The organism is Cellvibrio zantedeschiae (assembly GCF_014652535.1).
In the GTDB taxonomy this organism is placed as follows: Bacteria; Pseudomonadota; Gammaproteobacteria; order Pseudomonadales; family Cellvibrionaceae; genus Cellvibrio; species Cellvibrio zantedeschiae.
In genome coordinates this window covers 230686-692058 of sequence record NZ_BMYZ01000002.1, presented here as the reverse complement: position 1 = coordinate 692058, position 461373 = coordinate 230686, and the positions used below count along the sequence as shown (strand labels likewise).

424 protein-coding genes, 2 tRNA genes and 2 pseudogenes (2 of these 428 cut by a window edge) are annotated in these 461373 nt (G+C 45.9%); 201 read left to right on the top strand and 227 right to left on the bottom strand.

The features are described 5' to 3' along the window. The 4 genes from IE104_RS13895 to IE104_RS13880 form a co-directional block, all read left to right on the top strand. On the top strand, window positions 1-5 hold the final stretch of the coding sequence (locus IE104_RS13895) for a YIP1 family protein (RefSeq protein WP_189419533.1). The gene continues 703 nt to the left of window position 1, outside the view; the window shows 5 of its 708 coding nt (coding positions 704-708); its start codon lies beyond the left edge, outside the window; it ends in the stop codon at window positions 3-5. A gap of 103 nt (window positions 6-108) precedes the next feature. Next, window positions 109-1395 (top strand): efflux RND transporter periplasmic adaptor subunit, encoded by a 1287-nt coding sequence (locus IE104_RS13890; protein WP_189419531.1) that lies wholly within the window; start codon window positions 109-111, stop codon window positions 1393-1395. A gap of 2 nt (window positions 1396-1397) precedes the next feature. Continuing rightward, window positions 1398-2090: an ABC transporter ATP-binding protein gene (locus IE104_RS13885; protein ID WP_189419529.1), complete on the top strand. Its 693-nt coding sequence runs from the start codon at window positions 1398-1400 to the stop codon at window positions 2088-2090. A 14-nt stretch (window positions 2091-2104) separates the two neighbouring features. Beyond that, entirely contained in the window at window positions 2105-3325 is a 1221-nt protein-coding gene (locus IE104_RS13880) for an ABC transporter permease (RefSeq protein WP_229837934.1), read from the top strand. Between the two features lie 68 nt (window positions 3326-3393). Here the strand turns inward: IE104_RS13880 and rimK are convergent, their stop codons facing one another. Continuing rightward, window positions 3394-4299 (bottom strand): 30S ribosomal protein S6--L-glutamate ligase, encoded by a 906-nt coding sequence (rimK, locus tag IE104_RS13875; RefSeq protein WP_189419527.1) that lies wholly within the window; start codon window positions 4297-4299, stop codon window positions 3394-3396. A gap of 56 nt (window positions 4300-4355) precedes the next feature. Next, window positions 4356-4826 carry an ATP-dependent zinc protease family protein gene (locus IE104_RS13870; RefSeq protein WP_308429302.1) on the bottom strand — a complete coding sequence of 157 codons (471 nt, stop codon included), beginning with the start codon at window positions 4824-4826 and terminating at the stop codon, window positions 4356-4358. A 188-nt stretch (window positions 4827-5014) separates the two neighbouring features. On the opposite strand from IE104_RS13870, the gene IE104_RS13865 reads away from it, so the two are divergent. Both IE104_RS13865 and IE104_RS13860 read left to right on the top strand, forming a co-directional pair. Beyond that, on the top strand, window positions 5015-5218 hold the full coding sequence (locus tag IE104_RS13865; RefSeq protein ID WP_189419525.1) for a PA3496 family putative envelope integrity protein: 204 nt from the start codon (window positions 5015-5017) through the stop codon (window positions 5216-5218). A gap of 149 nt (window positions 5219-5367) precedes the next feature. After that, complete coding sequence (locus IE104_RS13860) at window positions 5368-6669, top strand: GGDEF domain-containing protein (RefSeq protein ID WP_189419523.1); 1302 nt, start codon at window positions 5368-5370, stop codon at window positions 6667-6669. 62 nt (window positions 6670-6731) lie between these two features. Here IE104_RS13860 and IE104_RS13855 read toward each other — a convergent pair whose 3' ends face one another. The 7 genes from IE104_RS13855 to IE104_RS13825 form a co-directional block, all read right to left on the bottom strand. Then, entirely contained in the window at window positions 6732-7475 is a 744-nt protein-coding gene (locus IE104_RS13855) for a putative porin (protein WP_189419521.1), read from the bottom strand. A 122-nt stretch (window positions 7476-7597) separates the two neighbouring features. After that, window positions 7598-8410, bottom strand: coding sequence for a symmetrical bis(5'-nucleosyl)-tetraphosphatase (locus IE104_RS13850; RefSeq protein ID WP_189419519.1), 813 nt, complete (start codon window positions 8408-8410; stop codon window positions 7598-7600). A 67-nt stretch (window positions 8411-8477) separates the two neighbouring features. Continuing rightward, window positions 8478-8846 carry a Co2+/Mg2+ efflux facilitator ApaG/CorD gene (gene apaG / locus IE104_RS13845; RefSeq protein WP_189419517.1) on the bottom strand — a complete coding sequence of 123 codons (369 nt, stop codon included), beginning with the start codon at window positions 8844-8846 and terminating at the stop codon, window positions 8478-8480. A gap of 23 nt (window positions 8847-8869) precedes the next feature. Then, the gene (gene rsmA, locus IE104_RS13840) at window positions 8870-9721 is read right to left on the bottom strand and encodes a 16S rRNA (adenine(1518)-N(6)/adenine(1519)-N(6))-dimethyltransferase RsmA (RefSeq protein WP_189419515.1); all 852 of its coding nucleotides are present in this window, start codon (window positions 9719-9721) and stop codon (window positions 8870-8872) included. A gap of 14 nt (window positions 9722-9735) precedes the next feature. Further along, complete coding sequence (pdxA, locus tag IE104_RS13835; protein ID WP_189419513.1) at window positions 9736-10737, bottom strand: 4-hydroxythreonine-4-phosphate dehydrogenase PdxA; 1002 nt, start codon at window positions 10735-10737, stop codon at window positions 9736-9738. A 150-nt stretch (window positions 10738-10887) separates the two neighbouring features. Further along, a complete protein-coding gene (locus IE104_RS13830) occupies window positions 10888-12204 on the bottom strand; it encodes a peptidylprolyl isomerase (RefSeq protein WP_189419511.1) in 1317 nt (438 codons plus the stop codon). Between the two features lie 19 nt (window positions 12205-12223). Beyond that, window positions 12224-14818: an LPS-assembly protein LptD gene (locus tag IE104_RS13825; RefSeq protein WP_189419509.1), complete on the bottom strand. Its 2595-nt coding sequence runs from the start codon at window positions 14816-14818 to the stop codon at window positions 12224-12226. A 237-nt stretch (window positions 14819-15055) separates the two neighbouring features. On the opposite strand from IE104_RS13825, the gene IE104_RS13820 reads away from it, so the two are divergent. The 4 genes from IE104_RS13820 to IE104_RS13805 all read left to right on the top strand — a co-directional run bounded on the left by IE104_RS13820 (window position 15056) and on the right by IE104_RS13805 (window position 21076). Continuing rightward, complete coding sequence (locus IE104_RS13820) at window positions 15056-16108, top strand: aminoglycoside phosphotransferase family protein (RefSeq protein WP_189419508.1); 1053 nt, start codon at window positions 15056-15058, stop codon at window positions 16106-16108. Beyond that, window positions 16108-16800, top strand: a complete 693-nt coding sequence (gene murU, locus IE104_RS13815; protein ID WP_229837933.1) for an N-acetylmuramate alpha-1-phosphate uridylyltransferase MurU — start codon at window positions 16108-16110, stop codon at window positions 16798-16800. Before IE104_RS13820 ends, murU begins: the two co-directional genes overlap by 1 nt. Window positions 16801-16896: 96 nt before the next feature. Further along, complete coding sequence (locus IE104_RS13810) at window positions 16897-18738, top strand: cyclic-di-GMP receptor FimW-related protein (protein WP_189419506.1); 1842 nt, start codon at window positions 16897-16899, stop codon at window positions 18736-18738. Window positions 18739-18982: 244 nt separating this feature from the next. Beyond that, entirely contained in the window at window positions 18983-21076 is a 2094-nt protein-coding gene (locus IE104_RS13805; protein WP_189419504.1) for an EAL domain-containing protein, read from the top strand. A gap of 73 nt (window positions 21077-21149) precedes the next feature. Here IE104_RS13805 and IE104_RS13800 read toward each other — a convergent pair whose 3' ends face one another. Both IE104_RS13800 and serB read right to left on the bottom strand, forming a co-directional pair. Beyond that, window positions 21150-22598, bottom strand: a complete 1449-nt coding sequence (locus IE104_RS13800; RefSeq protein ID WP_189419502.1) for a tetratricopeptide repeat protein — start codon at window positions 22596-22598, stop codon at window positions 21150-21152. Window positions 22599-22638: 40 nt separating this feature from the next. Further along, window positions 22639-23868 (bottom strand): phosphoserine phosphatase SerB, encoded by a 1230-nt coding sequence (serB, locus tag IE104_RS13795; RefSeq protein ID WP_189419501.1) that lies wholly within the window; start codon window positions 23866-23868, stop codon window positions 22639-22641. 283 nt (window positions 23869-24151) lie between these two features. Between serB and IE104_RS13790 the strand changes: the two genes are divergently transcribed. The 7 genes from IE104_RS13790 to IE104_RS13760 all read left to right on the top strand — a co-directional run bounded on the left by IE104_RS13790 (window position 24152) and on the right by IE104_RS13760 (window position 31960). Further along, window positions 24152-25309, top strand: coding sequence for a hypothetical protein (locus tag IE104_RS13790; protein WP_189419499.1), 1158 nt, complete (start codon window positions 24152-24154; stop codon window positions 25307-25309). Window positions 25310-25416: 107 nt separating this feature from the next. After that, a complete protein-coding gene (gene olsF, locus IE104_RS13785; RefSeq protein WP_189419497.1) occupies window positions 25417-27159 on the top strand; it encodes a bifunctional ornithine lipid synthase OlsF in 1743 nt (580 codons plus the stop codon). 84 nt (window positions 27160-27243) lie between these two features. After that, window positions 27244-28635: a UDP-N-acetylmuramate:L-alanyl-gamma-D-glutamyl-meso-diaminopimelate ligase gene (gene mpl / locus IE104_RS13780; RefSeq protein ID WP_189419495.1), complete on the top strand. Its 1392-nt coding sequence runs from the start codon at window positions 27244-27246 to the stop codon at window positions 28633-28635. Window positions 28636-28671: 36 nt separating this feature from the next. Then, window positions 28672-29283, top strand: coding sequence for a flavin prenyltransferase UbiX (locus tag IE104_RS13775; RefSeq protein ID WP_189419493.1), 612 nt, complete (start codon window positions 28672-28674; stop codon window positions 29281-29283). Between the two features lies 1 nt (window position 29284). Continuing rightward, window positions 29285-30190: a hydroxymethylglutaryl-CoA lyase gene (locus IE104_RS13770; protein WP_189419491.1), complete on the top strand. Its 906-nt coding sequence runs from the start codon at window positions 29285-29287 to the stop codon at window positions 30188-30190. 12 nt (window positions 30191-30202) lie between these two features. Then, a complete protein-coding gene (locus IE104_RS13765) occupies window positions 30203-30508 on the top strand; it encodes a DUF2288 domain-containing protein (RefSeq protein ID WP_189419489.1) in 306 nt (101 codons plus the stop codon). A gap of 39 nt (window positions 30509-30547) precedes the next feature. After that, window positions 30548-31960 (top strand): sigma-54-dependent transcriptional regulator, encoded by a 1413-nt coding sequence (locus IE104_RS13760; RefSeq protein ID WP_189419488.1) that lies wholly within the window; start codon window positions 30548-30550, stop codon window positions 31958-31960. A 29-nt stretch (window positions 31961-31989) separates the two neighbouring features. On the opposite strand, the gene IE104_RS13755 is transcribed toward IE104_RS13760, so the two are convergent. Both IE104_RS13755 and IE104_RS13750 read right to left on the bottom strand, forming a co-directional pair. Continuing rightward, window positions 31990-32418 (bottom strand): type IV pilin protein, encoded by a 429-nt coding sequence (locus tag IE104_RS13755; RefSeq protein WP_308429301.1) that lies wholly within the window; start codon window positions 32416-32418, stop codon window positions 31990-31992. A 16-nt stretch (window positions 32419-32434) separates the two neighbouring features. Continuing rightward, window positions 32435-36799: a pilus assembly protein gene (locus IE104_RS13750; RefSeq protein ID WP_189419486.1), complete on the bottom strand. Its 4365-nt coding sequence runs from the start codon at window positions 36797-36799 to the stop codon at window positions 32435-32437. Between the two features lie 25 nt (window positions 36800-36824). On the opposite strand from IE104_RS13750, the gene IE104_RS13745 reads away from it, so the two are divergent. Continuing rightward, entirely contained in the window at window positions 36825-37175 is a 351-nt protein-coding gene (locus IE104_RS13745; protein ID WP_189419485.1) for a hypothetical protein, read from the top strand. Between the two features lie 292 nt (window positions 37176-37467). On the opposite strand, the gene IE104_RS13740 is transcribed toward IE104_RS13745, so the two are convergent. From IE104_RS13740 to IE104_RS13725, 4 genes are read right to left on the bottom strand one after another with little or no spacing between them, the layout of a single operon-like run. Then, on the bottom strand, window positions 37468-38019 hold the full coding sequence (locus tag IE104_RS13740) for a pilus assembly PilX family protein (RefSeq protein ID WP_189419483.1): 552 nt from the start codon (window positions 38017-38019) through the stop codon (window positions 37468-37470). A gap of 14 nt (window positions 38020-38033) precedes the next feature. Next, complete coding sequence (locus tag IE104_RS13735) at window positions 38034-39101, bottom strand: PilW family protein (RefSeq protein WP_189419480.1); 1068 nt, start codon at window positions 39099-39101, stop codon at window positions 38034-38036. A 12-nt stretch (window positions 39102-39113) separates the two neighbouring features. Next, window positions 39114-39587 carry a type IV pilus modification protein PilV gene (gene pilV / locus IE104_RS13730; protein WP_189419478.1) on the bottom strand — a complete coding sequence of 158 codons (474 nt, stop codon included), beginning with the start codon at window positions 39585-39587 and terminating at the stop codon, window positions 39114-39116. 39 nt (window positions 39588-39626) lie between these two features. Next, a complete protein-coding gene (locus IE104_RS13725; protein ID WP_189419476.1) occupies window positions 39627-40187 on the bottom strand; it encodes a GspH/FimT family pseudopilin in 561 nt (186 codons plus the stop codon). A 181-nt stretch (window positions 40188-40368) separates the two neighbouring features. On the opposite strand from IE104_RS13725, the gene IE104_RS13720 reads away from it, so the two are divergent. Continuing rightward, window positions 40369-40893, top strand: coding sequence for a GspH/FimT family pseudopilin (locus tag IE104_RS13720; protein ID WP_189419671.1), 525 nt, complete (start codon window positions 40369-40371; stop codon window positions 40891-40893). A gap of 12 nt (window positions 40894-40905) precedes the next feature. On the opposite strand, the gene ispH is transcribed toward IE104_RS13720, so the two are convergent. The 9 genes from ispH to IE104_RS13675 form a co-directional block, all read right to left on the bottom strand. Then, complete coding sequence (gene ispH / locus IE104_RS13715; RefSeq protein WP_189419474.1) at window positions 40906-41862, bottom strand: 4-hydroxy-3-methylbut-2-enyl diphosphate reductase; 957 nt, start codon at window positions 41860-41862, stop codon at window positions 40906-40908. Between the two features lie 52 nt (window positions 41863-41914). Beyond that, on the bottom strand, window positions 41915-42364 hold the full coding sequence (locus IE104_RS13710; RefSeq protein ID WP_189419472.1) for an FKBP-type peptidyl-prolyl cis-trans isomerase: 450 nt from the start codon (window positions 42362-42364) through the stop codon (window positions 41915-41917). After that, window positions 42357-42854, bottom strand: a complete 498-nt coding sequence (lspA, locus tag IE104_RS13705; RefSeq protein ID WP_189419471.1) for a signal peptidase II — start codon at window positions 42852-42854, stop codon at window positions 42357-42359. Before lspA (IE104_RS13705) ends, IE104_RS13710 begins: the two co-directional genes overlap by 8 nt. Then, window positions 42854-45652 (bottom strand): isoleucine--tRNA ligase, encoded by a 2799-nt coding sequence (gene ileS, locus IE104_RS13700; protein ID WP_189419469.1) that lies wholly within the window; start codon window positions 45650-45652, stop codon window positions 42854-42856. The genes lspA (IE104_RS13705) and ileS overlap by 1 nt, the downstream gene beginning before the upstream one ends. Window positions 45653-45696: 44 nt before the next feature. Continuing rightward, window positions 45697-46197 carry an MgtC/SapB family protein gene (locus IE104_RS13695; protein ID WP_189419467.1) on the bottom strand — a complete coding sequence of 167 codons (501 nt, stop codon included), beginning with the start codon at window positions 46195-46197 and terminating at the stop codon, window positions 45697-45699. Window positions 46198-46227: 30 nt separating this feature from the next. Beyond that, the gene (gene ribF / locus IE104_RS13690; RefSeq protein ID WP_189419689.1) at window positions 46228-47172 is read right to left on the bottom strand and encodes a bifunctional riboflavin kinase/FAD synthetase; all 945 of its coding nucleotides are present in this window, start codon (window positions 47170-47172) and stop codon (window positions 46228-46230) included. 65 nt (window positions 47173-47237) lie between these two features. Continuing rightward, entirely contained in the window at window positions 47238-48782 is a 1545-nt protein-coding gene (gene murJ / locus IE104_RS13685) for a murein biosynthesis integral membrane protein MurJ (RefSeq protein ID WP_189419669.1), read from the bottom strand. Between the two features lie 167 nt (window positions 48783-48949). Then, the gene (locus IE104_RS13680; RefSeq protein WP_189419465.1) at window positions 48950-49354 is read right to left on the bottom strand and encodes a GFA family protein; all 405 of its coding nucleotides are present in this window, start codon (window positions 49352-49354) and stop codon (window positions 48950-48952) included. A gap of 125 nt (window positions 49355-49479) precedes the next feature. Next, window positions 49480-50115 carry an outer membrane beta-barrel protein gene (locus IE104_RS13675; RefSeq protein WP_189419464.1) on the bottom strand — a complete coding sequence of 212 codons (636 nt, stop codon included), beginning with the start codon at window positions 50113-50115 and terminating at the stop codon, window positions 49480-49482. A 203-nt stretch (window positions 50116-50318) separates the two neighbouring features. On the opposite strand from IE104_RS13675, the gene IE104_RS13670 reads away from it, so the two are divergent. Further along, window positions 50319-50609 (top strand): YebG family protein, encoded by a 291-nt coding sequence (locus IE104_RS13670; protein WP_189419462.1) that lies wholly within the window; start codon window positions 50319-50321, stop codon window positions 50607-50609. Between the two features lie 226 nt (window positions 50610-50835). Here the strand turns inward: IE104_RS13670 and IE104_RS13665 are convergent, their stop codons facing one another. The 7 genes from IE104_RS13665 to IE104_RS13635 are packed head-to-tail and all read right to left on the bottom strand — an operon-like array spanning window position 50836 to window position 55555. Then, window positions 50836-51261 (bottom strand): thiol-disulfide oxidoreductase DCC family protein, encoded by a 426-nt coding sequence (locus IE104_RS13665; RefSeq protein WP_229837925.1) that lies wholly within the window; start codon window positions 51259-51261, stop codon window positions 50836-50838. 5 nt (window positions 51262-51266) lie between these two features. Next, window positions 51267-52739: a TIGR01777 family oxidoreductase gene (locus IE104_RS13660; protein ID WP_189419460.1), complete on the bottom strand. Its 1473-nt coding sequence runs from the start codon at window positions 52737-52739 to the stop codon at window positions 51267-51269. Then, window positions 52736-53404, bottom strand: coding sequence for a DUF4166 domain-containing protein (locus tag IE104_RS13655; RefSeq protein ID WP_189419458.1), 669 nt, complete (start codon window positions 53402-53404; stop codon window positions 52736-52738). The genes IE104_RS13660 and IE104_RS13655 overlap by 4 nt, the downstream gene beginning before the upstream one ends. A 4-nt stretch (window positions 53405-53408) precedes the next feature. Next, complete coding sequence (locus IE104_RS13650; RefSeq protein ID WP_189419456.1) at window positions 53409-53861, bottom strand: hypothetical protein; 453 nt, start codon at window positions 53859-53861, stop codon at window positions 53409-53411. Next, on the bottom strand, window positions 53858-54409 hold the full coding sequence (locus tag IE104_RS13645) for a DUF4166 domain-containing protein (protein ID WP_189419454.1): 552 nt from the start codon (window positions 54407-54409) through the stop codon (window positions 53858-53860). Before IE104_RS13645 ends, IE104_RS13650 begins: the two co-directional genes overlap by 4 nt. Before the next feature lie 30 nt (window positions 54410-54439). Then, the gene (gene ubiG / locus IE104_RS13640) at window positions 54440-55219 is read right to left on the bottom strand and encodes a bifunctional 2-polyprenyl-6-hydroxyphenol methylase/3-demethylubiquinol 3-O-methyltransferase UbiG (RefSeq protein ID WP_189419452.1); all 780 of its coding nucleotides are present in this window, start codon (window positions 55217-55219) and stop codon (window positions 54440-54442) included. A 15-nt stretch (window positions 55220-55234) separates the two neighbouring features. Next, a complete protein-coding gene (locus IE104_RS13635) occupies window positions 55235-55555 on the bottom strand; it encodes a metalloregulator ArsR/SmtB family transcription factor (RefSeq protein WP_189419451.1) in 321 nt (106 codons plus the stop codon). Between the two features lie 110 nt (window positions 55556-55665). Here IE104_RS13635 and IE104_RS13630 point away from each other — a divergent pair, with 110 nt between their 5' ends. From IE104_RS13630 to IE104_RS13595, 8 genes are all read left to right on the top strand, one after another. Further along, the gene (locus tag IE104_RS13630) at window positions 55666-56064 is read left to right on the top strand and encodes a DCC1-like thiol-disulfide oxidoreductase family protein (protein ID WP_189419449.1); all 399 of its coding nucleotides are present in this window, start codon (window positions 55666-55668) and stop codon (window positions 56062-56064) included. A 124-nt stretch (window positions 56065-56188) separates the two neighbouring features. Beyond that, window positions 56189-57127, top strand: a complete 939-nt coding sequence (locus IE104_RS13625) for a YihY/virulence factor BrkB family protein (protein WP_189419447.1) — start codon at window positions 56189-56191, stop codon at window positions 57125-57127. Between the two features lie 85 nt (window positions 57128-57212). After that, entirely contained in the window at window positions 57213-57761 is a 549-nt protein-coding gene (locus IE104_RS13620) for a GbsR/MarR family transcriptional regulator (RefSeq protein ID WP_189419445.1), read from the top strand. Between the two features lie 34 nt (window positions 57762-57795). Next, window positions 57796-58197 carry a hypothetical protein gene (locus tag IE104_RS13615; protein WP_189419443.1) on the top strand — a complete coding sequence of 134 codons (402 nt, stop codon included), beginning with the start codon at window positions 57796-57798 and terminating at the stop codon, window positions 58195-58197. A 28-nt stretch (window positions 58198-58225) separates the two neighbouring features. Beyond that, window positions 58226-59593 (top strand): cytochrome ubiquinol oxidase subunit I, encoded by a 1368-nt coding sequence (locus tag IE104_RS13610; RefSeq protein WP_229837923.1) that lies wholly within the window; start codon window positions 58226-58228, stop codon window positions 59591-59593. Window positions 59594-59609: 16 nt separating this feature from the next. After that, window positions 59610-60626, top strand: coding sequence for a cytochrome d ubiquinol oxidase subunit II (locus tag IE104_RS13605; RefSeq protein ID WP_189419441.1), 1017 nt, complete (start codon window positions 59610-59612; stop codon window positions 60624-60626). Between the two features lie 230 nt (window positions 60627-60856). Then, complete coding sequence (locus IE104_RS13600) at window positions 60857-63370, top strand: ExeM/NucH family extracellular endonuclease (RefSeq protein WP_189419440.1); 2514 nt, start codon at window positions 60857-60859, stop codon at window positions 63368-63370. Window positions 63371-63380: 10 nt separating this feature from the next. Further along, window positions 63381-63983, top strand: coding sequence for a PEP-CTERM sorting domain-containing protein (locus IE104_RS13595; protein ID WP_189419438.1), 603 nt, complete (start codon window positions 63381-63383; stop codon window positions 63981-63983). A gap of 68 nt (window positions 63984-64051) precedes the next feature. On the opposite strand, the gene IE104_RS13590 is transcribed toward IE104_RS13595, so the two are convergent. Genes IE104_RS13590 through proB form a run of 3 tightly spaced genes read right to left on the bottom strand, consistent with a single transcriptional unit; the run spans window position 64052 to window position 67247 of the window. Beyond that, window positions 64052-65560 (bottom strand): PH domain-containing protein, encoded by a 1509-nt coding sequence (locus IE104_RS13590; protein WP_189419430.1) that lies wholly within the window; start codon window positions 65558-65560, stop codon window positions 64052-64054. A gap of 1 nt (window position 65561) precedes the next feature. Continuing rightward, the gene (locus IE104_RS13585; protein ID WP_189419421.1) at window positions 65562-66077 is read right to left on the bottom strand and encodes a PH domain-containing protein; all 516 of its coding nucleotides are present in this window, start codon (window positions 66075-66077) and stop codon (window positions 65562-65564) included. 45 nt (window positions 66078-66122) lie between these two features. Continuing rightward, the gene (gene proB / locus IE104_RS13580) at window positions 66123-67247 is read right to left on the bottom strand and encodes a glutamate 5-kinase (RefSeq protein ID WP_189419415.1); all 1125 of its coding nucleotides are present in this window, start codon (window positions 67245-67247) and stop codon (window positions 66123-66125) included. Between the two features lie 292 nt (window positions 67248-67539). Here proB and IE104_RS13575 point away from each other — a divergent pair, with 292 nt between their 5' ends. Beyond that, window positions 67540-69363 (top strand): sialate O-acetylesterase, encoded by a 1824-nt coding sequence (locus IE104_RS13575; protein ID WP_189419413.1) that lies wholly within the window; start codon window positions 67540-67542, stop codon window positions 69361-69363. A 70-nt stretch (window positions 69364-69433) separates the two neighbouring features. On the opposite strand, the gene IE104_RS13570 is transcribed toward IE104_RS13575, so the two are convergent. The 4 genes from IE104_RS13570 to rplU form a co-directional block, all read right to left on the bottom strand. Then, window positions 69434-70759: an ArnT family glycosyltransferase gene (locus IE104_RS13570; protein ID WP_189419411.1), complete on the bottom strand. Its 1326-nt coding sequence runs from the start codon at window positions 70757-70759 to the stop codon at window positions 69434-69436. Between the two features lie 44 nt (window positions 70760-70803). Beyond that, window positions 70804-72000: an Obg family GTPase CgtA gene (gene cgtA, locus IE104_RS13565; protein WP_189419409.1), complete on the bottom strand. Its 1197-nt coding sequence runs from the start codon at window positions 71998-72000 to the stop codon at window positions 70804-70806. A gap of 190 nt (window positions 72001-72190) precedes the next feature. Continuing rightward, window positions 72191-72454, bottom strand: a complete 264-nt coding sequence (gene rpmA / locus IE104_RS13560; protein ID WP_189419401.1) for a 50S ribosomal protein L27 — start codon at window positions 72452-72454, stop codon at window positions 72191-72193. 31 nt (window positions 72455-72485) lie between these two features. Then, window positions 72486-72803, bottom strand: a complete 318-nt coding sequence (rplU, locus tag IE104_RS13555; protein ID WP_189419399.1) for a 50S ribosomal protein L21 — start codon at window positions 72801-72803, stop codon at window positions 72486-72488. Window positions 72804-73093: 290 nt separating this feature from the next. Here rplU and IE104_RS13550 point away from each other — a divergent pair, with 290 nt between their 5' ends. Continuing rightward, entirely contained in the window at window positions 73094-73828 is a 735-nt protein-coding gene (locus IE104_RS13550; protein ID WP_189419398.1) for a DUF1330 domain-containing protein, read from the top strand. 166 nt (window positions 73829-73994) lie between these two features. On the opposite strand, the gene IE104_RS13545 is transcribed toward IE104_RS13550, so the two are convergent. The 5 genes from IE104_RS13545 to IE104_RS13525 form a co-directional block, all read right to left on the bottom strand. Further along, window positions 73995-75185 carry a CE1 family esterase gene (locus IE104_RS13545; RefSeq protein WP_189419396.1) on the bottom strand — a complete coding sequence of 397 codons (1191 nt, stop codon included), beginning with the start codon at window positions 75183-75185 and terminating at the stop codon, window positions 73995-73997. 108 nt (window positions 75186-75293) lie between these two features. Further along, window positions 75294-76106 (bottom strand): helix-turn-helix domain-containing protein, encoded by an 813-nt coding sequence (locus IE104_RS13540; protein WP_189419394.1) that lies wholly within the window; start codon window positions 76104-76106, stop codon window positions 75294-75296. Window positions 76107-76592: 486 nt separating this feature from the next. Then, entirely contained in the window at window positions 76593-78656 is a 2064-nt protein-coding gene (locus IE104_RS13535) for a putative bifunctional diguanylate cyclase/phosphodiesterase (RefSeq protein ID WP_189419392.1), read from the bottom strand. 43 nt (window positions 78657-78699) lie between these two features. Next, window positions 78700-79623 (bottom strand): alpha/beta hydrolase, encoded by a 924-nt coding sequence (locus tag IE104_RS13530; RefSeq protein WP_189419390.1) that lies wholly within the window; start codon window positions 79621-79623, stop codon window positions 78700-78702. Window positions 79624-79745: 122 nt separating this feature from the next. Further along, window positions 79746-80105 (bottom strand): hypothetical protein, encoded by a 360-nt coding sequence (locus tag IE104_RS13525; protein WP_189419388.1) that lies wholly within the window; start codon window positions 80103-80105, stop codon window positions 79746-79748. Between the two features lie 129 nt (window positions 80106-80234). On the opposite strand from IE104_RS13525, the gene leuS reads away from it, so the two are divergent. The 5 genes from leuS to axe2C all read left to right on the top strand — a co-directional run bounded on the left by leuS (window position 80235) and on the right by axe2C (window position 86329). Continuing rightward, the gene (gene leuS, locus IE104_RS13520; protein WP_189419386.1) at window positions 80235-82697 is read left to right on the top strand and encodes a leucine--tRNA ligase; all 2463 of its coding nucleotides are present in this window, start codon (window positions 80235-80237) and stop codon (window positions 82695-82697) included. Between the two features lie 52 nt (window positions 82698-82749). After that, window positions 82750-83325 (top strand): LPS-assembly lipoprotein LptE, encoded by a 576-nt coding sequence (locus IE104_RS13515; RefSeq protein ID WP_189419384.1) that lies wholly within the window; start codon window positions 82750-82752, stop codon window positions 83323-83325. After that, entirely contained in the window at window positions 83306-84355 is a 1050-nt protein-coding gene (holA, locus tag IE104_RS13510; RefSeq protein WP_189419383.1) for a DNA polymerase III subunit delta, read from the top strand. The genes IE104_RS13515 and holA overlap by 20 nt, the downstream gene beginning before the upstream one ends. 144 nt (window positions 84356-84499) lie before the next feature. After that, entirely contained in the window at window positions 84500-85243 is a 744-nt protein-coding gene (locus IE104_RS13505) for a GDSL-type esterase/lipase family protein (RefSeq protein ID WP_229837916.1), read from the top strand. A gap of 9 nt (window positions 85244-85252) precedes the next feature. Beyond that, on the top strand, window positions 85253-86329 hold the full coding sequence (gene axe2C / locus IE104_RS13500; protein WP_189419381.1) for a bifunctional acetylxylan esterase/glucomannan deacetylase AxeC2: 1077 nt from the start codon (window positions 85253-85255) through the stop codon (window positions 86327-86329). A 57-nt stretch (window positions 86330-86386) separates the two neighbouring features. Here the strand turns inward: axe2C and IE104_RS13495 are convergent, their stop codons facing one another. Continuing rightward, window positions 86387-88954, bottom strand: coding sequence for an efflux RND transporter permease subunit (locus tag IE104_RS13495; RefSeq protein ID WP_229837905.1), 2568 nt, complete (start codon window positions 88952-88954; stop codon window positions 86387-86389). Between the two features lie 260 nt (window positions 88955-89214). Next, window positions 89215-89544 carry an Rdx family protein gene (locus IE104_RS13490; protein WP_189419379.1) on the bottom strand — a complete coding sequence of 110 codons (330 nt, stop codon included), beginning with the start codon at window positions 89542-89544 and terminating at the stop codon, window positions 89215-89217. Window positions 89545-89632: 88 nt separating this feature from the next. Here IE104_RS13490 and IE104_RS13485 point away from each other — a divergent pair, with 88 nt between their 5' ends. The 5 genes from IE104_RS13485 (at window position 89633) to IE104_RS13465 (ending at window position 95046) form a co-directional block, all read left to right on the top strand. Continuing rightward, on the top strand, window positions 89633-90466 hold the full coding sequence (locus IE104_RS13485; protein ID WP_189419377.1) for an FHA domain-containing protein: 834 nt from the start codon (window positions 89633-89635) through the stop codon (window positions 90464-90466). 47 nt (window positions 90467-90513) lie between these two features. Further along, window positions 90514-91047, top strand: coding sequence for an inorganic diphosphatase (gene ppa, locus IE104_RS13480; RefSeq protein WP_189419375.1), 534 nt, complete (start codon window positions 90514-90516; stop codon window positions 91045-91047). Window positions 91048-91236: 189 nt separating this feature from the next. Beyond that, on the top strand, window positions 91237-92535 hold the full coding sequence (locus IE104_RS13475) for an MFS transporter (RefSeq protein ID WP_189419373.1): 1299 nt from the start codon (window positions 91237-91239) through the stop codon (window positions 92533-92535). A gap of 253 nt (window positions 92536-92788) precedes the next feature. After that, the gene (locus tag IE104_RS13470) at window positions 92789-93955 is read left to right on the top strand and encodes a carbohydrate-binding protein (protein WP_189419372.1); all 1167 of its coding nucleotides are present in this window, start codon (window positions 92789-92791) and stop codon (window positions 93953-93955) included. Window positions 93956-94023: 68 nt separating this feature from the next. After that, entirely contained in the window at window positions 94024-95046 is a 1023-nt protein-coding gene (locus IE104_RS13465; protein ID WP_189419370.1) for a family 16 glycosylhydrolase, read from the top strand. Here IE104_RS13465 and IE104_RS13460 read toward each other — a convergent pair. Then, a complete protein-coding gene (locus IE104_RS13460; protein WP_189419368.1) occupies window positions 95020-96192 on the bottom strand; it encodes a helix-turn-helix domain-containing protein in 1173 nt (390 codons plus the stop codon). The two genes, IE104_RS13465 and IE104_RS13460, sit on opposite strands and share 27 nt — an antisense overlap. Window positions 96193-96273: 81 nt before the next feature. Continuing rightward, window positions 96274-97176, bottom strand: coding sequence for a hypothetical protein (locus IE104_RS13455; protein WP_189419366.1), 903 nt, complete (start codon window positions 97174-97176; stop codon window positions 96274-96276). 229 nt (window positions 97177-97405) lie between these two features. Here IE104_RS13455 and IE104_RS13450 point away from each other — a divergent pair, with 229 nt between their 5' ends. Continuing rightward, window positions 97406-97645, top strand: coding sequence for a hypothetical protein (locus IE104_RS13450; protein ID WP_189419365.1), 240 nt, complete (start codon window positions 97406-97408; stop codon window positions 97643-97645). Between the two features lie 24 nt (window positions 97646-97669). Here IE104_RS13450 and cysE read toward each other — a convergent pair whose 3' ends face one another. The 4 genes from cysE to IE104_RS13430 are packed head-to-tail and all read right to left on the bottom strand — an operon-like array spanning window position 97670 to window position 101403. Continuing rightward, the gene (gene cysE, locus IE104_RS13445; RefSeq protein WP_268247522.1) at window positions 97670-98497 is read right to left on the bottom strand and encodes a serine O-acetyltransferase; all 828 of its coding nucleotides are present in this window, start codon (window positions 98495-98497) and stop codon (window positions 97670-97672) included. Between the two features lie 48 nt (window positions 98498-98545). Then, on the bottom strand, window positions 98546-99253 hold the full coding sequence (locus IE104_RS13440; RefSeq protein ID WP_189419363.1) for an HAD family hydrolase: 708 nt from the start codon (window positions 99251-99253) through the stop codon (window positions 98546-98548). A 13-nt stretch (window positions 99254-99266) separates the two neighbouring features. After that, window positions 99267-100664: an MFS transporter gene (locus IE104_RS13435; RefSeq protein WP_189419361.1), complete on the bottom strand. Its 1398-nt coding sequence runs from the start codon at window positions 100662-100664 to the stop codon at window positions 99267-99269. Window positions 100665-100677: 13 nt separating this feature from the next. After that, a complete protein-coding gene (locus IE104_RS13430; protein WP_189419359.1) occupies window positions 100678-101403 on the bottom strand; it encodes a M15 family metallopeptidase in 726 nt (241 codons plus the stop codon). Window positions 101404-101556: 153 nt separating this feature from the next. Here IE104_RS13430 and IE104_RS13425 point away from each other — a divergent pair, with 153 nt between their 5' ends. From IE104_RS13425 to IE104_RS13400, 6 genes are all read left to right on the top strand, one after another. Continuing rightward, window positions 101557-101850 carry a TfoX/Sxy family protein gene (locus IE104_RS13425; protein ID WP_189419357.1) on the top strand — a complete coding sequence of 98 codons (294 nt, stop codon included), beginning with the start codon at window positions 101557-101559 and terminating at the stop codon, window positions 101848-101850. Between the two features lie 108 nt (window positions 101851-101958). After that, the gene (locus IE104_RS13420) at window positions 101959-102741 is read left to right on the top strand and encodes a Crp/Fnr family transcriptional regulator (RefSeq protein WP_189419355.1); all 783 of its coding nucleotides are present in this window, start codon (window positions 101959-101961) and stop codon (window positions 102739-102741) included. A 160-nt stretch (window positions 102742-102901) separates the two neighbouring features. Then, the gene (gene htpX, locus IE104_RS13415) at window positions 102902-103813 is read left to right on the top strand and encodes a protease HtpX (protein WP_189419353.1); all 912 of its coding nucleotides are present in this window, start codon (window positions 102902-102904) and stop codon (window positions 103811-103813) included. 237 nt (window positions 103814-104050) lie between these two features. Beyond that, window positions 104051-105106 (top strand): S1C family serine protease, encoded by a 1056-nt coding sequence (locus IE104_RS13410; protein ID WP_189419352.1) that lies wholly within the window; start codon window positions 104051-104053, stop codon window positions 105104-105106. Window positions 105107-105126: 20 nt separating this feature from the next. Beyond that, window positions 105127-105447: a Rieske (2Fe-2S) protein gene (locus tag IE104_RS13405; protein WP_189419350.1), complete on the top strand. Its 321-nt coding sequence runs from the start codon at window positions 105127-105129 to the stop codon at window positions 105445-105447. A gap of 155 nt (window positions 105448-105602) precedes the next feature. Next, the gene (locus IE104_RS13400; protein ID WP_189419341.1) at window positions 105603-106757 is read left to right on the top strand and encodes an iron-containing alcohol dehydrogenase; all 1155 of its coding nucleotides are present in this window, start codon (window positions 105603-105605) and stop codon (window positions 106755-106757) included. Between the two features lie 139 nt (window positions 106758-106896). Here the strand turns inward: IE104_RS13400 and sfsA are convergent, their stop codons facing one another. Continuing rightward, on the bottom strand, window positions 106897-107601 hold the full coding sequence (gene sfsA, locus IE104_RS13395) for a DNA/RNA nuclease SfsA (protein WP_189419339.1): 705 nt from the start codon (window positions 107599-107601) through the stop codon (window positions 106897-106899). A 77-nt stretch (window positions 107602-107678) separates the two neighbouring features. Beyond that, the gene (locus tag IE104_RS13390; protein WP_189419337.1) at window positions 107679-108434 is read right to left on the bottom strand and encodes a PEP-CTERM sorting domain-containing protein; all 756 of its coding nucleotides are present in this window, start codon (window positions 108432-108434) and stop codon (window positions 107679-107681) included. 387 nt (window positions 108435-108821) lie between these two features. Between IE104_RS13390 and dksA the strand changes: the two genes are divergently transcribed. From dksA to pelA, 9 genes are all read left to right on the top strand, one after another. Beyond that, window positions 108822-109265, top strand: coding sequence for an RNA polymerase-binding protein DksA (dksA, locus tag IE104_RS13385; RefSeq protein WP_189419335.1), 444 nt, complete (start codon window positions 108822-108824; stop codon window positions 109263-109265). 54 nt (window positions 109266-109319) lie between these two features. Beyond that, window positions 109320-110267, top strand: a complete 948-nt coding sequence (gene gluQRS / locus IE104_RS13380; protein ID WP_189419334.1) for a tRNA glutamyl-Q(34) synthetase GluQRS — start codon at window positions 109320-109322, stop codon at window positions 110265-110267. Window positions 110268-110547: 280 nt separating this feature from the next. Continuing rightward, window positions 110548-113520: an ATP-binding protein gene (locus IE104_RS13375; protein WP_189419332.1), complete on the top strand. Its 2973-nt coding sequence runs from the start codon at window positions 110548-110550 to the stop codon at window positions 113518-113520. A 97-nt stretch (window positions 113521-113617) separates the two neighbouring features. Then, window positions 113618-115039 (top strand): sigma-54-dependent transcriptional regulator, encoded by a 1422-nt coding sequence (locus IE104_RS13370; RefSeq protein WP_189419331.1) that lies wholly within the window; start codon window positions 113618-113620, stop codon window positions 115037-115039. 1067 nt (window positions 115040-116106) lie between these two features. Next, complete coding sequence (gene pcnB / locus IE104_RS13365) at window positions 116107-117456, top strand: polynucleotide adenylyltransferase PcnB (protein WP_189419330.1); 1350 nt, start codon at window positions 116107-116109, stop codon at window positions 117454-117456. Window positions 117457-117461: 5 nt separating this feature from the next. Beyond that, window positions 117462-117938 (top strand): 2-amino-4-hydroxy-6-hydroxymethyldihydropteridine diphosphokinase, encoded by a 477-nt coding sequence (gene folK / locus IE104_RS13360; RefSeq protein ID WP_189419329.1) that lies wholly within the window; start codon window positions 117462-117464, stop codon window positions 117936-117938. A 32-nt stretch (window positions 117939-117970) separates the two neighbouring features. After that, a complete protein-coding gene (locus IE104_RS13355; RefSeq protein ID WP_189419313.1) occupies window positions 117971-118654 on the top strand; it encodes a deoxynucleoside kinase in 684 nt (227 codons plus the stop codon). Between the two features lie 109 nt (window positions 118655-118763). Continuing rightward, entirely contained in the window at window positions 118764-119603 is an 840-nt protein-coding gene (gene panB, locus IE104_RS13350; protein WP_189419657.1) for a 3-methyl-2-oxobutanoate hydroxymethyltransferase, read from the top strand. A 163-nt stretch (window positions 119604-119766) separates the two neighbouring features. Continuing rightward, window positions 119767-120987, top strand: coding sequence for a pectate lyase (gene pelA, locus IE104_RS13345; RefSeq protein ID WP_189419311.1), 1221 nt, complete (start codon window positions 119767-119769; stop codon window positions 120985-120987). A 284-nt stretch (window positions 120988-121271) separates the two neighbouring features. On the opposite strand, the gene IE104_RS13340 is transcribed toward pelA, so the two are convergent. Next, window positions 121272-121601, bottom strand: a complete 330-nt coding sequence (locus IE104_RS13340) for a hypothetical protein (protein WP_189419309.1) — start codon at window positions 121599-121601, stop codon at window positions 121272-121274. A gap of 133 nt (window positions 121602-121734) precedes the next feature. Here IE104_RS13340 and IE104_RS13335 point away from each other — a divergent pair, with 133 nt between their 5' ends. Continuing rightward, window positions 121735-122361 (top strand): LysE family translocator, encoded by a 627-nt coding sequence (locus tag IE104_RS13335; protein WP_189419307.1) that lies wholly within the window; start codon window positions 121735-121737, stop codon window positions 122359-122361. After that, window positions 122358-122843 (top strand): signal peptidase II, encoded by a 486-nt coding sequence (lspA, locus tag IE104_RS13330; RefSeq protein ID WP_189419305.1) that lies wholly within the window; start codon window positions 122358-122360, stop codon window positions 122841-122843. The genes IE104_RS13335 and lspA (IE104_RS13330) overlap by 4 nt, the downstream gene beginning before the upstream one ends. A gap of 48 nt (window positions 122844-122891) precedes the next feature. On the opposite strand, the gene IE104_RS13325 is transcribed toward lspA (IE104_RS13330), so the two are convergent. From IE104_RS13325 to mrcB, 3 genes are read right to left on the bottom strand one after another with little or no spacing between them, the layout of a single operon-like run. Then, a complete protein-coding gene (locus IE104_RS13325; RefSeq protein ID WP_189419304.1) occupies window positions 122892-123368 on the bottom strand; it encodes a tetratricopeptide repeat protein in 477 nt (158 codons plus the stop codon). 28 nt (window positions 123369-123396) lie between these two features. Then, window positions 123397-124074 carry a DUF6438 domain-containing protein gene (locus IE104_RS13320; protein WP_189419302.1) on the bottom strand — a complete coding sequence of 226 codons (678 nt, stop codon included), beginning with the start codon at window positions 124072-124074 and terminating at the stop codon, window positions 123397-123399. An 8-nt stretch (window positions 124075-124082) separates the two neighbouring features. Continuing rightward, window positions 124083-126425 carry a penicillin-binding protein 1B gene (gene mrcB, locus IE104_RS13315; protein WP_189419300.1) on the bottom strand — a complete coding sequence of 781 codons (2343 nt, stop codon included), beginning with the start codon at window positions 126423-126425 and terminating at the stop codon, window positions 124083-124085. A gap of 238 nt (window positions 126426-126663) precedes the next feature. Here mrcB and IE104_RS13310 point away from each other — a divergent pair, with 238 nt between their 5' ends. Next, complete coding sequence (locus IE104_RS13310; RefSeq protein ID WP_189419298.1) at window positions 126664-127665, top strand: adenosine kinase; 1002 nt, start codon at window positions 126664-126666, stop codon at window positions 127663-127665. Window positions 127666-127714: 49 nt separating this feature from the next. Here IE104_RS13310 and IE104_RS13305 read toward each other — a convergent pair whose 3' ends face one another. The 16 genes from IE104_RS13305 to IE104_RS13230 all read right to left on the bottom strand — a co-directional run bounded on the left by IE104_RS13305 (window position 127715) and on the right by IE104_RS13230 (window position 146429). Further along, window positions 127715-128956 carry a sensor histidine kinase gene (locus tag IE104_RS13305; RefSeq protein ID WP_189419296.1) on the bottom strand — a complete coding sequence of 414 codons (1242 nt, stop codon included), beginning with the start codon at window positions 128954-128956 and terminating at the stop codon, window positions 127715-127717. Window positions 128957-129002: 46 nt separating this feature from the next. Beyond that, window positions 129003-130367 (bottom strand): sigma-54-dependent transcriptional regulator, encoded by a 1365-nt coding sequence (locus IE104_RS13300; RefSeq protein ID WP_189419295.1) that lies wholly within the window; start codon window positions 130365-130367, stop codon window positions 129003-129005. Window positions 130368-130462: 95 nt separating this feature from the next. After that, window positions 130463-131686: an FtsX-like permease family protein gene (locus IE104_RS13295; protein WP_189419293.1), complete on the bottom strand. Its 1224-nt coding sequence runs from the start codon at window positions 131684-131686 to the stop codon at window positions 130463-130465. A 9-nt stretch (window positions 131687-131695) separates the two neighbouring features. After that, on the bottom strand, window positions 131696-132997 hold the full coding sequence (locus IE104_RS13290) for an ABC transporter permease (RefSeq protein WP_229837904.1): 1302 nt from the start codon (window positions 132995-132997) through the stop codon (window positions 131696-131698). Between the two features lie 6 nt (window positions 132998-133003). After that, window positions 133004-133702: an ABC transporter ATP-binding protein gene (locus tag IE104_RS13285; protein ID WP_189419291.1), complete on the bottom strand. Its 699-nt coding sequence runs from the start codon at window positions 133700-133702 to the stop codon at window positions 133004-133006. A gap of 32 nt (window positions 133703-133734) precedes the next feature. Next, window positions 133735-135000 (bottom strand): efflux RND transporter periplasmic adaptor subunit, encoded by a 1266-nt coding sequence (locus IE104_RS13280; RefSeq protein ID WP_189419289.1) that lies wholly within the window; start codon window positions 134998-135000, stop codon window positions 133735-133737. Window positions 135001-135277: 277 nt separating this feature from the next. Next, complete coding sequence (locus tag IE104_RS13275) at window positions 135278-135937, bottom strand: DUF1294 domain-containing protein (RefSeq protein ID WP_189419287.1); 660 nt, start codon at window positions 135935-135937, stop codon at window positions 135278-135280. Window positions 135938-135990: 53 nt separating this feature from the next. After that, the gene (locus IE104_RS13270) at window positions 135991-137235 is read right to left on the bottom strand and encodes a DUF898 family protein (RefSeq protein ID WP_189419285.1); all 1245 of its coding nucleotides are present in this window, start codon (window positions 137233-137235) and stop codon (window positions 135991-135993) included. A gap of 30 nt (window positions 137236-137265) precedes the next feature. Continuing rightward, entirely contained in the window at window positions 137266-138546 is a 1281-nt protein-coding gene (locus IE104_RS13265; protein WP_189419283.1) for a M48 family metallopeptidase, read from the bottom strand. 14 nt (window positions 138547-138560) lie between these two features. Then, the gene (locus tag IE104_RS13260) at window positions 138561-140024 is read right to left on the bottom strand and encodes a YjgN family protein (protein WP_189419281.1); all 1464 of its coding nucleotides are present in this window, start codon (window positions 140022-140024) and stop codon (window positions 138561-138563) included. Between the two features lie 108 nt (window positions 140025-140132). Next, window positions 140133-140882 carry a HesA/MoeB/ThiF family protein gene (locus IE104_RS13255; RefSeq protein WP_189419279.1) on the bottom strand — a complete coding sequence of 250 codons (750 nt, stop codon included), beginning with the start codon at window positions 140880-140882 and terminating at the stop codon, window positions 140133-140135. A 24-nt stretch (window positions 140883-140906) separates the two neighbouring features. Next, on the bottom strand, window positions 140907-141767 hold the full coding sequence (gene prmC / locus IE104_RS13250; protein WP_189419277.1) for a peptide chain release factor N(5)-glutamine methyltransferase: 861 nt from the start codon (window positions 141765-141767) through the stop codon (window positions 140907-140909). A 29-nt stretch (window positions 141768-141796) separates the two neighbouring features. Continuing rightward, window positions 141797-142126: an antibiotic biosynthesis monooxygenase family protein gene (locus IE104_RS13245; protein ID WP_189419275.1), complete on the bottom strand. Its 330-nt coding sequence runs from the start codon at window positions 142124-142126 to the stop codon at window positions 141797-141799. Window positions 142127-142134: 8 nt separating this feature from the next. Next, window positions 142135-143217, bottom strand: a complete 1083-nt coding sequence (gene prfA / locus IE104_RS13240) for a peptide chain release factor 1 (protein WP_189419274.1) — start codon at window positions 143215-143217, stop codon at window positions 142135-142137. After that, on the bottom strand, window positions 143217-144509 hold the full coding sequence (hemA, locus tag IE104_RS13235; RefSeq protein WP_189419273.1) for a glutamyl-tRNA reductase: 1293 nt from the start codon (window positions 144507-144509) through the stop codon (window positions 143217-143219). The genes prfA and hemA overlap by 1 nt, the downstream gene beginning before the upstream one ends. Before the next feature lie 111 nt (window positions 144510-144620). Then, window positions 144621-146429, bottom strand: a complete 1809-nt coding sequence (locus IE104_RS13230) for a monovalent cation:proton antiporter-2 (CPA2) family protein (protein ID WP_189419271.1) — start codon at window positions 146427-146429, stop codon at window positions 144621-144623. 186 nt (window positions 146430-146615) lie between these two features. On the opposite strand from IE104_RS13230, the gene IE104_RS13225 reads away from it, so the two are divergent. The 10 genes from IE104_RS13225 (at window position 146616) to ychF (ending at window position 157066) form a co-directional block, all read left to right on the top strand. Beyond that, the gene (locus tag IE104_RS13225) at window positions 146616-148334 is read left to right on the top strand and encodes a tetratricopeptide repeat protein (protein WP_189419269.1); all 1719 of its coding nucleotides are present in this window, start codon (window positions 146616-146618) and stop codon (window positions 148332-148334) included. Window positions 148335-148342: 8 nt separating this feature from the next. Then, window positions 148343-148972 (top strand): lipoprotein insertase outer membrane protein LolB, encoded by a 630-nt coding sequence (gene lolB, locus IE104_RS13220; RefSeq protein WP_189419267.1) that lies wholly within the window; start codon window positions 148343-148345, stop codon window positions 148970-148972. After that, window positions 148969-149817 carry a 4-(cytidine 5'-diphospho)-2-C-methyl-D-erythritol kinase gene (gene ispE, locus IE104_RS13215; RefSeq protein WP_189419265.1) on the top strand — a complete coding sequence of 283 codons (849 nt, stop codon included), beginning with the start codon at window positions 148969-148971 and terminating at the stop codon, window positions 149815-149817. The genes lolB and ispE overlap by 4 nt, the downstream gene beginning before the upstream one ends. A gap of 11 nt (window positions 149818-149828) precedes the next feature. After that, window positions 149829-149903 (top strand) — tRNA-Gln (locus IE104_RS13210). A gap of 272 nt (window positions 149904-150175) precedes the next feature. Continuing rightward, the gene (locus IE104_RS13205) at window positions 150176-151105 is read left to right on the top strand and encodes a ribose-phosphate pyrophosphokinase (RefSeq protein WP_444542201.1); all 930 of its coding nucleotides are present in this window, start codon (window positions 150176-150178) and stop codon (window positions 151103-151105) included. 95 nt (window positions 151106-151200) lie between these two features. Continuing rightward, on the top strand, window positions 151201-151815 hold the full coding sequence (locus IE104_RS13200) for a 50S ribosomal protein L25/general stress protein Ctc (RefSeq protein WP_189419262.1): 615 nt from the start codon (window positions 151201-151203) through the stop codon (window positions 151813-151815). Between the two features lie 104 nt (window positions 151816-151919). Beyond that, entirely contained in the window at window positions 151920-152513 is a 594-nt protein-coding gene (gene pth / locus IE104_RS13195) for an aminoacyl-tRNA hydrolase (RefSeq protein ID WP_189419260.1), read from the top strand. Between the two features lie 147 nt (window positions 152514-152660). Beyond that, window positions 152661-153896 carry an acyltransferase family protein gene (locus tag IE104_RS13190; protein WP_189419258.1) on the top strand — a complete coding sequence of 412 codons (1236 nt, stop codon included), beginning with the start codon at window positions 152661-152663 and terminating at the stop codon, window positions 153894-153896. Beyond that, complete coding sequence (locus IE104_RS13185; RefSeq protein WP_189419257.1) at window positions 153889-155853, top strand: NPCBM/NEW2 domain-containing protein; 1965 nt, start codon at window positions 153889-153891, stop codon at window positions 155851-155853. The genes IE104_RS13190 and IE104_RS13185 overlap by 8 nt, the downstream gene beginning before the upstream one ends. A 121-nt stretch (window positions 155854-155974) precedes the next feature. Then, window positions 155975-157066, top strand: coding sequence for a redox-regulated ATPase YchF (gene ychF / locus IE104_RS13180; protein ID WP_189419255.1), 1092 nt, complete (start codon window positions 155975-155977; stop codon window positions 157064-157066). A 59-nt stretch (window positions 157067-157125) separates the two neighbouring features. Here the strand turns inward: ychF and IE104_RS13175 are convergent, their stop codons facing one another. The 4 genes from IE104_RS13175 to IE104_RS13160 form a co-directional block, all read right to left on the bottom strand. After that, window positions 157126-158217, bottom strand: coding sequence for a linear amide C-N hydrolase (locus IE104_RS13175; RefSeq protein ID WP_189419253.1), 1092 nt, complete (start codon window positions 158215-158217; stop codon window positions 157126-157128). Window positions 158218-158285: 68 nt separating this feature from the next. Next, the gene (locus IE104_RS13170; RefSeq protein WP_189419251.1) at window positions 158286-160043 is read right to left on the bottom strand and encodes a monovalent cation:proton antiporter-2 (CPA2) family protein; all 1758 of its coding nucleotides are present in this window, start codon (window positions 160041-160043) and stop codon (window positions 158286-158288) included. A gap of 135 nt (window positions 160044-160178) precedes the next feature. Then, on the bottom strand, window positions 160179-160952 hold the full coding sequence (locus IE104_RS13165) for a type 1 glutamine amidotransferase domain-containing protein (RefSeq protein ID WP_189419249.1): 774 nt from the start codon (window positions 160950-160952) through the stop codon (window positions 160179-160181). Between the two features lie 9 nt (window positions 160953-160961). Continuing rightward, window positions 160962-161249 (bottom strand): putative quinol monooxygenase, encoded by a 288-nt coding sequence (locus tag IE104_RS13160; protein WP_189419248.1) that lies wholly within the window; start codon window positions 161247-161249, stop codon window positions 160962-160964. A gap of 190 nt (window positions 161250-161439) precedes the next feature. Here IE104_RS13160 and IE104_RS13155 point away from each other — a divergent pair, with 190 nt between their 5' ends. Next, window positions 161440-162327 carry a LysR family transcriptional regulator gene (locus IE104_RS13155; RefSeq protein ID WP_189419246.1) on the top strand — a complete coding sequence of 296 codons (888 nt, stop codon included), beginning with the start codon at window positions 161440-161442 and terminating at the stop codon, window positions 162325-162327. Window positions 162328-162396: 69 nt separating this feature from the next. Here IE104_RS13155 and IE104_RS13150 read toward each other — a convergent pair whose 3' ends face one another. The 4 genes from IE104_RS13150 to IE104_RS13135 form a co-directional block, all read right to left on the bottom strand. Continuing rightward, window positions 162397-163518, bottom strand: coding sequence for a serine hydrolase domain-containing protein (locus tag IE104_RS13150; protein ID WP_189419244.1), 1122 nt, complete (start codon window positions 163516-163518; stop codon window positions 162397-162399). A 40-nt stretch (window positions 163519-163558) separates the two neighbouring features. Beyond that, window positions 163559-164701 (bottom strand): helix-turn-helix domain-containing protein, encoded by a 1143-nt coding sequence (locus tag IE104_RS13145; RefSeq protein WP_189419242.1) that lies wholly within the window; start codon window positions 164699-164701, stop codon window positions 163559-163561. Between the two features lie 69 nt (window positions 164702-164770). Beyond that, the gene (locus IE104_RS13140) at window positions 164771-165319 is read right to left on the bottom strand and encodes a cytochrome b (RefSeq protein ID WP_189419240.1); all 549 of its coding nucleotides are present in this window, start codon (window positions 165317-165319) and stop codon (window positions 164771-164773) included. 21 nt (window positions 165320-165340) lie between these two features. Continuing rightward, window positions 165341-167515, bottom strand: a complete 2175-nt coding sequence (locus IE104_RS13135) for a carbohydrate binding family 9 domain-containing protein (RefSeq protein ID WP_189419239.1) — start codon at window positions 167513-167515, stop codon at window positions 165341-165343. 226 nt (window positions 167516-167741) lie between these two features. Between IE104_RS13135 and IE104_RS13130 the strand changes: the two genes are divergently transcribed. From IE104_RS13130 to IE104_RS13115, 4 genes are all read left to right on the top strand, one after another. Continuing rightward, entirely contained in the window at window positions 167742-168653 is a 912-nt protein-coding gene (locus IE104_RS13130; RefSeq protein ID WP_189419238.1) for a LytTR family DNA-binding domain-containing protein, read from the top strand. Window positions 168654-168794: 141 nt separating this feature from the next. Beyond that, a complete protein-coding gene (locus IE104_RS13125; protein ID WP_189419236.1) occupies window positions 168795-169166 on the top strand; it encodes an antitoxin Xre/MbcA/ParS toxin-binding domain-containing protein in 372 nt (123 codons plus the stop codon). Window positions 169167-169183: 17 nt separating this feature from the next. Beyond that, window positions 169184-169924, top strand: coding sequence for an RES family NAD+ phosphorylase (locus IE104_RS13120; RefSeq protein ID WP_189419234.1), 741 nt, complete (start codon window positions 169184-169186; stop codon window positions 169922-169924). Window positions 169925-169972: 48 nt separating this feature from the next. Then, window positions 169973-171202 (top strand): MFS transporter, encoded by a 1230-nt coding sequence (locus tag IE104_RS13115; protein WP_229837903.1) that lies wholly within the window; start codon window positions 169973-169975, stop codon window positions 171200-171202. Between the two features lie 10 nt (window positions 171203-171212). Here the strand turns inward: IE104_RS13115 and yegD are convergent, their stop codons facing one another. From yegD to aroA, 5 genes are all read right to left on the bottom strand, one after another. Then, window positions 171213-172580, bottom strand: a complete 1368-nt coding sequence (gene yegD, locus IE104_RS13110) for a molecular chaperone (RefSeq protein WP_189419232.1) — start codon at window positions 172578-172580, stop codon at window positions 171213-171215. A gap of 84 nt (window positions 172581-172664) precedes the next feature. Beyond that, window positions 172665-173309 carry a tetratricopeptide repeat protein gene (locus tag IE104_RS13105; RefSeq protein WP_229837947.1) on the bottom strand — a complete coding sequence of 215 codons (645 nt, stop codon included), beginning with the start codon at window positions 173307-173309 and terminating at the stop codon, window positions 172665-172667. Next, window positions 173296-173721, bottom strand: a complete 426-nt coding sequence (locus IE104_RS13100) for a hypothetical protein (RefSeq protein ID WP_189419229.1) — start codon at window positions 173719-173721, stop codon at window positions 173296-173298. Before IE104_RS13100 ends, IE104_RS13105 begins: the two co-directional genes overlap by 14 nt. A 164-nt stretch (window positions 173722-173885) precedes the next feature. Then, entirely contained in the window at window positions 173886-174308 is a 423-nt protein-coding gene (locus tag IE104_RS13095) for an acyl-CoA thioesterase (RefSeq protein WP_189419227.1), read from the bottom strand. A gap of 82 nt (window positions 174309-174390) precedes the next feature. Then, window positions 174391-175677, bottom strand: a complete 1287-nt coding sequence (gene aroA, locus IE104_RS13090; RefSeq protein WP_189419225.1) for a 3-phosphoshikimate 1-carboxyvinyltransferase — start codon at window positions 175675-175677, stop codon at window positions 174391-174393. A gap of 191 nt (window positions 175678-175868) precedes the next feature. Between aroA and IE104_RS13085 the strand changes: the two genes are divergently transcribed. The 33 genes from IE104_RS13085 (at window position 175869) to IE104_RS12925 (ending at window position 203077) form a co-directional block, all read left to right on the top strand. After that, window positions 175869-175945 (top strand) — tRNA-Met (locus IE104_RS13085). A gap of 117 nt (window positions 175946-176062) precedes the next feature. Further along, window positions 176063-176944, top strand: coding sequence for a ParA family protein (locus tag IE104_RS13080; RefSeq protein WP_189419223.1), 882 nt, complete (start codon window positions 176063-176065; stop codon window positions 176942-176944). Then, the gene (locus IE104_RS13075) at window positions 176937-178514 is read left to right on the top strand and encodes a ParB family protein (protein ID WP_189419222.1); all 1578 of its coding nucleotides are present in this window, start codon (window positions 176937-176939) and stop codon (window positions 178512-178514) included. Before IE104_RS13080 ends, IE104_RS13075 begins: the two co-directional genes overlap by 8 nt. Window positions 178515-178516: 2 nt before the next feature. After that, complete coding sequence (locus IE104_RS13070) at window positions 178517-179059, top strand: STY4526/YPO1902 family pathogenicity island replication protein (protein ID WP_189419220.1); 543 nt, start codon at window positions 178517-178519, stop codon at window positions 179057-179059. 11 nt (window positions 179060-179070) lie between these two features. Next, window positions 179071-180408 carry an STY4528 family pathogenicity island replication protein gene (locus tag IE104_RS13065; RefSeq protein ID WP_189419219.1) on the top strand — a complete coding sequence of 446 codons (1338 nt, stop codon included), beginning with the start codon at window positions 179071-179073 and terminating at the stop codon, window positions 180406-180408. 254 nt (window positions 180409-180662) lie between these two features. Continuing rightward, window positions 180663-181718 (top strand): PFL_4669 family integrating conjugative element protein, encoded by a 1056-nt coding sequence (locus IE104_RS13060; RefSeq protein ID WP_189419217.1) that lies wholly within the window; start codon window positions 180663-180665, stop codon window positions 181716-181718. Then, window positions 181718-182434, top strand: a complete 717-nt coding sequence (locus tag IE104_RS13055; RefSeq protein ID WP_189419215.1) for a hypothetical protein — start codon at window positions 181718-181720, stop codon at window positions 182432-182434. The genes IE104_RS13060 and IE104_RS13055 overlap by 1 nt, the downstream gene beginning before the upstream one ends. A 62-nt stretch (window positions 182435-182496) precedes the next feature. Beyond that, window positions 182497-183261 carry a hypothetical protein gene (locus IE104_RS13050; RefSeq protein WP_189419213.1) on the top strand — a complete coding sequence of 255 codons (765 nt, stop codon included), beginning with the start codon at window positions 182497-182499 and terminating at the stop codon, window positions 183259-183261. Between the two features lie 2 nt (window positions 183262-183263). Next, window positions 183264-183917 carry a conjugal transfer nickase/helicase domain-containing protein gene (locus tag IE104_RS13045; protein ID WP_189419211.1) on the top strand — a complete coding sequence of 218 codons (654 nt, stop codon included), beginning with the start codon at window positions 183264-183266 and terminating at the stop codon, window positions 183915-183917. Window positions 183918-183943: 26 nt separating this feature from the next. After that, window positions 183944-184486: a ParB/RepB/Spo0J family partition protein gene (locus tag IE104_RS13040; RefSeq protein WP_189419209.1), complete on the top strand. Its 543-nt coding sequence runs from the start codon at window positions 183944-183946 to the stop codon at window positions 184484-184486. 23 nt (window positions 184487-184509) lie between these two features. Beyond that, window positions 184510-184767: a hypothetical protein gene (locus IE104_RS13035; protein ID WP_189419207.1), complete on the top strand. Its 258-nt coding sequence runs from the start codon at window positions 184510-184512 to the stop codon at window positions 184765-184767. Beyond that, window positions 184748-185578 carry a DnaT-like ssDNA-binding domain-containing protein gene (locus IE104_RS13030; protein ID WP_189419206.1) on the top strand — a complete coding sequence of 277 codons (831 nt, stop codon included), beginning with the start codon at window positions 184748-184750 and terminating at the stop codon, window positions 185576-185578. The genes IE104_RS13035 and IE104_RS13030 overlap by 20 nt, the downstream gene beginning before the upstream one ends. Window positions 185579-185723: 145 nt before the next feature. After that, the gene (locus IE104_RS13025) at window positions 185724-185972 is read left to right on the top strand and encodes a hypothetical protein (protein ID WP_189419204.1); all 249 of its coding nucleotides are present in this window, start codon (window positions 185724-185726) and stop codon (window positions 185970-185972) included. Window positions 185973-186059: 87 nt separating this feature from the next. Further along, entirely contained in the window at window positions 186060-186539 is a 480-nt protein-coding gene (locus IE104_RS13020) for a single-stranded DNA-binding protein (protein WP_189419202.1), read from the top strand. 20 nt (window positions 186540-186559) lie between these two features. Continuing rightward, window positions 186560-188554: a type IA DNA topoisomerase gene (locus IE104_RS13015; RefSeq protein ID WP_189419200.1), complete on the top strand. Its 1995-nt coding sequence runs from the start codon at window positions 186560-186562 to the stop codon at window positions 188552-188554. Window positions 188555-188575: 21 nt separating this feature from the next. Next, window positions 188576-188995: a PFGI-1 class ICE element type IV pilus protein PilL2 gene (gene pilL2, locus IE104_RS13010; RefSeq protein ID WP_189419198.1), complete on the top strand. Its 420-nt coding sequence runs from the start codon at window positions 188576-188578 to the stop codon at window positions 188993-188995. Window positions 188996-189008: 13 nt separating this feature from the next. Then, a complete protein-coding gene (gene csrA, locus IE104_RS13005) occupies window positions 189009-189245 on the top strand; it encodes a carbon storage regulator CsrA (RefSeq protein WP_189419196.1) in 237 nt (78 codons plus the stop codon). 18 nt (window positions 189246-189263) lie between these two features. Then, window positions 189264-189593, top strand: a complete 330-nt coding sequence (locus IE104_RS13000) for a hypothetical protein (RefSeq protein ID WP_189419195.1) — start codon at window positions 189264-189266, stop codon at window positions 189591-189593. 24 nt (window positions 189594-189617) lie between these two features. After that, window positions 189618-190367: a complement resistance protein TraT gene (locus tag IE104_RS12995; protein WP_189419193.1), complete on the top strand. Its 750-nt coding sequence runs from the start codon at window positions 189618-189620 to the stop codon at window positions 190365-190367. A gap of 141 nt (window positions 190368-190508) precedes the next feature. Next, entirely contained in the window at window positions 190509-191234 is a 726-nt protein-coding gene (locus tag IE104_RS12990; RefSeq protein WP_189419191.1) for a tetratricopeptide repeat protein, read from the top strand. A 16-nt stretch (window positions 191235-191250) separates the two neighbouring features. Further along, on the top strand, window positions 191251-191937 hold the full coding sequence (locus IE104_RS12985) for a DUF7168 domain-containing protein (RefSeq protein ID WP_189419189.1): 687 nt from the start codon (window positions 191251-191253) through the stop codon (window positions 191935-191937). A gap of 52 nt (window positions 191938-191989) precedes the next feature. After that, window positions 191990-192349 (top strand): hypothetical protein, encoded by a 360-nt coding sequence (locus IE104_RS12980; RefSeq protein ID WP_189419187.1) that lies wholly within the window; start codon window positions 191990-191992, stop codon window positions 192347-192349. A gap of 212 nt (window positions 192350-192561) precedes the next feature. Then, window positions 192562-192981, top strand: coding sequence for an antirestriction protein (locus IE104_RS12975; RefSeq protein ID WP_189419185.1), 420 nt, complete (start codon window positions 192562-192564; stop codon window positions 192979-192981). Between the two features lie 261 nt (window positions 192982-193242). Then, window positions 193243-193965 carry a hypothetical protein gene (locus tag IE104_RS12970; RefSeq protein ID WP_189419183.1) on the top strand — a complete coding sequence of 241 codons (723 nt, stop codon included), beginning with the start codon at window positions 193243-193245 and terminating at the stop codon, window positions 193963-193965. A 342-nt stretch (window positions 193966-194307) separates the two neighbouring features. Further along, a complete protein-coding gene (locus IE104_RS12965; protein ID WP_189419182.1) occupies window positions 194308-195123 on the top strand; it encodes a DUF3577 domain-containing protein in 816 nt (271 codons plus the stop codon). Window positions 195124-195908: 785 nt separating this feature from the next. Continuing rightward, the gene (locus tag IE104_RS12960) at window positions 195909-196109 is read left to right on the top strand and encodes a hypothetical protein (protein ID WP_189419180.1); all 201 of its coding nucleotides are present in this window, start codon (window positions 195909-195911) and stop codon (window positions 196107-196109) included. 360 nt (window positions 196110-196469) lie between these two features. After that, entirely contained in the window at window positions 196470-197006 is a 537-nt protein-coding gene (locus tag IE104_RS12955) for a hypothetical protein (RefSeq protein WP_189419178.1), read from the top strand. A 70-nt stretch (window positions 197007-197076) separates the two neighbouring features. Then, window positions 197077-197421 (top strand): hypothetical protein, encoded by a 345-nt coding sequence (locus IE104_RS12950; protein WP_189419176.1) that lies wholly within the window; start codon window positions 197077-197079, stop codon window positions 197419-197421. A 205-nt stretch (window positions 197422-197626) separates the two neighbouring features. Then, window positions 197627-198076, top strand: coding sequence for a JAB domain-containing protein (locus tag IE104_RS12945; RefSeq protein WP_229837902.1), 450 nt, complete (start codon window positions 197627-197629; stop codon window positions 198074-198076). Window positions 198077-198294: 218 nt separating this feature from the next. Continuing rightward, a complete protein-coding gene (locus IE104_RS12940) occupies window positions 198295-198843 on the top strand; it encodes a DUF3275 family protein (protein ID WP_189419175.1) in 549 nt (182 codons plus the stop codon). A gap of 3 nt (window positions 198844-198846) precedes the next feature. After that, complete coding sequence (locus tag IE104_RS12935) at window positions 198847-199959, top strand: DUF6094 domain-containing protein (protein WP_189419173.1); 1113 nt, start codon at window positions 198847-198849, stop codon at window positions 199957-199959. Between the two features lie 9 nt (window positions 199960-199968). Further along, complete coding sequence (locus tag IE104_RS12930) at window positions 199969-200595, top strand: hypothetical protein (RefSeq protein ID WP_189419171.1); 627 nt, start codon at window positions 199969-199971, stop codon at window positions 200593-200595. Window positions 200596-200758: 163 nt separating this feature from the next. Next, the gene (locus IE104_RS12925) at window positions 200759-203077 is read left to right on the top strand and encodes a DEAD/DEAH box helicase family protein (protein ID WP_189419169.1); all 2319 of its coding nucleotides are present in this window, start codon (window positions 200759-200761) and stop codon (window positions 203075-203077) included. Window positions 203078-203116: 39 nt separating this feature from the next. On the opposite strand, the gene IE104_RS12920 is transcribed toward IE104_RS12925, so the two are convergent. Together IE104_RS12920 and IE104_RS12915 are read right to left on the bottom strand one after the other, a co-directional pair. Then, entirely contained in the window at window positions 203117-203776 is a 660-nt protein-coding gene (locus IE104_RS12920; protein ID WP_189419168.1) for a CPBP family intramembrane glutamic endopeptidase, read from the bottom strand. Between the two features lie 46 nt (window positions 203777-203822). Next, window positions 203823-206564 (bottom strand): TrlF family AAA-like ATPase, encoded by a 2742-nt coding sequence (locus IE104_RS12915; protein WP_189419166.1) that lies wholly within the window; start codon window positions 206562-206564, stop codon window positions 203823-203825. A gap of 182 nt (window positions 206565-206746) precedes the next feature. Here IE104_RS12915 and IE104_RS12910 point away from each other — a divergent pair, with 182 nt between their 5' ends. Further along, entirely contained in the window at window positions 206747-207769 is a 1023-nt protein-coding gene (locus IE104_RS12910; RefSeq protein WP_189419165.1) for a DNA adenine methylase, read from the top strand. Here the strand turns inward: IE104_RS12910 and IE104_RS12905 are convergent. The 3 genes from IE104_RS12905 to IE104_RS12895 are packed head-to-tail and all read right to left on the bottom strand — an operon-like array spanning window position 207753 to window position 210675. Continuing rightward, window positions 207753-208772: a NotI family restriction endonuclease gene (locus tag IE104_RS12905; RefSeq protein WP_189419164.1), complete on the bottom strand. Its 1020-nt coding sequence runs from the start codon at window positions 208770-208772 to the stop codon at window positions 207753-207755. The two genes, IE104_RS12910 and IE104_RS12905, sit on opposite strands and share 17 nt — an antisense overlap. Further along, a complete protein-coding gene (locus tag IE104_RS12900) occupies window positions 208769-209692 on the bottom strand; it encodes a hypothetical protein (RefSeq protein ID WP_189419163.1) in 924 nt (307 codons plus the stop codon). Before IE104_RS12900 ends, IE104_RS12905 begins: the two co-directional genes overlap by 4 nt. Next, window positions 209692-210675: a DGQHR domain-containing protein gene (locus IE104_RS12895; RefSeq protein WP_229837901.1), complete on the bottom strand. Its 984-nt coding sequence runs from the start codon at window positions 210673-210675 to the stop codon at window positions 209692-209694. The genes IE104_RS12900 and IE104_RS12895 overlap by 1 nt, the downstream gene beginning before the upstream one ends. 149 nt (window positions 210676-210824) lie before the next feature. On the opposite strand from IE104_RS12895, the gene IE104_RS12890 reads away from it, so the two are divergent. Together IE104_RS12890 and IE104_RS12885 are read left to right on the top strand one after the other, a co-directional pair. Next, a complete protein-coding gene (locus IE104_RS12890) occupies window positions 210825-211436 on the top strand; it encodes a recombinase family protein (RefSeq protein WP_308429297.1) in 612 nt (203 codons plus the stop codon). Between the two features lie 2 nt (window positions 211437-211438). After that, complete coding sequence (locus IE104_RS12885; protein ID WP_189419161.1) at window positions 211439-212176, top strand: hypothetical protein; 738 nt, start codon at window positions 211439-211441, stop codon at window positions 212174-212176. 39 nt (window positions 212177-212215) lie between these two features. On the opposite strand, the gene IE104_RS12880 is transcribed toward IE104_RS12885, so the two are convergent. The 4 genes from IE104_RS12880 to IE104_RS12865 form a co-directional block, all read right to left on the bottom strand. Then, entirely contained in the window at window positions 212216-212587 is a 372-nt protein-coding gene (locus tag IE104_RS12880) for a hypothetical protein (RefSeq protein WP_189419160.1), read from the bottom strand. A 91-nt stretch (window positions 212588-212678) separates the two neighbouring features. Further along, a complete protein-coding gene (locus IE104_RS12875; protein ID WP_189419159.1) occupies window positions 212679-212894 on the bottom strand; it encodes a hypothetical protein in 216 nt (71 codons plus the stop codon). A 106-nt stretch (window positions 212895-213000) separates the two neighbouring features. After that, a complete protein-coding gene (locus IE104_RS12870) occupies window positions 213001-213213 on the bottom strand; it encodes a hypothetical protein (RefSeq protein WP_189419158.1) in 213 nt (70 codons plus the stop codon). Window positions 213214-213482: 269 nt separating this feature from the next. Continuing rightward, window positions 213483-213806 (bottom strand): PilZ domain-containing protein, encoded by a 324-nt coding sequence (locus IE104_RS12865; RefSeq protein WP_189419157.1) that lies wholly within the window; start codon window positions 213804-213806, stop codon window positions 213483-213485. Window positions 213807-214346: 540 nt separating this feature from the next. Here IE104_RS12865 and IE104_RS12860 point away from each other — a divergent pair. Both IE104_RS12860 and IE104_RS12855 read left to right on the top strand, forming a co-directional pair. After that, complete coding sequence (locus IE104_RS12860; RefSeq protein ID WP_189419156.1) at window positions 214347-215864, top strand: efflux RND transporter periplasmic adaptor subunit; 1518 nt, start codon at window positions 214347-214349, stop codon at window positions 215862-215864. Continuing rightward, window positions 215861-218983 carry an efflux RND transporter permease subunit gene (locus IE104_RS12855; protein ID WP_189419155.1) on the top strand — a complete coding sequence of 1041 codons (3123 nt, stop codon included), beginning with the start codon at window positions 215861-215863 and terminating at the stop codon, window positions 218981-218983. Before IE104_RS12860 ends, IE104_RS12855 begins: the two co-directional genes overlap by 4 nt. A 59-nt stretch (window positions 218984-219042) precedes the next feature. Here the strand turns inward: IE104_RS12855 and IE104_RS12850 are convergent, their stop codons facing one another. Beyond that, entirely contained in the window at window positions 219043-219372 is a 330-nt protein-coding gene (locus tag IE104_RS12850) for a four-helix bundle copper-binding protein (protein WP_189419154.1), read from the bottom strand. Window positions 219373-219564: 192 nt separating this feature from the next. On the opposite strand from IE104_RS12850, the gene IE104_RS12845 reads away from it, so the two are divergent. From IE104_RS12845 to IE104_RS12820, 6 genes are all read left to right on the top strand, one after another. Next, complete coding sequence (locus IE104_RS12845) at window positions 219565-219978, top strand: hypothetical protein (RefSeq protein ID WP_189419153.1); 414 nt, start codon at window positions 219565-219567, stop codon at window positions 219976-219978. A gap of 102 nt (window positions 219979-220080) precedes the next feature. Then, window positions 220081-220593 (top strand): DUF411 domain-containing protein, encoded by a 513-nt coding sequence (locus IE104_RS12840; protein ID WP_189419152.1) that lies wholly within the window; start codon window positions 220081-220083, stop codon window positions 220591-220593. 9 nt (window positions 220594-220602) lie between these two features. Then, on the top strand, window positions 220603-222636 hold the full coding sequence (locus tag IE104_RS12835) for a copper resistance system multicopper oxidase (protein ID WP_308429296.1): 2034 nt from the start codon (window positions 220603-220605) through the stop codon (window positions 222634-222636). A gap of 1 nt (window position 222637) precedes the next feature. After that, the gene (locus tag IE104_RS12830) at window positions 222638-223348 is read left to right on the top strand and encodes a copper resistance protein B (protein WP_189419151.1); all 711 of its coding nucleotides are present in this window, start codon (window positions 222638-222640) and stop codon (window positions 223346-223348) included. 24 nt (window positions 223349-223372) lie between these two features. Then, on the top strand, window positions 223373-223831 hold the full coding sequence (locus IE104_RS12825; RefSeq protein WP_189419150.1) for a copper resistance CopC family protein: 459 nt from the start codon (window positions 223373-223375) through the stop codon (window positions 223829-223831). Then, complete coding sequence (locus tag IE104_RS12820; protein WP_189419149.1) at window positions 223831-224700, top strand: CopD family protein; 870 nt, start codon at window positions 223831-223833, stop codon at window positions 224698-224700. Before IE104_RS12825 ends, IE104_RS12820 begins: the two co-directional genes overlap by 1 nt. Before the next feature lie 35 nt (window positions 224701-224735). Here IE104_RS12820 and IE104_RS12815 read toward each other — a convergent pair whose 3' ends face one another. Further along, entirely contained in the window at window positions 224736-224933 is a 198-nt protein-coding gene (locus tag IE104_RS12815) for a heavy-metal-associated domain-containing protein (RefSeq protein ID WP_189419148.1), read from the bottom strand. A gap of 160 nt (window positions 224934-225093) precedes the next feature. Between IE104_RS12815 and IE104_RS12810 the strand changes: the two genes are divergently transcribed. From IE104_RS12810 to IE104_RS12790, 5 genes are all read left to right on the top strand, one after another. Further along, complete coding sequence (locus IE104_RS12810) at window positions 225094-227508, top strand: heavy metal translocating P-type ATPase (protein WP_189419147.1); 2415 nt, start codon at window positions 225094-225096, stop codon at window positions 227506-227508. 7 nt (window positions 227509-227515) lie between these two features. Continuing rightward, window positions 227516-227920, top strand: coding sequence for a Cu(I)-responsive transcriptional regulator (cueR, locus tag IE104_RS12805; RefSeq protein WP_189419146.1), 405 nt, complete (start codon window positions 227516-227518; stop codon window positions 227918-227920). 29 nt (window positions 227921-227949) lie between these two features. Then, window positions 227950-228570, top strand: a complete 621-nt coding sequence (locus IE104_RS12800; RefSeq protein ID WP_189419145.1) for a class I SAM-dependent methyltransferase — start codon at window positions 227950-227952, stop codon at window positions 228568-228570. Window positions 228571-228759: 189 nt separating this feature from the next. Beyond that, complete coding sequence (locus IE104_RS12795; protein ID WP_229837900.1) at window positions 228760-229368, top strand: MerR family transcriptional regulator; 609 nt, start codon at window positions 228760-228762, stop codon at window positions 229366-229368. After that, window positions 229361-229687 carry a YnfA family protein gene (locus IE104_RS12790; protein ID WP_189419143.1) on the top strand — a complete coding sequence of 109 codons (327 nt, stop codon included), beginning with the start codon at window positions 229361-229363 and terminating at the stop codon, window positions 229685-229687. The genes IE104_RS12795 and IE104_RS12790 overlap by 8 nt, the downstream gene beginning before the upstream one ends. Before the next feature lie 275 nt (window positions 229688-229962). Here IE104_RS12790 and cadR read toward each other — a convergent pair whose 3' ends face one another. Continuing rightward, window positions 229963-230355 (bottom strand): Cd(II)/Pb(II)-responsive transcriptional regulator, encoded by a 393-nt coding sequence (cadR, locus tag IE104_RS12785; RefSeq protein WP_189419141.1) that lies wholly within the window; start codon window positions 230353-230355, stop codon window positions 229963-229965. Between the two features lie 76 nt (window positions 230356-230431). Here cadR and IE104_RS12780 point away from each other — a divergent pair, with 76 nt between their 5' ends. The 9 genes from IE104_RS12780 to IE104_RS12740 all read left to right on the top strand — a co-directional run bounded on the left by IE104_RS12780 (window position 230432) and on the right by IE104_RS12740 (window position 241942). Beyond that, window positions 230432-231067, top strand: coding sequence for a cation efflux transmembrane domain-containing protein (locus IE104_RS12780; RefSeq protein ID WP_189419139.1), 636 nt, complete (start codon window positions 230432-230434; stop codon window positions 231065-231067). Between the two features lie 42 nt (window positions 231068-231109). After that, window positions 231110-233032, top strand: a complete 1923-nt coding sequence (locus IE104_RS12775) for an FTR1 family protein (RefSeq protein WP_505661112.1) — start codon at window positions 231110-231112, stop codon at window positions 233030-233032. Between the two features lie 54 nt (window positions 233033-233086). Beyond that, window positions 233087-233434, top strand: a complete 348-nt coding sequence (locus IE104_RS12770; protein WP_189419137.1) for a hypothetical protein — start codon at window positions 233087-233089, stop codon at window positions 233432-233434. An 83-nt stretch (window positions 233435-233517) separates the two neighbouring features. After that, window positions 233518-234819, top strand: coding sequence for a TolC family protein (locus IE104_RS12765; protein ID WP_189419135.1), 1302 nt, complete (start codon window positions 233518-233520; stop codon window positions 234817-234819). Then, window positions 234816-235808 (top strand): efflux RND transporter periplasmic adaptor subunit, encoded by a 993-nt coding sequence (locus IE104_RS12760; protein WP_189419133.1) that lies wholly within the window; start codon window positions 234816-234818, stop codon window positions 235806-235808. The genes IE104_RS12765 and IE104_RS12760 overlap by 4 nt, the downstream gene beginning before the upstream one ends. A gap of 57 nt (window positions 235809-235865) precedes the next feature. Then, window positions 235866-238973 (top strand): efflux RND transporter permease subunit, encoded by a 3108-nt coding sequence (locus tag IE104_RS12755; RefSeq protein ID WP_189419131.1) that lies wholly within the window; start codon window positions 235866-235868, stop codon window positions 238971-238973. 58 nt (window positions 238974-239031) lie between these two features. Next, window positions 239032-239361 (top strand): P-II family nitrogen regulator, encoded by a 330-nt coding sequence (locus IE104_RS12750; protein WP_189419130.1) that lies wholly within the window; start codon window positions 239032-239034, stop codon window positions 239359-239361. Window positions 239362-239393: 32 nt separating this feature from the next. Continuing rightward, the gene (locus IE104_RS12745) at window positions 239394-239828 is read left to right on the top strand and encodes a hypothetical protein (RefSeq protein WP_189419128.1); all 435 of its coding nucleotides are present in this window, start codon (window positions 239394-239396) and stop codon (window positions 239826-239828) included. Between the two features lie 71 nt (window positions 239829-239899). Further along, a complete protein-coding gene (locus tag IE104_RS12740) occupies window positions 239900-241942 on the top strand; it encodes a heavy metal translocating P-type ATPase (protein WP_189419126.1) in 2043 nt (680 codons plus the stop codon). A gap of 313 nt (window positions 241943-242255) precedes the next feature. Here the strand turns inward: IE104_RS12740 and IE104_RS12735 are convergent, their stop codons facing one another. Further along, window positions 242256-242996, bottom strand: coding sequence for an SOS response-associated peptidase (locus tag IE104_RS12735; protein ID WP_189419125.1), 741 nt, complete (start codon window positions 242994-242996; stop codon window positions 242256-242258). Between the two features lie 201 nt (window positions 242997-243197). On the opposite strand from IE104_RS12735, the gene IE104_RS12730 reads away from it, so the two are divergent. From IE104_RS12730 to IE104_RS12710, 5 genes are all read left to right on the top strand, one after another. Then, the gene (locus tag IE104_RS12730) at window positions 243198-243953 is read left to right on the top strand and encodes a diguanylate cyclase (protein WP_189419123.1); all 756 of its coding nucleotides are present in this window, start codon (window positions 243198-243200) and stop codon (window positions 243951-243953) included. Beyond that, a complete protein-coding gene (locus IE104_RS12725) occupies window positions 243950-245446 on the top strand; it encodes a Y-family DNA polymerase (RefSeq protein ID WP_189419121.1) in 1497 nt (498 codons plus the stop codon). Before IE104_RS12730 ends, IE104_RS12725 begins: the two co-directional genes overlap by 4 nt. Window positions 245447-245450: 4 nt before the next feature. Further along, complete coding sequence (locus IE104_RS12720; RefSeq protein ID WP_189419119.1) at window positions 245451-248558, top strand: error-prone DNA polymerase; 3108 nt, start codon at window positions 245451-245453, stop codon at window positions 248556-248558. Between the two features lie 53 nt (window positions 248559-248611). Further along, window positions 248612-249310 carry a DUF6710 family protein gene (locus IE104_RS12715; protein ID WP_189419117.1) on the top strand — a complete coding sequence of 233 codons (699 nt, stop codon included), beginning with the start codon at window positions 248612-248614 and terminating at the stop codon, window positions 249308-249310. Window positions 249311-249388: 78 nt separating this feature from the next. After that, a complete protein-coding gene (locus IE104_RS12710; RefSeq protein ID WP_189419116.1) occupies window positions 249389-249634 on the top strand; it encodes a hypothetical protein in 246 nt (81 codons plus the stop codon). An 80-nt stretch (window positions 249635-249714) separates the two neighbouring features. Here IE104_RS12710 and IE104_RS12705 read toward each other — a convergent pair whose 3' ends face one another. Continuing rightward, window positions 249715-250209 (bottom strand): hypothetical protein, encoded by a 495-nt coding sequence (locus IE104_RS12705; protein ID WP_189419114.1) that lies wholly within the window; start codon window positions 250207-250209, stop codon window positions 249715-249717. Window positions 250210-250575: 366 nt separating this feature from the next. Here IE104_RS12705 and IE104_RS12700 point away from each other — a divergent pair, with 366 nt between their 5' ends. Next, on the top strand, window positions 250576-250818 hold the full coding sequence (locus IE104_RS12700) for a hypothetical protein (RefSeq protein ID WP_189419112.1): 243 nt from the start codon (window positions 250576-250578) through the stop codon (window positions 250816-250818). Between the two features lie 31 nt (window positions 250819-250849). On the opposite strand, the gene IE104_RS12695 is transcribed toward IE104_RS12700, so the two are convergent. From IE104_RS12695 to traD, 20 genes are all read right to left on the bottom strand, one after another. Then, window positions 250850-252400, bottom strand: a complete 1551-nt coding sequence (locus IE104_RS12695) for a conjugal transfer protein TraG N-terminal domain-containing protein (RefSeq protein ID WP_189419110.1) — start codon at window positions 252398-252400, stop codon at window positions 250850-250852. Between the two features lie 10 nt (window positions 252401-252410). Next, window positions 252411-252755 carry a hypothetical protein gene (locus IE104_RS12690; RefSeq protein ID WP_189419108.1) on the bottom strand — a complete coding sequence of 115 codons (345 nt, stop codon included), beginning with the start codon at window positions 252753-252755 and terminating at the stop codon, window positions 252411-252413. Next, window positions 252745-254082: an integrating conjugative element protein gene (locus tag IE104_RS12685; RefSeq protein WP_189419106.1), complete on the bottom strand. Its 1338-nt coding sequence runs from the start codon at window positions 254080-254082 to the stop codon at window positions 252745-252747. The genes IE104_RS12690 and IE104_RS12685 overlap by 11 nt, the downstream gene beginning before the upstream one ends. 5 nt (window positions 254083-254087) lie before the next feature. Beyond that, complete coding sequence (locus tag IE104_RS12680) at window positions 254088-255041, bottom strand: TIGR03756 family integrating conjugative element protein (protein WP_189419105.1); 954 nt, start codon at window positions 255039-255041, stop codon at window positions 254088-254090. Beyond that, window positions 255025-255468, bottom strand: a complete 444-nt coding sequence (locus IE104_RS12675) for a DUF1525 domain-containing protein (protein ID WP_189419103.1) — start codon at window positions 255466-255468, stop codon at window positions 255025-255027. Before IE104_RS12675 ends, IE104_RS12680 begins: the two co-directional genes overlap by 17 nt. A gap of 5 nt (window positions 255469-255473) precedes the next feature. Further along, on the bottom strand, window positions 255474-255668 hold the full coding sequence (locus IE104_RS12670; protein ID WP_189419102.1) for a hypothetical protein: 195 nt from the start codon (window positions 255666-255668) through the stop codon (window positions 255474-255476). A gap of 9 nt (window positions 255669-255677) precedes the next feature. After that, window positions 255678-258506, bottom strand: coding sequence for a conjugative transfer ATPase (locus tag IE104_RS12665; protein ID WP_189419100.1), 2829 nt, complete (start codon window positions 258504-258506; stop codon window positions 255678-255680). Then, window positions 258503-259027 (bottom strand): TIGR03751 family conjugal transfer lipoprotein, encoded by a 525-nt coding sequence (locus tag IE104_RS12660; protein ID WP_189419098.1) that lies wholly within the window; start codon window positions 259025-259027, stop codon window positions 258503-258505. Before IE104_RS12660 ends, IE104_RS12665 begins: the two co-directional genes overlap by 4 nt. Further along, entirely contained in the window at window positions 259005-260516 is a 1512-nt protein-coding gene (locus IE104_RS12655) for a TIGR03752 family integrating conjugative element protein (RefSeq protein WP_189419096.1), read from the bottom strand. Before IE104_RS12655 ends, IE104_RS12660 begins: the two co-directional genes overlap by 23 nt. Further along, window positions 260506-261342 carry a TIGR03749 family integrating conjugative element protein gene (locus IE104_RS12650; RefSeq protein ID WP_189419094.1) on the bottom strand — a complete coding sequence of 279 codons (837 nt, stop codon included), beginning with the start codon at window positions 261340-261342 and terminating at the stop codon, window positions 260506-260508. Before IE104_RS12650 ends, IE104_RS12655 begins: the two co-directional genes overlap by 11 nt. Beyond that, on the bottom strand, window positions 261339-261965 hold the full coding sequence (locus tag IE104_RS12645; protein ID WP_189419092.1) for a DUF2895 family protein: 627 nt from the start codon (window positions 261963-261965) through the stop codon (window positions 261339-261341). Before IE104_RS12645 ends, IE104_RS12650 begins: the two co-directional genes overlap by 4 nt. Next, window positions 261958-262311 carry a DUF3487 family protein gene (locus IE104_RS12640; protein ID WP_189419090.1) on the bottom strand — a complete coding sequence of 118 codons (354 nt, stop codon included), beginning with the start codon at window positions 262309-262311 and terminating at the stop codon, window positions 261958-261960. Before IE104_RS12640 ends, IE104_RS12645 begins: the two co-directional genes overlap by 8 nt. A 16-nt stretch (window positions 262312-262327) precedes the next feature. Further along, window positions 262328-262735: a hypothetical protein gene (locus IE104_RS12635; protein ID WP_189419088.1), complete on the bottom strand. Its 408-nt coding sequence runs from the start codon at window positions 262733-262735 to the stop codon at window positions 262328-262330. A 235-nt stretch (window positions 262736-262970) separates the two neighbouring features. After that, entirely contained in the window at window positions 262971-263294 is a 324-nt protein-coding gene (locus IE104_RS12630) for an integrative conjugative element protein, RAQPRD family (protein WP_189419086.1), read from the bottom strand. Then, window positions 263291-263779 (bottom strand): PFL_4695 family integrating conjugative element protein, encoded by a 489-nt coding sequence (locus tag IE104_RS12625; protein WP_189419085.1) that lies wholly within the window; start codon window positions 263777-263779, stop codon window positions 263291-263293. The genes IE104_RS12630 and IE104_RS12625 overlap by 4 nt, the downstream gene beginning before the upstream one ends. Beyond that, on the bottom strand, window positions 263779-264339 hold the full coding sequence (locus IE104_RS12620; RefSeq protein WP_189419083.1) for a lysozyme family protein: 561 nt from the start codon (window positions 264337-264339) through the stop codon (window positions 263779-263781). Before IE104_RS12620 ends, IE104_RS12625 begins: the two co-directional genes overlap by 1 nt. Beyond that, complete coding sequence (locus tag IE104_RS12615) at window positions 264339-265070, bottom strand: hypothetical protein (protein ID WP_189419081.1); 732 nt, start codon at window positions 265068-265070, stop codon at window positions 264339-264341. The genes IE104_RS12620 and IE104_RS12615 overlap by 1 nt, the downstream gene beginning before the upstream one ends. Beyond that, window positions 265070-265795, bottom strand: a complete 726-nt coding sequence (locus IE104_RS12610) for a hypothetical protein (protein ID WP_189419079.1) — start codon at window positions 265793-265795, stop codon at window positions 265070-265072. The genes IE104_RS12615 and IE104_RS12610 overlap by 1 nt, the downstream gene beginning before the upstream one ends. Before the next feature lie 14 nt (window positions 265796-265809). Continuing rightward, window positions 265810-266511, bottom strand: coding sequence for an IncC plasmid conjugative DNA transfer DtrJ family protein (locus tag IE104_RS12605; RefSeq protein ID WP_189419077.1), 702 nt, complete (start codon window positions 266509-266511; stop codon window positions 265810-265812). Next, window positions 266511-268712 (bottom strand): type IV conjugative transfer system coupling protein TraD, encoded by a 2202-nt coding sequence (gene traD, locus IE104_RS12600; protein ID WP_189419076.1) that lies wholly within the window; start codon window positions 268710-268712, stop codon window positions 266511-266513. Before traD ends, IE104_RS12605 begins: the two co-directional genes overlap by 1 nt. Window positions 268713-268917: 205 nt before the next feature. On the opposite strand from traD, the gene IE104_RS12595 reads away from it, so the two are divergent. The 3 genes from IE104_RS12595 (at window position 268918) to IE104_RS12585 (ending at window position 272310) form a co-directional block, all read left to right on the top strand. Beyond that, window positions 268918-269316 carry a hypothetical protein gene (locus tag IE104_RS12595; protein ID WP_189419074.1) on the top strand — a complete coding sequence of 133 codons (399 nt, stop codon included), beginning with the start codon at window positions 268918-268920 and terminating at the stop codon, window positions 269314-269316. Next, entirely contained in the window at window positions 269313-271151 is a 1839-nt protein-coding gene (gene mobH / locus IE104_RS12590; protein ID WP_189419072.1) for a MobH family relaxase, read from the top strand. The genes IE104_RS12595 and mobH overlap by 4 nt, the downstream gene beginning before the upstream one ends. A gap of 178 nt (window positions 271152-271329) precedes the next feature. Further along, the gene (locus IE104_RS12585; RefSeq protein WP_189419065.1) at window positions 271330-272310 is read left to right on the top strand and encodes a tyrosine-type recombinase/integrase; all 981 of its coding nucleotides are present in this window, start codon (window positions 271330-271332) and stop codon (window positions 272308-272310) included. Between the two features lie 233 nt (window positions 272311-272543). Here IE104_RS12585 and IE104_RS12580 read toward each other — a convergent pair whose 3' ends face one another. The 4 genes from IE104_RS12580 to IE104_RS12565 all read right to left on the bottom strand — a co-directional run bounded on the left by IE104_RS12580 (window position 272544) and on the right by IE104_RS12565 (window position 275154). Next, entirely contained in the window at window positions 272544-273038 is a 495-nt protein-coding gene (locus tag IE104_RS12580; RefSeq protein WP_189419063.1) for a carboxymuconolactone decarboxylase family protein, read from the bottom strand. A gap of 103 nt (window positions 273039-273141) precedes the next feature. After that, window positions 273142-274062, bottom strand: coding sequence for an RNA polymerase sigma factor SigJ (gene sigJ, locus IE104_RS12575; protein WP_189419061.1), 921 nt, complete (start codon window positions 274060-274062; stop codon window positions 273142-273144). A gap of 128 nt (window positions 274063-274190) precedes the next feature. Next, the gene (locus IE104_RS12570; RefSeq protein ID WP_189419059.1) at window positions 274191-274685 is read right to left on the bottom strand and encodes a VOC family protein; all 495 of its coding nucleotides are present in this window, start codon (window positions 274683-274685) and stop codon (window positions 274191-274193) included. A gap of 100 nt (window positions 274686-274785) precedes the next feature. Further along, window positions 274786-275154 (bottom strand): YgaP family membrane protein, encoded by a 369-nt coding sequence (locus IE104_RS12565; protein ID WP_229837896.1) that lies wholly within the window; start codon window positions 275152-275154, stop codon window positions 274786-274788. A 238-nt stretch (window positions 275155-275392) separates the two neighbouring features. Here IE104_RS12565 and IE104_RS12560 point away from each other — a divergent pair, with 238 nt between their 5' ends. After that, the gene (locus IE104_RS12560) at window positions 275393-275614 is read left to right on the top strand and encodes a hypothetical protein (RefSeq protein ID WP_189419058.1); all 222 of its coding nucleotides are present in this window, start codon (window positions 275393-275395) and stop codon (window positions 275612-275614) included. 139 nt (window positions 275615-275753) lie between these two features. Further along, a complete protein-coding gene (locus tag IE104_RS12555; protein ID WP_189419056.1) occupies window positions 275754-276011 on the top strand; it encodes a hypothetical protein in 258 nt (85 codons plus the stop codon). Window positions 276012-276074: 63 nt separating this feature from the next. Here IE104_RS12555 and IE104_RS12550 read toward each other — a convergent pair whose 3' ends face one another. From IE104_RS12550 to IE104_RS12530, 5 genes are read right to left on the bottom strand one after another with little or no spacing between them, the layout of a single operon-like run. After that, entirely contained in the window at window positions 276075-277133 is a 1059-nt protein-coding gene (locus IE104_RS12550) for a serine hydrolase domain-containing protein (RefSeq protein WP_189419054.1), read from the bottom strand. A gap of 4 nt (window positions 277134-277137) precedes the next feature. Further along, window positions 277138-278001, bottom strand: coding sequence for a C45 family peptidase (locus IE104_RS12545; protein WP_189419052.1), 864 nt, complete (start codon window positions 277999-278001; stop codon window positions 277138-277140). A gap of 14 nt (window positions 278002-278015) precedes the next feature. Next, window positions 278016-278705: a hypothetical protein gene (locus IE104_RS12540; protein ID WP_189419051.1), complete on the bottom strand. Its 690-nt coding sequence runs from the start codon at window positions 278703-278705 to the stop codon at window positions 278016-278018. Next, window positions 278702-279628: an ABC transporter ATP-binding protein gene (locus IE104_RS12535; protein ID WP_189419049.1), complete on the bottom strand. Its 927-nt coding sequence runs from the start codon at window positions 279626-279628 to the stop codon at window positions 278702-278704. Before IE104_RS12535 ends, IE104_RS12540 begins: the two co-directional genes overlap by 4 nt. Window positions 279629-279643: 15 nt before the next feature. Beyond that, a complete protein-coding gene (locus IE104_RS12530; RefSeq protein WP_189419047.1) occupies window positions 279644-279967 on the bottom strand; it encodes a GntR family transcriptional regulator in 324 nt (107 codons plus the stop codon). A gap of 250 nt (window positions 279968-280217) precedes the next feature. Here IE104_RS12530 and IE104_RS12525 point away from each other — a divergent pair, with 250 nt between their 5' ends. Genes IE104_RS12525 through xth form a run of 3 tightly spaced genes read left to right on the top strand, consistent with a single transcriptional unit; the run spans window position 280218 to window position 281460 of the window. Then, window positions 280218-280433 carry a hypothetical protein gene (locus IE104_RS12525; protein WP_189419687.1) on the top strand — a complete coding sequence of 72 codons (216 nt, stop codon included), beginning with the start codon at window positions 280218-280220 and terminating at the stop codon, window positions 280431-280433. 35 nt (window positions 280434-280468) lie between these two features. Then, window positions 280469-280654: a hypothetical protein gene (locus tag IE104_RS12520; RefSeq protein ID WP_189419046.1), complete on the top strand. Its 186-nt coding sequence runs from the start codon at window positions 280469-280471 to the stop codon at window positions 280652-280654. A gap of 35 nt (window positions 280655-280689) precedes the next feature. After that, window positions 280690-281460, top strand: a complete 771-nt coding sequence (xth, locus tag IE104_RS12515; protein ID WP_189419044.1) for an exodeoxyribonuclease III — start codon at window positions 280690-280692, stop codon at window positions 281458-281460. A 13-nt stretch (window positions 281461-281473) separates the two neighbouring features. Here xth and IE104_RS12510 read toward each other — a convergent pair whose 3' ends face one another. The 4 genes from IE104_RS12510 to IE104_RS12495 all read right to left on the bottom strand — a co-directional run bounded on the left by IE104_RS12510 (window position 281474) and on the right by IE104_RS12495 (window position 286601). Then, window positions 281474-281641, bottom strand: coding sequence for a DUF2474 domain-containing protein (locus IE104_RS12510; protein ID WP_189419042.1), 168 nt, complete (start codon window positions 281639-281641; stop codon window positions 281474-281476). After that, on the bottom strand, window positions 281641-282651 hold the full coding sequence (cydB, locus tag IE104_RS12505; protein ID WP_189419040.1) for a cytochrome d ubiquinol oxidase subunit II: 1011 nt from the start codon (window positions 282649-282651) through the stop codon (window positions 281641-281643). Before cydB ends, IE104_RS12510 begins: the two co-directional genes overlap by 1 nt. Before the next feature lie 2 nt (window positions 282652-282653). Next, complete coding sequence (locus tag IE104_RS12500; RefSeq protein ID WP_189419038.1) at window positions 282654-284105, bottom strand: cytochrome ubiquinol oxidase subunit I; 1452 nt, start codon at window positions 284103-284105, stop codon at window positions 282654-282656. A 78-nt stretch (window positions 284106-284183) separates the two neighbouring features. Further along, window positions 284184-286601, bottom strand: a complete 2418-nt coding sequence (locus IE104_RS12495; RefSeq protein WP_189419036.1) for a catalase — start codon at window positions 286599-286601, stop codon at window positions 284184-284186. Between the two features lie 336 nt (window positions 286602-286937). On the opposite strand from IE104_RS12495, the gene IE104_RS12490 reads away from it, so the two are divergent. Continuing rightward, window positions 286938-287183, top strand: coding sequence for a hypothetical protein (locus IE104_RS12490; RefSeq protein ID WP_189419035.1), 246 nt, complete (start codon window positions 286938-286940; stop codon window positions 287181-287183). 177 nt (window positions 287184-287360) lie between these two features. Then, window positions 287361-287849, top strand: a complete 489-nt coding sequence (locus IE104_RS12485; protein ID WP_189419033.1) for a hemerythrin domain-containing protein — start codon at window positions 287361-287363, stop codon at window positions 287847-287849. 74 nt (window positions 287850-287923) lie between these two features. Here the strand turns inward: IE104_RS12485 and IE104_RS12480 are convergent, their stop codons facing one another. Continuing rightward, entirely contained in the window at window positions 287924-288307 is a 384-nt protein-coding gene (locus tag IE104_RS12480) for a serine kinase/phosphatase (RefSeq protein WP_189419031.1), read from the bottom strand. 28 nt (window positions 288308-288335) lie between these two features. After that, window positions 288336-289133 (bottom strand): annotated as a pseudogene (locus IE104_RS12475) (SDR family NAD(P)-dependent oxidoreductase). Between the two features lie 208 nt (window positions 289134-289341). Between IE104_RS12475 and IE104_RS12470 the strand changes: the two are divergent. From IE104_RS12470 to IE104_RS12450, 5 genes are all read left to right on the top strand, one after another. Then, window positions 289342-289839 (top strand): CinA family protein, encoded by a 498-nt coding sequence (locus IE104_RS12470; protein WP_189419029.1) that lies wholly within the window; start codon window positions 289342-289344, stop codon window positions 289837-289839. Beyond that, on the top strand, window positions 289836-290486 hold the full coding sequence (locus IE104_RS12465; RefSeq protein WP_189419027.1) for a DUF6766 family protein: 651 nt from the start codon (window positions 289836-289838) through the stop codon (window positions 290484-290486). The genes IE104_RS12470 and IE104_RS12465 overlap by 4 nt, the downstream gene beginning before the upstream one ends. Beyond that, window positions 290487-291440 (top strand): TIGR03885 family FMN-dependent LLM class oxidoreductase, encoded by a 954-nt coding sequence (locus IE104_RS12460; RefSeq protein WP_189419026.1) that lies wholly within the window; start codon window positions 290487-290489, stop codon window positions 291438-291440. A gap of 205 nt (window positions 291441-291645) precedes the next feature. Beyond that, the gene (locus IE104_RS12455; protein ID WP_189419024.1) at window positions 291646-292212 is read left to right on the top strand and encodes a hypothetical protein; all 567 of its coding nucleotides are present in this window, start codon (window positions 291646-291648) and stop codon (window positions 292210-292212) included. A 3-nt stretch (window positions 292213-292215) separates the two neighbouring features. Beyond that, a complete protein-coding gene (locus IE104_RS12450; RefSeq protein WP_189419022.1) occupies window positions 292216-292713 on the top strand; it encodes an MOSC domain-containing protein in 498 nt (165 codons plus the stop codon). A 69-nt stretch (window positions 292714-292782) separates the two neighbouring features. Here the strand turns inward: IE104_RS12450 and IE104_RS12445 are convergent, their stop codons facing one another. The 3 genes from IE104_RS12445 to IE104_RS12435 form a co-directional block, all read right to left on the bottom strand. Then, on the bottom strand, window positions 292783-293304 hold the full coding sequence (locus IE104_RS12445; RefSeq protein WP_189419020.1) for a porin family protein: 522 nt from the start codon (window positions 293302-293304) through the stop codon (window positions 292783-292785). Window positions 293305-293453: 149 nt separating this feature from the next. After that, a complete protein-coding gene (locus IE104_RS12440; protein ID WP_189419019.1) occupies window positions 293454-294215 on the bottom strand; it encodes a sulfite exporter TauE/SafE family protein in 762 nt (253 codons plus the stop codon). Between the two features lie 92 nt (window positions 294216-294307). Next, the gene (locus tag IE104_RS12435; protein ID WP_308429294.1) at window positions 294308-294976 is read right to left on the bottom strand and encodes an MBL fold metallo-hydrolase; all 669 of its coding nucleotides are present in this window, start codon (window positions 294974-294976) and stop codon (window positions 294308-294310) included. Window positions 294977-295094: 118 nt separating this feature from the next. Between IE104_RS12435 and asd the strand changes: the two genes are divergently transcribed. Continuing rightward, window positions 295095-295946: an archaetidylserine decarboxylase gene (gene asd, locus IE104_RS12430; RefSeq protein WP_189419017.1), complete on the top strand. Its 852-nt coding sequence runs from the start codon at window positions 295095-295097 to the stop codon at window positions 295944-295946. A gap of 63 nt (window positions 295947-296009) precedes the next feature. Here the strand turns inward: asd and IE104_RS12425 are convergent, their stop codons facing one another. The 6 genes from IE104_RS12425 to gltB form a co-directional block, all read right to left on the bottom strand. Beyond that, window positions 296010-296744 carry a TerC family protein gene (locus IE104_RS12425; protein WP_189419016.1) on the bottom strand — a complete coding sequence of 245 codons (735 nt, stop codon included), beginning with the start codon at window positions 296742-296744 and terminating at the stop codon, window positions 296010-296012. Between the two features lie 194 nt (window positions 296745-296938). Continuing rightward, window positions 296939-298447, bottom strand: coding sequence for a TolB family protein (locus IE104_RS12420; protein WP_189419640.1), 1509 nt, complete (start codon window positions 298445-298447; stop codon window positions 296939-296941). A 209-nt stretch (window positions 298448-298656) separates the two neighbouring features. Further along, a complete protein-coding gene (locus tag IE104_RS12415; RefSeq protein ID WP_189419014.1) occupies window positions 298657-300027 on the bottom strand; it encodes an HD-GYP domain-containing protein in 1371 nt (456 codons plus the stop codon). 159 nt (window positions 300028-300186) lie between these two features. Then, window positions 300187-301254, bottom strand: a complete 1068-nt coding sequence (gene hemE, locus IE104_RS12410; protein WP_189419012.1) for a uroporphyrinogen decarboxylase — start codon at window positions 301252-301254, stop codon at window positions 300187-300189. Window positions 301255-301366: 112 nt separating this feature from the next. Then, entirely contained in the window at window positions 301367-302785 is a 1419-nt protein-coding gene (locus IE104_RS12405; RefSeq protein WP_189419010.1) for a glutamate synthase small subunit GltD family protein, read from the bottom strand. 18 nt (window positions 302786-302803) lie between these two features. Next, window positions 302804-307255, bottom strand: a complete 4452-nt coding sequence (gltB, locus tag IE104_RS12400; protein ID WP_189419008.1) for a glutamate synthase large subunit — start codon at window positions 307253-307255, stop codon at window positions 302804-302806. Window positions 307256-307759: 504 nt separating this feature from the next. Between gltB and IE104_RS12395 the strand changes: the two genes are divergently transcribed. Then, entirely contained in the window at window positions 307760-310705 is a 2946-nt protein-coding gene (locus IE104_RS12395; protein ID WP_189419006.1) for a hypothetical protein, read from the top strand. A gap of 109 nt (window positions 310706-310814) precedes the next feature. On the opposite strand, the gene IE104_RS12390 is transcribed toward IE104_RS12395, so the two are convergent. The 8 genes from IE104_RS12390 to IE104_RS12355 form a co-directional block, all read right to left on the bottom strand. Next, window positions 310815-312446: an SPOR domain-containing protein gene (locus tag IE104_RS12390; protein ID WP_189419004.1), complete on the bottom strand. Its 1632-nt coding sequence runs from the start codon at window positions 312444-312446 to the stop codon at window positions 310815-310817. Window positions 312447-312467: 21 nt separating this feature from the next. Further along, window positions 312468-313544, bottom strand: a complete 1077-nt coding sequence (gene aroB, locus IE104_RS12385) for a 3-dehydroquinate synthase (RefSeq protein ID WP_189419002.1) — start codon at window positions 313542-313544, stop codon at window positions 312468-312470. Window positions 313545-313629: 85 nt separating this feature from the next. Next, a complete protein-coding gene (aroK, locus tag IE104_RS12380) occupies window positions 313630-314148 on the bottom strand; it encodes a shikimate kinase AroK (protein WP_189419000.1) in 519 nt (172 codons plus the stop codon). Next, window positions 314148-316310 (bottom strand): type IV pilus secretin PilQ, encoded by a 2163-nt coding sequence (locus IE104_RS12375; protein WP_229837893.1) that lies wholly within the window; start codon window positions 316308-316310, stop codon window positions 314148-314150. Before IE104_RS12375 ends, aroK begins: the two co-directional genes overlap by 1 nt. A gap of 6 nt (window positions 316311-316316) precedes the next feature. Further along, window positions 316317-316844: a pilus assembly protein PilP gene (locus tag IE104_RS12370; RefSeq protein ID WP_189418998.1), complete on the bottom strand. Its 528-nt coding sequence runs from the start codon at window positions 316842-316844 to the stop codon at window positions 316317-316319. A 2-nt stretch (window positions 316845-316846) separates the two neighbouring features. After that, window positions 316847-317458: a type IV pilus inner membrane component PilO gene (locus IE104_RS12365; RefSeq protein ID WP_189418997.1), complete on the bottom strand. Its 612-nt coding sequence runs from the start codon at window positions 317456-317458 to the stop codon at window positions 316847-316849. Between the two features lie 2 nt (window positions 317459-317460). Beyond that, window positions 317461-318075: a PilN domain-containing protein gene (locus IE104_RS12360; protein WP_189418995.1), complete on the bottom strand. Its 615-nt coding sequence runs from the start codon at window positions 318073-318075 to the stop codon at window positions 317461-317463. Beyond that, window positions 318075-319142 carry a pilus assembly protein PilM gene (locus IE104_RS12355; protein ID WP_189418993.1) on the bottom strand — a complete coding sequence of 356 codons (1068 nt, stop codon included), beginning with the start codon at window positions 319140-319142 and terminating at the stop codon, window positions 318075-318077. The genes IE104_RS12360 and IE104_RS12355 overlap by 1 nt, the downstream gene beginning before the upstream one ends. Window positions 319143-319296: 154 nt before the next feature. Between IE104_RS12355 and IE104_RS12350 the strand changes: the two genes are divergently transcribed. Beyond that, a complete protein-coding gene (locus IE104_RS12350) occupies window positions 319297-321717 on the top strand; it encodes a penicillin-binding protein 1A (protein WP_229837890.1) in 2421 nt (806 codons plus the stop codon). A gap of 47 nt (window positions 321718-321764) precedes the next feature. On the opposite strand, the gene IE104_RS12345 is transcribed toward IE104_RS12350, so the two are convergent. Together IE104_RS12345 and rpmE are read right to left on the bottom strand one after the other, a co-directional pair. Beyond that, window positions 321765-322511, bottom strand: coding sequence for a thermonuclease family protein (locus IE104_RS12345; RefSeq protein WP_189418990.1), 747 nt, complete (start codon window positions 322509-322511; stop codon window positions 321765-321767). A 127-nt stretch (window positions 322512-322638) separates the two neighbouring features. Then, complete coding sequence (gene rpmE / locus IE104_RS12340) at window positions 322639-322860, bottom strand: 50S ribosomal protein L31 (RefSeq protein ID WP_189418988.1); 222 nt, start codon at window positions 322858-322860, stop codon at window positions 322639-322641. 289 nt (window positions 322861-323149) lie between these two features. Here rpmE and IE104_RS12335 point away from each other — a divergent pair, with 289 nt between their 5' ends. From IE104_RS12335 to IE104_RS12300, 8 genes are all read left to right on the top strand, one after another. Continuing rightward, a complete protein-coding gene (locus tag IE104_RS12335) occupies window positions 323150-325369 on the top strand; it encodes a primosomal protein N' (RefSeq protein WP_189418986.1) in 2220 nt (739 codons plus the stop codon). Between the two features lie 100 nt (window positions 325370-325469). Continuing rightward, complete coding sequence (locus IE104_RS12330) at window positions 325470-326105, top strand: NADPH-dependent F420 reductase (RefSeq protein WP_189418984.1); 636 nt, start codon at window positions 325470-325472, stop codon at window positions 326103-326105. Between the two features lie 302 nt (window positions 326106-326407). After that, window positions 326408-328606 (top strand): outer membrane protein assembly factor BamB family protein, encoded by a 2199-nt coding sequence (locus tag IE104_RS12325; protein ID WP_229837888.1) that lies wholly within the window; start codon window positions 326408-326410, stop codon window positions 328604-328606. 181 nt (window positions 328607-328787) lie between these two features. Next, window positions 328788-329654 carry an alpha/beta hydrolase gene (locus tag IE104_RS12320; RefSeq protein ID WP_189418982.1) on the top strand — a complete coding sequence of 289 codons (867 nt, stop codon included), beginning with the start codon at window positions 328788-328790 and terminating at the stop codon, window positions 329652-329654. A gap of 108 nt (window positions 329655-329762) precedes the next feature. Next, on the top strand, window positions 329763-330332 hold the full coding sequence (locus tag IE104_RS12315) for an SPOR domain-containing protein (RefSeq protein WP_189418980.1): 570 nt from the start codon (window positions 329763-329765) through the stop codon (window positions 330330-330332). A gap of 126 nt (window positions 330333-330458) precedes the next feature. Continuing rightward, a complete protein-coding gene (gene hslV / locus IE104_RS12310; protein WP_189418978.1) occupies window positions 330459-330983 on the top strand; it encodes an ATP-dependent protease subunit HslV in 525 nt (174 codons plus the stop codon). Window positions 330984-331237: 254 nt separating this feature from the next. Next, the gene (gene hslU, locus IE104_RS12305; RefSeq protein ID WP_189418977.1) at window positions 331238-332560 is read left to right on the top strand and encodes an ATP-dependent protease ATPase subunit HslU; all 1323 of its coding nucleotides are present in this window, start codon (window positions 331238-331240) and stop codon (window positions 332558-332560) included. A 58-nt stretch (window positions 332561-332618) separates the two neighbouring features. Further along, window positions 332619-332999: a gamma-butyrobetaine hydroxylase family protein gene (locus IE104_RS12300; RefSeq protein WP_189418975.1), complete on the top strand. Its 381-nt coding sequence runs from the start codon at window positions 332619-332621 to the stop codon at window positions 332997-332999. A gap of 31 nt (window positions 333000-333030) precedes the next feature. On the opposite strand, the gene IE104_RS12295 is transcribed toward IE104_RS12300, so the two are convergent. Next, window positions 333031-333843 carry an undecaprenyl-diphosphate phosphatase gene (locus IE104_RS12295; protein WP_189418973.1) on the bottom strand — a complete coding sequence of 271 codons (813 nt, stop codon included), beginning with the start codon at window positions 333841-333843 and terminating at the stop codon, window positions 333031-333033. A 184-nt stretch (window positions 333844-334027) separates the two neighbouring features. On the opposite strand from IE104_RS12295, the gene IE104_RS12290 reads away from it, so the two are divergent. Further along, on the top strand, window positions 334028-334579 hold the full coding sequence (locus IE104_RS12290; protein WP_189418971.1) for a DUF4136 domain-containing protein: 552 nt from the start codon (window positions 334028-334030) through the stop codon (window positions 334577-334579). Between the two features lie 73 nt (window positions 334580-334652). Here IE104_RS12290 and hldE read toward each other — a convergent pair whose 3' ends face one another. The 8 genes from hldE to pulA all read right to left on the bottom strand — a co-directional run bounded on the left by hldE (window position 334653) and on the right by pulA (window position 348202). Continuing rightward, window positions 334653-336077, bottom strand: a complete 1425-nt coding sequence (gene hldE / locus IE104_RS12285) for a bifunctional D-glycero-beta-D-manno-heptose-7-phosphate kinase/D-glycero-beta-D-manno-heptose 1-phosphate adenylyltransferase HldE (protein WP_189418969.1) — start codon at window positions 336075-336077, stop codon at window positions 334653-334655. Window positions 336078-336094: 17 nt separating this feature from the next. After that, a complete protein-coding gene (gene msbA, locus IE104_RS12280; RefSeq protein ID WP_189418968.1) occupies window positions 336095-337867 on the bottom strand; it encodes a lipid A export permease/ATP-binding protein MsbA in 1773 nt (590 codons plus the stop codon). 24 nt (window positions 337868-337891) lie between these two features. After that, a complete protein-coding gene (locus IE104_RS12275) occupies window positions 337892-338656 on the bottom strand; it encodes a glycosyltransferase family 2 protein (protein ID WP_189418966.1) in 765 nt (254 codons plus the stop codon). Between the two features lie 100 nt (window positions 338657-338756). After that, window positions 338757-339983, bottom strand: coding sequence for an O-antigen ligase family protein (locus IE104_RS12270; RefSeq protein WP_189418965.1), 1227 nt, complete (start codon window positions 339981-339983; stop codon window positions 338757-338759). Between the two features lie 159 nt (window positions 339984-340142). Beyond that, the gene (locus tag IE104_RS12265; RefSeq protein WP_189418964.1) at window positions 340143-341072 is read right to left on the bottom strand and encodes a branched-chain amino acid transaminase; all 930 of its coding nucleotides are present in this window, start codon (window positions 341070-341072) and stop codon (window positions 340143-340145) included. An 82-nt stretch (window positions 341073-341154) separates the two neighbouring features. Further along, entirely contained in the window at window positions 341155-344172 is a 3018-nt protein-coding gene (gene glnE, locus IE104_RS12260) for a bifunctional [glutamate--ammonia ligase]-adenylyl-L-tyrosine phosphorylase/[glutamate--ammonia-ligase] adenylyltransferase (RefSeq protein ID WP_189418963.1), read from the bottom strand. A 73-nt stretch (window positions 344173-344245) separates the two neighbouring features. After that, window positions 344246-345010 (bottom strand): ThuA domain-containing protein, encoded by a 765-nt coding sequence (locus tag IE104_RS12255; RefSeq protein ID WP_189418961.1) that lies wholly within the window; start codon window positions 345008-345010, stop codon window positions 344246-344248. Window positions 345011-345478: 468 nt separating this feature from the next. Next, the gene (gene pulA, locus IE104_RS12250; RefSeq protein WP_189418959.1) at window positions 345479-348202 is read right to left on the bottom strand and encodes a pullulanase-type alpha-1,6-glucosidase; all 2724 of its coding nucleotides are present in this window, start codon (window positions 348200-348202) and stop codon (window positions 345479-345481) included. A gap of 422 nt (window positions 348203-348624) precedes the next feature. On the opposite strand from pulA, the gene IE104_RS12245 reads away from it, so the two are divergent. The 3 genes from IE104_RS12245 to IE104_RS12235 all read left to right on the top strand — a co-directional run bounded on the left by IE104_RS12245 (window position 348625) and on the right by IE104_RS12235 (window position 354976). Then, entirely contained in the window at window positions 348625-351252 is a 2628-nt protein-coding gene (locus IE104_RS12245) for a TonB-dependent receptor (protein WP_189418957.1), read from the top strand. 106 nt (window positions 351253-351358) lie between these two features. Further along, window positions 351359-352501, top strand: a complete 1143-nt coding sequence (locus IE104_RS12240) for a glycoside hydrolase family 53 protein (protein WP_229837885.1) — start codon at window positions 351359-351361, stop codon at window positions 352499-352501. A 108-nt stretch (window positions 352502-352609) separates the two neighbouring features. Next, a complete protein-coding gene (locus IE104_RS12235) occupies window positions 352610-354976 on the top strand; it encodes a glycoside hydrolase family 2 protein (RefSeq protein WP_189418955.1) in 2367 nt (788 codons plus the stop codon). 70 nt (window positions 354977-355046) lie between these two features. On the opposite strand, the gene nudK is transcribed toward IE104_RS12235, so the two are convergent. Then, the gene (gene nudK, locus IE104_RS12230) at window positions 355047-355640 is read right to left on the bottom strand and encodes a GDP-mannose pyrophosphatase NudK (RefSeq protein ID WP_189418953.1); all 594 of its coding nucleotides are present in this window, start codon (window positions 355638-355640) and stop codon (window positions 355047-355049) included. A gap of 113 nt (window positions 355641-355753) precedes the next feature. Continuing rightward, on the bottom strand, window positions 355754-356500 hold the full coding sequence (locus IE104_RS12225; RefSeq protein WP_189418951.1) for a hypothetical protein: 747 nt from the start codon (window positions 356498-356500) through the stop codon (window positions 355754-355756). A gap of 239 nt (window positions 356501-356739) precedes the next feature. Between IE104_RS12225 and IE104_RS12220 the strand changes: the two genes are divergently transcribed. The 3 genes from IE104_RS12220 to IE104_RS12210 all read left to right on the top strand — a co-directional run bounded on the left by IE104_RS12220 (window position 356740) and on the right by IE104_RS12210 (window position 362528). Next, window positions 356740-357555, top strand: a complete 816-nt coding sequence (locus tag IE104_RS12220) for a sulfite exporter TauE/SafE family protein (RefSeq protein WP_229837883.1) — start codon at window positions 356740-356742, stop codon at window positions 357553-357555. Between the two features lie 311 nt (window positions 357556-357866). Further along, window positions 357867-359024: a helix-turn-helix domain-containing protein gene (locus IE104_RS12215; protein WP_189418949.1), complete on the top strand. Its 1158-nt coding sequence runs from the start codon at window positions 357867-357869 to the stop codon at window positions 359022-359024. A gap of 486 nt (window positions 359025-359510) precedes the next feature. After that, entirely contained in the window at window positions 359511-362528 is a 3018-nt protein-coding gene (locus IE104_RS12210) for a TonB-dependent receptor (protein WP_189418947.1), read from the top strand. A gap of 430 nt (window positions 362529-362958) precedes the next feature. Here the strand turns inward: IE104_RS12210 and IE104_RS12205 are convergent, their stop codons facing one another. Beyond that, complete coding sequence (locus tag IE104_RS12205) at window positions 362959-363984, bottom strand: alpha/beta hydrolase (RefSeq protein WP_189418945.1); 1026 nt, start codon at window positions 363982-363984, stop codon at window positions 362959-362961. 379 nt (window positions 363985-364363) lie between these two features. Between IE104_RS12205 and IE104_RS12200 the strand changes: the two genes are divergently transcribed. After that, a complete protein-coding gene (locus tag IE104_RS12200) occupies window positions 364364-366385 on the top strand; it encodes a glycoside hydrolase family 43 protein (RefSeq protein WP_189418943.1) in 2022 nt (673 codons plus the stop codon). Window positions 366386-366493: 108 nt separating this feature from the next. Here IE104_RS12200 and IE104_RS12195 read toward each other — a convergent pair whose 3' ends face one another. From IE104_RS12195 to tfpB, 14 genes are all read right to left on the bottom strand, one after another. Beyond that, complete coding sequence (locus IE104_RS12195; protein WP_229837881.1) at window positions 366494-367279, bottom strand: cytochrome c oxidase assembly factor Coa1 family protein; 786 nt, start codon at window positions 367277-367279, stop codon at window positions 366494-366496. A gap of 26 nt (window positions 367280-367305) precedes the next feature. Continuing rightward, entirely contained in the window at window positions 367306-367671 is a 366-nt protein-coding gene (locus tag IE104_RS12190; RefSeq protein WP_189418941.1) for a hypothetical protein, read from the bottom strand. A 126-nt stretch (window positions 367672-367797) separates the two neighbouring features. After that, window positions 367798-368241, bottom strand: coding sequence for a hypothetical protein (locus tag IE104_RS12185; protein WP_189418939.1), 444 nt, complete (start codon window positions 368239-368241; stop codon window positions 367798-367800). Between the two features lie 97 nt (window positions 368242-368338). Further along, window positions 368339-368701: a hypothetical protein gene (locus IE104_RS12180; protein ID WP_189418937.1), complete on the bottom strand. Its 363-nt coding sequence runs from the start codon at window positions 368699-368701 to the stop codon at window positions 368339-368341. Between the two features lie 215 nt (window positions 368702-368916). Beyond that, window positions 368917-369255 carry a hypothetical protein gene (locus IE104_RS12175; RefSeq protein WP_189418935.1) on the bottom strand — a complete coding sequence of 113 codons (339 nt, stop codon included), beginning with the start codon at window positions 369253-369255 and terminating at the stop codon, window positions 368917-368919. A gap of 126 nt (window positions 369256-369381) precedes the next feature. After that, a complete protein-coding gene (locus IE104_RS12170) occupies window positions 369382-369951 on the bottom strand; it encodes a hypothetical protein (RefSeq protein WP_189418933.1) in 570 nt (189 codons plus the stop codon). A gap of 445 nt (window positions 369952-370396) precedes the next feature. Further along, window positions 370397-370822: a DUF7832 domain-containing protein gene (locus IE104_RS12165; protein WP_189418931.1), complete on the bottom strand. Its 426-nt coding sequence runs from the start codon at window positions 370820-370822 to the stop codon at window positions 370397-370399. Between the two features lie 189 nt (window positions 370823-371011). Beyond that, window positions 371012-371464 carry a GFA family protein gene (locus IE104_RS12160; protein WP_189418929.1) on the bottom strand — a complete coding sequence of 151 codons (453 nt, stop codon included), beginning with the start codon at window positions 371462-371464 and terminating at the stop codon, window positions 371012-371014. A gap of 156 nt (window positions 371465-371620) precedes the next feature. Further along, window positions 371621-372091 (bottom strand): GFA family protein, encoded by a 471-nt coding sequence (locus tag IE104_RS19190; protein ID WP_189418926.1) that lies wholly within the window; start codon window positions 372089-372091, stop codon window positions 371621-371623. A gap of 186 nt (window positions 372092-372277) precedes the next feature. Continuing rightward, window positions 372278-373162 (bottom strand): transglutaminase family protein, encoded by an 885-nt coding sequence (locus IE104_RS12150; protein ID WP_189418925.1) that lies wholly within the window; start codon window positions 373160-373162, stop codon window positions 372278-372280. Between the two features lie 28 nt (window positions 373163-373190). Continuing rightward, window positions 373191-375740, bottom strand: a complete 2550-nt coding sequence (locus tag IE104_RS12145; RefSeq protein ID WP_189418923.1) for a circularly permuted type 2 ATP-grasp protein — start codon at window positions 375738-375740, stop codon at window positions 373191-373193. A gap of 129 nt (window positions 375741-375869) precedes the next feature. Continuing rightward, window positions 375870-379316 (bottom strand): transglutaminase family protein, encoded by a 3447-nt coding sequence (locus IE104_RS12140; RefSeq protein ID WP_189418921.1) that lies wholly within the window; start codon window positions 379314-379316, stop codon window positions 375870-375872. Between the two features lie 316 nt (window positions 379317-379632). After that, complete coding sequence (locus IE104_RS12135) at window positions 379633-380139, bottom strand: flavodoxin family protein (RefSeq protein ID WP_189418919.1); 507 nt, start codon at window positions 380137-380139, stop codon at window positions 379633-379635. Window positions 380140-380141: 2 nt separating this feature from the next. Further along, window positions 380142-381905, bottom strand: a complete 1764-nt coding sequence (gene tfpB, locus IE104_RS12130) for a type IV pilus assembly ATPase TfpB (protein WP_189418917.1) — start codon at window positions 381903-381905, stop codon at window positions 380142-380144. A gap of 188 nt (window positions 381906-382093) precedes the next feature. On the opposite strand from tfpB, the gene argE reads away from it, so the two are divergent. The 6 genes and pseudogenes from argE to IE104_RS12100 all read left to right on the top strand — a co-directional run bounded on the left by argE (window position 382094) and on the right by IE104_RS12100 (window position 389446). Further along, window positions 382094-383248 (top strand): acetylornithine deacetylase, encoded by a 1155-nt coding sequence (gene argE, locus IE104_RS12125; protein WP_189418916.1) that lies wholly within the window; start codon window positions 382094-382096, stop codon window positions 383246-383248. A 17-nt stretch (window positions 383249-383265) separates the two neighbouring features. After that, entirely contained in the window at window positions 383266-384303 is a 1038-nt protein-coding gene (locus IE104_RS12120; protein WP_189418914.1) for a Gfo/Idh/MocA family oxidoreductase, read from the top strand. A 23-nt stretch (window positions 384304-384326) separates the two neighbouring features. After that, on the top strand, window positions 384327-385658 hold the full coding sequence (argA, locus tag IE104_RS12115; protein WP_189418912.1) for an amino-acid N-acetyltransferase: 1332 nt from the start codon (window positions 384327-384329) through the stop codon (window positions 385656-385658). Between the two features lie 141 nt (window positions 385659-385799). Further along, window positions 385800-386740 (top strand): annotated as a pseudogene (gene lpxL / locus IE104_RS12110) (LpxL/LpxP family Kdo(2)-lipid IV(A) lauroyl/palmitoleoyl acyltransferase). A 188-nt stretch (window positions 386741-386928) separates the two neighbouring features. Next, window positions 386929-388773: a dihydroxy-acid dehydratase gene (ilvD, locus tag IE104_RS12105; RefSeq protein WP_189418911.1), complete on the top strand. Its 1845-nt coding sequence runs from the start codon at window positions 386929-386931 to the stop codon at window positions 388771-388773. Window positions 388774-388912: 139 nt separating this feature from the next. Beyond that, window positions 388913-389446, top strand: a complete 534-nt coding sequence (locus IE104_RS12100; protein ID WP_189418909.1) for a DUF3833 domain-containing protein — start codon at window positions 388913-388915, stop codon at window positions 389444-389446. Between the two features lie 5 nt (window positions 389447-389451). On the opposite strand, the gene IE104_RS12095 is transcribed toward IE104_RS12100, so the two are convergent. The 8 genes from IE104_RS12095 to rppH form a co-directional block, all read right to left on the bottom strand. Continuing rightward, a complete protein-coding gene (locus IE104_RS12095; RefSeq protein WP_189418907.1) occupies window positions 389452-390465 on the bottom strand; it encodes an acyltransferase family protein in 1014 nt (337 codons plus the stop codon). A gap of 14 nt (window positions 390466-390479) precedes the next feature. Then, window positions 390480-391907, bottom strand: a complete 1428-nt coding sequence (locus IE104_RS12090; RefSeq protein WP_189418905.1) for a hypothetical protein — start codon at window positions 391905-391907, stop codon at window positions 390480-390482. A gap of 20 nt (window positions 391908-391927) precedes the next feature. Beyond that, window positions 391928-393382, bottom strand: coding sequence for a hypothetical protein (locus IE104_RS12085; RefSeq protein ID WP_189418903.1), 1455 nt, complete (start codon window positions 393380-393382; stop codon window positions 391928-391930). Continuing rightward, window positions 393383-393892, bottom strand: coding sequence for a dihydrofolate reductase (locus tag IE104_RS12080; protein ID WP_189418902.1), 510 nt, complete (start codon window positions 393890-393892; stop codon window positions 393383-393385). 39 nt (window positions 393893-393931) lie between these two features. Beyond that, a complete protein-coding gene (locus tag IE104_RS12075) occupies window positions 393932-394771 on the bottom strand; it encodes a thymidylate synthase (RefSeq protein ID WP_189418900.1) in 840 nt (279 codons plus the stop codon). A gap of 26 nt (window positions 394772-394797) precedes the next feature. Continuing rightward, window positions 394798-395673 carry a prolipoprotein diacylglyceryl transferase gene (gene lgt, locus IE104_RS12070; RefSeq protein ID WP_189418898.1) on the bottom strand — a complete coding sequence of 292 codons (876 nt, stop codon included), beginning with the start codon at window positions 395671-395673 and terminating at the stop codon, window positions 394798-394800. A gap of 80 nt (window positions 395674-395753) precedes the next feature. Beyond that, window positions 395754-398030: a phosphoenolpyruvate--protein phosphotransferase gene (gene ptsP / locus IE104_RS12065; protein WP_189418896.1), complete on the bottom strand. Its 2277-nt coding sequence runs from the start codon at window positions 398028-398030 to the stop codon at window positions 395754-395756. Between the two features lie 113 nt (window positions 398031-398143). After that, complete coding sequence (gene rppH, locus IE104_RS12060; RefSeq protein WP_189418894.1) at window positions 398144-398647, bottom strand: RNA pyrophosphohydrolase; 504 nt, start codon at window positions 398645-398647, stop codon at window positions 398144-398146. Window positions 398648-398830: 183 nt separating this feature from the next. On the opposite strand from rppH, the gene IE104_RS12055 reads away from it, so the two are divergent. Beyond that, window positions 398831-399487, top strand: coding sequence for a histidinol-phosphatase (locus tag IE104_RS12055; protein ID WP_189418892.1), 657 nt, complete (start codon window positions 398831-398833; stop codon window positions 399485-399487). A gap of 55 nt (window positions 399488-399542) precedes the next feature. On the opposite strand, the gene IE104_RS12050 is transcribed toward IE104_RS12055, so the two are convergent. Continuing rightward, window positions 399543-399974, bottom strand: coding sequence for a hypothetical protein (locus IE104_RS12050; protein WP_189418891.1), 432 nt, complete (start codon window positions 399972-399974; stop codon window positions 399543-399545). 39 nt (window positions 399975-400013) lie between these two features. Further along, on the bottom strand, window positions 400014-401207 hold the full coding sequence (locus IE104_RS12045; RefSeq protein ID WP_189418889.1) for a class I SAM-dependent rRNA methyltransferase: 1194 nt from the start codon (window positions 401205-401207) through the stop codon (window positions 400014-400016). A gap of 333 nt (window positions 401208-401540) precedes the next feature. On the opposite strand from IE104_RS12045, the gene IE104_RS19035 reads away from it, so the two are divergent. Continuing rightward, a complete protein-coding gene (locus tag IE104_RS19035) occupies window positions 401541-402185 on the top strand; it encodes a PEP-CTERM sorting domain-containing protein (protein WP_229837879.1) in 645 nt (214 codons plus the stop codon). Window positions 402186-402294: 109 nt separating this feature from the next. Here the strand turns inward: IE104_RS19035 and IE104_RS12035 are convergent, their stop codons facing one another. Beyond that, window positions 402295-402750, bottom strand: coding sequence for a hypothetical protein (locus tag IE104_RS12035; protein WP_189418887.1), 456 nt, complete (start codon window positions 402748-402750; stop codon window positions 402295-402297). Window positions 402751-402891: 141 nt separating this feature from the next. Between IE104_RS12035 and IE104_RS12030 the strand changes: the two genes are divergently transcribed. Both IE104_RS12030 and IE104_RS12025 read left to right on the top strand, forming a co-directional pair. Next, window positions 402892-404034 (top strand): flagella assembly protein FlgT middle domain-containing protein, encoded by a 1143-nt coding sequence (locus IE104_RS12030; protein ID WP_189418886.1) that lies wholly within the window; start codon window positions 402892-402894, stop codon window positions 404032-404034. Between the two features lie 125 nt (window positions 404035-404159). After that, on the top strand, window positions 404160-404540 hold the full coding sequence (locus tag IE104_RS12025) for a transmembrane 220 family protein (protein WP_189418884.1): 381 nt from the start codon (window positions 404160-404162) through the stop codon (window positions 404538-404540). On the opposite strand, the gene IE104_RS12020 is transcribed toward IE104_RS12025, so the two are convergent. Genes IE104_RS12020 through IE104_RS12000 form a run of 5 tightly spaced genes read right to left on the bottom strand, consistent with a single transcriptional unit; the run spans window position 404541 to window position 408429 of the window. Next, window positions 404541-405065 (bottom strand): DUF2937 family protein, encoded by a 525-nt coding sequence (locus tag IE104_RS12020; RefSeq protein WP_189418882.1) that lies wholly within the window; start codon window positions 405063-405065, stop codon window positions 404541-404543. Between the two features lie 42 nt (window positions 405066-405107). Continuing rightward, window positions 405108-405719, bottom strand: coding sequence for a GyrI-like domain-containing protein (locus IE104_RS12015; protein ID WP_189418881.1), 612 nt, complete (start codon window positions 405717-405719; stop codon window positions 405108-405110). A 58-nt stretch (window positions 405720-405777) separates the two neighbouring features. After that, window positions 405778-406206: a YybH family protein gene (locus IE104_RS12010; RefSeq protein ID WP_189418879.1), complete on the bottom strand. Its 429-nt coding sequence runs from the start codon at window positions 406204-406206 to the stop codon at window positions 405778-405780. Window positions 406207-406245: 39 nt separating this feature from the next. Beyond that, complete coding sequence (locus tag IE104_RS12005; RefSeq protein WP_189418877.1) at window positions 406246-408009, bottom strand: ABC transporter transmembrane domain-containing protein; 1764 nt, start codon at window positions 408007-408009, stop codon at window positions 406246-406248. 21 nt (window positions 408010-408030) lie between these two features. Further along, window positions 408031-408429 (bottom strand): MAPEG family protein, encoded by a 399-nt coding sequence (locus IE104_RS12000; protein WP_189418875.1) that lies wholly within the window; start codon window positions 408427-408429, stop codon window positions 408031-408033. Window positions 408430-408690: 261 nt separating this feature from the next. Between IE104_RS12000 and IE104_RS11995 the strand changes: the two genes are divergently transcribed. Together IE104_RS11995 and IE104_RS11990 are read left to right on the top strand one after the other, a co-directional pair. Continuing rightward, window positions 408691-409086: a nuclear transport factor 2 family protein gene (locus IE104_RS11995; protein ID WP_189418873.1), complete on the top strand. Its 396-nt coding sequence runs from the start codon at window positions 408691-408693 to the stop codon at window positions 409084-409086. Window positions 409087-409145: 59 nt separating this feature from the next. Continuing rightward, window positions 409146-409346: a hypothetical protein gene (locus IE104_RS11990; protein WP_189418872.1), complete on the top strand. Its 201-nt coding sequence runs from the start codon at window positions 409146-409148 to the stop codon at window positions 409344-409346. A 36-nt stretch (window positions 409347-409382) separates the two neighbouring features. Here the strand turns inward: IE104_RS11990 and IE104_RS11985 are convergent, their stop codons facing one another. Both IE104_RS11985 and IE104_RS11980 read right to left on the bottom strand, forming a co-directional pair. Further along, on the bottom strand, window positions 409383-410036 hold the full coding sequence (locus IE104_RS11985) for a DUF2306 domain-containing protein (protein WP_189418870.1): 654 nt from the start codon (window positions 410034-410036) through the stop codon (window positions 409383-409385). A 125-nt stretch (window positions 410037-410161) separates the two neighbouring features. Beyond that, the gene (locus tag IE104_RS11980; RefSeq protein ID WP_189418868.1) at window positions 410162-411610 is read right to left on the bottom strand and encodes an amino acid permease; all 1449 of its coding nucleotides are present in this window, start codon (window positions 411608-411610) and stop codon (window positions 410162-410164) included. Window positions 411611-411892: 282 nt separating this feature from the next. Between IE104_RS11980 and IE104_RS11975 the strand changes: the two genes are divergently transcribed. Continuing rightward, on the top strand, window positions 411893-416002 hold the full coding sequence (locus tag IE104_RS11975; RefSeq protein ID WP_189418866.1) for a PAS domain S-box protein: 4110 nt from the start codon (window positions 411893-411895) through the stop codon (window positions 416000-416002). Window positions 416003-416025: 23 nt separating this feature from the next. Here the strand turns inward: IE104_RS11975 and IE104_RS11970 are convergent, their stop codons facing one another. The 3 genes from IE104_RS11970 to rluD form a co-directional block, all read right to left on the bottom strand. Continuing rightward, complete coding sequence (locus IE104_RS11970; protein ID WP_189418864.1) at window positions 416026-416379, bottom strand: hypothetical protein; 354 nt, start codon at window positions 416377-416379, stop codon at window positions 416026-416028. Then, window positions 416372-417136 (bottom strand): peptidoglycan editing factor PgeF, encoded by a 765-nt coding sequence (gene pgeF, locus IE104_RS11965; protein ID WP_189418862.1) that lies wholly within the window; start codon window positions 417134-417136, stop codon window positions 416372-416374. The genes IE104_RS11970 and pgeF overlap by 8 nt, the downstream gene beginning before the upstream one ends. Window positions 417137-417287: 151 nt before the next feature. Then, complete coding sequence (gene rluD / locus IE104_RS11960; protein ID WP_189418861.1) at window positions 417288-418256, bottom strand: 23S rRNA pseudouridine(1911/1915/1917) synthase RluD; 969 nt, start codon at window positions 418254-418256, stop codon at window positions 417288-417290. Between the two features lie 272 nt (window positions 418257-418528). Between rluD and IE104_RS11955 the strand changes: the two genes are divergently transcribed. Further along, a complete protein-coding gene (locus tag IE104_RS11955; protein ID WP_189418859.1) occupies window positions 418529-419440 on the top strand; it encodes an outer membrane protein assembly factor BamD in 912 nt (303 codons plus the stop codon). Between the two features lie 339 nt (window positions 419441-419779). On the opposite strand, the gene IE104_RS11950 is transcribed toward IE104_RS11955, so the two are convergent. Further along, window positions 419780-421405 carry an NAD+ synthase gene (locus IE104_RS11950; protein WP_189418857.1) on the bottom strand — a complete coding sequence of 542 codons (1626 nt, stop codon included), beginning with the start codon at window positions 421403-421405 and terminating at the stop codon, window positions 419780-419782. A gap of 323 nt (window positions 421406-421728) precedes the next feature. Between IE104_RS11950 and IE104_RS11945 the strand changes: the two genes are divergently transcribed. The 3 genes from IE104_RS11945 to IE104_RS11935 are packed head-to-tail and all read left to right on the top strand — an operon-like array spanning window position 421729 to window position 424212. After that, complete coding sequence (locus tag IE104_RS11945; RefSeq protein ID WP_189418855.1) at window positions 421729-423339, top strand: sensor histidine kinase; 1611 nt, start codon at window positions 421729-421731, stop codon at window positions 423337-423339. 7 nt (window positions 423340-423346) lie between these two features. Then, window positions 423347-423790 carry a GNAT family N-acetyltransferase gene (locus IE104_RS11940; RefSeq protein WP_189418854.1) on the top strand — a complete coding sequence of 148 codons (444 nt, stop codon included), beginning with the start codon at window positions 423347-423349 and terminating at the stop codon, window positions 423788-423790. 11 nt (window positions 423791-423801) lie between these two features. Beyond that, entirely contained in the window at window positions 423802-424212 is a 411-nt protein-coding gene (locus IE104_RS11935) for a DUF6524 family protein (RefSeq protein ID WP_189418852.1), read from the top strand. A gap of 233 nt (window positions 424213-424445) precedes the next feature. On the opposite strand, the gene smrA is transcribed toward IE104_RS11935, so the two are convergent. The 6 genes from smrA to IE104_RS11905 form a co-directional block, all read right to left on the bottom strand. Beyond that, entirely contained in the window at window positions 424446-425021 is a 576-nt protein-coding gene (smrA, locus tag IE104_RS11930; RefSeq protein WP_189418851.1) for a DNA endonuclease SmrA, read from the bottom strand. A 158-nt stretch (window positions 425022-425179) separates the two neighbouring features. Beyond that, the gene (locus IE104_RS11925; protein WP_189418849.1) at window positions 425180-425575 is read right to left on the bottom strand and encodes a VOC family protein; all 396 of its coding nucleotides are present in this window, start codon (window positions 425573-425575) and stop codon (window positions 425180-425182) included. Between the two features lie 182 nt (window positions 425576-425757). Next, window positions 425758-426648, bottom strand: a complete 891-nt coding sequence (locus IE104_RS11920; protein WP_189418847.1) for a class I SAM-dependent methyltransferase — start codon at window positions 426646-426648, stop codon at window positions 425758-425760. A gap of 88 nt (window positions 426649-426736) precedes the next feature. After that, a complete protein-coding gene (locus IE104_RS11915) occupies window positions 426737-427759 on the bottom strand; it encodes a MerR family transcriptional regulator (protein WP_189418845.1) in 1023 nt (340 codons plus the stop codon). A gap of 144 nt (window positions 427760-427903) precedes the next feature. Beyond that, a complete protein-coding gene (locus IE104_RS11910; RefSeq protein WP_189418843.1) occupies window positions 427904-428911 on the bottom strand; it encodes a hypothetical protein in 1008 nt (335 codons plus the stop codon). A 127-nt stretch (window positions 428912-429038) separates the two neighbouring features. Continuing rightward, a complete protein-coding gene (locus IE104_RS11905; RefSeq protein WP_189418841.1) occupies window positions 429039-430550 on the bottom strand; it encodes a TolB family protein in 1512 nt (503 codons plus the stop codon). A gap of 280 nt (window positions 430551-430830) precedes the next feature. Between IE104_RS11905 and IE104_RS11900 the strand changes: the two genes are divergently transcribed. The 5 genes from IE104_RS11900 to IE104_RS11880 all read left to right on the top strand — a co-directional run bounded on the left by IE104_RS11900 (window position 430831) and on the right by IE104_RS11880 (window position 437174). Further along, a complete protein-coding gene (locus tag IE104_RS11900; protein ID WP_229837877.1) occupies window positions 430831-434106 on the top strand; it encodes an MHYT domain-containing protein in 3276 nt (1091 codons plus the stop codon). A 17-nt stretch (window positions 434107-434123) separates the two neighbouring features. Beyond that, entirely contained in the window at window positions 434124-435119 is a 996-nt protein-coding gene (locus tag IE104_RS11895) for a response regulator (RefSeq protein WP_189418839.1), read from the top strand. 291 nt (window positions 435120-435410) lie between these two features. After that, the gene (locus IE104_RS11890) at window positions 435411-436139 is read left to right on the top strand and encodes a hypothetical protein (protein WP_189418838.1); all 729 of its coding nucleotides are present in this window, start codon (window positions 435411-435413) and stop codon (window positions 436137-436139) included. 43 nt (window positions 436140-436182) lie between these two features. After that, entirely contained in the window at window positions 436183-436506 is a 324-nt protein-coding gene (locus IE104_RS11885; RefSeq protein ID WP_189418836.1) for a hypothetical protein, read from the top strand. A gap of 311 nt (window positions 436507-436817) precedes the next feature. Continuing rightward, window positions 436818-437174, top strand: a complete 357-nt coding sequence (locus tag IE104_RS11880; protein ID WP_189418834.1) for a hypothetical protein — start codon at window positions 436818-436820, stop codon at window positions 437172-437174. Window positions 437175-437380: 206 nt separating this feature from the next. Here the strand turns inward: IE104_RS11880 and acs are convergent, their stop codons facing one another. Beyond that, complete coding sequence (gene acs / locus IE104_RS11875) at window positions 437381-439318, bottom strand: acetate--CoA ligase (RefSeq protein WP_189418832.1); 1938 nt, start codon at window positions 439316-439318, stop codon at window positions 437381-437383. 271 nt (window positions 439319-439589) lie between these two features. Between acs and IE104_RS11870 the strand changes: the two genes are divergently transcribed. Both IE104_RS11870 and IE104_RS11865 read left to right on the top strand, forming a co-directional pair. Beyond that, complete coding sequence (locus IE104_RS11870; RefSeq protein WP_189418829.1) at window positions 439590-440828, top strand: putative DNA modification/repair radical SAM protein; 1239 nt, start codon at window positions 439590-439592, stop codon at window positions 440826-440828. A gap of 22 nt (window positions 440829-440850) precedes the next feature. After that, window positions 440851-441642, top strand: a complete 792-nt coding sequence (locus IE104_RS11865) for a TIGR03915 family putative DNA repair protein (protein WP_189418828.1) — start codon at window positions 440851-440853, stop codon at window positions 441640-441642. Window positions 441643-441664: 22 nt separating this feature from the next. Here the strand turns inward: IE104_RS11865 and IE104_RS11860 are convergent, their stop codons facing one another. The 6 genes from IE104_RS11860 to IE104_RS11835 form a co-directional block, all read right to left on the bottom strand. Further along, the gene (locus IE104_RS11860) at window positions 441665-445039 is read right to left on the bottom strand and encodes a ligand-binding sensor domain-containing diguanylate cyclase (RefSeq protein ID WP_189418826.1); all 3375 of its coding nucleotides are present in this window, start codon (window positions 445037-445039) and stop codon (window positions 441665-441667) included. A 174-nt stretch (window positions 445040-445213) separates the two neighbouring features. After that, window positions 445214-445612, bottom strand: coding sequence for an aspartate 1-decarboxylase (panD, locus tag IE104_RS11855; RefSeq protein WP_189418818.1), 399 nt, complete (start codon window positions 445610-445612; stop codon window positions 445214-445216). Between the two features lie 190 nt (window positions 445613-445802). After that, window positions 445803-446063: a ParE family toxin-like protein gene (locus IE104_RS11850; protein WP_189418816.1), complete on the bottom strand. Its 261-nt coding sequence runs from the start codon at window positions 446061-446063 to the stop codon at window positions 445803-445805. Continuing rightward, a complete protein-coding gene (locus IE104_RS11845; protein WP_189418815.1) occupies window positions 446060-446257 on the bottom strand; it encodes a hypothetical protein in 198 nt (65 codons plus the stop codon). Before IE104_RS11845 ends, IE104_RS11850 begins: the two co-directional genes overlap by 4 nt. Window positions 446258-446283: 26 nt before the next feature. Beyond that, window positions 446284-447135, bottom strand: a complete 852-nt coding sequence (gene panC, locus IE104_RS11840; RefSeq protein ID WP_189418813.1) for a pantoate--beta-alanine ligase — start codon at window positions 447133-447135, stop codon at window positions 446284-446286. A gap of 145 nt (window positions 447136-447280) precedes the next feature. Next, window positions 447281-447811, bottom strand: coding sequence for an ester cyclase (locus IE104_RS11835; protein ID WP_189418812.1), 531 nt, complete (start codon window positions 447809-447811; stop codon window positions 447281-447283). 243 nt (window positions 447812-448054) lie between these two features. Between IE104_RS11835 and IE104_RS11830 the strand changes: the two genes are divergently transcribed. The 4 genes from IE104_RS11830 to IE104_RS11815 are packed head-to-tail and all read left to right on the top strand — an operon-like array spanning window position 448055 to window position 452730. Beyond that, entirely contained in the window at window positions 448055-448537 is a 483-nt protein-coding gene (locus IE104_RS11830) for a MarR family winged helix-turn-helix transcriptional regulator (protein WP_189418810.1), read from the top strand. Next, entirely contained in the window at window positions 448534-450006 is a 1473-nt protein-coding gene (locus tag IE104_RS11825) for an efflux transporter outer membrane subunit (RefSeq protein ID WP_189418809.1), read from the top strand. Before IE104_RS11830 ends, IE104_RS11825 begins: the two co-directional genes overlap by 4 nt. After that, entirely contained in the window at window positions 449999-451174 is a 1176-nt protein-coding gene (locus IE104_RS11820; protein WP_189418808.1) for an HlyD family secretion protein, read from the top strand. Before IE104_RS11825 ends, IE104_RS11820 begins: the two co-directional genes overlap by 8 nt. Continuing rightward, on the top strand, window positions 451174-452730 hold the full coding sequence (locus IE104_RS11815; RefSeq protein WP_189418806.1) for a DHA2 family efflux MFS transporter permease subunit: 1557 nt from the start codon (window positions 451174-451176) through the stop codon (window positions 452728-452730). The genes IE104_RS11820 and IE104_RS11815 overlap by 1 nt, the downstream gene beginning before the upstream one ends. A 260-nt stretch (window positions 452731-452990) precedes the next feature. On the opposite strand, the gene IE104_RS11810 is transcribed toward IE104_RS11815, so the two are convergent. From IE104_RS11810 to rpsF, 10 genes are all read right to left on the bottom strand, one after another. Further along, complete coding sequence (locus IE104_RS11810; RefSeq protein WP_189418804.1) at window positions 452991-453578, bottom strand: hypothetical protein; 588 nt, start codon at window positions 453576-453578, stop codon at window positions 452991-452993. 12 nt (window positions 453579-453590) lie between these two features. Next, window positions 453591-454727: a M48 family metallopeptidase gene (locus tag IE104_RS11805; protein WP_189418802.1), complete on the bottom strand. Its 1137-nt coding sequence runs from the start codon at window positions 454725-454727 to the stop codon at window positions 453591-453593. A 21-nt stretch (window positions 454728-454748) separates the two neighbouring features. Further along, window positions 454749-455318: a hypothetical protein gene (locus IE104_RS11800; RefSeq protein WP_189418800.1), complete on the bottom strand. Its 570-nt coding sequence runs from the start codon at window positions 455316-455318 to the stop codon at window positions 454749-454751. A 483-nt stretch (window positions 455319-455801) separates the two neighbouring features. Beyond that, a complete protein-coding gene (locus IE104_RS11795) occupies window positions 455802-456563 on the bottom strand; it encodes an SDR family oxidoreductase (protein WP_189418798.1) in 762 nt (253 codons plus the stop codon). Between the two features lie 54 nt (window positions 456564-456617). Then, window positions 456618-457157, bottom strand: a complete 540-nt coding sequence (locus IE104_RS11790) for an MOSC domain-containing protein (RefSeq protein WP_189418796.1) — start codon at window positions 457155-457157, stop codon at window positions 456618-456620. 64 nt (window positions 457158-457221) lie between these two features. Continuing rightward, entirely contained in the window at window positions 457222-457884 is a 663-nt protein-coding gene (locus tag IE104_RS11785) for a hypothetical protein (protein WP_189418794.1), read from the bottom strand. A 31-nt stretch (window positions 457885-457915) separates the two neighbouring features. Beyond that, the gene (gene dnaB / locus IE104_RS11780; RefSeq protein WP_189418792.1) at window positions 457916-459307 is read right to left on the bottom strand and encodes a replicative DNA helicase; all 1392 of its coding nucleotides are present in this window, start codon (window positions 459305-459307) and stop codon (window positions 457916-457918) included. Window positions 459308-459449: 142 nt separating this feature from the next. Further along, window positions 459450-459896, bottom strand: a complete 447-nt coding sequence (gene rplI / locus IE104_RS11775) for a 50S ribosomal protein L9 (protein ID WP_189418790.1) — start codon at window positions 459894-459896, stop codon at window positions 459450-459452. Between the two features lie 12 nt (window positions 459897-459908). Then, window positions 459909-460136, bottom strand: coding sequence for a 30S ribosomal protein S18 (gene rpsR, locus IE104_RS11770; protein ID WP_189418788.1), 228 nt, complete (start codon window positions 460134-460136; stop codon window positions 459909-459911). Window positions 460137-460138: 2 nt separating this feature from the next. After that, on the bottom strand, window positions 460139-460582 hold the full coding sequence (rpsF, locus tag IE104_RS11765) for a 30S ribosomal protein S6 (RefSeq protein ID WP_189418787.1): 444 nt from the start codon (window positions 460580-460582) through the stop codon (window positions 460139-460141). Window positions 460583-461040: 458 nt separating this feature from the next. Between rpsF and azu the strand changes: the two genes are divergently transcribed. Further along, window positions 461041-461373, top strand: the 5' portion of a protein-coding gene (azu, locus tag IE104_RS11760; RefSeq protein ID WP_189418785.1) for an azurin. The gene runs 117 nt beyond the window's last position; the window shows 333 of its 450 coding nt (coding positions 1-333); it begins with the start codon at window positions 461041-461043; its stop codon lies off the right edge, out of view.

The window sequence follows — 461373 nt, the reverse complement described above, 5'->3', positions numbered from 1 at the left end:
AATAATTAGCACATCATTAAACAATGCGCGCTTATTAACACACCCTGACGTTGCCGGTGTTCTGCATCGGCTTTTTTACATTTACTGTTTTTACTCTATGGCCCAGCTATGAAAAAACCAATTATTATCGGTGTAATACTTTGTTTAATTATTGGTGTTCCGGTGATTAAAAAATTGACCAGCGGCGACAGCCTTAAAAAAGTAGAAGTGGAAGCTCTGACTAACCGCGCCATTAAAGCGTCTATTATCGCTTCAGGAAATTTAAACCACGAAGAAAAGGTACAACTCAGCACCGAGGTTATTGGTAAGGTAAAAAGTATTTTTGTGAAGGAAGGCGATAAGGTCGTTAAAGGTCAACTGTTATTACAAATAGACGATGAAGCTTATATATCTGCCACTGAGCAAAATCAGGCCGCCGTGCGCATGCAACGAATCGCCATCGAGCGCTTGCAGTCCCATTATCAAAACCTGCTTGCACAGTGGCAACGCAAAAAAGTGTTGTTCGATAAAAAGTTAATTGATCCACAAACTTTTGATGCCATCAGCCTCGAGTTAGCCAGTGCAGACTTCCAGGTAAAATCTGGCCGCGAACAATTAATCCAGGCAGAAGCGCAATTAGCGCAAGCCAAAAATAATTTAGCAAAAACTCGCGCTTACTCACCCATTGATGGCGTAGTAACTTCGCTCACTATTAAAGTCGGTGAAACCGCTATTGCCGGCACCATGAACTTTGCAGCATCCAGTTTAATGACTATCGCCAACCCCGCCAGCTTGCACGCAGAAGTCAATGTGGATGAAGCCGATATTACCAACGTTGCTGTAGGTCAGCGTGCAGAAGTGGTTGCTATTGCACATTCAGACCAACCTATTAATGGCACAGTCGCGTTTATTGCTGAAACAGCAAAAGTCGCCACTGGCCGCAGCGGTTTAAGTTTCGCCGTAAAAATTCGTTTTGAAGATTCTAAAAATATTAAGCTTTGGCCGGGAATGTCTGCCCGCGCAGAAATTTTTACCAGCGGCGAAACCAGCAAGCTCGCAGTGCCTATTCAAGCCATTGTCTCCCAACATGACGACGCTAAAAAATCGGATGATAGAAAAACAGAGGCCGATAACGACAAGGCAGTAAAGGCCACCAACAACTACATTTTTGTTGCTGATAACAATAAGGCGCGCCGCGTAGCAGTTACTTTGGGTTTATCAGATGATGAGTACCAGGAAATCACCAGCATCAAAAAAGACGATGTAAAAGTGGGCGATAAAATTATTCTTGGCCCGGATCGTATTTTGCGTTACTTAAAAGATGGCGAAAAAATTACTCCCGAAGATAAAAAAACAAGCGATAAAAAAGACACTGCTACGAAATCTGCAAGTAGCAAAAGCAATGGCGGTAAATAAGTATGTCACTTATTGTTCTTAAAAATATCGCAAAACATTATGTGATGGGGCAAGAAACCGTACACGCTTTGAACGATATAAGCTTGACCATCGCCGCTAACGAATATGTTGCCTTTACCGGTTCATCTGGCTCTGGAAAATCCACCATGATGAATATTTTAGGCGCGCTCGATAAACCTAGCAGCGGCTCCTATTTTTTAAACAACCGCGATGTCAGCCAACTCAATCAAGATGAATTGGCTGACATTCGCAACCGCGAAGTCGGGTTTATTTTTCAAAGTTTTAATTTGTTACCACGATTATCTGCACTGGGGAATGTTATGCAGCCGCTGATTTACCGCGGTATCGCATTGAAAGCGCGTGAACAAGCAGCAACTGCTGTATTAAAACGCGTAGGGCTTGCAGATCGCATGCATCACTTGCCCAACCAATTATCTGGCGGCCAACGTCAACGCGTGGCAATTGCGCGCGCACTGGTTACGAGCCCTTCTATTTTATTAGCGGATGAGCCTACCGGAAATTTGGATTCCACCACCACTGCCGACATTATGAAATTGTTTGATGAATTACATAACGAAGGCAATACGATTGTAATGGTAACCCACGAGCCGGAAATTGCGCGCCACTGTCATCGAGTCGTACGCATGCAAGATGGAAAACTCGCAGACGATTATTTCAACGAAAAAGCCCATTAGATCAGGACTAGATTGTGTTCACATTTTTTGAATGTTTACGTTCGGCGCTTATCTCTATTCGCGCGCACGGCTTTCGTAGCATATTAACTACACTCGGCATCATCATCGGCGTGGCCTCAGTGATTGCTACCGTTTCTATAGTGCAGGGTTTGAGTTATAGCATCGGCCAACAATTTGAAGGTTTGGGCGCTAACAGTCTATCGGTTTATTCCTATACATCTTTTGAAGACCAAATGAAAGGTCGCTTTGGACGCATCACCGCCGACGATTTACAACTCATTACTGATCGAACCGAAGGAATTGAATCTATCACACCCATGCTAGCCTCGCGCTTTACAAGCGTGGTGCGCTTCGGTGCAAAATCGACAACGGGCCGCGTTATTGGTACAACAAATAGTTACCAGCAAGTCAATCAATTGTTTATTCAGAAAGGACGCTTTCTATCTGAAAGCGATAATCAAACGCGTCGAAGAGTGTGTGTTATAGGAACTCAAGTGCGCGACAATTTATTGCTGCCAGAAAATCCTATCGGCGAATTTATTGAGATCAATTCTGAATGGGTAAAAATTATTGGCCTTGCAGAACCCAAGGGCGAAATGCTGGGCTTCAAACAAGACGACATAGTGTTACTCCCCTACAGCACTATGCAAAGCTTGAACGGCAACCAAACCCAAGTGGATATTCAAATTCAGTTGACTGTAACAAATTTGGATGAGATGGAAACTGTAACCGAAAAAATTCGTAAGTTACTACGGCAATCACATCGCATTAAAAACGGCAACGACGATTTTAAAATTCAATCGTCAGAACAACTAAAAGAATCTTTCTCTAAAATTACTTCCGCAGTAACCTTTGTGATGGGCGGCATAGTTAGCATTTCATTATTAGTCGGTGGAATTGGCATTATGAATATCATGCTTGTTTCAGTCACCGAGCGCACTCGTGAAATAGGCATTTGCAAAGCTATAGGCGCAAAACGCCATTATATTTTGCTGCAATTTTTAATGGAGTCTTTAGTGCTTTGCTTACTCGGCGGGCTTATAGGTTTAATTATTGGTTATGCTTTAGGTATGGGTTTAGCAGCAATGATTCCTAACTTTCCTCCCGCTCACGTGCCTTGGTGGGCGGTGGCTATTTCGGTGGGATTCTCCGCAATTATTGGCATCGTGTTCGGGATAGTACCTGCCGCCAAAGCGGCAAATCTCGATCCCATTGAATCTTTACGTTACGAATAAAAGTAAAATCATCGCACGCACATTAGCATCAAGATTTAGGAATCAGCCCAGCAAATCTTGCAATGAAACTAGCCTTTACCTTTGGTCTTATTGTTATTGGGGCGCGCGTTTTCTTCGATAAACGCAATAATCATATCGGCAATATTTTTCTTGGTAGCCGCCTCAATTCCCTCCAAACCGGGAGAGGAATTTACCTCCATCACCAAAGGTCCACGACTCGATCGCAGCAAATCTACACCAGCGACATGCAAGCCCATGGTTTGTGCCGCCTTAAGCGCCGTAGCGCGCTCCTCAGGTGAGAGCTTGGTGATTTTTGCACTGCCTCCGCGATGCAAATTGGAGCGGAACTCGCCCTCTTGCGCGGTGCGCTGCATAGACGCCACTATTTTGCCGCCCACCACAAAACAACGCACGTCGCTGCCGTTGGCTTCCTTGATAAATTCCTGCACCAGAAATTCAGCTCGCAGCTCGCGGAAAGCTTCAATCACACTCTCTGCAGCTTTGGAGGTTTCTGCCAAAACAATTCCACGACCTTGGGTGCCTTCACATAATTTGAGAACCAAAGGCGCGCCACCCACCAGCTTGATAAGCTCCTTGGTGTCATGAACGTTATAAGCGAAACTTGTTTTGGGCAAACCTATGCCTTTGCGAGACAACAATTGCAGGGCGCGCAACTTGTCGCGCGAACGCCCCAAGGCTACAGATTCGGTTAGGCAGTAAACGCCCATCATTTCAAACTGGCGAATCACCGCCAAACCGTAGTGCGTAACAGAGGCACCAATACGCGGGATAACCGCATCAAAACCTTCCAACTTTTCACCCATATACCAAATGGCTGGGCTAGCGGAGGTAATATCCATGTAGCACTTGAGAATGTCGATAACACGTACTTCGTGGCCACGGGCAATGCAGGCCTCCACCAGGCGCTTGGTGGAATAGAGGTGACGATTGCGCGACAGAATTGCTATTTTCATAAAAAACCTAAAAAGAGGAATTAACCCAGAAACCAAACTCCATAGAGCTCACTGGGTCATTCGAGAACAGGCCGGGACTTATCCCCGCCCAGTAAAAACGACTTGCCGCTATCAACCACAAAGCGCCGCTTCAGAGCGCTTCGGCCGAGCAACATACGGAACATCATAGTTTCGCGGTCGGTTAGCGTCAGTTCGATGACCCGCACTTCACCCTCAACAACCATGGCTGTTTCTATAACGGGGCGCATTTCAGCGTGGCCACCGGAATCAGTCACCCGGCGTATATCCTTCACAGGGGCTTCGCATTCCACTGTTTGCTCAACCGAAGACTGGAGGGGATGAACTCCAAATCTTACCCATGGCGCACCATTGCGCTCAAAACGTTCGACATAAAAGGCATGAAGAGCGCTAGTTTTGGCTCCGGTATCAACTTTGGCTTTAATGTGGGGAATCGCAAGGTCTGGCAAGGCGACCCATTCGCGCCAACCAATCACCTTTTTTTGTCCTTCAGCTCGCACTTGTGCCACGCTTAAAACTCCGTCGGTTTATGCCCTGATAGGGAACATTATAGTGGCCTTATGACCGATTAATCCCAAGAAGTACTAAAAGAAAAAAACTAGGGTGTTTTTTAATATTTTTCTTTTTTTTTAATTTGGCCTATGGTAAATAGCGCGGGTCAAATTTATCCATACAACCTGTTACCTGGAGCATGCACATGTCTGTTGATGTAGACACTCAAGATTCGGATTTAATTGGCGATGCAACTATGGAAGTTGAGGATGATGTAGCCCCAAAGCTAACCGGCAAAGAAGCCAGCCAGCACACCCTGGAAATGCGCCGCAAGCTGGAAGACCGCCTGGAACGCAAACGCATTAAAGACCAACTCGGTTACGACGATATTTCAGATCTCGATTTCTAATCCTCCACTTCAGGGCTTCAGTTAATCAACCCAACTGAAGCCTTGTTGACCACACCTCCCCTTCGGCCTATAAGCCCCGCCGCGTTAAGTTGCATTTTCAGAGCTTTTAACTAGTATTTAGCAATACGAGATAATCCAAAGGCTTAAAAATGCTCGAGAAATGGCGCTTAGAAATAATACTGATTTCGTTGGTATTGTTGACCGTAATTGCGATCATTGCCGAACAAAAAATCCTTCAGGCCAGCATGGTCATCACCCCGCAAAGCGGCTATTTCCTCGAAGTTTATGACGATAAACGCAGCGGTGGAAACAGCCAGGCGGAAATGATTAATCCCCAAAACTTCGAATGGCGCTGCACACTCAGGGACAAATTTACTTACCCCTATTGCGGCTTCGAAATTTTCTTTGATCCCAAACGCGAACACGGCGTGGACTTAAGCCATTACAACAAAATTCGCATATGGCTCGATTACAAAGGCCCCAACAAGACCCTGCGCCTTTATTTGCGTAACTTCGACCCTCTCTATAGCTCGCCTGACATTGAGCCAAGCACAAAATATAACCAACTCGAATTTTCGACAGATTTGCTGAAGGATCAATTTCTGGAGTTTTCATTAAAAGATTTTTTTGTAGCGGACTGGTGGCTGGTTGAATACAACATTCCACCGCAATTACGGCATCCACAGTTCGACAATATTATTTTGTTTGAAGTTCAAACCGGCTCTAAAGATCCTTTAGGTGAACACAATTTCCATTTGAAAAAAGTAGAGTTAGTTGGCCAAAGGCTCACCACTGAAAAGTGGTATCTCATGATTATGTTGGCTTGGCTGGGCGTGATTGTAGTGTTCCTCGCCTACCGTATTACCTCGCTCACCAGCCAGGTGCACTCACAAAAGAAACGCGAAGCGGAGCTACTGGAAATTAATTCCCTGCTGGATTTACGCAGTAAACAGTTAGAAGAAAAAACGAAAACCGATTCGTTGACAGGTGCGTTTAATCGTGAAGGTATTGAAGAAGCTATACGTATTGGCCTGTGGGAATGGCGCGGTCAGAAAAAACCCCTATCACTCATTTTGATCGACATAGATCATTTTAAAAAGATTAACGACGAACACGGGCATGCTGTGGGCGACCACGTTTTATCAACCTTATCGAATATTGTGAAAGAACATATTCGCAGCAATGATCTGTTTGCTCGCTGGGGTGGAGAAGAGTTTGTATTGGTATGCCGAAACACTAAAATTGAGCAGGCCAGTCTAATCGCTGAAAAAACCCGTGAGCTAATTGCGTCCTACGCATTCAATGACAAGGTACGTGTGACAGCCAGTTTTGGCGTGGCTACGTTAAACGCGAATGAAACACTGGAACAATTGTTTAGCAATGCGGATAAAGCCTTATACCAAGCAAAACATGATGGGCGAAATAGAGTTGTTGCCGCCGAATATTTGTAGAAAACTTCCTAATAAAAAAGCCAGCAAATACGCTGGCTTTTTTATCGAACAATTTTCAACGATTAAAATCTGAAATTAACACCTAGTGCAACGACATTTCCATAATCGTTATCAGCGTAGGTTAAATCACCGCTAAATTGTTCGCTGAAAAATTTGCGGGTACGTACCAGATAACTGGTGCCGGTAAGGTCTTCATCACTGATTTCAGCGCCCACGCTAAATGTTCTATCAAAATAATAATCACCGCCAATAGCTTTATAAGTACCCCACTCGGTGTCTGCCACACTGGCTTCCACATTAATGTACTGGCCATTTGCCAGGGCAGTAACGTATTTTGCATCCAGATTAGCGTGGTAACTTTCGTCACTATTCCAGCTTGTCGTCAAACGCAACCCATCAAAAGGTGTTAGACCCACCGTGGTAAGTGCACTCGTATCAGAACTACCATCATAACGCTCGTGAATACCTTCTACTCTGACATAGAGGAAATTCTCAGGAATATATACCTCAACACCACCAGAATAATTTTTGCTGTCTGAGACAAAGCCATGCCCATAGTCGCGCGCTAGCGATAAAAAAGCGTTACTGTTTTTTCCAAGATATGCGGCTTCAGCCAAAGGTAAGTTGTCGGTTTTCACCTGGTTAAAATAATATTTTCCGTCAACTTGATAGCTATTTATACTGCTGTTAATTCCATCCAAATCCCAACGTGATGCATTTGCGCCCACTTCTGCTTGATATGCATCTGCAATAGAAAAACCCGACGTTGCGAGCACAAGAGCACCAAAAATTAATTTTAATTTCATAGATAATTCCTTAAAAAACAAATTAGTTAACCAAACCCATTGGTGAGTTATGGGGTTTGGATGCGAAGGGAGATTAGCAGCTTTAACTGAATCAAAAATGAATGGTGGTTTGTATTGAGGAGTTACGCATCACAAAAACAACTGAATAATTGCTGATCCTCCAAACGTAGTGCAGAAAGTGACCCACCCCAAACACAACCCGTGTCCAAAGCATAGATATTGGGGGTATTTGCTTTTCCTTCAAGAGCAGCCCAATGGCCAAATAAAATTTTATCGTTTGCTGTTTTTCGCTGCGAAAAAGAAAACCAGGGCGCAAAGCCTAGAGGTGCAGCAGCCATATTTTCTTTGGTTTCAAATTCCAGTTCACCATCTTCGGAACAAAAACGCATACGCGTAAAATAATTAGTGATTAAACGCAAACGCTCCATACCAATTAATTTATTTTTCCAGCGGTTTGGTTGGTTACCGTACATACTACTTAAAAAATCTTTGCAGTAGCGGCTTTGTAAAATTGCTTCCACTTCGCGCGCATGCGCTTGTGCCTGATGCAAATTCCACATAGGAGGAATACCAGCATGCACCATGGTAAACCCGAGATTCTCATCGGTATGCAATAATTTTCCTTGAATAAGCCAATCGATAAGTTGTTGGCGATCAGACGCATTTAATAAGGAATCAAGCGTATCGCTCTGGCCTTTTTTGCGAAGCCCATAGGCAACAGCAATAAAATGCAAATCGTGATTACCTAAAACAAATTCGACGGAGTGGCGAATGGAATATAAAAAACGCAGTGTTGCTAAAGAATCGGGGCCGCGATTAATTAAATCGCCCACCAGCCACAATTTATCCAATTCGGGATTAAATGCAATTTTTTCCAACAGGCATTGGAGCGATTCGTAGCATCCTTGAATATCACCAATTGCATAGGTCGCCATAGGGGAAGAAACCCTTTAATAAATTAGGTGCAAAGGCACCTTCAATGAATAGCGTGCGGGAGCACTCTTAATGTATTGCGTGCGGCGGCACTAGGGCAAAAGTTGGAATTTGCGCATCGAAAGTTTCGCCGCTATCTGCACGCATTTGATATGTTCCTTCCATTATGCCTGTTTCAGTTTCAAGCACCACACCGCTGGTATAAGTGTAGCTACTACCTGGCGTGATGTGGGGTTGTTCGCCTATAACACCTACGCCTTGCACTTCCTGCAAGTTATCTTTTGCATCACGAATATACCAGTGGCGACTAATTAATTGTGCGGCCTCGTCACCCTGGTTTGCGATAGTGATTGTATAAGAATATACATAGCGCTGCCTGGGTAAGGTTTGGTCAGCCATGTAGGTTGTTTTTACACTGACGTTAATTTTATTGGCCATATCTCTATCAACTGAATGCTTGATCAACTGGATGCCTGGGTCTGTGAGCTGGCTAAGCTATCCAATAGATTACTGGTAGCAACATAGTCAGCCAAACTAATTTCTTCCGCGCGTGCAGAGGTATCAATTGGTAACTGTTCAATAACATCTGGCGCAAGTAATTGTTTTAACGCATTGCGTAAGGTTTTACGGCGCTGCTGAAAAGCAACGTTAACCAAATTTTCAAGGGTTTTAATATTGGTCGCTTTGTGTGGCAAGTCTTTGTAGGGCACCAAACGCACAATGGCAGAATCCACTTTCGGCGCTGGATCAAATGAAGTTGGTGGAACTTCAAATAAATTTTCCACCTCACAATAATATTGCACCATGATTCCCAATCGACCGTAAGCGCTATCACCCGCATGGGCGGCCATGCGCTTTACCACTTCCTTTTGCAGCATAAAGTGCATATCGCGAACTTGTGTGGAATAGCTCAACAAATGAAAAATCAAAGGCGTTGAAATGTTGTAAGGTAAATTACCTACAATACGCAAAGGCTGATCATTTTTAATTAACTGAGCAAAATCAAATTGCAAAGCGTCCGCTTGATACAGTTGGAAGTTTGGATGCTTTTCAAATTTAACTTTTAACCAGGGCACCAAATCGCGGTCCAACTCAATAACACTGAGATTATCGCAGCTGTCTGCTAACAATTGGGTTATAGCACCCTTACCTGGGCCAATCTCTACAATCAAATCATCTTTATGCGGATGCACAGCGCGCACTATGTCGCGAATGATGCCGTGATCAATTAAAAAGTTTTGGCCAAAACGTTTACGCGCTTTGTGCTCGCCTTGGCTATTGGAATGTTTGTCACCGGAATTTTTTTTGTTCATGCTTACAGCCTAAATTATTTTTGCGCCCGTTGACGCGCTTCTACCATATCCAATGCATAACTTAATGCGGTGCGTAAGCTACCCAAATCTGCTTTACCTGTTGCGGCTAAATCCAATGCGGTTCCGTGATCTACCGAGGTACGAATAATCGGCAAGCCCAAAGTCACATTCACCGCCTGACCAAAACCTTTGTACTTCAACACCGGCAAGCCCTGGTCGTGATACATGGCTAATACTGCGTCAGCATGATCCAGATATTTGGGCGTGAATAAAGTATCTGCTGGCAGCGGGCCAATTAAATTGATTCCCTCCGCACGAAGTTTATCCAGCGTTGGCTCAATAATTTCAATCTCTTCACGGCCGAGATGACCGCCCTCACCTGCATGAGGATTTAAACCGCATACATAGATTCGGGGTTCAGCAATTCCAAATTGTTGTTGCAAGTCGCGCTGCAAAATACGGATCACTTGCATCAATTCTTTTTCGTTAATTGCAGCTGCTACATCTTTCAATGGCAAATGGGTTGTGGCCAGTGCCACGCGCAAACCTTTGGTAGCCAGCATCATCACCACTTTTTCAGTAGCGGTTTTATCAGCGAGATATTCAGTGTGGCCACTGAAGGTTATGCCTGCATCATTGATCACACTTTTGTGGACCGGCCCGGTCACCAGCGCTGCGAATTCGCCTGACACACAACCATTAATCGCAACATCCAACGTATTTAAAATATAAGCTGCGTTGCGCACATTTAATTCGCCAGCTTTCACTTCAGCGGCCAAAGCCACGGGCAACACGGCAAGCTCACCTGCGGCAGAAGACTTGGGAGTATCCGCAGGATTTACGATGCGAATTTGCAAAGATAGCCCCAACTGCTGCGCGCGCGCGGCTAATAAATCAGGATCAGCAATAGCAACAATTTCGTGTGCTTGCGCTTCTTGCGCCAGCGTAACGATTAAATCCGGACCTATGCCAGCGGGCTCACCGGGAGTTACCGCTATGCGAAAACATTTATCCATTCGTTTATCCATTCAGTTATACGTTGGATCAATTTTATTGGGTTATCTATGGGGCCATAAAATCAAAACGCGGCTTCAACAAAGTTATTCATTTAACAAACCAGAGTCCGTTAATAAAAACTTGTTTCGCCGCGTTTTAATTATTATGTATTACTTCTGTTTAATTTCGACAAAGGCTTCTTCGCGAATTTGCGTTAACCACAATTGGAATTCTTCATCAAAACGACGCGACCGAATGACATTTTGCGCCTGATTGCGCTTCATTTGTTCGCTCATATCTTCTTTGCGGCGTTCAAGCACTTGCAAAATATGCCAGCCAAATTGACTTTTGAATGGGCGGCTTATTTTGCCAAGAGGTGTGTTCGCCAGGGCTTCTTCAAATGCTGCTACGAACATACCAGGAGTCGACCAGCCCAAATCACCACCGCTCAGAACTGAGCCTGTATCCTCAGAGTTCTGCTTCGCTAATTTCGCGAAATCTTCACCCTTCTCAATTTTATCCTTCAACACCAATAATTTTTCGCGCGCCTGGTTGTCATCCATAATTTCCGAGGTTTTAATCAAAATATGGCGAGCGTGAGTCTGCTCAATTAATTGTTGGCCACCACCGCGCTGCTCGATATTTTTAAGAATGTGAAAACCCGCACCACTGCGGAAAGGCGCCGTTACATCACCGGTTTTCAAACCGGCCAATTGGTTGCCAAACAGTTCAGGCAATTGTGCCAGTTTACGCCAGCCAATATCGCCACCTTGTAATGCGGCTTGATCGTTGGAGTTGGCAATTGCCATCTGCGCAAAGTCAGCGCCAGCTTGTAACTTTTGGTGAATGTCTTTGGCTTTTTTCTCAGCGGCAGCAATGGTATCTGCATCAGCAGAGCCGGGAACAGCAATTAAAATATGGCCAATGTGATAATCCGGAGAAGTCGCAAATTTGCCGTCGCTAGAGGCAAGGAAATTATCGATTTCTTGTGGAGAAACTTTAATACGGCTGCTTACTACACCTTGCTGCAAATGATTGATAGTCAATTCATTGCGAATTTGTGTACGTAAACCGGCGAGCGATAAGCCCTGGCGTCTTAAATCCACCGCCAATTCTTCCTTGGTCATTTTATTTTTTTCACGTATACGATCAATTGCTTGATCGACTTCATCCTCTTCCACTTTAATTTCGTAGCGCTTTGCCAAACCTAATTCAATACGTTCAACAATTAATTGCTCTAACACTTGTTTACGCAAAACATCTTCTTCAGGAAGTTGGCTGTATTGACCTTTCAAGCGCGACAAAACCGCTTGCAAGCGATCATTCAATTCACTTTCCAATACAACATCTTCATCGACAATCGCGACTACACGATCCAACCCAACAGATTTAGCAGCCATTGCTTGCGGAACTATCACCTGCGGAGCTACCAGCAAAAGCGCAGTGATAAAAAGGCTACAATATTTTTTAGTTAATCTAATTTGCATAAATGTCTTCACTTGTTAGCTAGCGTAAATTTTTCTCGCGATCCTTAAAACCTTTCACGGTGCGTTCCAGCAGGTTGCTGATTTGTCGATCCATACTACCCAAACCTTTAAGCTCCAATTCAACCATAATGCCGGGTTCAAAGTCTTTGTTGGTCAGGTTCGCCAGGAAGTCCGGCGTGGTGTAGTCAACCCGCAACCAGCGGCGCCCTAGCACCCTAACCCGGTAGCAGCAATCGTTGTATTCGAGCCCGGCGTAAGTATCTAGTTCCACGCCATGGGTAAAATCGTGGTTATTTCGCGCGATAATACTCCAACGACTGTTAATCGGCAGAATTATCGACGTATCCAATTGATTAATAGACTGCACAACCACAGGTACGGGTTGTGATGGACTGGAAAGTACCGGCTTCAAGGTATAGCGGTAAGTAATGTTGGCAATGCGGTAAGAGTCATCCATATAGTGGAGACCCACGTTGGCGCTATCCAGCTTGTTGTTGCGCTGATCGTAGGCAGCGTCCCCACTCACATGGAAACGCGAACTCACTTGGCCACTTACCTGCGCAGCCCAATTGGATGTGCCGCGACGGTTTTCTTCCAGCACGGAGGGTGTAGCTGTGTCTTTATCGTAAATCATGATCTTGCGATCACGGCCGTAAAAAATCTGGCCGATGCTCATACGCAACCGCTCGGCGCCCGTATCTTGCGACGAGAAAGCCGTAGAAACAGCCAGCGATAACTGATTGGCGTCATCCAAACGATCACCACCCGCAAAACGCGTGGTACGGAATAGTTGGTTGTAGTTGAAGGTTAAATCGCCCAAATCAAAATTTACGAAACTATTATTGGGCGTAAGTTTGTAAAGCGAATCCTGATTTTGGTAAGCGCTGTAAAAATAAAAAGCGCGCGGCTCCAGCGTTTGCAAATAGTTTCCGCCAAAGACATTGGCATCGCGCTCAAAATAAAGCCCGGCATCAACACTTGCCTGGGGCGTAACAAAGCTCGGCGAGTCATCTGTACCTGCCACTAAACTTCTATCGTCTAATTTGTAGGCCAAACCTTTAACACCAATCCTCGGTTTTACGAACCCCCAGGAATAAGATTTATCCCAAGTGAGACTGTAGTCCGTATTGATACGGTCACCGTAAATTGTGTTTGCGAGGGCATTTTCATAGGTTTCCCGCTTATCAAATGAGCTGGCGAAATAACGGTTTTGCACGAAATTCACGTACTCATTATTAAGCTGTAGCACCCAGTCATTAATTTGATAATTGCCGTCCACATGAATCCGTGGCAATTCACGGTAAGGCAATTGCGTAGTGGTCAAGAGACGGTATTCATCCACTTTTATTCCACTAAACCAATGCTCGGAACGATAATCCGCCGACACCATTTGGCGAATGTAAGCCTGGCGATTTGATTCAACTGAACCGCTGTACATATCACGTAGATAATCTTTATCGCTCAAGTCCGAATAGTTAATCGTTGTAGACCAATCGCGCCCTTTACCGCCATCCTGTTCAAGTTTGGCAAACCAGCGGTCATGACCACGATACGGGTACGCAACTTCTTCTGGAACCCCAGCAGCAATCTGGCTTTCCGCAAAACTGCTGTAGCCACCGTGGTCGTTATTAATGAAACTACCGCTCAGCTTGGTTTCAAAATAAGACGTCAAATTGCGCAGTTCAGGTTCCAGCATGTAACCCCGGCTGGACATGTAGTGCGCAGTGAGGGTCGCGTCTGTGCTTGGCGCTATGTTCCAATAAAACGGAACCGAAAGCTCAAAGCCATTGCGGCTGCTGTAACCCGGCGTAGGTGTGAGGAACCCGGTGAGGCGCTCCTCACCAACCGGAAAACGAATATAGGGAACATAAAGCACGGGAATATTTTTGATATTCAAGCGCATGTTTTCGGCAGTGCCGTAATGTTCATCCGGATGCAGTGAGATTTCAGAGCCGCGAATCGACCAGGCGTTATCGCCCGGCTCACAGCTGCTGATCATGCTTTGCTCAAGGTTGATGACGTTATCGCCAAAACGCCGCAAATGCTGGGCCACACCGTGAACACGTGTTTCGTAAAGTACGAATCGGGCATTGTCAAAATGCGCATCGCCAGAATCAAGATTAACCTCGGCCACGTCTGCACGGACCATAACTTCTGGATCGCGCACCTGGATACTGCCGGTTAACTTCGCCTGTTTGCTTTCTTTGTCGTAAGACGCACTGTCCGTGGTAATGGAGCGATTACCCTGGGTGATAGAAACATTTCCACGAAACTCAAGGCGGGTTTGGCGCTCGCTAATTTCTTCATCGGAGTGCGCACGCACGGGGGCGTCTTCCGGCTGCAGATTAGCTTCAGTATCTGTTCGCTCGGGGGCCACATAGGCACCTTTGCAGCATTCATTGGGTAGAGTTTGTTTTTGAGCCTCGGTGAGTTTTTCAACCGGCACCCAATCTAAATGGCGGCTATCTTCAAACTCTTTGGTTAGGCGAGCACTGGCAGAATCAGCGGCAAACACAGGAGTTGCGCATAGAAAAACAGGTACGGCTACTGCAAAACCTGCAGCGCGCAAACCTATTACCATCTGCTTTAAGGGAAATCCTGGGGCTAAAGCCATCAAACACTGTCTCGTGGGAGAGGATCTAATTTAGTATCGCAGCACCCTAGATGCTGAAGATCACACAAAAAATTGCCGCGATTCTACTGCAATCAAGCGTGGCATGGAATGAATTCACCCTGATTATGCCCAAAACAATCCGCAATAGTTTTTAACATCAGGTTTAGCCGCCAAGCTTGTAGCTGGAGTAGAATCCGCCCAACAGAAAATATTATCCCTATTACAAGCGGAGCTACCATGCCCACGGCCCCTACGCCCCAAGAGCGCGAACAACAATTGAGCTTGTGGGTAGCACAAGCACTCAAATGCGCACCTGAATCAATCCAGCTTAAATCCATTGCCAGCGATGCAGGCTTTCGCCGCTACTTTCGTTTTCAAACACCATCACAATGGCTGGCGGTTGATGCTCCTCCGCAAACCGAAGATAGCCGCCAGTTTGTAGCCTTGGCACGCTACCTGAGCGAGCACAAGGTTCACACCCCCAAGATTCTGGCAGCCGACGATGCCCAAGGCTTTCTTTTAGTGGAAGATTTTGGTGATGAACTTTTGCATCGCCAACTTACGCCCGGCACCGCAGCACAACTTTATCGCCAAACCTTTAAAAGCTTGTTGAGTTTGCAAGCTTGTCCTGATCAAACCACGCTTATACCCCGCTATGACCGGGCGCTTTTGCGACGGGAGCTGGAAATTTTTAGCGAGTGGTTCGTGGAAAAGCTTCTTGGCTATCAACTCAATCCGGCTGAGCTGGAGTTATTAAACAGCCTCTTTTCAAGGCTTGAAAACGCGGCTTTGGAGCAACCGCAAACTCTGGTACATCGCGATTTCCATTCACGGAACTTAATCATTCGCGCTGACGGCACCCTTGGCGTTATAGATTTCCAGGGCGCGCTTTGGGGCGGTTGCACTTACGACTTGGTATCGCTACTGCGCGATTGTTATATCAGCTGGCCTGCCGCGCTTGTGAAAGGACTTGCCCTGGAGTATCGAGAGGCAGCTATCAACGCGCAGCTGTTGGACGATTCTATTGATGAAGCCCAATATTTGCGTTGGTTTGATTGGTTAGGACTGCAACGTCATATCAAAGTCTTGGGGATTTTCGCCCGCCTCAACCTGCGCGATAACAAGCCCCATTACCTCAAGGATTTGCCCTTGGTGATTCGCTACACCCTCGATATCGCTAATAGCTATCCAGAACTTGAGCCTTTTGCAGATTGGTTTAGCGCCAACTTACTCCCTTTGGCAGAACAGCAATCTTGGTACAGCGGCTACAGCCACGCGGGTGACAACTAATGACCCCTAAAGCCATGATTTTGGCCGCAGGGCTTGGCCAACGTATGCGCCCGCTAACAGATAACTTACCCAAACCCATGCTTGCCGCAGGCGGGAAACCGCTTCTGCAATATCATCTGGAAGCTTTGGCTAACGCCGGTGTAAACGAGGTAATAATCAACCTCGCTTATCTGGGTGAAAAGATTCGCGCTTTTGTTGGCTCGGGAGAAAGTTTTGGTTTGTCCGTTAAATATTCAGAAGAGCCTGAGCCACTAGAGACAGCAGGAGCTTTGCTCAATGCCCTGCACTTGTTAGGAGATGAGCCTTTCCTACTGATTAATGGCGATGTATGGACGGATTATCCCTTAGGCACCCTCGCCACACGCGACTTGGATGCAGATACGCTCGCCCACCTGGTGCTGGTTCCCAATCCCGAGTTCCACCCTGCCGGGGACTTTTCACCTAACCCAAGTGGCAGGCTGGAAGATAACCCGCAACTTGAAAAATACACCTTTGCAGGCATTAGCCTGATTCATCCCCGCCTGATCAGGGACTATCCAAACAAACGGGTGAAGTTTCCGCTGGGGGAAGTTTTACGCGCGGGAATTGCACAAAGCCAAATCAGCGCAGAGATTTATCGGGGCAAGTGGAGCGATGTGGGTACGCCTGAACGGCTGGCATTATTAGACAGTGAGCTAAAAAACAATAATTAACACAAGATCTTAGATCACAAAGCTAAGCCAAACTAAATAATTGGGCTATAGTGTAATAACAACCTTGTAGCTAATTTAAGTGATCGTTGAGTGGCAATGACAGAACTGCAACCCATCAAACAGCTGTTGGAGCAATTAAATGTGCCCGTGCAGGATTTGGCGCAGTTAAGCTTTTGCGATGGCAGCAGGGAAACCAGTGTAAAAGCCTGGGTTAGATCACTTCCGCTTACTCAGGTGCAGTTTGTCAGTGGATTGTTGTATCAAGCCTTGCCCGATGTAGGTCGTTATCAAACAACACCGGCTAACCGTATCCAAATTTTAGAAATTTTGCGTAGCCCTACGTTGCAGTCGATTGAAGGCCTGACTCAAAGCTTTCTCAATCAACCTCTGATACTGCCGGACCCAGCCGTTAAAACCGCCACCATTGCGCAAGCGCTGCAAAAACACATGATCAACGGCTATCTTGTTGCTATTCGTGATTTGTGCAACCAACCCACGCCCAATACTGAATTGTTAGAGCTCGCCATTCACAGAGCCATTACTGGCTTAAGCCTCTTGCTGCTCAGGTATTACCAACTCTACGTTCCTATTTCCGGCCAACTTTGGACAGAGCTGCATTCGCTTTATCAAATTGCCATGCATTTGGGCATTACTGAAAACCTGGTTGTAGATGATTACGCGCATTTACAACATTGCCGCACTATTACACTTGCCTATGTGCGTGCGTTATTGCTTGCGTGCTCGCGCCCGAATCAATTGCGACAGGAAGAAATTGCCTCCACATTTGAAGCCTTGAACAACTTGAGCGCGCTAGCAGAATTGCAAGATAGCCAAGCCGGCAATCACGATAATTTATTTGCTGTGGCGATTAATTCAAACCGCCCTCCGCTTTACCGTTCACGCTTTTCTGCCGACGATGACACTCTGTTGTTGGAATTAAATACCTCGCAAATTTGCAGAAAACTAACCGAAATAAACACATCTGCAAACAGCGAATCAGCTGAAGGTTCCGGCTTACGCAACGAGCTACATTTAACCTCTGCCTTAACATTACATTTAATTCAGGCATGGAATTTACTCGCGCAACGTAACTTTGAGCGACAACAAAGCCAGGGCGCGCTCGATGTTGCTGTAGGTTTAACAAACATCCATTACCACCTTGCCGGTGAGACGATTTTCACACACTTTTTAAACAGAACAACGGGCGGCGTTCAATCAATGGATAGCCTGGGTTCTATTTTCCAAAAGCGCGGTGTGAAATTAAAAGACGGTGAAAAAAACAAGACAACCGAAGATCCATGGGACAGCGCCTTTGATATTAAAGGCACCTCACTTGCTGGCAAAACTGTTGCTACAGACAGCATTGAATTTGCAATTAAAAAGCGCGAGCAAACCGCATTTAAAGATGCTCACCCGGTTTATCACGTACCGCTGATTGATAGCAGCCCGGGCGGCTACTGCATTGAATGGCGCAACGAAATCCCCAACCAAGTGAAAGCTGGCGAACTCCTGGGCCTGCGCGATCCTGCGCGCAATCGCTGGAGCCTCGGCGTTGTGCGCTGGGCAAACCAGACTAAGGGCGCAACACAATTGGGGATTCAAATTTTATCAGCGCACGCTACGCCTGTCGGCTTGGCAATTATTCACAAAACCGGTGATTCTTCAGAGTTTTTGCGCGCACTGGAGATTCCGGCACTAAAAGCCATCAACCAACCGGCCACCCTGATCACCAATGCAGTTTCGTTTCGAGAATATGCCAAAGCACGCATCTATCAACGAAAAAATAATGAATCGACGGGTGAACAAAATAGTATCCAGCTTACTCGCCGTTTATTTGCTACCGGTTCTTTTAGCCAATTCACTTATCGTGAGCTCATGACAACCAAGCCTAAAGAAACCGTTAAAAAAGATGATTTCGATTCAATTTGGGATTCATAACAAACAGCGCGCACATTGGAAAACTTGGCGATAACCACCAAAAAACTTTTGCAAAGTTAACTGGGTCGCATAAATCAACGCCCGGCTTGAGCAAATATCAGATTTAAGTAAGATAGCTTCATAATTTGAGAAAGGTCAGGAATCCTCACCGCAACTCATTACCGACATTTGGCGCAGATGCTGCACCCAACGGTTAATAGATACCGCCATTAGCGGTTAAAAGGATCGACGCAGAAAGCATAATATGACATCCATAGACACCATTCGCCTTATCATTCTCAACAACTCTCGCACGGAAGCAGAGCGGCTAATTAGTATGCTGCACAACGCTGGTCGCCCTAGCCGTGCGCAACATGTCGATAGCGAAGAAGCGCTGGTTAAATTATTACAGGAACAAACCTGGGACCTGTTGATTGGCAACGACAACACCACCAACCCAACGCCACAAATTGCGCTCAAACATATCCGCCGCCTGAACAAAGACGTTCCGGTTATTTTGCTGCATGAAGATGAAGAACCTTTCGCCCAAGTTGAAGGCATGAAAATGGGTGCGGTAGATGTGGTGAATCTGGATGACGACCAGCATTTGTTGATGGTTATCCAGCGCGAAATGACCAACCGCATGGATCGCCAGGCGCGCCGTGCGGCAGACCGCCGCTTTCGCGAAGCAGAACGCCGCAGCCAACAATTACTGGATTCATCGCGCGATGCTATCGCCTACGTTCAAGACGGACTTTATCTCTACGCAAACGAATCTTTTGCAGAGCTGTTCGGCTTTGAAAATCGCGATGAAATTGAAGCGCTTCCCATCATGGATATGGTGGCCGACAACGAGCAAAATAAACTCAAAAACTTCCTGAAAGAATTTTCACTCAAAGGTGAAGATGTGGGCTCCAGCCAACTCGCGTTTGGCGGCGTTATGCAAGACGGAACACCCACTGCAATTAATTTGGAAGTTTCCCACGTTACTTACGATGAAGAACCCTGCATTCAATTTTTAGCGCGCGCTACACGTAATGAAGCTTCGTCAAATAGTGAAGAGCTACAAGCGCAAATTGATCAAATTAAATCGCAAGATCTGGTAACTGGCCTCTACAATCGCCAGCACATGATTCAAACCCTGGAACACACGATTGATCATATTGGCGACCAACAGTCCTTGAGTTTGCTTTATATCGAGCTGGATAAATTTAACGAACGTGTTTCATCGGCCTATGGTGTTGCAGGTTCAGATTTGGTGCTGGGCGACATATCTACTGTCTTGCGTGAAAAAAGCAGCACCACTGACATACTCGCACGCTTTGGTGACAGCACTTTCACCTTGCTCATTCCCAACATTAAAGCCGACGCTGCAGTAAACCGCGCAGTCCAACTGTGCAAAACTATCGAGCAACATATTATTGAAGTCGACGGAAAAACAATTCAGCTGACATGTAGTATCGGTGTTTCCATTATTAATGAAACCTCAACCAATGCCAGCACCGTGATTGAACAAGCACGTTCCGCAATGGAAAAAGTGGGCGCAGCACAAGGCAACAATGCCAGCTTGTTCGAACCCGAAGTTGCCGTCACCGATGCAGTACGCGATATAGCAGCAGAAATTCAACATGCACTCGACAACGACAGATTCCGTTTATTGTTCCAGCCTATTATTAGCTTGCGTGGCTCGGAAGAAGAGTACTACGAAGTTTATTTACGCATGATTAATGATGCGGGTGTAGAAATAGAACCGGATGACTTTTTGGAAGCTGCCAATAAAATTAACCTCAGTATTAAGATTGATCGCTGGGTAATTTTGGAATCCATCAAAATGCTGTCGCAACATCGCAGTAAAGGCAACAAAACCAAATTGATTGTGAATTTGGGGCGTCAGTCACTGTGCGATGAAACCTTATTACCCTGGCTTGCGGTAGCCTTTAAAGCAGCAAAATTAGCAGCTGAAACCATTACCTTCCAAGCTAACGAAGTTGACGTGACAAATCATTTAAACGCAGCCAAGAGCTTTGCAGATGGTTTGGAAAAGATGAAAACTCAATTGTCGATCACCAATTTTGGCTGCTCTTTAAACCCATTTAATGCACTTAAACATGTATCAGCCGGCATGATTAAAATAGACGGTTCCTTCACCAGCGATATTCAACACAAAAATGAAAGCTCTGCTGCTTTAATCGAACTGATCGAAAAACTGCACGCCGAAAATAAAGTGACCATAGTCCCCTTCGTAGAAAACGCCAGCGTACTTTCAACCCTGTGGCAGGCCGGTGCACACTATATCCAAGGTCATTATTTGCAAGAACCTACACAAGGTTTGAATTACGATTTCAATATGGAGTCTTAATTTTTTAAAAAACCTTTAATAAAAAAAGGCCGCCTTGGTGTATCCAGGCGGCCTTTTTTGCTCATACGATAATCTATTTTTTAGGTTTGCTTGCTTCAATCTTTTCAAAAAGAGCTTTAGCTTCCCGTTGTGCTTGCTCCAAAACCTGAGGAGTTAATTGGGCAGCTGCCGCATCTCGAGCACTTGAATTCATACCATTTGTAGCAGCCAATGCGAACCAAATATAGCCTTGCTTATAGTCTTGCGGTGCGCCTTCACCCTTAACATACATACGCCCCAAAGAAAATTGCGCAGGAGCAAAACCTTGGTTTGCAACTTTGCTATATAAAGAAAAAGCTTGCTTAAGATCTTTAGGCACTGCGGCTCCATTGCCACGCTCACTCATGATACCCAAATTATGTTGGGCTGAAAGATCACCTTGTTCTGCGGCCTTGGTGAAAAAAAGCTTGGCCTTCTGGTAATCTCTAGGTGTCCCCTCTGGATTAAAATACATAATCCCCAGATTGCGCTGCGCATCAACACTTCCCTGCTCTGCTGCTTTCGTATACCACTGGATAGCTTGGTTAAAATCCTGAGGTACACCTTCACCTTTTTGGTATATATAACCCAAGCTGGTTTGAGCAATAACATTTCCCTGTTCAGCAGCTTTAGTAAACCAGTGAATAGCCTGCTTATAATCTTGCGCTACCCCATCGCCTTTAACATATTTAAATGCCGTTCTTAACTGCATGGCCGCGTCAGAAGGCTCTGCATTTAAATTAATCTCTGTGGGTGTCGAACTTATCGACTCCGCTGCGATTAGATCTTTTGAAACTTTTAGTTTTTTCGTTAAAGGTTTAAGTGCAGCTTCTACCCCTTTTTGCAAATAGGTTTGATCTCTTTCGGCTTCAAATAAACGCGGCTTTAATTCGTTAGTGGAATTATCAAGATTCACAACATAGGGGACACTGATACCACCATAAGAAGTAAACAACCAATTGCCTTCCGCATCATAAGCATCCAACTCAAGACTCAATGCCATTTTGCTGCCCGACCACTCCATATCACCGCCATAACCGCCCCCTTTTACGACCAAACCAACTCTCACATTATCCCAAATGACGATTTGCCTGGTTAAGGTTGCTTTGCGTGAAATTACCGCAGGAATGAAAGCAATTTCATAAGGAGTTTGTTTTTTTAAGTTTGCTAAAAAACCTTGTTTAGCTGGACGAATATCCTTATGAGCCTCGTTACTTATTGCAAATGTCCGGACAACTTCTTTAGAAGTTGATGCGGGATCGAGAACTACTTTAATCGGCGTAAAACCCAAGGTTTTTATTTGGCTGATGAGAGCTTCTTGAATAATAGGTATTTCTTGTGGAACAGCTTGAAAATCAGAAGCCATCGGCAAAATGGCTATCCGAGCATTTTTTGGAATATTAGGTAGGGAATCAGCATAAGTGTTGGGATCTGGATCAGCCGCAAACACCAGTCCCGAAAATAGAGTACAACCAAGCATTACAAGCGTAATTATTTTTTTCATAGCAAGCTCCTTTATATCCTTTATTAAATATTTTTAAATTTTATAACAACTTATCGCGCTCTCTAAATCCTAACAAATACAAAATACCATCCAAGCCAAGCGTAGAAATAGAATGTTCTGCTGAGGCTTTCACTAAAGGTTTCGCACGGAATGCCACGCCCAAACCGGCAACACTTAACATCGGCAAATCATTTGCGCCATCACCCACGGCGATTACTTGTTCAAGCGCAATACCTTCTTGTTGAGCAAGCATTGCGAGCAACTCGGCTTTGCGCTGGCCGTCTACGACTGTGCCTACAACATTGCCGGTGACTTTGCCGTCGACAATGTCCAGTTCGTTGGCGTAGACATAATCGATGCCGAGTTTATTTTGCAGGTAGCGACCAAAATAATTAAAGCCGCCGGAAAGGATCGCAGTTTTGTAACCCAATTTTTTAAGCGATGAAATTAATTTTTCGGCACCTTCGTTTAAACGCAAATTTGCTGCGATGCCAGCCAGTACACTTTCATCAAGGCCTTTCAAAAGCGCCATACGCGCTGCAAAACTTTGTTTGAAATCCAACTCACCGCGCATCGCAGCTTCGGTAATTTCTGAAACTTGTTCACCTACACCTGCCGCTTTTGCCAACTCATCAATTACTTCGGCATCGATAAGGGTTGAGTCCATATCGAAACATACCAAGCGACGGTTGCGGCGATAAACTGTGTCGCGCTGGAAGGCGATATCCACATTTAATCGCACTGACAAATCCATAAAATCTGCACGCAAAGCGGCCATATTATTTGGCGTTCCGCGCACAGAAAATTCTACGCATGCATTACCTGTATTCTCAGCCTCGCCTTTGACCACATCCAAACCGACGCGCCCTGAGAGACGATTGATACTGTCGATATTTAACCCGTGCAACGAGGTTACCGCCGTCAATTCCGCAATCTGCGCAGCAGAAACCTGACGCGCAAGCAAAGTCACTATGTGGCGAGTCTTACCTTGCTGTTCAACCCAGTGAGCGTAATTATCATGACTGATGGTTTGAAAGCGCACTTGAATGCCGAGTGGTGCGGTACATTGCTCAATCTCATTCTCCAAGTGGGCACGAGTATCGCCATTCAATTGGAGTTCAACCAAAATCCCCAAGGCGAGCGTATCGTGAATAACGGCCTGGCCGATATCGAGGACATTAGCATTATGTGTCGCCAAGACTTTGGTGATGGCACGCGTGACACCCGGCTTGTCTACTCCAGATGCATTAATCAATAAAATACTATTCACAGTAACTCCACAGCCGTGCTCCCAGCATTCTCAAAAGCGAGTGGCAGCTGAAAGAATTGGTTTTAATGCGCGGCATTCTAGCCTAAGTCGCCTCCCGGCACCTACTCAAATTGTCAGCTAAAGCACTTAACAAGACCCATTTTTACTGGAAGCCTGCGCGCCCCTAAATACCTACAGAAACAGGGGCAATTAGGCTAGAATGACGCCCCATTAGCATTACCTGCCATCCAGGCATCTGAAAATCACGGACTGGTTCCAATAATACTGTTTACTTGAGAGATACATGTCACTGTTCAGCAACTACCGCACCTATCCCCAACTCAGCTTATGCAGCGTCCTGTTATTGGTATTAGGCTTGATGGGCGCGTTTTTTTACCTTTATAACGCCGATAAAAATCAACAGGCAAACATTGAACGCTATGGTCAAATCCTGGCCTCAAGCACAGCGCGCCAAGCTGTAGATGCAACCCTTAATCAAGATATGGTCAGTTTGCAGGCGATTTTGCAAGAAGTTGGGCAATACCCAAATGTGATTGGCGCAACCTTGCGCAATGTCGACAATAAATTATTGGTTCAAAGCGGTTACCGCCCCAATCAACCTGTAGCCGGCAAGCGCTACAACTTCACCGCTCCTGTTGCCCTGCACAATAACGTTGCGGGTTATTTGGAAGTGACTCTTGAAGTACCACGGCGCACAGCGCATGACGAAATCTTTTTAATGTGCTGGTCAGCCGCAGTGACCAGTTGTTTGTTAATGATTTGGTGGTCGATTCATCGCCGCTGGTGGAGCGCGCTGCGCGATAAAATTCCAAGCGCAGATCAAATTGTCACTGCTGTGGTTGATAAAATTCCAACCATCGCCGAAGCAGAAGTGCCCGCAGAACCAGAACCTCTTGCCCCAGCCGCACCAAAACAAGTTTCAGTGCGTTTGAGCTTGCACATAGTGAATCTCAGCAAGCTTTACCAGCAACTCAACAACGAAGGTTTTAATGGTGTTGTGCGCCGTTTTGAAAAGCAACTGCAAGGTTTACTAAGTCTTTACAACGGCCAACGCCAACTCTTAACCGATGACACTTTGTTGATTGATTTCTCTGGCGAAGAGTTTCACGAATGCAGCTTTCGCGCCGTATGTTGTGCACAAATCTTAATGAATATGGCAGCGCGCAACCCAAGCCCAAGATTACAGCTTGCTGCAGCAATTCAACCATTGCCTGAACCACCACAATCAGCAGGCTGCGCTTTAGTGAAAGAGTTTTTAGTTCAGCACAACAATAGCCTTAAGCCAGAGAAAAACGTTATTTTGGTTAACGGAAGTTTGCTCGATACTGTCCTGCAACATCATGCAGAATTTGATCTCAACACTGGCAAGCTGCTACACATTAAAGCGCCTTACAGCGAATACGTGAACAAACAAGAAGAGCAATTGTTGTTACGTCAGTAACTTTTACTTTAATTCGTACCCGCAACAAATCTGTAACACTCCCATCATCTGCCTGTCATTTTTTAGTCATAGCCTTGTAGGAAATTCAGCCTACAAGGTGTGACTTCATGCTCAACATTGAACAATCAGTTACTGACAAATTTCCTGGCTTCGCCGATCAAGCACCCCTAATTCGAAACTCCACCTTATCTATCTTGCGCAAGCTCACGCGCGAACAAGAAGTTAATAATTTCCTGCGCGAAAACCAGGGCGTTACCGGTATAGATTTTATAGACCGTATTTTTGATTATTTTAATTTTAGCTACAGTGTTTCGCAGCGTGACCGTGACAATATTCCAGCGCTTGGACGTTTAATTATTATTGCTAATCACCCGATTGGTTCACTCGATGGCTTGGCCTTAATCCGTTTAGTCAGTGAGGTACGTAGCGATGTAAAAATTGTTGCGAACGATATGTTGATGGCTTTTGAACCACTGCACGAGCTATTACTGCCGCTCGACAACATGACCCGCGGTGCCTATAAACAAAGCTACAAAAATATCTTACAAGCGCTCACTGACGAACAAGCCATTATTATTTTCCCTGCAGGTGAAGTGTCGCGTGCCAGCGCACAAGGTATTCGCGATGGCAAGTGGCAGGCTGGCTTTTTACATTTTGCACGCAAAGCCAAAGCACCGATTTTGCCAATTTTTGTAGCGGCTAAAAATTCGTGGCTGTTTTACACCACATCAATGATTTTTAAACCCTTGGCAACCGCATTACTCGCCCACGAGATGTTTAACAAACGCTCGGCAGAAATTAAATTTCGTGTTGGTGAAGCCATTCCGCATCATTCACTCGAATCAAATCAACTTGCCGATAAAGCACTTATCAAACGTTTAAAAAAACATCTTTATAAAGTTGGCAAAGGCAAAAAATCAATTTTCGTTACAGAAAAAACAATCGCCCACCCGGAAGATAGCAGCACAATAAAAAAAGAATTACAAAGTGCGAAGCTTATAGGTAGCACACGCGACAATCACAAAATATTTTTGTGTACTTATGAAAATCACCCAACCGTTTTACGGGAAATTGGCCGCCTGCGTGAACACACTTTCCGCAAAGTTGGCGAAGGCACAGGAAGCCGCCGCGATCTTGATAAGTACGACCATTATTACCGTCATCTAGTCTTGTGGGATGAGGATAGGCTCACTATCGCTGGCGCTTATCGTTTGGGAGAGGTGAATAAAATTCTCCACAAAAAAGGCGTAAAAGGTTTATACACTGCAGATTTGTTCGATTATCAGCCATCGGCCCTATCCTATCTCGAACATGCTTTGGAATTAGGCCGCAGTTTTGTGCATCCACATTATTGGGGCAAAGCCAGCCTGGATTATTTATGGCAAGGTTTAGGTGCCTATTTGCAGCACCACCCGGAAATTCGTTATGTTCTTGGCCCCGTAAGCATGAGTGCACAATATCCAAAAAATTTACGCGATGCCCTGGTATTTTATTATCAACGTTATTACAGCCAGATTGATTCGCAGTTTGAAACGTTTGCAGATGGAAAACATCCACACGAAACCGATGAAGATGAATTAATTTATTTGCAGAAACAATTTTCCGGATTAAATCGAGAGCAAGCATTCGAGGTTTTGCAACAAAAGTTTTTTGCCCAGGGACATAAAATGCCCATTCTTTTTAAACAATACGCTGCGCTTTATGAAGACGGTGGTTACCATTTGCTCGCCTTCAGTGTGGATTCGGAATTTGGCAACTGCGTTGATGGTTTATTCATGGCCGACTTAACCTTTATGAAGCCGGCAAAGCGCGCACGTTATCTCGCTTTATCTCGCAACACCACCGCATAAGTCGACGCCAAAAAACGCAACAGAATTTCTGTCACAAGTGACTTCGTGGTAAGCTCGCATCATCAAAACGATACGAGTTTACCCATGCATATTCATATCCTCGGCGTCTGCGGCACCTTCATGGGGAGCCTCGCGCAACTCGCTAAAGATCTTGGCCACCGGGTTACCGGCAGTGACACCAATGTTTACCCACCCATGAGCACCCAGCTCGAACAAGCCGGCATAGAATTAATGCAAGGCTTTGATCCTGCGCACTTGCAACCCGCACCGGATTTAGTCGTTATCGGCAACGCCATGAGCCGCGGCAATGCGGCGGTGGAGTACGTGCTCAACCAAGGCATCCCCTATACCTCCGGACCACAATGGCTGCGCGATCACGTATTGCAAGGCAAGTGGGTATTAGCCGTTGCCGGAACTCACGGCAAAACCACCACCAGTTCAATGCTGGCGTGGATTTTGGAATACGCGGGCATGGCTCCGGGTTATTTAATTGGCGGTGTAACAAAAAATTTTCCAACGTCTGCTCGTTTGGGCGATACACCTTTTTTTGTTGTTGAAGCCGATGAATACGACAGCGCGTTTTTCGATAAGCGCTCCAAATTTGTTCACTACAATGCACGCACTGTTATCCTCAACAATCTGGAATTTGATCACGCAGATATTTTCCCCGATCTCGCAGCCATTCAAAAACAATTCCATCATTTGGTGCGCACTGTACCTAACAATGGTTTATTAATATCCCCCATTAATGACCGTGCACTCGCTGAGGTTATTGCGCAAGGTTGCTGGACACCGCAACAACAATTCGGTTTCGCTTCAGATAAAAACTCGTCTGATGAAAAAAATGCAGAATGGCAAGCCCAATTGTTAACACCTGACGGATCTTCATTTGAAGTATTACAAAATGGCAAGCAAGTGGCGCAAGTAAATTGGTCGCAAACTGGCATACATAACGTCAATAACGGATTGGCTGCAATGATTGCCGCTCGCCACGTGGGGGTAACTCCCGAGCACTCCGCAAAAGCGCTGGAACAATTCGCTGGCGTTAAGCGACGCATGGAAATATTGGCAGATGTGCACAGCGTAAAAGTGTACGACGATTTTGCGCATCACCCTACCGCAATCAAAACAACACTCGCGGGTTTACGCGCAAAAGTTGGTGCTGAAAAAATTATTGCTATCATTGAACCACGCTCAAACACCATGCGCATGGGCGTTCACAAAAATGCGCTCAACCAAAGCTGTACAGATGCGGACGACGTGCTTTGGTATCAACCCGCCAATGTTGATTGGGCAATGGATGAAGTCGTTAATAAAAGTCCTGTACCCGCCAAACTATTGCGCGATTTGGATGAATTGATTCACTGCGCCATTTCACTCTGCGAAAAAAATACGCATATAGTGATTATGAGCAATGGCGGATTTGGTGGCGTACATCAGAAGTTAATTGAGCAATTAAAAAAGCATGCGCTTTAACAAATAAATCTAGCTGTAGATACGCGGAGTGAATCAATGATCAAACAACGCAGCATTACTCTCGCCATCACTGGTGCATCAGGAGCGCAATACGGATTGCGTTTGTTGCAATGTTTGCTGGCTGCTAACTGTAAAGTTTATCTACTGCTTTCAAGTGCAGCTGAGGTTGTGATTCGCACTGAGACAGATTTGGATCTTCCGGAGACATTTGAACAACAGCAATTATTCTTAAGCAATATATTTACTGCCGATGACGATCAATTACAACTGCTTGCAAAAGATGATTGGTTTTCTCCTGTTGCTTCTGGCTCAAGCTCACCTAGTTCAATGGTTATTTGCCCTGCCAGTGGCGGAACCTTGTCTGCTATTGCGCACGGTGCCAGCAATAATTTGATTGAACGCGCTGCGGACGTTGCTTTAAAGGAACGTCGACAATTAATTCTGGTGCCACGCGAAGCACCCTACTCCGCGATTCATTTAGAAAATATGCTCAAGTTAACTCAATTAGGCGCCGTGATTATTCCAGCCAGCCCCGGCTTTTACATGCAACCACAAACTATCAATGAACTTATTGATTTTATTGTGGCGCGCATTTTAGATCAGCTAGGTATAGAGCAAGATTTAATGCCGCGCTGGGGTGAAGACTAAAATGAACTTGCCAAGAAAAGTTCGAATAGTCGAAGTCGGCCCGCGCGATGGCTTACAAAATGAAAAACAAGCTATTCCAACGACTACAAAAATCCAATTGATTGAAATGCTGGTTGATGCCGGGCTCACTTACATTGAAGCAGGTAGTTTTGTGAACCCAAAATGGGTTCCGCAAATGGCGGACAGCGCAGAGGTTTTTTCGGGGATCAAGCGAAAAGTTGGTGTAACCTATGCTGCACTGGTGCCCAACCTGCAAGGCTATGAGCGCGCCATTAACGTAGATGCAAATGAAGTGGCCATTTTTGCCGCCGCATCGGAAGCATTCAGCCAAAAAAATATTAATTGTTCCATCGATGAAAGTATCAAACGCTTCGAGACTTTAATTGCCGCAGCAAAAGCACAAAAAATTCCAGTACGAGGCTATATCTCTTGCGTTGCAGGCTGCCCCTATTCTGGCGATGTTAATCCCAACACAGTTTCGGCTATTGCTCGCGATTTACTCGCCATGGGCTGCTATGAAATTTCATTGGGTGACACTATAGGTGTTGGTACTGCACGCCAAATCAAAACGCTTATCGAGGCAGTAGCAAAAGAAATTCCCACGGAAAAAATTGCAGTGCATATGCACGACACCTATGGTCAGGCGCTCACTAATATTTATGCTTCCTTAGAAATGGGCGTGAATGTTGTTGATAGCTCAATCGCTGGCCTCGGCGGGTGTCCTTACGCGGCAGGTGCGTCTGGCAATGTAGCTACAGAAGACTTGGTCTATTTACTCAACGGCTTAAAGATTGAACACGGTGTTGATTTGAACAAGCTAATCCAAGCTGGAAATTTTATTAGCAGCGCACTGAACAAACCCAATCAATCCAAAGCAGCCCAAGCTTTTAAAAATAAATCTCTTTAACTACGGAAGATCATGAACGAAAAAGATTTAGCCTCAGAATTAGTATTGGAGACTGCGCAAATTCATTGGCATGAATTGCAGCGTTTTTTTGCAAGCGGCAATGCTATTGCCGTTGATGAATCGCTTGATTTAATTTATGTCGCGACTCAAATCACTCAAGATAATGCCACACAAGTCAAAGAGTGGATGGAAGCCGGTTTAGTAGATGCTGTCAAAGATTCACAAGCACAGGAATGGTACGATCAAAATGCAACCGTCTGGGCGCTGGTTATTAAGCCCTGGGTTCTAGTGCAGTATAAAAAATTACCACCTAAATAATGTATATAAATTGTGGCGCAAGAACTGAGATTTTAATCCATGAGCAATAAACGCGTACTGATTATTGATGATGAACCAGATATCCGCGAGCTGGTGGAAATTACTTTAGGGCGCATGCATCTGGACACAGACAGCGCGGAAAATATCACGCGTGCAAAACAGCTTTTGTTGCAACAAACCTACGACCTGTGTTTAACCGACATGCATTTACCTGATGGAAAAGGTTTGGACTTGGTAGAATTTATCCAACAAAACTTTCCACGCCTACCGGTTGCCGTTATTACTGCCCATGGCAGTATAGATACAGCTATTGAATCCATGAAGGCAGGCGCTTTTGATTTTATTTCAAAACCAGTCGATTTAAATGTATTGCGAAAATTGGTTAATACAGCGATTCAATCCAGCCAATTACCTACCGCTAAATTGCCCAGCGAAAGTTTTATTATTGGTCAATCAAAAGCTATTCAAGATTTAACCCGCAGCATACAAAAACTAGCTCGTTCGCAGGCACCCATTTATATCAGCGGCGAATCAGGTTCAGGCAAAGAGTTGGTTGCGCGTTCAATTCACGAACTGGGTCCTCGAGCAGCCAAACCTTTTATTGCCGTTAACTGCGGTGCGATTCCTCGCGAATTAATGGAGAGCGAATTTTTTGGCCATAAAAAAGGTAGCTTTACTGGAGCACATCAAGACAAACTAGGTTTATTCCAGGCAGCAGAAGGCGGCACATTATTTTTTGACGAAGTTGCCGACTTGCCACTCGATATGCAAGTAAAGCTACTACGCGCAATTCAGGAAAAATCTGTTCGCCCAGTAGGTGCTGCAGAGGAATTAGTAACCGACGTTCGCATTCTGTGTGCAACCCATAAGTCACTGGAAACAGAAGTCAAGGAAGGTCGTTTTCGACAAGATTTGTTTTACCGCTTAAATGTAATCCAACTCAGCGTTGCACCTTTACGCCAACGTCGAGAGGATATTCCATTATTAGCAAAACATTTATTGGAGAAAATTGCTCATGAAATGCAGCTGCCAGCACCTAAACTCTCAGCCGCTGCACTGCAAACACTAAATGAGTACGCATTTCCCGGAAATGTTCGCGAACTTGAAAACATCCTGGAACGCGCCTTTACGCTTTGTGAAAACGATGTAATTGATGCAGACGATTTGCAACTCCAAGCTAACGGCGATTCACATCAGATATTTTCAAAACCAGAAAATGAAAGCACTCGCCCCACTCCAATACCACAGGATAAAAATAGCCGCATAGACTACCCCTCGCGCTGTGCGGAGTATCCGTCACTGGACGATTATTTGTTAGATGTTGAAAAAGAGATTTTGTGTGACGCACTTGAGAAAGTACGCTGGAATAAAACCCTTGCCGCAAAAAAATTAGGGATCACTTTTAGATCTTTGCGTTATCGATTGCAAAAACTTGGATTGGATGATGAATAAATAAAAAATCCCGCCGAAGCGGGATTTTTTTACCAACAATCAGTAGGTGTTTTTAAACCAACCTGATTAAGCGTTAAAGTTCTACAACTTGCGGTATCCGAAGTTTGCGGAGCTTTTATTGCAGTAGCAACTAATTTAACTGTTGTATCCGAGATAGCAGTAACGGTGTCCAACTTAATTTGATAAAAACCTTTTCCATGGCTGACATAAGCCCCTCCATTTTTTAAATCTTCGTAAATCGGACAACCTGAAGCAGGCTTAAAAGTTCCAAACACCGTGTAACATCGCTGAAAGCGCTGTATAGCGTCTGATAATTCACTTTTAGCTTCTGCGCGATTGGATTTGCGTACAGATTGCAAGTATGAGGGGTAAGCCACAGCCCCAAGAACCGCCACAATTGCAATCACAGCCATCAATTCAACCAGAGTGAATCCTCGTGGTGTCTTCATCTTAATCATTTAATCACCTATTGAGTTAGCGCAATTGCCGCCACGATTGCCTACCGGTACCACAGGCATCCAACTGACCGCTATTCACTGTTAAAGAGCCGCCGCTCGTACCGGACTTTATCAGGGCCAAATTAGTTTTTTTACCGCAAGTCGGTTCAATACTGCTCGCTGCTGATGAAGCAGTGGAGCTTGTTGAGCTTGCCGCACTAGTCGAGCTAGCTGAGCTACCCGAACCTGGAGGTAAGATAGACACGTTAGTGGCCCCAAGGAAAATTTGATCCTCAAATTCATTTGGTCCACACAACACACACTCTGGCGGTTTGTCACCCACTGCAGCAACCTCCATAAACCAGCTCTTACCACCTACATCACAAGGGATTGTAGTGGGCATAAGAGTCGTTATAAGCAACTTATCCTGCAAGAGTAACGCCTTAGAAATCACACGCTCATTAATCGAACCACTATGATCTAAATCTATATACCAACCTCGTTTTGTTGACCAGTCAGGATTTACTTTTGAAACAGTTCTGCTTTCTGCTCCAGTCGTATAACTAGTCGTCATTGTTTTAGGCAACAAAGTACTACGTGTCTCGGGTGTTCCACCCGGCCCGTTGTCTGGAACCGCATAGAAACTTTGTTGCTGCGCACCGACTAAGTTGTCGCCAATTTTGTAATAACGACCAGTACCGAAATAAACCATGTATTTGGTTAAAAGATCGTTGTATCCAATCGTTGGTGCAGCTGTAATAGGTTGACCGCTTAATGTTGTGAACACTTTATAGCTGGTGATTGATGTGCCATTGTAATAGAAGCGCCACATATTGCCATCAACGTCTCCAGCATACGCACTGTCAAATTGACCCAGGGAATTTAATAGTACTGCAGGAGTGGATAATCCCGTACCACCAGCGGTATCTATAATCCTGGTGTTAGAGGTTGGGTTTTCAATATCAACCATAAACAATTTAGAAGTAGTGCCCGTGAAGTCGCCATTACCAAATATAGCCGCCCAGCGCCCTTCCTTAGTTGGCAATATATACAACTGCCCCATGACATAGCCCATACTCGCGTTCGTGTACTCAAACAAGATCTGAGGCTTAGGGTTAGCATTAGTTGGATCATTAAATTCTGTTAAATCAAGGGCGTAAATACCTTTACCACCTGCACCTAGCGCTCCTACCACTATAGTCTTCCAATTGCCATTGATATATACATCGCCTACAGCAAGGTTTCCATCAACCGAATATTGATGAGGGTTAGCAGAAGTACCGTAATTTGGTTTACTCAAAGCGGCTAATTTATCAATAACAAAAGACGGAATATAAGCAAACACTTCTTTAAGAGCATCAGGTTGTGAGGCAGACGTATCCTTGGCTTTGAAGGCATGAAGCATACCGTCATTAGCCCCCACCAACACAAGAGGCATACGCGCACGTTTTTGTGCCAGGAAGGTTTTATAACCTGCGCCTATAGTTGGCAAATTTGAATATCTGAAATCATAAACACCTTCATATACGGGGCTAGAGTTAACAATGTCCCCCAAGATATTACGGTACTCAATTCCGTTAGGATGTTTATTTTTTCTCTCTCTAAACCCGGTCGTGTTATTTTCGTTGGTACCACTACCTCTTATCCAGTCAACCCTATCTGACGGTGTTGACGTCCCATCGCCACTTAGGGTTAAACTTGTTTGCATGGTCGCAGTTAAATTTGCCCAGGTAAACTCAGTGATAGTGCCGTTTACATTAGTATAAATCTTACGATTGGCGTCCGTAGTTTGCATATTATAAGGGCTTGGTGTTGCCGTTATACTGGTAGTCGTTTTTGTTGGTGTTGCTGGCAAAGTACCATATTGGTCAGGCTGGTAACCACGCAGCTCACCATTCCAGGTTTTACTATTAAATGCCGCCTGATACACAAATCCATCGGTACTTAGTCTGGTTGATGCGGTTGCCACCGCAGATGCAGAACCACTTGTTTCGATAATTTTAACGATAATATCGTTCAAACTATCCTCAAGATTTGCAGGGTTTTTTACACTGAAGAAATTATCAGGCTCACCATCGGGTGCCGAATTAGCCGCCTTGCCGTGTAAATCCCACGTATCACCTGAGTCAAACACCCCATTGTTATTGGTATCGTTAAAACCACCAAACTTTGCAGCCAACCAAAGCGGTTTTTCCAAGGTTTTGGTTGTCGAAGCCGCAGCCACATAAACAAGCTTAGTGCTTTCAACCCCTGCACCAGAACCACTTAGGCTGGTGTAGTTTTGCCCTCCCGGACGAACTGCCCAAGGTGTCACTAAACCACCGGTAAAACTTGCGTCTGCCTTGGTTGCCGAGGCCGTCAACAAAGTAGCACTTCGATAAAAATCGCCACCGGCTGTTACGCTCGTAGCACCCTGATAATAACTACCCCATACTCCCGCAACCCCGTATATATTGTAGCTAAGATGCATGGTATTCCCTGCAGCAGCGTATGGAGTCGTACTAATAATTTGGATTCGATCTGCTGCGATAGCAGGTGAACATGCGGCACCCACACAAAAACTTAAACGTTGCGCAGCATCCAAGTCATAGTCATTACCCCAGGTAGAATCCTCCCAACTCAAATAGATCTGACCGGAAACTAATTTGCCATTGGAATAATTTAGAGCTTCTATGGTGGCATTAGTCAACGTACAACTTTGATAGTTAGTGCCAGGGGACGCTTCACAAGCTGGGGAAAAGGTCACTGTTTTACCATCCACGGGAATACGAAATACCGGCATACTCTCAGCCAAATCCACAGCATAGGTATTTAATTTTTGATCGCCGGGAAGGTTGGTTCGAAGATCAGTAGTGTGTGCATGATAAGCCAGACCAGCGATGTTGTAAGAACCCTCTAGCGCAGGCAATTCAGGGCAAATCCCCAAAACATCCGATAATCTACTAACGGTGGTTGAAACACAGTTTCGTGAGGCTGGGCGAGCAACCGTGGTAGTAGGAGCGTAAGCTGAAGCGTTTAATCCCATGTAATAATCGCCCGCAAAAGCACCGCCATATTGCTTTTCACCAACGTCATCAGTTTTAGCTTTTACGGCGGAAGCACCAGAGCTCAAACCAACAATATCGCTGGCCGAACTTAAGTCATCACTGTCAAATGAGTTGCTACCAGTGGAAATCACAATAGCAGCACATTTTGCACACCAATCCGCCCAAGGATCAGTCCAGGTAGATACACGAGTAAGACCTGTTACACCGTTAAAGCCATAAGAAGATGAAGTGGTATCATCAACATCAAACCCGGTCGTAGGCTGATTTTGAACTGTACCTGCACCAGATACGTGATTACCTGATATATATCGGAGCATTTCCAAATAGGTTTCTGCGATTGGATTACCCCAATCGGTACATGTTTGTCCGCTCGTTGTTCCGCCGACTACAGTCGCAATGGAAATACTGTGAGTATTGCAATCTGAATAATTTTTGGCACTTGAACTGTAGCCCGCAACCCTAAAGCTATTAATATTTTGAATAATGCCCGCTACTATCGTATTGAAAGTACCGTCATCTAAATTAATCTCATCGTTCGGATCACTATGTTTGATACCATCAGTATCGACCAATGGGCTCGCTGCTTTACGCAAGACCCCGCCTTTTATATGTGCCTTATAGGTACCTGATGTAAGACTGAAATCAATAGTTCCGCTCTCCCCGTGCTTTTGCAGCAAACCAATGGGCTTTTTAACAGTTGTGCTGCTGTACTCCTTACACCGGTTTGAATCTTTGCCTGTCTCGCAAACACTTACCTTGGCAGTGTATTCATCTCCTGAGCCTGGAGCGCTCGCAGCTCCAAATTGACATTGCGCCCCCTCAGTAGAGGCCCAATAATAATATCCATCAGTATTGGGAGCAGACGTCCGTATTACAGGATAACCGTTGGTAGTTGAGTCTGTGGACACGTTACAGAAACTTCTCTTGGTTCCAGCTGTGTAAGTGTATGGGGTGTAATAAGCAATATCAGAACCTCCATAAACCTTAACGTACGCATGGACATCCGAAGGTATGTAAGCACGCTCAAGTACCGTTTGGGTGGTCGAATCCACAGACCTCTTACCACCAAACAATACCTTGCGCAAAATATCCATACGAGTCATGGATATCCAATTCAAAAAGTTGCCACTCCACGCTGTTCCTGAGGCACATTGGTGATTGCTTGCAGCAACACTTGGAGCAAAATAACGAAGGCTTACAGTAGTGATAGTGGAGTTGTATGTGTAACACCAGTCGGGATCAAAATAGCCGTAATAAGAAAAGTTATTTCTGTAGGTAGTATCGTCCATTGAAAGATCGTTGCCATCAAGATTACTGTAATCCGTATAAGCCTTCTTACTTAGCTCTTGATCCATTGACATTACTAAAGCAATGTGTGGCTTGACTGCTGCTGCCAAAAACAAAGGTGATTGTGCAGGCCCTGTGGACGAGCTCGAGGACGATGAACTAGAAGATGACGAGCTTGAAGACGATGAACTAGAAGATGACGAGCTCGAAGACGATGATGACCTTGAAGATGATGAACTTGAAGACGATGATGATCTTGAAGAAGATGACGATGAACTAGAAGATGATGAGCTTGAAGACGATGATGATCTTGAAGAAGATGACGATGAACTAGAAGATGATGAGCTTGAAGACGATGACGAGCTTGAAGCCACACTACAAGCACCAACATCATTCCACACACCAAATCTATCAGTGCCATTCAAAGGATTGTATTTACCCTGATTACTGCTCTTACATTTTGCAGCATCAGCACATTGATAAGCCCTGCCTTGATATTGCACAAAAGCATTTTGTGCATAATTTGTCCCCGCAACCCATGTCGGATATGCGGAACAATTGACTCCAGATTGAGCTTGAGCCTCCATTACAAGAAAACACAACGCAGTGGTCAATAAAATATCTCTTAATCCGAGATTTATTTTTGAACTCGACAGCGCCATAAATGCATGAGAATCAAACCATGCCTTCACAGATTCTTTTTGAAAATGATTAAAAAAATTCATGGCAATCTCCGCTAATTAGGTGCGCTGCGATGATAATAAGATTGAACAATAGCCGTAGACTCAGCAGTTAAGCCGACGCCTTTGGACGTAATACGATAAGGTACAATTTGAGTCACTCCACCTATGCCATCCACACTGGAACCATCATCTGGACGGTACATGGCGAGCTCTTCTACTATATAAATAGGCTGGCTTTTGGTTGGTAAATTTAAAGCCGTTGTAGTTACGCCTTCAGATGTCCATAGCGCATCAGTGAAATACATAACAGAGTTCGCAGGGGTAGCTTCTCTATCGCCAGAACATACACCCGCAGTAGGACATGCAGGAGCAATAGCAACAAGATCCTCATCTACTATAGATTCTCCAGCAGACAAACCGGCTTCTGCCGATTGGAATGCAATATTCCGATCTCGCGTATTACCGAGCATAGCCTCTTGCATCCCGCTCCCTCTAATCGCAGCCAGCGCGATTATTGAAATAAGCAGAACCATCACTAAACCTACAATCAATACCACACCTTTTTGGGCATTGAGCGGAGGCAATTTAACAACGGAAACAGTCATAACAACTCCAAAAACTAGGGATTTCTAGACCTAAGTGAAAAAGTGGCTTTAAAGACTTTTCTCATATAACGATCTGTAGGTGTAATAGTTCCTGTGCGAAATGGATAGCTTTGGGGGCTATCCAGCTCAAATGGTTTATCGCCACGGACAACAATCTCAGCCTGAACCGAGCTAATTAAATCCCACGTATCAACGTCCGCGGCAACTTCATAAGGAGGATTAGGTTTGGAAGCTGTAGGCTTAACCATGTAAAGCAACCCTAACCTTTCCACACCCTGGAGTATTTCTACGGCGGGTTCATTATCAATTTTTTGCCACAAGCTAGGTGTTGTGTTGCCAAGAGGTGTAGCAGATGTTGCTACAAAATAAGCAATGGTATGTATGGGAGTAATACTACCTTGCGTATATATATCATTAGAGGGGTCGGTAACTATCCATGAATCAGCGTGTGTAAGCGTAACTTCACCGCTAGTAATAGTTGGAGATGTACTTAATTTAAAAACGCGCCCATTTCTGCAGTTAGATACAACCGCAATGCTATTGTTACACAAGCCCTCAATGCAATTATTTGTATCCAAACTTTGATCTGAATATCCGTAAACTTCGGTAGCGGTATTAACTTTTTTAACCAACATACCGCGCTCATTACCACCGCGAATCACAATAATGTCGCTATCTCTTGCCACAGTAAAACTTGATCCTAAATCGGTACTTATGCCAGTAGGTAAATCATGTCCACCGCTCGAATCGATTGAATAGCCGTGTAAACCTTCAGTAAAGTTTCTATGCAGCCCAACCAAGCCAAGCGAGTTACCCGGGGGGTTAGTCAGAGGATCTGCTATGCGAGATGTTCCTTGCTCTATCACGGTATTTCTACACCCAGAAAAGGATGCCATCCGCAAATCACGACCAATAAACTCTACACCCAAACGGCCTGTTTCTTGAATCCGAGACAAGTCTTGTTGCGTCCCAAATACTCTATTACTCGAAATAAACATTTGAACAACACCCGCCATTAGCAGAAGACCCAATGTGACAGAGATCATCAATTCCACTAAAGACAAACCAAACTGATTACGCATTTTCTTGAGCTCCTACAGTCTGGTCGTATATGAAAATGAAACTAAAGTATCGCGCGAGGACAAACTATTAATATTATTAACCTCATTCCAGGTAATAGTTATGGTGCACAGCATCGTTGAATTACTGCAACTAATGCCGCCTGTTCCTCCAGGCATGTATGATTCAATATTTTGACGCCAGATATATATATCGGCTGCGGCTCGGGATGAAGTGGGCACCGAGCTGGCTGTGAATACAGCAGCGGTGGTGTTGTAGCTAGCAATTTGAACTGCATGTGCCGGGCTTCTTTTATTGGCCCTTATGCGATCCAAAATATCTGCAGCAAGGATGTTAGCTTGTGAACCCAGGTAGGTTCCGTGATTATATTGCAAAGAACGAGTTTGCAACGCCGCCAATGTAATTAGCGTGGTCGATAAAATAAGCATTGTAATCAGCACTTCGATCAGCCCAACGCCTTGCGATTTTTTTAGTGTTGTCCCGTTCATGGATACCTCAAAGGGATCAAATTGTTAAAAGAGCTGCAGTTAGCAACCCTTTTTCGCCATTGAAACCAAACCCGACAAGTTGATCGTAATTGTTCTCGCTTTCTCGCCTGAACAACCTTGAACTTTACTTTCTATAGTTGTGCTTGCAGTACTGTTCGAAATACGAGCCAAGCTGCCTAATGCGGTGTAACGAATAAAAGTGATTGCAGTTGAACCATTTTTTACCACGACAGACGCACCGGTTGCGGACTTACCGTATGCCTTGATAATCACAGGAGTAGTACCCAACACAGGTGCCGTAGCACCATCCGAAGTGGCTTCATCGACAAAGATAATAAAACCATCTTCCCATGCCCCGGTACATGTCGGTGTAGAAGTAGTACTATCCGAGCTAGCGCATAGGCTTACGCGGTTTGCACGCTTCACAGCTTCATAGCGCGCCAAATTAAGAGCACTTATTAGATCCTCTCCCAGGGTAATTGATCTGCTACCTAAAACTTGCTTGTTGTAACTAGGGACAAATAATGCAAGTCCCACGGCAACAACACTCACGGTTACCAACAACTCGATTAAGGTAAACGCCTTCTGGTTCTTTAACATGATTATCGCTCTTTGAATTCTGGTTAAGGCCTAGACGAACGTATATCTAGCGATTATATTAACCACACCTTAACACAGGTGATTTAGGACTGCGGCTATCGCCAGATACGCGGTCAACAAGGATGAATGAGCGGCTCATTGGCGCCAAGCTCAACAGAAAATATCCCAGGGAGGGATTATTATGCGATCTTTCGGTTTTACCCTTATTGAACTTGTTATCACACTCTCGATTGTTTCCATTCTCTTAGGCTTTGGGCTTCCCAACTTATTTGGCCATATTCAAAACTCCCGAGTTAAAGTCGCCACTCAAAATTTATTTGAATCGCTTGAATTAACCCGCAGCCAAGCAGTCTTTTCCAACAAAAGAATTACCATTCGTAAACAAGTGCAATGGGAAGAAGGCTGGGAGGTTTTTATTGATGCGAATAATGATGGCCTGCCCAATAACAATGAACAAACTGTTAAGAAATACGAAAAACTGAAAGGGATTCGGATTATCGCAAATAGACCAGTGAGCAATTACGTGTCTTTTGTTGGCTCAGGCGAAGGAAGATATGCCAACGGAACAAGCAACGCAGGAGCTTTTCAAGCGGGTGCATTTACCGTTTGCCCTCAGACAAAAGGAAAAGGATACGAATTAATTCTGGCAAGGGGAGGTAGAGTAAGGACGCACGAAATAAGTGCCCAAGATTGCGCAGCTATTTAATCAAAAGGCTTGTTATACATCAGCCTTTTGATTTTGACGCAATGCTTTCGGTAACGAAAAACTAATCGTTTCTGGAGTGCCATCCATTTCTTGCGGAATAGTCGCGCCACATGCTTGCAATTTTTCAATCACTTGTTTTACTAATACCTCGGGCGCGGATGCGCCTGCGGTGATTCCAATTGAATTTTTTGCTTTAATCCAATCCGGATTAATATCATCTGGGCCATCAATTAAATAAGCCTCTGTACCACAGCGCTCGGCCAGTTCGCGCAAGCGATTTGAGTTGGATGAGTTTGGTGAGCCCACAACTAAAACTAAATCGCATTCGAGAGCTAATTGGCGCACGGCGTCCTGGCGATTGGTGGTTGCGTAGCAGATATCGTCTTTGCGCGGTCCCTGGATATTGGGGAATTTTTTGCGCAAGGCATCAATGACTTTTGCAGTGTCATCCATGGATAAAGTCGTTTGGGTTACGTAAGCGAGCTCATTTGGATTTTTCACCACCAAAGCATCCACATCAGCTTCATCTTCAACCAAATAAATTTCACCACCTTTGGCATTATTGTATTGACCCATGGTCCCTTCAACTTCGGGGTGACCTTCGTGACCAATTAAAATACATTCGCGACCTTGGCGACTGTAGCGAGTCACTTCAATATGAACTTTGGTTACCAAGGGACAAGTGGCATCGAAAATTTGCAGACCGCGATTTTCAGCCTCTTTGCGTACCGCTTGGGACACACCGTGTGCGCTGAAAATTAAAATAACGTCGTCGGGAACCTGGTCAACTTCTTCAACAAAAATAGCTCCGCGCTCGCGCAGGGAGTCCACAACAAATTTATTATGTACAACTTCGTGACGCACATAGATAGGCGCACCAAAAACATCTAACGCGCGATTCACAATATCAATAGCGCGATCAACTCCAGCACAAAATCCACGGGGATTGGCGAGTTTAATTTCTGTCATGCGGATACCTATTTTTACCCCTCCCCTTTTTAAGGGGGAGGCTGAGAGGGAATTAGTGAACTTGAGCGGGTTCGATTTTTAAGATGGCAACTTCAAAAACAATATCGCGCCCTGCAAGTGGGTGATTAAAATCGATCGTCACCACATCGTCATTAAAACGCTTTACCACTCCAGGCAACTCAGTTTTTTGTGCGTCCGCAAATGACAACACCAAGCCCTCTTCCAACTGTAAGCCGGCATCAAACTGGCCGCGCGGAATCTCCTGGATATTGTTGGGATTGCGTTGACCAAAACCATGCTCGGGTTTAATCACTACTGTTTTGCGGTCACCTTCTTGCAAACCGAAAATTGCCTGTTCAAAACCTTGCAATAAATTTCCATCACCTACCGTAAAAGTAGCGGGGTCACGCTCAAAATTGGAATCGATTAATTCGCCATCGGGTAAACGCAGGGAAAAATGCAAAGTAACGCGTGTACCAGGGCCAAGAGCTAAATTACGCATGAACTTGTTTCTCTTTCTTAAACAACATATCGGCAATCAAAACTAAAGCACCTAATGTGATAGCTGAATCTGCAAGATTGAATGCAGGCCAATAATGCTCTTGATAATGAACCACAATAAAATCGACTACATAACCTAATTGGATGCGGTCGTATAAATTTCCAAGGGCGCCGCCTAAAATAAATGCCAACGCAAAGCTTTCACGCTTATTAACGCTAGCAACTCGTGCAATCCAAATCACGAGAGCAATACTTACAATCAATGCAAGTGCAGCAAAAAACCATCGCTGCCAACCACCCTGCTGCGCCAAAACACTAAATGCAGCGCCGTGATTGTGCAGCAAGGTAAAATTAAAGAACGAGGTAAAAACAACTGGCTCACCATAAGCAAGGTGGGCAGATACCCAAACCTTACTCAGCAAATCTAACGTAACTACAATGAGCGCAACCAAATACCAAGCACAAGCCTGACGCGAAATCTTAATTGGCATTAAGCAAAACTTCTCGCTTCACCTTTGCCGTCCACGTTTTCTACACAGCGCAAACAAATAGTTGGATGTGCAGCATGTGCACCAACATCTGCGCGGTGATGCCAGCAGCGCTCGCACTTCACGTGCTCAGATTTTTTCACCGCGACAAACAAACCAGCTACATCAGTCGCTTCTGCATCTTTTGCTTCATTAGCAGAGCGAACTTCTGCCGTTGAAGTAATCAACACAAAACGCAATTCGTTAGCGAGTTTTTGAAGTTCAATTTGCAGCTTGTCTTCGCAATACAAAATAACTTCTGCACCTAAAGAACCGCCTACTTCACCGGCAGTGCGCTTGGCCTCCAGCACTTTATTGACGGCTGTTTTTACATCCGCAATTAAATTCCAATACTCATCATCAAATGAACCAGCCGGAATTGCAGGCAATGCATACCACTCCGCAGTAAAGACATGAGTGTCGCGCTCGCCGGCGATTTCTTTCCAGATCTCGTCAGCAGTGAAACTCATAATCGGAGCGATCCAACGTACCATAGCTTCAATTACGTGCTGCAATGCAGTTTGTGCAGAGCGACGCGCAAGTGAATCACCTTTGGTAGTGTATTGGCGATCTTTAATGATATCGAGATAAAAACCACCCAACTCCACTACGCAGAAGTTGTGTAACTTTTGATAAATCAAATGCAGATGGAAATTGTCGTATGCTTCAATAATTTCCTGCTGCAATGCAGCCGTGCGGCCAACAATCCAGCGATCCAACTGCAACATATTTTCCATTGGTACTGCATCTGTTGCCGGATTAAAACCAGTCAGGTTCGACAAAATAAAACGCGCGGTATTGCGGATACGACGATAGGAATCTGCTGTACGTTTTAAAATTTCGTCAGACACACTCATCTCGGTACTGAAATCAGTGGCAGCCACCCACAAGCGCAATACGTCTGCACCCAAGTCATTCATCACTTTTTGTGGTGACATGACATTGCCGATTGATTTCGACATTTTGCGGCCTTGTGCATCCACCACGAAACCGTGAGTCAGCACGGTTTTGTAGGGTGGGACACCGTTCATGGCCATTGAGGTTTTCAATGATGATTGGAACCAACCGCGATGCTGATCTGAACCTTCTAAATACAAATCTGCAGGGAAACGCAAACCGGCACGTTTCTCCAACACAGCGTAATGCGTTACGCCAGAATCAAACCATACATCCAAAGTGTCTGTAACTTTGGTGTAGTTTTCTGCTTCAGCGCCAAGCAACTCAGCTGCATCCAAATCAAACCAGGCATCCATTCCGCTTTGCTCAACTTTTTGTGCAACAGCTTCAATCAATTTTGCAGTTTCTGGATGCAACTCTTGGGTTTCTTTGTGCACAAACAATGCAATAGGAACACCCCATGTGCGCTGACGGGAAATACACCAATCTGGCGATGTTGCGAGCATAGCGTCGATACGCGCTTTGCCCCAATCCGGAACCCAATTAACGCCATCAACTGCTTTCGCAACTTGGTCACGCAAATTGTTTTTGCTCATGCTTACAAACCACTGCGGAGTCGCGCGGAAAATCAGCGGCGTTTTGGTTCTCCAGCAGTGCGGAAAACTGTGCGTAATTTTGCCTTGCGCAAGCAATGCATTTTTTTCGATTAACAAATTGATAACTTTTTCATCAACTTTGTAAACGTGATCACCTGCAAAAATTTCTACGTTAGGACGATAGTAACCATTGTCATCGATGTAATTGAGCGTGCCGATTCCATATTTCACGCCCACATTAAAGTCGTCTGCACCGTGATCAGGTGCGGTATGAACAAAGCCTGTACCCGCATCTGTCGTGACGTGCTCGCCCAACAAAATCGGAACCTGACGATTATAGAAAGGATGCTGTAATAACAAGCCTTCAAGCGCTGCGCCTTTTACACGACCAACAATTGTATGCTCACCAGCTTGCGCACGGCCAAGCACATTAGTAACCAATGCTTCAGCAACCAGCAAACGTGTATCGCCAACCTGTACCAACACATAGTCCACTTCTGCGTTCGCAGAAACAGCTTGGTTTGCAGGCAAAGTCCACGGAGTCGTTGTCCAAATTACTAACGCGATTTGGCCATTGCCATTCAAATTTTCAATTTTGTTGGCAACAGCAGCTTGATCAACAAATGTAAATTTTACGTCGATGGAGAATGAGGTTTTATCTTGATATTCAACTTCAGCTTCCGCCAATGCAGAACCGCCCACTACACTCCAATACACAGGTTTAAAACCTTTGTGAAGGTGGCCGTTATCAACAATTTTTCCAAGCGAACGAATAATGTCGGCTTCAAATTTATAATCCATGGTGAGATAAGGATTATTCCAATCGCCCAAAACACCCATACGCACAAAATCAGTACGCTGGCCGTCAACTTGTTTGGCGGCGTATTCGCGACATTTTTGGCGAAAGGTTTTTACATCGACCTTATCGCCCGCTTTGCCGATTTTTTTCTCAACATTGTGTTCGATAGGCAAGCCGTGACAATCCCAACCGGGAACATAGGGCGAATCGAAACCGCTGAGCGTTTTGCTCTTAACGATAATGTCTTTCAGGATTTTGTTAACCGCGTGACCAATATGAATATCACCGTTTGCGTAAGGTGGGCCATCATGCAAAATATATTGTTCACGGCCAGCACGTGCAGTGCGAATTTTTTGGTAAAGATTATTCGCTTGCCATTGTTTCAGCATTTCCGGCTCGCGCTGGGCGAGGTTCGCTTTCATGGCGAAATCGGTGTTAGGTAAATTCAATGTTGCTTTGTAATCAGTCATCACGGTCAACTTATTAACAATATGTGTTTAAAAATATTAAAAATTTAAGGGTTATCTTTACGGCCAATTAAACTTGCAAGGTGCGGAATAATGATCAGCACCATCAAGGCCAACAAGGTACAGAGTATGGCGGATGATTCGCGCCCTAATCCTGCTGCCACACCTATAGCGGCTGTTAACCAAATTCCTGCTGCTGTGGTTAATCCTTTAAGGTCTTTTTCGTCATCACCTTTTTTCAAGATGGCGCCCGCACCTAAAAAACCTATACCAGAAATTATGCCTTGCATCACGCGGCTTAAATCTGCTTCTGAAACAAGCCCTGCTTGCTGCGGAATCAACACAAACAATGCTGCACCTATGCAGACCAACATGTGAGTTTTAATTCCTGCTGATTTACCACGCTGCTCGCGCTCAAAACCTAAAAGGCCACCAAGCAGTGCTGCAATTAGCAATCGCACACTAACGCGCGTTAATTCTGTCACGTCGTTTAAATCAGAAAACTCGGCGACAATTGTCGAACTGACTTGCTCCCAAATTCGGCCCATACAAAACCTTCAGGTAAAACTGGAATCGGGTTAGATATTAAAAAAAGCTTTTGCTTCGCTAATATCAGTTTGCAGTTGTGCTTTCAATTCATCCAAGGAGGCGAATTTTTTCTCATCGCGCAATTTGTGATGAAACACAACGTCAATTACCTGGCCGTAAATGTCACGCGAAAAATTAAATAAATGAACTTCCAACAGCGGCTTCTTCAAACCGTTGACCGTTGGACGCACACCTATGTTCGCAACACCCTTGACCTGGCTGCCATCAGTAAATACCGCAGTCACGGCAAACACTCCGTGCAGTGGCGAACGATAGCGACGCAATTCAACGTTCGCTGTCGGCACGCCCAATTGGCGACCGAGTTGTTTGCCGTAAACCACACGGCCATAAACGCCGTAAGGCTTGCCTAATAATTTTTCCGCTTCGGCAAAGTCACCTGCTTCTAACAAATTACGAATACGCGTACTGCTAATGCGATCACCATCCATTTCCAAGGTATGGGTATCACTTACTTCAAAACCTAATTCTTTGCCCTTGGCTTGCAACAAATGAAAATCGCCTTTGCGATCGCAACCAAAGCGAAAATCATCGCCAACGACAAGGTGTTTAATCCCCAAACCCTGCACCAACACGCGGTCAATAAATTGTTCTGCAGAAAGACTACGAAGCGTCTGATTGAAATTCAGGCACAGCACTTTATCAATCCCGGCAGCCCACAAGGCTTCCAGTTTTTCACGCATGCGCATTAAGCGCGCGGGGGCTTTATCACCCGCAAAGAACTCAGTGGGCTGGGGTTCAAAGACGATGGCAACGGCGGGTAAACCCAACGCCTGCGCAACCTTTTTCAATTGCTGCAGAATTGCCTGGTGGCCAAGGTGGACACCGTCAAACGAACCAATCGTAGCCACGCAGCCTTTGTGCTCGGGGCCAAGATTGTGTAATCCGCGGATAAATTCGTGTTTCGCTAACTGCACGGGTTGCCGATACCTGATTTGCCGTTTAAAGGGCGAGAAGTATACAGGAGCTGCGCGCCCTGCTGTTAATGTGGCGCGCGAAAATCTTTGGGGCGGAAGCCGGCAACACTTAAACCGATCAAGTAGACCAAACCACCACCCACACAAAGCACAGCCAGATAGACGATGCGCTCCAGAACTCCCCATACCGCCCAATCGTTCAGGTAATGGGTTCCAATCAGTAAAACCGCCACCATCAAGACGTTTGCTAATCCATAACGCAGCCAGGTTTTTGCCCAGCCTGCAGCGGGCATATAAACCCCACGTTTACGCAGACCGCGATACAGCAAGATGACATTGACGTATGCCGCCAGCGCGGTAGACAGAGCCAAGCCCACATGACCGATCTGCCAATAGATATTTAGCGGAGCCACCATCGCAACTTTAAGTGCGATTCCCACACCTATAGCAATCATCCCGACTTTGACCGGAGTTTTGATGTCCTGACGCGCGAAATAGCCAGGCGCAAGCACTTTGATCAACATAAAGGCCAGCAGCCCCAATGCGTAGGTTTTCAGACTGTAGGACGACATAAGCGCATCTTCAGGATTGAATTTGCCGTGTTGAAACAGGGTAAAAATCACCGGCTTGGCAAGAATCACCAAGGCCAAAGTTGCTGGCAGCGCGATCAGGATAATAAAGCGCACCGCCCAATCCAGGGTTTTACTAAAATCCTCTGAGGATTCAGTGGCATGTAGGCGCGACAAGTTGGGCATGATCACCGTGCTAATAGCCACTGCGAAAATCCCCAAGGGTAGCTCCACCAAACGATCGGAATAGTAAAGCCAGGTAATGCTACCCTCGGGCAACCAGGAGGCGGCGATGGAATCGAAAAGCGTATTAATCTGAGCGATGGAAACCCCAAAAATCGCCGGTGCCATTAGCGCCAAAATGCGGCGCACGCCGGGATCCTTCCAATCCATTTTGGGCGCAGGCAAAAGATGTAAACGTTTGAGGTGCGGGGCTTGGAATGCAATCGACAAAACACCCGCGAGCAACACACTCCAGGCGAGCGCGAAAGTCACTGAACCCATAATGGGCGCGATCACCAACATGGCGAAAATCGACACAATATTGAGCAGAACCGGCGTAAACGCAGAAACGGCAAAACGGTCATAACTGTTGAGAATCGCCCCCATAAATCCGCTCAGGGAAATCAACATCAAGTAGGGGAACATGATGCGAATCAGCGAGATGTAATGGTCAAACTTGGCTTGGTCTTCCATAAAGCCGGAAGCGAAAATCGCCCCCAATACCGGCGCACCAAGCACACCCAACACAGTAACCAGAATCAAGACTGAGCCCAGGCAACCCGCCACGCGATCAATCAAGCTTTTCAGTGCTTCTTGCGAACCTTTTGCGCGATATTCTGAGAGAACCGGAATGAAGGCTTGCGAAAACGCGCCTTCGGAAAAGAGGCGGCGAAAGAAATTGGGGATGCGAAAAGCAGCGTTGAAGGCATCAGCATCAGCACCCGCCCCCAAAAAATAGGCCTGCAATTGATCGCGCGCCAAACCCGTGATGCGGGACATCATTGTCATAGAGCCAGTAATTAAACTGGAGCGCAGCATATTGCGTTTAGGCGCTGGGGCAGGTTCAGACACACGAAATCCTTAACAAAAAATGGCGATCAATTAATAGCAATAAAGAGCGCGCATTATCCATGGTCTGAAGGGGAAGATACAGCGGTGAAGGCAGTCAGTTTATCGACCGCCTATTACCGGTTGATATTACCAGTTTATAAATGACGAACCTCTGCGGGGGAATTCCACCAGTTATTATGCAAACCATCGCAATAATTGATCGGCGCATCTATCAGTTCTTGCGGGTCGACATCATCAAGGCATGCAAGTGCGATCGTATAAAACTCGCCACCCAACTGCTCCAGGCTTCCATGCCCAAATGGGCGCATACCGCAGTGCCTGCAAAACAGGTGATGAATGGAGTGGGAACTGAATTGGTAATCGCTGAGGTCATCTTTACCTGACAGCAAGCGGAACGCATCGGGCTTAACGCTGACACTCCAATTACGCGCTTTAGTACACATTGAGCAATTACATTTGCTCGTTCCCTGTGTCAGATCAATCCGCGCTTCAATTTTAACTGCGCCACAATGGCAACTACCGTGATAAGTCTTTTCCATTTCCAAGCTCCTCTAAAGATGTGGGTATTGATTAACACCCTGCCAGCTTGCACCTACCTACTGACAACTTATGTCAGTAGGCTTTTGCGATTTTGAAGACCAGAAAAGAAAGACCAACGGGTCAATTAAAACGAATACTCAAACCCTAGGCTGGTGGTATCCAGGCTGAAATCACCTACATCATTACGGCGAAGCTCTACGCGCGCAGCGAGGGAGTCGTTGAGGGCATATTTGGCGCCCAAACCGTAAATCAGCCCCTGATCAGAAAAACTACGCTTCTCTAACAGACTGCCGGTAACCGGAGAAAATCCCCCGGACAGGGTATTTTCGTAATCCATGGACGAAACGCCCAGAATACCCAGGAGCGCAAAATCGCTTGTCAGCTTGTAACTGAACACACCGCTCAAAGACACACCTTTCGCCTCAACCGTTTGAGTATCGTTAGGCGCAACAATAAAAGCGATATCAGGCCTGATCTTGAACCCATCAGTCGCACTGCCAAAATCGGTATAACCCAACTCAGCCGCAAACCAATCGTTAAATTGAAAGCCAACATGCAAGCCATAACTGGTATCGGAATCTTTAAACTTTTGACCCGGTACGAATACCGAATCTTTGGCGGGGCCATCGCCCGAAAATTGTGTCGAGCCCACATCTGCCCCCACATAAAACTTACCTGCATCGGCCGCTAGCGTTTGCTGGGATGCAAGCGCAACACCGGCACATAAACTCAATACTTTTAAGGATTTCATTTTGCTCATAGGGTTATCCCTGATTACTGGTTGAAAGTTCATCCCACTGAATGCTTGGGAATGATTGCAGTATAGAAACCCCAACCTATTGAAAAATAGGCGATATTTGCACGCAATTGTTAAAGACTGTAACCCGCCACACTAAAACTCATTGACAAACGGGGCTCCCACCATTACTGTATAAAAAAACAGTATAACCACGAGGTAATTTTATGTCGGTAGTCGCCGTATGGCTCTGTGATCGGGATGGCAGTATGTTTGAAGACAGAAAACTTGCAGAAGAACACGACAAGTATTTAGAACTTGCCGCCAACATCACTCAACTCATTGAAGAAAATATTCCCGGCATTGATGAGCAACAGAGCGAAGCCATTGGCCTGTTGCTAGCCCAACGCCGCGAACTCTTAGCTAAAGCCTGCAAAGGCAAACCTGATGAATTGCTACAGCCTTTCACCTACGAAAAGCCTGTAACACTCAATGCTAGCGTAGCTGCCAAAACCTAAAGCCAAAAAGCTTAAAGACAGTCTTAAGGATAAGTAGGGAGCATTTAGGCAGCTTCGCATGTATAAATCAGGTGTCCACACGCCTGATACAAAATGCAGAACCTAAAACACCACATTAGCGACTGCATTCGGGGGTATATCCACAATACCCCTTCTGTTTTCACCACTGTACTTGCCTCAACGGGTGCGGTGGTTTTTTTCTATTGTGACCCTCGCAGACAAGAATTTAAATAAACCGTTCTTCGTGATCTGGATTCGCCAGAACACAAACATCATATCGGCCAAATAAGCTGTAGCGATTTAATGCAATACGGTCATAGCACCAATCGCGCAAACCCTTAGGAAAAATTTTTACCACTCGAATTAACGACCATGGAAAAGGCAACTGTCCTATCACCGCAATAAATGAATCTGATTTTTCCAGCGCTCGACTCCCCTGTACCAACAGCATGGTTTCATAATAATCCATTGGGTAGCCAAACCACTGCAAAATCGCACGCCCTTCATCTGACTGCACTGCGCAAAGTTTAAATTTTTTGTGCGTATCGAAGCGGATAATAAAGCGGCTCCAGGCATTACAGAGTTTGCACACACCATCAAACATAATAATTTGATCGCCGGGTTTAACGTGTGGAGGAAAAGAAGTGCTCACTATTGCTACACCAAACTACGCAAAGCACTTTGCGCATCGGGGTAAGTAAATTCAAAACCACTGGCTAATAAATTTTTCGGCACCACCCTCTGTCCTTCCAGCAACAAATCCGCTTGCTCACCTAAACCTAAACGCATTGGCCATGCCGGCGTCGGAAAAAAGCACGGGCGATGCAAAACCTTGGCAGCGACTTTACTAAAATCCAATTGCGTTAAAGTTTCCGGTGCCGTGAAATTGTATTCAGGTTTTAGTTGTTCTTTTGTTTCTGGATTTTCTGCCAATTGCCAAATATGCGCCAAGGCTCGCAGCAAATCATCTACATGTATCCACGACATCCATTGCTTGCCACTGCCCAGTTTTCCGCCCAAACCTAATTTAATCGGCAAGAGCAACATAGGCAATGGACCTTGATGCCCCAGCACCATACCAAATCGCATAGCCGATACCTGCACACCATATTGTCGCGCAGACTGCGCCACTACCTCCCAATCGTGACAGAGTTTTGCCATAAAAATATTTTGGGTGGGGCTATCTTCGGTTAATTCAGTATTATCGCCAATTGCTTGAATTCCGTAATAACCTATAGCTGACGCATTCAATAAAAGTGCGGGTTTAACTTCTGCTTTAGCGATCCAATCAATTAGCGATTGCGTCAAACCAATACGGCTTTTTCTCAACGCAACTTGGCGCGACGAAGTCCACCACCAACCTAACACGCGCGCGCCAGCTAAATTAATAATGGTATCGATAGGATAATTCGCAGGCAGCTCGTTCATAGACTCAACGCAAGTAACTTTTCCATCAAACGTCCAGGCCGCTTTTTTTGCATTGCGCGTCAACACAGTTACACGTTGGCCATCGGCAATCAATGCATTCACTAACAATTGGCCAATAAAACCTGTAGCACCCGTTACTAAAACACTTTCACTTTTATCACTAAAATGTAAAGGCATCTTCAGTTCCTCACGATTTTTTACTTTACCTAAAGCATAAGCTGCAAATCCATCGCGTATACCCGACAAACCCACTCCAATTCCACACGCAAATAGAAATACACTTAGCCAGCCTTGCGGCGCCCATTGTAATTCTGTTGACTGCGAGAACCATGCGGGAAACGTCAATGCAAGCAAGGTGATAAATGCGCCGCCATTTATTGCAAGAACTGTATGAGTGACTCGCTCCGTTGCAGGCAATAATCGAGTTCGATCCTCAATAATAAAATCCCAAAGCGTTAACACAATTTCGACTGTGAAAATAAACATCAATACAAGAGCCCAAATACCATGCCACTGCCATGCAGACAAACCAATAAATAAGAGGCTATAAAAACTGGCACGGGTTGCGTGAATCCACAACTCCTTGCGCGCACTTGGGCGACTTGGCAAAGCCTCTGTAAGTTCGTGATGGTATAAAGTGTCGAAAGCGCCCAGCAAACCCTGCGCAGCCATTAACTGCAATGCAAGCAGATGAGTATTCATGCTAACTCCATTTCTTCTACTGCTTTTTCCTCAATTTTTTTAGCAGGCAGCTCGTGAAAAACACCCACTTGCGTGAAAGTCGTACCAAATAAACAATGCTTAATTTCAATGCGAATATTAAATTGTTCAGGGCTGTCATTGCGGTGACACAAAAAGGTTTTCCCCGGCGTTAAAATTCCCGGCAAAGGAATGCGGAAGCCAAATACATCCCAAAAGTAACCATCACTCGTGAAGTACAAATTACCTTCATGAACATGAAGCACCAACTTCATTCCCAAACCAGCACCTACATACTCCAGGACTTCACCCTTTTCACTTTCACGCATATAGGAGGTAAATTGAATAGGTTTGCGATTGCGCAATCGGTAAATACGTTGCTTAAAAATAAACGGACAGTTTTCTTTTGAGTAAACTTGAATATCGACAGGGAAATTTTTGTCGCTATAAGGAATCAATGCACCTTTAATAAAAGGCATAGTAATTAACCCTAAAAACTTACCCAAGCGAGAGCAACTCAGCTCGCTTAAAAAACCTGTGTAATACAAAGGCGCACCTACACCAGGATTCTTAGCAAAACGAGCTTGAATATCCATGTGCAGTTTTTTCCATTCATCACCAAGAATCTTTCTAAACAGTTCACCTTCAGAAGGAGTTATTTCCAGCATAGATTCATCCTTTTATTGGAACGTTTTGATTGCGATCTAACCACGACAACATCATCAAAGGTGGAAGCATTACCGCAAGTACTATTGCATCCACCCAAACATGCAGCCACATATCTACTTGTAGCGAAATTAAAATATCTTGCGGCGCCCACACAATTAATCCAATGACCATCGAATTCCATACTAATGAAATTCGATACTTACTCGCCACATAGGTTAATACCCCCATAAAAATTGCAAGATTCTGCACAGTCGCACCAAACAAACTTATCCACCAGATTTGTAACTGATAAGCCTGCGCTGACAAATCACCAAATCGCTCCAAAATAGAATGATGATAAGCATAAAACGTACTGAGATTTGAAAACCAAGCCACCAAAAAACCAACAGCAAAATGCCCAAAACTAACGAAGTAGATCCAATAAATTAACCAAGATCTAAAAGTTTTCTTATTCACTGCGGCATCCTTAATTCCAATAAACCACCATAGGAAAGAACCTCCCCCAGAACTGGAAGGTTGAATCCAACATAGAAACTGTATTTCTCATTTTCAATTTTTTTGTAGGCATTAACGCGAGGAAACAACCAGAGAGGAAAAGTAATCCCTTTATATTTCACACTCAAACAACGCCAGTACCAGCCGCCATCTTTAACATCAACAGTCAGATATAGCTGAACATCACCTGTAGTTTCTAACCAATATCCACCAGGTTTATTGCCAACAGGTAAAAACACCGACTTCATTTGCCTTGCATTAAATGTTCTATCCCAATGCAGGCCATCTGACTGATGAGTAATGGTGACTGAAAACAACTGTTGCTGAGCATCGATTGGAATCGAAAATTTTTTTGCTATAGCTCGCCCAAAATATCCAGCGAAACCACGAGCACTTTTCACATGCACTTTACCCGCCAGGATTCCGCCAATTTTATGAAGCTGCTGCAATTGCGGGTGCAACTCACCAAAGGACTCGCAAAACCAATCACTTACCAAACTACTGCTCATAGTCCATTTCCAAAAACGTAGTTGCTCAAATTAAAGTGCTTTTACGCTAAAACCCATATACGAAATAGCAAGGCTTTTACTTTCTTGTAACCTTATATTCTCACCCAGCTCAGCAAAACTGATTTGTCCGAACTTGCGTCGAGCAAATGCAACCAATGCAGGAAATGGATTGCTACGCGGAGCCAAACCTACAAAAGAAGATTGAGGAAAACTGAATTGACGCAAGGTGCTTGCTAATTCGTGGGGTTTAATAAACTTTTCCCATACATGCACATTGCGCGGAACAAAACGTGTTAAAACGCAATCCTGTGCAAGCTTTACAACAAATAACCTGCTGGCGAGAGTGCGATTAATAGTATCGAAGAAAAACAAACCACCGGGTTTGAGTACACGTGACAATTCTTGAATGACAGTATCAACAGAATCGAGATGTTCAAGTACATCGCAACAGCACACCACATCGAAAGACTGATCAGGAAAAGGAAGTCGCTCTGCATTGCCTTGCAAATATTCAATCTGCAAATCCATTGCGCTCGCATGTGCTTTTGCTGCATCCAAACTGGGAACAGATTGATCTATGCCTGTAACCTGGCAACCCAAGGCTGCAAATTGTTCTGAAAGTAAGCCACCACCACAACCCACATCAAGCACCCGTAATTGCTTAGGGTTAAGCTGCAACTCATTCAATATTTTTTGAAAATAATTAAATCGTGGTGGGTTTACCGCAGTTCGCAGGATCGCCATAAATCCATCTTCATTCCACCAAGTATTACTGACCTTATCGTAAATTTGATTATCAACGACTTCCATGGTGCCTCCTGATAACTAATCGTTTTTAATTTCTTTAGCCTTTGCCTTACTTTCTTTTTTCAACTTGCTACCCACAGGACAAAAGGTAGCCAGCAGGTTGTGGAGTTTTGCAGTGAGATTGTCATCGGCAATGCTGTAGTGAACAAACTGCCCTTTTTTTTCATTCACAACCAAACCTGCGTTCTCCAGGATTTTTAAATGCTTGGACAACGCAGGTTTGCTCATATCAAAGCGGTCGGCAATTTCACCGGCAGTCATGGATGTTTCAGATAAGTACGCCAGAATCTGCCGGCGGGGGGTAGAAGCCAGGGCTTCAAAGACGCGATCTATATTCATAAGCCAGACATACCGTAAAAACATTTAGCTAATTAGTTAATTAATGTATAGACTAGCATTAAGCGGTTAGCAAGAAAAGCACCCCATCAGAAATCTACGAGGAGCAGGTCATGAACAACCCCACGCGAGCAGATGCCTGGCTGGTCTATGACGGCGAATGCCCGGTTTGTAAAACCTATTGCAAGTACATCCGCATCCGCGAAGCCGTTGGAGACTTACAACTCGTTGACGCCCGCCAGCCAAGCCCATTAATGGACGAGATTACCGCAGCAGGACTCGATATTGATCAGGGAATGGTTTTGAAATTTAAAGATGTGATCTATTACGGGCCAGACGCCATTCACATGCTCACCCTACTGAGCACACCCTCTGGCATTTTCAATCGCATTAATTATTACGTGTTCAGCACAAAAATTGGCGCGAATATTTTTTATCCAATCGGCAAAGCCTTCCGCACACTCTTACTTAAAATTTTGGGAATTAGCTACATTGAAAATCTGAAAGCTTAACACCGGAACGCGAGTAGAATCCTAAGTTGCCTATAACAGAGAGTGTGCGAACGCACATACTCTAAATACTTCTCGTGGTAATAGATAAGTTCATATTTCTATTTCCGCAAGAAGGAAAAATCAGATGACACTGATTAAAAATATTCGCGATTTTGTATTAATCTTTCGCGATACCTTTATCCAATGGCTAGATAGAGACCCCTTCCGTAGCACCGCAGTTATCGCGTTCTACACCATATTTTCGCTGCCGGGCTTGCTTGTCATTATTATTAATCTGGCAGGTTATTTTTACGGGCAAGAAGCGGTCACGCGTCGCATAAGTTCAGAAATTGAAGGCATGATTGGCGGCAATACTGCTAAAGATATTGAAGCGATTATCGCTAACGCCAGTGTGAACCAGGATTTTACTTTTGCGTCTGTCGTGGGTATTGCTACTTTAATTTTTGGTGCTACCGGGGTTTTTTATCAATTACAACAAACCTTAAATTTAATTTGGGAAGTAAAACCAGAACCAAAGCGTAAAATAATAAAAATGATTTTGGACCGTATATTTTCCTTTGGGTTAATACTCGCTGTAGGTTTTTTATTGTTAGTTTCTCTCGTCCTCTCTGCCCTATTAAGCTTACTCAGCGAATGGGTATCATTCTATTTTTCTGAAACCTTTAATATTCTTTTCCGCATCCTTGATTTTTCCTTGTCACTCAGCGTGGTGACATTTTTATTTGCTGCTATTTTTAAATTTCTCCCCGATGCTAAAGTACCCTGGAGAGATGTTTGGATTGGCGCGTTTGTCACTGCTTTATTATTCGTGGTTGCAAAATTCGCATTGGGATTTTATTTTGGCCACAGCAACCCCGCCTCGGCTTATGGTGCAGCGGGCACGGTAATATTGATTATGCTCTGGGTTTCCTACGCCGGATCTATAGTTCTTTTTGGAGCAGAATTCACCCGCATTCATGCAGATCGCCATGGCACCCACGTTAAGCCGCTTGAATTTGCCATATCGACTTCCGACTCAACGACCTCCAACATCCCTAACGTCGAAAAGACTAATCATCAATAGCCACCCACCTCTAATAAGCTTAAAACTTGACCAAAATCAATATTTCCTGTAATTTCAGAAAATACTGAAATTACAGGAAATTGAGATGACTAAAAGCCTCACCCCTATGATCCAGTCCTGCGTGATTCATTTTGGCGAGATGGGAAGCCGCTGGGGAATCAACCGCACTGTTGGGCAAATGTATGCTCTTATCGTTCTGAATAAAACGCCCATGTGTGCAGATGACATTACTGAAGCGTTGGGGTTTTCACGCTCCAATGTGAGCATGGGGATCAAAGAATTACTATCGTGGGAGCTAATTAAACTCCAGCACTTACCTGGTGACCGCCGCGAATTTTATTCCGCACCCGGCGATATTTGGGATATCGCCAAAACCTTGATTGAACAGCGCAGCAAGCGCGAGATCGGCCCTACTCTTACAACCCTACGCAACCTTTTGATAGAAAGCCCCGCCAATAGCGAAGAAGAATACGCACAGGAACGCATGCGCGAAATGCATGACTTGATGGAAATGCTCACGCTTTGGACGACAGAAATCCAACGCTTGGATTCTGCGAAATTAGGCAAGCTACTCAAGTTGGGCAGCAGCATCGGCAAGGTTTTGGATTTAAAAGATAAATTGTTAAATCGTTAGAAAAGTTAGTTAACCAAAACAGGAGCGCGAAGGAATGAATAAAATTTTGGCAACCGCAGCTGGCTTGGCAGCTTTCACCGCCGCGTTACACACATTTGGCGGCACACCTGAAATTGAAGCGCCATTGCTGCAAGCACCGCTGCCGCAAGAGATTAGTTTGTTGCTCTACACCTGTTGGCATTTAGTAACAGCAGCCTTAACGCTCTCGGCGATTGGGCTTTTTATTTCAGCAAAACCAAAACACACTGTGCAGTCACATTATATGGCTCTTTTTATTTCGTTTATGTGGATAGCGTTTGGTTTGGTTTTTATCGTGGTCGATATCACCTACTCAGGCTTGCCCATGTTATTGAAATTACCGCAATGGATTTTACTCATCCCTATTGGTGTTTTGGGATTGTGGGGCTGTGCACGCCTGCGAATGTCAGAAAGTTGATTTATTTTTTACCGATGAGGTAACTCACATGCTCATGGATACACTGGTTCTCTCCCGTATTCAATTTGCCGCAAACATTTCGTTTCATATTTTATTTCCCACCATCACTATTGCGCTCTGTTGGTTTTTATTATTCTTTAAAGTGCAATACAACCGCACCAACGACGAAGTTTGGATGCGCATCTATCGTTTCTGGGTAAAAATCTTTGCGCTGACTTTTGCACTGGGTGTTGTCAGCGGCATCACCATGAGTTTTCAATTTGGTACCAACTGGCCTGGCTATATGAAAACGGTTGGCAATATCGCAGGGCCATTGTTGGGTTACGAAGTGCTCACTGCATTTTTTCTGGAAGCGACTTTTTTAGGGATTATGCTGTTCGGTATCAACCGTGTTTCAAATCGCATACATACACTGGCGACTTTTTTAGTGGCATTCGGCACCAGCATGTCGGCCTTTTGGATTATTGCACTTAATTCATGGATGCAAACTCCAACAGGTTATGAAATGCGCGATGGTGTTGCGCACCCTGTCGATTGGCTAGCCATTATTTTTAATCCATCCATGCCCTATCGTTTGGCACATATGCTGACGGCATCCGGCATTACTGCAGGCTTTTTAATTGCTGGTATTTCCGCCTATCGAATTTTAAATGACGACCATAAGCCAGCGCCGCGCCGCGCATTAAAAGCATCGGTTTTTGCATTGGCATTTTTGGTTCCCTTGCAAGCATTGCTGGGTGATATGCATGGATTAAATACCTTGCATCATCAACCCGCCAAAATTGCCGCCATGGAAAGCGTGTGGCACACCGAAAAAGGCGCGCCTTTAATTTTATTTGCAATCCCTGACGAAAAAACCAAAAGCAACTTGTATTCAATTGAAATTCCACGCGGCGCCAGTTTAATTTTGGGCCACGATATGGATGCGGAAATTAAAGGATTAAATGAATTTAAAGATGCCCATCCACCCGTAAAACCACTTTTCTATGGTTTCAGGATTATGGTGGGCATGGGCTTATTAATGTTGTTGGTTGCTTGGGCTGCCGCTTGGCAATACTGGCACCAAAAAGAGTTATCGCTTTTTATGCTGAAAGTTTTTTTAGCCATGACTTTCTCAGGCTGGATTGCAACTTTAGCGGGATGGTACGTTACAGAAATTGGTCGCCAACCTTATTTGGTCACCGGCATCTTAAAAACTGCAGATGCGGTAACCCAACTGCCTGCACACAATGTAGGCACATCATTAACGCTGTATTTATTACTCTACGCGTTTTTATTGATCGCCTATATCCGCACTTTATTCGTGATTGCGCGCAAAGCGATTCTGGTTGACCGACCAGAAGAAATCAAAAGCTTGCAAGAAAAAATTCACGACGCAGAAGACGCACCTTTATAACCCGGAGGATTTTTCGATGACATCAACTATGTTAACTGGAGAAGCCTACTGGTTGCCAGTAATTTTTATTGGGCTTATGGGCTTGGCATTTTTTCTTTATGCAATCCTGGATGGCTACGATTTAGGCGTAGGTATTTTATTACCTGCAGATTCTGATCCACAGCGCGATATGATGATTGCATCCATAGGCCCATTTTGGGATGCGAATGAAACCTGGTTGGTTCTCGGCGCCGGCATTTTATTAATTGCCTTCCCGCAAGCGCACAGTTTGGTTTTATACAATTTATATTTGCCGATTGCTGCCATGCTGATTGGATTAATTTTGCGCGGTGTTTCTTTCGACTTTCGCGCAAAAGCGCCGGAAGACCATAAAGCTGTTTGGGACCACACTTTTAAAGCCGGATCAATTATCGCCACGCTCGCACAGGGCTACATGCTCGGCAGTTATGTAATGGGCTTTGAACAGAGCTTGCCTGCTTATTTGTTTTCTGCGTTAAGCGCAGTGTGCGTCACTGCAGGTTACAGCTTTATCGGCGCCGCATGGTTAGTATTTAAAACCGAAGGTGAATTACAACTGCGCGCTGCGCGTTGGGCGCGTAAATGCGGCTGGCTGACTGCATTGGGGATTGCAGCTGTCTCTATTGTGAACCCGCTAATTAGCCATGCTATTTTCGATAAATGGTTTGGCAGCGCCATGGTTATTTTATTGTTGTTTATTCCGGTGTTTTGCGCGGTATTATTTTTTATCGTGGATCGCTACCTCGCGCATTTTCCACACGACAAAGATTTTGGCTCGTGGATTCCTATTGTGTGCATCGCCATGATTTTCTTATTGTGCTTTATCGGCTTGGCTTACAGCTTTTTTCCCTATGTCGTCCCTAACACTATGGATATTTGGCAATCAGCTAGTGCGCCTGAATCACTGCGCTTTATTTTGTATGGCGTTGCTATTGTGCTGCCAACCATTATTGCCTACACCATTTATTCCTATTCGGTTTTTTCTGGCAAGGCAACACAACTGCGTTACTACTAAGTTTTATCTCAGTATTAAGTTTCATTTTTATTTCAACACCTATTCGCTCAAACCTTACGTATTCGTTCAAACCTTGCGCCCGGTATTTACCGGGCTTTTTTTCGGGTTATTTTTTGACGCGCAAATGTGTTCGTAACAAAAGCATCATCAAATCGTCTAATTCCCGCCACTTTTTAGTAACAACCGCTACCTAAGATGCTCCCGACTTAAACCATAACCGGGAGATTCACATGGAATTTTTAGGCTTTAAAAAATCAGCGCTAGCACTCGCCTGCCTCGCCACCAGTGTTGGTGCATCTGCAGATCTGTATTTTTCTGAATATGTTGAAGGCTCAAGTAACAACAAAGCGCTGGAAATTTATAACAGTAGCAATAGCCCTGTGAATCTCAGCGGTTACAAAGTAGAAATGTATTTCAACGGCAGCAACAGTGCTGGCTTAACGATTAATTTAAGCGGATCTGTGCCTGCGCAAGGCACATTCGTACTCGCGCACGCCAGCGCCACTGGCACAATTATAACGAGTGCCAATCAAACCAACGCCGCAGGTTGGTACAACGGTGACGATGCAATCCTATTAAAAAATGGCTCCATAATTATCGACTCCATTGGCCAAGTAGGTGTAGACCCAGGTATTGAATGGGGCACTGGATTAACCAGCACTGCAGATAATACTTTGCGCCGTAAAGCTTCTGTCACTAGTGGAAAAACATCTGCCAATTTGGCCTTTGATCCAAGTGTTGAGTGGGATGGTTTTGCAACAGATACTTTCGATAATCTGGGCACTTATCAAGGCAGCAGCAACAACGGTAATGGAAATGGAAACGGCGGCAATCAATCCAGCAGTTGCGGCGCAGCCAGCACATTAATTTCTGCCATTCAGGGCAGCGGCAGTGCAAGCCCATTAGTAGGTAGCGGTGTTAGTGTTGAAGCTATTGTTGTAGCGAGTTTTCAAGGCAGCGGTCAAATCGGTGGATTTTTTTTACAAGAGCCAGACAATCTTGACGACAATAATCCCGCAACATCGGAAGGCATTTACGTAACAAGCACCACGCCAGTATCCGTAGGAGATAAAGTACGCGTAAGTGGCAGCGTGGCAGAAACATTTAACCTGACCCAAATTACTCCGACGAGTGTTAGCGTTTGCGCCAGCAATCAAACCTTACCCATTGTTACAGGTATTGCCCTGCCTTTAGCTACGCTTACTGATTTTGAAGCGGTAGAAGGCATGCTGGTCACCGCACCGCAAACCTTAACCGTAAACGAAACCTACGGCCTTGGTCGCTACGGACAAGTATTGTTGGCCGATGGTCGCTTGTCACAACCAACGAATCTAGTGAGCCCAGGCGCTGCAGCTATTGCGCAACAAACACAAAATAATTTAAATAAATTAATGTTGGATGACAGCAGTAATTTGCAAAATCCTGATCCCGTTATATTCCCTGCTCCTGGTTTATCTGCAGCTAATCCATTGCGCAGCGGCGATACAGTAACCGGCTTAACAGGAGTTATGACTTATGATTTCGGTGCCTATCGTTTGCTCCCCACAGTCACACCCAATTTTGTAAAAACTAACGCACGCCCAACTGCGCCAAAAATGGCTGCAAATGCAAATTTAAAAGTGGCCAGCTTTAACGTGCTTAATTTCTTTAATGGCAACGGCCTTGGTGGTGGTTTCCCAACAGCACGCGGTGCAAACACAGCGACAGAATTTGCTCGCCAAAAAGCAAAGATTGTTAACGCATTAGTGGGATTAAATGCTGACGTTATTGGTTTACTGGAATTGGAAAACGATGGTTACGATACTTATTCTGCCATCGCTGAATTAACCGCTGCACTCAACACTGCAACAAGCACTAATCAATGGACTTACATTAATCCGGGTTTGAGCAAAGTGGGTACAGACGAAATTGCCGTTGGCATTATTTATCGCAAAGATCGCGCGACAGCAATTGGACAAACTGCAATTTTAGATTCGTCTGTAGAACCATTATTTATCGACAATAAAAATCGCCCAACACTTGCGCAAAGTTTCCGCGCAACCCAAGGTCGCGGCGTAATTACTATTGCGATCAACCATTTGAAATCAAAAGGTTCAGATTGTAATGACCTTGGTGATTTGGATACCGGCGATGGCCAAGGCAATTGCAACATCACCCGCACTAATGCAGCACAAGCCCTGGTGAATTGGCTTTCACGCAAACCCACTGGTGTTAACGATGGTGATTTCCTGATCATCGGTGACCTCAACTCTTACGCAAAAGAGGAACCGATTACCAAAATTATTAACGCAGGCTACACAGATTTAATTAACAAATTCGGCAGCGCTAACGCGTACTCTTATGTGTTTGATGGGCAAGCAGGCTATCTCGATCATGGCCTCGCCACCAAATCACTTACCGCGCAAGTATTGGAAGCGGCGGATTGGCATATTAACGCCGATGAACCCATTAGCCTTGATTACAACACTGAATTTAAATCAGCGGCGCAGATCAACAGTTTCTATGCTAACGATGCTTATCGTTCATCCGACCACGATCCTTTAGTGATTTCGCTGAAATTAATTATTGATCTGGACGGTGACGGCGATGTTGACAGCGACGATATCAAAATTGTCACAAATGCACTGAATACTACTGCATCACCATTGGATCAACGCGATGTAAACGGCGATGGAATCATCAACGCTAACGATGCCCGCGCACTAACCTTGCAATGCACTCGCACTGCCTGCGCAACCAAATAAGGAGTTTAGAATGAAAAAGTTTTTATTTATATTCGCATTGGGGCTGAGCTTTTCGCTCAACTCACATGCATTGACGATTGACTTGGTACCTGCCGCCTCACAAATAAGCGCTGGCAACACAGTACAAATTGACGCAAAAATTTCTGGACTCAAGACTTCAGGTGCAACATCGCTGGGAGTTTATGATGTGAATGTCAATTTCGATAGCAGCCGCTTTGCTTTTAATAGCATTAACTGGGGCGACAGTGTTAAAGGCAACCAACTGGATTTAAATCATTTTGGTAGCCTGCAGATAAGCGATAGCAGCAATTCCGGCTGGATAAATTTATTCGAATTATCTTTTGATGACGTATGGAGCCTGGAAAACTTACAAGCAAATAGTTTTATTTTATTTAGCTTGGTATTTTCCAGCATTGCGCCGGGTACAGGTGTGTTTCATCTTGATGCTAATGCTTTAGGTGATGCTTACGGCAATAACCTTGCACTTACCTCAACAACCGATGCACGCGTAACTGTAAAAGCGGCTTCAGTTCCAGAACCGGCAACCAATATGCTGATGTTAATTGGCTTGATTGCCTTGGGATTAGCGCGAGTTAAACCATCAGACAAATAAGCGCTCATCGGAAATAAAAAAAGCCCACGTAAATAGGTGGGCTTTTTTTATTATGGGAAGTAATTTTATTACATCCAGCGGCCGCGATAACCCGCAACTCTCTTTAAAATACTTTCATGGCAGGTTTTAGATTCAGTAATATCTATGTAATCCAGAGCTTCACGCGTAGCACCGCTCCACAAGCTCAATTTTCCATATTGACTTAATCGCCCTAAAGGACCTTGTTGAAGGCTAAGCTTTTGCACTTTAATTTGTGGGATATAAGTTATGCTATGCCCCAAGAAACCGCGCCTGATAGCAAAACCATTCTCAGTCAACGAATAAAATGTTGAATACCAGTACTTCCAAAACAATATACCCATCAGCGGTATGGGCAGTAACATCCACGCAGATGATACATTCTGATTCACGGCAGCAATCAACGCGACTATAAATGTTAAAACGCCGCCAACCCAAAAAGTACGCCAGAAAATTTGAATCGCCAACGTGCGTTGCCATTGTGGATCATCTATGCCTAGCAACTTCATTACACCTTCCAGTTGTATCTGATCCAGCACGGGGATCATAAAGCCCTGCATAGGAACACCTTGTTTTACTGCCGCTTCGTTGGTTTGTTTTATTTCCAGCGAATAACGTTTCAACAAACCAGCCATAAAACTTTGTCGAATAATCACAGTTTGCAATTTATGTTTCCGAAAGCCGCAGGCAACACGATTAAACAAACCCGCTTCGTACTGAAAACGCTCACCTTGGACGCGCAAGGTGTAATTCCAATATTTAATAATCGCAAGCACAATTGAAAGGCTGTAAATCACAATAAAGCTGGACAACAGTAGCAACACTAATAACGCTACATCTACCCAAATACTATGGGACGACAAATAATTCATTGCCCATTGCCGCAATCCCATATTTTCCACAAAATTGCCTATAGCTCGCCAAAGCGAATCATTTTGTGTGAGTAGCGGCGCAAGAATGGCAACCAAATACACCAGGGTATTGTGCATAAGGCCGTAACGAATTAAATCAGTAACCGAGAGCTTAACAGTAAAATCAGCAGAAGATTCAGGCTCAGCTGTTTTTTCAGAACTGGAAGAAGTTTGTTTGTTAAACAATACTCGCTGTTTAATCTCGGTCGCCAAAGCTTCTCTAATACCTGGCAAGGCAATTTCTTCTTTTGAACTGCCCGCGCTTTCAAGTCTTAGTGTCCACAATTCAAACGGACGAAAATAAATGGCTTGCTCCAAATTTGCTTCTTGCACCCGCTCAAAATTTAATGTCAACCGACGCTTTTTGAAAATGCCACTGCGAATCTGTATTTTATCTGCATCGAATTGATAACGGAAAAACCAATAACTCAGAAAAGCGAAACTCAGAACCAGTAACGCCAACACGGGAATGCCCACACCGAATAACCACACACGAGCATTCTGGTTAGCAAGCGCACCTACTAACATCGGCCAAAAATTCAGGGCGTGCTGGATGTTTTGAATCAGAAAATAAAATACGGCTATAGGCGAAACGCGATGCCATTCAGCTTTATTGATAGTGGATGAATTTTCTTGCTCAATATCCATATTAGAGCGACTCTTCAAGGTCAGCTTCTTCAGCGTTGATGCTATTCAACAATTGCGATTTGAGTTGTTGAGCCTTAACGATATTCAAACCTGGAATTTTTAAATCTGACCCTTGGGTGCCCGCAGTGTAAATAACCAAAGTCGCCAAACCATATGAGCGTTCAACTGGTCCCTGGCTAACTTCTAAATGCTGGATGCGATTGGTAGAAACAGAGACGAGTTTCCAAAACAGAAAGCCGCGTTGCAAATTAATATCTTGTTCACGCAATAAATAAAACATACGTCGACTCGTACGCGGAGCCCATACAAAAAACAAGAAGAGAAAACTGCACGCAAGAATTGCGGCCACTATGGAAGGAACTATATGCGCAGGTTTTGGCAGCAGTACAATAAACAATGTAGCGACTGCCAAACCAATACCATGAATAATCGCAAACCGAATACGCAAAGCGGTAAGGTAAGCTTTATCGACTGGAATCCAATCGCTTGATGATGTATCCAATGACAAACTTTCCACTACGCATCCTCGCCTTCATTATTGATTTATTGTTATAGCGATAAATTAACTCAACACTAAATTATCGCGATGGATTAATTCGTTATCGTCCTGGTAACCCAAAATGCTTACGATTTGACTGCTGGGTTTGCCAATAATTTTACGCGCTTCATCTGCATGGTAATTCACTAGACCACGCGCAATTTCGCGGCCGTCTGCATCAGCGCAAATCACCATATCGCCGCGCGTAAAATCGCCGCGTACTTCTTTTACACCAACAGGCAATAAACTTTTGCCGAGTTCGCGCACAACACGCACAGCACCGTCATCCAGAACAAGCGTTCCGCGCGTTTGTAATTGACCGGATAGCCAACGCTTGCGCGCCGCTTGTGGCTGTTGGTCTGCCCACAAAAATGTTCCGATATTTTCACCGGCAGCAATTTTTAACAATGCATCTTCAATCCGACCACCGACGATAACCGTATCTGCACCTGAGCGCGCTGCCACGCGTGAGGCGCGCACTTTGGTAATCATTCCACCGCGACCCAATGCACCGCCGGTACCACCCGCCATTTGTTCAAGTCGAGTGTCATCTGCTGCAATTTCGCTGAGTAATTTTGCATCGGGATTTGAGCGTGGGTCACTGTCGTACATGCCTTTTTGGTCGGTGAGAATCACCAACAAATCAGCTTCAATCAAATTGGCGACCAATGCACCCAGAGTATCGTTATCGCCAAAGCGGATTTCGTCGGTAACTACAGTATCGTTTTCATTAATGACGGGAACAACATTCAAACCGATCAAGGCTTTTAAGGTTGAACGCGCATTTAAATAACGCTGGCGGGAAGAGAGATCATCGTGATCGAGCAAGACTTGCGCGGTAAGCAAACCGTAGCGCTGGAATTCCACTTCATAAGTCTGGATCAAACTCATTTGGCCAACGGCTGCGGCGGCTTGCAGTTGATGAATTTCTGTGGGGCGCGAATCCCAGCCCAAACGACGCATACCCGCAGCAACTGCACCGGAAGATACCAGCACCAACTCAATACCTTGCAAACGCAACTTGGCCATTTGCGCCACCCAGCCCGCGATGGCTTTAGCGTCCAGCCCACGCCCGTCATTGGTCAGCAAAGCGCTGCCGATTTTGACAACCCAACGCCTGGCTTGGGGAATGATGTCTCTTTTACTCATAAATTCTGCACTTACTCAAACAGCGGCTTCTAGCGAGCCATGATCCGGTAAACATACCTACTTAGTTAGCCGCGAATTATTACATATCCCCCAAGTTAATAGCCAAATAAAGGTTGTTACAGCGCAATTCGCACCAGTTAAGTGCATACAAATCGATACAGAAAAAAGATTTCTTTTCTATAGACTGTCGCCCGCTTCCACATTTTTTGCACATTCTGTAAACTCATTTACACAGAAAAATACAAAAAATGACTTCGGCAACATCATTAACTCCTTACAGACATTTACATCCATGGATTCTTATAAGATCAACAGCGACGCAACAAAAAATCAGGCCGTTCCCCACTCAAAACTCCCTAAAGGACTCTGGCATAACTTAAGACAATCGCTCTATTGGCGGCTTAAAGTTCAAACATCGCTTAGCGTGGCGAACGTATTTAGCCATTACGCCGTGTTGCAGCGCGATATGCCGGTGCCGCTATGGGGAACTACAGACCCCGGGGAATTTGTGGAAGTCTCTTTTGGCTCACAGACCGTGACCACCCGTGCAGATCGCAAGGGCAATTGGAAACTGACGCTCGCACCCATGGCTGCTAATGCCGAGGGACAAAAGCTTTATATCAAAACTTTTTTCAAGATGATCACCCTGCACTATGTAGTGGTTGGCGAAGTCTGGGTTTGTTCCGGCCAGTCCAATATGGGGTGGACGATTGATCTATCTGCAGATAAAGAAAAGCATTTGGCCGAAGCCAAGAATCCCCTCATTCGTATGCTCCCTGTGCCCTCGGCCCGTGCAAGCGAACCACAAACTGCCCTGCCGGATTGTCGCTGGGCAGCGAGCCATCCTGAGCACACCCAGCACTGGTCAGCGGTTGGTTATCATTTTGCACAAGAACTTTACGAAGAGCTTAAAGTACCTATCGGGATCATTTGGTCCGCATTGGGCGCCACTAAAATTCAGGAGTGGACGAGCCAGGAGGTGAATAATCATCACGCCTATGAAATTCCGGAAGAGTGGAATGAGAACGAACCGTCCAGCCTGTTCAACACCATGATTGCACCCTTAATTCCCTATGCCATTCGCGGCGTAGCCTGGTATCAAGGAGAGGAAAATCATTGGGGCGCAGGCCTTTATCAAACCCAGCAATCGGCCATGATTGAAGATTGGCGCGAACGTTGGGGTCAAGGCAGCTTTCCTTTTATTTATGTTCAACTCGCCAACTTTGGCAAAACCCATGCAGAGCCCTGGAGCGCTTGGGCAGAACTACAAGAGGCACAGCTCAATAGTTTGCAACATCCTAATACCGCCATGGCAGTCGCCATTGATGTTGGAGAAGCAGATGACATTCATCCACGCCGCAAAGAACCGGTAGGCCGTCGTTTGGGAATTGCAGCGCTGGGGAAATTTTATAAACGTCGTGAAATTTATTCGGGTCCGCTGTATCGCGAATTTAAAATAGAAGACGATAAAATCCGAATTTTCTTTGACCATGTTGGCAAAGGTTTGCAAACCAGTGATGGTCAAGAATTGAAATGGTTTGAAATTGCCGAAACAAATCCTATTCCAGGTAAAAACGCGAAATTTTTTCCGGCAACAGCGGTTATTGATGGCGACACTATTCTCGTATCCAACCCAAACATCACCAAACCCATAGCAGCGCGCTACGCGTTCAATGGCAATCCGGAAGGTTGCAACTTGTGCAATTCCGAATTGCTTCCAGCATCGCCTTTTCGCACTTCTATGGATTGGAGCGCAACATTAGGTAACAACCCCAAGCGTCCTATTCAGCAATTACCCGTTGCAACTCACCAACGTATTACAGTAACCACTCATAACGAGCTGGCCATTAATTTAGGTGTTCAATGGGCAAAAAATACTATTCCACAGAATGCTATTTATGACATTTTAGAAAAGCCTAAACACGGAACCCTAACCGGAACACCACCCAATTTAATCTATCGCGCCGATAAAACATGTATTGATAAGATTGTGTTTAAAGTAAAAATTAACGAATTGCAAAGCAATAGTGCCAGCATCATTATCGATGTAAGGGAAAGCGAATATGAGCAGGTGACTCCCGATTTCGATAGCGCCGATTCTTTACTTGCGAGCTGAAAATAAAAAATCCCGCTGAAATAAATTTCAGCGGGATTTTTAGAAATTAAATTATAACCACCTGCTAATTTTATTTAGTTATTTTGCTTTTAATACTAGTTACTATTTTATAAATAGTATACATAGCACAAAGATACATTTCGGGCCGCATGGGTACCGAGTAGCGCGCATCCGCATGCAAAACAACATATACTGCACTAATTGATATAAGCCCCATATAAAGAAGCAATATTGATTCCTTTTTTAAAAAACTTGATTCTCTCAACGCAAAAACAAAACCTGCCAGAGCCAATCCAAACAACCAATAATGCATAGACTTCATTACAACTAAAGATGTAGATGCAACGCTAGATTTATCGTAGAGAGTTGAATTCGGAGCAGATACAAAAATCCCACCTCTCCCCACAAAAATTTGCCAACCCCACAAATCAAGAGGTTTCTGATAAAAATACCATATCGCATAATGAAGTGGATCTGATAAGAGTCTCCCACCAAAAGCTTGATAAAACCCCGCATGATCCTGTTTGTATTGCCGCAAATCCATATCTGCGGGGTTATTAGGGTCTCTGGGGTTTTCTCTCCACATTTTGTGGTATTGGCTATGCGAGCCAATCACCAAATTTTCAAAAGCCCTATCAGTAGTTGTGGATTGGTTCGCAGGAACATTTACCCAGTCCCGAACCATCCAAGCCAAAACGATGGACACAAAGAATATCGCAAGTACAGCTATGGCTTTTGCAGACAACAAACTAATATTTGAACTGTATAACAACCATAATTGGCGCAGCAAAAATAAAACGGGGAAAAACAACACTGTAGGATTGGTAAGATAGGCAAAGCCAAAAACCACGCCCGTAACCGACCAACATATGAAAGAATGCTTCCGTTCAAAACATGCAAGACAACAATAAATTCCTAACATGATAAGAAACCCTAACAGGGTTTCGGATAATATTTCACCGCCTAGTGTCATAAGATGAGGACTAAAAGCTGTTATCAATGCAGCTGCAAGAGCATAAAAGGCAGGCAAAAAAAATCTACCCGCAAGAAAAGTTAAAGCTACAGTTGCCCCACTTAACACTGCCTGAGCTAATAACGTAAAGGGATAAAAATAAATATGCAGAAAATTTGCAGCCTTCAAACAGATGGCTAGAAAGAAAGGATAGCCCGGCGCCCAATAAGAGTCCGGTACAGGTGAACCAGATAAATCTTTTGAAAAAACACCATGTTCAATTAGATTATCTGCATAGTGTATGTAATAGAACGAATCACCTGGATATGGTGTTGGATTATCTAACGCCATAAAGTAAAAAAGCTTAAGCGTAAAGCTAGCAAAAAAAATAATGAATGAAACATAAAAAGAGTTATGTTCAATCGAAGAAAATTCTCCCCTCATTAACGCTTACTCCATTTAATTTATTATATTCAGTCAGCTTTTTCTTAATACCGCACATACTCCACTTCAACATCGTAATCGTCATCGTTGAAATCGTCGTCTTCGCCGGCGGCCAAGCGGGCTTCGCGCATTGCCAAGCGTAATTCTTCGATGCGTTCACGCGCCTCAGTAGCCATTTGGTTTTGTAATTCTAATTCACGCTCACGTGATTCCGGATTTTCTTTTTCGTCTTCCCATATTGCTTCAAGATGATCCATGATACGGCCAGACAAGGCAGCGGTGCCATCGCGATGTAATGCGGAAATACGGAACACCGGACCCTTCCATTGCAACTCATCTACAACAGCTTGGCAGCGAGCATCGGCTTCATCTGGATCTAGCAAATCAACTTTGTTCAATAATAACCAACGGTCGCGGGTTGCGAGCGTTGGGCTGAATTTTTGTAATTCGTTGGCAATTACGCGTACGTTTTCGGCAGGATTAGAACCATCTGGCGGAGACATGTCAACGGCATGCAACAACAAACGGCAGCGAGTCAAATGCTTGAGGAAACGCACTCCCAGACCGGCACCTTCAGATGCACCTTCAATCAAACCGGGAATATCTGCGATCACGAAGCTGCGGTATTGCTGGACTTTTACGACACCAAGGTTCGGGATAAGTGTAGTAAATGGATAGTCCGCCACTTTCGGTTTGGCCGAACTTACCGCACGGATAAAGCTGGATTTTCCAGCATTTGGCAGGCCTAACATACCAACGTCGGCGAGAACTTTAAGCTCAAGCTTAAGATTGCGCGATTCGCCCTCAGTACCAGGCGATGTTTTACGTGGCGTGCGGTTGGTACTGGATTTAAAACGGGTATTACCCAAACCGTGGAAACCACCTTGGGCAACTTTTAATTTTTGGCCGTGTTCGGTGAGGTCGCCGAAGACTTCTTCGGTATCCGTATCAATAACAGTTGTACCTACAGGTACGGGCAAGAACAAATCAGCACCTTTGGCACCGGTACAATCTTTACTACCGCCCTTCTCGCCATTTTCAGCACGATATTTTGGCTGGAAACGGTAATCAATCAAAGTGTTCAGGTTTTCATCGGCAACCAGATAAACGCAGCCGCCATCGCCGCCGTCACCACCGTCTGGGCCGCCTTTAGAGATAAACTTTTCCCGGCGGAAACTCATCATGCCGTTGCCGCCATTGCCAGCTTCAACGTGGATTGGGGCTTCATCAACAAACTTCACAGTACTCTCCGGGAAAAATAAACTAAAACTAAAAGTATCTCAAACTGCGAGACGCCGCTCCTGCGCATCCATGCGCTCGCGGCATACCATTCATCCTGAATGTAAAAAGCCCTATCGTTTGAAGGATAGGGCTTTTCTTATTCTTGATGCCCACTGCAAGCAGTAAGCTTGGCTAACTTAGGTCGTCGTATTACTGAGCAACAGGAACGATGCTTACGTATTGACGGCCAAAAGCGCCTTTAACTTCAAATTTAACATGACCATCAGCCTTGGCGAACAAGGTGTGATCTTTGCCGAGACCAACGTTCACGCCAGCGTGAAATTTGGTGCCGCGTTGACGAACGATAATGCTACCTGCTGGAATCAATTCGCCACCAAAAACTTTAACGCCAAGGCGTTTCGCTTCTGAATCGCGACCGTTGCGGGTACTACCGCCAGCTTTCTTGTGAGCCATTTTCTAAACTCCTAATAAATTGATGGGGGTATTAACCGTTGATACCAGTGATTTTAACTTCGGTGAACCATTGACGGTGACCTTGACGCTTCATGTGGTGCTTACGACGACGGAATTTAATGATCTTCACTTTGTCAGCACGGCCATGAGCAACCACTTCGGCAGTAACAGTAGCGCCAGCTACTACGGGAGCACCAATCTTGATGTCTTCGCCATTTGCAACAAGGTATACCTTGTCAAAACTTACAGTGCCGCCAGTGGCGAATTCGATTTTTTCGAGTTTTAGGGTTTCGCCTACTACTACGCGATGTTGTTTGCCACCGCTTTCAAAAATTGCATAAACACTCATTACTTTGCTCCAATGAACACTTCGGACGACGCGAAGTAGCTTAGCGATATGCTTGAGCGTTTGTGACTAGCGTCGTATACCTGTTTTCAGGGACGCGGATTGTACGCCAGATAGCTATTTTTAAGCAAGATATAATATACAACTAAGCGCGTATATGTCGTTTTACCATTCGTTCCTTATCAACCCTCGCCAACGTACGTCTACCAAGTCATTTTTGTTCAAAAGGGACGCGTGATTAACGCCTCACGACTTCAATAGCGGCTCCTTTAACCCTAACAGAGTCGAAAGCTATGTATACCTTTTTAACGATAGTTCCCGTTAGTAAACTTGCCTGTGCATTGAGCATAAGTCTCGCGCTCATTAGCATTCCCAGCTTTGCTCATGATTTGAAAGCTGGCGAGCGCCTCACTTTTGTGCTGAGCGAAAATAAACCCGGTGGCGAAGAGGTTGCCAAAACTTACTTCAGCAAGGCATTTCCTTTGGCGCAAGAAGCTGGCATGCGCGAAATTACCACTTTTAAGGTGCTAAAAACGGTGCTGGGCGATGGCAAACCGGAAGGCTCCGGTCTTTATCTTTGGCCAAACAAAGAGGCAGCAAACAAAACCCGCAATAACCCCGACTATCTTAAAAACTTTAAACCTTTAAGGCCGCAAGCTTGGAACCAGTTGCAAGCAGTGGATATGGAAATCACCAAACCTATGACTATCAATCTGGACAAAACCAAAACCTATACCGCCGGATTAATATGGATAAAAGACAAAGCCGCTTATGAACGCTACTTTGAAGGAGCCAAAGCTGCGCGCGAGCGTTTGGGGTCCAAGACTATTCTGAAGCTGCCTGGAGTTCGTTACGACAAGCTAACCGAAGGGGAAATCACACCGCCAGATTTGGTTGTCATTCAGGAGTGGCCAACCGCCAAAGACGCTGAAGCTTACAGCCAAACCCCGGAGTTTCAGTCCCAGCTCGCCAACTATCAACAAGGGGTTAGTAAGCTGGAATTATTTCAATTGGGGTTTTGGAATTAATCTGTATTTAATGGTCCTGGCAATACAGTTATCTACCATTTACCGGATATCTGCCAGTTACAGGACCTCTAGGGACCACATGCCAAGGACCGCCCAAACGGCGGATTGGAACTGAATATAAGGACCGCCCAAAGGGCGGATTGGAACTGAATGTCAGGAGGACCGGCTAAAAGCCGGTCACTCTTTTTTGTGTTTTAAGAAACGTCCACAAAACATCCTCTGCGTTTATATCCTGATTTTTAAATCCATTATGAGCTTCGCTCGCATGCTCAAAAGAGGTTGGTGATAGATTTGGCCAGGCATGACCAGCGGCCTTATCAATTTTCAATACCGCAAATTTTACCCCCGCACGACCAGGCTTATAGTCAAAGCGTGTAACGGATGAATTAATAGAAGCCGTTGCAGCCGGAGCCGTGCCAGTGTAGCCCTGCCCCTCGATAACACTATTTGGAAGCTGGCGTACTTTTTCAGTGGTAGGGTCTATGCCCAGAGCATTGCGCCAAGAGGTCATAGATTCGTCCATAAGCTTGCCGTAGTCGGCGTTGAACTTGGGGTAAATCCAATCCAGCAAGGTGTCTTTCGGGCTGTAGATAAACATCATAGAGACAGGTTTTTGCTCAGCTTTTTTGCAGAAAAGTAAGTCTTCAGTGGCAGGCAATCCGTTCACTGGCATGACGGCACCTACGCCTGCAAGTTCAGTTGGCATTTCACGCGCAGCGCGTTGCGCCATCTCGCCGCCGTTAGACATACCCATTAAATAAACGCGTTCTGCATCTATGGGCAAGCCTTCACGTTTCACCTCTTGAATAAGCTTGCGTAGATAATCCACATCATCCACATTAAAGAAGCCTTCATTGTTGCCCTGATGCCCTGAACAAGCGCGCCAGTAACCCGCATTCGCCCAAAAGGGTTCACCAGGATGTTGTTCTGTAGTCGTTCCAGAAGCCGCGTGGGCATTGGCGTAAACGACAATAAACTTTTCTTTCACTGCAAGGCGCTCCAGGCGATCTGCCAAATCCCATTCGCGAAAAACCTCAGCACTAAGGTCCGCACCGGGAAGCGCTATCACCAAGGGGTACTTGCCCGTCTTTAGATTAAGGTTTGATGGAATATATTGCAGGTAACGACGCTTCAACTTTTGATCAGTCTCCAACAAATTTTGCTGCTCAAATGTCCGAACTTGAACACCTAATTTAACCAATCCATCCCAGGTTTTGGTCGGGTCGCCATTGTAGCTGCCAACCTCCGTGGCATGAGCCAGCACGGACCAACCAAGCAAACCAGCTAGCGATAACTTTAGCGTTAAAGAGGATAATGAAGAAGGTAAGAAAACAATTCGTGGGGGTAACGTGCGCATGGAGAACTCCTTTAGTTGGAAATCTCCAAAATAGCGAGTCTTTGCTAAAAAATGTCCGCTCCGATCAACAATGACCTAAAACCGCAAAAATCCACCAGCCCCGGCAAGTCAACTCACTACTTTTAAAGCCGCGCCCACATGACGATTGCGGTATTCAACGGGTGTCATTTGGTAGGTATCGCGGAAGTACCGGTAGAACGAATTTTTGTTGCTAAAGCCAGACTCAAAAGCGATATCTAAAATACGCCACTGGCAATTGGCATCTCGCAATAACTGACACGCATAAACAACGCGATAGCGATTCAGGTAATCATAAAAATTTGAATTTAAAAACACGTTCAACAACTCAGACGCTTGATGCACGCTTACCCCCAAACGCGTTGCCAACTCACCCAGCGATAAATCATTTTTGCGGTAGAGCTGCTCCTCTTGCATAAGCTTATCCAACTCAACGGCTAACTCCTGTGCGACAGATTCCTGCAACTCACGCCAGGCTTTACCAGAGGAGCATGATTCAGACGCTGGCAGTGTTTCACCATCAAGCCCAATTTCCGCCATTACAACAGCTTCCGGCTCCTTTCGGTCCTGATGAAAAAACACGTTGGGACGATAAATACTAAAAAAGGCAATCACCAACAAATAGGCAGATATAAACCAGTTGATAATTTCTATGGCTTCCATCCAGAAAGCTCGTTGTACATACGCCAAGGCCATAATGAAAAGATCGGCACAGACCAACATCAGTAACCCAAGCACCACAAACAACAACCAGTAATACGCGGAGTTGGGGTAACCTTTATAGATTAAGGTTAAACGTGTTTTTGCAGCCTGAAGGTTCACTAAAGAAATTCCCAAATACGCAATAAGCGCCACAAAGCCCGCCATATTCCATTCCAGCGCCCATTGTGGCGACCAAGCCATTAAGGGGAGCACCGCTGAAAAAGGAACAAAATGCCAGGCGTAAGCGCGCAACGGCTGCCCAATCACTAGCCTGACGATGATGAGTAAAAGAGGTCCCTTAAGCCAAATAACAGCTTGCGCTGCCAGGCCCAGGTAATGATTGCCATCGGGAGGAAAAATAAGGCGCGAATAAAAATAACTTTGGGGAATACAAAAACATAACAGCAAAACCGCAAAACCGCAAAACCGCGATTGAGTTTGGCGTGGCCGCGCTTGTCCATAATGAGCGCAAAAGCACTCCAGGCACTCAGACTAAGCACAATCAATAAAAAGGCTTTTTCAAATTCCAAAGCTCTACCTTATAAGGTGTAAAGGGGATACCGAATATTAGGCAACCCGCTTCATAAACCGTCCTTTTTTATCGAAAATGACCGAGGATAACACTCATTTATCCAGCTATTGTGTTGCATCCTCAACTCTCGGCGTGAAACAACTCTCTAAGTGAAACTAGGGCTGGCCAACCCGCTCATCCAATTGATCAGCCAACCATTTACTGCTTGCCGCTAAATCAATCGGCTTGGAGAAGAAATAACCCTGGATATAATCAACCCCTAACCCCAACAGCAGATCTTTTTGCTGCCTCGTCTCTACGCCTTCGGCAACTATGTAAAAACCAAGCCCGCGAGCCATTGTAACGATTGAAAACAAAAACTTTTGCGATTCCAGATCCAGCTCGTTGATGAAGCTTCTGTCTATTTTGACCGTATCAACCGGAAGCCGGCGAAGGTATGCCAGGGATGAATAGCCAGTCCCAAAGTCATCAATAGCTACTCGCACCCCCAAATCACGCACCGCACGCAGGACTGAGCTAAGGTAATCAATATCCTGCGCAAAAACGCTTTCTGTAATTTCTATTTCTAGCCGCGAGGGAGCTAATCCCGAATGCTCGAGCGCGGATTGGATGTCCGCCAAAAGACTGCCCGACAATATCTGGTGAATAGAGACATTTACGCAGATCACACACTTGTTCGGCCAATCCAGCGCAGTCACGCAAGCCGAATGTAATACCCAGCGCCCGAGCGGCACGATCAATCCACTTTCTTCCGCAATAGGAATAAAAACCGTGGGCGAGACTTGGCCGAATTCATCATCACGCCAGCGCAAAAGAGCTTCCATTTTGTAAGGTTGCGACCGCAAGCTGGGCACAACCGGCTGGAAAACCAGCGATAAAGAGCTGTGCTCAATTGCCTTATGCAACGCTTGTCGCAAATGATGACGCTCCTTGAGGAAGGAATCTAAATGGGGGTCGAATACCTTGATACCGCCGACACCCAGTTTGCGTAGGTTATGTTTCGCAGCGGCAGATTGGTAGAGCATAAGCTCATTGTTGATGGCTAAGTCGGGATAACGCGTTACGCCTATGAGCACATCAATGCAGATTGGGCCAACATCAGTGTCGATAGGTTGCTGCAACACATCTTGCACCAAAGCCGCGTAGCGATTCCAAAACGGAGTTTCACTGGCATCAATATCTTCTTGCGCGCTAGCGACAAAAAATTCAGCCCCGCCCCAACTGGCAATGAGCGAGCGCTGTGGCATAAAGTGTTTTAGGCGATCCGCCAAGGCAAGTAAAACCTGATCACTGACTAGCGACCCTTGTAGCTCCACCACATCGAAATGAAGCACTTCAATGGCCATCATGCCCACCACCTCTTGGTGATCCCGAGCAGTGGATAGAAATCGTTTTAATCCTTCATCAAAACCGGCGCGATTAAGTAATCCTGTGACCTGGTCGCAATTGGCAATCTTATCCAGCTCTTGCGCGTAACGTTCTTTCAAATCCATCTCCGCTTGCAAAGCGGCGATTTGGCGCATCACACGCGCCTCTAATTCATCTTTGGCCTTTATTAGCTCATCGCGCTGCGCAAAGACCGATGCCATCTTTTTATGCTGGCGCTGCACAGCCATCACCGAGCTTAGAAAATTCTCACCCGTTACGCGGGAAAATCCGGTGAGACCGATAAACAAGACCACACCCAATCCTGCGACAACTAAGTCATCCGACTTGCCCGCCTGCGCAAAGAGCAACACTAAGGGCCCAACAAGCAAAACGATAAAAACACGATTAACCCAGGGTACTAGAGCCAATACGCTTACACTACCTGCCGCTACCGTAGACATAACTAGCGAGATGACCATGCGTTGGGAAGCGCTGGCAGATGAAAAATAAGCCACGGTAAAACTCGCCCACAGGACACCCACCAAGAGGGCGAATGCACTGAACACATGAAGTACGTGCTGCCAATTTACATCTGTGCGCGTATTAGCCTTTCGCCACCACACCAAGCTGCCCAAGCGGAGCAAACTTACCAGTTGCATGGCGCCCCACCAAGTCCATAAACCTAGTTCGCGACTGTGATCATAGAAATAAAAAGCGAGTGCAGAGGTGGCGGCAAAGGTAAAAATCAGAACATTCGGCAGCTGACGAAACATGGCAACCAGTTTCTGGTGAACCAGCGATTCGTCTTGCTCAGCCAATTGCTGTGCGCTTGCGCGAATATCGTTCGTCATAGGGTTTCTCGTTGGTGTGCTTTAGAGCTTGTGCTTTAACAATTTATTTAATCCAACCGTTTTGTTTCATCCAGTGTTCCAAAGCCTGGGTCCAGGTGGAAATACTGCCCTGCCCCTGAACCATACCCACGCCGTGAATGCTGCTTTGGTACAGGTGCAACTCGGATTGTTTGTTGTACTTAATCACTTCGTTGAAAAACATAAGGCTGTTAGCAACGGGCACCGCTTGATCCGCGACGCCATGAAACATAAAAACAGGTGGTGAATCAGCCTTTACCTGATACTGCAGTGAATTCTCATGAACCAACTCGGGTTTGGGGTTATCGCCCAAGAGCGCTTTGCGGGAACCGGCATGGGCACTCTCACCCTCCAAAGTAATAACAGGATAGCCCAAGACCGCGAAATCGGGACGGGCGCTGATGGATGACAAAGGATCGTCCTTATCGACAGAAAAATCGGCACGAGTGACCAGGCTTGCCGCTAAATGCCCGCCCGCTGAAAAACCGACCACCCCGATTTTGTTAGGGTCCAAACCCCATTCTTTTGCGTTTTTTCGTACCAGCCGCACTGCGCGCTGCCCATCCAGCAAAGGCGCAGGAAAACCGTATTCCTGCATACGGTACTTAACCACAAAAGCCGTCACGCCGCGCAAGCTCATCCAATGGGCCAGCTCATAACCCTCTTTATCAATCGCCAAACGTACGTAACCACCGCCTGCAAAAATTACTACTGCGGAGCCGTTGGCAACTGCAGCATCCGGCCAAAAGGCTTTAATGCTGGGGTTATCAACATAATAGAGACGCTGGTCTTTAAACGTTTCGCGATCTGGGCTAACTAAAGGTTTTTCCGTCCACAGATAAATAGGATCGACATTATTCACAGCAGCAGAAACTCCAGAGGCACAAAAGATAAAGGCAAAGCTAGTGGCAATCACGCCAATAAGCCGATAATGGGAAGGGTTAAACATAGGGCTCTCGTAACCAATATTGTTATACATTATATAAACGACACCCCGGAGTGACCGGGGCGGCTACAGCATAATACTTATAATGAAAAATACTATAAGATAAATGTACGCACTCCAAAACATTAGTGCTGGGCAGAGTCCTCACCATCCCACCAATGATGTTGTAACCATTCAACTTGTGTGGGATCAGCCGCCTGCAATAGGAGCTGCCCTGCCGCCAGTTCATAGGGCAAGAGGTTTTTCTTAACGGCATCCCACATCTGGCGTGCATCATTAGCGGCATACGCGGTCACACTATCCAGCCTGTCACCAAGCATTTGCTCGGCGGTCAACTCAAGTGCAACCCAATCTTCAACTTGATGATATAGCCCCTTGGTGAGCGCTGAACCGCTCCTGTCATCTTCCAATTCAAACAGGTATTCCTGCGGTTTGTGTTGATAGCTTTGGGAAGTAGATAGATAGGAATCAGATGTATTTTTCATAGCAGCCTCTCTAAAGATATTTATACCCAGCAAGCAGTACAGCCTCTATAATCGCCACCTTATTTCTATTTCAGCCTATTAATTATAGGCCGCCCAATCCAAATGCAAGAGCGTTAACACGAGAATCAAATGCAAGAACAATACACTCCCGCGCAAGTCGAAGCCGATGCCCAAGAATATTGGGAAACACACCAAAGCTTCAAAGTGGTAGAAGACCGCAGCAAAGAAAAGTTCTACTGCCTCGCCATGTTCCCCTACCCAAGCGGCAAGCTGCATATGGGCCACGTGCGCAACTACACCATCACCGATGTGATTGCCCGCTACCAACGCATGCAGGGCAAAAATGTATTGCACCCAATGGGTTGGGATGCTTTTGGTCTTCCCGCTGAAAACGCCGCGCTCAAGCACAACACCGCACCCGCGGCATGGACCTACTCCAACACCGACCATATGCGTGGCCAGCTAAAGCAGCTCGGTTTCGGTTTCGATTGGTCGCGCGAAGTGACAACCTGTAAGCCTGAATACTACAAATGGGAACAATGGTTCTTCACTCGTTTGTACGAAAAAGGTTTGGTTTACAAGAAAATGGCGACCGTGAACTGGGATCCGGTTGACCACACGGTATTGGCTAACGAGCAAGTAATTGATGGCCGCGGCTGGCGTTCAGGCGCTTTGGTTGAGCGCAAAGAAATCCCGCAATGGTTTATCAAAATCACCGATTACGCCGAAGAGCTGATCGACGATTTGGACAAGCTTCCAAACTGGCCAGAACAAGTAAAAACCATGCAGCGCAACTGGATCGGCAAAAGCCGTGGTCTGGATATGCGTTTTGATTTGGCCAATCCGGTCGGCGAATTTACCGGTTTTGACGTTTATACCACCCGCCCTGACACCATTATGGGCGTGACTTACGTAAGCCTTGCGGCTGAACACCCCATCGCCAAAATCCTTGCAGAAAAGAATACCGCTCTCGCGCAATTTATTGCGGATTGCAAAGTGCAATCTGTAGCGGAAGCCGATATGGCGACCATGGAAAAAGCAGGCATGGATACCGGCATTAAAGCGCTTCACCCTATTACCGGCGAGCCAGTTGCCGTGTGGGTCGCCAACTATGTGTTGATGGATTACGGCTCAGGCGCGGTGATGGCCGTACCGGCGCACGACCAACGCGATTATGAATTTGCCAAAAAATATAACATTGGTTTGGTGCAAGTAATTGCTCCAGCCAATGGCGAAGAAATCGATTTAACTAAAGCCGCTTTCACCGAAAAAGGTGTGCTGGTTAATTCCGGTGAATACGATGGTTTGGATTTCAACGCTGCCTTCGATGCTATCGCCAGCACATTGGAAATGGCCGAAAAAGGCCAAGTGAAAACCAATTACCGTTTGCGCGACTGGGGGGTTTCCCGTCAGCGTTATTGGGGTGCTCCAATCCCCATGTTTAACTTGCCCGAAGGTGGCGAGATTCCTGTTCCGGCGCACAAGCTTCCAGTGCTCCTACCTGAAGATGTGGTGATGAACGGCGTTCACTCGCCAATCAAAGCAGACCTGGAATGGAAAAAAGATACGCTGGACGGCAAAGCCGTTGAACGCGAGACAGATACCTTCGATACCTTTATGGAATCCAGCTGGTACTACGCGCGCTACACCTGCCCGAACTTTGAAGGCGGCATGCTCGACAAAGAAGCTGCCGATTACTGGTTGCCAGTAGATCAATATGTTGGCGGTATTGAACACGCGATTTTGCATTTGCTTTATGCACGCTTCTTCCACAAATTGATGCGCGACGAAGGCTTGGTTTCTTGCGATGAACCTTTCGAGCGTTTGCTCTGCCAAGGCATGGTGTTGAAGGACGGCACCAAGATGAGTAAATCCAAAGGCAACACTGTTGACCCGGAAGAACTCATCAATCAATACGGCGCAGATACCGTTCGCTTGTTCTCTATGTTTGCCGCACCGCCAGAGCAAAGTATGGAATGGAGCGACTCCGGCGTTGATGGTGCTAACCGTTTCTTACGCCGTTTGTGGCGCGCGGTTGAAGGCCATTTGAACGCAGGCACACCGGGCAAACTGGATGTTGCAAATTTGCCGCAAGCACAAAAAGATTTGCGCCGTAAAACGCACGAGACAATTCAAAAAGTGAGCGATGACTTCGGGCGTCGCCAAACCTTCAACACTGCAATTGCGGCCACAATGGAATTGCTGAATGAAGTGAGCAAACTTTCTGACCGCGCTAATCCGCAAGGCTTGGCGGTTGAGCGCGAAGCTTTGGAAACTGCGATTCTGCTGCTTGCACCCATCGTTCCGCACATCACGCACGCTTTGTGGAAAGAGTTGGGTAACCAGGGCATTCCATTAAATGCGGCTTGGCCAAAACTGGATGAAAGCGCCTTGACTCGTTCAACTATTGAAGTGGTTGTGCAAGTAAATGGCAAAGTGCGCGGTAAGTTGGACGCCCCCATCGATGCACCGAAAGAAGTGCTTGAGCCGCTGGCTTTAGCGCAAGAAAACGTGCAGAAATTTTTGGAAGGCGTCACAGTGCGTAAAGTTATTGTGGTGCCCAACAAACTGGTCAGTATCGTAGCGAACTAACTTTATTTTTCGCGGTAGCTCAGCTGCTGCGAGAAATAACAAAAAGGTTTTTATGAAAAAAATTATCGCTCTGGCATTAATTACATTGGGTCTCACTGCTTGTGGCTGGCACATTCGCGGCTCCGTTGAGTTACCCAAACAATTATCCAACTTGTATGTTTCTGCCACCGATAGCAAAGGCGCACTCATCACCGATGTGCGTCAACTGTTAAAAACCAATCGCGTCAAACTGGCTGAAAAATCCGCAGACGCGAATTATTCGCTTAACATTTTAGAAGAAACCAAAGATCGCCACACTGCCGGTGTGGGCGGCGATGAACTGAGTAGCGCTTACGAAATCACGCTCAAGGCGAACTACGAAATTCATTTAAAAAACACTAACCAAACGATTAAAGGCTCCGCAATTAGCGTGCGTAACTTTAACTACAACACCGCAGCCATCAACAGTGCTACGCAAGAAGAGTTATTGCTAGAGCAGGAAATGCGCCGCGATTTGGCACAACAAATTTTGCGCCGCTTAAGCTCAGTCGTTGCCAATCCACCGAGCGAAAAAAGCAAACCTAATAAATCACCCAAACCTACCGAATCCTCGTCCAGCGAGACCAGCAATGGCAAAACTGCGCCCTGAACAACTGGGCAGCGCGCTCACTAAAAGTTTAGCGCCCATTTATATTGTTACGGGCGAAGAACCGCTGCTTATTCAAGAGACCTGCGATGCCATTCGCGCCGCAGCGCGCAAAGCCGGTTTTGTTGAGCGCGATTTGTATCATGCCGATAATCATTTTGATTGGAGCCAGGTTTTAGCCTCAGCGAATAGCATGTCGTTATTTGCCGACAAAAAGATTATTGAAGTGCGCGTTCCCAACGGCAAGCCCGGCGATAAGGGCGGCAAGGTTTTACAGGAATATGCGCAATCGCCCTCTTCCGATAATTTGCTTTTGGTCATCACCGAAAAAGTTGACAGTGCCACACAAAAATCCAAATGGTTTAGCGCACTGGAAAATCAGGGTGTACATATTCAACACTGGCCGGTCACTGCAGAAAACTTATCCCACTGGATCGGCGTGCGTTTAAAGCAAGCCGGCCTGCAGGCCGATAGCAATGCTATTGATTTACTCGCCTCACGCATTGAAGGCAACCTGCTCGCCGCGGTACAAGAAATTGAAAAACTGAAATTACTCGCACCCGGCAATGTCATTAACATGGAACTTATGGCGAGTGTTGTGGCAGATAGTGCACGTTACGATGTTTTCGGACTGTCTGATAAAGCCTTACACGGTGACGCACGCGGCGCAGTAAAAACCTTGCACGGATTAAAATCTGAAGGCACCGAGGCTATTGCGGTGCTTTGGGCACTCACGCGCGATATCCGCAGCCTGGTGCAAATCTCGCAGATGACCAGCCAAGGCAAAAACTTTGACTGGGCCGCAAAACAATCTGGCGTTTGGGATAAAAAACAACCCCTCTTTCGCAGCGCACTACAACGTTTGAAACCAGCACATCTACAGCAATTACTCCGCAAAGCTAATGGTATTGATAAAGCGGTTAAAGGTATGCGCGATGCAGAACCTTGGGATGAGCTGCTCGATTTAGTGCTCAACCTCGCAGGCGTGCAAAGCTTGCATCCCGCCAATGAAAAGCTAAGCTTAAAAATATAAAAATTTTCGCCTCACGAAATAAATATCGAAACAAGATTATAAAAATTCCACGGACGGAGAAAACACCAAAAACAACAGCCCGCTAAAATCCTCAGCTAATTTGATTAGCCTGATATTCATTACAAAAATTTTTGAGGAATAAATATGAGACGGCAACAACTCCTATCCGCTATTGCAGCAAGTGCTGCATTGATTATTGCAAGTGCATGTAGCTTCGCCGGCGAAGACCGCACTCCATCTGGCACCAACCCTACGCCACGCACCCAGGAGTTTTCCTGGATGTCCGTAGATACCTGGAACAAAATGTACGCCGAAGATATTGCCGTTGCAAAACAAGGCGGTGTAGATCTGTTATTTGTGGGCGACTCTATTACCGCTGGTTGGAATTGGGATATTTGGCAAAAGAATTTTTCACAATATCACCCCGCTAATTTTGGAATAGGTGGTGACCACACTGGCAACTTGCTCTGGCGATTAAAATACGGTCAGGCAGAAAAATTAAAACCTAAAGTAGTCGTTATGCTTATTGGGGTAAATAACTTCGGGCATTTGAACGAAACCCCACAACAAGTAGCCGACGGCATTACCGCCAACATCAAATTACTTCGTAAAATTTACCCCAACGCAAAAATTCTAGTCAATGGCGTATTTCCCTTCGAAGAGCAAGCAACAAGCCCCAAACGTGCAATGGTAAAAGAAGCTAATGCGCTCGTAGCCAAACTCGATGACAACAAACATATTTTTGTTAAAGATTACGGACCACTACTGTTGCAGGCAGACGGAAACATTTCGAAAGAAGTTATGGGAGATTTTCTGCACCCCACTGCAAAAGGCTACCAAATTTGGGCAGATGCCATGCTACCCGACATTCAGCAGCTGATGAAATAAGGAGCACTTATGCGTAAACTTTTTTCATTCTCCGCAAGCTGTCTGGCAATTTATTTCAGTTTGGCTTGTGTAGTTACTCAAGCGCAGGAGCTTACAGTGAACTCTATTTCCGCAACTGATCGCAGCATCGCAACTATGGGACGCATTGTCAAAAATGCCGATGGTAGCGCGCAATTTGCATTTCCTGGAGTTAGTTTTTTTATCAACTTTGAAGGAAAAAAATTATCACTCGACGCAATGAGTAGCGGCGGCCAGAATTATATCGAAGCCATTGTTGACGGCGGCCAACCCAAGATCATTAAGTTATCGGCAAAAGAAGAACATATTGATCTGGTAGAAAGTGCAGTTGCGCAAAAGCACAGAGTTCAAATTATCCATCGCTCGGAAACCTGGCACGGCGTGGTAAGTTTTAAAAAATTCACAACCGATGGAAAATTTTCAGAAGCACCAGCATTACCAAAACTTAAAATAATGGTACTGGGCGACTCGGTAACTTGTAGCGAAGCTATTGATCGTGTTGACGGAGGCAAGAAAGATACAAGCTGGTGGAATCCGCGCTTATCCTACGGCATGCTCACCGCCAACGCTTTCAATGCTCAAGTGAATCTGGTGTGCATGGGTGGACGTGGTTTAATTCGCAGCTGGAATGGTAAAACCGATGAAAACAATTTACCGGACTTTTATCAATTTGCACTTGCCACCGATAAAGATCCGATTAAATGGGATCACTCCCAATATGACCCGGATTTAATTATCAGTGCTATAGGCACAAATGATTTCAGCTCTGGCATTCCCGACCGCGAAACCTACGTCAACACCTACGTTAAATTATTGCTAAGCTTACTGACCAATCATAAACACGCACAAATTGTTTTAATGGAAGGTTCTATTTTAGATGGCGATAAAAAAGCAGCATTAATTGGTTATCTTAACGAAGCCAAAAAACGTGTAGACGACAAACGTGTGCACATAGTGAAGGCAAACCACTATCCCGGCGACAAAACTGACGGGCACCCCACCAAAGAACAACATGCATTAATGGCAAAAGATTTGATCCCGCAAGTTAAAGCTATAATGAAGTGGTAATTTTCATCAAAAAAAAGGGGCTTTATAAGCCCCTTTTTTTATTTCAAATGTTATGGGTTACACCTTTTCTGCACCCAAAGGCTTAAACATCAGAATTAATTTCGGCAACAAAGTTAAAGTGCCGATAATCGCAGTGAACATGGCGAATGAAGTTAGGACACCAAAATATATTGAAGGGATAAATTGTGAAAGCGCAAGAATCGAAAAACCAATCACAATAGTCGCCGACGAATAGAACATGGCGCGACCAATTGATGCATGTGAGCGATGCATAGACTCAATGTAATTTCCGCATTGTGCAAACTCTTCTTTAAAGCGGTAAATATATTGAATCGCCTGATCCACACCTACACCCACTACAATTGCTGCAATTGTAGTCGTCATCATATCCATAGGGATTTTTGCCAAGCCCATTCCGCCCAACACAATACCCGCCGCCAAAATATTCGGGAATATTGCAATCAAGGCAATACTCAATGAACGGAACAACAAGAGCATCATCAACACAATAGAAATAAATACCACAAAGATGGTTTTGATTTGCGATTCAAACAAGCTCGCCAACATATTGTTATACAGTGTCAACATGCCGGTGAAGTGAACTTGTTCAGGCTGCAACTTGGCTTCATCGATGGCGTAATGACGAATCCGCTCCACCAGTTCAGCGCGACGCAAATTTGGTGTAGTTTCTTTTACACGTAGAGTAATGCGCGCTTGTTGCTTTTCATCGGACAAGTAAGGTGCAATCAAAATATTCTGGATGTCTTTGGACAAGGCACTACGCATAACGCCCAATTCAAAATCATTTAATTTGCCCCCGTTAATATCCTGCGCAACCTGATAGCTAATTGCCAAAGATTGCACCTTGCCGACTTCTGGCAAGCTTTCTAAATAATCATGTAGTTGTTTGATTTGATCCAACCCACTAACGCTAAACCAGTAACTATTAACTTTTGGCTTTGTTTCGCCTGCACTACTTACATCAGCAAAAGGATCATCAGATTCCGCCGCATCTGCTTGTGGTTTAGCTGCAGGTTCTGCAAATGGATCTTCCTCTGCTTCACCCGCTACCGGAGCTTCAGATGCTGCCACTTTTGGCGCATCGATAATAATTTCCAGCGTTGCTGTGCCGCCCAACTGTTTATCAATTACCGAGAGGCCACGATAAATTTCACTGTCAGAATGGAAGTAATCAATAAAACGGTTTTCCACTTCCAGCTTGCTTAATCCCCAAATAGAAACCAGCGAAAGCAAAACCGTTACTGCTATAACCGTACCACCGTGAAACTCTGCAATACGTGAAAATGGCAGGGTTAATTTTGCAGATTTATCGCCACTATCTTTAGGTTCACCTTTTGGCAACAACATCAAACCTGCAGGCACAACTACAAAAGACAAAATAAATGCAACCGTTAAACCGATTGTCATCATCCAACCAAAATCGATTACCGGACGAATGCCGCTCATCACTAGCGACATAAATGCAACAATTGTTGTTAATGCGGAAAATAAACAGGGCTCAACCATTGCTCTCGCAGTTGCCATGACTAAATCTGCTTGCTCCCAATCTGGATGCTGCGCGTGAATTTCGCGATAGCGCACCACCACATAAATGGTAAACGCAAACGCCATAATCAAAAGCAGCGCCACAAAGTTGGAAGAGATCACAGTTAAACGCCAGTCAATCCAGCTCAACCATCCCAACATCAAGGCAACTGAAATTAAACAAGTACCCAGTGGCAAAATAATAAAACGCCATTGACGAAAAATAACGGCGAGCACAAGAATAATGAACGCAACCAACACCGCACCAAAGACAACCAAATCACTTTTAATGTAGGTGAGCATATCCGAGGTAATCATGGTCACACCGCCCAAAAATATTTCCGCGTGATCGCGATATTTTTGGGCAATCTGGCGCACCACTTCAACACGCGCGCTGTCAGTTGCAGCTGCTTCGGTACGTAACACCAAATATTCTGCGGCTACTTGTTTCAGTTCTTCCTGTTCAGCGGGAGTCAATGATTCTGCATCGCGTTTTGCACGCAGGGCATCGCGTTTGCGCACCAACTCAATGGCGTGGTTGTTTACATCAAGATTGATTAGGAGCGCAGTGGTTTTGCCATCAGGGCTCAACAGCATATTGCGATAAATCGGACTGCTTAAAAATTCTTGTTTAGCTTGTGCACGATCAATGTCGGGTGTTAACAGCGTACGCGTTGATTCTTTTTGTTCAGCCAGTGAACGCATAGGGCTGTAAATGAGCGGAACATCAATCATGGAATTGACGCTTTGCACACCTTCAACTTTCGCTAAATCATCGCGCAGGCTTTTAAGCGTATTAATTGATTCATCAGAAAACATGTCTGCTTTGGGTGAATAGGTCACCACCAAAAAATCGCCGCGCTGGTAGCGCTGGTTAATTTCGCGGAAGTAATCAATCGTGGTGTCATGCTCAAGCGTAAGCGAATCGGCAGAGGCATCCAATTTAAAATTGGGCAAGCCAATAATTGCCAGGACAGTTAAAGCGAACAGCCCCGCTAACACGGCGAAGGGACGCTTAATGATGGTGGATTGATAAAAAGAAGATACTTTATTTTGCACACTGGCGAACATGTTAGACATGAAGGGACAAACCTTTTTCGATTCTATTGAGGTCATTCATTTGAAGCCAACTCACTTGAAGAATTGATTTCAAACCTGATGAACCATCAGAAAACTCAAAGCCAGCCGAGACTGGAGGACAGGAAAAACTGATGGCTATTATGAGGGAGCAGGCAGCTGATGAACACCTTTAATTCCCTGCGCGAACGCAATGGGTGACAATTATCAGTTCGCTAGCTGAACGCCAGATTAACAAGCTGGCAGCTCAACTAAACGCATGGCTAATCTGCGTTTTTCTTGTGACCGTCGATATGACCCAAAGGTTTCTCCGGCCAAAGTAAATCGCGCACGCGAACTTTCAACTCCTTGGCTTCGGGGAAACCATCGTCGCGCTTGCGCTCCCAAATCAGTACTCCATTAAGCCATACCTCAAATACACCACCGGTACCCGGCTTGAGGGTAACTTCGTGTAAATCACCGTCAAAGGTGGAAAGCAGTTCCTGGGCTAACCACGCTGAACGAAGCATCCAGCGACATTGATTGCAGTAGTGAATAATCACTTTATTCACAGAATTAGTTGATTCAGGCGACAAGTCATTCGAAATGGTCATAAACAAACCTAATTTGAGTTGTTACAATCGCGGTATTATAAAACCTAACGCTTATTAAAAAGCCATTTGTGACCAACGGAACTCATCAATGCTCAAACTCCACTTCAAGGATAACCGCCAACCCGCGTTTTGGGTGACGGAGAAGTTATATTGCATTGGCTCCGCAAATGACAACCAACTGGTAATCCCCGACCCAAGTGTTGACGCATTACACGCCAAACTTTTTGTTGAGGATAATAAGTACGTACTTAAAGACAATAACAGTACCAGCGGCTGCTTTATTAATGGCCAGCGTGTTACCCAAAAAGAAATCCTGCCCGGCGATATAGTTCGCTTTGGTAATGCCGAACTCATAGTGCTGGACCCCCGCAAACTTCACGACGATGAACCCTTGCAGGCCGCGCCCTGGCGACTAGTTTCCGACAGCAGTTGGCTGCCGGGTAAAACCTTTATCATCATGCCCGAGAAGTCCGTTATTATCGGCCGCACCGAAAAGTGCGACATCACCATTCCCGGCACCCATCTCTCCCGTCGCCACACTGAGTTGCGCATTCAAGGTTCAACCCTTTTGGTTAAGGACCTGGGTTCATCTAATGGGACTTTTTTAAACGACCGACAAATTACCGAGGCAACCGCCCAAAATGGCGATCGTTTGCGCCTTGATGTATACACATTCCGCTTGGTCGCACCGGATGTTGATGGCCACAAAACCCGCATTCGTGCCTCTATAGATACTATAAGCAAACCGGTTGAGCGCAAACAAACCAGCAGCGAGCCCAAGCGCTGGAAAACCCGGCCTACTTCCCCAGGCAATCGCACAGAGCCAACCTACGAGGAATCTTCGTCGCGCTATTGGAAATGGGTGTTAATCGGTGTAGCCGTGGTTGTTTTAGCCATGATTGCAATCAAACTCTTGTGGTAGAATCCGCACCGAATATTTATACGATAACCTCTACCAGGAACCGCAATATGAGTTTTGAAAAAGTACCGGCGGGCAAAAGCCTCCCAGACGACTTCTATGTAGTTATTGAAATCCCTTTGAATAGCTCAATCAAATACGAAATCGACAAAGATGCCGACGCGTTGTTTGTAGATCGTTTAGTAAGCACACCAATGCACTACCCAGCTAACTACGGCTATATCCCACAAACATTGTGTGGCGATGGCGACGCAGCTGACGTATTGGTACTTTTCCCGGAACCAGTGCAGGCAGGTTCAGTAATTCGCTGCCGCCCAATCGCGGTATTGAAAATGACCGATGAAGCGGGTGAAGATGCAAAAATCCTCGCCGTACCGCACGACAAATTGACCAAGCTTTACAGCAACGTTAAATCCCTGAGCGACTTGCCGGAAATCGTTCCACAACAAATTGCACACTTCTTTGAACACTACAAAGATTTGGAAAAAGGTAAGTGGGTAAAAGTTGAAGGCTGGGGCGACCTGGAAGCGGCACGCACAGAAATTCTGAATGCCGAAGCAGCCTATAAAGCAGCACAAAAATAATACGCAATAAATAACGGCCGCCTTGAGCGGTCGTTATGTTTTTAAGTTTCGGGTGAGAGCGAAACCAATACGATAAGTTAAAGCAAATAAAAGAGCGCATGGAACACAGCGTTCGATAAAAAAACCAGCAGGCAGCGTGAGTAACTGCAGTTACCACCAAAACAAATCAGTACAATAATAGGTATTCTCATGGCCTCAGCCCCTAACGTGAAACACCCCTTGTTATGGGTGCCAACTGGTTACTTCACCATGGCACTCGCGTACATGACACTTACCAGTGTCAGCGCCATCATGTTTAAAAACCTCGGACTTGATAACGGAACTGCCGCAGAATATGCGAGCTACCTGATTCTTGCTTACACTATCAAACCTTTATTTGCCCCCTTTGTTGAAATGTACAAAACCAAAAAGTTCTTTGTGTTGTGTGCACAGATAATTGTTGGCGCGGGTTTTTTAGGCGTAGCACTTGCCATGAGTTTGCCTAACTACATGCTTATTCTTATGACTCTATTTTTTATATTGTCATTTGTGGGCGCAACCCAGGACATAGCCTCAGATGGTGTATATGTCACCTCACTAGACAGCAAAGCTCAATCGCTCTACTGCGGTGTACAAAGCTTGAGTTGGAATATAGGTCCGATTGTAGCGATGGGTGGCCTTGTCTACCTCAGCGGCAAATTACACACCGAGTATTTTCACCATGACGCAGCTGTTTTTGGGTCTGATTGGATTGATTCATGGCGCATTATTTTCTTCATAGTGGCAGGCATTACAATTCTCATGGCCTTTTGGCACATGCGTTTTATGCCAGAGGGTGCCAGAGCAGAAAACACGCCGAAATCTACCAAAGAAGCAGCACTGATTTTGTGGGACTCATTCGTTACCTTGCTCCAAAAGAAAGATATTTGGATCATGTTGGCATTTGCCTTCCTGTTTCGTTTGAGTATCGGTTTTCTGGAAAAAATTGGTCCCTTCTTTATGGTGGACCCCATCGAAAAAGGTGGGTTGGGTTTAACTAATGAAGCCTTGGGTATTGTCTATGGAACCTATGGTCTTGCGGCAGTGGTTCTTGGCTCATTGCTGGGTGGTATGTTTGTGGCAAAAAGAGGCTTAAAACCTACCCTCTTCTTACTTTGCTGTGCCATTAACATCCCCAACGTCACTTTTCTTATTATGAGCATCTACCAACCCAGTGATCTTGTAGTAATCACCGCTGGCGTCGCCATTGAGAAGTTCTTTTTCGGCTTTGGATCTGTAGGCTTTATGATTTACTTGATGCAGCAATTGGCTCCGGGTAAATACACTACGACCCATTATGCATTTGGCACTGGCTTGATGGGTCTGTGCATGATGGTGACAGGAGCAATAAGCGGCCATCTGCAGGAATACATGGGCTACATCAACTATTTTGTTTTTGTAATGATTGCAACCATCCCCTCGTTTATTGTTTGTTGGCTTGCGCCTTTCCATCAAAAGGACAACGCTTAATCATCAGCATCTCCTTTAAAACGGCCGCATCTGCGGCCGTTTTTATTTCTACCGTCCCAACTCCCACACCACTTTAAGCTCCAAAAAAGTGATGCCTTTACCGAAAGTAACGTTCCAGCACCTCTAAATCACCAGCTTAAGCAGCGTGCGCAAACTGGTGCGCAAAAACCTGTGAAAGATACAACTATGAGTTGGCGAACTTCTCCGTGGTTCGTTTAAACGAGTCTTCTAATAACCAATAAAGGTACTCAAGATGTTAAAACTTTCAGGTGTTATACGTTGGTCCGCATTACTTGCTGCAAGTCTTTTCGCGGCAAGCCTTCAGGCAAAACCTTACAAAGCTGCAGAAATCTATTCAAAGCAAACCTACAAATACGGACGTTATGAAGTGCGCATGAAAGTCGCCAAGGGCAGCGGTGTGCTCTCCACCTTCTTCACTTATAAAAATGGCTCCGAGATTGGCAACACGTTCTGGGAAGAAATAGACATAGAAGTCTTCGGCAAAAACAACGCAACCCAATGGCAAAGCAACGTCATTATTGGGTCAAGCCGACCAACGACTAAAACCGAAGGCCTGCACACTGCATCCGCTTCTTTAGGGGACGGCTACCACACCTATGTACTTGAATGGACACCTAGCTACGTTGCCTGGTACGTGGACGGCGGTCAGGTTCGTCGAATCACCGGGGGGCAGTTTGTGACCAGCCTGACCAGCAATCAGGATATTCGCTTTAACGTGTGGGCCGCGAACATCGCCGAATGGGTGGGCGCTTTTGATCCCAATATTCTGCCGGTGTACCAATTCGTGAATTACATTGAATACAAGCCTTACAGTGCATCAACCAACAGTTTCACCACCAACGGTAGCTGGCGCGACGATTTCAACAGCTTTGACACTAACCGCTGGAATAAAGCCAATTGGACATTCACTGAAAATTACGCCGATTTCGATACCAACAACGTAGTGGTGAAAGACGGGACTTTAGTGCTCGCTTTAACCAGAGAAGGCGCGACCGGGTTTAACGGCACCGTACCTTCAGATGGCGGAACGACTCCGGCACCGAGTGTGTTTATAGAAGCCGAAAGCTTTAACGAAGTGGGCGGCAGCGTAACCGTATCTGGCGGTGCTGTAGGCTATATAGATGCTGGCGAATGGATGAAATACAACAACATAAACATCCCTGCGACAGGAACCTACAAAGTGGAATATCGCGTTGCATCGGCTTTGACTACCGCGCAATTTACGTTGGATAAAAACGGCGTTGGCTTGGGCACTATCAGCGTACCTAACACTGGCGGCTGGGGAACCTACGCGACTATTTCACATGATGTTTCATTAACAGCGGGCGTACAAAGCCTGGCGATTTACGCCAACTCCGGTGGTTTCAATATCGATTGGATTAAATTGACTAAAATCTAAGTACAAGCAACTGTTTCAACTCGGGTGGCAATTTATTTGCCACCTTCTTTTTTTCTAGAGGCTCTACCATGTTTACACCATTGCGTTTATCAACGCTGCTGTTGGCGCTAGCAAGCTGTTTAACCGTTAACCTGAGTTACGCAAAAGCCTACAAAGGTGCAGAAATTTACTCCAACCAAAGTTACCAATACGGGCGCTACGAAATGCGCATGCGTGTTGCAAAAGCCAGCGGAACTTTGTCCACCTTTTTCACTTACAAAAACGGTTCAGAAATTGGTAATACTTTTTGGGAAGAAATTGATATAGAAATTTTCGGAAAAAATAATGCTACCCAATGGCAAAGCAATATTATTTTGGGCACACAGCGCCCAACGATCAAAACAGAAATGACGCACACCTCTGCTACATCATTAGCAGATGCTTATCACACTTATGTATTGGAATGGACGTCCGATTATGTTGCCTGGTATTTAGATGGAATTGAGATTCGCCGCGTTACCGGCACCAGCACAGTTACCAGCTTGGTGAATTCACAATCCATTAGATTTAATTTGTGGTCATCCACCGCCGAGTCCTGGGTGGGGCCGTTTGATGATAGCCAACTCCCGGTTTACCAATTTGTTAGCTACCTGGATTACAAAGCTTACAACAGCACGACCAAAACATTTGAAGGTGGATGGCGCGATGAATTTACCAGTTTCGACACTGGGCGCTGGAGTAAAGCGAATTGGAGTTTTGATGAAAACCGTGTGGATTTTGCACCGGAAAACGCCTTGGTTAAAGATGGCGTACTGGTACTAGCGTTAACGCGTGAAAACGCAACAGGATTTACTGGAAGCGTACCTGCCGACGAGAATTCTAGTAGTTCATCAAGCAACTCAAGCAAAAGCCCAAGCTCGGCAGCGACCAGCAGCTCCTTTTCTAGCTCTTCAGCGGCAAGCTCGTCTTCCTCGGTAGCCTCATCCGCAGAAGCTTCTTCCACACCCACAACCACGTCTGATGGCGGAGGTTCATCTAGTGGGGGCGGCGCTATAGGTTGGCTTGAGTTAGCAATCTTCGGAAGTTTATTGTTGATTCGTCGACGCGCTTGATGAAGATTCAGCGGCGTGCTGTTTACGAAAATCCGCCGCTGACATTCCCGTGTAGCGTTTAAAAAAACGATGGAAGGATGATTTACTGTTAAAACCCGATTCCAACAAAATATCCAAAATAGTTCGGTCCGCAAATTTGGGATCAACCAACATATCTTTTGCTTTATCCACACGATAAGAATTCACAAACTCAAAAAAATTGGTATTGAAATCCTGGTTAATAATAGCCGACACCTCGCGATAATGAATGCCCACATGCTTGGCAAACTCCTCAATATTCAACGTATGTTTTAAATAAAGCTGTTGAACTTCCATTCCTTCGCGAATACGCGCAATAAAATCCGGAGAGTGCTCTGGAGTCAGGACAGGCGGTTTTTCTTTGGGTGCATTCTTGGTTTCTATAAGCTGATGCGCGTAGAGCAAGCTGTAAATAAACAATGCATTGACCAGAAAAAACGTAATGTAGTTATCTAAAATACCAAAGGTATCTGCACGACTTATTCCTACCGACTCCCCTAAAACATGAACCACCAAAGACCAGCACCAATTGAGCGCAAAACCTAATGTCAGCAACATCAACCACTGCGGACCTTCCAAACTCAGGCTTGAATAAAAAGCTTTTAATTGCTGTTTGTAATGCCACACCACCCAAACTGCGCTTACTGCATAAATGACGGTTAAAAATTTAAGGTAATGCCATAACAAATTGGTCACGTAAACGCTAAAGGCAGTTTGCGTACTAGATACAAATCGCAGTTGATCACTGTCGATTCCACCTACAAATAACAAACCCACTACTATCACGACATTAATCAGGTGCAGGGCTTCTCGCCAACCAAAACGGAAATTTTCGCGCGTAATAGCAACCACATATAAAAAAAGACTCGTGCTCTTGCCTACTACGGTTAACCCCAAACCCAACGCAAGCGCCCATTTTGCAAATGTTGATTCGATATGCAAATAGTTATTCCACAGCAGCAGATTACACAGCGCGTTCACACCCACACAAATGAAAAACAAGGTAAGCAAACGCGACGCAATTTCTTTTTGCTTGGACAATAGCAATTGAAAGATAACCAGCAGCAAACACACTGCAAGTGTAAGCACTAAAATTAAATCGTGGACATTAAAAATTGGTGTTTGCATTGCACGGCTCTTACAGCAAGAAAAGCAGAGGAACTAACTCGGGTGCAGGATATTATTATTGAATGACTACACCCGGATTTTTTAATCAGCCAACCGAATTCCGCTAGTATCGGGAACCACGGCTTTTATTTGTGGTTTTAATTGTCCCAAGTCCGCACCGACTGGCGCAAGACCCACCTCGGGAATATGTATTACCGGAATTTCTACCGCAGGTTTTTCAGATGCCGCAATTAAATCCTCACCCAAATCTGCTATTCCCCAATCTTCAAGTTCAATTTCAAGCAAGGGCAAATCCATTTTTTCATCTGCACGAACTAAATCAGCTCCCGCCTCTGCCACTTCAAAATTTGGTGCAACTACGCTGGCAATCGGCTCAGGAGCTTGCTCATTTGCGTCCAAAATATTGCCCCCCTCCGGACGCAAACTAATCGCACTTATATCAACCACTACCGGATCAAGTACAACTTTTTCTGCAGGTTGCAACAAGTCAGAGCCGACTGGTGCCAAACTCCAACTTGGTTGTACCGCACCTGGATTCTGCGCTGCCTCGCGCGCCGCTTGCTCACGCTTGATCGCTTCCTTCGCAGCTGCCGCCTCAGCCTCTGCTTTTGCCGCTTCTTCTTGCAGTGCAAGTCGCTGAGCCAAGTTTAAGGGAGCTGCGCTGGGTGCAGGTGCAGGTGCAGGTGCAGGTGCAGGTGCAGGTGCAGGTGCAGGAGATGATGATGCGGTAACAGAAGCGGGTTTGGTTTCACCCATGGGAACAACATCAACTTGCGCACCGGCTTTTACTAAAGCGTCTTTATATTTTTGAGCGCTGGCGAAATCCAAGCCCCGTTTGAGTGGTACGGGGCGGCCACTGAACAGCGCATCAACTTTTGCAGCATCGGCTTTGAACAATTGTTGCAAACGCAATTTCACGTCGGCTAATTGATGACCAAATACAATGTCGCCGCGGAAGATAATGTCGAATTGTTGATCGCTCATAATTTTGTTAACTCGTTCACAATTTTTTTGAAGCAACACCAAAATACATCTGAAGATCGCTGTTTTGCGATATGAACCCAAATATATGTTCCAAAAAGGTATCAATACGACGTGGCATGCGCCAAATATCAAACCATACTGTAACCATAGTTGAGTTTAGAACCATAGTCGAAACTTGCCGCTTAGGTATTTATTCTTGGTTGAGCATTTTATAAAGGAGCAGTTGCAGATGAATGCTTTGTATCAACGTAAAATCGTCGTAAACGGCGAACTCAAAGAAGCATCCAGCGTACAAACCAAAGTGGAACAGGATATAGCTTTTTTACAACATCGAATCAATTTGATGAAGAAACAAAAAGTACCCAATAGCGTTGTAATCGAAACCTATGAAAACATGTTAAAAAGCCGACAATCTGTTTTAGCCTGGCTGCGCGATGGCAACAGCGAACAGGAAATACGACTTATCTAGACTTATTATTTTCAGCGCCCGCTTTTAATCATCAACCAGGCGATGATCCATATTTAACGCAGGCTCGGCAACTACGGGCCGCCCCACTACTTTTGCAGGCACACCCGCTACAGTGGTGTGCGGTGCAACCGGCTCCAACACTAAACTCCCCGCGCCAATTTTCGCACCCTCGCCTACTTCAATATGCCCCAATATTTTTGCACCCACGCCAATTAAGACACCGCGGCGAATAATGGGATGACGCAAACCTTTCGTGCAACCGCTGCCACCAAGCGTTACGCCGTGCAAAAGCGACACGTTATCCTCCATTACCACAGTCTCACCCATAACTACGCCAGTAGCGTGATCCACCATAATACCTTTGCCAATTTTTGCACCGGGGTGAATATCTACATCAAACTGCTGAGAGATCTGGTTTTGTAAAAACAGTGCGAGGCACTCTCGCCCTTGCAGCCACAACCAATGTGAAATACGTTGAGTTTGCAAAGCCTGATAACCTTTGAAAAAAAGCAAAGGCATACTGTAAGTACTGCAAGCAGGATCACGTTCGCGATGTGCGCAAATATCCGCACGCATTGCAATTTCAATTGTCGGATCTGCATTCATGGCTTCTACAAAAATCTCGCGAATCATTAACGCAGGCATTGCCTGAGAATCGAGTTTATTTGCAAGATGAAAACTAATGGCCGCCTGAAAATTGGAATGATTCAAAATAGCGGCGTGATAAAAGCTCGCCAATACCGGTTCTTGTTGACTGGCAGATTCTGCTTCAGTACGAATAATGTTCCAAACATCAATATTTGATGTAGTGGAATTTGAAGCGGTTGAATTTGCCACAGATGCTATGTTCAATTTTTAATCCAGAAATGATGGTGATAAAAACTATTTGGCTTTAAAAAGTCATTTGCTTTTAAAAATAAGCTCGACAAGTTCATCCATATGGAAAAAACACTCTGCGCCTAACTCAGTCATTTTGCCAATCAAATTATTAGGTTTACCCTCTTCGTCCGGTGGGCAATAGGCTAAGGCGCGCATACCCGCTGCCTTAGCGGCAATAACGCCCGTCAACGAATCTTCAACCACTATAGCTTCAGCCGCGGGAACATTCATGGTTTTAGCAGCATGCAAAAACAAGTCAGGGGCGGGCTTGCCACGTGCCACATCTTCAAAGCTAAAAATATTCCCATCCACGTAAGACATTAAATTAGTTTTCACCAAGGTAACAGCCATCTTTTCATGCTTACCGTTTGAAGCCACACAAAACGGAATGCTTTTAGCTTTCAAATTTTTTAAAACAGCTTCAACACCTTCTACTGCAAACAAACGATCATCGCACGCCGCCAATGTTTGCAATTGCACGTGACGCCAAAAAGCACGACCGCGCTCATCGCGTTCTGCTTGCGGAACATCTTGCCAATTTAATTTTTCAGTTAACTCCGCAGTAATCATGCTAATGCAATCGGGCACAGATTTTCCGCGATAAGATTCCAGGGAATAATAGGGGCTCACATGAATTCCGTAGCGCTCCGCCAGGGATTCTGAAAAAACCTGGGCCGATAAAATTTCACTGTCAACCAACACACCATCACAATCAAAAATAACTAACATAGATTTACTCAAACTATTCAACAGAAGGTTTCGCGCGATTATCAACCGCAGGGTAAGGCGCGATTAATAACAATAAAAATCCAACAACCAAAAACACAATCAAAGCGCACATGCCTATTCTGGCGGAATTAGTTAAGACTGTAATTGTTGCAACCGATAGCGGTGCGAAAAATGAAGTCGCGCGCCCTGCAAATGCGTATAAACCAAAATAGCGGCCCGCTTCGTCAACATTAACGCTACGCGCCAAATACGAGCGCGATGACGCTTGCACAGGGCCAAACACCAAACCAATCAACAAACCAAACAGTATGTATGCTTTTTCTGCTGCTGTACCAAACAATCCGCCAGTATCCGTCGTAGATAATTGCAATAAACCAAATAATGTATAGCCCGGCCCGGTTGAAACAATGCCCAGCGTTGCGATGATTAAACCAACCAAACTGGCAGACACAACTTTTTTGGATCCTAAACGCACATCAATTTTACCAGCGAAGTAACAACCAAATATCGCAGCAAACAATAACAAAATTCCGTACACGCCCATCTCTACGGTTTTCCAACCGAACATACCTGCAGCAAAAGTTCCGCCCAATGCAAGCAAACCGTTTACGCCGTCTTGATACAACATGCGTGCCGCTAAAAATTTTAAAATCGCCGTGCGATGTTTTAATTCCACCAAGGTATTTTTTAGTTCGCGTAAGCCTGTTTTTACTGCAACGCCCAAGGGCAAACCTGTACTGGTATCTGGCGTAAACAAAAACATGGGAATGATAAAAATAAAATACCAGCAAGCGGCAAGCGGCCCTGTTATGCGTGCATCTTCGCCAGCAGTAGGATCCAAACCAAATAAAGGTGTTAAACCTATCAGCGTCTTGCCCGTTGCAGGGCTACCGGCTAAAAGCAACAATACAATAAACAAAGCGACCAAACCGCCTAAATAACCCAAGCCCCAAGCGCTGTTGGATAGCCGACCCACTTCTGTTTTATTAACCAAACGCGGCATCATGGAATCGTTAAACACAATGGAAAATTCAGCAGCTATAGTGGCAAAAATAATACAGGCCATTGGCAACCAAAGCGCTGAACCCGGTGCAGCAAACCATAACAATGCCAAAGCCGATATTTTTATAAAGGCAAAAAATCCAATCCATTTTTTTCGCGAACCAGATGCATCTGCAATTGCTCCCATCACTGGCGACAGAAGTGCTATAACAATTCCAGAAATAGTCACCGTGTAACCCCAAGCTGCTTGACCTGCTGTTGGATCATCAATCAAACGCGAAGCAAAATAAGGCCCAAAAATAAAGGTAAGCACTACCGTAAAAAACGGCTGCGCAGCCCAATCGTAAAACATCCAACTGATAATGCCGCGCTTGGTCGCGGGCTGAGTCGTAACGGAGTTGCTCAACATAAGCTCCAAATTATTATTGATAAGGTTTTATATAGTTTTGATAAATTGTGTGGAGATTTTTTAGCACGCTGTCTTTCAAGGCAATATCTGTTGCTTGCAATTCATCCCGCAAAAGAGTTTCCGTAAGTTGTGTTGCAAAAATACGCGCGAGTGGCGCATAGCTTAAATGCCAGGGCTCGGGAGAAATACTGCCCGCACCGGCAATATAAGGGCGGTAAAACTCGTTGGGATTTTGTGCCAGTTCTTGCGTCAACCAATCATGAAATTCTGCGAAAGGCCCATCGCCCTCGGTCTCTTCCAAGGTGAGTTGAAGCGGGTAATCCTCTGCAACGCGCGATGCATCATACACATCTATATCTGTGCCCCAGTGATGCCGGGACGCACCGGGTAAGGCCGACCAACGCAAAATGGCGAAGACTTTTTCATCATCACTTAATTGGCTTATATCTATGGGCTGCCCAACCTCATCCAACACCAGGCGTAAACCATTGGCTTTGTTATTCCAAATCATCAACTGCCGGTCAAAACTGCGGAAACCACTGGCAACTCGCAGGTCAAAACCAGCCAAAGTGGCTTTATCTGTTAACTTCAACAAGGAATCCAGGACTTGAAGGTGGATTTTGGCCCTCTGATTGGGGCAACTGACTAAATCTTGATCAGATCTGCCCATTACGTCAAAATTTGGTAACAAAGGTGCATTAGCCTCCCCATCAGCCGAATTTTGGACACCAACTTTCATATTTACACCTTTTTTAAACCATAAACTGGCGCTTTACTGCACAAAGTAATTGCAGAGTCTTATGAACAGGTTACTATAAGGGCTTACTATAAATGGAAATTTATAGGTAGCGGGGACAATAATCATAACTTAATTGTACGGAGCGGGATCTTCATGACTGCAAGTCACAGTGAATTACTCCAGTTAAAAAACCTCGGTATGGCATCAGTTAACATTCTGCATGCTGTTGGCATCAATACTTACGCTGATCTTCGCCGCATAGGCGCTGTAGAAGCTTACCTTCGCATCAAAGCACGCGACATCAATGTTTCCAAAGTCATGCTTTACGCCTTGCAAGGCGCATTGTTGAATGTTCATTGGAATGATCTCGCCCCCGAAATGAAATTGCAGTTGGTCGCCGAGGCAGAGCAAGGCTTTCGCAACGACGAGCAACAGGCTTTCGCTTAATTAGCCAAGCTTCGCTTAAATTTATAAGTCTGCGCCATCGTGCGCAGATTTTCCTTGGTAACCAGCTACACTTAGCAAATAATCTGTGTACTGTTTACCGAGGGTGCCATGCATTTACCGACCAAGCAATCCGATTCCATTTCTGATATTGCGATCAAATCCCGCAGTTTGACCGAGCTATTTCTACAAAACCTCTTGCCTGCAGCCAACCCTATTGAAATTAGCGTTAGTAACGATATTTTCGCTGATCAACCCAACACCCGTTTGCTGCTGATTACCGAAGGCCAGGTTTATTATCGAGTGCGCGGTAAATTGGTCGCGATTCTGGAAGAAGGAGATTTGATTGGCCTTACTCGCTCACTCAATCTAAACGAAGGTGTTTTCAGCTGTATTGAAACTGTGCAACTCGTGCCTTACGAGCGCGACGAACTTATTGCTCACGTCAACTCAGACCTTAAATTGCAGAAGAACTGGGCCCACTATCTCGTGTGTAACATAGCCTTTTACCAACAGGCTTTGGCGCAAGAGATTCGTGCGGAATTCCAGCCACAGGCAGGTTTTATCCATTTCCATAAAGGCGAAATCATCATCCAGCAAGGCGACGAGGCCGATAAGGTTTACACCTTATTAGATGGCAGCGCAGATGCAATTTGCGATGGAGTCAAGGTTGGCGAAGTCAACACCAATGAAATCTTTGGCGCGCTCGCCGTATTTACTCGCCAGCCGCGTATAGCCTCCGTGATTGCCACCAGCGATTGCACAGTGCTGGCCGTAAGAAAAGAAGAGTTTGTTGATTTAATCGATCATCAACCCCAAATTTGTCTTGGCTTGATTGAGGAAATGGCTTCCAAAATTAATCAGCTCAACAACCAGCTATTGGCAAAGCAATAATCTCCAAGGCAATTCCTGCTAGCTGGCAACGGTAATTCTCTGGATTATTTACCGACGCTGGCACATTGAATTTCATCCAAATGAACCTATATAGGTGGTAGATTGTCCCGGCGCTTTAATGCCGGGAGCAATCCACCTATTTCATTTGAGGAGATTCATCGTGTTACGTATAGGCTTATTTCTGTTAACTAACCTGGCAATCATGATTGTTGCAGGTGTTGTTATTAACCTATTGGGTGTGGGCAAATTCATTAGCCACGGCCAATTGAACCTGCAAAGCCTGTTTATTTTCTGTGCCGTGTTCGGTTTTACCGGCTCGTTTATCTCCCTGTTTATTTCCAAGTGGATGGCAAAACGCTCCATGGGCGTTGAGCTAATTGAAAATCCACGCAATGCTGACGAGCGCTGGTTGGTCGATACAGTTGCAGAGCTCGCCCAAAAAGCGGGGATTAAAATGCCGGAAGTCGGTGTGTTCCCAGCGGAAGAGTCAAACGCGTTTGCGACTGGTTGGAACCGCAACGATGCATTAGTTGCCGTTAGCCTTGGCTTGCTACAACGTTTTGAGCGCGACGAAGTCCGCGCTGTTCTCGCTCACGAAATTGGCCACGTTGCCAACGGTGATATGGTTACCTTGAGCTTGATCCAAGGCATTGTGAATACCTTCGTAATGTTCTTTGCACGCATCGTGGGATTTGCTATCGATAAAGCCTTACAAGGAGGCCGTGATAACGAAAGTAGCGGTCCAGGCATCGGCTATTACGTTGGATCATTCGTAGCAGAAATTATTTTCGGCATACTCGCTTCGATGATCGTTGCCGCCTTCTCACGTTACCGCGAATACCGCGCTGATGAAGCCGGTGCACATTTGGCTGATCGCAACGCTATGATCCGTGCGTTGCAACGCCTGCAACTGGAAAGCGGCCAGACCTCAATGCCTGCCAGCATGCAAGCCTTTGGTATTGCTGGTGGCATGGGCCGTTTGTTTGCAAGCCATCCGCCCTTGGAAGAGCGCATTCAGGCGTTGCGTAATGGCCACAACAATCCTGACTCATTGCGTCAAAGCTTGTCTTAATCGACTCACATAAACCTGAAACGCCGCTACTAAACAGCGGCGTTTTTTTTGAAGCCAATAAAAGTTTCGCCGGATCTTTTTGCCCAAAAGATGAATTAAAAGTCGCTCTTGAAATAGACGCGCTTGCCCATAAATCAGCACACACGACGCTAAAAGCGAAACTGATTTTTAGAAATGATTTGCTTAATCTCCAGAATCTTCCATGCAAACAAAACCCAACATGTTAAGGAGTAATCCATGAGCAAGACTTGGTTGAGCCGCCTCTCGGGGTTGGCCTTGGGAATGACAGTGGCGCTGGCAGAGGCCGCCGCTCCAGAGTTTGCGACTGACGATGAACGTAACAGCATGCAAATTTTCGAGCATGCTCGCCCCAGTGTAGTTTTTGTTACCAATGAACAACTCGCACGCGACCCACGCTCATGGGACATCATGAGTGTACCGGCCGGTTCAGGCACAGGTTTTGTGTGGAGCAAAGACGGTTACATAGTCACTAACTACCACGTAGTAGAAGGTGCAAATAAAGTGATGATCACCCTGCAGGACCAAAGTACCTGGCCCGCAAAAGTCGTCGGCCTCGCACCTGAGCGGGATTTGGCAGTACTGAAAATTACTGCACCTAACGAAAAACTGATTGCGCTCAATTTAGGCGATTCCAGCCAGCTCACTGTAGGCCGTAAAGTTCTCGCCATAGGCAACCCTTTTGGATTGGACGCAACACTCACCACCGGTGTTGTCAGCGCGCTAGGTCGTGAAATCGAATCGCCCAATCAACGTAAAATCGCTAACGTCATTCAAACCGATGCCGCCATCAACCCCGGCAACTCCGGCGGCCCGTTGCTCAACTCACAGGGTCAATTGATTGGTGTTAACACCATGATCTATAGCCCAAGCGGCGCAAGCGCCGGTATTGGCTTCGCCATTCCCGTCAACACAGTTAAAGATGTGGTTCCCCAACTTATTAAAAACGGCCGAATCATTCGCCCCGTTATGGGTTTTGAATCAGCACCAGAACAATGGGCTTTGCAGAGCGGAATTGAAGGTTTGCCAATTTTACGTGTATTCAACAATTCACCCGCACAACAGGCCGGCCTGCGCGGCGTATCGCGTAATAATTGGGGACAATTGGTATTAGGCGACGTGGTGGTGGCTATTGATGGAAAACTTACGCCCAACAACGATGCCTACATGAGCATCCTGGAAACTCATAAACCCGGTGATCAGGTGGAGATTCAGCTAGTACGCGATGGCCAAGTCATCAAACGTACGCTCACATTAGCAGCTCCACCAAAATAATTTCGGGAACCAGAGTTTACATGCAAGTAACTGACTTACTTACAACTGACATTCCCGAAAATGGCAGTAAAGGTTTTGAATGCAACGGCGAAAAATACTTCGCTGTTAAAAAGCAGAATCAAATTTATATTTACAAAAATTCTTGCCCGCACATAGGGATCGCGTTGGAATGGGTTGAAGATCAATTTCTCGATTCCAGCTGCACCATGATTCAATGTGCTAACCACGGCGCATTGTTTGTCATTGAAAATGGTGCTTGCGTAGCAGGCCCTTGCAGCGGACAGAAATTAAAAGCCATCAGATTTAATGTTGAAAATGATGCTATCTACCTAGCGATTTGAAATTATTATCTAAACCAGATTCTCCAGCACGACAAGGTTCATAAAAATATGACTCATCGCAGAACCCAAAGCCTTGGTAAACATCCGTAAATTCGCTCACATTACCTATGCAGTTGTTTTAAATTTTACACTTTATTCGACAACAGGATTTCATCATGAACAATTTCAGCTTTCACAACCCAACTAAAATTGTGTTCGGCGAAGGTCAAATCAGCGCCATCGCTGATTTAATTCCAGCTAACGCACGCATTTTATTAACTTACGGCGGCGGCTCCATTAAAAAGAACGGTGTTTACGATCAGGTGATTAAAGCGCTGGAAGGTAAAACTTTTTTTGAATTCTCTGGCATTGAACCCAACCCACATTATGAAACTTGCGAAAAAGCCATCGCATTGATTAAAGAAAAAAATCTCGATTATTTATTAGCGGTAGGCGGCGGTAGTGTAGTGGATGCCACTAAACTCATTGCTGCCGGTGTTAACTTTGATGGCGAGCCGTGGGATATTTTGGAAAAGCACGCGCCCTTTACCAGCGCATTACCAATCGGATGCGTGTTGACGTTGCCCGCAACCGGAACTGAAAGTAATGGCAACTCGGTTGTAACCAAAGCAGCGACACAAGAAAAACTTTCGTTCGGCAGCCCGCTCGTCTATCCACAGTTTGCGATTCTTGATCCAACTACAACTTATTCACTACCACCTCGCCAAATTTCAAACGGGGTTGTGGATGCCTTCGTACATATCATGGAGCAATATTTAACTTATCCCGTGAATGCAAAAGTGCAAGATCGTTTTGCGGAAGGCCTGCTGTTGACCTTGATTGAAGAAGGCCCAAAAGTTTTGGCGAGCCCAAACGATTACGCCATTCGCGCCAACGTTATGTGGGCGGCAACCATGGCACTGAATGGCTTAATTGGTGTCGGTGTTCCGCAAGATTGGGCAACACACATGATCGGCCACGAACTCACCGCTATGCACGCTTTAGATCACGCGCAAACCTTAGCGATTGTTCTGCCATCGGTAATGAATCAACAGCGCGAACAAAAACGCGGCAAATTAATTCAATACGGCAAGCGTGTGTGGAATTTAAATAATGCAAATGAAGATGAATTAATTGATGCAGCAATCGCAGCTACTAAAAACTTCTTCGAAGAAATGGGCGTACCTACATCCTTCAAAGGTTACGGTTTGGATGGCAGCTCAATTCCAGCATTGGTTGATAATGTGATTCGCCACAATCCAAACCCGTTGGGGGAAAAAGCGGATATTACGGCAGAAGTTACACGTAAGATTTTGCAAGCGGCGGCGTGATTTTAAAAACATAGCCCTCACCCTACTTGCTACAGAGTGCAGTTAGCTCTCCCCCTTTTCAAGGGGGGGAGACAGGGGCGACTGTATAGATACAGGAGGTAGAGCAACGCAGGAGCAGTTGCCGAGGGGACTTAACTCTTTAAATTTTCACTGCCAATTTTTTCGCTAATACAATTTTATTTTTCTCAGGTTCTATCTCCGCTCTATAAGCAATAACCTCAACGCCCGCCGCAATCGCTTCACGCAAGGTTTTTCCATAAAGCGGATCAATCGCATCTGCAGGCTCAACCCATTCAATACCCGTATGTTGCACGCAATAAAGTAAAACCGCGCGATGACCTTCGCGAACCATTTGCATCAATTCACGCAAATGTTTAGTACCTCGCTCGCTAACAGCATCCGGAAATAAACCATGGCCTTTTGCTTCCATCAAGGTGACATTTTTAACTTCGACATAACATTTTTTGTTTTCGTGCGTTAACAAAAAATCAATTCGCGATTTTTCATTGCCATACACTACTTCACGACGAATGTCGGAATAACCTTGCAACTCAGCAATTACACCAGAACAAATTGCAGCCGCCACCAAACCATTTGAACGCGCGGTATTAATTCCCGCCAAGTCGCCATCAGGCGTAGTCACAATTTCCAATGTATGAGGATACTTGCGCGCAGCACTAGCCGATGTGGAATACCAGCATGGACTCATAGGCTGAATACAATTTTTCATGGAGCCGGTGTTCGGGCAATGCACAGTGATAGCTTCACCATCGGCTAAAATAACGTCTGCCAAAAATCTTTTGTAACGCAAAACAAGTGTTGCAGGATATAAAAGTAAATCCATAATCAAAGTCTATTAAAATAAAAACCCCCATTATGGATACATAACAGGGGTTTTAAAACTGCGTCTAAAACAGTAGATTATTTAGCAGCTACTTTTTTGCGAATACCAACCAAACCTAACAAACCAAGACCCAGCATCAACAAGCTTGAAGGTTCTGGAACGCTACGTACCGGTGGTTTAGCGCCAAAACCATCAAGGTATGCGTAACCAGCATGACCATTGTAAGGACAATCAGCAGCCAATAATGCCAAAGTAAAATCGTGACCTACCGCGTTCAACGCAACCAAATCAATATTTTCTACTACCCACCCGCTTGAGAACCAGCTGCCAAACTGGCTCCAAGTTACACCTGAAGTACCAGCACCGATTGAACCTGCTGAACTATAAGATCTATTAACTAGAATTGTGTTGGTAGTGTTATCAACGAGCTGCAAAGAAAAATAATCGGAATCGTACGTGAAATGAGAATCTTCAAGCACAGCGTTCCATGCAAAGAATATATTATTGTCGGTGTAATTATTTACACTTTGGTAAATTGTAGATAGCGAACGATTGTTGTAATCATCGTTAACACGTACTGCATAGTTGCCTGAATACACAGTGCTAGCACCTGTAATTGCATCTGTACCAACGCCGACAACGGTATTATTAGACACCCCACCGTTGTATGTCGATATAGCAGGCTTAACAACGTTGGTATCATAATTCGATCCGCCGCCTTGCGACCAACCTGACAGATTACCTGATTCAAAACCACCGTTAGCAAATAAACCAGCTTGAGCACTGCTAGCAGCCAAAAAAGTCAATCCAATTACTAATGCCTTGTTTTTCATAATCATCTCCTAGTATTGAGAGCCATTAAATAAGGTAATGTATCCTTAACATTACTGGAGCCTCCCAAAGCACAAACCAAACCAACTTTAAATTATTAATATTTTTCAATAAGTTAATTATTTATCCAGTTTTCGCAACATATACATGTTGTGAAAAATCTCGACACTATTAATTCACCCAAATTTACAAAGGTGGGTGAAATTTGTACCCTTGGAACAGCTAGTATAATGAGGGTTAAAAAATCGCTGGCACCCTGTTTTATTATCTGGTAGCTTGCCTCCCCTTCAAATTCTCTGTGGTTGCACGATGCAGCCGTATCCCGCGCAGGCCCGCCGCTTGCCGGTTTTTCAAGAACGAGATAACTAGCTCTACGAGGCGCTAACGATATGGCGAAAAAAACTCCTTCAACTGAAACCTTTGCTTTGCGTCCATTTACTCCTTACGTGGAGAAAAAAGGCGAAGAATATATGAATGACGACCAGAAACTGCACTTTCGCGGTTTGCTGTTGAACTGGCGGTCTGAGTTGATGGAAGAGGTGGATCGCACTGTGACTCATATGAAGGATGAGGCCGCGAACTTCCCTGATCCAGCCGACCGCGCCAGCCAGGAAGAAGAATTCAGCCTGGAACTGCGCACCCGCGACCGCGAGCGCAAACTCATCAAGAAAATCGACAGCACTTTAGAGTTGATTGAGAACGATGACTACGGCTACTGCAATGCTTGCGGTGTTGAGATTGGGATTCGTCGCCTTGAAGCGCGCCCAACTGCAACTCTCTGCGTTGACTGCAAAACCCTTGCAGAAATCAAAGAAAAGCAAATCGGCGGCTAAGCCCGCAGGTTTTAGTAACACATCAGGCGGCGAGGGAAACCTCGCCGTTTTTGTATGAGCGAATCCTCAACCCAATCCGGCTATATCGGCCGCTTCGCCCCCTCGCCTACCGGCCCTTTACATTTCGGCTCGCTCGTTAGCGCCCTCGCCAGCTATTTGGATGCTCACCATAATGGCGGTAAATGGCTGGTGCGCATGGAAGACCTGGACCCGCCACGCGAACAAGCTGGCGCAGCCGATGCCATTTTGCGCTGTCTGGAAGACTATGGATTGGGGTGGGATGACTCCGTAATTTACCAAAGCCAACGCTGGGATCTGTATGAGGCGTACCTCAGCAGACTTCGCCAACAAAATCTGCTCTACCCTTGCGACTGTACCCGTCAGGATTTGCAGGCCATGGGCGGAATCTATAATGGCCGATGCCGTTCGCGGCACCCAGATATCAATCAGCCTCATGCCCAACGTTTGAAGCTCTATGATTTGCCTACAGGATTCTTTCAAAGCGATGAACTGCGCTTTACCGATTTAATCCAGGGCGAACAAACTCAAAACCTGCGCACCCAAGCAGGCGACCAAATACTGAAACGCAAAGACGGCCTTTATGCCTACCAACTCGCCGTAGTTGTCGATGATATCGAGCAAGGCATCACCCATATCATTCGCGGCAGTGATTTACTGGACGTCACCGCCCGCCAGATTTTCCTGTTCCAATTATTAAGCGCGCCCGTTCCCAAGTTTGGCCACGTCACCCTCGCCAGCCAATCCAACGGCCAAAAACTCAGCAAGCAAAACCTTGCTCCTGCATTGGAATTAAAAGATGCAGGAACCAATCTTTGGCTAGCTCTTGCGTTTTTGGGGCAAAAACCACCGCAGGAACTTTACGGCGCAACATCTAAAGAATTGTTGAGCTGGGGAAAAAATAACTGGCAATTACCAGCCATTAAAGGGTTGAGTGCAATCTACTCACCGCTAGCCCCCAGCATTAGAAATAGCGACGAATAAATCCTAAAAGCGCTATAGTTAGCCCAACAAAAGTTAGCTCCATAAACCTAAACAACGAACCGACCATGAACCATCAACGTCTCATCATTTTGCTGTTGCTGATTGCGTATTTGTTTTCGCCGTCGTTATTCACCTGGATTATTAGCCCCAGTGGGGTGTGGTATCGACCCTATCTTTTTTGGATGGGCTTGGTATTCGTGACTTTCCTTTTTCAATGGCGCCGCAAGAAACCGCACCATTTTGATTGATCTCAAAGAACAAAAATAATAGAACCAGACTTATGACTTTTGACTTTCTCCAAGTCGCCATTATCGGCATCAGTTACCTGCTTTTACTGTTCGGGATTGCTTACATTACCGAGCGCGGGTGGGTGCCCGAACGCATTACCAATCACCCGGTAACCTATATTTTCTCGCTCGGGATCTTTGCCAGCGCCTGGGCGTTTTACGGTGTGGTGGATTTAGCATTCCAGTTCGGCTATGGCGCTCTGGCTTATTATTTGGGAACGGGAGCCTTATTTCTCTTCGCGCCGGTTGCATTGGCACCACTGGCAGAACTGGCCCGTCGCCATCAAGTGCATTCACTGGCTGACTTACTGGTATTTCGTTACCACAGTAATGCCGTTGGTGCTTTGACGACGCTGTGCATGCTGCTCGGCATCATGCCGTTGATGGCACTCCAAATTCAGGCAATCGCCGACACCATGCATATTTTGGTAGTCAGCGGCAGCGGCATCCCATCGCTAACCGTTGCAGATAATGGCCTTACGTTTAAAGATGTTATGGCGCTTTGCTACTGCGCCATTCTCGCACTATTCACCATTTTATTTGGCTCCAACCGCGACCAACACCGCGGCCTTATCACTGCAATGGCCTTCGAGAGTTTGTTAAAAGTTTGCGCTATGTTTGCCGTGGGCCTAGTTGCAGTGTTCGGCGTTTTTAATGGCCTTGATGGCCTGAATGAATGGCTAGCCGATCACCCGGAAAACCTCGCGCTTTTGCATACACCGATTCAAGATGGCTCTTCGCATACGCTCTTACTTGTGTTCGTTGCCACTGCTGTCACCATGCCCCACATTTTCCATCTCGGTTTGGCAGAAAATCCCTTAATGCGCAACTCGCGCACGGTTACCTGGGCATTTCCACTATTCCTTCTGTTTATGGCGTTGCCGATATTCCCAATCCTGTGGGCAGGTTCGGAATTGGCTGTACCGCTTGATCCACAATATTTCACGCTAGGCGTGCCCATTTTATTTAACTCTCCTTCGCTCACGATTTTCGCCTTTATCGGCGGTTTATCAGCAGCGACCGGAGCCATGATTATCATTACCCTCGCGTTGGCGACTATGGTGATGAACCACTGGCTATTACCCAGCTTGCGCCTCGCCGCCCGCAACGACCTTTACAGCCAATTGATCTGGTTGCGCCGCATTCTGATCGCCACCATCTTCCTTGGCGGTTATTTGTTTTATTGGATTTTGAATAACCGTTACAGCCTGACGGATTTGGCTTTTGCCGCTTTTATCGAAACCTTACAGTTCCTGCCCGGCATCTTCGCCATTATTTTCTGGAGCCCCGGCAATCGTCGCGGCATGCTGGCTGGCCTGTCGGTAGGAACCATCATCTGGTTCCTGGGATTGTTGTTGCCAGTTTTCACGGGCATTAAGGTTTTACATATTCCGTTTTCAGAACTGTATATTCCAGTAGGCAACGAGTACTGGAACAGTATTACGCTTTTCTCTCTGGGCCTGAATACGGCGATTTTTATTGGGGTATCGCTGGTCACCGAACAATCTGAAGAAGAGCATTACAGTGCCGATCTCTGTGCCGCTGATGAACTGAGTCATCCAGTGCGCCAGGCTTTGGATGTCCACTCAGCAGCAGAATTTAAAGAGCGCCTCGCCAAACCGCTCGGCAAAGTAATCGCCAGCCGCGAAGTAGATAATGCACTTATCCAATTGGACCTGCGTATTAACGAACGCCGTCCCTACGCCCTGCGCCGCCTGCGCGACCAGCTGGAAGGTAACTTATCAGCGCTTATGGGAATCCATGTCGCCAGTGAAATTATGGATAACCACCTGCCCTTTAAAGTGGCCGATGAACGCGAAACATTAGACATTAACTTGATTGAAAACCGTTTGGCCCAATATCAGAACCATCTGACCGGTATGGCGGCTGAGTTGAATAACCTCCGCCTTTACCATCGTAAAACCTTGCAAGAGCTGCCTATGGCGGTGTGTTCCTTGGGGCCAGATACCGAGATCCTTATGTGGAACCACGCCATGGCCCAATTGACCCACACTCCCAGCGATGAGGTTACGGGTTCGTACCTTGAAGACATAGCTGAACCTTGGCGCAGCCTACTGACCGATTTCAGTAAAAGCCGCGAAATGCATTACTACCGCCGCGAGATTGAGCTTGAAGGCCGACCACACTGGATAAGCTTACACAAAGCCACCATTGAAGGCCCCATTACTGAAGGTGTTTATGATCAGGTGATGATGCTGGAAGACGTGACCGAAACCCAGTTATTGGAGCAGGAGTTGGTACACAGTGAGCGCCTGGCGTCTGTAGGTCGCCTTGCCGCAGGCGTGGCCCATGAGATTGGCAATCCTATTACCGGCATAGCTTGTCTGGCACAGAACTTACGCTACGATTCTGACAACCCGGAAGTACTGGAAACAGCAGATCAAATTCTCAGCCAAACAGATCGTGTGACACGTATTGTGCAGTCGCTAGTGGGTTTCTCGCATACCGGCCACACCGCAAAAAGCGAGTTCCAGGCAGTTATTTTGCGCGATTGCGCGAACGAGGCAATTAGCCTTTTATCCTTGCAAAAAGATAAACAACAAGTGGAATTTATTAACGAAATTGCAGCCACAGCTATTGTCGCCGGCGATACGCAGCGTATGATTCAGGTATTCATTAACCTGCTTTCCAATGCGCGCGACGCCAGCCCTGAAAATGGCCGTGTACTTCTCGCCAGCAATGAAGATGAATACTCCATCGACATTACGGTTACCGATGAAGGCAGCGGCATTCCACCCGACATTCAAGACCGAATTCTGGAACCCTTTTTCACCACCAAGGAACCCGGCGAAGGCACAGGCCTCGGCCTCGCTATGGTATATAGCATCGTGGAAGATCATGGCGGCTTGCTGGATATTGTCAGCCCCGTGGATACGGTGCGAAATCGCGGAGCACAATTCATTGTGAAATTACCGCGACATGTTGATTCTTTAGTGGATATTTAAGGTAGGATTACCAATTACGTTTTTGGGTTAGCAAAGGTTCCTTCCGGACCCTAGCCAACCTGAGTGTACTGATAACTGTTTAGGCAAGTCGATCGCTATGAGCAAGATTCTAATTGTTGAAGATGAGAACATCATTCGCAATGCGTTGCGCAAGCTTTTAGAGCGCAATCAGTATGAGGTAAGTGAAGCGCCCTCGGTAAAGGAGGCGACCAGCAAATTTAATCTCAAGGATTTTGACTTAATCATCAGCGACTTGCGACTGCCCGGCGCACCCGGAACAGACCTCATTAAACTCGCCGGTGAAACTCCCGTATTGATCATGACCAGCTACGCCAGCTTGCGCTCGGCAGTAGATTCCATGCGCATGGGAGCGGTTGACTATGTGGCCAAACCTTTCGACCACGATGAGATGGTCACCGCAGTTAAGCGCGTTATCGGTAAAGCAAAAGCCGCCAACAAAGCTGCTGCTCAAGGCCTAACCGCAAGTAAAGCGATTGCGGGGATGATTGGTAGCAGCGATGTTATGCAAGACCTTTACAACCGCATTCACAAAGTTGCCCCCACCGCCGCCACCGTATTGATTCACGGTGAGACCGGAACCGGTAAAGAATTAGTTGCTCGCGCCCTTCATGAAGAAAGCCAGCGCAACAACCATTTAATGATCTCCGTAAACTGCGCTGCTATTCCAGACACCCTGATTGAATCTGAACTTTTCGGTCACGAAAAAGGCGCGTTTACCGGCGCCGCGAGCAACCGTGAAGGCTTGGTCGCTGCCGCAGATGGCGGAACCTTGTTCCTCGATGAAATCGGCGAATTACCCCTGGAAGCCCAGGCCCGTTTGCTGCGCGTACTGCAAGAAGGTGAAGTTCGCCCTTTGGGCTCGGTTGAATCGCGCAAGGTGGATGTACGCCTGGTTGCTGCAACTCACCGCGACTTGCGCAAACTCGCTAAAGAAGGCAAATTCCGCGAAGACTTATATTTCCGTATCAATGTTGTCCAATTGACCCTGCCGCCCCTGCGTGAGCGCGGTCGCGACATCATTAACATTGCAGAATCACTTTTACAGCGTTACTGCAGCCAGTTTGGCAAATCCCAACTTAGACTCTCGTCCGACGCCGTAGAAGCCATCATGGCTTACTCTTGGCCGGGCAACGTACGCGAGTTGGAAAACGCCATGCAACGCGCCGTCATCCTATGTGAAGACAGTAGCGAAATCGGCTCTCACCTGCTCTCTATAGATGGTGATGCACCGGTTCAGGAGGCCGCTATCAGCGACGGTAACATGCTGTTTGGCCAAGCGCGTACGCTCGGCGGTAATGCAGCACGCCCAACCAAAGAAGTCAGTGAAGACTTATCCTTAGAGGACTACTTTCAGCGCTTCGTTATTGAACATCAGGACTCTATGAGCGAAACCGAGCTGGCGCGTAAACTCGGAGTAAGCCGCAAATGCCTGTGGGAACGCCGTCAACGCCTTGGCATCCCCCGCACCAAAAATAGCGCATCAAGCCTCGCTAAATAAGAGACAGGGAGAGCAATCTCCCTCGATCTATCACATCATATTTCTTATTCAACCTTTTAAACTCAAACCTGAAAAAGGTTTGCACGTTACCCTTTTGCTTATTTTTTAATCTTCCAGTTGAAAAATCCGCCAGTCCGTTACCCCCATGCACGAAACTGTTACCGCACATGAAGTGTTACCGATAATGAGTGAGCGGTAACAAATATCCAGAATTTTGTAACCCATAGAAATAACGAAAAGTTATAAAAACAAGGCGAAAAAACTTAACCCGCTGTTATATATAGTATTTTTTTTATTGGCATAGGAAGTGCTCTATGTCGGACACTAAAAACAATAAACAATAATAAAAAAAACCTTAATGACAATAACAACAACAAATAATAAGAAACTGAAAATTTACAATAACAACAAGAAACAATAAGAAACTGAAATATTTAATAACAACAAAAAACAATAATAAGCAGAAACATAAAAATAACGATACGTGGATTGAGCAAGACCGGCGCTAGAAGAAAAAAGCAATAAGATACTACAATAAAGCGGAAGACAATTAGGCAGAGGATGGGATAGCAAGCGAGTTTGGATTTGTGTACGGAAGCGCCCATTATTGCCATATGAGCACCTCAGTTGTGCTGCCCTCCTGACGGGAAAGCTGTGATGGCTTTCCCGTTTTCATTTGCGCCATCCATGGCGCAAACCCTGCGGGCAGCCTCCGGCTGTGCAAAAATGCTTTCCTGCATTTTTGTTCATTTGCGGATATCTAATCCCCTAGCAGCAACCTAACAGCTGGTTCAAATTAGCTCCACTGCCGTTTAGTCGCTAACCCAATCCCCTTCATCAGCTAAATACTCGCCAAGTAGGGGGTCGTCATCCTCAGCTAGGCGCCCCCGCTTACGGGGATCCATGGCTTTAACGACTTATTGGTTGAAAACATATCCAGAATTTCCTCCACCGCTCTAGGTCGGCATTAGATAACCACTGAAGGCTTTGATTTCCTCTGTAAAGCAGCTTCTGCTAAACTCGCGGCCTTTGCTTGCGCCTCTACAATCATTTGTGGCATGGATATTATGCTGAAACGTTTGATCAACCTTTTCTCTTCGCGACCTGTAGAACCCAAAAGCGGTTCCCTGACGGTAATTCCTCGCGATCAACACAATATTTCACGCAAAAATATCAGTCCGGCTGCGATCAAGATCATCAAGCAGTTAGAGGAAGCGGGCTTTACTGCCTACCTGGTAGGTGGTGGTGTACGCGATCTTTTATTGGGTGGTCATCCTAAGGATTTTGATATTGCCACTGATGCCAAGCCAGAAGAAATCAAACGTGTATTCCGCAGTGCTCGCATTATTGGTCGTCGTTTCCAAATCGTTCACGTACGTTTTGGGCGCGAAGTGTTTGAAGTAACGACTTTCCGGGGGCACCACGAAGACGTTGCCCATGCCAAATCCAAAACCGAAGAAGGCATGCTGCTGCGCGATAATGTTTACGGCACTATTGAGACAGATGCAGCGCGCCGCGATTTCACCGTAAACGCGCTCTATTACACTACCCGCGATTTTTCCGTGCACGACTACTGCAACGGTTTGGAAGACATCAAGAACCGCACCCTGCGTATCATTGGCGACCCTGCGACACGCTATAAAGAAGACCCGGTACGCATGCTGCGCGCCGTCCGCTTTGCGGCTAAATTAGGTTTTAAAATTGAACCCAATACAGCCAAACCTATTCGTGAATTGGGCAGCCTGCTTAACAATGTTCCCGAGGCCCGCCTGTTTGAAGAAGTGCTCAAGTTGTTCTTAAACGGTTCTGCAACCGCGACTTTCACTTTGCTACGTGAATACGATTTGCTGAAGCAACTGTTCCCCGGTGCGGACACCGCCATTAAAGCAGGTGACGAGTTGGGCGCCGCGTTAATCGAACGCTCCATGATCAACACCGATAAACGCATCCGTGCCGAGAAAACCGTAACGCCCGCATTTATCTACGCGGCCTTGCTCTGGCCAGCATTGCAACATGAGCAAAAATTGTTGGAAGGTAAAATGCCTCCGCAAGCGGCTTATCTCGAAGCTTGTCAAAACGTTATTAGCCGTCAATTGGCGCGCACGTCTATTCCCAAGCGCTTCCTGATTCCCATGCGCGAGATTTGGGATTTGCAGGCTCGTTTACCCGGCCGTCAGGGTATGCGCGCGCTGCGCTTATTGGATCATCCACGCTTCCGCGCGGCCTACGATTTTCTGTTGATGCGTGAAGATGCTGGCGAAAAACTTAATGGCTTGGGCAGCTGGTGGACCGCATTTCAAAGTGCCGATGATGAACAGCGCGAGCAAATGGTGAAAGATCTCGGCAAACAAAATACCACCAGCCGTCCACGTCGCCGTCGCCCACGCAAACCGGCAGGCGCGGCCAGCGCTGAATAATCTTCATGCTCGCTTATATTGGTCTCGGCAGTAATCTGGACAATCCACGTGCGCAGGTAGAACAAGCTTTTGCGGAGCTCGCTGCCTTGTCCGGGTGTGAACTCCTGGCTCGTTCACCGCTCTATGGCAGTACTGCCATAGGTCCGGGCGAACAACCCGATTACGTGAACGCAGTAGGCCTGCTGAAAACCGAATTAACGCCACTTGCACTGCTAGATGCACTGCAAGCCATAGAGCAAAGCCACAGGCGCGTCCGTCTCGAACACTGGGGCCCGCGTACCCTGGACCTGGATATATTGCTGCTGGACAACTTAAGTATCGATAGCGAGCGTTTAAAGGTGCCGCATCCTTATCTAACCCAACGCAGCTTTGTGCTTTATCCTTTGGCCGATATTGCCCCGGCATTACACTTGCCCGATGGCAGAAGCCTGCAAGAAGTTGTCGCCCTGTGTCCACGCGACGGGCTGGCACAAATAGAATAACCAGCGCACCCAATGCGCCTCAGGAGCTTGCTGTGAACCCTGTGTTTGAAGATTTATCATTGGATTTAAGCAACACCAGTCTTCCGCGTTACATCGCTGTAGAAGGCTGTATAGGCGTCGGCAAAACTACCCTCGCACGTAATATTGCCAATTTATTCAATTACGACATGTTACTTGAGCAACCGGAAGAGAATCCATTTCTGGAACGCTTTTACAAAGATCCCAAATCTACCGCGCTGCCCACACAATTATTCTTTCTATTTCAACGTGCGAACCAATTGCAGAGCTTACGTCAGAGTGACATGTTTGAACCCGTGCGCATTGCCGATTTCCTGATTGAAAAAGACCAGCTTTTTGCGCGCGTGACCCTGGACGACGATGAACTCAACATCTATCGCCAGGTTTACGAAAAACTCATAATCGATGCACCACGACCTGACTTAGTGATTTACTTGCAAGCGCCGCTGGATGTACTTTCAGATCGCATTCGCCAACGCGGAATTTCCAGCGAGCAATACATCAGCACCGACTACCTGAAAGCGCTCAATGATGCCTATACGGAATTTTTTCATTACTACGACGGCGCGCCATTGCTAATCGTTAATGCAAAAGATTTAAACCTTGCGCAAAACCGTGAGCATTTCAAACAATTGGTTGAATACATTCTTACGATTAAAAGCGGCCGCCATTATTACAACCCGACGCCAATGCTATGAGTTATGTGCAAGTTCTTTATTGTAATCAAGCTCATTTGCGCCATACTTTTTGATCAGAAATTCAATAGATTCCAAACCGCGCCAACCGCGCTCACAAGACGATTTCACTATGCCTTACGGAACCATTTCCCACAGCACCTCCACCACTAATAGCGCGCTCACTAAGGCCGTTACCATTAACACTCTGCACAAACTGAAAGGTTCGGGCGAAAAGTTTGTGGTTATTTCGCTTTACGATGCACACATGGCCGCTATGGCGCAGCGTTGCGGTGTTGAAGTGGTGTTGGTTGGTGACTCACTCGGCATGACGGTTCTGGGTTATGACAGCACCATTCCGGTCACTATGGAGCAAATGATTTATCACGTGGAAGCCGTAGCGCGCGGCAACAAAAAGTCGCTGATTATGGGCGACCTCCCCTTTATGACTTACGCCACACCGGAAGATGCGCTGCGCAATTGCGCGCGTATCATGCAAGCCGGCGCGCATATGGTAAAACTGGAAGGTGGCGAATGGCTGGCAGATACAGTGCGCATGTTATCTGATCGCGGCATTCCGGTATGCGCGCACATAGGATTAACGCCACAATCTGTGAATAAGTTTGGCGGCTTCCGCGTACAAGGCCGCGAGCAATCACAAGCGGATAAATTACTCGCCGACGCAAAATTGCTGGCAGATTCCGGCGCAGACTTATTGTTAATGGAATGTATTCCCGCCGCTCTCGCCGAGCAAATCACGGCAGAAATTTCTATTCCAACTATTGGTATTGGCGCCGGCAAAGATACAGATGCGCAAGTATTGGTCATCAATGACATTCTCGGTTTAACTGAACAACCGCCCAAATTTTCTAAAAACTTTTTGCTGGAAGCTAATGACATTCCCGGCGCCATGCAAAAATACGTTGCTGATGTAAAAGCCGGAATTTTCCCCGGCCCGGAAAATAGTTTTTAAAATAAAATAAGCTACACTTCAGCCACAAATCGCAGACAAAAAAACAATACATAAATATTTATAAGAAGGCATACAGAAAGGATTCACCACTCGGTCAGTATCAAAAAAGCCTCGCTGCAAATGCGGAGCATAATTACAAATGCAAAAACTCGACGGGTGATCTATGCAAGTCAACTTGGTTTTTTTACATCCCAAACATCTGAAATATGCGCTTTCAGGTTTTTTACTTTTAGCTCATTTTTCTGTAGCTGCAACCGGCGAAGAACGTACCGCCAACCCTGTTCCCGACACACCTGAGTGGCACGCCTACATCGCTAAATCTAATCACTGGCAAACGCTGGATAGCGAAACCATAGCTGCCGAAGTTTCAGCACTCAGTCTTACCACTGCAAAATCTCCCGAGCATGCCAAAGAGTTTGGTTTTGACCCAAAACCCGCCGATGAATGGTTTAAAAGCGCTGAGGGCGAGCGTGTTATGGCCATTATTCTTTCTTACCAAACTCCGTCGGGCGGTTGGTCTAAACGCACCGATATGACGAAAAACTTGCGACAAAAAGGTGAAGCCTTTGGCGTTGAAAAAAATTACATCCCCACTTTCGATAACAACTCCACCACAACACAATTGCAATTACTTGCGCGCGCCCATTCAATCACTCACAAAAAAATCTACGCACAGGCATTTGAGCGCGGTGTACAACTGATATTGGATGCGCAATATCCCAACGGTGGCTGGCCACAAAATTATCCGTTGGTTGGCGGTTACCACGATCACATAACCTATAATGACAACCTTATAAAAAACCTCATGGAATTACTGCGGGATATCAGCCTGGGTAAAAATGAGTTTGGGTTTACATCCAAAAAACTGCGCGCAAAAGCACTCGCCAGTTTTAACAAAGGTTTGGAATGCATTAAGAAAACCCAGGTCGTTACCAATGGCCAACGCACTATTTGGGGTGCGCAACATGATCGTATTAGTCTTGCTTCCACTAAGGCGCGCAATTTTGAAATGACATCTCTCGCCAGTGCTGAAAGTGCATCGCTGCTGGATTTATTGATGGATGTAGAAAAGCCAGATGCAGAGCTGATAGAGGCCGTTCATGCAGGAGCTAAATGGTTAGATAACAATAAAATTATCGGGCAGCGCTGGTCGCGCAATGATGTAAATTTACAGCCAGATCCAAGTGCCTCGCCTATCTGGGCCCGATTTTATGAAATAGGAACCAACAAACCGATTTTCGGCGACCGGGACAGCACTGTGCATTATTCGATTGCCGAAATATCTGAAGAGCGCCGTAAAGGCTATGGTTGGTACATAGGGAACGGTAATAAGGTATTGGAGAAATACAGAATCTGGGCAGAAAAATATCCTTTAAAAAATTGATTTTAATGCAGCCCAAAAAGCATCAATTTAAAGGCATAAAAAAACCGGTGCTGAAACAGCACCGGCCAAGACCATACTAGAGTACAAAATAAAGGGGAATTCCAACTGGGCAACAAGTAAACCCAACTGAGACTACGTGCAACAGCGATGCACTCATCAGTAACTTAAGTATTAGCGCTGATCAAAAAATTGCCAGTTCACACAATAACTTTTTTACATTGATTTGAGATAAACCTCACAAATTAATGGGAAAAAGCTATAAAACGGTCGCCAAATTCCGTTTTTTAGCGAACAGGGAGCGATACGGCGTCATTAATTAAGCCATCCAATTTAGCAGCTGTACTTGAACGCAACACAAATTCATCCAAAACTTTGCGCAGCCGAGTCAACTTGGCGCGAGCTGCACGAAACTCCGCAGTAATAGGTTCATACACCAAATCATGGTCTAAAACGCTAAGCTTACCGATTTCCGACAATTCCGAATGGACCGCACTGATAATGTCGTAAAAGAAATCTTTGCGATCCACCGTGCTGGCTTCCCAATAGGCGTCATTGAGCCCTGCTGCTAGTCCCTCAAGAATTTTTACTGCTTTGGCAATGCTGGCATTGGTCATATTTCACCTGCTAAAAGATCAATAATGCATTGAGTATAGAAGAGAATTTTGCGAACACGGGTTAAATGCGCCAAGTTGCGCTAGCCCGCAAGAACCAGCTCCACTAAGATAGCGGCCTTGCGTGGGAACCCTAATGCCAATTACCAATTTCAGCTTATTTCTGTCGATCACTTTTGTTGTGTCTGCAAGCCCAGGCCCGGTGATGCTCTCATGTATGAGTAACGGCGGTCGCCTGGGTTTGCGTAAGGCATTTGTGGGAATGATGGCCGCCAGTTTTGGTAATCTGGTTTTAGTTGCACTCTCGGCACTAGGATTGGGCTTTATCATCAGCCAGAACGACTTATTGTTTAATGCGTTAAAGTGGTTGGGCGCGGCCTATTTAATATTTTTGGGGGTGCAAATTATCCGCACACCTGTCGCTATTGAAAGCGCAAATAAGGTAGCGTCGATAAGCTCCATTAAATCGGTGTGGTGGAGCTCGTTTTTTATCGCTGTTAGTAACCCCAAGGGGTTAATTTATTTCGGTGCATTATTTCCGCAATTTATAAATTACCAGCAACCACTTGCACTGCAGTTTTTAGTGTTGACGATTACGTTTCTAATTACCGATTTAATGTGGATGCTGATCTACGCTATTGCTGGCAATAAAATTATGTTGTGGCTTAAAGCACCAAAACATCAAATGTGGTTTAACAGTATTTCAGGTTGTGTATTAATTGCCGCCGGAGTTTTTATGGCGCTTTCAGGAAATGTTCGATGAAGAAAAAATTATTATTGATAGGTGTAACATCCGTCATTTCAATCGCCATTGATCAATGGACAAAATTTCTAGCCACCCAACATTTATTGGGACGCGAAACACTCAGTTGGTGGAATGACTTTTTTGTTCTCACCTATTCAATCAATCACGGCGCCTTTTTAGGTTTGGGAAAAGATTTACCCGAAGGTGTTCGCGATACCATTTTCAGCGGCTTAGTCAGCGTGTTCTTAATTGGCTTTACTGTTTACGCCCTACGCGACAAAACCATGAATAATTTACAAAACCTCGCCTGCGGTTTGGTATTAAGTGGTGGTTTTAGCAACCTCTACGATCGCATAACCAATAACGGCGGCGTTGTGGATTTTATGAACATGGGCATTGGCGGTTTGCGTACGGGCATTTTTAATGTTGCGGATATGGCAATTATGGCGGGGGTATTTTTGCTGTTGATTTATTCGTACAAAAGCGACGTTAAAAAATAAAAAACCGCCACCTTGTTAAAGATGGCGGTTTTAATACCGGAAAAATTCTTATTTCTGCAACGAATCCCTAACCTGAACTAAAGCTTGCGCTAATTCTGTTCCCGCCTGCGAATAGCGAATTCCCTGCTGCACAAATTGCATGGCAAGCTGGGTATTCGCTAATTGAACGTAACTTTGTGCTAACACTAAATAAACCTCTGGCGAGCGACGATCAATTCGCAGTGCCCGCTCTGCAGTCGCAATTGCAGCATTGTAATTTTTTGCTTGATATTGTGCGCGCGCCTGGCTCACCAAGCTCGCCGTCGCATTGCTAGTCGCCGTTGGTACCGGAGCCTGGGTTTGCGGAACTGCTTGCGGTGGAGCAACGGGCTCAACAGGTTTTTCAGGTTGCTTTACCACCGGTGGCGCCACAGGTTCAGATTTCTCAATAACTGGCGGTGCGGATTGGGTAGCCACATGACTTGCACACCCCACTAATTGGGTAACCGCAAAGCACAGACTCACACATATAAAAAATCTTTTCATCAAAACTCCACTTATTGCGCTGGAACACTCAATCTTTTTGGATGATTTCAGGCTCTTCAGCAGCCTGACTCCAATGCACCCATGGTATCAAGTCTGCTGTTCTTCCTTCCATAGTACAGACTAATCCAGCGGGCGAATAAGTTCCTAATACAGCCATTTTATCAACAATGGCCAAAATATCCTTCTCTACAAGAGTCAATTCTGTAGGAGCGGTTAAATCACCCAAGTAGTGATTAACATTGTGTTCACTATTTTTATGCTTAAAAGAAACTCTATAAGTTTGCCGATCTGTGACATCCATATGTTGAAAATCAGCGTAATTTTCGAAGCCAATCAATTTTAGCTTTATCGCCAAGTCGCGGACTAATTGCTTATCCAGATGCGAAATTTGATTCGCTTTGCAAACGTATTTCTCGCCTTTAAACTCCGCACGCCCTGAACCATAAAGAGACAGATCATATACCGGGCAAAACCCGTGGCACTCTGTTGTATTAAAACTGATTAGGGTTGAATCATCCAAATTGGCTTTATCAGTATCTTGCGTATCGCGGGTAATCTTAAGCCACTTCATCCTCACTTCTGCAACAGCAAGAGCGACTTTATGCTGAAGTTCAAAGTCGTATGCTATGCGAATGTAGATAAATCGCCCAACAACCAAAAGCGCAACGACCAACAAAATATAGATAAATATCCGCTTGATAGTCATAAGGCTCGTTAATTAAAAATTTTCTGCCACCAGTGCTCTTCCGCACCAGCTTTAATTTTGCATTCTGCAGATTCTTTAGGTTTAAAATCGTTGTGCAATGGCAGCCACATTGCACCCTCGCAATGCTCTGCACTTAATAAACCGGTGCTGGTATCAATCCAATCGTAGCTTACACCTTCTGGTGGTTGTTGGTTTACACCTTGGGTTGGTAGTTGACGCATCAAATCGGCCCAAACTTGTAGCGCACCACTCGCGCCGCTAAGCGGTGTTTTTGAATTATCATCTTTACCAACCCACACCACTGCTAAATGCTCGCCACTGAAACCGGCGAACCAACTATCACGTTGATCATTTGTAGTGCCGGTTTTACCCGCAAGCGGAAGCGATGCTGGGAAAGAATTATAAACACTGCGCCCCGTACCCTCGCGTAAAACAGCTTGCAAGGCATACTGTAATTCAAACGTGCTTTGTCCGGAGAAACGTTGGTCCAATTCAATAGGGTAACGTTTAAGTGGTTGACCTTCCGCATTCAAAACTTCGCGAATAGCATGCAGCGGTGTGTAAACACCTTCTGCCGCCAGCGTGTGATATATCCCCGTTACTTCCATGGGCGACATATCTACCGCGCCAATTAAAATAGAAGGCACTTGCGGAATTTCGCCGTTGTAACCCGCTGCTTTAACCGTTTGCACAACAGATTTAACACCCAACTGCATTCCCAAACGAACTGTTGCCTGATTTTCAGAATGCGCGAGCGCGCGATAAAGCGGCATATTGCCATGACTTAAATTGTCAGCATTTTTGGGCTCCCACATTTTTCCATCGCCGCCTTTAATGCTAACGGGATCATCACTAATGAGAGTGCCAAGGTTATAAGTTTGTGGTTGATCGAGCGCGGTTAAATAGACAAAAGGTTTCATCAAAGAACCGATTTGACGGTGTGCATCCAACGCGCGGTTTAATCCGGGGAAGCGCGGATTTTTATCGCCAATCAGCGCAAGAATTTCGCCGCTACCAACTGACGTCACCACCATACTGACTTGCATGTCTTTTAATTTATATTGCTTTTCAAGTTGCGCAACGCGTGTAGCTGCTGCTTTTTCTGCAAGCCGTTGAACCATGGGGGCGATGGTGGTAAAAATACGCAGGCCTTCTTTGCGCAAATCATCTTCCTGATAATCCTGTTTCAATTGGCGTTTTACCAAGTCCACAAAAGCAGGATAATTAATCAGGCTTACATCGGTTTCTGCAGCCAACCCCAAGGGTGAAGCTTGAGCAATTTTAAATTGTTTATCATCAATTAAATTTTCCTGATGCATAACACTCAGCACCAGATTACGGCGATTTTTTGCGCGCTCTGGATTGCGCCAAGGATTATAAAAGGATGCTCCTTTCACCAATCCCACGAGCAACGCAATTTCCTGTGCGTTTAATTCATGCAGCGGTTGACGGAAATAATGTTGCGCCGCTAAACCGAACCCATGAATTTCACGCGATCCGCTGCGGCCTAAATAAACTTCGTTAATATAAGTTTCCAAAATTTCAGATTTGCTGTAATGCAGCTCCAACAAAACCGACATTATGGCTTCGGGAATTTTGCGCGTTAAACTTTGTTCAGATGTCAGATAAAAATTCTTCACCAATTGTTGTGTGAGTGTACTGCCACCCTGCACAACTTCACCTTCCCGAGCGTTGACCCAAATTGCGCGCAAAATTGCTTCTGGCGATACACCGTGATGCTCTAGAAAATGTTTATCCTCAACCGCTAATAAAGTTTCACCCAACAGTGGGGGCAATTGGTCTAATTTAACCAACACACGGTCTTCAATATTGTTGGGGTAAATGCCGCCAATTTCTTCTGGCTCCATACGTACTAACGGCAAGCCAACGCCTTTCTCATCCATAAGCGACGCAACTTTTCCTTCATCTATACGCACGGTAAAACGTTGCGGCTCTTCGCGCTTATCCCAGAAATTAAATCCACGCGTATAAATGTCGTAGGTAACTTCACTACTGCTGGCAGCGCGGCGTGTCATTTGGCCAGAGGAGGTTATGCTGGCGGAGGTGCGATATCCCAGCGCTTCCAATTCTTTTTCGAATAACACCGGAGTTAACGGCAGGCCTTCATAGAGTTCTAGCGGCCTTGAATAAACCCGAGCGGGCAAAGACCATTTTTTTCCCTCAAATTTCTCGCGCACGACTTTATCGAGGTATAGGCTCCAGACACCCAAAATTAATGCACCGATCAACATACCGGCAAGACATATCCAGAGTATTGGCTTCCACGGGATGTGGACTGAACTCGCACCAGAAGGTTTTTTACTACGACTTAGAAAACGACGTTTGGTCATTAAAAAGATCCGACAGAAGATGGATACGATAGTGAAGTGCAGCTCTGGAAATTCATTTTCGGCGATAACAGCGTGATTTTAAGGCTGCCAGCGCACATAAAATAGATTTCCACAATTGTTCACAGTTTAGATGGCTAGACATTTTACGGGTTCGATAAGGCTTTATCGAGTTAAACCTTTTCAGCATAATGCTCCACCTCACACATTCGATCAGACACCCAATCACATAGGTTTTTCCATGAGCAAGCAATATCACATTTACGGCATAGGCGCCGCCCTCGTCGATACCGAAATCACCCTTAGCGACGCTGACCTGACCGCCATGAATGTAGACAAAGGCGTTATGACCCTGGTTGATGAAGCCCGCCAGCGCGAACTCATTAACTACCTTGCTGATCACTTGGTAGCCTCACACAAAGCTAGCGGTGGCTCAGCAGCCAATACGATTATCGCCGCAAGTTATTTTGGCTGTAACAATGTCTATTCCTGCAAAGTGGCCGACGATGAAAATGGCCGCTTTTACATCAAGGATATTAAAGCCGCCGGTGTCACCTATCCTGCGCATATTAACCCGCCTGCAGGCACGACTGGTAAATGCCTGGTCATGATTACACCTGACGCTGAACGCACTATGAATACCTTCCTCGGCATTAGTGAAACTTTGTCGGTGGCGGAGTTAGATGTGGCTGCCATAGCACAATCGCACTTTGCGTACATTGAAGGTTATCTGGTGACATCACCCACTGGTCGTGCTGCCGCAATTGCCTTGCGCCAACATGCGGAAGCCAATAGCACACGCACAGCGCTGAGTTTGTCAGACCCGGCCATGGTGCAATTTTTCCGTGACGGTTTAGTGGAAATGATCGGTAATGGTGTGGATATTTTATTCTGCAATAGCGATGAAGCCATGGGCTTTACCCAAACCGAAAGTCTTGAAGCAGCAGCGGAAGCATTAAAGAAATATTGCAAACAATTCGCCATTACCTGCGGCAGCGACGGCGCACTGTTATTTGACGGCGAAACCCAAATTAAAATCGCAGGCAATAAAGTTACCGCAGTAGATACCAACGGTGCAGGCGATATGTTTGCTGGCGCATTCCTTTACGCCTTAAGCCAAGGTCACGACTTTAAGAAAGCTGGTGACTTTGCAAGCTTGGCTGCAAGTAAAGTGGTTGCGCAATTTGGCCCGCGTTTGAAAGCGGAACAACATGCGGAATTGAAGAAAGCATTTTTCAGCTAATGGAAATATTAAAAAACATCAGGCTCGGCTTTTGCCAGCCTGAAAAGTATTACGAATGATGGGCAACTGTCGGCAAAAAAATCCTTATCAATAAACCTGCGTCTCGATTTAAAAGTTCAAACCTGCCACCGTGACCTTGAACAATATCCTGACACAAGGTTAGGCCAATGCCTGAACCTTTTTCTTTGGTGGTATAGAAAGGAACCAATGCATGAGTGATCACTTCTTCGCTCATGCCGCCAGCATCATCTTGCAGCTCGATAAGCAGACAATCTGCCTTTTCAATTAACGACAATTGCGTTCCTGCGGCAGTAGCTCCAGCTTCTGAAGCATTTTTAAGGCAGTTTAATAACAGCTGTGCCAATTGGGTTTGATCTAGCGGCCAAATATTTTTTGGTAAAGCGCCCAAGAGTTCAAACTCGTAGTGATCCTGTAACTCATTAATTAACTGCGCCCAATTTACTGGTTGGCGTTGTGGCGCAGGTAATTTGGCGAAATTAATATAGTCCTGCAAAAATTGATTTAAATGTTGGCAGCGCTCGCCAATCGTTGAAAAAATATCCGCGAAAGATTCCAGCTCTTTTGCCTCCGCTTGAATGCGGCCCGAGTACGCAAGGGAGGACATGGGAGCCAGGCTGTTGTTTAGTTCATGGCCTATAACTCGTAACAGTTTTTTCCAGGCTTTAATTTCTTCCTGATGAATCTCTTTGGTTACCGGTTTGAATTGATAAAGAAAATGGCTGCGTTGGTTAAGTTGAAAACGGCTACTGGATAAATGCCAGATAGAGGCGGACTCGTCAAAAAACACCAGGCTTTGCTGTTGTGCGAGAGCAGCTTTTACTTCTGGTAATTGTTCCAGAAGCACGGAAAATAAGCTGCCCTCAAAACGTTTACCTTTGTTTAATAAAATACGGGCTGCAGGGTTGCTTAAGAGCACGCGACCGTCTTCATCGGTTAAAACCAGCGCACTAGGGCTGGTTTGCAAAACCGTATCCAATAACAATTCACGCTGATAAAGACTCGCACGTTCACGCTGCAAGTGATCTGACATTTCGCTAAGTGCTTTTGCGGTAGGCAGAAGCTCGTTGAGCAGATGGGTATTTGCCGACAGATTAAATGCGTTATCGCGCAAGCTATCTGAGTGAAGATTAATCGCTTTAATTTCGCGTTCCAATGATCGGTATGCGATGTATTGCCATATACATAACAAAACGACCGAAGCTAACCAGCCGCCCCACAACCAAATTTGCTGTTCAACTGCCAGCTTCGCATTTATTAAAACAAAGGCCATTAAAGCATAAGCGCAAGCAATTGCTAAAAGGCCATGAGTTCGCAGTTTAAATTTTGGCAAGGCCATAAAATTCCATTCGCCGGTAAAGCGCTTGTCGAGTAATGCCTAATTCTTTGGCGGCGCGCGATACTATACCTTGATGCTGTGCCAACACGCGCTTTAGTGTTTGTTGATCAATATCATCCAGCGCACGATTTTTATTTGCGCCGCTTACAGTCAATTCTACTATTGAAGACTTGTGATTTTGCAGTAACAAATCCTCAATCTCAATGGCATCACCATTGGAAAGTAATAAGGCACGCTGACAAACATTTTGCAATTCACGTACATTACCCGGCCACGCATAATCCAACATTTTTTGTTCCGCTGCGCGCGATAAGTTTTTTTGCCCTGCAAGAAAGTGCTTTGCCAGCGGCAGAATATCGTCACGACGCTTTGCCAAGGGTTGTATCTTTAATTCCACAACATTGATGCGGTAATACAAATCCTGGCGAAATTCCCCAGCACTTATAGCGTTCGGCAAATCGGCATTAGTTGCACTTAATAAACGCACATCCACCTTACGTGTAACGCTGGAGCCAAGTCGCTCAAACTCACCGGTTTGCAATACACGCAACAATTTTATCTGGCCAGATAAAGGTAGATTGCCAATTTCATCCAGAAACAAAGTTCCACCATCGGCTGCCTCAAAGCGACCTATACGCACCTTTGTTAAACCTGTATAGGCGCCCGGCTCCGCACCAAATAATTCAGCCTCAATTAAATCAGCAGGCAGTGCACCCATATTTACTTTAATAAAAGGCTTTGCGCGGCGATTGGAGTTTATGTGCAACACATGAGCGACACCTTCCTTCCCTGTACCATTTTCACCCGTAATTAATACAGCGGCATTTGAAGGCGCAAGTTGTATTGCCATTTGTAATAGCTGCTCCATAGCCGTACTGACAAATATCAAACCACATAAATCCTTATTAACAAAGCTTGCGTGGCGCTCTTGTTGCTGGCGCTCACTTAAACGTTGTTGATCTTGCAATACTTTTAATTTAAGTGTGTTGGCCACAGTGGTAATCAGGCGCTGGTCATCCCAAGGCTTGGCGATGTAATCAATCGCGCCCGCTTTAATCAGTTCAACAACCATGTCTAACGAGGTCCAAGCCGTCATTAAAATAATAGGCACGTCAGGATGTTGCTCGCGCAATTGATAGAATAAATTTTTACCCTGCGCACCATGCATTTCACCTTTGGTGAAGTTCATATCTTGCAATATCAAATCGATACTATTTGTTTTTAAATGCTGCAAGGCTCGCGCAGGGCTATCTGCACAAATGACTTGATAACCCTGCCACTGAAACAAAGTTTCCAGCGCGCCGCGCACTGCATCTGAATCATCGATAATAAGAATATTCGGCATAAGCTTCACTTAACATGGTAAGTCGCGGGTCATTACATACAGTTTATCATTGGTAATGTTCGCCAACGGTTCCGCAGTTTAACAAATTTAAATTCTTACAATGATTTTGCCGCACTCGCAGGTGAAATATTAGTAGCTACTTTTGCCGGATACCAGGTTGCTAAAGTTACGCACACAATCATCATGCCCACTGTAATACTTGGCAACCAAAAAGGAACTTCCGGAATAGTCAGTACCGATGCAAGCAGTTTGTTTAATCCCAAGCTGGCAAAAACTCCCAACACGCACCCTATTCCTGTGGTCAACCAGGCTTCGGAAAATAATTCGCGCAAAATCAAATTTTGGCTAGCACCTATTGCGCGTTTCATGCCGATTTCCTGCCGCTGTTTAAGCGCGTGAAAAAAAGCATTGCTATAAGCTGAAACCATTGCAACCAATAGCATAAGCGCTCCTAAGGTTGTTAATAAAACCGCGAGCCCGCTCTGGCGGCTGTAAAGCTCGTCCCTCTGTTCTGCAAGGCTGCGCACGAAAAAAATATCTATATTGCTATCTGCAGCACGCAAAGTATCTGCCAATTGGGATTTTACTTTATCCGCCATTCCGGCTTGGGTTCTCACAAATAAAATATAGGAGACAGCCCCGGGATACATATGATCAATATTGAATAGTTGGTAATTAACATTCTCCATTGACAACTGACTCGTAAAATCAGAAACAACTGCAACTATTCGACCGTTAGTGGTGACACGACCTATGGCTGACTGATCGCCATAAAGGCGTTTTGCCACGCTCTCTGTTACCACTGCCCCACGCGTGCTTATATCAAGCGTTTTAATATCTACCACGCTAAAATCAATTAAGGGATCTAATGCATCCGGCAATTGTCCTTCAATTAATTTCAAGTTTAAGGCTTTAATAATATCCACAGATGCAACACTTACAGGAACTACGTCGATGCGAACATGTTGCGGATCATCTAAATCTTCAACTGTGCTATTACTCCCACCCTGTACCAAGGGCGCCTGATTAGCGTAGGCTGCGGCCTCAACACCCGGAAGAGCACGTAACGCAGCAAGCTGGCGTTCCATTAAGTCGGAGAGCGCAGGTTCTTTGCCCAACGCAGGTGATGTAGGCTTTAAACTCACCATCAGGGTATTTTCTAAATCCAGCCCTGTTTCGCGATTAACCAATTCACGCGCATGTAGTGCGAGCAAAATACTATTAACAATTAACGCCAGAGTGACCGCCAGTTGGATTAACAATAATGCAACGACCAACTTGCGGCGCAGTAATGATTTGAATAAGAGTTTAAATGACATAGGCTTACCTTAAGATTTAAGTTGTAAATTGAGGTTGCCAAAAGATGTACGCAACGAAGGATAAAGCGACATCAAATAATTGACCGCAAAGTTGATTACGATTAGCCAAAAAAGCAGACCAACATTCCAACGCGCAAATTGCTGATTACCCGGCAAAAAATGATTAATCAAAAATATTCCTGCCCAGGAAAAAATGCATGCCAGCCCCAGCGTGAAAATGCTACTGATGAACACATCTGCCAACAATTGAACTTGCAAGCTACGGCCCGATGCACCAAGGGCACGGCGTAAGCTAAATTCATATTGGTTTGCCATGTAGCGATTGAGCGACAAATGGCTCGCATTAAATAAGCACACGAAAAGAAAGAGCAAAGTAACCAAGGCAAAGGCTTTCACTTCCGTATCCTGAATGTGAAATGCACTCATAATTTCAGACATAGGATGCAACACGCTGGTATCCACATTGGGGTGCCTGCCAGCTTTCTTTTCGTCTAAAACCAAATTATGCATAAACGCCAGATAGTTATTTTTTTGTTCAGGCGAATCCAGTTGCACCCAGAATTGCAATCGATGAAACGCTTTTTCGCGGCCCTCAGTTGCATACTTACTCGGATTAATAGGTTCGTAAGTGCGCGTATTGCCTTTGGAGTGATAATTCAGGTCATACGAAAGCTCGAGTGGTAAATAGATATCTTCGACAGGTTCGCGGTAGCCACCCACATTCACGTCGTAAAGTTTTGGCCACATATCCCATTTATCCAAAACAGCAGACACTGTATATACACGATCATCCAGCAAAAAACTTTTGCCTACTACATCATTATTACCAAACAATTTTTCTGCAAAAGCTTTGCTTAAAATGGCCTCCATGCGCGCGTTATTGTCTGGCCAAACCTGTCCGTGCAATATGGGCACATCAAACAATTTAAAAAAATCTTTTTGCGTAAAACGTATAGTTGCAGAACCTGCTGAACTGCGCTCATCTGTTTTGGCGTAACCGAGTGCCGAAAACATAGCGGCGCTCGCGCTGGGGATATTGCTACCGCTTAGCTTTTTAATGTCAGCATAACTCAGCACCGGCGGTGGTTCACAGCCATGGCATTCATTAGGCATGCTGGCAATGCGCGGAAAAAATAATTTATCGCTCTTATGTTTCAAAGGATCATGGTTAACCCAGTAATAAAAAGTCGCATTACTAAAAAACACACCAAGCCCTAAACCCATAATCAAAATAGTCAAGGCATAAGGCAAAGGAGCGCGCTTAATACTTACCCATGCAGAAGATAAATAGTGAATAAATTGTTCCATCATAATCTCCTAGGCAATTGCTTGGGAAAGTGGTTCATACATAACCGAATCACTCAAATGGCCATCGATTATTTGTACTTGTCGATCTGCACGGCGAGCCTGATCCGGATCATGGGTCACCATTAAAATCGTGCAACCCTGCTTATTAATTTCTGCCAGCAGCTCCATCACCTGACGCGCCATTAGCGAATCCAGATTACCGGTTGGTTCGTCCGCTAGCAGAATGCGCGGCTCACCCGCAATCGCGCGTGCTATAGCAACACGTTGCTGTTGTCCGCCCGAAAGTTGTGATGGGTAATAATCCCTGCGCGCAGCCAAACCGACTAAATCCAGAACCCTCTCAACACGGCGCTTGCGCTCTGCAGCCGAAAATCCGCGATAGCGAAGTGGTAATTCAATGTTGTCACTGATGCTGTAGTCTTTAATCAAATTAAAGCCCTGGAAAATAAAACCAATTTTCTCATTGCGAATCTTCGAAAGGTCGGTATCAGAAAGCCCCTTTAAGGATTTTCCATCAAGCAGATAATCGCCTTGATCAAAATTTTCCAAAGTCCCCAGCACATTCAACAAAGTTGATTTTCCTGAACCCGATGGACCTGTGAGCGCAACAAATTCACCCTCACTGACTTGCAGGCTAATATTTTTTAACGCGTGAGTTTCAATAAGCTCTGTGCGATAAGATTTACTTAAGTTGAGGATATTAATCATGTTTGATTCCTTCTTAAAAAATACAAAATAATTTAATTCAAACGTACACGTTCGACATTTTTAAAGGCTTGCACGTTGGAAATAACAATTCGGTCGCCTTCTTTAACACCTTTTACCAATTCCACCCATTGCACAGATAAAGCGCCAAGCTCAACCGGTACACGCACCGCCAGGTTTTGTTCAACTTTATACAAACTATGCCCTCCACCAGAACTGACAAAATCACCACGGGCTACACGCAAGACGTTGCGCTTTTCTTCAAATAAAATACGTGCTGATAACCGTTGGTTTTGACGCAAGCTTTTGGCATCATTCTGATTGAAACGGACGCGGGCGCTAACACTGCCTTCTTTTACTTCCGGAGCAACATGATTGAGTGTGCCCGGTAGTTTTTCACCGTTATAGCTAATCTCTACTGCAAGCCCTGGTGATAACTCAGCGGCATAATTTTCTGGAATATAAATTTCAGCTTCATATTGACCAAGGTCGATTACCGTTAACAAGCCACTACCTTCTGCCACTCGGCTCTCTTGGCCTGCTAACCAATTCCCTACTTGCCCTGTTACGGGTGCTTTAATTTGCAAACTGGCAAGCTTGCGCTCCAATTCTTCAACGGCCAAGGTTTGGCGAGCCAAGGATTGTTCGCTGGCTCGCTGCTCGAATTTTAATTTGTCGGATGCGAGAGCCACTTTATGTTGTGCATGAATAAACTCCATTTCTGCTTTTTCCATAGCATCACGTGCTATTTCAAAATCCACTTTACGAATCACACCTATAGCAATGGATTGTTCTGCGCGGGCCAAATTGCGTTTTGCAGCTTGCAAATTAACTTGCGCGCTATTACGCAATTGCTCCATATCCAATTGTTGTTCACGTGCATTCAATTGTGAACGTTCCATTTCCGATTTCATTGACGACAAAAGTGCTTGCTGCTGAGCAACCTCATTTTTTAACGTGGGGCTTTCTACCAACGCAATTAAGTCACCCATATTCACTGCTTCGCCAGGTTGCTTAATAAACCGGATTTGGCCTTCAGCTTGGCTAAAAAGTGTGGGCGCATTTGCTGCAACCACTTTGCCCTGCACTGCCAAATCGCGCACAAGATCACCTCGGCTTACGCTGGCAATTTGTACTTGATCTTTTTCCATTACCAGAGATGCATTGGGCCCATCGGCGTAAAACCACACCGCAGCACCAAATATCGATAGCACAGCTGCAGAGATAGCAGTAATGCGCATAGTTGATTTTTTTGCTTTGCTAACCAGCGGGATATCTTGCTGTTCAGTACCTTTAATCATTTCCGTAAACCTCAAGCCGTTTAAGCAATTTCAGTATTGCTATAGCTTTTGCACAGCCTGTGCCATCTTTTTTATTTTTATAACTTGTTGTTTTTAGAGAAATAATTTTTCTTGAAGAGTGTCCGCAACTGTGACCGCGGACACTTTAAGTGTACGCGACCGCGGGACTATCGATTTGTAAGCAGGAGGAAATTTGGGAGAATTACGAATCACATGCTCGCTTAAAAATGATGAGTGCGATTCGAACGCAGAAAATTTAATATAGATTGGATGGGGCTCAGCTAATAGCCCCAAAAACTTTTCCCGCGACTAAAACTTGGTCCAACCAAAATAGCTCATGAAGAATGACAATCAACCAAAAAATAAACTGATACGATAGCTTTCTAGTCTTATGACGGAATACCTGTTGCGCAATCAAGGCACCCGGCCAACCGCCTACCAACTCAAAAAAATGTAATCTAGCTTCAGAAATGCGCCGAGCATCGATTTCGGCATGCCGCTTATCGTTCCAATACAAGTAAAAGCTAAATAGACTCATTGAAAAATATAGATATGCAGCCCAAGGAAAATTTTTATGAATCCAAACTGCTGCTATACCAATTACTACAGGCGCTAACAAAAGGGCAAATATAAAAACTTTAATTTTAATATTTTTAAAGACGACATTTCTTTGATTACCTGAATTACCAATCGCGTTGGATTTTGAGCTCTTATTCATATTACTTTTAATATCAACATACCTAATGCGAGATGCAATCAGGCGCCCTTTTTCATCTTTCGTTGGAACATAAAAGATTTCATCTCCTATTTGCGGCCGACGATCCCCGCGCAATGCACTAATATGAAAAAAAACGTCGCTAGGCGAGTCTGCTGCAATAAATCCAAATCCTTTTTGGTCATTCCATTGTTTAATTGTGCCTGACAATTCTTTATCCACATCAATACTCCACTTTTTCATATAAATGTTAGGACAGCTTTAGCAAGACAGTCTCACAACACGCTTCGTCGCCATTTAGCAAAGCGTTGGTTAGCAAAAAAAGCTAACCGCTCTGATTTATAACGAGCGCTTTTTATACGAGCCCAGGGCCAATAACAACCGGCGGTAATAATGCATAAGATTAAATTGCTCGTTACTAATGCGTTATAGCTTTGCAAATCCCAATTCGCTACAAAGTAACCCAGCTTGGTATTAATTGAATTCCATTGCAAATTAACCAGAGTTACTCGCCACCGTATGAACACAAGCATCCATAATCCTGCCACCAATAATACCGAAAAACCAAAAGGTAAATATTCACGATAATATAAACAGGCGGCACTTAGCGCTTCTGCAATCAATAGTGATGGTAGTAAGGATAAATAATGTTTAAAACTACCTGAGAATGAAAAAGCGTAACCACCAATTGAAATACTTTCTACGCGATGCTGCTGGATTTTAAAAATTGCATAGGGAGCTGCCAAGCCTGCTGTTAATACTGCGATCAGAGGCCACAGCAAAAATATTTTATAAGTCTCACGCAGGTCGGATTTTTTTTGGAAATGCGTATCACAATACAATGAATGTTGTTGTTCAAAGGTGCTGCGTTTTAACCAATAATAGGGAAGCACTGCAATCAATATCACACCACCGATTAAGCATATAAGTGGCGCGCGAAAAAAAGCGTACGCCAAGCCAGCTAAATAAAGCGAGAGTGCAAACTGCACTAAAAATATCTTTTGCGGATTAGAGGTATAGAAGAACTCGACATTATCCAAGTGGGTGCGTTGATAAAAATAACGCAAGGAGCGCACTTTCGCCCAGGGGTACAAAATACCTGCACTTAATATACAAGCAAGTAGGTTCACCAACCAAAGCTTAAGATACTCAAGCCCGCTACCATTAAATACAAAAGGAATTCGCCTGATATGCTCACCATATAGGAACTCCACGGGCTGATGCATGGGGTGCGCATCAGTTGCCACCTCACCTGAATCTTTTAAGTAAATTGCTTTTGATGGAAGACGTTCGACAGGAAGCTTATCTGCATGCACACCTATAGCCAGCAAACGCGCCACAAAAATATTTGCCAAGCGTTCATCTGCATGATTTTTTAAGGTGACGTTTCTAGACTTGAAAATTCGGTCGACTTTAGCCGGCTCCAGCTTAAACAAATTCGCAAACTGGTTTTTAACCAATTCGGGATCAAAGCCTGCACGCACACCGCGAAAAACTATATCGAATTGCGGTGACGACATACCCATATACCCGAATCAAACCCGATCATTTTACGGCTGAGTTTTAGCTGGTGGTTTTTTGAACTTGATGGTGCGTTCATTCGTTTCTGGATGTGACGCGAAATACCCCATGACTTTCGCATCAAAAAAGCTTTTCTTATGTTCTGCAATTAGCTTGTCGCACTGCGCTTTATGCTTTTCCACATCCAACCACGGCTGGCTTTTATCATCGTCGTCATCTTCGTTTGTTTCAGCGGCGATATCTTCATCATCTTTTGCTTCATGTTCTTTATTAGAGTTTGAAGCAGATGAAGACTGCGATGAGGAAGAGCTTGATTTTTTAAAGGTCCATTTTTCTTTTATCTGCGCGCCCATCATTAACTGACTACATTCGGCCTGATAGGTTAAACGTTCCATTAAATCTACAAAATAATGGCGTTCTATGTGATGCGCATCTAAAAACACGAGTGAATTGTCATCTGCCTCGCGTTCAAAATCGCGAGAGTAAGACATATTGGTAATTACAACAGGTAAGCTTGCCAATAAATTTGAGGCCGCCGACAAATCTCCCGTTAGCATGGCAACACCAAAACTTATAACCGAACCCTGAATAACTGATCGCAGTGAATGGCGATATTTAACATGGCCAATTTCATGTGCAAGCACTGCCAGCAATTCATCATTGTTTTTGGCCAAACGAACAATTTCGTCAGTAAATAAAACCGTTCCGTCCGGAAGCGCAAAAGCGTTTGCACCTATAGCGCCGCCGCCACGGAATATAACTTTGATATGCAGGTTTTTATTTTGCTCTATAGCGGGCGCAAAATGCGCAAGGATTTGTTTCTGTGTTTGTGCATCTAATTTTGTTGGTTTTAAGTGCGCCTTGTCCAGGAACTGCAATGTTTCTGTCGCCGCCCTGTTCATAACATTTTGCGGTAATTGAAACGCAATATAACGCGAGGCTGCGGGAAGCCCATAAACCGCTACAGCCCAGGTAAAAGTTATTACCAGTACCAAGGTTAGCGCAACAAAATAGGTGTGGGTTTCTAATTGATGCGCAAGGTTATGCCAGAAGGACGGGCGATACTTTTGCAACCATTGATCAACTTGATCATGCTGCCGGGTTTCAAATTTTTCGCCGTCCGGGAAATATAAAAAGCGTGGGGTGTTGCCCACGCGTGAGGAAACTTTTACAGCAGAAAAAGGCACTCGCGCCAGAACAGATGCATTTGCAATCTGTATAACGGAGATTTCTCCCACATCATCCATTTGCAACTCAACTGCTTGTGATGCAGAGGTTTTACCATCAAACCAAATTCCTTGCAGTGCCATTTCCTGCCTCACTTTTAGATACTAATATCTATGTCAAACAGATCATGTACACCTTCGGCGAGCGAATTGGACTCTTCCAGTTTATTGGCAATAAATCCATCCAGATCGCCCGCAACAACCAAGGCTGTGTGATTTGCCTTGTATGCCGCCGCACGAACTTTGGCAAAAGGAATAAACAAGCCAAGCGTTAACAAAATACCCAATGTGTTAGTGACAATTAAACCAAGATAAGAAAGCACTGCCCAATCTGATTCAAATTGATGATTTTGCAGCTTAGTGTTGTTCCAATGAATGTTTGCCATAGCCACTACAACATAGGCACCCAGCGCAAAATAAAAAGCCAGATAACCAAGAATAATTGGAATAACTGTTAAGACTGCCGCCGGATCAAAATCACCACCCATACCAACCATTGCCATAACAGAGCCGCCTACAACCATAGCAAATACGATTGCAAACACTACGGTTGCGCCAATCAGAATTAGCAGCATCTTGTAATATTCTTTCACGTGCACATCAAAAACAAATGGCTCGGCACTGTATGAATGATTGTTGGTGATGTATTGGGTTTGTTTTTTCCAAACAAAAGGAAACAGTATGCCTAAAGATAATATTCCCAGAATTGGCCAACCAATAAACACTTTTAAGGCGCCGCCAATAGTTCCATGAAAGCGGAAAGGAATATTGCGATAGCTTGTATGACGCGCATTAAATTTTAGCGAGTTAACGATAATCCATGGCAAAAATACCAGGAATAAGATAGACACAACGAGTGAGAGAATCGGTGAGATATGACCCGAAAATGCAAGCGCAACGTACAAGGCAAACGCAATCAATCTACCTTTTAGAATTTTTATAGGTTCCGCTGTGTATTCAAAAGTTGCGTCGGCAATATGAGTGTTACCGTAAAAATATTGCTTGTTACGCACCTTGGCCCAGGCAGAATAAATACCTATGGTTACAATGCTTAGGAGTATATTAACAATCCAGATTTTAAAATATTCAAAACCGACACCGCTAAATAAAAATTGGTGGCGATGTTTTTGTTGCGAGTCTGTTCCAGATTGCGCTGACTCGAACCCACTTTGAAATCTTTCTGCACGTGTATCAGCCTCAAGACTAGTTTGGCTAGTCGATACACTGGGGGCAACTTCATCAGCGCTGGCTTCTTGTGAGGACGCCTGATTTTCTGACGCGCCTTCATTCGAAGGGTTATCAATAGGAACCAAACTTAAAGGCTCTTCAACAGCTATAGCCTCGGCAACTGCTTCAACACCAATACCGGCCAAGCGAGCAACATATTTATTGGCAAGGTCTAATGTTATACCGGATTTTAAAACAGCTCTTTTGGCAGAAAACAAACGTTCTGCTTTGTCTGCATCTAACGAAAAAAGTGCGGCAAAATCTGCTTTGGCTTTCGCTTCATCAGCACCGGCCAGTACACCCTTTAGAACAACCTCAAATTGCGGATTAGACATAAAAACTCCGTGTAGATTTTTATAAGTTTGATTTATTAGGCATTACGAGCGCGATCCTAGCAAATTTTTACTGCCAAGTCGCGAGCTAAATAGATGGGGAGGCGCGGGTTAATTGGCATTGCCGCAGACGGGGCAATTTTTATCTTTAGGCAGCTTTAGCTCACGCCATTGGCTGTAGCGCGCGTCAAAAACCAATAGTTTTCCAGCAAGCGTTTTGCCAAATCCGGCAATCAATTTAATCGTTTCCAATGCCTGCATGCTACCGATAATTCCCACCAAAGGAGAAAGCACGCCATTAGCAGCACAGCTGGTGTTTTCTTCAGATTCTTCGTCGTACAAGCAGCGGTAACAGGGACAATCGAGCTGGCGATTATCAAACACTGAAACCTGCCCTTCCAAGCGAATGGCTGCCCCCGACACCAAGGGCACTTTTGCCGCAACACAAGCCGCATTAACAGCAAAGCGCGTTGCAAAATTATCGCAACAATCTACAACTACATCTGTTTGGGCAAGGAGGGTTTTTAGGGCATCCGCATCCAGTGATTGAGTGATGCAGGTAATTTGCACATCTGGATTTAACGCACGTAAAGTTTGCGCGGCGGATTCAACTTTGGTTTGACCGATACGATCTGTTGTGTGAGCGATTTGCCGTTGCAAGTTACTCAAATCAACCGTATCAAAATCTGCCAAAAGTAAATTGCCAACGCCTGCCGCTGCCAAATACATAGCAACAGGCGAACCCAAACCACCAAGGCCAATAATTAACACGCGCGCAGCCAACAATTTTTCCTGCCCATCCAGATCAATATCGGGCAGCATAATTTGGCGGGAATAGCGAAGCAGTTGTTGATCGTTCATAGAATTCTCATCAGCCTGAAATCATTAAATTGATTTGCGTTGACCAATTGTTACACGTTCATTGCGACCAAAATCGCGAAAAGTATTTATTTGATCAAAATGATTATGCTCAAACAAATTACGTACAGCCTCACCTTGATCGTAACCGTGCTCGACCAACAACCAGCCATTAGCCGTCAGAAATTTTGGCGCCTGCGCGATAATTAATTCCAAATCAGCCAAGCCTTTATTATCTGCAATGAGCGCCGACAAAGGTTCAAAGCGAACATCACCTTGGGTAAGGTGCTCGTCTTGCGGATCAATATAAGGTGGATTACTGACAATAACATCAAAAGGAGCTTCGCTTTCCAGCGCAGCAAACCAATTGCTCTGCTGGATTTTTACATTATCTAATTTGAGTTGAAGGCGATTTTTTTCAGCCAGCTCAACGGCGGCAATTTCTTTATCCACACCCACACATTGCCACGACGGTTTTTCATTAGCGAGCGCCAAGACAATTGCACCTGTACCTGTACCCAAATCTAATAAGCGACGCGATTGTTTTGTTTCATCTTCAGCAAATAACCCGAGCGTTGCTTCAACCAAAAGCTCTGTATCCGGGCGGGGAATTAAGGTGGAGCTATTAACCATTAAGGGCAATGACCAGAACTCCCGCTGGCCCATAATGTGCGCCACCGGTTCGCCGGTTAAACGGCGGGCAAAGAAATCATTGAACTGATTTACTTCTTGTTCGGTAAGTTGCTTTTCCGGCCAGGTAAAAAGATAAGTGCGATCTTTTTGTAAAATGTGTGTAAGCAATAGCTCAATATCAAGACGCGGGCTGTCGCTGACATTGAGGAGCTGTGAGGATTTTTTCAAGCAGTCGGCGATTGTCAATAAATTCATTTCAATTCCAACTTGATTATTCCCAAATGTTAAGGATTAACAAATGAATCTGCAGGATGCACAAAGGCACCATCGCCATAAACGCGTTGCACTTCTGCAATAACAACTTGATATCCACTCAACCATTTTTCTTGCTTAGCTTTAGCTTCAATATGTTTGGGATGTTTAATCAGCGACTGCAAGGCGGCCAAATTTTCCCAATAATAAACATTTGAAACACGACCCGTCTCTTTGTTTTCCCACGACTCTTCGCCCAAATAACCGGGAATACTGCGGGCAACTTCCGCTATTTGTTCGTCGAGTTGGTAAAACTCTTCATCGTATTGCCCGGCTGCAAAAATAAAGGTGGCGGTATACATTCGAATGCTTAATCCGAAATCGCAGCTAATTGATCCGCTTGGTATTCGTTCGCCAAAGGCTGAATAATGCCCGCCAAATCACCTTGCATAACTGCGTCGAGCGAATACAAGGTGAGGTTAATGCGGTGATCTGTCACGCGGCCTTGCGGATAATTGTAAGTGCGGATGCGCTCAGAACGATCTCCGCTTCCCACTAAACTTTTACGTTCGTCCGCCATAGATTTATGCGCAGCTTCTTCTTGCATGGCTTTTAATCTGGACGCTAAAACGCTTAAGGCACGCGCACGGTTTTTATGTTGCGAGCGCTCATCCTGGCATTCAACAACAAGACCCGTTGGAATGTGAACGATACGAATTGCCGAATCAGTTTTGTTAACGTGTTGACCACCAGCGCCCGACGAGCGAAAGGTATCAATGCGCAAATCCGCTTTGTTAATGTTGATTTCTTCCATTTCATCCGCTTCAGGAATAATGGCAACTGTACAAGCGGAGGTGTGGATACGCCCTTGGGTTTCGGTTGCAGGTACGCGCTGTACACGATGCGCGCCTGATTCAAATTTTAATTTTGAATACACACCGCTGCCGGTAACCAGAGTAATAATTTCTTTATAGCCGCCGTGTTCGCCATCGCTTTGACTTAAGACTTCAACTCGCCAACCTTGAGACTCTGCGTATTTGGAATACATGCGGAATAAATCGCCGGAGAAAATAGCTGCTTCATCGCCGCCGGTTCCAGCACGAATTTCCAGATAGCAGTTCTTTTCATCATTGGGATCTTTCGGCAACAACAAACGCTGCAATTCTAATTGCGCTGGCTCAAGCTGTGCTTCGCAATCGCGCAGCTCCTCTTCTGCCATTTCTTTCATGTCGGCATCACCATCGGCAATTAAATGCTTGGCTTCTTCCATATTGTCCAACAGCTGCAAATAATTCTTGTAGCCAACAACCACTGGCTCCAATTCCGCATACTCTTTAGAAAGCTCGCGAAATTTATTTTGATTGTTAATAACCTCAGCCTCGGACAAAAGCGCGCTCACTTCTTCATAGCGTTCTTTAAGGCGATCTAACTTTTCTAAAATCGATGCTTTCATTAGAAATTATTTTCCGTTCCAGAGTCTGTGTCTTCTAAATCGTTTGGATTAAGATCGAACAAAGCGTGGGCTAATTGAACTACTTGGGTTTGGCCGCTCGCGCTGGCTTCTTTCAAATGAGTAGTCGGCGAATGAATTAATTTATTGGTCAGGTTGCGCGCAAGCTGTTGCAACACTTGTTCAGGGTTGCCGCCAGATTCCAAAGCACTGAGCGCTTTTTGCAACTCCAGGTCACGCATAGTTTCTGCTTTTTTGCGATAGGCTTTGATGGTGGTTAACGCATTGAGCGAGCGCTGCTGGCGACGATAAAGCTCCACACCTTCGGCAATAATTTCTTCAGCTTTATCGGCCGCGGCTACGCGGGATTTTTTGTTTTCGTCGATAACCGCGTGCAAATCGTCAACCGTGTACAAATACACATCGTCCAACTCGCCGACTTGTTCTTCAATATCGCGCGGCACGGCGATGTCGAGCATAAACATAGGTTTGTGTTTACGCTTTTTGAGCGCACTTTCCACAGCGCCCTTACCTAACAAAGGCAGCTGGCTCGCGGTGGACGAAATCACAATATCCGCACGATGCAAATGCTCGGGAATATCCGCAAGCAAAATCGCTTCGCCATTAAATTCGCGCGCTAAACGCTGGGCGCGGTCGAGCGTGCGGTTGGCGACTATGATGCGATGAATTCCGTGCTGCGCTAAATGGCGGGCAACCAATTCAATCGTTTCACCAGCGCCAATCAAAAGCGCCGTATCTTGTTTTAAATCCGAAAAAATTTGCTGCGCTAAACTCACTGCCGCGTAAGCCACTGACACCGGGTTTTCGCCAATAGCGGTTTCGGTACGCACGCGCTTGGCAATACTGAACACTTGCTGGAAAGTGGTATGCAATTCACCGCCGATGGTACCCGCATCACAGGCTACGGCGTAGGCAGATTTCATTTGGCCGAGAATCTGGGGTTCGCCCAACACCAGCGAATCCAAACCACCGGCTACTTTCATCATATGGCGCACAGCTTCGTCGCCTTGGTAGCAGTAGTAACAATGGGCCAATTCATCAGGTTTGATATTGGTGTGCGCCAGCAACCACTCGGTGAGCTTATCCAGTTCGCTTTCGCTATTGGCGTAAATCTCCGTGCGATTACAGGTGGATAAAATCGCAACTTCTGCCAAGCCCGCCTGCTCAATCGCCGATTTTAACGACGACTCCACTGCTTCCGGTGCGAACGCCATGCGCTCGCGAACCGAGAGGGATGCGGTGGTGTGGTTAATACCGAAGGCAAGTAGCGTCATATGGGCGAAATTGGGGCAGCAGCGCAAAGGGCGGTATTGTCCGGCTCTAGCCGGACTATGACAAGGGGGAATTAGCGGCTAGTGACAAAAAGCAGTCACTAACCGCTAGAACTACTGAATCTGCGTATCCTTCGCGAAGAGTTCTTTCAATTCGCGGCGGCCGTCTTCTGCCACTTTTATCATGGCGGCCAGATCGTTATGGACGAGCGATGATTTTTGTAGCATTTGCTCATCGTGCTCACGGAAAAGATCAATGGTATTTTGCGATTGACCCTCGGTGAAACCCAGCTCCAGCAAGGTTTGCATAGCAGCCGACAAGCTGGATTCATAGATCTCGCGAATTGGATTCTCCACCCCCAACTCCACCAATTGATAGACATGGGCACGGTCGCGGGCGCGCACTATAAGGGCCACATGGGGATATTTTTCCTTCACCAGGCGCACAACCTTCAGGGATTCCTCCACCCCATCCACCGCTACTACCAGTACTTTTGCTTCGCGAACACCTGCAGCCTCCAGTAAATCCAGACGTGCGGGGTCGCCGTAATAGCTTTGCACCCCAAATTGCTTGAGGAACTCAATGTGATCTGCATTACGATCCAGAGCGTTATAGGGAATGTTGTTAGCAGTGAGGATACGACCAATAATCTGCCCAAAGCGGCCAAAGCCCGCGATGATAACTTCGGGCTTATGTTCTTGTGGCTGTTCAAGCGCTGAAAGTGATTCTTTATGCAACTCCATATCAGCCAGCGCTTTTTCCTGCAGTGTAGTTCGCTGTATCAAACGTTCATAACCAATAACCAAAGGCCCGGTAAGTGCCATGGAAATACCCACCACCAAGACGACATAGCTGGTGATAACAGCGGGCAAGAAGTTAAGTTCTTCGGCAGAAGCCATTAACACGAACGCGAACTCACCGCCCTGCGCAAGCATAATCCCCAGGAAAATCCCCTCGCGAAAACTGAATTTGCGCACTTTTAAAATTAAGGCAATGACACCAACTTTGATGGTCATTAATGCAAGCGCTAAAGCCATCACCAACAGTGGATGCTCAAACAATAACTTCAAATTGAGTGACATGCCGACAGCGATAAAAAACAAACCGAGCAGCAATCCTTTAAACGGCTCTATATCCGCAGCGAGCTGGTGGCGATAACTGGACTGCGCCAACAACAAACCTGCAAGGAAAGCGCCCAAACTCATGGACAAGCCCACAGTTAACATCAGCAGGGAAACACCCAGCACAATTAACAAACCGGCTGCCGTCAGGATCTCACGGCTGCCATATTTGGCGGCAAGTTTTAACAATGGATTGAACAGCACGCGCGCGGCCACAATCATTCCCAATACTGTGAGCACCCCAACCCACCAGGGCAAACGCTCGCCGTGGCTACTTGCAACTGGCGCCATGCTGGCGAGTAATAAAAGGATCGGGATAACCGCCATATCCTGCGAGAGCAACATGGAAAAACCTTTGCGCCCTAGAGGTAAGCCCATGATTTTTTGCTCTTCCATCAAGGGCACCGCAAAGGCCGTTGATGACAGCGCCAAGGTTAAACCTATGACAAAAGCTTGCTGCCACGTCAGCGAAAATAACATCAATAAAAACGCTGCTATGACCACAGCACTGAGCAAAATTTGTGCACCGCCGAGCAACCCTACTTCATAGCGGCTTTTCCATAATTGCTCCGGGTTAAGCTCAAGACCAATGACGAACAAGAGCATGACCACACCGAATTCGGATAAATGCATGGCGGATTCAGTTTCAAAAATCAAACCCAAAACCTGTGGGCCAATCACCACGCCCGCTACCAAATAGCCAAGGATGGCGCCCAAACCCCAACGCCTGAAAACCGGTACTGCTATGACCGCTGCCAACAAATAATAAATGGCATGCAGCAAGCTTTGATGTTGTTCCAAAATTGACTCCAAAAATCGACTACTATGAGAATGAAACAGAATATATCACTCGCACTAAGTTTCACGGGTGTTTATTATGTGCAGCCTACTGCAACAGCTTGCGTTTGTTGAATGCACGCTTGAATTTGCAGTATTGCGACCCAGACTCCCTATGAAACTCTTCATAAGATCCACCATAAAATCCCAATGAAATTGCGCCCATTTACATTGTTCACCTCACTGCTCGGCTATGCGTTTGCATATAGCTACAGTGTGGCAACCTACGCGCAAAATCATTCCCAAACCACAGCCGCTCCGAGTGCATCAAGCAAACCGGTTGAGCGCAAATTTTCTACAGATACGCTTTATGCGCTACTCACAGCAGAGATTGCCGGCAGCCGCCAACAATATGATTTAGCGCTTGCCAATTACACCCAGCAAGCGCGCGTTACCCGCGACCCGCAAGTTGCTGCACGCGCAACTATGATTGCCCGCTATTTAGGCGCAACCCAAACCGGTTTGGAGATGTCGCTGCTGTGGGCTGAACGCGCGCCTAAAGATAAAGAAGCGCTAGCCAATGCGTCACTCGGCTTAATGCAAGCAAATCGTTTGCAAGAAGCTTTTGAAATGTCGCGGCGTTTGTATGTTGCCGGTGGCGAACCCCTGTTTCAAAATATTGCCGCCAACGCAGAAGGCCTCACACGCCCTGCACGTGAACGTTTGCTGCAAAGCTTTAAAACTTTATTGCCGCGTTACAATCGCGATGAACAATTGTTAGTTGGAATTGGTTTGCTTTTACAACAGCAACACAGTTTCGACGAGGCCATGACCTACACAGAAAAAGCACTCACGCTCTATCCACGCAGTATTCCCGCTGCAATTTTAGAAGCAAATTTGCTGCACGAATTAAAACGCGACCGCGAAGCCATCGCCAAAATGGCCGAGCTGCTGACCTTTTATCCCGATAACATTAGCCTGCGCAATCAATATGCCCACATTCTTACGCACTATGATTTAGCGCTGGCGCAGCAACAATTTGCCATTATCGCCAAGCAGCAACCTAAAAATGCTGATGCAGTTTTATCGCTTGGCATTATCGCCATGGAGCGCAAAGATTACAAAGCCGCGAATCGCGCGTTTGAAAAATTACTGGACGAAGAACAACATTCATCCACCGCACATTATTATTTAGGACGCCTGGCAGAAGCACAACAAAACTGGCAGGAAGCGATTTTTAATTATTTGCAGGTTGAACGCGGTAACGATTTTTTATCTGCAACAATTAGCTTGCTGGATATTTTTATCAAGCAAGGCGATTTTATTAGCGCACAGCAACATATGAATCGTGTGCGCATCCGTTTTCCCGATCAAGCAGAGAGTTTGTATTTATTGCATTCGCAAGCGCTAATCAAACACAACTATTTGGTTGAGGGCGAAAAAATCCTCAACGATGCTTTGGCAAACCTCGCCAACAACAGCAAATTACTTTATGCGCGCGCCATGCTCTATATCCAACGCAACCAGCGCGCTGATGCCGAGCGTGATTTGCGCCAGATTTTACAGTTTGAACCTGACAATGCCGTCGCCCTCAACTCGCTGGGCTACATGCTAACGGATGACAGCCAGCGTTATCGTGAAGCGGAAGAGCTGCTGACCAAAGCCCATACCTTAAAGCCGGATGATCCGGTCATTATCGATAGCCTCGGTTGGCTGCACTATCGCCAGGGCAATTACGTCCAAGCCATACGCGAATTGCGCCAGGCTTATGCGAGCTATCAAGAACCCGCCGTTGCCGCTCATTTGGGCGAAGTACTATGGATAACGGGCGCACAGGAAGAGGCGCGCTCCATTTGGCAGGAAGGTATTAAACAAGCACCGGAAGACACGAGCATTCCGGCCACCATGAAACGGCTTAAAGCTGAATAGAGTTATTAATGAAGGTTTTTCCCGCCCTACTTTTGTTGCGTCTTTTATTCATCAGCCTGTTATTGAGCGGTTGCGCCCATAAATTACCCAAAGCTCCGTTAATTAGCGAAGACTGGCCAAAGCATCAGGCGCAAGTAGAAGCCTTGGGCAAGTGGCAGGCGACCGGCAAACTCGGCGTAAAAGTGCCAAACGACGGCGGCAGCATGACCCTCCGCTGGCAACAACAACCCAATGATTTCGCCATAGACTTTACCGGCCCCTTCGGCCAAAACATTTTGGGCATTGCTGGCAAAGCCGGCGAAGTTACGCTCAGCGAACCAGGTAAAGCCCCCATCACCGCAAAGACAGCAGAAGAACTCATTCGCCGGAACACCGGTTGGACAATTCCCGTAGCCCAACTCACTTTCTGGGTGCGCGGGCTTCCTGCACCCACGGCAAAAATTACGCACTTCGCACCTAATGCTCAGGGTTTAATTGGCGAACTGGAACAACTGGGCTGGAAAGTCACCTATGGGGAGTACCTGAGCGTAAACGCTGGAACAGAAACCCTCGCCATGCCGGGACGGATTACTGCCGAATTTAAAGATATGCGTTTGACTCTGGTGATCCGCGAATGGCAAATGGAACCGGCGCTATGACGCAGACTTTAGAATTGCTATCACCCGCTAAGCTCAACCTGTTTTTACACATCACCGGTCGCCGTGCCGACGGTTATCACAACCTGCAAACCCTGTTTCAGTTGCTCGACTACGGCGACACCCTGGCTTTCACTCCGCGTAATGATGGACTGGTTAGGCTCACACCGAACATTCCCGGCGTCGCCTTTGAAGATAATTTGATTATCAAAGCTGTTCGTACACTCCAAAAACAAACAGGCGTAGGTTTAGGGGTAGATATCCGATTGGAAAAACGCCTTCCCATGGGCGGTGGAATTGGCGGTGGCAGCAGCAACGCCGCAACAACCCTGGTGGCACTTAACTATTTATGGAAATGCGGCTTAAATAGCACCCAATTACAGCAGCTCGGGTTGCAGTTAGGAGCCGATGTTCCGGTATTCGTAAACGCCCAAACTGCATGGGCAGAAGGGGTCGGTGAAGCGCTCCAACCCATTGAAATGCCTAAAAATTGGTTCTTGGTTGTACAACCTGATTGCCACGTATCCACGCAGCAGATTTTTTCGCATAAAGATTTGACAAGAGACTCGCCTGCCATTAAAGTGGCGGCCTTTCTTGAGCAGGGTGGCCAAAATGCTTGCCAAGCCTTGGTTAGAAGGCTTTATCCACAAGTTGATGAAGCACTAAACTGGTTTGCAGAACGCGGTCACCAAGCAAAGTTAACCGGAACCGGAGCATGCGTTTTTACGCAGCTCGCAACGGCAGAAGCAGCGCAAAAAGTGTTGCAAAGTTTACCTAAACATCTGCCCGGTTTTGTAGCGCAAGGCGTCAATCAATCGCCGCTCTACGCGTTAACCAGTTCAAGTTGAAGTACCAAAATAGGGGCGTCGCCAAGTGGTAAGGCAGCGGGTTTTGATCCCGCCATTCGTAGGTTCGAGTCCTTCCGCCCCTGCCATTTTCCAGAGTCATTGTTTTAAGTGATTATTCAGCCCAAGCGCTGTTCTATATATACAGTTGTAGAAGTCACAACAATGATCTCACCATCTATACTCATCTATTCCAATTCGACATACGACGACTTAGCGAGTAGCACCCCGAAATCCCCAAGGGTAAAAAACTCTGATTTGCGCTTAGCAATCAAAGCAGGTCTAAACGGCCGAATTGGCCCAGTTGGCCCAATCCAACACAACAACAGCAATCACAAAGGTGTCTGACGTGACTGACTTCATGGTCTTTACCGGTAACGCTAATCCTGATTTGGCTAACAGAATCGTTGATGAACTTGGTATGACGCTGGGCGATGCCTCAGTAGACCAGTTCTCTGATGGTGAAATTGCGGTTGAATTGAATGTAAATGTGCGTGGACGCGATGTGTTTGTGGTGCAACCCACCTGCGCGCCCACCAACGACAATTTGATGGAACTCATCGTGATGGTAGACGCCCTGCGTCGCGCCTCCGCTGGCCGCATCACCGCCGTAGTTCCCTACTTCGGTTATGCCCGTCAGGATCGTCGCGTACGTTCAGCGCGTGTGCCTATTACGGCAAAAGTTGTCGCGGATATGATGGTAGGTGTAGGTGTAGACCGCGTATTGACGGTTGATCTCCACGCAGAACAGATCCAGGGTTTCTTCGATGTGCCCGTAGATAACGTTTACGGTTCACCAGTGCTGCTCGAAGACATAGAAGCCCAAAAATTTGAAAACCTGATTGTAGTATCACCCGATATCGGCGGCGTAGTTCGTGCCCGTGCGGTAGCAAAACAATTAGGTATAGATTTAGCGATTATCGATAAACGCCGCCCACGCGCCAATGTGGCAGAAGTGATGCACATTATCGGTGAAATTGAAGGCCGCACCTGCTTGCTGGTTGACGACATGGTCGATACCGCCGGCACCTTGTGCAGCGCTGCAAAAGCCTTGAAAGAACACGGTGCCAAGCGCGTAATTGCCTACGCAACCCACCCGGTGTTATCAGGTAAAGCTGTAGAAAATTTAAATAACTCAGTGTTGGATGAATTGGTTGTTACCGACTCAATCCCATTGAGCGATGCGATAAAGAACTGCGCCAAAGTGCGTCAGCTGACTTTATCCAGAATGCTCGCGGAAGCCATGCGCCGCTTGAGCAATGAAGAATCCCTGAGTGCGATGTTTAGATAACATCTACTAAGGAAAACCGCCGCAACGCATTCGCAATGCGGTAATTAAAACCTGCCAAGTTCTGGTCGCGGATTTGGCAATTTGAGGAAGTAACCATGTCTCAAGAAGACTTTAAATTAGATGCAACAGCCCGTAACGATTTAGGGAAAGGTGCGAGCCGCCGCCTACGTCGTTTGGCTGACCAAGTGCCAGGTGTTGTATACGGTGGCAATGTTGCCCCAATCAGCATCAGCGTATCTCACAATGAATTGTTGAAGCACTTGGAACACGAAGCGTTTTACTCACACATCATCAGCCTGAGCGTTGATGGCGTTGCGCAAGACGTAATCCTGAAAGACTTGCAACGTCACCCAGCCAAACCAGTTGTATTGCACGCAGACTTTTTGCGCATCGATAAAGCAACTCGTTTGACTACTCACGTACCTCTGCACTTCATCAACGAAGCAACCAGCAAAGGCGTGAAAATCCAGGGCGGTAAAGTTGTTCACAACCTGACCTCTATCGACGTTTCTTGCTTGCCACACAACTTGCCAGAGTTCATCGAAGTTGATTTGGGCAATGCTGAAATCGGCACCATCATCCACATCTCTGATCTTAAATTGCCAAGCGGCGTGACTTCTGTTGCTCTTGCTCACGGCGCTGATCACGATTTGGCTGTTGCTACTATCGTCAAGCCGAAAGGCGCTGCTGAAGAAACTGCTGCTGAATAATTTCAGCTGCACTTTTCAGTTGCAATCAAAAGGGCAGAAGACATATCTTCTGCCCTTTTTTATTGTTTGTTTAATTTGCGTTTAATTGATGTAGCGAGGCCAGCATGACCAATACACCAATCCAACTCATTGTGGGCTTGGGCAATCCAGGCAGCGAATATGATCGCACCCGCCACAATGCGGGCGCGGATTTTGTTGCGGAGCTTGCTCGTCAAGCTGGGGCGAATTTAGTCGCCGATGGTAAATATTTTGGCCTAACTGCCCGTATCAATTACCAAGGTGCAGATCTGCGCTTGTTGATTCCCACCACCTATATGAACCGCAGCGGTCAATCTGTCGGCGCCATGGCAAATTTTTTCAAAATTGAACCTGCCGCAATTTTAGTCGCGCACGACGAACTTGATTTAGCACCAGGTACAGCGCGCTTCAAACATGGCGGCGGTCACGGCGGCCACAATGGTCTACGCGATATTATCAGCGCACTGGGCAACAACCAGAACTTCCCTCGCCTGCGTCTCGGCATTGGCCACCCCGGAGCAGCACCGCTAGTCGCAAACTTTGTACTAAAACGCGCACCACAAGCAGAACAAGAATTAATTGATGAGGCTATTTACCGCGCAACCAAAGCACTGCCCGATGCAGTAAAAGGCGATTGGAATACGGCGATGAAAAATTTGCATACAGAGCCAAAAAAATAATAACGAATGTATATTTTCTTAAATTAGCGTTTGCGTGATGTGGGTAATATGTCAGTTTTGCAAGCCATGCTATAAATAAAAGGGATTCGAAAATTATATAAATGGAGCAGAAATAAATGGAACAGCCACAAATGGAACAACAATAAAATGTCGCTATTCTCTCTTACAGGTCTGTTACCCGCCGCGCTGGTGACACTTATCGCCTTAATCTCTGCATTTCTTTTTGTCAGGGACACTTCCGCCAACGATAACCATGAGTTTGCCAGTATTGACGGCTTGCGCGGTTTTTTAGCGCTCTTTGTATTTTTACATCACTCCGCTTATTGGTTTAACTACTCGCATGTGAATTCGTGGGTTGGCACCAGTTCTACGCTTTATCACAATTTTGGGCAAACCAGTATCAGCTTGTTTTTTATGTTGAGCGGCTTTTTATTTACTCATAAGTTGCTTGAAAGCAGAACAAAAGAAATTGATTGGCTGAAATTATTTTGCTCGCGCTTTTTACGGCTTACGCCACTTTATGTTGCAGTGGTGGCAATTATGCTAAGCATTATCGCTGTGCGATCCGGTTTTGTTCAGTTTGACACTACAGTTGATCTGCGTAACGATATTTTTAGCTGGCTATTTTTCACTATTCCGGGTCATCCCGACATCAATCAATTTTCCAACACACATTTATTAGTTTCTGGTGTGATTTGGACTTTACCTTACGAATGGTATTTTTATTTGTGTTTGCCCGCGCTGGGTTTATTACTGGGTGTAAAAAGCAAAACCAACCCAACAATTTGGCTCATTATAAGCATTGCGTGCATTATCAGTTTCAGCAGATGGCGGTTGGACTCCACCCTGTTATGGGGATTTGTTGGTGGTGGCTTTGCCGCCTTTGTTGCACGAACTCCCTGGTTGCGCGAGCTGCACCAAGGCCGAGGAATAAACTGGATTTTGCTCGCCGGTTTAATTGTTTCTTACACCGTATTTGACAACGGCACTTTTTATACTCGTTTAATAATCCTGAGTGTATGCATGTGTTTTATTGCCTGCGGCGCAAATCTTTTTGGCTTACTCGATAATCGTGCAGCTCGCGCATTGAGCACCGTGAGTTATGGCGTTTATCTTACGCATGGTTTAGTGCTCTACGTTTTGTTTACTTTCGTGCTCGATACGCAAATAGGTGAAAGCCTCAGCGTTTTACAGCATTGGTTACTGATGTTTTTGTGCACGCCCGTCATTATAGGTTTAGCAAGCCTTTCATGGTATTGGATTGAATGGCCTGCCATAAAATCAACATCAAAACTTACACATTTCTTACGCAGCCTGCACTCTTCAACGGCAACTCATAACGCAAATCTTGTGGCTTCGCCGCAGGAGAAAAGCCATGATTAATTTTTCAAAATATATAAGCCTGCCCATTGTACTTTTTGCATTAGCAGCATTAATCAGAGTTCTGTGGTTAGGCGATATTCCCGGCGGATTGAATCAAGATGAAGCTTCAACAGGTTACGATGCCTGGGCATTATTGCAGGATGGAATTGATCGCCACGGCATAAGCTGGCCCGTCAATTTTATTGCCTGGGGCAGCGGCCAAAATGCACTTTACGCTTATCTCTCTATGCCGTTTATTGCACTCTTTGGCTTAACCACTACGAGTGTTCGTCTTGCCGCTGCTATTCTCGGTGTTGCATCTGTATGGATTTTTTGGCGATTGGGCAAACGCTCCGGTTCGCATATGGGACTATGGGCATTGTTAATTATCGCAACCAGCCCTTGGCAAATTATGGCTTCGCGTTGGGCACTTGAATCCAATGCAGCGCCGGCAGTAGTTTTATTCGCAACCTATTGTTTTGCGCGCGCGCGTGAAAATAATAAATGGTTGTATTTCGGTTCCGCTTTATTAGCAATTTCGGTTTACGCTTACGGTACTGCTTATGTTTTTGCACCCGCGTTTATGTTGTGTGCATGGATTTTTGTTGGCTATGATCGCAAATTCCAATGGAAGCCCTACGCACTTAGCGCGCTAATCGCATTTATTATTGCACTGCCCATGATGGTGTTTATTTTCAATAATAGTTTCGGCAATAGCACGCTTCATTGGGGACCTATCAGTATTCCCAAATATCCCGGTGAGGCTCGTTACGACGGAATTTTTTTACCGCTCATGTCTAATGGTTGGGAACAAATCCCTAATAATGCCGTTGCAGTTATCCAATTATTATTAGGCGCGCAAGACGATGGTTTACCCTGGAATGCTATTCCAACCTGGGGGGCGCAATATTGGATTCTTACGCCTTTTTTAATGCTCGGAATCGCATTTGCTTTGCGTGAAAAATCTCTCACTGACAGGCTGATGCTGGCCTGGTTGATATGTGCGCTTCTCACTGCATTTTGTACGTCTGCCAACATCAACCGAATCAATTTGATTTGGCTTCCCGCACTTTGGTTAGCAGCGCGTGGGCTTTGGTTATTTTCACCCAAGGCAACACTCAATCGCATTGCACAAATATCCGTGTTCGCGTTAGGAGTTCTTTTCTCGGTTCATTACTTCACGTCCTGGCAAGCACGAATAGCTGATAACTTTTTTGTGGGCTTGGGTGAATCAATCCAAGCGGTTTTAAAAGCCGCACCTAAAGATGCCCCAATCGTTATCACCAATAATAGTGTCTACACTTCAACTTTATTTTTTGCACAGCCTGATCCCAAAGAATATGTGCGCAGTGTTCAAATCCCAAACCGGAATTCACCTTTCCAAACAGTAGAAAAATTTGGGCGCTTCAGTTTTGGCATTCAACCTGAAAATATCGGCACGCAACATTATTGGGTTGCACATATTTCTGAGCTAAACCAATTCAACCTCTTTGCTTACAACCTTCACACGTTTGGCAACTACGCTGCCGTGACTCGAAAAACACCTGAGCAAATGATGTGTTTGAAGGCATTGGATGTTCAGCCACTAACAGGCCAGCAGGATTACCAAACTTTTGCGCTCAATAAAGAAGTGGATGCCACCGACTTGGGCTTGCCAATCGCTGGTGGAATTTTCAATGAGGGGTTCGGCGTGCATGGCAACAGCCAATGGAGCATGGAACTTCCAGCCTCTGCCGAGCGATTGGAACTGGGCATGGGCTTGTCCTCCAGCTCCGGTTGTTCCGATGGCCAGCGATTTAAAATCCTGGTGGATAACAAGCTCGCCTTTGACAGCAGTATCATGCGGCCCGGGCAACTCAAGTTTGCCTCCATCCCCCTCAACAGAGCCAAACGAATCAGCTTTGTTACCGAGGCGGGGGCATCCAACCGCTGCGACCACGGCTTATGGGTCACGCCAGTGATTAAACATTGCCTTTAAATCAGCCAAGCCTCCGTGAACGGGGATTTTGAACCAAGAGGTTTCAATAATCCCCCTTCAAGCATGTATAATCGCGCCCTCTCGATTTACCCTCTTTTCATTTTTATAGCGGATCAGCATCATGGGCTTCAATTGCGGCATCGTCGGCCTTCCCAACGTCGGCAAATCAACACTGTTTAACGCACTTACCAACGCCGGTATTAGCGCGGAAAACTTCCCCTTCTGCACTATTGAACCCAACGCAGGCATAGTTACAGTGCCTGATCCACGTCAGGATGTACTCGCTGAAATCGTTAAGCCGGAGAAAGTCATCGCTACCACCATGGAATTTATCGACATTGCCGGGATTGTGGCGGGCGCATCCAAGGGGGAGGGTCTTGGCAACAAATTTCTCGCCAACATCCGCGAAACAGATGCCATTGCCCATGTGGTGCGTTGCTTTGATGACGACAATGTTATCCACGTTGCCAACGGCGTTAATCCCGCGGCTGATATTGAAGTAATCAACACCGAACTCGCACTTGCCGATTTGGAAGCCGTTGATAAAGCGCTTAATCGCTACGCCAAATCCGCCAAGGGTGGCGATAAGCACGCTGTCGCCATGAAAGGTGCTTTGGAAAAAATCCAGCCACATTTAAACGAAGCCAAACCACTACGCTCTTTTCCGCTCGATAAGGAAGAGATTGCGCTGCTAAAAGAAATCAATTTACTTACGCTCAAACCCACAATGTACATCGCCAACGTGGCGGAAGATGGTTTTGAAAATAATCCGCATTTGGATGTAGTACGCAAAATTGCCGCAGAAGAAAAATCTATTGTTGTACCCATCTGCAACAAATTAGAAGCAGACATTGCAGAACTTGAAGGCGACGACAAAAAGGAATTCCTCGACGAAATGGGCATGGAAGAACCTGGCTTGAACCGTGTGATTCGCGCTGGCTATCAATTACTCGGTCTGCAAACTTATTTCACCGCTGGCGTAAAAGAAGTTCGCGCCTGGACAATTCCTGTAGGTGCAACTGCTCCACAAGCCGCAGGAAAAATCCACACAGACTTTGAGAAAGGCTTTATTCGCGCCGAAACCATTTCTTACGACGACTTTGTACAATACAAAGGTGAGCAAGGCGCGAAAAACGCTGGTAAGGCACGTAAAGAAGGCAAGGATTACATCGTTAAAGATGGCGACGTATTGCACTTCTTGTTTAACGTGTAATTTTTATCTATCACTCCAAAAAAAAGCCACTCCAATGAGTGGCTTTTTTATTTGTTACTTTATTGTTGTATCTTTGACCAATGAGTCGTTGCTGATAATTGTTCTTGCAAGATACTGGTTGAACCACCTACGGATGCCAAATAAGTATTCAATCTCTCCGCACCGACCCATTCCTGGAATTTTGTTACAGCTTTACTCGCAATAATTTTTTGCGTTTCTGCGGTTGCCGGTTTCAACCATTGAGTCTTGTCTGGCTCATGAATATCCCATACCAATGTTGGCCCCTTATCAAATTTGATAGTTTTCCAATTAAATATTTTCCATTCAGTATTTACACTGGTGTTGTAATGCAGCTGCTTTTTGTTCACATCAAACACGTAGGTTAGCTGTGTGCCTGGTTGACGCAAGCTTCCTAATATCTGCACCGCTCTATCATAAGTTGCACCATCTTTTGTGGAGTTACTATAAGTCAGCGCACCTTTGCTAAAACGGTCTTCCACTTGGCTGGCTTGAATTTGCGGTTTGAGAGATTTAAACAGCTCCAACTCTTTAGCGTAGGCATCGTTGCACATCAAGGGCACCGGCATTTCCTGATTCGCGTGAATGACAGCTTTGCCATCAATAAATTCGATAGCGGCTTTGCGTCCGCGTGCATCAGCAACCAGATAATGCCATTCCATCCCATCAACAGAAAATTGTTGGGTACTGGCAATAACTTGATCAACCGTTTCATAGGTATCCAACGCGTGCTGAATCCAGGAGGATGCATAAATTGCCTGACGATTTTCAATTGGTGCTTTGGAGGCTACCAAACTCATTTCCTGAATATACAAACCTTTTTCATTCATGCCACCATCGGGTAATCCCAGCCCCCAAAGATTTACTGTGATTGAACCCCACTTGGCTATCCAACTAAATGTATTGTCCTTTTTACCCGTTATCAATTGATTCCAGGTTACACCGGTGCGCTCTGCGCCGCGTTTATTAATCACTAACAACGCATCAATTGCACTGCGCTCATCTAAATGATGGGCGTAAATAGTATTAACGTTATCGTGCAATACAAATGTCGAACAAGCAAACGCTACTTGCCCCAAGAATACGGAGCTGGCAGCAACAAATAAGATACAAAATCGCCGTATTTTTTTCATAAATGTCTCGTATAAATAAATATGATTGGTGGCATACGAATTCAAATTGACAAAAAATTTTTTTGGATTTAGATATCGGACCTATTCATAAGTACACGTAACTCATCTGCCCCCTCCTTTGCCAGAACTCGCAATGCAGCATCGTCTTTATAGACAGTACCAGCACGCAGCAAAATTTTTTCATCCCAGTCGCGATAGATTCCCACCTTCTCAATCACCTGGCTATCGGTAAAGCCAACTGAAGATAAAGTTCGACTCGCCGCTAGTAAGCTGCTGTCAAAGGTTTCGCGAATTGAATCGGCGATACCAAGTTCTTGCAGTTGATATGCATGCAAGCGATTGCGTGCACGCACAATAAATTTGATGTGCGGATAAAGATGTTTTACTTCTCGTACGATAGTTACACTGTCTTCAACATTATCTATTGCCACTACCAGAGTTGTTGCCTTGGCGATGCCCGCAGCCTCTAACAAGTCCATTCGTGTTGCATCGCCGAAATAGGATTTGGCTCCAAACTGCTTCATAAAATCGACTTGGGTGGCATCCTTCTCTAACGCACTAAAACTCACGTCGCTCGCTCGCATAATGCGCCCGACAATTTGGCCAAAGCGTCCAAAACCAACAATGATCACTTCGTTCTCAGCATCGTCCACTGTATCAAACGCCTGGTTCTGAATTTTTTCTTTACGCAAAAGCGCTTGCAACATAATCACTAAAGGTGCTGTCAATGCCATAGAAACACCTACAACTAACACAGTGTAATTAGCGTAAGCACTGGGAATAAAATTGATCAGCTTTGCTTTATCCATAATAACAAACGCAAACTCACCGCCCTGAGCCATAAGCAATCCCAACACAAACGCTTCTTTAAAAGCGTAGCGTGCAATACGAAAAATAAGCCCCACTGTCAGCGCTTTAATTAACATCATCGCAAGCGCCAAACTTACAATTAATATTGGATGGGCCCACAGTAAATCGAGATCGAGCGTCATGCCTACTGCAATAAAAAACAAACCGAGCAGCAAACCTTTAAAGGGTTCTATATCTGCCGCGAGCTGATGTTTAAAACTGGAGCTAGTCAGTAACAGGCCTGCCATAAAAGCTCCCATGCCCATGGATAGGCCCACAGCTTCCATTAGCATTGCCGTACCCAACACCACCAATAAATCTGTGGCCGTCATAATCTCGCGACTGCCATAGCGAGCAATAATATTTAGCAAAGGTGTAAGCAAATAACGCCCCGCGAGAATAACTCCCGCAATCGCAATCAACCCCCACCAAAGTGGCGGTGAAGATTCACCAACAACCTGGACTGGAGACCAAGCAGCCAACAATAATAAAAGTGGGATAACTGCGAGATCTTGCATTAACAACACAGCAAAGCCATCGCGCCCCATGGGTGTGGCCATGTAATTTTTTTCTTCCATCAGCGGCACAGCGAATGCGGTGGATGATAGCGCGAGAGTAAGTCCCACCAGAATCGCCTGTTTCCACTCAAATACAAAAGTCGACAAGACAACAGCCAACGCAAACCCCGTCAACAGCATTTGCCCACCGCCTAGCAATACAACTTTATTGCGTGCCTCCCACAAGCGCGCGGGATTAATTTCCAACCCAATTACAAACAACAGCATCACCACACCAAATTCCGCCAAGTGCATTGCTGACGCAGGATCGGGAATTAATTTCAGCGCGTAAGGACCAATGGCTGCACCCGCAATTAAATAACCGAGAATAGCCCCCAAGCCTAACCGCCGGAAAATAGGGACAGCGACTATGGCAGCCAATAAAAAATAAATAACTTGCAGCTTGCTGTGATGATCCATGGAAATGACTCGTATTATTGTCGTTATTTAACCGCAACCAATTTAACAGGAGATTCATCCATAACAAATCGCCTTATTTGTTTGCAGTTAAGTATGAAAAAATTGCCAACGCCATTTGGCATCGGCAGTTTTTTCTTAACTCAGCCCCAAGCTTTGAATTAATAGTTGCGCTGTCTCACGACCAGAAAAATTTTGCTGGCCAGTAATAAGGTTCCCATCGCGAATAGCAAAGCTGCGCCACATACCTGCTTGCACATAATTAGCGCCCAGCTCTCTCAAGCTATCTTCAATGCGCCATGGCATCAGGTGTTGACCCTGCGGCAAAATGCCGTAGGACCAAACGGCATTATCGGCAAAATCTTCTTCAAGGTTAGCAAAAGCAGTCACCGTTTTGCCTTTCACCAAGGCCGTGCCGTCGGCCAAAGTTAAATATTTTAATAGCGCCGTTCCGTGGCAAAGCGCTACACACAGTTTCTGTGCATTATAAAATTCCATAAATTTTTTATGCAGAGAAGTCGCTGATGCAAAACTGAACATAGGTGATTGGCCACCCGCCACAAAAATCGCATCGTAGTCAGCAACACTGATCTCTTCAACGGATTTTGTATTTTTAACCAAGGCGGCCAGCTCTGAAGTATTAATAAAACCCTGAGATATTAAATCTGCTCGCGAATAACCGCTGGCATCGTTAGGATCACTCATAGTATCGGCAATACACTCGCCCCCCTGCGGACTGAAAATATCCACAGCGTAACCAGCATCTATAAATTCCATATAGGGGTGAGTTAATTCACTCCACCAAAAGCCAACGGGAAATTGCGTTGTGGTAGATGTATCCGGGTTGGCAATAACCAATGCAATTTTTTTGACGACCTGTGAATTAACTTTGTTGATATCTTTTAAGCTCATGTGCTGTTCCTATTTGTTTGAATAATGTTGTATTTCTAAAATGGATTGAAAGTAAGGTTTTACTTTGGCAAAAAACCTGGCAAACGATGACGATTGACGAAAGCCTGACAAATGCGCCTCCCTGGATTGCCAGCGGATAATGATGTGAAAAAGACTGGTATCTTCGTCCTGCTGCAATATTTCCCAACTTAGTGCGAAGCCAGTTTCGTCCACAATTGCCATAGCTTCTCGATAGGTTTCAATAAAACTTGCGGCTTCGGCGGGATCAATTTGGTAACGAATAATTTCAGTAATCATGCAATCTCCTGTGGAATTTCCTGATTGTTGTAGACCTGTCCATCATTTGGCTAAGAGCGTTTGAATTCAACGGCCGATTTTGCAACAGACTGTTATCGCAACGGATAACAACGAAAGTAATCCGCCTTGATTAACGCAATTTATGTTATTTTCACTACAATTTTTTTGTGTCTTCAAAGGCAAAAAATCTATGATGGAAATACTTGAGATAAATACATTTGTAAAATTGGTACAAACCGGCAGTTTTACCCGTACAGCAGAAATCTTGGGGACACAAAAATCCAATGTGTCACGGGTAATCAGTAATCTTGAAAAAAAGTTGCAGGTACGTTTGCTGGAGCGCAATACACGTACTCTAGTCATCACGCCCATTGGGCAAAGTATTTATGAAAAATGCGTGTTGATTATGGATACGCTGACTGAAGCGGAAAGCCTGGCAAAGCAGGAATGGGGCGAGCCCCAAGGCTTATTACGCCTAACCTGTGGCGTAGAGTTCGGTATGTTGTTCGTGAGCAAATGGATTAATCATTTTATGCAGACCCATCCACAGGTCACTGTTGAAGCAAACTACACCAGCAAACTTGTTGATTTAATCCATGAAGGGTTTGATCTGGCCATCAGGCTAGGAGAACTGGATGACTCCACCTTGATTGCCAAACGTTTGGGGCAATTACAATACGGTCTATATGCTGCACCAAGCTATATTGAAAAACATGGCATACCCCGGCACCCACAAGAACTAACAAACCATAACTGCATTATTTTTAATGCCGGATTAAAAAATATCTGGCCTTTTTTTGTAGACAAAAAAGTAGAGGAAGTGCAGGTAAATGGCAGCCTAAAAATTAACAACTTGTTTGCTGTTTTATCGGCGGCCGAGCAAGGTTTTGGCGTAGCACGCCTACCTATTGGCTTACCGGAGCGCGATGAGAAAAAGCTGGTACGCATCCTTGGCGAATTCGATGTTCCTGCTATTCCAGTTTACGCTGTATTCCCGAGCCAGCGTTTTTTAACACCCAAGGTGCGCGCTTTTATTGAACTCGCAGCCAGCGAATGTGAGCAACTGGTTTTAACATAAACTACTTCTATAGATCGATTGTAAACATCTTGTTAAAAAGCCACCGAACTGGTGGCTTTTTTATTTCAGTTATTTTTCCCATTGCAACGCTAAATCACTCACTGCATTCACCGCAGCATCGCTATAACCGCTAGTAAAAAATGCTACCGCCTTGCCAGACTTTTGCGAAAAAATAACGCCGTGTAAATAGCTTTCTTCATCCGAACCTAAATGCTGGCTGAAGGTTTCGCCATTTGAATTGAGCACCTGCCAGCCAATTCCCAATTGATCTGCACGGGTTGTGCTGTGCATATATTTTAAGGTTGGTTCTTTTAGCCAAGTGCTTTGACCGCGTAAGCCGTCAATATTCGCTTTTAAAAATTGCGTGTAATCAGGCATGGACATATACCACCCGCCCGCAGCAAGCGCGAGTTGGCTGTTAATATATTCTTCTTCGGGTGTGATATTTTTTACTTTCCATTGATTGTTTTCCCAGCTGTGCCCCAGCACGCCATTTTTAGGTGCATTGAATTGTCCGTTGATTCCAAGCGGAATAAAAATTTCACGGCGGACCAGGTTTTCATAAGAGTCTTTTCCAACATGTTCTGCAATTCGCCCGGCAATAACATAATTGGTGTTGCCATATTCCGTTTTACCACCCGGCATAAAACGCGAAGGCGTTGCTAAGACCCAATTGATAAGAGCGTCCTGGTCTTTCGTAAGATCTCCGGTTAGTCCACCTATAGCATTTATCGCATCCGCTACATCTTTCATTTCCGTCAGAGGTGACAACCCAGATTCGTGGCGTAGCAATTGTTCCAAGGTTAAATCTTTGTAGCTGGCATGCAATGGCAGCCACTGACTGACCTTATCATTCCAATGTAGTTTGCCCTGCTCTACAAAGCGCGCAATTAAGCTTGCCGTAAAAGCTTTGGAATTTGAACCCAAGGGCAAAAGATCGGATGTCACTATTTTTTGTGCAGAACTAACGGCAAGCGTTCCGGCTAGAGCGAACTGTGGCTGGCCATTTTCCAATACGGCAAAAGATACCGCCGGGATATTTTTTTGCTGCTGAAGCTTACTAACTTGCTCAGTCAGACTTGGTGGATTCTTTGTGTCATCAGGTTTTTTATTAGCGCCTGTATTACAACCCAATAAAAGCACGGATATGAAAATTGAAACTACAAATGAAATAAAAGACGATAAGTTCATGGTCACCTCCAATGATTCAGGAGTGACCATATTGTTCAGATCAGGCAGTAATTTCGTCTGAGCAGATAGGCGTGGACATATTTTTTACCTGTTTTCGCCAATTTGATGGCGTGTAACCTGTTATTTTTTTGAAACTGCTATTAAACGTTGATTTGGTATTAAACCCCGCCGCCAGCGCAAGATCCAACAAAGTGCTTTCAGTGTCGATTGATTCGCGAATCAATTGCTGAACATGATTTACGCGAAAGCTATTAACATAATCAAAAAAATTACATTGATGATATTGGTTAATATATTGCGACAGCCATTGCGGTGAAGCGCCAACTGCATCGGCTAATTGATTGAGCGTCAGGTTGGGTTCCAAAAAGCGTTGTTCGCTTTTCATAATACGTTGCAAACGTTTTTCAATGAGTTCGGCGGCAGATTCCGTTAATCCTGAACGTGAATATTTTTCTTCCAGCTCATCAGGTGCATCCAGATTAATTTTTTCGTGGTCGATAGCGGGTGGAATAAAGATCACGCGTTGTTTAATGCCGTACCACACTAAGGCATAAACCAACACCAAGCGGCAACCCAGTTGCAGCGCTAAGCCAGCGTTCGATTGGTTGGCTGTAAACCACAATAGCAGCATGACCGCATTTGCCAGGGTAATCCAAAATAACCAATGCAAATCCCAGGTTTTTAGTGACGAAAAATTTTGTTTCAACAGCTGGCGAAATTGATAGAGTCGGAAAATTACCGCGAGCATATAAGCTAAGGCCATTCCCTGGAAGAAGAGCGTCCATGTGTTATCGCCCGATGTCGTTTGTTCATCTGCGATAATTGCTGCAATAAGTTCTTCACGACCAACGCTGAAATGCGTGAGCGCTACAATTCCGAATACAATTGCAAAGGGTAAAAAATGCCAGAGTTGGTGTGGTTTAAAACTGCGCCCCATTAAAGCGTTGGCGTATTGGTAATAGGTAATACCTATTAAGGTGAACGCTAAATCAAACCATCCCCATAAACGCGGGTGCTCCAAATACAGTCGAGTGACATCCGCGTATTCGCTAAAACCAATCAGGGATAGGCATAGCAGGTATGCAGCCAACCATCGATTGGCTGCGCGTGATTTTCCCAACATCATTAACGGAGCAAACAAAAGCAATGTCAGCAGGCTTACTGCCAGAATCAAACCAGCCATAGCAGGCTCCCTTTTTTACCAAAGGTAGGGAGCCTAACAAAGGCTAACTGAACACAAAATTAACCTGATTTATTTGCCTAGCATTCGCAGCAGGGTTTTATCTTTATAAACCACGTGATGTTTAAGCGCACCTGCAACGTGTAAAACAATCATGCACAGTAAACAATAAGCGACCCATTTGTGAGTGAGCTGCCCAAACGACGCCCAGAAACTGCTGTAAGCAATCACGCCATCTTTTGGATCAAGGGCAGGGTTATCCGCAACTATATGCCATGCAAAAATCCCAAATCCGTGGCCGCTGGCACTTGAATGAATCATGCCGGAAATTGGGATAAACATTGTGCCCGCTAACAACCCCCAATGAACGAACTTGGAAATTTTTTGTTCGACTTTATCGTAGGTATTGATCGGAGCTGGCCAGCCCTGAACCAATCGCCACCATGCTCGCGCAACTATAATCATAAAAAGTATTACGCCCAGAGATTTGTGCGTCCAATACCATGTCCAGGCTTCTGCTTTAACAATATAAATTCCCATGACGCACAAACTGACAAATCCAATCGCCACCAACCAATGCAACGCAATAGTTATACGGCTTAATTTAGCGGTTTCTACCATAACCCATCCTCTCACTAAAAATTAAAGGCCAAAAATATAAGAAAACTTTAAAGCTGCTGTTTCTTCTTCAGTTTCAAAGCGATTGTCCAATTCAGTTTTTTGTGCGCCACGGTTGTAGAGCAAATACATTTCCATGCGCGGCTCGGGCATCCAGCGCAAGCGATAATTAAAATTCGCACGGCGCGATTGATTGTCGTATTGGATATTGGTTAACCAAGCCCAGCTGTTAGAGATGGCAATTTCGTGTTTGTAAGCAATCAAGCGAGTGGTGACATCTTGTTGGTCCAGCTTCAAATCATTTTCGCCATAGGTGAATTGAAATAAAAATCTATCCCACGGGCGCAAGCCTATGCTCAGTTTTTGCTGGCGACTTTGGCCCGAATAAAAATCGCCTTGCTTCAAATCCAGCTCTGCAAAAATTCGACGTGCTTCGGCAGTTTTTATGGATAAGGCGTTGCTGGCAAATTCATAATTGCCAGCCTTAATGGTCAGGTTTTTTACAGGACTAAAATCGCTATCCAAATGTTCGCGTTTAAAAATACGACCTACGCCTATGCGGTCACCCCAACGGCTAACAAATTTGAGCGGATTGATTTGTACGAATTGCGACTGGAATTCACCATCCAGGTTTGTGACATGACTAGCGTAAAACTCCGGGTAATAGGCTTGGATTACGCCCGAATCAAAATAGTATCTGTAGCGGCCTTCGGCATAGTTGTGGCGGATATCGCGGCGATTTACAAAGCCTAAACCCGGATCAAAATCTTTTTCGATATTGACCAAATTCCACAAAAGTTCGTACCGGCTACCGGGTAAGGTTAGGCCAGCACCATAGGCAGCCTGTTCCTTGCCCTCTTGCTTGGGCCCGGTTTGCTGATACCAAAGTGAACTGCGAAACGGCAGCCAGGATTCCTGCCCCAAATTGTTGTAGGCCATATCGACCCCGGCAGTGCTCGCGCTTGCGCCCGTATCTGGATTGCCGTTGGTGTACACGCCCCCCAAGGTGAGTTGCGGAGAAAGATTTTGTGCAACACGTGCTGCAAACAAGGTTTTGGTATCAACGCCTGCAGCCAAACTGTCTTGATTAACGGCCAAAGCGCCAAAACTGGTGTTGTCCAAACTACCGCTGGCTTTTAAACCCCAATGCATATCCAGTGGCTGGCTGTTACCGGCCAGACCTATGCGCCGCGAGAAAAACGGCGAACCATTATCCATAATCTCGCCAAAGGCAAAGCGGCTCGCATCCTGCAAAAAGAATTCGCGCTTTTCCGGCAAGTAAAGATCGTAACGGTCGAGGTTAATAATCCGGTCATCAACATCCGTTGCTGAGAAATCAGTATTGATGGTGGCGGCCAGAGTTACTTTTGGGATGGGTCGATAAAACACATCTAGCGATGGCTCCAATGTCGTCTGCGATTGGTCTTCGCCGTGCGCCCGGTATTCGTATGCCTGCTTGGCCGAAGCTTGAATTTCCAAACCTCTGCCAATGGAAACATCGCTAATGTCCCCCATACTGCCCAAGGCTACTGGCCCCATTTCCCAAACTGCACCACCCAGGCTGTTCCACACCACCAATTCATTTTTAGCCCGAATGAAACGCCCCAGGTTAAATCCCCAACGTTTAGTGGCGGGGTCAAAACCTATAGTGCGAAACGGAATTTTCATTTCGGCAGACCAACCCTTAGCCAATTTTTTAGCGGCGGCAAACCAAATGCCATCCCAATCCGAGTTGAAGCCGTTGGCAGCATCCCAAATTAGCGCATCGTTACGAATTCCGTTGGGGTTAACCTGCAGGAAGTAGCCTTCGCGCTTTTGATTAAAAGGGTCGATAGAAATATGGATTTGGTCATCGCTTTCCATAGGCAAGCCTTGGATATGCTGGCGCGCAACAATTAGCGAAGGGTCTTGCATGTAGGCCATAACGCCCAGATAGAGGAAGTCTTTGTCGTAACACACCCAAAACTCGGTGCGCTCCGTAGGAGTGCCATATTCTTGCGGTCGCAACTGATGCAGATCAGATTCGGGAGTGTGCTCGCGCCAAATGCTGTCATCCAAAAGACCATCAATAACAGGCTTTGTGGCCGCGCTGCGCAGATCACAAGCTTGCACTTCCTGATGACTGTAGTTAGTGGGAGCTTCCGCCCAAGCTACATTGCCTAGCAATAGTAGTGTGCTTATAAAGGTTTTTATCGCCATAGGTAAATCCCAAGTAGTTTGTCCAGCTGTCGGGACTATGCTGATCAAGCACCCGGGCAAGCCCAAGCACCTTGGGACAAACTGACTTTTGCGGTGACAAAAACCTAAAACACCCTAAAAAAAATCATTGGAGGGACGAATGGCGGGACGAAAGTGAGAGCGGGTAGTTCTGTATAGGGCTGCAATTCGCTAGAATTTGATGGAGAAATAACTTGGGAGATTAATTGTGGCCACGACATTGCCTTTCACGTCAGCATGGGTGCGCGACATGGACATGGTTTTTAGCTGCTGGCTTGCATTGCTGGTGGCCTTGATTGGCCAATGCATTGCGTACGATGTGCTTGTCCATCAAGCGCCCGCGCGGTTAACGGCTGACCTGCTCTGGTATGTGCAAACCTGGGGGCTTTGGCTAGTTGTCACCCCACTTCTTTATGACGTTTACTATAAACGCGCCCGCGCTGGCACCATCTCTTTAAAAGACTTTGTCCCACCAGCACTTCTATGCTGCGGACTTCTGCTGGCACTGGAGTTCCTGATTCAAAGCTTATTGGACCCAACTCTTAATATCGTTACTTACACACTTTATTTCCTCCCCCGCTACAGCTTGGCCATTCTGGTACTGACACTTGCATGGCTTTGGCGCAATAAAACTCTGGTCGCACACTGCTGGCAAACACAGCGGCAATCTACAGCACCTACATTGACCCTAGTTCCACCGGTTAAGGCAGAACTTGCTGATAGCACGCCAAATTGTCAAACCCATACCCCCCCGGCAGGTCTGGTGGCGTTTAAAGGGCGCGACAAAGCCTTTATCTGCCTGGCAGATATAGAAGGCGTAGTTGCCGCTCGCAACTATTTGGATATTTACTGCTCTCACGGAGAATACATTGTGCGCGACACCATGAAAAATATGGAAGCCTTGCTAGCCGGACAAGACTTTGTGCGCACTCATAGGTCGGCACTGGTGCGCCTGTCAGCCGTACGTCGGTTCAAGCGTTTAGCCTCAGGCAACGGAGTGGCAATTTTGATGGGCAACACAGAAATTCCCGTTAATAAGAACTTTATGTCGGCTTTAGGTAAGGGTGACATTTATATGGGCAAAGCAGCTATAGCAAGCCTCGAACGACAGGTTGGCTAGCTCTTCTGCTTTCCTATGGGCGCCGGTACTGGTGTTCACAAATCCGGCGCGAGCTGACCTAGTTGATTTACCACCCACCTCTTGCATTTCAAGTGACACTCTCTATAATAAAAAGTGTCACTTGATACAGGCAGACCGGTTATGAACACTAAACCCGTTTCTATTTCAGACCTCAATCTGGTCGGCAATAGCGTCATAAACGCTGCCGATGCCTTGGGGCTTGCCCGCGATCAACTCGCCGAAACTATTGGTGTTTCGGTATCCACCATTGCCCGTATGCGCAACGGTTCTTCTCCAGTACCTGAGCAAAAACCTTTTGAAATGTCTCTTTTACTGATTCGTGTTTACCGCTCACTGTTTTCAATTCTGGGTGGTAATACCGAGGCTATGCGTCATTGGATCAGTACACCCAACCGCCATTTGGGCGATGAAGCGCCAGCAGAATTAATCCGCAAAGCGGATGGCCTAACCAAAGTGCTTTGGTATCTGGATGCCATGCGCGGGCGCATTTAAGGATTGGATTTGAGCAAATGGATTTAGCTTCCCTGCTTCGCCCTCACATCATTGGCAGCTGCTGGCGCATTGTTGAAACCCAGGAGACGGCCGCCACCATGGCCATTACCCAATCGGCAACGGAACAAAGTCGCCTGGAAGAGTTGCTCGATTTATCCAAACCCAAAATTCCTGCGGATACTCTTGGCTTAAATTATTTGTTAATGACGCCCTTCCGTTACCCGCCATTACGTTACGGTTCCCGTTTTGGTACAACCTGGGAGCGCGGCATTTTTTACGGCTCCTGCGAATTGCAAACAGCCCTTGCAGAAACGGCCGTTTATTTTTGGTTGTTCCAACAAGGCCCTACTGAACTTGGCGCACTTGAACATATTCGCGACCAGCGCACAGCGTTTAAGGTGAAGCTCTCAAGTCAGAAGGCGCTGGATTTGCACAGCGATGATTTTGAAAGCCAATACGAACACATAAGCAATCCTGCATCATGGAGCTATACCCAAGAGCTGGGCGCTAAATTGCGTGAAGCAGACGCGGAATTTATTGTATATCCCTCAGCGCGTTTTCGCGGCGGTAAAAACATCGCAGTATTTTCGCCCAAAGCATTTTTTGATAAAGAGCCAGCCGTGCAACAACTCTGGCACGTGAAATTCACCAGCAACACTTGTGTGTTTGTGCGCGCCAGCGGCAATGAAAATTTTGAATTCAAGCGCGAAGATTTTTGCAAAGATGGAAAAATTCCTCATCCCGCACTGGCAGCATAAGCAGAATTCTTTACAATAGAACCTCGCAATTCCTACCGGCAATTCATATTGATTATTCTCGACCCCGCATTAGCGCAGAATCGCGACTACAAACGTTTTTGGTTTAGCCAAATACTTTCATTCATGGCAAACCAAATTGTCATGATGGCTCTGGCCTGGCATCTATATACCTTAACTCACAGTGCGCTCAGCCTTGGCTATTTAGGCTTGGTATTGTTTTTACCACAGGTACTTTTGGTATTGGTTGTTGGACAAGTCGCAGATCGCTATAACCGCCGCAAAATAATTCTTATCACCCAATTTTTAGAAGCCGTCATTTCCTTAACGCTTTGCGCCAGTGTAATTTTTGATATTGCATCGTCACATTGGATATTTATTGCAGCATTTTGTATTGGTGGAGTACGCGCATTTCAAGGCCCAGCGCTACAAGCACTCTTACCCAGTCTAGTGGGATTAGATTTATTACCCAAAGCGATTGCCCTGGGTTCCGCATCGCGTCAGTTCGCCACTATTGCAGGCCCCGCTCTTGGCGGCTTGTTATTTTTAGGTGGAACAACCTTTGTTTATGCGTCCAGCGGTTTATTTTTTATCATTGCTTTTACGCAAATATTTTCCATTAGGTTTACGGAACAGACTCGCCAAAATGCACCCCTAAGCTGGAAAGTATTAACCGCAGGCATTCAATTTATTTGGCAACGCAAAGTTGTGTTAGGTGCAATTTCGCTGGATTTATTTTCGGTTCTTCTCGGCGGTGCAACAGCACTACTCCCTATTTATGCCGAACAAATTTTACATGTCGGCGCTGTTGGCCTCGGCTTTTTACGCGCTGGCCCCGCTATAGGTGCGCTGTTTCTCGCCGTGTATTTATCGCGCTACCCGCTGCAAAAAAATGCCGGCAGAACCATGTTTATTTGTGTCGCAATTTTTGGAATCACGACATTAATTTTTGGTTTGTCAGAATGGTTTTTCCTATCGCTAATCGCGCTGATTATTATGGGTGCTGCGGATATGGTGAGCGTTGTGATTCGCTCCACGCTCGTTCAATTGCAAACTCCTAACGATATGCGCGGGCGAGTCGGTGCAGTGAACTCCATTTTTATTGGTGCATCCAATCAACTAGGCGAGTTTGAATCTGGTGTAACTGCTGAATGGTTAGGCGTGGTGCCCGCCGTTGTAGTGGGAGGAATTGGAACGCTGCTTGTAGCCGCGCTTTGGTTGCGGCTATTTCCAGAATTGTATAATTGGGGCAAAGCAGAAAAACCTACGTCAGAAAACTAGTTAAATTAATCTAGCGAAACACCCTACCCGCCCACACACCTAAACCCGCGGCAACACTGCCGAAATGATCGCCATCTACCACAGCAATTTGCTCGCCAAATAGCGAACGAATAACGCGCTGAATCAGGGGTGATTTGGCACTACCACCTGTAAGATAAACAATATCCGGTTGGGCTTCAGCTTGCGCAACAGCTTCAGTAATCAGCGCAGATATTTTTTGCAGCAGTTGCGTGCTGACCTCGGCAAAGTCTTGCGCCGCACAAACAGGTGCTAAATTGCTTTCAATAAAACCTAAATCAATCGCGCAATTGCTTTGTGTAGAAAGCGCGATCTTTCCACCTTCAGCTTCACGAACCACCGCAAAATTATGCTTACCCTCACGCATTTTAATAAAACGATTTAATAGCAAGGGTTCAGTTGTTTCACGCGAAAGTTTTTCAAGCAACTGAGTTGTTTTCATATCATAAAAATCGGTTTGCGCACCTATATCATTAATCGCCATTGCATTTACAAAAGGCATGATGGGCATTGGCAACCCGGTGGACAGTGGTGAGTTAATTCCGAATTCCGGCATCAGCAATTTTTGCGCGAATTGAATATCAAAATCATTACCACCAACGCGCTCGCCAGTGTGCCCTAAAAAATCCTGCGCACGATCAAGCTGCTGAATATGTGCAGGCCCCATCAACACCATGGAGCAATCTGTAGTACCGCCACCAATATCCACCACCAGCACGCGTTTGTTTTCCGTCAATCGCGTTTCAAAATCGAAACCGGCGGCCAAAGGTTCAAACAAAAATTCTATCTCGCGAAAACCAACCCGCTTGCCCGCCGCAGTTAAAATGTCTTGCGCTTGTTGGTTGCTATGCTGAGCATTAATACCCTGAAAATTTACCGGGCGACCTATAACGGCTTGCGTAATTGTTTGCCCCAGATGTTCTTCTGCGCGAATTTTCACATTGAGCATCATGGCTGCAACTACATCTTCAAAAAAATCGACCGACTGCTGGCGTAAACCGCTCGCGCCTAAAAAAGACTTGGGCGATTTAATAAAATAGCCTTCGCTTGGTGCCGCTATGTAGTGATCAATGGCATCTTGCCCAAAAAATAAACCGTCGCGCACATTAGCAATAGAGTGCTCTTGCTTACCGGCGCGAGATTGACTCAATAAAGCAGAGCGACTTTTTGCAAACAGGAGCTTATCTTCGCCTTGCGGCAATTGTTGCCAAACAGCTTCTGCAATAAAGGAACGCTCACAGGCGTAAAGAGTGGAATGCGCAAAAGTATTACTACCGTAAAGCGGGATTAAACGCGCTTGACCATTATGAACATAGGCCATAGCGCAATTAGAGGTGCCGTAGTCGAAACCCACAAACATAAAATTTCTCAGTAATTTTGTGGACGACACCTTAACACAGATTATTGAATGGCTTCTAATGACCCGGCAATTTTGTCAGCGTGTTTAATTTTTACTCTTGGCCATCTGCCGAATTTCCACAAGATTTTTTTGTGCAGTCACACTACCTAGCTCAATCGCCTTTTTGGATAAATCAGCGGCTTCTTTAAATCTGCCTTGGCGTTTATAAACCAACGATAAATTATTCAACACCCGTTGACGTGAGGTAACGCTGGGTAATTTATCTAATTCGTTAAGCCCTTTAAGCAAACTGGCTTCTGCATCTTTAAAGCGTCCGTTTTCAATTAAAAACCAACCGTAGGAATTATAAATAGTGTATTCATCCAGCGGTTTACCGGCTGCTTGCAGCTGTTCTTTTTGCGCAATCGCCATGCGAAACCATTTATCTGCATTTTCAATATCTTTAGGTTGTTTTGATAAACTTTGCGCGCGCTCTGCACAGGCCAATGCGAGCTGATACATTGCACGATAATATTCAGGTTCGCGCTTGGTGATGGGCAGCAACAATTCAATTGATTCGTTATATCGCTGCGCAAGTCGCAAAGTTTTCGCGGTATCTACCGCTTTGGCATCAGCGCCTTTGTATTGCGGCTGGATGGGATCATCTGCAAATGCCAGCTCCGCAAAAAGCAGTTGCGTTAGCAGTAATAAAACTGCGCACGCGCATTGAAATAGATTAAGGTGCTTCATCACTGCTTCCTCCTGCATCATTGCTGCTTTTTGCTAAGGCAATATCGCGATCCGTAATTAATTTAATCAGCGTGTTTTCGTAGCTGAATTTCACCGAGTCGCCAGGAGCGAGCACTATATCGGCCTCACCATTTTCACCCATGGTCAACACCGCGCCGCGCACAGATACCGTTGGTGGAGGAAGATTTGCCAGCATGGGTTTTGAAGGGGAAATATGAATACTGATTTGCGAAGGATGCAGCAGCTTGAAAGCCTCCACACCTGCAGCAAGTAACGAGCAACCTAGCGCGAAGCCCATAAATTTATAAGCGCCGCGTTTGCCTTCACGAATTAATAAGAACGAGGTGTAGAGGGTAAAACCAATTAGCCCCATGGCCCCCAATTGCACCAGTTTGACGAGCAGCGTTTCCATTTCACGTCTCCTAATGAATATGTTCCCGATAGCGTTCTGGCCAATTATTCTTGGATTAGGCCGGGTTGAACCTCGCTATATTTGCACAGACAAGCGCCAACTCACAGAGACATATTCATTAAGATCAACATTTAAGCGCCAGTATTTTGGTCGCGCGCAACAACCTATTCCGAAGGCGTTTCAATTACAGCTTCCGATTCCATTAATGCCGCAATCACATCTGGCACAAATGGACGGCCACGCTCATTTAATGACGTACCTGTAATCTTACCCGACAACATCAGCTTGTTATCTTTTTTGCGATAGATATTTTGCAAAAAATCAAACCGCACGCGCGAGGATTGCACCACAACGGTATCTACATAAAATTCATCGCCACTCACCAGAGGTGCTTTGTAATCCAGCTCTGCGCGCAACACAACCAAATTAATTTTTTGACGCGCCAGCTCCGCAAAATCCACACCGCGCGACAACAAAAATTCGTGACGAGTGTGTTCCAAATAATTTTGGTAAACGCTGTTATTCACTATGCCCTGCATATCGCATTCATAGTCACGCACTTTAAAATCAAGGGTAAATATAGCCATTGTTCAAACTCCTTATTGCCAAATGTCGGCTGGAATAAAAACGGAGGCCGCAGCCTCCGTTAAAAGTGTTGCTCGTCGAAACTTAACTAACGACAGACGCAAACACATCAAAATAGGTTGGGAAAGTTTTTGCAGTGCATTTTGGATCGTTAATGCGCACAGGCACACCACCAAAAGTTGCGAGAGAAAAACACATTGCCATGCGGTGATCATCGTAAGTATCAATTGCTGCATTCGGGATTAATTTTTCCACCGGTGTCACACGCAACCAATCCTCACCCTCTTCTACAATTGCACCCAACTTGCGCAACTCGGTAGCCATAGCAGAAATGCGGTCTGTTTCTTTTACTCGCCAACTGGCGATGTTAGTTAAACGCGAAGGTCCATCGCAAAAGAGCGCAACTACCGCGAGCGTCATGGCTGCATCGGGGATATGGTTGAAATCGCGATCAAAGGCTTTAAGCGGTAAAGATGGTGCAGAAGCTTCAATCCAGTTCTCACCTTTTGTAATCGTCACACCAATGGCTTCCAATGCATCGGCAAAAGCAACATCGCCTTGAATACTGCTAGCGCCGACGCCCTGCACGCGAACCGGGCCACCGCCAATTGCACCTGCAGCAAGGAAATAAGAGGCCGAAGACGCATCACCTTCCACAAACACAGTACCCGGGGTTTTATAGCCCGCTGCGGCCGGAACTGTAAAACGCTCCCAACCATCGCGTACAACATTTACCCCGAATTGCGCCATCAACTTAAGGGTAATTTCAATGTAAGGTTTGGAAATAAGCTCGCTCACCATTTCAATATGAGTCTCCTTCCCTGTCATAGGAAGGGCCATCAAAAGCGCAGTAAGGAACTGGCTCGAAACATCACCACGAATCTTGATCACGCCATTGGCCGCGATAGTCGCAGGCTTAATCAATAACGGAGGGAAACCTTCCTCGCCAAGATAAGTGATATCCGCGCCTATCTGACGCAACGCATCCACCAAATCGCCAATGGGGCGCTCATGCATACGGGCAACGCCATGCAATTTGTAAGTACCGCCGCTCAAGGCGAGCGCTGCGGTCAAAGGACGAAACGCCGTGCCCGCATTGCCTAAAAACAAGTCGCCCTCTTTATTAGGGAAACTCCCACCAGTACCCACGATTGTATAGTCGTTCTCGCCAGTCTTGGTCACGCTCACGCCTAATGCAGCAAGCGCCTCAAGCATACGGTCAGTGTCGTCTGATTTAAGCAGGTCGCGAATTTCAGTAGTGCCCGAAGCCAAGGCGGCAAGCAACAAAGTGCGGTTAGAAATGCTTTTGGAGCCGGGCAAATGAACCAGGCCTTTGGCCTTGCTGGCGGGATTTAAATCGAGGAATTCCATCGTGAACCTTTAACTATTCTTGGGTTTGAACAATACAATTACATGCGGAAATTGATGCCTGAAAATACCCGCGCACTATACCACTAACCGCCCTCCAGATTTGCACCCAAGTTGCCCAAGCCCATGAAAAACTATCATTTTCAGGGTTGACATTGTCCGCCCCAAACGCCAAAATGCGCGCCCTTGACTATGGCTAGATAGCTCAGCTGGTTAGAGCACAGCACTCATAATGCTGGGGTCGGCGGTTCAATCCCGCCTCTAGCTACCATATTGAAAGGGTCTCCTACTTACGTGGGAGGCCCTATCTAAATAAGGTCGCCGCAATACTCAAGTAGTCTGTTTTTTCTAGTTCCTCAATAACTTGACGTTAGTGAGGATAGAAAAAATGCCAGCCAAAACTTATGGTATCACCTGTACAAAGGGTGGTGTCGGCAAGACCACAACCACAGCAAACACCGGTGCTTTACTTGCTGACATGGGTCAGCGAGTTCTACTTATTGATGCCGATCCGCAACAAAGCCTTTCTCGTTTATATCAACTTCAACAAAAAGCCAACTTCGGGTTAACGCAGCTTTATCGCAATGCTAATGCCGAGGGCTGCATATCGAAAACTGTTTATTCGAATCTGGATATCGTCATTAACGATGATCCGGGTGGCGACAGTGGCGCCATTTCGACCTTTCTCCGAGAATCAATTACACATTTCCAGCACCTGTTCTATGCCATTGAAGGCATACGCAATCAATACGACTACATTTTAATAGATACTCAAGGTGCCAAAGGCATCATTCAAGAGACAGTTATATTCGCAGCAGATGTTTTACTTTCCCCAGTCCAGCCAAAGGTTTTAGATGGTCGCGAATTTATCCACGGCACAGTCACGCTGATCAATAAATTCAAACCGCGCCCAGGTTTCACATCGATTACCGGTAGAGCCCTTCCTCCAGTTAAAGTTCTTTTTAGCCAATGGGATAGAAACTCCGACTCAGAAAGCGTTTCCAGATACCTACGCGCCGAATTCGACAAGGAAGTGGACGGCCAAGTCACCGTGCTTAATACCATCATTCCTCGCCTGAAAGTGTACGCGGAATCAAGCCTAGGGACTCCAGTACATCGCCTGGAGCAAACCCGCCCCGGCTCTACGCTTCCCGCTCTTCAGACCATGTTAGACCTTATTTATGAACTCGAACCGAAGCTGATAGGAATCGAGCCAGAATGGAACGGAATGAACGCAAAACGGGTGCAGGGAGAGGCGACAAATGTCTAGAAATCATGACTTTGCTGCAGCGTTAAATGCACCTCATTTCCAAGCATCTGAAGAGTCGGGCACCGTACCGCCAGACCCCTCGGTTCCAACACGTGTAAGAGTAACCTTGGACAACGTCATTCCCTCAAGACGCAATCCAAGGAGAACCCAGAATCCAAAATTCGACAGCATAAAAGCGTCGATATTCGCACGTGGGCTTGACGAGCCACCACAGGTAACTCGCGAAAATCCAAGCGATCCCTACATGGTGAAGCGCGGAGGAAATACTCGACTACAAATTTTGAATGAGCTTTGGCAAGAGACTCAAGATCCCAAATTCTTTTCCTTCGATTGCATGTTTGTTCCCTGGCCAAAAGAAGGGGATCTTGAGTTATTGATCGGAGGTACTGTTGAAAATGAAGAACGCGGCGATATGCTATTTATTGAGCGCGCCCTTGCCGCGTACGATTCAAAAATACTTCTTGAAGACAAATTTCAAAAGCAATTCTCAATAAATGCCCTAGCTAAAGAATTATCAACACGCGGATGGGCAATTGAACAAAGCAACCTAAACCAGCTTCTTTATGCCCATGAAACATTGTTTCCCATTATTCCAACAGCATTCTGGAATGGTTTGGGAAGGCCCGCAGTCAAGGCAATCCGAAAAATTTTGGACAATTCCAAAACATTTTGGGACTCGGTTGCCAAACCGGATGAAGGTTCCTTTGATGAAATTTGGCAAGCTACTTTTACAGCTCTTGACGGCGACGGCTTTGATATTAACGAGGCACAAAACCAACTTGAGTCAGATATCGCCTCCCGCCTGGACGCTCCAATCAGTTCGGTGCGAGCTGAAATTCAAGCAATCGCACAAGGCATAAGTCCGGGCGGCGTACGACCTGAAAAGCCTTTCGAAAATCCGCAAGGTGCCGCCCTCGGCGCTTCCGACAAATCTAAAGGGAATGCCAATACATATAAGGCAGGTGACGGCAGGAAAAATTCTCAGGGCGCTGCCCCTCGAGAAAGAGACAGTGAACAGAACAAGCAACCGAATAGTCCATCCGGTATTGAGCAGACCGAACTGATTGGAGACGCGCTGCAGGCTCAAATGGTTGGATCCGATTCAACTAAGGCTCAACGACTCCTTGGGATGTCGTCAGAAGAGCTAATGAGCCACGCTTACGGTCTGGCCTACGAATGCGCATTTAACCTTGGCTTTGACACATTGGTTGAATTTGCACCTGCATCTCTTGGCGGCGGTTTAAATAGCGGGTTCTATTTGCTACCAGGTGATTCAGAAAAGACTCTCAATGAGATCGAGGCATTCTACTTCGTAACGCTGTACCAACTCAGTAGTTGGTTCGTAACAGACCACAACGCCCCCGAATTCTCCTTAGTTTCGACATCTGTACCAATCGATTACCTCGGCCTTGACCGCTTTCAAAATCTGCTTTGCCTAACCACCGAAAAGCGAGCGCTATTACGTGCTGCTAGCGCTGCTCAACACCCACTTGGGAGACTCTTCCCAACGCTGGATGAGCTCGAATTGACGGTTGGAATACTGAGCTTTCGCAAAGCGAAGGAGGTGTAGTCATGGCGCCCAATATCTTCATTATCAACCAACAGGCGATCATGCTGGCAGTCTCTGCAATTCAGCGTGACGACACTCGTACTCTTGAACAAATGGGGCTGGCGGAAATAGACAGTGAGCTTGCGAAGCAGCTTAAAGAACTCCAGATGGATCATCTAAGCTGTTTGATTGATTTCAGAGGTTCCCTACTCCACTGCCAGATCGACAAGCGCCAGCTACAAATGTTTGTGAACATGGCGAGCGAGAAAACCAGAGAAGACGACCAAATTAACAAGGCCATTCGAGCTGGTATCCGTCAACCTGTACTCGAAGAACTCAAAGGTATTACTCGGCGCGACTTCACGTTTAGACGCGAACGCATGGAAATCCCTGAACACAGTAAGGGACGCATCGAAAACTTAAACGAAGACGACGAAATTGCGGTTCTACGCGCTTGGCAAAAGCATCAAATAATTGTCGATCCGCTAACGCGGTTACTTGCCGTGTTTGATGAAACTCAAATCTCACTTGATCGCGCATGGATCGCGATAAAGCAAGCATTTTGAGTATGAATCACATGACTGATCAAACCGACTTGATAAGGCTTACGCGTCAAATTGAAAAGGCAGAACTTGACCTAATCAGAGTGCGCACCGGTCCAGATGATTCACCTGAGCAAGAGGACGGCATGGCTGTCCTCTTTACCGGTCAATGGAGCGATAACTTCCCCCGCCATCTTGTACTGAATCAAACCTTGTCGCCGTTAGAAAAGGTGTGCTGGCAGGCAATTCGCTTATCCATAATTAGCCCAGAAAAACCTGGAGCAACACCTCGCAGAGACCAATTGGCTTCAATGATCAATTGCTCAGCAGCCACAGTAACGGCCGCTCGAACAATGTTACGTGCAACTCGATGGGTTACCTTTTGCAAAACTGTGCGTAAGCATGGACAGTTTGTAGGAGATATCTATTTGTTTCATGACAAGCCAATGTCATTGGAATCGACCCTACAGATAGATATGTCGTACATTCAGTTTTTACAGAATCAGACGCAATCGCCAAATAAACGACTCCGCACTGTCGCAGGAAACATTCTAAAAGAAATCGATAGTATCCGTAGCCTCCAAGCACCAACTGAACTCGATCTTATTTCTGCGCAACTTAATTCCGCAAAAGAATCACCCTTCAATAACCACATCAAAAATTTTGACACGGTTACAGCAGGTGAAAAATTGTCGAATTTTGCTAAGTCCCCGCGCCACCTACAAAATTTTGATTCGGTGAAGACACACAAAAGCAAGCCGGATGGAAACCATATCAAAAATTTTGACTCGGTCGAATCGGTTGAAAAAAGTGCATTAACCGCAGAAAGAAATTTTTTTCCTTCTCGCGCGCACGGTAGTAATAATAATTATCTTGATAATAAATATATATCTACGCACGAGAATGAAGACGATTACTCGCAGATTGAGCTGTTTGTCGCTGACAATCCAAACCCGAATCCCGACGCCAATCCGGAGAAGACCTACACACTTGCGCTCCAGCACTTTCCAAGCCTCGGAACAACCTGCCCTGAAATTAAGCGCTACGTGATTACGATGTTTCAATTTCGTGAAAACCAACTTCCAGTTATTGAGCGGATGCTTAAGAAAGCACCCGAGTCTCATCGAACAGATATTTTGATGCAGACAATCGCAAGGAATGCGACCTACTTGCACGGCTGGGCGGCAAGACCACTACATAACTCAATTGCGTTTGTTGGAGAGCTCATTCGACGAGCGGATGCAGATCAATTCTATCCGGACGAATGGGCTCTTGAGCTAAAGCGAGCCCTGGCCTGCAATGACGCGCCTATGTATTTCGACAATCCGGACAGTTCAGCGTTTCGAAAGCGCCAGCAGGATCAGAGCGACTAGTTTGGTCACTGACCAAACATTTCAGGAAGCTGGAAGTTGAATTACTTGAAGCTGGGAGTTTGGTCACTGACCAAACATTTCAGGAAGCTGGAAGTTGAATTACTTGAAGCTGGGAGTTTGGTCACTGACCAAACATTTCAGGAAGCTGGAAGTGTGGTCACTGACCACACCCCAAGAATCGAGAGAATTAAACGTGTCACGTGACACGGTTTCAGCGGTAAACGCGAAGTTAAAGAGATTCATAGGAGGACGACATGAGAAATGAAACTGAAGGAAAAACTAACACCAACAAAACTACGAGGCTGACTGCGATGAGCGATGTTGCTGAGCATGATGAAAAAATATCTGAAGCTGTAGAGATGGCTACGAATGCTGGCGACGATGCAGAAGCGGAAGCGATGTTTCGCACCAGAATTGCATCGCATAAGGCGGCAGCACGCAGCGCTGTCAAACCGTCCAACCAGCCAGGCTTGGCGGATCCGCTTATCGGGCCAAGCACGGCCAACATGACCCCTGGGGCAATCCATACGTCGGCTGTGGTCAAGTTCCATTCGACTCAATCCGTGAATTTATTTCGCGGGCGCAAAGGCGACCCAGCAAATAATGTTCGCCCCATTATCGGTTTAGCCAGATTCGCAAGGCAGGTCGCGTTGGTGTGGTCGGCTTCGAGCATCGATGATCCATTTGCAGATCAGGTGTTACTGGACATCGAAGAAGCATATGACGCTGCCAAAGAAACTTTGGACGCGAGAGAGAAAGCTATGAACGATCTCCTTCACGGGATGGAAGATTTTGAAGTCTCCATTGGCGCCAGTGACGCACCTGTCGAATTTCGCTTGCAGTTCTACAGCCCTTGGGGCTTTCGCGGTGCAATGTTGCTCAAACAATTCGACAAGATTATGCGCATGGCGCTGACAGCGAAACACATAGGTCTATTTGCTGACAATGACTGGGTGTCAATCGTCAATAATTCGGCGCGCGCGTTGAGGCACATGTTCGCCCAGGTAGACGGTTGGATATCAACAGGTCTGAAGCGCGAGGACATTCGTCAAAAAAACAAACTTGCTCGACGCGCGATTGCGAGCTACGACGAAGCACAAGGCCGCCGCATTCTGCTTACTCCTGAGGTAATGAGCGGTTTATATAGAGCGAAGCTTAGTCCGGTGAACCGCATTCTAGAGGGCTACCTGAGCGATGTTGCGCAGGGCACCAAAATTATGAGCGATATAAAACTGGCAGCAGACTCACTAGCGCAAAAACATGGTGCGACGAAACCAATTAACGTTGAACGAAAAAAAGGTAGCAAATAATGCGCGTAAGTAATCGAATCTGGTTAGATTCAGATGATGCGAATCCGAGTTTTGCGGCCCATTCTTTAAAAGGCCTTTTAAGGGATAAGGGAGTTGCGGATGCTGAAAAGAGTATTCGCATAGTTCAGCGCAAAATCATTGCGTTGAACGACGCAATGGAGGCACTGGTTGCCAGCCAGCGTCAAAGCGCAAAGATCGCCAGATGCGAATGTGTTGACATGTACCTTGCGACGACTGAGCGCCGTGAGAAGCTCACGGTGGATTACACAGGGCGCGAAGCATTCGATCACTTAGCCCATGAAGGTTTGAAGTCTTCCTGCGTTTTGGAGTGGAGAGCTAAGAAACCATTTGCTGATACGTACGGGCTTTCTAAAACCGGACGAGTACACCCCTTCGATGCTGATCATAAAACGTTCCCGATGGTTCAGGAATTTTTAGCCAAGCAAGCGCCGGGCTACTACAAGGTGCTTGCCGCTTACGAGACCGTTAGAAATACGCTCAATTACACAATGAAGGCTTACCGAAAAGTTGCCATGGACCTGCATCGCGTACGAGTTGAAGCTGACGGTTTACCACCGCATCTGTTTGACAAGCAAACAGTCAACCTAAGCCGGAAGCTTGTTAACGATATCGACTCGACCGGTGAACTCGCGCAAATACTTGCGGGCATCTACGGCGAAACTTCCGCACAATCTGACGCAAGTGAAATCAATTAAACCGTGTCACGTGACACGGAAATTGAATCTAATGGCGGAACCCCTCCACTCTGGTGATTGAAATGCGCATTAAAGATTTTGATAAATTAATACCACTCACAGAATCCCAAATTCAAAACCGCGGGCGTTGGTTAACGGCTGGACTTATTGCTTCAGTGCTTGTCTTAGTCGCTTCCCTAATTTGGTTTTCTTCAGCTCCAGGCGCAGTATTAGAATTGCTCAGCTTTGGACTTTTTGTCGCCTCCCTAATATCCGGATATTCATGCATCAATCGGATGACTGACGACTTCGAAATATCAGCAGATGCGTATACCGCGCTACAAAGCCATAAAAGCAACCAGCGCATCAAATCCTACATAGATTCTGTTCACGCTGTTGGTCGTAGCATCATTACTCGCTCCGAATATTATTCAATGATTCACTACGCACAAAATCAACTTCCCTTTTTGGACCGAAAGTCGAAGCTATTCGATACCTCACCGATGGCAGACGACTTTGACGCTCAACGAAGAAGAAAGGCGGATGCGTTTGAAACTCTGGTCAATCAAATGTTCGCCGACGCGATAATTGAAAAATTCGATGAGAAAGGCCTCAAGGAATTTTTGCAACGGGCACGCTCTCTCCTCATAACAATTCCCTCATTAATTGCAAAGAACTACCACTTGGAAAACACTCAGTTAAAACTCATCTCATCACTTGATCCAGATTCTGATGGGGTCATAAAGAATAGCGATTGGGCGCAAATGATGAAGCGAGCATTCAATCAAATGACTGCTACTGACGATGCGATAGACGCAGCCGATTCGGAAGAAAAGGACGCAAATTAAACATGAAACTAAATACAGGTGACATTGTAAATTTTCATCCAATCATCGGCGGAGCCGTAGGATCGACCGGACATATCATCCAGGAGATTCAATACGCTCCCAACGATTTCGGTTGCGACGTGGCTTGGGTAAGCGGTAAATGCGGTTGCGTTGCTTTAGCAGCTTTGAGTAGCGCAGGCTCCGGATACAACGATCACCAATATCTCGATCAAACTCACACTGCACGAGGGGGCTCTAGGAGATCTAACGCTCCGCTGGATGCTTCTGATTTCCTCAGATGGCTTCGTATTGGACTCGTAAAACGCGAGATCGCTATCAACGGATCTTACACAGCGGTTCACTCAGTAAAAGAAGGCCTATTTCTCTTGAAACCAGCGATTTTTAAACAGTATTTAATTGAGAAAGGTATCGACCAAGACCTCCATGAACAACTCTCTAACGAGTTTCGCAAGCTTAAAATTCATACCACAAATGCCGATGGAAATTCATCGCATACGTATTGGGTTGAAACCAAGTTTAAAGGCGCCAAACCACTCAATGGCTGGGTAATACCATTCACTGAAATTTATGGCAATGCACCGAGACCGCCTTTTAATCCCAACCTTTCAAGATCACAAGGGAATGGTAGTTCCACGGTGAGACTACAGACCAGATAAATATTTCCTTAGGTTCGGGCGTCTCCATGAAACAAGCAATCCTGACAGCCAGAGCGTTAGAACTTTTAGCGGAGCTGAAAACTGCGAGCGATCACGCCACTAAGTCAAAGTTGATTGCTGACCTGGATGAGCGCGGCGTGAAAGCCAGCGCCATTCAAAAGCACGCCGGAATAGCGGACTACGAACTACGCCACTATCGAAGGGTTTATACCAAACTAACACCTGAAGTATTTAGTTTCTTCCAGCAGGGAAAAATTTCGTTTTCCCAAGCCAAGGTTCTCGCAAGTAGTGACTTGGCGAAGCAAGAATTTTTCGCCAGGGAAGCAATTGCTAAAAGGCTAAGCGTAGTGAGCCTAAGGAAGAGGATCTCCGGCAATCATAACGGAAAATTTATACGAGACTTGGAGCGACTATCAAATAGCTACTCAGAACAAACCGGTTTTGATATCCAAATAATTGCAGATTCAAAAAATGAGAAAGCGGGCAAGCTGGTAATTTCCTATCACAACCTTGATATGTTTGATGCAATATCAGAGAAGCTAGTTGGCTTGCCTAAAGACGAATACTAACAACACGCGTCGGAGCTCACACGATGAACAATAAATTTTGGAATGGGCTATTAGTAGGATTCACGATAATTGTAGGCGGGGTCGCAGCAATTTTATGGTATGGCGGCACGCACAATGCTTTTACATTTGAAGAAATTTCAAATGCACTCCAGCGCGATTTCGATAAATTTTCTAACTCCGTCTACGCAATTGGAATGTTGGCAGTCATGCAACCACTTATCATCTTTATCGCTAGAAAAATAAGCAGGATCTCTTTAGATTATGAATCTCGCAAAAAATGAATTAAGTGAAAACTGGATGCCTGACGAGGCTCTAATTGAGCAAGTAGCGCTGCACAATATCCCTACTGATTTCGTTCAGGGTTGTATCGCCGCCTTTCAAAATCAGATCAAGCTGTCGCCCACTAGCTCCCTATCGTTAAGAGCTCAATTTATTAAATTTATTCTACAACGTTGGCGAGCGAAACTAGTAGCCTGCGACGATGGGAAGACCGAAACAATCGCACCACCTCCAACAACTGCTCTGCTATCAATGGATCGAGGTTGGAGACCGAGCGAATCAGCATTTCAAGCGCTGACGATCACTCTTAAAATTAGCTCTGAATTTATTGAGGATTCAATTCCTGAATTTGTTATTTACTGGAACGAACGAGGCGAGCTTAGTAATACGTGGAACAGCAAATTTACAATACATGTAAAGAATCAATGGCGAAGATACAAAGCGGCGCTTGAGACCACAAATATTTCTACAAAAATTCCATCTGATTGGAAGCCAAGTGATGCTGTGATAGATGTGCTACGAGCCGCCAACATTGATCTCGAATTTGCGAATAGCCGAATAGTTGATTTCATAATCTATTGGTCAGATACCGGACGCACTAGCCAATCTTGGAATACAAAATTTTTACAATACATTAAATTTCTTTGGGCGAGGAAACTAAATATCGATGAAGGATCGAACCGAAACAATCGTACTCCTAAACCACGATTAAAGTCGCAAGGTGGAATCACGGTTACGCGAACGCGCGATAGAACGTTGCTGGAAGACCTAATTGACCGCAGTTGGGCCGACGGTGTTGTCCTGCGAAATTAATCTGCACATTGTTATTTTAGTTTTCGCCTCGTTACGCATCAAACAGATCATTAGACTGATAGTGTTGGTTAAGAGAAATCAATCAACGTCAAGTCAAAATACCTTGCAGGCGCTCTTCGGAGCGCCTTTTTTTCAGGTGCCACCCATGAAACACATGACAGTCGTTTATAGCATTGTTGATGAAAGTAGATTTATAGAAGAACAAACGAGAGTGATGGACTTATTCGCAGAACTCGGGGAGAAGCCATGGAGTGTCACGGCTGTTTCCTTGGACAATGAAATACGCCGTTTGGAGTTAGTCGAGCAAGCAATCAGTAAAAGTGATGTGGAAATAATTCCCGCGATCCTGGAACACAACGACGTTGGAAACGTGAGCGATATTGATGAGCTCTAATATGCACAAACATTCAGCAATTAAACGCTAGAGAAATTTAGTGCTGTAAACAACCATAGCATTCCCAATTTATCAATGGAGAGTGCAATGCGTAATATATTTATCGACGAAGGAAACCTGGGCGCAGATCCAGTACTGAGATATGTTCCAGTACCAACGGCCAACGGAACCGAGCAACGCCCAGTGCTCGAATTAGATGTCCGCTTCGACGTTCAAAAACAGAAGAGCGGCGCTTACGAAGATGTTGGCGGATTTTGGGCCACTGTGAGTCAATGGGGACGACTTGCTGAAATAAATCACAAGCTGTTGGTAAAGGGTTGCCGTGTCCTCGTCGTCGGCGAGCAAAGCCAACAGGAATACATTATTCAGAAAGGCGAACGTGCGGGCCAAACGGCGACTGCACTACACATCGATGCGACCTACATCGCACTAGTTTTATTAGGCGTTGACGACGTCGTTTATTCGAAGCGTAAACCACGCCAACCAGACGCTGGTAACCACGAATTCATTACCGAAAACGATAGCAGTGACAGCATTCCTTTCGATTCCCAACAACTTCAAAACTAACGGATTAGTGGGAGCTGAACATGAATGTTCTCCTCGTAGTTGAATCACCAAACAAGGCAAAAAAATTCCGGGGATATTTCCCGGAATTTAAAATAATTCCCACCATTGGCCATTTCAAAGACCTGCCCACCGACCGGATGGGCGTTGAACCTCCAGACCACAAACCTGAATGGGTTGTCATGGAAGGTAAGTATCAAGTGGAGAGGGATCTCATTGCCGCCGCTAAACAAGCCGATGTAATTTACCTTGCGACAGACCCAGACCGAGAAGGCGAAGCCATCGCCGCTCACGTCGCTAACACAATTGGTAAAGCATCTGCCTCTAAAATTGCACGAATTACCTACACAGAAGTGTCGAAGGCCGCCCTTAATCTGGCAATTAAAAACAAACGTAGTATTGACTGGCCCCTTGTCCGTGCCCAGGAAGCAAGACGAATTATTGATCGATACGTTGGCTACCAAGTATCCCCTGAACTCACCAAGAAGTTTAAGTCACTCGGAAACACCGGATTCCTTACATCAGGTCGTGTCCAATCGGTCGCCGTAAAGCTGGTTGTTGAACGCGAGAAGGAAATAACCAGCTTTGTAGCTATTCAGCACTATGGCATTACTGTCTCATTGGAAAAATCCGCGATACCGTTCTTCGCAACCTGGAAGCCAGAGATTAAGGACGGTGAACTAGTTACCTTGCGAGCAACAGCCCAAGAAGTTGTTGATCGCACCCAGTCGCTCAAGGTGATCTCCTCTGACTCGAAACCCAGGGTCGTGCTACCACCCAAGCCGTTAACAACCAGCTCTTTCGTACGATTGATGGCGGCAGCATTGAAACTCACCACCAAACAAGCAATGGACGCGGCGCAGAAATTATACGAGCAAGGGCTGATCACCTATCACCGTACTGACAGTCCAACGATGTCAGCTGAAGCGGTAACTAATATTAGAGCTTTTGCCAAAATCCAGAATCTCCCGGTACCAGCAAGCCCACGCGATTACAAAGCATCAGCGAACGCTCAAGAAGGCCACGAATGCCTGAGGGCGACGGATATCAACTTACAAGACGCACTTATCTCAGGTGTTGAGGATCCATTACTAATTTCCGTCTATCGCCTGGTGTGGCAGATCACTCTTGAATCGCAGTTGAGTGATGGGCTAGACCTAGCGACTGTAGTTACCTTTGAGAATGCTCACAGCGATGCATTTATAGCTCGTGCTCGGTCTGCCAAGGAAGCTGGATGGCGAGCTGCTGCGCAAAAGTTTGGCACCGACAAGGAAGTAATTGAAGCTGCCACTGCTTTAGATAATACCAACTCACCTGCTGATCCAGTTGCTGAGCAGAGCAAATTGCCAAGGCTTGAGATTGGCGAACAGCTTCAGCCCTTGAAAGTTGACCTGCAGATAAAAACTACAAAACCACCAGAGCGTTTTACCGAGAAAACGTTGGTTGAAAAGCTGGATAAATTAGGAATTGGCCGACCAAGTACCTACGCATCCACTATCGAAAGAATCCTCTCGGTCGGCTATATCACACGAGCAAAGAGTTTGCGACTCGACCCTACTACACGAGGCACAGCAACTGTCTTGGCGCTCGATGGTCACTTCTCCTTCCTGGATTATGGATACACCGCCCGGATCGAGCAGTCCTTTGACTTAATTGCACATCGCAAATCTGACTATCTGGCGGTAGTTACCGCTGCATGGAATGCGCTGGATAGGGAATTAGCAGCCTTTAGGGGAGCTGCCTTACCGGACACAGTCAGCGCGTTCGATTTGTCCTGTTCCCCGACAGCCCAAACTAAGAGTAAGCCTTCCAAGCCCTCTAGCAATGGACAAAAGCCATTGACGCCCAAAGCAGAGACAACGGCTCAAACCAAATCGATGCCTGGACAAAAATGCCCGGACTGCACCACCGGAACACTTTCTATGAAGAAATTCAAAGAAGGCGGCAAGAACGCTGGAAAGTCTTTTATTGGCTGCAGCAACTTCCCTACGTGTAAGCACTTTGCTTGGCCCCACTAACCAAACCACCTTGGAGTTACTATGAAACTACGAAATATCGCCTGCTTTGGATTCGCGCTAATGATGACAACTTGCGGCAGCCAAGCAGCTGAGGAAGTCAAAACCGATCGTTACACACTCACTAAAGTGGAGCCGCAAGGCGATCAGCGACAACCGCTCACTTCTATCCTCACCATGAACTTCGGAATCGATGTACGAACAGTGGGTGAGGCGATCACCGAAACATTGAACGGTTCCGGATATCGCTGGGAACAACATGTTGATGACCAAGCTTTGACTGCCCTGCCTCTGCCATCCGTGGTGCGTAATATGGGACCGATTCGATTGAAAGACGCCCTGGAGACGATTGCTGGTCCTGCTTGGACGCTAGAAGTAGATGATCTCCACCGTACTATTTGGTTTTCCGTAAAGCCCTCTGCCACAACTTCACTAACACACTAAAAAAGGAATAATCATGCTGATTTTAACTCGCCGCATTAGCGAATCCCTCATCGTCGGCGACCACGAAATTGTGATCACCGTACTGGGCGTTAAGGGAAATCAAGTACGTATCGGCGTTCAAGCAGATCCCACCGTGGCAATCGACAGAGAAGAAATTTACCTACGCAAGCAGGCCGAACGTAACCACCCCTCCATACCTCCAAATCGACAGCCCGCGAAAAAATTTGCTAGCGCTTTCCGAAGAAAATAAATGCGATTGGTGAATGCGATGACAGATTATTCTTTTAGGCTTGGAGAATTGCGATTTCGAACTGGCACGTTAATAAGAATAAATAATCTTGCAATCACCGCACAATTGCATGGCAAGCAAACATTTCTGGTTCACAAAGATTTTTGCGATTTAATTGCACTACTCAAATTCAGTAAAACCCATGACCACCAGGAAATAAGGCATCACTATGAGCGCCTGGTGGAACACATTGATCGTGACACTCTTGGGTTCTTTCGAATCCATGGCGTTGACTTAAAGCCGGATGAAGTTGAAAAGAAGTCCAGCTCTAAAAAGCTGGTAGATATTTTTACCAAACGAAATCAATAGTTAATTTAGAAACAGGAGTTTTTTATGCGTATTTTGCGACACGTTAAATTGATATCGGCATTTTCAATAGTCGCAACTTTAATGGGTTGCGCAGCAACCGAAGTTGCCATTTCCAAAAAAGATCTTGATGTCCAAACCAAAACGAGCACAGCAATTTTCGTGGATCCGGTATCGCCCGAAAAGAGAACTATTTATGTTGATGTTAAAAGCGGTGTGCAGGAATTTGATCGCGCCGTGTTTAAACGCCTACTTATAGATTCCTTCTCAACGAACTCCAATGGCTACAAAATTATCGACGATCCAGAAAAAGCGCAATACGTACTGAGCGCCTTCGTTCTTAACCTGGAGAAAGCATCGCCTACCGCATCACAGCAGGCGCTTGGCAGAGGGTATCAGGGTGGAGGCGTCTTGGCGGGCGCCGCAATTGGAGGGGCGACCAACAATGGCTACAAAGGCGCTCTTGCTGGCGCTGTCGTCGGTGGTGCAACCGATTTGATCAGTGGCGCATTGGTAAAAGATGTCACCTACATGCTTGTATGCGATGTACAAATCAAAGAGCGCGCAAAGTCAGGCGTGTTAGTGACCCGCGACACGAGCATTACTACGAAAGTTTCGGACAACGGTGGCGTTCATCAATCCTCCACCGAACAATCCAACCAAAAAGAATATGCAACGCGCATAGTGACGACAGCAAATAAATCAAATCTAAAACTCGAAGAAGCTCAAGACCCGATGTATAAAAAAACCTCGGCCGCTATAGCAGGCTTCTTTTAATCCTGCATATAAATTAATCGCTTTACCCTGCGCCATGGAGGGCATTTTTACCAAATTTCTACCACAGTATTTGAATTGATCGTTAGCGCGGTCTGCTTGATCATCCCGGTGATCCGGGGCGGTCTCTTTTCGGATAATGCCATGAACTTAAAATCGCTTTTTTTTGAAAAATTTAGGTGGGATATTCTAGTTGGAATATTTCTGGCAGTTGCTATTATCTATTTATTTTTGAGATCGACTTTGCATGAGGTGAAAATCGATTCAGAGACAAACGCCGCAATTGCAGAATATACAACCTCACCAACCCAATCAAACTTCGAAAGACTAAGGATGGTACTTATTGAATGCATGAAGATTGATGACTGGGATTGCAAAAGACAATTTAACAGTTCCAAAGTGATTTCGACCTTGGTGGCTTACAGAAATATAGACTCGTTTATTCAGGCAAACGTCTACGATGAGGAACGCACATTTCAGCTAGCCAGTGAATGGGATCAATACGTCGGAAAATCACCAATCGGTTTATTACGAAGAGCGGAAGCTCAGGCTAGAGCTTCTAACTATTCCGGTGCGTTAAGCGCCTTCAGGCTCTCGTTTGACGCAGGTAAAAAAAATGAAGTTGCGAGAGATCTCATCCATATCTACAGATATTTCGGCTGCAAGGACGACATCTCGATTTGGAGCGAATATTTCCATCCAACCTATGACCACAACGGACCATATTTGAATCCGACCGGCGCAAGTTATCCAGAACAACCATCCCAATTAACTGTTGAAGAAATAATTGATAGGCGCACTCGTCTTCGGCGCGGTGAGTTTCAAATGCCGACTGCTACATGCCCTGTTACAAAATTAATAAATTTCTGAAAGTAGCGGAGGAGACATGACAGAAAATATTAATCAACGCATTATGGAAAAAATATCCAAGTGCTTGGCAATGGCAAAATCTTCCAATCCACATGAAGCTGAAATTGCTTGGCGCCAGGCGAAGGCCTTAATGGCAGCCCATAACCTAGGAAGGGCCGACATCATCGCGTCTGCTGCCGTCACCTCCCGCTTTAACATCGGTGTACGCCCGCCAACTTGGCTGATTAAATTAGCCAATACCTGCGCTCAGGCGTTCTCCTGCACCGTTATCACCGAAAAATTGATTCGAAAAGAAGCAGTGATTATCGGCGTTGGAAATCAACCGGACTTTGCTACCTACACGTTCGATGTTCTGCATCGTCAACTTATCCAGGATAGGCGCAATTACGTTGCAGCCATGTCCTCCCGTTGCCGACTTTCTTCCAAACGGCGCCAAGGTGAAATCTTTGCGGAGCATTGGGTTACGTCGGTCTGGAATGTAATCGCGAAATTTGCAGAAGCTGATCCAGCGGCCGACGAAATTATCTCTGCGTATATTGCGAAACAATACCCAGAGGTAGTCAACATAACATTGGAGACTCGCAAAGTTACCAAGCGAGATTTGAGTGCCGCACACGCAGGCCGGAACGCTGGTGCCAGCGCTAAGATTCATAGAGCCATGGGGCAGGATCATCGGGAACAGCTGGAATTGCTGAGTACTTGATCTACGAACATTAGGCGTGACGTCACGCAAATTTCTGGTGCCACTAGCAAAAATGAAAGATAAATTTGACCAACGCACGGAGGATGCATTTGGTATCGCCAAGTTGCGCGGACGCCCAGTCATTTCGACTCCAGAAATGAAAAGAAAGCAGTCGGCCAATCGGTCTCGGCGCTATCGAACGCGCCAGCGGATTATCAACCAAATTGCACGAAGCTTAGCGGCTTGTCCGGACATGAACAGCGATGCATATATGCAGTTTTTGAACTATCTTGGGAACTCTAAAGTCGATAGGGAATGCGAAATATGTTACGAAAGTGAAACCGGAAATCTGGGATTTCAAAAGATTCTATTTTCGGAATTAGCGGAAAAATATTTTCAGTACAAAGATGTCGCTATAGTCACTTGTGATTAATTGAAATTGGATTTAATATTTTTCCAAGCTCAGCAATGCTGGACTTGTTAGTAGACTTTCAATAGCACCGCAACAGAGTCAAACCGAAAGGTTGTGCTTATCATCAAGTTCGAGGCGTAAGCCTCAACGTCAGATACAAACCCGTTGGGATAAATTTTCCCAACGGGACAAGTTTATCTCCTCGGGTTTTTTCATTTCTACAGGAGATAACTATGTCATGCTTGGCCGTTTCGCCTAATTCCGTTTTTTCTGTAAAGGTTCCTGAACAGGATCGAGCAAAAGTGCTTGCTTTGCATTTTCCAAAAGCGCACTTCCGTTTCGAGAACTTCACGCACCATATTGCTGAAAGAATCTGTGCCAAATACGTTTTTGATCAGTGGGATTTTTTCGAGCTCGGTAACGGTGGCTTTTACATGGCACCCAGCTCCGGAGAAAACTTCCTTATTGATTTGCCATTCGGACGAAACTATTCCGGCGTGGTGTCCAAAGACGCTTTCGGTATTATCTGCAGTATGTACACGTTCTGCTTCCTCGCTGATGAGGATCCGCGATTGGCGCTTCATCACATGTGGCTTTCTAGCTTTTACCAATCGCATCCTGAGTGGGAGAAAATATGGTGGGCTGTCGAGTAATGCACTCGCCATTTCCGCTGTTTCATCTTGAACCCATTTAGGGTTAGCGCTAGACTGAGTGTGTTAAGGCATCAACGGCGTTCGTTGAACCTTTATAGAGGTCCCCATAAACGCTGCAAAGGGATCAAGTCGCAAGACCGCGTTTAGACTCACTAATCTGAAGCTTTGGCTTCATCATCATTGCCCGATGGGAAAACTACTCCCATCGGGGGTCAGTTTTCTCTTCGGGCTTTTTTATTTTTCTATCCCGGAGATAACATCATGGCTATTCAAACCAAAACCAATCATTCCGCTTTTAACTTGCGTTACAGTGCATTCTTGGGAATGCTGTATTTTTCCACCCCAGAATCTGAGGCGCTCATCAGCGATGCGAAAGCACTCGTTGGCGACGAAGAAGCTAAAAAGGGGTACAAGGGCAATAAAGGCGATTCGGCGTCTGCAAAGGCTCTGGATTTTTTGCGTCAAAAAGGTATTACGCCGATTAATGTATCAGGCATTCTTAACAGTGCCCGCGTTATCGAGCGTGATGTTGATGGCCGCCCAACACCGTACCTCAATGTGGGCTTGAAAGATGGAGAGGAGCGTTACTACGTTTCTGTCAATCTGTCTCAGGAAGCTGCTCAAATGCTCGTGCGCAAACTTGTAAATGCTGAGATTGGTGTTCACACCGAACTGAACATGTTTGCTACTTACGGCCAGCGTCCAGGTGCTACTCGCGCTTACGCTGATCACGGTGCAAGCCTGCGTCAGAACGGAAATGAAGTTAAATCTGTTAGCCCTAAAGAGCAACTGTCCCCACGGATAGAAGCTGATAAAGAAAAGCTGCTCGGAGCAGGAATTGCCGATAAGGAAACTCTTGCAACGCGTCGTGCGAAAATCGAGTTAGATTTTCACGTTGAGTTGATGACAGCAGTGACTGCAAATGTCGATGCTTATTTCGCTTCAACTGAATTACCTGATTCTGATGCGAACGCTGCAGCGTGATGTATTTATCAAACTATAAAATCCCCGAGCGTTAACCCGGGGATTTTATTTTTTGATTCAGTAAGACGTACCCCACGCCAACTTCCCCGAATCTCGACTAGATCACCTTCTATGCTTGCGATGCGCAACGAGGTTGACTACCATTTCATTTGTAAGAGCTTCAACGGCTATTCGTTGAGCCTTTTAAGAGATCCCCACAAGCGCTGTAATGGGATCGTGTCGAAAGACGGCGTTTATATTCATTTCTGAAGCTTTGGCTTCTTCATCTTGCCCGATGGGAACTACTCCCGTCGGGAGTCTGTTGCCTCCGGGTTTTTCTTTTTCTACCCCCGGAGAATTAACATGATTTCGAATTCCAAAGCTCAATCAGCCCCAATAAATTATTTCAACGCCCATACTGAAGGTTTGGGTTACCTTGATTCACTTGAATTGGTTAACCCGAAGTCCGGTCAGGATTTTGCTCCTTTCTGGTCTGCAAATTTTTGCATGCTGGAAGGAAATCCACTCAACCCTGATAAGACTTTCATCTCGTTGAAAATACCTTGTGAAAAGGCCCTTAATGAACTGCTGCCGTTTGTGGAGCACATTAACGATCCGGACACAAAAGTATTCGTTGGCTTACGACTGGCGGACTACCGTGCAAAACCATTTGTGTACGGTCCCGAAAGCCAGACACCAGGTAAGTTAGGGGTTAACTATTCGGCAAAGCTTATCAATATCCTCCATCTCAAAGTGGGTGATCAGACGATGAAGCTGAAGCGGAATGAAAAAGCCACTACAACCGATTTTGGTGTACATGCTCAAGGATCTGCTCGGAATGCTCAGCTAGCGCAAGAGCCTACCTCGCAAGCTCCAAACAATCGCCCTTTCGTGGTTCAACTGTCCCAGACGGAGCCAAACTTCGAAATTACGAAGGAACGCCTGAAGGGAGAGGGTTATCGCTGGGCGAGAGATCTCACAGCCTGGGTATTACCCTCTGTGAGACTGGATAAAAGCCACCCGGATTTCCAGGCCAAGGTGGCCGAGCTTAAATCACTCGGATATCGCTGGAACAAGGCGGCTACAGCTTGGGAGTTTGAGTTCAATAAACCGCAAGGTGCATTTCGCTCAACGAACCAGCAATTTGCTCAACAGCGCACCTATCAACAACCCCATTAGGATGTAGGATTGTGTTGGTTTGGCGCGCCATGTATGCTTCGGGGATGGATTACTCCATCCCAGAGGCGTCATGGCCAAAATGTTGTTAAAACGACATTTTCACCATGACGATTCTCCAGACGCGGCTGTTTCCGCGACCTTTAGCCCTTAGGGGTTTGGCGGCTCGAACGAGGTTTAATTGCCGCATCGTTTTACGATCCTTGTATCTTTTCGTTGGGTGAGCTGGTGGTTGCCTTGGCTGGCGTCCTCCCCACTGGCTCTAACTGCCCCCAGCGTATCAATCGCAGTGAGATGCGATACCTTCCCATCAAAACATGGCCCTGGATGTGTAAACGTCCGGGCCATCTTATCTTCGGGATTTTCAGTGTGTTGACAATGGATCATGTACATTATCGTGATTCACTCTCAGCGCACTGACTGTTCGTAGTGCCGCAAAATCCCACCTAAACCGCGTCCGTCCGCGAGCAAAATTGACGTGAATCGTTGTGCGGACTTGACCGTGCTCGATGGTTAACTTGTTGGTAATTCACGGCGACGAATTCAGATAAGTTTCTATTCGCATGGACGCGAATAAATCTCTAATAAACATGGGTGTTTTTTACAAAGCATTCATCTTTATTGAAGATTTTAAAGCGGCAACGGCTTCCGTTGTGACTTTAAAAAGATCCTCACAAGCGCTGCAATAGGGTCGAATTTTATTGCGCTTATTTTTGTCACTCCCATTGGGTCATTCATCCAATGGGATGACGGCACCTAATGGATTTCTTTAATTAAGGAGGTTCATTATGAAGGTAGGTTTTCTTGCCAAAACGCATTGTCAGATCAGATTGCCACTACAGGTTTTGGAGTCGGCGGCCGGCTTTTACATCGGAACAGCCAACGAAGAAGGACCGGTAAGCCGGGAATCAGTTGAATACTGGCGAAAGAAAGAGCTCGCGGAATTGGCTTTACGCGAAGATCTGTGGACTCAACGTGATAATCCTTGAAGATATTTATGAACCCGTTTCCCGAATATTATGAAGGAATGATCACCGAGATTCATACGTGCTTGGAAAAGGTAAATTTAAGATATTGGGCTAAACGGGAAGGCTCTCTTGTTGAGATCATCTGTGCAGGCCCTGACGTCTATCTTAAGGAATTTCCAAACAACAAGATCGAGATAGCCGACCTTGAGACGTGGTGCCAGCCAGCCGTTTCAAGGCACACTGAAGCCTAGCGTCAAGCTTTAAGTTTTACGCTGCTTCAGTTTGTAAGTTCGCGCCAAATCGCTTTCATTTCGACAAACCCAATGGGGATAAAATCCCTGTTGGGATTTCTCCCCACAAACTTACTTATGAGGAGAAATTATGTCCATTTCACAAGCTACCAACGACGCTTTCTACACTACGTACAAAGCAATTTTGCCAACCAGTGGCATCAAATCGGATTTCGAAGCGATGCTTGCCTGGCTTGAACATATGGCGATTTCTTTGCCGGTGGAGAGCGAATATAACCAGGTAGTTTTTGCATACCTGGTATCGCGGTGGCTGCACTATCGAGAAAATTGCATTGTCGATCCGAGCATTGATTACGACTGGGAAGATGTATTCGCGCGAATAAATAGATTCTGTGATGCTGAAGATATTTATGAGGTGCGTGATGCGCTTTCTGAATCCGATGAACACAGTCTATTGGCATTGGCCAGAATGTTTGATGGGACTGATACGAGCCCTAAAAGCGTTATGGTTGAATGGAAGCCTGTCGATGTTCAACTGTTACGGCCAGAGCTCAATGCCGAGCAGTGCATGATTGTGTTACAGGTTGCTTCTAGCCAAATGGACAATCCACTCTGCCTGAACACCATCAAAGAACATGCAGATGTTCTTTATCCACAAGCGGTTTAATCCGTCTTACCTTAACCCACCTGGGGGAAACCCCTACGGGGTTTCTCCTTGCATTCACAAGGAGCTTTTCATGTCTCAAAACGACAAAGCGAAAAATTTGCAACAGGTTTTGGTAGATCGTCAATTTTTGGCGGACTGCCTCGAAGCGCTAAACCAGGTTCCAAATACCCAGCTCGGAAATTTTCGCAGCACTTATGATCTCGCATTGCGAGTTCAACATTACCTCAACCCCAATCCGGAGGAAAAGCTTTCCTACTACGGATGGCATGTAGACGACGTCGCAAGAGTTCGTCGCGATTTAAGTGAAGATCAAGCGATGACCGTTTTCCTGCGCATCCGCGCGAAGAAAGCAGGCATAGCGAAAATGAATTACGACGTTATTGAACGAATTGCGGAGGAAATTTTTCCAAAGTGAGTGCCGCGCCCAATCAATGATTGGGCTTTATTTCAAATCGCTTTTAAGAGAGTTATTTGAAATAGATTGGCGTCGCCAATTTTATTTAGCTGCTCACAGAATCTGAAATAGCAGCGAGGAGAAATCCTGATTCTACACTCACCCCTCCGGGACATCCGGACGGGTGGCTGTTCCTGGAGGCAAGTCTTATCTTCGGGAGATATTTATGTTCACCTACAACAGTGCAGATGAAGTAGTGCATGCAGCTTTTTGCATAATGGAAGCGAAAATGGCGGATGCGGAAAATTTTACTTCACCAGAAATAGCTTCAAATTATCTTCGCTTGCGATTAGGCCAATCGGAACGAGAAATATTTTGTGTTCTATTCCTAAATAGCAATCATCAATTAATTTCAGCAGAAGATTTATTTTTAGGAACCATTGACCAAGCAAGCGTATATCCTCGTGAGGTTGTGAAACGTGCGCTTCAACTAAATGCTTCAAGCTGTATTCTAAGCCACAATCATCCAAGCGGTAACACAACGCCTAGCGATGCAGACCGAAACATTACGCGGCGCTTGCAGGACGCTCTGCAACTCATCGCTGTGAGTGTCATCGATCACATTATTGTTGGGCCAAGTGGCTCAACGTCTTTTGCGGAGAAAGGTCTTATCTAATGATTTCAGTCACTCGAAAGAGTGACCGAATTCATCTCAAAGCGCATCGCGCGGTGCGTTTCGAAATGAATTTAAGTTGGCGTCAGCCAATCTTAAAAGCTACTCGGAGAATCTGAAATAGTAGCGGAGCAACAGCTTGATTCGATCATCGCCCTTGGGGATTTCATTCCCTAAGGGTATGAACTCCTGCAGGGCATTTTTTATGTAGGAGAGGTTTTATGATTTCAGTTCCAGGAACAATCAACATTCGCTCGATTGAGGGTCGCTTTGGCTCTTTCAATGTTGGCACACTCGAATGTTCAATTGGCTCATTTACCGTCAAAGATTCTTCCATAGAAGAATTCGATGAGGGCAGTTACACCGGTGACTTTGTCATCGAGAAAATCAAGCCGAACAGCTACTTTCACTCAGGACGAATGGTTGTTGAAGTTCGTGCGTTCTTGAGTGCGATCATGTTAAAGCGCGACGCGTCACCGCAACCGGTGCTCGCAGAAAGTTTCGAGCAAGATCCACTTGAAGAGGACATGGCTGATCTCCCGTTGGGGCAACTGGCCGGCAGCGGCCACCCAACACATTTCATTGAGGATGCTCCTACCCTGGATGAGGACAGCACACTCCAAAGTTTGTTTGGTTTTCTTTATCCCTTGGGAAATTGCGTCAAGCTTGATCCCACCATCAATCGCGCGTTATTTCGTCAGCAAAAAGACCATCTTAAAGCTAACGGCTATCGCTTCGTTGCTAGCGAGCAACACTGGGTTAAGGAGTAATTTATGGCCTTAATTTTTCAGCGCCTCGCCCGCAATTTTATAAAAAACGGTTACTTCCCTACGGATGAAACCACGATTGAGCGACTGCTCGCAATGTTCGATGTAAAGCCTGGCAAGGTTCGTCTTATCGACCCATGCTGTGGAGAAGGTATCGCGTTGGCTGAATGTGCAAATTATTTGCACACCCTCAATGTAGATACTTTTTCTGCGGGTATTGAGTATGAGGCCGAACGCGCGCTCAATGCGAAGACTTTACTTGATCATGTTGTGCATTCCGATATCCAGGATTGCGTCGTGAGCTCAGGGCAGTTCAATTTGCTTTGGCTTAATCCTCCCTACGGTGATCGCATCACCGACCAGGTATATCGCGATAGGTCGTCGGCGGGGCGAGATCGACTGGAGAAGTATTTTCTGTCTCGGACACTTCCTATGCTGCATTTTGGCGGATTGCTGATTTACATCATTCCGCACTATGTTCTCGATAAGCACCTGGCTAGGCAGTTAGTTCGTAGCCTCGATGAACTGAGTTGCTACCGTCTCCCGGAAGAGCGCTTCAAGCAAGTTGTGGTTATTGGCCATCGTCGGCGAACGGATGGTCAGGCCTCTGCTGCGTTAGTGAATCACTTGATCGCTATTGCAAATGACAGAGACCTGGCTCCGTTGCTTCCGGAGATTCCTGATCGTCTTTATGCCATACCGGTTGTTACGACCGCGATGGAAAACAAGACACTGGAAATTCGGAGCTCTCGTCCGACCCTGGAGCAAGTCGAAGAGGTTTCCCGGCAACACCCCTGCCTATGGACTGACTTTGCGCAGCACTTCAAGCAACGATCCGTTGTTAAGCGAAGGCCTGCCCGGGCGCTTTCCGATTGGCACCTGGCATTGATGTTGGCAGCTGGTCAGGTGTCTGGCGTAGTAACGTCGGCAGGTGGCAGAAAGCTTCTCGTGAAAGGTGGTACTCACAAGGAGAAGGAATCCTCCTTGGAGATCACAGAAAATGAGGATGGTACGGTAGAGGAGACGAGGGTATTGACCGATAGGTTTGTGCCCATTATCAAAGCAATTGATGTTGAACCCACCTCGGCAGAGTTTGGCCAGGTATTCACGATTCGTTAGGAGATATTTATGAACTTCTACAACGTTGCTGAAGCGTCGGCGCCATTGTTTGTTGATGCGTATGCACTGGAAGGTGAGCGGTGGGTGTTTGGTAGCTTTTGGGGGGGTGAGACGGTTTTGCAAGAGTTCATTGCGCGCCTTTCTCTCCCAGGAAGCGATGAACTTGGTTTGCGTGGTTTTACCTTGGAAACACCAGCTGGTGCTCTCCATAAAAAAATCACTGCAGGCCAGGTGGATCGCCTAACCAAGCTTACCGGCCGCACACCCGTTACTACTGTTCTCGGTTCGCTTTGCAATGTTTGGGTTTTTGACCCAGCGCTGCAGCGAGCAGATCGTGGTAGTGGTGAATGTTATGTGCTCAGTGGCCTCAAGGATGACCCTACGGAAGTCCGCGCTCGCCTATGGCATGCCATCCAAGATTTGAGTCAGCTTCCATTGCTCGATCACTGGCAGGACTATCTGGTACCGGAGTTTTTCGACCGGGGCTGGATTCACTCCCTGGATGGCGAAGGCGTAGCGGGATATCGAGTGAAACTGCCTGGTGATGAGTTCGAGTCATTAGTCACGGATGCGATCAAGTCACAGGTCTTGCTTATGAGTGCTTCGGATGTACCTCACCAACGTAACCTTTGGTGATTAAAAGCCCCTCGTGAACACGGTGGAAGGGGCGAGGCGTGAGCCTGTGTTCATTATCGTGTGTATTTGCACACTCATCGGCCGTTAGGCCACCACCTACCCCTGCGGGATTTTGCCCGCAGGGGTCGAATCTTTTGCGGGGATTTTTTTGTGAGAAAATCTTATGCAAATCGAAAATATTGAGGTTGATGACGAACTCAATCACGAGCTTAATCCAACTGAAACTGCGAACGTAATTCCGCTCGCCGATTTCATCCAGGATTTTGGGCGCGATTTGATGGCTGCTGTGGAAAGGGATAACCCACCAGTGTATTCCGGTATGCCGGACCCTAAGCGGATGGAGGTTTTGCAGACCCTTATCCGCAAACCCTTTGAAGCACAGGCAAATGCAGTACAGGCACTATCAGCGCTGCTCTTTGATCAGCATGAGAAAGCCGCAGTATTGAATGCTGAAATGGGGACGGGCAAAACCATGATGGCCATCTGCTTGGCTGCAGTGGCTCGCCATGAGGGGTACAAACACACCGTGGTTATTAGCCCCCCTCACCTGGTGTACAAGTGGCGACGAGAAATCCAAGAGACCATACCCGGAGCTCGTGTTTGGGTGCTCAACGGGCCAGACACTTTGGCCAAATTGATCAAGCTGCGCCAGGTACTCAGGATTGAGCCCGATAAGACTCCGGAGTTTTTTATTATCGGCCGGGTTCGGATGCGGATGGGGTATCACTGGCGACATGCTTTCACTCTTCGTAAGTTTCGGCGATTAGTGAATGAGGACTTGGTGGATGATCGGTCAAGGCGCTTCGCACTGGCAACCGAACACCCTGCCTGCCCTGCTTGTGGCGAATGGATATTGAACGACGATGGCGAGCTAACTTCCGCTATCGCTATTCAGTCCCAGGCGCGTCAGACGGGCTGCAAAGCCTGCGGCTCTCCCCTGTGGACCCTAATGCGCCCCAAAAGCGCTCCAGTGAGCCTGGAGGAGCTCGTACGAAAGGCGCTTTGCCAGTTGCCTACCATCGGCCCTAAAACCGCTGACAGGCTTATTGGCGCCTTTGGTGCTAAGTTGCTGGAATCCATGCTTGCCGACAACATCTATGAGTTCGTTAACCTCATGGATGGTGATGGCGAATTGGTTTTTACCGACCGGCAGGCCTCGCGGCTTGAACGCGCGCTAGCGACCGCTGAGTTTGGTTTTGGCCAGGGCGGTTACCAGCCCACTGAGTTCTTTAAGCGGTACATTCCAAAAGGGTTTGTTGATTTGCTCATCGTCGATGAAGGGCATGAATACAAAAACGAAGGGAGTGCACAAGGCCAAGCAATGGGCGTACTCGCCTGCCTCGCTAAAAAGGTGTTGTTGCTGACTGGCACCCTTATGGGTGGCTATGCTTCTGATCTGTTTTTCCTTTTGTGGCGAATTATGCCTCACCGGATGATGGAGCTCGGGTACCGCTGCAACGAGCGAGGATCGATGGCATCGGCATCGATGGGTTTCATGCGTGAGCATGGCGTACTTAAAGATATCGTGCGGATCCGGGAGGGTGACAACCACAGAACTTCACGCGGTAAGCGAATGGTAGTTAGCACGGTGAAAGGCCCAGGCTTTGGGCCACTAGGTATTGCGCAATGCATTCTGCCATTTACGGTGTTTTTGAAACTGAAGGATATTGGGCAAAAAGTATTGCCACCCTACTCCGAACGTTATGTTGAGGTAGACATGGACGACGACCAACGCGAGCTCTATCAGAACCTGGAATATTCACTATCCCAGGAACTGAAAAGATCGTTACGGTTGGGCGACAACAGTTTGCTTGGCGTTGTGCTTAATGTTTTGCTTGCGTGGCCAGATACATGTTTTCGCGAGGAAACCGTAAAGCATCCGCGAACGAAAGCATTGTTGGCGTTCGCGCCATCGGTGTTTGATGAAGAACGGGAAGCACCCAAGGAAACCTGGTTAAAGGACTACTGTATTGAGCAAAAATCACGTGGACGAAAATGCCTGGTGTACACCAGTTACACCGGCAAACGTGATACATGCTCACGCTTGAAGGAGCTGCTTGTTGCTGCAGGACTAAGAGTTGCAGTACTGCGCGCGACCGTACCCACTGAAAAGCGTGAGGATTGGGTGGCGGAGCAAGTCGATAAAGGAATAGATGTTTTGATTTGCAATCCGGAGCTCGTGAAAACTGGATTGGATTTACTAGAATTTCCGTCCATCGTTTTCATGCAGACCGGGTACAACGTTTACACTCTGATGCAAGCCGCTCGCCGGTCATGGCGTATTGGTCAAACAGAAGAAGTGGAGGTTGTATTTGCGGGTTACGCAATGTCCTCTCAAAGTCGATGCCTGGCATTGATGGCGGAGAAGATTGCAGTCAGTCAGTCTACGTCCGGAGATATACCTGAATCAGGATTAGACTCGCTAAATCAACGCGGAGATAGCGTTGAGGTAGCTCTTGCTAGAAATCTTTTGGCGGCATAAAAAACTGCCCTCGTGTAGAGGGCGGTTTTTTACTACTTATTAAATATTCAGAGAGCCAAGCAGGCTTGCAAACGAATGTGCAACGATGGGAACGCTTAGACTCTGCGATTTAATACGAACGATGGCAAACCAGACTGCCAAGACAAAAAGATAAATAACAGTGGTATACCCATATTGGGTGTGCAAAAGCGCAAAACCTCCGCAACTAATTACAATCGTGAGCCAGACGGATATCCAACCCCCTGAGATCGCATTCCCAATGTTTAAAGCAAAACCTCTAAATATAATTTCTTCGTTTAATGGAGCTAGTACTAATATCGTAAAATAAATAAATGCGAGCGTGATTTGATTTCCTCTCATTAAATCTGCGACCCAAGGGTTACCTATACCCAACAACTTATTTACCAAGGTCACAAGTATAAAAAGAATCAAAACACCTACCAGGGAAATTCCATAGTAACGAAAATCACAACTTATGTATGATTTTAATTGTGACTTCACATTTAAACGCCTCCACGATATCAGCAGGGTAAGCACTAGCGCGACAAAGGTTGAAATATGAGAAACGACCGGAGAAATTGCAGTGTCGTTATTTAGCAAATTTTTTAACTGCGGCATTAATAGAACAGCAGTAACGACCGCAACTATAAAAAATACAAGCGAAAGCCCAACGAACGTAAGTAACTTTTTTGCCATCATTAGATAAACCACATTAGGAAATCGTTGATCAACATCGGTGTACATTTTATATATTGAACATTCGCTTATATCTCTTCTGGAGGGCAATTTCACCGCCCTCCATTATTTCACAGACATTTCTTCGAACCGCACCATCCTGTAAAGGACCTGCGGCCAGCAGTTCAATTTTTCCTTTTGATTGCAATGCAATTACATAATCCGAGTCAGCATTCACAACAATATTTGGATTGTGAGTCACCACGAAAATCTGTCGGCGTCCTTTGTTTTCCTGTAACTTTGAAACGATCATGGAAGTTATTAATCCATTATCCAAATCATCCTCTGGCTGATCTAACAACAGCGGCTCCTCACCGTAAGACAATAGGAATGTCAATATTGCCGCTGCCTTTTGGCCAGCCGATCCTTGAGATATGTCCTTGAGTCTATTTCCGTCAAGGAATTTCAAAGTTAATCGATCCTCTGGGAACCAAAATGCGAGCTGATCGAAGGTTTGAATCGGTAACTGAGAAAGAAAATCCGCAAAACGCTTGCCCAGTCCGACATCGAGGACGGCTCCGTTTTTATAATTTAACAAATCAATTTTGAACTTGTATATTAAGTCGAGACGGGCATTCAGCCCTTCTAAACTTGAAAGGTCAAATGCTGTACTGTGTGTTTTTGAAAGAAGTGCTTGTAATATTCCAGTGCTACGCTCTGCGTCATAAATATCTGACGAAAAAGTAGAATCCAATCGTCCAATTAACTTTCTGAAAGAAGAGTCAATTTCCTCATCATTCATGAACGGCTCGATAGCTACAGAAATGGACGAATTCTGTTTTATAAATGTGTCTAAAAAGCTCGCGCGTCTGACAGTTAATTGACTGCGCAACGACACCAATTCTCGATATACCACGTCTGTTTGGCCGGCCACCGAATTCAACTCAACCTCGATTGCAGTTAACGCATTAATCTGGCCCTGCAACTCAGCCCTCTGTGTGAGTAGCTTTCCGTAGTCAGCAACATTTCCGATTCCGGCAGCTTCTAGGTTAGTAACTAGCTGATTGTAGCTGTCCTTGCTAGTGTTAATATTTAATGAGGTTGCGCTTTGTTCAAACCAAACTTTGAAACCTGTAATGGCATCCTCATAGCGAACGATAGAGTATTTAACTTCATTCGTAAGGTTTTGGAGTGCCACAGTTAATTGATTGTAGTTTTCTGTAAATTTTGGGTCCGAGCTCGTTAGAGACTCCAGAGGAAATGGCGCAAGGGGAGCTATAGAACCCACTGTCTCGCCAAGCTTACGCTTAACGTCATTTAGATATCTCATCGTTGCCAGATATGCATCCATTTGTGACACGGCGGATTGATATTTTTGTAGAATGTCGGCGTGTCCAGACTGCTCGATTATCTCTATCTTTCTCTGAACATCTGCCAGAGCTCCAGTTAGTACTGACTTGCTTTTAACTTTTCCTTCCAGCTCTCTTTTTTGCCCACAAAGTCTCAAAAAGAGATTTCTTTTTTCCTCCCAAAGCATGGACCACGATGCATAATCCACAAAATCGGAATCATCTATTAGCTTAAGCAAGGTGTTTGGATTTTTTGCCAAATCAAATATTTGCTTTTGACTAAATATTTTTATTGGAAATCTCGAATGCACATCACCGGGCTCTGGAATCCATTGCTGCCCATCCGATTTAAATGCAGAGACTTTTTGCGTCGAATATTTCCATTGCAACAAATAGTTGACGTTATATTTTGTGTATATGCAGTTTATTTCCGTAGTATCCAACATGACACCTTCAGAATCCCGACCGCCGGATTTCTGGATAAAATGCTCGAATACGCGCCTAATTTCGTTGTTCGGTTGAAGCTCTGTTAAATCTTTGCTTCGATCCATTCCTATACGAATAAATTCTAGCAACGAGGACTTACCGCTACCTCGCCCCCCAATAATTGAATTGAGCCATGGATTGAAACGCACGGTCAATGCGGCAGGTCTTCCAGCATATTTTGCATTTGCAATGCTTAGCGATTGCAAAATCATGTTTGAAGTTTTATTCGGATCAGTAGATGTTTGATCAGACCTACGTATGGATGATGAACCATCGATAAGCGCTAATTTAAGCCCTTCGATAGAAGGCTCGCCCATTTTTACCCAGGTAAATGCGCGCCCCACTTCGTTTGGATGGTGAGAATCTGAACCAATTATTTCCGGGAGCCCTACATTTAAATTCCGATATCGGGATAGCGGCGCATATTGATTTTCAAGAGTCGGATTGACAATCTCAACAGCTGACGACTTTTTCGCCGTTTGATTAACGGTATGCGAACTTAGCTGGCATAACCCTGCCTTCATATCGATGTGCGCTGGTATCGCTACTCCGCCACTCTTCCGAATTTCTTCAACAATTTGCTCCGGACTTTCTTCAGACACGGCATCGCTATCGCCTCTGGTGCCGCGAAATTTTGCTGCGCCAATAATCGCCTCTACATTTGCCCCGGTCGCCGTTGGATCAAATATGGCTAGGATATGTATATTTGAATTCGCGGTAATTTCCACACCCGGAAATACAAATATGGTATGCCCCTCGGCTCGAAGGACCTCCGCGCTGCGCTGTAGTTCAGGCAACCACGCGCCCGAATTGTGATCAGTTACCGCGACACACTGAATGCCCTTATTGATAAATGAAAGCAGCCAATCTCTATGCGTGATTCTCATGGCGTTTTGATCACCACGCCCGTAATCGAAGGACGCAGGAGTGTGAGTGTGAAAGTCGAACTTCCACCAGCGAGCACCAACCCAATTCATATATATTCCTTGTTCAAATTTTTACCATTGCGTGGCGCCATTATTCTCCGTATTAAATAAGCCCTTTCAAACTGTAATTATATACAGTATCATTTCCCAGTCGCTAGCGCCTCCGTGAACATTTACGGATTGACTTTGCTAGCAATCCATAGTTAAATTCCGTAAACATTCACGGAGGCGCCATGGACTCTACAGCATTACAACGACAAAACCGTAGATTGAGCAGGCTTAAAGAACAGGGAGTCACTCGTTCCACTGTGTTAGTGCACAATGAGTGTAAACCAGCGTTTGAAGGTCTACGTGGCCATCTTATTGATCCATCCAAAGCTGAAGCGTTGACTATGCTTGTTCAGCAAATACAATCAATTCAATCTCCAACCAATGTATCTCAAGTAAAACAGTTAAGTCCTTTTCGCTACCCTGGGGGCAAAACCTGGCTCGTTCCTGAAATTCGCCGTTGGTTACTAAACTCAAAGTCTAAGCCATCCGCTTTTGTTGAACCCTTCGCTGGCGGCGCTATGGCTAGTCTCACGGCGGCCGCTGAAAGTTTAGCCCATAAAGTTGTGATGACAGAGTTGGATGATGATGTTGCAGCTGTTTGGGAGACGCTGATTTCTGGTAGTGACGCTGATGTAAATTGGCTTAACAATAAGATATTAAATTTTGAAGTATGCTTGGATTCAGTGCGAAAAATTTTGGATGGCAATCCTAAATCTTTTAAAACCCAAGCATTCCGAACCATCATTAAAAATAGAATGCAAAGAGGCGGTATCATGGCTCCAGGTGCCGGGCTGGTAAAAGCCGGAGAGGATGGCAAAGGTTTACTATCCCGCTGGTACCCAGAAACTTTGGTCAAACGAATTAACATCATTCGCTCTGTGAGAGATAGAATTTCGTTTAACCAAGGCGATGCATTTGAAACCATAAAATTATTTGCAAACGATCCTTCAGCATTCTTTTTTGTGGATCCACCCTACACTGCCGGCGGGAAAAAGGCTGGCAGTAGGCTCTACACTCATAACGCTATTGATCACGAACATTTGTTTTCGACGATGTCGAAAGTATTGGGATCTGTGATGCTAACTTATGATGACGCACCTGAAGTACGCACGCTGGCAGAAAAGTACGGATTCAGGGTGGAAGCTGTGCCGATGAAAAATACTCATCACGAGGTCATTCGTGAGCTACTTATTCTGAAGCCTTAAATACTTTATTTTGCCTATTATTGCTGTTAATCACTTGGCGTAGAGCGTTTGTGAAGTCTGTTTTACTCAAAGGCTCCGTTGCATTCAGCGCGTGCCTTGAGCTCTCCAAGGAAGTGTAGACAACCTTGTAGCGCTTCATTTTCAAGTCTTCGGCGTAGTCAACAACGAACCATACAACGTCAGCATTGTCTCTTTTTTCCTGTTCGTTCTTGGCTCTTGGATATGCGTCAATTAAATTATTCATATTGGCAAAGAAATACCTATCTATCACCACTACGACTTTCTTACCCCAATTCCTAAGAACAGGAACCTTTACATCCAACTGGGGTGCCAATCTTTTGGGGCCGCTACTACGATAATCTGGTCTTCGTTTGCCAATAGGGAATAATACTTCGGTTGGCGCACTAGCATAAGCAGAAAACTCAACTCTCATGTTGCCCCCTGAGAAATAGAGCGCCTGAGTTTCTACCGCACACCACGATAACTCTGGCGACGATATTGTCTTAGGATCTACCAATATCCAATCGATTCTACCGGCCTTTTTTCCTTCTTCTACGGCTTCCTGTTGCATGTCCAGCTCCGTTTCGACGTCCCTCTGCGACTCAGAGATCTTTCGAAGAAATGGTGTCTCTTTCACAACAGTCGGGTTCGCAAGATCCAACATCTTTTCGGAAATCCAGGAAAATAAAGTTGCCCCGTCCTCAAGTGTTTGAAGAAATCTTGAAGGGCACACCGTAACCACCGCGTCTCCCGGCACTATTGTACCGATGGTACCGTCAGGCGTTCCTATTTTGCGGATCGAGCAAACGCCCCCAGCTTTATTACAAAGAGCTCCTGGAATTAAATTTGATAGAAAGGGGCATATCGGGATCGCCTGTTGAGTTTCACCACCCTCTTGCTTGATCGCTATCAAACCAAGAGATTGTCTTTCGTGATTTGTTAGGCTTGTAATATCTTTACCGTACCATTCAGCAATACCGTACCGTGGACTAACTGATTTCATTGTGGCTCCATAAATCGCTTATATTTGTTACACAACTTGCTTCCGATGCTTTTTGGATTTCGGGTTGCATTATCTTTAAAATATTCTTTTGCTAAGCCGATAACTAAATCGTTATTTATAATCATTTGCCTCGGCCCTTTTGAACTCATATTCGCGTGAAGCGCTGAATCCTCTATCATCAACTGCATTTTCCTTACGTCGTCCTGCTTTTCCTCAAAAATCCATGTCCCGCCTATGAATTTATAGTTGATACCCGAACGAGTTTCGATTGGGTTTGAATTGCTTCGGATAAATTTCATATGCTCATTAAGAGTTAGTGATAGGTCAGCATATTCTTCAATATCGTCCGCGGTCTCAACCTCAATATCAGATATTAATTTATCCCACAATCTCCAAGCGTCTTTGTGAGAGCCGCCCTTATCGCTTTTCTTTTCCAACGTAAGTTTTATTTTTGCATCTTCGTCCACGGCTACTAAAACATAAAGCCCAGTGGGAATGTAGTCGCGCTTATCGGTGCCGATTTGCAGCCTCAAAATTTCTCTTTTTGCCCTTTCGTCCATGTTTGTCAAACTTTTACCAGTCAATCTCACTAGATAATTAATTGCATAGTAAGCGGCGTAGTAATGTTCAACAGCTTGCCAAGAGGCATTTTGCTCCTGAACCTGACAAGCTCGCCCTTGAGACACAATCGCTGCTAGAAAGAAATTATGCGCCTCGCCCATCAGCGAACGGCAAAGCGCAGCTTTATCAATTACTCCCAAGGTAATCACAGGTGTTTCCATAGGACCATCTATGCGGTCGGTATAGAATTCAATGCTATGAAGATTATCTAAAACCCTCCCCTGAGAGGCGCTTTTTACTTCTGCAACTCCTGGGAAGGTTCTTGGAAGAAACAAGCGGGCAAGCTTTTTGGCGTCCATCAGATTACAACGTTCTTCACTTTAAATAGCTTTTTATCAAGACTATCCACCGTCTTTGTGTATGAGGTTGATGTCAGAACGTCATCTAACGAGTTAGCCAAGGATTTCTCTAGCTGTTTTTTAAAGGCGCTTATTTTTGTAACATCTTCCGGACGATTGTCTGTGATAACAGATATAATTGTTTTTGAATGCGCAATCAAAATTTTAAATACAGTCGCCTTAGTGATCTCATCAATCAGCGATATGTTTTTATTAGTAGCAATATCGTTTGCTGCATTGAGATACGTGTTAATTACCTTATAAAGTCGCTCGGTGTCAGTAATTTGGAATTCACGAATAATCTGCTTTAATGAATCGTAAAATGTAACCTTTGATATCTTTCCTTTTTTCTTTTCATATCTGGAGAGTTTGTTCTTTAAAAAACTATCATTTTGCGACTCAAACAATCCGAATAACTCGTTCAACAATTCCTCTTCCTTACCTTCTTGTTTTGCAAGCGCTCTGATATCCAATAGCAATTCTTTCGGCACGGGCTTTTGTAATGTATTTATATCTATGAAGAGTCGCGCTTCCTGCATCACAGTTAGATCAGTAAAAATAATTACAGGAATACGATATTTTATAGAAGGGTATTTTTTTGCAATTATGCTAAATCCGTAAACTCTATGCTGTCCATCCAATATGAGAAAAGCATTTGGTTCAACATCGAATGTTACGCTTCTATTTCTAGAATTATAAACGAAATTAGCTTGGGCTTGCGCAGATAGGATAATACTTGATGGAATGGTACCCCCAGCATGAATATAATTTGCTATGTCTTGCGCTCGTTTAGGATCGAGCTTTCTCTGAAACCCTTTTACGGGATCACTTTCTCGGGGATTAGTGGTGCACGTGGATGCAATGACATCAGTCTCAAGCGTGCCAGAATAAAATTTATGGTCGGCCTGGGTGATTAGGTTTACCGACATCGTTATTTTTGCCATGTTTGCCTCCTGCAAATTTATATTATCTATGAAGGATTGGGCGTAGGTCAAAAGTTCCCTTCATCCCAAAATGTAGACATTTTGAGACCAACCAATTGACATTCTCAAAACTACTCCCATAATTAGATTCTCAAATAGTCTTAGAGTTTATGGGAATTATGACCGTAGTCGGATATGCGAGGGTTAGTAGCCACGGCCAAAGTCTGGATATTCAGCTGGAGCGGCTTAAGAGTGCCGGGTGTGCTCGGATATACCAGGAGAAAGCCAGCGGCAAGGCTGGGCACTTGCGACCACAATTCAAGGCATGTATGGATTACATTCGTGAGGGTGATCGCTTGGTTGTGACTCGGCTTGACCGGCTCGCAAGGTCCGTATTGGATTTAGCTAAAATTTCGGATCGATTCACCCAAGAGGGGATCGATTTGATTGTTCTGGACCAGCATATTGACACTTCTACCCCAAGTGGAAAACTCTTGTTCAACATGCTGGCTGTGATCGCCGAATTTGAAAATGATTTAAGACGGGAACGCCAGACCGAAGGGATAGCAAAAGCCAAAGAACTTAACATCAAGTTTGGCCGCCCCTCCTCGCTATCAGATAGTGAGGAAATCGAGCTACTCAACGATAAACAGGCTGGAATGCCCATGTCGCAACTATTGAAAAAATACAAAATTGGCAAAGCTACTGCTTACCGCATCATATCCAGACTCAGCAGCGATGATAAAATGCCAAACCAAAATATTAATGAGCTGGAGGTTTAAAAATGTATCGCCCCCTCAGCAACAATGAATATGTAATTGTGAGCAAGACAATTTACGAAGAACGAGGTCTTTCAGGTGGTTTAGCCGAAAGTATGTTTATGGCTTATAAAGCAAAAGCCATGGCACTTGATGAAGCGGAGTTCGAAGTTTTTAAAGAATCGGAGATTGAAAGGAAAGCACACAAAGAAAAACTTCCCAAAGATCAGTTTGAAAGTGATCATGATCTTAAACCGATGGAGTTCCTCCAAAAATTGGAATCCCTCGTTGAAAGCAATACATCTCACGGGCAGCCAAAAAATAAATACGAATGGTTTTATGGAGATGAGAGCTTATTAGATATTCGCCAGAAGAGATTGCGCGTTAAATTTTACAATTCTGAGCGCTACCGAAAACAGATTTTGCAGCGCTATTTTGAGGATGGTGTGCTACAAGAGCGACACATCAATGACCTAGCTGCCATCGGCAATCTTATTGGTGAATTCCATCGAATGTACCCTGGAACACGACAAGGGGTTATATGCCACTATGAAATGTTTTTCGGGGACTCATCAGGCTTTTCGTATGAAACGGCTTTGCAGCGAAAGAAATTTCACGAGGATGATTCTTTTCGCCATGAATATCTTAGTCAACGCAACCTTCCAATAGATTGGCAGGTCAGTGACATAAAGATGCACTTAAAATTAGACGCAATACGGTCGGGAGCACTTAGCATCGAGCAAATTGAGGCGTGGGAAAAATAACGCTTAATCATATTTATCACCACCGTTTTAAACCAAAAATTACTCCATTTTTTTGTCTTGATTTTTAACAAAAGATGGAATGTTAATATCGTTCACGGGCGTACTTTCCTCCAACCCCACTATGCTTAGCCAAGCAATGTGTCCTACCTTTAGATTTTCATGCCCAAGTTCAATCCGTGCTTTCTGAAGTATCTTCAACACTCGGTCTTTTTTACCAAGCTTCTCTGCATAGTCAATGAGATTATCAAATGCCTCCGGAGGCACTGGCTTATGTTGGTTTTCGACAATCCATTGAGCACTTTTTAATGCTTTCAATCTGCGTTGAACGAAATACAATAATAAAATTGAAATAGCAAAAATCAGTGGGACATAGTTCAGCAACATTTCTGGAACACTTTGAATTCCGTTCATTTTTTTAGACTCACACCTCGATTAATTAAAAAAAAGCCCCCGCCAAGATAGGAGGGGCTTTTATGTTCACTGGCATACTGACCTCAATTAATCAAAAATAAGAACGAATAGACATCATTGCAAATCCATGATCATTTTCACGAAGCCAATCTACCAACTGATTGTATTGCGCTAACACCATTGACTTTGTGAATGTTCGATCGCTTTGCTTTTCGCTCACAACTACATCGCACAAACCGCTGGTACCATTAAAATCTACACTCATCACATGACGACTGTTTACATCGAAAGTTTGTTCATTAGCCATGATTGTTACTCCAAGTTTTTTTTGATTAGGGAACCCACCTAAAAACCCTCCTGGAAGGCTTTTGGGAGGATTCCCTAATCGCTTGAAGCGAATCAGGGAAAACGACTTACTTGCAAAACTTTTCTTTGGCCATATTCATGGCAAAGATGTGGTCATGCGCCCTAAAGAATTCAACACACTCGTTGTACTGCTCAAGAGTTAAATCTTGAGCAATAAACTTGTTGTCAGGCACACGAGAATCAGCAACCTCAATAGAGATTGTTAGATCCATATCTGCGCTAACAGTGCGGAATTCAGAAAGATTGAATGAAGTTTTCATGGGTTGCTCCAGGATTTATTTAAGTGAATAAATCGAAGGAGCTAAGACCGACCCTAGCTGGGGAGAATTAGACTCCCCGATGGGTGGCAAAGTATTAGGTCAGGCTTTCGCCTTGCTGCAATTGCATACCTAGTGTGCAGCTGAGATAAGATTCAACGAAGAATGTCGTTGGGCATTTGCACATTTAAGATAGAGGTTTCTTACACTATTTGCAAGGTTCTGGAGCGAGGTCAGAATGATGAATATGCCACGCCTTTCACGCTAGGAATTCAACCTATTGCATTTGCAATAACGTATTGCTGAAACTCGGTGAGGCTCAAAAACTCGAACCCCATAATAAAACGCTTCTTACTCTGATCGTACTCTGAACGTCTAAGCGTAGCTCTGGCACGTTTACCCCAAACCATTTCAGCGTCTCGCACAAACGTAAATTCAATCCATACTGGCTCATGGATGGAAAACGTGCATTTGCCTGATACACGCATGCCTCCAATCCCGACATCAATCAGTTCAGTTGGCTCTATTTTACTGTCATAAATGAGCGCTACCCCACTGATGGGCGCCCTAAGAAACTGCCGTCTGTCATTTTCCACGATGCCGTTCCTTTATTCGTCGTACTGAATTATATGCAATGAACATGAATGTTTATCATACTGCCAGACTTGTTTTTACCTGCGAGGGGTTCAACAGGCAGGGTTTATCTACTATAGTCCAGATATGCGCCGATATTCATTGTTCATCACATTGCTACTGAGCTTGTTGCTGCCCCTTCACGTGGCGGCCAGTACACTGCTGTCGGTGCCTAGCTGTCCTGCAAAATCCACCATGGCCGCGTCTTCGACGGATGAAGTTGCTCCAGATTGTTGCGACGGCGATGGCAAAATGGATTGCCAGCAGATGCAAACCTGTCATGGCTGTAACATCAGCTGCCAGGTATTTTCCTTCTCGACACCTACCTTTAGTCCCGCGTCTGAAAAACGCTTCTACCTTGGGATAGCGACGCCTTTTGTGGCTTCGTTTGATCCCGCTTCGGTATGGCGACCTCCCACTAACGTCTGATCTTCTCGATGAATGCTGTCCGCTATACCGGCGGATGGATGTTATTTTTCGTCTATAGGATTGGAGTTAACACCATGTTTTCCTCTTCAACGCCGCTGCGGCAGCTGCTGGTATTGTCCCTGGGTATTGGCCTGGGTGCAGTCGTGACATTCGTTGCCGTTAAATCGCCACTGCACCCATCGGCACCGGCAAAACAGCCTGACTCAACGGCACCCAAAGTCCTTTATTGGTATGACCCCATGGCGCCTGCGCAACACTTTGATAAGCCGGGTAAGTCGCCGTTTATGGATATGGAGCTGGTGCCTAAATACGCTGAGTCCGGGACGGCCATGAACTCACTTCAAGTTGACCCAGCCCAGGTGCAAAATCTCGGTATGCGCAAAACCAAGGTAATGCGTATGCCACTGCACCCGCAGCATGAGTTACCAGGAACCTTACGTTTTAACGAACGTAACCAGGCCGTTATCCAGTTGCGTGCTGGCGGGTTTGTTGAGAAAGCCTGGCCATTGGCACCGGGCGATAAGGTCACGGCGGGCCAACCCATTGCGACGTTTTACGTACCCGAATGGCTCAACAATCAAAATGAATTACTGGCTTCCAAGGCGCTCAGCAGCCCTCGCTTATTAGAAACCTTGCGTACACGCCTACGTTTACAGGGTATGCCCGATGCCTTGATTGACCAGGTGGAGCGAACCCGAAAACCGGAAACACGTATCACCATAACGGCGCCGATCAGTGGTGTTATTGAGTCGCTGGAGATAAAAACCGGCATGTCGTTATCGAGTGGAGAAACCCTGGCTCGCATTACCAGTGTTGATTCGTTGTGGTTGGATGTTGCTATTCCTGAAGCCGACGCTTCAGGTTTACGGCCTGGAGCTTCAGTGGCTTTTTATGCGGCAGCCACAAGCAACATGCCAGTCACTGGCAAAGTCGATTCGGTATTGCCCTCCGCAAATGATGCCACTCGGACATTGACCGCTCGTGTCGTGCTTCCCAATCCCAACGGACTCCTTAAGCCTGGCATGAGTGGTCGTGTCGTGCTTAACGGTGCCCAAACCGATACCGGATTGCTCATACCCACGGAGGCGGTTATTCGCACCGGCAAACGTACCCTGGTGATGGTGTCTGATGCTGATAACCATTTTCGTCCGGTCAGCGTGATGCTTGGGGCGGAAATCGGTGATCAAACGCTTGTCACCGGTGGCCTTGAGGAGGGGCAAGACGTCGTGGTGAGTGGCCAGTTCCTGCTGGATTCGGAAGCGTCCCTGATGGGGATAGCACCTGAGCCATTACCATCATCGGCCATGTCGAACACGTCAGCAACCGTCATCAAGACACACCAAGCCAGCGGACGTATTGTCAGCCTATCGAATAAGGATGTTGGTCTACAACATGGCGACTTCATTGAGCAAGCCAGTAAACAAGTGTCTATGCCCGGTATGACCATGACGTTCCCGCTCGCGAACGCCGCTGTAGCTAAAGGTTTTAAGGTGGGTGATTCAGTGCGCGTGAGTGCGCACGAAGCCGAGGGTACGTTTGTCATTGACTCACTGAAATCTGAAAGCAACCCTCCTGCGGAGAAGAAGCCATGATTGCGCGCCTTATTTGTTGGTCGGTCGGCAACCGTTTATTGATTTTGCTGGGAACACTTTTCATTGCTGGCTGGGGTATTTGGACCATCAAAACCACGCCCATTGATGCCTTGCCGGACCTATCCGATGTGCAGGTAATCGTGCGCACAACCTTTCCCGGTCAAGCGCCTCAGTTGGTTGAAAACCAGGTGACTTATCCGCTCGCCAGTAAAATGTTGTCGGTACCTGGCGCTAAAACCGTTCGTGGCTATTCCATGTTTGGCGATAGTTATGTGTACATCTTGTTTGATGATGGAACTGATGTGTACTGGGCGCGCTCGCGTGTGCTGGAATATTTAAGCCAAATCCAATCACAGTTACCGGCCAATGCAAAACCGTCGTTAGGACCCGATGCCACAGGTGTGGGCTGGATTTTCCAATACGCGTTGATCGATAGAACCGGAAAGCACGATCTTTCCCAACTGCGTGCGTTACAAGATTGGTTTATGCGCTTTGAGCTTGCCCCGCTGCCCAATGTGGCCGAAGTAGCGGCCATTGGCGGCATGGTCAAACAATACCAGGTGGTGGTAGATCCGGTAAAACTGGCCAGCTTAAAGCTCACTCATCAAGAGGTCATCGCTGCACTTGGCCAGGCGAATCAGGAAACCGGTGGTGGTGTGATGGAGCTGGGCGAAGCCGAATTTATGGTGCGCGCAACTGGCTATCTTAAAACCCTCAATGATTTTAAAGCCGTGGTCATCAAATTGGTCGATGGCGTACCCATCACCGTGGGCGATGTTGCTTTCGTGCAAGTCGGCCCGGAGATGCGGCGCGGTGTGACCGAACTTGACGGTGAAGGTGAAGTTGCCGGTGGTGTCGTCGTCATGCGTTCCAGTGGCAATGCCCGCGAAACCATTGCTGCTGTAAAGTTGAAACTCGAACAACTAAAAGCTAGTTTGCCACCTGGAGTCGAGGTAATTACCACCTATGATCGCAGCCAATTAATTGACCGAGCTGTGGAAAATTTAAGCCATAAACTTATTGAAGAATTTTTGGTGGTGGGCTTGGTGTGCGGCCTTTTTCTGTGGCATTTGCGTTCATCATTGGTCGCGATTATTTCGCTGCCGCTGGGAATGCTGGTGGCGTTTATCGTGATGCATTACCAAGGAGTTAATGCAAACATCATGTCGCTTGGCGGCATCGCGATTGCCATTGGCGCTATGGTCGATGCTGCGATTGTGATGATTGAAAATGCGCACAAACATATTGAAGCCTGGGAGCACCAACATCCTAACGAAACACTTCACGGTGAAATGCGTTGGCAAGTCATCACAGAAGCTGCGGTAGAAGTTGGACCCGCGCTGTTTTTTTCGCTGTTAATTATTACGCTATCGTTTATTCCGGTGTTCACGTTGGAAGCACAGGAAGGTCGTTTATTTGGGCCATTAGCATTCACCAAAACCTATGCAATGGCTGCTGCCGCTGCATTGTCCATCACATTAATTCCTGTGTTAATGGGTTATTGGATTCGTGGAAAAATTCCGCACGAAAAAAATAATCCTGTGAGCCGGTGGTTAATCAATTTTTATCAGCCATTACTCGCAAACGTTCTTCGTAACCCAAAACGTACTCTCGTTCTCGCAAGTTTTTTATTACTCACTACCGCTTGGCCGATCAGTCAATTGGGCGGCGAATTTTTACCCCAGTTGGATGAAGGGGATGTGTTGTATATGCCGAGCGCGTTACCAGGATTAACCGCGCAAAATGCCAGCAAACTTTTACAGCAAACAGATCGGTTAATTAAAACTGTACCGGAGGTTGCACGTGTATTTGGTAAGGCTGGACGCAGTAACAGTGCAACCGATCCCGCACCGTTAGAGATGTTTGAAACAACCGTGCAATTCAAACCGCGCGATCAGTGGCGTGCCGGTATGACGGTTGAAAAATTGATGGCCGAGCTGGATGCAAAAGTAAAAGTACCGGGGCTCGCGAATATTTGGATTCCTCCTATCCGTAATCGCATCGACATGTTGGCCACCGGAATTAAAAGCCCCATCGGTGTAAAAGTGGCTGGCAACAATCTCATGGAGATAGATCAGGTTGCGCAACAGATTGCGCAAACGGCCAAGACAATTGATGGTGTTTCTTCCGCGATTGCCGAGCAATTAAACGGTGGGCGCTATGTTGATATTCAATTGGATCGCGCGGCCTTAGCACGTTATGGATTAAGTATTGCGCAAGCACAATCGGTGGTGAGCAGTTTGATTGGTGGCGACAATATCGGTGAAGTTGTCGATGGCCGCGCGCGCTTTCCCATCAATGTGCGGTACCCGCGTGAATGGCGCGACAGCCTCGAAAAATTGCGCAATTTACCCATCATCACGCCCCTGGGCAGTCAAATTACCTTGGGCACTGTTGCCGCCATTGCGATCAACGATGGGCCGACCATACTCAAAAGCGAAAACGCACGGCCCACGGGCTGGGTGTACATCGACGTGCACGGTCGCGACCTCGCATCCACAGTGGCATCGCTTCGCGAAGCGGTCTCCAGCCAAGTAAAACTACCTGCGGGTGTGAGCCTGAATTACTCGGGGCAATTTGAATTTATGGAACGCGCCAATGCCCGTTTGCAGTGGGTCGTACCGGCAACACTTGCCATTATTTTTTTGCTCTTGTATCTCGCCTTCAAACGTTTCGATGAAGCTCTACTGATTATGGTTACTTTGCCCTTTGCGCTAACGGGCGGGGTTTGGTTGCTGTATTTCATGGGGTACAACTTATCCGTTGCCACCGGGGTTGGTTTCATTGCGCTTGCAGGAGTATCGGCTGAATTTGGAGTGATTATGTTGCTATACCTCAAGCAGGCATGGCAACGGCGAGTGGACGCGGGGAATACGGATGCGATTGCGCTAACCGAGGCGATTGTAGAAGGTGCAGCTCAGCGCATTCGGCCTAAAATGATGACCGTCACCGTCATTATTGCCGGGCTGTTACCTGTTTTTCTGGGCAGCGGTACCGGCTCTGAGGTAATGAGCCGCATCGCGGCTCCGATGGTGGGTGGCATGGTCACCGCACCCTTGTTGTCATTGTTTGTGATTCCTGCCGTGTTTCTATTACGACGCAGACGCGAACAACAGTAAGCCGCGCTGGACACCCGGCTCGGTGTCCCGCAGATGTATATTGATGAGATGGAATTGGACTAGGCCGCCATTTTGCGGCAGCTCTCTGCACACTTACGGCAGACTGCAACGCACTCATCCATGTCGCCAACGCGCTCACAACTGTCCGCACAAGCGTCACAAATTTCTGCACAAACTTTGCAGAGATGGTGACTAAAATGCGAGCCGCTTAACTGCAAACAGGCCGAGGTTTCACACACTTTGGCGCAGTTCAGCATGAGTTTGAAGTGGTCTGGCTCAACGTGTTTTCCACCCATTTGCAAGCAATGATTCATGGCCGTTTTGAAACAGGTTTCACTACAGGTTGAACAATTTTTTATGCATTCGGAATCAATCGTGACGTGTGACATAGTGATAGTCCTCGTGGTTTATGATGGATCGGATTGATCTGGCTTTTTAGAAATACACCTCTGCTGCGATTGCAACAGTACGTTATCCCACAAAGTGCACTTGAGTGCCGAGCACTGGACGTTGAACGGCAAGATGAACTATTCTGCTAGCCTTTAGTCTGATCCCGAAGCCCCCTTAATTCGACATTGATTATGATCAACCGCCGCTTCAAAACATGGTTTATCACGCTGATGCTATTGGCCTTCACTGGTCAGACTGTATCGGCCCTAGCCATGCCTTGCCCAGCGATGAGTAGCATGATGGTTGCCATGAATCACGATATGACAGCCATGGATGAAGATATGCCCTCGATGGATCACGACATGAGCAATCATGAGATGCCCATGACGCACGCCATGTTGTCACATGCGGACAAAGGTTCTGTCATGAAGGACTGTTGCAAGCTGCCAGGCCACTGTGCATCCGGTAGTTGCTCCACGGCTGGCTTCGCTCACTCCGTTGATTTTGCTCTTACCCTTTCCCCAGCCACCGTCGGTGATAATTACCTGTCGGTAATACCCGCCGCCTTGGTTTCCTCTCTGTTTAGACCCCCCATTTTCCGTTAACACAGGACAAGTCCGCCCCGAATTTGGCGCTCTTGTCATCATCGCTGTTAACGGGAGTGTTTAACTCCCCGTATTGAGATTGACTCATTCGTTGGAGTTTTTATGCAAATCGCCTTTTTTCGTATTGCAGCCGCTGCTTTAAGTGCGGCTGCCCTGTGTTTTACCACCGGCGTGCTGGCAGCTGATAAGCCACAGGCCTTAGCAACACCTACAAAACCTATCGCCCTGGAAGTCTTCAAAAGTCCTACCTGTTCTTGCTGTGAAAAATGGGTTACCCAATTGGACAACCAGGGATTTCAAACGCATGTTCAACATCCCGCCGACCTCAACCAGGAAAAGCTAAAACGCAAGATCGCGCCACGCTACCAATCCTGCCATACCGCTGTGTCTGTTGAAGGGTATATTTTTGAAGGCCATGTCCCTGGTCCCGTCATCAAGCGTTTTCTCGCCGAAAAACCTAAGGGCGTAATTGGCCTCGCGGTACCCGGTATGCCCATGGGTAGCCCTGGAATGGAAATGGGAGATCACTTTGAACCTTACGACGTGCTCGCCTTAACTGCTGATGGCGCGAGCCGTGTGTATGCGCATATCGCCAGCCCAAAAGATCAATTGTAGGAGCGCACTATGACCAATCATCTGAAGGATCTGGCGGCGGCTGAAGAATCCCGCGCTGTAACCACTAACGCCCAAATGACCCGGCGGCACTTCGTGTTGGGCACCTCATCGCTGGTCGCACTGAGTGCATTGCCGCTCTCGGCGCTTTCGGTGGCCGATGCGCCCGCCGTAAGCTCGGCCACGCCACCGATACTCACGGGCACCGAGTTTGATCTTCACATCGGCTACCAAACTGTTAACTTCACTGGTCGGGAGCGTATCGCCACCACGGTGAACAACAGTTATCCCGCACCGATCTTGCGCTGGAAAGAAGGCGATGACATTCGCATTCGCGTCACCAATCACCTGAAGCATGAATCTTCCATTCACTGGCACGGCATCATCCTGCCCAGTGCAATGGATGGTGTGCCGGGCTTAAGTTTTGAAGGCATAAAGCCCGGTGAAACCTTTGAGTACAACTTCAAAGTACAGCAATACGGTACTTACTGGTACCACAGCCACTCGGGGTATCAGGAAGGCACTGGCCTTGCGGGCAGTATCATCATTGACCCTAAAGAGCCAGCACCTTTCGCCTATGATCGCGACATGGTGGTGATGTTATCCGATTGGAGCGATGAAGCCCCGGAGCGTATCTACGCGAAGCTCAAGAAAATGAATGAATACTACAACTTTCGCGAGCGAACGCTGGGTGATACCTGGAGGGATATCAAAGAAAAGGGATTGGCAAAAACCTGGCAAGACCGTTCTATGTGGGCGCGAATGCGCATGAGTGACCGGGATATTTCAGACGTAACCGGGTATACCTACACCTACTTGATGAACGGGGTTACGCCAGCACAAGGCTGGATGGGTTTATTCAAACCCGGCGAAAAATTGCGGTTGCGCATCATCAATGGCTCGGCCATGAGTATCTTTGATGTGCGCATTCCCGGCCTCAAGATGACCGTGGTTGCTGCGGATGGCCAATACATCCAGCCCCTGGTGGTCGATGAGTTTCGAATAGGTACCGCCGAAGTCTACGATGTGATCATCGAGCCGGATGCCACCCAGGCTTATACCTTGTTTGCCCAAACCAATGACCGCACCGGTTTTGCGCGCGGCACCATCACGGCAGATACCGCGTTCAAGGCACTGATACCTGCAATGGACCCAGCGCCCATCCTGGGACATCAGGAAATGGGCATGGGGATGAACCATAGTGGTCACGATATGGGAGCTATGGATCACAACGCCACGCCGGGTATGAACCACAGCGGTCACGATATGAGCCAAATGGCCGGTATGGATCATAGTGGCCATGACATGGGCAAGATGGAAGGTATGGATCACAGTGCCCATGACATGAACAAAATGGAAGGCATGGATCACAGTAGTCACGACATGGGCAACATGGAAGGCATGGACCATAGTGGTCACAACATGACGAAGGCGGCTAAGGCAGATAGGCCGGGCAAAACGACCAACCTCGCCAAAGCCGGTTTTGGTAGCAACTTTGGTGACGATGGCAAGATTGTTCACCCAGCCAGTGAATACGGACCCCACGTCGATAATCATGCGCAGATGCCGCAAAGCGGTTTGGCTGATCCTGGCATCGGCTTGCGTGAACATGCTGAACAATATGGCCGTAAAGTGCTCACCTACGCGGATATTCGCGGCTTGCATCCCACCCACGATAAGCGTGAACCCTCGCGCGAAATCGAGCTACACCTGACCGGCAACATGCACCGGTATATGTGGTCGATGAACGGCATTAATTTTATGGATGCCGCACCGCTAGAACTTACCTACGGTGAGCGGGTTCGTATCGTACTGGTCAACGACACCATGATGACCCATCCCATCCATTTGCATGGCATGTGGAGTGAGCTCGAAACCGGTGATCCTGAATACATCCCTCGCAAACATACCATCCTTGTCCAACCGGGTTCGAAGGTGAGTTATTTAGTCACCGCCGACGCCAAAGGACGCTGGGCCTATCACTGTCATCTGATGTTCCACATGCCCGGCATGATGCGTGAAGTCAGGGTCATTGAGGAGAACTGACATGAAAACATTGAAATATCTGTTACCGCTATCGCTGGGCTTGAGCGCGTATGCCACGTCGGTTGTCGCTCATGAGGATGATGATCCCTTACTTACGCGCGTCATGGTAAACCAGCTGGAAACCCGAAACACTGATGGCAACGATCCTGCGGTGCTGGAAGGTGAAGCCTGGATTGGGCATGACCTACATAAGCTTTGGGTAAAAATTGATGCTGAGCGCGTTGGCGGAATGACCGAGGAACTGGAAACCCAAGTGTTATTCAGTCGGGCGATAGCCCCGTTTTGGGACGTGCAGGCCGGTGTGCGCCACGACAGTAAATCTGGCCCTGGCCGAACCTGGGGAGTGATCAGTCTGCAAGGGCTTGCACCCTATGAGTTTGATGTCAGTACCGCGCTATTTGTCGGCGATGAGGGACGTACCGCTGCCCGGATTCATGCGGAATATGAACTGCTGTTTACCCAGCGACTGATATTGACGCCAGAAGTTGAGGTTAACGTCTACGGGCAAAACGACACACAAACCGGCACCGGATCAGGCTTATCCGATGTTACGGCAGGTCTGCGCTTACGTTATGAAATTCGTCGTGAATTTGCGCCTTACGTGGGTGTGAATTGGGAACGCACATTCGGCAATACCGCAGACTTCGCCCGTGCAATGAACGAAACCACTCACGACACACAATTCGTACTGGGCCTTCGTGCCTGGTTTTAACCAATGATGAAGAGGAAAACCGCTATGAACACATCTATTTTTTTTCGCGCTACACGTTGGATTTTGATGCTGACATTACTCAGTGTTTTTTCAAGCCAGGTATTTGCTCACGCGCATTTGGCAAGCTCGGTGCCGGAGGCCAACTCCCAGGTGAAAATGTCACCACCCAACCTGGTACTGACCTTTGAGAAACCGGCGATGGTGATGAACCTGACCCTCACTGATGACAAAGGCAAGGCCATCGATTTCAACTTCAAAGCCTCGAATGACACTAAGGTGACACACCAATACAAACTACCGCCTTTTGGCAATGGTTTGTACACCGTTAATTGGACAGCGATGGGCACCGATGGGCACAACATGAAAGGTGCCTTTACCTTTTCGGTGGGGGCAGAAGCCAAACCGGCGGCGCAAAACCATGAGGGCATGAAAGAGCACGATCATGCGGGTAAAGACATGGATCACTCCGGGCACACCAAATAATGGATGCTGGACTCTGGGTCATTCCAACGCTGGTTGTCAGGGTATTGCTATATGCCTGTGTTGCCGGTGCCATGGGTGGATGCCTCTCTTCGGTGCTGCTGACGCAGCACCGGGAGTTATCCCTGTCCATCATCCGGTACACGCAAGGCGCCTGTGTTCTGGGTGTTGTTCTTACACTGGCAAGTGTGAGTATCCAGGCAGGCGCACTGGCTGAAGCCGGTATGGCGGGTTTGTTCAACGCCTCCATTCTGTCCGTGTTGATGAGGTCGGCCGTAGGCACCGCCATGATGTTGCAGTTAGCAGGCTTTTTGCTCATCGGAACAAGTCGGTTAGGTTTAAATCGTTATGCCATCCCGAGCAATCTCCTGGCGGTAGGCGGAAGCCTGTTGGTGGCAGCCTCGTTTGCACAAACCGGCCACATGGCTGAAAAAGGCCTTGTGGGGCAAATTGCTGTGACCTTGCACGTAGGAGCGATGGGGTTGTGGCTGGGTTCATTGTACCCGTTGTGGCTCGCCGCCAGATCCAAAGACACAGAGGCAACGTCGTTGGCGATGACCCGGTTCGGTGAATGGGCGGTGTTTATTGTGGCAGCGTTGCTGATCTGCGGTATCACCATGGCGACGCTAATGCTAGGCGACTGGCACAAGCTCTTTACTACCGCCTATGGCAAGGGGCTGTTGGTGAAATTTGGGTTAGTGACTGGCCTATTAGCGTTGGCCGCTGGCAACAAATGGCTAACCGTTCCACGGTTGGCGGAGAAAGGATTTACCGTGCGTCTGGCTCACACCATTGTGTTTGAAATGCTGCTGGGAAGCGCCGTCCTGATAACTACCGCGATAGTGATTTTGGTAATTGGTAGTGAAGCCTGAACTGTCGGGCCCGCAGGCCCGGTATTGTTGGGTGGTTAAGCAGGTATGACCAAGTAATCCAGCGCATTGATAGCCGCCACCAAGTCACTCTCGGGTTTGCTGCTGTCAATCTCGACCCGTCCGCTCGCCAAATCGATAGCCACGGACGCTGCCGGATCAAGGGTTTTAATTGCATGGGTAATGGTTTTAACACAGTGGCCGCAGCTCATGCCTTTTACTGTAAATATTGTCATCGCAAGTCCTCCGTCAGTAAGTGGAGATGAGAGTGTTGACCTTGCCACCGTGGGAAGGTCAAGCGTTTTAGCGATGAGATTTTTGTGGGTGAATATTACTTGACCTTCCCATGATGGGAAGCTTGATACTGGATTCATACCTCATCAACCAGGAGCCGGTATGACTACGTTAAATTTCTCATCTCAGGACATCGCCATCCAGGGTATGACCTGCGCTTCCTGCGCCGGTCGCGTGGAAAAGGCGCTGAAAAAATTGCCAGGCATTCAAGCTGCCACCGTTAATCTGGCCACCGAAAAAGCCCACATCCAAGCCGATGCAACACTCGCCATGGCGGAGGTAAAAAAGGCCATTGAAGACGCGGGCTATGCATTGGCCACCCAAACGACCACTTTAACAATTGAAGGCATGACCTGCGCGTCGTGCGTGGGACGTGTTGAAAAAGCGCTGTTGCGTGTACCCGGTGTACTGACAGCAAGCGTTAATCTGGCGACGGAAACCGCGCGCGTGGAGGCCTTGCCAACGGTGGATAACAAAGCCTTGATAACCGCTGTTAGTGTCGCCGGTTATGAGGCGGTATTATCTTCCGCCGCCGTTGCATCCGTGCCAGCATCCAGTATTCGGATCACAGATGACTACGCCTGGAAAATCGCCGCCTTGCTGTCGTTGCCGCTCATTATTCCGATGCTGGCGTCACTGATCGGTGTACAGGTTAACCTGCCAGGCTGGGTCCAATGGGCACTCGCCACACCCGTACAATTCTGGTTGGGTGCACGCTTCTACAAAGCAGGATGGAAGGCGCTAAAAGCCGGTACCGGGAACATGGATCTACTGGTTGCATTGGGCACAAGCGCTGGCTACGGACTGAGTGTTTTCCAGCTCGCCTCACCGCACGCGGGCCACGTTGCACCGCATTATTATTTTGAAGCCTCGGCAGTGGTTATCACCTTGGTATTGCTGGGCAAGTGGTTAGAAAGCCGGGCCAAACAACAAACCGCCTCGGCAATCAAAGCACTGCAAGCGTTGCAACCTGTTGTTGCTCGGGTAAAACAAGGCGATCTGGATGTAGAAGTTCCCATCGCTTCGGTAAAACCGGGTGATGTGGTTGTGGTTAAACCCGGTGAACGCGTACCGGTAGACGGCATTATCCTGGAAGGCCAAACTCACATGGACGAGTCCATGATTACCGGTGAGAGTCTGCCGGTCTCCAAAAACCTCCACGAAAACGTCACCGGTGGGGCGATCAATGGCGAGGGATTAATCCTGGTTGAGACCCGGGCAGTCGGTACAGAAACGACGCTCGCGCGGATTATACGACTGGTGGAAAACGCACAAGCCGCCAAGGCGCCGATCCAGCGTTTAGTGGATAAAGTGAGCGCCGTATTTGTGCCGGTGGTCATTGCCCTGGCATTGGCGACATTCCTTGGCTGGTGGTGGTACAACGGGGATATTCAGCACGCCATTATCAATGCGGTGGCCGTGCTGGTGATTGCGTGCCCCTGTGCCTTAGGGCTTGCAACACCGACCGCCATCATTGCCGGTACCGGTGTTGCAGCGCAGCATGGCATTTTGATCAAAGATGCTGAAGCCCTCGAAATTGCCCACCGTATTAACACGGTCGTGTTCGACAAAACTGGAACTCTGACGCTCGGCAAACCGGTCTTGACGGCCCAGGTTCCGGCGCAGGGTAATGAAGAGGATTTTCTAAGTCTCAGCGCCGCTATCCAACGCGGCAGCGAACATCCGCTGGCGAAAGCAGTGATGGATGCCGCTCATCAACGCCAACTTCACATTCCCACCGCATCCAGCATAAAAGCGCTACCGGGGCGCGGATTGGCGGCGTCGGTAAATGGCCGCTCATTACAGTTAGGCAATACACGATTAATGCAGGAACTGAATGTTGCCTTGGGGAGTTTGGCTGCGGAGGCGGATGCGCTGGAATCTCAAGGCAACACCATTTCCTGGCTCGCCGAATCCGGTGAAAAAAAACAGCTCTTGGGGCTTCTTGCGTTCGGCGATGAGATAAAACTGGAAGCACTGTCTGCTGTGTCTGGCTTGCATAGCCAGGGTATCAACACCGTGATGATCACCGGTGATAACGCGGGCAGCGCTCATCGGGTAGCAGGTCAGTTAGGGATTCAACAAGTATTCGCCAATGTGTTGCCCGGTGATAAAGCTGCCGCTGTGGAGCGCCTAAAAGATGATCATCGGACTGTGGCGATGGTGGGTGATGGCATTAACGATGCGCCTGCATTGGCCGCCGCTGATGTTGGTATTGCGATGGCGACGGGTTCTGACGTCGCCATGCACACGGCGGGCATTACCTTGATGCGCGGTAATCCCGCCTTGGTTGCCGATGCGATTGATATTTCACGGCGCACCTACGCGAAAATCCAACAAAATTTATTTTGGGCCTTTATCTATAATCTGGTGGGTATTCCACTGGCAGCGTTTGGTTTTCTAAATCCCATGTTGGCGGGTGCTGCTATGGCATTTAGCAGTGTGAGTGTCGTGAGCAATGCGCTTTTATTAAAACGCTGGAAACCGGCGCAGCGCAATGATGTTTGTCCACTGTGAGGTTGATATGAATATTGGAGAAGCCGCGAAAGCCAGCGGCGTGACTGCAAAAATGATTCGCCATTACGAATCGATTGATTTAATCGGTCATTCATTACGCACAGAATCCGGCTACCGCACCTACACCGAAAAAGATGTACATGTTCTGCGCTTTATCAAAAGCGCACGATCATTAGGATTTTCGCTGGAGCAAATCAAAGTGCTGTTATCGCTGTGGCAAGATCGCTCACGCGCAAGTAGTGATGTGAAGGCGTTAGCAACAGAACATATCAATGAACTCAATGCGAAAATTACAGAGCTGACAGCGATGCGAAATTTGCTGGAAACATTAACAGTCTCCTGTCCTGGAGATGAGCGAGCGGATTGTCCCATTTTAGTCGGTCTTAGTGATCAACTTACTGAAAGACCTTAATGGATTTCACGATAAGCTAGAGAAGAAATATGCTGTCGAAAGAGCACCGGGAAAATGTCTACAACACGAAATCCACCAAGGCTGTTAGCTGGTTTCAGGAACATGCCGCACTGTCGTTGCAATTGATAATGTCATCCGCACCGCACACAGATGCAGAGATTATTGATGTTGGCGGAGGCGCTTCTACTTTGGTAGATGATTTGATCAATACTGGTTATTCCAAGCTTTCGGTGTTGGATATTTCGGGAACTGCGCTGATTGTTGCCCAACATCGGATGGGCGATAAGGCCACATCGGTGAAATGGATCGAGGCAGACATTACTCGGCTTTCACTGCCGAAACACCACTACGATGTATGGCATGATCGCGCTGTATTTCATTTCCTGACTGAAGAAAATGATCGCCAACAATATGTAGCGCAACTGACCCAAGCCTTGAAGCCGGGCGGACAATTCATTGTCTCCAGCTTCGCTGAAAAAGGTCCGCAACAATGCAGCAATTTACCTGTCGTTCGCTATTCGCCCGAAGCGTTGCAAGGGGAGTTTGGCGAAGCGTTCCTATTAAAAGAACATACCTTTGAAACCCACGTAACACCCTTCGAAACGCAGCAAGAATTTGTCTATTGCCGATTTGTAAAAAGCGAAGGCTAGCGCTTATCGCCAGAATGGGTTGCGCAATGATTATTACCGCATTCCGTTTGCTCGGAAGTACAACACCTTTTTTTCGTCTGGCGTTTTTGATAAATCCAATAACCCACACCAAGGACAGCAAGTGGAAGAACGCATTTCAAGAGTTCCAGGGTTGTTTGGCTCACAAGAACAGCGAGTCCGGCAGACCCAATGAATAACGCGTACAAGGGAACACTACAGCAACCAATGCAGGCAACCACCGCAATAACGGTCAACCAGAAAGATTTGGGCTTCATAAAAACTCCTGTGATTAGGTGTTACAAGGGCGTTCAGGATAAAATCTGTAGTCACTACAGATGCAAGCCTTTTATACAGGAAACGAACATGACAGGAATTGGGGCGCTATCGCGGGAAACGGGATGCCATATTGAAACCATCCGGTATTACGAAAAATTAGGTTTACTACCAAAGCCACAACGCACGAGCGGCGGCCACCGTCTTTACACGAAAAAGCATGAGAAACGGCTGGGATTCATTTTGAAAGCCCGTGGTTTGGGTTTTTCATTAGATAACACACGGGAGTTGTTAAGCCTGTCGGAAAATACCGAGCGCTCTTGCGGTGAAGCGCTTGAACTCGTGGAAACCAACCTGGCGACGGTGAACCAAAAGCTGGAAGAGCTTCAACGCATTAAAGACTCCTTGTTGGTCATGGCACAACGCTGCAAATGCTGTTGCCCTGGTACTAAGGCTCCTGACTGCACCATCGTTGATGCTCTCTATAACAAATCCAGCGAACAACCTGAAGGTTCCCATGCTTAAAACAACACTGCTATTTATCGCTACTGCATTGGCAGAAATTATCGGCTGCTTCTTGCCTTATCTGTGGCTGCGCAAAGGCGGATCAATGTGGCTCCTATTACCAGCAGCCGTCAGTCTTGCTCTATTTGTATGGTTGTTGACACTGCACCCGGCAGCGAGTGGGCGTGTTTACGCTGCCTACGGAGGTGTGTATGTGGCAACGGCGCTGGTATGGTTGCGGGTGGTGGATGGCGTGAGCTTATCGTTTTACGATTGGATAGGTGCCGGTGTTGCTCTCTTGGGAATGTCGATTATTGTTGCTGGCTGGAAGCTCCAATAACGTGGTCGAATACCCCTAGCGTGGCCCATCCCTGGGCAGCTATTTTAGCCCTTAGCAACAAGCTGGTCGTTTTGATCGAAGACTTCCACCCGCCAATACCAGTGGGGTTCAATACATTCGATAACAACACGATAGCCTTCACAGGTGAATAAAATAAATTGCATAGGAAAAACTCCGTAGTGAGGAAAATGCGCTACCCAATTGGCAGCCCTTACAAAGTTCCGTCACGACGGTTTTAGCGATACAAGAAGGTAGGAAATAATAGGCCTTGTTGCTCAAGATTCAGAAAGCTTGCGCAATATGCCGCAGTCTTTCGCGGTAAGGTTGTCGGCGCAGGAGGTGCGCAGTTGGGCTAGTTGAGCGCGTAAATCGGTAAGCTCTGCTAATCGTTTATCTACTTCCAGCAGGTGAGCTTCAACAATACGGTTTACCTGCGCACATCCTTCGTCCGGCCTCTCTTTGTAGCGAATAAGCGCCCGGATCTCGTCGAGGGTAAGCCCCAGGTTACGGCAGTGCTTTACAAACACCAATTGGCGAACAGCCTCATCGTCATACAAACGGTAATTAGCATCGTTGCGAGAGGGCTCGTGCAAAATATTTTCCTTTTCGTAGTAACGAATCGTCTGGATGGATAAACCCGTTTTGGTAGCGAGCGCGCCTATTTTCATGTGTCAGCCTCATTGACCCTATAGCAACTATAGGGTTTATAGTCTCCTCCCTACAGATTTTGCGCAAGGGTTAAGTATGAGCGATTGCGGATGTGAATTTGAAGTGACCAATGACGCCCAAAAAAAAGTGCTCTATTGGTTGCTAGCGATCAATGCGACTATGTTTTTTCTCGAATTCGGTGTGGGCTGGATCGCCCAGTCAACGGCCTTGGTTGCGGACTCGCTCGATATGTTGGCTGATGCGATTGTATATGGCATAGGATTGTATGCCGTAGGTCGCGCCGCAAAAGACAAAGCCAATGCAGCTTTGGCAAGTGGTTACTTTCAACTCGCCATTTGTATCTTGATGGCTGTCGATATTGGCCGCCGCATCGTCTTTGGCAGTGAGCCCGTTTCGGTATTGATGATGGGTATGGGCTCAGTCGCGCTGGTTGCCAATTTGACCTGTTTGGCATTAATCCATAAGCATCGTGATGGCGAAGTTCACATGCGAGCCAGTTGGATCTTTTCAGCAAACGATGCGATTGCCAACCTGGGCGTTATTGTCAGCGGTGTATTGGTATGGTGGCTCAATGTTCGCTGGCCCGATGTCGCTATCGGTTGCGTCATTGTGGCTGTGGTGCTACGCGGTGCCATTTCAATTTTGCGCGAAGCCAAGGCTGAGCTACGTGAAATTGCAAAACCAGCCTGCTGCGGCAGTGGTTGTCACTGATTCCCATCAACAAATATTTATAACTTACATCTGGATTATCGAGTGACTATCTCCTTCAAATTTCGCCTCTTTTGGCTCATTTCTTTTCTATGTTGTGCTCAGCAGGTCTTTGCAGACGAACACGCTGTTCGCCAAACCTGGCAGCTCCTGGACTATCTTTCCGTGGATTACGCCGGTGCTGTACAGAACGGCCAAGTATTGAAGGAATCCGAATTTGAGGAAATGAAAGAGTTCGCCCAAACGGCTAAGCAGAAAATCACCCAGCTTGAGGCCAATGAGCACAAAGCAGAGTTGGTTGCAGCCGCCGATGACCTCGCCACTCGGATTAACGCAATGGAGTCCCCGGAATCCGTAGGTACCGCCGCGCGGGCACTGGCTAACCATTTACTACAAGCCTATCCCGTGGCGTCCACACCACCAGTGCACATTGATACAGCCAAAGCGAAACAACTTTATCAAGAAAATTGCGCTGCCTGTCACGGCTTGAACGGGCATGGGGATGGTCCGCTTGCCGCAAATTTACCGACGCCGCCAATTGCCTTTGCGGACCCTGTGCGCGCAGCGCAGCGCAGCCCATTTGCTCTCCAGCAGATCATCACCCAAGGTATCGAAGGCACACCTATGGTGGGTTTTACCGCGCTGCCCGAAGCAGACCGCTGGGCATTAGCTTTTTACGTAAGCCAATTGGCTTTTTCCGTTGCTGATCAAGAAGCTGGTAAATCACTGTGGAACGGTTCAGACGCCATCCGCGCACAAATCCCCAATATTGATGCACTCGCCGGTATGACGCAGGTTGAGCTGGCCACTCGTATTGGCGATGATGCGCGACCCGTGCTGGCCTACCTACGCAATCATGTCGATAAAGCAGCGCTTGCCCGTGGCCAAGGCCTGACACTTGCCAAACTCCGCTTACACGAAAGCTATGCCGCGTTTACGGCAGGTAACAAAACTGCTGCACGCGATCTTGCCTTATCTGCTTACCTGGATGGTGTTGAGCCGGTTGAACCCACTATCGCGACGCGGGATTCCGGCATACGTACCGAGCTGGAAACGGCTATGAGCACTTATCGCACCATGGTTACCGAAAACGTCGAAACGCAAAAACTGACGACTCAGCTGGCAGCAGTCAACGCTGTCCTTGATAAAGCTGAGCTGCTGTTGTCCGCATCGGAGGCAAGCCCAACGACTACCTTCGTAGGAAGCTTAACGATCCTGTTGCGCGAAGGCTTGGAGGCCTTACTGATGGTTGTCACGATGCTGGCCTTCCTGGGCAAGACTGCACGCGAAGACCAATTACCTTACGTGCACGCTGGGTGGATCGGCGCGCTCGTAGCGGGCGCTGTAACGTGGGCGGTGGCTACTTATTTGATCGGCGTCAGTGGCGCGAGCCGTGAATTAACCGAAGGCTTCTCTTCGTTATTTGCGGCGCTTGTATTGCTTGGTGTCGGTATGTGGATGCACCGTAAGAGTGTTGCCGGACGTTGGCAGGAGTATTTCAATGCAAAGCTCACGGGCTCCCTCAAAAAACGTTCAGCCTATGTACTGTTCGGGTTGTCCTTTATCGCGGTTTACCGCGAAGTCTTCGAGACCATCTTGTTTTACGCCGCGCTATGGCAGGAAGGCAATCATTTTGCGTTAACCTTGGGGTTGATCGTTGGATTGCTGTTGCTCCTGGTGCTGGCGGTTTGGATGTTGCGCTACAGCAAGCGTCTTCCCATCGGTCGCTTCCTATCAGTGAGTTCCATCCTTGTGGCCGTGCTGGCAGTCGTATTGGCGGGTAAAGGGATAGCTGGTTTCCAGGAAGCCGGGATTCTCAATATTCATTCAATCCCTGTTCCACGAATATCCTTGTTGGGGATATTCCCAACTGTAGAATCCGTCCTGGCCCAAGTCATAGTCGCAGTTCTGGCCATGGTGGGTTATTATTTGAATAACCAGCCCTCATCATCCAAAGCGGTGACCTGATTAGGTCGAATGTGGAAATAGCGGCGTATGCGTCTAAACCGGAAACAAAGGACTTTGCTGATATTGCTCATCTGGCTATTTGCCAGCATGACCGGTATGCACGGGCACTATTGTTTAGATGGTCAGGAACCTCCCGTTTCCGTGCATTTTGACCTGCTCGGGAGCCATGACCACGGCGACGGTGAAGACGGCCACAAGGACTTCGATAGCAAGCCCATGGAAATGACCTTCCTGAAATTGTTCAGCCTTGATTTACCGTTCCTCGCAGCGGCTCTATTGCTGCTAATCATCTGGCCTTTGGTTGGTGGCCAGAACTTTACCTATTTCAATACCCCCTCAACCTGGTTAACCATCACCGGTCTTCGTCCACCACTTCGCGCTCCACCAGCCCACTCCCACTAAATCTTTCCGCTGTCATCAGTCCTTATTGCTTTGCGATATGGCGATGATGTGTTTGCGCACCTGCGCATTAGTTGGAGTTCATCATGTCTTTTTTTCGAATCAGGTTCGCACTGATTGCGACCTTATTGTCTTGTTCGTTTGTTTTACCCGTAGCTGCCCAAACCGCGGCAGATACAAATAGTATTCCCACCAGTAAATTGTCATTGCGCGATGCCATTACGGCAACACTTGCGCGCAACCCACAACTCAGCAGTTTTCAATTTCGTCGCCAGGCACTGGAAGGTGAATTGCAAACTGCCGGGTTAAAACCAGCCATGCGGCTAGGCACCACGTTGGAAAACGCCGCAGGCAGCGGTGATTACAAAGGCACTAAAGGTGCTGAGCTTACGCTCGCCTTATCCTCCGTGATTGAGTTGGGGGATAAGCGCGATGCGCGCATGGGTGTTGTTACCGAACGCCAACAGGCCTTGGCCGTTGAACAACGTATTGTTGAGCTGGATTTATTGGCCGAGGTTACTCGCCGGTTTATTGAAGTTGCCACGGCCCAACAACATCTTACCCTGCAACAGTCCACCTTGGCCTTGGCGACTGAAACCACCCAGTCCATTAAACGTCGCGTTGATGCGGGTAATACACCGGATGCAGAACTCGCTCGCGCGCAAGCGAACCAGTCGCGCATGGCGATTGAATTGCGTCAGGCCGAACTGGGTTTTGATACTGCCAAAATCAAACTGTCTGCGTTGTGGGCGGTCACCGAACCCTCGTTTACGTCGGTGAATGCCGATCTACTAAACCTCGGTGATTCTCCTTCACTTAACGATTTGCTGAATGGTCTTGCCAATAATCCCGATGTTCAACTCTTTGCCAGCGAAACACGTTTGCGCGATGCCGAGTTGCGCTTGGCGTTAAGCCAACGCAAAGCTGACCTTGAATGGAATGCTGGTATACGCCGCTTACAAGCCAGCAAAGATTCAGCTCTGGTTGTCGGCGTTAGTGTGCCGCTGTTTGGTGGAAGCCGAGCTGCCGGTGAAGTCGCTACAGCCAAAGCAAATCGCTTGGGCGTTGATAACGAACGTGAGACAGCTTTGCTGCAACTTCGTGCGCAAGTAGTCGGACTCTATCAAGAGCGCCAGGCAGCGATCTTTGAAGTGACAAGTTTACGCAACGATGTCATTCCCCAATTGAAAAAAGCGGTGAGTGGTACGCGCGCCGCTTTTGATAAGGGACGTTATGGCTACCTCGAACTCAGCACCGCCCAGCACGAATTACTCGAAGCAGAAGCTGCATTGATTGATGCCGCTGCTAATGCGCATTTACTGCGCGCTGAAATTGAACGACTCAGTGGCACAGCCACTACCGCACAACATTCCGAGGTCGCCCCATGAAATTATTTTTAGAAACCATTACAAAAAAACTGTCTGTAAAAAGCGTGTTGCAATTAAGCCTTGTGATCATTGCGATGATTGGAATTGCAGTAGCGAATGCTGCAAAAGAAGAATCTAAAACACCACCTGCAACGCAGCAAAAAGCGCATGGTGATGAAGAACACGAAGAGCATGAAGAAAAATCCGCATCACTGTCTGATGCTCAATTAAAAACGGCGGCGATTGAACTGGCGAAAGTCGGGCCAGCAAGCATCCACGAAACCTTGGCGTTTTACGGCACTGTTGAAGCTAACGGTGAAAAAGTACAACGTGTTGGCGCACGCTTTGTTGGCACTGTTCGCAGTGTGAATAAAAAAGTGGGTGATAGCGTTCGCGAAGGCGAAACCTTGGCGACCATTGAAAGTAATGAAAGCCTTAAAACCTATTCAATTACGTCTGCATTAAACGGTGTTGTTGCTGAAAGAAATATCAATGTCGGTGAGCAAACCAATGATAAAACCGCATTTGTGATTGTGGATCTTTCCACCGTGTGGATTGACGTTGCTGTTTTCCCGCGCGATGCAGGCAAGATCCATGTTGGTCAAGCTGTCCGTATTGGTAATCCTGCGAATGACGTAACGGGTGAAGGTGAAATTGTTTCTGTGGCGGCACTGGGTACCAGTGGCAATCAATCCTTGAGTGCGCGCGTGCTGTTAAACAATGCAGAGCGCCAATGGACACCCGGACTCTTTGTTAACGCTGATGTAATGATGGCAAAAAAATCAGTGGCGTTAGCAATTCGCAATGAAGCGCTACAAGACCACGAAGGCAAACAAGTCGTATTCGTAAAAGAAAAAGAGGGTTTTGAACCACGCCCTGTAAAACTTGGCCGCACCGATGGTGAATTCACTGAAGTCTTAGCCGGTGTTAAAGCCGGTGAAACCTATGCCAGTAAAAACAGTTTTATCATTAAAGCTGAACTGGGTAAGGACGGTGCTGAACATGAATAATTTCTGCATCGTTTTTAATTCAAGCGCAAGTGAAATAATTTCCAAGGAGACATCATCATGATTGATGCACTCCTTAAATTTTCCATTGCACGCCGATGGTTAGTATTATTTTTAGTGTTAGTGGTTGCCGCTATCGGACTCTGGAATTACCAGCGTTTACCGATTGATGCAGTACCCGATATCACTAACGTACAAGTGCAAATCAATACTGAAGCACCCGGATATTCACCGCTGGAAGTTGAGCAACGTATTACCTATTTGGTGGAAGTGGCTATTGCCGGTTTACCGAATGTGGAAGAAACACGTTCACTGTCTCGTTATGCGTTATCGCAAGTCACCGTTGTGTTTAAAGACGGTACGGACATTTATTTTGCGCGTAATCTTATCAACGAACGCTTGCAGCAAGCAAAAAGCCAAATGCCGCAAGGTATTGAACCCGGCATGGGGCCGGTGGCTACCGGCTTAGGTGAGATTTTCCATTACGCGGTACACGCTGATAATAAAGCGCGTCAATCCAATGGCCAAGCCTACGATGCAACCGCATTGCGTACCTTGCAAGATTGGGTGATTCGTCCGCAATTGCGACTGGTACCAGGCGTAACAGAAATCAACACCATTGGTGGTTATGAAAAGCAATTTCATATCACACCGAACCCTGCAAAATTATTGGCTTACGGCGTTACTTTTGAGCATGTGGTTGAAGCGCTCAAGAAAAATAATGTCAGTGTCGGCGCAGGTTATATCGAAAAAAACGGCGAGCAATATTTAATTCGCGCGCCGGGTCAGGTCAGTGATATTCCTTCCATCGAGCAAATTATTCTGGCGCATCGCGGCAAGTTACCCGTGACGATTCGCGATGTAGCGGAAGTCAGTTTTGGTAAACAATTACGCACCGGCGCTGCTACACGCGATGGTGAAGAAACTGTATTAGGTACGGCGGTCATGCTGCTCGGTGGCAATAGCCGAACTGTATCTGAAGCTGTGTCCGCCAAGCTCGTGGAAATTAATAAAACCCTTCCACAAGGTGTAACGGCTGAACCGGTTTACGACCGCACGATTCTTGTGAATAAAACCATTGCAACTGTGCAAAAGAATTTACTCGAAGGTGCGATTCTGGTTGTGATCGTGTTGTTGGCCATGCTCGGTAATGTGCGCGCAGCGTTACTGACGGCCATGGTAATTCCACTGTCGATGTTGATGTTAATGACCGGCATGGTACACGCAAAAGTCAGCGCAAATTTAATGAGTTTAGGCGCATTGGATTTTGGTCTGATTGTGGACGGTGCGGTCATCATTGTTGAAAACTGCATTATGCGGCTAGCGGGACGACAACATCATTTAAACCGAAACTTAAATTTGGATGAGCGTTTTCAAGTCGTCTTCAGTGCAACACGCGAAGTCTTTACGCCGAGTTTAATCAGCGTGCTTGTCGTGATTCTGGTGAACTTACCGATCCTTGCGCTCACGGGTGTCGAAGGAAAAATGTTCGCACCTATGGCCACAACGGTAATTATGGCATTGATCGCGGCATTGATCTTGTCACTGACATTTGTACCTGCGGCGGTAGCGCTGTTGCTAACAGGTCACATCGAAGAAAAAGACAATATTGTCGTGCGCAAAGCCAAACAGGGATACACCCGCGTTCTCGATATTGCATTGCGTTTGCGCTTACCGATTCTCGGTGGTGCTGTGGTCTTTATTCTGCTCTCCGGTTTTATTGCGACACGCATGGGCACAGAATTTATTCCTAATCTCGATGAAGGCGATGTTGCTGTGCAAGCGTTGCGCATTCCTGGCACCAGCTTAACCCAATCTCTGGAGATGCAATTTCAAGTTGAGCACGCGGTCATGCAAGTGCCGGAAGTGAAAACGTTCTTTGCACGTGTGGGTACTGCTGAAGTCGCGAGCGATCCCATGGGGCCGAATATTTCGGACGGCTATGTGATGCTGAAAGATAAAAAGGATTGGCCTGAACCGCATAGATCCAAACCAGAAATTTTGGAAGATATCGAAGCAAAGCTGGCTCAAGTACCGGGCAATGCGTACGAAATCAGCCAGCCCATTCAACTGCGCTTTAATGAATTAATTTCCGGTGTGCGCTCTGACCTCGGCATTAAAATTTATGGCGATGACCTTGAGCAGTTGCTCGCATCCGGTAATCAAATTGCCGCTGTGCTGAACGGTATCAAAGGTGCTGATGGTGTGAAGGTTGAGCAAGTGGATGGCTTGCCCATTTTATCGGTGGAAGCCATTCGTCCAGCGTTACTGCGTTATGGATTGAACATGACCGATGTGCAGGAAACTTTGTCGATTGCCACCGGTGGTGAAGATGCCGGGCAAATTTTTGATGGCGATAAACGCTTTGATATTGTGGTGCGTTTGCCGGAAAAATTGCGCAACGATCTTACGGCATTGGCTCGTTTGCCAATCCCATTGGATGAAGGTGGCTATGTTCCGCTGGGTGAAGTTGCGAAATTAAATATTGCTCCTGGAGCCAACCAAATCAGCCGTGAAAATGGCAAGCGCCGTTTGGTAGTAAGTGCCAATGTGAAAGATCGCGATTTAGGTGGTTTTGTTACTGAGGTTCAACAAAAAATTGAACAGCAAGTCAAATTGCCGCCCGGTTATTGGGTGCATTACGGAGGCACCTTCGAGCAGCTGCAATCGGCTTCAAAACGATTGACCTTACTCGTGCCCATGACACTGCTGGCGATTTTTGCATTGCTGATGATGACCTTTGGTTCTGCAAAAGATGCTGCGTTGGTATTTAGTGGCGTGCCTCTGGCACTCACGGGTGGCGTGATTTCATTGTGGATTTGCGGCATTCCATTATCGATTACCGCAGGTGTTGGTTTTATCACTTTATCCGGTGTGGCGGTGCTCACTGGCGTGATGATGGTGTCTGCGTTTCGCGATGGCTTGCAGCAAGGCCAAAGCATCGACACAGCGATTAGCGAAGGTGCAATGATGCGGTTGCGTCCGATCCTGATGGTTGCTCTGGTAGCTGCACTCGGATTCTTACCCATGGCGTTAAACACCGGTACCGGTGCCGAAGTGCAACGGCCACTCGCGACCGTCGTCATTGGCGGCATTATTTCATCCACCTTGTTAACACTGCTGGTATTACCAGGGCTTTATCGCATGGCGTATCGCTCCAAACACTAACCATCACCTCCAACCGTTTGCGTCAAGGCAAACGGTTGGCTTACGAGGCGTAAAGATCATGAAATTAATCACAGCGTTTTTACATCATGTGAAAGTCAATGCGGTAGTGGATGCGTTAAACGATGCAGGTTATCGCAATCTTATTTTACAAGACGTGCGCGGGACACTGACGCCGCTCGATGAATTTGAGCGCGTGTATTCAGCGGAAGCAAGGCTCGTTATTTCTGAAGCAAAATTATCCATTGCGTGCGATGACAATGAAGTGGACACCATTGCAAACATCATTCGATTAGCCGGAAAAATTGGCGATGGTATTTCGGGCTGGGTGTATGTGAGTGCGATTGAACAAGCGCTGCCGATTGGCGGTGATGTCATCCAAACTCAATAACCGATTCATTTTTTTACCACGAGGACATCACTATGAAAAATTCAGTTAGCTGGTTATTGATCCCGGTGCTGTGCCTCGCGGGTTGCGGTGTGACGCCTGCAAAATATATCTTTGAAGCTGATTATCCCGACACCAAACACGTAACATTTCACTTCACGACAACGCGGGAAAAAAATGGCACAACCGTGCTTCAGGGTAGTTTATTTCACAAGCCTCTTAAGCACGTACGTGAATCAGGTCATGTGGATATTGCGGTATACAATCCTGCGGGTGAATTGGTATTGCAAACCACCGCGAACTATCAAACACCCATTAACCCTGCCTATGCTTGGTCTAAAACGGGTGTTCGATTTTTAGCACCACTATCGCTGGTTCCACCGGCTGGCAGCACTATTAAAATGGCATTTCATGTCGATAAAGAATGGCCAAAAACACGGGAGCCACACGGTGCGAATATTGCGCTCTAGCGACCAAAACACCTTGCGAATTTACATAGCAATGCAACCGTTGCAACACACGAATTATTGAGGATGAAAGAATGGAACATCAACACCGTTATGATGAGCATGGCAAACAGTTATGCTGTACTGAAGAAGAAAAAATCAATAAATGTGCGGACGATGCTATACAAAAAAAATCAACATCTGCATCAAGCTGTTGCGGTCATGACGATCACAATGAACATGCTGATGACGACCATGATGAACACGACCACAGCCAAGGCGATACGAATATCTTTTTGCGTCCGGCGATAAGTTTTATCGCATTAGTCGTTGCACTGATTTTGGATCATTATTTTCTATCCACCTGGTTTCAAGGCTGGGTTCGCGCAATCTGGTATGTAGCAGCCTATTTACCTGTGGGTTTGCCCGTTTTAAAAGAAGCAGTGGAAAGTATTCGCAACGGCGAAATTTTCTCAGAATTTTTATTGATGAGTATTGCTACCGTGGGCGCATTCGCAATTGGCCAATACCCCGAGGGTGTTGCGGTCATGCTTTTTTATTCTGTGGGTGAAGTGTTTCAAATGCTGGCGGTCAAGCGCGCAAAACTCAACATCAAAACACTGCTCGACCAACGTCCCGATGAAGTCACCGTTGTAGAAAATAATCAAGCAATTACCCGCAAGGCAGAAGCTGTCAATATTGGTGACATTATTCAATTAAAAGCGGGTGAAAAATTAGGATTGGATGGTGAATTATTATCGGACACAGCCTCGTTTAATACCGCTGCATTAACGGGCGAAAGCAAACCGGACACCAAAGCAAAGGGTGAAACCGTGTTAGCCGGAATGATTAACTTAAATGCAGTCTCGCAAGTAAAAGTAACCACGGCATACACCGATAGTAAACTGTCTAAAATTTTGGAGCTGGTACAAAATGCCTCCTCACAAAAAGCACCGACCGAATTATTTATCCGAAAATTTGCAAAAATTTATACGCCGATTGTGGTTGCACTTGCGCTCGCCATTTGTGTTCTTCCGTATTTTTTTGTTGAGCAATATGTGTTTAGTCAGTGGCTATACCGGGCATTAATTTTTCTGGTAATTTCGTGTCCCTGTGCGTTAGTGATTAGTATTCCGTTAGGCTATTTCGGTGGTATCGGTGCTGCCAGTCGAAATGGCATTCTGTTCAAAGGCAGTAATTTTTTAGACAGTATTGCCACCATTCAACATGTGATCATGGACAAGACCGGCACCATGACCGAAGGCGTGTTTAAGGTACAAAAAACTAATTTGAAACCCGATATCGATGAAGGCTATCTCCTGAAAATAGTGAACAAACTGGAGAGTCAAAGCACGCATCCTGTTGCAACCGCCATTCATGAGTTTGTGGGTGACATCGATAATTCAATAGTTCTGACGAATGTTGAAGAAATATCTGGTCATGGACTCAAAGCCACAATAGATGGCAAAGAATTATTAGTCGGTAATTTCAAGCTGCTCGATAAATTCAACATTCCTTACGATATCGATCCTAACTCCATTGTCTACACGGTTATCGCTATCGCCTACGACAAGAAATTTGCAGGCTTTCTCACTATTGCTGACAGCATTAAAGAGGATGCACAAACAACTGTTGATGCACTTAAAAAGTTGGGCATCAAGATTACTATGCTCAGTGGTGATAAAAGTTCCGTCGTAAAATTTGTTGCCGATAAACTCGGCATTACCAATGCCTTCAGTGATTTGTTGCCGGAAGATAAAGTCAAAAAAGTTCAGGAAGCCAAATCGCAAAACAACACCGTGGCCTTTGTGGGTGATGGTGTGAATGATGCGCCTGTCGTTGCGTTAAGTGATGTGGGCATCGCGATGGGCGGTCTGGGCAGCGATGCAACAATAGAAACCGCTGACGTCGTTATTCAAGATGACAAGCCCAGTAAAATTGCCATGGCAATTAACATAGGCAAGCAAACCAAAAAAATCGTGTGGCAGAATATTACGCTCGCCTTTGTGGTAAAAGCCATCGTCTTGATTTTAGGTGCAGGCGGTTTAGCCACCATGTGGGAAGCTGTGTTTGCGGATGTAGGTGTTGCGTTACTGGCCATTCTTAACGCAGTGAGAATTCAGCGGATGCGATTTTAAACATGAGGTCGTCCAAGCGGAAAACAGTCACGAAGCCTTCAACCAAAAAGGTGTTTACCTCAGCACCGGTTGTTTTCATACTAGTGCTTCTCTTGGGTTTATTTTTGATTGATCTATATAAAGTGTTTAATGCAACATCTACCCTAGGAGATCACAGGCACTCACATTCCAGGATAATACCTCTTAAATGAATTGTGATTGAGATTTGGGCATTTTGCGAATTACATTGGCAAGCGGCAGCACAAATCTCACAGAGTGCTCGCGCATTGCAGTCACTACAAATGACGAGTTAAATGTTTATTCCACGCTATCACTAAAACAGAGACGACTGAGTGCTGGTAATATTTAGTTCGCGCTCAACAAAAGACACATCAATTTTCTTTTTAGCATCGTTAATTTCTGGAGAAACAGCCCTAATACGTAAAGGTAAGCTGCTGCCCTCAAGTGCCTTTAGCAATCCTGGGGCGTCATCGGTTGACGCCATCCATTCCCGGGCCTGCTCTCTCGTTAACGACAACGGCATTCGCGAGTGGTATGGGGCGAACGCTTCATTCGCTGGCTGCGTAATGATGGCAAAACTACATACCTGGTCGCGCCACACATCCCAAATACCCGCTGCAATCATAGGTTGGTCTATACAATCAGCGTAATATGGAAGCTTGTTTTTAATCGTCTTTGTCTTGATCTTGCCTGCTTTTGTGATGCCCGTTTCGATAATTTTCACTTCAGTTTGCCACTCGACAAATCCAGCCATCAGCGCAATGCCCCGGCGATATCGCAGAGGTGCGCCAAAAGCTCGACTGGTGGCAGTGTCTTCAATCCGGGAGTTGTGAGTGGCATACGACCACGGCGGCGGAGTGGGAAGTCCCCCAGGGTGTAACGACCAGCGCATCATGCTCGCCTGAAAGCGACCGTCCTCTCCGGGGTAGAGAAACGGAAGCTGTTCAGTAGGGGCCGCGTTGTTCAGTATCGGCAAAACCAAATCGAAAACCTCAAAGGCCTCCAGAAGCTGCTCCAGAGTTGGGGTAGGCTTTACCCAAATTCTTCCACACATGGTTTACCCCCTCGAATCGGTTATAAGCCGCTATCTCTGCGGTTTTACGGATGGTTCGCTTGTCTTCGTTCATTGGGTTTTAATCACGCTCTAATGCAAGCATAGACGGCGTAGTGGTCAAAACGTTCTAAAGCAAATCTTGACCTACATTAGGTAGGTCGGCCTATACTGTATATAAACACAGTTAACATTGCGAGCACCATGGATTCCCTACCCCCCGACATTGACAGCCGCGTTAGCCTGGAGCAGATCATGCTCCGGGGTGACACGTGGCGCGGGGAATTCCCGGCAGCTGTAGAATCTTCTGGATTTGATACTGGATATCCAGCGCTTAACGATGCCTTGGTAACTGGTGGCTGGCCAGCAAAAGCACTTATTGAAGTTTGCCAGCAAGGTTTCACTCAGCATGAGTGGTATTTATTTACGCCAGCCCTGCGCGAATCCGATGGTTTGATAGTACTGCTAAACCCTCCACTCGTGCCCTTTGCTCACAGCCTAATCATCGCCGGTGTGGATATGGAGCGTGTTCGCATAGTTCGCTCATCCAGAGCCGAGGATTTCATTTCCAGTTTCGTTGAGCTTTGTCGCACACCAGCATGTGGGATATTACTCGCCTGGCCACAGGATCTGCGTCTCACCTACACGGATTTACGCAAATGTTTACTTGCCGCCCACGAAGGGGATGGCCTGTATACCCTATTCCGATCCTCCGCATCACAGCAGGAATCATCACCAGCGAGTCTACGTGTTTTGGTCGGCGCTCAAGCCGACGGCATAGTCGCAAATATCTTTAAGCAGCGCGGAATGCTGCAGGGAGACAAGCTAGTTAAGTTACCCCTGCCCTCTAACACCGAAGCGGTATTACCTTACCATTTGCTTGATCTGTACGAGTCGGACGGCACAGGCCTGCGACCAAAACCCAAAGCGCCGGTATTTTCAATACGGGGGCGAAAGTGAAATTATGGTTTTCATTTCGCCTGATCGATGCACCTTTCGCTGCCCTGGGAATTAATACCTCTCCCTCTTCAGTAATCATCGAGCGGCACCGCGTTATTTGGGTAAGCCCTGAGGCCGAAGCAGCTGGTGCTGAGATCGGCATGGATATTACAACGGCCCAAACCTTAAGCGACTGTGAATTCGTGGAGCGCGACCGCGCGCTCGAAGAGGAATTCCTGCAGCGCCAGGCGGAGGCCTTGTATGTCATAACACCCCATATCACTTTTATCACCTCAACCACAGTTACACATTTGGGATTGACGCTAGAGGTATCTACATGCCTGCAGCTCTTCGGTGGAGCGAAAGCAATCCAGGAGCAAGCACTTCAGATTTTCGCGAACGGACAGCATCGGGTCGAGTTTGGCATGGCACACACAGCGGAAGCGGCCTGGTTACTAACCTATGCAGATGCTGAGTATTCGTTTCACGAAAGCAAAGATGATTTTATTCATCTGCTAAACCAGCTGCCAGTTGAGCTGCTTTATGAATTTCCAAAACAAGTTGAAGCATTGGAAAAGACCGGATTCTTTATTTTGGGCGATATCGCTCATCAAATTGAGCGACAAAGTATCGCTGGAATCAGGAAACGATTTGGACAGGCTTTTACTGACTACCTGTGCCGTATGTTTGGCATTGATCTGGATTTCCAACAAGGAAGTTTATTTTCTGTTCCTGTTGCCACCTATAAGCCGGCTGAGCACTTTTCGACGTTCGTGCAATTTGAATACCCCACAAGCTCGACGGCATTGATGGAGTGGCCGGTTGAGAATTTATTGCAAAAGCTCTCGGATTATTTGCGCAAAAACCAACTGGAAACACAGCACATCGAATGGACCTTGAGTGATATTTATAAAACACATGAATACATAAAAGTGTTTGCCGACATTCCGCAAAGTCACTGGGAATTATTTTACGATCTCACAATGATCCAATTGGAACATAGGCAATTTTCTTTTGAGGTGGACATACTTACTCTCACCTGCGAACACACTGCACGATTGCAGAGCCGTGGCCAGGTACTCAATTTTGATTTAGCTCGTAGAAGCCGAAATCTGAATCAGGATTTTTCGATTACCGCTGCCAAGCTAAAAGCGAGATTGGGGGATGATGCTGTCTATAAGTTGAGTTACAAACGAGCGATTGCTCCGGAGTTAAGTCAGGAAAAAATTCCACTTGCAACTCCTTGCAACCAGGAAGTGCCGGAGGAGCTCACAGATGTACCGCGCCCGACCTGGTTGATTCCAGACCCGGTACCTATCGAAGAGAGAAAGAAAGGCCTGTATTGGCGGGGCTACCTCAACCTGGGGACTGGGCCCGAACGAATACACGGCGATTGGCTGGGCACTACCATTGCGCGGGATTATTTTGTTGCTACTAGGCATGATCATGTCCGGCTTTGGGTTTTTAAAGATCTGAAAACCAAAACCTGGTTTGTACACGGCATATTCGGGTGATGCCATGGCTTACGCTCACCTACACACCATCACCAATTTTACGTTTTTAACCGGCGCATCTCATCCACCTGAATACATCGAGCGCGCTGCTGAGCTGGGCTATGACGCACTGGCCATCACCGACGAATGTTCACTCGCCGGTGTGGTGAAAGCGTTTGTGGCCGCCGAAGAATTAAATTTTAAATTAATTGTTGGAAGTCGATTCACCTTAAGCAATGGCATGCGGTTGATCGCTATAGCTCCATCAAAAAAAGCTTATGGTGAACTCTCCGGATTTATCACACTCGCTCGTCGCCGGTCTTCCAAAGGTGAATACGAAGCACATTTCGACGATCTTCGCTTTCGCCTGCAACATTGTTTAATCATTTGGCTCGGACAAATCCACGGCGTTGATATCGCTCCTGAGGAAATCGCAGACGAATTGAACAATGCGTTTAAGGGTAGGCTATGGATTGGTATCAATCATCAGTTGCACGGTGGTGAGCAAAAGCGCTTTCTTCGATGGCTACAACTGAGTCGCTCTAGACAGATACCAATGGTTGCGTGCGGCGAAGCACTCATGCACTGCAAAAGTCGAAAGCCGCTCCAGGATGTACTGACGGCCATCCGGTTAAACACATCTATTCCCGATCTAGGTGGCAACGTTATTTTAAACGGTGAGGCTTACCTAAAATCAGAAGAGCAACTGAGTTTGCTTTATCCGGAGTCGCTTCTCGAAGAGTCGACAGTCATAGCGGATTTGTGCAATTTTTCGATGACCGAGTTGCGCTACCAATATCCCAGGGAACTCGTACCCGAAGGCCTTACACCCATAGCGCATTTGCGTAACCTGGTGGAACTGGGCAAACGCGATCGCTGGCCTGCAGGGGCACCCTCCCACATTGAAGAGCTAATCGAAAAGGAATTCGAATTAGTCGAAGAACTTTCATACGAATATTATTTTTTAACAGTACACGACATTGTGCGGTTCGCTCGTGAAAATAATATTCTCTGCCAGGGGCGAGGATCAGCCGCCAATTCCGTTATCTGCTATTGCCTGTTTATCACGGAGATTGCGCCGGGCCAAATCAATGTTTTGTTTGAACGATTTATATCACGCGAACGAGATGAACCGCCTGATATCGACGTTGATTTTGAACATCAGCGGCGCGAAGAAGTCATCCAATATATCTACCAAAAATACGGTAGAGAAAGAGCGGCAATTGCAGCGACCGTTATCACCTACCGGCCTAAAAGTGCCGTGCGGGATGTAGGCAAAGCGTTAGGCATGGATCTCTCCTTGGTTTCTTTTATCGCGAAGAATATTACCTGGTGGGACTCTACGACTGATATCAACAAGCGCATTGAAGAACTTGGCTTACGTGGCAATAAAAAATTGCTCTCGCATTTTTTTAATTTGCTGCACCAGATTTTAGGATTTCCTCGCCACTTGTCCCAGCATGTCGGCGGTTTTGTTATCGCCCAGGATCAGGTGAGCTACCTGGTTCCCGTTGAAAACGCCAGCATGCCAGACAGGACAATCATTCAATGGGATAAAGATGACCTAGAGGCAATGCGCCTATTGAAAATTGATGTCCTGGCACTCGGAATGTTGAGCGCGCTGCGCCGAGCATTGGAGCTCGTCAATAGTTATGCTCCCGAGATTAAATCTTTAGCCAGTATTCCACGCGAAGATCCGGATACCTATGAAATGCTTTGTCATGGCGACAGCGTGGGCGTATTCCAGATTGAATCACGGGCACAAATCGCGATGCTGCCTCGCCTGCAGCCGAAATGCTTTTACGATCTCGTGGTCGAGATAGCCATCGTCAGACCGGGGCCTATACAGGGCGATATGGTACATCCCTATCTTCGCAGACGAAGTGGTCTTGAGCCGATCACATACCCTACCGACGCCGTTAAGGATGTATTGAGTCCAACCCTTGGCGTGCCGATTTTTCAAGAGCAAGTTATGAGACTCGCCATGTCATGCGCAGGCTTTACGGGTGGCAAAGCTGACCAGCTGCGCAGAGCCATGACCAATTGGGGCAAAAACTCCAAACTCCTACTTTTCCGAGACGATTTCATAAACGGGTTACTAAGCAACGGATACGATACAGAGTTCGCAGAGCGTATGTTTGAACAAGTAAAAGGATTTGGTGGCTATGGCTTCCCGGAGAGTCACAGCGCGAGCTTCGCATTGCTTTGCTACGCGTCGTCCTGGCTCAAGCGCCATCACCCAGCGGCATTCTGCTGCGCGCTGTTAAATTCCCAACCAATGGGATTTTATTCGCCGTCACAACTCATCCAGGATGCACGCCGCCATGGCGTGGCCGTATTGCCCGTCGATATCAACAAGAGTAGTTACGAAAATTCACTTGAGCGGGTACCAGCTGCTCTTGGTCAACTTTCTATCGGAATACGCTTAGGGTTTCGGGAAATTAATGGGCTGAATACCGAGGCAGCAAGCCAGATCGAGCATCACCGGGGAGCAACACTATTCGCCTCCATTGAAGAAGTTGCAAGACGCTGCGCGCTGACCTCAACAGAGCTCCAGGAGCTAGCTTCTGCGTCTGCGTTCGAATCATTAAGTGGCAATCGCTACCAAGCTCGATGGGAAGCAGCAGCAATAGCGGAGTATTCTGAGCTGCTTAATCCGGGAGAGCGATACAAAGACGACCTCTTCACCAGTGCGCCAACAGAGGCGAGAGATATATTCGACGATTTTAGGGCCTTAGGACATTCGCTGCGAGCACACCCAATGACCTTATTGCGTGACGAACGACCGTTTAATCGCTGTACCAAAAACGCGGATCTGCTTACACTCCGAAACAAAGGCTTCGTACGCATTGCAGGGCTTGTCACATGCCGCCAGCGCCCTGGTACAGCCAGCGGCACCATGTTTCTAACTCTTGAGGACGAAACCGGAGACGTAAATGTAATTGTCTGGGCTCGTACCCAAGAGGTATTCAGGAAAGTGATTTTGACAAGCAAGCTCATGGTGATCAAAGGCACCATTGAAATAGTGACCGACCATGTGAAGCGGCCCGTGGTGCATATAATTGCAGGCCACCTGGCGGATTACTCTGATCAACTCTCCCAGCTAACGATTAAAGCGAGAAATTTTCATTAAGTTTTCTCAGCTCCAAACTCAAAAACCTATAACCAACAATGGCTTTTAATTAAATGACTTTTTTAAAATCACTGCTTCGAAAAAAAGCGCCTGATGGTGAGACTGAGAACGAAAGTAATGCATTTGAAAACTTAATGATGCGAGCGAAGATTTTCGCCAATCAAAAGAATGTAGCCGCACTGGAAGATTTACAAAAACTTGTTATGCGGCCGATCCAAAGCCTTCGCATGGTAGATGTATATTTTAAGCCAGACCATAAATCTCTCGGCGTATATCACATTTGGAATGACTTTGGGCTCAACTACGTACCAGGCTTGGACAACAGTTTCATTTCTCACTTAATCGAAAATCAGATAGAAAAAGAAGATCTGCCGGTGGCGAAGCTCGGCCGTGATATTGTCTTACCTAGCGGATGGAGCCCGTCAAGCATCATGAACTCATTAGGAAGGATCGGCGAAGGTAGGAAGAGCGGCCCGTGGGAACAAGACTCAAACCATCAGCTTCATTACTGGTACCCATTAAATATTTTTTGGGTGGGCGGAGGCAACCACTCTATTACAGTTGGAATAATTTTATCAGAGGGTGTCATAAAATCCGCTGAAGGCTACGACCTCACAAAGCTTTATGAACACGTTTATTTTAATGGTCAATGTTGGATAGACACCCATAGCGGTAAAGCGATTGGCACACCGATTTACAAAGAGCTAGGGTACGTATATGAAATTGGAAGATTGATTCTGCAAGTAAAATAAATGAAAAAATTGCCTCCAGAACTGGAGGAATATTACTTAACTTACAAAAAACTCAGGATTTTAAGACCGGAGCGTTAAATGCTAACAAACGAAAACTTTTCAATTCGAATGGACGAAACCCATGGCGATGAAGTATGGCTGGTTTATTTGGATGGAGAGCTCATAATTTCCTGCTCATCGGAAGATGAAGCTTTAGAATTTATTGAGTTCATAGAAGCACTGGAACTACGGAAGGAAACTCTCAAAAAATATTTAGACAAATTTATCGAGGAATTTGATGAAAAACTGAAGAGCCAAAAAGTGACCAAAATGTCCATGTCATGAAAATAATGAGGCATTGGCCAGAAAAAAAGCGGGGCCACCAGACCTCGCTTTATAATTGGAAATATAACTTTCGAGATACTCTATTTTCTGATTGATGGTGGAAAATAAAGCGTCCAACAAGATCCATTCCATTTGTACCCTACTCGCTTTAATTCTCCGATAATTTTTTCAAAGTTTTGATGATTATTCCCAAGTCTAACTTTCGGAAGAGCCCAAGCATTTAAACCAGAATGCCATCTATAGCCGCTACGTCTCAATGCAGCAATCTTTTCACGAAAATGAAGCTCGTCTGAAGCAAGTGTGATGACATAGGCGGTAGGCTCATAAACCACTTCTTGAGAAAGCCTCTTTGCAGGCTTTTGCGGTATAGGCTTTTCAGGTAGCTTTTGATTTCTACCCTGAGATTTTCCACCCTTAGAAGACGATTGCTTTTTACCCGGTGTCCCGAAGAGGAAGCACACAAGCGCGAAAAGCACTGTGACGATGAATACAAAGCTAGCCCAAAAAAAACGCAAAATTGTTAACACTACACGCTTAGCAATTTGCCCTTGTGGAGTTAAAGTGATGGTGATCATGGTAGTTCTCCTGGATAAAGTTACCCTTGAGAAAAACCAACCCCAGCGGGAAGATTTTCCCGATGGGTTAAGATGAAAGAAGCTGATACTTCAGTGATGGTAAGCGCAACCTTTCGGTTTGATTCCAGCAACGCGCTTTTGGGAATCGACTACGAACAACGGCAACCGTTGACTGACTTTTTGCAGAAAAAGTTTAAACGCAGGAGAGAGTACCGTGCAACAATTTCGTCTACCTTTTAGAAACCAACGATTACTGGACGCACAATCCGACGATTCATACGCCAAAACTACTATCGGTTCATTTCGTATTCACTGGAAAGCTGCTATCCTCACACTAGAGGTTAAATTTCAAGCAAGGTAGATATCATGGCCGCCGTAACTGCATCTAAAGCTGGGATCGACTGGGGTAAAGCCCTTCGTTGGACTGCGCGCTTTATTTGGGCCACTACCCTTCTCCTGGTGAAGCTCGCCCTAATACTCTTTGCAGCGTTGGCTGCCGCTTTGCTCCGTGGTCGCAGCAGCAACGACGAACTGCGCGAAGAATACAGAGTTTCTGATCAAGCGTTCGATAGAGACTCCGCCGTAAATAAATACGCTCCTTACGAATAAAAAAGCCTCTTTTAAAGAGGCTTTTTTAATTCTAACGCTTAAACTTTTGACTTAATTTTCTAGAGCCAGCCCCGGCACCTTTCCCTGCACCGCTCATCATGCGCTCCATCCCACTCTCCAACCGTGTACCCAAATTATTTCCCACTACACCGAGCAGGGCAGAAAAGATAATTGGAAGAATAACGTACATAAATCGAATAATCCAAAGCGTTAACATCATTTCCATTGGCTGATCGCCGGTATTAAGCATGTCCAACCAGCGTCCGTCGAATAAGGCACTTAGAAGGAAGTTGTTCATCCACAACGCTAACGCAAACAGAAACGACCAAAACATTATTGAAAACTGCACAACCGTAAGCGTTACAAGTGTTGCCACATCGTACAGACTTAAAAACATCAGCAATGGGAGTACGATTACAAACAACATTAAAATACATGCCTGCACAACCGGCGCACCAGCCTTCAAAGCTTGGGCCTCCATTAGAGCAAATGCACCCTCATATGCGACTCCAACACCCGCCAGACCATTGACCCAGCCTTCGACCGAACCCCAGCCGCCATCGATGTGAGAGTTTGCAATTGGAAGCTGTGATTGCGGCGATGTTTTCGTAGGTGATGTGATCGCTGTTCGGAGCAATTGGTCATTAGCGTCTGTTGGTGAACCGAACCAGGTAGGAGATGCAGTATTCCAGTTGCTCAAATCATCGGCATTCATATTGTCCTTCACGTCCTTAAGCAAACGCACACGCAAGCCATCAGTACCATCTGACCACCATCGCTCGCAGGTTGGCCACCCCAAACCGTCCGCACCGTCAGAAACAGCGTCATCACCATGCAAAACACTGTATGAGAAAGATTGCAGCCCTTCATCTGTGCGGAAGCTGTCGTAATAGCCTGCCGTATCCATAAAGAATCGCGACCCCAACCAACTGACGTTATCGGCAATTGGCTCTTGGCTGGGTGGTATCGAAGGATGTTCACGTAGGAATTTATTTGAAGCAGGCAACCAGCACTGGTTATGAAAGTGCGCAGCCTCTTTGCGCAATGAAGGATCAGTGATAGACGATGATGCAAGGTTTGCAGACACAGTTACCAAATCCGCCCGACAAGGCAATTCAAATTTAAGACTGTTAGCAACCGCCATGTTGAGCTTGGAGAACACGTACCACCATAAAGGGGCCTGAGGTATGTGCCCTCCTAACATCGCAGCAAATCGACCGCTATCGTTATCAAGCGTGGTGCCCGATGCACCAAAATACTTTTCCGACGTGACGGCTGCCGAGGAATCGTCCGCAGGGCAACTAGCCTGGACATACTTAGTATTATCGGGATAAATATCTATAAACGGTGTTACGGCAAGAAAGAACACAGCGAGCATGGAATATAACCGAACTTCCAACGCGCGAATGATTTGCTTTGAGGAAACATTTTCTTTCTCTTGCGCATCCAGAACAGTGCCTATGGTTGCAACGACAAATGGGATTGCTCCAATACCAGTACCGGAAAATATTGCCCAGAAGCCATCATACAAACGCCATGCAAGTAGTACGGTATAAAGCTCAATCGCGGAATTAACGATCATATGAATTCCTTTAGTGCGATAGAAACGCAATAATGTTGATACCAAAAAATAATTCGTAAACAATAAATAAACGAATTAAAACAGCCCGCGCAGTTTTGATGGAATCTGGTGTAGTTTTCGGTTGAATCAACCTCATTAACCAACCGCATAGAAAATAGCAGCCCGCATAGATAGCAATACGCATCAAAATAAACCAATGCTTTACTGAATCTACACCCCCTAAGAAATCGAGAGTCTGTTCGTGGTGCCGCATTAACTCAGTTGCAATAATTATCGCTAGCCAATAGATGAGCAAAACAAGCGCGATGCATATGCAAACGCGCTTTACCCATTTCATTCCTACATTAAGGCGCATTCACACCTCCGTCGGTCATACCCTTAGACTTTGATGGTGCGGTCTTTAACTGATTTCCTGTAGGACTGTGCGAACGCGCATATTCACGTTCTGCCAAAACAGAAGTGGCGTTGTTGAGTACTTTCTTACGCACGTCGCTTTCGAACATTACGTTATCGAGCTCTTGCTCTAAACGCTTTTTCGAAAACTCAATTTCTTGCTGCGCTTCAGTATTTGCGGAAATGTTTGGCTCTTGTTCGCCCATATTAATTAAGTCACGCGCGATCAAACCCTTTTCCATGACACGGGCCAACGCAACTTCAGACGCATAGCGATTGGCTAGTATTCTTTGTTCTGCAGAAGGTGCGTCTTTGATAGCCCGGATAGTATCTTCCGTAGCAACGATCCCCATCCCAGGAACTGATAGCTTGTTGAGCATGTTGTTGGTTACTTGTGGCGACGCTAGAGCCGCATTCAAATCCTGAACAACATTTTCTTTTTCCTCCTTGTGCATGATGCGCAAGCCCTGCCCTACCTTGGTACGTAATTTTACGCACGTTTCGCAAGTACGAATTTCACGCTCACCCACTACCGAGGCCGTCCACTTCGAAGCGGCAGCGGCATTTGGAAAGACGCGAGTTATATTTCTATCGCCCTGTACGGGATCAATATTTGGATCCGGAGCCAGTGCGTTAGTCATGTGGTAATAGCCAGCCTCTACCGTATCTGCAACGGCACGAATTGGATCTTGATTAAGCCCCCCTTTTTTAACTCCACCAGCCATCACAATGCCACTATCGCCATTTGCGTCCACAACATGAGTCGGATTGTCACCAGTAGCAACCGCAGTATCCCAATTGGATGTCTTACTAACACGTATCCACCCATCGACGGGATCACGTCCATTCTTCACGTCATTACGCATATCTTGGCAATTCTTTAATGCAATTTGGTAAGAGGCCTTTGCATCAACCAACCCTTTCATCAAGAAGTCGTAAACACCCGGATAATTTTCCTGCACCTGGCTAAGCCCCCATGCAGTTAGTAATCCAGGTGCAGCAGCGACAACATCATTTGCTAGACCATAAATGCTTCGTTGTGCATCCGAAAATGTTTGTGCTATGGAGGTACGCGGATCAAAGGTACATCCACGAAATAAATTCCACTCAGCCCCCGCTGATAAATTCAAATTCGTGCGGTTACTTTGGTGATAATTGACGTAGGGATCAGATCCTCCCATAGAAAAATACCAAGTGTCCTTATCGCCATTTGGACGAACCGTTTGGGCGCTAAGGATTGGCGACAAAAGCGCCAAAATAAATATCGATAATTTTAAAATTCGACGCATGATGATCACCAATCAATTGAAAATAGAAACACCTGGCCTTTTTTGTGGCAGCAGGTATAGGGGCGCCACAGAGACCAAGCGTACTGTTCATTAAGTTTTTCGTTTTTACCGTTTGCCCAAGATGCAGAGCCTCCCATAACCCTTCCGGTTGTCGCAGGTTTCGGGTAAACCATTTGAAACTTATGCGTGCTCAACTGCCCCTCCTGAACTTGCCCAGGAGGCCAACACTTGTTGCCACAGTTCTTGCCTACCGGCATATAAACATGCGCTGCTGCAGGACTCGTTACGATGACAGCTGCTCGATGAGCATCGACGGCCGCGTTGATCGCGTCATAAGGATGAGATCCCCACCCACAGAGCGGGTAGATTTGCGCCCAATAACCAAGTGGAAAATTCGTCTTTATTTTTGGGTATCCAAGGATTGCTTGCGGATAGTAGTGTTCGACACTGGGGCTATTCCAAAACATATCGAGACCGCTTAAAAAGTATGGCATGTATGGAACTTGAACAACCGACTGGCAAAAATAATCCGACTGCGCCATACCATTAAAAATCGCCGCAGTAGGATTTCCCATGACCTCTGCATGCTTGTAATCAAGATAAGTCTCTAACGCACCATTACCCTTTTCATCCAGTGTTAGGTTTCCGTTGTTTGTTGGGTTGACGCCAGTACTCATATCGATGGGCGGCTCAGTTGTATATGTCGCCACCAACAGATCGGGAATGTAGTGAGAGACTTTGGGCGATTGCTTTACGGAACACTTGATAAATGCGCATTTAAGCCAAAAGCAGACGCCCCTAAGTTGCCAATCCATGCAATCGGTGCCACCGTTTCCACAATTCATAGTCCTGTCTACTACGTCAAACGCGTCTATTTGCCCTGTGGCAAATGAAGAAGAAACTTTTAAAGCACTGACTAGAGAAACTGCCATCAGCATTTTTTTAGTGAGCGGCTTCATCACGTCCTCCTTGTTTTAACTCAGGATGCGCGCGCCGATAGTTGTCATAGTCTCGTACGGCTACTGCTAAATCTAGAGTGCCGTAAATGACGTATCTGCCGGATTCAAAAACTATTGCGGGTACCTTTCGAATATCGTATGCCATTAATTGTTGCTGGCCACGATATGCGTCCTTCAAATTTGCGATGTGCTGTTTACCCGCAGGAGAAGCAAGCCAAGCCTTTGCCTGGATTTCTGCCAGAGTAGGATCGGCTGGAAAATCAGGTGCGCTCTCATCAAGTCGAGCAGGAAGTGACAAATCAAATACAGTGACGTTGGTGTCCGCTACACGCGCAAGCGCTACAGGGCCATCCGCAAAAATTTCAATTTTTGTTTGAGCATTTGCCTGTAAGCAAATGAGGAAAAAAAGTCCGATTATCTTTTTCATTTCGTTCACTCCATCGGTTTTGAATCAACAGTCCACGATTCTTCGTCGCGAGCGTTAACTCGCTTTGCATCAGAGGTGGCCACCATCAGCGGCCCTTGCTTACCCTCGGATACCAGGTAGAACGTGTCACCGCGCTTTACTTCTGCGACGCGACAAGGAATCCAGCCAGTTTCATGTTCAACAAAAGCTAACGTGACCATAAATGTCTCCTATGCTGCCATCGCTTGCATTCGGCGACGCTCGGCAATTTGCTCACCGATCATTTCCGCTGCTGCTGTTTCGTCGATGTTATGCAAACGCATCAACTTCATTCGCTCGCGTTTTTCTTCCTTCTCAGTTTGTCCCAGGGCTAAGCATAAGCCTGGTGGAACTATCCGGAATAAACCTTGTACGTTGTCACTCATGATGACCCCTTCCGTATACTTGCCCGATGCTTTACGGGTACTCAGCAACATTGAGCGTTGATCCGGAGAAAGCTTCTTGAAACGCTCAATATTGGCGAGCTCGCCCTGGTCAATGAACAAACACATCCACCACTCAAACATGGCCAGCATCTTCTCGGACTCATCCGGGTAGTCCTTCATGTTCTGCGTTGCTTGCCACAACCAAAGCCCCATACGGCGCCCCAAGAGCTTGGAAACAACAACTAGGTATTTCGCTAACAACGGGTTAGTCGTCAGCACGTGAGCTTCATCAGTGAGATTAATCGTGGGGCGGCCATCGCGCTGCGTGCGTTGTGCACGCGCAATTACCTGGTTGATGATGGAAATGTATGCAACCGACAATTTATCGTTGGTATCATTACCCGAAGCGAGCGCGCCCATTTCAATGCGAATGTAATCCGCATCGGGCATCTCTTCTCCGGGGCGATTGAAGAGTTCCCCAGCAAAGCCATCACAAAACAATTCCATTGCATCAGCCATTTCAGTAATACGCTGAGCGAGCTGAGGACGCTCTTTAATTTGTTCACGCAAACAAGCAATAACTTGCGATGGCAGGCAGTCGTTACTTCCTGAAAGGCGGGATTGTATAGCTGCATCGAGTAGTGCTTTTTTCAGCAGGCCGAGGTCAGAGCGGTTCATGCGTTGCTCTTCTTTATGCTCGCCTCCGGTAACCATCAGACGAGCAATGATCAGCATTTCACCTAAAATGTCTCGCGATACAACTTCATCCTCACTGTCACCCTTGTCAGCCTCGTCAAGTTCGGCATCACCGACAAGAACATCTTCAACGATACTGGTGAGCTGGATAACGTTGCCGCTGGGGTCAATGAGATCCATTGCAGGTTTGAAGGGCGCGATGGATGGCGCCTGCCCTGGGCGTAAAACGATATCGACTACCGATTTACCATGTTTCTTAAAGTAATTGGATAACAAGCCAAACGAGTTACCCGCTTCGACGACAACCCACCGAGGGTTGTATACGGCAGTGATTAGCATTTGCAGATAAACGAGACTTGCAGATTTTCCTGCTCCTGTTGGGCCGAACAAAAATAGATGGGCGTTCTTTGCGCGGTCACCCTGTAGTAACGGATCGCAGCTGAAGTCCTCACCTCCACGGTTGTAGGCAACAATACAAGGATTGCCGGTGCCAATCCCTCTCCCATAGAAAGGGAGGATATTTGCTAAGTGGTTGGTATAGATAATGCGCTGTCGAATGTTTACCTGATCAAGTGTTGTATCGTAGGCACAAGGAAGGAATCGGATGTAACGATCAAGGCGAAATTGATCGTACTCTGGATCAATAATTTGAAAATTTTTTTTCATCAAAAGCGTATCAGCTTCGAGGATGGCATCTTCCATATCGTCATCATCGTCAGCGCGTAGCGCTATTGCCATACTGTAGGGATAAAGCTTATTCCCGCGAGCGATTTGCGCACGAGCCGCTTTAACCTCAATTCGGGTAGCTTCGGCTTCCGGAGTATCACCGCGCGAATTCTTTTCCAGTTTTTCTAAGTGCTTTCGAATAGCATTTTGCGGTTGCGCCACATAAGTAACGATTAACATTGAACCCTTCGGTAGCTCGTCAATGAAGCATGACGTTCTTGCGTTCGGGCCCGACCGCTCCTCCTTACTTTCATAGCGTTCAGCAGATGTCTGCCCAACCTCTGGAACACGGGTCATTCGCTCAACGGAAAGCACGGTGTGCGGCATACCGTCGAAATACCAACACTTCGTTTTCTTATCTCCACGGATATCGCGACTCATCACATCAGCAGATAAATCAAATTCAGCAGTCTTCATTTCGTCCGTGCAATACGGATTCATAGCTAGCCACGCATCCTTGTCACCATTCGTAACTTTAGGAGAGGGATTACCCCAACGGAATAGCCAGTTGCGTATGGCTTCACCCTGGAGGCGTTTAGAATCGATTCCAGCCGCCTTAAGCATTTGTGATACGCGTTTGCATTGATTCTCAAGCTCACGGATCGCGGTCATCCCCTTCCTGCGCTGGATTCCGGTTAATTGTCTGCGATAAAACACCAGGTAGACCTTACGCTTTGAGCCTCCCCACTGACGTCCATTCAGTGGATCTTTGAATAGACCATAGGGAGCCGACATATCCCGTACATGAGGGCCAAAAACATTGTTGATGAAATGTTCGCTGTAAGGAGTTAGCTTGGCATCGCGCATCGCATGCATGCGAATGGAGTGGGTTAATAGCCTATCAGTGAGCCCGCGGAATTCGTCGTTATCGCACCAACAATATGTAGAGACCACCCAGGGGGCCATTGCGTGTTCTTCGAAAGTACCGCCCACAAATGCATTGATGCTATCTCGGATATTTTGCAGATGCTCATCAGAGCGAGCTTCCGTAGCAATGGGTGTGATGTCATAAACAGCAGCGACGGTTCTTGCATCTGACAAGAGAATTTTGTCCTCTTCAACAATATCCATCCACGGTAACAGGCCAGTGATCGACCTGTTATTCTTGTAGGCTGGTTTCAAGTCTTCGTCAGTAATCTGGGGGCCACCATTCAACGTGGATCCCTTTAACAAGTCTTTGATAAGCGCTACTGGGTTTATATCGAAATTCATGTGCGCTTCCCTTTTGATTTTGAGGCGGAATTTTCAATCGCTCGCTCATCGACTTCTTCGATACGCTTGCAAACTCCATCCTTAGGATGATCGGGAAAGCATTTCACTTCCGGATGCTTAGGCCGTGAAATTACCTCATTAGGCATTGCGTAATGAGTGCGGTCATACATGGTAAATCTAGTCATGTAGGCAGGCACTGCAGCTCCAGAATTTCCAATAACGTGCGGCCTCACGTACATATACAACTCCGGATTTGGAAGAGCTGGAAACAAGTGTTGTATTTGTGCAGCACGCGGCGGCAAATCGGAAATGTAATCCTCTTCACTTGAGATGGGTCGCGCACGAATTTCCATCTCCCGTCGGCGCAATACCTCTGGGTTTCCGTTACCAGTCTTGCTGTCGTAAATTTGCTTCATGGTAGGCGTATTCGTAGGAACCACTTTATCGATGTGCGATGCACACCCACTCAGTGCGAAAACGACAACGATAATGAATGCATTAATCCATTTTTCTTGAGCCATTTTTATTCCCCTGTGTGTAAACGAGTTTGCGACTGCCGGTGTTGTAATCGACATAGAGATCGCGTGTGATGTGAAGTGAAACTTTTTCACCTGGATTAACCACGATTGCGTCGAACGAGTCGCGCGTATGAGTTCGATAGAAGTCAATTACCGTCTGCATAGCTCCAGCTGCGGTCGCATTATTCGCAAACTTAACTTGGTCGCCGGTGACCGTAGAATTCGACCCGCCAAGTGGATTTACTGTGTTAGTTGTCTCTGCGTTAGCCTTCGCATCGAAATAGCTTTTTGCCATTCCAAGCAAACCCATTTGCGCCAACTGTTGCGGAGCGTCAGTGACACGAACACCACCGATACATGGCACGCCCTGGGGATTGCTGATGTACCCGATTGGATCGCCACTGGCACCCCTACTCTTGCCTTCAGCAGAAGCCATAGGGTTTGTTTCCATCTGACCTTCTGGACGGCCCTCAAACTCGTTCTTATCGGTGTTTGGAAGATGCTGTACTCGACCGTCGGCAAACGTGAATGTTGCCCCGGTAAGTTGAACTGACACGCAACTCAAATTCCAATTGCCCGTTGCGATACCTTCAGCAACTATCCCCTGCAGTCCTGGAATTGAAAGGCCATTTGTAGCCAAGTTATCGTCCCCAATAATGAACTTCACTGGGAACGGATCTTGCACTCGGCCACCCACAGGAACGCGCCCGATCATTGCGGTCATCGCTACTGCATCCATGATTGTGGCGCGAGCCGGGATAGTAAAATGAGGTGTCGTCACGCTCTTTTTCTTGCCATCAGTAAGCGTCACGTCCTTCCCGTGTTGCTCGATATTGCCGCGCGGGGCCAACCCAAGTTTTTCTGCATTGTCCATTGCAGTGCTAACTCCAGGTTTCAAACCACTCGAACCGACGTTTGATGAAGCAGACAAGGGTCGAACTGCCACATATCCCTCCATGAGAGTGACTTGCGCTTGCGGATGATCTTTACCATCTGCTTTTGCATTTCCGATACCCAAATCATCATTCGAGAATGCGTAGCCGTTCGCCTTGGTAGTATTAAGGCGCTTTTCCTGAGTACTGAATTGGCCTGCCAAATCACCTACAGTCTCCTTAATCTGATCGACTGTACTTGCCACAGCATTAACGCGATCATCGCCCTTTGCATCCGCACCAACCCTCTTCTCGATATTGCCCTGGCGTTCGGACACTTCCTTTAAAGTCTTTTCGAGCTCAAGCCGAGCGTTGCGCTCGACCTCATATCGTTTTTGTACATCCTTCAAAGATTCAGAAACGGTATCGCCCGTAACTTCAACAACTTTTACTTTAGAATTTGGCCTGACCGTTGGCTTTGTATTCCCTGTAGCAACAGGATCACCAGTACCGGGCAATGCTGGCGCTTCCTCTGGCTTATTGCTCCGGTTAATGAACACAACGACTACACCAAATAGAAGAATACCCATCAAAGCCCAAACGATTTTGTTAGTACGCATAGCTGTCCTCCGTCAACGCTTCTGCAAACGGAACATCAGAAATCAAATATATCGTTGTCCTATCAGTAAGAGCGCCTCTGGGCCCAATACGCAAATGCTGCGCGGTTATATGGGTAAAGTTTCCGCGCACACGGGAAGCATCAAACTCAAACGCGACTGACGACTGGTTAACGACAAGTACGGCCGTAATATATTTTCCAAAGCCTGTCCAAGCTCCAACCACACTCACCGAAACGAGCTCACCGTGCGCGCTCTGCAAAAGAGGAAAATTCTTGTTGAGTGATTTAATTTTAGTAAGCGAAATACGAGCATCAGCAGGGATCAATCGACTTGGTGCATAGAGCGTTTGCGATGCAAATCTTGTAAGAATAATTTCTGCAGGGTCCTCAAGCTCTTCCGATTCTTCGACCGGTTGTACCTCCGCTGAGCTTGTTGTCTGTCCTGATCGCGCTATTTCATTGATAGGTACACGTGCAGGATCTTCGATGACAATATCCTCTTTTACAGCAGATTTATCGGCAGACAAATCAATGACGTAAACTGTATGCCCGTCTTTAGCTGTAGCGAGAATACGGCCCGTAGGAAATTCTTCAATGGGCGTCCAATAAATCATTCGGGTGTTCGGAGCAAGCGACGTCAATTTTTCCGAAACTGCCATCGGAACCTGGATATCGACGTCCGTTGGAAAAGTTACTCGAATTTCCTGACCGATGGGAATGACCAATGACAGCGGCTTGTCTTCCCATACACGGCGTGAATCAGCATGAGCGACGTTACATAAAAGTGCTCCAGCAAGGATAAATTTCCAATGAAGTTTTAACATCATTTCTTCTCCACTTGAACGTGCTCGACTTCCGTTCTCTCAGGCTGAGCATAGAAGCCATCGAGGGACATACCCATTGCATTGCATTTTCGTGTATCAGGAACAACACGCAGCGGGTAGCGCACGATTATGTCTTTGATAGGAAGCGCTTCGATACGCTCGTGAACTCTGGTCGTCAGAGTAACGGCAAAAACATTATTTCCCATTGGAGTAGACATACCTTCAGCGTACGCATCTTCCATCGACAAATTGCGCGTTCGACCAAGCTCCCCTGCGTCTTCTTTTTGCTTAGCATTTTCCTTGAGCCATGTAAAAAAAGTGGGCGTGACGTAACACTCATACTTTTTAATATTGCTGATGTAATCAACTTTTCCTTCATGCTCCCAATCGTTCAGTGAACGCCACACATTGCTAGCAAAGGCATAAGAATTCGGAGCCTGCAATTCCCCAGGTTTAATATTTGCGCCACGAGAAAGATCGGGCGGGATATGGCAATTGAAGTCATTTTGTTTGTTGTCGATTGTGACAAGCAATCCTGCGGACAGAGCGCTAGCCATGATGAAGCCGACACGCAATGTCCAAATATGTGAATCACGAGCGCTGACAGCGTTACGCGGATTACTCACGTTTACGTGCTCCTCTTCCGTAGCGGGTACTTTCCTCAATCAAGTCGAGACCAAACATTCCAGAACGCAGCTTCAACATAAAAAATTTTTCTTTTAGCCACGTTTCATAATATTTATTGCGTACCGCGCAAATATAATTTAGTACCAGATAGGTACAACCCAACCCAATTAATAGACCTACAACGAGACCAATTAAAATCATTCCCATCATTAAGCCGCCGAGAAACCCCAGCGGCACACCAACACCAAACGAGATGACAGCCGACATGACAATTTCACTGCCGGTACAATCCATAAATACAATTGGCTCAGCATTGATGCTGTCAGCTAGGCGATCATCACTCATAGTGAAAACCCGATGGTTAGTTGAGAATATTGGTAACCCAAGCAGCGAGTAAAATCGTGCAGATAACCACCACAGCGTTACCTGTAATTTCACCAACAACGTCTGCCCATTTACCTTCTTCATCACGACGAACTTTATGAACAGATTTAACGGTGTTTTTAATGAAACCAACACCGACAATCACCACCAAAATCCAGAGAATCATTTTCACAGCGTATTTAATAACCGCTGTAATAATCTCAGTAGCTGACGAAGAACTAGTAACGTTAGGAATGCTGACTGTTGGTAAATCGAAATCAGCAGCGTGGGAGGGAAACGCAACACACAGCAGCATCATTCCTACGAACAAAATGTAAGGATGATTTGCTAGCCGTGCCAATACACTCGTTTTTGCAAGCGAGTAACTTTCGTGTGTTTTTAACATGATCTTTACCTAGTGAAAAAAAAGTAATGCGAACACCAAAAGCAAAGCGAGCATTCGCGTTATCGTGGTAAAGAAATCAGTAGCGTCAAAGTCGGGATCTCGGCGTACGTCGTTCCACGCCGCCAATGTAAGTTTTATTAAAACAATGCCTAATATGCAAGCAAGCAAAACCATCACAATGACGAACACAGTATTTGGTTGGCCAAAGTAATTTGCGAACGCTGATTTTGTATCGTTATTCATCATTTACTTTACGAGTGTAATTTTCCTGAAGCGCCGCGACCGCGCGAGGCGTGCGAGACGGCTCTTTAGCATGTCTTTCAATTGCGCTCTGCATTTGCTCCAGATCACGCTGCAAAGCTTCATAGTCAAATCGAGTACGAGCCTTAATATCGGTGTTAACTTCTGCCTTTTTAGCTAGCGCTTTAACATTCTCGATCTCGTTGGCGATGGCAATTAAATAGCGGCTCTCGTCTTCGCTTTCTTCACTAAAGGCCACCCGGGGAGCAAGCAAAGCTATGAGAACCAGAATCAATCCTGTAAATTTTAAAGCCTTCATTGAGCAACCTCCTCCCCGGTAACTAGGACGGGATATACGTTAAAATGTAGAATTTCCGCGATTTCATCCATCGGCACAGCCACCAACGGTAGCGGTTTGACAAAGGATGCAAGCGAATCGAATTCACTCTTGCTGGCAATATTGGTAGCCAAGCCTTGAGCACCAATTTTCTGTAAATATTTCCTATTCTTTTCAACCCAATCACGAGAAAACGCATCGACACTTATTACAAAGAATGGCTGCGCTCCTTTTATCGGCTGACTTAATTTCTGCGGTTCATCTAGGTATCCAGGCTGAAGCTTCGAACGCATCGGATAGCGTGCACGTTCATCAAGGGGAACTGGCTTGAGATATCGGAAGGTGTCGCCCTTTTGCGGCTTCACCGGAACGCCAGAAGGATGACCGCCGTAGTCACTGATCACGACGGGCTCCGCCATGCATGCGGCCGCTTGAATCACAAAAACAGCAATCAATATTCGCTTCACTATATGGCTCCATATCTGGTGCAGTAGTCGCTTATTTTTTTGCAACGTTTAAACACCTCTTCTCTGTAATTCTTTGCAAGTTCAGCATTCGACGGAGTGTGGTACCTCCCCACTGCCTCCCACCAATTTGGCCTACCCTGCTTGACAGTCCATTCAAATTCATTAGCAAGCAATTGCGCCGCATAGGTCAAATTTATCCCTGGATCAAGCAGCTGTGCCTTATCCGCAAACAAATGCCCATGGGAAGGTAGATAAATCTGCCCAAGACCAACAGCTATCCTGGCTTTGTCATCGACAGCCAGGAATTGTCGGAGGGCAACCTCCGCACTTTCCTTAGAATCGAAGTAGTAGGCTTTCAACTCAACGTTGAGCACCCATGGCCAAGGCAAGTACCGATTAGCTTTGGTCTTACCACTCTCCTGGAGTAACACGGCAAAGAGAACATCGACCGGTATGTGATAGTCCGCTGCAATCTTGTGATAAGCACTAGGGATAGTTGATGCCTGCGCGGTTCCAAATAGAACAGCGGCGACCAACCCAAATAACGAACGTCCTAACATTAGAAAATCACCGCCTTGTATTCGGATTTTGTCTGCAAATAAGCAATTGGAAATTCGATTAGCGAGATCGGCGTCGTTGTCACCATGTCCATATAATTGTTTTCCATGTTCAACGTAATTTGCTTAACATGGACTCGATCAACAGGAATGTTTGCTGCGGTGGCCCACGCAAAAACTTCTTTTTCAGTCTTCGCCTTTCTTACAAAAATATCGATGTGTGCCGAGGTAGTTAACAATCTATTCGTTAACGCCCGACAACGAGCCTCACAAGGCCCAGCCTCAACGAAATACAAAACGCGATCGGAGGCAGTAATATTTTTTACATCAGGTTTTTTTGCTTCGGCTACCGCTCTATTTTTTTCGTAGACAATTTCGCGTTCATGGTTGTAGATTGCTTGCCATTCAAGAACAGTATTTTCCCTCCATTGATCGAGCTCTGCGGCGATACGGGCGTACCGTATCTTCTCTGCCGGAGAACTCGAATAATGTGAAAGAATTGCGAGTGGAGTTGCCTCGTTTTTCCAGACCGACCAGGGCGACTTTTCTTTGATCGACGTATATCTGTCCCATTCCTGCTTAGTTAGCCCCCAGTATTCCCAAGCATTTTCGTGGGTCTTGGCTTTTTCAATCAGACTGCTCTCAAATGTTGACACTGCGAGGCGATTCTCTTGTGCTCCGCAATAACTGCAAAACAACACTAAAGCAATTAACGATATCTTAAGTAGCTTCATTACAACCTCACAGTCAGCACAGTGCCGTTAGAAGCAACCTGAACTGCACGCGACGCAGGATCAATGCCCACAACTTTAAAGCCGCGCCACTCGTCTCCTACTGTAAGTAGATTTGATGTATTTAAACCCTCCCTGAGGGACGCCCAGACCACACCACCCTGATTCCGAATCGAAACGACATTCACTAAAACAGGCGGTTTTACCGGCTCCTTCGGTTTCACAGCGATTGGCTTAGGAACAGGGCGCGCATTTAATGCTTCAATTTTTGAATTAATTTTTGCAACAGAGTTTTCAAGGGACGTTTGACGCGTTTCAATGTCGGTAAATTGTGCTCGAAGGCCATCCAAACTTTGAACCACCGAACGCAACTCCGTCTTTGCCTGATCCGTAGCGCGTGAGGCTTCAGAAATCGACATGCGGAATGTTTCAATTTGGAGCTGTAGCTCTGCTGCTTCAGACGTTTGATCAACTTTCTTTCCACCAAACATTGCAACTATTCTTTGGACTGGATGATCAACAGCAAGCGAAAACACCATAACGCTAAGCAGTAGTGAAAGCAGAGAAACTGGTAGTGCAAATCCAGAACCGTTTTTTTTCGGTTTCGAAATTTGTGATACTGCGCGGTCACGTGGATCAAATCGCAGAGGCACTTCCGTAGATTCATTAGAAGGTAAGTCGTGGTCTTCACTTTCGTCACGGTTAAATTCTTGCGGTAGAGAGCTCATAAATTCCTCTTGATCTACAAATATTTTTTGAAGCTTTTTACTGTCATGAAAATCATGTAACCCACAACAGTCATAATTGGGAGAAAAACTAGCGTGGGGTGTACTGAGAATGGCAATGTCATGTAGAGACCGAAAGACAACATGGTCAGTGGTGCTATAAGTCTTTTTGATCGGTGATAGATCATTGCCGATTCGATGCCACCACACGCACGACGAATGTCGCGTTCAACAAGACCATCGATAAATGCGACTACACCTACAAGTACAAAACCTGTCGCAGCACTTATACAAATCGTTAACCGCACAGCAAAAATGAATAAGGTATTTATTAAAATCTCAATTCCTTGGGAAACGTAGTCACCGACAGAGTGTCCCCCAGCCCTTCCCAGTGCCGTGGCGATATCACGCAAGTGGAGAAAATTGACAGCGTTATTAATCCAACGACCAAATAGTCCGGCCATTTCGGTTGGATTTAATCCAGTAAGTAAATTGCGATTGAAATCTCCGAGGTAGCTCATTTCAGCTTGCAGGACCTCGCGAGAGTGTTCTGGGCCCCAAAAATATGACATGCCTATAACTTCAATCATCCACGCTACAAACACGGTACAAAGCGACCACCAAATAAACTGAAAACCGAGGCCAAATGTAAGACCAAAAAACCAATCCCAATGGTCCTTCTTTCGGAGTTTTCTCTTCGCTTGATTTTGTTCTGCCATTAGGACACCGCGCTAATATCAGGAAGCTTGTACCACTCTTCATTTGCTGCATTACTTGAATAGGTTTCACGCATGCGTGTGCAGAGGAAATCAAGATTCTTAGGCAACTCACTGGTATCTTTAAACAACGGCAAACGAAGCTTGTAGAGCTTTCCACCTAGCATCGCGTACGCATGCCCTTTCGGAAGTATCATCATGTCGCCTATAGGAATTAACGGTACCGGACGCGAAGAAATACGTTGCTGTGTGTTTGATACGAAATCGTTGAACGACTCAGGATTAGTGTCGTCCACAACACCGCTCACAAGTGTCAATTGGTTGACCTCAACTTCTGGCTGCAGGCCCGTTAATAGCTCTGCGGTTGCTGGTTCCTTGACTCGCAACATTATCAAGTTGCCTAAGTTTCCAATTACTTGGCCCGCACGAGCTGAATCGCCAAACCGAGCAACAATGTCAGAAAGCGTTTGCGTATAAACCGTTAATTGGAAGCCTGCACCACCTGCTTTGTTTGCCATCGGAATAAACTCTTTTCCAACCAGCTCATTGAATTCATCCGCGTGTAGGCAGATTTTGCGAGTCGTCGCTAAAGCAGCGAGTTCAGGAGATAGACCTTGTGTTGTTCCATACTTATAGATCGCACCTGCGCGGCTAGTAAGATCACTGAACATAGAGTTACCTACGGCCTGGGCAACTTCGGCATCGGACAGAGCATCGAGGCCGACATAAACGATACCGCCAGTACGTATTACCTCGTCCCAATCGAAGATAGGGCGCGGATCGTCAAGATTGGTGTAGTCGGGTGAAAGCAGCTCACGTGCAGGTCCGGAAGTAAGCTTTTCAAGTAAAGGGAAAAGTGATGCAACGAGTTTGTCGTAGAATGATTTTTCGTATTCGAAGGTTTTAACTAATGCGTTTGCAACTGGGTCGCGAAGATCAGCCTTCTTGAAGATTTGCGCAGCTGCCCAAGCCTTACGATCACGTGTCGCCTGTGTTTTATCCTGGCGAAGACTTGTGTCCTCAACCATAGAAGCAAGCGCCTTACGCCAATTCTGAACACCTGCTCTGCGAAGCTTTTCTTCGCTAGCAGGTAAATCAAAAATGAACTCCAAATACCGATACAGCAGTGGATCAATATCCGCTCCGTAGTGGAGTAGATTGTCATAGGTAATTGTTTCGCCTAGTGACGTAAGGGTTTTGCTTAAGACGTTGACGTAACGCCAAGTGAATTCGCGAAACGCGGCACTCGCTCCCTCTCCAGGTAGTTGACTCGCAATTCTGGATGCTGGCTCAGTAATGCGACCAAACGTCCCTATAGGATTGTAGCGAGCTGAAATGTCGGGATAGCCCAAATGGAAGACGTAAAATTGATGTAAGCGGTTAGCCTTTTTCGCTTCAAGGTACATGCGCTTAAGAAGATCAGCGTCTCCCTTAGGATCAAACACAATTACGATATCATTGTTATGGATATCCTGTGTGATAAACACTTCAGCCAATCGAGTTTTTCCAACGCGTGTTGTTCCTGCCACTAAAGTGTGGGCGACACGCTCTGCTTGTCGCATGTTGATGGGATTTTCACCTTCCCACAATCCGACAGCATGAATTGCAGGCACCCCTTCAACGTAAGGAATAGGTGCCCAAGGATTGACCCAACTTTCGCGCGAGGTAATCCACCCGAGCCATGCAGTGATCGCCCATCTGCGAAATAGTTTTTCAAAGCCGCGAAAGAATTTGTAGGGCAATTGCTCGTGACGCGTTTTGTGATGATCGAATTCCAAGCGATCAAAATCAATCCGGCGTTGCGTGTGTCGCGCCACCCACTCAAATCCTAAACCGACAAATAAATTTTCTTTACTTTTTGGAATGACATTGCTGTCAATTTCATATTTTGGCAAGACATGCAAACCGTATTGATATGTTAAAAGTTTTCTCGTTTCCCAAAATCGCTGCGTTCCTCGCAGAGCAAGTCCCAACGCAATTGAATATGTTAACGAAGGAGTATTCAGTGCGCCCATTAAAATCGATGGCGACATGAGCACCAATGCGCACGCCAGAAAATATGCAGCGGCAGAAGCCCACTCATAGGGATAGCGCAGCAATTGTTGGATGGGGTGATTTTTACTCATGCCGCGAATGATATGCCTCACGACTTTTGTGTCAGCCGACAAATCGAACTCACCATGTGCAATTTGATTGCTGCGCACATAAAAGCAAAAAAGTTATAAAGCAAACCGCAATGGCGAAGGGACTTATCCCAAGAGAAAAAGCGCGCGCCATCTCACATAAAGCCGTGAGAAGTCGCGCGCTCAAAAAGGCGAATGGAAAGGGTCTAAGAAGGGTTAAGCCATTTAAAGGAAAAAGGATAGAAAGGGTAAAGGGTAAAACGTCCAACAGCCAAAAGGTCTACGAATGTCACAATCTTTTGAAACAAGCCTTCACAAATCGCTTGAGCATATCGGTAAAAAGGAGTGGGCGACCGCATTGCTCAATATCGAAAAGCGATTTACACATGTCCCAGTTTCCGAGACCTCATTTCGTGATGAACTGCTAAGCGCTTTATGGTCTCTACATGAAGCAAAGAAAATAGATAGTGAACTGCCACTACTCCAAGTCTTCGCGATTCGATTTTCAAAATTTGACGCATGGACGTTTAGGTTCATCGAATCCACGGATCAAGGAAAAAAATATCTAAATCCTTTAGTTGATTCAGATGAATCGTTCGGCGGATCTATCGAAGTTCTGCAAAGTTGCAGCGCGTTTCCTGCTGAGGACATTATCAAGCGTTGGGTTCGAGACCACTTGTCATGAGCCAGCTTCCAATTCTTTCAGCTGAGAAGATTTTTGAATACTGCAAAGTTCATCCTAATCTAAATGAATGGCGGCCGTTAGCAGGGTTAGACACGGATGTGTTTGACAAGCTAATTCTTGAACCCATGCATCGATTTGCTGAGGTGGTCCAGCTAGCGCCAGCAAGCGAATCTCATCACCACGCGGGGCCCGGCGGTCTATTTGCACATACGGTCGATGTAATCACTATTGCACTAAAAAAGCGACGTGGGTACCAACTCCCACTAGGTGGCACGATCTCGGAAATTAATGAGCAACGTCACCTATGGACTATGGGTATTTTTGTGGCTTGCCTATTACATGATGTTGGCAAGCTCAGCGCGACCATCAGATTACTAGTGAAGTACAAAAATGGTACCGAGCGACTATGGAATACCCATACAGAGATTTTACCTAAGTTAAAAGCAGCAGTTTCCTACCGCATTGTGTTTGAAAAAACACCTTACGAATACCACCATAAGGTTGCACTTACCCACTTCGAAATTCTGCCCCGCGTGGCCCGTTCCTGGCTGTTTTCAGCACCTCAGGTTATGAGCGAGGTTTGCGCATACCTCTGGGGGGATCGCTTTGAAAGCGGGATCATCGGGGAAATTGCAGAGTTTGCAGACGGTGAGTCAACCGCCCGCAATTTACTAATTCCAGCCGACCACCGCTTTAGCAATGCTATTCCCGCAATCGACCGCTACTTGAAAATGATAAGGCACTGGATAGCAGAAAACGCGATTAGGATAAATGTGAACGGCGGTATGGGCTGGGTTGATCAGCAGGGCCATCTTTACCTAGTGTGTCGATCCTTGGCGGATAAGCTAATTCAGGAATGCGAAGGTCAGGGCTTGAAGAATCTTCCTCAGGATCCTGTTCGGATTTACGACATATTGCAAGAGCACGGATATGCGCTACCTACCAAGGATGGCAAGGCAATTTGGAACATCAATATCGCCACGTCAACCTTTAGCCACAAGTTAACCTGCTTGAAATTTGAAGCCCGTAAATTTTCAAGCCCGTCCAAAGTTTTAAAGCCACTTGAAGGAGAAATAACAATCGGCTCCGAGGAAGGAAGACGAGCCCCTCTGCAAGCCAACGAACATTCGTCCATTTCAGACCACCAAAATGAAGCTGGTTTGGTACCGGCGACCGAAACAACAACACATGAACCTGGCAAACAAGCGCCTACCAACGCTAATGACGACCAGCCATTAGCAAGTGAAGCGGCTACATCTGATCCTGCAGATGAATACCAGGATTCAATCATCGATTCTGATACTCCAATTAGAAGTCGTTCGAACAACGACACCTCGTCACTCGATACCTCAAATGAAACTGCAGGAAAGGTGCTGAGGGAATATGAAGAAAAAGTATTAGTACCTGTCGCAAACATACAATCAGAAAAACATCTGGACTGGGAGGCTGGCGATACAGGCGACAGATTCTTGCAATGGTTGAAGAAAGGCTTAATTGAGAAAACGATTCTTATCAACAATGTGAACGCCGAGGTGCACATTGTTGAGGAAGGTGTATTTCTCCTCGCTCCGGCCATTTTCAAAACATTCTTAAATCGTCATGGCCTTAACGGCGAGTCGCTCCACAAAAACATGTCGAAGCGATTTGCGCGCTTGCGCGTAAATATCAGAACCAATGATATGAACGTACAACCCTATTGGGTTTTCTCAAACAACAGGGCCACCAAAATCCAAGGATGGCTACTGCCGTTCTCGGTCATCTACGAAAACGATTACCCCATCCCAAAACCTAACAAGTTCATTCGAAAGAATCTGGAGGACAAAAACGCTGACTGACTATAACCCTACCTTTTTATAACATAACCGTAACATGTGACTCAGGTCACTTTTTTGGGTGTCGCCTAAGTTGTTTTTGGGTGATTTGTATAGATAATGACCGCCGCGCCAGCGAAGCACTTCACAGTGTGGGTGGTGCAACGGAAATTGGAAAAGAAATTCCAGGAAGTATTTCAGAATGAAGTTAATTGATATCGCAAAAGAATACGTTGATCTCAATGTATTTAACCCATTTACCCAATCTACAATACTAAACCGCGCCGAACTGTTCAGCGCCAGAACCGGTGTCGAGGACATTAACGACATCACGCTTGAAACTCTCGCAACTTTTAAACGAAAAACACTGCACAGCCTAAACCCCATCAAACCCGTCACATACAACGGATACCTCCGCTACCTTCGGATAGTTGGCGACTACGCTGTGGCGCAACACCTGATACAGAAAAATCTCTTCCGCGAAATTAGGCTTGCACCAGTCACTGAACCCCGTCCGAAGACAATGAGCCAAAATGAAATTTTAGATATTTGCAATTGCATTCTTTCAGGTAGAGACAGCGGCTATCGCCCAGGTTGGTTTTGGCTAACTGTTATATGCGTGTTCTACTACACCGGCATGAGGAGACGTCAATTAGTAACTTTGAGATTATCGGATCTCATCTGGTCGGACGACACAATTACAAGCATACAACTTCGCGCGGAAGGCTCAAAAACGCTTCGTGAGTGGCAAATTCCTGTACACCCACAATTAGCGAACTACCTAAAAGCATTTCTTCAGCGATCAGAGATGGAATTGAATCGCTCACTTAGACCAGATGATTATTTGTTCGAAGTATCGCGTTTCTATAAGCGCTACAAAGAACCGGTGAATGGGCGGATGAATCCGACTGCAATTACTGGCTTCTTTAAAAGGTTAAGCCGAAACACGGGGGTACCAGTTGGAGCTCACCGTTTTAGGCATACATTTGCAACGACATTATGTAATCCACCTGGTGATGGATTTCCTGATGTATTCGCAGTACAAGCAATCTTGGGCCATACCAATTTGCAAACGACACGTCGGTATGTGCAAACCAAGATGAGAAGTATGGATAATGCCTTGAGGACAATGGGCGCGCTTTTTTCTTCAGAAAAGACGACCCACTTGACAACATTGTTATAATTGAGTGATCCTAGAACGGATTCGCATAGTTATGCGATGGGAAAAGCGATACAGAGGCAGTTCTGTAAAATAACGGAACTAGAAAAAGCGACAATCTGATTTGAGCACAGCACTCATAATGCTGGGGTCGGCGGTTCAATCCCGCCTCTAGCTACCATATACAAGAAAGCCTGATTGGTTATGCCAATCAGGCTTTTTTCTTTTTCAGACTTACTTTCAATTTAAACATCAGCTCAAACAAGCCCTGCCTTATCCAATCCAAACATTTTATCGAGCGTGCCGGGTGTTGTGCGGAAGGCGACGTTTGCGCGGTTCCATGCGTTGATGCCCATGATGCGGAATACCAAAGCGGTTAATTCTTTTTCGTCAAATTGTTCGCGTGCTTTTGCGTACAACTCATCAGAAATTCCGTCGGGTGCAATTTGAGTTAAGGCTTCTGTTAAAGCCAACGCGGCGCACTCTTTGGCATTGAATAAAGGCGACTCTCTCCAGATGGATACATGATGCAAACGCAATTCGCGCTCGCCATGTAGCTTGGCCTCTTTGACGTGCATATCCAGGCAAAACGCGCAGCCATTTAGCTGCGATGCGCGAATATCTACCAAGTGCGACAAGAGTGGTTCAATGTGGCCACTTTTAACAATTGCCATACTGAATTCCTGAAGTTTTTGCAGAAGCTCAGGCAATTGAGCGGCGTAATTTAAGCGAGGTTGGGCGGTGTTACTCATAAAGCTTTTCCTGTAGATGTGAATAAATTGTTTGTGATCACACCTTTAAGACGAGACACCACCAAACCTTGTGACGTAAATTTAAAAAAATTTAAATTTTTATTTAGGTGGGCCTCAAAGCAGCTAATACGCTTTGAAGCTTATCCGGGTTGCGCTGGATATAAATAGCATCTATTCGGCCCGGTTCATTTGCAGAAAGCGATAAGGTTACCGTTTGTACCAAGTGACCTGTTGCACTATCCAGAATCAAGCAACCAGGTAACCCATTGATACGCGCTGGTTCAATATGCCACGTGCGGCTGGTGGGCAACTTGGCGAAACCAATAAATGTTTTTGCGACCAATTCACGGCCTTTTAATGGATAAGGTACAGCGTTAACTTTACCTCCTCCGTCTGAAAGCATAATCGCATCTTCGCTCAATATATTTGCAAACGCATCCAAATCCAGATTGCGCACCGCATCGTTAAAAGCAGCAAACAATCGCTCACTCTCTTCTGCCTTTACTTCGCGACGAGCATAATCGGCTTTAACATGATTGCGCGCTCGGCTGGACAATTGTCTACACGCAGATGGGCTACGTTCCAGCCGCTTTCCTATCTCCTCAAAATCCAAATCAAACACATCATGCAATAAAAAAGCGGCGCGCTCCAAGGGCGAGAGTCGTTCCAATGCAAGCATAAAAGCTACAGATACATCATGCGCAAACTCGGCCCGCTCCTCTGGGCCAAGCGACCAACCTAACTCTTGATCCAACAATGGTTCAGGTAGCCAGACACCGACATATTGCTCGCGCCGGGCAGAGGCTGATTTCAATTTATCCAAACACAAGTTAGTTACTAAACGTGAAAGATATGCCCCCGCATGTTGGATTAAGGTTTCATCAACCTCAGCCCAGCGCAGCCAGGCCTCTTGTACTATATCTTCGGCTTCACTGCGCGAGCCGAGCATGCGATAAGCCAAGGCGCGCAGGTTGCGCGAGTGTTCGCGATCATAGCGCAGGGCGCGCTCGGGAAGGGTCAACATCACTTAATCTCCAAATTCTTATAAAACTAATAATATCTTTTTGGAGACGAAACATCCTTGGTATTTGTGACATAAATATCTAAGAATTTTAAAAATCTGAGTAAATAAAATAATCAGCAAGTTTCACACTATTGATTGGAATCCTTGCGTGCAGCCTCAATTTTAGCGATATCAATTTTTGCCATTTGCATCATTGCATCAAAGGCACGCTTTGCTACTGCAGGGTCGGGATCACTTATAGCTTCAATCAATGCAACAGGTGTGATTTGCCAGGAAATACCCCACTTATCTTTACACCAACCGCATTCACTTTCTTGGCCGCCATTGCTAACAATTGCATTCCAGTAACGATCAGTTTCAGCTTGATCATTAGTTGCTACCTGGAATGAAAATGCTTCGCTGTGCTTGAATATGGGGCCACCGTTAAGCCCAATACACGGGATACCCAGCACGGTAAATTCAACCGTCAAAAGATTGCCCTTCTGCCCTGATGGATAATCGCCCGGGGCGTAATACAGCGTACCTACTGACGAGTTTGGAAAAGTCTCGGCGTAAAAACGGGCAGCTTCTTCAGCGTCGTTATTGAACCAAAGGCAAATTGTGTTTTTAGCTGGGGTTGCCATGTCTGCTCTCCATTTTAAAAATTAAGGTTAACGGATGTAATTAAAAGTTGCCAAGCCACAACAGACTATTAATGCGAAAGCGAACTACGAGGAATGCATTTTAATGCGCTACGCTCCTGCTGAATTTCATTCGTTGTGCGATAACCCAATCGACGTAAATTGGCAGCGGTGGGCACCAGCCCTGCAAGGCATGCTGCAATAGAAAAGCACCAACCACGAATGGTACAGCGAAAAATTTTCTGCTCGCGACAACGCCTAGAAGACTACTTGCAACAATTAAACTGGAGGCATTAGTTTCGAGCACCCTTTCAATATCCCACTCATTATCAAGCTCATCCAAACGCTCGGAAATTAGCTGCGGGTTGACGCGGTAAAATTGTACTGACTTAGCAATCTCTTGTTGAATTTTTGCATTAACACTTGGTGAGGTATTTTCTGACACCCGGCGATTAGTCTGTGGCAATTGCATAATCATTCTCCAAAGCGGAAGACGTTAATAAACAGGAATATTCCATTAAGCTTTGAAAAATATTTGAATACTGATCAACTGTCTGTTCGCACATTAACATATTTTATTGGAAAAAATGTAATGAGGCGACAATAGGGTGCGCTAAAACTTTAAGTAATCAACATAGTCACAAACTTGAACAGCTCAATTTGTAACGCGACTTTAGATTCAAATTTACCTGCAACTACAGGAGAATTCAATGAAGCCCTCCGCCCTACTAAACATCGCGCATCGGAGCATGGCTGCTACATTAATTATTTCTTTGATTGTGATTTACTTGATCTACGGTATAGATTTGGGATTCGCCATACCAATGCTGGTATTCCTTCACATTCTTTTTGTAATTATGGCTGCCATTTTTAAAATAAGTTATGTTGCGCGCCTTACCGCTCTAAAACAATTGGGCCGCCCAGTTCATTAATATTGAAAACTGACGCCTTAATCTTCACTATTTTTTTGCGCAATTATTTTTTATATGTGCGCTTGGGAACGGAACATATTATAAACGTTTTATAGAATCGCGGCGGCTAAGTAAGATTTTTAACGTCAGAGGAACTTCTATGAACGCGTTAATTTTTTCACAAACCGCAATTTTTCGTTTACAGCGATTGGGCAGCCAGTACTATCACTACACCGGTGAACGCCACAGGCTTGCTGAGGAAAATGGAATTTTGGATTTAATTCAAAGCAGCGCTTTAGTTCCAGATAGAAAAGTGCGTAGCGCTTATCACGCTTTTTTAATGGAACTGAACCAACCCCAAATTGATGCCTTACTGCAACGTGGAATTAAGCTACGTCACCCACATATGCTCCATTAACTAATTGCAACTTAGCTCGTCTGATTAACAGGCGAGCTAGTCATTCGAATCAATTAGAAAAAATTAATGTTGATGTAGAATCCGAATAATACGATTATAAATTATCTCCGTTATCATCCAGGAATTTCCGCCACTGGTATTCACAAACTGGATTACGACCGTATCAATATCTTTGTGATAGCGCGCGATACTCGAATAGCCTGGTAACAACCCTGTGTGTTCATATACATAGATAGAAGAGTAAATTTTTTGCTCTTCCTTATTAAGCAGTGAACCATCATTTAGCGCTCGCAAAAAAATTCCCACATCCTGCGCTGTCGCTATCATGGAACCGCCAGCACCTATATGATTTGCAGTCTTTAAATCAGGTACATAACCAATAAAATAACCGCTAACCACATCCTTCAGATCCACCTCGCTTAACAAACTAAAGGTGTGTGTTAATTTAAGCGGATCGAGAATTTCATTTTTAATATATTGGTGGTGGCTATAACCCAAGACCTTATCCAAAATCATGCCGATTAATAAATAATTGGTATTGGAATATTTATAACGGCTATCAGGATTGAAATCAGCAGGCTTATCTAAACCATATTTTAGTAATCCATCCACATCCCTTGGCAAATTAGCCCACGGAAATTTTGGATCATCAATATAATTAGGAATACCACTGCGATGCTGTAGCATCATTTTTAACGTAATCTTATCTGCGTTTTGAATTCGCCCTTTCAATTCTGGCAAATAATCCGCCAGAGTTTTATCCAAGGCCAGGCTTTTACTGCTCACAAGTTTTGCCGCAGCGGCGGCTATGTATAACTTGCTGATGCTAGCAATTTTGAACAACGCGTGCGGGTCTGCAGGTATTTTATTTTCTCTATTTTTCCAACCCGCAGAATAAAACTGAGGAGCTTGGCCTTTTTTATCTACATACACAATAACGCCATCCAAATCATAATTTACTGCCTTATCAACCTGCTCCTGAACCGTATCTGGCAAGGGCGACAGATAAGCGCAACCTGCAAGCCAGGGCACAAATAGGATCAAACAGACAATGGCAATAATGGGCATGATTATGCGAAGACTATTAATAAATGCAGATGTTTTTCGAGTGTGCGAAGCCATCTAACTAGTGCTTTTCAAGTGACGCCAGAACATCTGGCAAGGGAATTATTTTTCGCTCATGGATATTTCCCTGAACCTTTGCAAGTTCTGAGTGAACATTGAGCTTGTATGGTTTGTCGAATTTACTCTCGTAATACAAGGTGATATCTAGTGTATGCAAATCAAATACGACGGAAAAAATAGATCTGAAAGGAACAATCCAGCCGCCGCTCTGATGAGTTTTATCCAATATAGATGTCATGTACGCTTGTGTAAGAGCATTCTCGCCAGATAATTTTTTTAATTCATTGTCTGCAGCTTTGTACCTACCGGGTAAATATTTTTTAAGCCCCGCATCACGCACATTAAAATTAGCTGAAACAAGGTAGCCTTTACTTTTATCTATAGAAGTATAAGTAAGTTTTCCATCATCACCCGGATGAATGACGGCGGCATCGCCAGTACTATCAGCAAGATGGATTTGGTATGCGATGGAATTTCCCCAATCGTAAGCAAAAAATTTATCCAGCAATTCCTTGACCGTGCTTGATTCACGCATCAACGCCACCAGTGCCCATTCTTTTTGCGGAATGGCATTGGGCGCGCGACTTAGATCTTCGCTCGCAATGGCGTTTATGCTGTAACTCAGCCCCTTTTCATTAATACCCATTTGCATAACCAATGGCAAATCATCGGTTGGGGTTGCAAAAAATACAACACCGTATTTTCCTGTTGGGTCTACAATCAGGTAGGAGTTGTTAGAGGTTTGATCTTCGTTGGCAGCGAATAAAACTGTCTTACCTTGTACTGCCGTAAAAATTGTGCAGGCAGTTACATCTTTTATAAAAAGAAGCGGCACAAGTAAGAGTAAACAAATTCGCCTATTCATAGTTTTCACGCTTACTAAATGAAATCACGCTTTTTATTTTGTATGTATATTGTCATTAATATCACGAATATCGCCGCGAAGATTTGTGAAGCTATTACCGTAATAGCCGTTGAGTTCCATACACTAACCGGGCCATAAATATGATTTGCAATGGGTTTAAGGTATACAAGAATCCATAAATATGCGGACGTAGCTAATTCAAATAATAGTATTGAAATAATCGTAATACCGTGGGACTGAAATATCAGACTGGCACTGAGAATACAGATGTACGCTAGCAAAGCACCCAGAAATATCATTGTGACAAAAGGCAGTGTTCCATAAGGAAAAACACCCAGCCAAAAAGCAAAGTAAAAGGTTACACCACAGCTTAAAACCCAGAGCGCGCAAAATATTGGAAGATTTACCCATAATTTTGCCGCAGTAAATTCTTTGACAGTAACAGGAAGGCTCATAATAAACGGCTGTGTAGCTTTTACTTTTTCCATTACGATTGTTCTGAAAACTAGCACCATCCCGCAGGTAAAAAGCGGCGCCACCAACAAGACAAAAGCAAGATTAACAAAAGCCCAGTTGGGGACGCGCCCGAAGAGCACACCAACAATTGCAATGAATAAGATATTTATTGCACAAAAAATTAAAATAATTTTTCGTGTTATCAACAAATCCTTGATGACGAGCTGGGGTATTATTGAAGTACTCATCGCGCAAGCTCCATTTTTTTATTTGATTTGGCATGGTGAACATTACTCAGGAATATTTCTTCCAGCGTGAGACGCTCAATTGCATCAACCATTAAGCCTGCGCTTGTGAGCTGTTCGGGGATTGAATCTTCGTAATTATTTACCGTAAGCGTACACAGGCGACCATTTTGTTGTACGTCGGTAATATTTTGCAGTTGTGGCAACCGGTTATTGTGCATATTTGTTAAACGCAAGCGACGCCAACCATCGATAAAATCTTCTTTGTTACGCGACTCAACAACCTGACCACCGTAGATAAACGTGATGTAATCGGAGATTTGTTCTATATCCAGCGTATTGTGCGAAGAAAATAAAATTGAATGGGTTTCATCGGAAAGCGCATTCATCATTGCATCCAGCACTTCTTTTCTTACTGCTGGATCCAAACCTGTGGTTGGCTCATCAAATACCAACAGTTTGGGTCGACGCGCTAATGCCAGCAACAAAGTTGCCTTAACGCGCTGCCCGTGCGACAAACCTTTTACTTTTTGTGCTTTATTTAAATCAAAACGTTTCAGCAAATGTTTTGCGTATTCCGCATCCCAGGAATCAAAAATGGATTTAATAAAATTCATGTGAAACTCAATGGTCTCACTTTCATAAAGACGCATGTCTTCTGCAATAAAACCTATATCGCGCTTCGCCTTTAATTGCTCCGAGGGCATAGTGCGCCCCAATACGTTTACAGAGCCGCTGTCGGGAGCGATTAATCCCATCACAATGCGCAAAATAGTCGACTTGCCCGCTCCGTTTGGTCCCACCAAACCCATTACCGTACCCTGCTCAAAAGCGAGATCTACATTCTGCAACCTAAAATGCGGATAATTTTTAGTGATGCCCTTACACTCAATGGCAAGCGGTGTGGCCGCGTCAGACAAGCTCATGCGTTTAACTCCGTGTTAAAGATATTTTTTTATCATTTGCGCCAATTCGTCTTCCGTTATGGAAAGCGACTTCGCCAATTTGCCGGCTTGCTGCACGTGCTGAATTAACTCCTCCCGCTGTAGCGCATTCATATCGAGAGAATCTTTTACCCAACAACCTTTACCTTGCTGAGTAGCAATCACTCCTTCCCGCTCCAACTCCAGATAGGCTCGCTTAACCGTAATGATGCTGACTTTAGTATCTATCGCCAGCTCCCGAATGGACGGCAAGGGAGTTCCAGGCGGCCAATCGCCCACAGCAACTCGCTGCGTAATCTGCTCCATGATCTGTTGATACATGGGCCGGGTGTCGGTTTGGGAGAATAGGAATCCAAATTTCATATACACAGTATACACACTTAAATACAGAGGTCAAATATCAATCTGGAAATATGAAGTCTGCCGATAAGCATCTAAGCCAAACAAGCATTGTTCCCCTATCCGCTTAGATAAATATGCAACCTCACCTTCAACCAAAGAGTTAGGCAACGTACCGTCTTAAAAATGGCGATTACATAAAATAAAGTTTTACAACAATGGGAGAGCCGCAATGACTTATTTAGAACCCATAGCACCCAAACAAAACGCCACCGAAAAACCATACGTTGACAATGTAAATGTTAAAAACGATTTTTCGCCGGAACAAAACTTTGTGTTGTCTGAGCGAGAAGCTGAAGCAGCCAGCCCCGAAGCTATGGCAGTTTGCGGCGAAGAAGACCCTGGTGAAGGATTGGAATTTTTAGTCACGGAAGATTCAAGAACTTAAAATTTACGAAATAATCCAAACCATAAGGAGGACCTATGTCGTCCACAAAAGATACAGATTACGAGCACGCCAATGATCGCGGCAACGGCCCCAAAGAGCGAATGGAAGGCGGCGACCAAACTGACGATATCGATATTAATGACCCTGAGACGCGTGAAAAACATTTAAAGGGAATTAAATATCAGGAAAGAAAATCACAAGATAAAAAAGGCAAGCTTTAAAAATAATCTGCATAGACTTTTTATTTGTTCGCACTATGAAAATAGCAACCTACAACGTGAACGGCATTAATGCTCGTTTACCTGTTTTGTTAAACTGGCTTGAAAAATCCGAGCCCGATATAGTTTGTCTCCAAGAATTAAAGGCACCGCAAGAAAAATTTCCGGAGGCAATACTTAAAGAGCGTGGTTATGAAGCCATTTGGCACGGCCAAAAAAGTTGGAACGGTGTGGCTATTCTTTCGCGTGTAGGCAAGCCGCTGGAAGTACGACGCGGGTTGCCGGGCGACCCCGAGGATTTGCACAGCCGTTATATTGAAGCTGCTGTAAATGGAATTATTATCGGCTGCCTTTATTTGCCGAATGGCAATCCTGCACCAGGCCCTAAATTTGATTACAAACTCTTATGGTTTGAGCGCCTGAAGCGCCATGCGGCAGATTTACTTAAATCAAATACTCCTGTTGTTTTAGCTGGCGATTACAATGTTATGCCCACGGAGCTGGATGTGTATAAACCAGAACGCTGGTTAGATGACGCATTATTTCGGCCTGAAGTTCGCCAGGCTTTCCACGAATTGGTTGCGCAAGGTTGGACAGATGCTTTAAGAAAATTGCATCCAGAAGAAACCATTTATACTTTTTGGGATTATTTTCGCAACGCCTATGTACGTAACGCAGGCTTGCGCATTGACCATTTTTTATTGAGTCCGAAATTAAAAAAGCGCTTACTCGATTGCCAGGTGGATAAGGATGTGCGCGGCTGGGAAAAAAGTAGCGATCACGCTCCCGTATGGATTTTATTAAAGTAAAAATCAAAAATTTTTAGCTAGACATTCCCGCCGCTGTCATTAATTTTCTAATTGCAAACGCAACTATTCCCAGCACTACAACACTCATTGCCCAAATCCCCACCAACCATGCCACTCGGCTCCACCAGGAAAAATCCTGAGGCTCGTCATTGGGTGGAATATTTATTTTTGGTTTGTCCATTAATGGTTGTACCCCATGCCGGGTTTAATTTTCCCCCGGAATACGTAGTAGGCCCAAAAGGTGTACACCAAAATAATCGGAATAATAAAAAGTGCACCTACCAACACAAATCCCTGACTTTGCGGCGGCGCGGCCGCTTGCCAAATCGAAACTCCGGGGGGAATGATGTTAGGCCACAAGCTAATGCCCAGCCCACTGTACCCCAGAAAAACAAGGCCCAACGTAAAAACAAAAGGCCGTATGTGGTGACGATATTTAACGGAGCGTATAAGTAGGAAGGTAAATATACCCACCAACAAAGGAACCGGCGAAAACCAAAAAACATTAGGGAAACTAAACCAACGTGCGGCAATTTTTTCATCGGACAACGGCGTCCAAATACTGATCACAATAATCGTAGCAAGTAGGAGCCATGTTAAATAAATTGAAATCTTATGAGCACGCTCCTGCAATTCGCCCTCCGTTTTCAGAATAAGCCAAGTGCTGCCCAATAACGCAAACGCAACAACCAAACCAAGGCCAGTAAAAACAGAAAACCACGAAAGCCAATCCAGCGGCCCGCCAGCATAAGCGCGATCAACCACAGGCAATCCTTGAATATAGGCGCCCAAGGTTACGCCTTGAAAAAACGTGGCACAGAGCGAACCGCCAATAAATGCCTTGTCCCAAAAATGGCGTTCGTGATCCAAGGCTTTAAAACGAAATTCAAAAGCAACCCCGCGAAAAATCAAACCGATTAACATAAAAATAATAGGTAAATAAAGCGCACTTAAAATCACCGAGTAAGCAAGTGGAAATGCAGCTAACAACCCTGCCCCACCCAATACCAGCCAAGTTTCATTGCCATCCCACACGGGCGCCACCGTATGCATCATTATGTCTCGCTCTTCTTTATCCTTAAAAAAGGGAAATAAAATTCCAAGCCCTAAATCGAAGCCATCCATAACGATATACATCATGATGGAAAATAAAATGATCACGGCCCAAATGACAGAAAGCTCAACTCCCATGATCAGGTCTCCTTGTGGTCGAGTGGATTGTCTGCTGCACTGGCATCATCGCGGTCAGATTTTTTCGCTGCAGATAATGGACGCATAGGCGTGCGATTTTCACCAACACCACCAACATTCGGTTCTTTGCCTTCGTTGACTTGTGGGCCTTTTTGAATGAGTCGCAATAAATAAGCGATGCCCGTACCGAAGACAGCAAAATAAACCACAATAAAAATAATCAGCGTTAAACCTACTTGGGTAGCATCAAGGCGAGAGACTGAATCTGCCGTACGAAATACACCGTAAACCGTCCAAGGTTGTCGTCCGATTTCTGTGGTAAACCAACCCGCTAAAATGGCGATAATTCCAGCAGGCCCCATCCACATAGAGAAGTATAAAAAAGGTTTACTGATATATAAGGTTTGGCGGTAGCGCAGCCATGCGCTCCAAATGCCGAGAACAATCATTAACAATCCGAGGCCCACCATTATTCGAAATGACCAAAACACAATGGTGGAATTGGGGCGATCTTCGCGTGGAAAATCTTTTAACGCCGGAATTTTTCCATCCCAGGTGTGCGTTAAAATCAAACTGCCCAAGCGCGGCACTTCAACTTTGTAATGTACGGTTTCGGCTTCCATATCTGGCCAGCCAAATAAAATTAAAGACGTTCCCTCTTCACCTTCGTTTTCCCAATGACCTTCAATTGCAGCAAGTTTTGCGGGTTGATGTTCCAAGGTATTTAAACCGTGAAAGTCGCCAATAACAGCTTGTACAGGCGCGACCAACAGTAACATCCACATGCTCATTGAGAACATTTTTCGAATCGGTTTGCCGTCATTACCATGCAGTAGATGCCAAGCGGCAGAACCACCAACAAATAATGCTGTTGCAAGAAAAGCAGCAACGCTCATGTGCATCAAGCGATAAGGAAATGAAGGATTAAAAATAACTTTCAACCAATCGGCAGGAACTGCGCGCCCATCAACAATTTCATAACCTTGCGGTGTTTGCATCCAACTATTGGACGCGAGGATCCAGGTAGCCGATACGAGAGTGCCAAGTGCAACCATTGCGGTAGACATAAAATGTAAGCCCGGCCCAACGCGGTTCCAACCAAAAAGCATTACGCCCAGAAAACCTGCTTCCAAAAAAAATGCGGTGAGGACTTCATAAGTTAATAAAGGGCCCGTGATGCTGCCGGCGAAATCGGAAAAAAAACTCCAGTTAGTTCCAAATTGATAGGCCATTACAATTCCAGACACCACGCCCATCCCAAAATTAACGGCAAATATTTTTAGCCAGAAATGATAAAGGTCGCGGTAAACTTCGCGCTTGGTGCGCAACCAACATGCTTCAAGCACAACGAGGTAACTTGCGAGCCCTATGGTGATGGCGGGAAAAATAATGTGAAAGGAAATGGTAAAGGCGAATTGCATTCGCGCCAATTCAAGTGCAGAAAAACCAAACATATTTCCACTCCATTAACCAATCCAGTACTTGTACGTGATGCTAAAAATTAAGCTTCACATACAAGCACTGGATTGTAATTACACAATAGGTGGATCCATTTCCCTTGCAAACGAACGATGATTCGCCAAAGCATTTTTAAACTCTTCTAACCCGGCGGTTAGCTCAGCCATGCCTGCAAAAATTATGGCGGGATCATCAGTTCCATCGGGTAAGGTTTTCAAAATATCAGCCTTTGCAAATAGCTGGTCAGCTGCACCTAAAGCCAGAATAGGTTTGCAGTGTCTGTATTGTTGGCGTAAAAAATCCAAAGCGTGCGCATCTCTTGTTAACGCCTGCACAGAACTTTCTCCGGCTGCAATTACGACTGCATCGTATAAAACCGAAGGACCAGCTTCGAGGGAAATCTCTACATCCAACAGCTTCCCATCTGCGGTGGTCACTTTTCCAAGACGTGAGCCAACTATGCGAGGCACAGCGCCGTCTTCCAAAAGATCTTCATAAATTGGCGCAATACTTTCTGCATCAACACCATTTCCTACCAAAATTGCGATGCGACGTGTACGAATACGTGTTTGCCCAGGGCGCGCCAACAATGACAAGGCCGGTGAAGGTTCGTAATTTGGCGTTGGCAAATTTGTTGCCAAGGGGGCAGGCGCAGGCAAATCAATTCCTAACCCATCTGCAACGCCCTCGGCAAGTATCGGATCTACGTTGACTAATAAAGACAAGACTCGCTGGCGAATCGCCGGAAATTGCACCCGCGATAATTCAAAACGAAACGCTGCAATAATATGAAGCTGTTCTGCAACTGATTGGCTTTGCCAAAACAAACGCGCTTGCGAATAATGATCTGCAAATAATTCCGGTTTGCCGCGAACTTTATCTTCGGTAATAGTTTCGGGAAAACTGCTAAAACCGGCAATACCTGCTTGAAACGGACATCCACCTGCCAAGGAATTAGGCTCATAATTAACGCGACCACGATGAATAGCCTGACGATGAAATCCATCGCGTTGATTGTTAAAGACAGGCACTATTGGCGAATTAATTGGGATTTCGTGAAAATTGGGCCCACCTAAACGAGTGAGCTGCGTATCCAAATAGGAATGAATGCGGCCTTGCAAAAGCGGATCATTAGTAAAATCAATTCCCGGAACTATGTGCGCAGTGCAAAATGCCACCTGCTCAGTTTCTGCAAAAAAATTATCCGGGTTGCGGTTCAATGTCATTTTGCCAACTCGCGTAACAGGTACTAATTCTTCTGGCACAATTTTGGTGGGATCTAAAACATCAAACGGAAAACTATTTGCCTGTTCTTCCGTAAATAATTGCAGCCCCAACTCCCATTCTGGAAATTCGCCAGCTTCAATTGCTTCCCACAAATCACGGCGATGGAAATCTGGATCAGCACCGCTAATTTTAACGGCTTCATCCCAGACTAATGAATGTGTGCCTGCAAGCGGCGTCCAGTGGAATTTACAAAATACCGACTCGCCTGCTGCATTAACCAAGCGGAAGGTATGCACACCAAAACCTTGCATAGTGCGATAGCTGCGCGGAATAGCGCGATCTGACATTTGCCACAGCAACATGTGAGTTGACTCAGGCGTTAGCGAAACAAAATCCCAAAATGTATCATGGGCGCTTGAAGCCTGCGGCATAGCATGATGCGGTTCGGGCTTTACGGCGTGTACAACGTCAGGAAACTTCATCGCATCCTGAATAAAAAAAACGGGAATATTATTTCCCACCAAATCCCAATTGCCTTCGTCGGTGTAGAATTTCACGGCGAATCCACGGACATCACGCACAGTATCAGCAGAGCCACGCTCACCTGCCACTGTAGAAAAACGCACAAAAACCGGTGTGCGTTTTCCTGCTTCAGAAAATAAATTTGCACGTGTTATATCAGTTAAAGATTCGTAGGTTTCAAAATAGCCGTGAGCTGCGGAGCCGCGCGCATGAACAACGCGTTCAGGGATTCTCTCATGATCAAAGTGCGTTAGTTTTTCCCTTAAAATAAAATCTTCCATGGCGGTTGGGCCACGCAAGCCAATTTTTAATGAATGCTGGTTATCTGCAACGGCAACGCCCTGGTTTGTTGTCAAGACTTGATCAGAGGCATCAACCCGTACACGATCCAGGGGAGCAACCGTTGGATTCTCACCTATGATTGGTTCGCCACTACCAACTTTTTCTGACGCAATTATTTCCGAAGAAGTACTCGCTGTTGCTGATGCAGAGGCAGGCTCGGCTGTAGCACCAGTGTATGGACAGCGAGCTGCTTCGCCATATTCATTCGCTTTGTTTTCATTTGCCGGTATTGCAGCAGCCAATTTTTTACCTTCAGTTACTTTTTCCAACAGGCGAACGCCAACCGACGTTTCCGCTCCAAGACTATCTGGTGAATTATCAGTGGATGGACCGGAAACTGAACTCAATACTGAACCTGCTCCCGCTAAACTTTCTTCCAATGTCGTTTCTTGATTTGGCATGCTACAACTCCTAAATATTTGAAGAATGAAAGGATAAAAACTCATCTAAGGTTCTTATCATCTAAACCTGCATTTTCGTTAGCTATTTAGCTAAAAGCTGGAAGGAAAAAATTTAAAACGTGCGTAATCGAGCAGAAAAATTGTTGTTGTAAATACTCACCACATAATGCAAAGCAAGACACTTCATCTCTGTACGTTGGCGAACGATAACATCGGTATTTGATCGCTATGGTGGTGTTCATTATCGAAACAAAAATATAGCTATTTTTAAAATGGTTTTATTCAGTGCCATTTTTATTCGATAGTTCACAACCACAATTAACGGGCTTATATTCAATGTTCGCACAATTCATTATTGCCATTACCGGCGTAGCTGCGATATTTCTCAGCCAAACTGAAAAAATGGAATTACGAAAATATGCGTGTATTTTTGGGTTGGCAGGTCAGCCTTTTTGGTTTTACGAAAGTTTCAATGCGGAAAAATGGGGAATTTTCGGTTTGACTTTTGCTTACACCGCAGCATGGGTTAAGGGCATTCATTTATACTGGATAAATTCTGATAAAAATAAACTACCAAAATAAATATAGAAATTCTAAGGATGGAAAATATATTTGCAGACACTAAATTTTTATAAATCCTAAATACTCATATGCTTCATCTTAGTGTGTTAACGAACTGATTCCACATCCCTATATTCCTATTATGCTCACTCCACCAACTCAGGTGTCCCACTCTTGTTTATATTTTGGAGAATGACCATGGTAGCTACTGCAAAAAAATTTGAAAGCATCCGAACTTCAAAAGCAAAAGATGCAACTGCGCTACTTCGCGCGGACCACAAAGAAGTTAACGACTTATTTGATGAATATGAATCCGTTAGATCATCTGCCAAAAAGAAGGAGCTGGTATCAAAGATTTGCCTGGCACTGACCGTACATGCGCAGATAGAAGAGGAGATATTTTATCCTGCTGTAAAATTAGCATTAAAAGATAAAGAGTTAATTCCGGAAGCTGCAGTAGAACATGCGACTTTAAAAAGCCTGATCGCTCAGATTGAGGGCGTTGAACCTGACGGTGAATTGTTTGATGCAAAAGTGAAAGTATTAAGCGAATATGTTAAGCATCATGTCAAAGAAGAACAAAATGAAATATTTCCCAAAGCCAAAGAATCATCCAAACTGGATTTAATTGAATTAGGCGCGCAATTATTAGAGCGCAAAGAAGAATTAATGGCCGGACAAGCCTAATTACCACTAGCCAGGGATGGCATAGTTAGTTTTATAAAACTGCTACTGTTAATTTACATCCGACCAAAACCTATTTATGGCTCCGGCTTTCCATCCAAAGGCTTTCCATCTAAGGGTTTTACATGCGCTAATTCAGCTTCATCTAATCCATATCCTGCACCTATTTCATCGGCATCAACGATTGTTAAGTCCTCATCAGCGGGAAGATCTGCAGAAGGTTCTCTCGGCGAACAAGCACCATCTTCATTAATTAAATCTTCCGGTTCAAGATCATCCGACATATCTATAGGTTGAGTATCGTCTTCATTTATTATTTCCGTTTCAGTTGAATCCAGTTCTGGCGAAAGCTGGTTAAAGGATTGCTCTTCGTCAGTGGAAAAATCTAGCTCGTCACTCTCAACAGGAGGCTCTGAATCAGGATCGAAAGGTTCTTCGGGTATATCTTTTTGGCTTTTCATCTAATATCTCCAATCGAAACATAAACTATTAATGCGAATCGCGCGGCTCTTGTTGTTTTAACATCTGTTTCGCCACGACACTGTCAGGCGTGATATTACTCATGGCAACTTGCGCTTTATTTTTAAATCCGGAAACAACCATATCGTCGCCATCCATTAACGCGTTAAAACCGTCTAGTGCGACCTTGGCGGGGTCAGCCAATTCCGTATCAAGAATTTTTGAATCTTCCATATGTGCTTTGTTAAAAAAATCAGTATCAGTCGCGCCAGGCAATAGAGACGTTATGGTAACGCCGGTATCTGCAATCTCAGCGCGAACAGCTTCGGTAAACGAATGAACAAATGCTTTAGTACCGTGATAAACCGATTGGAATGGACCAGGAACCTTGCCCGCAATGGAAGCTACATTCAAAATTTTTCCTCTTTGCTGGTAAACCATATCGCGCAGGAACAATTTGGTAAGGACAACATAGGCGCTAATATTTAACTGAATGATATCCAACTCCTTATTGATATCCGTATCAACAAAGCGACCATACAAACCCTGGCCCGCATCATTTACCAAAATATCAACATGCTAATTTCTGGCTTTAATCTCCTCATACAATTCAAACGGACTTTGTCGTTCAAATAAATCTTTAGCGAGAGCTATTACTTTAACGCCATAGTCGGTGGAGAGTTCTACAGCGACATCTTCAAGGCGACTCGCTGTGCGAGCTACCACTATTAAGTTATATGCGTTTGCAGCAAACACTTTTGCAAGCTCATAACCAATGCCGCTTGTTGCCCCGGTAATTAGTACGTAAGTTTCAGTTTGCGGTGCCATAAGATTCTCCCGAAAAGTTTTGTAAGCCGTAAATTGCTCAATGAAATTCGACCATCAATTTAGTTCATATGACCCTAACAAGCCTGCTAGCAGAGTATCGTTCGCCAACGAACGGAACTGTTTAAGGTTGGCGCGCAATCTTTTTATATTCGGTATTTTTACATTCAACAATTAATTAAACGTCAATAAACTTTTGGAGTTTTATAAATTGAATTCAATTGAGGATGTAATTGACTTTTTATGTGAACATCGCCTTATGTTAACGACTGCTGAATCGTGCACCGCGGGAATGGTTACATCTTTATTAGCTGACGTGCCTGGTTGTGGGTCTGTTCTGGATACAGGTTTTGTTGTTTACACCGAACATGCAAAAAATCACTGTCTTGATGTGAACTTGCAAACCATAAAAACTTTTGGACTGACGAGTGAAGAGGTTGCGCGTGAAATGGCTGTTGGCGCTTTAAAACGAAGCCAATCCAATTTTTCGGTTGCGATTACGGGCACTGCCGAATCAAATGACGAACTTAATGGTGTTGTATGTTTCGCTTACGCACTTGGAGATGACACCAACAAAATTCTAAGCGAAACAATTAAATTTGATGGTGAGCGAAATCATGTTCGCTATTTGGCAGCCATGCACGCGATCCGTTCTATTCCCGAATACTACCAACGTTTTTTAAGTGGTGATGGAGATTGTATCGAATGACTAAAAATCACGGTTTCTTTAAGCGAAATGGGTTACTGATTGTTTTCTTTTTGTTTATGGCCTTGTCTTTAATCGGGCAAGCATACACGGGATACAAAGAGAACCAGGAAGAGCGCTATGAAAAACAATTAGTGCCCTTAAGCTTTAAGGAATATTTGCAATCGGGGCACTTTATCCAATCTACTTTTGAAAATTGGGAAAGTGAATTTTTGCAAATGGGGATGTACGTATTTTTTACGGTATTCCTCTACCAACAAGGTTCTGCCGAATCGAAAAGTCTTGATGAACCGGAAGAAGTTGATCGAGAACCCACCCCCCACGAAAATGCCCCTTGGCCGGTAAAAAAAGGGGGCATGTATTTAACAGTTTATAAAAATTCGTTAAGTTTGACTTTTACCGCATTATTTCTTGCATCGTTTTTTTTCCACGCCTACGGCACCATGTTGGAAATTAATGAGGAAGAACATAAATCCCTCACTCTCTTTCAAACACTCATCGAAAATCGTTTTTGGTTTGAATCACTCCAGAATTGGCAAAGCGAATTTTTATCTGTAGCTGCCATCGTTTTCTTTTCCATTTATTTACGTCAAAAAGGATCGCCAGAATCAAAACCGGTTGATGCACCGCACGACGAAACAGGTAAATAAATGGCCATCCTTTCCTATCACGCATCTCACGAACAATTTTCACCATCGGATTTACTCGCCTACGTAAAGTTGGCCGAACAAGCAGGATTTCATGGATGTCACTCATCTGACCATTTCCACCCGTGGAGTGAACGCCAGGGGCAAAGTGGTTACGTGTTTAGCTGGTTGGGCGCAGCAATGGAGGCAACGCAATTTCCGTTTAGTGTGATCACAGCACCAGGCCAGCGTTACCACCCCGCAATAGTTGCACAAGCAATTGGTACGCTTTTACAGATGTATCCAAACCGGCTTGGTATTTCTTTAGGCAGTGGTGAAGCCTTGAATGAGTGTATTACGGGAGATGCATGGCCCGAAAAACCCATTCGCAATCAACGCTTGCTGGAATGTGCACAAATTATCAAACGTTTGCTTGCTGGCGAGGAAGTGACGCACACAGGGTTAGTAAATGTGCATCGTGCAAAACTCTACACACGTCCGGCAACAACCCCATCAATTATGTGCGCGGCTTTAAGTAAGGAAACTGCGGCATGGGCTGGTAGCTGGGCCGATGGATTATTGACAACCTATCAACCTGAAGGGCGACTCGAAGAAATCATCGCAGCGTTTTGCAGTAATGGTGGAGAAGGAAAGCCTGTTCACGTGAAACTCACTTTTTCTTTTGCGCAAGATGAACAACTCGCCCACTCCGAAGCACACCATCAATGGCGATTTGATTGTATTGATAAGCTAAAGCTCGCAGAACTCAGATCAGTTGCAGACTTCGATAATGCCGCGAAGGATATTTCCCCTGAAAAGGTTGCCTCTACCATTCCCATCTCTAACAGTGTTGACCACTTCATTCGATTAATTAACAAAATTGAATCCATGGGAGTCAACCACATAGTTTTACATAACGTCGGGCGCAATCAGGAAGAATTTATTACAGCTTTTGGAAATGGACTTTTTAGGCGCTGAAATTTATGAATTATTTATTTCATAGTAATTCATCCAATATCCACTAATTAGCTTTTGGGATATGCAAGCTAACAAGCCTCGACCTGGCCAGCGCATCCCAATAGTCAAGATGTGACTTCCGACAAGCTAGCCCTCTGGAAGAAAGGAGAATCTTGCAATAAGATAGGCCCTGCACAAAACATCACCAGGGATGAAGGAGATAGATATGCAAAAATGGATTTTATGCTTGCTCTTGGGCTTAAGTGTAATTAGCAACGCCGAAGCCGCCGACTGCAGTGTTTTTCAGGACAAAATTCGCAAACTCGAAGATTTGCGCCGCCAGGGTGGCAGCCTCAAACAAATGGAGCGCTGGCGAATGCAAAGTGATGAGCTCACTAGCAAAAAAGTGCGTTGCAGTCGCGAAGGATCTATTCAGGTAGCATCGGGCAACGCAAATCCCACCAAGGCTAAAACCAGCAAAAGCGCTCGCGTGCCGAAAAGATCGCAAAAATTACGTAGCCTTGATAATGACGATCCACAAGTCCAACAACTATTAAGCACCTGCAATTATTGGATTACCGAATACAATAACAATCCTTCCTCCAATAATGTTTCATTCAGGGATACGGCCTGCCGCGCCCTGGACGAAAAACTGCGGGCAAGCGATAAACCAGCTCCGTTAGAAATTGCTAACCTGCGCAGCTTGAGGGATTGCATCAAGCCAAATAATCTTATCGACAATGACGTCCAGGAATGCCGGCAAGGCCTTCGCGATCCCATTTGGAAACATTAGCTAATGAGTCAATCCTTACACGATCTGTTTAATACGCTTCCGCAGGTTGGCCGTATCAGCTGGATAGGCATTCGGCCCGAGCGCAAAGCACCTATGATCGAACTGGCGAGCGTTGAAGCTGTTGCAGGCAAAGGTCTGGCGGGTGACCGCTACAGCAGCAAAAACGGCAAACGCCAGGTGACATTGATTCAGGGCGAACATTTGTCTGCAATTGCATCTATGCTCGGCAAGGAGTCAGTGCCACCCGAACTGTTGCGACGCAATTTGGTAGTGACGGGCATTAATTTGCTCGCACTAAAAGACAAACAATTTCGTTTAGGAGATGCCTTGCTCGAATACACAGGGTTATGTCATCCCTGTTCAGCAATGGAGGCGACTTTTGGTGCAGGCGGTTACAACGCAGTACGCGGGCACGGCGGGATTACAGCGCGAATTATCGAAGGTGGTGAAATAAAATTAGGTGCCGCGGTAAACGCAATCGTTGCATTTACTAGTTCATGAGAGGAAGAGACGCGAGGACCAACAGTATTGAGCTGGAGCGAACCTGAGCCCACCCCAGCTAAAACAAACTTAGAAGCGGTAATCTACAGTAGCGCTTACAGAGCTAAGCTTAATGTCTAGATCGTCAACGCGACTGAATTTATCTGGATACCAGGTGCCCTTCGCATTAGCCAAAACCTTATATTCAAGGTTCAAATTGAATTTTTCGCTAATCACAAAGCCAACACCGGCGCCGTAAGAAAAACCGTTGAAATTAAAATTGCCAGTTTGTGCTTCAACATCTGCGTGGGTATATCCCACCAACAAATAAGTTTTACCTACTGAGTTAGAGCTTTCAGTACGGTAGTAAATAGATTCGTAATTAGTGATCTTGCTATCGCCGCCAGAAGATGCGCCAACGCGAATTTCGCCGCCAACCCAAGGACTCAGTTTGTAGCCACCGAAAACTTCAACCGGGGACCATTTGTTGTCATCCCATGTGTTCCGGACACTGGAAACTCCACCACCTACATAAAAACCTTCAAAAGAACCGGTATCGGCATAGGAAGCTGCAGCGGAAAGAGCGAGTGCTGCTACGAGGACTTTTTTCATCTGGGATATCCTTTTAGGAAACTTTTTTAGAATATTCGTGTGTTAGGTTGATTTTACCCGCTTAAATAAGCCTATTTCAACCGAACCGCTCACAAGACAACGCTTTTGTAGCATGAGTTATAGACATTAAATGCCATCTACACAAGTTATTACCAGAGCGCCGCAACTCCTTCATAGGTCAACTTGATGCCAGCAAGCAATAAAAAGCCGTAGCTTATCCAATAAAACACCTGATCTGAAACACGATTATGGAGGTAAATCCCTAGCTGAACGCCAAGTGGTGCAAGCGGCAGCAAAATTAGTGACGTCAAAAAAGACTCCGTATTGATCTGCCCCAGCCAAGCATAAGGAATCAGCTTTATAAAGTTAATAATAGAGAAAAACAGAATTGTGGTGCCCACCAAAGCGGTTTTGGACAAATGTTGTGGCAACAAGTAAATGGCAACAGGAGGGCCACCTGCGTGGGCAATGTAGCTGACATAACCCGCAACCGTTCCCCAAAAAGTTCCGCGCACCGGGCTGGCTTTTTGCTGTTGTAAAGACTCAAGAAAATGTTTGCCCCATAAATAATGGCACACAAAATAAATGGAAAGCACGCCTACAATCAGGCGCACCATATCGGCATTCGTGACCTTAAAGGTTAACGCACCGGCGATGGTTCCGAGAATAGCGCCCGGCATTAAAATTTTAAGATTGAGTTTGTCCCAGGTACCGCGAAAACTCCACAAACTCACCGCGTCCATGCCACATAAAATTGGCAACAAAATCGCAGCCGCGAGGCGCGGGTCAATTAATAGCGAGAGGAATGGAACGGCAAGCGTGCCCAAGCCACCACCAAAACCGCCCTTGGACATTCCCACCAGTATTACGACAGGCACCGCCAGCAAATAAAAAGATAAATCTGTAATCACGTAATAAATGACCGCAATAAACGAAAAGAATCCGGAATGATACGCGCAAACGCGTTCACCGATAGAGGAATTACATTATTTTATACAATGGATCAGCCAAAATTTTTATCTGCAACAAAGGCGTTATTCAAACGCTCTTCACCAAAAGTCGACATTGGGCCATGGCCCGGAATAAATTTTACATCGTCGCCGAGCGGCCAAAGTTTTGTGCGAATTGCATTAACCAGCTCATCGTAATTTCCGCGTGGAAAATCTGTACGCCCAATCGAGCCTTTAAATAAAACATCACCCACCAATGCAAGTTTGGTCTCTGCGTGGAAGAAAATAATGTGCCCCGGTGTGTGCCCAGGGCAATGGCGAATTTGTAAGCGAATATTGCCGAAACCGACTTGATCACCTTCTTCAAAAAACACATTGGGTTGAAAGTTTTGCGGCGTGGTGAAACCCATCATCTGCGCTTGTTGCGGCAATATATTAATCCAGAACATATCATCTTTATGAGGCCCTTCAATAGGCAACAAAGTTGACCCAGATGTAGCTTGCATAGCTGCAACTAAAGCTGCTGTACCGCCAACATGATCGAGATGGCCGTGGGTTAATAGAATCTTCACCAAGCTTAAATTATGTTCAACCAGGACACTCAAAATTCGCTCGATATTGCCACCAGGATCGACCACCGCCGCTTCACGGGTTTCATCGCACCATAGCAGCGTGCAGTTTTGTTGATAGTGAGTCACGGGAATAATTTGATAGCGCAGCACAGCAATCACCAGAGATTTTAGCTAGTTGAGTTTATATGAGAGCGTTAAAGCAGACTTTTTGATACCATGCGGCATTCTAACACTGCATAAAACATAGTTTGAAACAGGCCGTGCCGCTATGAACGATAAGTTATTTATTAAGTTGCAACACTGGGTGCCACAACATGCACTCTCACGTTTTGTTGGCAAAATTGCCAACAGTCAAAACAGTTTTGTTAAAAACACCTTTATTGAATGGTTCATCAAGCGCTACCAAGTGGATATGTCGCTCGCAGCAGAAGAAAATCCCCGTGCTTACGCCTGTTTTAATGATTTTTTTACGCGTGAGCTTAAACCCGGAATTCGCCCTATATGCAAAGAACCCATTGCCATCGTATGCCCTGCAGACGGCGCAATTAGCCAGCTGGGAAAAATTGTTGATGGCCGTGTATTCCAAGCCAAAGACCAGGATTACTCAGTTGAGGAATTACTCGGTGGAGATGTAGCTCTCGCGCAAGAGTTTGCGGATGGTGATTTTGCGACTGTTTATTTATCACCCAAAGATTATCACCGCGTGCACATGCCCTACGGCGGCAAATTGCGCACCATGGTTTCTATTCCGGGCGATTTATTTTCAGTAAATACGGTGACTGCGGGACATGTATCGCGCTTGTTTTCGCGCAATGAACGCGTAGCTGCAATTTTCGATACCGATATCGGGCCCATGGCCGTGGTACTTGTTGGCGCCATGATTGTGGCAGGTATAGAAACTGTTTGGGATGGTGAGCTTGCCCCTATGGGTAGCCGCGAAATTGAATTCTCGAATTACCCTTACCAAAATATCGTTTTGGAAAAAGGTGCGGAAATGGGCCGCTTTAAATTAGGTTCAACCGCAATTATTTTGTTTGCAAGAGATAAGATCAAATGGGAAGCACAATTTATCGCAGGCGCGGCGACCCGCGTTGGAGTTAAGCTTGCCGAGAAAAAATAAGCGCTAAAACATCTAATAAAAAAGGCTTCCACTGGAAGCCTTTTTTATTTCACCAATCTTTCTTTATTGCAAAGAATCGGTTTTAGCGGTTAACTTTTTGCGCATTCTAATGTTGATCATTTCAACACCCAGGGAGAATGCCATCGCAAAATAAATATAACCTTTAGGTACGTGAACCTCAAAGCCTTCCATTACCAAAGTTACACCTACAACTACCAGGAACGAGAGTGCCAGAATTTTTACAGTGGGATGATTTTCAACAAACTCACCAATAGATTTAGCGGCAAACATCATTACACCCACAGCAATAACAATGGCAATCGCCATCAGCGTAATCTGGCTAACCAAACCTACTGCCGTAATTACCGAATCCAGCGAAAAAACTATATCCAGGATGGCAATTTGCAAAATCACAACAAAGAATTTAGAGCTACCTGTTTTTAATTCAGCAGCTTCATCTTCGCCTTCAACACTTTGGTGAATTTCCACCGTGGCCTTATAGAGCAGGAATAAACCACCGCCTATTAGGATTAAATCACGCCCGGAAATATCGTACCCAAAAGGACTCATAAACGGATGGGTCAAACTCATCACCCAGGTCAATGAAAATAGCAACGCCAAACGGGTAAGCATCGCGAAGCCTAACCCCAATGTACGACCCAACTTGCGTTGGTGCTCAGGTAAACGCCCCACCAAAATTGATAGGAAAATAATGTTATCTATACCTAAAACAATTTCCAGCGCGGTTAAGGTTGCCAAGGCGACCCAGGCTTCCGGGCTTGCGATCCACTCAAACATCGTAAAAATCTCTTCACTATGAATTCAACGAGCAAGCTCCAATCAGATAATTCTGATTGAGCGAAGCTCACAAACACCACTTATTTACCGCACGGCGGACTGAGGATGGTGACAATTGTAACCTGTCCTCAGCGAAGATGGGCAATGACTTTGGGGACATCACCGGTAATTATCGAAGGATTTAACCGAAAACCTCAATGCTTCTCAGCACCCAGTTGGCTGTTGCTTACAAAAGCAACATAGCGACCATCAGGCGACCAGGATGGCACGTTAATAGTGCCCTGGCCACCGTACAGATAAGCAACAACTTTCGCCTCACCACCCCCAATAGGTAGCATGCGCAAATAAACTTGTTTGTAGTAGGGATGCAATATCGGATCTACATCCGGCAGATAAGAGAGAAATAAAATATGTTTTCCATCAGGCGAAATATGTGGAAACCAATCGTTGAAATTATCGTGAGTAATTTGCTTGGGATTTTTACCGTCCGCATCCATACGCCATAAACGCATGGCGCCACTGCGGGTGGAATTGAAATAAATGTATTTTCCATCGGGCGTGTATTCCGAGCCGTCATCCATGCTGTCATTGTTGGTTAATTGCAGCTCTTCGCCACTACCATCGGCATTTGCACGATAAATTTCAAACTGTCCATTGCGACGCGACGTGTACAAAATATAACGCCCATCTGGCGACCATCCGTGTAAATAGGATGGCGTTTTGAAGGTTAATCGCTGGGGCTCACCGCCGTTAATAGGCAGCTTATATATCGACCAATTATCAATAATATCTTTATCCATATGAGTAATCCCCAAGGTTTTTCCCTTGAATGACACTATATGGTCGTTGTTGTTTTTGACTTCAAAACCGGTATTGAATAATGAGATTTTTTTGGTAGGCAAGTACAACTTATAAACACGGCCCGACGAGTTATAGATAATAGTGTCGCCATCGGACGTCCAGTTAGGTGCTTCAATACCAGCGGCCGTTTCGTAAATAACCTTACGCTCACCGGTAACCACATCTAAAATTTCTAAACGACTGCCAAGATAATGATAGTAAGGAATAAAATTTTTCCACGCGGGAATTACCCAGCGCAGGTTTTTTAATTCGAGCGGATTCTTATCATTCGCCGCAAAATCGCGATAAACGCCTACTTGAAGATTTTGCAATTTCGGCAGCGTATAGCGCGCGACAACTTTCAACGGCTTACCACAATTAGCGGCAGAAAAAATTAACTCACTGCCAACCTGTTCGACCTGAAAAATATCAGGATTTTTTACAAAGCCTTCACGATTCAGCTGTATTTTTTTTGAACCATGCAACTCCACCGACAAATTGGAATAGCTATCAAATTTGGTTTTGAATAAGAGTTCGCTATCAAGCGCCTCAATTTGCAGACCGAAATTATAAAACTGGTCAGTATTTTTTTGGCTTCTCAACTGAACGGTTAAAATAAAATCGCCGTATAGTTTTCGATAGGCGAAGCCGGTACCCGGATGAGGTGCTGCTGATTGTATGCCTTTCCAAAGATGCAAAGTCTGGTTTGGGTCAATTGTTAAATCGCCCGGGTCACCTTTTACGCCATCGAAGATAGTGGTATTGCTTTGTTGTGTTTCAAACGAGCCTGCGGAAGCCTGCATGGAAAATGCACAGCATAAAAACAACCCGTATTGAAATACCAACCGCAGAAAACCAAGCATGAATTAACCCTAAAGACCGCCTAACGCGTGCTGCACTAACTCCAGTCTGCTACTCATAGATACTGGAAAACGAGCTTATTTTAATAACTTTACATTGCGCCCCGAGCGTGTCACTCAAGGCCCCATACTGCCCCAATTTTTGCTACCGCAACATAAAAAAGCCGCCATCAGCAGAACTGATAGCGGCTTCGATGGAGTAGCAATTCCAACTAGCCTTTTAGTCGACTCAACAAACCAAGCAGGCCCGTTTTTTCAGTTTTCATTAAATATTGATCGCGAATACCGGAAATATCCACATCATAACTGCCCGGTTCCAAATCCCGAGCGATCTCAATTTTTTCGATTTCATAGCGCGTTTTCTTGCCAGAATCCAGCAAGGCTTGCTTACGCTTATCATCTTCCGCAAGATCCAATAGCACCGACTCTGCCATCTCTTGCTTAAGGGCATCCAGCACCACCATAACTTTGGGCTTTAAACGTCGCTCGAAATTTTGCTCTACGACTACCGCAACTTCGCCAGTGCTCAACTCAACTAAAGTACCCGTTGGATATAAGCCAATGGCGCGAATAAATTCCACCACCAACTCTTCTTGAAACTGAATATTGCGCAATTCATAGAGACGCGCAACCGCCTTTGATGGCGCTATGGGGTGACGCGAACCACGGGGGTTAGTTACATGATCATAAAAGGTCACTATGCCCGCAATTTTGCCCAGCAACGGAATTTTGTCCCCGACCAAATGTGCGGGATAGCCGCTACCATTCAAACGCTCACAGTGCGTTTTAACAACGCTAATCACACGCGGCTCAACGCCTTGGGTTTTACGCAAAATTTCACAGCCAAGCTCAACGAAAGTTTCGTAAATTTTTTCTTCATCGGGATTGCGCTCAACTTTAACTAGCAGGGCTTGATCGAGCATCACCTTGCCTACATCTTTTAGCAGAACACCCAAGGCTAAAACGTCAAGGTCGCGTTTGGGTAAACCAATATGGCGACCAAACAAAATTGCCCACACGGATGAACGCACCGCATGGCTATAGGTATATTCGTCTTTTTCCTGAACGCGTGATAACCAGGTGAACGCATCGGGATTGCGCAATACGCTATCCACCATTTCGCTCGCCACTTTTTTGGTCTCACCAAGGGAAATATTTTCGAGCTGCTTGTTCTCCAATAGCTCAATCACTTCAACCACTGCACCGTAAACTTTTTGGTGCAATTGTTTGGCTTTCTTAACTTCTTTTTGGAGAGGCTGGATTTCACGATAAAGATTGCGCTGGATTTTGAGCGGAGCAATTGGCTCGGTTAGCACAGCATTATCGCGCTCGCGCCCTACTGTTTTGGATTTACCAAGTTTGCTATCCAGTTTTTTTAAGTTTGCCGCTATAGGACCACGACCGCGCTCAACATCAATATACACATAATTGCATAGGCTTTTGAGCTGGTTAACTTCTTGTAAATCGCGCAGGTAAAAACCCTGCAAGGGGAAGGGGGTTTGCGACCATGGACGATCTAAACCGGACACATACATGCCCAGACTAAGCTCGTTCACATCGACCTTTACCTGCTTAATCCCCACAGTCACGCCTCGTGTTAAATTTTAAAATCAATTCCGTCTTACAAATGCTGGCTATATTCAAACACTCTTGAAGATGAGTGTAATGAAGAATAGCCGAACAAACCAGAGCGCCAGGTGTAAAAAGCTCCAAAGGGATATTATCTACCCCTGAACGGCTAGCTATTCGTGGTAACGGCTCGACAGTTCGTGCACGGCATTGATAAAGGCACCCGCATGCGCAGGATCTACCTCTGGAGTAATTCCGTGTCCAAGATTAAATACGTGGCCAGAGCCTTTCCCATAAGCCTGCAAAATATCGCCCACTTCCGTGCGAATTCGCTCGGGCGATGCGTAGAGAATAGTCGGGTCCATATTGCCTTGCAATGCAACTTTGTCGCCAACCCGGCTACGCGCAGCGGATATATCCGTCGTCCAATCCAACCCCAAAGCCGTTGCACCTGTGGCCGCCATGGCTTCCAGCCATTGTCCGCCACCTTTGGTAAACAGAATCACAGGTACCTGACGACCTTCATGCTCGCGAATCAAACCTTTAACGATTTTTTGCATGTAATTCAGTGAGAACTCCTGATACGCACTGTGTGACAAAGCCCCACCCCAGGTATCAAAAATCTGCACTGCTTGAGCTCCGGCCTGTATTTGCGCGTTCAGATAGACAGTCACCGAATCTGCTAACACATCGAGCAACCTGTGCATCAACTCCGGCTGGTTATAGAGCATTTCTTTCGCGCGACGAAAATCGCGGCTGGAGCCACCTTCGATCATATAAGTCGCCAAAGTCCACGGGCTGCCAGAGAATCCAATCAGGGGCACACGGCCATTCAACTCGCGGCGAATCGTTTTTACCGCATTCACAACATAGGGCAAATCCTGCTCGGGTTTGATGACAGTCAGAGCATTGATATCCGCTTCAGTGCGAACAGGTTTACGGAATTTAGGGCCTTCGCCAGCTTCAAAATACAGCCCCAAGCCCATGGCATCAGGAATAGTGAGAATATCGGAGAAAAGAATAGCTGCATCAAGACCTGGATAACGGTCCAGGGGCTGCAAAGTTACCTCACACGCGGCTTCAGGATTGGTACACAAGCCCATAAAGTCTCCAGCACGTTCACGGCTGGCGCGGTACTCAGGTAAATAACGGCCTGCCTGGCGCATCATCCATACAGGCGTAACGTCTACTGGTTGCTTTAACAACGCGCGCAAAAAACGGTCATTCTTTAATTCAGTCATTCTCTTTTCCACTTTTTCAAGGCGCGAGCAAATGGCTCTGCCGAATAGCATTAGCCCCGCGAGTGCGGGGCTAATGAGTTTATCGCATAGGATCTAACAGGGGAGAGCAGGATTAAACTTGCAGATAATCCAGGATACCTTCTGCAGCTTCACGACCTTCCCAAATTGCAGTTACAACCAGGTCAGAACCACGCACCATATCACCGCCTGCAAACACTTTAGGGTTAGTGGTTTGGAACTTGAACTGTTGCTGTTCTGGAGCGTGTACACCGCCCCACTCGTTCACTTTCACACCATTGGTTTCAAACCATGGCTGTGGATTTGGACGGAAACCGAAGGCAATCAGCACTACGTCAGCCGGCAGAATCTCTTCAGAACCTTCAACCACTACCGGACTGCGACGACCTTTTGCATCTGGCTCACCAAGTTGTGTAGTAACAACTTTCACGCCTTCTACTTTACCGTTACCGACAACCGCAACTGGCTGACGGTTAAATAGGAATTCAACGCCCTCTTCGCGCGCATTCAACACTTCACGTTTTGAACCAGGCATATTTTCTTCATCGCGACGATAAGCACAAGTCACTGAATCAGCGCCTTGGCGAATCGAGGTACGGTTACAGTCCATCGCGGTATCGCCACCACCGAGAACTACAACTTTTTTACCTTTTACGCTGATAAATTCAGACGCATCTTTTTCGAAACCGAGGTTGCGGTTTACGTTGGCGATCAGGAATGGCAAGGCATCGTAAACGCCGGGTAAATCTTCACCTGGGAAGCCGCCTTTCATATAGGTGTATGTGCCCATACCCATGAAAACTGCATCGTAATCGCGCAGCAAATCTTCCATGGAAATGTCTTTACCGACTTCAGTGTTCAAACGGAATTCGATACCCATTTCAGTGAAGATTTCACGGCGACGTGACAACACTGATTTCTCGAGTTTGAATTCTGGAATACCAAAGGTCAGCAAGCCACCGATTTCTGGATACTTGTCGAATACAACGGGCTTAACACCGTTACGAATTAAAACGTCTGCACAGCCAATACCCGCTGGGCCAGCGCCGATAATGGCGACCTTTTTATTGGTCCACACTACTTTAGACATGTCTGGTTTCCAGCCCATGGCGAAAGCGGTATCGGTGATATATTTTTCAGCGTTGCCGATAGTTACCGCACCGAAACCGTCGTTCAGCGTGCAAGCGCCTTCACACAAACGGTCTTGCGGGCACACACGGCCACAAACTTCTGGCAGCGAGTTGGTTTGATGGCTCAACTCGGCTGCTTCAAAAATATTGCCTTCCGAAATCAGCTTCAACCAGTTGGGAATGAAGTTGTGCACCGGGCACTTCCACTCGCAATAAGGGTTGCCGCACTCAAGGCAGCGATGCGATTGGCTTTCAACTTCTTCTTTAGCGAAAGGCTGATAGATTTCCACAAACTTGTGTCTGCGGGTTTCTAAGTCTTTCTTGGATGGGTCTTGGCGACCTACATCGAGAAATTGGAAATCATTGTTTAAACGTGCAGTCATGATATTTCTCCTCTCGCCTTATTCGCCGCGCTTGCGGAAACTGACGAGCAGTCCACCCAAAGCTGCTGCTTTAGGTTTAACCAGCCAGAACTTGCCAATGTAATCATCGAAATTGTCGAGCAGGTTTTGGCCCCACTCACTTTCCGTCTCTTCAACGAACTCTTCGATGGTAGTGCGCAAATGGTTGCGATGCGCCTCAAGGGCTTCAGTATTGATACGATGGATATCAACCAACTCGTGATTGTAACGATCCACGAAATCATTGGCTTCATCCAATACATAAGCGAAACCGCCAGTCATACCTGCACCGAAGTTAACACCGGTTTGACCAAGTACTGTGACAACGCCGCCAGTCATATATTCGCAGCAGTGATCGCCTGCGCCTTCAACAACAACGTGAGCACCTGAGTTACGAACACCACAACGCTCACCTGCTGTACCCGCCGCAAACAATTTTCCGCCTGTAGCACCATACAAACAGGTATTACCCATGATGCTGGATTCGTGCGATTTAAAGGTAGAATTACGCGGTGGACGCAATACCAGCTTACCGCCAGCCATACCCTTACCTACGTAATCGTTGGCATCACCTTCCAAATACATTTCCAAACCGCCAGCATTCCACACACCGAAAGATTGGCCTGCAATACCGGTCAACTTCAGCTTGATCGGAGCATCGTCCATACCGAGGTTGCCATAACGCTTGGCAATTTCACCACTGATACGCGCACCGATTGAACGGTCACAGTTGGTGATACGGAATTCAAACTCGCCGCCTTTCTTAGCTTCAATTGCTGGCAACAAGACACGCACCATAGCTTCGGCAGTTTCGCCTTTGTCAAACGGCTCGTTTTTAGCAACAGCACACAATTGTGGCTTGGTCGCCAGATAATCATCGGTATAGATGATTGGTGATAGATCAAGCTGTTGCTGCTTGGTGGTTTCACCTTCGAGGATTTTCAGCAAATCCACACGGCCAACCAACTCGCCCAGCGAACGCACACCCAAACGCGCCATCCACTCACGAGTCTCTTCAGCCACGAACTTGAAGAAGTTCATCGCCATTTCAACGGTACCGATGTAATGGTCTTTACGCAGTTTGTCTTGTTGGGTAGCAACGCCCGTCGCGCAGTTGTTCAGGTGGCAAATACGCAGGTATTTACAGCCAAGCGCAACCATTGGGCCAGTACCAAAGCCGAAGCTTTCCGCACCGAGCATGGCTGCTTTAACAACATCCAAACCAGTCTTCAAACCACCGTCGGTTTGTACGCGAACTTTGTCACGCAGATCATTCGCACGGAGAGTTTGATGGGTTTCGGACAAGCCCAATTCCCACGGCGAACCCGCGTATTTGATAGAGGTTAATGGACTTGCAGCAGTACCGCCGTCGTAGCCGGATATAGTAATCAAATCCGCATAAGCCTTAGCCACGCCCGCAGCGATAGTTCCTACGCCTGGACGCGATACCAGCTTCACTGACACCAAAGCCGCAGGGTTAACTTGTTTCAAATCATAAATCAGCTGCGCCAAGTCTTCGATTGAGTAAATATCATGGTGGGGCGGTGGCGAAATCAAAGTTACGCCAGGCACTGAGTGACGCAAACGCGCAATCAGAGCATTTACTTTACCGCCAGGTAACTGACCGCCTTCACCCGGTTTAGCACCTTGGGCTACTTTAATTTGCAGTACTTCAGCGTTCACCAAATAAGCTGGAGTCACACCGAAACGGCCAGACGCAACCTGCTTGATTTTTGAAGTCTTGATGGTGCCGTAACGCGCTGGGTCTTCACCGCCCTCACCTGAGTTAGAGCGACCACCCAAGCGGTTCATAGCTTCAGCCAAAGACTCATGCGCTTCTGGCGACAAAGCACCGAGCGACATACCCGCTGAGTCGAAACGTTTAATGATGCTTTCGATTGGCTCAACTTCTGATAAAGGAACTGGCTTGCAGGCATCTTCGCGAATCGCCAACAAGTCACGCAGCATGGAAACCGGGCGCTTGTTTACCAAATCCGCATAGTTACGCCACATTCCATAGTTGCCGCTTTGAACAGCTTTCTGCAATGTTTGGACAACATCCGGGTTGAACGCGTGGTATTCAGAGTTGTGAACATACTTCAACAAGCCGCCTTGAACGATTGGCTTACGCTCAATCCACGCGGTTTGCGCAACGATTTTTTGGTCAGCTTCCAACTCTTCAAAACGCGCACCGCCCACACGGGATGGAGTGCTGTCGAAGCACATAGAAACCACTTCTTCCGACAGACCAATTGCTTCAAACAATTGCGCACTGCGGTAAGAAGTAATAGTAGAAATACCCATTTTCGACAGGATTTTCAGCAAGCCCTTGTCGATACCTTTACGGTAATTTTTGTAGGATGAATCTACATCTACTAAAAGCTCACCCTTCTCAATCAAATCGTTGAGAACGTAATAGCTGAGGAATGGATAAACTGCGGTCGCGCCGTAAGCGATCAGAGCTGCAATTTGATGTGGATCGCGTGCAGTACCGGTCTCAACAATAATGTTGGAGTCGCAACGCAAACCTACGTTAGTCAAATGCTGGTTAACCGCACCTACTGCCAACAATGCATGGATTGGCAACAAACCTTGTTTAAAGTCGTTATCGCTCAATACCATTAACACTTTGCCTGATTTAACGGCAGCGGCAACGTCTTCGCAAAGTTTGGTCAAAGCAGCTTTGAGGTTCGTAGCAGTTGGATCGTAGTGCAACGAGAATTTGGCAACTTCGTAACCTTTACGATTCAAGTTCATCAAACCGCGGAACTTAGCTGGTGACAGCACAGGCGAACTCAGAATTACACGGTCAGCGTGCTCTGGGGTTTCATCGTAAACAGGCAATTCGCGGCCGAGGCAAGTCTCAAGCGACATGACAATCGCTTCACGCAATGGATCGATTGGCGGGTTGGTTACCTGCGCAAATTGCTGACGGAAATAGTCATAAAGCGAGCGTTGCTGGCGAGACAGAACTGCCATTGGAGTGTCGTCACCCATGGAGCCAACAGCTTCCTGACCACCTTCAGCAAGAGGACGAAGCAATTGATCGCGCTCTTCGAAGGAGACTTGATACATCTTCATGGCAGCTTTCAAGGCGATACCTTGCAAGCCATTTTCTTTCGCATCCGCAGCCAAAGTTGATTCGATACGCAACGCGCGCTCTTTCAACCATTGCTTGTAGGGCTGGGTTTCTTTGAGTTGATTGTCTACGTCTTGCGTGCGATGCAACTCGCCAGTCAAGGTATCGATAGACATGATCTGGCCTGGGCCAAGACGACCTTTGGCAACCACATCAGCAGGATCGTAGTTGTACACACCAACTTCTGAGGCCACAGTAATAATGTCGTCGTTAGTGATTACCCAGCGCGATGGGCGCAAGCCGTTACGGTCAAGCGTACATACTGCGTAGCGACCATCAGTAATTACCAAGCCAGCGGGGCCATCCCACGGCTCGATATGCATAGAGTTGTATTCGTAGAACGCGCGCAAATCCGGGTCCATGTTTTCAACGTTCTGCCAAGCCGGCGGAACGAGCATACGGATCGCACGATGCAATTCCATACCACCTAAAGTCAGGATTTCCAGCATGTTATCGAGGCTGGATGAGTCTGAACCTGTACGGTTTACTAGAGGCTTAACAGTCTGCAACTCTGGCAATAAAGGCGTTACAAATTTCGGCGTACGCGCTACTGACCAGTTGCGGTTACCAACAACGGTATTGATTTCACCGTTGTGCGCCAACATGCGGAAAGGTTGCGCCAAAGGCCATACCGGCATGGTGTTGGTAGAGAAACGTTGGTGGAATACGCAGATTGCCGTTTCCAAACGCTCATCTGCCAAATCAGCAAAGAAACGCGGCAAATCGACAGGCATCATCAAGCCTTTATAAGACAGGGTGCCAGTGCTCAAGCTCGCGACATAGAAGGATTTATCGCCCGTTAAACGCAATTCGGTTTTACGGCGAGCCATAAACAACTTGGCTTCTACTTGCTGGGTAGACAAGTCTTTACTGTTCACAAATAAATGGTTGAACACAGGTAAAGAACGCATGGCGATAGGGCCAAGGCAACTTGGATCCACCGGGATATCGCGCCAGCCAGCAACGATTAAACCTTGAGCGGTTAATTCTTCCGCAAAAATAGCACGCGCAGCCTCAGCCTTATCGGCTTCGCGGCTCAACATAATGGAGCCTACGCCGTAAACTTCAGACAAATCTGCATTACAGGCTTCTTTAGCGACGGCACGCAAAAAGCTGTCCGGCTTTTGGATCAATAAGCCACAACCATCGCCTGTCTTACCATCGGAGTTAATACCACCGCGGTGAGTCATGCAGGTCAATGCTTCAATAGCAGTTGTGAGCAGACGATGGCTGGTTTTGCCCTTTAAATGGGCAATCAAACCAAAACCGCAGTTATCTTTGAACTCGTCTATCTGGTAGAGGCCAGTGGTCATAGGCTGAATCTCAATAAATCAATCAATATCAAGGAACATGACAATATTTTGCGCGCTAGACTTTGCTTTTAATACAAAAGACGCGCCATTTCACATCCCAGACAAAAAAGCCCCTGAGGTCTAGGGGCTATGGACAAATGGGCGCAGGATATTACCCGCTTGACCTCAAAATGGCAAGCAAGCTGACCTGTTTTACACTGACAAATCAGTGTACAAAAACCTGACAATTGGGCATGGATAAACAGAGTAAAATGGTCTAAAAAATCTAGAATTGATGCTAACAAGTTCAGCTAAGCCTATAAAAATGCTAAAGAATGCACATTTAGCAACTCTATCTGATTTAAGGTGCTACTTTTCCGATGACAAGACTTTAACATTGACGAGATATAGGCTAACTTAAGACATTACTAAATAGGCTTTATCTCAATAAAACACTAAAAGCCGTGATTATCAGGTTTCAATTCAACACGCCGCTTCTAACTCTCAGGAAATTAGGAAGACACCATGCAAACAAAAACAACGTTTAAATTCCTTAGCGCCTCGCTCACGGCCTTAATATTGGCAGGATGCGGCGGCGGGAGCGGCTCAGCACTTGATAACACACTGAATGGTGGCGGCACCACTAACTCAACTACAAACTGGCGCATAGGTAATGGGATAGGCACCTCCTTTGTGTCTGGCAGCATGGGTGTTGTCAACACGGAGGGTAATGCACTCTACGTAGGAGGTACGGCTAACTTAACAGTTACCATCGTCAATGAAAGCGGAGCATTAATTAGCGATGCAATTCCTATAGAGTTTTCCTCCCCTTGTTTAAGCAGCGGTAAATCCAAGCTTGTTGGAGGAACAAAAGTAAGCGCCGCCACAGGCAGCGTCACCGTACAATATCAACCCAGCAGTTGCATTGGTGACGATTTAGTGACCGCAACAGCTGTATATAAAGACAAAACCCAAAGCACCTCAGCCACGGTAAAAGTCAGCAATTTACGCTTAGGCTTGGGCTCCGGGGTAGATTTTGTTCCTACAAAACTTGATTTGGGTGCTAATTCTTCTGCAATGTTTACAGACCAAATAACCACTCTTTCTGTAAATATTGTTAATGACAGCGGTAATCTTATTCAAGCTTCTGTACCTGTTACATTTACTTCCAGCTGTATCAATGCTGGTACCTCAACCATTACCGGCGGCAATGTAATTAATAGTACTGCCGGCGTTGCCAAAGCTGAATATAAAGCCGGTTCATGCTTTGGTGATGATGTCGTCAAAGCATCCATCACTTACGCTGGCAGCGTGATTAGCTCTTCAGCGACCATACCCCAAGTTAACAATAAGCGTATTGGATCTGGAGCTGGGACATCTTTTACCCCGGGACAATTGACTACGTCTACCTCAAACACCCTGTTTGAAGGAGACACAACTCAAATTAGCGCCAATATTGTTAACAACCAAAGCAACCTTATAAGCCAAGCAACCCAAGTGGTTTTTGATTCGCCATGCTTAAGCGCTGGCCTATCTTCAATCGCCGGTGGAAATATAGTTACCAGTATTAACGGAACAGCCAGAATTCAGTACAAAGTTGGTAAATGCGATATCGATGACAAAGTAACAGCCACGATTTCAAATGGTGACGGAACAATAGATGCGTCCGTGTCCTTACCGATTGATACTCGTCGCCTTGGCTCTGGATTCGGCTCAAACTTTGTTATTGGCGCACTTGAATTAGGCATAGGTATTGGCTCTTTATCGCCAGGCGGTAGCACAAGTATTACTGCGTATATAGTCAACTCAAAAGGTGATCTGGTTACTGATCCAATGAATGTAACCTTCAGTTCACCCTGTATTTCGGCTGGCAATGCAGTGATTACTGGCGGCAATACAGTAACCTCAGTAAATGGTAAAGCCGTAGCCACTTATACGTCACAGGGTTGTGCAGGTGTGGGTGGGGTGGATGCCATCAAAGCATCAACCACCTTTAGAAGCGTGGTATTAAATGCCTCAGCAGATTTAACCGTTAAGTCTGATACAGCTCAAACAATTTCATTTATTGATTCAGACACACCTCTTATCAGCATCAAGGGCACCGGCGGTGATGAGACTGCTATTTTACGTTTCAGAGTATTGGGTCAAGGCGGCTCCCCGCTGAAAGGTGTCTGTGTCAACTTTGCCCCAAGCACTACTATTGGCGGCTTGGCTCTGGTACCGAGCAAGTGCAACCCTGCAGGTCCGGAAACTTATGGTTCTTCTACAGACGCAAATGGTTACGCATCCACTACAGTTCAAGCTGGTACAGTAGCGACTGCCGTACGGGTAACGGCAACAACAGCAAATGGCTTAAGTACTCAATCAAGCTCTTTGGCTGTATCTACTGGCATTCCTGATCAAAATAGTATGAGCTTGTCATTGAGCGATATTGCTCCAAATGCTTGGAAATACGATGGCATCTCAAGCACCGCTACTATTCGTCTTGCTGACGCATTCAACAACCCAGTACCGGACGACACTGTAGTTGCTTTTACCACTAACGGTGGTTCTATTGAGCCGAACTGCCCAACCACGAACGGAGCGTGTAGCGTTACTTGGCGCAGCCAATCCCCGCGCCCAACATCACCCAATGCTGTTTCATTTGCTACGACTGCACCATTTGCGAAAATTTGCCCCGCCATTAAGGATTTGGACAATCATGATGTAACTGAGTGTCGTAGCGGACGTGTCACGATCCTTGCCACAGCGATTGGTAATGAATCATTTATAGATGGTAATGGTAATGGTATTTATGATGATGTGGCTGTGGACACCTTCTCCAAGCACAAGTCCAGCGATGCAGCCGATGCCAATAAGGACGCCTGCAACCCTTCCGTTCCCCTATCATCTGCTGCCATAGGCGCTACCAAAGGGTGTGACGACTTACCTGAAGCATATTTGGACGGGAACTCTAATAATTACCGTACCAGAGATGAAGAGTTTATTGATTTCAACCAAAATGGAACGCACGACGCAGGCAATAGCAAATATGACGGTGCGCTATGCTCGGGCACTGCAAAAACAAGCGGGGCATGTACCACAAATAAAGTTACCGTAAGGGACAGCATAACTTTGGTCATGGCATGTGAGACTCCATTCCTACAATCCGGTGTATTGCCAGGACAAAGCAATATCGACCGCACAACCGATAGCTTCAACGCTATTGGAGCAGTAGTGACAAGACAAATGTTACTGGCAGATTGTAATGGCAATGGTATGCCCGCAGGAACTACCGTAACTGTAGATACTAGCGGTGCTGTAGGACTTACCGCTACCGTAAGCCCTAGCGGTGGCCTAGCCAAATCTTTCGAGCCTAGCATTATTACTTTGACTGCGAAAGCAACCACGAATACACCGTCAGGCAATATAGTCCTTGAAATTAAAAGTGGAAGCATCACATCATTAGTAACAATCAACGTTTCAGATTAAGAAATAAAAATTAACAAAAAAATAACCCTCGACGCGGCCCACGTCGGGGGTTATTTTTTTCAATTAAAAATTGCATGCTACATTAACATCTAGCATGTAATTTAAAACCCTATCGCTGTCTAATCTCCTGCTGAATTACTTTTACCTCCCTGGGCCATGGAGCTGCTTTCTTCTGCGCCTCACTCAAGCCCTGACCTGCCTGACGCGCTTTAGCAGAGGAAGAATAGTGCCCCGTAACAACTACAAACCAATCCTTACCGGCCCGCTTGCTTCTAAATAAAAGTAAATCTTTTTTATTAGGTTGCGCCGATATAAATTCATGCGCAGCTTTTTCGTTGCTTAATCCCACCAGCTGTAACGTGTACTCGGAAGCATCCCAACCCAAAATGACTTTTTCTTGATCGCTAAAAGTTTGGGTTACTTTTGACTCTGCCGATACTGAAGTATCCGTTTTTGTTTTAACCACCTTGGCCGGCTCGCTTGACGCTTCCAGTTTTTTTACAGGCTTCACTGAAGATGCAGTTGCACTAGTTTTCACTTGTCTTGAAGGTTCATTTTGAAGCTCATTTGTTTGAACCAACGGCACTACACTTTGTTTGACAGCAGGGGCAATTTTTTCAGCTTCTTTTACTACAGAAGAATTAGCAACTGTAGTTGTTGTTGATGCAATAGCTGCAACTGACGCCGCCGTATTTGTAACCGCGACCGAACTAGTTTGTGCAATAACAGCTTGGGATGATGCAGAGCTCACAACAGCCTGTGGTGCAACTGGAATTGATGAAGTTACTTTATTTTCCACAGATTTGGATGAGTCGCGCCCCACATACAGAGATCCAAAAAATAAACCTCCCACCAATACAGAAGCCGCAATAATATGAGGGATAGGTAGACCGCGCTTATCGGAACCATAACCACGTGAGCGCTGGGGTTTGGATACCGTCTCTAATAACTTTTCTTGTGCAAATTCGTGCAACTGCAGTAATTGACCTTGTGATTGGCGCCACCAAGAATCAACTTTAGTTTCGATAAAAATTTCGGGCCCGAGATAATCTGCCATTTCCATACGGAAATTAAGATAGTCTACAGCCTCTGCCAACGAAAATTTCTCCAGGAAAAAATCTGTCAGCACAATATCGGGAGCATTAATTGTTTCCAGGCGGTCTAATAAATAGGGCTCAGAAAATAATACCAAATGCAAACGAGACTCAGCGTTTTCCTGCAGGATACCAATTAAATCCAGAATAACTTCATCAGTTAAGTGGTGGGCATTATCAATAATTAAAACAACTAGGCCATCTTGTTCAGATTTTTTCCTGCACAACTCCACAAAATCTTCATGGCTTGCCAATTCAAATTGTTCATATACTTCTGCAAGCACCGAATTAATATCGGATGTAATTTGTCCTTCAACGAAACATATGTCATCAGCATCATCCAGCGCATCGATCAAGGCTTGCGCCATGCGAGTTTTGCCTACGCCATAATCACCAGTAACAACTAACAGATTATGACTAAACTGACATAGGTGAAGTAATTGCTCAAGAATTTGTCGACGTTGCGCGCCTTGGTAAAAAGGAAAATGAGGATCATCTACAAAAGGATCTGTCGATAAACCATAACGTTGGCGATAATCTGCCAAAAGTGACGAGTCCACATCAAAGCGTGCATTTTCATTTGCAGATCGTTCGACACCATCTAAATGATTCTCAGACTCTTCTGAAAAAGAAGGCTCAGTCCTCATACTTATTTCTCTCTCGATGAATTAACGACAGGCTGCAAAGGTTTCCATCAACAGCTTCGTATCTATATCACTGGTAACTATCGCGCGTCCTAGCGACTCTAAAAGCACCAATCGCAAGCGACCATCTAATACTTTTTTATCTACACCCATAAGATCAACAAATTGCTCCGGTGTCATATCAGCCGGTGCCTTAGTAGGCAAATTTGCACGCTCTAGTAGATCGACAATTCGCTTAAGTTCTTCGCTTGAAATATCGCCTCGGCGCATTGATAAGTCAGTAGCCATTACCATACCAGCAGCAACAGCTTCTCCATGTAGCCAGTTGCCATAACCTTGTGCAGTTTCAATAGCGTGACCAAAGGTGTGGCCTAAATTGAGAATTGCGCGAATCCCACCTTCATGTTCATCCTGAGCAACAATATCTGCTTTGTTTTGACAGGAGCGTAGTACTGCATAAGTTAATGCAGCTTCATTACCTTGAATCAATAATTCAATGTTTTGTTCAAGCCATACAAAAAACTCTGCATCTGAAATTAATCCATATTTAATAACTTCAGCAAGCCCAGCCGAAATCTCCCGTGGAGGCAAAGTTTTAAGCAATGAGATATCTGCGATTACTGCTTGAGGCTGATAAAACGCGCCAATCATATTTTTGCCCAAGGCATGATTAACACCGGTCTTTCCGCCAACAGACGAATCCACCATAGACAACAAGGTGGTCGGGATTTGAATAAAATTTACACCACGCTGATAGCAAGCCGCTGCAAACCCCGTCATATCACCAACAACTCCACCGCCAAGAGCAATTAAAGTTGTGGTGCGATTGTGTTTTTCAGACAAGAGCGTGGTAAATATTTCATTCAAGGTTGTGAGATTTTTATGCGCTTCGCCATCTGCCAATATCACGCTGCTGATATGGGAAGCAGATAAATTACTTTTTAAACGTTCCAAATAAATAGGGGCGATAGTCTCATTGGTTACAATGCAAACTTGCTTACCATGAATATGGGGATTATAAAGATGTGCCTGTGAGAGTAAATCAGTGCCAATAAATATCGGATAACTGCGCTCACCTAGAGCAACGGAAAGTGTTTCCATGACATAACTCTTTCAAAAAATATTGGGCGCTACTTTACCATATAGCACTCAATATTTTTGACGAAATTATGAACGAATCGTGTTTTTAACTTGCAGCACTTATCAACGCGGAAATTTCCTGGGCTACAACTTTCGGCGATCTCCGATCTGTATTAATGACAAAATCGGCGGCCTCCCGGTATAGCGGATCCCTTAAAGCAACAAGATCGATAATTTTTTGGCGGGGATTCTCAACCTGCAACAATGGGCGCTTTTTATCCCGAGCGGTACGCTCAACCAATTGCTCAATCGAAGCGGTTAAATAGCAAACATACCCGGATGACTTCATTAGATCGCGATTTTGGGAGCGCAAAATAATGCCTCCACCTGTTGCGATTACGAAATCCTTACCTGCTGAAAGCTCTTCCAAAACAGCTGACTCACGATCCCGAAAGCCCTCTTCACCTTCCATATCGAAAATCCAGGGAATATCGGCACCCGTTCTATCTTCAATTACTTTATCGCTATCGCGGAAACCCAGATGAAGTTCGGCCGCGAGAACGCGGCCTATTGTAGACTTGCCAGCCCCCATGGGGCCGACAAGATAAATGTTACGCTTTTGCATTAGTTCGTCATTTTGTCCGCAATAATTTTCGGTGTAATGAATATCAACAATTCGGTTTTGGTTTCACCCCTGACAGTACGTTTAAACAAACGACCCAAATAGGGAATGTCTCCTAATACTGGAACTTTAACATCCGTTTTATTGGCGTCGATTCCGAACACTCCACCCAAAACAACGGTTGAGCCATTAGCTACAAGCACTTTTGTTTCTATCTGGTTTATATCAATTGATATACTACCAGTCGAAGTGACCTCCCCAACTGAATCTTTGGCAATAATCAAATCCATAATTACATTATTGTCAGGAGTAATTTGAGGAGTAACTTCTAACTTTAATATAGCATCTTTAAAACTGGTGCTAGTGGCACCGCTAGCTGAAGCCTCCTGGAAAGGAATCTGTTTACCTGATTTGATAACAGCTTTTTGCTTGTCACTCGTCACAACTCGAGGCTGCGAGACGATTTCGGCATAACCTGCATTTTCCAGGGCGGAAAGTTCCATATCCAAAAATCCGTTATCGGTCAAAACATCTATCGCAAGACTTCCAGCTGGATTTGATACACCCAAATTCACGACATGATCGTTTTCCATATCTGTCGCTTTACCAGGTTTCCCCGTTAGAACCTCATAAGGAGCACCAGGACTACTTTTTAAGCCATCCAACGAACCTGAAGCTTCAATCAATGCATTTTTACTCAATCCGTAGGTAATCCCACCCCACTTCACACCGAGCTCGCGACGGAAATTTGAGTTGGCAATAACTAAACGAGCTTCAATCATAACTTGACGAATCGGAATATCAATTTGGTCAACCAAGCGTTTAAATTGTTCAATACGATCAGCTGTATCAGTAACGATTATCGAATTTGTACGTTCATCAACTATCGCCTGGCCGCGTTCAGATAACACACTTCCAGTTGATTGGCTTCCACCAGAACCTCCACCGCCGCCGCTACCATTTCCGCCATTTTTTCCTCGGAACAATTCAAACATATCTTTAGCATTAGCATAACGCACGCGTAAATACTCAGTTCTTAATGGAGCAAGCTCTTCCAATTGTTTTTTGGTAGACAATTCCTGGCGCTCGCGCTCAGCGATTTCTGCGGCTGGAGCAATCATCATCACATTGCCGTCGATACGCTTGTCCAATCCTTTCGTTTTTAACACCAACGCCAATGCCTGATCCCAAGGCACATTTTCTAAACGCAAAGTAATACGTCCCTGAACTGTATCACTCGCAACCAAGTTAAAATTCGAGAAATCTGCCAAAATTTGTAAAATTGCTCTCACTTCCATATCTTGGAAATTAAGTGAGATTTTCTCACCATTAAATTGGAAGTCTTTTTTCTTCTCCTGTTTTTCCTGCTCAGTTAGAGGCTTCACACTGAGTACATATTCGTTATCAGTTTGATAAGCCATGTAATCGAATTCGCCCTTCGCTGAAACATTGAGCACAGAGTTTGATCCTTCCTGAGCTGCATTCACCAGCGTAACAGGAGTGGCAAAATCAACCACGTCCAAACGACGACGCAATTCAGCAGGAGTTACAACATTCACGAATGAAAGCCTTACCCCTGCGCCTGTAGTAGCAAGATCAGCACTAACGTGTGGATCAGTCAATGTCACAATAATTCTGCCTTCGCCAGATTGGCCACGACGGAAATCTATATTGGAGATTGCAGCTTGACCAGACACTGCAGCAGCGGCCTTTTTAACAGGAAGATCCAAACTTTTCGTTGCCACACTTTTACCGTTCGTAGCCGCAGCTTTATTGGCGCCAACCTCAATAACAAATGAATTACCATCTTTCCGTGTAGTGTACGAAGTCAGTTCGTTGAGGTTTAAAATTAATCGGGTACGCCCGTCTGTTGTTAATAACATAGCGCTTTGACCATTATCAAAGGCTAAGGGAAAACGACGATCCTTTAATTCGCTAACAGAATCAGGAAAATCCAGCACAATACGAGCTGGTTTTTCGATGGTGTAACCTTTGGGATCCGGCGGGGTCTCACTGAATTGCACTCTAACTTCAAAGCGCTCACCAGGGAGCTCTGCTGTGTTGAATGCGCTTATGGTGTTTCCCCAGCTGAGAGGCGACAACAAGCAAAGTATTAGTAAAATTTTATTGCGCATATTTAACCCCAATAAGAACAGAATACGCATTGCTGATTATTCCTTCGCCACTAACTTGATAACTCTGGGGCGTTCGACCCAGCCACTTGAACCATCAGCAACAATTTCCATTACCTCTACTTGCATTTTATCGGTAGAAATAATTTTGCCGAAATTTTTACCCATATAATTGCCTACTGTTACTGGAGTAACCTTGCCCTGCCCATCATCGATCAATGCCCAAAGTTTTCCAGCTTTTGTCAGTGTGCCAACCATATTTAAATTAACAATATTAAAATTTTCTAAATACTCTTTCTCACGAGTTAAATCAGGCTCAACTGTGCGCCCACCTTTTGCTTCCCGCTCCACAGGAGCCGGACGCTCAAAGGGACTACGTAACGTCATCGCGCTATAGGTAAAAGGCTGATATGCCTGAAAAGGTGGCAAGGGATCAATCTGACCTTGAGGACGACGCTTGGCTTCTGCCATAAAATCTTTTAAATCTTGCTGGTCAGACGATGAGCTACATGCAGTTAAAATAAGTGCGAGTACAAACACTTCAGCTAACAACAGGATAGTTTTCATTTTCACTTCTCCTGTGTTTTATATTTGTAGGTTTTTGCAGATATTTGCATACTCAATAAACCCGGATCTTTTTTCTTGGTTATTGTGTAATCATGCAACGTCACGATGCGCGGCATTGCAGCAATGCCGCTAACAAACCCACCCATATCGTGATAACCACCATCAACGTTTATTCTAAATGGCACCTCAATATAAAACTCAGCTGCCTTTTCAGTTTCCATTGTTGTAGCGTTAATTGTTAAACCGCTCTCTCTACCTCTCGCACCTATATCATCAAGCAGACCAGGAACTTGTGCATCACTTGGTAGACGACTCAAAAGCGACTTAAATGTTTTATCCATCTCATCCATTTGCGCTCTGTAAGCATCCAAGTTGGCCGCCTCAAAACTTTTGGTTTCATAGGTTTTGCGTAAAGATTGCTCTTTTGCGCTTTCAGCTTCCAGCTCACCGTTAAGCTCGCCGATTTTTAAATAATAAGTTAATGAAAAAATAATAATAGCGATGACAACTAAAACAAAAGCTTTTGCCGGTAAAGGCCAAACGCCTATTTTCTCAAAATCAATATTATTGGGGTCGAAATTTTTAATCTGCTCAAGGGTATCATTCAACGCCATGTTTATTTACTCCCCGCTTTTTTAGCTTGTGACGGCTGCGTTTTTTCATTTTTAGCGTCTGGAGATTCTGCTTCACTTGGCACCGAAGTGCTCACGGTTATTTTGAAAGATTGCGCTTGCTCTCCCTCAGAGGGGGCTGCAATCACTGAAGTTAAATTTGCCCCGGCAAACCAATCCGAAGTATCGAGATTTCTCATGAAGGTAGCTACACGATTATATGACTCAGCAACTCCCTCAATACTGACCGTAGCCCCTTGCTTAGACATAGTTGTGATAAACACACCGTCGGGAATTGAGCGCGCAAAATCGTCAAAATATCTTACGATTAAAGGGCGAGTGCCTTGTAAATCCTGAATAATTTTTATTCGGGCCAATAAATCGTCACGCACTTTTTTTAGGTTGGCAATTTCTTTAACTTGCTTCTCTAAAGCGGCAATTTCAGTATCGAGCAAATGATTGCGAGCTTGCTGGTTTTCAATAGATGACTCAACACTTGAAATCCACAAATAAGCGATTAAGCCAGACATCAAAACGACGCCACCAATAACAGCCAAAAATTGTTCTTTTTTCTCTTTGCGATAGGCTTCACGCCAAGGCAATAAGTTAATCTTTGCCATTAATCAAAACTCCTCATCGCAAGGCCAGTCACAATCATGAGCGATGGCGCGTCATTTGCCAAAGACACTGCATTGACTCGCGAAGACACCGACATGCGCGCAAATGGATTCGCAACAACGGTCTGGGTGCCCAGCTTCTCTTCAATCAAATTAACTAAACCCTCTAGCGAGGCAACACCACCAGCAAGAATGATGTAATCAACATCGTTGTATTGGCTGGCAGAGAAGAAAAATTGCAAAGAGCGGGTAACTTGCTGAACCACAGCTTCTTTGAAGGGCGCCAACACTTCTGATTCATAATCGTCTGGTAAACCACCTTGCTTTTTAGCGAGACCGGCTTCCTCACGGGACAAACCATAACGACGCTGAATTTCTTCAGTCAGCTGCTTACCACCGAAAAGTTGCTCACGCGTATAAACAGTTTTGCCATCCACAAGTACGCTCAAGGTCGTCATGGTGGCGCCAATATCGATTACCGCAACAACTTGGCCTTCTTGATCTTCAAGTTGCTCAGAAATCAACTCGAAGGCACGCTCCATGCTATAAGCTTCAATATCAACTTTTTCTGGAACTAGTTCGGATAATTGTAAAACGTTGACTCGCATTTCTACGTTTTCACGGCGGCAGGCGGCAAGCAGAACTTCTACCTGGTCAGGATTGCGCGGGGATACGCCCTGCAATTCAAAGTCGATAGCAACCTCTTCCAATGGAAAGGGAATGTATTGATCGGCTTCAAGGGAAATCTGGGTTTCCATGGCATCGTCACTTAAGCCTGCTGGCAGATCGATCATCTTGGTGATCACTGCCGAGCCAGCCACTGCCACCGCAGCATGCTTCAACTTGGTTTTGGACTGCTTAACCATGGCTTTAATGACCTCGGCGACAGCCTCCTGGTCATTGATATTTTTTTCCACCACCGCATTGGGAGGTAGGGGCTTTACTGAATAAGTCTCCACACGATAACGGTCACCGTGGCGGCTTAATTCCAATAACTTTACCGAGGTTGAACTGATATCCAGCCCAATAACCGGTTTCGCTTTTTTTTCGAGGAAACTTAAAATGCCCATTTTTCTATCTATATCCGTAACTTAGACGTTGTTTATGTTATAGCACTTTAACTTAAGCCTGCAACAAACAGATGAATATGTAAACAGGCAAAAAGCTCGTATAATGCCGGCCTCTTGGCCCAAATTCGCTAACCCATTAATTCCCTTGGAAAAAATGCTAAATAAAAAATCCGTCTTCAGTATTATTTTTTGGTTGTTACTAGCAGGCGTAAGCGTTACCGCGGTTACATTTGCAGGGCTTTACTTATATTTGAGCCCAAAACTGCCGCCAGTTGATAGCCTTCGACAAGTTAAATTACAGACCCCACTTAGAGTTTATTCAAGTGATGGGAAACTTATTGGTGAGTTTGGTGAACAGCGTCGCACACCGTTGAAATACAACCAGATTCCGCCGTTATATTTAAAGGCTTTATTGGCGGCAGAAGACGCAGAATTCTTTGAGCATCATGGCGTTTCTCTCCGCGGCATGTTGCGCGCAGCTTCACAAATATTAAAATCCGGCGAGATTCAGTCTGGCGGCAGTACAATTACGCAACAGTTAGCGCGAGATTTCTTCCTCACGCGCAAACAAGTTTTTTCGCGCAAATTCAACGAAATCCTATTGTCGATACAAATTGAGCAAGAGTTCACAAAAGAAGAAATTCTCGAACTCTTCAACAACAAAATGTTTTTTGGCAACCGCGCCTACGGTCTACAAGCCGCAGCCCAGATTTATTATGGTAAAGATGTACAAGAATTAACCATAGCACAGAACGCCATGATCGTTGGCGTGCTCAAAGCGCCATCCGCCTACAACCCCGTTGCCAACCCTAAACGTTCAATGGCTCGCCGCAATTGGATCATTGGACGTATGCACGAGCTGCAATTTATCGATAAAGCTGCTTATGACGCCGCCATCCGCGAGCCAAACACGGCCTCAATCCATGGCAGCGGTCAGGAAACCCAGGCACCTTACATTTCCGAGATGGCACGTAAAGAAGCTATAGATCGTTTTGGGGAAGCGGCTTATACCGATGGCTACAAGGTTTACACCACTGTCGATAGTGCTATGCAAGCAACGGCTCAAGTCGCGGTGGTCAACGGCTTGATGAATTATGACGACCGCCATGGATACCGTGGCCCTGAACGCCGTTTAGCCGCGTCCACAAATCCTGAAATGGAAGATTGGCAAGACCAACTACAAGCCATACCTGTTTTGGGCGGCCTGGAAGCCATGGCAATAGTAACGGTTGCTGACAAAAGCATTAGCCTTCTGCGCGCCAATGGCGACAGACTGGAGCTGGATTGGCAGCACGGTCTATCTGATAAGCGCCCTTACCTGACCGAAGACAGCCGTGGAGCTGCGCCCAAATCTGCCAAGGATTTTTTACATCCTGGCGATGTAGTGCGTGTGGGTAGAGATAAAGACGGCCAGCCGCGCCTGACTCAAGTGCCAGAGGCCCAAAGTGCGCTGGTTTCACTCGATCCTAATAGTGGCGCCATTCGCGCACTGGTAGGTGGCTTTGACTTCAACCAAAGCCACTTCAACCGTGTTTTACAAGGTACTCGTCAACCTGGCTCCAGTTTTAAGCCATTGCTTTATACCTGCGCGCTTGAACACGGCTTTACGCCAGCCACCATGATCAACGACGCTCCTATAGTTATCCGTAACGAATACACCGGTGAAGTTTGGCGACCAGAGAACGATGAAGGCGAGTTTGACGGCCCCATCAGCTTGCGCAGGGCTCTTTATAGATCCAAAAACCTGGTGTCCATTCGCATCCTCAAGAGTCTTGGGGTAGATACATTAATTGACAGCCTGGAGCGCTTTGGCTTTAACAAAAAAGAATTCCCGCGCGAACTCGCACTTGCGCTGGGCGCCCACGGTTTGACGCCTATGCAAATGGCAACGGCCTACGCCAGCTTTGCCAACGGTGGATTTAAAATTGATCCGTACCTGATCAGCAAGATTGAAAACGGCCAAGGCGAAATCGTTTACGAAGCTCATCCCAAGCGCGTCTGTAAAACTTGCCCTGACAAGAAAGCTGAGACGCTTACAGATTCAGCGGAAGCCCCAACAGGAGAAAGCGTGGCTGAAGAAGAGCACGCACCGCGCATTATTGATGCACGCATTGCTTACATTATGGATTCAATCCTGAAAGACGTGGTCGATAAGGGCACGGGTGTAGCAGCCAAAAGCCTTGGGCGTACTGATTTGGCAGGTAAGACCGGCACTACCAACGGCCCACGCGACCTGTGGTTCTCGGGTTATAACCCCAATTTGATTACAACTGTTTGGGTGGGAATCGACAAAAATACGCTGTTGGGCAGAAGAGAATTTGGTTCGACCGCAGCCTTGCCAATTTGGATCGATTTTATGCGCACTGCGTTGGAAGGTATCCCCAACCAAGTCGTTCGCCAACCAGACGGCATAGTGACAGTGCGGATTAACCCTGAAACAGGCAAACCTGCCCTACCCGGTGAAAACGCCATTTTTGAAATATTCCCCACCGAAATCTCAGCATCAGGCTCAACACCAGCGGGTATTGCCGACGAAGCACCTGCAGACGAAACCTTGCCTGAGGGTGTGCTTTAAGAATTCTTTACAGCCAGTCTCCGATAAAAGATGGAGACTGGCAAACTTTACTTCCCTAACAAATCCAGATTACCCGCAATACGCGGTTGAACAATTAAGGACTTGTAGGACTTCTTAGCATTCGATTTCGTTTTTTTGCCGGATTCCTCATTGCCACCGCGCTCGGTTACCCAGCCGCGGACTTCAACCTCCTTACCTCTCCACGACGGCCAATCTGCCACCGAAAAATTTTTCAAATCCGTCGGGGTAATTTTGATGACTAGCGGACCATCCAGTTCAAGCCAAATAGATTGCGCTTTTCGCACACTCACCACACGTCCGCGAATACGTTGAAAGCCGGTGTTATCGAGTGTTAAAGATGAAGCGGGTTTGGCCTGCCACTCAGCATGACTCCACACACCCAAACCCTTTTTGCGCGCTATAGCTTCCTGACTAATCAAACACTCATTGAGGCTCAAGTTTGGCGGAATCGCCACATGAAAACCCAAACCATTGCGCAACAGGGTAGCCCCCAGACTATTGCCTTGCGCGTCGTATACGTGTGCGAGAGTGCGCTCGTAGCGATCGACACGCTGCTCGTCGTAAAACAACTTCACTGTTTTATTGGGTTTTAGGAAAGCTTCTGTGGCCTTACGGGATTCCTCCCCCAAGGCTTGGCCGGTTTTTTCTTTGCCATGATCAACTTCGGGCGCATTCACGCCCAATATACGGACATGGCGACCGTCTTTAAGCTTAATGGTATCGCCATCGTAAACTCGTTCAACCACTGCGGTTTCGCCCGTGCCGGCGGGCATACAATCTGCTCCAGCCAAGGCGCTGGATACGAAACAATAAAACCCAAAAAGCAAAACGCCGAGGGTTTGCACACTCGGCGTTTTTGTTTTTGGGCCTGGGAGATTTGCCAGACTCATCACCATTCGCTTACTTCTTAGCGCCGATACGGCTGCCGAAGCGCTTGGTGAACTTGTCGATACGACCACCGGTATCAACGATTTTTTGCTTGCCAGTGTAGAAAGGGTGGCATTCGCTGCACACGTCTACAAGGAACTCGCTCTTACCCAAGGTAGAAGCAGTTACGAATTTGTTACCGCAGCTGCAGCTAACATTTACAGCAACGTAATTTGGATGAATTTCTGGTTTCATGATGTTTTTGCCTAAGTAATCTGTGCCGCCACCCGGACGCTTGCCGAGCACCGCACATCGGTTAAAGGATTGGCTCTTTTAAAGAGGCCGCGATGCTACCAGAATTCAGCACCAAAGCAAGTAAAAATCCATTGTCACCGACTGGTTTTGCACAAATATTCACCAGCGCCAAAAGCGCGCGCTAATCGGCCCGCCTTAACAGCAACAAACTTAAATACAAAAGCAGATTCACTCCAACGGCAGATAGGCTATCCTGCGCAACCTGTCTGGATTCTAATCGCACGCTGCTATGCCTTCACTCACCTTGCTAGAAATTGCCCTGCCGACGCCTTTGCGACGCCGCTTTGACTATTTGCCTCCAGAGGATATGAGCGAGAGCGAATTGCAAAGATTGAGCGCAGGGGTTTTGGTGCGCGTGCCTTTTGGGCATCAGGAGATGACCGGCGTACTTATCCAAACCAAAACCCATACAGACCAGAATATCGAAAAGCTGCGCCCGGCATTGGCGATTATCGACCAAACTCCCGCACTGGATTCCGCCCTGCTTGAGCTTATTCTCTGGGCCGCTGATTACTACCAATGCCCCGAAGGTGAAGCATTGAGTACCGCCCTGCCCGTACTTTTGCGTCAGGGCGAAGCTGCTGAAGAGCGCCGTGAAACCTGCTGGCAACTCACTACTGAAGGCAAAGGCCTGCCCGCAGGCGCACTTAAGCGATCCCCCAAACAAGCCTTATTATTAGAAGCTTTACAGGCGCACAACAAACTCAGCCGAAGCGATATTGCCGCGCTGGAAATCCCTGCAACCATCATTAAAACCTTAACGGACAAAGGTATTATCGAAAAAACCTTTGCGGATGAAACAACGCCTAAAACGCCTGCAAGTATTTTTCGCCAGGCGCCTTTAACCCTGAGTGACGAGCAGCAAATTGCGTTCGACCAAATCAGCTTTGGCCAATTCCAGGTCAGCCTGTTGGACGGTGCAACAGGCAGCGGTAAAACCGAAGTTTATCTTCAGGCCATTGCAAAGGTTTTGGAACACGGCCAACAAGCCCTGGTTTTGGTGCCGGAGATTGGTTTAACCCCCCAGACCATTGCCCGCTTCCAAAAACGCTTTGCCGTGGAAGTTGCGGCTTTGCATTCGGGTTTAAATGATCGCGAGCGGTTGGATGCATGGCTGCACGCGCGCTCCGGCAAAGCGCGGATTCTTATAGGCACGCGCTCGGCAATTTTCACCCCCATGCCCGCGCTGGGCATCATTATTATTGATGAAGAACACGACGGTTCTTTTAAGCAGCAAGATGGGTTTCGTTATTCCGCCCGCGATTTAGCAGTGGTGCGCGCTAATCGTCTGCAGATTCCTTTAATACTCGGCTCGGCAACGGCTTCGCTGGAAACACTCAATAACGCCCAGCAAGGTCGCTATCAACACCTGCACTTGCACGCCCGTGCCGGCAATGCGAAACCGGCGGAAATTCAATTGTTGGATATTCGCGGCCAAACCCTTACCGAAGGCTTTGCGCTGGATACTAAAATTGCGATTGGCAATGAAATAGCCGCTGGCAATCAGGTTCTGGTTTTTCTTAATCGTCGCGGTTATGCGCCCACACTGGAATGCCACGATTGTGGATGGCTTGCCAATTGCCCCCATTGCGATGTACGCATGACCGTGCACCAGACCCCGCGCCATTTGCATTGCCACCACTGCGGGCACCAACGCCCCGTTCCGCATAAATGCCCAAGCTGTAAAAGCAGCCGTTTGCAGCCCTTGGGGCAGGGAACAGAGCGCAGCGAAATTGCCTTGCGTGATTGGTTTCCGAATACACCGATCATTCGCGTAGACCGCGATTCCACGCGCAATAAAAACGCTATGGACAAAATTCTCAATGAAGTGCACCAGGGCGAGCCGTGCATTTTGATCGGCACCCAAATGCTCGCTAAAGGCCACCACTTTGCCGACGTAACCTTGGTGGTGATTATCGATGCCGATGCAGGTTTATTCAGCACCGATTTTCGCGGCCCGGAACGTATGGGGCAACTCCTGTTACAAGTTGCCGGACGCGCTGGTCGCGCCGAAAAATCCGGGCGAGTGATTTTGCAAAGTCACCATACTGATCACCCCTTGGTACAGACTTTATTTTTCAAAGGTTACCAAGCCTTCGCCGATTTAATTTTGCAGGAGCGGCAGATAACCCAGTTACCGCCGTTTCGTTATCTCGCGCTCTTGCGCGCGGAAACCAAGCGCCCCGAAATTGCATTGGAATTTTTGAAACTCGCTCGCCATGAAGCCGAATCCATTTTTCCTTCAAGCCCGCAATTGAACTACCTTGGTCCATTACCAGCAATGATAGAAAGGCGCGGCGACCGCTTCCGCTTTCAACTTCAATTCAACAGCGCGCAACGTAAACCTTTGCATCTTTTGTTAACGCAGCTGGTAGAAAAGCTGGACGCAAATGCCTTAAGCAAACGCGTACGTTGGGCTGTTGATGTTGATCCGTCGGAGATGGGATAGTTTTCTTACTCACTGCTTAAACCCAATCACTTTCGTCATAGGGATTACCCATTAAAGCGCGTATGATCGAGCACTTCCCACACATAACAAGGAGCACGCTATGAAAGTTGGTATTTTAGGTTCAGGTGATGTTGCTAAAAGCCTGGCAAAAGGTTTTATCAAGCATGGCCATCAAGTGGCTTTTGGTACACGCGATACCGGTAAGCTGAGCGAATTTATTGCAGCGCATCCAACTGCAAAAGCGTTAAGTGCAAACGATGCGGCAGATTTTGGTGATCTATTGGTTCTGTCCGTAAAGGGCGATGTGGCAGAGACTGTGCTTGCCGGTGTTCAACATCAGCTTTCTGGAAAAGTCGTCATAGATACAACCAATCCGATTTCAGATGCTCCGCCGGTTAAGGGCGTATTGCAATTTTTTACCGGCCCTAATGATTCTCTTGGCGAGCGCTTACAAGCCAGGTTTCCGCAAGCACGTATTGTTAAAGCCTTTAACAGTGTGGGCAGCGGTTTGATGGTGGACCCGCAATTTGCAGACGGCAAACCCACTATGTTTGTTGCGGGTAATGACACAGCTGCAAAAGCCGATGTAGGTGAAATCCTCAACCAGTTCGGCTGGGAAGTTGCAGACATGGGCGCGATTGAAGCCTCACGTGCACTGGAACCCCTTTGCCAACTTTGGTGTATTCCGGGCTTTATCAATAACCAATGGTCGCATGCGTTTAGGTTGCTCAAGTAACCAGATTCTCGGGCAGGCCAGCCCTGCCCTCTTCGCAAAAAGAACACCCTGGTAGCGTCCAGAGCAATCAATACGCGGTTTTGCAAAAGTTTACCCTTCCAAATTTTTTGCCCTTTCGCAGCAGCGTTAATGGCAAAAGCCCTACAAACACAGGGTTTTACTTTTCATCCCCCCGGTAAATATTTGTTGGTGCGCTTTTAGGCTTCGCTCGGGTCAATTGTTCCCGGTTAACACCTCCACTATGCTTGCGACACATCGCGAACCAACAATAAAGTCATTGCGACCTGAGAGGTGTTACGCCCATGCAAATGTTAAAAAAGCACTCAGTAAAAATCCTGGCCATGACAACAGGTGGACTTGCGCTCAGTGCGCTGGTTGCCTGCCAACATTTACAAACTCCACCCGATACCAATGCGTTTCAATCCGGTGCTGATTGGCCGTTTTATCATGGCAACCCGCACGGTACTCACTACTCAACACTCAACCAAATCAACACACAAAACGTGAGCAAACTTAAGCTCGCCTGGAGCTTTGATTCTGGCGATGCCTTTGGTGAAGGCCAAAGCCAGTCTGATATGGAAGGAAACCCTTTGATTGTGGACGGCAAGTTATTTTTTGTTTCACCCAAAGGTCGGCTGTTTTGCCTTGATGCCGCTACCGGAAAGCAGCAATGGGTATTCGACCCGGCGTTTGGTGAAGCCATTAATACCAAGCAGCGCTTGCGCGGTGTGTCTTACTGGAGCGGTACAAAAGAAGGGAGCGATGGCAAAGAGCAGCGGATTTTATTCAGCTTTAAAAAACATCTCTTAGCCGTAAATGCGCAAACTGGCGAGCTGATTAAAAGCTTTGGGCAAGACGGAAAAATTGATTTACGTGAAGGTTTGGGGCGCGATGTCGATAGCGTTTTTGTCGCAGAAGTGTCGCCCGGGGTTGTTTATAAAGACCTGATTATTATGGGCAGCACCGGCAACACGCCAGGACACATTCGCGCCTACGATGTGCGCACAGGCAAGATGCAATGGATTTTCCACACCATTCCCTGGCCCGGTGAATTTGGTTACGAAACCTGGCCAAAAGACGCTTGGAAAACTGCCATGGGTGCCAACGCCTGGTCCGGCTTAACACTTGATCCCGAAAACGGATTGGTGTTTGTTCCGCTCGCCTCTGCGGGCATGGGCGATAAAGACTTTTACGGCGGCGACCGCACTGGCGACAATCTTTTTGGTACATCGGTAGTTGCGTTAAATGCTGCTACCGGTAAGCGCGCATGGCATTTCCAACTGGTTAAACACGATGTTTGGGATCGCGACCCACCAACCCCACCGACCTTGATCACCGTAACACGCGATGGCAAAAGCATCCCCGCAGTGGCGCAAGCCACCAAAGCGGGACTGGTGTTTATCCTCAATCGCCTCACTGGCGAATCACTTTATCCGTTGCAGGAAATCAATGTTCCGGCTTCCGATATTCCCGGCGAAATCACCTCACCCACACAGATTATGCCGTTGGCACCTGAGCCTTTCGCTCGCCAAAAACTTACCGCCGATATGCTAACCACACGCACACCGGAGGCACATGCGGCAGTTGCCGCAACTTTTTCCAAGTTGAGTTCACGCGGACCATTTGATCCACCCTCTGAAGGCGGAACAGTCTTGTTGCCAGGAATGGATGGTGGCGCGGAGTGGGGCGGCAGTGCTTTTGATCCGCAAACAGGATTGCTATATATCAACGCCAATGAAATGGCTTGGATGATCAAACTCAGAAAGCAGCAACCCAAGCTTGGAGGGGACAGTGGCGAGGCCATGTATCAAAACCTGTGTTCCTCCTGCCACGGTTTAGATCGCAAAGGCAGCCCGCCGGAATTCCCGAATTTGGAAGCCGTGGCCCAACGCCTATCCACTGCGCAAATTAGCAAGCAAATAGCCAATGGGTCAGGCCGTATGCCAGGCTTTAAAAACCAATTGAGCGATAAGCAGCTGGCCAACCTCACCGCCTTTTTAATGGGCGATGCCAGCCAAACCCTGAAGGCCAGCAAAGAGCCAGTGCCAGCTTATCCATCCACCAAAAATGATCCTTACGCATTTGATGGTTACAAAAGATTCCTTGATCCCGATGGCTACCCGGCCATCAGCCCACCTTGGGGAACCCTGAGCGCGCTTGACGTAAACACCGGAAAATATGTGTGGAAACAACCCTTGGGCGAATACCCGGAACTTGCCGCGCAAGGCCTGAAGAACACCGGCAGTGAAAATTACGGTGGTACTGTCATAACAGCGGGCGGGCTGTTGTTTATTGCAGCAACGGTTTACGACAACCAATTCCGCGCCTTCGACAAAGCTACAGGTAAGCTTTTATGGCAAACAACGCTGCCCGCAGCAGGCATTGCAACGCCTGCGACTTACAGCATTAAAGGCAAACAATTTGTGGTGGTTGGGGCGAGCGGAGGCAAAAATCCCAAAGCAAAACCTGGCGGCGCCATTATGGCCTACGCCTTACCGTAGCCAATCCTTGAAGCAATTGCCGCAGCGAGGTAATTCGCTGCGGCAAGTCGCAAGTAAAGTGTTAAACAGACCGTGGAAAGTCATACCGCTAGTGCGTAGTCTAGATAAGTGCAGCTGACGTATAAGAATCAACCATTACCAAACTTAAACCAACGCAGACTTAGACCAACGCAGACTTGCTATGCATCAGCCCATTACCGAAACCACGTTTCCGGCTTATCAACCACCGCCCAGCTTTTTACAGAGATTGCGTCGCCGCATGGTCAAATTGCTTATTCTTGTGATCGCGCTCTGGAGTGTGGCTATCACTCTAATCTGGTTCCAACAGGAAAAATTACTTTTTCATCCGGAACCGATTGCCGCGAACTTCAAATTTAATCTCGCTTATACATCGGAAGTTTATATCGATGTTCCCCGTGCAAAATTACACGCGCTTTATTTGCGTCAACCACCTGAAAAAAGTAAAGGTATAGTGCTATTTCTACATGGCAATGCTGGCAGTTTGGAAACCTGGTTTACCCATGCAGATTTTTGGTTAACCACCGGTTTTGATGTACTTATGCCAGATTATCGTGGCTTTGGTAAAAGCACCGGTCATATCAAAAATGAAGCGCAATTGAATGACGATGTGATGCATATGTGGCAGTTCGTAGCCGCAAACTATAAGGATAAAAAAGTTGTATTTTATGGGCGTTCACTCGGCACTGGTTTAGCTGCAAAACTTGCGACCCAAGTTCCTGCAGATTTGCTTGTGCTGGTATCGCCCTATGAAAGCATGACGCAAATGGGACGCGAATATTATCCCTGGGTGCCGCCGTTCGTGTTGCGATATCCCCTAAAAACCAACGAGCTTTTGCCGCAATTACACACACCCATTTTGTTGCTGCACGGCACGCAAGATAAACTGATTTCCATCGAGCACAGCAAGCGTTTGCTTAAGCTAAACCCGCGCGCGCGACTGGTAGAAATTGAAGGTGCGGGGCACGGCGATATCCATAATTTTGACACCTACACCAACACTCTCAAACAAGCCCTGCAGGAGCTTTAGCGCTTAGCGTTTGGAATTGCCGCTGGATTTAGTGACTCATTGGCTTAATCCCTTTACAATCGCGCAAACTTTTCTGTTAGCCGATTTATTTGTAGACAGCCAATCATAATGAGCAAAGATTTCGCCAAACGTAACGCCGGCCCCAGCCGCCGCGCATCTGCACCTAAAGGCAAACAGGCACCTGCCTGGGTGTGGTTTATTATTGGCGCTATTTGCGGCGCCTTTGCCATGGCATTAGTGTTCACTTTCCATACGCCCAAAGCGCAACCAGAAACGCCGGTAGAAGACCAAAAACCCGCAGCCAGCGAATCCAAAACACCAAAACCCCGTTTTGATTTTTACAAACTTTTGCAAGAGAGCGAGCAAATCGTACCCGCCACTGAAACCATTGGCGATTCAGATAAATCATCCGCACGCTCTGAAAGTAATATCGAATACATCCTGCAGGTAGGCTCCTTCCCCAATCAAGCCGAGGCCGATAAATTGCGTGCCCAGTTAATTCTGCTGAATTTGGATGCGCATATTGAATCGGTAGAAATCCACAAAGGCGAAGTGTGGCACCGCGTGGTTGTAGGCCCGTTTGATTCACAAGAAAAACTCGCCACAGCGCGTTCGTCCCTGGTCGCAAATCAATACACTGCGCTTGTGTTGAAACGGGCGAAAGGCGGAAAAAAATAAACTGGACGCTCAACAAGTACACTCACTTGTTGAGCAACTTGCCCGTCGTGTAAATCCCCGCTTGAAATCCCCGTCCCCGCCCCCACCTCCTGTTACTCAGGTCAGCCCATTTTGTAAGGATTTTTTGTGACTACTATTCTTTGCGTTCGCCGCGACAACCAAGTGGTTATCGGTGGTGACGGACAGGTTTCCCTCGGTAATACAGTGATGAAAGGCAATGCACGTAAAGTGCGCCGCCTTTACAAAAATCAGGTGATTGCAGGTTTCGCTGGCGGTACTGCTGATGCCTTTACTCTTTTTGAACGCTTTGAAGCCAAGTTAGAAGCCCATAACGGCCAACTCACGCGAGCAGCCGTTGAACTCGCAAAAGACTGGCGAACGGATCGCAGCCTACGACGACTGGAAGCGTTGCTGGCAGTTGCCGATAAAGAAGCGTCACTCATCATTACCGGTAATGGCGATGTTATCCAGCCAGAAGATGATTTAATTGCAATTGGTTCCGGCGGAAATTACGCCCAGGCTGCGGCAAGGGCGTTGATGGAAAATACTGAACTGGATGCGCGTTCTATTGTTGAGAAAGGTTTGAAAATTGCGGGGGATATTTGTGTGTTTACGAATAATAATCACACGATTGAGGTGTTGGACTATTAATTCAGATTCGCCTGCCGCGGGCCTCACTTTTCTTTACTTGCATAAAGAAAAGTAAGCAAAAGAAAGTGCACCCTGCGGCTTCGTTTCTCCTGCGCGTTTCAGAAATTTGCTGTCGTTCCGACGCGACATCCTTGTCGCGTAGTCACTAAAACAAACATCCTGTTTGTTTTACACCAAATTTCTTCCAATGCTCGGCGAAGCCACAAGGGAACCTTTCGGTGCCACAACTTAAATTTTTATTTCAAGAGTTTTTTATGTCTTCCATGACTCCGCGCGAAATCGTGCATGAATTAGATAAACATATTGTCGGCCAACAAAATGCCAAGCGGGCTGTGGCGATTGCCTTGCGTAACCGTTGGCGGCGGATGCAGGTTGCGGCTGATATGCGCAACGAAATTACCCCTAAAAATATTTTGATGATTGGCCCGACCGGTGTTGGTAAAACTGAAATTGCGCGTCGCTTGGCAAAATTAGCCAATGCTCCATTTATTAAAGTTGAAGCGACCAAATTTACCGAGGTGGGTTACGTAGGTCGCGATGTGGAATCCATTATTCGCGATTTGGTGGATGTCGCTATAAAAATGCGCCGCGAGCAAGCAGTAAAGAGCGTTGAGTTTCGCGCGGCAGAAGCGGCAGAAGAACGCATACTCGATGCGCTCTTGCCACCCGCGCGCGATTTATCGGGTGAAGAATCCAAACACGAATCTGCCACGCGCCAAATCTTCCGTAAAAAATTGCGCGAAGGCGAATTGGACGATAAAGAAATTGAAATTGATGTTGCTGCTACCAGCGTCGGTGTAGAAATAATGGCACCGCCGGGCATGGAAGACATGACCAATCAATTGCAAAATATGTTTTCGTCTTTAGGCCGCGACAAAACCAAAAAAGCAAAGATGACGGTGAAGAAAGCTTTCAAGCAACTGCAGGATGACGAAGCTGCAAAACTTGTCAGCGAAGAAGATATTAAAAACCAAGCCGTAGAAGCGGTTGAACAAAATGGCATTGTGTTTATTGATGAGATTGATAAGGTTGCTCGCCGAGGAAACGTAAGCGGTGCAGATGTTTCGCGTGAAGGTGTGCAGCGCGATCTATTGCCTTTGATTGAAGGTTGCACCGTTTCCACCAAACACGGCATGATTAAAACAGATCATATTTTGTTTATCACTTCTGGAGCATTTCACTTAAGCAAACCTTCAGATTTAATTCCCGAATTACAAGGCCGTTTGCCAATTCGCGTTGAGTTACAAGCTCTAACGCCAGATGATTTCGAACGCATTCTCACCGAACCAAAAGCATCTTTAACTGAACAGCAAATAGCGTTATTGAAAACTGAAAATCTCGATATCAGTTTTACCAAAGATGGCATTAGGCGCATCGCCGAAACTGCTTACGAAGTCAACGAACGTACCGAAAACATTGGCGCACGTCGTCTTCACACCATCTTAGAACGCTTGCTGGAAGATATTTCGTTTGACGCTGGCACTGATAAAACTCACATTGAAATTGATGCCGCTTATGTGGAACAACATTTAGGTGAGCTGGCGAAGAATGAAGATTTGAGCCGCTATATTCTTTAATTCAAATCGCGGGTTTGAACCATTGTCAATCCCGCATATCTCATAGGCTAGAATTCAGATGCAAAAATCCCCTACCAAAATCCAGCTTCACAAGCAGTCACAACAATTGGAACTGCATTTTGGAGCAGAGCAATTTTTGCTGAGCGCGGAATTTTTGCGCGTTCATTCACCCAGCGCTGAAGTTATGGGGCATGGCCCAAATCAAGCGGTTTTGCAATTTGGCAAAAAGGATGTAGGCATCAGCAAGATTGAGCGTGCAGGCAACTATGCAATCAAATTATTTTTTGATGACGGGCATGATTCAGGTATTTATACCTGGTCATATCTGCATGAGTTGGGTTCAACGCAGGAAAAACTTTGGCAGGATTATTTAGCTGCACTGCAACATGCAGGGAAAACTCGCGAGAAAGATACCAGCATTGTGAAATTTATTAATTAAATCACCAATGCTGATATTTTTTCACAGATACTTAATTGTTCCAGGTAACTAGCCCAGTGTAGGCCGTCAATAAAATCACCAAACCGAAAGCAATGCGATACCAGGCAAAAATCTCATAGGTATGATTGGCAACAAAGCGCACCAAAGTTCTCACTGCCAACCAAGCCGCAAAAAATGCTGTAACAAAACCGGCTGCAAATACCGGAAAGTCACCCGCATGTAGCAAATCACGGTGTTTATAGATATCGTAAAATGTTGCTGCAAACATGGTGGGAACCGCGAGAAAAAACGAAAACTCCGCTGCGACTTTGCGATCCAATCCTATAAATAAACCACCAATAATGGTTGCACCTGAACGCGACGTACCGGGAATCATAGAGACAACCTGAAACAAACCCACCTTAAGCGCATCCTTCCAGGTCATGTCATCTACATTCGTAACCCGAACTTGATGTTGACGTCGCTCAGCCCAAAGAATAATGATTCCCCCGAGGATCAGCATGGTTGCAACGCTCAAAGGATTAAATAAATAGGTCTTGATAAGGGAAATAAATAACACCCCCATAATGGCTGCGGGTAAAAATGCAATCAATAAATTAAGGATAAAGTTTTGAGATTTAGCATCGCTAAACATTCCCTGAGCGACGCCAAAAAATTTACGTCTGTATTCAACTACTACCGCTAAAATTGCGCCCAATTGAATTGCAATTTCAAACACACGCCCATCATTATGAAAACCAATTAAATCGCTTGCTACAATAAGGTGCCCCGTACTGGAGATAGGTAAGAACTCGGTAACACCTTCAATAATACCGAGCAAAATAGCTTGCAAAATATTTTCCATAAATACACCAATAAATTTTAATAGCAGCCCCATACTAACGAGATATACGTTAAACGGCAATTATTGTGTGCTATTACCGCCGCTGTTGATGCTTGCCTCACAATCGTTTATTGCAATCGTATTTAATAGGATTATGATGACCAAATTAATACGCGCCCGCGACCGGCTTAACCTGGAGAACGCTATGCTCAAGGCTTTTGCACATAAATACACAATTTCAATTTTTATTCTGTTTGTCTGCGCACTTAGCGGCTGCGCAACGTCCAGCAAAATAACGCAGGATTTCAAGCCCGGAACTGATTTCAATGCCTATAAAACTTTTAGCTGGCATAACTTTTCATCCGATATCAATACGAGCAACCAAATAGCAATTCAACATGAAATTGAACAACAGCTCGCATTGCAAGGTTTTAAACTTGTTACTGAAATGCCGGATTTGGTACTCGACCTAAACATTATCAAACACGCTGTAACACCTTCATCAACAGGTGTTGGGATTTCAATTGGTTTGCCTATAGGCCGACACGGTGGAGTAGGTATTGGAACTAATAACCTGCTAAACAAAGGTAGTCAAATGGCGGGGTTAATTATTTTGGATATCACCGCACAAAATACCAACCAAGTTGTGTGGCGTGGCAGTGCAGAAGATGTACCTTTGAATTATTTTTCGCTCAAAAATCAGACAGAGTTAAATAAAGTCCTGATTAATTTGGTGCAGCAATTCCCACCGAAATAAACTACGAAAACTCTAGATATAAAAAAGGCCTTGCTGCTATCACGCACAAGGCCTTTTTAATTACGCGGAATAATTACTGTTGGCGAATTCGATTTACGATGGACGTAGTTGAACAATTTTCAAAAAATCGAAGCACTTTCACATTGCCCCCATTAGCTTTGACAATCGTCCCCCCCACAATTTGATCAGCACGGTAGTCACCGCCTTTTACCAACACATCCGGCTTAATACGCCGCAATAAGCGCTCGGGAGTGTCGTCATCAAAACTGACAACCCAATCAACTGATTCCAAACCAGCCAATACCGCCATGCGTCTATCCACAGGATTAATGGGTCGCCCCTGCCCTTTCAAACGACGCACTGAAGCATCGCTATTCAAGGCAACAATCAAACGGTCGCCTTGCTTGCGTGCCTCATCCAGATAGCCAACGTGTCCCGCGTGGATAATGTCGAAACACCCGTTAGTGAATACTATGCGCTCACCGTTAGCGCGGGACGCTTCAATCGCTTGTATCAATTGGTCTTCCGATACTATCCCGCGCTCAAAGCCGTGCTCACTATGAATTGCACGGCGCAGCTCAGGGGCGCTGACAGTCGCAGCACCGAGTTTTCCAACCACGATTCCAGCAGCAAGGTTTGCGAGGGCAACTGCGTCAGGTAATGCTTGGCCTGTCGCCAATACCGCCGCCAAAACCGCAATCACCGTATCACCAGCACCCGTTACGTCATAAACTTCACGTGCGCGCGCCGGCAAATGTATAGCTGCTTGATGAGCGCGCAAAAGCGTCATACCCATTTCACCGCGTGTCACCAGAAGCGCATCGATATTGAGCTTTGCGATCAACTGCAGACCTTTTCTGACTATGTCCTGCTCGCTCTCGCATCGGCCGACAACCGCCTCTAACTCAGCGATATTCGGGGTTAACAGGCTCGCGCCTTGATAGCGCTCAAAATCCCCGCCTTTGGGGTCTACTAATACTGGAATGCCCGCTGTTTTGGCGCGCTTGATTAACGCCTGGCAATCCTGAAGCGTGCCTTTGGCGTAATCAGACAAAACAAGGATGTCGGCGTGAGGTAATACTGGAGCAATCTTATCTTCAAAACTGTCGCTATCTTCAACGCCAAATACTTCTTCAAAATCCATGCGTAAAAGCTGCTGATGGCGGCTCATTACACGTAATTTGGTGATTGTAGGCTTGTACTTGGAAACTTGCAGATCGGAAAAGATTCCTGCCGCATCAAGACGGCTTTTCAAAAGCGCGGCAGCGGGATCGTCACCCACCACTCCTACTAACGAAACACGGCCCCCAAGGGCGGCAATATTGAGTGCAACGTTACCAGCACCACCTGGGCGCTCTTCCTCAAGGGAAACATTGACTATAGGAACAGGAGCTTCAGGTGAAACGCGATTACTGGAGCCATGCCAGTAGCGGTCTAGCATCACATCCCCAATAATGAGTACGTGGGACGAATCAAACTGCGGCATGGTTAAACGCATATCAACAATATCCTATGTTATAAACTAGCCGGAGAGCCCATCTCACCATGAAACTGGGCAGCATGCAACTTTGTGTAGGCTCCATTGCGTTCAAGCAATTCTTTGTGGGAGCCTTCTTCCACTATTCTGCCATTTTCCATGACAACTATACGATCAGCATGCTCAATAGTTGAGAGGCGATGCGCAATTACAAAAGTCGTACGACCTTTCATCACTTGTTCCATTGCCGCCTGGATATAACGCTCAGACTCATTATCGAGTGCGGAAGTTGCTTCATCCAAAATTAAAATGGGTGAATCCTTCAAGATTGCACGCGCAATGGCCAAACGTTGGCGCTGTCCACCAGAAAGACGTGCGCCGCCCTCGCCAATTTGCGTGTCAAACCCTTGCGGCAATTGTTCGATAAATTCTGTGGCGTAGGCAAGATCGGCCGCACGTTTGATTTGATCGATAGACACCTTGTCAGCACGACCATAAGCAATATTGTCAGCCACGCTGCCTTCAAACAAAGTAACCTGCTGATTCACAAATGCGATTTGCTCGCGAAGATTGGTGAGCTTGTAATCATTAATAGGAACGCCATCTATAGCAATCACGCCATTATCAACGTCATAAAAACGCGGGAGTAAATTTACCAAAGTGGATTTTCCGCTACCTGACCGCCCTACTAGTGCAACTACCTCCCCTGGTAAAACTTTTAGCGAAATATCTTTGAGCGCCGCTACATCTTGCTCTGCATATGAAAATTGAACGTGCTCAAAAGTGACTTCGCCTTTGGCGCGCACAACTTCATAGGAACCCTGATCTTGTTCGGACGGCTCATCCAATAATTGGAAAACGCTATCTGCAGCGGCAACACCTTTTAAAATCATGGGTGTTACTTCACCCAAGCGACGCATAGGTTGAATGACAAGTGCAACAGCGCTGATATAAGTTACAAACTCTGCTGGCTCACGCATTTTTGTTACGTTCATTGCAACAAAAATAAGTGCAGCCATTGCAAAGGCGACCAGCATTTGAATGACTGGAGTATTCGCAGCCGAGGTCATTACAATTTTCATATTCTGCGCATAATTTCTTTTACTGGCTTCGTCAAAACGTTGCTGCTCATACTGCTCACCGCCAAAAGTGCGCATAACCTTGTAGCCATTTACCATTTCACCGGAGACTTGCGTGATATCCCCTACGCTTGTTTGCACTTTATTACTTAAGCGTCGCAAACGTTTTCCCACAGAACTTACCAACCAACCAATTAATGGAGCGACCACCATAAACACCAAGGTAAGTTGCCAGTCTTTGTAAAATAAATAAATCAACATGCCTATAACAGTCGCACCTTCACGCAACGAAATTTTCATTGCGTCGGTTGCAGCAGACGCAACGCCGTTGATGTTGTAAGTAATAACTGAAATTAAATGACCCGAATTTCGCTGATCGAAAATTTTCGTGGGGAGCGTCGTCATGTGGTTAAAAACTTGCACACGCATGGCGTGGACAATGCCATTGGCAACCTTACCGAGGTAATAACTCCCCATAAATGCACCCACACTGCGCACTATGGTCGTCGCTATAATTGCTAATGGAATTAAATAACGATCAACAGGATCGTTTTTTTCCAATACGGTAAGCAGGTTTTTTAACACCTCAAGAAACGCGTAGTTGGAAGCCGCGTAAGCAACAAAACCAATAATGCCTAACGCAAATGTGAGCTTATAGGGTTTAAGATAGGTCAATAGTCGCAAATAAATATTTAGCGCAGATGTCCCTGAAGAACTTGTTGTTTGTGACATAAGTTACCTTGAACTTCTCCGCAATTAGCGTTTTACATTTCGGTTGTTAGTTAATTGCCACAATTCAGCATATTTACTAAACGTAGATTGTGAAAGTAACAGCGCCAACAAAAAACCTTGCTTGCCATCCAAAAATCCCAAACGAAAAACATACATACGCAAAAAGCACGCTAAAGCATGTAAGACAGCCGACGTAAGAAATGTTTTTTTTCCCGCAGCCGCGCGTTGCAGTGCCCATTCTTCTGCGTAGTGCGCAGCTTTTTGTTGCTGATGGCGAACACTATCAAATAAATAATGTAGTAAAACCCCATCTAAACGGCGCACTGGTAAATTCAAATGGTTTACCAATCGCTCGTGCACACGGGTTTCATCAAACTTTGCTTTATTGCGCGGATACAAACGTGGAATCCAATCGGGATGCATGCCCGAATGTTTTATAAATCGTCCAAAACACCACGCGAGGCGATTAATTTGCCATACGGCATCGCCTTGACTGATCGCCGCTTTAATCGCGGATTCTAACTCCGGCGTTACACGCTCGTCGGCATCAATCATAAATATCCAATCGCTGGTCGCGTAATTTGCAGCGCGCTCACGCTGCACTCCAAAACCCTGCCAATCGGTATTGGTAAATACTTTTGCAGAAAATCCTTGTGCAATCTCTAAAGTGTTATCGCTGCTACCGGAATCCAGCACAATAATTTCATTTACCCAGCTTAATGACTGCAGGCATTCCGGCAATTTGTTTGCTTCGTTTTTTACAATCAATACGGCCGAAATACTGGGCATTGCCACCTCTGGCATCTAGCTTCAATTCTAATTGGGGGCAGGCTGTGCATAATCCACCCCTGCACTAAAACTTTCTGTAATATTTTGTTGCCTGTAGCTTTTATTCAGCTCGTGCTAACGCCGCACGACTTTGCGCCCATAAGATTACCAGCATAAAGGCGTAGACCATAACTCCGCTGGCGTGACAGAAAAACGATTGGGTCAAGCCAAATACGAAGCTTGCCAGCACCAGGATTAACCCAGCCTGAGCAAAAGATTTAACTACTATCGAAGCCTGCTTAAGTTGGCGATAAAACAATAACGCGGGCACGCCATAGATTACCAAAAGCGCTATACCGCCTAATAACCCACGCTTCGCCATTGCATCCAAGATTTCATTGTGGAAATGATTGAAACGCTGAAAGACTACAGACGAATCACCGGTAATATTCACATAATTTGCTATGCTGCCCCAGCCCAGCAACGGGTGTTGTGCTACCAAATTTAAACCGCTATGCCACAAGGTGAAACGTATACCTAAAGACGTATTGGCGTTTTGTGCTTCCGTGAATTGCTGCAAATCAGACAGACCTTCCTGAATCCGCAACTGCAAAAAAACTTTTTGTTGATAGAAATAAAACAGCACTGCCAAACCAATAAAAATCCCAATCAATACCAGCGATTGCTTTTTATTTTTATAAAGGCCGTTACTTACAAATAAAAATATGGCTACCACCGGCAAGGCTAACCAGCCACCGCGCGCACCCGATAATAAGGAAGCAAAAATGCCACCGATAACACCCAGCACACATAAAGCAAACATCCATCTCGAGTGCTGCTTTGACCACACAAGTCCCGCCATTAACAGACAGGCAAAGAGCATAGAGATATCACCAAACTGAATAGGATTGTTATGCCCGCCTACACGCATTTCACCCTTTATATAAAATTCCTGAATCGCAATAACAGCTGCACCTACTGAGCCCAGCGCAATCCCACTCCAGAAAAACACAGGTTTAACAGGGAAACGAAGCAGCAATAACAACACAGGAATAGCAAGCAAAAAACGCGAAAAGTTATCGTAAGCATTCGATGGCAAACGATGCACTGCATTAGTGGCACAACCTACCGCAAAATAAATAAACAACGAGGCCATAATCATTTTGTCGTGCAAACTTAACAGGGGGTAAGGCCGCACACACAAATAAACTAACGCAGGCAACAATAAAAGTACGGGACCGTAGGTGTAACCACTGGACAGAATTAACGCCAGGGCACCAAATAAAAATACCGCGGCGGAAACCCATAAAACCGGAATACTGGCTAAAGAAAACTTTGTGGAATTCATAGACCCTTTTCCAAATGAATAACCCTGCCCTCGCTGTTTCAACATGGAAATGCAATGCGGAAATTAACCCGCAAGAATGCGTAGTGATTCATTAGTCTTGCCAAAAACAATTAATCAGCCCAAAAACAAAAGGAGCCGAAGCTCCCTTGTTGTAACGGATTACTTGGCGACCGGCGCCAACCAGTTCGTGTGGTCAGCAAGTTCGCCGCGCACGGCTTTGAAATATAAATCCTGCAAGCGCGTGGTAATTGGGCCACGGCGACCTTCACCAATCTTACGACCATCCAATTCACGGATAGGTAAAACTTCGGCAGCGGTACCGGTGAAAAATGCTTCGTCGGCAACATAAACTTCGTCGCGCGTTAAACGCTTTTCTTTAATGGTGTAACCGCAATCGGCAGCCAATTGGAAAATAGTGTTACGGGTAATGCCGTCAAGGCATGAGGTCAATTCTGGTGTGTAAATAATGCCATCGCGCACCAGGAAGAAGTTTTCGCCGCTGCCTTCAGCAACGTAACCTTCGTTGTCCAACAACAAAGCTTCTTCACAGCCACAATCCAACGCTTCTTGCAGTGCAAGCAAGGAGTTGATGTAGTGACCGTTCGCTTTCGCTTTGCACATAGAAATATTGACGTGGTGGCGAGTGTAGCTTGAGGTGCGAACTTTAATACCGATATCGCGCGCTTCGGGCGACATGTATGAAGGCCAGTTCCAGGCCGCAACCATCACGTGTGCTTTCAAGTTATCCGCACGCAAACCCATACCTTCTGAACCGTAAAACGCCATTGGGCGCAAATAAGCTTCAGTCAAACCGTTTTCACGCACGACTTGTTTTTGCGCCTGGTTGATTGTTTCTTTGTCGAAAGGAAGTTTCATGCGCATGATGTGCGCAGAGCGGAACAAACGATCAGTATGCTCTTGCAAACGAAAAATACTGGTACCCAGAGTTGAGCTGTTGTATGCACGCACGCCTTCAAATACGCCCATGCCGTAATGCAGGGTGTGGGTTAATACGTGGACTTTGGCATCGCGCCACGGAATTAACTCACCATCTAACCAAATTACGCCATCACGATCGGCAAAAGACATAGCCAACTCCTAAATCAAATTCTGTTATCAATAGACTGCCGCAAATAAACTCGCCACAGGTCGAAATTTTTAATGCGAGACATCATTCAGCTTCAATGAGCTGTTGCCAGATATGACTGACTTGTTCCCGCTCGGTATCAAAGAGATTTTCACCGGCCAAAACCGCTTCTTGTTGTTGCAGTGCAAGGCGGTGCCCGATGGATCGGTAGGCTTTGTAAGCGGCGATCAGCTGGGCGACGGAAGTGGCATCCAATAGGCCTGCTTCTTCCAAAGATCCAAGTATGCGAATGTTATCCGTGTATTGGACGATCTTGGGCGCCTGATATGCCCAAGCCAAGGCCGCGTATTGAACCATAAATTCAATATCCACGATACCACCGGCATCCTGTTTCAAATTAAATATATTGGAACGCTTCCCCTTTTCACTGCCCAGTTGATCGCGCATTTTCAGGCGCATGTCCCGAACTTCCTGCCGCAACTTGGGCAAATCCCTTTGTTGGTGCAAAATTGCCAAACGCACCTGATCAAACTGAGTTGCCAGCTCTGCCGAACCCGCCACTACCCGAGCACGCACCAGTGCTTGATGCTCCCACGTCCAGGCCTCTTTGTGTTGGTAGCGCTCGAACGCAGCCAAAGTTGATACCAACATACCGGAGTTACCCGATGGACGCAGGCGCATATCCACTTCGTAAAGCTTGCCAGAGGCCGTTTGGGTATTAAGTATAAAGATAATGCGTTGCCCTAAACGCGCATAAAAAGTCAGGTTATCGATGATGCCCTTGCCTTCAGCCAACCCCTCGGTGGAAAGCGTAGTATCAGCATTATGGATAAACACCAAGTCCAAATCAGAACCGTGCCCCAGCTCAATACCACCCAACTTACCGTAACCGACTATGACAAAATTCGGTTCCAATTCCGCTGTGCCATCAGCACGCAATGGCCGGCCGTGCTTTGCAACCATATGCTCCCAGGCCAGCCGCAATACATGCTCCAAAATCGCTTCTGCAATAAAGGTGAGATAGTCGCTCACTTTCATCAATGGCAGGGTTTCACTCACCTCGCCTGCCGCAACACGCAAACTGTGAGCGGAGCGGAAGTAACGCAATACTTCCATGTGGCCTTCAAGATCTTCCCACTCCAGGCGCAACACCTCGCGACGAAGCTCATCCTGCAAATCAGATTTAATTTTCTGGTGATCATCATCGGCAGTGAAATAAAGATTTACCGGAGTAAGGAGTTCATCTAGCAGCGCGGGATATTTCGCGATTTGCTCGGAAATCATCGGGCTCGCCGCACAGAGTTTTACCAACTGATGCAAAGCGATAGGGTTTTCAATCAGCAACACTAAATAAGCACTGCGGCGCACTATAGATTCCACCAGCGGCACAATGCGTTTAAATGTTTCTACAAACGAAACCATTAACTCGCCCTGCTCCGCGTGTTCGCTAATCATTAATAACAAACGCGGAACAAAATCATCCAGGCGACTGCGGCTGCTCGCCTGCATATTTACAACCGAACGATTTTCGCGCAAATCGTGCAACAACTTTATTAAATCTTCCGGGTTATCGAGTTGCTCGCCATGCAAAAGTGCACGTGCATCCTCTACACTAATTGCACCTGATTGAACGCTCGCATCCCACATACCCTGCCAAATATCGAGCGCCGTTGAGTTTACTTCTTCTTTATTTTCGGGGTCAGCAATTACCGCTTTAAATTCATGGTTAACACGCTGACGATAATTATTGAGCACCGCAATAAACGCGTCCCAATTTTCAAAGCCCATAGCCCAGGCCAAACGCAATTGACCTAGCTCATCTGTGGGTAGCGCTTGTGTTTGTCGGTCTTGGTAACCTTGAATAGCATGCTCGGTGTTACGCAAAAATTCGTAAGCCTCACTTAACGCAGCACCAGCGCCTTTGGGTAAATAATTTTCTTGCTCAAGAATCGGTAATAAAACCATAACCTGACGCTTACGCAAATGCGCGTCGCGCCCACCGCGAATTAATTGGAAAACCTGCACAACAAATTCAACTTCGCGAATTCCACCTTCACCGAGCTTCACATCCAGATTCATGCCCTTACGTTGAACTTGGCGAGCAATTAAACCTTTCATTTCACGCAGGGATTCAATCGCACTGAAATCAATATATTGGCGATAGGTGAATGGACGGAGCATAGTGCGCAAATATTTGCGTTCGCGTTTTACATAATCATCATCTTTAAGTGTGCCCTGCGCGGCAGCCACAGTGCGCGCTTTAATCATGGCATAGCGTTCCCAATCGCGCCCCTGGGTTTGGTAGTAATCTTCCATGCCTGCAAAATTTAATACCAGCGCTCCACTTTGTCCGTGGGGACGCAAACGCATATCCACACGAAACACAAAACCATCAGCAGTGACTTTATCCAAACTATTAATTAATTTTTGGCCGAGCTTGGTAAAAAATTCCTGATTGCTCAACACACGGGATTCGTGATTAGTGTTACCCGATTCGGGATAAGTAAAAATCAAATCTATATCAGAAGACACATTTAATTCGCGCGCGCCCAACTTACCCATACCAAGAACCAATAAAGGTTGCGCAACGCCAGACTCGCGACCAATCGGCATTCCATACATTTTTTCTAATTGGCGATAGTGGTAATTGGCGGTGAATTGAATCGCAGCATCTGCAAAGCGCGATAATTCGCCGGTAATAGTTTGCATATTGGCGCAGCGATTTAAATCGCGCCAGATAATGCGAATCATGGCTTTGTTACGGAACTGGCGCAGGGTTTTATCTAAATCTGCGTCGTTAGTGCATGCATCTATAGCAGCTTCAAACGGCAATAAGGCTTCATCACCCAAAGGCTCAAACAGAATGCCAGACTCCACCAATTCAATTAAAAACGAAGGATGGATTGCACAGGTTTTTCCAATAAACTCACTGGCTGCAAAAGCGCGAGTCAATTGTGTATTAAATTCAGCGAGGGAAATACGATTAGCCAACACACTATCAAGTGCTGGTAATTCTTGCTTGATACGGTTTTGTTCAAATTGCTCCCAGTAACGGCTGGCTGAGAGACGCAGGGCTTCGGGCACGCCAACAAGATCAAACATAAAAGCTACCTCATAAAAGATAGCTCTAGTTTAGCGCGCCCCGCGCAGGCTGTCGTAATTTTTAAGATCAATCTTAAGGCTGGGCACCCTTGCCAGTGGCCGCCCAATAAATGCCACCGAGCAAATGATTTAAATATTGCGGGTCCTTATACATTTCAACATTGTGGCCAAGTGCTGACACAAAAACCCGCCCACGCTCATGCTGATGATACCAACTCACTGGATGATTTTTACCCATTCCAGTTGCCACCTGTCCCGGCCAGATTTTGGTGGGGTCATAACTGGATTCATCAACATTTAAAATCGGATTGATTTTTACGTTGTGTGGATTAGTAAACTCGTACCATTCATCACTCCAAATCCAACGTTCTGGAATACCAAAACTTGCGGGGAATTTTTTGTCGACTGTATTTACTACAGCGGTTTGCAACATAGGATGAATTTTGAACGAGCGCCCCACTAATTGCTCATACCAAGGCCAGGAACCTGCGGTAGTAATAATGGCGCGATGGACAACCACAGCATTGCCACCATTGCGCATATATTCTTCAAATTTTTTGCGTTGGTTTTCATTCAGCTCATCGCCCGGCGTATTCAAAAACATAACTGCGGTGTATTGACTTAAATCACCTTCAAATACTTGCGGCTGGTTGGTCCAGGTAAATTCAAAAGCATGTAACTTGGAAAGCTTTTCCAAACTCTCCCGCGCAACGGGAATATATTCGTAGTGATATTTGTTGGGAATGGCGAGCACGAGTAGTTTGAATTGGCTATCGGCATGAACCGAAATGCTGGTGATGGAGATTAAGGCGAGTAAAAAACTTGCAATGTATTTCATGGTGATATGACCAGTCAGAAAGTCGAGGTCATAACTTTACTTATTTTTGGTTGAGGATCAAGAAATTATCATCGCTCGCCGCTGTTGCCGTGCTTTTGCTCTTATCCCATGCGAGCCCCCCGAGCACTGGAAGAAAATAGCTGGCAAGCGCACAGGAAGTGCGTTTGAGTGACTACGCGACATGGATGTCGCGTCGGAACGACGGCTATTTTCTGAAGCGCGCAGGAAACAGGGACGAACCGGGTCGACTTTCTTTTCATGAATGCCATCCTTGGCATTCACCCTGCGGGCAGCTTCGCTGTGCAAAATTGCTCCTGCAATTTTGTGGTTACTTTTTCAGCGAAGCACGACTGCATGGATGCAGGAGTTAGAGCAATGCAGGAGCAATTGCCGAAAGAAAAGTAACTCGCCAGCAGGCGAAATAAAGTGTGAAGAACCAACTGCAGTTAGAGTTAAAACACTAACAAACTACTTTACAAATACCGCCACCGTAAATTTAGGAACGACGAACCCTTTTGAATTAGCGCGACTGGTTTTTACTAATACATCCGCACCTTTAGCCTGCACAGGATGCAACTTAAATTGCTTAGCACCAGCATAAGCAAAAGTTTGCGGGGTCGTGCCGTTATTAAAGACCACCATAATTTCTTTTATGTTAGGATCAATCACCAAATCACTATTATCAATTTTCATCACCACCAAACCTGCTTGATGATTTGCTCCCGCATTAGGGAAACTCACGCGTTTGATAATCTCATCCGCCGTGCGCAATCTAAACAACGGTGAACTGCTACGGATTTTAATAAAATCCAAAAACATGGCATTGCTTAGGGATATATGCGCAGAAGTTACATGATCTCGGCCTTCCGATTTTTGCAAAACATCGGAAATAATCGGCCAGTTATCTTTATCTTTTACTTCTGGTGGCAAGCCGACATCGTAATTATTGGATTGTTTGGAAAAATCTACCGCATTAAACCAATCACCGTAATCGTAACTATCGCGCAAGAAAGATTTCGAACGCAAAAATTCACAACCCATGTGTAAGAAAGGAATACCTTGTGCTAGCAACGGATAAGCTAACGACAGCGCTTGCATACGCACACGATCAGCACTCGAAACACTGTAAGCTATGCGGTATTGGTTGTTGTCCCACAGGGTTTGATTATCGTGTTTGGATACGTAATTAATCGTATCAGCGGGATCTTTTGCGTAACCGGCGGGACTGCCGTTGTAATCCACACCGCTACCCACTACCTCTTTACCGCTCGTATCCTTTAACGGAAATTGCGCCAGGTTACCCGCAAGGCCAACTTGAATTTGGTCAATGTAATTTAAATATTTGGTTTTGTTGTTATCTGCAGCTTGCATGTCATTGGGAACGACAAACAAACCATTGCCGATGCCTTGGTTAACGCGCAAATTTTTTCCGCTATCCATACTTGAACCACCGCGCACAGCGTCGCGCAGTCTATCGGTATAGGTTCCAATTTCAGTTCCGCCCAATTCCATTTGCGTGGATTGCACAAAGCGTTTGTTATTGGCGACCTCACCAAAATTCCAGCCCTCACCGTAGAAATAAGTATTAGGGTCAATCTTACGCACGGCATCGCGCACTTTTAACATAAGATTTTTCGGTTGATGCCCCATTAAATCAAAACGGAAACCGTCAATACGATAATCACGTGCCCACACCGCTAAAGAATCCGTCATTAGCTTTGCCATCATCACATGTTCTGTTGCAGTATTGTCACAACAAGTCGATTGCTCAATAGCACCGGTGACGGGATTTAAACGATGGTAATAATTGGGCACAATTTTATCGAGCACAGATTTCTCATGCAGGCCAGCAGCATAGGTGTGGTTGTACACCACATCCATAATGACTTTAAAACCCATATCATGCAGCTGCCTTACCATCGCGCGAAACTCAACAACACGCGCAGCACCCTCTGGGTTAATTGCGTAAGACGATTGCGGAACAGTGTAATGAAATGGATCGTAACCCCAATTGTAATTATCTTGCGTACGCAGGGATTCGATAATGGCTTGGGCATCACCAGTACGTGGATTCAAACCCGTTAATAAATCTCGCAATCTTTGTTCAGGATTAAAATTTTTTGTACAAGCAGGATTTTTTGGATTTATGCGGCAAACTTTTTCCAACTTATCATCCAATGAAATCGTTTTTTCCGGATCTGAATTTACTGTGCCGAAATCAAAGGCCGGCATTAAATGGATTACATTTAAACCCGCGGCACGCAGCTCGGTTAAATGCTTTATTCCATCGCTATCTTTTTCCAAAAAAGCCGCATACTTTCCGCGAACATCTGGATTCTTAATACTCTTATCACTTGCGCTAAAATCGCGGATGTGGACTTCGTACAAAATATTATCTTCAGGTGCATCCACACGCGGACGCGCTTGGCTCGACCAAGCTTCAGGTTGGGTTTTGGCATCGTTTAAATCGATTACTTGCGAATAAAAACCATCGGCAGACAAACTATGTGAATAAGGATCACTTACCACCAACACTTCCATTTTTTTGCTCGCAGGGTGATAAACGGTCACTTCAAATTGGTAATAAGCAAACGCCAAGTCTTTACCGCCTTTAGCGACCCAGGTTCCAGTGGAGCGATCTTCTTGCATCGCAAGCACAGCAGGCGTAAGCGGCTTTTTATTTGCGTCGAATAATAAAACCTTCACTTTTTTTGCAGTGGGTGCCCAAACTTTAAATTGCACTGCATCGGCTAAAACACTTGCGCCAAAATCAGTAATCTCATCAGCATCATTTGTACCTGCGGTATAGAGCTCGTCGATGATGCCCGCTGTTTGAACTTCAGAGGCCGCCAACAATAGACCCTGGTCGCTGTACTGATTTAACACTAACTCGTTTTTAAGCAGATCTTTCATAACATCTGCAGATAGATTAATAGTTGCTACAGATAAGTCTTTGAGATGCGGAAATTGGTCACCTTTAAATGTGCCGTTCGGATTTAAACGGATTGGCTTTTTAGATTTATCCGCAAGACCCAGTTCCAGCTCAAATCGCACAGCCGTCGGTTGCTTGAAGAAAACCAGACTATTTTGACTCACCCAATGAGCGCCAGAATTTCTAACCGCGCTTGCCTCAGCTGCTACGGCAAAAATATTGAGAAGAGATAGCGCAAGTATCCAAAAAAGATTTTTCATACTAAGGCTCCAGCTATTTTTATGCGCTCACCTTACCGCTTGAACCACCTCAACTAAACCTGCAATTCAATGAATTCGATTGCAAAGAAATTTGGTCATTAAACACACAACGCCACACTGTTCATCCAATTGAATACAGCTTCGGGAACTCGCAATTCCGGATTTATAAACCGTTGAATTAAAAGACATTAGTTCGTCTTAGAGCGCCTTTGTTAAAGTAATAATCAAGATAAATGGCAATCAAAATTAAGACGCCATAAAGTCCAAAAGACCATATTTATCAACGGATTATTGCGTAGATAACCTGAGGCTAACTCTTGACAAAAGATTACATTGTTGCAAATATAAGAATATAAATATGATATATATGCATATTTACAAATAAAAACAACGTATTTAGACCAGAGAGGAATTACACCAACATGAACTATAAACTCCCAACAACATACATATCTAAAGCAAGCTTGCTGTTTGCATTAAGCATTAGCGGTGTAGCAAGCGCCCAAACTACACCGGCCGCAACGCCAGAGGCGGAAGAAATCGTTATTACCGGTATGCGTGCCGCCCTGGAAAAAGCAATCGAAGTGAAACAAAGCAGCGACAAGGTGATGGAAGCCTTGTCGATGGATGACATCAACGCAACACCTGCAGTAACTATCGCAGAAGCCTTAGTTCGCCTCCCTGGCGTAAACGGTTCACGTGACCGTGGTAACGAAAGCCAGGCAGCCATTCGCGGCCTTGGCCCACGCATGGTATTCGGCACAGTAAACGGCCGCGAAGTTGCAAGCCCGGAGCCAGGTCGTGCCATTCGCTATGAGCAGTATCCTTCTGAATTGGTATCCGCTGCTGAAGTTTATAAAACCCAATCTGCAGATTTGATTGAAGGTGGTATCGCAGGCTCAATCAATTTAAAAACGATTTCCCCACTTTCGTACAACGGCCCTGAAGCAACCATTCGCGCAGGCGTACAACAAAACGAAGCGGGCAAAGATATTCCTGATTACGATCCACTCGGCAACCGTTTCAGTGCGGCGTTGGTTCACAAGTTCAGCGACGAGTTTGCAGTAGCGATTGGCGCATCCAAGCAAAAACAAAAAAATGCCTACGGTTCATTGCAAGGCTGGGGTTTTAGCAGCGGCGATTGGAATCTGGATGGCAAGGGCGCAATTGGTAGCACCCCTTGGGGCGTTGCCGCTGAAGTTAAAAAACTCGAGCAAGATCGCGAAGGCGTAATGGCGGTAATGGAGTGGGCGCCTAGCGATACACTCAATGTTAAATACGATTTCCTTTACACCAGTTTTGCAATGAGTGAAGAGCAAAACCAAACCTGGGGTCAAGACATTGGACTCAACCCAGGCCCGTGGGGCGGTTGGGGCATTGAAGACACCAATAAAGATGGTCGCCCCGATAACTTACTAAGCAATGTTGTGCTTGTTAACAAGCAAGCTGTTGCAGCAACCATTAACGGTTGGGAAGGACAAATTCGTCACGTACTTGCAGGTTACTCACAAGAAAATAGCGGTATTACCCAAGGCTTGAAATTCAGTTACACCGGTATCGACAACTGGAAAATTGATGCAGATATTTCTTCATCAACCGCAAAACGCGAAAACTATTGGAACGCAATTTACCTCGACCAATATGCTGAAACCTGGAGCTACGATTTACGTGGCACGCCTTCAATTTCAGCACCAGCTGGCTCAGCGCTTTTAACGCCAGAAAAAGCCTCATACAACTGGATTTCCAACGTGAACGAAGGTTCAGACCTGGAAGATGATTTGTTAAGTGCGCAGTTTGATTTCAAGCGCGATTTAGACGCAGGTGATTTGCGCAGCCTCACGTTTGGCGTGCGCACAGCTGACCGAGAGAAAGAAGTGATCTGGACTGACTTTGCAATGACCAGAACTGATGCTGCCGATAACGGCACCGCTGTAAAATTCCCGGCGGGCTTCTTAAGCTCATACACCCTGGATGCATTTGACACAATTCCATTTTTAAACGCGCCCTCTTACAAAGAAACAGCACAACTTATTTACGGCGGCGTTAATTACGGTGCTGCCGCTGTCAACGAAGGCCGTTACTGGAAAGTTGAAGAGAAAAACAATGCGGGATACGTGAAGCTGGATTTTGAAGGCGAACTCGCAGGCTTCGAATACGACGCTAATGTTGGTGTACGCCAGGTAAAAATCAGCACCGAAAGTTACGCGTTAAATGGTGCGCATGTTGATAACGATTTCTCCAAAGCATTGCCAAGCGCTGGCTTGAACCTCAGCCTGGATGATCAACAAAAATTGCGTTTTGGTGTTTCGCGCGCAATATCTCGTCCGCCACTTGATGAAATGCGTGCGGGTCAATACATCAGCGCAATCAACACCGGCAGTTCGGGTGGTGCAGGCAACCCATTGTTAAAACCATTTACGTCAGATCAAGTTGACGTTTCTTACGAATGGTATTTCGCACCTGAATCTTTGGCTGCACTCAGCGTTTACTACAAAGATATTGAAAACTACATTGGCAACGCGACTGTTGGAAGCTTCACCGGTCAGCAAGGTACTTTTGATATCTACGGCCCGGTAAATGGCAAAGGTGGCTATGTTCGCGGTGCAGAATTAACTTTCCAAATGCCATTTACTTTCTTACCTGTTGAAGGCTTTGGTATTTACTCCAACTATGCATTTGCTGAATCTAACATTCACGAATTTGCGCCTAGCGATAATCCGCTGCCGATGGCTGGTTTAGCACGCGACACGGCAACTCTTGATTTGTGGTACAGCAACTACGGTGTGGATGCACGTATTGGTTGGAAATATCACTCCGCTTATACCAGTGCGTTCACATGGGATAGCTATGACTTAACGACAATGGACTCGGAATTAAGCTTGGGCTTAAGCCTTGCTTACGATATTAACGAGCATTGGAACGTGCGCTTCCAGGCGTACAACTTAACCAATGAGCCAATGCGTTTATCGCAAAATAATCAACCAGCAAACCTGAAACGTTTTGACGATTACGGTCGTAGCTACTTGTTAGACTTTACCTGGAAGTTGTAATTGTTGTACTGCATGAAGTGATTGATCCCTTGTGCGGCTACTCAGGTAGCCGCAGTTTTTTAAAGGACTCGAAATCTATTTAAAAAAATATTATGCAGGAATCTCCATGAAAAAATATCTCTGCCCTCTTTTAATTACTATGACGAGTGCGTTCTCTGTCATTTGTTTTGCGCAAGAAATAACAAAGCCAGCACCATTTTTTACCGGTGCAGATTTATCTTACGTGAACGAAATGGAAGATTGCGGCGGCACTTATTCTGATCGAGGAAAACAAAAAGATCCTTTTGAAATTTTCGCCAGCTACGGTACCGATATTGTTCGTGTGCGCTTGTGGCACAACGCGACCTGGACGAAATACTCTAATCTTGACGATGTAGCCAAAACCATTAAACGCGCTAAAGCCTTCAATATGCGCGTGTTACTCGACTTCCATTATTCCGATACCTGGACCGACCCACAGCGCCAGGAAATTCCCGATGCATGGAAAGATATTGCCACCACACCGGAACTCGCCAAAGCGCTTTACGATTACACGCAAGACACTTTGCAAAAATTGGAGGCCCAAGGTTTAACGCCTAACATGGTGCAAGTGGGCAACGAAACCAATGTTGAAATCATGCAACCCAAAGATAAAACCACGGGCGAACATTTAAATTGGGAGCGCAATGCGGCTCTGCTTAATAGCGGCATAAAAGCAGTACGCGATTTCAGCCAAAAAAATCAAAAGAAAATTGCCATAGTGTTACACATCGCCCAACCGGAAAATGGTTTGTGGTGGTTTCCGGAAGCAACAAAACACGGCATTACTGATTTTGATGTAATCGGCCTTTCCTACTATCCACAATGGTCTAAATTTAAAGTTACTGCGACTGAAGGCAATCCCGGTGTTGGCGATGCCATTCGCGAATTAACTCAAAAACAAGGCAAACCAGTAATGGTCGTTGAAACAGGCTACCCCTGGACCATGCAAAACTTTGATAAAGCCGACAACGTCATGTGGAAAGATGCCGTATTGCCAGACTACCCGGCAACACCTAATGGCCAACTGGATTATTTGCTCGCACTCAGTAAAAGTATTAAAGCCGGTGGCGGTATAGGTTTAATTTATTGGGAACCGGCGTGGATTTCTACTAAATGCAAAACCCAATGGGGCCAAGGCTCGCATTGGGAAAACGGCGCGTTTTTTGATGCTGGCAGACGCAACACTACCTTGCCTGCGTTTAATTTTTTTAGGGAAGCGAAGAATTAAATAAACCAAATTAAAAGGCAAAAGCTGATCCCCGCTACGCGAGGATGACGACTCCCGCTTAAGTTTAAAAACACAGTACAAATAAATTTCTACCCGTGAGAAATAATTATGAAAACACCATCACCACAATTTTTAAAAATCGGCTTGGTCATAGCGCTTGCCAGTTTAATCAGCGCCTGCAGCCACGAAGAAAAAGCTCCACCACTTGCAAGTGAAACGCTTTTTAACAGCGATTGGCAATTCGCAAAATCTGATACTGCAGCCGACCTCGCAAGCGGTAGCGCTTTGACGGGTTGGGAAAAAGTTCAACTACCCCATACAACTGAGGTTGAATCCTTAGTAGTGACTAATCAATGGCAAGGCGACGCCTGGTATAAGAAAACCATCACCGCCGATGCAAGCTGGAAAAACAAACCTGTTTTTATTCGCTTCGATGCCGCCATGAATGCCGCCGAAGTATTTTTAAACGGCAAAAAAATCGCCAGTCACCTTGGTGGTTATTTACCGCTTACTGTAGATCTAACCACTGAATTAAAGTTTGATACACCCAACGAATTGGTTGTGCATTTGGATAACCGCGATAATCCGATAACAGGCCCAAAACCCTTAAAAGATTTGGACTTTAATACTTACGGCGGCTTGTATCGCAATGTGCATTTGATTGTTAAAAATGATGTGTATATCAGCGATGCTGTCGCTGCAGACAAAGTAGCCGGTGGCGGAATTTTTGTAACTTATCCGGAAGTCACCGAAGGAAAAGCCAGCATTAATGTAAAAACCAATGTCGTTAACAGCAGTGCGGCGGAGAAAACTGTCTACATTAGCCAGCAACTATTTGATGGTGACAAATTAGTCACAGAAGTTAAAAATGAACCCTTAAAAATTGCCACCAAAACCGATGCGAATCTGGAACATCAATTATCGGTAACCACACCTAAGCTTTGGTCGCCACAAAGCCCCAACCTTTATAATTTGGTCACTCAAGTATTTGATGGAAAAAATCTGGTGGAGAAAAAGGAAACTCGCATTGGTATTCGCGAATTTACCTTCACCACAGATCATCAATTATTGATTAACGGTAAAAAAACTTTCTTGCGCGGCGTGAATCGCCATCAGGAATATCCTTACGTTGGCTACGCAACCTCCGATGCAGCGGATTACCGCGACGCAGTGTTAATTAAATCTGCCGGTTTTGATTATGTGCGCCTGTCGCACTACCCACATTCGCCAGCCTTTATGGCAGCGGCGGACGAATTAGGTTTGGTGTTGTTGGATTCTGTATTAGGTTGGCAATATTTTTCTGAAGACGCTGCATTCCAGGCACAAGTTCAACAAACTTGCCGCGATTTAATTCGCCGCGACCGCAACCATGCTTCTGTACTTGCGTGGGAATGTTCATTAAACGAATCTTGGATGACCGAACCCTTTATTGATTCACTCACCAAAATTATTCATGAGGAGTATCCAGGTAAAAATGTTTATTCAGCGGGTTGGCAAGAATATGGTTACGATATTTATTTGCAAGCGCGTCAACACCGTTTGGAACACTACAAAACGCCAACCAAACCTTACAACGTAAGTGAGTATGGCGATTGGGAATACTATGCAATGAATGCTGGCTTGAACCAAACGGCGTGGGCAAATTTACTGCAAGCAGATCGTTCCAGCCGCCAATTATTGGGTGATGGCGAAAAACGTTTATTGCAACAAGCTGCAAACATTCAAGAGGCGCACAACGATAATCTTGCAAGCACTCCTGCCTATTCAGACGGGTACTGGGTAATGTTTGATTATAACCGCGGCTACTCGCCCGATCTGGAATCCTCTGGGGTAATGAGTATTGAGCGCCTGCCAAAATATTCTTATTACTTCTACCAAAGCCAACGCGATATCGATGAGCAATCAAACAAATTTGCCAGCGGCCCTATGGTATTTATCGCAAGCGAATGGAATGAAAAATCAACTCTGGATGTGCGTGTATTCAGCAACGCTGATCAGGTAGAGTTATTTTTAAATGGCGAATCACTAGGCAAACAAAAACCTGACGCCAATAAAAACACTACTAACTTGAAACATCCACCTTTTACTTTCAAAGTTAAAGAATTTAGAGCGGGTGAATTAAAAGCGATTGCTTACGTCGGGGAAAAGGCGGTAATCGAACACAAGGTGACGACTGCAGGCAAAGCAACTCAAGTTAAACTCAGCATTGACGCAAACGGTATGGCTCCGCAAGCAGGTGTCAAAGATGTTGTGTTTGTACGTGCACAATTGCGCGATGCCGCAGGCAATATCACCCACGACAACGGCGTGCCCGTAACTTTCAGCGTAAGTGGTGATGCAAAACTGGTTAGTCCTGCAGAGATCAAATCAATCGACGGTGTTTCCAGCGCATTGATTGAAGTAGGTAGCAATATCGCTGGAGTCAAAATTAAAGCAGAAGCCAAAGAACTCGCTGCGGGTGAAACTTCGCTTTAATCTATACGAATTAAAAAGGGCGACCTGATTTAAAATTCAGGTCGCCCTTTTTATTTAACAACAACATTTTTTAATCAATCAACCGATTCAGCTTTGCGTATTGCAAGAGCATAATCGTTTTGCCATCCATAATCTCGCCGCGCACAATCATTTGCATAGCCTCATCCAGCGGAATTTCCAGCGCCTCTATATCTTCTCCTTCTGCATATTTTCCACCGCCGCTACTGATTTTATCTTCCGCGAAATATTCGCCCACAAAGAAAAATAATTTTTCGGTAACCGAACCTGGGCTCATAAAAGCTTCAAAAACTTTGGTTACATTCTTTACTTTAAAACCTGTCTCCTCTTCCGTCTCCTTGCGAATACAGGTTTCAGGGTCGTCTTTATCCAACAAGCCCGCACAAGTTTCTATCAACATTCCAGAATGATTATTAACGAACGCGGGAAAACGAAATTGACGGGTCAGTATCACGGTTTTTTTCGCTCGGTTATAGAGCAAAATAGTGGCGCCGTTACCGCGATCATAAGTCTCTCGACTCATGGTTTGCCAGCTGCCGTTATTGCGTTTGAATTCAAAAGTGGTTTTGCGCAGTATGTACCAGTCATCAGAAAGCACTTCTACTTTTTGGATTTTGATACGGTCCTGTGTGGATTCTATTGTCATAAAAACTTGTCCTGAAATGTCGGGCGACTAAGCGCATTACAATAGCCACTACTATAACGCGCCCGCCATTTAAAATTGTTTCACAATTGTAAAAGCGCACGATATTTCATAAATTATTCGCGATGCTGGACAGGCAATTCCCTAAACATATCCTTAATACTATGATCTGGAACAGACAAATTCCCTGTCGCAGCTTGCTCATCCAACCCACTCATTTTTGCTTCCCGACTTTTGAGTACCCAATAAGTCGCAAAGGTATAAACAGAACCCATTTCAATAAAAAATATTAAAGATTTCTTCAACGGCAAATAATAAAGCCATGCCCATACCAGGGCGGGCAAAACCAGCATGAGAATGCCCAGTAATTTGTAGATACGTGCGTAGCTCTTGCGCACTTTTTCATCGACGATTAAATGAAGCGTATCGTTCGCACGCCAAATGCACACATAGGCAATGCTGATGAAAAAAATCGCAGCAAAAACACCGTGTGTGGAAAACGGATCAAAGGCCGAAGGTGCGGGCCAGCGCATGGGGAAAAGTGCCAACCCTGTAGCCGCAATGCCAGCAATATTGAGCGCGTAATCTTCCAATCGGGTAAAACCTTTATAAACAAACAATAAAGCAGCTTGCCCACATAAAAGGCCGACCAGAAGATCCCGCATAAGACCGCGGCCGTATTCTTGTTTTACCGGGTCAAAGTAGTGGTAGTACTCGCTAATGGAGCCTGCAAGCGGTAAGCCTGCTCGCACGTAAGCGCCCAGCGCCAATAAAATGGGGAACAAAAAAGCCAACAAAGCGAGGCCGTTTCTTAAGGTGCGATAGGTTCCAGCAGATTGATTGGGGAGTTTTTGGTCTTTCATTATTGTCCTGTTTAATAATTTATAGGTCCGTAGAAAGGCAAACTATAGCAGCAGTCGCTTTTGGGGCTGCAAATTTCAATTCATTCCCCAGACAACTTTTCATTTATTCCCATTATTAAATCCGCTCCGCTCGCCAGCGACTTCATATACCGCAAAAGCATAACCCCCAAACTTTTTGGCCTTTGGAAAGGCGATGCCAGGCTGTTAACCTGCGCGCCCTGCTGAAAAATCAGCAGATAATGATTAAAACCAAACAATTAGGCTTTATTTTTATGGATTTTCAGTATCCCTACGCGCTTGCAGGTTTGTTCGTTGGTTTCGTGGTTGGTTTGACCGGTGTGGGCGGTGGCTCCTTGATGACCCCGATTTTGCTCTACTTTGGTGTCAGCCCTGCCAATGCGGTAGGCACAGATTTGCTTTATGCGGCCATCACCAAATCTGGCGGCATTCATGTACACAACAAAAAACGTAATATCGACTGGCACATCACCTTAATGCTGGCATTGGGAAGCGTACCGGCAGCTTTGTTAACCTTATGGGCACTTCATTCCAGTGGTTTGGATACTGCAACCATTAACAAGGTGATTAAGAAGTCCCTGGGCTGGGCAATGCTGTTTACTGCCCTGGCGATTTTGTTCAAACAAAAAATCATGGATTACAGCCACCGCAACGACGTGTGGATTACCCGCATGAGCCGCAAACAACAAGACATTGCAACGGTTATTGTAGGTTTAATCATGGGCGTAATTGTAACGCTCACGTCAATTGGCGCCGGTGCGTTAGGTACGGTTGCATTATTCCTGCTCTACCCACTCTTGCCTGTGGTGCGCTTGGTAGGAACTGAAATCGCACACGCCGTGCCGCTCACATTGGTTGCCGGTATTGGCCATGCGAGTTTTGGTAACGTTGATTGGAGCTTGCTGGTGAACTTATTGATTGGTTCATTACCCGGCATTTATTTAGGTAGCCATTTAGCGCACCGCGCTGCAGAAAAGTATTTACGCCCGGCATTGGCGATGATGATGCTTTATGCGGGAAGCAAACTAGCGCTTTAGGTCCGACTTACCTTTATGAAGAGGGCGAACTGACAAAGAGTTCGCCTTTTTTACGCCCCAAACCACGCATTCTTCCTTTATTTATCCCCTTCCCCCCGCCTCGCAAAACACATTTTTTATTGATTGCAATCAGCAACATCCGCATATTATAGTATTATAATCTCGCCTTCAGCTTATGTCGCATTAGTAGACTTATAACTATATAGGTGGCGACAACCCTTACAGAAACGGCTGACTTATTAAAATTAATAAAACAATCACTCCAATTTAATCAAGTACAGCGCGTCTGCTTGTCATAGGTTTTCTCTTCGATGCTCAAGTTTTATCGAAATGCATCCATCTTAATTTTAGCCTTGATAATGTTTACGGGCGCATTGATCTATGGCGGGTTAGTTAAATCGCGACTGGATGTCTCACTATTTCCTGCGCGAGACAAAAGCTTTATATGGACCTCCTCAACCGCACCAAAAGAACCACGGGGGCTGACAAAACTTAGCCTGAAGGACGAGGTAGGAACAGTTGAATACGAGTTCATGTTGGATCCCTCTCAGCAGTTTCCTTACGTGCATTATTCGTTCAATTTCACCGATCCAGTTCAACCCTACAGACTGGTCGACCTCAGCAAATACCGCAATATTTCTTTCAAGATTGTTTGTGATCCAAAAAACGTATTGATTTTCACGCTATTCAGTTTTGACGATAAGGTCACTGATCTTAATAACCCAGTCACGCGTCGCGTATCTTCCAAAGCCTTCGTTTGTAGTAACGATTGGGCCACAGTCAACATCGCTTTCGATGAAATATTTACCCCGGACTGGTGGCTAGGACAATATCACCTCCAATTGGGCGATACCGGTTATCACCAGGATAAAGTCATGGGCTTCGCCTGGACAAATTCGCTCTACACCCCGTCCAACACCAAGATTCATGTGAAAATAGCGGACGTGAGACTGCAAGGCCGAGACACCGGGCACCTTTACGTGATAGGCGCGCTTGTAGCCCTTATTTGGGTATTAAGCTTCGTGTGGTTATTTCGCAGATATACCACGGTTTTGGTTGAAGACTTAAAAGAAAAGTTGCGACAAGACCAACCCCTCATCGCTTATAAAAAGCTTTCAATCGAACCGCAAAAAGATAAGGAGAAAGTTGCAGTATTGACTTTTATTGCCACTGAATACGTCAACCCTGACTTAAGTATTGAAATGGTGACTAATAGCCTGGGAATTAACAGAGCGAAAATCAACGACATTCTAAAAGAAGAACTAGGCCTGACCTTTAGCGGCTATCTCAATAAGTTGCGGCTCACTGAGGCGGCTCGCCTGCTGTCAGAGAGTAAAGAAGCAAACGTTTCCGAGATTGCTTACGCCGTGGGTTATAACAACGTTAGTTACTTTAATAAGCTTTTTAAAGCGACCTACAACTGCGCACCCAAGACTTTCAAAGACTTCAGCCTTTCAGAAAAGGCTTAAATTTCACCCCTCCTTTTTACCTGATCTGCAACCTTTCTTACCTGAACATCTACAAGCTTTTACCTGACCCAAAACCTTTGGGACATCAATCTAATACCCCCAAATCCCTACTGCTACGAAAACTGCCAGGAATGCTGTGAGCTTAGGCTCGTACGAAAGGCAATATTTACCCAATTTCATTGGTAAAAAAAATGCAAAAATCCTTTAACTTTTAAAAATTAAAAGAAAACCCAGCAAAAGTTAAAGCTTCACAGCTCTCCCTTCTATATTTTAGCCACGTCTCGAGCGCACTAGTATACAAGTCGACCGAAGATCAAAAATCTAATAAAAATCAGTCTGGAAGGATGCTGAAAAGGCACGGTTTCATTAGCTCTCGGCCTGCGAACCGCAAACTTGTCGTGAGCTCAACAAGCTGTCCTGTCATAAACAGCTTCAGCCAGACCCGTTTTTTATTAATTGATAATTAATAATAAAGTGGAGTTTCAAATGAACAAAAGCAAAGTACACAACCGGATGTTTCACTTAAGCGTGCTGAGCTTAAGTGTTATTGCAGCTATGACCCAAGCGGCGGAATCAACCCCGGAAACCGAAGAAATCGTAATCACCGGCTATAAAGGCAGCTTACAAAGTGCCACCAATGCTAAACGTGAATCTACCGCGCTGGTTGAATCGGTATTCGCGGAAGATATAGGTAAGTTTGCCGACTCAAACATCGCAGAAGCCATTAACCGCATGCCTGGCGTGCAGATTAACCGCGACCCTTTTGGTGAGGGTGTTAACGTTTCTGTGCGTGGTTTAGGTACAAGCTTTACCAAAGTGTTGCTCAACGGCTCGCAAATCGCAGTAGCAACTTCGGGCACCATTGATACCCAAAACCAAAACCGTGAAGTGGATTTGAACCTCTTCCCCACCGAATTGTTTACCCGTTTTGATATCCAGAAAACCCCAACTGCCAGCATGCTTGAAGGTGGTATTTCGGGCATTGTAAACATTCGTGCGGCGCGTCCATTTGACTATAAAGAAGATGGATTCCGTGCAAACCTAAGTGCCCAAGATGTATACACTGAGTTGCAATCCACCCACAGCCCAAAAATCTCTGCCAGTACCAGCTGGCGTAACGATGAATTTGGTGTGTTGCTCGGCTTTTCTCACGTCGACAAAAAACTAGCGGCAAATGGTTATGAAACCATTGGTTACAGCAACCTCAACACCTCACACAAAATTTGCGGTACCACCCCAGGGGCGAGCCAAACCCTGGCAACAACCGGTGGCTGTAACCCATCTGGCAGTAACAACTGGCTATTAGCCGGCCTGGACCAAACCGCAACCAGCCCCAACTTTGGTAACGGCAAGGTACCGGTAAACTCAGGCGCTGGATTGGTTGATGGCACCATCATCGACCAGGCATTTTTATTAGCGAAAAACCCGGGTTTAAATATCACTCAAATCTCCGAAGCACTTATGCCACGCCTCGGTCGTCAGGCCTATATGAGTGGTACCGACGGTCGTACCACCGGCCTGGCGTCATTTGAATATCGTCCAAACGATCAAACCAAATTCTATTTGGATGTAATGTCTACCAACGTTAAAAAGGATGTAGAGCGTTTGGCCATGACCATGGTTGGCCGCAACGGCTCCATGATTCCCCTGAACATGACCTTGGACGAGCACAACGTTGTGCAATCAGGCACTTTTGCCAACGTGCAGTTCTTCCAGGAAGCACGGCCATACAAGGAAAGCGCGCAGTTTTATAACATCAACCCCGGTGCGCATTTTGAATTTGGCGATGCTCACACCCTTGATATCCAAGCAAACAGCAGCCGCAGTGATTGGTTCCGTGAAGCGCCTACCGTTATGGTTGCAACCCAACTCAACAAAGGTATTTACGTTAACTATACCAACGGTGAAGTACCCACATTTGACGTGAAAGATGCCAACGGAAAAGTTGACTTCAACAACCCTGAATTAGGTTGGGGTTGGAACGGTGGTCGTCTGAATATTTCTAACGAGAAACGTCACACCGAAACCGACGGCGCACATGCCGATTACCGCTTTGGTGACGATGATAACAACATCAAGTTCGGCTTGGCCTACGATAAAGCTTCTCGCAAAATTGCCGGCTCTGACAACAGTGGCCGCTGGGAAGATGTTGTCTGCCGCGATGGCTTGGACGCAAGCGGCAACAGCCCTGCTACTGGCCGTAAAGCTTGTAACGGTTTGAACCCCAACTCACGTGTACCGCTTAGCCAATTAAGTTCATATCTCGCCAAAGGCCCAGGTTTTATCACCGTGCAGTTTGATAAATTCAAAGAGGCGACAAACTATTTCAACCTGCGCGATTCAGCACCCGAAGGTGGTGGCTCATCAACCGGCGCATCTACCGCGTTAATGGAAGAAACCACACAGGGCGCTTATTTGGAATTCAATACCATGACTGAAGTTGTCGGCCATGAGATGCATTTCAATGTAGGTGGCCGTTACATAGATACGGATCAAACAATCTCTGGCCCAGTAACCATTGCAGCCCAACCGGCAACGGCAACCACGCCAGCTATTCCTGAAAAACGTTTCTATGTTGCAGCGCCTGTGAACTATAACTTCCTGTTGCCATCGTTCAACGCCACTTTTAAAGCGACGGATGACATTGTTTTGCGCTTTGCAGCATCACGCACCATGACCCGCCCTAACCCAAGTGCGATGCTTCCGGGCACCAACTTCAGTGATCCTTCTGCTCAAAACGCAAGCTATGGTAACCCGGGGTTGTCTCCATACCTCTCCACCAACATCGACTTTGGCGGTGAGTGGTATACCGGTGATGAAGGTTATGTGGGCGCTACCTTCTTTGGTAAGCAAATGACCGGCTTCACCGTGAGCAATACCTTCAACGTTCCGTTTAGCCAACTGTTAGTGGGTATAGGTAGTACAGAAACTATTCCATTCAACAGTATTGGTGAAAGCCGACAAGCTGCAATTAATGCGCGTGGCGGACCAGACGTTGCACCGATTTTGGTAAGCCAGCAAGTAAATGCTCCTGGCAACCTTGAGATTGAAGGTGCTGAATTGACCTGGGTACAACCCTTGGACTTTTTGTTTAATGGCTTCGGCTTCAACGCTAACTACACCCACATTTATCAACGTGGTGAAGGTGCTGGCGCCCCTGCAAAAGCAATTGGCGTTTCACCGGAAACCTATAACTTCACCGCTTACTGGGAAGACTTTGGTGCATCTGTTCGTTTGACCTATGTATGGAACGACAAACAAACTTCATCGGGTCCTAACCAAAATGGTGTACTCGGTGCAGAACTCATGACAGATGCTCGCGGGCAGTTAGATCTTTCTACCAGCTACGAGTTTGCAGATGTTATGGGTAAACCAAAAGTGAGCTTCAGTGTTTCTAACATTACTAATGAACCACTGCGTATGACATTCGCATATGACAGCGCAACTTATAGCTCATTCAAAACCGGTTACATCGCAACACTCGGTGTTAACGCATCGTTCTAAAATCGTTTCGCCAATTAACTTCTCCCTGATTTTTTCAGGGAGAAGTTTTTCTAACCGATTACATTCAAAATAGTTTTTTATTTCCCCGCATTAAAAAAATTATCTGCAATACATATCCGTTCAAAAAATATTCAATTCACTGCAAAAAATCGCAAGAATTCTTTAACTTTCGATTTGTATAAAAAAACTCATAAAAAAATTAAAACCCTATTTGAGTGACTTCTATATTTTGCCTCCCATCGATTTGCTAACTCCCCCCTGTTTTCAGGGGTAGCATTCACTCCCTTCGCGGGGAGTGCCTTCCCCCTGCTTGCAGGGGTTTTTTATATCTGGAAAGTAATATTTTCCTGGTGAAAATAAATCGCCATAAAAAAAGCCGCATATAAAATGCGGCTTTTTTTATTATTGAAAAACTATTTTTACTTACAACTTATTTGAATGTTTTATTTAAAAACACTATCGCATCATCAAGCGCCGTTGTCGCCAGGTCTTTAAAGCAACCGTGGTTGTAATCGTTACAACCGCTATCGAGGAAACCGTGACCTTTGCCTTCGTAAATTTTAAATTCCACCGGCTGGTTTGCTTGCTTCAACAAATCCACAAAACGGGTCGCCACTTCAGGAGTGGTTAAACCATCTTTGCTACCTACATAAATAAATTGCGGCGGAAGTTTGCGCTCTGTATTTTTTGGTACTGAGTAAATGGGCGAAACCGCTTTATAAAACTCAGGGTGGTTCTCGGCATTAATATCGCCACCAAAGATTCCACGCGGCTTGGCTTTTGCCCACTCCCAAAATTTATTGTTTGGCGCTTCAAAGCCACTCTTGCCTGTCGCATACATATCGTAGGCTGCGTAACTCAATACACCAGCTTGCACTCGCGCGCCGTCTTGCTTCGCAACTTGCTCTGCTGTTTTATTAGCCGGTAAATAGCTAGGCTTGAAGCCGAGCGTGTCACCCGCAAAGCCGTCTGATTCGAGCTTGTGGCCAGCCAATATCACCATGGCTGCCAACTGCCCGCCTGCACTATCACCTGTCACCGCAATTTTATTTGGGTTGCCGCCGTACTGCTTGATGTTATCTTTTACCCAAAGTACAGCACCGAGTGCGTCTTCAACCATTTCATTGAGCGTGGTTGTATTGTTGTTGTCACCTAATAAACGATAGTTCACGTTTACCACCACCAAATCAGCATTGGTCGCCATGTATTTAGACATATCAGTCATGATGGATTTTGAATTGAGCAACCATCCACCACCGTGATAAACAATCAACACCGGCAGGTTCTTTTTCTTAATATCCGGCACATAAATATCCGCTGTTAATGTAAAGCCTTTAGCTTGTGCCCATTGGATATCTTTATGCTCAAGGATGGCATGCTCTGCTTTAGCCAGCTGGCAAAAGCTTAAACAAAGGATGAGCAAAAAATAGCTGATTTTTGTATGTAGCTTATTCATAGGTAAGACCTGCGTTTGGTGATGAGATAATTTTTTGAATTATGCGGAGAGCTACAGATATAAGTGCCGACATAGGTGTGATGTGACTGCCGGTCTAGAAATAAAACGCATGGTATTTTATACAAATACAGCGCGTTCAGGTGAAAACCAATTTCACATACTACTTAATCCAGCCTCACCTCAACAGTGGACACAATCAACTGAAACCAGAGTAATTCACCGACTATTTTAAAATTTAAAGTTTTTTTGCGTTTTTTTCACTTAGCAAATTCACCAAATAGCGCAGAATGCTCCAGATTTTTTCTAATTCACTCTAACAAGCTCAAATCACCATTGATTATAAAACGCCCAACACATTCCTATTTAGTGAGAGACAAAAATGCGAAGGATAATAAAACTATGCCCATGGCTGCTTTTGTTGGCCGTATCTGCAAACGCACAAAATGCCAGCACAACCTGGACCGCAGATAATGGCAATGGCACCTACACTAACCCGCTTTTTTATGACGAGTTTTCCGACCCGGATATTCTTCGCGTAGGCGATGATTATTATTTAACGGGCACCACCATGCACAGCATGCCCGGCTTGCCGATCATGCACTCACGGGATTTGGTTAATTGGAAGTTACTTGGTTATGTGTTGGATACGTTGGATCTTGGCCCCGAGTTTCGTCTTGAGGATGGCAAAGCCATTTACGGCCAGGGAATTTGGGCACCCAGTTTTCGTTACCACAATGGCACCTACTACATCATTAGCAATGTTAATAAAAAGGGAACTCAGCTTTACACCGCAACTAATCCTGCTGGGCCGTGGACTCACAAACAAATCAAAGCAAATCTTTACGATGCTTCATTGCTGTTTGACGATGATGGAAAAATTTATGCCGTTACTGGTTACAGGTCCATCAAACTCATGCAACTTACCGATGACTTGAATGATGTAGTGCCAGGAACAGAGCGTGAAATTATTGCCAAAGAAGCTGGCATGGGTGAAGGCTTACACATTTATAAAATTAAAGGTATGTATTACATACTAAGCGCATGGTACGACGGTGAAATGCGTATGCCTGCAGCAAGAGCCAAAAATATTTACGGCCCTTATGAAGTAAATTTAGCCGTAAGCCGCGACGAAGACTTTGGTTTGCATCAAGGTTATCGCGTACCTAATCCCTCAAGCCCTATGTCAGCAATTACTCCACCAAATTACAAACCCAACGGTCGTATGTCATTACACCAGGGCGGCATAGTAGAAACCGGCACGGGAGAATGGTGGGGCTTTACCATGATGGATCACAACTCAGTTGGGCGCACCACATCGCTATCACCCATTACCTGGAAAGATGGCTGGCCTTATTTTGGCTTGCCGAAAAACTTAACCAGAACTCCACGCACCTGGGTAAAACCCAATACAGGTTTTGTTGATCCAGTTACTGTGCCCTACAAAAGAAGTGACGATTTTTCCAGCCAGACATTGAATCCTATTTGGCAATGGAGCCATGCTCCCGATAACAGCAAGTGGACATTAAAAGAGCGCCCCGGATTTTTGCGTTTGTATTCCTTGCCATCAAATGATTTTTGGCAGGCGAAAAATAGTCTAACGCAACGCTCAATTGGACCGCGCTCAACACCTACAGTGGTTATTGAAACTTCTGGATTAAAAGCAGGTGATGTTGCTGGCCTAAATATTTTCGGCAAACCCTACGCATGGCTTGGCATTGAAAAAAGCGAAAAAGGTTCCGCAATTGCCTATTACGATTTTACTACTAATACCACCGAGCGAATTCCTACTACCGCATCGCGTTTTTGGTTGCGCGCCGAGTGTGACTACATAACCGAAAAAACGCATTTCAGTTATTCGCTTGACGGTAAAAAATTCGAACCAATCGGCAAAGAATTTACCATGGTCTTCAATTTGGCCACCTTCCAAGGAATGCGCTATGCCTTGTTTAATTACAACACCCAAGGCAAACCGGGCGGTTATGCAGATTTCGACAGCATTGATATCTACGAACCCAATCCAAAAGGTTTAATGCGCCCTATTCCGTTCCAACAAACTATTAAATTGAAATCACATGAGCGCGATGTATTCTTGAACTTTAGTGACAAGAATATTTTTAAGGTTGAAGACCAAGGCTTGGGCCGCGTAGCACTGCGTGCCGGCAAAAAATATGTCTCAGTTAAAAACGAAAACAAGGTTGTGTTAAGTGCAGGCCGCATTACACCCAACCAAACCTTCCAATGGATGGAAACGCTTCAAGGCGAATTAATTCTCATGTCGCTAAACACGCAGAAATTTTTACGCATAGACCCAGCAACCGGAAAAGTCCTCGCTGACAGCCCCGGACCGCTTTCCGACAATTCTGACGGTGTCCGTTTTGATTGGAATACTGAAAAGGAATAAATGAGGTTTGTTACAAAGATGGAGGCTGATGATAATTGGCCTCCATCTTTTCCGCTAACGGCCAAAAGCGGACATCCGCTCAACTTATCTAGCCTCGTTTACCGCACATTAGTTTTCTCTTGGAATCACATTGATCTTTTTATGGTTTTCCTCGTCATTCACTACCACTTGTTCTAAGTTCCAGGTGCCCGCATGCTTATTAGCGTATACATAAACAACAGCAGAGGCTTTAGGACCGGAAATGTTGTATTCAAGTGAGGCCTGACCATTCGGACCCTGCGTACTAATACTGCCGAGTATGAAATATCCAGGTTCAATTGGCTTGCCTACCATTTCTATAACTTGCTGATTTTCACGAATAATGGAGAGTGATTGATCGTAAGCCTCCCCTTTCAGCGCGGAGGAGACGGACAGAAAAAGTAATGGGAAAAATACTCCGATTATTCCCAGGCTGGCTAATAACCATTTTCTTTGAACAGATTTAAAATGATTTACGTCTTTCCATTTTTTATTTTGCCAAGCCCACTCGTTCCCCTTCGCACCAAGGATAAATATCATTATAAAATTGACAAAGGGAATAAACATTAAGAATGCGATATAGGTATTGTTACCAATACCCCAAATCCAATTTAGGAAAAAGGCACCCCAGTTCCACCCCTTGATTTCTGGAGGAATTTTTGACTCCTTTCCAAGCCCGGAAACATATTCTTTGTGACTTTCCATTTTCTCTCCAAAGTTAAAGGGGCTAATGCCCAGATAAATTTTCAAACGGCTTTCTGTAGAAGACTTTGATACAAAATTTAGATTCCGGCCAAAAGCAGACGTTCTTGATAACTCAATAACTGTCGTTATGTTGTGGCTATAACTACCAAACTTAGGAAGTTTTTGGGCCAATATTTACCTAATTACAAAACGTTAAACTAAAGTGTTTTGCAGTCACTAGCCGAAGAAATACTTTCACAAACTCCGTCAGCACAAAAACCATGCTCTTTCCAAAGACAGATCTTTGTATTTGATTCGGATTTCCTAATAGTGGCAAACTTTACTTCACCAGCCTTAGAGACACAAAAGAAGCGACTTGAATTATTGCTTAACCTTAGCTCTCCAACAGAATTTGGTTTTGAGCATAAAAAAAGACTATATTCCTCAGTTCCAAGATTAGTATTTAGTACAACTGAATTAATTTGAGATGCTGAAAATGTAGATGTTACCCAACGATCTTTATGTAGAGCACAATTAGCTAGAAAAGCTAAAGTAATGAGAACAAATGTTTTTTTCATTTTCATGCTGGTCTTACCTAAAAACGTGGAGACTATAGCTATGCAACCAAGACCTTCAGCCAACCATCGGCCATAAGCGGACATAAGCGGACATCAGGCCACGATTCCTTGAGCGCATGTTATGTGTACTAGTTACACAACTTGACCATTAATAATATAAGCTTTTTTACAATTTTCAGGGCACACAATATATTTTGGAACACCGGCAACAAGCCTAATTTTTTCCAAAAATTCCAAAAGTGACAGCAGCTTCTCCTCTGTGTCTATATCTTTTGGCAAAATGTCACCCTCTATCTCAGACTTTATGTAAAATCGCAAGTATAAGTCAATTCCAGAAACTGTTAGTGAAATAAAGCAATAGAATCCTTCTTGCTCTATATAATCTCCGATGTTCTCTGGTAGATGCTGCAAGTTCTCATCAGCCGTTGGAATATAACAATTTATAGATTTAAGCTCTGGGCAATTCGCAAGCCAGTTAAATACTCTAACCCACGCTTCAGTGTCCATTTGCTCATAGTAAATATCTACAAGCATGTCTTGATGTTTAAATTCCTCTAGGACAATTTTCCAATTCATAATTTCACATAAGACCGAGTTTGGGTGGGAATTTCAAGTTTTAGTTCCGGCCATTAGCAGACATTTCAACAATCAAATTTTTTACCTACAGTACGTTTTAGGTCTTCTTATTATATTTCACGTATAGAGTCAGCAAGAGCAATTGCAGTATCCCAATAGACACAATAATGTCCCTCATTGCATTATTCATATTAATAAGTGATTTTGCATAATTGGCAACTGACTTTTCGGCCTCAAAATTTTTTCTAAATAACTCAAGGTAGTCCGAACTAGTGAACACACCTGACTTAACCTTTTGGTAAAACTGCTCCGTCAGTTCGGGACTGCTTGCGACTATTGATACCTTTGCAAAGCCGTCTTCTAAATCTCGATTTATTGAGTTGAACGAAAATGCGCCGACGATCAATATCGAAACGCTCATAATGTAAGTTAGCACTAATAGTATTTTTGATTTAGTCATTTATTGTTTCCCTCAAACCAACTGGGTGCTTATTGGTGCGCACCTGGCGGGCTAAACTGGCAGATTTATGCTGGTGTTTTCGGCCATAAGCAGACATTAGTTAGGTCAACATTTCCGCTTGTTAGAGCGATTTTGGACTACAGATTTTTCTTAGTGTTAATTTTGCGTTAAAAATAACAACTTTAATGTGTACTACACGAATATACCTACCAAAGTTATTTGATGTAGCCCTTAAAACCAAAATTCGTATAGTATTCAACTTCTTCTTTGCTACCGCTTCGTAATGTCCACGATGAAATATAGTCCGGATTAACTACTACTTCACCGGAAGAACGTAATCGATACTCGCCTTCTTCTGCTTCAGTAATATGTTCAAAATCTGGAGGTATAGCAAACTCTGTTGACGTTACATTGCGCTTGATAATGATTCCCTCAGCGGATACCCGAATAACCGGGCCATAAACTTGAATTTGCGTAATTAATTTTTCGTTTTTATCTAAAACCGTAATTCCTATTAAAATCACCTTATCAATTAAACTACTGATTTCTTTCATACTCAAAACTCTAGCGTTGCGATGAGCGGTAGTTTTTAGATTGAACTTTTGCCATAAAATAGTGCTCAGCGGGATAGCAAAAGTGCAACTTTAAAACCATCTGCTTGATTAATTTGTTAGGCACAATTACATAAACATACAAAATCCGGAAATACGCAATTTACCGTTCTCTTTAGTTAACTTAAATACATTTACCCACTCATACGGTGAAACAACTGAAACCGTTAACTCATTACCTTTTTTTGTGATACTTTTAACTTTCATTGCTTCTACAAATTCTGACTTGTATTCATATTCTTGCGCACAAAAATAAATGTCCATATCTTCTACTTCCATAAGGGGGCCGCGCCCATATTTTGCAAGATCATCAAACTCTTTTTGAGGATAAGCATCAAATTTATTTTTATATTTGACGTAATAAGCCTCTAGAGATGTTTGAAAGGTTTTTGAGAAATAGCCGCTTTCTAAAAAAGCAGATGAAAATTTAGACAGATTGGTGGTATCTAAGAAAAATCTATTGTTTCCTGGAACGTCAACAATAGTGGGCTCTAGCTTTGAAACTTCACTTTCATTTTCTATAACCCATGTATAAAAGTTTTTGATCAGACCTAGGGATTCGGTCTCGTAGTTTTCACTGATTGCTGCATTGCTAAAACTGCATAGTAACGCAGTAATACATAAGAATTTGTAGTTCATTGAATTTCGCCTGACATCTGTATGCCGCGCATGCGCGTTATCTCTTCTAAGGTTTTTGCCAGAAGAATACTGTGATCATGTGATTTTAATATCAAAACTCTTGCTTTCCCATGCTTTCGGGATAAACAAAATCTGGCATGCACATGATCCGACCCACTCGAATGAGCAATAACATTCCAGCACATTTCTAAACTATTTACCGTAAAGAAAATAGTTTTTCACAGAGAATGCATTTGAGCATTGTAAATAAGATAAATGAGCATTCAATTCTATAGAAAAATCAACACATTGTTCTTACAGGAGGGTTTAGTGGAATAAACCTGCCTTATTACTCGAAGCGTCTAATTACGTTCGGCCAAAAGCAGACTCTCGTAGCGGCTCTACAACGCGCCTTATATCGACGTTACAAGGGCCAACCTAGAGAAGTCTTTACCACAGTCACTTGCTATAAATTTTGGCGTTTCCAGAGATTGAAAGCATGATCTAATTTGGGGGCTACTTTTTCGTAGGTTTCCCAGCTACTAGGGATCTCGTATATATTCTCAAATTGGTCTTCTGGGTCAGCGGCGTCTGCATAGACTCCGAAATACTGATTTTCATAGAATAACTGAACGAATTTATTACCAAGATCATTTAGGTCTTCATCGGTAAACTTTCCGTCACAGTTATTTCTGAAAAACTCAGCAGGAGTGATTTCCCTAGACTTTAATTTTTGTATTTCTTCTGGCCATTCTTCTGTGTGAAGTTCTCCAGCTAAGCCTTTGATTATTGCCCAAGCTAGGAATGTTCCAGTATGGGTATAACCATTAATTTCTGGCAAATCACCAAAACTATCTGATTCAAAATGCCACGATGCATCATCGTACTTCATACTTTGCCCTTATATTTGGTCTTACCCTACAAAAATAGACAGCCCAACTTACTACTAGGACATCATTATTTAACTCACCTAAAACTCAGATCAATCATTCGGCCAAAAGCGGACATTTAATTTTATTCTGACAACACTGAATTCTTTCTTATTGAAAAAGTTGCCAGAGGGTTAATCAAACAAACGCCTTTAAAAACCGTATGTTTGATTGGCTTGATAGGTGTCGCCGCACAATTGCGCGATTAAATTTTCTACCTCTGGTCTGGTTTCATAGGGGTTTATACTTGTAGAAACCTGACTCCAACTCGCTACATCACAAACAAAAATATTTGCAACGACTTCGATATTTTCGCTATCCATTAAACCAGCGGGAACCCAATAATACGGATTCCCCCTGAATTTATTTGGAACAGATGAGCCGCAGCTGCTACAAAAATGGGACGTGTATCCTGTGCTTTTAACCCAAGCTGAAATATTACTTTCCCCCGAGAGCCATTCAAATTTATTGACGTGAACAACAGTTCCGCAACTAGACGCCGCTCCGGTTTGTTTTCTACAAAGAGAACAGTGACATTGATATGCTTTAAGGGAGTCAAATTTCACGTTAAATGTGACTGCACCACACAAACAACTTCCGATCATTTTCACATTTCCTGTGTGGCTTTTTCGCCTAACGCCGATTTCGGCAACTAATTTTAACTGGTGGTTTTATGAATGTTTTAGAGCAGAAAAAAGTGCATAGCTAGAGCCCCGACTTGAAAATTACAAACCTAAGTGGGCGCTAATTAATACTTGCAATTATCCTTTATGTATTTTTAATCTTAGCAATGCCCATAATAATATACGCACTGTATTTAACTGACTAGACCAATATCCGTAGTATTTTGGAGCTCTATCATATATTTCGGAAACGCGTCGTTTATAAAATGTATGCGCATCAATGCGAGTAATATTTATATTAGGTGGTATATTTTTACTAGGGATATAAACAAAACTTAAAAATCCGAAAACATTAAAAATTGAAATTACGGGCGAGCCACAAGAACTACACTTGCCTCTTTTCAGAGATATTAAAGAATTACTTTTAGAATATTGGATGGAGTTTACTTGGGGTACGACAACATCTTTTGCTAGAAATGCACAATCATCACTCAAGGGCAAACCTGTGTAACCTTGGCAGTTCAAGCAATGACAAGCAAATCTGGAAATGGGAGTGGTGCAAATGATTAGGGTAGATTTACCGCAACTACAAGAACATTCCTGTTTCATTTAAATACCATGACCTGTAGTTGCGGAGCGGTGTATGGGCTCCCTCACCTTAGGCTAGCCACAAAGCCAGCTTAAATTATCCTGTTATCCAAAAACAGAAAGGGTACGAATTCTTGAATCTTACAACACTCGGCTTGGATTTAGCGAAAACTTCTTCTCTAATTAATGAAATAGGAGGAGCTAAAATTATTCACTGACCCGCTGCACATCTACAGATACAAATAGTTGCGGTGAATGACCGCCACCAAAAATCACGCCTTTAAGTGGTGTTACATCAGAATAGTCCCGGCCCCACGCAGTTGTAATATGTTGCTCGCCCGTTACAGTGTTATTTGTAGGATCAAACTCAAACCATCCTTCGCCCGGTGAATAAACCGCAAACCATGCGTGAGTTGCATCTGCACCAATTAATTTTTCTTCGCCAGGTGGCGGCAAGGTTTCCAAATAACCACTGACATAACGAGCGGGGTAACCGAGTGAACGTAAACAACCAATTGCAAAATGCGCAAAGTCCTGGCAGACACCACGCTTATGTTTAAACACTTCAGCCAAGGGCGTGGCCACATCAGAAAATTCAGGGTCGTAAGTAAAATCGTTAAAAATTCGCTGGGTTAGCTCCATAACTGCCGACAGGAATGGGCGATCTTCTGTAAACGACGCTGCTGCGTATTCAGCAAGATACGGCTGCGCATGTACCATGGGTGAGTCCAGAATAAATTCACGCGCATTTACACACTCAATCGTCCTGGTGTTTTCCAATAAATACTTTACGTAACTGCACGGATTTCCAAAATCCAAATTAATATTAGCTTCTGCGTCTTTCACATGAAGAGTGCTGGTGATGGACAGCTCCAGATCGCTATGATCTTTTTCAATAGAAAACTGCAAGAATTGGTTGCCGTAGCAATCGGTACGTGTGTTATGAGTTGTTGCTGTTGGTGAAATTTTTATATCAATCGCATCCACCTGCTGCTGCGGAGTGTTGCGTGGCAATACATAAGCAAGGTTGTAACAATTACTTACCGCTAAAGCATATTTATAACGAGTTTTATGGCGAACAATATATTTCATAAGCGACAATGGCTCAGCGAGGATTTATTCAAAGGTGGTCTTGCCATTCAGTATTTTTTACCAATAACTGTGGACCTTGAGCATGATCAAAATAACGCTGGCTAATTGCCTTAGCTGCGCTGCTAACAAGATATTGAACCCGCGCTAATGTTTGATCTAAATCCTGACGCACTCCGGTTTCAGCTTTAGCAAGATTTTTCACGTCGCTCAGCTTAAGTGTTGTGATGGCTTCCAACAAAAATTTATTTTCGGCGTTGAGCGTTTCTTTAGTGCCCGGCAAATCAGCAAAATGCATTGCCAGCTCTTCAACTTGAAATAGCAAGGAGCGTGGATTCTTGGCGTTAAGCAAAATCATTTCCAATCCATTTTCAATATTCACACCACTTTGATAACGGCGGCGATAAGAAATTAACGCCTCACCACACAGAAGTGCAGTTTCGACTAGAACCTCTTGCTCAATATCATCGAACTTACTGGTCAACATGGAACGTAAGCCACTAATGATCTGTAACGCACGTTCCATACGGCGGCCCATTTCCATAAAATGCCAACCGTTACCACGAATCATACTTTCGTGAATCAAACCCGCGAATGCTAATAAGGCTGTTACTAATGGCCCTAAAGCTTCTTCCGGTGCAGAAAGTGCACCGGGTTTTAAAATCAATTTTAAATTATCAAGCTCATCGCCAATATTATTGATGATCCGCTGAGTGTCACTCGATAACTGCTCTTTCACTTGCTCAGCCGATTTAATCATAGCAACTAAATTATTAGCCACACTGCCAATACGATGCTGATCCAAAATTATCGAAATCATTTCTGATTCAGGATTCTTAAGTAGCTCAGCATCAAAACTGGTAAAACCGGGATAAGTTGACGTGACATCAGTAATAGATTTTAAAAGCGTTCGAAAAATACTATCAGGTAAAGTTTCCGTTTTATTAAGTTGAAGAAACACAGTGCGCAATAAACGCAATGCTGATTCGGCACGCTCCGCGTATCGCCCCATCCAAAAAAGATTTTCTACAACTCGGCTAGGTAGTTCACCTACACTTTCCTGGCTCTGTTGAATTTCCGGTGCGCGCAAGGTGATGTGTTTTTCTGGCTCTGACGCTAACACCCAGGTATCTTTTGAAACCGAACCGCGTTGGTTGGAAATAATTTTTTTATCAGAATCCAAATTAACGCGCGTCAGGCCGCCGGGCAAAACTGCATACGAAGACTCACTAGCTACAGCAAAAGTACGCAAAATAGAAGCGCGTGGTAAAAAATTACCTTTATGCCATGTCGGTGTTTTTGCACTAGCAACATATTCCTGCGCCGCAAATTGGTACGGATGTTTGCGAATACGATTTTGCCAGGCTTGTAACTTAGTATCGTCGAGCTCGGCGCCGTAAACTTCATATAAGCCGGGTTTACGATAAGTAGGTTTGATAAGCAAATCTTTCAAGTTTGCACACACATACTCCAAATCCTGCTTGTCTCCACACCACCAGGTTTTTACCGATTCCATTTGCAATTCACGACCAAGAAGTGCTTTGGAAATCTCTGGCAGATAGCGCAAGAGTGCGGGGTTTTCCAAAACACTGGACCCGAGCGGATTGGCTATAGCAACATTACCCATGCGCGCAACTTCCAGCAAACCCGGTACACCCAATTGCGAATCACCTTTTAATTCAACCGGATCACAATAGACATCATCAACGCGGCGCAAAATAACATCTACACGCTTTAAACCATCGAGTGATTTCATCCACAGATAGCCATTACGAACAGTAAGGTCACTACCCTGCACTAATTGAAAACCCAAATAGTTGGCAAGATATGCATGTTCAAAATAAGTTTCGTTGTAGGCACCGGGAGTTAAAACAACTATGCGGGCAATGCCACCATTAGGGTTTAATTCATGTAATTTTTGTCGCATGCGCGAAAAAAATAACGAGAGGCGATGAACGTGGCTGTCGCGGAATAAACTGGGGAAGACGCGATTCATTACCGTGCGATTTTCCAAGGCGTAACCGGCACCAGAGGGAGCCTGAGTTCGATCAGCCATGATTTTCATTTTGCCATCAGCACTGCGGACTAAATCAACGCCATGTAAAATCAGCTGATGCTCACCTTGCATTTTTATTTGATGACAAGGGCGCAAATATCCAGCATGGGAAAACGGCAATTCAGGTGGAATAATACCGTACTGAACTAATTTACGATCGCCATAAATATCCAACAAAATGGCATTAAATAATTCCGCGCGCTCGATTAGTGCTGTTTCTGTGCGGCTCCACTCCTCACTGCTGATTAATAAAGGAACCGGATTTAACTGCCATGTTTGGCTAGCATTGGGCTCATCATAAATTTTGTAGGTTGCACCGTCATCACGCAGAATACGGCGAACTTTCTTCTGACGCTCCTCAATGGCCTCAGCACCAAGACTGTGCAAGCTTTCTAAAAGATATTTCCAATGCGAACGAATTTCGCCAGTGTTCGTATAGGCTTCATCCAAACTATCGGTAGCTGGTTGATAACCGAATTCACGATTTATATTTTGATTTTCCATCTGCGCGGAATAAGGATTCATGATTTAGAGATTCTGTTATAAAAAATAGTAAAATCATTTTAGCGCTTTTTAACACTCCTATGTTTTATAAAACAGCTGCAAGACAATTTGTTCTAAGCAAAGCTGTTATGACGACTCATTATTTGAAGTTTACCGCCGCAAATCCAATGTATGAGGATATTCGTCTGCCGGCTCTTCTGGTGGCGGAGCCATAGGCCTTGGGGGATGTTTATGCTCAAAAAATTCGCGCAAAATTTTTCCCGCTGGAGAAACAGGTAACGCACCAGGAGTGTGATTAAAATCGAAGAAGCGATTGCCACGACGGGACTCAGCTTCGTTCGCGTTAACCGGAAAGCGATCATAACTACGACCACCCGGGTGACTAACGTGATAAGTGCAACCGCCAATTGATTTTCCATTCCAGGTATCTATCAAATCAAATACTAGCGGTGAATGAATACCAATAGTTGGGTGCAATGCAGAAGGTGGTTGCCATGCGCGATAGCGAACGCCGCCAACGTATTCGCCATGCTTGGCGGTTGCATTCAAACATACGCGACGTCCGTTACATGCGAGTACATGGCGGCCAGGTGTGAGCCCGGAAATTTTTACTTGCAAGCGTTCGATAGAAGAATCTACATAACGCGACGTGCCGAAGCTTGAAACTTCTTCGCCTAATACATGCCAGGGTTCAATCGCCCAGCGCAATTCAATTTGAATATCATCCAACTGCATACGGCCATAATGCGGAAAGCGAAATTCTTCAAATGCTGCAAGCCATTCAAGTTGAAATGGATAGCCGTGATCATTTAAGTCTTGCACCACATCGCGCATGTCTTCCCATACATAATGCGGCAACATAAATTTGTCGTGCAACGCGGTGCCCCAACGCACGAGAGGTTTTTTATAAGGCTCCTTCCAGAAGCGACTGATCAAGCAACGTAGTAATAAAATTTGTACAAGCGACATGCGCGCATGCGGCGGCATTTCAAAACCGCGAAACTCCAAAATCCCCTGGCGACCACTTGCACTTCCCGGTGAATAAAGTTTATCGATACAAAATTCGGCGCGATGGGTATTACCGGTGATATCGATTAATAAATTACGCATCAAACGATCTGTTAACCAGGGTTGATCAACCAAACCATCAGGCATTTCTTTAAATGCAATTTCCAATTCGTACAACATTTCATCGCGGCCTTCATCCACGCGCGGTGATTGACTTGTTGGCCCGATAAATAATCCTGAAAACAAATAAGAAAGCGCGGGGTGATGTTGCCAAAAAGTAACCAGGCTGCGCAATAAATCTGGCCGGCGCAAAAACGGGCTGTTCGCTGGGGTCCAACCACCAAATGTAACGTGATTGCCGCCGCCTGTTCCTGAGTGGCGGCCATCTAACATAAATTTTTCAGTGCCCAAGCGTGTTTGTCGAGCATCTTCATAAAGCGCTTCGGTATTGCTAACTAATTCCGGCCAGGTTTCTACCGGATGAATATTAACTTCAATTACACCTGGGTCGGGTGTGATTAAAAATTTCTTGATGCGGTAATCTTTTGGCGGCTCATAACCCTCCAACACAACCGGCATATTTAGTTCTTTTGCTACATCTTCAATGGCCTCAATTAACGCCACGTAATGTTCTAGATAAGTGAGCGGCGGCATAAAAATATGCATGCGTCCTTCGCGCGCTTCAAAACACATTGCAGTGCGAATGATATAACCTGCTTCCAAATAATGCGGCTTCTCCATTGGTTTTGGATTAATAGCTTGCTCGGCAATGGTTTGTGTTACAGATTTTGGATTGGCTTTGCGTTTGGATGAAAACTTTTGTACCAATTGTTCTAATGAACTCACACGCACAGCTTGATGGGTTTTTCCGGCAGCATTTAACGATGGTTTTTCTTCGATAGGATCGGATTCAGGTTGATAGCGATCATATTCTTTTTCAGGAAAGCCAACTGAGTTTAAAGGTAAGCGTAAACCAAGGGGTGAGTCTCCCGGAATTAACATGAGCGCGCTGGTGCGTAATTTCCAGCGGCCAGTTAACCAGGTGCTGTGTGCGTAATTCCATTCAATAGGCAACACATAACCCGTTTCTATATTTAAACCGCGAGACAGTAATGCTGCCAAACGGCGACGTTCTAAATCATCTTTTAAATCGGCTTTGAGTGGATCTATTCCAACAGGCAATTGTTGTTCTGCCCACATATAATAGAGCACGTCTTCGTAAGCGGGCATTAAATGCTCGCTATTGACAACAATTTTTCTACACAAGGCCTGCGCAAACTTCTTTGCGCTTTCATGATTAAAACCGTAGGACTTATCAACACGCGCTAAATATTTATCATCGCGCCACAAGGGTTCACCATCAGTACGCCAAAAACATCCTAACGCCCAACGTGGAATTTCCTCACCGGGGTACCATTTTCCTTGACCGTAATGTAACAATCCGAAAGGCGCAAAAGTTTTGCGCATACGCAATAATAAATCTTTCGCAAGCTTTAATTTGTCGGCACCCAATGCACCAGTATTCCATTGCTCGGATTCCATATCATCAATGGAAACAAAAGTAGGTTCGCCACCCGTGGTTAAACGAACATCTTGTTCAATTAATTGTTTGTCAACCGCTGCACCCAGTGCATTAATTGTTGCCCATTGATCTTCAGTATAGGGTTTTGTTACACGCGGATCTTCCAACACGCGGAAAACCTCATTGCTGTAGGCAAACTCAACTTCACATTTGCCCGTAGCGCCTGTAATGGGTGCAGCTGAAATAGGATCTGGCGTGCAGGCGAGCGGAATATGCCCTTCTGTCGCCAGTAAACCTGATGTTGGATCTAAACCAATCCAACCTGCACCGGGAATAAAAATTTCTGTCCATGCATGCAAATCTGTGAAATCTTTTTCGGGTCCGCTGGGACCATCCAGTGCTTTAATATCTGACGTTAATTGCACCAAATAGCCAGATGCAAAACGTGAGGCATAACCTAAATGACGGAATACTTGCACTAACAACCACGCGGTATCGCGGCACGATCCTTTTGCAAGCGTTAAGGTTTCTTCACAGGTTTGAATGCCCGGCTCCAGTCGCACACCGTAACCAATTAATTGTTGTAATTTTTGATTCACCTGAACTAGAAAATCGTTCACATGCCAAGGCTTCTCTGATACGAGGCGATGGCGTATCTCTGCTTTAATATCTTCAATTAGTGCAATTAGCTGAGGTCCATTTTCTATAACTTCCAAATAGGGAATCAATTCGCGTTTTAATTGCTCATCGTAATCAAATGGAATGTATTCGGCATATTCTTCCACAAAAAAATCAAATGGATTTATCGAAGTCATTTCTGCTATGACTTCTACCGATATTTTTAATTTTTTACATTGATCAGGGAAAACCAGGCGCGCCTGGAAGTTTCCAAAAGGATCCTGCTGCCAATTAATAAAATGATTTTCAGGTTCAATTTTTAACGCGTAGCTATGGATTTTAGTTCGCGAATGAGGCGCCGGGCGTAAACGCAATACGTGGGGGAATAAGGACGTTAAGCGGTCGAACTTATATTCAGTGACATGGTGAATGGCAACACGTATAGCCATAAAAAGTACCCTTCCTAATTATAGGTAAATCAGCGAATCAACATCGGCAACCATGATGCAAAAAGGTGCGCGCCTTTTTTTAATGCGCTTGAAGAGTGCGCATCTGCTGTTAACAGGTGCTGCAGCTACGTTTTAAAGAAGCCAAGAGGACTAAGGCAATAACTGAACCAAGTGAGGATAGAGGCTTATTGTGACCAATAAGCGGCGAAGGAATAATTATTGCGATGAAATGGGATGAGCGATGAACTAGAATGAGCAACGAGAGGAGGGACTTACGAAGATGTTTAATTTAAAACATCGGGAAATACACTATGAATTATGCCCTTAAGGATTCAACAAAAAGATTTAAGTTGGATTCCAGCAGTTCCAAATCCATACCTTTGCTCGTATCCATATAGAGGCAACCCAAATAATTCATATCGAGATAGTTGAAGCTGTTAATAAAAACGTCTTCGTAGCAAATCGGGCAGCTTTCTTCTACACCTGTCGCAATGAGAGCCGCGCCTAATCCGCGCATTTGTCTGCCCACATCTTTTTCTATATCCATAAGATCCGAGATTCGGTCAACAAACACCTTTAATTGTGCACTCATGGTGTACCAATAAATGGGTGATGCAAAAATCCAGCAATCGTATTGCAGCAGTTTTTTTATTAGCGGAAGGAAATCGTCGTCGCGATTTTTATGCTCATGATCATAAAATGATATTTTGTAATCAGACACGTCAAAAATATCTGCCGACAGTTTTTGTGCCGCTGCATTTATCAGGTTGATCGTGTTTCCCTGCTTACGGGTGCCGCCATAAATAATTGCTGTGGTTGCCATGATTAGTTTGCCTTTTCCGCTGGCGGTGCAACACGTAAAACTTCCTCCAGAGTAGTTAAACCCGCAGCAATTTTTTGTGCGCCGGACAAACGCAAAGTGCGCATACCTTCTTTCATTGCCTGGCGGCGCATATCAATAATATTACAATCACTGGTGATTTTTTCTTTAAGTGTTTCGGATAAAACTAAAATCTCGTATAAACCCTGGCGACCTAAATAACCGGTGTTGCGACACTCCAGACAGCCTACGGGACGGCAAATTTTAGCGGGAACATTTACTTTCCAGGGCGCAACTAATTGTTGCCAGTCATCGCTACTGATTTGCCCTTCTTCCTTGCAGTGCGGACAAAGTGTGCGCACTAAACGCTGGGCCATAACACCAAGTAAAGTGGCATTAATTAAATAAGAAGGAATTCCCAAATCCAGCATACGTGCGACTGTTGAAGGTGCGTCGTTAGTATGAACAGTTGATAACACCAAGTGGCCGGTGAGTGCTGCTTGCACCGCCATTTGCGCGGTTTCCAAATCGCGAATTTCGCCCACCATAATAATGTCTGGATCCTGCCGCATTAAACTGCGAATACCAGCGGCGAAATCCAAACCAATTTTGTGATGCACTTGCGTTTGGTTAAAACTTTCTTCCACCATTTCGATAGGATCTTCAATGGTGCTTACATTAACTTCTGCAGTGGAAATTTGGCGCAAGGACGAATAAAGCGTTGTGGTTTTACCGGAACCCGTTGGGCCAGTGACCAACACAATTCCATTAGGGCGATCAAGCATGGTGCGCCAGCGCGTGTAGTCTTCACCCACCAACCCCAAATCAGTAAAGCTGCGCAATAATACTTCTGGATCAAAAATACGCATGACCAATTTTTCGCCGAAAGCCGTTGGCAAGGTGCTCATCCGCAATTCAATTTCACTACCATCGCTACGGCGAGTTTTGATACGGCCATCTTGCGGTTTGCGGCGCTCGGAGATATCCATGCGTCCCAACACTTTAAAACGGCTGGTAACCGCTGTCGCAACATTCGCCGGCAACTCGTAAACGTAATGCAAAACACCGTCGATACGAAAACGAATGCGCCCTACTTCTCTGCGTGGTTCTATATGAATATCACTCGCGCGCTGGTCATAAGCATATTGAAGCAACCAATCCACAATTTTTACGATGTGCTGGTCATTCGCGTCAGGATCAGTTGATTTGCCCAACTCCACCAACTGCTCGAAGTTGGTAATCGCAGAAGCCGAGGCACCGCCGCTTGCGCCCGTCACTGAACGCGCGAGTGTGTAAAACTCCACCATATAACGTTCGATATCCGCCGGATTGGCAATTACACGCCTGACGCGACGACGCGCTACATGCTCAAGTTGCGGCTCCCAGCCACTCACAAAAGGCTGGGTACAGGCGACCACGACTTCATCCTGTGTCACTTCAACACACAAAATACCGTGGCGCTTCGCAAAGGCATAACCCATAATTTCGGTTACCTTGGCGGTGTTGATTTTCATGGGATCAATGTGAACGAGCGGATGTTTCGATTTTTCGGCTAACCATTCGGTTAAAGCATCGCCATCCAGCATTTTGCCGGGGCGCTTGTGATCATCCAAATTTTGCGAGGCGATATAAACGATGGGATGCATAATCGCCTGTTCACGCGTACGCGACGCGCCCAACAATACATTTGCATCTTCCTGCAGCAGGCGACCGTCGGCCACCAAATCCATTAAGACGCCACGCAAATCCAACACTAGGTCCAAGGCCATACACCAATTCCTGATATTTTCTTTATATATGAATTGTAGCTAGTCTAGCTGATTAGGGACACTAGCCAGCTCGTGATTCCCGTAAGTCGCAATATCATGCTTGCAATTCAAAGAGCATTGGGCGATTGTCTGCAACTAAAGCCTTATATCAACGTCTGCATTTATGGCTTAGGCATACGGATTACAACATGACTATCGACCTCAAAACCTATCAAATCCAACTCGCCCAACTTGTAGCATTACCCTCTGTAAGCTGCGGAGTTGCAAGTTGGGATATGCCTAATTTGGCTGTCATTGAACTACTCGCATCCTGGTTCAGCGATTTGGGATTTAACACACAAATTATTCCGCTCGCACAAACGGGCAAAGCAAACCTGATTGCCACACTTGGCAGTGGTGATGGCGGTTTGGTACTGGCAGGTCATAGCGATACAGTACCTTACGACGCCGACCGCTGGCAGACAGATCCATTCAAACTCACCGAAAAAGACGGAAAACTTTTTGGTTTGGGCGCTACGGATATGAAAGGATTTTTCCCCGTGATTTTGGCGGCGATAAAACCTTTTTTAGATAAACCCTTAAAACAACCACTTATTATCCTTGCGACTGCTGACGAGGAAAGTAGCATGAGTGGTGCACGCGCATTAGCAGACATGGGCAAGCCCAAAGCGCGCTATGCGGTGATTGGCGAACCCACTGAACTTGTTCCAATCCGCATGCATAAGGGCATTATGATGGAAGCGATTCGCGTGCGCGGACAAGCGGGTCACTCATCTAACCCCGCCTTGGGAAAAAGTGCATTGGATGCTATGACGCAGGTAATGACGGAACTCATGAGCTTGCGCAGCGATTTACAATTGAAATATCGCAACCCTGGTTTTGCCGTACAAACCCCCACGTTAAATTTGGGCTGCATTCACGGCGGCGACGGCGCCAACAGAATTTGCGGTGAATGCGAATTGCATTTTGATTTGCGTTTGTTACCGGGCATGGACAATGAAGAATTACGCACTGCCATTCAAAATCGTTTAACGCCTATTGCAGAAACAAGCGGAACCGATATTGTTTTTTCATCTTTATTTGAAGGCGTAGAACCTTTTGACGAGCCTGCAACATCCGAACTGGTAAAAGTGTGTGAACAACTAACCGGTCATGTATCTGAAAGTGTCGCCTTCGCCACAGAAGCACCTTTTTTACAGCAACTCGGCATGCAGACAGTGGTACTTGGCCCCGGCTCCATTAACCAGGCTCACCAACCCGATGAATTTATCAGTATCGACCAACTTGAACCGGCAGTAAAAATTGTGCAGGAATTGATTAGGAAATTTTGTTTTAAATCTTAGAAAATAGTGTTGTTAATATGTTGAATGTAGCCCTTTGTTCCTACGGCATGTCCGGAAAAGTTTTTCACGCTCCGCTGATTGCAGCGGAGCCGCAATTATATTTACATACAGTTTTACAACGCTCCGATAAGAGTGCGTTGCAAGATTTTGCTGATGTACAAATCGTAAAAAATTTTAACGATATTCTCGCTAATCCTGCGATTGATCTTGTGGTGGTCAATACACCTAATGAACACCATTACCCCATGACCAAAGCTGCATTGCTCGCTGGCAAACATGTGGTAACAGAAAAACCTTTTACGCTGTCAATTGCAGAGGGTAAAGAGCTTATTGCGCTCGCAGAGCAACAACAAAAAATTCTGGCAGTTTTTCACAACAAGCGTTTGGAGACTGATCACCTCACTGTACAAAAGATATTGGCAGATGAAACGCTCGGCCGCGTAGTGGAAATTGAATGGCACTATGACCGCTACCGTAACAACATCACGCACAAACTGTGGAAAGAGGATAAGTTGCCCGGTTCTGGAACCTGGTGGGATTTGGGTGTGCACATGCTGGATTCCATGCTGACCTTGTTTGGACGACCACAAGCAGTTAATGCTGATATGCGCAGCTTGCGCCGTGCAGAAGGTTCTACCGATTATTTTAATGTCTGTTTTCATTACGCTGATATGCGAGCGCTTTTACGCTCAAGCACTTTCGTTAGCGAGAAAGGCGCAACTGTGAGCATACATGGCAACAAAGGTTCGTTTTTAAAATTCGGACAGGATGTACAAGAGCAACAACTTATGAATGGTTCACGCCCCTATCAAACCAACTGGGCAAATCATGGCAGCGATAATATCGGAATACTGGCGATACAAGGCGAAGGTGGCGTTAGGCGAACACAAGTTGAAAGCGAGCACGGTTGTTACGAAATGTTTTACCGCAATATCGCCGATGCCATAAACGGCAAAGATACGTTGCGTTTTCCCGCACAACAGGCATTATTAGCAGTTGAAATGCTACTCGCCGCAGATGAAAGCAATAAGCTGCAAAAAACTATTTTGGTTTAAGTACTTTATTTAAGAGAACTACCGTGTCCAACACTCAAGCCTCTAATACACAAGAATACGTTAAATGGTTTCGTCACTCGACGCCGTACATTAATCGGCACAGCGACAAAACCTTTGTGATTATGTTGCCGGGCGAAGCTATCACTCACGCTAACTTTCACAACATTGTCCACGACATTGCGTTGCTATGTAGTTTGGATGTGAAACTAGTGCTTGTGCATGGCGCGCGGCCGCAAATTGATGAGCGTTTGCAATTGGCAGATACCTACAGCCAATTTCACGAGCGTTTACGCATTACGGATACCGAAAGTTTACGACTGGTTATCCAAGCCATCGGTGAAGCACGTACAACTGTCGAAGCGGCCTTATCTACCGGGCTGCCGAATTCCCCTATGCACGATGCAGACATGCAAGTCATTAGCGGTAACTTTGTGGTGGCTATGCCTTATGGTGTTATCGAGGGTGTGGATTTGCAACACACGGGCAAAGTGCGCAAAGTGAATGTGCAATCACTGCAAAGTGTGTTGAACCCTGGTGCGGTCGTTCTCTTGTCTCCAATGGGTTATTCACCTACCGGTGAAATTTTTAATTTGTCTTTTAGCGATGTTGCAACTCACGTTGCCAGTGCGCTCAAAGCTGATAAGTTGCTCGCTTTTGTTGAAGGCAATGGCGTGACAGACGAAGAAGGTAATCTGGTTCGTCAGTTGTCGTTAAAAGAATGCCAGGATTACCTCACTACTAATGGCGAGCACCTTAATCACGATTTACAACAAGCACTGAGCGCATGTTATTTAAGTTGCTTGCAAGGTGTTCAACGTGCGCAACTCATGAGCTATGCCACCGACGGCGCCTTACTCACAGAATTATTTACACGCGATGGTTTGGGAACCATGATTTATTCCGGCCAATACGAGCAATTGCGTAAAGCAACGATTGACGACGTGGCGGGTATTTTAAATTTGATTCGTCCGCTGGAAGAAGCAGGCATTTTGGTGCGTCGCTCACGGGAATTGTTGGAAACTGAAATCAATAAATTTCACGTGATGGATAAAGACGGCACTATAGTCGCATGCGCTGCGCTTTATCCTTATAGCGATATGGCAGAGCTTTCGTGTGTGGCAACTCATCCGGATTATCGTAACGGTGGCCGCGCCGCAGCCTTATTACAACAAATGGAAGCACAAGCTCGTAAGCAAAATCTGAAGCAATTATTTTTGCTGACAACACAAACCGCACATTGGTTTATTGAACAAGGTTTTGAGCAAGGCAAATTGGAAGACCTGCCAATTGCCAAGCAAGTGCTTTACAACTATCAACGCAATTCAAAAATTTTTATCAAGCAATTGGTTAATTAACTCATCCCCTCCTTCACCAGCTGAAGTTAAGCTGGTGAAGGAGAATGATCATAAAGTGAATGCTTTTTATATTTTCCACTCCCTATTAACGCGGAAAATTTTCGTAATCCTCACGCATTAATCATCGCTTAATAATACCGCATGAAAAAACTTGTTGAAGACAAACACCTTCCGCCTGTCTTTCGCTGGTCCTTTTTAGGTCCTCGCTACTGGCTAACCTGGCTAATGCTGGGCCTCCTCAAGCTGGTAGCGCATTTACCCTTAAGCATTAACATTCATCTGGGCAAAGCTTTGGGATGGCTATTTTTTCACATCGCACGCGCCGCAAACGCATTGCAGATACCAACCTGCGTTTATGTATGCCTGAGCTAAAAGATGACGAGCGGGACGTTTTGATTCGCAACATCATATATTCCTGTGGCATAGGTTTTTTTGAAGGCGCTGTCGCTCTTTGGGGACCTGCCGAGCGCCTGAAAAATTCTTATCGCATTAATGGATTGGAGCATTTGCATGCAGCAAAAGCGCAAGGTAAAGGTGTTTTACTGATGGGTTGCCACATGACCACCATGGAAATTTGCGGAAGAATTCTTGCGCTCCATGAAAAATTTGACGTTTTTTATCGGCAAGATCCCAATCCGCTATTGGCTTACATGTTAGTTAAGGCGCGCGAAAGTTATAACGGAGAGTCAATCATAAGTGTTGAAACTCTTAAGCTCGCTCGCAACCTCAAAGCGGGACATATCGTTTGGTATGCACCCGATCAGGATTACGGAATCCAACATAGTATTTTTGCACCTTTTTTTGGTGTTCAAGCGGCAACCGTACCGGGCACTGGCCGCTTTGCAAAATTGGGTAACGCGCTAGTCATTCCCTTTTTACATTTTCGCGATGCCGACGGGCGCTACTCCATAGAACTGAAAGCGCCTTTGGAGAGTTTTCCGTCTGGCGACGATTTAGCTGATAGCACGCGTATCAATAAAATTTTTGAACAAGCGATACGAAAACAACCCGATCAATATTTGTGGGTACACAGACGTTTTAAGACACGCCCGCCCGGCGAACCGTCCTTTTATTCTAAATAGCGAAAGTCCGTTCGCGTGATTCGTTTTAACGGTCACTCATTTACCGGCATGCTCCAGATACCGGCATGCTCCTGAAACCCGTAAAAGCTAAGTTTGAAAGGAGGATTTCTGCTATGATAACGGCCTTCCATTTTTACACTATTTCGCCACTACCCGCCCCTTTCGGCAGTTATATTTGAGGTAAGCCCATGCCTGTTTATCGTTCCAAAACCACCACATCTGGCCGCAATATGGCGGGCGCTCGCGCACTCTGGCGCGCCACCGGTATGAAAGATGGTGATTTCGACAAACCTATTATCGCCATCGCCAACTCCTTTACCCAATTTGTACCAGGCCATGTGCACCTTAAAGACCTGGGCCAGTTAGTAGCGCGCGAAATTGAAAAAGCTGGCGGTGTCGCTAAAGAATTCAACACCATCGCGGTAGATGACGGTATCGCCATGGGTCATGACGGCATGCTCTATAGCTTGCCAAGCCGCGACATCATCGCAGACTCAGTGGAATATATGGTGAACGCCCACTGTGCGGATGCCATTGTGTGTATATCTAACTGCGACAAAATCACCCCCGGTATGCTGATGGCGGCTATGCGTCTGAATATTCCGGTGATTTTTGTATCTGGCGGCCCAATGGAAGCCGGTAAAACCAAGCTCTCTGAACACAAGCTCGACTTGGTTGATGCCATCGTAATTGGTACTGACAAGAACGCCAGTGACGAAAAAGTAGAAGCTTACGAGCGCTCTGCCTGCCCTACTTGCGGCTCGTGTTCCGGCATGTTTACCGCCAACTCCATGAACTGTTTGACCGAAGCATTAGGTCTTTCTTTACCTGGCAACGGCTCCACTTTGGCAACCCACGCCGACCGCGAATATCTTTTCCTTGAAGCTGGCCGTCGAATTGTTGAAAACACCAAGCGCTATTACGAACAAGATGACGAAAGCGTATTGCCACGCTCAATCGCCAGCTTCGCCGCCTTTGAAAATGCTATGGCACTCGACATCGCAATGGGTGGTTCAACCAACACCATTCTCCACTTGTTAGCCGCCGCACAAGAAGGTGAAGTACCTTTCACAATGCTTGATATCGACCGTTTGAGCCGCAAGGTTCCGCAATTGTGTAAGGTTGCCCCCAATACGCCTAAATATCACATGGAAGACGTGCACCGCGCAGGCGGTGTTATGAGCATTTTGGCCGAGCTTAATCGTGGCGGCTTATTCCATGCGAATTTGCCCACTGTTCACAGTAAGACCTTCCAGGAAGCTTTGGATAAATGGGACATCATTTCCACCAGCGATGAAAAAGTGGCCGAGTTCTACCGTGCAGGCCCCGCGGGAATTCCAACCCAAGTTGCCTTCAGCCAATCTACCCGCTGGCCAACGCTAGATGCCGACCGCGTAGAAGGTTGCATTCGCTCCGTTGAACACGCCTACTCCAAAGAAGGCGGTTTGGCGGTACTGAAAGGCAATATTGCTGAAGACGGCTGTGTAGTAAAAACCTCGGGCGTGGACGAAAGCTGCTGGGTATTTGAAGGCCCGGCTTATGTAGTGGAAAGCCAGGACAAAGCAGTTGCGGATATTTTGGATGGAAAAGTAAAAGCTGGCGATGTAGTCGTCATCCGTTACGAAGGCCCGAAAGGCGGCCCAGGTATGCAGGAAATGCTCTATCCAACCAGCTATTTGAAATCACAAGGTTTGGGCAAGGCTTGCGCGCTTTTGACTGATGGTCGCTTCTCTGGCGGAACCTCAGGTCTGAGTATTGGTCACGTATCACCTGAAGCAGCAGCTGGCGGTGCGATTGGTTTAGTGAGAACTGGCGACATCATCAAAATCGATATCCCCAACCGCAGCATCAACGTACAACTCACCGAAAACGAATTAGATGCTCGTCGCGCTGAAGAAAATGCTAAAGGCCCAACGGCCTGGAAGCCTACCGAAGTTCGCCCACGCAAAGTATCTGCATCACTTAAAGCCTATGCAATGCTGGCGACAAGTGCGGATAAAGGTGCGGTGAGAGATTTAAGTAAGCTGGATTAGTTTTACACTGCGCGCATTACCAAAAAGCCAACTATAAAGTTGGCTTTTTTATGCCCGATAAATCATCGAAGCGGCGAGACTCATCCATTCGCTGCTACCCAACGTATTCATGAAAGTTTCCACAATTACAGGTTCTATCATGAAGCGCATCTACCCTATCCTGCTTGCCTGCGTCACCTTGGCGTTGACATCCTGCTCCAATATCCAACTTTCCGACTACGCAAAAAATCAGCCCACACTAATTCCGCAAGAATTTTTTAATGGCAATATTACTGCACGAGGCGTTGTGAAAAACCGTAGCGGAAAAGTCACCCGTTATTTCACAGCCACTATAAAAGCCTCGTGGCAAAATAATATTGGGACGCTCGATGAAAAATTCGTTTTCAATAATGGTGAAGTTCAATACCGAACCTGGAAACTTAGCCCTAGCCAACCCACAAAATTCACAGCAACTGCTGGTGATATTGTGGGCACGGGCCTGGGACAATTTGCAGGCAACGCAATCAACTTAAATTATGTGTTAACTGTAAAGTACAACAACTCTATGATTAACCTGAGCGTGGACGACTGGATGTGGCGCGTAGATGAAACGACAGTGTTGAACGAATCAACACTGACAAAGTTCGGATTTAAAGTTGGAAGCGTGCAATTGGTGATGGAAAAAGACCGGTAGTTGCTTTACAGCTTAATTTTTTTTCGCAAGGCCAAGGCTGGGGATTCAACAAATTCCCACGACAAATAACCTAATATCAAAGCGAAAATCACCGACAACACAGCATTAAGTTCCGGAGTGCAACCCGGAACAAAATGGAGCACAAGTTGCTGCACCGGCCAACCATAAAGATAAACACCATAAGACACATCTTTCTTGGGGCTCCATTTAAGCTGCGGAATATAAACTAGATAAAAAGTCGCGTAGACCAAGGTTATAAAATAGAAATAAATAAATTTATCTGTTTTGCAAAAGGCAATACAGCCAATAATCATCAACGCCAGAATGGGGGCAGATAACACAATCGATTTACGATAAATCCAGCAAAAGGCTCCAGCCATAAAAAACGGCGCCAGATTTTTCCAGCTCTTATCCATTGGAAAGTGTACATAGGATAATAAATCAAAGGAGTAGGCCAGCCCAATTGCAACACAGGCCAAAAGATAGCGCCCCGGCTTCAACAACGACAACACGCCCAATAGCGCAAGGCATGCGTAAAGTCGTATTTCATAAGGTAATGACCAAATAGAACCATTAACGGCTTTATCTGGATGAGTTTCAAATACACCCGGCAAATAATATTTATTAGTTAGTAGAGACACGTTGTATTTCAAGTATTCCCAAACTTCGGGACGAGAAAAATAAGATGATTCCGTCGTAAGCAAGAAACCAAGTACAAAAACTGAAAGCAGCACGCATACAATAAGCGCAGGGTAAATTCTTAAAGCACGAGCAATCACAAATTGGCTAAACGAATTTCTTTCCCAACTTGCGCAAATTAAAAAACCGCTAATAACAAAAAACACATCAACGGCTACTGCCCCCGCAAAGCGTGACTTGAGCAACTGCAAAATTAGATCTGGATGACCAGAACCTAATATCGGATAGGAATGCCCATAAATAACCAACAATGCAGCAATTAAACGAATAATCGTAAAGTTATTATTGGACTGCTGGCTATATGAATCAATTGTATTCAATTCCACGGTTTCCTTTAATACATCAAACAACTGGTAGACATCTTAATATTTAAGAGTTTTTCTGGCACAACGCTTACCTCAGCAGGGCTGTAGATAAATTTGATACCTTTGTATTCGCCGATTGCCTCTCGGGCAAAGAAAGCCTTTTGAGCAACGTAGGATTTTGCACCCACATCACCCACAATCAAAATTTCTTTAATCTCAGCACCTTTCAATCGCTCGGTCTCAAGGCGTGAATTCAAGGTAACAACAGCATTGCGCTGACAAACACCTTCTACATAAAAAAACTTTTCTATTTGGTAAAAGCGCACAAACACAAAAAGCATCACAACCACCAACAAAACTTTTGCAGCCAGCCCTGGAGGTTTACTCACAGGTAAGGTCTTGCACCATAAGCCAGCCAGCAAGAGTGAAAACGGAATTGTCGAGGCATATAAATAATGGGCTCCCGGTTGCGGCAGCATAAGTACGGGCAATAAAAATATAAAATAAAAACCTATATATAAAACACCACGCAAAAGTCCGTAGCAATAAATCAAAATCCCCACAAGAGCTGCATGAACAAAAAAACCAAACCAAACCGGTTTTTGTGACAGTACAGATATAGAGACCATATCCGTAGCGTTATACATAAAGGGGTAGCTAAAATAATAAAGCGCGTTAACCGGCAAGTTGGAAATGCTCGGTGTATACGTGGACACACCGCCACCATGCAAGGTAACCATTAATGCGGGAATACGATAAATAAGATAAGCCAGCGCAGGCAAACCCAGGAAAACAGCAAGCACATACAAGCTGCGATTTCTCAAAAACTGACCGCTTTGCTGAAAGGACAGATAACAGGCTAATACCAACAACACTGCAGGCAGCATTAATGCAGTTTCTTTTGACAGCAGTGCAGCGCCCAGCGATGCACAAACACCCACCAAGGCCAGCGCTTTATATTTTCCGTAGCAAAAATAATAAGTCGATATCGCGGCCAGCAATCCCCAAAAAGTGTAAACACGGTCCACCGATGCGCCTAACCAAGCCGTAGAATAAATCGAGAGCGGTGAACAAACGTAAGCAATTAACGCAACTAATGAAAAACGCCAGCTGTTGGTAATGCGTAGTAATAAAAAGAAAAATAGTAATCCTGATCCCAAGTGAATAGACAAATCAATCAAATGCGAAACCCACGGCAAATCCATCATGAAGATGGACGCAAATCCTTGCTCCAAAAAACTAACCGGGCGCATGGGATATCCAAACTCAGGACCTGGATTTATTTTTCCATAAGCCGCTGCAAAATTTCGGAAACCAAATTCTTTAATATGATCGTATTTTTGCCACTCATCGTGGTTATAAAAACCAGGGTTAGAAATAGCGGGAATGTGGGCAATAATTGCGCCGAGCAAAATAATACAAAGTACAGCCCACTTTATATTTGAAACCTTAATCATAGGAGCACCTTGTCTCGGTATTAGCGGAGGTCTGATTCACTTAGCAGCGCTTTATTTACAGTAAAAATTACATCATCACCAAAACGATGGGATTGAAACAGATGCACACCCGGTTCAAAACTTTCCAACTCACGGTAATGTTTTACCGGCTCAGCGCACCAACCGGTTTCGTCATTGACGCAAAGAACAATATTTTTATACCCAAGATATTTAAACGCAGAAATCCAGGCCAGGGGGGCAGATACACTTTCAGAAAAATGGTTTTTATATTCGATATTCTTTTCAAGCTTTTTAAAAACGGCTTGAGCTTCAGGAATAGACACCATGATGTAAACCCTATCAACCTCTTCCTCTGCATAAGGAACACTGAGCTTGATCTGATTTACAAGGCTATGAGTAGCATTCGCATAGGAACCTATGGAGGTATAACTGACCTCTCCCATTCGGAACCCGAGCACCAGAATTATTAGCAAACCCGCAAACCGGTAGTATTGTGAATATGCTTTAACTACCAATCCAAAAAATAAAGCTGCAACCCAAAAAGTTAAGGTTGTGCGCTCTTGAACAATAATTCCTACCGGAATTGATGACACATAAATAGCCAGGGCGCAAAACAAGCTAACAATTATTGTTAAAAAAGCGTTGATTGACCGACATGAAGCAACTATATAAATAACAGCAATAACTAAAACACCAACTTTTGAAATTGCTAAATACTTCGCCATGTGACTCATAAAGTAAGTATTAGCTTGCTTGATATTAGTGAAGATATCCGAAAAGTGATGAATGGGATGTGGGTTACGCCAACTGGCGATACGGATAAAATCACCGGTATACGCATACACAATCAAGTTTGTTATTAAATAACCGAATACAAATGACAGCATCCAAATAATACATAAGCGCAAAAAATACTTGGGTGTAATCCTATCCAGATAAAGCAACGGCAATAAAAAATAAAACGCGCTAAACGAGCCAAAAAACAGGCAGGCAAAAACAGGAAAAAATATATAGTCGGGGATTTTTTTAGATTCGAAGGTTGCCGCCGCTAAAAAAATAAAAGCCAACAATAATGTATCGGGCCACTCTAACTGCACCGCCAACACAGGAACATTGAGAGCAAGAAGCGCAAGCGCTAAACAATAGCGTTTATTTTGTATAACTCTGTAACTAGCAGAATAAACAAAATATCCCAAGCAAAAATAACTTACTGCAACGCATAATGCGGGTGGTGTAATTTTTAAAAGCTTGAAAAACACATAGTTAAGCCAGCGTCCTTCTTCTGACAGCTTATCAACATACGTGGTTACATAATGAATGGAATCCTGGCGCCAGACATCCACATTTAATAGTGCGGTCAATTGTCCCAGCAGCAGCAAAAACAAACTACCGAGTACAAATATTTCTAAGTAAGCCAAATAACGAGAAAAATGCGAATCCTGTTCAAAGTTGAACATCCCTTTTAAATACATCAATTAGTGAACCCTTTCGTATACCATAAATAAGTGAGATAAATTTGCATCAACATCGCCAGGGATTTTGGAAACCAACTTCCATTGGTTAGCTGAAAGTTCCGGGAAGTGAGCGTCCGCGCCATCAACATTGGCGTCTATGCGTGTGAGATAAACCCGGTCTGCAATCGGCAGCGCATGGCGATAAATCTCCGCGCCGCCAATCACCATAATTTCTTCTGCAAGGCTGTCTTGTTCATTGCGAAACTGTTGTCCAATTTCCAATGCTTCTTCAACACTCTTGGCAACCAATACGCCGGCGAATTTCCAATCTTTTTGACGCGTGACGACGATGTTGGTGCGACCGGGGAGCGGCTTTCCAATGGACTCAAAAGTTTTGCGACCCATGATCACCGGTTTACCCAGAGTGACCGATTTAAAATATTTTAAATCTTGCGGTAAATGCCATGGCAGTTCGTTGTTGCGGCCAATGGCATTGTTGTTGGCGGTTGCGACTATAAGTGAGAGTTTCATGATGGCGACCAGCTTTGCGCTCGATGAATGATTTTTGGATTAAACCGCAATCGGCGCTACGATTCTTGGATGCGGTTCATAGCCTTCAAACACAAAATCATCCAGCTCGTAATCAAAAATACTATCAGGGCGGCGCTTAATAATTAATTTCGGGAGCGCTTTTGGAGTACGACGCAATTGCTCGTAAACAATCTCATCATTGATGTGATTGTTGTACAGATGACAATCGCCAAACGTATGCACAAAGTCGCCAACTCCCAAATCACATTGCTGCGCAATCATGTGGGTAAGCAAGGCATAGCTGGCGATATTAAATGGCACCCCCAAAAAGAAATCGGCGCTGCGTTGGTAAAGCTGGCAGGAAAGTTTTCCTTCAGCGACATAAAATTGGAATAGTGTGTGGCATGCAGCCAATGCCATACGGCCTTGTTCAGCATTTTGCTGGGGGCTTTGGGATTCATCCGGCAAATCAGCGGGATTCCAGGCGCTCACAATAAGACGGCGTGAATTGGGACGAGTTTTGATTTGCTCAATGACTTCGCTAATTTGGTCGATGGTTGAACCATCCGGGCAGGCCCAGGATCGCCATTGTTTGCCGTATACCGGGCCGAGGTCGCCATCTGCTGTGGCCCACTCGTTCCAAATATTGCACCCGCGCTCTTTTAGCCAGGTTACATCCGTACGCCCCTGGAGAAACCACAGTAACTCAACAATAACGCTCTTCAAGTGCACGGTTTTAGTGGTCACCAAAGGGAACCCTTCGTTCAGGTCAAAACGCATTTGACGACCAAAGACGGAACGGGTACCTGTACCTGTGCGGTCGCCACGGGTAATGCCGTTATCGACCACGTCGCGCATAAGCTCTAAATATTGCTTCATAACCAAAATCCACAAAACATCGAAAATTATTGGGGCGCTATGCTATCAGTTTCCACCAGCTTTTTTTGTGTTAAATGTTTTTTGCGCTCCAGATAATAGGAGTACCCCAACAGCCAGACGCCCGCGACAAACATGGGCACAGACAAGAGCTGACCACGGGTAATAAAGCCCAGTAAATCAAAGCCTATATCCGCGTCCGGTTGGCGGAAGTTCTCCACAATCGAACGAAAACTGGCGTAGAGCACCAGAAACAACCCGCCGACTGCTCCGCGTGGACGCGGCTTGGCAGAGAACCAAAAGAGCACAATAAACATCACCAAGCCTTCAAGAGTGGCTTGGTACAGTTGCGAGGGATGGCGAGCGACGCCTGCAGGGTCCTCTGCCTTTGGGAACACCATTGCCCAGGGAACATCACTAACACGACCCCATAGTTCCTGCCCGATAAAATTTCCGAGACGACCGAAGCCCAACCCCAGCGGAACCAAAGGCGCAACAAAATCCATCAACGCCAGATAGGGCACGCGAATACGAGTGGCGTAGACATACATGGCAAGTAGAACCCCAATCAAACCACCGTGAAAAGACATACCGCCTTCCCAAACGCGGAATAACCAGAGTGGATCACTCATCCAGCGGTCGAAATTGTAAAAAATTACATAACCCGCACGCCCCCCCAAAATCACGCCGAAAGCACCGTAAGTGACAAGGTTTTCTACTTCCACTTTGGTGATGGGCGAATGGGGTTTTCCGCTACGATACAGCGCCAGCAGCCAGGCTGACAAAAATGCCAGCATATACATGATGCCGTACCAGTGGACCTCCAACGGCCCTATGGATTTACCGATAATATCGAAAGGCCCTATGGATACAGCGACAGGATTGAAATTGGGAAATTGGAGCATGTCAGAAACCTTACCGGTGAGATATCACCCGCAGAATATTGTATGAGGAAACAAAAGAAGAGAAGCTAGAGCTAGCTTCCCTATTCTTCAAAATCATCCGAACCCATTGGGCGAATCAAACGTGCCACATCGGCGTCATTCAAGGCTTGCTCTACACGTTCACGAATCTGGTCAGCGTTGCCCATAGCCATAACTTCAGCCAACAAGTCTTTTGCGAGAGTTGAACTAATCCCACGAATTACCGATTTCACTTTGGGCAAGTTGGTCGCACTCATGGAGAGCATATCGAAACCCATGGCCATCAACAAAATTGCCGCACCCGGGTCACCTGCCAATTCACCGCAGATACTGACGCTAATACCTTCTGCATGAGCCTCAGTCACAATATGTTGCAGCGCACGCAAAACGGCTGGATGGAAAGCCTGGTACAAATCTGCAACGCGCGCATTGTTACGGTCAACAGCCAGCAAATATTGCGTCAGGTCATTACTACCAACTGACAAAAACTCAGACAAAGCGGCCAGCTCACGCGCCTGGTACACCGCAGCGGGAACTTCAATCATAGCGCCAACGGGCGGCATTTTGACCTTGTAGCCTTCTTCAACCAACTCTTTATATACGCGGGTGATAAGCGCTTTTGAAGCTTCCATCTCTGGAATGTTGGTGATCATTGGTAACAAAATACGCAAGTTATCCAAGCCTTCGCTGGCTTTAATCATTGCTCGCACTTGCGCGAGGAAAATCTCCGGATGATCGAGTGTTACACGAATGCCGCGCCAGCCGAGGAAGGGGTTGTCTTCTTCAATAGGGAAGTAAGGAAGCGCCTTATCACCGCCAATATCGAGGGTACGAATCGTCACGGGTAATGGAGCGAATGCCGCTAATTGTTCGCGATAAATCGAACGTTGCTCTTCTTCGGATGGAAAGCGGTCACGCATCAAAAAAGGAACTTCAGTACGGTACAGACCTACACCTTCCGCACCGCGCTCGAGTGAACGCACCACGTCAGCCATCAAGCCGGTGTTTACCCAAAGCGGTAAACGATAGCCATCATTGGTTTCGCAGGGTAAATCTTTAAGCGCTTCCAAACCTTTGAACAGCACCTGCTCTTCAAGGTCGATAGCGGTGTAGTGTTTGAGAATATGCTCGTTCGGGTCGCTATAAACCGCGCCACGGTAGCCATCCACAATAACCGGGCGGCCATCCATTTGCATGAAGGGCAAATCAACAGCACCCATAACAGTGGGGATATCCATCGCTCGCGCAAGAATGGCGACGTGGGAGTTGCTTGAACCCTCTACCGAAACCAAACCGACCAATTTTTCTTTGGGGATTTCACCCAACATGGACGCGGTCAGTTCTTCGCCAATCAAAATAGTTTTGTCGGGGAAAACACGTTTCTTGCGGTTGGACTCTTGCAGATAAGCCAGCACACGACGACCCAAGTCGCGCAAATCGGTTGCCCGCTCGCGCAAGTAGGGATCATTCATGCTGTTGAAAATTTGTTCGTGCTCGAGGATAACCTCGCTCCACGCAAATGACGCATTGGCACCCTTGCGGATACGCTCGGTAACTTCGCCACCTAAGGAGGCGTCGTCCAACATGGCAAGGTACGCATCAAAAAGCGCGCGCTCTTCGCGATTCAAGCGCTCTTTAAGTTGTGCTCCAAGGCCTTTGATATCTTCACGCACAGCCATAAGGCAACGCTGGAAGAACGCGATTTCCAAATCCACATCTTCACAAGGCTTGAAGGAAACTGAGCGCAAATCAGCTTCCGGTGCGATAACTACAGCCTCACCTATGGCGATACCCGGCGCACCGGCCACCCCCATAAAACGAGCCTGGGTAGCAACTTCATTTTTGCCACTGTTAACACCGCCGGTTGCTTCCGCGTGGGCAATTACGCCGGCGAGTTGTGCAGACATGGTAACGAGAAAGGCTTCGTCACCCTCATCAAAACGGCGCTGTTCGACTTGCTGTACCACCAATACGCCAAGCACTTTACGCTGGTGAATAATAGGTACACCAAGGAAGGAGCTATAACGCTCTTCACCGGTTTCGGGGAAATATTGGTAACTGGGGTGAGCTTCGGCTTGCTCAAGGTTGATAGGTTCTTCGCGAACAACTACGCGCCCAACCAAACCTTCACCCGCTGCAAGGCGCACATTGCCGACTGCATTTTGGTTGAGGCCATCAGTCGCCATGAGTACGTAGCCGCCGTCGTCATCGCGCATGTAAACAGAACATACATGGGTACGCATGGCGCTTTTAACGCTCGATACAATAATGCCCAATGCCGACGGCAAGTCGCGCGCGGCATTCACTTCCTGGACAATCGAGCGTAGCGAATTCAGCATAGAAACTATTTAAACCTTATTTAATTTTTATGTGCAGCTCATTATGGGGGCTATGGAGATAAACCTTTCAATTTACTTTTTATTATCTGACGAGAGAGCCAATCAGTTAATACTTAGCGGCCAACCATCAACTCCAGCTCTAACTGAGCATGGACAAGCGAAAGTTCTTTTAATGCCCGACGATAAACATCTTTCTTAAAGGAAACCACTTTCCCAAGCGGATACCAGTAACTCACCCAACGCCAATCATCAAACTCGGGGCGGCCACCGTTATTCAGGGAAATACGCGAATCATCGCTGCGCAAGCGCAACAAAAACCACTTTTGTTTTTGACCAACGCACAAAGGTTGGGAGTTATGGCGCACCAGACGATCCGGCAAACGATAACGCAACCAACCGCGGGTACAGGCTAAAATTTCTACATCTTGTGGATGCAGACCCACTTCTTCGTGAAGCTCACGGTAGAGTGCCTGCTCAGCGGACTCGCGCTCGTTAATACCACCTTGCGGAAACTGCCAGGCATCTTGCCCGCCTACCCGACGCGCCCAAAGCAACTGACCCTGGTCATTCGTCAAAACAATGCCCACGTTGGGGCGAAAACCATCGCTATCTATCACGGGAGTCATCCCTACAAAATGTTAGGCTGTGGAACAGCTTTTTCCGCACTATAACAGGCTTATGCAAAGCCGCAAGTCCTCGCTGATACTGAGCCTGAGTAAATCTTTGTTGAGCCGCCAGAACACACTGGTTATGCTAAGCGCCCTCATCCAAGCTACTTATTTTGTTCAAGAAGGTAACCTGTGCGTCTCGCTATTTTTGATTTAGATAACACTCTTATTGCTGGCGACAGCGACCATAGCTGGGGCGAATTTCTCGTCCAGAAAAAGTTGGTTGATGCGCAAACTTATGCCGAGGCCAATGACCGTTTTTACCAACAATACAAAGCAGCGACGCTGGATATTCATGAGTACCTGAGCTTTTCACTCGCACCACTCACTCAATATTCGCTGGATGACCTCGCCGTGTTACACGCGGAATTTATGCGGGAGCTTATTGAGCCAATGATGCTGCCCAAAGCTAAAGCACTTTTGCAGCAGCATCGCGACCAGGGCGATTATTTATTGATCATCACAGCCACCAACAGCTTTGTGACTCATCCTATTGCAGCCCACTTGGGTGTTGACGATATTTTGGCCAGCGATGCAGAAATAAAAGATGGCCGCTATACCGGTAAAGGCACGGGAACGCCCTGCTTTCAAAGTGGCAAAGTGGTTCGCTTGCAAGAATGGCTGAAACAGAAAAACTACAACCTGGATGATGCGTATTTTTATAGCGATTCGATTAATGACCTGCCGTTATTGGAGCAAGTGCCCAACCCGATTGCTGTAGATGCCGACGAGCGCCTGAGCAAAATTGCGCTGGAACGCGGTTGGAAGCACATAAGCTTGCGTGATTAAGCTGTCCCAAAATAAAAACCGCTCATGAGAGCGGTTTTTTCAATCGATTAAAATCTTAATCGATTTTGCGTCGCGTTAAATAAAACACCACAACCAACAAACCAAACCCTACCGCACCAAGCGCATAATAATTTGCGCTAAAACGCGAAGCAATTTGCCCGGCAGAACCACAAATAGAATTGTCGGGATTATTCACCTCATAAGTTACTTGTACTTTTTCACCCGTTAAAGCCTTTGCGCAAGATGCCACGCACGCATTACTCGCGCCCAGGAATTCTTTGCCTTCAAGATTAAAGCGATAATAAACCAAACCGGCATTCGAGCAATTTTTGTTGGTGATCTCTGCGTCTACACGATTGGCGTTATCAACCAAGGCTTGAGTATCACGTTGGAAATGTTTGTTTACTGCCGCAAAAACACCAACAAGTGCGAACACCAAAATGCTGAAAAAGATACGAAATATAATACGGCGTTCGATGGACAACATGATTGTTTCCTGTTTCGCGAAAAATTTATATACAGATGTTTACGCCAAATAAACCCGCGCAAACACCGCTTTCAAATAATCCGTTTCAGGAATTGCAGGATGCACAGGATGATCCGGCCCCTGCCCGCCCTGCCCGATAATTTGCACATGGCGATCCAGATGACGGCCCGCAGCGCGCACAATCTCCACCAAAGTATCTTTACCCAAATGCATCGAGCAGGAACCCGCAACTAACAATCCATCGCGCCCCAGCAAGCGCATGCCGAGCTCGTTGATGTGGCGATAAGCTGCTTCGCCCGCTTTTTGGTCTTTGCGTTTTTTGATAAAAGCAGGCGGGTCAAGTACGACTATGTCGAAGCGCTCATCTTCTGCGATTAAATGTTTTAACACTTCAATCGCTTTACCTTCAAAACAAGTGATTTTGTCGGCGACGCCATTAAGCTCCGCGTTTTGCTCCACGAAATCCAATGCAGATTCAGAAACATCGACGCAATAAACTTCGCTCGCACCAGCAACCGCCGCTTGCACACCCCAACCGCCGATATAAGAAAACACATCTAACACACGCTTACCTTGAACATATTGCTGCAATTGCGCGCGGTTAACGCGGTGATCGTAAAACCAACCGGTTTTTTGTCCGCCGTGAACCGGTGCAAGAAAACGCGTTCCGTTTTCAACCAGTTCCACTACTTCTGGAACTTCGCCGTAAACAACTTCGGTGTACTCAGGCAGGTTTTCCAATGCACGCGCGCTGTGGTCGTTGGCGAGCAAAATACCCAGAGGCTTAATCACCTGTACGAGCGCTTCAATAATTTCGTTTTTAACCAGTTCCATTCCGGCGCTGGCAATTTGCACCACCAGATAATCGCCAAAGCGATCCACCACCAAACCCGGTAGCAAATCAGAATCGCCGTACACAAGGCGATAGAAAGGCTCATCGAACGTGAGCTCACGCAACGCTAAGGATTGCTTGAAACGGTGGACAAGGAGCGACTTATTGAGCGGATGTTTTTCATCGCGGTTGATAATACGCCCGCAAATCAAACTGGTTGGATTCATCAGTGCAATGCCCAAGGGCTTGCCGCTGTGAGTCGTCACCAAGGCCTGCTGTCCCATTTCAAATTGTTTGAGTGGCGAGCGCGCAACATCCACCTCGTTGCTGTAAATCCAGAGGTGGCCAAGTTTTAAGCGGCGGTCGGCTTGGGCGTTAAGAATTAGGGTAGGTAAAGACATGGGGAATCCAGAAGAAGGCGGAAAAAGAGCGGATTATATCGAGAATCGACGAAGAACACCCAAATCATTTGGACGTGTCACTGTCCTCGATGACGTACGCTTTCATGGTGGGCGAAGCGCGTAACCTAATCAGCATAAGCGCCCGAAATTCAAATTGAATGTAAAAATGTCGAAATATTTAACAGGCATCCCTGTTTCTATATTTCAAACGTGCCGGAAAGCCTGCAATACGGACGCTGGTATGCGGTTTGCTTGCTCCCAGAAAATGATGGCCGTCTCGCCATAGCGAGAGTTGGTTATTACTGGTTCAATCATCAACTTAGGGAAAAACCAATGAAGAAAAACACATTTATTCAAGCGATTGCCTTGTCTGCTGGGCTTATTACTGCAGGAGCAGCAAGCGCCGTTCCGTTCACCATCTCTATGGTTGCTGACAATGACTTTGCTATTTTTGGTGGAACATCAACAAGCATCAACAATGTGCTTTACCAAAACAACAAAGTTTGGATGGACCAGATTCCGGCGCTTTCAACTCTAACATTTGATCTTGCTCCCGGCGACACCACCTTTTATGTATTGGCTATGGGCGGCGGCGGAGAAGAGAATATCAGTGGCAAAGTTAACGGCATAAACATAGCCAGCATTCCAGTGTTTATGAGTGGTGAAGTTCGCCCTTTCCTCAGCGGTTATGATCTAGGCACCGTTACCAACGGAACTTACAATGCCAGCTTGGTTGACGTACAAGCGGCATTTGCGCAAACAACATGGGGCGCAGCAATCCCAAACAGCAACGAAACCGTTATCGTTGCAGCTGGGTTTGGTAGCGGCTATCGTTTTGATAACACTACCGCTCACCTTTTTAAATTTGGCGCAACCTCTGTTGGCGTTCCCACAACAAGTGTTCCAGAGCCAGCGGGAATTGCTCTATTCGGACTCGGCCTTGCTGGTCTTCTGGCAGCTCGTCGTCGCAAAGCTTAATAAGCTAACACCGGAAACAAAAAAACCTGCCTGCGAGCAGGTTTTTTTGCTATACAGCCCGCTCCCCCGAAAAAGCTTTTATCCCGCAAATCTCTAAGGCCTAATTGCCCTACTTGGAGAGTGTTACGGCTAAGGTTTGCTTCGTACCAAATTTCTTCTTATCTTCTTCAGTCGCGCCTTCTTTGCACTCGCCTTTCATCCACAGGTTGTAAGGTGCAACGCTGGAATCTATTTCCAAAAAACCTTCGCGACAGTAGCCCAAGCGTTCTACGACGTAACCGGTGTTTTCCAGCAAGCGTTTGGGCGTGGAGCTGCTGATAGGTACGCCACCACGATCAACATCACCACGCTGAAAACCGCCACGTTCGACTTTTACTCCATTCGCAATTCGGTCTTCTGGCAGGCGCAGGCGATAGACGAACATCTTGCTTGTGTTCGGCATAATCTCGATTTCCAGGGTTTCCACCAGTTTGGTATCGGTATAGCTGCGGCCGGGCGTTCCACAGGCCACCAAACATCCACAAACCACCACCAAAACAGCACCTAAAACCTTAGCCGACAACATATTTTCTCCTGGTCAGAAAGCAGTTCACATTTAGGGTTAAGAAGCCGAAACCTTGGCCGATAACCTTTTCAGAATCCTTACGACAACCGTTTCGGTTATGAATTTCGAAGGTACTTATAATTCTTGTGGCGGGAGTTTGTCATGCCTATTCGATCTCGGCTACTGCGTTTAATGATTATTCTAGCGACAACGAGTTTTGCTGCTGACGGCTGGGCAATGGGTGACTTTAAACCCGTGCAACCCAAAGCTACAGCGAGTGCGGGCGAACCGGCGAACACAAGCCTTCCTTTTGACAACCAAAGTATTCCCAAAGCGAGCACTACTGCACCGGTAGAAGAGGTAACGCCTGCACCCAAGCCGACTGCAACCGTGGTCGAATCCAAAGCGGAGTCTTATCAACGGGGCAACAACCAGTGCCGCAGCAACGAGAACAATTTACTGCAAAAATCTCTGCTGTTGACTGCTTTCCCACGTATTAATCCAAGTAGTTCCAACGCTGGCGCGCTGAACGATGCGGAACACCAACTACCGCAAATGCTGGGTGAGCAGCTGGTTGCCAAAAAGCGTGCAATCGCACCCGTACAATTAAATGCGAGCCTTCCTTCGCCTGCACTGAGTGATGACACTTTGCTCGCACAACAAATTCAGAAGCTCGCGCGCAATCAACACACACAGCTGGTGTTAACCGGCGAAATAATTGATATGGCGATGACGCATCCCGAAGCCACTTACAACCCCGGTTTATACACGCGCTTTTTAAACGGATTATTTGATTTTATTGAAATGAAAAATCGTTTTGACAAACGCGAACGTGTGTTTAGCTTTCAGGTTAATTTGCGCGATGGCTTTACCGGCCAAACACTTTTTAGCAAACGTTACGACACCTACGGCATTTGGGGTTTAACAAAAGACGTTGGATTCGGCTCACCGCTATTTTGGAAAACCGACTACGGCCAACAAATTAAAGGGCTAGTAAAAATGGCCTCCAAAGAAGTGGGTGCTGTTGTCCAATGCCAACCTTATATTGCGCAAATTGATTCACGTCCCGGCCAAACCCAAATTTTATTGCAGGGCGGCGCCAATAACGGTTTGCGCTCGGGCGATACACTCGCACTCTACCAAATGGTAGTGCAAGGCTCCGAGACAGATTATGACAAACATGAGGTTCGCTTGGTAAACCGCAATGCGGCAATTGAATTGCGCGAAGTTTATCCCTCGCACAGCATTGGCGTAATCAGTGGGACCAGTTATTTAACCGGACAGTTTTTAGCCGTATCACCTTAGACCTTGCGTCTTTACGCATATTTATTTTTTGCCCGCTAGTAGAAAGCCCGCAACAGGTTAAAATAGCGCACGATCATTGCTATTTTAACCTTGCGCAAACAAGCGCAATCACAAAGGCTTTCCCCATGGATTATCTTCGCAAAGCAATTTATGTAATTTTCGGTATCACTTTATTGGGCTTTGCTGGTTTGCAATTTAATGATCCCGATCCACTGATATGGGTGAGCTTTTACGTTATTTGCGCACTGGTGCCCTTGCTATTGGTGGCCAACAAATTTTATAAACCACTGTTCTGGTTTTCAGTAGCAATTTGTATGTTGGAAATTATTAACAGCGCACCCGGTGCCTACCAGTATTATTTGCATATGACAGAAGAACCCTTGATGCAGGGAATGAATCCACAGAAGCCTTATATTGAAGAGTGCCGCGAATTCCTTGGTGCATTGATCGCTTTAGGGCTAGTTGCGATTTCTGCTTTGATTGCGCGCGTAAAATTATTTAAATAATCATCGCAAACTGTTTGCATAATGTTTGGTGCGCCTTGGATTGGTTAACAGCAACCTGAATGGCCACATTAATAAAACACTTAAGATCAACGCGGTCAAAATACTAAAGCCTATATCGTTCAAACTGAGCGGAATACCGGGTTTAAAATTTTCGCCGACTTTTTTCAAGGTATCCCAACGTGCCGGGTTAAACATAAACCAGGCGCGTTGATAAATATTTCCGTTCTGCAAAGTTGTAATGGTTTTCTTAAGCTCTTCATATTCGTGCATGGTTTGCACTTTCTGTTCCGCATCTGTGCGCACGACTGAATTCGAATTAGTCCGCAAATCATTAATCATTGCATAGGCATCTGTATAATGATGTTTGGCGGCGTTTTCTTTGAATCCTTCAACCTGACTCTCGATAGCAGCGAAATAGCCACTAACATATTGTAAGTAGTGATCCGCTAAAATCGGCACTTGGAAAAACAATAACAAAAGCGCGCCGAATACAATTTTATCAAATATATTAATAATGAAATTCAAGCCCTGCCTCCGCATTCGTTATCGGAACCACTCGCAATAAGTTCAAACTGTCATTGGTTGCCGAATAATGGTTTTCCATTTTTCAGGCGCAGCCTTTCGAATATCGCTCAAATAAATTTCGTGATGAATGCCAGATAAGGCTCCCCGGCTTTCAATATAATCATGCACCTTGGCAACAGATGGCCCTTCTTCAGAGAATGGGCCAATATGCAGTAGCTGTGCACACAAGCCTTCGTTATAAGTTTCAAAACGCACACTAGACAAGGCAGCCAACTTCTTTTTACGAGCAACTTCAGCAACAGCTTTTTCAACCAGATCAGGTGTAATAGAATCCGGTTGCATAATCATCATAGTCCATTTCCAGTCGGCTTTATTGTCAACGCTGAATGAAGCCATATCATCAGCCCACCACAAACCTTCTAACGGCATAACACCATAATCAATTGCCAGCTCGCCTTTTTTGACCATAAATTTCAGCGTGTAGGATAAAGTAAACAAGGCCTCAACCGCAGCAGCATAGGCAGGCGAGGTATTAGGGTCACCCTCGCCATCTATCATAAAATAATTGAGTGGCGGTACTTCTACGCTGACAACTTCTTTCGAGCTGGTTTGATACAAATTTTTATAATGCTTTTTGAAATCAAGCTTTTCCATTTTTTGCCTCTTTATTATTTTTAAACCCGCGATGAATACAGTAAGTCACAACTGCGCATTAATCTCTCTGCAACTTGGCAGTCAAATCATTGGCGATAGGAACTGAAGTATGTTCATGAACTATTTTCCATTGAGCCGCATATCGCTTTAGCGCCCAGGTGAAGCGATTCTGCATTGACCGCAACTCTTTATTATCAAGTGATATAGCCGCATAGGTTCCCACTGCGGTAAGTACGGCAATTTCTTCCGTCCCGGTGATTTGAACATCGTCAAAATTTACAGTGACGCGCTCGTCACCTAAAGAACCAAACCAGTTCTCAATAACAGGGCGACGCGATTCCAGATCTTCAAATACCCAAACACCCCAGGTATCAAAAACCCTGGAGGATGTATCATATAACGATAGAAATTTTACGGCATCTTTTTCAAAAACTGCCGCTTTATATAACTCCAACAGTTGCGCTATTTCATTTTTATTTAAGGCCATGTAAATTTCCTCACTTTATAAATACACATCAAATGACTATTAATCCGTAAACTGCAACTTAGCCAATCGCGCATACAAGGGGCTCTCAACCAACAATTGCGCATGAGTGCCCTCTGCTACTATTTCCCCTGCCTCCATTACCACAATTCTATCTGCGGCTTGCACTGTAGCCAAACGATGAGCAATCACTAAGGTTGTGCGATTGTGCGCTGCGTTATCCAACGCCTGTTGAACTTGGCGTTCACTTTCCGCATCAAGTGCGCTAGTAGCTTCATCCAATAATAAAATTGGTGGGTTACTTAAAATTGCACGTGCAATCGAAATACGTTGGCGCTGGCCGCCGGATAAACGCACACCGCGCTCACCAAGAAAGGTATCGTAGCCTTGCGGTAAGGCTTCAATAAATTCGCTTGCTGCTGCCATTTTCGCTGCTTGCTTTACTTCTTCCAAAGTTGCATTGGTATTGCCGTAGCGAATATTGTCTAGCACGCTGCCTGCAAAAATGACGGTTTCCTGTAGAACCACGCTGAAAGGTTCGCGCGCATCTTTGAAAGTTAAATCGCGTAGATCAACGCCGTTGAAACGCACCACACCAGATTGTGGATCATAAAAACGGAATAACAATTGGAACAAGGTTGTTTTACCAGCGCCCGATGGCCCTACCAGTGCAACATGTTCGCCGTGGCGAATTTTTAACGAGAAGTTTTTTAACGAAAGCGTGTCCGGGCGAGATGGATAGGAAAAATTTACGTTTTCAAACTCGATACCTTCGCCATATGCCGGTAATTTTTTCGGTTGCTGGGTTTCCACCACGGGTGACTGGATATGTAACAATTCCATTAAGCGTTCAGTCGCGCCCGCTGCGCGCTGTAAATCGCCCCACACTTCGGTAATCGCGCCAATTGCACCTGCAGTCACAACAGCGTAAATAATAAATTGTGATAGTTGCCCACCTGTCATTTGGTTTGACAAAACCGCTTGGGCGCCAAGCCATAATACAAATGAAATAGCACCGAAAATTAATACAATTACCACAACAGTTAGCATTGAGCGCGCGCGAATACGCGAGAGTGCTGTTTGAAATGCATTTTCAACCGATAAATCAAAGCGCACGCTTTCGCGATCTTCCTGAGTGTAGGATTGCACCGTCGGCATTGCATTTAATACTTCGCCTGCAACTGCGCTGGAGTCTGCGACACGATCCTGGCTGTCCTTCGACAGCCTGCGTACTTTTCTGCCGAACAATAAAATTGGAGCAATTACAAAAACCAGGGTTACTAAAATGTATCCGGCCAACTTTGGACTGGTAACTATCAGCATGGCAATGCCGCCGATCAACATAAACAAGTTGCGCAAACCCATAGACAGGCTGGTGCCCACTACGGTTTGAATTAAAGTGGTATCTGTTGTTAAACGCGAAAGCACTTCGCCGGTTTTGGTGATTTCAAAAAATTGCGGACTCATGCGTAAAATATGAGAATAAATCGCGCTGCGAATATCGGCGGTTACGCGTTCGCCCAACCAGGATACAAAATAAAATCGCAAGGCTGTTGCCACCGCTAAGATTATCGACAAACCAAATAGCAAAATAAAATAGCGATTCAAATGTTCGCTATGCCCGGATGAAAAACCCGAATCAATTAAATAGCGAAACGCTACCGGTAAAGTGAGTGTGGTACCAGCGGCAACGGCCAAAGCGATAAATGTCCATATCCAGCGCAGCCAATAAGGCTTTACAAACGGAAGCAAACCCAACAGAGGGCTTAAGCGTTTAGGAATAGGCAAAGCGGTAGATTCGGACATATGGATTTCCAAAAAATTATTTTACAGGCCTGCCATTATTCGCAACACAACACCTAGAGCTGCACCCACTAACAAAACTATAAATGCAAGCGCGCTTATGGCATAACCACGACTGCGCGCCTCTGCATTGCGTGAGTAACTGAATGCATAATCAATGCGGCCAATTAACCACACCACACCTACCAGGCCCGCCCATAAGGGACTTACGTAATGACTGAACAACCAAAGGGCCGGCAAAAATAAAATTAGATTTTCCAGGGTATTCATTTGTACGCGAAAGACGCGCTCAAATTCCTGATTACCGGTTGTAGCAGGTGCTTTAATTCCGTATTTAGTTCGGGCATAGCCGACATAAAGAACAATCACAAAAAATAACACTAGCGAAAGCAAAGTAATGATTGCCGGAAAATGCATTGCCATAAAAACTCCTTAGCGGGGGAAAATGAAATCTTAAGAAGAGTGGGGACAATTTGAAGGGAAATCAATGATTCACGGCTTGGAGACTAACCAAAGTGACAAATCGGTGACTTTTGTCAACGCACTCTACCCCCATTCGCCACAACAAAACTTAACACTTTAACTGCTTAATATATAAAAAGAGGTGCATCTAAAATCAAGGTTATGCCATCTAAGGGATTGACCTTAATCATTTCGTCAAAATTCATTCAAGGAGAAATAAAGATGCGATTTGCTGTTCTGCTATTCATTGCGCTATCCGTATTTTCAACCCCTACATTTGCAGCAAACACGTCCTCGCCACTTGCGGTTGTTAATAAACGAATGGATGCTTACAACAAACACGACCTAAAATCCTTTTTGGATACCTATGCAGAAAATATTGAGGTTTATACCTACCCAACCACATCGCTTGCAAAGGGTAAGGAACATTTGAAGTCCATTTTTGAGCCAATGTTTAAAGAGGGTGTTGTGCATGTGACCATTCATACGCAACTAGAAAATGATAGCTATGTTATCAACCATGAAACTGTGGAATATCTTGGTAAGAAAACTAAATATATTTCAATTTATAAAGTTGAAAACAATTTGATTACCGAAGTACGTTTTGTCAGAGATTAACGCATTGCATCAAACCATGGTTTGACCGGGTTAATACCAGATTTTTATAGGAGCTTATAATGGATGAAAGCAAAGGTTTAGCCGCTGCTGCGTTACTGGTATTTTCTATGGGTGTCATTAGCCAATGGGCTTTTGGATTTTATACGGCGAGTTACTATGATTCCTCCGCAGCGAAAAATATTAGTCATGCTCACAAGGATTTTTTAACCGTTAATTTTCGGTGTCATTTAACCCGCTTAAAAGCTCAGCTGCAAAAATAAAGGGGATGTATGTCCCCTTTTATAATCCATTCACGACTACCCAAGCTTAACCCTTTGGGTTTTTCGCTCTCGCCATAAAATAAATTCCGCAACGGCAATATTGACTAAAAAGCCAATCCACATTCCTAACGCAACCGTAAAATCGCTGGGCATACCATAAAGTAGATAAGCGGGAATAAAAAATATGCGCATGGTAGATATCGCCAACCCTATAGCGAAAGCGCGAATCATCCACGCTCGGTGACGCGCTATTTCCCGGCGCAAAATTGCTCGTAGCGCAACAATTAATGTAAAGATTTGCGCAAGACTGAACACATATACGGCAATACTTTTGAATAATCCGCCGAACGGTGGAAACATTATGTTAATTGCAATTGCAGATACAGCAGTTATAAATCCGCAGGCAATAAAAATTCGCCCGCTAATACGATGCGCCTTGGGCCAGCGCGATCTTATGGACGAAATAAATTGCAGCGGCCCTAAAACCAAAAAAAGAAACCCTGGAATTATATGAAAACTGATTAAAAGCGCGTGTTTAACATAGTGCGCATCGGCTGGGTCAGACGGTATAACGCCGCTTAATAAGGAACCAAAGGTAATAAGCATGCGATCAACCGCAGAATAAATTGCCAGCGCACCCAGAAACCAAAGAGTGGGCGCGACCCAACCGAGAGTAAATTTCTTTTGCATGGAAAATTCCTTGTTATGAATAATCTGAAGTTCGAGCCTTTTTGAAAAAGGCAGAACTCTTAACACGGAATCAATAGACGAAAAAAAAGACGCTTTGGATGCGTCTTTTTTTTAAACACTTCAATTTACTCTGGTTTCCGTAAATGGCTTTTACGAATACCGTAAGCAAAATAAATGACCAGACCAACCGCCAACCATAAAACAAAACGTAAATGCGTTTGCCATGGCAGAGGAATAATCAAGAGCGCGCAGGAGATAACACCTAAGACCGACAACACTATTCCGTAAGGCATTTTAAAAGGTCGTTTCAAATCAGGATGCGTGAAACGCAACACAATAACACCAATGCAAACCAACACGAAGGCTGTAAGCGTGCCTATGTTGACCAGCTCTGCTAGAGCGTTAAGCGGAATAAATCCAGCCATAACAGCCATGATTAATCCGCAAATAACGGTGTTTTTTACCGGGGTTTGGGTTTTGGAATTTACACTGGCGAAGAAGGGTGAAACCAAACCATCGCGCGACATGGCAGTAAGAATTCGAGTCAAAGCGTAATAAAGCACCAACATAACAGTTGTTAAGCCGGCGATAACACCTGTTGCCACTAACGCAGATGCCCAGTTAACACCAACACGCTGCAAACCAAATGCAACGGGCGATGAAACATTTAATTCTTTATAGGAAACCATGCCCGTTAATACACCAGACACAATAATATAAATGAGTGTGCAGAAAATGAGTGAGCAGAGAATACCAATGGGAATATCGCGTTGCGGTTTGTTTGCTTCTGCGGTGGCAGTAGATACCGCATCAAACCCTACGTAGGCAAAAAACACGACAGATGCACCGGCAAAAATTCCGAGAGGTTTACCCAACTCATCGTGCGAAAACCAACCAAAAGGAATAAAGGGACTCCAGTTTTCTGGATTGATATGAAAAATACCAACGGATAAAAAAATTACAATCGCCATAAGTTTTACAAATACCATGGCCGTGTTTATTTTTGCGCTCTCCTTAACGCCCACAATCAGCATAATCATTAAAACAAAAATAATTCCGAAAGCAGGAAGGTTGACGATTCCACCGTCCGGCAAACCCGTTGCTGCATTAACAGCGAAAGGGCCTTTGGTCAGGTAATCAGGCAAGCCCAAACCAATCGCGTGCAAGGCATTATTAAAATAACCCGCCCAACCATTGGCCACCGCCGCCGTTGCAACTCCGTATTCCAAAATCAAATCCCAACCGATAATCCACGCGATGAATTCGCCGAAAGCCGCGTAGGAATATCCATAAGCACTACCCGCGCCGCCAACGCTTGACGCCAATTCCGCATAAGCGAGCGCAGCAAATGCACAGGCCAAACCGGCAAGTACAAATGAAATAATGACAGCTGGCCCGGACGTTGTTGCGGCGGCAACACCCGTTAGCACAAAAATGCCAGTCCCTATGATGGCGCCTATGCCCATTAATGTTAAATCGAATGCACTTAAACAGCGCTTTAAGCCAATGTTGTCTACATCATCTACCACTGCCTTTTTGCGCAGTAATGCATTCAAAAACGAGCCATGTGCCATCTTATTCTCCGGATTTTTTTCCAATAGGCTTTATTTATAAAATTTAATTAGTTTTTATTAAAAAAAAGAATTGAATATTTTGAACTGAGCAACACTTGTGCCACGGATTTACCTAACGTTTTATTATTTTGCTTCTACAATAATGACAGATTATTTAAAAATCTGACGTTTTTCCGATCAAACACCGAGCGCTTCGTTAGCAGGATTATTTGGCACCCGGTGTGCTTTATAAAATAAGGCTTTATCTTAAAGCCATTTGGCTTAGTAGAAATGGAAATCGAGATGTCCGCCAGAAAAAGTTATACCGATGTTTCGTTTAGTGTTTGGCTAGCGCTTAGCCTATTTGCTGCGCTAGTGATCACGTTTATTACCTATGTCCACTCTGAAAAACAGGTTGATATTGCTAACGACCAGCGCAATCTATCGCTCCAATATGCCGATGAGTTACGGCAGTCTTCCGATGATTTGACGCGCATGGTGCGCAGTTACGCGGCAACTGGCAACCCCATCTATAAACAATATTACCAAGATATTGTGGCTATTCGCGACGGCAACTTGCCCAGACCCCACAATTATCAAAACAATTATTGGCATTTAGCACTTATCGCCGGCAAACCCAAGGCAGCTCCAAACGAACGCAAAATAGCCCTCTTGGAACTAATACGTGAGGCAGGTGCGAATGAGGAAGAACTACGCACACTTTATGACGCTAAAGCCAACGCTGATGTACTGACTACAGCCGAACTCAACGCCATAAACCTGATTGACAATGCAGGTACTGGTGCCGAAGGGGAGGAGAACCGCCGCAAGGCCTTATCATTCTTATTTGGTCACAGCTATGACCAAGCCAAAGCAGCCATCATTGTTCCAATCGATAAGTTCTACAGACAAATAGATTCCCGCACCCGGCATGCCCTTATTCAGTCCAAAGAAACCCTCGCATTCACACGGCTTACGCTCATCGGATTCGGCGTTAGCCTGGCCGTGCTTTTATGGCGCATAAGCCAAATCCTACGCATTACCCTGGGCGGCTCGGTCGCCGAGGTTTATACCCAGATTGCACGTTTGGGTAAGGGCGATTTTTCTGCTCCAATTTCTGTTAATGCCAACCGGAAAAACAGTGTCTTGGGCTGGCTGGCTGAAACCCAGCAAAATTTACGCACAATGCTACAGCAGCGCCTGACCGCTGAAGATGCGCAAGCAGAGAGCGATAAGCGCTATCGCATACTGTTTGACAGCTGCCCTATTGGCATCAATATTGTCTCGCCGAACCCCGACGACTTCTTAATTGATGGTAATCCTGCTTTTCTTAGGTTACTGGGTTACACCAGGGATGAATTGCGTCAGTTGCGCCCTAAAGATGTGGTCACACCGGCAGAACTTGATCTGGTAGATCCTGCTTTGGAGAAAATAGCCTCGGGCGCACCTTACTTCCGCGAATGGTTGTTACTGCGCAAGGACGGCTCGAGCTTTCCCGCCGACATCATAGCGACCACTTTGCCCGATGGAACTCTCATGTCTATCGCTATAGACATTACCGAACGCAAACAAGCGGAAGAGAAGCTGCGCAGAAGCGAAGAAAATCTTGCAATCACCCTGCAATCTATTGGTGACGCGGTAATCGCAACCGATGCCGCAGGCCGCATTACCCGAATGAATCCTACCGCTGAGCGGCTGACCGGATGGAAGTTAACTGACGCCATTGGGCAGCCTTTAACCGAGGTTTTCCGCATCATCAGCGCCTACACGCGTGAAATAGCGAATAATCCGGTACAACAGGTTATCGAAAGCGGCCAAATTGTCGGCATGGCGAACCACACCACACTCATCGCCCGGGACGGAATTGAATACCAAATTGCCGATAGCGCCGCTCCTATTCGCGATTCAGCGGGAACGATTATCGGTATAGTCCTGGTGTTCAGCGATGTCACCGCGAGATACCAATCTGAAGCCGCGTTGCGTCGTGCGGATGAGCGATTCCGCCGCACCTTCAAGCTCATTCCCAACCCCTTAACACTGCAAAACATTGACGGAGTTATGATTGATTGCAGCGATAATTTTTGTGAAGCGACAGGCTATACACGCGAAGAAGTTATTGGGCGCACCACCGTGGAGTTGGGTCTTTGGGTCAATCCACTTGAACGGGAGAACATGCGGCAGCACCTGCTCAGTGAAGGCAAAATCGATAACTTCGAGTTCCAACTGCGCCGGCGAAACGGCGACATTCGTTTTATCCAATTGTCTGCGCGCTTCATCAGCCAGCAACCGGAACCGCTGCTGCTCGCCGTTGCCCACGACATTACCGAACGCAAGCTGGCAGAAGAAGCGGTTCGCCAAAACGAGCGCTTTATTGCCACACTGGCGCACAACATTCCCGGCATGGTGTCGCACTGGACCAAAGATTTACGCTGCAACTTCGCCAACAAAGAATATTTGACCTGGTTTGGTAAAACGATTGAGGAAGTCTACAGATCCAAACCGCAAGACATCATCGGCGAAGCTTTATACCGTGAAAATGAACCCTATATGCTCGCCGCATTGGCCGGCACTGCACAAAGTTTTGAGCGTGTAATTCCGCGCCCGGGTGGCAGCCGCTACGTGTGGACGCAATACATTCCCGATGTTGAAAACGGCCAGGTTGAGGGCCTGTTTGTAGTCGTGATGGATATTACCAAGCGCAAACTCGCCGAGCTGGCGCTGCAAGAATCCCTGCAACACACCCAAGCGATTCTGGACAATATGTTCGACGGTGTTATCACCATTAACACCGAAGGTGTGATTGAATCTTTCAACGTCGCTGCCAGTAAAATTTTTGGATACACGTCTGCTGAAGTCTTGGGGCGCAATGTCACTGAGCTAATGCCCAGCCATTTTAAAAGCCAACACGAAGCTTACCTGCATCGCCACAACCAATCTTTAGATGGCCCGGTACTCAACACCTTGCGCGAAGTGGAAGGTCAACGCAAAGACGGCGAAATTTTCCCCATGAGCTTGTCGATTTCTAAAATTTTGCGCGCGGGTAAAGTAACTTTTGTTGGGCTTGTACGCGATATCAGCCAACAGCGGCAGGATGAGGAAGAAATTTATCGCCTGGCGTTTTACGATCCACTCACCAACCTGCCTAATCGCCGTTTACTTTACGACCGTTTGCAGCAGGCCATGATTACCTCTAGCCGCACTGACCAACACGGCGCCTTGATGTTTTTGGATCTGGATTATTTCAAACAGCTCAACGACAGCCTTGGTCACGATTTAGGGGATGTGTTGCTGCAACAAGTTGCAACGCGACTGCAAAGTTGCGGACGCGAAGGCGATACTGTGGCGCGCATGGGCGGTGACGAATTTGTAATGTTGATTGAAGCCCTCAGCCCCTACCCCAACGAGGCTGCTTCACAAGCGGAAATGATTGCCCACAAAGTATTAAAAGCCCTTTCGCACCCTTATACACTGCGCGACCATTCCTATGTAATTACCCCGAGCATTGGCATTGTGGTGTTCCTGCACCAAACCGATTCTATGGAAGAGTTGCTTAAAAAAGCCGACGTCGCCATGTATCAAGCCAAAACCGCAGGCCGCAATACGGCGCGCTTTTTTGATCCCACTATGCAAGCTGCCGTTTCAGTTCGAATCGAACTGGAAAAAAGTATGCGCAAAGCCTTGGAGCGGCAGGAATTTATTTTGCACTACCAATTGCAGGTTGATCGCACGGGCTCACCCATAGGTGTAGAAGCACTGGTGCGCTGGAAACATTCACAACATGGCATGATTTCGCCTGCTGCGTTTATTCCCTTAGCGGAAGAAACTGGAATGATTTTGCCACTCGGACAATGGGTATTGGAAACTGCCTGCATGCAATTGGTGGAGTGGGCAAAATCACCGCAAACAGCTAATTGGTGCATGGCGGTGAATGTTAGTGTTATTCAATTTGCCCATCCGGATTTTGTTGCAACAGTAACGACTGCACTGCAAAAAACCGGCGCCAATCCTCATCACCTTAAACTTGAACTCACCGAAAGCATGTTGGCAAAAGATGTGGAAGAAGTGATCGTCAAAATGGTTGAAATAAAAACCCTGGGCGTCACCTTCTCGCTCGATGATTTCGGTACGGGTTATTCATCTTTATCTTATTTAAAACGCTTGCCACTTGATCAACTAAAAATTGATCAATCTTTTGTGCGCGATTTACTCACCGACAACAACGACGCAACAATTGCACGAACCGTTGTTGCACTTGGGCATAGTTTGGGATTGCGAGTAATTGCAGAAGGGGTAGAAACTGCCGAGCAGCGTGATGCGCTAGCCGAAATGGGATGCGATGCTTACCAAGGCTACTATTTTGCGCGACCAGTGGGGATAAATGATTTAAAAACTACAATCAATAATCTCCCATAATGACGCGTCATCAGGGCTCTTGTTTAATCATAAACCCAGCGTTTTTCTTTGGAGATATAGATAGATATGCCAAATAACCCGTCTGCCACTTGAAAGCTAAAACCATCAGGGTCTGCAATGTAATTACATTCCTCGGCATCATAGCGCCATGAAAACGAAGGCTTTTCAAAATCATTAATAGCCGAGGGATAAATGCCATGTTTGGCTTGATAGCTTTCTATTTGTGGAATGTAGTTAGAGCAGAACTTCTGGTAATTCCTGAAGCCATTGGTGACTAAATAATAAATAAACAGGAAATAGATTAATCCCAAAAATAACACAATACCGCAAAGTAAAATCAGTTTCTTTTTATGTTTCACCAGCCACATGCTAATCATTAGCCAACCAAACCAAACTCGCCATACGCCCGGTGGTTTTATCGCGGCGATAAGAATAAAAATCCTCAGCTTGCGCGTAGGTACAGTAATTCCCGCCGTATATTTTTGTTACGCCTAACGCATTTAATTCAGCGCGTGCCAGCGCGTAAATATCTGCATAAAAATGTAACGGGCGCTGCGCAGAAATAAAAGCCTTGGCGATTGCATCTGCATGGGCTGGGTTGCGTGCTGCTTTGAAAAAAGCCTCCAACACATCCACCCCCACTTCAAAATTAGGTTGCGAAATTGCGGGACCTAAATAAGCGAGAACATTTTCCGGTGAAGCAGAAAATTTTGCGAGTGCACGTTCGGTAATACCTTTGGCAAGGCTGCGCCAACCGCAGTGAATCGCAGCGACTTCTGTGCCTTTTTCATCGCACAATAAAATCGGCAAACAATCTGCCGTCATCACCAAACAGGCTTGGCCCTTTTCATTGCTATAACTGCCATCGGCAGTGCGTACCAAGCCATCACTTTTCGCGTTGACAACTTTTATGCCGTGAATTTGTTCAAGCCATTGAGGACTTTGAATTAAACCTAACTCATCACAAAGCGCTGAACGATTTTGCGTAACAGCTTGTGCGTCATCCCCCACGTGCAAACCAAAATTATTGCTTTCATAAGGCGCACGACTAACACCACCTTTGCGAGTGGTGATACAGGCTTTTACATTTGCCGGTGCAGCCCAATTGGGAATAATGTGGTTGGTCTTATCCATGATGAAGAAATAATTATCTATGTTGAATTATTTAAGCAGGCAATCGTCATCCCCGTAGGGGATCCAGTGACTTTGCTTTTGACTTTAAAGGCGCTGGATCCCCGCTAGCCAGGGGGCGCAGCTGAGGATGACGACTCTCTACTTAAGCTATTTAATCCTTCGGTTCATGCTCATAACCATGCTTGAGCGCTTCTAACAGATTTTTAAAATCCTCGGGTAGCGGCGCTGTCCATTCGGTGTATTCGCCGGTACCCGGATGCTCCAAACCTAACTTGGCCGCATGCAATGCCTGACGCGGGAAAGCTTTTAGCGCTTCAACCAAATGCTCGTTAGCACCCTTGGGAATTTTAAAACTCTTGCCGTAAGTTTTATCGCCCACCAGAGCAAAACCAATATGCGCCATGTGCACACGAATTTGGTGCGTACGGCCCGTTTCGAGTTTTACTTTAATGTGGGTGTGATGCGGAAAACGCGTCGCAACACGATAGTGAGTCACGGCGCGCTTACCACCCTGGCTCAGCACCGCCATCAATTTGCGGTGAATCGGGTGGCGTCCCATAGGAGCGTTTACGGTTCCACCACCGGTCATAGCGCCTACAGCGACGGCTTCGTATTCGCGGCTTACGGTGCGGTCAGCTAGTTGGGCGACCAAATCAGTGTGAGCCTCTAAAGTCTTGGCGACAACCATCAAGCCAGTGGTTTCTTTGTCCAGGCGATGCACAATCCCTGCACGCGGCAGGTTAATCAATTCAGGGATGTGATTAAGCAAAGCATTAACCAAGGTACCCGTGTAATTGCCAGCTGCAGGGTGAACTACTAAGCCAGCTTGTTTGTTGATGATCAGCAAATCTTCATCTTCGTGGACTATATCCAGCGTGATCTCTTCTGGTTGCCAATCGCCCTGGGCTTCCAGTTCTGCATTCAAATCAAGGGTTTCACCGCCGATCAACTTGTCTTTCGGCTTACCTAATTTGCCGTTGACCTTGAGTTGGCCATCTTTAATCCAACTTTGTAAGCGTGAACGCGAGAAATCAGGGAACAACTCTGAGGCCGCTTGGTCGAAGCGCAACCCACTCATGGAGAATGGCACTTGCACACTAAGTTCAAAAACATCTTTCATTTAGAAGTAAAACCTCAGTTTAAAAACGAATGCCGCTTTGGTATCGGCAAGCTCTGTGTTTAAATACGCCGCTAAAAGAACGCGTCAAAACTATTACGCTCGACTATATATCGTTAAAAGCCAACAAAAAATACTCGTTTACTCCGTGTAAACTCCGTTTTTTTGCTGACTTTTGCCTCATCTAGCCTTCGCTCATGACGTTTTGGCACCTTCTTTCTGCTTATTTCAATGATGATAAAAATCTATCACCAAACTATTTGAGTTAACTTTTTATGCTTAAGCGATTTTTGCCCCTTGCTCTGATTGCCTCACTTGCGCTGCTGACCGCATGCTCTTCCAGTGACAAGAAAGAGGAGAAGTTCACCAGCGAGGCCGATCTTTACAATGCCGCCGAAGAACAGCTGGAACACGAGCAGTGGGAAACCGCTATCAAGAACCTGCAAAAGTTGGAAGAGAACTTCCCTTTTGGAGCCTACGCCGAACAAGGCCAGCTTGAGCTGATTTACGCTTACTTCAATAACAACAAGCCCGATGAAGCTATCGCCACGGCGAACCGCTTTATTCGCTTGCATCCGCAACACCGCAATGTTGACTACGCCTATTACATGATGGGCCTAAGCTCATTCACCAAAGACAAGGGCATGTTCGAGCGTGTTATGCCGACCGACATGACCAAGCGCGACCCGGGTGATGCGCGTGAATCTTTGGCCAACTTTACCCAGCTTCTTAACCGTTTTCCTGACAGCCCTTACGCTGCCGACGCCAAGAAGCGTATGTTGTTCCTACGCAATGGTTTGGCCCGTTACGAAGTACACGTAGCTAACTATTACTTCAAACGCCAAGCTTATGTTGCCGCTATTAGCCGTGGCCGCTATGTGATCGAAAACTATCCACAAGCTCCAGCTACTCCGGACGCACTGGCCGTTATGGTACAGGGTTATCACCTGCTCGGCATGCAAGATCGTGCAGATGAAGTTTTAGGCGTGCTCCGCACCAACTATCCAAACTTCCCCGCACTCAACAAAAAAGGTGAGTTTGACTACGATTACGCCTTCCAGGATCACGAGCGCAATCTTCTGGGCTCTATCACCCTGGGCTTGTTTACCAAACAAGAAACCATTGGTTTTGATACCCGCGAGCTTTACGACGCTCAATATCAAAAGGCACCGCGTGTAGCTAAATAAGTTAGCGCGATGGTTTAAAAAAAGCGGGTTAGCCCGCTTTTTTTGTGCCTGGGATTTGTCCCAGACTGGAAAAATCTGTCCTTCAGTTTAGAAGGGAGTCGTCATCCTCGCGTAGCCTGCGGCTGTGCTAAACGGCTTTCCTCGGCAATTGCTTCTTAACAATCGTAGGCTTGGTCACTCACGCCATCCTTGGCGTTCGCCCTTCGGGCAGCCTGCGGCTGTGCTAAACGGCTTTCCTCGGCAATTGCTTCTTAACAATCGTAGGCTTGGTCACTCACGCCATCCTTGGCGTTCGCCCTTCGGGCAGCCTGCGGCTGTGCTAAACGGCTTTCCTGCCGTTTAGTCTCCCATCTTCCAACCGGATGTGATTGGGTATCTCCGATCCCGGCCAAACCCGCGCTGGCTAATGCGTATCCCCACCGGTGCCTGGCGACGTTTGTATTCATTCACATCAACCAAACGCACGGCGCGCTCAACCTGGTCACGGGCGAAGCCTTTGGCGATAATCGCTTCTGCGCTTAAGTCTTGCTCTACATACCAGTAGAGAATTTGGTCCAAAATATCGTAAGGCGGCAAGCTGTCTTCGTCTTTTTGGTCGGGAGCCAATTCTGCTGACGGCGGACGGGTAATTACCGTTGTGGGAATAACTTCGCCTAAGGTGTTACGGTATTTCGCCAGTGCGAACACCAGAGTTTTCGGCACGTCTTTAAGAGCATCAAAACCGCCCGCCATATCGCCATAGAGCGTTGAGTAGCCCACAGCCATTTCTGATTTGTTGCCGGTAGTCAGAACTAAATAGCCTTTCTTGTTGGAGATTGCCATCAGGAGTACACCGCGGCAGCGCGCCTGCAGGTTTTCTTCTGTGGTGTCGCGTTTGGTGCCCGCAAATTCTTCGGCTAGCTGCGCCATAAAAGCTTCGTACATGGGTTCAATGCTTATTGAGCTGTAGCGCACGCCCATACGGCGCGCCTGCTCGGCGGCATCATCTTTACTTAAATCTGAGGTGTAGCGGAACGGCATCATCACAGCTTCTACGCGATCTGCGCCCAGAGCATCCACCGCCATAGCCAGCGTAAGAGCGGAATCAATCCCTCCCGACAGACCTAGCACCACGCCTTTAAAGCGGTTTTTGTTGACGTAATCGCGCATTCCCAATACGAGAGCCTGATAAACCGCTTCGTGATTATTGGGGATTGCGGCCAAGGCTTGCGGCGGCACCACCACGCCTTGGTCGACCTGAATATCTACTGAAAATAGTGCTTCGTCGTAGGCGGGAGCGCGGAATTGGGTTTTGCCTTGGGCATCTACAACCACTGAGCCACCGTCAAACACTAGCTCATCCTGACCGCCAACCAAATTAACGTAAACCACCGGCATAGCGCCTTCTTGCGCACGCGCCGCCACAATAGCTTCGCGCTCTGATTGTTTGCCCTGATGGTAGGGCGAGGCATTGAGGTTAAGCATTAGCTGCGCACCGGCAGCCTTTGCTTGCGCCATCGGCTCTGGAAACCAAATATCTTCACAGATGGTTAGGGCGCTGGGCACACCTTTAAGATTAAACATACAAGCCTTACTACCGGCACTGAAATAACGCTTCTCATCAAAAACCTGGTAATTGGGCAAACAATGTTTGGCATATTCCGCAATTAACTCGCCCGCCTGAATCACGCCTGCCATATTGAATAATTTGCCGTCGACGCGCTTGGGGTAACCCACAATCACTGCCAACGGCAGATTGGCAGCTTTGATTTCCGATAGGGCTCGCTCAATTCGCAAATCCAGGCTCGGGCGCAACAGCAAATCCTCAGGTGGATAGCCTGTTAGTGTTAGCTCGGGGAAAATCACCGCGTCAGCGTGGAGCTCACCCACAGCACGGCGTGCGAACTCAATAACTTTTTGGGTGTTGCCCGGAATATCACCAACGTAGGTATTCAACTGCGCCAACGCAATAATCAGTGAGGACATGGCAGAAATCTCTAAACGTTTTTACGAAATCAGCAAAATTTAACAGCGCTGTGAAACAGAATAGCCAAGAAGGCGACAAACCAGCGTAAACTAGCGGCCTTGGTACTCGCCCAAAAGGAGAGCGCAAAAAAGGAGCGCATTGTCGGCTAATCCGCCCCTATAAGCAAAGGCAAAGCCGCGTCATTTATCGGTTTTTCGCTTTTGCCTGCAAAATCCATAGCATAAACCTGTATCCAAAATCCTGTAGTCGACACCAGCTTGGCTTTAACCCACATAACATAAAACGATCTGTATAACCGATCCGTAAGAAAGTATTTGTATCCATGAAATCATTTACACCCATACCCACCAGTTACAACCCTTTTGAACTACTCCGGGTCTACACCTTTTACCGCACCCTGCTCGGCATAGTTTTATTGATTATGTTTGAAGGGCAGCTCACACCCAATGTATTGGGCATGAGTAACCCCACGCTATTTTTCTATGCGGCTGTTGGCTATACAGTTTTCAATATCAGCACCCTGTTGTTGCTGTGGCGAGTACGCTTTTCACCTTCGCAAAAACTGCTTTTCAGTTTATTCCTGATTGAAATTGCTGCCGTAGTTGCGCTCATGCACAGCAGTGGTGGTGCATCCAGCGCGCTCGGATATTTACTATTAGTTGCCGCTGCCGCCGGGGGGATGTTGTTACGGGGGCAGATTGCGTTTTTCCTGGCAGCCTTGGCCAGTATTACGGTTATTTCTGAAACAGTTTATCGTGCATTAACCGATACACTACCCACTAATTCCAACGCATTTTTTTCGGCGGGAATTCTCGGCGCTTTGATTTTTATCAGCGCGATAATTTTCCAATATCTCACCAAAAAAATTGTTACCAGCAATCAAGAGGCTTTATCGCAAGCCCACCACGCTGCGCACCTTCAAAAAATGGCGCAACAAATTGTTGAGCGTATGCGCACAGGCATTATGGTGTTGGATCGGGAAAACAAAATCACCATGTTTAACAACGCAGCGTCAAAACTCCTGGGCTTGGGCAATAACAATTCACCGCAACTTGCCGGTTCACCAGAGCTGCAAGAAAAAGTAGAGCACTGGCAACGTACGCACAAAAATCCGAGCCCAATTTTACGCGCCGATAGCGACAGCAATGACGAAGTAAAAGTTAATTTTGCCAAGCTCGATCAGGACGAAAATGCCCACACGCTCATATTTTTGGAAGACAATCGTGCAATCACCCAACAGGCGCAACAATTAAAATTAGCTTCGTTGGGACGTTTAACAGCAAGCATCGCTCATGAAATTCGCAATCCTCTCGCTGCAATTAGCCACGCAAGCCAATTATTGTCAGAAGACAGTTCATTACCGCCCAGCGATAAACGTCTGGTAGAAATTATTGGCTCGCACACCAAACGTGTGAACCAAATTATTGAAAACATTTTGCAGCTATCGCGCCGCCGTATCTCCAACCCGCAAACCATTCGGTTGGATGAATGGCTGCCAAAATTTATTAGCGATTACTCTGCGACTAAAAGCCCAAAAGACAAACCCTGGATAGATTGCATCGCAGCTGATCCCATTCAGGCTAAGTTTGACCTCGGCCAATTACAACAAGTGCTCACCAACTTGTGCGACAACGGTTTGCGCTATAGTCATCCCCCAGAGAACTGCCCGCATTTAGTACTGGAGGCAGGAATTGATAGCAACAGCCAACAACCTTTTATAAAAATTATTGATTTTGGTGATGGCATCAGTAAAGAAAACCTTGCGCATTTATTTGAACCATTTTTCACCACCGAAAATACCGGATCAGGTTTAGGTTTGTATATTTGCAAAGAATTATGCGAAAGCAACCAGGCATTAATTTCTTATGAGCACACGCACGAAGGCTTGAGCTGCTTCCACATACATTTGGCCCATCCGGATAAAACGCTTTAGGATTAGCATGCAGGAATTTCGTAAAGCCACCGCAGCAGACGCCGAAGCGATTGCAAATTTATACCGGGAACTGGTGCCCGCTGCGCCCATCAATGTATTACCCGATCGCATTGCTGAAATTGCAGCGGATGAAAATACCTATCTGCTTGTAGGCGATGAAAATGGCGAGATTGTAGCAACTGCATTGGTAAGCTTGTGCAAGGATGTTATGTTCACCAGGCAACCGTTTGCGATTATTGAAAATGTTATTGTCAGCCAGCATCACAAACGTAAAGGTATAGGTAAAGCCTTGATGAAACATATTGAAGCTTTCTGTTTAGCGGCTGATTGTTCAAAAATTATGTTACTCAGCGGAAGCGATAAGCACGACGCTCACGATTTTTACACTGCTATGGGTTACGATTCAGACGCAAAAACCGGCTTTATTAAAAAACGAAGACATTTTACTTAAGAGGAAACATCATGCGACTCACCAGTTCTGGAATTGCTCTGCGTTTTCTGTTTTCTATATTGCTCGTTTTACTCAGTTATAACCCCAGCGGTTATTCGTACTTTCATTGGGTATATACCAACCTCCACTCCATTACACCCTACATCGCAATCGCCGGTTTAATCCTGCTCATCGGCTGGGCGATTTATATCAAAGCCACTATTAATTCGCTAGGCATTGCGGGAATTTTGTTAGCCAGCGCGCTTTTCGGCTGCCTGATTTGGTTATTTGTTTACTGGAAAATTCTCGATGTCAAAAACACTTCAGCCGTCGCCTGGGTAGTTGAAATTTTATTAGCGCTACTCTTGGCCGCAGGCATGTGCTGGTCACACATTAGTTTGCGTTGGTCGGGCCAAGTAGATGTGGATGAGATTGAAAACTAATCTTCACTAAATAAAAAAGCCGATCATAAGATCGGCTTTTTTATTTAGTTCTTATCTTTTATTGTGAAGTTCACTCACGCCATCCATGGCGTTCGCCCTTCGGGCAGCCTTCGGCTGTGCAAAACGGCAGTCCTCGGCAACTGCTCCTGCGTTGCCCTACCTCCTGCATCCATGCAGTCGTGCCGTTTAGTCCCACTCGCTAACCATTTATATTTGCAGAAAAAATCGCAAACCTATCTTTTATTATGCATTTCCCATGTTTCTAATTTTTTCTTTTCGCTTTTACGTAAAAGCACATAAGTCGCGCCAACCCAGCCGTGATGTTTTTGTGCGGAGTGAAATGCGAGAACCTGATCGAATTGCGGGAGCCAGTGATTTAAACAGCTTTTTAATTGAGCGGGTAAACTGCGACCTTCGCCTTTTCCGTGAGTAATAAGCGCACAGCGAATGTCGTGTTTCATACAATCACTAATAAATTGAAAAACTGCATTGCGCGCCTGGTCAATTGTCATGTGGTGTAAATCCAATCGCGCATCAATTTGGTACTTACCCAAACGCAAATTGCGGTACACGCCGGTCTGCACGCCATCGCGTTTAAATTCGATAACTGACAAAGGATCAACCGGCTCGATATATTCGCCAGAAAGAAAGTTCTTATCTTTCGCCAGCTCCGCAGTAGCCGCTTTGCGGCGTTGTTCCGCAGCACTTTTGTCTAGCGTAGCTTTAGCCAAATCAACCTTGGCCTCTACCTTAATTGGCTTTACGCCTTTCATTTGCTGCTGGAAAAAATCGTCGTCTTGATCGGTCATGAGAAACATCTACGGAATACAGAAAATCAGACCGCTATTATATTTAATATTCCTGCCCACGGGTAAAGAGTTGAGTCCAGGATTTATAAGATTAAGTTTTTATCCGCCATGCACGAGTTTTTTCACATTTGTTCCTTAAGCACCCCGTTACCAAGGGTTCAATCTTCACCAATCCGCGCTGCAATATTCCATACATGCCCGGCGGGATCTATGATTCGCCCTACCCTATCTTCCCAGAATTGATCTTCGGCTGGCATAAGTACACGAGCGCCTAAAGCAACGGCACGGTTCATTATTTCGTCAACGTTTTCGTCATACAGATAAGTTACTACCGAGGAGCTGCCATCTGCCTGCGGTGCTTTGCTTGCTAAATGAGGTGATTCATCGTGCACCATAATCAGCGATTGATGAATCATTAGCGTTGCATGCACAACACTTCCATCCTCAGCTGTGCGACGAGAAAGCTCTGTCGCGCCGAATGCCTGCACGCAAAATTCGAGTTCTGCTTTTGCATCACGGCATACCAACATGGGAATTATCATTTTGGGTTTCATGATTTGAATCCTTTTTGAAAAACAATATCTGTTATTTTATTAAAGGAATCGCTAAAAAATGTTTACGGCGCGGGTATGGCTAGGCAAATTTTATTAAAAAGGCGGAGTTTACACGAAGTAAATGAGCATTTTTAATGAAATTAAACAACGCCAGACCAAGCAAGTTAATTCTTCAGCGGTTCCTATACGATTGCGATAAACATGCGTGTGACATTTCCCACTCGCAAACCATCGTTGCGCGCTGCGAGATAACGATTATTAAGGTAATCAGGACTTATGTCTTCAATATGCGAAAATCCTAAATCACTCAATTTTTTAGCGAGCAGCTGCGGATCAAAAAAACATTTCAGCGGTTCACCGCCCGCAGCTAATTGCGCCGATAATACATCGAGCACTATTCGTTCTATTTCGCTCAAGTTATTGGGGTCAACAATATAGTCAAAAGTTAATATTGAACCGGGAGCGCAGCTAGTGATAAACCGAAGCGTTTGTTCAAACGCACTTAAATCCAAATAAGTCACTACACCTAAACACGAAAAAAATGCTTTTTGATTTTTGTCAAAACCTGCTGCAAGCAAACTTTTTTCCAAGGCATTTTCCTCAAAATCACAAGCCACATAATGTACAGAACATGTGGGATTAATTTCCTGTTGCTTAAGCCGTGAAACTTTCATTGCTTGGGTGTCGGGCAAATCCACTTCAAATACTTTTTCATGCGGTTTTTTACTGCGGTATGCGTAAGTGTCCAGCCCCGCGCCCAGAATTACATATTGATTCACGCCAAACTCTAGTGCTGCCTCACGTTCATCTTCCGCAAACTGGCTGCGTACAGCAATGGCAACCCGCATGGCTGAACTGAGCGGGTCTTTGTGCGACTCAAGTTTATCGACCACATCTGATTTTGCGGCACCAAGGATTTTTAGCGCGAGGGGATCATTAAAAATAAGGGGTTGTTCAAGTATTTGATGAGCTGCTCGCCAAACTGCAACTGCCTGGCTGCTAGGCTTGGCATTATCAAGATTGTGCGCCGTACAGAATTGCTTTTGCATAACACTGGAGATGGCATCGTACATAGAGGTTCCTGTTAGATTAAGGTGACTCGATTGTGGCCACCTTAAAACCTCACCTTACGTTAGGAGCAAGCATTTTATAGATTATCCCTCATAAGCCATCCATAGCCTGACGAATATAGGTAAACAACTCCTGATCAAGACCAGTGCCCTGAATAAGCAAAGGTTCACGCTCGTATGCCAGACGCAATCTTTCCGCAATGTCCGGATCACCACCCGTTGCGGATGTTTCAAATAATGTTTTCCATTTCATCGCAAGCGGCTTAACTTCTTCACTTTCGGAATCAACGCCGGCCTGCATTTTTTCACGAATTGCCGCAATGAGCGGTGGCCAGTCTTCTTTATTTTTTTGTCGATTTTTATTCAGCAACTGTATTTGTTCGGGCGAGAGATATTTGGTGAAAATCTTCTGGTGCAAAGCACTCATAGCTTCACCGAGATACGCTGTCATCTCCTGACTAATACCGCGCTGTATTCGCATTTCAGTTTCATTCGACATGAAATGAATTTTTAATAATAAATTGGGATTATGCCCAACCAAACGCTCCAGCTTTTCCGTCCACAGAATAACAAACTCTGTCACCTCGTCAGCATCAGCTGGCACTTTTTTATCCATCATCGCCTGTAGCTTTTTAACCATCTCCGGCCATTCGTGGTCGATTTCATGTTTGACGGCAAACGCATGGCTATTCAGCTCTTCAATTTCTTCTGCTGTTAAATATTTTTCGTAGACATTCATTAACGCCAAAGTATCAAGCCAGCCCGCTATATCCGGCTCATGTGCTGTGTTCAGATTTTCCTGTAACTTAATGAGCTTGGCCTTAAGTTGTGTGGCTTGTTCAAGCTCGCGTTCAAGATTGGCAATTTGTTGCGCGATAATATCTGGCAGAGGTTGAGAATTTTCCTGAATAATGTCAGCAATTTTTTGAAGCGGAATTCCAAGTTGTTTGAGCGCCTGAATGCGATGCAAACGGGAAATATCTTTGGTGTTGTAAAGTCTGTGCCCAGCATCGGTACGTACAGAGGGTGAAAGTAAACCAATTTCATCATAGTGATGCAGCGTGCGAACACTTAAGCAAACTTGTTTTGCTAACTGACCAACCTTCAACAACATGGGTATACCTTCGGAAAATATGTAATTCGCGCAGGATATGCCATGAACCCAGCTCTTGCTAGAGCCGAAATAAAATATGCCTAAACTAAACGGCCATTCTTATCAGGAATGGCCGTAAAGGAAAATCATCCCATTACTAGATTTTTACTGCGCTCTTCCGGTCACCCAGGCTTTACGGATCAAGCGGCCGCATGCTGATGAATCAGAACCGCTGCCTGCGCTATCTTTGCGCGCAATAATTCCATAAAAAGTTTTACTTTTATCAATCCACGGATAAAAACCAAACGCACCTGCACTGCTAAATGCTCCGTCGCCTGACACAGGATCTGACTCAACCCAATGCCCCAACGAATAATCCCAACGTAAATTTGCAGGTACGGGAGTGTAAATCGCGTTAGTGCAGGTTTTGGGATTAGTGCAGACCGAATATGCTCCGAGAAAATCACCAATATAAAGTTGCTTGTTAAGAATTTTTCGCAAGAAAATCGCGTAATTACTGGCCGAGGTATTTACACCACCAGCCAACTGCGGCGAACCAAAAGTAAATTTAAAATCAGTGCCCAAGTACATTTGCATATCGCGTTGCAGCGCAGTGTTATTGTCTGCACCCAAGCCTAAATCCAGTGCGAGCTTTTGAAAATGACCACCGTTATAAAAGAATTTTCCGAGCGCATCTGCATTGTAATCAGCGTTATTCCCACCTCTTGGATTATCGGTTTGAAAACATTGATTTACGGTCTGCGCATCTCTGATTGCAGCTAAAAGTTTTACACAGGAAGTCGAACCAAAATTGGTGTAACCAGAAGACATAGTTAATGCGGCTATATCATCCTGATTCAATTGCCCCTGACGCGCTTGAACCACATAAGCGCCAAAGATCCATTTAGATGCAGATGCAATAGGCATAAGCGTGTTTGCCGTGTAAGTTCTACCGCCTACCGAGCCAGAAGCCAAAGCCTCCGTTTGATTACCAATTTCCCAATAGAATGGCTGAATAGCAGTGCAAGCAGCATTATTCTGCGCCGTTTGCGTGGCTGCATGAGTGCGCAGCGCATTTGCCATTACCGGCGAGGTTGCCGCACTTGCCGTTATGCTTAACAAACATGAAGCAAAAATATACGCACTCAACTTATATTTACATCTGACTTCCATAACCCAACCCTCTTTTCTGTTTGCGATACTCCTTTAACGCACCAGTGCGGAATCGGTTGACACGCAACTCACAAAATTGGGCAAAAAAAAGGGCGCCCTAAGGCGCCCAACACACATGATTCTTTGCTTACATTTTGGTATTGCTAACGAACGCAATTTTGGTTCCATCGGGCGACCAACTGGGAACGTTGATTGTGCCTTGCCCCCCGTAAACGTAAGCAATAATTTTTGCTTCACCGCCATCAATCGGCATCTCACGTAAATAAACGTGACGATAAAACGGATGCTCGTTGGGATCTATATCGGTCATATAAGACAAGAACACAATTTTTTTACCATCGGGAGAAACATGGGGAAACCAATTGTTGTGATTGTCGAAGGTCAGTTGCTCTTGTTTACTGCCGTCTGCAAGCATGCGCCACAATTGCATCAAACCGGTACGATTAGAGTTGAAATAAATATACTTACCATCAGGCGTATATTCTGCGCCATCATCCAACGCAGGAGATGTTGTTAGCTGTGTTTCTTTTTTGGTTTTTAAATCAATGGTAAAAATATTAAACGTACCATTGCGCTGACCAGTGAATACCAGTTTTTTATCGTCCGGTGAAAAACCGTGTAGATACGAATGACCCGCACCCGTTGCATTGATTTGTACAGGCTTGCTACTGCCCTTAATAGGCAGGGTATAGAGCGTTGAATTGTTGCTATCTTCTTTCACATGACTGCTAATACCAATTTGCTTGCCATCCCAGGACAAGACATGATCATTGTTATTGTATTTCGCATAACCCGTGTTTATTACCGTGGGTTTTCCACTGGCGATGTCAAAGTTGTAAAGCAAACCATTTGAATTATAAATAAGTGACTTTCCATCGTGCGTCCAATTCGGTGCCTGGATTGAATCGGGTGCGCGGAACACAATTCGGCTATTGCCCGTGGTTAAATCCAGAATTTCCAAATTGCTGCCAATGTAATCTTTGTAAGGTTTGAAATCCTTAGCCGCAGGAATTGTAATTCGCACATTTGAAGCAATGGCAGTTTCAACCACATCGGCGTTGTGCGCAGTCAAAGCCAAACCTACATAGACTTTTTCGCCCAACTTCACATGGGAAACAGACGTAATCTGAAACGGCTCGCCTTTTTTTGCTGCGCTAAAAATATAAGTATCGCCGCGGCGCTCAAGCTGAATAACATTCGCCGCTTTTATTTGCATTGGGTATTGATCAGTTTCGCCGCCAGATGTTTCACGGAACTGCAAAGAAACCAGACCATCGCCATGAATTGCCGTGTTGATGTTGGGAGATGCTGTATCCAAACTGCTGCGAACATTCCAGCCAATTTTGCGGTGGGGATCTACGCCCTCACCTTCAAACGCAACTTGCGCTTGCACGATAAAATCGCCAGCGATCTGATTGAAGGCGTAATGCAATTGGTCTTCAGCGCCCCACATGTTTTTGCCAGACGCGCTGATTTTGTAGGTCTGCTGCGCCGGGTCATAAACTACTTTACCCGCGTGCTTAACTGCACCTACATCGGTGTGATTCGCAAACTGCCCAAGTGACTCTGCCCAGCTTGCGATTGAATATGTCATTGCCAATAAACCTGCCATGCCGAATTTAACTATTCTTATATTCATAGTGTCCTCGTTTTTATTAGGTGAACCCTATAAGGGGGCTACGATTGTTGGCGAAAACACCGCGAGGCGGGTAGCTTTTTACTCATATTTACGAAGCATTACAGCACTTAATAGTCAGCATTTTCGGACTTATTTTTAGATAGTTATTAGTTCACCTTTTTCAGGTGATCCTTCTTGCAAAAAAATCAGCAAAAATAATTCTTCAGGCGCCACAAGATGGACGACCGAATAGGTGTCTACTAGGCTTCAATGTAATCTTTTCTATTTGCTCATCTCGCTCATGCAGAATCTTTTTGTCGTCGACATCGACCCCGCCACACTTATCCATGGAACTTACAATCCTTGGTTGGTCACCCTTTCTATTTTGATTGCTATTGGCTCGTCCTATATCGGCTTACAAATCGCGGCCATGGCAAGCCGGGCACCCAAAGGTATGCATGCACAGATTGCATTGCTAACGGGTTCATTGGCGATGGGTGGCGGTATTTGGTCCATGCACTTCATTGGCATGCTCGCATTTCGCCTGGGCGACCATGTTCACTACGACCCGCTGATTACGCTCGCCTCCATGGCACCATCAGTATTTGCATCCTGGGTTGCGTTACAAATGCTGTCGAGCGAATCCATAAGCCAAAAGCGGTTACTGCTGGGTGGGGTGCTTGTAGGCGCAGGTATTGGCACCATGCATTACTCCGGCATGGCCGCTATGCACATGAGCATGACGCTTAAGTACGACCCTGTTTGGTTTGGCGTTTCAATTCTGGTTGCCGTTATGCTGGCCATAATTGCGCTATGGATTCGCTTTGGTTTGCGCGAGCAGCGTCAGCTGACTTACCTGCAAAAGAACCTGCTCGCCAGTGTGGTAATGGGCTTTGCGATTGCAGGCATGCATTACACCGGTATGAAAGCTGCGCGTTTTTTTGGAACGCTGAACAATGCCACCGAGATCACTGAAAACCATATCTTCCTTGCCTCTATCATCACTGCCACCACTATCGCCTTAAGCGTATTTGCGCTTGCGGGTAACCTGCTGCTGCGTTATCGCCAACTTTACACCCAGCTGCAGGGCAGCGAATCGCGGTTGCGCGAACGCGAACAGCAATACAGCAGTTTAATTAGCAACATGCCGGGCATTACCTTTCGCTGCGAACTGGCTCCGCCCTGGCGCACTTTTTTTATAAGCGACGCGGTGCAACGGCTCACTGGCTGGAATGCAGAAGATTTTATGTCGGGCCGCATCAACATCGGCGATGTTATTCACCCGGATGACATAGCGCGCATCGACAAACAATTACAGGACGCCCTGCGCAACAAACGCTCGCTGCATTGCGAATACCGCGTCATCCATAAAGATGGCAGAGAACACTGGGTTTCTGAAACCTCCTGCGGTGTTTACGACGAGTCAGACAAACCCGTATGGATCGACGGGGTGATTATCGATATCTCGGATTCAATCTTGCGCGCGAATGAATTTGAAGGCGTGGTACAAGCTATTGGACGTGGGCTCGCCGTAGCCGAATTTGATATGGATGGTTTTATCATCGCCGTAAACGATAATTTTTTGCGGCTTACGGGTTACAGCAAAGAAGAACTTGCGGGGCGTCACCATCGCATTCTGTGTTCGGAAGAAGAATCCGGCAGCGCAGACTACAAAATTTTTTGGGAAAATCTCAAGGCGGGCAAATTCCAAAGCGGCGAATATAGGCGCATTGGTCGCCAAGGTAACTCAATCTGGATTCAGGCCGCCTATAACCCGATTTTGGATGTAGGCGGAAAACCCTGGAAAGTCTTTAAAGTTGCCATAGACCTCACCGATCGCAAAGCCATGGAGCACGACCTGCTTATCGCCAAAGACCGCGCCGAGCAAGCCGCCGTAGCCAAGGGCATGTTCCTCGCCAATATGAGCCACGAAATTCGCACCCCCATGAACGCGATTATTGGCTTTACCGAACTGCTCATGGATTCGCCGCTCAACGCCCTTCAGCAAAAACACATGCAGACGGTTCGCTATTCCGCGCGTTCACTGCTCGGCTTGCTAAACGATATTCTGGATACCGCAAAGATGGAGCGCGGTGCACTCGAGCTGGACAAACGCCCTTTTTCCCTTCGCCAATTGTGCGAGCAGATAATCGCCGAGCAGCAATTGCAGGCCGATAAAAAAGGCTTGGCCTTGATTTTGGATTACCCGAATGGAACCCACGATTATCTGATAGGAGACGAGCTACGCGTTCGCCAAATCCTGGTCAATATCATTGGCAACGCGGTTAAATTCACCCTGAAAGGCGAAGTTCGGCTTGAGGTGGATAACATGTATAAAGGTGTACAACTGCAAGTTATCGATACCGGCATAGGCATAGCTGCCGACCGCATCGAGCACATTTTCACACCCTTTACCCAAGCCGATGCCTCCATGGCCCGTCGTTTTGGCGGCACAGGTTTAGGCACGTCTATTGCCCGCCAACTCTCGGAACTCATGGGTGGCACCATCAATGTCACCAGCACCGAGGGCCAGGGAAGCCGCTTTACCATCAAGTTGCCGCTTACGGTCGCAAGCCCCCAAGTCCGCCCGGAAAAACACACAGGTGCGCAGCTTCCGCCACTAAAAATCCTGATTGCAGATGATGTACCGCAAAACATTGAGCTACTGGAATTAATGCTCAAGCGCGATGGGCATCAAGTACGCAGCGCCAGCAATGGCCTGGACGCCTGGACCAAATTTCAAGAGGAAATCTTCGACCTTATTCTTATGGATATCCAAATGCCGGATGTGGACGGCCTGCAAGCGAGCAAAATTATTCGCGAATGGGAAAAATTGCAGCATCGCAACTCCATTCCTATCATCGCCCTTACCGCCAGTGTACTGCCCAAAGATCGGCAGGATGCCTACGATGCAGGCATGAATGGTTTTGCCTCCAAGCCTATCGACAAAACCGCGCTCTATGCCGAAATGGCCAGCTGCCTAAGCCTGAATGTTGCCAACCCGCAATCAACAACAAACAATAATCGCCCAGTAGATTCAAAGCCTGTGCTAATAGATACAGCCACTGCCGAGGCGCGCTGGGGCGATAGCGACCGATTGTATAAAGCGATCGCTCAATTTTGTGAAGAAATCAAACGCAATCCGCTATTCGCAGATAGCAAAAACAGCCAGGCCCTCGCACACAGATTCAAAGGCGCAGCCGCCAACCTTGGCCTTAATCAAGTGACAAAAATATTGGCGGAGATAGAACAAAATCCAAAGCCGGAGCCAACACAACTTGCATCACTTGCACTGGCGTTAAGCGAAGTAGAAACACACGTTCGCAATCGCACACCGGTACCCTCGCAAACGCAAAAAGCTAACAGCGAAGTTCCACTCGCTTTACTTCAACGCATCGCCGACACCTGCAAACATTCTGCAATTGATGACGAAAGCTTGGGTGAATTAAAAAAATTATTGTCAGAAGCAGATTGGTCGCAATTGGAAAACGCGCTTGATCAATTTGATTTCGATGCAGCAACTGCGTTGCTGGAAGAATGGATGAGTTCAGCCAACTGGGTTAAACGACCAAATTAACCTTCTAGAGAAGCACCATGATCACACATCGCGATAGCCGCCCAATTATTTTAGTCGTCGATGACGAACCACTTAACCTGCAAGTGTTGCGGCAAATATTGCAGCATGATTACCAACTGATTTTTGCCCGCGACGGCGAGAAGGCCATAGCACTCGCACAAGCTGAACAGCCGCAATTAATTTTACTCGACATTATGATGCCCGGCCTCACCGGATTGGAATCTTGCCAGCGCCTCAAACAAAATCCGGATACGCAAAGTATTCCCGTTATATTTGTGACTGCACTTGCAGATGACCGCGACGAAACAGAAGGCTTTGCTGTGGGCTGTGTGGATTACATTACCAAACCTGTGAGCGCGCCCATTGTGCTCGCGCGAATTAAATCCCAACTGTCGTTAGTCAGCGCAAAAATATTGCGCGAAACCCGTTTGCAAATTATTCAGCGGCTAGGCCGCGCCGCCGAATACAAAGATAACGAAACAGGTTTACATGTAATCCGCATGAGCCATTTCGCACGCGAAATCGCCTTGGCCGCCGGTATGAGCGCAGTAGATGCAGAAGAATTATTTAATGCAGCACCCATGCACGACGTCGGCAAAATGGGCATCCCCGACGCGGTTCTACAAAAGCCCGGCAAGCTCACACCCGACGAATGGGAAATCATGAAAACCCACGCACAGGTCGGCGCAGAAATTATTGGCGACGACAGCTCAACACTTTTACAACTGGCCAGCCGCATTGCGCTCTATCATCACGAAAAATGGGATGGCAACGGCTACCCACATGGATTAGCCGGCGAAGCTATTCCACTTGAAGCACGCATAGTTGCACTCGCCGATGTATTCGATGCACTCACCAGCAAACGCCCTTATAAAGAGCCTTGGTCGATTGAAGATACGACCAATTACATTCTCAATGAATCCAACAAACAATTTGATCCAGAGTTAGTAAAAGCATTTCAAATTGCGTTACCGAAAATTATTGCGATTCGTGCGGGGTTGCTTGATCCGTAAAAAGAGTTAAATTCTTATCAATAGCCCCGTAGGTACGATTAGCGCAGCGTAATCGTACGCATGAAAAACCAATCACATTTGCAGATGTGCAACGCTAATACAACACGGTTAGCACAACATTTAGTAGAGGGATTGTCGGAAATATTGGATTTTTAATGAGTACGCATTTCAACGTGATTTTGAGTGTATTCGTCACAACCAGTTAATACTTGGATATAACATGCATACGATTAGGCTACGCTAATCGTACCTACGAACTGACGCAAGATTCGGCCCATAGGAGAATTACCAATGAGCGAAGCAATCATGTATGCGATTGACGCATCACATGTGAAAGATGCGGATGCAGCCATGCATTTTGTTGAAAAATGGCAGGATACCAAGGAAGCGCCAAGTGCGCGCATCGCCACTTTCTTCGTGCGCCTGCTACAAACCTGGCCGGAAGATGAATCGAAGGGCGCCGTCTGGCACGAAGACTTTACTCACAATCAACCTGCAGGATTGATGCTCACCATGGTATTCGAACTCAGCGAATTCGATGCCGAGCGCTTGCAGCAGCTGCGCGCGATTGCCAAGCATCACGGTGTGCATATCTTCGATCCCGAAGGCTATGTTCTATATCTCTCCGACGGCAGCGAAGCCAGCACATCGGTAATCATCCCGGAGATAGGATCACCCACTCAATGCAAATCTGGTGTACGGTTCGACGGCGTATACGAGACACGTATGAAAGAGAGCTGGAGCTATCTATGCTTCACCTCCGATGGAAAGATCTTCTGGCAAAGCATCGGTGGGCGGTTTCCCGCGCGCTCAGTGATGGATACCTTTATCACTGGTGATGCATTTATCGTAAAGGGTAATTACAAACCCGGCATCAATGCGTTCAGCGCGCGTCTCAAAGCCGCATTCGGCTCGTTCAAAATGGAGGGAACATTCAAGGACGACGGCCTTCACGTCCATTCCGAACGCACCAACGGTAAATACCCGTACGATACCGTGTACACATTCTTGCCACTTTAGACGCAGAATAATTTAAATAATTTTGTGCAACGGAACTTGCTCTATGAGAGAACCAAAATTTGAATGGGGTCCGCTTCCACGTGGCATTTATATCGGAATGCTTTGGTTCACTATAGTTATAGGTTGGCATTTCACCAATCTGTTAGCCTATTATGTCGCGCTGCTTATTTTCCTTGGAATAGGTCTTCGTCCATTGCTTGAAATAACAAAACTATATGACTTTTTCTCAGCTTTATCAGAAAAAATAGAAGAAGGCAGGTGGAAAAAAATTAATGAAAACCGTCGAAGGGAAGTTCAAAGAGCTGAAAGAAGCAAAAAATACAAAAGCATGCGCTACAAAGATCCCAAATTACCAAAAGACTGGTAAGTTAATTTTTTGATAAGTCCTAAAATTAATCAATTATCTTGTGCCCAAGCCTCCGTAGGTACGATTAGCGCAGCGTAATCGTACGCATGAAATCAACAAAATGTAGAATGCAGTGCTCATACAAATGGTGAGCATGACATTTAGCAGAGGGGGTTGCGGGAACATTGGAATGTGATGAGCAGGACTTTCAAATCAGTTTTAATTGCACCCCTCGCAGCCTTTTAATACCTGAGGATTAACATGTGTACTACGAGCTACGAGCTACGAGCTACGAGCTACGAGCTACGAGCTACGCATTATAGGAGAAACATATGAAAAATTTATTATTTGCTTTTTTTGTCATCTTGTTTTCAATTCCAGCTGTTGCAGAGGAGGAGAAAACCAAACCCCTTACTGGAGAATATTATTTTGCTCAAGGTGAGCCTATGGAGGAATCCGATAAACCACTAAATCCGAATATGAGAATTCACTTAACGGGCACAGCAGCTGAGGACTTATATAAAAAACTTCAAGTTAAAGGAGTGCGAGACGTATGTCTGGATGACGGAACCATTACAAAACAAGCACAAAATATACAGTGCTCAGTATCCTCAAATGGAACAACTTATAGTTGCTGGTTCGGCATTGATTTAAAAACACAGAAAATCAAGAATGGGATAATTTGCTAATAAATTTTATAAACTACACTACCAGCTTTAGCTTTTTTGAATAGAGTACACTGCGACTTTTTTAACAGCTGGATCCCCGCTACGCGAGGATGACGACTCCCTATTTAATAACGTATTTCTTTAATAAAAATATCGGAATCGTAAAAGCAAAACGGCGGTACCTCTTTCAAGGCACCGCCGTTTTTTACTTCAGCATGAATCACAAATTATTTATTCGCCCGATTCTCAATTAACTGCGTCACAACAGAAGGGTCTGCAAGCGTTGAGGTATCACCCAAACTATCAATTTCATTTGCGGCAATTTTACGCAGAATACGACGCATGATTTTACCGGAGCGAGTTTTTGGTAAACCCGGTGCCCACTGAATAATATCCGGGCGTGCAATTGCGCCGATTTCTTTTACGACTAACGCCAGCAATTCTTTTTTCAATTCATCGCTGGGCTCTTCGCCGCTCATCAAAGTCACATAAGCGTAAATGCCTTGGCCTTTAATATCGTGCGGGTAACCCACCACTGCAGCTTCAGCTACTTTTTCGTGTAACACCAACGCAGATTCAACTTCTGCAGTACCCATACGGTGGCCGGATACGTTGAGTACGTCGTCCACGCGACCGGTAATCCAGTAGTAACCATCTTCATCGCGACGTGCGCCGTCGCCGGTGAAGTAGTAACCGGGGTAAGTGCTGTAGTAGGTATCGATACAACGTTGGTGATCGCCATAAACGCTGCGAATTTGGCTTGGCCATGCAGCTTTAATCACCAAATTACCTTCACCTGCACCTTGTACTTCTTTGCCTTCGGCATCCAGCAACGCGGGTTGCACGCCAAAGAATGGAAGCGTTGCAGAACCTGGTTTAAGCGCGATTGCACCCGGTAATGGAGTGAGCATGTGCGCACCGGTTTCAGTTTGCCACCACGTATCCACAATCGGGCAACGGCTATCGCCAATCACGCGGTAATACCACTCCCAAGCTTCAGGATTGATTGGTTCGCCCACGGTGCCAAGCACACGCAAACTGGTACGCGCAGTCTTTTTCACCCAATCATCGCCCGCGCCCATAAGCGCGCGAATGGCGGTTGGGGCTGTGTAGAAAATGTTTACTTGATGCTTATCGATTACTTGCCAAAAGCGCGAGGCATCTGGATAAGTTGGGATACCTTCAAAGACTAAGGTCGTCGCGCCGTTAGTGAGAGGGCCGTAAACAATATAGCTGTGGCCAGTCACCCAACCCACATCTGCCGTACACCAGTAAGTTTCGCCTTCCTGATAATCGAACACGTATTTGTGAGTCATGGCCGCCTGCAACAAATAGCCACCGGTGGTGTGCAACACACCTTTTGGCTTACCGGTTGAACCTGATGTGTAAAGGATAAACAGCGGGTCTTCCGCATCCATTACTTCTGGTTCGCAGGTGGCCGCTTGTTTGGCGATTAAGTCGTGATACCAGAAATCGCGGGCACCGTCCCAACTGATGGAACCGGCAGTGCGGCGCACAACTATGCAGGTATGAACATTCGGGCAATTTGCCAAAGCCGTATCTGCATTCGCCTTTAAGGGAACACGTTTGCCACCGCGCAGGCCTTCATCGGCAGTGATTACCACCTGACAATCCGCATCCAAAATGCGGTCTTTCAAGGCTTCTGGTGAGAAGCCACCAAACACCACTGAATGCACGGCACCCACGCGGGCACAGGCCAACATAGCGTAGGTCGCTTCGGGAATCATTGGCATATAGATGCAAACGCGGTCGCCCTTTTTCACGCCGCGCGCGCGCAAAGCGTTGGCAAGCCGGCAAACTTGGTCATGCAATTCTTGATAGGAAATAAATTGATCTTCATCCGGGTCATCACCTTCCCAAATGATTGCAACTTGGTCGGCACGCGCAGGCAAATGGCGATCAATACAGTTAAGGCTTACGTTCAACTTGCCATCAATAAACCAGGCTACTTCGCCTTTGTTCAAATCACTTTTAGTGACTTGTGACCAAGGCGCCTGCCATGTCAAAAACTGGTTTGCCTGCTCCGCCCAAAAGGTATCAGGATCATTTACCGATTGATCGTACATCGCTTGGTAGCCCTCCAAATCAATGGAGGAAGAGTTCTTAAAACTGTCGGGAACGGGATACACGTGCACTTCTGACATGGTTGATTCTCACTGCTGTTATTTTGTTATGACTACTCTGACCAATGCCGTTTGAAGCATGGTGTAACGGGTTACAGGATATGAGCCCAACCCGGAAAATCAGGGCAGCTAGCTTAACAGTTCATTCGAACTTTTTTCAATGACAACGTTGTCCTAAACAAAAATTTATTGTTTTTGAAACCTAGCTCTCACTGTAAACGCCCAATTTTTAGCTTGCCACAAATACTGTGTGGATATACAGTTATCATTCTTTATTCATGGGGAGAACGCTGTGGGCAACATATTAGAAAAGCTGACAATCTTGTCAGATGCAGCCAAATACGATGCATCCTGTTCCTCCAGTGGCAGCAAACGCGCCAATCACAATAAAGGCTTGGGCGACGCCACCGGCATGGGGATTTGCCACAGTTATACGGAAGACGGGCGTTGTGTTTCGCTGCTGAAAATCCTCTTAACCAACCACTGCATTTACGATTGCGCCTACTGTGTAAGCCGACGCAGCAACGATGTAAAGCGCGCAGGCTTTACGGTAGAAGAAGTTGTGGATTTAACGATTAATTTTTATCGCCGCAATTACATTGAAGGCTTGTTTTTAAGCTCGGGGATTTTTAAAAGCGCCGACAACACCATGGAGCGTTTGGTACGCGTTGCCAAAACCTTGCGCACCACACACAACTTTAATGGCTATATACATTTAAAGGCGATTCCCGGCGCAAGCCCCGAGTTATTACATGAAGCCGGCCTCTACGCTGACCGCTTAAGTGTGAATATTGAAATTCCCTCAGAGATGAACCTTAAAAAAGTCGCGCCGGAAAAAAATTACACCGATATCATCACACCCATGAATTATTTGACGGAGGAAAAATTTCGCTACACCGACGACAAAAAGCATTTTAAGAAAACGCCGTTGTTTTTACCGGCAGGCCAAAGCACGCAATTGATTGTGGGTGCGACATCGGAAAACGACCACCAAATTTTGCAGCTTGCCGATAACCTCTACAACACACAAAAATTAAAGCGGGTTTATTACTCTGGCTATGTGCCGATTAAAACAGATAATCGCGTTCCCCTGCTTTCGGCGCCGCCGTTAATTCGCGAAAACCGAATCTATCAAGCCGATTGGTTGCTGCGTTTTTATAAATTTGGCGTGGGCGATATAGTCAATGACCAATATCCGAATCTTGATTTGGAAGTAGACCCGAAAGTCAGTTACGCGCTGCGCAATCCGCATTTGTTTCCAGTAGATATTAACCATGCAGATTACGAAATGATTTTGCGAATCCCTGGTGTTGGAGTGAAATCTGCCCAGAAAATTGTAAGCTCGCGTATTCATCAGCGTTTACATATGGATCACTTACAGCAAATGGGCGTAGCGCTAAAACGCGCGCGTTATTTTATTCAATGCCCCGGCGCACCCGTGCAACGAAAAGATTTGCAGATGCATGATTTACGGCAGCTATTAATTGCAGACAAAACCGTACAAAAAACCCAGATGTCATTATTTGGCTGACAACATCCAGGAAAATACAGCAGTGAAAATTTATGCGTACGATGGAAGCTTTGAAGGTTTGTTGAGTTGCATATTCGCTATTTTCCAAACCAAAGTTCCACCCACCGCTATTGCGATTGAGGGTTTAACGCAATTTAGTTTGCTGGATGAAACTGTGTTGATTGCAACCGACCTGGACCAGGCTGAGCGCGTATTAAAAGCAGTTGATCTTTATTCCAGCGAACGCGGCGCGCAACTATTGTATCGCCTTTTTTTATCCGAACTGACACACATGGAGATGCTGATTTATAACATGGTAAAAATTATTATGGCCGCCAAAGATGTGACTATATTAAGCAACTTTGCCAATGCCACCGTTTTGGAAGTCGCGCAAATTGATCGCATGATTAGCCGCGAAGTTCATCGCATGCATGCCTTTGTACGCTTTCAAAAATTGGAAAACGGATTATTTTACGCAGAGATTGAACCCGACTTTAATGTATTGCCTTTAATAGGCGAACACTTTGAACGGCGCTACGCCGACCAGCGCTGGTTGATTGTGGATCAAAAACGCAGTTATGGATTGGTTTATGATTTACAGGAATGCCAATTTGTAGATGCACATAACATTAATATCCGCGACCAGCAATCTACTCATAAAATGGATGATAAAGAATTAGCTTTTCAAAAACTATGGGGCGTTTATTTTCACAGCGTAAACATCAAGGAACGCAGTAACCTGCGTTTGCATTTGCGGCATATGCCAAAACGCTACTGGAAACATCTTATTGAAAAGCATCCGAAAATTGAAAAGCGCATGAACGTGGCAACGTAAATTATTTTTGCGACTTTCCGTATTAATCCCAAACTAACTCATCGCCCTCTGTCGCTATTACCGATATATCCTTGTGGGCAATCATCTCTTTGAGATTACTGCTAATGCGTTGATGCAAGTGGTGATGATTAGTATCCGTATTAGCAGCAAGCCCAACACTGCGGTTACGGCCAGATTTTTTCGCGGCGTAAAGTGCATGGTCAGCAATATCAATGACTTGCTCCCACGACAGTTCCAAGGGGTGATTAGGTAAGAAAGGAAAACAGGCAAATCCAATAGAGCAGGTTTTTTTCAAGACTTTTCCATCAGCTAACACAAAGTCGTGTTTCTCCATTGCTTTGCGAATACGTTCTGCCATGAGCGGCGCCTCTTCACGGTCGGCAAAGCGGCTGACAATTAAAAACTCTTCACCACCCCAACGTACAACGCAATCAGATTCACGGCAAATTTTCATCAAGAGATCGGACAGTTCTATCAACAGCAAATCGCCCGCTGAGTGCCCATAAATATCGTTCACCGATTTAAAGTAATCCACATCCAAAATAAAGAAAGTGAGATCTGGTGATTGGGTTTTGCGCGGAGCCTTGGAATGCTTGTTGTCGTACTCGCGCTGGACCTTCGCAATATCCATCGGCATTATTTTTTGTAAATAGCGACGATTGCTTAAACCTGTTAAGGGATCTGACAAACTAATAGCTTCTAACTGCGCGTAGGCTTCACCAAGCTCGCCATTTTTGCGTTGCAACTCGGCGGTTCGCTCAGCAACTTTTAATTCCAGCTCGCGGCTGGTTTTACGTTCAATTAATACTTGCTTGTGTTGCGTGTATACAAAATAGAGGAGCAAACTCATCCCAATCAACACATAAATACAATAAGCCCACCAAGTCTTCCAAGGCGGCGGCAGTATGGTTAATTGAACACTGTGACCCTCGGTATTCCAAATGCCGTCATTGTTACTAGCCTTAACGCGGAACTGATAATTGCCTGCTGGCAAGTTGGTATATAACGCGGTGCGCTGGTTACCCACTTCGCGCCATTTATCGTCAAACCCTTCAAGCTTATATGCGTATTGGTTTTTTTCGGGATCGCGATAATTTAACGCGGCAAAACTAAACGAGATCATGGATTTAGTATGATCTAAAATCACTTCCTCAGTTTGGTTAATCGTTTTGGTGAGAATATTTTCCGTTCCATTATTGTCCGACTCAACGATGGGAACTTTCTGCGTAAAAATTCTAAATTCGGTTAATACAACGGGCGGAATTTTTGTGTTAATTAATAATTTATTGGCGTTAAAAATAAACAGACCATTTCTGGTTCCAAATGCAATTTCACCTGCACTGGTTGTGAGCGCTGCACCTGTGGCAATACCACCAATTAATTCGCCGTTGTAACGCGTGTAATTTCTAACGGTATTGTTATCCGGGTTAAACATAACAACACCGTTGTTAGTGCCCAACCATAAATTACCTTGCTGATCTTCGGTAATAGCGCGAATGCCCTGATTAACAAATCCATTTTTAGTATCGTAAAGCGTAAAGTCATCAGTATCGGGATGATAAAGATGCAGGCCTGCGTCGGTACCAAACCATAAGCGTCCTTTATGGTCCTCATGAATTGACAATACAGATTCATTTGCAAGACTACGTGGATTTTCCGGATTGGGTAAATACACTTTAAAAGTACCACGCTCACGGTCCATCAAATTAAGACCTCGCGCAGTGCCTACCCAAAAACGCCCCTTGGAATCTTCGAAAGAAATCCAGGCGACTGCCGTAGATATAGCCTTAGGATTATTAATATCAGGTGGGTAAAAGGTGTAGAGCCCCGATTTTTTATCGAGCTTGGTGATGCCATTAAAATGTGTGGTGATCCAGATATTTTTTTGTTTGTCTTCATACACGCTCCACACCATACGGTCATTAAAAAGCATGCTGGATTTTTCACCGCGTTTGGTGAGGGTAGAATCCACCTGAACTTCGTCAAAGCGATCAGTCTTGGGGTTATAAATATTGATTCCGTGCGCCCAGGAACCAAATCGAATTTCGCCATCAGAATCGATCAAACCATTGAGAATAGATTTGGTGGAAACGCGCGAGTCTTTGTCATCGGTGTGTTGATAATGGGTAAAGGTTCCAGCTTTGCGATTCAGCCGCGTGACACCACCTGCACCTAACCACAGGTTGCCGTCTTTATCTTCTTCAATGGCTTCAACGTTATTGTCGAGCAAACCTTGTTGCAAGTTTGCCTCTTTTTTGTAAACGGTAATTGCAGACGTGGAGTGATCGTAAACATTGACACCCGATGGATAGGTGCCCACCCAAAAATCACCTATATTATCTTCAAAAATGCTGCGAATAGAATTGCTGCTTAAATACCCGGGGCGACCATCCTGATGGGTAAAACGAATAAAATTATCCTTAGGTTCGTCGTATAAACTTATGCCGCCACCGTCGCCGCCAATCCAAACCCAACCTTGTTTATCCACGTAGAGTTGACGCGCAATATTATTGGACAAACTGTGTGGATCTGCCGGGTCATTTTCGTAATGTTTGATTGCGCCGGAGGCTGGGTTGAGACGATAAATACCGTGATCGCTTCCCGCCCAAATATTGCCTTTGTGATCCTGCACGAGTGATCTAATACTGTTATCGGTTGTAGATTTTACATTGGCGGGATTGGGAACAAACAATTGCAATTGCTTGCTACGCCAATTGATTTGCACCATGCCTTCTTCCATGCCGAGCCACACCATGCCATCACGACCGACCAAAATATCGGCGATACCATTGCTGGGCAAGCTGCTTGCATCGTTCGGCTCGTGAATCATGCGTTTGGATGCCAGGGTTTTGGTATCTAAAATCCAGAATCCGTTGCCTGTACCTACAAGGAGTTCGCCGTCGGGACTCTCTGCCAAGGCATAAATGGTTTCGAGTAATAGAGGCGAACCATCAGCATTGGTTAGGGGAAGTAAGACCTCATGTGCGCGGTCGTATTTGTACAAACCGGAACGGGTGGCGGCCCAGAGGTTTTGTTTGCTGTCCTCCAGCAACTCCAACACCTGATTAGCGGAAGTAGTTTGGCTTAAATCGCTAGGGCTTTTCGCGACATTAACCCTTAAAAAATCATAACCATCATAGCGCAACAAGGCATTGCGACCGCCCAACCATATGAAGCCCTCGTGATCTTGCGTTATGGCCTCCACCTCACCTAACGCAATATCCTGGTTTTGCATGATGTTGCGAAAATTAATGGTTTTGGGATAGCCGGTGTCCTCTGCCTGTGTTGTCACACTCGCAAGAACAAGAAATAACACGGGCAAACAAGATTTCGCCGCACAAAGCAGCCGCACGCCAATCGCACAACAAACAACAAGCATGGCCAAAAATCTATTCATACGCCGCCGTATTTCAATGAAGTCATAGCTCATATTGGCAAAACTATTTGCTTACAAGTGAGCATGTTACTGGAGTCTAGCAACCAACCTTGATATTAGCGAAAAGTTCAAACAACAAAATTCATGGACATAAAAAAAGCCGCTTAAATGCGGCTTTTTAGGGTTCATAGACGATTATTTTAACGGCAGGGTATCTTTGTTTTGCGTCGGGATAGTGTCTGACGTGCGGTTAACAGTATTGTCTTCATTCAGATAAACAAGCTTAGGTTTATGAGCAGCCAATTCTTCATCGTTGAAGTAACCATAGGTCGCGATAATCACGCGGTCGCCTACAGATACCTTACGCGCTGCCGCACCGTTCATGGAGAATGTACCTGAACCCGCTTCCGCAAGAATAATGTAAGTGTGGAAACGCTCGCCATTGCTCACGTTGTAAATATCAATTTGTTCGAACTCGCGCATGCCCGCCAACTTCACCAAATCGGCATCAATCGCGCAGGAACCGTCATACCAAAGTTCCGCTTGGGTCACTTTGGCCATGTGTAATTTTGCTTTGAGCATGTGAGTTAACATATTTAATCTCCAGAAGCCGAATATTTCAGTTGCTACCAGTACCGTTTACCAGTACAAAAAAGGAGGTTGCGATGCGCTGCAACCATAGTCCTTCATCGACTTCCATCGCAGACACCTTCGTCTGCGCCCCGGTTTGAGTGCCGCCTCAGCGCACACTCGGGATCTCGCCTATCCCGCCCCGAATTGCAAATCAAGATTTTAAAATCAGCCGATCATAGTCGGCATGACTTCCAATCCAAAACCAAAGTAATCCCTCGTCAACCTCTATAGCCAGTGCCCGGTAATAAATACCTACCCGAACCGACCAATAGCGTCCAACCTTTTTCAAATGTAATGACGGATACTGAGGGTTTTCCTTTAATATTTCGTATTGCTTGTCCGCCAACTTTTGCACTGTTACTGGCAATGCGTCATACGCACTCCAAAAAGACTCACTGGCAAAATGAATCACAACTTTCTCGCTTTCCCTGACCTGTATTCTGCTAACGCAGACTCCGCAATAACATCTAACTTTCCGCTTTTTACGTCCAGCTCGATTTGCTCATCCCATTTTTCAGCATCAAATTTTTCGTACCAGGCACGAAACTGCTGTAACTGATCTTGCTGCAAACCAAGGATGCCTTGCTCAATATCTTCAACACGCATCGCCAATCTCCGATAGGAACGAAAAACTAGGTTAAAACGAGTGACACATTATCTATCAAGCGCGCGCCCTGTGTATACATGGCGCCCAGAATGGTGATTTCCTTATCGTCATGCGCCGCCATATCCAGGGTGCGGCTGTTGGAAATATTCACGTAGTCCACTTTGAAACCCGCTGCCTGTATTTGTTCCTTGGCGGTTTCCACCAAGGCGCTAAAGTCGCGGCGGCCATTGGTAATTTCTTGCTTGATCCAATTCAAACTGCGATTTAATTGCGCAACACGCGGGCGCTCATCGGCAGTGATAAAACCATTGCGCGAACTCATGGCCAAGCCATCGGCTTCACGCACTATATCGCCTGCCACAATTTTGATGGGGATGCACAGGTCTTCCACCATGCGACGAATAACGGCTAGTTGTTGGAAGTCTTTAATCCCAAACACAGCTTCATCGGGCTGGACAATATTAAATAACTTGGTGACCACAGTAGTCACACCTTCAAAATGGCCGGGGCGGCTCGCGCCACAGAGCACATCGGTCATGGTCGGCACTATTACGCGTGTCTGCTCGGCCATGCCATTAGGGTAGATTTCTTTATCATTGGGGCAGAACAGATAATCGCAATTGGCTGCTTCCAACTTGGCGCTATCCGCAGCCAAAGTACGCGGGTATTTATCCCAATCTTCGTTCAAGCCGAATTGCAACGGGTTCACGAAAATACTCGTTACCACCACATCACAATTGCGCTGGGCGATTTTTACCAATTCGATATGCGCATCGTGCAAGTTACCCATGGTGGGCACAAAACCTATGCGCTTACCGGCTTTGCGTTCCAGAGCCAAAGCATCGCGTAGGGATTGGATATGATGGAAAACCTGCATCTATAAGCCTTTTCAGGGAGCATCGAAACGGGCGCGGATAATACACGGTTGCGAAACCCAAGTACATTTGAATTGATTAAATTTTAGCCTAAACGCAGCAATTCGTTTTGGCCACATCAATCAACACGCTCCCCGAAAAGCCCCTTTACGGATTAACGCCAAGCTGTTTAAACAGCGTTTGGTTATCCTCCAAATGCCAGTTTTCCACGATTCGCCCATCTTTTACGCGGTACAAATCAAACGCCTGAAAATCAATCGGCTGCCCTTTGCCTGCAACTTCACCAAAATGGCCCGTAAAGTGGCCCCTGAAGTGTAAGTGAACGGTCACTCGGTCGCCCGCCACCACCATATCTTCAATCTCCGCAGTGAGATCAGGTACGGCAGAGCGAAATCCCGCTGATGCCTGTAGCGGCCCTTTAACGCCTTGAAGTCGACCAGCGGGGAGCGTGCGGTCTACAAAGTTATCGGCCAAGGCTAGGTTCGCAAATTTCTCGTCACCTGTATTCCAGAAGGCTGCATATCGGCGCGCAGCCAGAATAAAGGATTCAGAGGCTCGCGCATTGGCTACGGCAAGATGCTTCGGCTGCGGAAGATCATCGACCTCTGCAGCATGGGAATACCCAGTAAAAACTCCAATAATTACAATAAGTTGGGGAAATATGCGCAGCGTTTTCATAGCTGTAACTCCTATCTAAGAATGAATCCACATCCTAATTTTCTTCAGCTAATTTGATAATCATGCTTATTGTTGAAACATTTTATTGTTTATTTTGATAATCGCTCATGATTAAAAAATCATCACAAATTAACTTGACGACTTTTAGTACGAGGAATAATATCTGCCCAAGCAAACATTGCCAAAGCAGATACTGCCTTGGCAATATCTGGTTAAGCAAACTCTGGCAAGGCAACCAATCCTATGGCGCAGCATTACGACCCCTACAACTTCAGCCCCAAAAATAGCCTTGGCTATTTACTCAAGACCAACCACATGCTTATGCACGAATGCGCAGACCGCGTATTTGCAAACCATGACATTACCTTTGTCCAATGGCTTGCGCTGGTAAAGCTCAAAGATGGTTTTGCGGAGACGGCAAGTGACTTGTGCCGAACCATGTCCCATGACAATGGTGCGATTACACGCATGCTCGACCAAATGGAAAGCCGTGGATTCGTGGTGCGCGAACGCAGCCAACAGGATCGTCGAGTGGTGAAGTTGCGTATTACCGATGCTGGCCGCGCCAAGCTTGCGGAATTAACCCCCCCTTTTATCACCAATCTTAACGAAGCCCTTGCACCGTTTAGTGCCGACGAATTTGCGGAACTCAATCGCCTGCTGGGCAAACTGAAAACCTGCCTTGAACAAGTACTCGTATCAGAGGAAGAAGAGGAAGAATTATGATGTTTAAGCTAACTCGCCTTAGCCTCGCTTTGGGGCTGGCAGCAGGGATGACGCTGGGTTTGTCTGCCTGCGTTTCGCCCCCGAAAGAAGACACCCGCATCACCCAAATAGATTCCAGCAAACTTGGTTTAAGCCAAAACAATTCACCCCGAGCAGCTGAAGGTTGGTGGAAGGTATTTGGCGATGCCCAACTGAATCAACTGATTGACGATGCGCTCGTCAACAGCCCAAGCCTTGGCGAAGCTCTAATCCGCGTGCGCGGTGCCCAGGCGCAGGCGATTGCCGCAGGTGCAAAATTACGCCCCGGCTTTGCGATTGATGCTGATGAAACCTATCAACGCCTGTCTGAAAACTACATTTACCCACCCAAAGAGCTTGGCCTCGGTTTGTCCGGCGGCGATAAGGCCTGGTTAGGGCAAACAACTTTGGGCATGTCATGGGATTTGGATTTTTGGGGCGAACAGGAAAACCTGCTCAAACAAGCGCGCAATAAAGTGGTGGCAGCAGAGCTGGATAGCGCTACAGCGCGTTTAATGTTGTCCGGTGCTATGGCCCAATCCTATGTGGATTTGTTCCGCTCTTATGCCTTGGCAGATATCGCCCAACAAAATGAACGCCAGCGCGAAACCATGCTGAAAATCACCAAAAGCCGTGTGAATGCCGGTTTGGATACGCAGCTGGAATTGAAAGTGGCTGAAGCTGCTTTACCGCAAGCGCGCACTGCACGTTTGCAAGCTGAAATCCAACGCGATATCGCCATCCATAACCTGGCGGCGTTGTCCGGTCACGGTGCCGATGCTTACGACAAAATCGGTCGCCCGCAAATCGCACCCGATGCAACCCTGCCCTTACCTAATGAATTAACACTCGATTTGCTGTCGCGTCGCCCTGATATTTTGGCCGCCAAAGCGCGCGTTGAAGCAGCCACGGCTGGCCGCGCTGCTGCCAAAGCTGCGTTTTATCCCGACATCAACCTCAAAGCCTTTGTGGGTGTACAAGCGGTTGGACTGGATAAGTTGAGCGATTCCGGTAGCGCCATTTACGGTGCAGGCCCCGCATTGCACTTGCCGGTGTTTGACTCACAACGCTTGAAGGCAGGCTACATAGGCGCAACCGCTGAACTGGACGAAGCTGTAGCCAGTTACAACGAAACCCTGCTCAAAGCCGTACGCGATGTGGCTGACCAGTTGAGCCGCTTGGAATCCCTCAAGCGACAATTGGCCGAAGCCAACCAAACTTCCATGGCAACCGAAGCTGCCTACAAACTGGCGCAAAGCCGTTATCAAGCCGGTTTGAGTTCGCAGCTCGTGGTGCTCAATGCCGAGACACAGGTGCTTAACAGCCGCCGCGATCTGGTATCGCTTAATACCCAATTACTCATTACTCGCGTCACGCTTCTGCTGACTTTCGGCGGCAGCTTCGACCCAACCTCTTATCCTGCTCTTGCCCAGGGAGTTACCCATGAATAATCCTGCTACAGAATCCCCCGATAACAGCAAACGCAACAAACGCCTGTTGGTGCTCGGCGCCGTAGTTGCTATCAGCGCTATCGCCTACAGCGCATACTACTTTTTACATTCACGTTATTTTGAAGCGACTGACGATGCTTATGTGGCGTCGGACATGGTGCAAATTACCAGCGAAGTCTCAGGTACCGTCATGTCTGTGCATGTGGATAACACCCAGCAGGTGCAACGCGGCCAAGCCTTGATTGAGCTCGACCCCGCGGATGCACAAATTGCGGTTGCTGCGGCCGAAGCGGAATTAGCGCGAGCGGTGCGCACTGTGCGTGGGCTTTTCTCAAAATCCAACGGGCTGAATGCGGTGATTAACGCACGTAAGGTCGCCCTGCAAAGTGCGCGCGAGGATTTGCAACGCCGCTTGAAGGTAGCAGCGGAGGGCGGTGTTTCTGCCGAAGAACTGCAACATTCCAAAGACCAGGTTGCACAGTTGGAAGCAGCTCTTGCCACTAGCACAGAGGAATTGGAAACCAATAACGCCCAAGTCGAAAACACCACCGTTGCCAATCACCCCCAAGTGTTGGCTGCTGTGGCTAATTTGCGCCAGGCGTCGCTCGCGTTAAAGCGCACTCGTATTGTCGCCCCTGTAAGTGGTGCCGTTGCCCGTCGCAATGTGGAGATTGGCAGCCGTATCGCCGCCGGTACACCTTTGCTTGCTGTTGTTCCACTCGACAATGCCTGGGTTGATGCCAACTTTAAAGAGGTTCAACTGGAGCATATGCGCGTTGGCCAACCGGTTGAAGTGCACTCTGACATGTACGGCAAAGATGTGACCTATCACGGCAAAATCGCCGGTTTGGGTGCCGGTAGCGGCGCAGCGTTTGCCTTACTGCCACCGCAAAATGCCTCGGGCAACTGGATCAAGATTGTGCAGCGTGTGCCTGTGCGTATCTCGCTCGATCCGCAAGAGTTGGCGAAGAATCCGCTGCGTCTTGGTTTGTCCATGCACGTTGAGGTGGATATGCACAACACCGACGGTTCACTGGTCGCCAGCCAGGTTCGTGCACCGCAGCAAGTGGTAGCCAACGCAGAACAAGACGCAAAAGTCGATGCAAAAATTGCCGACATCATCAAGCGCAACAGCCGTGAGCCCAAAACTGCGAGCGGAGTTCTCTAATGAGCACGGCTGCGGCAAATAACGCGTCCGGCGCACCTAGCGTCGGGCTCCCGATGGGATTGGTCGCCACGGCGCTGGCGCTCGGCACCTTTATGCAGGTGCTGGACACGACCATCGCCAACGTGTCGATTCCCACCATCGCGGGAAACCTCGGTGTATCGCCCGACCAAGGTACATGGGTAATCACCTCTTTCGCGGTAGCTAACGGTATTTCGGTTCCGCTGACGGGCTGGTTGATGCAACGCTTCGGCGTGGTGCGTACTTTTGTAGCTTCGGTATTGCTGTTCACCTTGGCCTCGTTCCTATGCGGTATCGCCTGGAGTTTGCCTTCGCTCATTGCCTTCCGCGTATTACAGGGCGCCGTTTCTGGCCCCATGATTCCCGGTTCGCAAGCCTTACTGCTCGCACTTTTCCCACCGGAAAAGAAAGGCGCAGCACTGGCTGTTTGGTCGATGACCACTTTGGTCGCGCCCATTTGCGGGCCGATTTTGGGTGGGTTTATTTCTGATAACTACGCCTGGGAATGGATCTTCCTAATCAACGTTCCGGTTGGATTGTTCTGCGCCTTTGTCTGCTGGCAAGGCATGAAACACAAGGAAACTCCAACCCGTAAATTGCCAGTTGATGGCATTGGCTTGGGCTTGCTTGTTGTTTGGGTCGGCGCGCTGCAAATCATGCTCGACAAGGGCAAAGATGCAGACTGGTTTAGCTCAACATTTATTATCGTTATGGGCTTGGTTGCGCTGATTGGTTTTATCACTTTCCTGATTTGGGAGTTCAGCCAGAAGCACCCGATTATCGATTTATCACTGTTCAAAAACCGTAATTTCAGTATCGGCACTCTGGCGTTGTGCCTCGGTTACGGCGTGTTCTTTGGCGCAGTCGTGTTGCAGCCGCTGTGGATGCAAACCTGGCTGGGTTACAACGCCACCTGGGCTGGGCTAATCGCCGCACCCAGCGGGGTAGTTGCGGTGTTGATCTCGCCTTTTGTGGCGAAATACATGAACCGCTTCGATACCCGTTTATTCGCACTGTTTAGCTTCTTCATGTTCGGCGTGTCTTACTTTATGCGCGCCGGCTACACGGCAGATGCCAGCTACAGTGCCTACATCATGCCTTTACTTGTACAAGGAGTCGCTATGGCCATTTTCTTTATCGCCTTGCTATCCATCATCCTGGATGGCGTTCCACCGCACCAGATCCCGGCGGCATCCGGGTTGTCGAACTTCCTGCGAATTATTACCGGAAGCTTCGCTACCTCAATTACCACAACCTTCTGGGATGACCACGCGGCACTGCACCAGACGCGCTTGGCGGAGATGAGTAGTATCTATGACTCCAACGTACGCGAATCTATGGATCAACTCGCCGCAGCTGGCCTCAACCACACCCAATCGCTGGCGGTGCTAACGCGCGAGTTAGGCAATCAGGCGCATTTGATGTCCGCCTTGGACTTCTTCTGGATTGCGGGCTGGTTGTGCTGGGGGATTGCGGGCCTGGTAATGTTTACCCGTCGTCCGCAAGGAGGAAAACCGGCAGCGGTTGCAGCGGACTAGCTTTAAAAGCACTTGACCGAAAGGCGCCTTTAAGGCGCCCTTTATTTGACCAAAAATCTGATTTCTTTTTCTGTAAAAGAAACTCAAACAGGCGAAGGACATTGAAGAAACCTAGGTTGGAACTGATTTCATCTCCCTGCTGAATTCGCATAGGTCTCCTATGTGTACACCATTTCAGCACGGGACAGCTACAATAAAAAAGCCGCTAATCACTAGCGGCTTTTTTATTTTCCTCATTTTTTGCTACTACCAATCAATCATTAGAATTGAATTGTTTTTACAATATTCTCAAATTCAGGAGTGTATTTATCATAGTGATAAACAGCTGCAGCAGTAAAAATAACCGCATTCAATTTATCAGCATCAATCACTGCAACCACTTTGCCGCGATTCAACAATCCATCCGCATTATAAAACTCCAAATCAAAACCGGCACCTTGTTTACCGTTTATTTTTAATGGTTTCAGGTTGGTTGTTTTTACTGGATATTTACCACCGCTCGTATTTGTTAACGAGGTTTCAATCAATGCCTTTAATTCATGAGGCAGAACTTTAGGGTTGAATTTCGGCATAGGTGTATCTTTGTTCATGTCATTAAAAATACCTTTACCAGACTCAACACCCGTAATAAAAATCAACCTGTTCAAGAGCGCACCATCAACAGTCCATACTTCTGTATTAGGGCCAAAACCGGAAGGAATTTGATTCCAGTTAACGCTGGTATTAAAACTGAGATTTTTAACTTTACTTGAACCTGCAGGTTTCAATACATAAGTAGCGCAGCTACTCATCATTACAATTACACCCAACACTAATAATCTTTTACCAAAACATAAAAAACTTTTCATTATCATTTTCTCTTATTTATTAACAGATTCAATATAGTATTGCACCATGTCTTTGTCTGTTGCATTAGGTGCAACAGCAAGATAGTGCTCTAAATAGTTTTTTGCATCGGGAGAATTACTTTTAGTCAACAAGTAACCCAACTCGCGATACGCCGCTGCTGGATGCAGTGGAAAGCTAATACTTTTTTTATACTGCTCAATAGCAATTGCATCGTTATCTGTTTGCAATTTCGCTAATTCGCCATAAAAAAAAGCAATATCTGCCGAAGGAAAGCCAGCCGCTGATTGTCGCTCAAGCATGACTTGCGTACGCCCCAAATCCTGCAACTCCAGATGGTTACTCATAAAATCAAAGTAATACGGAATAATATTGGCAACGTACTCACTTTGCTTAGTTTCGTATTGCCGACCTGTATCGCGAAGCTCTTGTGCTTTTTTTGCCAGAATCGTCATACGATCAGCACTTTTTGGGTGAGAAGCGAAAAAGACACTCTCTTTTTCTTTGCTCTTATCATTCTTGGTTTCGTTGTAGACATACTCCCAAAGTTCAGATGCTTTCTCTGGCGTATACCCTGCTTTCACCATCAACTGTAAGCCATACAAATCAGCTTCAGTTTCTTGTGTACGGCTAAACGACATAGCTCCCTGAACAACGCCCAATGTGGCCAATCCCATAGTCAAAAACATATCTGCAAAAACAGCTGCCGATGCATTTGCACGTAATTTTCGCCATTGGGTAATTTGATGGCTACGAAGGAAATGCGCTATCTCGTGCGACAAAACCGCAGCTAACTCAGCTTCACTGGTAGTACGTAATAACAAGCCGCTCCAAACGTGCATCATCCCATTAGGATACATACCCGCATTGAAGTGTGGATTACGCAAAATATAAACCCGAATGTAAGGACAATACTCACCAGCTAATTTGCAGGTCACATTTTTGACATAATTATTTAATGCCGGATCGGTAATTCGATCAGGTGATACTTTGATCGATTCTTCAAGCTTATCAACCTGATACCAAAAACCACCTTCATCTGACGACAGTTCAGGCTTATATCCCGGATTAAAAGTTGCGGTATATTCTTGTGCACTGGCCATAACACTTACCAGTGCAAGTAAAAATACTCCTACTAATTTACTGTCCATAGTGATCACTTGATGAGTAGATTAAAGTGGAAAGCCAGTAAGCAAGTTAGAGATGGTTTTTTCCGCATCAGGCTCGTTACGCAAATCGCCCGTACCACTGATTAAACGGTTAAACCACACAATATTTCCGGTTTTGAGATCAACTAAAGACGCAAACCCAACCTGGGTTCCACCTTGAATACCTACACCCGCTGCCGCTGCAAAAAACATTAGGGCAGCACGACCACCACTGGTATAAGTATCGCGAACAAAGACAAAGAGACCATAATCGGCACCCGTTTCTTTACTCAATTCAATAGCGGCTGGACCCAGGGTTCTTGGCGATGTATCCAATTTTTTTGAAGGTAAAGGCATCATTAGGTCATGAGTGAGAATGGTATATCCCGTTGCCTGATGTAATTTTTCAAGTTGCAACAATGAACTTTGAGCATCGGCAGCTTTACTTTTATAGAAAACGACTTTTCCGTCAGACTTCCCCAAACGCTGCTTCAAACTGGCATTCATAAAACGAATAGCATTTTCAGTCCATTCAGCTTTTGGCTCAGTCAAACCTGATGCAGTTAATAAAGAAAGCTCAACATCCATTGGCATTACCACAATCTTTTTTGGACCCGGAGGTATGACAGATTGTGAAGGGTTTTTTAATCCTGTTGTATTAGCGCAACCACTAATAATAAAAGCAGCGATAGCCAACATCGAAAGTTTTAAAGTGTATTTCAATAATGAACAAGAAAGCAGATTTTTCAAACGATTGTCCTCAATTTAGTTATTGTTAATCCAGTTATTTTTGGCGCAGCAGATCGTAAACTAAGGCGCCATTGCTGTCCAGATAATGGCTCAACTCCAAATAAAGGTCCCGTCCTGAAATAGGTTTACACATAATAGGGCTATTTTTTGGAAAAGCTAATACCTGCCGGCTTAAACGCACCCAGCGGGATTACACGCCCAGACTTTAAATTACAGATTGTTGCCGCTGTAGAAAAAGGTGATATGAGCTGTAAGCAAATACAAGCTACTTATATTCAGGACAAACAGTCATCTTGATGGTGCCTTTCAATCCATGAAATTTGTATCTCAAGGATAATCCTGACGTGTCGGGCGAATCACTAAATCGCTGATATGAATATGTGCTGGAAGCGATACGGTGTGATAGATAGCATCAGCCACATCTTCACCAATTAATACCGGACCAAATCGTTCGTGGAAACTTTTTACTGTCTGATCGCTGTAACCGGCAACGGTTTGGAAACCGGAGAGGACTATGCCTGGCTCCACCAAAGTGACTCGCACGCCCTGCCCGCAAATTTCGCGGCGCAAACCCTCGGCCAATGAGTGAACTGCAAATTTTGATGAACCGTAAACGGCGCTGAAAGGTGAAACACTTCTACCGACCACTGAGCCAATAACGACAATATCTTTAGCGTGTGCGGGAAAATTTAGTTGCTCAGGCTTGGTGAATTCCTTTGCCGCTTTTTGCATTAATTTTAGCGCGCCGGTGATGTTAACTTTTAGCAAATCTTCAAATTCGGCCAATGGTGCATCTTTGACTGAACCGCCCAAACCACGGCCTGCATTAACGACAACCAAATCAACTGCTCGGCCAAATTTGGTTTGTGCTTCTGCAAATAAATTTTCGATTACTGCTTGGTCCCAAGCCTCACCAGCGACAAAAGCAAATGCTTCGCCCAGCTCATTTTTAAGCTCCTGCAATTTTTCGCCGTTGCGTCCTGAACCAACGACTCCATAGCCTTCAGTAATAAATTTTTTGGCGGTAGCTTCGCCAATACCGGAAGTTGCGCCTGTGACGATTGCGATACGACTGTAGGTGGCTGTCATAGAAAATTCCTGTTAGCAAAAATGCGTGAAAGGGAACGCATGAACTATTAACTGTCAGCTATCGAAAAGGTTCAATGATGCGGCAACGGAAGATTTGCCAGGCTGCACCCGAACAACTGCATCGCCAACTGCAATTTTCCCACCCTGAATAATTTTTGCGCAAAGCCCACCATAACCAAACATGGCTGCGGCAGCACCCTTACCCAGATTTTCGTCCATTCGCGAACAGGGATCACAAAGCGCAGAAGTTTCGAGAATGACTTCACCAATCTGCAAACGCTGGAAGCGCAGCAAATTCATATTCATTCCAGAGATGATTAGGTTACGACGCAGCAAGACAGGATCGATAAAAATTTTTCCCAATTGCTGCGAGATTTGATGAATATATTCGCGACTGATGATAGTAACTTGGCGTGCGGAACCCGGCGTTTTTAAACAGCGGTGATCGCCTTCCAAACCTAAACCGACCAACGCTTGCGCGCGCTCAACAATTTTTATTTCACCGCGCCGTTCAGTGCGCAAACCAATCCATTCCAGCTTTCCGGGAGCAATTTCACTGCGGAGTTTTTCTAAGAAACGGGTGTCGCTGTCCATAAAAAACCTGGGTTAGTTAGCGCTAGGTTTTTGAACCATCGGCGGATGATTATGAATTTATGCGTTAAAAAATATCTGCCACAAAATTATCAACACATTGCTGCGCATCTTTATCGAGAAATGCTTTTAGTATTGCTGCTTTATTTGCAATTAATTGATCGTAAGTGGGTCGATTTTGATCGGTCGTATTATTTGTTAAGCAAACGCTTTCGGCAATAACTTTGGAAGTATTCAGATCGATGATACGCAGACGAGATTTATAAACACTTGAGTAGTGAGTCCAATCCAGAGGGTAATAGATTGCCATCCAGGAGATGGTTTTTACATCAATCAAATAATCCACTTTTGGATATGTCACAACCAAAGCTTTAAGGTCATCCTTTTTGGCTACCGCATCACTTTCCACAATTTTCATCGCGTAAGTGGTTTTAAATTTTTCTACCAACTTTGCACTTATGGAAACTGCTGGATCGCGAATGTCATTTTCTTTTACCACAGCATTGCCATCATGCCCCAAAACTGCGCCCAGCATCCCGCCAACGGCCATATTACCTGCAGTTAAGATTTCAAAGTTTTCAGGTTTATATTTTGTTGCTACAGCTGTTGCGCCCTGGAATTTCACCAACTCACTTTGGGGAAGCGATTTGTGACTAAGCGACGAACAACTTGTAAGTACAAACAATGAAAAAAAGAATGCCACAACTATTATTTTATTAACTCTCAGCACGATTATTTTCCTTAACAAAAGTAAATTATTTTCAATAGTCGCTATTCTGGAAATATTCCGGTGCCAGATTATCAAAGCGCGTGTATTTGCCTATAAAGGCTGCACGACAGGTACCAATCTCACCGTTACGTTGTTTGCCGATAATTAATTCAGCGATGCCTTTTTCGGGGCTGTCTTCGTTGTAGTATTCGTCGCGGTAGATAAACAAAATAACGTCCGCGTCTTGCTCAATCGCGCCCGATTCACGCAAGTCGGAGTTCATGGGGCGTTTGTTGGGGCGCTGTTCTACGCCACGGTTTAACTGCGAGAGCGCAATCATCGGGCATTCGAATTCTTTGGCGATGCCTTTGAGCGAGCGCGAAATTTCGGAGATTTCTTGCGTACGGCCTTCACCGCCGCCAGCGACAGTCATCAACTGCAAGTAGTCGACCATGATCATGCCGGGGTTGCCATGTTCGCGAGCAATACGGCGAATACGGGCGCGCATTTCTTGCGGATTTAAACCGCCGGTGTCGTCGATAAACAAAAGTTTATCTTTCATTTTTTGCACGGCAGACGACAGTTTTGGCCAATCTTCTTCCGTTAATTTTCCGTTACGCATTTTGCCTTGGTCGATGCGGCCAAGGGACGACATCATACGCATGACGAGCGCGTTGGACGGCATCTCCATACTGAATACAAGAACGGGCTTGGGTTGGCTAAAAAGCGCGCCTTCCACAAAGTTGAGTGCGAGCGCGGTTTTACCCATTGATGGACGCGCGGCAAGAATAATTAATTCGCCCGGTTGCCAGCCGGAGGTTCGGCTATCCAAATCAGTAATGCCCGAAGGTACGCCAGTAATATCGCTACCAGAGCGGAATAATTCGTCGATGCGTTGAACGGTAGACTTTAAAAGATCATTTACACCAACCAAACCGCCTTCTTTGGGGCGATCTTCGGCGATATCGGCAATGCGTTTTTCAGCGATCTGGAGAAGATCATCAGAATCCAAACCAGCGGGATTAAAGCTGGATTTGCTGATTTCTGACGTGGCGGCAATCAACTGGCGGAGTGTGGAGCGCTCGCGCACGATTTTGGCGTAGGCAACTATGTTGGCTGAACTGGGCGTATTGTTGGCCATTTCAACCAAGTAACCCAAACCGCCAACGCGCTCTAACTCATTGTGTTTATGCAGCTCTTCCGAGAGCGTGATGACATCCAGCGGCTCGCCGGCTTCTTGCAAATCCACCATCATGCGGAAGATCAGGCGATGGTCTTCGCGGAAGAAATCTGATTCACTCACCACTTCCAGAACAGCATCCAAGCGGCTGTTATCCAGCATCAATCCACCCAGCACTGACTGTTCGGCTTCAACCGAATGGGGCAAGGTGGATTTTCCGGCTAATTCGCTGGCAAGCGACTCTTCAAAGGTGGTATCAGACATAGATATTGGTTTTTATTTGGGCAAAAAAAATCGGACACTTCTTCAACCCTTTTTTATAAAGAAAGGGGTTGTCGATAGTGCCCGATTTTCACTTGCTTGTCAGCAAAACTGACTCGCAAAAACATTAATCGAGACGCGCTAATTACTCAGCGATTACGTTCAATTTAACAGCTTGCAACACTTCAGCATGCAATTGCACGTCAATTTCGTATGCGCCAGTTTCACGCAATACGCCTTGTGGCAAACGCACTTCAGATTTCGCAACAGTAACGCCAGCAGCAGTGATTGCATCAGCGATATCGCGAGTACCGATAGAACCGAACAAACGGCCTTCGTCACCAGCGTTAGCAGCGATAGTCACAGTCAACTCAGCCAACTTCTCAGCACGAGCTGTTGCTTCAGCGATTTTTGCAGCAGCAGCAGCTTCAAGTTCAGCGCGGCGAGCTTCGAAATCAGAAACGTTTTTTGCAGTAGCAGCAACCGCTTTGCCTTGTGGCAAAAGGTAGTTACGGCCGTAACCAGACTTAACGGTAACCTTGTCACCGATAGCGCCTAATTTACCTACTTTATCGAGCAGAATAACTTCCATCTCTATTACCCCTTACTCGTGGCTGTCAGTGTATGGAATCAAAGCCAAGTAACGAGCACGCTTGATAGCAGTAGCCAACTGACGTTGGTATTTAGCTTTAGTGCCAGTGATACGGCTTGGAACGATTTTACCGGTTTCGGTGATGTAAGCTTTCAGCGTTTCAACATCTTTGTAGTCGATTTGCTTGGTGCCTTCAGCGGTGAAACGGCAGAATTTACGACGACGGAAAAAACGTGCCATGATTAAACCTCCTGCTCTTCATCAAGTTCATCAGCATCAACATCGTCTTCATCAGACATGTCATCTGCATCCAGGTCATCACGACGCTCAGCGCGTGGTGGACGAGCCTTACGCTCACGGCCTTCTTTTTCGGCCTTGAGGATGAATGATTCTTCGGTGATAGCGCCGTCTTCACGGATTACAAGGCTACGCAAAATGGCGTCGTTGTAACGGAAGTTGGTGGTCAACTCTTCCAACACAGTTTCGCTAGCTTCGATGTTCATCAAAACGTAGTGAGCTTTGTGGATTTTGTTGATGGAGTAAGCCAATTGGCGACGGCCCCAGTCTTCCAAACGGTGAACTTGACCACCACTGGTTTTAACAGCAGAGGTGTAACGCTCTACCATTGCTGGAACTTGTTCGCTTTGGTCCGGGTGAACCAAAAAAACGATTTCGTAATGACGCATGTATAGCTCCTTACGGGTTAAGTCTCCCACTAATTGCGGTGAGACAAGGAGTAGCCCGACTTATCTATCAAACACTTCGGGCCGGTTGGGGGTGCGTATACTAGGGATTTAGCCCACCAAAGGCAAGTAAAAAGAGCAAAAAATGGGCAAGCTCGCCGTTCTACCCCAAAGTTTTAATGTCCAAGACTGTAAATGAAGTAAGAAAAAGGGATTGGCTTCGAAAGGTGCCTAACTTAAACCTTTAGTCATGGCTGGCGTGCAGCTTCACCTGCAAACGAAAAGTAAAGAAAAGGTACCCATAAAACGGTTGGATTATTATTGACAAGAGTCGATAATCGCAGAAATTTTTTAGCGAGGGCTTTGTCACATACGCCCGCAACGCTCTAATTATTTATATTCAGTTCAACGCAAACTGAAATGCTAGCCCACATGTCAATGACCTCAACCTGGAGCATCTTATGAAAATTAAACATTTACTACTTCCTGCACTTGTCGCCTTTATTCCCAGCTTTGCAATGGCAGAAGATTGCGCCGTTACTGTGACAGGCAACGACTCCATGCAGTTTGATACCAAAGCTATTACCATCGGTAAAGCCTGCACAAAATTCACTGTGAATTTGAAACACTCTGGCAAGTTGGCGAAAAATGTTATGGGCCACAACTGGGTTTTAACAAAGACCGAAGATTCGCAAGCAGTTGCGACTGAAGGTGTAAGCGCTGGTGTAGATAAAAGCTATGTGAAAGATGGCGACGCACGCGTCATTGCGCACACCACATTAATCGGTGGCGGT

What these genes read in the sequence shown, in the direction of transcription:
- IE104_RS13890 (WP_189419531.1), top strand. Translation starts at nt 109, where the DNA reads ATGAAAAAACCAATTATTATCGGTGTAATACTTTGTTTAATTATTGGT.
- IE104_RS13885 (WP_189419529.1), top strand. Translation starts at nt 1,398, where the DNA reads ATGTCACTTATTGTTCTTAAAAATATCGCAAAACATTATGTGATGGGG.
- rimK (WP_189419527.1), bottom strand. Translation starts at nt 4,299, where the DNA reads ATGAAAATAGCAATTCTGTCGCGCAATCGTCACCTCTATTCCACCAAG.
- IE104_RS13865 (WP_189419525.1), top strand. Translation starts at nt 5,015, where the DNA reads ATGTCTGTTGATGTAGACACTCAAGATTCGGATTTAATTGGCGATGCA.
- IE104_RS13860 (WP_189419523.1), top strand. Translation starts at nt 5,368, where the DNA reads ATGCTCGAGAAATGGCGCTTAGAAATAATACTGATTTCGTTGGTATTG.
- IE104_RS13855 (WP_189419521.1), bottom strand. Translation starts at nt 7,475, where the DNA reads ATGAAATTAAAATTAATTTTTGGTGCTCTTGTGCTCGCAACGTCGGGT.
- IE104_RS13850 (WP_189419519.1), bottom strand. Translation starts at nt 8,410, where the DNA reads ATGGCGACCTATGCAATTGGTGATATTCAAGGATGCTACGAATCGCTC.
- apaG (WP_189419517.1), bottom strand. Translation starts at nt 8,846, where the DNA reads ATGGCCAATAAAATTAACGTCAGTGTAAAAACAACCTACATGGCTGAC.
- rsmA (WP_189419515.1), bottom strand. Translation starts at nt 9,721, where the DNA reads ATGAACAAAAAAAATTCCGGTGACAAACATTCCAATAGCCAAGGCGAG.
- pdxA (WP_189419513.1), bottom strand. Translation starts at nt 10,737, where the DNA reads ATGGATAAATGTTTTCGCATAGCGGTAACTCCCGGTGAGCCCGCTGGC.
- IE104_RS13830 (WP_189419511.1), bottom strand. Translation starts at nt 12,204, where the DNA reads ATGCAAATTAGATTAACTAAAAAATATTGTAGCCTTTTTATCACTGCG.
- IE104_RS13825 (WP_189419509.1), bottom strand. Translation starts at nt 14,818, where the DNA reads ATGGCTTTAGCCCCAGGATTTCCCTTAAAGCAGATGGTAATAGGTTTG.
- IE104_RS13820 (WP_189419508.1), top strand. Translation starts at nt 15,056, where the DNA reads ATGCCCACGGCCCCTACGCCCCAAGAGCGCGAACAACAATTGAGCTTG.
- murU (WP_229837933.1), top strand. Translation starts at nt 16,108, where the DNA reads ATGACCCCTAAAGCCATGATTTTGGCCGCAGGGCTTGGCCAACGTATG.
- IE104_RS13810 (WP_189419506.1), top strand. Translation starts at nt 16,897, where the DNA reads ATGACAGAACTGCAACCCATCAAACAGCTGTTGGAGCAATTAAATGTG.
- IE104_RS13805 (WP_189419504.1), top strand. Translation starts at nt 18,983, where the DNA reads ATGACATCCATAGACACCATTCGCCTTATCATTCTCAACAACTCTCGC.
- IE104_RS13800 (WP_189419502.1), bottom strand. Translation starts at nt 22,598, where the DNA reads ATGAAAAAAATAATTACGCTTGTAATGCTTGGTTGTACTCTATTTTCG.
- IE104_RS13790 (WP_189419499.1), top strand. Translation starts at nt 24,152, where the DNA reads ATGTCACTGTTCAGCAACTACCGCACCTATCCCCAACTCAGCTTATGC.
- olsF (WP_189419497.1), top strand. Translation starts at nt 25,417, where the DNA reads ATGCTCAACATTGAACAATCAGTTACTGACAAATTTCCTGGCTTCGCC.
- mpl (WP_189419495.1), top strand. Translation starts at nt 27,244, where the DNA reads ATGCATATTCATATCCTCGGCGTCTGCGGCACCTTCATGGGGAGCCTC.
- IE104_RS13775 (WP_189419493.1), top strand. Translation starts at nt 28,672, where the DNA reads ATGATCAAACAACGCAGCATTACTCTCGCCATCACTGGTGCATCAGGA.
- IE104_RS13770 (WP_189419491.1), top strand. Translation starts at nt 29,285, where the DNA reads ATGAACTTGCCAAGAAAAGTTCGAATAGTCGAAGTCGGCCCGCGCGAT.
- IE104_RS13765 (WP_189419489.1), top strand. Translation starts at nt 30,203, where the DNA reads ATGAACGAAAAAGATTTAGCCTCAGAATTAGTATTGGAGACTGCGCAA.
- IE104_RS13760 (WP_189419488.1), top strand. Translation starts at nt 30,548, where the DNA reads ATGAGCAATAAACGCGTACTGATTATTGATGATGAACCAGATATCCGC.
- IE104_RS13755 (WP_308429301.1), bottom strand. Translation starts at nt 32,418, where the DNA reads ATGATTAAGATGAAGACACCACGAGGATTCACTCTGGTTGAATTGATG.
- IE104_RS13750 (WP_189419486.1), bottom strand. Translation starts at nt 36,799, where the DNA reads ATGGATCAAGAGCTAAGTAAGAAGGCTTATACGGATTACAGTAATCTT.
- IE104_RS13740 (WP_189419483.1), bottom strand. Translation starts at nt 38,019, where the DNA reads ATGACTGTTTCCGTTGTTAAATTGCCTCCGCTCAATGCCCAAAAAGGT.
- IE104_RS13735 (WP_189419480.1), bottom strand. Translation starts at nt 39,101, where the DNA reads ATGCGTAATCAGTTTGGTTTGTCTTTAGTGGAATTGATGATCTCTGTC.
- pilV (WP_189419478.1), bottom strand. Translation starts at nt 39,587, where the DNA reads ATGAACGGGACAACACTAAAAAAATCGCAAGGCGTTGGGCTGATCGAA.
- IE104_RS13725 (WP_189419476.1), bottom strand. Translation starts at nt 40,187, where the DNA reads ATGTTAAAGAACCAGAAGGCGTTTACCTTAATCGAGTTGTTGGTAACC.
- IE104_RS13720 (WP_189419671.1), top strand. Translation starts at nt 40,369, where the DNA reads ATGCGATCTTTCGGTTTTACCCTTATTGAACTTGTTATCACACTCTCG.
- ispH (WP_189419474.1), bottom strand. Translation starts at nt 41,862, where the DNA reads ATGACAGAAATTAAACTCGCCAATCCCCGTGGATTTTGTGCTGGAGTT.
- IE104_RS13710 (WP_189419472.1), bottom strand. Translation starts at nt 42,364, where the DNA reads ATGCGTAATTTAGCTCTTGGCCCTGGTACACGCGTTACTTTGCATTTT.
- lspA (WP_189419471.1), bottom strand. Translation starts at nt 42,854, where the DNA reads ATGCCAATTAAGATTTCGCGTCAGGCTTGTGCTTGGTATTTGGTTGCG.
- ileS (WP_189419469.1), bottom strand. Translation starts at nt 45,652, where the DNA reads ATGACTGATTACAAAGCAACATTGAATTTACCTAACACCGATTTCGCC.
- IE104_RS13695 (WP_189419467.1), bottom strand. Translation starts at nt 46,197, where the DNA reads ATGGGCCGAATTTGGGAGCAAGTCAGTTCGACAATTGTCGCCGAGTTT.
- murJ (WP_189419669.1), bottom strand. Translation starts at nt 48,782, where the DNA reads ATGCTGCGCTCCAGTTTAATTACTGGCTCTATGACAATGATGTCCCGC.
- IE104_RS13680 (WP_189419465.1), bottom strand. Translation starts at nt 49,354, where the DNA reads ATGGAAAAGACTTATCACGGTAGTTGCCATTGTGGCGCAGTTAAAATT.
- IE104_RS13675 (WP_189419464.1), bottom strand. Translation starts at nt 50,115, where the DNA reads ATGAGCAAAATGAAATCCTTAAAAGTATTGAGTTTATGTGCCGGTGTT.
- IE104_RS13670 (WP_189419462.1), top strand. Translation starts at nt 50,319, where the DNA reads ATGTCGGTAGTCGCCGTATGGCTCTGTGATCGGGATGGCAGTATGTTT.
- IE104_RS13660 (WP_189419460.1), bottom strand. Translation starts at nt 52,739, where the DNA reads ATGAATACTCATCTGCTTGCATTGCAGTTAATGGCTGCGCAGGGTTTG.
- IE104_RS13655 (WP_189419458.1), bottom strand. Translation starts at nt 53,404, where the DNA reads ATGCTGGAAATAACTCCTTCTGAAGGTGAACTGTTTAGAAAGATTCTT.
- IE104_RS13645 (WP_189419454.1), bottom strand. Translation starts at nt 54,409, where the DNA reads ATGAGCAGTAGTTTGGTAAGTGATTGGTTTTGCGAGTCCTTTGGTGAG.
- ubiG (WP_189419452.1), bottom strand. Translation starts at nt 55,219, where the DNA reads ATGGAAGTCGTTGATAATCAAATTTACGATAAGGTCAGTAATACTTGG.
- IE104_RS13635 (WP_189419451.1), bottom strand. Translation starts at nt 55,555, where the DNA reads ATGAATATAGATCGCGTCTTTGAAGCCCTGGCTTCTACCCCCCGCCGG.
- IE104_RS13630 (WP_189419449.1), top strand. Translation starts at nt 55,666, where the DNA reads ATGAACAACCCCACGCGAGCAGATGCCTGGCTGGTCTATGACGGCGAA.
- IE104_RS13625 (WP_189419447.1), top strand. Translation starts at nt 56,189, where the DNA reads ATGACACTGATTAAAAATATTCGCGATTTTGTATTAATCTTTCGCGAT.
- IE104_RS13620 (WP_189419445.1), top strand. Translation starts at nt 57,213, where the DNA reads ATGACTAAAAGCCTCACCCCTATGATCCAGTCCTGCGTGATTCATTTT.
- IE104_RS13615 (WP_189419443.1), top strand. Translation starts at nt 57,796, where the DNA reads ATGAATAAAATTTTGGCAACCGCAGCTGGCTTGGCAGCTTTCACCGCC.
- IE104_RS13610 (WP_229837923.1), top strand. Translation starts at nt 58,226, where the DNA reads ATGCTCATGGATACACTGGTTCTCTCCCGTATTCAATTTGCCGCAAAC.
- IE104_RS13605 (WP_189419441.1), top strand. Translation starts at nt 59,610, where the DNA reads ATGACATCAACTATGTTAACTGGAGAAGCCTACTGGTTGCCAGTAATT.
- IE104_RS13600 (WP_189419440.1), top strand. Translation starts at nt 60,857, where the DNA reads ATGGAATTTTTAGGCTTTAAAAAATCAGCGCTAGCACTCGCCTGCCTC.
- IE104_RS13595 (WP_189419438.1), top strand. Translation starts at nt 63,381, where the DNA reads ATGAAAAAGTTTTTATTTATATTCGCATTGGGGCTGAGCTTTTCGCTC.
- IE104_RS13590 (WP_189419430.1), bottom strand. Translation starts at nt 65,560, where the DNA reads ATGGATATTGAGCAAGAAAATTCATCCACTATCAATAAAGCTGAATGG.
- proB (WP_189419415.1), bottom strand. Translation starts at nt 67,247, where the DNA reads ATGAGTAAAAGAGACATCATTCCCCAAGCCAGGCGTTGGGTTGTCAAA.
- IE104_RS13575 (WP_189419413.1), top strand. Translation starts at nt 67,540, where the DNA reads ATGGATTCTTATAAGATCAACAGCGACGCAACAAAAAATCAGGCCGTT.
- IE104_RS13570 (WP_189419411.1), bottom strand. Translation starts at nt 70,759, where the DNA reads ATGAGGGGAGAATTTTCTTCGATTGAACATAACTCTTTTTATGTTTCA.
- rpmA (WP_189419401.1), bottom strand. Translation starts at nt 72,454, where the DNA reads ATGGCTCACAAGAAAGCTGGCGGTAGTACCCGCAACGGTCGCGATTCA.
- rplU (WP_189419399.1), bottom strand. Translation starts at nt 72,803, where the DNA reads ATGAGTGTTTATGCAATTTTTGAAAGCGGTGGCAAACAACATCGCGTA.
- IE104_RS13550 (WP_189419398.1), top strand. Translation starts at nt 73,094, where the DNA reads ATGTATACCTTTTTAACGATAGTTCCCGTTAGTAAACTTGCCTGTGCA.
- IE104_RS13545 (WP_189419396.1), bottom strand. Translation starts at nt 75,185, where the DNA reads ATGCGCACGTTACCCCCACGAATTGTTTTCTTACCTTCTTCATTATCC.
- IE104_RS13540 (WP_189419394.1), bottom strand. Translation starts at nt 76,106, where the DNA reads ATGGCTTGGTCGCCACAATGGGCGCTGGAATGGAATATGGCGGGCTTT.
- IE104_RS13535 (WP_189419392.1), bottom strand. Translation starts at nt 78,656, where the DNA reads ATGACGAACGATATTCGCGCAAGCGCACAGCAATTGGCTGAGCAAGAC.
- IE104_RS13530 (WP_189419390.1), bottom strand. Translation starts at nt 79,623, where the DNA reads ATGTTTAACCCTTCCCATTATCGGCTTATTGGCGTGATTGCCACTAGC.
- IE104_RS13525 (WP_189419388.1), bottom strand. Translation starts at nt 80,105, where the DNA reads ATGAAAAATACATCTGATTCCTATCTATCTACTTCCCAAAGCTATCAA.
- leuS (WP_189419386.1), top strand. Translation starts at nt 80,235, where the DNA reads ATGCAAGAACAATACACTCCCGCGCAAGTCGAAGCCGATGCCCAAGAA.
- IE104_RS13515 (WP_189419384.1), top strand. Translation starts at nt 82,750, where the DNA reads ATGAAAAAAATTATCGCTCTGGCATTAATTACATTGGGTCTCACTGCT.
- holA (WP_189419383.1), top strand. Translation starts at nt 83,306, where the DNA reads ATGGCAAAACTGCGCCCTGAACAACTGGGCAGCGCGCTCACTAAAAGT.
- IE104_RS13505 (WP_229837916.1), top strand. Translation starts at nt 84,500, where the DNA reads ATGAGACGGCAACAACTCCTATCCGCTATTGCAGCAAGTGCTGCATTG.
- axe2C (WP_189419381.1), top strand. Translation starts at nt 85,253, where the DNA reads ATGCGTAAACTTTTTTCATTCTCCGCAAGCTGTCTGGCAATTTATTTC.
- IE104_RS13495 (WP_229837905.1), bottom strand. Translation starts at nt 88,954, where the DNA reads ATGTCTAACATGTTCGCCAGTGTGCAAAATAAAGTATCTTCTTTTTAT.
- IE104_RS13490 (WP_189419379.1), bottom strand. Translation starts at nt 89,544, where the DNA reads ATGACCATTTCGAATGACTTGTCGCCTGAATCAACTAATTCTGTGAAT.
- IE104_RS13485 (WP_189419377.1), top strand. Translation starts at nt 89,633, where the DNA reads ATGCTCAAACTCCACTTCAAGGATAACCGCCAACCCGCGTTTTGGGTG.
- ppa (WP_189419375.1), top strand. Translation starts at nt 90,514, where the DNA reads ATGAGTTTTGAAAAAGTACCGGCGGGCAAAAGCCTCCCAGACGACTTC.
- IE104_RS13475 (WP_189419373.1), top strand. Translation starts at nt 91,237, where the DNA reads ATGGCCTCAGCCCCTAACGTGAAACACCCCTTGTTATGGGTGCCAACT.
- IE104_RS13470 (WP_189419372.1), top strand. Translation starts at nt 92,789, where the DNA reads ATGTTAAAACTTTCAGGTGTTATACGTTGGTCCGCATTACTTGCTGCA.
- IE104_RS13465 (WP_189419370.1), top strand. Translation starts at nt 94,024, where the DNA reads ATGTTTACACCATTGCGTTTATCAACGCTGCTGTTGGCGCTAGCAAGC.
- IE104_RS13460 (WP_189419368.1), bottom strand. Translation starts at nt 96,192, where the DNA reads ATGCAAACACCAATTTTTAATGTCCACGATTTAATTTTAGTGCTTACA.
- IE104_RS13455 (WP_189419366.1), bottom strand. Translation starts at nt 97,176, where the DNA reads ATGAGCGATCAACAATTCGACATTATCTTCCGCGGCGACATTGTATTT.
- IE104_RS13450 (WP_189419365.1), top strand. Translation starts at nt 97,406, where the DNA reads ATGAATGCTTTGTATCAACGTAAAATCGTCGTAAACGGCGAACTCAAA.
- IE104_RS13440 (WP_189419363.1), bottom strand. Translation starts at nt 99,253, where the DNA reads ATGTTAGTTATTTTTGATTGTGATGGTGTGTTGGTTGACAGTGAAATT.
- IE104_RS13435 (WP_189419361.1), bottom strand. Translation starts at nt 100,664, where the DNA reads ATGTTGAGCAACTCCGTTACGACTCAGCCCGCGACCAAGCGCGGCATT.
- IE104_RS13430 (WP_189419359.1), bottom strand. Translation starts at nt 101,403, where the DNA reads ATGAAAGTTGGTGTCCAAAATTCGGCTGATGGGGAGGCTAATGCACCT.
- IE104_RS13425 (WP_189419357.1), top strand. Translation starts at nt 101,557, where the DNA reads ATGACTGCAAGTCACAGTGAATTACTCCAGTTAAAAAACCTCGGTATG.
- IE104_RS13420 (WP_189419355.1), top strand. Translation starts at nt 101,959, where the DNA reads ATGCATTTACCGACCAAGCAATCCGATTCCATTTCTGATATTGCGATC.
- IE104_RS13410 (WP_189419352.1), top strand. Translation starts at nt 104,051, where the DNA reads ATGAGCAAGACTTGGTTGAGCCGCCTCTCGGGGTTGGCCTTGGGAATG.
- IE104_RS13405 (WP_189419350.1), top strand. Translation starts at nt 105,127, where the DNA reads ATGCAAGTAACTGACTTACTTACAACTGACATTCCCGAAAATGGCAGT.
- IE104_RS13400 (WP_189419341.1), top strand. Translation starts at nt 105,603, where the DNA reads ATGAACAATTTCAGCTTTCACAACCCAACTAAAATTGTGTTCGGCGAA.
- sfsA (WP_189419339.1), bottom strand. Translation starts at nt 107,601, where the DNA reads ATGGATTTACTTTTATATCCTGCAACACTTGTTTTGCGTTACAAAAGA.
- IE104_RS13390 (WP_189419337.1), bottom strand. Translation starts at nt 108,434, where the DNA reads ATGAAAAACAAGGCATTAGTAATTGGATTGACTTTTTTGGCTGCTAGC.
- dksA (WP_189419335.1), top strand. Translation starts at nt 108,822, where the DNA reads ATGGCGAAAAAAACTCCTTCAACTGAAACCTTTGCTTTGCGTCCATTT.
- gluQRS (WP_189419334.1), top strand. Translation starts at nt 109,320, where the DNA reads ATGAGCGAATCCTCAACCCAATCCGGCTATATCGGCCGCTTCGCCCCC.
- IE104_RS13375 (WP_189419332.1), top strand. Translation starts at nt 110,548, where the DNA reads ATGACTTTTGACTTTCTCCAAGTCGCCATTATCGGCATCAGTTACCTG.
- IE104_RS13370 (WP_189419331.1), top strand. Translation starts at nt 113,618, where the DNA reads ATGAGCAAGATTCTAATTGTTGAAGATGAGAACATCATTCGCAATGCG.
- pcnB (WP_189419330.1), top strand. Translation starts at nt 116,107, where the DNA reads ATGCTGAAACGTTTGATCAACCTTTTCTCTTCGCGACCTGTAGAACCC.
- folK (WP_189419329.1), top strand. Translation starts at nt 117,462, where the DNA reads ATGCTCGCTTATATTGGTCTCGGCAGTAATCTGGACAATCCACGTGCG.
- panB (WP_189419657.1), top strand. Translation starts at nt 118,764, where the DNA reads ATGCCTTACGGAACCATTTCCCACAGCACCTCCACCACTAATAGCGCG.
- pelA (WP_189419311.1), top strand. Translation starts at nt 119,767, where the DNA reads ATGCAAGTCAACTTGGTTTTTTTACATCCCAAACATCTGAAATATGCG.
- IE104_RS13340 (WP_189419309.1), bottom strand. Translation starts at nt 121,601, where the DNA reads ATGACCAATGCCAGCATTGCCAAAGCAGTAAAAATTCTTGAGGGACTA.
- IE104_RS13335 (WP_189419307.1), top strand. Translation starts at nt 121,735, where the DNA reads ATGCCAATTACCAATTTCAGCTTATTTCTGTCGATCACTTTTGTTGTG.
- lspA (WP_189419305.1), top strand. Translation starts at nt 122,358, where the DNA reads ATGAAGAAAAAATTATTATTGATAGGTGTAACATCCGTCATTTCAATC.
- IE104_RS13325 (WP_189419304.1), bottom strand. Translation starts at nt 123,368, where the DNA reads ATGAAAAGATTTTTTATATGTGTGAGTCTGTGCTTTGCGGTTACCCAA.
- IE104_RS13320 (WP_189419302.1), bottom strand. Translation starts at nt 124,074, where the DNA reads ATGACTATCAAGCGGATATTTATCTATATTTTGTTGGTCGTTGCGCTT.
- mrcB (WP_189419300.1), bottom strand. Translation starts at nt 126,425, where the DNA reads ATGACCAAACGTCGTTTTCTAAGTCGTAGTAAAAAACCTTCTGGTGCG.
- IE104_RS13310 (WP_189419298.1), top strand. Translation starts at nt 126,664, where the DNA reads ATGAGCAAGCAATATCACATTTACGGCATAGGCGCCGCCCTCGTCGAT.
- IE104_RS13305 (WP_189419296.1), bottom strand. Translation starts at nt 128,956, where the DNA reads ATGGCCTTTGTTTTAATAAATGCGAAGCTGGCAGTTGAACAGCAAATT.
- IE104_RS13300 (WP_189419295.1), bottom strand. Translation starts at nt 130,367, where the DNA reads ATGCCGAATATTCTTATTATCGATGATTCAGATGCAGTGCGCGGCGCG.
- IE104_RS13295 (WP_189419293.1), bottom strand. Translation starts at nt 131,686, where the DNA reads ATGTCATTTAAACTCTTATTCAAATCATTACTGCGCCGCAAGTTGGTC.
- IE104_RS13290 (WP_229837904.1), bottom strand. Translation starts at nt 132,997, where the DNA reads ATGATGGAACAATTTATTCACTATTTATCTTCTGCATGGGTAAGTATT.
- IE104_RS13285 (WP_189419291.1), bottom strand. Translation starts at nt 133,702, where the DNA reads ATGATTAATATCCTCAACTTAAGTAAATCTTATCGCACAGAGCTTATT.
- IE104_RS13280 (WP_189419289.1), bottom strand. Translation starts at nt 135,000, where the DNA reads ATGATTAAAGGTACTGAACAGCAAGATATCCCGCTGGTTAGCAAAGCA.
- IE104_RS13270 (WP_189419285.1), bottom strand. Translation starts at nt 137,235, where the DNA reads ATGTCGTCACCGCAATTCGATATAGTTTTTCGCGGTGTGCGTGCAGGC.
- IE104_RS13265 (WP_189419283.1), bottom strand. Translation starts at nt 138,546, where the DNA reads ATGGCACTGCAAGGAATTTGGTTTGATGGTAAAACCTCTGCATCACAA.
- IE104_RS13260 (WP_189419281.1), bottom strand. Translation starts at nt 140,024, where the DNA reads ATGTCTAATCCGCAATTTGAGGTTGTTCTAAAGGGTGTACTGGCCGGT.
- IE104_RS13255 (WP_189419279.1), bottom strand. Translation starts at nt 140,882, where the DNA reads ATGAACGATCAACAACTGCTTCGCTATTCCCGCCAAATTATGCTGCCC.
- prmC (WP_189419277.1), bottom strand. Translation starts at nt 141,767, where the DNA reads ATGAATTTATTGACAATCGCCGACTGCTTGAAAAAATCCTCACAGCTC.
- IE104_RS13245 (WP_189419275.1), bottom strand. Translation starts at nt 142,126, where the DNA reads ATGTATACCGCCACCTTTATTTTTGCAGCCGGGCAATACGATGAAGAG.
- prfA (WP_189419274.1), bottom strand. Translation starts at nt 143,217, where the DNA reads ATGAAAGCATCGATTTTAGAAAAGTTAGATCGCCTTAAAGAACGCTAT.
- hemA (WP_189419273.1), bottom strand. Translation starts at nt 144,509, where the DNA reads ATGACGCTACTTGCCTTCGGTATTAACCACACCACCGCATCCCTCTCG.
- IE104_RS13225 (WP_189419269.1), top strand. Translation starts at nt 146,616, where the DNA reads ATGAAATTGCGCCCATTTACATTGTTCACCTCACTGCTCGGCTATGCG.
- lolB (WP_189419267.1), top strand. Translation starts at nt 148,343, where the DNA reads ATGAAGGTTTTTCCCGCCCTACTTTTGTTGCGTCTTTTATTCATCAGC.
- ispE (WP_189419265.1), top strand. Translation starts at nt 148,969, where the DNA reads ATGACGCAGACTTTAGAATTGCTATCACCCGCTAAGCTCAACCTGTTT.
- IE104_RS13205 (WP_444542201.1), top strand. Translation starts at nt 150,176, where the DNA reads ATGGTCTTTACCGGTAACGCTAATCCTGATTTGGCTAACAGAATCGTT.
- IE104_RS13200 (WP_189419262.1), top strand. Translation starts at nt 151,201, where the DNA reads ATGTCTCAAGAAGACTTTAAATTAGATGCAACAGCCCGTAACGATTTA.
- pth (WP_189419260.1), top strand. Translation starts at nt 151,920, where the DNA reads ATGACCAATACACCAATCCAACTCATTGTGGGCTTGGGCAATCCAGGC.
- IE104_RS13190 (WP_189419258.1), top strand. Translation starts at nt 152,661, where the DNA reads ATGTCGCTATTCTCTCTTACAGGTCTGTTACCCGCCGCGCTGGTGACA.
- IE104_RS13185 (WP_189419257.1), top strand. Translation starts at nt 153,889, where the DNA reads ATGATTAATTTTTCAAAATATATAAGCCTGCCCATTGTACTTTTTGCA.
- ychF (WP_189419255.1), top strand. Translation starts at nt 155,975, where the DNA reads ATGGGCTTCAATTGCGGCATCGTCGGCCTTCCCAACGTCGGCAAATCA.
- IE104_RS13175 (WP_189419253.1), bottom strand. Translation starts at nt 158,217, where the DNA reads ATGAAAAAAATACGGCGATTTTGTATCTTATTTGTTGCTGCCAGCTCC.
- IE104_RS13170 (WP_189419251.1), bottom strand. Translation starts at nt 160,043, where the DNA reads ATGGATCATCACAGCAAGCTGCAAGTTATTTATTTTTTATTGGCTGCC.
- IE104_RS13165 (WP_189419249.1), bottom strand. Translation starts at nt 160,952, where the DNA reads ATGAGCTTAAAAGATATCAACAAAGTTAATTCACAGGTCGTCAAAAAA.
- IE104_RS13160 (WP_189419248.1), bottom strand. Translation starts at nt 161,249, where the DNA reads ATGATTACTGAAATTATTCGTTACCAAATTGATCCCGCCGAAGCCGCA.
- IE104_RS13155 (WP_189419246.1), top strand. Translation starts at nt 161,440, where the DNA reads ATGATGGAAATACTTGAGATAAATACATTTGTAAAATTGGTACAAACC.
- IE104_RS13150 (WP_189419244.1), bottom strand. Translation starts at nt 163,518, where the DNA reads ATGAACTTATCGTCTTTTATTTCATTTGTAGTTTCAATTTTCATATCC.
- IE104_RS13145 (WP_189419242.1), bottom strand. Translation starts at nt 164,701, where the DNA reads ATGGCTGGTTTGATTCTGGCAGTAAGCCTGCTGACATTGCTTTTGTTT.
- IE104_RS13140 (WP_189419240.1), bottom strand. Translation starts at nt 165,319, where the DNA reads ATGGTAGAAACCGCTAAATTAAGCCGTATAACTATTGCGTTGCATTGG.
- IE104_RS13135 (WP_189419239.1), bottom strand. Translation starts at nt 167,515, where the DNA reads ATGGCGATAAAAACCTTTATAAGCACACTACTATTGCTAGGCAATGTA.
- IE104_RS13125 (WP_189419236.1), top strand. Translation starts at nt 168,795, where the DNA reads ATGAACACTAAACCCGTTTCTATTTCAGACCTCAATCTGGTCGGCAAT.
- IE104_RS13120 (WP_189419234.1), top strand. Translation starts at nt 169,184, where the DNA reads ATGGATTTAGCTTCCCTGCTTCGCCCTCACATCATTGGCAGCTGCTGG.
- yegD (WP_189419232.1), bottom strand. Translation starts at nt 172,580, where the DNA reads ATGTTTGTGGGTTTCGACTACGGCACCTCTAATTGCGCTATGGCCTAT.
- IE104_RS13105 (WP_229837947.1), bottom strand. Translation starts at nt 173,309, where the DNA reads ATGAAGCACCTTAATCTATTTCAATGCGCGTGCGCAGTTTTATTACTG.
- IE104_RS13100 (WP_189419229.1), bottom strand. Translation starts at nt 173,721, where the DNA reads ATGGAAACGCTGCTCGTCAAACTGGTGCAATTGGGGGCCATGGGGCTA.
- IE104_RS13095 (WP_189419227.1), bottom strand. Translation starts at nt 174,308, where the DNA reads ATGGCTATATTTACCCTTGATTTTAAAGTGCGTGACTATGAATGCGAT.
- aroA (WP_189419225.1), bottom strand. Translation starts at nt 175,677, where the DNA reads ATGGAATTCCTCGATTTAAATCCCGCCAGCAAGGCCAAAGGCCTGGTT.
- IE104_RS13080 (WP_189419223.1), top strand. Translation starts at nt 176,063, where the DNA reads ATGCCAGCCAAAACTTATGGTATCACCTGTACAAAGGGTGGTGTCGGC.
- IE104_RS13075 (WP_189419222.1), top strand. Translation starts at nt 176,937, where the DNA reads ATGTCTAGAAATCATGACTTTGCTGCAGCGTTAAATGCACCTCATTTC.
- IE104_RS13070 (WP_189419220.1), top strand. Translation starts at nt 178,517, where the DNA reads ATGGCGCCCAATATCTTCATTATCAACCAACAGGCGATCATGCTGGCA.
- IE104_RS13065 (WP_189419219.1), top strand. Translation starts at nt 179,071, where the DNA reads ATGACTGATCAAACCGACTTGATAAGGCTTACGCGTCAAATTGAAAAG.
- IE104_RS13060 (WP_189419217.1), top strand. Translation starts at nt 180,663, where the DNA reads ATGAGAAATGAAACTGAAGGAAAAACTAACACCAACAAAACTACGAGG.
- IE104_RS13055 (WP_189419215.1), top strand. Translation starts at nt 181,718, where the DNA reads ATGCGCGTAAGTAATCGAATCTGGTTAGATTCAGATGATGCGAATCCG.
- IE104_RS13050 (WP_189419213.1), top strand. Translation starts at nt 182,497, where the DNA reads ATGCGCATTAAAGATTTTGATAAATTAATACCACTCACAGAATCCCAA.
- IE104_RS13045 (WP_189419211.1), top strand. Translation starts at nt 183,264, where the DNA reads ATGAAACTAAATACAGGTGACATTGTAAATTTTCATCCAATCATCGGC.
- IE104_RS13040 (WP_189419209.1), top strand. Translation starts at nt 183,944, where the DNA reads ATGAAACAAGCAATCCTGACAGCCAGAGCGTTAGAACTTTTAGCGGAG.
- IE104_RS13035 (WP_189419207.1), top strand. Translation starts at nt 184,510, where the DNA reads ATGAACAATAAATTTTGGAATGGGCTATTAGTAGGATTCACGATAATT.
- IE104_RS13030 (WP_189419206.1), top strand. Translation starts at nt 184,748, where the DNA reads ATGAATCTCGCAAAAAATGAATTAAGTGAAAACTGGATGCCTGACGAG.
- IE104_RS13025 (WP_189419204.1), top strand. Translation starts at nt 185,724, where the DNA reads ATGAAACACATGACAGTCGTTTATAGCATTGTTGATGAAAGTAGATTT.
- IE104_RS13020 (WP_189419202.1), top strand. Translation starts at nt 186,060, where the DNA reads ATGCGTAATATATTTATCGACGAAGGAAACCTGGGCGCAGATCCAGTA.
- IE104_RS13015 (WP_189419200.1), top strand. Translation starts at nt 186,560, where the DNA reads ATGAATGTTCTCCTCGTAGTTGAATCACCAAACAAGGCAAAAAAATTC.
- pilL2 (WP_189419198.1), top strand. Translation starts at nt 188,576, where the DNA reads ATGAAACTACGAAATATCGCCTGCTTTGGATTCGCGCTAATGATGACA.
- csrA (WP_189419196.1), top strand. Translation starts at nt 189,009, where the DNA reads ATGCTGATTTTAACTCGCCGCATTAGCGAATCCCTCATCGTCGGCGAC.
- IE104_RS13000 (WP_189419195.1), top strand. Translation starts at nt 189,264, where the DNA reads ATGACAGATTATTCTTTTAGGCTTGGAGAATTGCGATTTCGAACTGGC.
- IE104_RS12995 (WP_189419193.1), top strand. Translation starts at nt 189,618, where the DNA reads ATGCGTATTTTGCGACACGTTAAATTGATATCGGCATTTTCAATAGTC.
- IE104_RS12990 (WP_189419191.1), top strand. Translation starts at nt 190,509, where the DNA reads ATGAACTTAAAATCGCTTTTTTTTGAAAAATTTAGGTGGGATATTCTA.
- IE104_RS12985 (WP_189419189.1), top strand. Translation starts at nt 191,251, where the DNA reads ATGACAGAAAATATTAATCAACGCATTATGGAAAAAATATCCAAGTGC.
- IE104_RS12980 (WP_189419187.1), top strand. Translation starts at nt 191,990, where the DNA reads ATGAAAGATAAATTTGACCAACGCACGGAGGATGCATTTGGTATCGCC.
- IE104_RS12975 (WP_189419185.1), top strand. Translation starts at nt 192,562, where the DNA reads ATGTCATGCTTGGCCGTTTCGCCTAATTCCGTTTTTTCTGTAAAGGTT.
- IE104_RS12970 (WP_189419183.1), top strand. Translation starts at nt 193,243, where the DNA reads ATGGCTATTCAAACCAAAACCAATCATTCCGCTTTTAACTTGCGTTAC.
- IE104_RS12965 (WP_189419182.1), top strand. Translation starts at nt 194,308, where the DNA reads ATGATTTCGAATTCCAAAGCTCAATCAGCCCCAATAAATTATTTCAAC.
- IE104_RS12960 (WP_189419180.1), top strand. Translation starts at nt 195,909, where the DNA reads ATGAAGGTAGGTTTTCTTGCCAAAACGCATTGTCAGATCAGATTGCCA.
- IE104_RS12955 (WP_189419178.1), top strand. Translation starts at nt 196,470, where the DNA reads ATGTCCATTTCACAAGCTACCAACGACGCTTTCTACACTACGTACAAA.
- IE104_RS12950 (WP_189419176.1), top strand. Translation starts at nt 197,077, where the DNA reads ATGTCTCAAAACGACAAAGCGAAAAATTTGCAACAGGTTTTGGTAGAT.
- IE104_RS12945 (WP_229837902.1), top strand. Translation starts at nt 197,627, where the DNA reads ATGTTCACCTACAACAGTGCAGATGAAGTAGTGCATGCAGCTTTTTGC.
- IE104_RS12940 (WP_189419175.1), top strand. Translation starts at nt 198,295, where the DNA reads ATGATTTCAGTTCCAGGAACAATCAACATTCGCTCGATTGAGGGTCGC.
- IE104_RS12935 (WP_189419173.1), top strand. Translation starts at nt 198,847, where the DNA reads ATGGCCTTAATTTTTCAGCGCCTCGCCCGCAATTTTATAAAAAACGGT.
- IE104_RS12930 (WP_189419171.1), top strand. Translation starts at nt 199,969, where the DNA reads ATGAACTTCTACAACGTTGCTGAAGCGTCGGCGCCATTGTTTGTTGAT.
- IE104_RS12925 (WP_189419169.1), top strand. Translation starts at nt 200,759, where the DNA reads ATGCAAATCGAAAATATTGAGGTTGATGACGAACTCAATCACGAGCTT.
- IE104_RS12920 (WP_189419168.1), bottom strand. Translation starts at nt 203,776, where the DNA reads ATGATGGCAAAAAAGTTACTTACGTTCGTTGGGCTTTCGCTTGTATTT.
- IE104_RS12915 (WP_189419166.1), bottom strand. Translation starts at nt 206,564, where the DNA reads ATGAATTGGGTTGGTGCTCGCTGGTGGAAGTTCGACTTTCACACTCAC.
- IE104_RS12910 (WP_189419165.1), top strand. Translation starts at nt 206,747, where the DNA reads ATGGACTCTACAGCATTACAACGACAAAACCGTAGATTGAGCAGGCTT.
- IE104_RS12905 (WP_189419164.1), bottom strand. Translation starts at nt 208,772, where the DNA reads ATGAAATCAGTTAGTCCACGGTACGGTATTGCTGAATGGTACGGTAAA.
- IE104_RS12900 (WP_189419163.1), bottom strand. Translation starts at nt 209,692, where the DNA reads ATGGACGCCAAAAAGCTTGCCCGCTTGTTTCTTCCAAGAACCTTCCCA.
- IE104_RS12895 (WP_229837901.1), bottom strand. Translation starts at nt 210,675, where the DNA reads ATGGCAAAAATAACGATGTCGGTAAACCTAATCACCCAGGCCGACCAT.
- IE104_RS12890 (WP_308429297.1), top strand. Translation starts at nt 210,825, where the DNA reads ATGGGAATTATGACCGTAGTCGGATATGCGAGGGTTAGTAGCCACGGC.
- IE104_RS12885 (WP_189419161.1), top strand. Translation starts at nt 211,439, where the DNA reads ATGTATCGCCCCCTCAGCAACAATGAATATGTAATTGTGAGCAAGACA.
- IE104_RS12880 (WP_189419160.1), bottom strand. Translation starts at nt 212,587, where the DNA reads ATGAACGGAATTCAAAGTGTTCCAGAAATGTTGCTGAACTATGTCCCA.
- IE104_RS12875 (WP_189419159.1), bottom strand. Translation starts at nt 212,894, where the DNA reads ATGGCTAATGAACAAACTTTCGATGTAAACAGTCGTCATGTGATGAGT.
- IE104_RS12870 (WP_189419158.1), bottom strand. Translation starts at nt 213,213, where the DNA reads ATGAAAACTTCATTCAATCTTTCTGAATTCCGCACTGTTAGCGCAGAT.
- IE104_RS12860 (WP_189419156.1), top strand. Translation starts at nt 214,347, where the DNA reads ATGTTTTCCTCTTCAACGCCGCTGCGGCAGCTGCTGGTATTGTCCCTG.
- IE104_RS12855 (WP_189419155.1), top strand. Translation starts at nt 215,861, where the DNA reads ATGATTGCGCGCCTTATTTGTTGGTCGGTCGGCAACCGTTTATTGATT.
- IE104_RS12850 (WP_189419154.1), bottom strand. Translation starts at nt 219,372, where the DNA reads ATGTCACACGTCACGATTGATTCCGAATGCATAAAAAATTGTTCAACC.
- IE104_RS12845 (WP_189419153.1), top strand. Translation starts at nt 219,565, where the DNA reads ATGATCAACCGCCGCTTCAAAACATGGTTTATCACGCTGATGCTATTG.
- IE104_RS12840 (WP_189419152.1), top strand. Translation starts at nt 220,081, where the DNA reads ATGCAAATCGCCTTTTTTCGTATTGCAGCCGCTGCTTTAAGTGCGGCT.
- IE104_RS12835 (WP_308429296.1), top strand. Translation starts at nt 220,603, where the DNA reads ATGACCAATCATCTGAAGGATCTGGCGGCGGCTGAAGAATCCCGCGCT.
- IE104_RS12830 (WP_189419151.1), top strand. Translation starts at nt 222,638, where the DNA reads ATGAAAACATTGAAATATCTGTTACCGCTATCGCTGGGCTTGAGCGCG.
- IE104_RS12825 (WP_189419150.1), top strand. Translation starts at nt 223,373, where the DNA reads ATGAACACATCTATTTTTTTTCGCGCTACACGTTGGATTTTGATGCTG.
- IE104_RS12820 (WP_189419149.1), top strand. Translation starts at nt 223,831, where the DNA reads ATGGATGCTGGACTCTGGGTCATTCCAACGCTGGTTGTCAGGGTATTG.
- IE104_RS12815 (WP_189419148.1), bottom strand. Translation starts at nt 224,933, where the DNA reads ATGACAATATTTACAGTAAAAGGCATGAGCTGCGGCCACTGTGTTAAA.
- IE104_RS12810 (WP_189419147.1), top strand. Translation starts at nt 225,094, where the DNA reads ATGACTACGTTAAATTTCTCATCTCAGGACATCGCCATCCAGGGTATG.
- cueR (WP_189419146.1), top strand. Translation starts at nt 227,516, where the DNA reads ATGAATATTGGAGAAGCCGCGAAAGCCAGCGGCGTGACTGCAAAAATG.
- IE104_RS12800 (WP_189419145.1), top strand. Translation starts at nt 227,950, where the DNA reads ATGCTGTCGAAAGAGCACCGGGAAAATGTCTACAACACGAAATCCACC.
- IE104_RS12795 (WP_229837900.1), top strand. Translation starts at nt 228,760, where the DNA reads ATGAATAACGCGTACAAGGGAACACTACAGCAACCAATGCAGGCAACC.
- IE104_RS12790 (WP_189419143.1), top strand. Translation starts at nt 229,361, where the DNA reads ATGCTTAAAACAACACTGCTATTTATCGCTACTGCATTGGCAGAAATT.
- cadR (WP_189419141.1), bottom strand. Translation starts at nt 230,355, where the DNA reads ATGAAAATAGGCGCGCTCGCTACCAAAACGGGTTTATCCATCCAGACG.
- IE104_RS12780 (WP_189419139.1), top strand. Translation starts at nt 230,432, where the DNA reads ATGAGCGATTGCGGATGTGAATTTGAAGTGACCAATGACGCCCAAAAA.
- IE104_RS12765 (WP_189419135.1), top strand. Translation starts at nt 233,518, where the DNA reads ATGTCTTTTTTTCGAATCAGGTTCGCACTGATTGCGACCTTATTGTCT.
- IE104_RS12760 (WP_189419133.1), top strand. Translation starts at nt 234,816, where the DNA reads ATGAAATTATTTTTAGAAACCATTACAAAAAAACTGTCTGTAAAAAGC.
- IE104_RS12755 (WP_189419131.1), top strand. Translation starts at nt 235,866, where the DNA reads ATGATTGATGCACTCCTTAAATTTTCCATTGCACGCCGATGGTTAGTA.
- IE104_RS12750 (WP_189419130.1), top strand. Translation starts at nt 239,032, where the DNA reads ATGAAATTAATCACAGCGTTTTTACATCATGTGAAAGTCAATGCGGTA.
- IE104_RS12745 (WP_189419128.1), top strand. Translation starts at nt 239,394, where the DNA reads ATGAAAAATTCAGTTAGCTGGTTATTGATCCCGGTGCTGTGCCTCGCG.
- IE104_RS12740 (WP_189419126.1), top strand. Translation starts at nt 239,900, where the DNA reads ATGGAACATCAACACCGTTATGATGAGCATGGCAAACAGTTATGCTGT.
- IE104_RS12735 (WP_189419125.1), bottom strand. Translation starts at nt 242,996, where the DNA reads ATGTGTGGAAGAATTTGGGTAAAGCCTACCCCAACTCTGGAGCAGCTT.
- IE104_RS12730 (WP_189419123.1), top strand. Translation starts at nt 243,198, where the DNA reads ATGGATTCCCTACCCCCCGACATTGACAGCCGCGTTAGCCTGGAGCAG.
- IE104_RS12720 (WP_189419119.1), top strand. Translation starts at nt 245,451, where the DNA reads ATGGCTTACGCTCACCTACACACCATCACCAATTTTACGTTTTTAACC.
- IE104_RS12715 (WP_189419117.1), top strand. Translation starts at nt 248,612, where the DNA reads ATGACTTTTTTAAAATCACTGCTTCGAAAAAAAGCGCCTGATGGTGAG.
- IE104_RS12710 (WP_189419116.1), top strand. Translation starts at nt 249,389, where the DNA reads ATGCTAACAAACGAAAACTTTTCAATTCGAATGGACGAAACCCATGGC.
- IE104_RS12705 (WP_189419114.1), bottom strand. Translation starts at nt 250,209, where the DNA reads ATGATCACCATCACTTTAACTCCACAAGGGCAAATTGCTAAGCGTGTA.
- IE104_RS12700 (WP_189419112.1), top strand. Translation starts at nt 250,576, where the DNA reads ATGGCCGCCGTAACTGCATCTAAAGCTGGGATCGACTGGGGTAAAGCC.
- IE104_RS12695 (WP_189419110.1), bottom strand. Translation starts at nt 252,400, where the DNA reads ATGATCGTTAATTCCGCGATTGAGCTTTATACCGTACTACTTGCATGG.
- IE104_RS12690 (WP_189419108.1), bottom strand. Translation starts at nt 252,755, where the DNA reads ATGCGCCTTAATGTAGGAATGAAATGGGTAAAGCGCGTTTGCATATGC.
- IE104_RS12685 (WP_189419106.1), bottom strand. Translation starts at nt 254,082, where the DNA reads ATGCGTCGAATTTTAAAATTATCGATATTTATTTTGGCGCTTTTGTCG.
- IE104_RS12680 (WP_189419105.1), bottom strand. Translation starts at nt 255,041, where the DNA reads ATGAAGCCGCTCACTAAAAAAATGCTGATGGCAGTTTCTCTAGTCAGT.
- IE104_RS12675 (WP_189419103.1), bottom strand. Translation starts at nt 255,468, where the DNA reads ATGAAAAAGATAATCGGACTTTTTTTCCTCATTTGCTTACAGGCAAAT.
- IE104_RS12670 (WP_189419102.1), bottom strand. Translation starts at nt 255,668, where the DNA reads ATGGTCACGTTAGCTTTTGTTGAACATGAAACTGGCTGGATTCCTTGT.
- IE104_RS12665 (WP_189419100.1), bottom strand. Translation starts at nt 258,506, where the DNA reads ATGAATTTCGATATAAACCCAGTAGCGCTTATCAAAGACTTGTTAAAG.
- IE104_RS12660 (WP_189419098.1), bottom strand. Translation starts at nt 259,027, where the DNA reads ATGGCTCAAGAAAAATGGATTAATGCATTCATTATCGTTGTCGTTTTC.
- IE104_RS12655 (WP_189419096.1), bottom strand. Translation starts at nt 260,516, where the DNA reads ATGCGTACTAACAAAATCGTTTGGGCTTTGATGGGTATTCTTCTATTT.
- IE104_RS12650 (WP_189419094.1), bottom strand. Translation starts at nt 261,342, where the DNA reads ATGATGTTAAAACTTCATTGGAAATTTATCCTTGCTGGAGCACTTTTA.
- IE104_RS12640 (WP_189419090.1), bottom strand. Translation starts at nt 262,311, where the DNA reads ATGAGTGATGATCGCCTAGCTGACAGCATCAATGCTGAGCCAATTGTA.
- IE104_RS12635 (WP_189419088.1), bottom strand. Translation starts at nt 262,735, where the DNA reads ATGTTAAAAACACACGAAAGTTACTCGCTTGCAAAAACGAGTGTATTG.
- IE104_RS12630 (WP_189419086.1), bottom strand. Translation starts at nt 263,294, where the DNA reads ATGAAGGCTTTAAAATTTACAGGATTGATTCTGGTTCTCATAGCTTTG.
- IE104_RS12620 (WP_189419083.1), bottom strand. Translation starts at nt 264,339, where the DNA reads ATGTTAGGACGTTCGTTATTTGGGTTGGTCGCCGCTGTTCTATTTGGA.
- IE104_RS12615 (WP_189419081.1), bottom strand. Translation starts at nt 265,070, where the DNA reads ATGAAGCTACTTAAGATATCGTTAATTGCTTTAGTGTTGTTTTGCAGT.
- IE104_RS12610 (WP_189419079.1), bottom strand. Translation starts at nt 265,795, where the DNA reads ATGAGCTCTCTACCGCAAGAATTTAACCGTGACGAAAGTGAAGACCAC.
- IE104_RS12605 (WP_189419077.1), bottom strand. Translation starts at nt 266,511, where the DNA reads ATGGCAGAACAAAATCAAGCGAAGAGAAAACTCCGAAAGAAGGACCAT.
- IE104_RS12595 (WP_189419074.1), top strand. Translation starts at nt 268,918, where the DNA reads ATGTCACAATCTTTTGAAACAAGCCTTCACAAATCGCTTGAGCATATC.
- mobH (WP_189419072.1), top strand. Translation starts at nt 269,313, where the DNA reads ATGAGCCAGCTTCCAATTCTTTCAGCTGAGAAGATTTTTGAATACTGC.
- IE104_RS12585 (WP_189419065.1), top strand. Translation starts at nt 271,330, where the DNA reads ATGAAGTTAATTGATATCGCAAAAGAATACGTTGATCTCAATGTATTT.
- IE104_RS12580 (WP_189419063.1), bottom strand. Translation starts at nt 273,038, where the DNA reads ATGAGTAACACCGCCCAACCTCGCTTAAATTACGCCGCTCAATTGCCT.
- sigJ (WP_189419061.1), bottom strand. Translation starts at nt 274,062, where the DNA reads ATGTTGACCCTTCCCGAGCGCGCCCTGCGCTATGATCGCGAACACTCG.
- IE104_RS12570 (WP_189419059.1), bottom strand. Translation starts at nt 274,685, where the DNA reads ATGGCAACCCCAGCTAAAAACACAATTTGCCTTTGGTTCAATAACGAC.
- IE104_RS12565 (WP_229837896.1), bottom strand. Translation starts at nt 275,154, where the DNA reads ATGCAATTGCCACAGACTAATCGCCGGGTGTCAGAAAATACCTCACCA.
- IE104_RS12560 (WP_189419058.1), top strand. Translation starts at nt 275,393, where the DNA reads ATGAAGCCCTCCGCCCTACTAAACATCGCGCATCGGAGCATGGCTGCT.
- IE104_RS12555 (WP_189419056.1), top strand. Translation starts at nt 275,754, where the DNA reads ATGAACGCGTTAATTTTTTCACAAACCGCAATTTTTCGTTTACAGCGA.
- IE104_RS12550 (WP_189419054.1), bottom strand. Translation starts at nt 277,133, where the DNA reads ATGGCTTCGCACACTCGAAAAACATCTGCATTTATTAATAGTCTTCGC.
- IE104_RS12545 (WP_189419052.1), bottom strand. Translation starts at nt 278,001, where the DNA reads ATGAATAGGCGAATTTGTTTACTCTTACTTGTGCCGCTTCTTTTTATA.
- IE104_RS12540 (WP_189419051.1), bottom strand. Translation starts at nt 278,705, where the DNA reads ATGAGTACTTCAATAATACCCCAGCTCGTCATCAAGGATTTGTTGATA.
- IE104_RS12535 (WP_189419049.1), bottom strand. Translation starts at nt 279,628, where the DNA reads ATGAGCTTGTCTGACGCGGCCACACCGCTTGCCATTGAGTGTAAGGGC.
- IE104_RS12530 (WP_189419047.1), bottom strand. Translation starts at nt 279,967, where the DNA reads ATGTATCAACAGATCATGGAGCAGATTACGCAGCGAGTTGCTGTGGGC.
- IE104_RS12525 (WP_189419687.1), top strand. Translation starts at nt 280,218, where the DNA reads ATGACTTATTTAGAACCCATAGCACCCAAACAAAACGCCACCGAAAAA.
- IE104_RS12520 (WP_189419046.1), top strand. Translation starts at nt 280,469, where the DNA reads ATGTCGTCCACAAAAGATACAGATTACGAGCACGCCAATGATCGCGGC.
- xth (WP_189419044.1), top strand. Translation starts at nt 280,690, where the DNA reads ATGAAAATAGCAACCTACAACGTGAACGGCATTAATGCTCGTTTACCT.
- IE104_RS12510 (WP_189419042.1), bottom strand. Translation starts at nt 281,641, where the DNA reads ATGGACAAACCAAAAATAAATATTCCACCCAATGACGAGCCTCAGGAT.
- cydB (WP_189419040.1), bottom strand. Translation starts at nt 282,651, where the DNA reads ATGGGAGTTGAGCTTTCTGTCATTTGGGCCGTGATCATTTTATTTTCC.
- IE104_RS12500 (WP_189419038.1), bottom strand. Translation starts at nt 284,105, where the DNA reads ATGTTTGGTTTTTCTGCACTTGAATTGGCGCGAATGCAATTCGCCTTT.
- IE104_RS12495 (WP_189419036.1), bottom strand. Translation starts at nt 286,601, where the DNA reads ATGCCAAATCAAGAAACGACATTGGAAGAAAGTTTAGCGGGAGCAGGT.
- IE104_RS12490 (WP_189419035.1), top strand. Translation starts at nt 286,938, where the DNA reads ATGTTCGCACAATTCATTATTGCCATTACCGGCGTAGCTGCGATATTT.
- IE104_RS12485 (WP_189419033.1), top strand. Translation starts at nt 287,361, where the DNA reads ATGGTAGCTACTGCAAAAAAATTTGAAAGCATCCGAACTTCAAAAGCA.
- IE104_RS12480 (WP_189419031.1), bottom strand. Translation starts at nt 288,307, where the DNA reads ATGAAAAGCCAAAAAGATATACCCGAAGAACCTTTCGATCCTGATTCA.
- IE104_RS12465 (WP_189419027.1), top strand. Translation starts at nt 289,836, where the DNA reads ATGACTAAAAATCACGGTTTCTTTAAGCGAAATGGGTTACTGATTGTT.
- IE104_RS12460 (WP_189419026.1), top strand. Translation starts at nt 290,487, where the DNA reads ATGGCCATCCTTTCCTATCACGCATCTCACGAACAATTTTCACCATCG.
- IE104_RS12455 (WP_189419024.1), top strand. Translation starts at nt 291,646, where the DNA reads ATGCAAAAATGGATTTTATGCTTGCTCTTGGGCTTAAGTGTAATTAGC.
- IE104_RS12450 (WP_189419022.1), top strand. Translation starts at nt 292,216, where the DNA reads ATGAGTCAATCCTTACACGATCTGTTTAATACGCTTCCGCAGGTTGGC.
- IE104_RS12445 (WP_189419020.1), bottom strand. Translation starts at nt 293,304, where the DNA reads ATGAAAAAAGTCCTCGTAGCAGCACTCGCTCTTTCCGCTGCAGCTTCC.
- asd (WP_189419017.1), top strand. Translation starts at nt 295,095, where the DNA reads ATGAACGATAAGTTATTTATTAAGTTGCAACACTGGGTGCCACAACAT.
- IE104_RS12425 (WP_189419016.1), bottom strand. Translation starts at nt 296,744, where the DNA reads ATGTTTGAGTGGATCGCAAGCCCGGAAGCCTGGGTCGCCTTGGCAACC.
- IE104_RS12420 (WP_189419640.1), bottom strand. Translation starts at nt 298,447, where the DNA reads ATGCTTGGTTTTCTGCGGTTGGTATTTCAATACGGGTTGTTTTTATGC.
- hemE (WP_189419012.1), bottom strand. Translation starts at nt 301,254, where the DNA reads ATGACTGAATTAAAGAATGACCGTTTTTTGCGCGCGTTGTTAAAGCAA.
- IE104_RS12405 (WP_189419010.1), bottom strand. Translation starts at nt 302,785, where the DNA reads ATGACTGCACGTTTAAACAATGATTTCCAATTTCTCGATGTAGGTCGC.
- gltB (WP_189419008.1), bottom strand. Translation starts at nt 307,255, where the DNA reads ATGACCACTGGCCTCTACCAGATAGACGAGTTCAAAGATAACTGCGGT.
- IE104_RS12395 (WP_189419006.1), top strand. Translation starts at nt 307,760, where the DNA reads ATGCAAACAAAAACAACGTTTAAATTCCTTAGCGCCTCGCTCACGGCC.
- IE104_RS12390 (WP_189419004.1), bottom strand. Translation starts at nt 312,446, where the DNA reads ATGAGGACTGAGCCTTCTTTTTCAGAAGAGTCTGAGAATCATTTAGAT.
- aroB (WP_189419002.1), bottom strand. Translation starts at nt 313,544, where the DNA reads ATGGAAACACTTTCCGTTGCTCTAGGTGAGCGCAGTTATCCGATATTT.
- aroK (WP_189419000.1), bottom strand. Translation starts at nt 314,148, where the DNA reads ATGCAAAAGCGTAACATTTATCTTGTCGGCCCCATGGGGGCTGGCAAG.
- IE104_RS12375 (WP_229837893.1), bottom strand. Translation starts at nt 316,310, where the DNA reads ATGCGTATTCTGTTCTTATTGGGGTTAAATATGCGCAATAAAATTTTA.
- IE104_RS12370 (WP_189418998.1), bottom strand. Translation starts at nt 316,844, where the DNA reads ATGAAAACTATCCTGTTGTTAGCTGAAGTGTTTGTACTCGCACTTATT.
- IE104_RS12365 (WP_189418997.1), bottom strand. Translation starts at nt 317,458, where the DNA reads ATGGCGTTGAATGATACCCTTGAGCAGATTAAAAATTTCGACCCCAAT.
- IE104_RS12360 (WP_189418995.1), bottom strand. Translation starts at nt 318,075, where the DNA reads ATGGCAAAGATTAACTTATTGCCTTGGCGTGAAGCCTATCGCAAAGAG.
- IE104_RS12355 (WP_189418993.1), bottom strand. Translation starts at nt 319,142, where the DNA reads ATGGGCATTTTAAGTTTCCTCGAAAAAAAAGCGAAACCGGTTATTGGG.
- IE104_RS12350 (WP_229837890.1), top strand. Translation starts at nt 319,297, where the DNA reads ATGCTAAATAAAAAATCCGTCTTCAGTATTATTTTTTGGTTGTTACTA.
- IE104_RS12345 (WP_189418990.1), bottom strand. Translation starts at nt 322,511, where the DNA reads ATGCCCGCCGGCACGGGCGAAACCGCAGTGGTTGAACGAGTTTACGAT.
- rpmE (WP_189418988.1), bottom strand. Translation starts at nt 322,860, where the DNA reads ATGAAACCAGAAATTCATCCAAATTACGTTGCTGTAAATGTTAGCTGC.
- IE104_RS12335 (WP_189418986.1), top strand. Translation starts at nt 323,150, where the DNA reads ATGCCTTCACTCACCTTGCTAGAAATTGCCCTGCCGACGCCTTTGCGA.
- IE104_RS12330 (WP_189418984.1), top strand. Translation starts at nt 325,470, where the DNA reads ATGAAAGTTGGTATTTTAGGTTCAGGTGATGTTGCTAAAAGCCTGGCA.
- IE104_RS12325 (WP_229837888.1), top strand. Translation starts at nt 326,408, where the DNA reads ATGCAAATGTTAAAAAAGCACTCAGTAAAAATCCTGGCCATGACAACA.
- IE104_RS12320 (WP_189418982.1), top strand. Translation starts at nt 328,788, where the DNA reads ATGCATCAGCCCATTACCGAAACCACGTTTCCGGCTTATCAACCACCG.
- IE104_RS12315 (WP_189418980.1), top strand. Translation starts at nt 329,763, where the DNA reads ATGAGCAAAGATTTCGCCAAACGTAACGCCGGCCCCAGCCGCCGCGCA.
- hslU (WP_189418977.1), top strand. Translation starts at nt 331,238, where the DNA reads ATGTCTTCCATGACTCCGCGCGAAATCGTGCATGAATTAGATAAACAT.
- IE104_RS12300 (WP_189418975.1), top strand. Translation starts at nt 332,619, where the DNA reads ATGCAAAAATCCCCTACCAAAATCCAGCTTCACAAGCAGTCACAACAA.
- IE104_RS12295 (WP_189418973.1), bottom strand. Translation starts at nt 333,843, where the DNA reads ATGGAAAATATTTTGCAAGCTATTTTGCTCGGTATTATTGAAGGTGTT.
- IE104_RS12290 (WP_189418971.1), top strand. Translation starts at nt 334,028, where the DNA reads ATGCTCAAGGCTTTTGCACATAAATACACAATTTCAATTTTTATTCTG.
- hldE (WP_189418969.1), bottom strand. Translation starts at nt 336,077, where the DNA reads ATGCGTTTAACCATGCCGCAGTTTGATTCGTCCCACGTACTCATTATT.
- msbA (WP_189418968.1), bottom strand. Translation starts at nt 337,867, where the DNA reads ATGTCACAAACAACAAGTTCTTCAGGGACATCTGCGCTAAATATTTAT.
- IE104_RS12275 (WP_189418966.1), bottom strand. Translation starts at nt 338,656, where the DNA reads ATGCCCAGTATTTCGGCCGTATTGATTGTAAAAAACGAAGCAAACAAA.
- IE104_RS12270 (WP_189418965.1), bottom strand. Translation starts at nt 339,983, where the DNA reads ATGAATTCCACAAAGTTTTCTTTAGCCAGTATTCCGGTTTTATGGGTT.
- IE104_RS12265 (WP_189418964.1), bottom strand. Translation starts at nt 341,072, where the DNA reads ATGTCTTTTGCCGATCGTGATGGCGTAATTTGGTTAGATGGTGAGTTA.
- glnE (WP_189418963.1), bottom strand. Translation starts at nt 344,172, where the DNA reads ATGTTTGATCTTGTTGGCGTGCCCGAAGCCCTGCGTCTCTCAGCCAGC.
- IE104_RS12255 (WP_189418961.1), bottom strand. Translation starts at nt 345,010, where the DNA reads ATGAAATACATTGCAAGTTTTTTACTCGCCTTAATCTCCATCACCAGC.
- pulA (WP_189418959.1), bottom strand. Translation starts at nt 348,202, where the DNA reads ATGAAAAATCTTTTTTGGATACTTGCGCTATCTCTTCTCAATATTTTT.
- IE104_RS12245 (WP_189418957.1), top strand. Translation starts at nt 348,625, where the DNA reads ATGAACTATAAACTCCCAACAACATACATATCTAAAGCAAGCTTGCTG.
- IE104_RS12240 (WP_229837885.1), top strand. Translation starts at nt 351,359, where the DNA reads ATGAAAAAATATCTCTGCCCTCTTTTAATTACTATGACGAGTGCGTTC.
- IE104_RS12235 (WP_189418955.1), top strand. Translation starts at nt 352,610, where the DNA reads ATGAAAACACCATCACCACAATTTTTAAAAATCGGCTTGGTCATAGCG.
- nudK (WP_189418953.1), bottom strand. Translation starts at nt 355,640, where the DNA reads ATGACAATAGAATCCACACAGGACCGTATCAAAATCCAAAAAGTAGAA.
- IE104_RS12225 (WP_189418951.1), bottom strand. Translation starts at nt 356,500, where the DNA reads ATGAAAGACCAAAAACTCCCCAATCAATCTGCTGGAACCTATCGCACC.
- IE104_RS12220 (WP_229837883.1), top strand. Translation starts at nt 356,740, where the DNA reads ATGATTAAAACCAAACAATTAGGCTTTATTTTTATGGATTTTCAGTAT.
- IE104_RS12215 (WP_189418949.1), top strand. Translation starts at nt 357,867, where the DNA reads ATGCTCAAGTTTTATCGAAATGCATCCATCTTAATTTTAGCCTTGATA.
- IE104_RS12210 (WP_189418947.1), top strand. Translation starts at nt 359,511, where the DNA reads ATGAACAAAAGCAAAGTACACAACCGGATGTTTCACTTAAGCGTGCTG.
- IE104_RS12205 (WP_189418945.1), bottom strand. Translation starts at nt 363,984, where the DNA reads ATGAATAAGCTACATACAAAAATCAGCTATTTTTTGCTCATCCTTTGT.
- IE104_RS12200 (WP_189418943.1), top strand. Translation starts at nt 364,364, where the DNA reads ATGCGAAGGATAATAAAACTATGCCCATGGCTGCTTTTGTTGGCCGTA.
- IE104_RS12190 (WP_189418941.1), bottom strand. Translation starts at nt 367,671, where the DNA reads ATGAAAATGAAAAAAACATTTGTTCTCATTACTTTAGCTTTTCTAGCT.
- IE104_RS12185 (WP_189418939.1), bottom strand. Translation starts at nt 368,241, where the DNA reads ATGAATTGGAAAATTGTCCTAGAGGAATTTAAACATCAAGACATGCTT.
- IE104_RS12180 (WP_189418937.1), bottom strand. Translation starts at nt 368,701, where the DNA reads ATGACTAAATCAAAAATACTATTAGTGCTAACTTACATTATGAGCGTT.
- IE104_RS12175 (WP_189418935.1), bottom strand. Translation starts at nt 369,255, where the DNA reads ATGAAAGAAATCAGTAGTTTAATTGATAAGGTGATTTTAATAGGAATT.
- IE104_RS12170 (WP_189418933.1), bottom strand. Translation starts at nt 369,951, where the DNA reads ATGAACTACAAATTCTTATGTATTACTGCGTTACTATGCAGTTTTAGC.
- IE104_RS12165 (WP_189418931.1), bottom strand. Translation starts at nt 370,822, where the DNA reads ATGAAGTACGATGATGCATCGTGGCATTTTGAATCAGATAGTTTTGGT.
- IE104_RS12160 (WP_189418929.1), bottom strand. Translation starts at nt 371,464, where the DNA reads ATGATCGGAAGTTGTTTGTGTGGTGCAGTCACATTTAACGTGAAATTT.
- IE104_RS19190 (WP_189418926.1), bottom strand. Translation starts at nt 372,091, where the DNA reads ATGAAACAGGAATGTTCTTGTAGTTGCGGTAAATCTACCCTAATCATT.
- IE104_RS12150 (WP_189418925.1), bottom strand. Translation starts at nt 373,162, where the DNA reads ATGAAATATATTGTTCGCCATAAAACTCGTTATAAATATGCTTTAGCG.
- IE104_RS12145 (WP_189418923.1), bottom strand. Translation starts at nt 375,740, where the DNA reads ATGAATCCTTATTCCGCGCAGATGGAAAATCAAAATATAAATCGTGAA.
- IE104_RS12140 (WP_189418921.1), bottom strand. Translation starts at nt 379,316, where the DNA reads ATGGCTATACGTGTTGCCATTCACCATGTCACTGAATATAAGTTCGAC.
- IE104_RS12135 (WP_189418919.1), bottom strand. Translation starts at nt 380,139, where the DNA reads ATGGCAACCACAGCAATTATTTATGGCGGCACCCGTAAGCAGGGAAAC.
- tfpB (WP_189418917.1), bottom strand. Translation starts at nt 381,905, where the DNA reads ATGGCCTTGGACCTAGTGTTGGATTTGCGTGGCGTCTTAATGGATTTG.
- argE (WP_189418916.1), top strand. Translation starts at nt 382,094, where the DNA reads ATGACTATCGACCTCAAAACCTATCAAATCCAACTCGCCCAACTTGTA.
- IE104_RS12120 (WP_189418914.1), top strand. Translation starts at nt 383,266, where the DNA reads ATGTTGAATGTAGCCCTTTGTTCCTACGGCATGTCCGGAAAAGTTTTT.
- ilvD (WP_189418911.1), top strand. Translation starts at nt 386,929, where the DNA reads ATGCCTGTTTATCGTTCCAAAACCACCACATCTGGCCGCAATATGGCG.
- IE104_RS12100 (WP_189418909.1), top strand. Translation starts at nt 388,913, where the DNA reads ATGAAGCGCATCTACCCTATCCTGCTTGCCTGCGTCACCTTGGCGTTG.
- IE104_RS12090 (WP_189418905.1), bottom strand. Translation starts at nt 391,907, where the DNA reads ATGATTAAGGTTTCAAATATAAAGTGGGCTGTACTTTGTATTATTTTG.
- IE104_RS12080 (WP_189418902.1), bottom strand. Translation starts at nt 393,892, where the DNA reads ATGAAACTCTCACTTATAGTCGCAACCGCCAACAACAATGCCATTGGC.
- IE104_RS12075 (WP_189418900.1), bottom strand. Translation starts at nt 394,771, where the DNA reads ATGAAGCAATATTTAGAGCTTATGCGCGACGTGGTCGATAACGGCATT.
- lgt (WP_189418898.1), bottom strand. Translation starts at nt 395,673, where the DNA reads ATGCTCCAATTTCCCAATTTCAATCCTGTCGCTGTATCCATAGGGCCT.
- ptsP (WP_189418896.1), bottom strand. Translation starts at nt 398,030, where the DNA reads ATGCTGAATTCGCTACGCTCGATTGTCCAGGAAGTGAATGCCGCGCGC.
- IE104_RS12050 (WP_189418891.1), bottom strand. Translation starts at nt 399,974, where the DNA reads ATGTTGTCCATCGAACGCCGTATTATATTTCGTATCTTTTTCAGCATT.
- IE104_RS12045 (WP_189418889.1), bottom strand. Translation starts at nt 401,207, where the DNA reads ATGTCTTTACCTACCCTAATTCTTAACGCCCAAGCCGACCGCCGCTTA.
- IE104_RS19035 (WP_229837879.1), top strand. Translation starts at nt 401,541, where the DNA reads ATGAAGAAAAACACATTTATTCAAGCGATTGCCTTGTCTGCTGGGCTT.
- IE104_RS12035 (WP_189418887.1), bottom strand. Translation starts at nt 402,750, where the DNA reads ATGTTGTCGGCTAAGGTTTTAGGTGCTGTTTTGGTGGTGGTTTGTGGA.
- IE104_RS12030 (WP_189418886.1), top strand. Translation starts at nt 402,892, where the DNA reads ATGCCTATTCGATCTCGGCTACTGCGTTTAATGATTATTCTAGCGACA.
- IE104_RS12025 (WP_189418884.1), top strand. Translation starts at nt 404,160, where the DNA reads ATGGATTATCTTCGCAAAGCAATTTATGTAATTTTCGGTATCACTTTA.
- IE104_RS12015 (WP_189418881.1), bottom strand. Translation starts at nt 405,719, where the DNA reads ATGGAAAAGCTTGATTTCAAAAAGCATTATAAAAATTTGTATCAAACC.
- IE104_RS12010 (WP_189418879.1), bottom strand. Translation starts at nt 406,206, where the DNA reads ATGGCCTTAAATAAAAATGAAATAGCGCAACTGTTGGAGTTATATAAA.
- IE104_RS12005 (WP_189418877.1), bottom strand. Translation starts at nt 408,009, where the DNA reads ATGTCCGAATCTACCGCTTTGCCTATTCCTAAACGCTTAAGCCCTCTG.
- IE104_RS12000 (WP_189418875.1), bottom strand. Translation starts at nt 408,429, where the DNA reads ATGGCAATGCATTTTCCGGCAATCATTACTTTGCTTTCGCTAGTGTTA.
- IE104_RS11995 (WP_189418873.1), top strand. Translation starts at nt 408,691, where the DNA reads ATGCGATTTGCTGTTCTGCTATTCATTGCGCTATCCGTATTTTCAACC.
- IE104_RS11990 (WP_189418872.1), top strand. Translation starts at nt 409,146, where the DNA reads ATGGATGAAAGCAAAGGTTTAGCCGCTGCTGCGTTACTGGTATTTTCT.
- IE104_RS11985 (WP_189418870.1), bottom strand. Translation starts at nt 410,036, where the DNA reads ATGCAAAAGAAATTTACTCTCGGTTGGGTCGCGCCCACTCTTTGGTTT.
- IE104_RS11980 (WP_189418868.1), bottom strand. Translation starts at nt 411,610, where the DNA reads ATGGCACATGGCTCGTTTTTGAATGCATTACTGCGCAAAAAGGCAGTG.
- IE104_RS11975 (WP_189418866.1), top strand. Translation starts at nt 411,893, where the DNA reads ATGTCCGCCAGAAAAAGTTATACCGATGTTTCGTTTAGTGTTTGGCTA.
- IE104_RS11970 (WP_189418864.1), bottom strand. Translation starts at nt 416,379, where the DNA reads ATGATTAGCATGTGGCTGGTGAAACATAAAAAGAAACTGATTTTACTT.
- pgeF (WP_189418862.1), bottom strand. Translation starts at nt 417,136, where the DNA reads ATGGATAAGACCAACCACATTATTCCCAATTGGGCTGCACCGGCAAAT.
- rluD (WP_189418861.1), bottom strand. Translation starts at nt 418,256, where the DNA reads ATGAAAGATGTTTTTGAACTTAGTGTGCAAGTGCCATTCTCCATGAGT.
- IE104_RS11955 (WP_189418859.1), top strand. Translation starts at nt 418,529, where the DNA reads ATGCTTAAGCGATTTTTGCCCCTTGCTCTGATTGCCTCACTTGCGCTG.
- IE104_RS11950 (WP_189418857.1), bottom strand. Translation starts at nt 421,405, where the DNA reads ATGTCCTCACTGATTATTGCGTTGGCGCAGTTGAATACCTACGTTGGT.
- IE104_RS11945 (WP_189418855.1), top strand. Translation starts at nt 421,729, where the DNA reads ATGAAATCATTTACACCCATACCCACCAGTTACAACCCTTTTGAACTA.
- IE104_RS11940 (WP_189418854.1), top strand. Translation starts at nt 423,347, where the DNA reads ATGCAGGAATTTCGTAAAGCCACCGCAGCAGACGCCGAAGCGATTGCA.
- IE104_RS11935 (WP_189418852.1), top strand. Translation starts at nt 423,802, where the DNA reads ATGCGACTCACCAGTTCTGGAATTGCTCTGCGTTTTCTGTTTTCTATA.
- smrA (WP_189418851.1), bottom strand. Translation starts at nt 425,021, where the DNA reads ATGACCGATCAAGACGACGATTTTTTCCAGCAGCAAATGAAAGGCGTA.
- IE104_RS11925 (WP_189418849.1), bottom strand. Translation starts at nt 425,575, where the DNA reads ATGAAACCCAAAATGATAATTCCCATGTTGGTATGCCGTGATGCAAAA.
- IE104_RS11920 (WP_189418847.1), bottom strand. Translation starts at nt 426,648, where the DNA reads ATGTACGATGCCATCTCCAGTGTTATGCAAAAGCAATTCTGTACGGCG.
- IE104_RS11915 (WP_189418845.1), bottom strand. Translation starts at nt 427,759, where the DNA reads ATGTTGTTGAAGGTTGGTCAGTTAGCAAAACAAGTTTGCTTAAGTGTT.
- IE104_RS11910 (WP_189418843.1), bottom strand. Translation starts at nt 428,911, where the DNA reads ATGGAAGTCAGATGTAAATATAAGTTGAGTGCGTATATTTTTGCTTCA.
- IE104_RS11905 (WP_189418841.1), bottom strand. Translation starts at nt 430,550, where the DNA reads ATGAATATAAGAATAGTTAAATTCGGCATGGCAGGTTTATTGGCAATG.
- IE104_RS11900 (WP_229837877.1), top strand. Translation starts at nt 430,831, where the DNA reads ATGCAGAATCTTTTTGTCGTCGACATCGACCCCGCCACACTTATCCAT.
- IE104_RS11895 (WP_189418839.1), top strand. Translation starts at nt 434,124, where the DNA reads ATGATCACACATCGCGATAGCCGCCCAATTATTTTAGTCGTCGATGAC.
- IE104_RS11890 (WP_189418838.1), top strand. Translation starts at nt 435,411, where the DNA reads ATGAGCGAAGCAATCATGTATGCGATTGACGCATCACATGTGAAAGAT.
- IE104_RS11885 (WP_189418836.1), top strand. Translation starts at nt 436,183, where the DNA reads ATGAGAGAACCAAAATTTGAATGGGGTCCGCTTCCACGTGGCATTTAT.
- IE104_RS11880 (WP_189418834.1), top strand. Translation starts at nt 436,818, where the DNA reads ATGAAAAATTTATTATTTGCTTTTTTTGTCATCTTGTTTTCAATTCCA.
- acs (WP_189418832.1), bottom strand. Translation starts at nt 439,318, where the DNA reads ATGTCAGAAGTGCACGTGTATCCCGTTCCCGACAGTTTTAAGAACTCT.
- IE104_RS11860 (WP_189418826.1), bottom strand. Translation starts at nt 445,039, where the DNA reads ATGAATAGATTTTTGGCCATGCTTGTTGTTTGTTGTGCGATTGGCGTG.
- panD (WP_189418818.1), bottom strand. Translation starts at nt 445,612, where the DNA reads ATGTTAACTCACATGCTCAAAGCAAAATTACACATGGCCAAAGTGACC.
- IE104_RS11845 (WP_189418815.1), bottom strand. Translation starts at nt 446,257, where the DNA reads ATGCGTGTTGAAGATATTGAGCAAGGCATCCTTGGTTTGCAGCAAGAT.
- panC (WP_189418813.1), bottom strand. Translation starts at nt 447,135, where the DNA reads ATGCAGGTTTTCCATCATATCCAATCCCTACGCGATGCTTTGGCTCTG.
- IE104_RS11835 (WP_189418812.1), bottom strand. Translation starts at nt 447,811, where the DNA reads ATGAAAACGCTGCGCATATTTCCCCAACTTATTGTAATTATTGGAGTT.
- IE104_RS11830 (WP_189418810.1), top strand. Translation starts at nt 448,055, where the DNA reads ATGGCGCAGCATTACGACCCCTACAACTTCAGCCCCAAAAATAGCCTT.
- IE104_RS11825 (WP_189418809.1), top strand. Translation starts at nt 448,534, where the DNA reads ATGATGTTTAAGCTAACTCGCCTTAGCCTCGCTTTGGGGCTGGCAGCA.
- IE104_RS11820 (WP_189418808.1), top strand. Translation starts at nt 449,999, where the DNA reads ATGAATAATCCTGCTACAGAATCCCCCGATAACAGCAAACGCAACAAA.
- IE104_RS11815 (WP_189418806.1), top strand. Translation starts at nt 451,174, where the DNA reads ATGAGCACGGCTGCGGCAAATAACGCGTCCGGCGCACCTAGCGTCGGG.
- IE104_RS11810 (WP_189418804.1), bottom strand. Translation starts at nt 453,578, where the DNA reads ATGAAAAGTTTTTTATGTTTTGGTAAAAGATTATTAGTGTTGGGTGTA.
- IE104_RS11805 (WP_189418802.1), bottom strand. Translation starts at nt 454,727, where the DNA reads ATGGACAGTAAATTAGTAGGAGTATTTTTACTTGCACTGGTAAGTGTT.
- IE104_RS11800 (WP_189418800.1), bottom strand. Translation starts at nt 455,318, where the DNA reads ATGCCAATGGATGTTGAGCTTTCTTTATTAACTGCATCAGGTTTGACT.
- IE104_RS11795 (WP_189418798.1), bottom strand. Translation starts at nt 456,563, where the DNA reads ATGACAGCCACCTACAGTCGTATCGCAATCGTCACAGGCGCAACTTCC.
- IE104_RS11790 (WP_189418796.1), bottom strand. Translation starts at nt 457,157, where the DNA reads ATGGACAGCGACACCCGTTTCTTAGAAAAACTCCGCAGTGAAATTGCT.
- dnaB (WP_189418792.1), bottom strand. Translation starts at nt 459,307, where the DNA reads ATGTCTGATACCACCTTTGAAGAGTCGCTTGCCAGCGAATTAGCCGGA.
- rplI (WP_189418790.1), bottom strand. Translation starts at nt 459,896, where the DNA reads ATGGAAGTTATTCTGCTCGATAAAGTAGGTAAATTAGGCGCTATCGGT.
- rpsR (WP_189418788.1), bottom strand. Translation starts at nt 460,136, where the DNA reads ATGGCACGTTTTTTCCGTCGTCGTAAATTCTGCCGTTTCACCGCTGAA.
- rpsF (WP_189418787.1), bottom strand. Translation starts at nt 460,582, where the DNA reads ATGCGTCATTACGAAATCGTTTTTTTGGTTCACCCGGACCAAAGCGAA.